The sequence below is a fragment of the Microbaculum marinisediminis genome (assembly GCF_025397915.1).
Lineage (GTDB): Bacteria > Pseudomonadota > Alphaproteobacteria > Rhizobiales > Tepidamorphaceae > Microbaculum > Microbaculum marinisediminis.
In genome coordinates, this window is record NZ_JALIDZ010000003.1 from 72,501 (window position 1) to 531,573 (window position 459,073).

General features: G+C 65.7%; 414 protein-coding genes, 3 tRNA genes, 2 rRNA genes, 1 other RNA gene, 3 pseudogenes and 2 riboswitches (2 of these 425 only partly in view). Of the genes and pseudogenes, 249 read left to right on the plus strand and 174 right to left on the minus strand.

Annotation, left to right across the window (positions count from 1 at the left end):
* From MUB46_RS06480 to purU, 3 genes are all read left to right on the plus strand, one after another.
* Nucleotides 1-2,713, plus strand: a 23S ribosomal RNA gene (locus tag MUB46_RS06480); it begins 39 nt to the left of the window's first position.
* Between the two features lie 113 nt (nt 2,714-2,826).
* Nucleotides 2,827-2,941: ribosomal RNA gene (gene rrf, locus MUB46_RS06485) — 5S ribosomal RNA — on the plus strand.
* A 403-nt stretch (nt 2,942-3,344) separates the two neighbouring features.
* Nucleotides 3,345-4,199: a formyltetrahydrofolate deformylase gene (purU, locus tag MUB46_RS06490; protein WP_261615072.1), complete on the plus strand. Its 855-nt coding sequence runs from the start codon at nt 3,345-3,347 to the stop codon at nt 4,197-4,199.
* Nucleotides 4,200-4,521: 322 nt separating this feature from the next.
* Here purU and MUB46_RS06495 read toward each other — a convergent pair whose 3' ends face one another.
* Nucleotides 4,522-4,917 (minus strand): VOC family protein, encoded by a 396-nt coding sequence (locus MUB46_RS06495; protein ID WP_261615073.1) that lies wholly within the window; start codon nt 4,915-4,917, stop codon nt 4,522-4,524.
* A 511-nt stretch (nt 4,918-5,428) separates the two neighbouring features.
* Between MUB46_RS06495 and MUB46_RS06500 the strand changes: the two genes are divergently transcribed.
* From MUB46_RS06500 to MUB46_RS06515, 4 genes are all read left to right on the plus strand, one after another.
* Nucleotides 5,429-6,799, plus strand: a complete 1,371-nt coding sequence (locus MUB46_RS06500) for an acetyl-CoA carboxylase biotin carboxylase subunit (RefSeq protein WP_261615074.1) — start codon at nt 5,429-5,431, stop codon at nt 6,797-6,799.
* Between the two features lie 105 nt (nt 6,800-6,904).
* Nucleotides 6,905-7,483 (plus strand): acetyl-CoA carboxylase biotin carboxyl carrier protein, encoded by a 579-nt coding sequence (locus MUB46_RS06505; protein ID WP_261615075.1) that lies wholly within the window; start codon nt 6,905-6,907, stop codon nt 7,481-7,483.
* Nucleotides 7,484-7,503: 20 nt separating this feature from the next.
* A complete protein-coding gene (locus MUB46_RS06510; RefSeq protein WP_261615076.1) occupies nt 7,504-9,000 on the plus strand; it encodes a hypothetical protein in 1,497 nt (498 codons plus the stop codon).
* A 35-nt stretch (nt 9,001-9,035) separates the two neighbouring features.
* The gene (locus MUB46_RS06515) at nt 9,036-9,920 is read left to right on the plus strand and encodes an amidohydrolase family protein (protein ID WP_261615077.1); all 885 of its coding nucleotides are present in this window, start codon (nt 9,036-9,038) and stop codon (nt 9,918-9,920) included.
* Nucleotides 9,921-9,946: 26 nt separating this feature from the next.
* On the opposite strand, the gene MUB46_RS06520 is transcribed toward MUB46_RS06515, so the two are convergent.
* Nucleotides 9,947-10,678: a GntR family transcriptional regulator gene (locus MUB46_RS06520; protein WP_261615078.1), complete on the minus strand. Its 732-nt coding sequence runs from the start codon at nt 10,676-10,678 to the stop codon at nt 9,947-9,949.
* A 344-nt stretch (nt 10,679-11,022) separates the two neighbouring features.
* Here MUB46_RS06520 and MUB46_RS06525 point away from each other — a divergent pair, with 344 nt between their 5' ends.
* Entirely contained in the window at nt 11,023-12,366 is a 1,344-nt protein-coding gene (locus tag MUB46_RS06525) for an MmgE/PrpD family protein (protein ID WP_261615079.1), read from the plus strand.
* On the opposite strand, the gene MUB46_RS06530 is transcribed toward MUB46_RS06525, so the two are convergent.
* The gene (locus MUB46_RS06530) at nt 12,363-13,280 is read right to left on the minus strand and encodes a LysR substrate-binding domain-containing protein (RefSeq protein WP_261615080.1); all 918 of its coding nucleotides are present in this window, start codon (nt 13,278-13,280) and stop codon (nt 12,363-12,365) included. The genes MUB46_RS06525 and MUB46_RS06530 overlap by 4 nt on opposite strands.
* Before the next feature lie 269 nt (nt 13,281-13,549).
* Between MUB46_RS06530 and MUB46_RS06535 the strand changes: the two genes are divergently transcribed.
* The 8 genes from MUB46_RS06535 to MUB46_RS06570 all read left to right on the plus strand — a co-directional run bounded on the left by MUB46_RS06535 (nt 13,550) and on the right by MUB46_RS06570 (nt 23,189).
* Nucleotides 13,550-15,079, plus strand: coding sequence for an acyl-CoA carboxylase subunit beta (locus tag MUB46_RS06535; RefSeq protein WP_261615081.1), 1,530 nt, complete (start codon nt 13,550-13,552; stop codon nt 15,077-15,079).
* A gap of 37 nt (nt 15,080-15,116) precedes the next feature.
* Entirely contained in the window at nt 15,117-15,338 is a 222-nt protein-coding gene (locus MUB46_RS06540; protein WP_261615082.1) for a biotin/lipoyl-binding carrier protein, read from the plus strand.
* An 11-nt stretch (nt 15,339-15,349) separates the two neighbouring features.
* Nucleotides 15,350-17,608: an acetate--CoA ligase family protein gene (locus tag MUB46_RS06545; protein WP_261615083.1), complete on the plus strand. Its 2,259-nt coding sequence runs from the start codon at nt 15,350-15,352 to the stop codon at nt 17,606-17,608.
* Nucleotides 17,605-18,663: an SDR family oxidoreductase gene (locus MUB46_RS06550; RefSeq protein ID WP_261615084.1), complete on the plus strand. Its 1,059-nt coding sequence runs from the start codon at nt 17,605-17,607 to the stop codon at nt 18,661-18,663. Before MUB46_RS06545 ends, MUB46_RS06550 begins: the two co-directional genes overlap by 4 nt.
* A 105-nt stretch (nt 18,664-18,768) precedes the next feature.
* A complete protein-coding gene (locus tag MUB46_RS06555; protein WP_261615085.1) occupies nt 18,769-20,046 on the plus strand; it encodes a TRAP transporter substrate-binding protein in 1,278 nt (425 codons plus the stop codon).
* Nucleotides 20,047-20,147: 101 nt separating this feature from the next.
* Nucleotides 20,148-20,675 carry a TRAP transporter small permease gene (locus MUB46_RS06560; RefSeq protein ID WP_261615086.1) on the plus strand — a complete coding sequence of 176 codons (528 nt, stop codon included), beginning with the start codon at nt 20,148-20,150 and terminating at the stop codon, nt 20,673-20,675.
* A gap of 2 nt (nt 20,676-20,677) precedes the next feature.
* The gene (locus MUB46_RS06565; protein ID WP_261615087.1) at nt 20,678-21,961 is read left to right on the plus strand and encodes a TRAP transporter large permease; all 1,284 of its coding nucleotides are present in this window, start codon (nt 20,678-20,680) and stop codon (nt 21,959-21,961) included.
* A 469-nt stretch (nt 21,962-22,430) separates the two neighbouring features.
* Complete coding sequence (locus MUB46_RS06570; RefSeq protein WP_261615088.1) at nt 22,431-23,189, plus strand: sulfite exporter TauE/SafE family protein; 759 nt, start codon at nt 22,431-22,433, stop codon at nt 23,187-23,189.
* A 27-nt stretch (nt 23,190-23,216) separates the two neighbouring features.
* On the opposite strand, the gene MUB46_RS06575 is transcribed toward MUB46_RS06570, so the two are convergent.
* From MUB46_RS06575 to MUB46_RS06585, 3 genes are read right to left on the minus strand one after another with little or no spacing between them, the layout of a single operon-like run.
* Nucleotides 23,217-24,302 (minus strand): response regulator, encoded by a 1,086-nt coding sequence (locus tag MUB46_RS06575; protein ID WP_261615089.1) that lies wholly within the window; start codon nt 24,300-24,302, stop codon nt 23,217-23,219.
* 2 nt (nt 24,303-24,304) lie between these two features.
* Nucleotides 24,305-26,104 (minus strand): sensor histidine kinase, encoded by a 1,800-nt coding sequence (locus MUB46_RS06580; protein WP_261615090.1) that lies wholly within the window; start codon nt 26,102-26,104, stop codon nt 24,305-24,307.
* The gene (locus tag MUB46_RS06585) at nt 26,104-26,607 is read right to left on the minus strand and encodes a putative pterin-binding protein (protein WP_261615091.1); all 504 of its coding nucleotides are present in this window, start codon (nt 26,605-26,607) and stop codon (nt 26,104-26,106) included. The genes MUB46_RS06580 and MUB46_RS06585 overlap by 1 nt, the downstream gene beginning before the upstream one ends.
* Before the next feature lie 179 nt (nt 26,608-26,786).
* Between MUB46_RS06585 and MUB46_RS06590 the strand changes: the two genes are divergently transcribed.
* Nucleotides 26,787-27,749, plus strand: a complete 963-nt coding sequence (locus MUB46_RS06590) for a hypothetical protein (RefSeq protein WP_261615092.1) — start codon at nt 26,787-26,789, stop codon at nt 27,747-27,749.
* Between the two features lie 59 nt (nt 27,750-27,808).
* On the opposite strand, the gene MUB46_RS06595 is transcribed toward MUB46_RS06590, so the two are convergent.
* From MUB46_RS06595 to MUB46_RS06625, 7 genes are all read right to left on the minus strand, one after another.
* The gene (locus tag MUB46_RS06595) at nt 27,809-28,312 is read right to left on the minus strand and encodes a hypothetical protein (protein ID WP_261615093.1); all 504 of its coding nucleotides are present in this window, start codon (nt 28,310-28,312) and stop codon (nt 27,809-27,811) included.
* 38 nt (nt 28,313-28,350) lie between these two features.
* Nucleotides 28,351-28,737: a hypothetical protein gene (locus tag MUB46_RS06600; protein ID WP_261615094.1), complete on the minus strand. Its 387-nt coding sequence runs from the start codon at nt 28,735-28,737 to the stop codon at nt 28,351-28,353.
* A gap of 95 nt (nt 28,738-28,832) precedes the next feature.
* Nucleotides 28,833-29,450 (minus strand): hypothetical protein, encoded by a 618-nt coding sequence (locus tag MUB46_RS06605; RefSeq protein WP_261615095.1) that lies wholly within the window; start codon nt 29,448-29,450, stop codon nt 28,833-28,835.
* Complete coding sequence (locus MUB46_RS06610; protein ID WP_261615096.1) at nt 29,450-29,953, minus strand: hypothetical protein; 504 nt, start codon at nt 29,951-29,953, stop codon at nt 29,450-29,452. Before MUB46_RS06610 ends, MUB46_RS06605 begins: the two co-directional genes overlap by 1 nt.
* A 154-nt stretch (nt 29,954-30,107) precedes the next feature.
* Nucleotides 30,108-30,545: a DUF1284 domain-containing protein gene (locus MUB46_RS06615; RefSeq protein ID WP_261615097.1), complete on the minus strand. Its 438-nt coding sequence runs from the start codon at nt 30,543-30,545 to the stop codon at nt 30,108-30,110.
* A complete protein-coding gene (locus MUB46_RS06620; protein ID WP_261615098.1) occupies nt 30,542-31,132 on the minus strand; it encodes a biotin transporter BioY in 591 nt (196 codons plus the stop codon). Before MUB46_RS06620 ends, MUB46_RS06615 begins: the two co-directional genes overlap by 4 nt.
* Nucleotides 31,133-31,319: 187 nt before the next feature.
* On the minus strand, nt 31,320-31,970 hold the full coding sequence (locus MUB46_RS06625) for a GntR family transcriptional regulator (RefSeq protein WP_261615534.1): 651 nt from the start codon (nt 31,968-31,970) through the stop codon (nt 31,320-31,322).
* A gap of 358 nt (nt 31,971-32,328) precedes the next feature.
* Between MUB46_RS06625 and MUB46_RS06630 the strand changes: the two genes are divergently transcribed.
* The 7 genes from MUB46_RS06630 to MUB46_RS06660 all read left to right on the plus strand — a co-directional run bounded on the left by MUB46_RS06630 (nt 32,329) and on the right by MUB46_RS06660 (nt 40,334).
* Nucleotides 32,329-34,113, plus strand: coding sequence for a PHA/PHB synthase family protein (locus MUB46_RS06630; RefSeq protein WP_261615099.1), 1,785 nt, complete (start codon nt 32,329-32,331; stop codon nt 34,111-34,113).
* Nucleotides 34,114-34,470: 357 nt separating this feature from the next.
* Entirely contained in the window at nt 34,471-34,680 is a 210-nt protein-coding gene (locus MUB46_RS06635; protein ID WP_261615100.1) for a YHS domain-containing protein, read from the plus strand.
* Nucleotides 34,667-37,228 carry a heavy metal translocating P-type ATPase gene (locus MUB46_RS06640; RefSeq protein ID WP_261615101.1) on the plus strand — a complete coding sequence of 854 codons (2,562 nt, stop codon included), beginning with the start codon at nt 34,667-34,669 and terminating at the stop codon, nt 37,226-37,228. The genes MUB46_RS06635 and MUB46_RS06640 overlap by 14 nt, the downstream gene beginning before the upstream one ends.
* Entirely contained in the window at nt 37,225-37,602 is a 378-nt protein-coding gene (locus tag MUB46_RS06645; RefSeq protein WP_261615102.1) for a cupredoxin domain-containing protein, read from the plus strand. Before MUB46_RS06640 ends, MUB46_RS06645 begins: the two co-directional genes overlap by 4 nt.
* A gap of 266 nt (nt 37,603-37,868) precedes the next feature.
* Entirely contained in the window at nt 37,869-38,930 is a 1,062-nt protein-coding gene (locus MUB46_RS06650; RefSeq protein WP_261615103.1) for a YncE family protein, read from the plus strand.
* 101 nt (nt 38,931-39,031) lie between these two features.
* A complete protein-coding gene (gene petA, locus MUB46_RS06655; RefSeq protein ID WP_261615104.1) occupies nt 39,032-39,589 on the plus strand; it encodes a ubiquinol-cytochrome c reductase iron-sulfur subunit in 558 nt (185 codons plus the stop codon).
* A gap of 52 nt (nt 39,590-39,641) precedes the next feature.
* Complete coding sequence (locus MUB46_RS06660; RefSeq protein WP_261615105.1) at nt 39,642-40,334, plus strand: CBS domain-containing protein; 693 nt, start codon at nt 39,642-39,644, stop codon at nt 40,332-40,334.
* Nucleotides 40,335-40,380: 46 nt separating this feature from the next.
* Here the strand turns inward: MUB46_RS06660 and MUB46_RS06665 are convergent, their stop codons facing one another.
* Both MUB46_RS06665 and MUB46_RS06670 read right to left on the minus strand, forming a co-directional pair.
* On the minus strand, nt 40,381-41,004 hold the full coding sequence (locus tag MUB46_RS06665) for a hypothetical protein (RefSeq protein WP_425256231.1): 624 nt from the start codon (nt 41,002-41,004) through the stop codon (nt 40,381-40,383).
* Between the two features lie 390 nt (nt 41,005-41,394).
* On the minus strand, nt 41,395-42,168 hold the full coding sequence (locus tag MUB46_RS06670) for a Crp/Fnr family transcriptional regulator (RefSeq protein ID WP_261615107.1): 774 nt from the start codon (nt 42,166-42,168) through the stop codon (nt 41,395-41,397).
* A gap of 450 nt (nt 42,169-42,618) precedes the next feature.
* On the opposite strand from MUB46_RS06670, the gene MUB46_RS06675 reads away from it, so the two are divergent.
* The 7 genes from MUB46_RS06675 to MUB46_RS06705 all read left to right on the plus strand — a co-directional run bounded on the left by MUB46_RS06675 (nt 42,619) and on the right by MUB46_RS06705 (nt 53,560).
* Nucleotides 42,619-42,951 carry a NifB/NifX family molybdenum-iron cluster-binding protein gene (locus MUB46_RS06675; RefSeq protein WP_261615108.1) on the plus strand — a complete coding sequence of 111 codons (333 nt, stop codon included), beginning with the start codon at nt 42,619-42,621 and terminating at the stop codon, nt 42,949-42,951.
* Nucleotides 42,952-43,142: 191 nt separating this feature from the next.
* Nucleotides 43,143-44,699 (plus strand): alpha,alpha-trehalose-phosphate synthase (UDP-forming), encoded by a 1,557-nt coding sequence (locus MUB46_RS06680; RefSeq protein ID WP_261615109.1) that lies wholly within the window; start codon nt 43,143-43,145, stop codon nt 44,697-44,699.
* Between the two features lie 252 nt (nt 44,700-44,951).
* Entirely contained in the window at nt 44,952-47,357 is a 2,406-nt protein-coding gene (gene ppsA / locus MUB46_RS06685) for a phosphoenolpyruvate synthase (protein ID WP_261615110.1), read from the plus strand.
* A gap of 16 nt (nt 47,358-47,373) precedes the next feature.
* Nucleotides 47,374-49,065: a trehalose-phosphatase gene (otsB, locus tag MUB46_RS06690; protein ID WP_261615111.1), complete on the plus strand. Its 1,692-nt coding sequence runs from the start codon at nt 47,374-47,376 to the stop codon at nt 49,063-49,065.
* Nucleotides 49,055-51,517: a glycoside hydrolase family 65 protein gene (locus MUB46_RS06695; RefSeq protein ID WP_261615112.1), complete on the plus strand. Its 2,463-nt coding sequence runs from the start codon at nt 49,055-49,057 to the stop codon at nt 51,515-51,517. Before otsB ends, MUB46_RS06695 begins: the two co-directional genes overlap by 11 nt.
* A 74-nt stretch (nt 51,518-51,591) precedes the next feature.
* Complete coding sequence (locus tag MUB46_RS06700; RefSeq protein ID WP_261615113.1) at nt 51,592-52,554, plus strand: 1-phosphofructokinase family hexose kinase; 963 nt, start codon at nt 51,592-51,594, stop codon at nt 52,552-52,554.
* An 85-nt stretch (nt 52,555-52,639) separates the two neighbouring features.
* Nucleotides 52,640-53,560, plus strand: a complete 921-nt coding sequence (locus tag MUB46_RS06705; RefSeq protein WP_261615114.1) for a DMT family transporter — start codon at nt 52,640-52,642, stop codon at nt 53,558-53,560.
* Between the two features lie 203 nt (nt 53,561-53,763).
* Here MUB46_RS06705 and MUB46_RS06710 read toward each other — a convergent pair whose 3' ends face one another.
* Nucleotides 53,764-54,570 carry a glutathione S-transferase family protein gene (locus MUB46_RS06710; protein ID WP_261615115.1) on the minus strand — a complete coding sequence of 269 codons (807 nt, stop codon included), beginning with the start codon at nt 54,568-54,570 and terminating at the stop codon, nt 53,764-53,766.
* Between the two features lie 347 nt (nt 54,571-54,917).
* Between MUB46_RS06710 and MUB46_RS06715 the strand changes: the two genes are divergently transcribed.
* The gene (locus MUB46_RS06715) at nt 54,918-56,306 is read left to right on the plus strand and encodes a glutamine synthetase family protein (protein ID WP_261615116.1); all 1,389 of its coding nucleotides are present in this window, start codon (nt 54,918-54,920) and stop codon (nt 56,304-56,306) included.
* 74 nt (nt 56,307-56,380) lie between these two features.
* Here MUB46_RS06715 and MUB46_RS06720 read toward each other — a convergent pair whose 3' ends face one another.
* Nucleotides 56,381-57,217 (minus strand): isocitrate lyase/PEP mutase family protein, encoded by an 837-nt coding sequence (locus MUB46_RS06720; protein ID WP_261615117.1) that lies wholly within the window; start codon nt 57,215-57,217, stop codon nt 56,381-56,383.
* A 448-nt stretch (nt 57,218-57,665) separates the two neighbouring features.
* On the opposite strand from MUB46_RS06720, the gene MUB46_RS06725 reads away from it, so the two are divergent.
* The 12 genes from MUB46_RS06725 to MUB46_RS06780 all read left to right on the plus strand — a co-directional run bounded on the left by MUB46_RS06725 (nt 57,666) and on the right by MUB46_RS06780 (nt 72,488).
* Entirely contained in the window at nt 57,666-59,027 is a 1,362-nt protein-coding gene (locus MUB46_RS06725; RefSeq protein WP_261615118.1) for a malonyl-CoA decarboxylase, read from the plus strand.
* A 157-nt stretch (nt 59,028-59,184) separates the two neighbouring features.
* On the plus strand, nt 59,185-60,093 hold the full coding sequence (locus tag MUB46_RS06730) for a fatty acid desaturase (protein WP_261615119.1): 909 nt from the start codon (nt 59,185-59,187) through the stop codon (nt 60,091-60,093).
* A gap of 236 nt (nt 60,094-60,329) precedes the next feature.
* Nucleotides 60,330-61,448, plus strand: a complete 1,119-nt coding sequence (locus MUB46_RS06735; RefSeq protein ID WP_261615120.1) for an efflux RND transporter periplasmic adaptor subunit — start codon at nt 60,330-60,332, stop codon at nt 61,446-61,448.
* A gap of 18 nt (nt 61,449-61,466) precedes the next feature.
* Entirely contained in the window at nt 61,467-64,577 is a 3,111-nt protein-coding gene (locus tag MUB46_RS06740; RefSeq protein ID WP_261615121.1) for an efflux RND transporter permease subunit, read from the plus strand.
* Between the two features lie 380 nt (nt 64,578-64,957).
* Nucleotides 64,958-66,196, plus strand: a complete 1,239-nt coding sequence (gene urtA, locus MUB46_RS06745) for an urea ABC transporter substrate-binding protein (protein ID WP_261615535.1) — start codon at nt 64,958-64,960, stop codon at nt 66,194-66,196.
* A gap of 123 nt (nt 66,197-66,319) precedes the next feature.
* Nucleotides 66,320-67,939, plus strand: coding sequence for an urea ABC transporter permease subunit UrtB (gene urtB, locus MUB46_RS06750; RefSeq protein ID WP_261615122.1), 1,620 nt, complete (start codon nt 66,320-66,322; stop codon nt 67,937-67,939).
* Nucleotides 67,936-69,117, plus strand: coding sequence for an urea ABC transporter permease subunit UrtC (urtC, locus tag MUB46_RS06755; RefSeq protein ID WP_261615123.1), 1,182 nt, complete (start codon nt 67,936-67,938; stop codon nt 69,115-69,117). Before urtB ends, urtC begins: the two co-directional genes overlap by 4 nt.
* A gap of 9 nt (nt 69,118-69,126) precedes the next feature.
* On the plus strand, nt 69,127-69,879 hold the full coding sequence (gene urtD, locus MUB46_RS06760) for an urea ABC transporter ATP-binding protein UrtD (RefSeq protein ID WP_261615124.1): 753 nt from the start codon (nt 69,127-69,129) through the stop codon (nt 69,877-69,879).
* 4 nt (nt 69,880-69,883) lie between these two features.
* Entirely contained in the window at nt 69,884-70,582 is a 699-nt protein-coding gene (gene urtE, locus MUB46_RS06765) for an urea ABC transporter ATP-binding subunit UrtE (protein WP_261615125.1), read from the plus strand.
* Between the two features lie 61 nt (nt 70,583-70,643).
* A complete protein-coding gene (locus MUB46_RS06770; protein ID WP_261615126.1) occupies nt 70,644-71,414 on the plus strand; it encodes an urease accessory protein UreD in 771 nt (256 codons plus the stop codon).
* 19 nt (nt 71,415-71,433) lie between these two features.
* Entirely contained in the window at nt 71,434-72,057 is a 624-nt protein-coding gene (locus MUB46_RS06775) for an urease subunit beta (protein ID WP_261615127.1), read from the plus strand.
* 26 nt (nt 72,058-72,083) lie between these two features.
* Nucleotides 72,084-72,488: a lysozyme inhibitor LprI family protein gene (locus MUB46_RS06780; protein ID WP_261615128.1), complete on the plus strand. Its 405-nt coding sequence runs from the start codon at nt 72,084-72,086 to the stop codon at nt 72,486-72,488.
* 86 nt (nt 72,489-72,574) lie between these two features.
* On the opposite strand, the gene MUB46_RS06785 is transcribed toward MUB46_RS06780, so the two are convergent.
* Nucleotides 72,575-73,429: a cytochrome c family protein gene (locus tag MUB46_RS06785; protein ID WP_261615129.1), complete on the minus strand. Its 855-nt coding sequence runs from the start codon at nt 73,427-73,429 to the stop codon at nt 72,575-72,577.
* Between the two features lie 220 nt (nt 73,430-73,649).
* On the opposite strand from MUB46_RS06785, the gene ureC reads away from it, so the two are divergent.
* The 10 genes from ureC to MUB46_RS06835 all read left to right on the plus strand — a co-directional run bounded on the left by ureC (nt 73,650) and on the right by MUB46_RS06835 (nt 83,711).
* A complete protein-coding gene (gene ureC, locus MUB46_RS06790; protein WP_261615130.1) occupies nt 73,650-75,356 on the plus strand; it encodes an urease subunit alpha in 1,707 nt (568 codons plus the stop codon).
* An 8-nt stretch (nt 75,357-75,364) separates the two neighbouring features.
* Nucleotides 75,365-75,859: an urease accessory protein UreE gene (ureE, locus tag MUB46_RS06795; protein WP_261615131.1), complete on the plus strand. Its 495-nt coding sequence runs from the start codon at nt 75,365-75,367 to the stop codon at nt 75,857-75,859.
* Nucleotides 75,837-76,538, plus strand: coding sequence for an urease accessory protein UreF (locus MUB46_RS06800; RefSeq protein WP_261615536.1), 702 nt, complete (start codon nt 75,837-75,839; stop codon nt 76,536-76,538). The genes ureE and MUB46_RS06800 overlap by 23 nt, the downstream gene beginning before the upstream one ends.
* On the plus strand, nt 76,535-77,197 hold the full coding sequence (ureG, locus tag MUB46_RS06805) for an urease accessory protein UreG (protein WP_261615132.1): 663 nt from the start codon (nt 76,535-76,537) through the stop codon (nt 77,195-77,197). Before MUB46_RS06800 ends, ureG begins: the two co-directional genes overlap by 4 nt.
* Before the next feature lie 24 nt (nt 77,198-77,221).
* On the plus strand, nt 77,222-77,800 hold the full coding sequence (locus MUB46_RS06810; RefSeq protein ID WP_261615133.1) for a HupE/UreJ family protein: 579 nt from the start codon (nt 77,222-77,224) through the stop codon (nt 77,798-77,800).
* 93 nt (nt 77,801-77,893) lie between these two features.
* Nucleotides 77,894-80,602, plus strand: coding sequence for an HAD-IC family P-type ATPase (locus MUB46_RS06815; protein ID WP_261615134.1), 2,709 nt, complete (start codon nt 77,894-77,896; stop codon nt 80,600-80,602).
* Between the two features lie 49 nt (nt 80,603-80,651).
* Complete coding sequence (locus MUB46_RS06820) at nt 80,652-81,017, plus strand: winged helix-turn-helix domain-containing protein (RefSeq protein WP_261615135.1); 366 nt, start codon at nt 80,652-80,654, stop codon at nt 81,015-81,017.
* 67 nt (nt 81,018-81,084) lie between these two features.
* Nucleotides 81,085-81,900, plus strand: a complete 816-nt coding sequence (modA, locus tag MUB46_RS06825; protein ID WP_261615136.1) for a molybdate ABC transporter substrate-binding protein — start codon at nt 81,085-81,087, stop codon at nt 81,898-81,900.
* Between the two features lie 18 nt (nt 81,901-81,918).
* A complete protein-coding gene (modB, locus tag MUB46_RS06830; protein ID WP_261615137.1) occupies nt 81,919-82,587 on the plus strand; it encodes a molybdate ABC transporter permease subunit in 669 nt (222 codons plus the stop codon).
* Nucleotides 82,587-83,711: an ABC transporter ATP-binding protein gene (locus MUB46_RS06835; protein ID WP_261615138.1), complete on the plus strand. Its 1,125-nt coding sequence runs from the start codon at nt 82,587-82,589 to the stop codon at nt 83,709-83,711. Before modB ends, MUB46_RS06835 begins: the two co-directional genes overlap by 1 nt.
* On the opposite strand, the gene MUB46_RS06840 is transcribed toward MUB46_RS06835, so the two are convergent.
* The 9 genes from MUB46_RS06840 to MUB46_RS06880 all read right to left on the minus strand — a co-directional run bounded on the left by MUB46_RS06840 (nt 83,708) and on the right by MUB46_RS06880 (nt 92,366).
* Nucleotides 83,708-84,886, minus strand: a complete 1,179-nt coding sequence (locus tag MUB46_RS06840; RefSeq protein ID WP_261615139.1) for a pyridoxal phosphate-dependent aminotransferase — start codon at nt 84,884-84,886, stop codon at nt 83,708-83,710. The genes MUB46_RS06835 and MUB46_RS06840 overlap by 4 nt on opposite strands.
* A gap of 86 nt (nt 84,887-84,972) precedes the next feature.
* A complete protein-coding gene (locus MUB46_RS06845) occupies nt 84,973-85,461 on the minus strand; it encodes a MarR family winged helix-turn-helix transcriptional regulator (RefSeq protein ID WP_261615140.1) in 489 nt (162 codons plus the stop codon).
* Nucleotides 85,462-85,532: 71 nt separating this feature from the next.
* Complete coding sequence (locus tag MUB46_RS06850; RefSeq protein WP_261615141.1) at nt 85,533-86,135, minus strand: NAD(P)H-dependent oxidoreductase; 603 nt, start codon at nt 86,133-86,135, stop codon at nt 85,533-85,535.
* Entirely contained in the window at nt 86,135-86,713 is a 579-nt protein-coding gene (locus MUB46_RS06855) for an NAD(P)H-dependent oxidoreductase (protein ID WP_261615142.1), read from the minus strand. The genes MUB46_RS06850 and MUB46_RS06855 overlap by 1 nt, the downstream gene beginning before the upstream one ends.
* A gap of 21 nt (nt 86,714-86,734) precedes the next feature.
* Complete coding sequence (locus MUB46_RS06860; protein WP_261615143.1) at nt 86,735-88,135, minus strand: FAD-binding oxidoreductase; 1,401 nt, start codon at nt 88,133-88,135, stop codon at nt 86,735-86,737.
* Between the two features lie 30 nt (nt 88,136-88,165).
* Nucleotides 88,166-89,491 (minus strand): cytosine deaminase, encoded by a 1,326-nt coding sequence (locus MUB46_RS06865; RefSeq protein ID WP_261615144.1) that lies wholly within the window; start codon nt 89,489-89,491, stop codon nt 88,166-88,168.
* Between the two features lie 4 nt (nt 89,492-89,495).
* Nucleotides 89,496-90,359 carry an ABC transporter permease gene (locus MUB46_RS06870; protein WP_261615145.1) on the minus strand — a complete coding sequence of 288 codons (864 nt, stop codon included), beginning with the start codon at nt 90,357-90,359 and terminating at the stop codon, nt 89,496-89,498.
* Nucleotides 90,360-90,383: 24 nt separating this feature from the next.
* Nucleotides 90,384-91,229 carry an ABC transporter ATP-binding protein gene (locus MUB46_RS06875; protein WP_425256221.1) on the minus strand — a complete coding sequence of 282 codons (846 nt, stop codon included), beginning with the start codon at nt 91,227-91,229 and terminating at the stop codon, nt 90,384-90,386.
* 123 nt (nt 91,230-91,352) lie between these two features.
* The gene (locus tag MUB46_RS06880) at nt 91,353-92,366 is read right to left on the minus strand and encodes an ABC transporter substrate-binding protein (protein WP_261615146.1); all 1,014 of its coding nucleotides are present in this window, start codon (nt 92,364-92,366) and stop codon (nt 91,353-91,355) included.
* A 318-nt stretch (nt 92,367-92,684) separates the two neighbouring features.
* On the opposite strand from MUB46_RS06880, the gene MUB46_RS06885 reads away from it, so the two are divergent.
* The gene (locus MUB46_RS06885) at nt 92,685-93,479 is read left to right on the plus strand and encodes a phosphodiesterase (protein ID WP_261615147.1); all 795 of its coding nucleotides are present in this window, start codon (nt 92,685-92,687) and stop codon (nt 93,477-93,479) included.
* A 38-nt stretch (nt 93,480-93,517) separates the two neighbouring features.
* Here the strand turns inward: MUB46_RS06885 and MUB46_RS06890 are convergent, their stop codons facing one another.
* Nucleotides 93,518-94,318: a creatininase family protein gene (locus MUB46_RS06890; RefSeq protein ID WP_261615148.1), complete on the minus strand. Its 801-nt coding sequence runs from the start codon at nt 94,316-94,318 to the stop codon at nt 93,518-93,520.
* Nucleotides 94,319-94,359: 41 nt separating this feature from the next.
* Here MUB46_RS06890 and MUB46_RS06895 point away from each other — a divergent pair, with 41 nt between their 5' ends.
* The 6 genes from MUB46_RS06895 to MUB46_RS06920 all read left to right on the plus strand — a co-directional run bounded on the left by MUB46_RS06895 (nt 94,360) and on the right by MUB46_RS06920 (nt 101,284).
* Nucleotides 94,360-94,749, plus strand: a complete 390-nt coding sequence (locus MUB46_RS06895; RefSeq protein WP_261615149.1) for a RidA family protein — start codon at nt 94,360-94,362, stop codon at nt 94,747-94,749.
* 2 nt (nt 94,750-94,751) lie between these two features.
* The gene (locus MUB46_RS06900; RefSeq protein WP_261615150.1) at nt 94,752-96,134 is read left to right on the plus strand and encodes an 8-oxoguanine deaminase; all 1,383 of its coding nucleotides are present in this window, start codon (nt 94,752-94,754) and stop codon (nt 96,132-96,134) included.
* 1 nt (nt 96,135) lies between these two features.
* Complete coding sequence (locus MUB46_RS06905) at nt 96,136-96,948, plus strand: creatininase family protein (RefSeq protein WP_261615151.1); 813 nt, start codon at nt 96,136-96,138, stop codon at nt 96,946-96,948.
* A 181-nt stretch (nt 96,949-97,129) separates the two neighbouring features.
* The gene (locus tag MUB46_RS06910; protein ID WP_261615152.1) at nt 97,130-98,089 is read left to right on the plus strand and encodes a TAXI family TRAP transporter solute-binding subunit; all 960 of its coding nucleotides are present in this window, start codon (nt 97,130-97,132) and stop codon (nt 98,087-98,089) included.
* A gap of 127 nt (nt 98,090-98,216) precedes the next feature.
* Nucleotides 98,217-100,835, plus strand: coding sequence for a TRAP transporter permease (locus MUB46_RS06915; protein ID WP_261615153.1), 2,619 nt, complete (start codon nt 98,217-98,219; stop codon nt 100,833-100,835).
* A 20-nt stretch (nt 100,836-100,855) separates the two neighbouring features.
* The gene (locus MUB46_RS06920) at nt 100,856-101,284 is read left to right on the plus strand and encodes a universal stress protein (protein WP_261615154.1); all 429 of its coding nucleotides are present in this window, start codon (nt 100,856-100,858) and stop codon (nt 101,282-101,284) included.
* 12 nt (nt 101,285-101,296) lie between these two features.
* On the opposite strand, the gene MUB46_RS06925 is transcribed toward MUB46_RS06920, so the two are convergent.
* The 5 genes from MUB46_RS06925 to MUB46_RS06945 all read right to left on the minus strand — a co-directional run bounded on the left by MUB46_RS06925 (nt 101,297) and on the right by MUB46_RS06945 (nt 107,129).
* Entirely contained in the window at nt 101,297-102,064 is a 768-nt protein-coding gene (locus tag MUB46_RS06925; protein WP_261615155.1) for an RES family NAD+ phosphorylase, read from the minus strand.
* On the minus strand, nt 102,024-102,407 hold the full coding sequence (locus MUB46_RS06930; protein ID WP_261615156.1) for an MbcA/ParS/Xre antitoxin family protein: 384 nt from the start codon (nt 102,405-102,407) through the stop codon (nt 102,024-102,026). Before MUB46_RS06930 ends, MUB46_RS06925 begins: the two co-directional genes overlap by 41 nt.
* 94 nt (nt 102,408-102,501) lie before the next feature.
* Nucleotides 102,502-104,883: a DUF3772 domain-containing protein gene (locus MUB46_RS06935; RefSeq protein WP_261615157.1), complete on the minus strand. Its 2,382-nt coding sequence runs from the start codon at nt 104,881-104,883 to the stop codon at nt 102,502-102,504.
* A gap of 142 nt (nt 104,884-105,025) precedes the next feature.
* A complete protein-coding gene (locus tag MUB46_RS06940) occupies nt 105,026-106,501 on the minus strand; it encodes a RimK family protein (protein WP_261615158.1) in 1,476 nt (491 codons plus the stop codon).
* Between the two features lie 166 nt (nt 106,502-106,667).
* On the minus strand, nt 106,668-107,129 hold the full coding sequence (locus MUB46_RS06945) for a GNAT family N-acetyltransferase (protein WP_261615159.1): 462 nt from the start codon (nt 107,127-107,129) through the stop codon (nt 106,668-106,670).
* 223 nt (nt 107,130-107,352) lie between these two features.
* Between MUB46_RS06945 and MUB46_RS06950 the strand changes: the two genes are divergently transcribed.
* The 8 genes and pseudogenes from MUB46_RS06950 to MUB46_RS06980 all read left to right on the plus strand — a co-directional run bounded on the left by MUB46_RS06950 (nt 107,353) and on the right by MUB46_RS06980 (nt 115,439).
* Nucleotides 107,353-108,945 (plus strand): ABC transporter substrate-binding protein, encoded by a 1,593-nt coding sequence (locus tag MUB46_RS06950; protein WP_261615160.1) that lies wholly within the window; start codon nt 107,353-107,355, stop codon nt 108,943-108,945.
* Between the two features lie 90 nt (nt 108,946-109,035).
* Nucleotides 109,036-110,016, plus strand: a complete 981-nt coding sequence (locus MUB46_RS06955; protein WP_261615161.1) for an ABC transporter permease — start codon at nt 109,036-109,038, stop codon at nt 110,014-110,016.
* A gap of 3 nt (nt 110,017-110,019) precedes the next feature.
* Nucleotides 110,020-110,976, plus strand: coding sequence for an ABC transporter permease (locus tag MUB46_RS06960; RefSeq protein ID WP_261615162.1), 957 nt, complete (start codon nt 110,020-110,022; stop codon nt 110,974-110,976).
* Nucleotides 110,977-110,986: 10 nt separating this feature from the next.
* Nucleotides 110,987-111,964, plus strand: coding sequence for an ABC transporter ATP-binding protein (locus MUB46_RS06965; RefSeq protein WP_261615163.1), 978 nt, complete (start codon nt 110,987-110,989; stop codon nt 111,962-111,964).
* A 137-nt stretch (nt 111,965-112,101) separates the two neighbouring features.
* Nucleotides 112,102-112,476, plus strand: a pseudogene (locus MUB46_RS24315) (ATP-binding cassette domain-containing protein); the annotation flags it as partial.
* A gap of 192 nt (nt 112,477-112,668) precedes the next feature.
* On the plus strand, nt 112,669-112,989 hold the full coding sequence (locus MUB46_RS24320) for an oligopeptide/dipeptide ABC transporter ATP-binding protein (RefSeq protein ID WP_425256232.1): 321 nt from the start codon (nt 112,669-112,671) through the stop codon (nt 112,987-112,989).
* A 5-nt stretch (nt 112,990-112,994) separates the two neighbouring features.
* On the plus strand, nt 112,995-114,167 hold the full coding sequence (locus MUB46_RS06975) for a M20 aminoacylase family protein (protein WP_261615538.1): 1,173 nt from the start codon (nt 112,995-112,997) through the stop codon (nt 114,165-114,167).
* Between the two features lie 93 nt (nt 114,168-114,260).
* The gene (locus MUB46_RS06980; protein WP_261615165.1) at nt 114,261-115,439 is read left to right on the plus strand and encodes a M20 aminoacylase family protein; all 1,179 of its coding nucleotides are present in this window, start codon (nt 114,261-114,263) and stop codon (nt 115,437-115,439) included.
* A 329-nt stretch (nt 115,440-115,768) separates the two neighbouring features.
* On the opposite strand, the gene MUB46_RS06985 is transcribed toward MUB46_RS06980, so the two are convergent.
* Nucleotides 115,769-116,044, minus strand: a complete 276-nt coding sequence (locus MUB46_RS06985; RefSeq protein ID WP_261615166.1) for a metal-sensitive transcriptional regulator — start codon at nt 116,042-116,044, stop codon at nt 115,769-115,771.
* Nucleotides 116,045-116,136: 92 nt separating this feature from the next.
* Between MUB46_RS06985 and MUB46_RS06990 the strand changes: the two genes are divergently transcribed.
* Nucleotides 116,137-118,620 carry a heavy metal translocating P-type ATPase gene (locus tag MUB46_RS06990; RefSeq protein WP_261615167.1) on the plus strand — a complete coding sequence of 828 codons (2,484 nt, stop codon included), beginning with the start codon at nt 116,137-116,139 and terminating at the stop codon, nt 118,618-118,620.
* A 105-nt stretch (nt 118,621-118,725) separates the two neighbouring features.
* Here MUB46_RS06990 and MUB46_RS06995 read toward each other — a convergent pair whose 3' ends face one another.
* A complete protein-coding gene (locus MUB46_RS06995) occupies nt 118,726-119,436 on the minus strand; it encodes a gamma-glutamylcyclotransferase (RefSeq protein WP_261615168.1) in 711 nt (236 codons plus the stop codon).
* A 154-nt stretch (nt 119,437-119,590) separates the two neighbouring features.
* Between MUB46_RS06995 and MUB46_RS07000 the strand changes: the two genes are divergently transcribed.
* Together MUB46_RS07000 and MUB46_RS07005 are read left to right on the plus strand one after the other, a co-directional pair.
* A complete protein-coding gene (locus MUB46_RS07000) occupies nt 119,591-121,156 on the plus strand; it encodes an OpgD/OpgG family glucan biosynthesis protein (protein ID WP_261615169.1) in 1,566 nt (521 codons plus the stop codon).
* A gap of 99 nt (nt 121,157-121,255) precedes the next feature.
* Entirely contained in the window at nt 121,256-122,458 is a 1,203-nt protein-coding gene (locus tag MUB46_RS07005; RefSeq protein ID WP_261615170.1) for an amidase, read from the plus strand.
* On the opposite strand, the gene ggt is transcribed toward MUB46_RS07005, so the two are convergent.
* A complete protein-coding gene (ggt, locus tag MUB46_RS07010; protein WP_261615171.1) occupies nt 122,455-124,212 on the minus strand; it encodes a gamma-glutamyltransferase in 1,758 nt (585 codons plus the stop codon). The genes MUB46_RS07005 and ggt overlap by 4 nt on opposite strands.
* Before the next feature lie 96 nt (nt 124,213-124,308).
* Here ggt and MUB46_RS07015 point away from each other — a divergent pair, with 96 nt between their 5' ends.
* Both MUB46_RS07015 and MUB46_RS07020 read left to right on the plus strand, forming a co-directional pair.
* Nucleotides 124,309-125,667 carry an aspartate aminotransferase family protein gene (locus tag MUB46_RS07015; RefSeq protein WP_261615172.1) on the plus strand — a complete coding sequence of 453 codons (1,359 nt, stop codon included), beginning with the start codon at nt 124,309-124,311 and terminating at the stop codon, nt 125,665-125,667.
* Nucleotides 125,664-126,491 (plus strand): beta-keto acid cleavage family enzyme, encoded by an 828-nt coding sequence (locus MUB46_RS07020; protein ID WP_261615173.1) that lies wholly within the window; start codon nt 125,664-125,666, stop codon nt 126,489-126,491. Before MUB46_RS07015 ends, MUB46_RS07020 begins: the two co-directional genes overlap by 4 nt.
* 4 nt (nt 126,492-126,495) lie before the next feature.
* On the opposite strand, the gene MUB46_RS07025 is transcribed toward MUB46_RS07020, so the two are convergent.
* Nucleotides 126,496-127,563, minus strand: coding sequence for a Glu/Leu/Phe/Val dehydrogenase dimerization domain-containing protein (locus MUB46_RS07025; RefSeq protein ID WP_261615174.1), 1,068 nt, complete (start codon nt 127,561-127,563; stop codon nt 126,496-126,498).
* Nucleotides 127,564-127,846: 283 nt separating this feature from the next.
* On the opposite strand from MUB46_RS07025, the gene MUB46_RS07030 reads away from it, so the two are divergent.
* From MUB46_RS07030 to MUB46_RS07040, 3 genes are all read left to right on the plus strand, one after another.
* Complete coding sequence (locus MUB46_RS07030; RefSeq protein ID WP_261615175.1) at nt 127,847-128,374, plus strand: L,D-transpeptidase; 528 nt, start codon at nt 127,847-127,849, stop codon at nt 128,372-128,374.
* Between the two features lie 116 nt (nt 128,375-128,490).
* Nucleotides 128,491-129,174: a DUF1007 family protein gene (locus tag MUB46_RS07035; RefSeq protein WP_261615176.1), complete on the plus strand. Its 684-nt coding sequence runs from the start codon at nt 128,491-128,493 to the stop codon at nt 129,172-129,174.
* A complete protein-coding gene (locus MUB46_RS07040; RefSeq protein ID WP_261615177.1) occupies nt 129,171-130,184 on the plus strand; it encodes a nickel/cobalt transporter in 1,014 nt (337 codons plus the stop codon). The genes MUB46_RS07035 and MUB46_RS07040 overlap by 4 nt, the downstream gene beginning before the upstream one ends.
* Nucleotides 130,185-130,191: 7 nt before the next feature.
* On the opposite strand, the gene MUB46_RS07045 is transcribed toward MUB46_RS07040, so the two are convergent.
* The 3 genes from MUB46_RS07045 to nthA are packed head-to-tail and all read right to left on the minus strand — an operon-like array spanning nt 130,192 to nt 131,874.
* Nucleotides 130,192-130,587, minus strand: a complete 396-nt coding sequence (locus MUB46_RS07045; protein WP_261615178.1) for a nitrile hydratase accessory protein — start codon at nt 130,585-130,587, stop codon at nt 130,192-130,194.
* On the minus strand, nt 130,574-131,233 hold the full coding sequence (gene nthB, locus MUB46_RS07050; protein WP_261615179.1) for a nitrile hydratase subunit beta: 660 nt from the start codon (nt 131,231-131,233) through the stop codon (nt 130,574-130,576). Before nthB ends, MUB46_RS07045 begins: the two co-directional genes overlap by 14 nt.
* Complete coding sequence (nthA, locus tag MUB46_RS07055) at nt 131,230-131,874, minus strand: nitrile hydratase subunit alpha (RefSeq protein ID WP_261615180.1); 645 nt, start codon at nt 131,872-131,874, stop codon at nt 131,230-131,232. The genes nthB and nthA overlap by 4 nt, the downstream gene beginning before the upstream one ends.
* A gap of 91 nt (nt 131,875-131,965) precedes the next feature.
* Here nthA and MUB46_RS07060 point away from each other — a divergent pair, with 91 nt between their 5' ends.
* Nucleotides 131,966-132,640: a haloacid dehalogenase type II gene (locus MUB46_RS07060; protein WP_261615181.1), complete on the plus strand. Its 675-nt coding sequence runs from the start codon at nt 131,966-131,968 to the stop codon at nt 132,638-132,640.
* A gap of 53 nt (nt 132,641-132,693) precedes the next feature.
* Here the strand turns inward: MUB46_RS07060 and MUB46_RS07065 are convergent, their stop codons facing one another.
* Nucleotides 132,694-133,494, minus strand: coding sequence for a gamma-glutamyl-gamma-aminobutyrate hydrolase family protein (locus MUB46_RS07065; RefSeq protein ID WP_261615182.1), 801 nt, complete (start codon nt 133,492-133,494; stop codon nt 132,694-132,696).
* A 271-nt stretch (nt 133,495-133,765) separates the two neighbouring features.
* On the opposite strand from MUB46_RS07065, the gene MUB46_RS07070 reads away from it, so the two are divergent.
* From MUB46_RS07070 to MUB46_RS07110, 9 genes are all read left to right on the plus strand, one after another.
* A complete protein-coding gene (locus MUB46_RS07070) occupies nt 133,766-134,863 on the plus strand; it encodes a TRAP transporter substrate-binding protein (RefSeq protein WP_261615183.1) in 1,098 nt (365 codons plus the stop codon).
* Between the two features lie 69 nt (nt 134,864-134,932).
* Nucleotides 134,933-135,463: a TRAP transporter small permease subunit gene (locus MUB46_RS07075; protein WP_261615184.1), complete on the plus strand. Its 531-nt coding sequence runs from the start codon at nt 134,933-134,935 to the stop codon at nt 135,461-135,463.
* Nucleotides 135,464-135,468: 5 nt separating this feature from the next.
* On the plus strand, nt 135,469-137,055 hold the full coding sequence (locus tag MUB46_RS07080; RefSeq protein WP_261615185.1) for a TRAP transporter large permease: 1,587 nt from the start codon (nt 135,469-135,471) through the stop codon (nt 137,053-137,055).
* A complete protein-coding gene (locus MUB46_RS07085; RefSeq protein ID WP_261615186.1) occupies nt 137,055-137,831 on the plus strand; it encodes an SDR family NAD(P)-dependent oxidoreductase in 777 nt (258 codons plus the stop codon). Before MUB46_RS07080 ends, MUB46_RS07085 begins: the two co-directional genes overlap by 1 nt.
* Before the next feature lie 64 nt (nt 137,832-137,895).
* Nucleotides 137,896-139,104, plus strand: a complete 1,209-nt coding sequence (locus MUB46_RS07090) for an acyl-CoA dehydrogenase family protein (RefSeq protein WP_261615187.1) — start codon at nt 137,896-137,898, stop codon at nt 139,102-139,104.
* Nucleotides 139,105-139,174: 70 nt separating this feature from the next.
* Nucleotides 139,175-140,215, plus strand: coding sequence for an agmatine deiminase family protein (locus MUB46_RS07095; RefSeq protein ID WP_261615188.1), 1,041 nt, complete (start codon nt 139,175-139,177; stop codon nt 140,213-140,215).
* Between the two features lie 13 nt (nt 140,216-140,228).
* On the plus strand, nt 140,229-141,404 hold the full coding sequence (locus MUB46_RS07100; protein WP_261615189.1) for a YbfB/YjiJ family MFS transporter: 1,176 nt from the start codon (nt 140,229-140,231) through the stop codon (nt 141,402-141,404).
* A gap of 58 nt (nt 141,405-141,462) precedes the next feature.
* The gene (gene aguB / locus MUB46_RS07105) at nt 141,463-142,335 is read left to right on the plus strand and encodes an N-carbamoylputrescine amidase (protein ID WP_261615190.1); all 873 of its coding nucleotides are present in this window, start codon (nt 141,463-141,465) and stop codon (nt 142,333-142,335) included.
* 160 nt (nt 142,336-142,495) lie between these two features.
* Complete coding sequence (locus MUB46_RS07110) at nt 142,496-145,972, plus strand: indolepyruvate ferredoxin oxidoreductase family protein (RefSeq protein ID WP_261615191.1); 3,477 nt, start codon at nt 142,496-142,498, stop codon at nt 145,970-145,972.
* Between the two features lie 6 nt (nt 145,973-145,978).
* Here the strand turns inward: MUB46_RS07110 and MUB46_RS07115 are convergent, their stop codons facing one another.
* Nucleotides 145,979-146,683 (minus strand): SDR family oxidoreductase, encoded by a 705-nt coding sequence (locus MUB46_RS07115; RefSeq protein ID WP_261615192.1) that lies wholly within the window; start codon nt 146,681-146,683, stop codon nt 145,979-145,981.
* A gap of 146 nt (nt 146,684-146,829) precedes the next feature.
* Between MUB46_RS07115 and MUB46_RS07120 the strand changes: the two genes are divergently transcribed.
* The 8 genes from MUB46_RS07120 to MUB46_RS07155 all read left to right on the plus strand — a co-directional run bounded on the left by MUB46_RS07120 (nt 146,830) and on the right by MUB46_RS07155 (nt 156,394).
* Entirely contained in the window at nt 146,830-147,504 is a 675-nt protein-coding gene (locus MUB46_RS07120; protein WP_261615193.1) for a Crp/Fnr family transcriptional regulator, read from the plus strand.
* Between the two features lie 339 nt (nt 147,505-147,843).
* A complete protein-coding gene (locus MUB46_RS07125; protein ID WP_261615194.1) occupies nt 147,844-149,823 on the plus strand; it encodes an AMP-binding protein in 1,980 nt (659 codons plus the stop codon).
* On the plus strand, nt 149,820-150,617 hold the full coding sequence (locus MUB46_RS07130; RefSeq protein WP_261615195.1) for an ABC transporter ATP-binding protein: 798 nt from the start codon (nt 149,820-149,822) through the stop codon (nt 150,615-150,617). Before MUB46_RS07125 ends, MUB46_RS07130 begins: the two co-directional genes overlap by 4 nt.
* A 12-nt stretch (nt 150,618-150,629) precedes the next feature.
* Nucleotides 150,630-151,586 carry a branched-chain amino acid ABC transporter permease gene (locus tag MUB46_RS07135; RefSeq protein WP_261615196.1) on the plus strand — a complete coding sequence of 319 codons (957 nt, stop codon included), beginning with the start codon at nt 150,630-150,632 and terminating at the stop codon, nt 151,584-151,586.
* A 15-nt stretch (nt 151,587-151,601) separates the two neighbouring features.
* Nucleotides 151,602-152,681 carry a branched-chain amino acid ABC transporter permease gene (locus tag MUB46_RS07140; RefSeq protein WP_261615197.1) on the plus strand — a complete coding sequence of 360 codons (1,080 nt, stop codon included), beginning with the start codon at nt 151,602-151,604 and terminating at the stop codon, nt 152,679-152,681.
* A 139-nt stretch (nt 152,682-152,820) separates the two neighbouring features.
* The gene (locus tag MUB46_RS07145; protein ID WP_261615198.1) at nt 152,821-154,140 is read left to right on the plus strand and encodes an ABC transporter substrate-binding protein; all 1,320 of its coding nucleotides are present in this window, start codon (nt 152,821-152,823) and stop codon (nt 154,138-154,140) included.
* Nucleotides 154,141-154,238: 98 nt separating this feature from the next.
* Entirely contained in the window at nt 154,239-155,093 is an 855-nt protein-coding gene (locus MUB46_RS07150) for an ABC transporter ATP-binding protein (protein WP_261615199.1), read from the plus strand.
* A gap of 80 nt (nt 155,094-155,173) precedes the next feature.
* A complete protein-coding gene (locus MUB46_RS07155) occupies nt 155,174-156,394 on the plus strand; it encodes a phenylacetate--CoA ligase family protein (protein ID WP_261615200.1) in 1,221 nt (406 codons plus the stop codon).
* A gap of 66 nt (nt 156,395-156,460) precedes the next feature.
* Here MUB46_RS07155 and MUB46_RS07160 read toward each other — a convergent pair whose 3' ends face one another.
* Complete coding sequence (locus MUB46_RS07160) at nt 156,461-157,978, minus strand: bifunctional metallophosphatase/5'-nucleotidase (protein WP_261615201.1); 1,518 nt, start codon at nt 157,976-157,978, stop codon at nt 156,461-156,463.
* A gap of 455 nt (nt 157,979-158,433) precedes the next feature.
* On the opposite strand from MUB46_RS07160, the gene MUB46_RS07165 reads away from it, so the two are divergent.
* From MUB46_RS07165 to MUB46_RS07190, 6 genes are all read left to right on the plus strand, one after another.
* Nucleotides 158,434-159,819 (plus strand): PQQ-dependent sugar dehydrogenase, encoded by a 1,386-nt coding sequence (locus MUB46_RS07165; protein WP_261615202.1) that lies wholly within the window; start codon nt 158,434-158,436, stop codon nt 159,817-159,819.
* A gap of 96 nt (nt 159,820-159,915) precedes the next feature.
* Entirely contained in the window at nt 159,916-160,437 is a 522-nt protein-coding gene (locus MUB46_RS07170) for a c-type cytochrome (RefSeq protein ID WP_261615203.1), read from the plus strand.
* Nucleotides 160,438-160,559: 122 nt separating this feature from the next.
* Nucleotides 160,560-161,618, plus strand: a complete 1,059-nt coding sequence (gene hemH / locus MUB46_RS07175; protein ID WP_261615204.1) for a ferrochelatase — start codon at nt 160,560-160,562, stop codon at nt 161,616-161,618.
* A 77-nt stretch (nt 161,619-161,695) separates the two neighbouring features.
* On the plus strand, nt 161,696-162,541 hold the full coding sequence (locus tag MUB46_RS07180; RefSeq protein ID WP_261615205.1) for a polyphosphate kinase 2 family protein: 846 nt from the start codon (nt 161,696-161,698) through the stop codon (nt 162,539-162,541).
* A 99-nt stretch (nt 162,542-162,640) separates the two neighbouring features.
* Nucleotides 162,641-163,726: an SPFH domain-containing protein gene (locus tag MUB46_RS07185; RefSeq protein ID WP_261615206.1), complete on the plus strand. Its 1,086-nt coding sequence runs from the start codon at nt 162,641-162,643 to the stop codon at nt 163,724-163,726.
* Nucleotides 163,727-163,739: 13 nt separating this feature from the next.
* Complete coding sequence (locus MUB46_RS07190) at nt 163,740-164,192, plus strand: NfeD family protein (RefSeq protein WP_425256222.1); 453 nt, start codon at nt 163,740-163,742, stop codon at nt 164,190-164,192.
* A 42-nt stretch (nt 164,193-164,234) separates the two neighbouring features.
* Here the strand turns inward: MUB46_RS07190 and MUB46_RS07195 are convergent, their stop codons facing one another.
* The 3 genes from MUB46_RS07195 to MUB46_RS07205 form a co-directional block, all read right to left on the minus strand.
* Nucleotides 164,235-165,089 (minus strand): OmpA/MotB family protein, encoded by an 855-nt coding sequence (locus MUB46_RS07195; protein ID WP_261615207.1) that lies wholly within the window; start codon nt 165,087-165,089, stop codon nt 164,235-164,237.
* Between the two features lie 9 nt (nt 165,090-165,098).
* Entirely contained in the window at nt 165,099-165,872 is a 774-nt protein-coding gene (locus MUB46_RS07200; RefSeq protein ID WP_261615208.1) for a motility protein A, read from the minus strand.
* A gap of 125 nt (nt 165,873-165,997) precedes the next feature.
* Nucleotides 165,998-167,005, minus strand: a complete 1,008-nt coding sequence (locus MUB46_RS07205; protein WP_261615209.1) for a KpsF/GutQ family sugar-phosphate isomerase — start codon at nt 167,003-167,005, stop codon at nt 165,998-166,000.
* 194 nt (nt 167,006-167,199) lie between these two features.
* On the opposite strand from MUB46_RS07205, the gene MUB46_RS07210 reads away from it, so the two are divergent.
* A complete protein-coding gene (locus MUB46_RS07210; RefSeq protein ID WP_261615210.1) occupies nt 167,200-168,585 on the plus strand; it encodes an outer membrane beta-barrel protein in 1,386 nt (461 codons plus the stop codon).
* A gap of 9 nt (nt 168,586-168,594) precedes the next feature.
* Here the strand turns inward: MUB46_RS07210 and galU are convergent, their stop codons facing one another.
* Nucleotides 168,595-169,467: a UTP--glucose-1-phosphate uridylyltransferase GalU gene (gene galU / locus MUB46_RS07215; RefSeq protein ID WP_261615211.1), complete on the minus strand. Its 873-nt coding sequence runs from the start codon at nt 169,465-169,467 to the stop codon at nt 168,595-168,597.
* Between the two features lie 114 nt (nt 169,468-169,581).
* On the opposite strand from galU, the gene galE reads away from it, so the two are divergent.
* Together galE and MUB46_RS07225 are read left to right on the plus strand one after the other, a co-directional pair.
* Nucleotides 169,582-170,574 (plus strand): UDP-glucose 4-epimerase GalE, encoded by a 993-nt coding sequence (gene galE / locus MUB46_RS07220; protein ID WP_261615212.1) that lies wholly within the window; start codon nt 169,582-169,584, stop codon nt 170,572-170,574.
* Between the two features lie 109 nt (nt 170,575-170,683).
* A complete protein-coding gene (locus MUB46_RS07225; RefSeq protein ID WP_261615213.1) occupies nt 170,684-171,958 on the plus strand; it encodes an SGNH/GDSL hydrolase family protein in 1,275 nt (424 codons plus the stop codon).
* A gap of 100 nt (nt 171,959-172,058) precedes the next feature.
* Here the strand turns inward: MUB46_RS07225 and MUB46_RS07230 are convergent, their stop codons facing one another.
* Both MUB46_RS07230 and gltB read right to left on the minus strand, forming a co-directional pair.
* Nucleotides 172,059-173,477 (minus strand): glutamate synthase subunit beta, encoded by a 1,419-nt coding sequence (locus MUB46_RS07230; RefSeq protein WP_261615214.1) that lies wholly within the window; start codon nt 173,475-173,477, stop codon nt 172,059-172,061.
* A gap of 4 nt (nt 173,478-173,481) precedes the next feature.
* On the minus strand, nt 173,482-178,173 hold the full coding sequence (gene gltB, locus MUB46_RS07235) for a glutamate synthase large subunit (RefSeq protein ID WP_261615215.1): 4,692 nt from the start codon (nt 178,171-178,173) through the stop codon (nt 173,482-173,484).
* A 565-nt stretch (nt 178,174-178,738) separates the two neighbouring features.
* Between gltB and MUB46_RS07240 the strand changes: the two genes are divergently transcribed.
* The 6 genes from MUB46_RS07240 (at nt 178,739) to MUB46_RS07265 (ending at nt 182,925) form a co-directional block, all read left to right on the plus strand.
* Nucleotides 178,739-179,026 carry a BufA1 family periplasmic bufferin-type metallophore gene (locus MUB46_RS07240; protein ID WP_261615216.1) on the plus strand — a complete coding sequence of 96 codons (288 nt, stop codon included), beginning with the start codon at nt 178,739-178,741 and terminating at the stop codon, nt 179,024-179,026.
* A gap of 112 nt (nt 179,027-179,138) precedes the next feature.
* Complete coding sequence (locus MUB46_RS07245) at nt 179,139-179,429, plus strand: BufA1 family periplasmic bufferin-type metallophore (RefSeq protein ID WP_261615217.1); 291 nt, start codon at nt 179,139-179,141, stop codon at nt 179,427-179,429.
* A 55-nt stretch (nt 179,430-179,484) separates the two neighbouring features.
* Complete coding sequence (gene bufB / locus MUB46_RS07250) at nt 179,485-180,384, plus strand: MNIO family bufferin maturase (RefSeq protein ID WP_261615218.1); 900 nt, start codon at nt 179,485-179,487, stop codon at nt 180,382-180,384.
* Complete coding sequence (locus MUB46_RS07255; protein ID WP_261615219.1) at nt 180,368-181,180, plus strand: HvfC/BufC N-terminal domain-containing protein; 813 nt, start codon at nt 180,368-180,370, stop codon at nt 181,178-181,180. Before bufB ends, MUB46_RS07255 begins: the two co-directional genes overlap by 17 nt.
* 63 nt (nt 181,181-181,243) lie before the next feature.
* Nucleotides 181,244-181,771, plus strand: coding sequence for a DoxX family protein (locus tag MUB46_RS07260; protein WP_261615220.1), 528 nt, complete (start codon nt 181,244-181,246; stop codon nt 181,769-181,771).
* Between the two features lie 95 nt (nt 181,772-181,866).
* On the plus strand, nt 181,867-182,925 hold the full coding sequence (locus tag MUB46_RS07265) for a threonine aldolase family protein (protein ID WP_261615221.1): 1,059 nt from the start codon (nt 181,867-181,869) through the stop codon (nt 182,923-182,925).
* Nucleotides 182,926-182,982: 57 nt separating this feature from the next.
* On the opposite strand, the gene MUB46_RS07270 is transcribed toward MUB46_RS07265, so the two are convergent.
* Nucleotides 182,983-183,450 carry an Hsp20 family protein gene (locus MUB46_RS07270; protein WP_261615222.1) on the minus strand — a complete coding sequence of 156 codons (468 nt, stop codon included), beginning with the start codon at nt 183,448-183,450 and terminating at the stop codon, nt 182,983-182,985.
* Between the two features lie 477 nt (nt 183,451-183,927).
* Here MUB46_RS07270 and MUB46_RS07275 point away from each other — a divergent pair, with 477 nt between their 5' ends.
* On the plus strand, nt 183,928-184,881 hold the full coding sequence (locus tag MUB46_RS07275) for an alpha/beta fold hydrolase (RefSeq protein ID WP_261615223.1): 954 nt from the start codon (nt 183,928-183,930) through the stop codon (nt 184,879-184,881).
* Here MUB46_RS07275 and hisN read toward each other — a convergent pair.
* Nucleotides 184,878-185,681 (minus strand): histidinol-phosphatase, encoded by an 804-nt coding sequence (hisN, locus tag MUB46_RS07280; RefSeq protein ID WP_261615224.1) that lies wholly within the window; start codon nt 185,679-185,681, stop codon nt 184,878-184,880. The genes MUB46_RS07275 and hisN overlap by 4 nt on opposite strands.
* A 118-nt stretch (nt 185,682-185,799) precedes the next feature.
* Here hisN and MUB46_RS07285 point away from each other — a divergent pair, with 118 nt between their 5' ends.
* Nucleotides 185,800-187,080: an MFS transporter gene (locus tag MUB46_RS07285; protein ID WP_261615225.1), complete on the plus strand. Its 1,281-nt coding sequence runs from the start codon at nt 185,800-185,802 to the stop codon at nt 187,078-187,080.
* Between the two features lie 249 nt (nt 187,081-187,329).
* Here MUB46_RS07285 and MUB46_RS07290 read toward each other — a convergent pair whose 3' ends face one another.
* A complete protein-coding gene (locus MUB46_RS07290) occupies nt 187,330-188,223 on the minus strand; it encodes an N-formylglutamate amidohydrolase (protein ID WP_261615226.1) in 894 nt (297 codons plus the stop codon).
* A 180-nt stretch (nt 188,224-188,403) separates the two neighbouring features.
* On the opposite strand from MUB46_RS07290, the gene cpdR reads away from it, so the two are divergent.
* Entirely contained in the window at nt 188,404-188,763 is a 360-nt protein-coding gene (gene cpdR / locus MUB46_RS07295) for a cell cycle two-component system response regulator CpdR (protein ID WP_261615227.1), read from the plus strand.
* A gap of 52 nt (nt 188,764-188,815) precedes the next feature.
* Here the strand turns inward: cpdR and MUB46_RS07300 are convergent, their stop codons facing one another.
* Genes MUB46_RS07300 through MUB46_RS07330 form a run of 7 tightly spaced genes read right to left on the minus strand, consistent with a single transcriptional unit; the run spans nt 188,816 to nt 194,925 of the window.
* Entirely contained in the window at nt 188,816-189,757 is a 942-nt protein-coding gene (locus tag MUB46_RS07300; RefSeq protein ID WP_261615228.1) for a lipid A biosynthesis lauroyl acyltransferase, read from the minus strand.
* 6 nt (nt 189,758-189,763) lie between these two features.
* Entirely contained in the window at nt 189,764-190,786 is a 1,023-nt protein-coding gene (locus MUB46_RS07305; protein WP_261615229.1) for a zinc-binding dehydrogenase, read from the minus strand.
* Between the two features lie 34 nt (nt 190,787-190,820).
* Nucleotides 190,821-191,597: an SDR family oxidoreductase gene (locus MUB46_RS07310; protein ID WP_261615230.1), complete on the minus strand. Its 777-nt coding sequence runs from the start codon at nt 191,595-191,597 to the stop codon at nt 190,821-190,823.
* Entirely contained in the window at nt 191,597-192,886 is a 1,290-nt protein-coding gene (locus tag MUB46_RS07315; RefSeq protein ID WP_261615231.1) for a beta-ketoacyl-ACP synthase, read from the minus strand. The genes MUB46_RS07310 and MUB46_RS07315 overlap by 1 nt, the downstream gene beginning before the upstream one ends.
* A gap of 51 nt (nt 192,887-192,937) precedes the next feature.
* Nucleotides 192,938-194,158, minus strand: a complete 1,221-nt coding sequence (locus tag MUB46_RS07320; protein WP_261615232.1) for a beta-ketoacyl-ACP synthase — start codon at nt 194,156-194,158, stop codon at nt 192,938-192,940.
* The gene (locus MUB46_RS07325) at nt 194,155-194,622 is read right to left on the minus strand and encodes a 3-hydroxyacyl-ACP dehydratase FabZ family protein (protein WP_261615233.1); all 468 of its coding nucleotides are present in this window, start codon (nt 194,620-194,622) and stop codon (nt 194,155-194,157) included. The genes MUB46_RS07320 and MUB46_RS07325 overlap by 4 nt, the downstream gene beginning before the upstream one ends.
* A 21-nt stretch (nt 194,623-194,643) precedes the next feature.
* A complete protein-coding gene (locus MUB46_RS07330; protein WP_261615234.1) occupies nt 194,644-194,925 on the minus strand; it encodes an acyl carrier protein in 282 nt (93 codons plus the stop codon).
* A 216-nt stretch (nt 194,926-195,141) separates the two neighbouring features.
* Here MUB46_RS07330 and MUB46_RS07335 point away from each other — a divergent pair.
* Nucleotides 195,142-195,216: transfer RNA gene (locus tag MUB46_RS07335), tRNA-Val, on the plus strand.
* 6 nt (nt 195,217-195,222) lie between these two features.
* Here MUB46_RS07335 and MUB46_RS07340 read toward each other — a convergent pair.
* A complete protein-coding gene (locus MUB46_RS07340; RefSeq protein WP_261615235.1) occupies nt 195,223-195,456 on the minus strand; it encodes a hypothetical protein in 234 nt (77 codons plus the stop codon).
* Nucleotides 195,457-195,710: 254 nt separating this feature from the next.
* Entirely contained in the window at nt 195,711-197,072 is a 1,362-nt protein-coding gene (gene nhaA, locus MUB46_RS07345; RefSeq protein WP_261615236.1) for a Na+/H+ antiporter NhaA, read from the minus strand.
* 1,113 nt (nt 197,073-198,185) lie between these two features.
* Here nhaA and MUB46_RS07350 point away from each other — a divergent pair.
* The 3 genes from MUB46_RS07350 (at nt 198,186) to MUB46_RS07360 (ending at nt 201,334) form a co-directional block, all read left to right on the plus strand.
* On the plus strand, nt 198,186-200,210 hold the full coding sequence (locus tag MUB46_RS07350; protein ID WP_261615237.1) for a HAMP domain-containing methyl-accepting chemotaxis protein: 2,025 nt from the start codon (nt 198,186-198,188) through the stop codon (nt 200,208-200,210).
* A gap of 307 nt (nt 200,211-200,517) precedes the next feature.
* Nucleotides 200,518-200,643, plus strand: a complete 126-nt coding sequence (gene ykgO / locus MUB46_RS07355) for a type B 50S ribosomal protein L36 (RefSeq protein WP_261615540.1) — start codon at nt 200,518-200,520, stop codon at nt 200,641-200,643.
* Nucleotides 200,644-200,716: 73 nt separating this feature from the next.
* Nucleotides 200,717-201,334 carry a tetratricopeptide repeat protein gene (locus MUB46_RS07360; RefSeq protein ID WP_261615238.1) on the plus strand — a complete coding sequence of 206 codons (618 nt, stop codon included), beginning with the start codon at nt 200,717-200,719 and terminating at the stop codon, nt 201,332-201,334.
* 67 nt (nt 201,335-201,401) lie between these two features.
* Here the strand turns inward: MUB46_RS07360 and pyk are convergent, their stop codons facing one another.
* From pyk to MUB46_RS07380, 4 genes are all read right to left on the minus strand, one after another.
* Entirely contained in the window at nt 201,402-202,838 is a 1,437-nt protein-coding gene (gene pyk, locus MUB46_RS07365; protein ID WP_261615239.1) for a pyruvate kinase, read from the minus strand.
* 169 nt (nt 202,839-203,007) lie between these two features.
* Nucleotides 203,008-203,412 (minus strand): DUF1036 domain-containing protein, encoded by a 405-nt coding sequence (locus MUB46_RS07370; protein WP_261615240.1) that lies wholly within the window; start codon nt 203,410-203,412, stop codon nt 203,008-203,010.
* A gap of 118 nt (nt 203,413-203,530) precedes the next feature.
* Entirely contained in the window at nt 203,531-204,826 is a 1,296-nt protein-coding gene (locus MUB46_RS07375) for a glycerate kinase type-2 family protein (RefSeq protein ID WP_261615241.1), read from the minus strand.
* 8 nt (nt 204,827-204,834) lie between these two features.
* Nucleotides 204,835-205,752 (minus strand): DMT family transporter, encoded by a 918-nt coding sequence (locus tag MUB46_RS07380; RefSeq protein ID WP_261615242.1) that lies wholly within the window; start codon nt 205,750-205,752, stop codon nt 204,835-204,837.
* Between the two features lie 136 nt (nt 205,753-205,888).
* Here MUB46_RS07380 and MUB46_RS07385 point away from each other — a divergent pair, with 136 nt between their 5' ends.
* From MUB46_RS07385 to MUB46_RS07395, 3 genes are read left to right on the plus strand one after another with little or no spacing between them, the layout of a single operon-like run.
* On the plus strand, nt 205,889-206,728 hold the full coding sequence (locus MUB46_RS07385) for an N-formylglutamate amidohydrolase (protein WP_261615243.1): 840 nt from the start codon (nt 205,889-205,891) through the stop codon (nt 206,726-206,728).
* A gap of 34 nt (nt 206,729-206,762) precedes the next feature.
* Nucleotides 206,763-207,080: a DUF1244 domain-containing protein gene (locus tag MUB46_RS07390; RefSeq protein ID WP_261615244.1), complete on the plus strand. Its 318-nt coding sequence runs from the start codon at nt 206,763-206,765 to the stop codon at nt 207,078-207,080.
* Nucleotides 207,081-207,109: 29 nt separating this feature from the next.
* A complete protein-coding gene (locus MUB46_RS07395) occupies nt 207,110-207,364 on the plus strand; it encodes a DUF2312 domain-containing protein (protein WP_261615245.1) in 255 nt (84 codons plus the stop codon).
* A 72-nt stretch (nt 207,365-207,436) separates the two neighbouring features.
* Here the strand turns inward: MUB46_RS07395 and mepK are convergent, their stop codons facing one another.
* The 3 genes from mepK to MUB46_RS07410 all read right to left on the minus strand — a co-directional run bounded on the left by mepK (nt 207,437) and on the right by MUB46_RS07410 (nt 212,706).
* Nucleotides 207,437-209,113 carry a peptidoglycan L,D-endopeptidase MepK gene (gene mepK, locus MUB46_RS07400; RefSeq protein WP_261615246.1) on the minus strand — a complete coding sequence of 559 codons (1,677 nt, stop codon included), beginning with the start codon at nt 209,111-209,113 and terminating at the stop codon, nt 207,437-207,439.
* 241 nt (nt 209,114-209,354) lie between these two features.
* Nucleotides 209,355-211,130: a L,D-transpeptidase family protein gene (locus MUB46_RS07405; protein ID WP_261615247.1), complete on the minus strand. Its 1,776-nt coding sequence runs from the start codon at nt 211,128-211,130 to the stop codon at nt 209,355-209,357.
* Between the two features lie 67 nt (nt 211,131-211,197).
* A complete protein-coding gene (locus MUB46_RS07410; protein ID WP_261615248.1) occupies nt 211,198-212,706 on the minus strand; it encodes a sigma-54-dependent transcriptional regulator in 1,509 nt (502 codons plus the stop codon).
* A 261-nt stretch (nt 212,707-212,967) separates the two neighbouring features.
* Between MUB46_RS07410 and MUB46_RS07415 the strand changes: the two genes are divergently transcribed.
* The 7 genes from MUB46_RS07415 (at nt 212,968) to MUB46_RS07445 (ending at nt 219,252) form a co-directional block, all read left to right on the plus strand.
* Nucleotides 212,968-214,800 (plus strand): M3 family oligoendopeptidase, encoded by a 1,833-nt coding sequence (locus MUB46_RS07415; RefSeq protein WP_261615249.1) that lies wholly within the window; start codon nt 212,968-212,970, stop codon nt 214,798-214,800.
* 4 nt (nt 214,801-214,804) lie between these two features.
* Nucleotides 214,805-214,981: a hypothetical protein gene (locus tag MUB46_RS07420; protein WP_261615250.1), complete on the plus strand. Its 177-nt coding sequence runs from the start codon at nt 214,805-214,807 to the stop codon at nt 214,979-214,981.
* Between the two features lie 16 nt (nt 214,982-214,997).
* Nucleotides 214,998-215,939, plus strand: a complete 942-nt coding sequence (locus MUB46_RS07425) for a heme-dependent oxidative N-demethylase family protein (RefSeq protein WP_261615251.1) — start codon at nt 214,998-215,000, stop codon at nt 215,937-215,939.
* 33 nt (nt 215,940-215,972) lie between these two features.
* The gene (locus MUB46_RS07430) at nt 215,973-217,349 is read left to right on the plus strand and encodes an ABC1 kinase family protein (RefSeq protein WP_261615252.1); all 1,377 of its coding nucleotides are present in this window, start codon (nt 215,973-215,975) and stop codon (nt 217,347-217,349) included.
* A gap of 163 nt (nt 217,350-217,512) precedes the next feature.
* Nucleotides 217,513-217,947 (plus strand): curlin, encoded by a 435-nt coding sequence (locus MUB46_RS07435; RefSeq protein WP_261615253.1) that lies wholly within the window; start codon nt 217,513-217,515, stop codon nt 217,945-217,947.
* A gap of 152 nt (nt 217,948-218,099) precedes the next feature.
* Nucleotides 218,100-218,501, plus strand: coding sequence for a curli-like amyloid fiber formation chaperone CsgH (gene csgH, locus MUB46_RS07440; protein ID WP_261615254.1), 402 nt, complete (start codon nt 218,100-218,102; stop codon nt 218,499-218,501).
* Between the two features lie 334 nt (nt 218,502-218,835).
* Nucleotides 218,836-219,252: a curlin gene (locus tag MUB46_RS07445; RefSeq protein WP_261615255.1), complete on the plus strand. Its 417-nt coding sequence runs from the start codon at nt 218,836-218,838 to the stop codon at nt 219,250-219,252.
* Between the two features lie 1,113 nt (nt 219,253-220,365).
* On the opposite strand, the gene MUB46_RS07450 is transcribed toward MUB46_RS07445, so the two are convergent.
* Nucleotides 220,366-220,866, minus strand: a complete 501-nt coding sequence (locus MUB46_RS07450) for a DUF488 domain-containing protein (protein WP_261615256.1) — start codon at nt 220,864-220,866, stop codon at nt 220,366-220,368.
* 380 nt (nt 220,867-221,246) lie between these two features.
* Between MUB46_RS07450 and MUB46_RS07455 the strand changes: the two genes are divergently transcribed.
* The 5 genes from MUB46_RS07455 to MUB46_RS07475 all read left to right on the plus strand — a co-directional run bounded on the left by MUB46_RS07455 (nt 221,247) and on the right by MUB46_RS07475 (nt 225,635).
* A complete protein-coding gene (locus MUB46_RS07455; protein WP_261615257.1) occupies nt 221,247-221,516 on the plus strand; it encodes an aa3-type cytochrome c oxidase subunit IV in 270 nt (89 codons plus the stop codon).
* A gap of 117 nt (nt 221,517-221,633) precedes the next feature.
* Nucleotides 221,634-222,773, plus strand: coding sequence for a Re/Si-specific NAD(P)(+) transhydrogenase subunit alpha (locus MUB46_RS07460; protein WP_261615258.1), 1,140 nt, complete (start codon nt 221,634-221,636; stop codon nt 222,771-222,773).
* A 3-nt stretch (nt 222,774-222,776) separates the two neighbouring features.
* Nucleotides 222,777-223,241 (plus strand): NAD(P) transhydrogenase subunit alpha part 2, encoded by a 465-nt coding sequence (locus tag MUB46_RS07465; RefSeq protein WP_261615259.1) that lies wholly within the window; start codon nt 222,777-222,779, stop codon nt 223,239-223,241.
* A 10-nt stretch (nt 223,242-223,251) separates the two neighbouring features.
* Entirely contained in the window at nt 223,252-224,646 is a 1,395-nt protein-coding gene (locus MUB46_RS07470) for an NAD(P)(+) transhydrogenase (Re/Si-specific) subunit beta (protein WP_261615260.1), read from the plus strand.
* Nucleotides 224,647-225,335: 689 nt separating this feature from the next.
* Entirely contained in the window at nt 225,336-225,635 is a 300-nt protein-coding gene (locus MUB46_RS07475; RefSeq protein WP_261615261.1) for a hypothetical protein, read from the plus strand.
* Nucleotides 225,636-226,279: 644 nt separating this feature from the next.
* Here the strand turns inward: MUB46_RS07475 and MUB46_RS07480 are convergent.
* Nucleotides 226,280-226,900 (minus strand): hypothetical protein, encoded by a 621-nt coding sequence (locus MUB46_RS07480; protein WP_261615262.1) that lies wholly within the window; start codon nt 226,898-226,900, stop codon nt 226,280-226,282.
* 219 nt (nt 226,901-227,119) lie between these two features.
* On the opposite strand from MUB46_RS07480, the gene MUB46_RS07485 reads away from it, so the two are divergent.
* Entirely contained in the window at nt 227,120-227,665 is a 546-nt protein-coding gene (locus tag MUB46_RS07485) for a hypothetical protein (RefSeq protein ID WP_261615263.1), read from the plus strand.
* A 67-nt stretch (nt 227,666-227,732) separates the two neighbouring features.
* On the opposite strand, the gene MUB46_RS07490 is transcribed toward MUB46_RS07485, so the two are convergent.
* The 3 genes from MUB46_RS07490 to MUB46_RS07500 all read right to left on the minus strand — a co-directional run bounded on the left by MUB46_RS07490 (nt 227,733) and on the right by MUB46_RS07500 (nt 231,195).
* Entirely contained in the window at nt 227,733-228,773 is a 1,041-nt protein-coding gene (locus tag MUB46_RS07490; protein WP_261615264.1) for an AraC family transcriptional regulator, read from the minus strand.
* A 289-nt stretch (nt 228,774-229,062) separates the two neighbouring features.
* Nucleotides 229,063-229,650 (minus strand): nuclear transport factor 2 family protein, encoded by a 588-nt coding sequence (locus tag MUB46_RS07495; RefSeq protein WP_261615265.1) that lies wholly within the window; start codon nt 229,648-229,650, stop codon nt 229,063-229,065.
* Nucleotides 229,651-229,737: 87 nt separating this feature from the next.
* The gene (locus MUB46_RS07500) at nt 229,738-231,195 is read right to left on the minus strand and encodes a DUF1254 domain-containing protein (RefSeq protein ID WP_261615266.1); all 1,458 of its coding nucleotides are present in this window, start codon (nt 231,193-231,195) and stop codon (nt 229,738-229,740) included.
* 444 nt (nt 231,196-231,639) lie between these two features.
* Here MUB46_RS07500 and MUB46_RS07505 point away from each other — a divergent pair, with 444 nt between their 5' ends.
* The 4 genes from MUB46_RS07505 (at nt 231,640) to MUB46_RS07520 (ending at nt 235,962) form a co-directional block, all read left to right on the plus strand.
* Nucleotides 231,640-231,834, plus strand: coding sequence for a hypothetical protein (locus MUB46_RS07505; RefSeq protein WP_261615267.1), 195 nt, complete (start codon nt 231,640-231,642; stop codon nt 231,832-231,834).
* Nucleotides 231,835-232,158: 324 nt separating this feature from the next.
* The gene (locus MUB46_RS07510; protein WP_261615268.1) at nt 232,159-233,427 is read left to right on the plus strand and encodes a beta-1,3-glucanase family protein; all 1,269 of its coding nucleotides are present in this window, start codon (nt 232,159-232,161) and stop codon (nt 233,425-233,427) included.
* 224 nt (nt 233,428-233,651) lie between these two features.
* Nucleotides 233,652-234,953 carry a beta-1,3-glucanase family protein gene (locus MUB46_RS07515; RefSeq protein ID WP_261615269.1) on the plus strand — a complete coding sequence of 434 codons (1,302 nt, stop codon included), beginning with the start codon at nt 233,652-233,654 and terminating at the stop codon, nt 234,951-234,953.
* Between the two features lie 85 nt (nt 234,954-235,038).
* Nucleotides 235,039-235,962: a hypothetical protein gene (locus MUB46_RS07520; RefSeq protein ID WP_261615270.1), complete on the plus strand. Its 924-nt coding sequence runs from the start codon at nt 235,039-235,041 to the stop codon at nt 235,960-235,962.
* A gap of 57 nt (nt 235,963-236,019) precedes the next feature.
* Here MUB46_RS07520 and MUB46_RS07525 read toward each other — a convergent pair whose 3' ends face one another.
* From MUB46_RS07525 to purE, 4 genes are all read right to left on the minus strand, one after another.
* The gene (locus tag MUB46_RS07525) at nt 236,020-236,892 is read right to left on the minus strand and encodes a tetratricopeptide repeat protein (RefSeq protein ID WP_261615271.1); all 873 of its coding nucleotides are present in this window, start codon (nt 236,890-236,892) and stop codon (nt 236,020-236,022) included.
* 129 nt (nt 236,893-237,021) lie between these two features.
* On the minus strand, nt 237,022-237,246 hold the full coding sequence (gene rpsU / locus MUB46_RS07530; RefSeq protein WP_261615272.1) for a 30S ribosomal protein S21: 225 nt from the start codon (nt 237,244-237,246) through the stop codon (nt 237,022-237,024).
* A 159-nt stretch (nt 237,247-237,405) separates the two neighbouring features.
* Nucleotides 237,406-238,515 (minus strand): 5-(carboxyamino)imidazole ribonucleotide synthase, encoded by a 1,110-nt coding sequence (locus MUB46_RS07535; protein WP_261615273.1) that lies wholly within the window; start codon nt 238,513-238,515, stop codon nt 237,406-237,408.
* Nucleotides 238,512-239,036, minus strand: coding sequence for a 5-(carboxyamino)imidazole ribonucleotide mutase (gene purE / locus MUB46_RS07540; RefSeq protein WP_261615274.1), 525 nt, complete (start codon nt 239,034-239,036; stop codon nt 238,512-238,514). The genes MUB46_RS07535 and purE overlap by 4 nt, the downstream gene beginning before the upstream one ends.
* Before the next feature lie 245 nt (nt 239,037-239,281).
* Here purE and MUB46_RS07545 point away from each other — a divergent pair, with 245 nt between their 5' ends.
* Nucleotides 239,282-239,980: a GGDEF domain-containing protein gene (locus MUB46_RS07545; RefSeq protein WP_261615275.1), complete on the plus strand. Its 699-nt coding sequence runs from the start codon at nt 239,282-239,284 to the stop codon at nt 239,978-239,980.
* 74 nt (nt 239,981-240,054) lie between these two features.
* Here the strand turns inward: MUB46_RS07545 and MUB46_RS07550 are convergent, their stop codons facing one another.
* On the minus strand, nt 240,055-240,261 hold the full coding sequence (locus MUB46_RS07550) for a YdcH family protein (RefSeq protein ID WP_261615276.1): 207 nt from the start codon (nt 240,259-240,261) through the stop codon (nt 240,055-240,057).
* Nucleotides 240,262-240,470: 209 nt separating this feature from the next.
* Here MUB46_RS07550 and MUB46_RS07555 point away from each other — a divergent pair, with 209 nt between their 5' ends.
* On the plus strand, nt 240,471-240,653 hold the full coding sequence (locus MUB46_RS07555; RefSeq protein WP_261615277.1) for a YdcH family protein: 183 nt from the start codon (nt 240,471-240,473) through the stop codon (nt 240,651-240,653).
* Nucleotides 240,654-241,020: 367 nt separating this feature from the next.
* A complete protein-coding gene (locus tag MUB46_RS07560; protein ID WP_261615541.1) occupies nt 241,021-241,638 on the plus strand; it encodes a MarC family protein in 618 nt (205 codons plus the stop codon).
* Nucleotides 241,639-241,663: 25 nt separating this feature from the next.
* Here MUB46_RS07560 and MUB46_RS07565 read toward each other — a convergent pair whose 3' ends face one another.
* Nucleotides 241,664-242,422 carry an SDR family NAD(P)-dependent oxidoreductase gene (locus tag MUB46_RS07565; protein WP_261615278.1) on the minus strand — a complete coding sequence of 253 codons (759 nt, stop codon included), beginning with the start codon at nt 242,420-242,422 and terminating at the stop codon, nt 241,664-241,666.
* Nucleotides 242,423-242,529: 107 nt separating this feature from the next.
* On the opposite strand from MUB46_RS07565, the gene MUB46_RS07570 reads away from it, so the two are divergent.
* A complete protein-coding gene (locus tag MUB46_RS07570) occupies nt 242,530-243,369 on the plus strand; it encodes an AbiJ-NTD4 domain-containing protein (RefSeq protein ID WP_261615279.1) in 840 nt (279 codons plus the stop codon).
* An 18-nt stretch (nt 243,370-243,387) separates the two neighbouring features.
* On the opposite strand, the gene MUB46_RS07575 is transcribed toward MUB46_RS07570, so the two are convergent.
* Nucleotides 243,388-245,013: an acyl-CoA synthetase gene (locus MUB46_RS07575; RefSeq protein ID WP_261615280.1), complete on the minus strand. Its 1,626-nt coding sequence runs from the start codon at nt 245,011-245,013 to the stop codon at nt 243,388-243,390.
* Nucleotides 245,014-245,117: 104 nt separating this feature from the next.
* Nucleotides 245,118-245,882 carry a sulfite exporter TauE/SafE family protein gene (locus tag MUB46_RS07580; protein WP_261615281.1) on the minus strand — a complete coding sequence of 255 codons (765 nt, stop codon included), beginning with the start codon at nt 245,880-245,882 and terminating at the stop codon, nt 245,118-245,120.
* A 161-nt stretch (nt 245,883-246,043) separates the two neighbouring features.
* On the opposite strand from MUB46_RS07580, the gene MUB46_RS07585 reads away from it, so the two are divergent.
* The gene (locus MUB46_RS07585) at nt 246,044-247,957 is read left to right on the plus strand and encodes a propionyl-CoA synthetase (RefSeq protein WP_261615282.1); all 1,914 of its coding nucleotides are present in this window, start codon (nt 246,044-246,046) and stop codon (nt 247,955-247,957) included.
* Nucleotides 247,958-248,058: 101 nt separating this feature from the next.
* Here MUB46_RS07585 and MUB46_RS07590 read toward each other — a convergent pair whose 3' ends face one another.
* Nucleotides 248,059-248,757: a DUF1013 domain-containing protein gene (locus tag MUB46_RS07590; protein ID WP_261615283.1), complete on the minus strand. Its 699-nt coding sequence runs from the start codon at nt 248,755-248,757 to the stop codon at nt 248,059-248,061.
* Nucleotides 248,758-249,008: 251 nt separating this feature from the next.
* Nucleotides 249,009-250,022 (minus strand): NAD(P)H-quinone oxidoreductase, encoded by a 1,014-nt coding sequence (locus MUB46_RS07595; protein ID WP_261615284.1) that lies wholly within the window; start codon nt 250,020-250,022, stop codon nt 249,009-249,011.
* A gap of 112 nt (nt 250,023-250,134) precedes the next feature.
* Here MUB46_RS07595 and MUB46_RS07600 point away from each other — a divergent pair, with 112 nt between their 5' ends.
* Complete coding sequence (locus MUB46_RS07600; RefSeq protein ID WP_261615285.1) at nt 250,135-250,326, plus strand: DUF1192 domain-containing protein; 192 nt, start codon at nt 250,135-250,137, stop codon at nt 250,324-250,326.
* 342 nt (nt 250,327-250,668) lie between these two features.
* Nucleotides 250,669-251,217 carry a protease adaptor protein RcdA gene (gene rcdA / locus MUB46_RS07605; RefSeq protein ID WP_261615286.1) on the plus strand — a complete coding sequence of 183 codons (549 nt, stop codon included), beginning with the start codon at nt 250,669-250,671 and terminating at the stop codon, nt 251,215-251,217.
* 71 nt (nt 251,218-251,288) lie between these two features.
* Here the strand turns inward: rcdA and rpmE are convergent, their stop codons facing one another.
* On the minus strand, nt 251,289-251,507 hold the full coding sequence (rpmE, locus tag MUB46_RS07610) for a 50S ribosomal protein L31 (RefSeq protein ID WP_261615542.1): 219 nt from the start codon (nt 251,505-251,507) through the stop codon (nt 251,289-251,291).
* A gap of 284 nt (nt 251,508-251,791) precedes the next feature.
* Here rpmE and MUB46_RS07615 point away from each other — a divergent pair, with 284 nt between their 5' ends.
* Complete coding sequence (locus MUB46_RS07615) at nt 251,792-253,663, plus strand: ABC transporter transmembrane domain-containing protein (protein WP_261615287.1); 1,872 nt, start codon at nt 251,792-251,794, stop codon at nt 253,661-253,663.
* On the opposite strand, the gene MUB46_RS07620 is transcribed toward MUB46_RS07615, so the two are convergent.
* The 10 genes from MUB46_RS07620 to tkt form a co-directional block, all read right to left on the minus strand.
* The gene (locus tag MUB46_RS07620) at nt 253,650-254,678 is read right to left on the minus strand and encodes a peptidoglycan -binding protein (RefSeq protein WP_261615288.1); all 1,029 of its coding nucleotides are present in this window, start codon (nt 254,676-254,678) and stop codon (nt 253,650-253,652) included. The genes MUB46_RS07615 and MUB46_RS07620 overlap by 14 nt on opposite strands.
* An 11-nt stretch (nt 254,679-254,689) precedes the next feature.
* Nucleotides 254,690-255,727 carry a flagellar motor protein MotA gene (locus MUB46_RS07625; RefSeq protein ID WP_261615289.1) on the minus strand — a complete coding sequence of 346 codons (1,038 nt, stop codon included), beginning with the start codon at nt 255,725-255,727 and terminating at the stop codon, nt 254,690-254,692.
* 128 nt (nt 255,728-255,855) lie between these two features.
* On the minus strand, nt 255,856-256,644 hold the full coding sequence (locus tag MUB46_RS07630; RefSeq protein ID WP_261615290.1) for an inositol monophosphatase family protein: 789 nt from the start codon (nt 256,642-256,644) through the stop codon (nt 255,856-255,858).
* 7 nt (nt 256,645-256,651) lie between these two features.
* A complete protein-coding gene (efp, locus tag MUB46_RS07635; RefSeq protein WP_261615291.1) occupies nt 256,652-257,215 on the minus strand; it encodes an elongation factor P in 564 nt (187 codons plus the stop codon).
* Between the two features lie 146 nt (nt 257,216-257,361).
* Nucleotides 257,362-258,303 carry an SEL1-like repeat protein gene (locus MUB46_RS07640; protein ID WP_261615292.1) on the minus strand — a complete coding sequence of 314 codons (942 nt, stop codon included), beginning with the start codon at nt 258,301-258,303 and terminating at the stop codon, nt 257,362-257,364.
* Nucleotides 258,300-258,935: a thiamine phosphate synthase gene (locus MUB46_RS07645; RefSeq protein ID WP_261615293.1), complete on the minus strand. Its 636-nt coding sequence runs from the start codon at nt 258,933-258,935 to the stop codon at nt 258,300-258,302. Before MUB46_RS07645 ends, MUB46_RS07640 begins: the two co-directional genes overlap by 4 nt.
* A 186-nt stretch (nt 258,936-259,121) precedes the next feature.
* Nucleotides 259,122-260,153 (minus strand): class I fructose-bisphosphate aldolase, encoded by a 1,032-nt coding sequence (locus tag MUB46_RS07650; protein ID WP_261615294.1) that lies wholly within the window; start codon nt 260,151-260,153, stop codon nt 259,122-259,124.
* A gap of 28 nt (nt 260,154-260,181) precedes the next feature.
* Nucleotides 260,182-261,378 carry a phosphoglycerate kinase gene (locus MUB46_RS07655; protein ID WP_261615295.1) on the minus strand — a complete coding sequence of 399 codons (1,197 nt, stop codon included), beginning with the start codon at nt 261,376-261,378 and terminating at the stop codon, nt 260,182-260,184.
* A gap of 13 nt (nt 261,379-261,391) precedes the next feature.
* Complete coding sequence (gene gap / locus MUB46_RS07660) at nt 261,392-262,402, minus strand: type I glyceraldehyde-3-phosphate dehydrogenase (RefSeq protein ID WP_261615296.1); 1,011 nt, start codon at nt 262,400-262,402, stop codon at nt 261,392-261,394.
* 44 nt (nt 262,403-262,446) lie between these two features.
* Nucleotides 262,447-264,465, minus strand: a complete 2,019-nt coding sequence (gene tkt, locus MUB46_RS07665) for a transketolase (protein ID WP_261615297.1) — start codon at nt 264,463-264,465, stop codon at nt 262,447-262,449.
* A gap of 399 nt (nt 264,466-264,864) precedes the next feature.
* Between tkt and MUB46_RS07670 the strand changes: the two genes are divergently transcribed.
* From MUB46_RS07670 to MUB46_RS07695, 6 genes are all read left to right on the plus strand, one after another.
* Nucleotides 264,865-265,152 (plus strand): DUF4164 domain-containing protein, encoded by a 288-nt coding sequence (locus MUB46_RS07670; protein WP_261615298.1) that lies wholly within the window; start codon nt 264,865-264,867, stop codon nt 265,150-265,152.
* A gap of 58 nt (nt 265,153-265,210) precedes the next feature.
* The gene (locus MUB46_RS07675) at nt 265,211-265,591 is read left to right on the plus strand and encodes a cell division protein ZapA (protein WP_261615299.1); all 381 of its coding nucleotides are present in this window, start codon (nt 265,211-265,213) and stop codon (nt 265,589-265,591) included.
* 77 nt (nt 265,592-265,668) lie between these two features.
* Nucleotides 265,669-265,828, plus strand: a non-coding RNA gene (gene ssrS, locus MUB46_RS07680) — 6S RNA.
* Between the two features lie 41 nt (nt 265,829-265,869).
* Nucleotides 265,870-266,478 carry a 5-formyltetrahydrofolate cyclo-ligase gene (locus MUB46_RS07685; RefSeq protein WP_261615300.1) on the plus strand — a complete coding sequence of 203 codons (609 nt, stop codon included), beginning with the start codon at nt 265,870-265,872 and terminating at the stop codon, nt 266,476-266,478.
* Nucleotides 266,456-267,271, plus strand: a complete 816-nt coding sequence (locus MUB46_RS07690; RefSeq protein WP_261615301.1) for a TIGR00282 family metallophosphoesterase — start codon at nt 266,456-266,458, stop codon at nt 267,269-267,271. Before MUB46_RS07685 ends, MUB46_RS07690 begins: the two co-directional genes overlap by 23 nt.
* A gap of 160 nt (nt 267,272-267,431) precedes the next feature.
* Nucleotides 267,432-268,181 carry a YebC/PmpR family DNA-binding transcriptional regulator gene (locus MUB46_RS07695; protein ID WP_261615302.1) on the plus strand — a complete coding sequence of 250 codons (750 nt, stop codon included), beginning with the start codon at nt 267,432-267,434 and terminating at the stop codon, nt 268,179-268,181.
* Between the two features lie 88 nt (nt 268,182-268,269).
* On the opposite strand, the gene MUB46_RS07700 is transcribed toward MUB46_RS07695, so the two are convergent.
* A complete protein-coding gene (locus MUB46_RS07700; protein WP_261615303.1) occupies nt 268,270-269,013 on the minus strand; it encodes a sulfite exporter TauE/SafE family protein in 744 nt (247 codons plus the stop codon).
* A gap of 201 nt (nt 269,014-269,214) precedes the next feature.
* On the opposite strand from MUB46_RS07700, the gene ruvC reads away from it, so the two are divergent.
* The 12 genes from ruvC (at nt 269,215) to ftsH (ending at nt 280,891) form a co-directional block, all read left to right on the plus strand.
* Entirely contained in the window at nt 269,215-269,721 is a 507-nt protein-coding gene (ruvC, locus tag MUB46_RS07705; protein ID WP_261615304.1) for a crossover junction endodeoxyribonuclease RuvC, read from the plus strand.
* A 95-nt stretch (nt 269,722-269,816) separates the two neighbouring features.
* Nucleotides 269,817-270,431 carry a Holliday junction branch migration protein RuvA gene (gene ruvA / locus MUB46_RS07710; RefSeq protein ID WP_261615305.1) on the plus strand — a complete coding sequence of 205 codons (615 nt, stop codon included), beginning with the start codon at nt 269,817-269,819 and terminating at the stop codon, nt 270,429-270,431.
* The gene (gene ruvB, locus MUB46_RS07715) at nt 270,428-271,471 is read left to right on the plus strand and encodes a Holliday junction branch migration DNA helicase RuvB (RefSeq protein ID WP_261615306.1); all 1,044 of its coding nucleotides are present in this window, start codon (nt 270,428-270,430) and stop codon (nt 271,469-271,471) included. Before ruvA ends, ruvB begins: the two co-directional genes overlap by 4 nt.
* Nucleotides 271,464-271,934 carry a tol-pal system-associated acyl-CoA thioesterase gene (gene ybgC, locus MUB46_RS07720; protein ID WP_261615307.1) on the plus strand — a complete coding sequence of 157 codons (471 nt, stop codon included), beginning with the start codon at nt 271,464-271,466 and terminating at the stop codon, nt 271,932-271,934. The genes ruvB and ybgC overlap by 8 nt, the downstream gene beginning before the upstream one ends.
* A gap of 284 nt (nt 271,935-272,218) precedes the next feature.
* Nucleotides 272,219-272,917, plus strand: coding sequence for a protein TolQ (gene tolQ / locus MUB46_RS07725; RefSeq protein ID WP_261615308.1), 699 nt, complete (start codon nt 272,219-272,221; stop codon nt 272,915-272,917).
* Nucleotides 272,918-272,921: 4 nt separating this feature from the next.
* The gene (gene tolR / locus MUB46_RS07730; protein WP_261615309.1) at nt 272,922-273,368 is read left to right on the plus strand and encodes a protein TolR; all 447 of its coding nucleotides are present in this window, start codon (nt 272,922-272,924) and stop codon (nt 273,366-273,368) included.
* 9 nt (nt 273,369-273,377) lie between these two features.
* Nucleotides 273,378-274,304 (plus strand): cell envelope integrity TolA family protein, encoded by a 927-nt coding sequence (locus MUB46_RS07735; RefSeq protein WP_261615310.1) that lies wholly within the window; start codon nt 273,378-273,380, stop codon nt 274,302-274,304.
* Between the two features lie 61 nt (nt 274,305-274,365).
* A complete protein-coding gene (gene tolB, locus MUB46_RS07740; RefSeq protein WP_261615311.1) occupies nt 274,366-275,679 on the plus strand; it encodes a Tol-Pal system beta propeller repeat protein TolB in 1,314 nt (437 codons plus the stop codon).
* Nucleotides 275,680-275,823: 144 nt separating this feature from the next.
* Nucleotides 275,824-276,312 (plus strand): peptidoglycan-associated lipoprotein Pal, encoded by a 489-nt coding sequence (gene pal, locus MUB46_RS07745; RefSeq protein WP_261615312.1) that lies wholly within the window; start codon nt 275,824-275,826, stop codon nt 276,310-276,312.
* Between the two features lie 158 nt (nt 276,313-276,470).
* On the plus strand, nt 276,471-277,424 hold the full coding sequence (gene ybgF, locus MUB46_RS07750) for a tol-pal system protein YbgF (RefSeq protein WP_261615313.1): 954 nt from the start codon (nt 276,471-276,473) through the stop codon (nt 277,422-277,424).
* On the plus strand, nt 277,414-278,778 hold the full coding sequence (gene tilS / locus MUB46_RS07755) for a tRNA lysidine(34) synthetase TilS (protein WP_261615314.1): 1,365 nt from the start codon (nt 277,414-277,416) through the stop codon (nt 278,776-278,778). The genes ybgF and tilS overlap by 11 nt, the downstream gene beginning before the upstream one ends.
* 181 nt (nt 278,779-278,959) lie before the next feature.
* On the plus strand, nt 278,960-280,891 hold the full coding sequence (gene ftsH / locus MUB46_RS07760; RefSeq protein ID WP_261615315.1) for an ATP-dependent zinc metalloprotease FtsH: 1,932 nt from the start codon (nt 278,960-278,962) through the stop codon (nt 280,889-280,891).
* A gap of 12 nt (nt 280,892-280,903) precedes the next feature.
* On the opposite strand, the gene MUB46_RS07765 is transcribed toward ftsH, so the two are convergent.
* A complete protein-coding gene (locus MUB46_RS07765) occupies nt 280,904-282,370 on the minus strand; it encodes an amidase (RefSeq protein WP_261615316.1) in 1,467 nt (488 codons plus the stop codon).
* 259 nt (nt 282,371-282,629) lie between these two features.
* Here MUB46_RS07765 and glmM point away from each other — a divergent pair, with 259 nt between their 5' ends.
* On the plus strand, nt 282,630-283,973 hold the full coding sequence (gene glmM, locus MUB46_RS07770; protein WP_261615317.1) for a phosphoglucosamine mutase: 1,344 nt from the start codon (nt 282,630-282,632) through the stop codon (nt 283,971-283,973).
* Nucleotides 283,974-283,977: 4 nt separating this feature from the next.
* On the opposite strand, the gene MUB46_RS07775 is transcribed toward glmM, so the two are convergent.
* Nucleotides 283,978-285,147, minus strand: coding sequence for an aminotransferase class V-fold PLP-dependent enzyme (locus MUB46_RS07775; protein WP_261615318.1), 1,170 nt, complete (start codon nt 285,145-285,147; stop codon nt 283,978-283,980).
* A 229-nt stretch (nt 285,148-285,376) separates the two neighbouring features.
* Between MUB46_RS07775 and MUB46_RS07780 the strand changes: the two genes are divergently transcribed.
* The 4 genes from MUB46_RS07780 to serA all read left to right on the plus strand — a co-directional run bounded on the left by MUB46_RS07780 (nt 285,377) and on the right by serA (nt 290,343).
* Entirely contained in the window at nt 285,377-286,147 is a 771-nt protein-coding gene (locus tag MUB46_RS07780; protein WP_261615319.1) for an outer membrane protein, read from the plus strand.
* 313 nt (nt 286,148-286,460) lie between these two features.
* Nucleotides 286,461-287,219 (plus strand): outer membrane protein, encoded by a 759-nt coding sequence (locus tag MUB46_RS07785; protein WP_261615320.1) that lies wholly within the window; start codon nt 286,461-286,463, stop codon nt 287,217-287,219.
* 232 nt (nt 287,220-287,451) lie between these two features.
* Nucleotides 287,452-288,627 carry a phosphoserine transaminase gene (locus MUB46_RS07790; protein WP_261615321.1) on the plus strand — a complete coding sequence of 392 codons (1,176 nt, stop codon included), beginning with the start codon at nt 287,452-287,454 and terminating at the stop codon, nt 288,625-288,627.
* A 129-nt stretch (nt 288,628-288,756) separates the two neighbouring features.
* Nucleotides 288,757-290,343, plus strand: coding sequence for a phosphoglycerate dehydrogenase (gene serA, locus MUB46_RS07795; protein ID WP_261615322.1), 1,587 nt, complete (start codon nt 288,757-288,759; stop codon nt 290,341-290,343).
* Nucleotides 290,344-290,485: 142 nt separating this feature from the next.
* Here serA and MUB46_RS07800 read toward each other — a convergent pair whose 3' ends face one another.
* The 8 genes from MUB46_RS07800 to MUB46_RS07835 form a co-directional block, all read right to left on the minus strand.
* Nucleotides 290,486-291,097: an SCO family protein gene (locus tag MUB46_RS07800; RefSeq protein ID WP_261615323.1), complete on the minus strand. Its 612-nt coding sequence runs from the start codon at nt 291,095-291,097 to the stop codon at nt 290,486-290,488.
* A 38-nt stretch (nt 291,098-291,135) separates the two neighbouring features.
* Nucleotides 291,136-291,606, minus strand: a complete 471-nt coding sequence (locus MUB46_RS07805) for a copper chaperone PCu(A)C (protein WP_261615324.1) — start codon at nt 291,604-291,606, stop codon at nt 291,136-291,138.
* Between the two features lie 85 nt (nt 291,607-291,691).
* Nucleotides 291,692-292,096: a hypothetical protein gene (locus MUB46_RS07810; RefSeq protein ID WP_261615325.1), complete on the minus strand. Its 405-nt coding sequence runs from the start codon at nt 292,094-292,096 to the stop codon at nt 291,692-291,694.
* Between the two features lie 77 nt (nt 292,097-292,173).
* Nucleotides 292,174-292,806, minus strand: a complete 633-nt coding sequence (locus tag MUB46_RS07815) for a glutathione S-transferase family protein (protein ID WP_261615326.1) — start codon at nt 292,804-292,806, stop codon at nt 292,174-292,176.
* Between the two features lie 240 nt (nt 292,807-293,046).
* On the minus strand, nt 293,047-293,985 hold the full coding sequence (locus tag MUB46_RS07820) for an ABC transporter substrate-binding protein (protein WP_261615327.1): 939 nt from the start codon (nt 293,983-293,985) through the stop codon (nt 293,047-293,049).
* Between the two features lie 25 nt (nt 293,986-294,010).
* Complete coding sequence (locus tag MUB46_RS07825; protein WP_261615328.1) at nt 294,011-294,760, minus strand: ABC transporter permease; 750 nt, start codon at nt 294,758-294,760, stop codon at nt 294,011-294,013.
* Between the two features lie 104 nt (nt 294,761-294,864).
* A riboswitch (TPP riboswitch) is annotated at nt 294,865-294,988 on the minus strand.
* 74 nt (nt 294,989-295,062) lie between these two features.
* On the minus strand, nt 295,063-296,607 hold the full coding sequence (locus MUB46_RS07830; RefSeq protein WP_261615329.1) for a hypothetical protein: 1,545 nt from the start codon (nt 296,605-296,607) through the stop codon (nt 295,063-295,065).
* 34 nt (nt 296,608-296,641) lie between these two features.
* A complete protein-coding gene (locus MUB46_RS07835; protein ID WP_261615330.1) occupies nt 296,642-297,934 on the minus strand; it encodes an adenylosuccinate synthase in 1,293 nt (430 codons plus the stop codon).
* Between the two features lie 154 nt (nt 297,935-298,088).
* On the opposite strand from MUB46_RS07835, the gene MUB46_RS07840 reads away from it, so the two are divergent.
* The 4 genes from MUB46_RS07840 (at nt 298,089) to MUB46_RS07855 (ending at nt 302,597) form a co-directional block, all read left to right on the plus strand.
* On the plus strand, nt 298,089-299,021 hold the full coding sequence (locus MUB46_RS07840; RefSeq protein WP_261615331.1) for a DMT family transporter: 933 nt from the start codon (nt 298,089-298,091) through the stop codon (nt 299,019-299,021).
* Between the two features lie 390 nt (nt 299,022-299,411).
* Nucleotides 299,412-300,545 (plus strand): type III PLP-dependent enzyme, encoded by a 1,134-nt coding sequence (locus tag MUB46_RS07845; protein WP_261615332.1) that lies wholly within the window; start codon nt 299,412-299,414, stop codon nt 300,543-300,545.
* Between the two features lie 10 nt (nt 300,546-300,555).
* A complete protein-coding gene (locus MUB46_RS07850) occupies nt 300,556-301,113 on the plus strand; it encodes a GNAT family N-acetyltransferase (RefSeq protein ID WP_261615333.1) in 558 nt (185 codons plus the stop codon).
* 53 nt (nt 301,114-301,166) lie between these two features.
* Entirely contained in the window at nt 301,167-302,597 is a 1,431-nt protein-coding gene (locus MUB46_RS07855) for a homospermidine synthase (RefSeq protein ID WP_261615334.1), read from the plus strand.
* Nucleotides 302,598-302,621: 24 nt separating this feature from the next.
* Here the strand turns inward: MUB46_RS07855 and MUB46_RS07860 are convergent, their stop codons facing one another.
* The gene (locus MUB46_RS07860; RefSeq protein WP_261615335.1) at nt 302,622-303,191 is read right to left on the minus strand and encodes a peroxiredoxin-like family protein; all 570 of its coding nucleotides are present in this window, start codon (nt 303,189-303,191) and stop codon (nt 302,622-302,624) included.
* Between the two features lie 132 nt (nt 303,192-303,323).
* On the opposite strand from MUB46_RS07860, the gene MUB46_RS07865 reads away from it, so the two are divergent.
* Complete coding sequence (locus MUB46_RS07865; RefSeq protein WP_261615336.1) at nt 303,324-304,082, plus strand: sulfotransferase-like domain-containing protein; 759 nt, start codon at nt 303,324-303,326, stop codon at nt 304,080-304,082.
* Between the two features lie 19 nt (nt 304,083-304,101).
* Here the strand turns inward: MUB46_RS07865 and fliJ are convergent, their stop codons facing one another.
* Complete coding sequence (fliJ, locus tag MUB46_RS07870; protein WP_261615337.1) at nt 304,102-304,515, minus strand: flagellar export protein FliJ; 414 nt, start codon at nt 304,513-304,515, stop codon at nt 304,102-304,104.
* On the minus strand, nt 304,502-305,863 hold the full coding sequence (gene fliI / locus MUB46_RS07875) for a flagellar protein export ATPase FliI (RefSeq protein ID WP_261615338.1): 1,362 nt from the start codon (nt 305,861-305,863) through the stop codon (nt 304,502-304,504). Before fliI ends, fliJ begins: the two co-directional genes overlap by 14 nt.
* A gap of 385 nt (nt 305,864-306,248) precedes the next feature.
* Between fliI and ctrA the strand changes: the two genes are divergently transcribed.
* Both ctrA and MUB46_RS07885 read left to right on the plus strand, forming a co-directional pair.
* A complete protein-coding gene (ctrA, locus tag MUB46_RS07880) occupies nt 306,249-306,947 on the plus strand; it encodes a response regulator transcription factor CtrA (protein ID WP_261615339.1) in 699 nt (232 codons plus the stop codon).
* A 133-nt stretch (nt 306,948-307,080) separates the two neighbouring features.
* On the plus strand, nt 307,081-308,232 hold the full coding sequence (locus MUB46_RS07885) for a serine hydrolase domain-containing protein (RefSeq protein ID WP_261615340.1): 1,152 nt from the start codon (nt 307,081-307,083) through the stop codon (nt 308,230-308,232).
* Between the two features lie 69 nt (nt 308,233-308,301).
* Here the strand turns inward: MUB46_RS07885 and MUB46_RS07890 are convergent, their stop codons facing one another.
* From MUB46_RS07890 to MUB46_RS07915, 6 genes are all read right to left on the minus strand, one after another.
* On the minus strand, nt 308,302-309,165 hold the full coding sequence (locus MUB46_RS07890; RefSeq protein WP_261615341.1) for a CheR family methyltransferase: 864 nt from the start codon (nt 309,163-309,165) through the stop codon (nt 308,302-308,304).
* Nucleotides 309,162-310,259, minus strand: coding sequence for a protein-glutamate methylesterase/protein-glutamine glutaminase (locus MUB46_RS07895; RefSeq protein WP_261615342.1), 1,098 nt, complete (start codon nt 310,257-310,259; stop codon nt 309,162-309,164). Before MUB46_RS07895 ends, MUB46_RS07890 begins: the two co-directional genes overlap by 4 nt.
* Nucleotides 310,260-310,383: 124 nt before the next feature.
* Complete coding sequence (locus tag MUB46_RS07900) at nt 310,384-310,749, minus strand: response regulator (protein ID WP_261615343.1); 366 nt, start codon at nt 310,747-310,749, stop codon at nt 310,384-310,386.
* 67 nt (nt 310,750-310,816) lie between these two features.
* Nucleotides 310,817-311,296 (minus strand): chemotaxis protein CheW, encoded by a 480-nt coding sequence (locus tag MUB46_RS07905; protein WP_261615344.1) that lies wholly within the window; start codon nt 311,294-311,296, stop codon nt 310,817-310,819.
* The gene (locus tag MUB46_RS07910) at nt 311,293-314,178 is read right to left on the minus strand and encodes a hybrid sensor histidine kinase/response regulator (protein WP_261615345.1); all 2,886 of its coding nucleotides are present in this window, start codon (nt 314,176-314,178) and stop codon (nt 311,293-311,295) included. Before MUB46_RS07910 ends, MUB46_RS07905 begins: the two co-directional genes overlap by 4 nt.
* A gap of 166 nt (nt 314,179-314,344) precedes the next feature.
* Entirely contained in the window at nt 314,345-315,019 is a 675-nt protein-coding gene (locus MUB46_RS07915; protein WP_261615346.1) for a histidine phosphotransferase family protein, read from the minus strand.
* Between the two features lie 219 nt (nt 315,020-315,238).
* Here MUB46_RS07915 and cysQ point away from each other — a divergent pair, with 219 nt between their 5' ends.
* A complete protein-coding gene (gene cysQ, locus MUB46_RS07920) occupies nt 315,239-316,066 on the plus strand; it encodes a 3'(2'),5'-bisphosphate nucleotidase CysQ (RefSeq protein ID WP_425256223.1) in 828 nt (275 codons plus the stop codon).
* A 12-nt stretch (nt 316,067-316,078) separates the two neighbouring features.
* On the opposite strand, the gene MUB46_RS07925 is transcribed toward cysQ, so the two are convergent.
* A complete protein-coding gene (locus MUB46_RS07925; RefSeq protein WP_261615347.1) occupies nt 316,079-316,546 on the minus strand; it encodes a YHS domain-containing (seleno)protein in 468 nt (155 codons plus the stop codon).
* Nucleotides 316,547-316,736: 190 nt separating this feature from the next.
* Here MUB46_RS07925 and MUB46_RS07930 point away from each other — a divergent pair, with 190 nt between their 5' ends.
* A complete protein-coding gene (locus MUB46_RS07930) occupies nt 316,737-317,318 on the plus strand; it encodes a DUF1134 domain-containing protein (RefSeq protein WP_261615348.1) in 582 nt (193 codons plus the stop codon).
* A 116-nt stretch (nt 317,319-317,434) separates the two neighbouring features.
* Entirely contained in the window at nt 317,435-318,625 is a 1,191-nt protein-coding gene (locus MUB46_RS07935) for a coiled-coil domain-containing protein (protein ID WP_261615349.1), read from the plus strand.
* Here MUB46_RS07935 and MUB46_RS07940 read toward each other — a convergent pair.
* The 4 genes from MUB46_RS07940 to MUB46_RS07955 form a co-directional block, all read right to left on the minus strand.
* The gene (locus MUB46_RS07940; protein WP_261615350.1) at nt 318,594-320,915 is read right to left on the minus strand and encodes a putative bifunctional diguanylate cyclase/phosphodiesterase; all 2,322 of its coding nucleotides are present in this window, start codon (nt 320,913-320,915) and stop codon (nt 318,594-318,596) included. The two genes, MUB46_RS07935 and MUB46_RS07940, sit on opposite strands and share 32 nt — an antisense overlap.
* A gap of 143 nt (nt 320,916-321,058) precedes the next feature.
* Complete coding sequence (locus tag MUB46_RS07945; protein ID WP_261615351.1) at nt 321,059-321,757, minus strand: 2OG-Fe(II) oxygenase; 699 nt, start codon at nt 321,755-321,757, stop codon at nt 321,059-321,061.
* 100 nt (nt 321,758-321,857) lie between these two features.
* Nucleotides 321,858-321,933: transfer RNA gene (locus MUB46_RS07950), tRNA-Glu, on the minus strand.
* 89 nt (nt 321,934-322,022) lie between these two features.
* Nucleotides 322,023-322,409, minus strand: coding sequence for a hypothetical protein (locus tag MUB46_RS07955; protein ID WP_261615352.1), 387 nt, complete (start codon nt 322,407-322,409; stop codon nt 322,023-322,025).
* On the opposite strand from MUB46_RS07955, the gene MUB46_RS07960 reads away from it, so the two are divergent.
* Nucleotides 322,408-323,418 carry an RluA family pseudouridine synthase gene (locus MUB46_RS07960; RefSeq protein WP_261615353.1) on the plus strand — a complete coding sequence of 337 codons (1,011 nt, stop codon included), beginning with the start codon at nt 322,408-322,410 and terminating at the stop codon, nt 323,416-323,418. The two genes, MUB46_RS07955 and MUB46_RS07960, sit on opposite strands and share 2 nt — an antisense overlap.
* Before the next feature lie 123 nt (nt 323,419-323,541).
* Nucleotides 323,542-324,435 carry an RNA polymerase sigma factor RpoH gene (gene rpoH / locus MUB46_RS07965; protein WP_261615354.1) on the plus strand — a complete coding sequence of 298 codons (894 nt, stop codon included), beginning with the start codon at nt 323,542-323,544 and terminating at the stop codon, nt 324,433-324,435.
* A gap of 55 nt (nt 324,436-324,490) precedes the next feature.
* Here the strand turns inward: rpoH and mprF are convergent, their stop codons facing one another.
* From mprF to MUB46_RS07980, 3 genes are read right to left on the minus strand one after another with little or no spacing between them, the layout of a single operon-like run.
* Nucleotides 324,491-327,088: a bifunctional lysylphosphatidylglycerol flippase/synthetase MprF gene (gene mprF / locus MUB46_RS07970; RefSeq protein ID WP_261615355.1), complete on the minus strand. Its 2,598-nt coding sequence runs from the start codon at nt 327,086-327,088 to the stop codon at nt 324,491-324,493.
* Between the two features lie 6 nt (nt 327,089-327,094).
* On the minus strand, nt 327,095-327,388 hold the full coding sequence (locus tag MUB46_RS07975; RefSeq protein ID WP_261615356.1) for a GNAT family N-acetyltransferase: 294 nt from the start codon (nt 327,386-327,388) through the stop codon (nt 327,095-327,097).
* Between the two features lie 11 nt (nt 327,389-327,399).
* Entirely contained in the window at nt 327,400-328,326 is a 927-nt protein-coding gene (locus tag MUB46_RS07980) for an aminotransferase class IV (RefSeq protein ID WP_261615357.1), read from the minus strand.
* Between the two features lie 263 nt (nt 328,327-328,589).
* On the opposite strand from MUB46_RS07980, the gene MUB46_RS07985 reads away from it, so the two are divergent.
* Complete coding sequence (locus tag MUB46_RS07985; protein ID WP_261615358.1) at nt 328,590-329,888, plus strand: aspartate aminotransferase family protein; 1,299 nt, start codon at nt 328,590-328,592, stop codon at nt 329,886-329,888.
* On the opposite strand, the gene MUB46_RS07990 is transcribed toward MUB46_RS07985, so the two are convergent.
* A complete protein-coding gene (locus tag MUB46_RS07990; protein WP_261615359.1) occupies nt 329,885-330,496 on the minus strand; it encodes a GNAT family N-acetyltransferase in 612 nt (203 codons plus the stop codon). The genes MUB46_RS07985 and MUB46_RS07990 overlap by 4 nt on opposite strands.
* 119 nt (nt 330,497-330,615) lie before the next feature.
* Between MUB46_RS07990 and MUB46_RS07995 the strand changes: the two genes are divergently transcribed.
* Nucleotides 330,616-332,487, plus strand: a complete 1,872-nt coding sequence (locus MUB46_RS07995) for an adenylate/guanylate cyclase domain-containing protein (RefSeq protein ID WP_261615360.1) — start codon at nt 330,616-330,618, stop codon at nt 332,485-332,487.
* Between the two features lie 10 nt (nt 332,488-332,497).
* Here MUB46_RS07995 and MUB46_RS08000 read toward each other — a convergent pair whose 3' ends face one another.
* The 10 genes from MUB46_RS08000 to MUB46_RS08045 all read right to left on the minus strand — a co-directional run bounded on the left by MUB46_RS08000 (nt 332,498) and on the right by MUB46_RS08045 (nt 343,770).
* Nucleotides 332,498-333,310 (minus strand): MipA/OmpV family protein, encoded by an 813-nt coding sequence (locus MUB46_RS08000; protein WP_261615361.1) that lies wholly within the window; start codon nt 333,308-333,310, stop codon nt 332,498-332,500.
* A gap of 125 nt (nt 333,311-333,435) precedes the next feature.
* Nucleotides 333,436-335,562, minus strand: a complete 2,127-nt coding sequence (gene flhA / locus MUB46_RS08005) for a flagellar biosynthesis protein FlhA (protein WP_261615362.1) — start codon at nt 335,560-335,562, stop codon at nt 333,436-333,438.
* Nucleotides 335,563-335,591: 29 nt separating this feature from the next.
* Nucleotides 335,592-336,968 (minus strand): sigma-54-dependent transcriptional regulator FlbD, encoded by a 1,377-nt coding sequence (gene flbD / locus MUB46_RS08010; RefSeq protein ID WP_261615363.1) that lies wholly within the window; start codon nt 336,966-336,968, stop codon nt 335,592-335,594.
* A 40-nt stretch (nt 336,969-337,008) separates the two neighbouring features.
* Nucleotides 337,009-337,356: a flagellar motor switch protein FliN gene (gene fliN / locus MUB46_RS08015; protein WP_261615364.1), complete on the minus strand. Its 348-nt coding sequence runs from the start codon at nt 337,354-337,356 to the stop codon at nt 337,009-337,011.
* Nucleotides 337,349-338,062 carry a FliH/SctL family protein gene (locus tag MUB46_RS08020; protein ID WP_261615365.1) on the minus strand — a complete coding sequence of 238 codons (714 nt, stop codon included), beginning with the start codon at nt 338,060-338,062 and terminating at the stop codon, nt 337,349-337,351. The genes fliN and MUB46_RS08020 overlap by 8 nt, the downstream gene beginning before the upstream one ends.
* A gap of 22 nt (nt 338,063-338,084) precedes the next feature.
* A complete protein-coding gene (fliG, locus tag MUB46_RS08025; protein WP_425256224.1) occupies nt 338,085-339,131 on the minus strand; it encodes a flagellar motor switch protein FliG in 1,047 nt (348 codons plus the stop codon).
* Entirely contained in the window at nt 339,128-340,777 is a 1,650-nt protein-coding gene (gene fliF, locus MUB46_RS08030; RefSeq protein WP_261615366.1) for a flagellar basal-body MS-ring/collar protein FliF, read from the minus strand. The genes fliG and fliF overlap by 4 nt, the downstream gene beginning before the upstream one ends.
* Nucleotides 340,778-341,099: 322 nt before the next feature.
* A complete protein-coding gene (gene sciP / locus MUB46_RS08035) occupies nt 341,100-341,375 on the minus strand; it encodes a CtrA inhibitor SciP (RefSeq protein ID WP_261615367.1) in 276 nt (91 codons plus the stop codon).
* 151 nt (nt 341,376-341,526) lie between these two features.
* Nucleotides 341,527-342,183 carry a flagellar hook assembly protein FlgD gene (locus tag MUB46_RS08040; RefSeq protein ID WP_261615368.1) on the minus strand — a complete coding sequence of 219 codons (657 nt, stop codon included), beginning with the start codon at nt 342,181-342,183 and terminating at the stop codon, nt 341,527-341,529.
* A 9-nt stretch (nt 342,184-342,192) separates the two neighbouring features.
* On the minus strand, nt 342,193-343,770 hold the full coding sequence (locus MUB46_RS08045; protein ID WP_261615369.1) for a flagellar hook-length control protein FliK: 1,578 nt from the start codon (nt 343,768-343,770) through the stop codon (nt 342,193-342,195).
* A 273-nt stretch (nt 343,771-344,043) separates the two neighbouring features.
* On the opposite strand from MUB46_RS08045, the gene mnmA reads away from it, so the two are divergent.
* From mnmA to MUB46_RS08065, 4 genes are all read left to right on the plus strand, one after another.
* Nucleotides 344,044-345,237: a tRNA 2-thiouridine(34) synthase MnmA gene (gene mnmA / locus MUB46_RS08050; protein WP_261615370.1), complete on the plus strand. Its 1,194-nt coding sequence runs from the start codon at nt 344,044-344,046 to the stop codon at nt 345,235-345,237.
* A gap of 33 nt (nt 345,238-345,270) precedes the next feature.
* Nucleotides 345,271-345,969 (plus strand): class I SAM-dependent methyltransferase, encoded by a 699-nt coding sequence (locus MUB46_RS08055; protein ID WP_261615371.1) that lies wholly within the window; start codon nt 345,271-345,273, stop codon nt 345,967-345,969.
* Nucleotides 345,970-346,072: 103 nt separating this feature from the next.
* Nucleotides 346,073-346,149: transfer RNA gene (locus tag MUB46_RS08060), tRNA-Met, on the plus strand.
* 276 nt (nt 346,150-346,425) lie between these two features.
* A complete protein-coding gene (locus tag MUB46_RS08065; protein ID WP_261615372.1) occupies nt 346,426-346,980 on the plus strand; it encodes an integrase core domain-containing protein in 555 nt (184 codons plus the stop codon).
* 62 nt (nt 346,981-347,042) lie between these two features.
* On the opposite strand, the pseudogene MUB46_RS08070 reads toward MUB46_RS08065, so the two are convergent.
* The 5 genes and pseudogenes from MUB46_RS08070 to MUB46_RS08090 all read right to left on the minus strand — a co-directional run.
* Nucleotides 347,043-347,288 (minus strand): annotated as a pseudogene (locus tag MUB46_RS08070) (MobA/MobL family protein); the annotation flags it as partial.
* Between the two features lie 158 nt (nt 347,289-347,446).
* Nucleotides 347,447-348,418: an alpha/beta hydrolase gene (locus MUB46_RS08075; RefSeq protein ID WP_261615373.1), complete on the minus strand. Its 972-nt coding sequence runs from the start codon at nt 348,416-348,418 to the stop codon at nt 347,447-347,449.
* A gap of 3 nt (nt 348,419-348,421) precedes the next feature.
* Nucleotides 348,422-349,786 (minus strand): acyl-CoA dehydrogenase family protein, encoded by a 1,365-nt coding sequence (locus MUB46_RS08080; RefSeq protein ID WP_261615374.1) that lies wholly within the window; start codon nt 349,784-349,786, stop codon nt 348,422-348,424.
* 276 nt (nt 349,787-350,062) lie between these two features.
* A complete protein-coding gene (locus tag MUB46_RS08085; RefSeq protein WP_261615375.1) occupies nt 350,063-351,469 on the minus strand; it encodes a tetratricopeptide repeat protein in 1,407 nt (468 codons plus the stop codon).
* 16 nt (nt 351,470-351,485) lie between these two features.
* The gene (locus MUB46_RS08090; protein ID WP_261615376.1) at nt 351,486-352,706 is read right to left on the minus strand and encodes an acyl-CoA dehydrogenase; all 1,221 of its coding nucleotides are present in this window, start codon (nt 352,704-352,706) and stop codon (nt 351,486-351,488) included.
* Between the two features lie 154 nt (nt 352,707-352,860).
* On the opposite strand from MUB46_RS08090, the gene gcvA reads away from it, so the two are divergent.
* A complete protein-coding gene (gcvA, locus tag MUB46_RS08095; protein WP_261615377.1) occupies nt 352,861-353,799 on the plus strand; it encodes a transcriptional regulator GcvA in 939 nt (312 codons plus the stop codon).
* 295 nt (nt 353,800-354,094) lie between these two features.
* On the opposite strand, the gene MUB46_RS08100 is transcribed toward gcvA, so the two are convergent.
* The 4 genes from MUB46_RS08100 to MUB46_RS08115 form a co-directional block, all read right to left on the minus strand.
* Nucleotides 354,095-355,375 carry a TRAP transporter large permease gene (locus MUB46_RS08100; protein WP_261615378.1) on the minus strand — a complete coding sequence of 427 codons (1,281 nt, stop codon included), beginning with the start codon at nt 355,373-355,375 and terminating at the stop codon, nt 354,095-354,097.
* Nucleotides 355,376-355,379: 4 nt separating this feature from the next.
* Nucleotides 355,380-355,940 carry a TRAP transporter small permease gene (locus MUB46_RS08105; protein WP_261615379.1) on the minus strand — a complete coding sequence of 187 codons (561 nt, stop codon included), beginning with the start codon at nt 355,938-355,940 and terminating at the stop codon, nt 355,380-355,382.
* A gap of 83 nt (nt 355,941-356,023) precedes the next feature.
* Nucleotides 356,024-356,974 carry a TRAP transporter substrate-binding protein gene (locus tag MUB46_RS08110; RefSeq protein WP_261615380.1) on the minus strand — a complete coding sequence of 317 codons (951 nt, stop codon included), beginning with the start codon at nt 356,972-356,974 and terminating at the stop codon, nt 356,024-356,026.
* 87 nt (nt 356,975-357,061) lie between these two features.
* Entirely contained in the window at nt 357,062-357,799 is a 738-nt protein-coding gene (locus MUB46_RS08115) for a GntR family transcriptional regulator (protein ID WP_261615381.1), read from the minus strand.
* A 250-nt stretch (nt 357,800-358,049) separates the two neighbouring features.
* Here MUB46_RS08115 and MUB46_RS08120 point away from each other — a divergent pair, with 250 nt between their 5' ends.
* Genes MUB46_RS08120 through MUB46_RS08140 form a run of 5 tightly spaced genes read left to right on the plus strand, consistent with a single transcriptional unit; the run spans nt 358,050 to nt 363,621 of the window.
* A complete protein-coding gene (locus MUB46_RS08120; protein WP_261615382.1) occupies nt 358,050-359,186 on the plus strand; it encodes a mandelate racemase/muconate lactonizing enzyme family protein in 1,137 nt (378 codons plus the stop codon).
* Nucleotides 359,177-360,067, plus strand: a complete 891-nt coding sequence (locus tag MUB46_RS08125) for an NAD(P)-dependent oxidoreductase (protein WP_261615383.1) — start codon at nt 359,177-359,179, stop codon at nt 360,065-360,067. Before MUB46_RS08120 ends, MUB46_RS08125 begins: the two co-directional genes overlap by 10 nt.
* Nucleotides 360,068-360,069: 2 nt before the next feature.
* Complete coding sequence (locus tag MUB46_RS08130; RefSeq protein ID WP_261615384.1) at nt 360,070-361,056, plus strand: 2-hydroxyacid dehydrogenase; 987 nt, start codon at nt 360,070-360,072, stop codon at nt 361,054-361,056.
* Between the two features lie 24 nt (nt 361,057-361,080).
* Entirely contained in the window at nt 361,081-362,526 is a 1,446-nt protein-coding gene (locus tag MUB46_RS08135; RefSeq protein WP_261615385.1) for an NAD-dependent succinate-semialdehyde dehydrogenase, read from the plus strand.
* Between the two features lie 27 nt (nt 362,527-362,553).
* Nucleotides 362,554-363,621, plus strand: coding sequence for a tartrate dehydrogenase (locus tag MUB46_RS08140; RefSeq protein WP_261615386.1), 1,068 nt, complete (start codon nt 362,554-362,556; stop codon nt 363,619-363,621).
* Nucleotides 363,622-364,045: 424 nt separating this feature from the next.
* On the opposite strand, the gene MUB46_RS08145 is transcribed toward MUB46_RS08140, so the two are convergent.
* Together MUB46_RS08145 and MUB46_RS08150 are read right to left on the minus strand one after the other, a co-directional pair.
* Nucleotides 364,046-364,471 carry a YqaA family protein gene (locus MUB46_RS08145; protein WP_425256233.1) on the minus strand — a complete coding sequence of 142 codons (426 nt, stop codon included), beginning with the start codon at nt 364,469-364,471 and terminating at the stop codon, nt 364,046-364,048.
* 271 nt (nt 364,472-364,742) lie between these two features.
* The gene (locus tag MUB46_RS08150; protein WP_261615388.1) at nt 364,743-365,831 is read right to left on the minus strand and encodes a linear amide C-N hydrolase; all 1,089 of its coding nucleotides are present in this window, start codon (nt 365,829-365,831) and stop codon (nt 364,743-364,745) included.
* A gap of 333 nt (nt 365,832-366,164) precedes the next feature.
* On the opposite strand from MUB46_RS08150, the gene MUB46_RS08155 reads away from it, so the two are divergent.
* Nucleotides 366,165-367,382, plus strand: a complete 1,218-nt coding sequence (locus tag MUB46_RS08155; protein WP_261615389.1) for an amidase family protein — start codon at nt 366,165-366,167, stop codon at nt 367,380-367,382.
* 199 nt (nt 367,383-367,581) lie between these two features.
* On the opposite strand, the gene MUB46_RS08160 is transcribed toward MUB46_RS08155, so the two are convergent.
* Together MUB46_RS08160 and MUB46_RS08165 are read right to left on the minus strand one after the other, a co-directional pair.
* Complete coding sequence (locus MUB46_RS08160) at nt 367,582-368,280, minus strand: DUF899 domain-containing protein (RefSeq protein WP_261615390.1); 699 nt, start codon at nt 368,278-368,280, stop codon at nt 367,582-367,584.
* Between the two features lie 4 nt (nt 368,281-368,284).
* The gene (locus MUB46_RS08165) at nt 368,285-368,572 is read right to left on the minus strand and encodes a hypothetical protein (RefSeq protein ID WP_261615391.1); all 288 of its coding nucleotides are present in this window, start codon (nt 368,570-368,572) and stop codon (nt 368,285-368,287) included.
* A gap of 93 nt (nt 368,573-368,665) precedes the next feature.
* Between MUB46_RS08165 and MUB46_RS08170 the strand changes: the two genes are divergently transcribed.
* The 20 genes and pseudogenes from MUB46_RS08170 to MUB46_RS08270 all read left to right on the plus strand — a co-directional run bounded on the left by MUB46_RS08170 (nt 368,666) and on the right by MUB46_RS08270 (nt 390,135).
* On the plus strand, nt 368,666-369,886 hold the full coding sequence (locus MUB46_RS08170; RefSeq protein WP_261615392.1) for an HTH domain-containing protein: 1,221 nt from the start codon (nt 368,666-368,668) through the stop codon (nt 369,884-369,886).
* Nucleotides 369,887-369,895: 9 nt separating this feature from the next.
* Complete coding sequence (locus MUB46_RS08175) at nt 369,896-370,546, plus strand: NHL repeat-containing protein (protein WP_261615393.1); 651 nt, start codon at nt 369,896-369,898, stop codon at nt 370,544-370,546.
* A 446-nt stretch (nt 370,547-370,992) separates the two neighbouring features.
* Complete coding sequence (locus tag MUB46_RS08180) at nt 370,993-372,012, plus strand: LacI family DNA-binding transcriptional regulator (protein ID WP_261615394.1); 1,020 nt, start codon at nt 370,993-370,995, stop codon at nt 372,010-372,012.
* A gap of 441 nt (nt 372,013-372,453) precedes the next feature.
* Nucleotides 372,454-374,196: an acetolactate synthase catalytic subunit gene (locus tag MUB46_RS08185; protein WP_261615395.1), complete on the plus strand. Its 1,743-nt coding sequence runs from the start codon at nt 372,454-372,456 to the stop codon at nt 374,194-374,196.
* A gap of 20 nt (nt 374,197-374,216) precedes the next feature.
* Nucleotides 374,217-375,218 carry a dihydroxyacetone kinase subunit DhaK gene (locus MUB46_RS08190; RefSeq protein ID WP_261615396.1) on the plus strand — a complete coding sequence of 334 codons (1,002 nt, stop codon included), beginning with the start codon at nt 374,217-374,219 and terminating at the stop codon, nt 375,216-375,218.
* Between the two features lie 2 nt (nt 375,219-375,220).
* Nucleotides 375,221-375,826, plus strand: coding sequence for a dihydroxyacetone kinase subunit L (locus MUB46_RS08195; RefSeq protein ID WP_261615545.1), 606 nt, complete (start codon nt 375,221-375,223; stop codon nt 375,824-375,826).
* Entirely contained in the window at nt 375,816-376,859 is a 1,044-nt protein-coding gene (locus MUB46_RS08200) for a hypothetical protein (RefSeq protein WP_261615397.1), read from the plus strand. Before MUB46_RS08195 ends, MUB46_RS08200 begins: the two co-directional genes overlap by 11 nt.
* A 193-nt stretch (nt 376,860-377,052) precedes the next feature.
* Entirely contained in the window at nt 377,053-378,072 is a 1,020-nt protein-coding gene (locus MUB46_RS08205) for a TRAP transporter substrate-binding protein (protein ID WP_261615398.1), read from the plus strand.
* Between the two features lie 110 nt (nt 378,073-378,182).
* Entirely contained in the window at nt 378,183-378,671 is a 489-nt protein-coding gene (locus MUB46_RS08210; RefSeq protein WP_261615399.1) for a TRAP transporter small permease, read from the plus strand.
* The gene (locus tag MUB46_RS08215) at nt 378,668-379,978 is read left to right on the plus strand and encodes a TRAP transporter large permease (protein ID WP_261615400.1); all 1,311 of its coding nucleotides are present in this window, start codon (nt 378,668-378,670) and stop codon (nt 379,976-379,978) included. Before MUB46_RS08210 ends, MUB46_RS08215 begins: the two co-directional genes overlap by 4 nt.
* 52 nt (nt 379,979-380,030) lie before the next feature.
* On the plus strand, nt 380,031-381,218 hold the full coding sequence (locus MUB46_RS08220; protein WP_261615401.1) for a CaiB/BaiF CoA transferase family protein: 1,188 nt from the start codon (nt 380,031-380,033) through the stop codon (nt 381,216-381,218).
* 223 nt (nt 381,219-381,441) lie between these two features.
* Nucleotides 381,442-381,705: pseudogene (locus MUB46_RS08225) on the plus strand (oxidoreductase C-terminal domain-containing protein); the annotation flags it as partial.
* 198 nt (nt 381,706-381,903) lie between these two features.
* A complete protein-coding gene (locus MUB46_RS24265) occupies nt 381,904-383,457 on the plus strand; it encodes an AraC-like ligand-binding domain-containing protein (RefSeq protein ID WP_315902720.1) in 1,554 nt (517 codons plus the stop codon).
* Between the two features lie 355 nt (nt 383,458-383,812).
* A complete protein-coding gene (locus tag MUB46_RS08240; protein ID WP_261615402.1) occupies nt 383,813-384,985 on the plus strand; it encodes an ABC transporter substrate-binding protein in 1,173 nt (390 codons plus the stop codon).
* Between the two features lie 38 nt (nt 384,986-385,023).
* Nucleotides 385,024-385,941, plus strand: a complete 918-nt coding sequence (locus MUB46_RS08245; protein WP_261615403.1) for a branched-chain amino acid ABC transporter permease — start codon at nt 385,024-385,026, stop codon at nt 385,939-385,941.
* On the plus strand, nt 385,938-386,933 hold the full coding sequence (locus tag MUB46_RS08250) for a branched-chain amino acid ABC transporter permease (RefSeq protein WP_261615404.1): 996 nt from the start codon (nt 385,938-385,940) through the stop codon (nt 386,931-386,933). The genes MUB46_RS08245 and MUB46_RS08250 overlap by 4 nt, the downstream gene beginning before the upstream one ends.
* Complete coding sequence (locus MUB46_RS08255) at nt 386,930-387,697, plus strand: ABC transporter ATP-binding protein (protein WP_261615405.1); 768 nt, start codon at nt 386,930-386,932, stop codon at nt 387,695-387,697. The genes MUB46_RS08250 and MUB46_RS08255 overlap by 4 nt, the downstream gene beginning before the upstream one ends.
* On the plus strand, nt 387,691-388,386 hold the full coding sequence (locus MUB46_RS08260; protein ID WP_261615406.1) for an ABC transporter ATP-binding protein: 696 nt from the start codon (nt 387,691-387,693) through the stop codon (nt 388,384-388,386). Before MUB46_RS08255 ends, MUB46_RS08260 begins: the two co-directional genes overlap by 7 nt.
* A 49-nt stretch (nt 388,387-388,435) precedes the next feature.
* Nucleotides 388,436-388,897, plus strand: a complete 462-nt coding sequence (locus MUB46_RS08265; RefSeq protein WP_261615407.1) for a cupin domain-containing protein — start codon at nt 388,436-388,438, stop codon at nt 388,895-388,897.
* A 2-nt stretch (nt 388,898-388,899) separates the two neighbouring features.
* Nucleotides 388,900-390,135 carry a flavin-dependent oxidoreductase gene (locus tag MUB46_RS08270; protein ID WP_261615408.1) on the plus strand — a complete coding sequence of 412 codons (1,236 nt, stop codon included), beginning with the start codon at nt 388,900-388,902 and terminating at the stop codon, nt 390,133-390,135.
* Nucleotides 390,136-390,472: 337 nt separating this feature from the next.
* Here MUB46_RS08270 and MUB46_RS08275 read toward each other — a convergent pair whose 3' ends face one another.
* Complete coding sequence (locus MUB46_RS08275; protein WP_261615409.1) at nt 390,473-391,123, minus strand: carboxymuconolactone decarboxylase family protein; 651 nt, start codon at nt 391,121-391,123, stop codon at nt 390,473-390,475.
* A gap of 591 nt (nt 391,124-391,714) precedes the next feature.
* On the opposite strand from MUB46_RS08275, the gene MUB46_RS08280 reads away from it, so the two are divergent.
* From MUB46_RS08280 to MUB46_RS08355, 16 genes are all read left to right on the plus strand, one after another.
* Nucleotides 391,715-392,941 (plus strand): acyl-CoA dehydrogenase family protein, encoded by a 1,227-nt coding sequence (locus MUB46_RS08280; protein WP_261615410.1) that lies wholly within the window; start codon nt 391,715-391,717, stop codon nt 392,939-392,941.
* Between the two features lie 45 nt (nt 392,942-392,986).
* On the plus strand, nt 392,987-393,502 hold the full coding sequence (locus MUB46_RS08285) for a flavin reductase (RefSeq protein WP_261615411.1): 516 nt from the start codon (nt 392,987-392,989) through the stop codon (nt 393,500-393,502).
* Between the two features lie 27 nt (nt 393,503-393,529).
* On the plus strand, nt 393,530-394,594 hold the full coding sequence (locus MUB46_RS08290) for a quinone oxidoreductase family protein (protein WP_261615412.1): 1,065 nt from the start codon (nt 393,530-393,532) through the stop codon (nt 394,592-394,594).
* 111 nt (nt 394,595-394,705) lie between these two features.
* Nucleotides 394,706-395,755 carry a TRAP transporter substrate-binding protein DctP gene (dctP, locus tag MUB46_RS08295; protein WP_261615413.1) on the plus strand — a complete coding sequence of 350 codons (1,050 nt, stop codon included), beginning with the start codon at nt 394,706-394,708 and terminating at the stop codon, nt 395,753-395,755.
* Nucleotides 395,756-396,570: 815 nt separating this feature from the next.
* A complete protein-coding gene (locus MUB46_RS08300) occupies nt 396,571-397,401 on the plus strand; it encodes a Crp/Fnr family transcriptional regulator (RefSeq protein ID WP_261615414.1) in 831 nt (276 codons plus the stop codon).
* A gap of 217 nt (nt 397,402-397,618) precedes the next feature.
* Nucleotides 397,619-397,960 (plus strand): YHS domain-containing protein, encoded by a 342-nt coding sequence (locus MUB46_RS08305; RefSeq protein WP_261615415.1) that lies wholly within the window; start codon nt 397,619-397,621, stop codon nt 397,958-397,960.
* Nucleotides 397,953-398,273 (plus strand): DUF5676 family membrane protein, encoded by a 321-nt coding sequence (locus tag MUB46_RS08310; protein ID WP_261615416.1) that lies wholly within the window; start codon nt 397,953-397,955, stop codon nt 398,271-398,273. Before MUB46_RS08305 ends, MUB46_RS08310 begins: the two co-directional genes overlap by 8 nt.
* 290 nt (nt 398,274-398,563) lie before the next feature.
* On the plus strand, nt 398,564-399,172 hold the full coding sequence (locus tag MUB46_RS08315) for a Spy/CpxP family protein refolding chaperone (RefSeq protein WP_261615417.1): 609 nt from the start codon (nt 398,564-398,566) through the stop codon (nt 399,170-399,172).
* A gap of 133 nt (nt 399,173-399,305) precedes the next feature.
* Complete coding sequence (locus tag MUB46_RS08320) at nt 399,306-400,616, plus strand: APC family permease (RefSeq protein WP_261615418.1); 1,311 nt, start codon at nt 399,306-399,308, stop codon at nt 400,614-400,616.
* Nucleotides 400,617-401,516: 900 nt separating this feature from the next.
* On the plus strand, nt 401,517-402,185 hold the full coding sequence (locus MUB46_RS08325) for a hypothetical protein (protein WP_261615419.1): 669 nt from the start codon (nt 401,517-401,519) through the stop codon (nt 402,183-402,185).
* 1 nt (nt 402,186) lies between these two features.
* Complete coding sequence (locus MUB46_RS08330; protein WP_261615420.1) at nt 402,187-402,546, plus strand: SHOCT domain-containing protein; 360 nt, start codon at nt 402,187-402,189, stop codon at nt 402,544-402,546.
* A gap of 52 nt (nt 402,547-402,598) precedes the next feature.
* A complete protein-coding gene (locus tag MUB46_RS08335) occupies nt 402,599-403,243 on the plus strand; it encodes a hypothetical protein (protein WP_261615421.1) in 645 nt (214 codons plus the stop codon).
* 66 nt (nt 403,244-403,309) lie between these two features.
* The gene (locus MUB46_RS08340) at nt 403,310-403,873 is read left to right on the plus strand and encodes a L,D-transpeptidase (RefSeq protein WP_425256225.1); all 564 of its coding nucleotides are present in this window, start codon (nt 403,310-403,312) and stop codon (nt 403,871-403,873) included.
* A gap of 140 nt (nt 403,874-404,013) precedes the next feature.
* Nucleotides 404,014-404,478 carry a DUF411 domain-containing protein gene (locus MUB46_RS08345; RefSeq protein ID WP_261615422.1) on the plus strand — a complete coding sequence of 155 codons (465 nt, stop codon included), beginning with the start codon at nt 404,014-404,016 and terminating at the stop codon, nt 404,476-404,478.
* Nucleotides 404,478-405,161: a L,D-transpeptidase gene (locus tag MUB46_RS08350; protein ID WP_261615423.1), complete on the plus strand. Its 684-nt coding sequence runs from the start codon at nt 404,478-404,480 to the stop codon at nt 405,159-405,161. Before MUB46_RS08345 ends, MUB46_RS08350 begins: the two co-directional genes overlap by 1 nt.
* A complete protein-coding gene (locus MUB46_RS08355; protein ID WP_261615424.1) occupies nt 405,161-405,634 on the plus strand; it encodes a c-type cytochrome in 474 nt (157 codons plus the stop codon). Before MUB46_RS08350 ends, MUB46_RS08355 begins: the two co-directional genes overlap by 1 nt.
* Before the next feature lie 30 nt (nt 405,635-405,664).
* On the opposite strand, the gene MUB46_RS08360 is transcribed toward MUB46_RS08355, so the two are convergent.
* Nucleotides 405,665-406,117, minus strand: a complete 453-nt coding sequence (locus MUB46_RS08360) for a MerR family transcriptional regulator (RefSeq protein ID WP_261615425.1) — start codon at nt 406,115-406,117, stop codon at nt 405,665-405,667.
* A gap of 108 nt (nt 406,118-406,225) precedes the next feature.
* On the minus strand, nt 406,226-406,963 hold the full coding sequence (locus tag MUB46_RS08365) for a tetratricopeptide repeat protein (protein WP_261615426.1): 738 nt from the start codon (nt 406,961-406,963) through the stop codon (nt 406,226-406,228).
* A 308-nt stretch (nt 406,964-407,271) separates the two neighbouring features.
* Between MUB46_RS08365 and MUB46_RS08370 the strand changes: the two genes are divergently transcribed.
* Entirely contained in the window at nt 407,272-409,644 is a 2,373-nt protein-coding gene (locus tag MUB46_RS08370; protein ID WP_261615427.1) for a heavy metal translocating P-type ATPase, read from the plus strand.
* 56 nt (nt 409,645-409,700) lie between these two features.
* Here MUB46_RS08370 and MUB46_RS08375 read toward each other — a convergent pair whose 3' ends face one another.
* The 8 genes from MUB46_RS08375 to MUB46_RS08410 form a co-directional block, all read right to left on the minus strand.
* On the minus strand, nt 409,701-410,222 hold the full coding sequence (locus tag MUB46_RS08375) for a DUF411 domain-containing protein (RefSeq protein ID WP_261615428.1): 522 nt from the start codon (nt 410,220-410,222) through the stop codon (nt 409,701-409,703).
* A 140-nt stretch (nt 410,223-410,362) separates the two neighbouring features.
* Nucleotides 410,363-411,658, minus strand: a complete 1,296-nt coding sequence (locus MUB46_RS08380; protein ID WP_261615429.1) for a hydroxyacid-oxoacid transhydrogenase — start codon at nt 411,656-411,658, stop codon at nt 410,363-410,365.
* A 208-nt stretch (nt 411,659-411,866) separates the two neighbouring features.
* Nucleotides 411,867-413,084, minus strand: coding sequence for an ABC transporter substrate-binding protein (locus MUB46_RS08385; RefSeq protein ID WP_261615430.1), 1,218 nt, complete (start codon nt 413,082-413,084; stop codon nt 411,867-411,869).
* 27 nt (nt 413,085-413,111) lie between these two features.
* A complete protein-coding gene (locus MUB46_RS08390; protein WP_261615431.1) occupies nt 413,112-414,146 on the minus strand; it encodes a branched-chain amino acid ABC transporter permease in 1,035 nt (344 codons plus the stop codon).
* Nucleotides 414,146-415,024 (minus strand): branched-chain amino acid ABC transporter permease, encoded by an 879-nt coding sequence (locus tag MUB46_RS08395; protein ID WP_261615432.1) that lies wholly within the window; start codon nt 415,022-415,024, stop codon nt 414,146-414,148. Before MUB46_RS08395 ends, MUB46_RS08390 begins: the two co-directional genes overlap by 1 nt.
* A gap of 12 nt (nt 415,025-415,036) precedes the next feature.
* Nucleotides 415,037-415,753 (minus strand): ABC transporter ATP-binding protein, encoded by a 717-nt coding sequence (locus MUB46_RS08400; protein WP_261615433.1) that lies wholly within the window; start codon nt 415,751-415,753, stop codon nt 415,037-415,039.
* Nucleotides 415,750-416,502 carry an ABC transporter ATP-binding protein gene (locus MUB46_RS08405; RefSeq protein WP_261615548.1) on the minus strand — a complete coding sequence of 251 codons (753 nt, stop codon included), beginning with the start codon at nt 416,500-416,502 and terminating at the stop codon, nt 415,750-415,752. The genes MUB46_RS08400 and MUB46_RS08405 overlap by 4 nt, the downstream gene beginning before the upstream one ends.
* Nucleotides 416,503-416,524: 22 nt before the next feature.
* A complete protein-coding gene (locus tag MUB46_RS08410) occupies nt 416,525-417,457 on the minus strand; it encodes an IclR family transcriptional regulator (RefSeq protein ID WP_261615434.1) in 933 nt (310 codons plus the stop codon).
* A gap of 245 nt (nt 417,458-417,702) precedes the next feature.
* Between MUB46_RS08410 and MUB46_RS08415 the strand changes: the two genes are divergently transcribed.
* The 6 genes from MUB46_RS08415 to MUB46_RS08440 all read left to right on the plus strand — a co-directional run bounded on the left by MUB46_RS08415 (nt 417,703) and on the right by MUB46_RS08440 (nt 425,992).
* Nucleotides 417,703-419,820, plus strand: coding sequence for a 3-hydroxyacyl-CoA dehydrogenase NAD-binding domain-containing protein (locus MUB46_RS08415; RefSeq protein WP_261615435.1), 2,118 nt, complete (start codon nt 417,703-417,705; stop codon nt 419,818-419,820).
* A complete protein-coding gene (pimA, locus tag MUB46_RS08420; protein ID WP_261615436.1) occupies nt 419,817-421,496 on the plus strand; it encodes a dicarboxylate--CoA ligase PimA in 1,680 nt (559 codons plus the stop codon). The genes MUB46_RS08415 and pimA overlap by 4 nt, the downstream gene beginning before the upstream one ends.
* A 23-nt stretch (nt 421,497-421,519) precedes the next feature.
* Nucleotides 421,520-422,707, plus strand: a complete 1,188-nt coding sequence (locus MUB46_RS08425) for an acetyl-CoA C-acyltransferase (protein ID WP_261615437.1) — start codon at nt 421,520-421,522, stop codon at nt 422,705-422,707.
* 8 nt (nt 422,708-422,715) lie between these two features.
* The gene (gene pimC / locus MUB46_RS08430; protein ID WP_261615438.1) at nt 422,716-423,921 is read left to right on the plus strand and encodes a pimeloyl-CoA dehydrogenase large subunit; all 1,206 of its coding nucleotides are present in this window, start codon (nt 422,716-422,718) and stop codon (nt 423,919-423,921) included.
* 137 nt (nt 423,922-424,058) lie between these two features.
* Entirely contained in the window at nt 424,059-425,207 is a 1,149-nt protein-coding gene (locus MUB46_RS08435; RefSeq protein WP_261615439.1) for an acyl-CoA dehydrogenase family protein, read from the plus strand.
* A gap of 20 nt (nt 425,208-425,227) precedes the next feature.
* The gene (locus MUB46_RS08440; protein ID WP_261615440.1) at nt 425,228-425,992 is read left to right on the plus strand and encodes an SDR family NAD(P)-dependent oxidoreductase; all 765 of its coding nucleotides are present in this window, start codon (nt 425,228-425,230) and stop codon (nt 425,990-425,992) included.
* A gap of 4 nt (nt 425,993-425,996) precedes the next feature.
* Here MUB46_RS08440 and MUB46_RS08445 read toward each other — a convergent pair whose 3' ends face one another.
* Nucleotides 425,997-426,980 carry a helix-turn-helix domain-containing protein gene (locus MUB46_RS08445; protein WP_261615441.1) on the minus strand — a complete coding sequence of 328 codons (984 nt, stop codon included), beginning with the start codon at nt 426,978-426,980 and terminating at the stop codon, nt 425,997-425,999.
* A gap of 205 nt (nt 426,981-427,185) precedes the next feature.
* Here MUB46_RS08445 and MUB46_RS08450 point away from each other — a divergent pair, with 205 nt between their 5' ends.
* From MUB46_RS08450 to MUB46_RS08460, 3 genes are all read left to right on the plus strand, one after another.
* Entirely contained in the window at nt 427,186-429,087 is a 1,902-nt protein-coding gene (locus tag MUB46_RS08450; protein ID WP_261615442.1) for an alkyl/aryl-sulfatase, read from the plus strand.
* A 304-nt stretch (nt 429,088-429,391) separates the two neighbouring features.
* Nucleotides 429,392-430,711: a nicotinate phosphoribosyltransferase gene (locus MUB46_RS08455; protein WP_261615443.1), complete on the plus strand. Its 1,320-nt coding sequence runs from the start codon at nt 429,392-429,394 to the stop codon at nt 430,709-430,711.
* A 112-nt stretch (nt 430,712-430,823) separates the two neighbouring features.
* Complete coding sequence (locus MUB46_RS08460) at nt 430,824-431,612, plus strand: class II glutamine amidotransferase (protein WP_261615444.1); 789 nt, start codon at nt 430,824-430,826, stop codon at nt 431,610-431,612.
* A 73-nt stretch (nt 431,613-431,685) separates the two neighbouring features.
* On the opposite strand, the gene MUB46_RS08465 is transcribed toward MUB46_RS08460, so the two are convergent.
* Complete coding sequence (locus MUB46_RS08465; RefSeq protein ID WP_261615445.1) at nt 431,686-432,885, minus strand: lytic murein transglycosylase; 1,200 nt, start codon at nt 432,883-432,885, stop codon at nt 431,686-431,688.
* A gap of 532 nt (nt 432,886-433,417) precedes the next feature.
* Between MUB46_RS08465 and MUB46_RS08470 the strand changes: the two genes are divergently transcribed.
* The 5 genes from MUB46_RS08470 to MUB46_RS08490 all read left to right on the plus strand — a co-directional run bounded on the left by MUB46_RS08470 (nt 433,418) and on the right by MUB46_RS08490 (nt 438,833).
* Nucleotides 433,418-434,386 carry a trypsin-like serine peptidase gene (locus MUB46_RS08470; RefSeq protein WP_261615446.1) on the plus strand — a complete coding sequence of 323 codons (969 nt, stop codon included), beginning with the start codon at nt 433,418-433,420 and terminating at the stop codon, nt 434,384-434,386.
* Between the two features lie 161 nt (nt 434,387-434,547).
* On the plus strand, nt 434,548-434,886 hold the full coding sequence (locus MUB46_RS08475; protein ID WP_261615447.1) for a carboxypeptidase-like regulatory domain-containing protein: 339 nt from the start codon (nt 434,548-434,550) through the stop codon (nt 434,884-434,886).
* A gap of 170 nt (nt 434,887-435,056) precedes the next feature.
* Nucleotides 435,057-436,106, plus strand: a complete 1,050-nt coding sequence (locus MUB46_RS08480) for an ABC transporter substrate-binding protein (protein WP_261615448.1) — start codon at nt 435,057-435,059, stop codon at nt 436,104-436,106.
* 55 nt (nt 436,107-436,161) lie between these two features.
* The gene (locus MUB46_RS08485; RefSeq protein ID WP_425256226.1) at nt 436,162-437,160 is read left to right on the plus strand and encodes an ABC transporter ATP-binding protein; all 999 of its coding nucleotides are present in this window, start codon (nt 436,162-436,164) and stop codon (nt 437,158-437,160) included.
* Nucleotides 437,157-438,833: an ABC transporter permease subunit gene (locus MUB46_RS08490; protein ID WP_261615450.1), complete on the plus strand. Its 1,677-nt coding sequence runs from the start codon at nt 437,157-437,159 to the stop codon at nt 438,831-438,833. Before MUB46_RS08485 ends, MUB46_RS08490 begins: the two co-directional genes overlap by 4 nt.
* Nucleotides 438,834-438,856: 23 nt before the next feature.
* On the opposite strand, the gene cobS is transcribed toward MUB46_RS08490, so the two are convergent.
* From cobS to cobA, 4 genes are read right to left on the minus strand one after another with little or no spacing between them, the layout of a single operon-like run.
* The gene (gene cobS, locus MUB46_RS08495) at nt 438,857-439,612 is read right to left on the minus strand and encodes an adenosylcobinamide-GDP ribazoletransferase (protein WP_261615451.1); all 756 of its coding nucleotides are present in this window, start codon (nt 439,610-439,612) and stop codon (nt 438,857-438,859) included.
* 4 nt (nt 439,613-439,616) lie between these two features.
* The gene (gene cobT, locus MUB46_RS08500; protein ID WP_261615452.1) at nt 439,617-440,633 is read right to left on the minus strand and encodes a nicotinate-nucleotide--dimethylbenzimidazole phosphoribosyltransferase; all 1,017 of its coding nucleotides are present in this window, start codon (nt 440,631-440,633) and stop codon (nt 439,617-439,619) included.
* A complete protein-coding gene (locus MUB46_RS08505) occupies nt 440,630-441,946 on the minus strand; it encodes a cobyrinic acid a,c-diamide synthase CobB (RefSeq protein ID WP_261615453.1) in 1,317 nt (438 codons plus the stop codon). The genes cobT and MUB46_RS08505 overlap by 4 nt, the downstream gene beginning before the upstream one ends.
* Nucleotides 441,943-442,755 carry a uroporphyrinogen-III C-methyltransferase gene (gene cobA, locus MUB46_RS08510; protein ID WP_261615454.1) on the minus strand — a complete coding sequence of 271 codons (813 nt, stop codon included), beginning with the start codon at nt 442,753-442,755 and terminating at the stop codon, nt 441,943-441,945. The genes MUB46_RS08505 and cobA overlap by 4 nt, the downstream gene beginning before the upstream one ends.
* A gap of 62 nt (nt 442,756-442,817) precedes the next feature.
* On the opposite strand from cobA, the gene MUB46_RS08515 reads away from it, so the two are divergent.
* A complete protein-coding gene (locus tag MUB46_RS08515) occupies nt 442,818-443,951 on the plus strand; it encodes a cobalt-precorrin-5B (C(1))-methyltransferase (RefSeq protein ID WP_261615455.1) in 1,134 nt (377 codons plus the stop codon).
* Here MUB46_RS08515 and cobM read toward each other — a convergent pair.
* Genes cobM through cbiE form a run of 3 tightly spaced genes read right to left on the minus strand, consistent with a single transcriptional unit; the run spans nt 443,918 to nt 446,324 of the window.
* Nucleotides 443,918-444,682: a precorrin-4 C(11)-methyltransferase gene (gene cobM, locus MUB46_RS08520; protein ID WP_261615456.1), complete on the minus strand. Its 765-nt coding sequence runs from the start codon at nt 444,680-444,682 to the stop codon at nt 443,918-443,920. The genes MUB46_RS08515 and cobM overlap by 34 nt on opposite strands.
* Entirely contained in the window at nt 444,679-445,062 is a 384-nt protein-coding gene (locus MUB46_RS08525; RefSeq protein WP_261615457.1) for a cobalamin biosynthesis protein, read from the minus strand. The genes cobM and MUB46_RS08525 overlap by 4 nt, the downstream gene beginning before the upstream one ends.
* Complete coding sequence (cbiE, locus tag MUB46_RS08530) at nt 445,059-446,324, minus strand: precorrin-6y C5,15-methyltransferase (decarboxylating) subunit CbiE (RefSeq protein WP_261615458.1); 1,266 nt, start codon at nt 446,322-446,324, stop codon at nt 445,059-445,061. The genes MUB46_RS08525 and cbiE overlap by 4 nt, the downstream gene beginning before the upstream one ends.
* A gap of 20 nt (nt 446,325-446,344) precedes the next feature.
* Here cbiE and MUB46_RS08535 point away from each other — a divergent pair, with 20 nt between their 5' ends.
* Nucleotides 446,345-447,118, plus strand: a complete 774-nt coding sequence (locus tag MUB46_RS08535) for a cobalt-precorrin-6A reductase (protein ID WP_261615459.1) — start codon at nt 446,345-446,347, stop codon at nt 447,116-447,118.
* Here the strand turns inward: MUB46_RS08535 and cobJ are convergent.
* The 7 genes from cobJ to MUB46_RS08570 are packed head-to-tail and all read right to left on the minus strand — an operon-like array spanning nt 447,082 to nt 455,432.
* Nucleotides 447,082-447,846: a precorrin-3B C(17)-methyltransferase gene (cobJ, locus tag MUB46_RS08540; RefSeq protein WP_261615460.1), complete on the minus strand. Its 765-nt coding sequence runs from the start codon at nt 447,844-447,846 to the stop codon at nt 447,082-447,084. The two genes, MUB46_RS08535 and cobJ, sit on opposite strands and share 37 nt — an antisense overlap.
* Nucleotides 447,843-448,586 (minus strand): precorrin-2 C(20)-methyltransferase, encoded by a 744-nt coding sequence (locus tag MUB46_RS08545; protein ID WP_261615461.1) that lies wholly within the window; start codon nt 448,584-448,586, stop codon nt 447,843-447,845. The genes cobJ and MUB46_RS08545 overlap by 4 nt, the downstream gene beginning before the upstream one ends.
* Nucleotides 448,583-449,230: a precorrin-8X methylmutase gene (locus tag MUB46_RS08550; protein WP_261615462.1), complete on the minus strand. Its 648-nt coding sequence runs from the start codon at nt 449,228-449,230 to the stop codon at nt 448,583-448,585. Before MUB46_RS08550 ends, MUB46_RS08545 begins: the two co-directional genes overlap by 4 nt.
* Nucleotides 449,227-450,306, minus strand: a complete 1,080-nt coding sequence (locus MUB46_RS08555; protein ID WP_261615463.1) for a hypothetical protein — start codon at nt 450,304-450,306, stop codon at nt 449,227-449,229. The genes MUB46_RS08550 and MUB46_RS08555 overlap by 4 nt, the downstream gene beginning before the upstream one ends.
* 44 nt (nt 450,307-450,350) lie before the next feature.
* Nucleotides 450,351-453,974 carry a cobaltochelatase subunit CobN gene (cobN, locus tag MUB46_RS08560; protein WP_261615464.1) on the minus strand — a complete coding sequence of 1,208 codons (3,624 nt, stop codon included), beginning with the start codon at nt 453,972-453,974 and terminating at the stop codon, nt 450,351-450,353.
* A gap of 1 nt (nt 453,975) precedes the next feature.
* Complete coding sequence (gene cobW, locus MUB46_RS08565; RefSeq protein ID WP_261615465.1) at nt 453,976-455,028, minus strand: cobalamin biosynthesis protein CobW; 1,053 nt, start codon at nt 455,026-455,028, stop codon at nt 453,976-453,978.
* On the minus strand, nt 455,025-455,432 hold the full coding sequence (locus MUB46_RS08570) for a DUF1636 family protein (RefSeq protein WP_261615466.1): 408 nt from the start codon (nt 455,430-455,432) through the stop codon (nt 455,025-455,027). Before MUB46_RS08570 ends, cobW begins: the two co-directional genes overlap by 4 nt.
* A 139-nt stretch (nt 455,433-455,571) precedes the next feature.
* Nucleotides 455,572-455,790, minus strand: a riboswitch (cobalamin riboswitch).
* A 49-nt stretch (nt 455,791-455,839) separates the two neighbouring features.
* Between MUB46_RS08570 and cobU the strand changes: the two genes are divergently transcribed.
* The 3 genes from cobU to MUB46_RS08585 all read left to right on the plus strand — a co-directional run bounded on the left by cobU (nt 455,840) and on the right by MUB46_RS08585 (nt 458,602).
* A complete protein-coding gene (cobU, locus tag MUB46_RS08575) occupies nt 455,840-456,367 on the plus strand; it encodes a bifunctional adenosylcobinamide kinase/adenosylcobinamide-phosphate guanylyltransferase (protein ID WP_261615549.1) in 528 nt (175 codons plus the stop codon).
* Complete coding sequence (cobO, locus tag MUB46_RS08580) at nt 456,364-456,981, plus strand: cob(I)yrinic acid a,c-diamide adenosyltransferase (protein WP_261615467.1); 618 nt, start codon at nt 456,364-456,366, stop codon at nt 456,979-456,981. The genes cobU and cobO overlap by 4 nt, the downstream gene beginning before the upstream one ends.
* 163 nt (nt 456,982-457,144) lie before the next feature.
* A complete protein-coding gene (locus tag MUB46_RS08585) occupies nt 457,145-458,602 on the plus strand; it encodes a cobyric acid synthase (RefSeq protein ID WP_261615468.1) in 1,458 nt (485 codons plus the stop codon).
* Here MUB46_RS08585 and cbiB read toward each other — a convergent pair.
* A protein-coding gene (gene cbiB, locus MUB46_RS08590; protein WP_261615550.1) for an adenosylcobinamide-phosphate synthase CbiB crosses the window boundary here: on the minus strand, nt 458,586-459,073 show its 3' end. 496 nt of this gene lie beyond the right edge of the window; the window shows 488 of its 984 coding nt (coding positions 497-984); its start codon lies off the right edge, out of view — the gene reads right to left on this strand; its stop codon occupies nt 458,586-458,588. The genes MUB46_RS08585 and cbiB overlap by 17 nt on opposite strands.

The following is a 459,073-nucleotide window of genomic DNA, read 5'->3' on the forward strand; positions in this document are numbered from 1 at the left end:
ACAAGAGGCGATGAAGGACGTGGTACGCTGCGATAAGCTGTGGTGAGGTGCGAACAACCTTTGACCCGCAGATTTCCGAATGGGGAAACCCAGCCCTTCGGGGTTACCGTGCACTGAATACATAGGTGTACGGGGCGAACCCGGGGAACTGAAACATCTCAGTACCCGGAGGAAAGGACATCAACAGAGACTCCGCTAGTAGTGGCGAGCGAACGCGGACCAGGCCAGTGGCAAACGCGAGACAACCAGAACCTGTCAGGAAAGCAGGGCCATAGAGGGTGATAGCCCCGTATGGGTAATGCGAGCGTTTGTCCTCGAGTAGGGCGGGACACGTGAAATCCTGTCTGAACATGGGGGGACCACCCTCCAAGCCTAAGTACTCCTTGTCGACCGATAGCGAACAAGTACCGTGAGGGAAAGGTGAAAAGCACCCCGACGAGGGGAGTGAAAGAGACCCTGAAACCGGATGCCTACAAACAGTCGGAGCCCAAGGTTCGTCCTGGGTGACGGCGTACCTTTTGTATAATGGGTCAGCGACTTAGTCTGACGAGCAAGCTTAAGCCGATAGGCGTAGGCGCAGCGAAAGCGAGTCTTAATAGGGCGACGAGTTCGTCGGACTAGACCCGAAACCGAGTGATCTAGCCATGGCCAGGTTGAAGGCAAGGTAACACTTGCTGGAGGACCGAACCCACGAATGTTGAAAAATTCGGGGATGAGCTGTGGCTAGGGGTGAAAGGCCAATCAAACTCGGAAATAGCTGGTTCTCCGCGAAAGCTATTTAGGTAGCGCCTCGCGTGAATACTCCCGGGGGTAGAGCACTGGATGGGCTAGGGGTCCCCACAGGATTACCAAACCTAACCAAACTCCGAATACCGGGAAGTACTGCGCGGGAGACACACTACGGGTGCTAAGGTCCGTAGTGGAAAGGGAAACAGCCCTGACCGCCAGCTAAGGTCCCCAAGTCGTGGCTAAGTGGGAAAGGATGTGAGAATCCCAAAACAACCAGGATGTTGGCTTAGAAGCAGCCATCATTTAAAGAAAGCGTAACAGCTCACTGGTCTAAATAAGGGTTCTTGCGCCGAAGATGTAACGGGGCTTAAGCCACGCACCGAAGCTGCGGGTGTGCACTCTGTGCACGCGGTAGCGGAGCGTTCCGTATGCCTGCGAAGGGAGATCCGTGAGGGCTCCTGGAGGTATCGGAAGTGCGAATGCTGACATGAGTAACGACAAGGAGTGTGAGAGACACTCCCGCCGAAAGTCCAAGGGTTCCTGCGCAACGTTAATCGGCGCAGGGTTAGCCGGCCCCTAAGGCGAGGGCGAAAGCCGTAGTCGATGGGAACCAGGTCAATATTCCTGGGCCAGTGGATGGTGACGAATTCTGGAAGTTGTCGGGGATTACTGGATTTCTCCCGGCAGCCAAGGAGTTCCAGGAAATAGCCTCCACATTAGACCGTACCCTAAACCGACACAGGTGGACTGGTAGAGAATACCAAGGCGCTTGAGAGAATGATGCTGAAGGAACTCGGCAAATTACCTGCGTAACTTCGGGATAAGCAGGCCTCGGCCTCGGGCAACCGGGATCGAGGGGCACAGACCAGGGGGTGGCGACTGTTTACTAAAAACATAGGGCTCTGCGAAGCCGCAAGGCGAAGTATAGGGTCTGACGCCTGCCCGGTGCCGGAAGGTTAAGGAGAGGGGTGCAAGCTCTGAACCGAAGCCCCGGTAAACGGCGGCCGTAACTATAACGGTCCTAAGGTAGCGAAATTCCTTGTCGGGTAAGTTCCGACCTGCACGAATGGCGTAACGACTTCCCCACTGTCTCCAGCATCAACTCAGTGAAATTGAATTCCCCGTGAAGATGCGGGGTTCCTGCGGTCAGACGGAAAGACCCTATGAACCTTTACTACAACTTTGCGCTGGCACTTGTGCCGATATGTGTAGGATAGGTGGAAGACTTTGAAGCCGCGGCGCCAGCTGTGGTGGAGTCACCCTTGAAATACCACCCTTATTGACATGATTGTCTAACCGCGGCCCGTTATCCGGGTCCGAGACAGCGCATGGTGGGTAGTTTGACTGGGGCGGTCGCCTCCCAAAGTGTAACGGAGGCGCGCGAAGGTGGGCTCAGGTTGGTCGGAAATCAACCGGTGAGTGCAATGGCATAAGCCTGCCTGACTGCGAGACTGACAAGTCGAGCAGAGTCGAAAGACGGCCATAGTGATCCGGTGGTCCCTCGTGGACGGGCCATCGCTCAACGGATAAAAGGTACTCTAGGGATAACAGGCTGATGATGCCCAAGAGTCCATATCGACGGCATCGTTTGGCACCTCGATGTCGGCTCATCACATCCTGGGGCTGGAGCAGGTCCCAAGGGTTCGGCTGTTCGCCGATTAAAGTGGTACGTGAGCTGGGTTTAGAACGTCGTGAGACAGTTCGGTCCCTATCTGCCGTGGGTGTAGGAGAATTGAGAGGATCTGCCCCTAGTACGAGAGGACCGGGGTGGACGTACCTCTGGTGGACCTGTTGTCGCGCCAGCGGCATAGCAGGGTAGCTATGTACGGACGGGATAACCGCTGAAGGCATCTAAGCGGGAAACCCACCTCAAAACGAGTTCTCCCTTGAGAGCCGTGGAAGACCACCACGTTGATAGGCTGGGTGTGGAAGCGCGGTGACGCGTGAAGCTTACCAGTACTAATAGCTCGATCGGCTTGATTGCTCTCATTAATCAATATCCATCCGGACCGTTTTGTCCGGAACTGGTCCTCGACGAAGGACCCAAGTCGCTTCTTGAAGATCTCCTCGTTTCACGGAAATCCTGTCCTTGGCCGGCTTGGTGGCCATTGCGGAGTGACCAAACCCGATCCCATCCCGAACTCGGCCGTTAAGCGCTCCCGCGCCGATGATACTGTCCCCTGAGGGACGGGAAAGTAGGTCGCTGCCAGGCCTGCCAATGACAGGACATGTCTAACAACAATAAAACCCACCTTTCAAAGCCCGCCTCTGGCGGGCTTTTTTATTGTCTGGATCTCCCTGAACAAGATGCGGCGAGCCACGCGCTTGCGGGGGCGATAGTCGCAGTGCAGAGCGACCTACGTCGGCCTTCGACACCGTCGTTACGGCTGGCGACCGTCGGGCAAATCCGGGTCGTTCTGTTCTAGGCTCGGAACCGATTTCGCTGTCGGATGTGTGCGCCGAACGAATGGCACGTAGCTCGGATCGGCTAGGTGGTCACGGACGACTTTTTCTCGCGATCGGTATCACCAGTGCTATACAGCGTCCGAGTGGTCTCGGACCGGACCTCATCAGTGTAATTCCCGAAATCTCCAGCCTCCTTCGAGCGAGTTGCAATGCCCCAGCTTCACGTTCTCAATCTGACCTGTGAGGACCGTCCCGGCATCGTCGCGGCCGTGACGACGGAACTCGCGGCGCTTGGCGCCAACATTACCGAGAGCAGCCAGTTCTGGGACCGCGCCAGCAATCGGTTCTTCATGCGCCTGGCGGTAGAAGGCGATGACGGGTTGACCATCGCCCATATCGAGCATGCGCTTAAACCGTCGATCGAGCGTTTCGGCCTGCGCACCGGCGTCATCGACGCGCATCGCCGGCCGAAGGTTGTCATCATGGTGTCGAAGTTCGACCACGCGATGCTTCATCTGCTCTACCAGATCAAGGTCGGCTGGCTGAATGCCGAGGTGGTCGCGATCGTGTCCAACCATGAGGAAAGCCGCATCACCGCCGAGCGCGAAGACATCGCCTATCATTGCTGGCCGGTGCGCAAGGACAACAAGGCGGAGCAGGAGCAGAAACTGCTCGACCTCGTGCGCGAAACCGGCGCCGATCTGGTGATCCTGGCCCGCTACATGCAAGTGTTGTCCGACGATCTGTCCAACCGGCTCTTCGGCAAGGTGATCAACATCCACCATTCTTTCCTGCCCTCCTTCAAGGGAGCCAGGCCCTATCACCAGGCGTTCGAACGTGGGGTGAAGCTGATCGGCGCGACCGCCCACTATGTAACGCCGGACCTCGACGAAGGACCGATCATCGAGCAGGAAACCGAGAGGGTAACGCATGCCATGAGCGCGGAGGATTTCGTGGCGACCGGCCGCGATATCGAAAGCCGCGTCCTGGCGCGAGCCGTCAAGTTGCATCTGGAGCGCCGGATCATGCTCAATGGAAACAAGACGATCGTATTCTCAAGTTGACCCGGATGCGGCAATGACAGCCACGACCTGCCGCGTGTATCACAAGCGGAATCCTCCAGTGGGGCGATCCCTCGCATCAATGGGGCACTCGGGACTGATCGTTCTGGCCGACAAGGCAGGAGTCCATCGCGATCGCCTCTAAGGGCAACGTTATCGCCGGCATCAATGACCTCGCTATGCCCTTGGGTTCAGGACGAGCGCATGGGACGCGATACCGATTTCCGCCTTGGGTTTCCGGCGACGTTGTACTGGTTGAGATGGCCGACGGAAGTCATATCCTCCGTCGGGCGGCACTCGCACAGAATCTCCTCAATTAAGTCACTCACCTGCCGCCGGTAGGTTGGGCGATTTGGATCAGGTTGCCGCAGGTGTCGTCAAAGACCGCGGTGGTCACCGGGCCCATGTCAACGGGCGGCTGCGTGAACGTCACCCCGAGTCCCCGCAACCGATCATGCTCTCCGTGGATGTCCGTGACCTCAAAGGAGGTAATCGGAATCCCGTCCTCCATCAGCGCTGCCTTGTATCGCTTCGCGGCCGGATGGGCATCCGGCTCGAGCACCAGCTCGACGCCGTTTGGATCGTCGCGTGGGACGACGGTAAGCCAGCGATAGTCGCCCATGGGAATGTCGGTGTTGGGTATAAACCCGAGAATTTCGGTATAGAACTGAAGTGCTTTTGCCTGGTCATCGACCAGTACGCTCGTCAGCACGATCTTCATAGTTTCCTCCGTTCCCATCGAGCTGGCCTCGACGTCGCCGCGAAGCCAATGCTGCCTAACCTTGTGAGACCTCCGTTCATCCAGGTCGTCAGCGAGACATAAAGCGCGATGAGGGGGTGTCCACCCGCCAATACTAATTCACTGCCCAGCCGCCGGTGGATTGCGTTGGAAAAAGCCTTGGGCTGTGGATTGAATTCCAGTCGGTCCTGATGAGCGACTTGCCGTCGGACCTGGTTCACTCAGAGCCTAGACAGCACAAATCTGTATCCGACCGGACGGCGAAACCTGCGTTCGCTTTGGCGACGATGGCCGCGAACTGCCCGGCCGATCGCCAGCCGATTTGCATAACGTCGGAACGGTCCGTCCCTAAACCGGCCTCCCATCAACCGATGTGGCTCGCCGCTTGCGTCGTCTTCGCAAGAAAGATATATATGAATTAGATGTATTTGATTGATGGTTGTCATAGCGCCGGCCATGGCGAGTGACAGTCGAGAGAAAATGTGGGGGCGCAATGCCAATTCGCCGTGTTCTCGTTGCCAACCGGGGAGAAATCGCTCTTCGGGTCATCCGTGCGTGTCGTGATCTGGGAATCGAAGCCGTTCAGGCGCACTCCAGCGCGGACGCCGACACGCTTCCCGTGCGCTTGGCCGATGCGTCGGTCGAGATTGGCGGTCCGCAGGCAGCGGAAAGCTACCTTCGGGGCGAAGCAATAATCGAGGCCGCGAAACGGATGGGGGCCGACGCCATCCATCCGGGTTATGGGTTTCTGTCAGAGAACGCCGCGTTCTCCGACGCCTGTGCCGCGGCCGGTCTCAAGTTCATCGGACCCACGGGTGCGGTGATCGACATGATGGGCGACAAGGCGGCCGCTCGCAGCCTGGCGCGGAAGGCGGGTGTTCCCGTTACCCCGGGTTCCCGCGAACCGGTGCCGAACTATGAAACGGCGCGCGAAGTGGCGCGGGAGGTCGGCTACCCGTTGCTCATCAAGGCATCCGCGGGTGGCGGTGGTCGCGGCATGCGGGTCGTCGAGACCGAAGACAAGCTGCGTGAAACCCTGGAAAGTGCTGCCCGCGAAGCGGAAGTCGCCTTTGGCGATGGCGGCGTCTACATCGAGAAGTACCTGTCGGACGTACGCCATGTCGAAGTGCAGGTGTTCGGCGACGGCAAGAAAACGCTGCATTTTGGCGAGCGAGACTGCAGTGTTCAGCGCCGCCACCAGAAGCTTGTCGAGGAAAGCCCGTCGCCGGCATTGACGCAGAAATTGCGTGAGGAGATGGCGGCTGCTGCCTGTGCACTCGGCGATCAGGTCGGCTATGAAGGCGCCGGCACTGTCGAGTTCATCGTGGATGCGGCGACGCAGTGTTTCTACTTTATTGAGATGAATACCCGGATCCAGGTGGAGCATCCTGTGACCGAGGAGGTCACGGGGCACGATCTGGTCAAGTGGCAGATCCAGCACGCAGGCGGTGAAGCCGTGGATCTGCATCAGGCGGATATCGGTATCGACGGTCACGCGATCGAGTGCCGGATCAATGCAGAAGATCCGGATCGGGGCTTTCTTCCCAAGCCGGGGACGATAGAGACCTTCATCCTGCCGACCGGACCGGGCATTCGGATCGATACGCACGTGTTCCCCGGCTACAAGCTGCCGCCCTACTACGACTCGCTGCTCGCCAAGGTGATCGCGCGGGGGCGCAACCGGGACGAGGCGCTTGCGAGGATGCGCCGGGCGCTGGGTGAAATGAAGGTCGAGGGCGTGCCCACCACAATCGGCTTCCATCAGAAGCTTCTGAACGATCCCGCGTTCCTGGAGGGAAGGGTTCATACCCGTTACCTGCGCGAACAGATGTACGCGGGCCACCCGATGCAGCAGATGCTCTAGCCAATCCGTACCAACGGATCGCTATTGAAAACCCCTTACTTCGATATATCATATATATGATATGGCTATCTTCCGCTTCGCTTCGGCTAGAGCCGCGGCTCGACCATGAAGTACGGGGCGTTTGAAAACACCGGGCCCCTGAAGCCCTCAAAGATGAAAGGTGTGTCGATGACTGGGCAGGCGGATCTCACACATCAGGACGTGATGCGGATTCTTCAGATCGTCGACGAGACCGATGCCGCCGAGGTGTTGGTCGAATTCGGCGGCATGAAACTACATGTGCAGAAGGGCGCTGGTGCGCAGGGCGCTTCGCTTGATCCCGGGGGCAGCACACAGCCTGTCGTCCCGGCTCATCCGCCAGCCCCCGCGGTCGAAACCGGCTCGGAGCCGATCCCGACACTTACGGACACCGGATCACAGCAACCGGCCGCGTTGCCGGAGGGCGCCGTCGTCATTCGCTCGCCGATGCTCGGGCGTTTCTTCCGCGCGCCGTCGCCGACCGAACCACCGTTCGTCGAGGTGGGCAGCCGGATCACGGCCGACCAGACGGTCGGCCTGATCGAGGTCATGAAGCTCTTCAACAACGTGAAGGCCGGGGTTGGCGGCACCGTCGTCGAGATCCGGACGGCCAACGAAGAGATGGTCGAAGAAGACCAGATTCTCTTTGTCGTCCAGCCCGATTGACCCCGCAAGAGGCGAGCGCCATGACCGAAGCAGAAAAGGTTCGCGCCAAACGTGGCCGATCAGGTGCGATCGGGATCATCGACACCACGTTTCGCGACGCGCAGCAGTGCCTGTGGACCACCCGGATGACGGCAGGAATGATGCTGCCGATCGCCGAACGCATGGACCGCGCCGGATTCGAGATGATCGACTTCATGGCGCCGGTGCAGTTCGACGTCTGCGTGCGCTATCTCAAGGAAAATCCCTGGGAGAAGGCGCGCCTGCTCAAGGCGAGACTTCCGAACACGCCCCTGCGCTCCTACTGCCGAAGCAAGAGCCTGATCGGATTCAGCCTCGCGCCGGACGACATGGTCGAGATGTGGATGGAGCGTCTCGCCGCAAACGGCTTCTCGGTCGTCGGCACGCTCGACGCGCTTTTCGACGTCGACAACATGGCCGTCAGCATTCGGCATGGAAAGAAGCTGGGCCTGTATACGGTCGGCGCGCTGGTTTTCAGTGAAAGCCCGGTGCACACCGACGCGGTGTATGCCAACACGGCCAAGGCGCTGATCGAGAAGACCGACGTCGACGCGATCATGATCAAGGATTCCGGCGCGTTGCTAACGCCGGACCGCATCCGGACGCTCGTGCCGGCACTGAAGGCGGTAATGGGCGGCCGGCCGCTTGAACTGCATAGTCACTGCAACACGGGTCTCGCACCGCTCGTCTACCTGGAGGCAGCGAAGCTCGGCGTCGATCAGCTGCATACGTCGATCGCGCCGCTGGCGAGCGGGCCGGCACAACCGTCCGTCCAGAACACATTGGGCAATCTTTCGACGGCCGGGTTCGGCACCACGGTCGACAGGGAGCTGATTGACGAGATCAGCGACTATCTGACCGATCTGGCCGCGCAGGAGGGATTTCCGCATGGCGCGCCGATGGAGTACGACCTCTATCACTACCAGCACCAAATGCCGGGCGGGATGCTCAACAACTGGCGATTCCAGTTGCGCGAGCAGGGCTTGGAGGATCGCTTCGACGAGATCCTGGATGAGATCATAAAGATCCGGGCCGAACTCGGCTGGCCGATCATGGTGACGCCGTTCTCGCAGATCATCGCCGTGCAGGCGATGCTGAACGTCGTCGGAGGAGAGCGGTACCGGAACGTCCCCGACGAGATCAAGCGCTACGCGCTCGGCCACTTCGGCAAGCTGCTGTCGCCGGTCGATCCGGACATTCTCGACCGCATCGCGGAGAACGGATCGCCCGCGATTCCGCTGGAGCCAAAGCAGCTGGAACCGGGTCGCCCCGCACTCGAGAAGGCCTATCCGAACCTCGACGATGACGCGCGGATGCTGCGCTACATGTTCGCCGGCAGCGAGGTGGACGCCATGGAAGAGGCGGGGCCGATCCGAACCACGGCCACCCTCGGCAGTCCCGTCGAAGCGTTGCTGCGCGGCCTGCAGGCGCGCAGCGCCGTTACCCGCTTCGACGTCGAATATAAAAACACGCGCGTCGCCATGAGCCGCACGGCCTAGCCGTTCGCATGAGAAGGTAGGGGAGGACCCAGGAAATGACCTACATGATGCCGCCGATCGTCGACATGCGCCTGCGGCCGCCAATTCCGGCCTGGACCCGTGGCAGCGTGTTCCGCACCGCGATGCACTACCCCCGCAAGATGATCAGCTTCAAGGGGGCGAGGTCCGCCTGGCTGGAGGATCTCGATATCCTGTTCGAGGAAATGGATTCCTCAAGCATCCGCTATGGTGTGCTGATCGGGCGCGCGTCGTCCGGCGCGGGCAACCTTGGCGGTGTCGAGAACCGGGAGATCGTCGAAGCGGTCAATACATATCCGGATCGTTTCCTTGGTTTCCTCGGGGTCGATCTGGACGACATCGACGGGGGGCTCGCGGAGATCCGCGAATTTGCCTCGGAAGCCAACATCAAGGGCGTTTCAATCGAACCCGGATCCGCACGTGAGCCGCGCTGGTCCGACGATCCGAGCCTGGATCCGGTCTATCAGGCCGCGCTGGAGCACGATCTGCCGGTATCGATCTCGCTGTCCGGTCTGCTCTCGGTGCTGGGCGGGCACGACATCACCTGGTCCAGCCCCGTGTCGATACAGCGGGTTGCGCAGAAATATCCAGATCTGAAGATTATCGTCTCTCACGCCGCCTGGCCCTATGCCGCCGAGATGGTGGTGGTCGCCATGGCCTGTCCGAATATCTACGTCTCGCCGGACCTGTATGCGGCGACCAAGGACATGATCTGCGCAGACACGTATGTGAAGGGCGCCAACATGTTCTTGGAGAACCAGACGCTGTTCGGCTCCGCCTATCCGGTCAAGGATATCCAGGAGGCCGTCCGGGACTTCCTCGACATGGGATGGCGGCAGGACATCATTCCGAAGATCCTGTATGGCAACGCGGCGAAGTTGCTGAAGCTCGATCTGGGCTAGGAACGCGGCCCTGGCGGCGGGGGCCGTCAGGGCAATTCCGACTTCAGCAGGTTGCGATACTCGTAGGTCTCGGTGTTCAGAAGCGTCCGGCGCCATTCGACCGGGCGTTCATCGAAGGTCACGGCGACACGGATGATCTCGAGCAGGGGCGTCCCGAGTGCAATGTTGAGACGCTTGGCTGTCTTCGCATCTGCCGATACGGCCCGGAGCCGGTCGAGTGTTCGGATCACGTTGATGCCAAACCGGCTCTGATACAGGTCATAGATGGTGGCGTTACGCGATACGAACTCGGCCTCGGTCAGACCGGGGAACATCGCCTCGGAGATGCGGATTTCGTCGAGGACCGCCGGCTCGCCCGCCATCAGCATCACGTTGAACACCCGATAGATCGTGTCGTCCGGCCGGATGGACAGGTCAGCGGCGGTTTCTGAATCGGCCGTCCCCGTTTGAAAGCTAAGCGTCTGGACTATGGGAATCTCGCGATGCCCGTCGCGGCGCACGATGTGGAAGAAGAAGTTGAGCATTCGCTCGGGGCTGTAGGGGATGAGGTAGGTGCCGCGGCCCTGTTGTCGGACTAGAACGTGTTCCGCGACCAGCTCGTCTATCGCCCGCCGAACGGTCCCGATGCTGGTGCCGAACATCTCGCAGAGCTGTTTCTCGGTCGGGATGGCGTCGCCCGCCTGAATCTCCCCGCTGCTCAGAATTCGCGTGATCGCCAGTTTCACCTCCTTGTAGAGCGGCTGGCCGGCGTCGCCCATAAGGGCAATACCGTTTCTCCGGCTCTGACGGGCAGGCGCGGTCTTCGTCGTGCGCTGCTCGGATCTGGTGGAGGCGGAACGCTTCGGCATGTTCGATTTCTCTACTGTTCAGGACAAGGAAACGAGGCTCCGCGAGCGGACCGGCTCAGACAAGCAGCAATCGTAGGGCGAACAGCCGATTCTTCCGATCAATACCGAAGTCTAGTTAATGTCCTTCTCGGGTGCCAGTTATCCGGGGCTTTCCAGGCCGCTCCCCGCGCGCATCGACAGGACGCTTGGGGTTTGACCGGTACGATATGATATGTATCATACATATGTATTTTACCGCATGCAACGAGGGCCGCATGAACATCACCCGAGAGATTGCCGCGCGCGTCGCGACCACGCGATTCGAAGACTTCAGCGACCATGACGTCGCCTATTCGAAGACGCTTGCGATGAGCGCGCTCGGGGCGATGGTCGCGGGGCCGCACTGCGCCGGAAGCGATATCGTTACGCGATACGTGAATCGCGCGGGGGGCGCTGCGGAGGCGTCGGTGCTTGGCGCGTCGATGATGGCTCCAGTGGAGATGGCGGCGCTCGCCAACGGCACCTATGCCCATGCGACCGAATACGAGGACGACAGCTTTCCGGAGGCCGTCTCCAGCTATACGCTGTTCCCGGCCATCCTTGCCCTCGGCGAGAAGCTTGGTTCCGACGGAAAGGATGTCATCACAGCCTTCATCCTCTCGTATGAGGCGCAGGCGCGGATCGGTTTGGCATGCCGCGAGGCGCGGCGCCTCGGCTATATGGTGCTCAGTCTTGCCGGTTCCATCGGCTGTGCACTGGGCGCGGCGCGGCTGATGCATCTGGACACCGAGAAAACGGCCAACGCGATTGCCATTGCCGCGTCCCAAGCGAGCGGTCTCGGCTACCAGACCGGCACCATGTCGCATATCGCCGAGATGGGCTTCGCGGCCCGCAACGGCCTGACCGCCGCCTTGCTGGCGAGCGACGGCTTCACCGGGCAGAAGGACATTCTCGAGGCGCCGCGCGGGCTTTTCAACATCATAACCGCGGGCAAGGTAGAGAACCCGGAGGCCATTCTCGCGGACTGGGGCAAGCCGTTCCGGATCAACGAGATCGGGATCAAGTCCTATCCCTGCTGCTACCATCTTCAGCGGATGATCGAGACCACGCTGGCGATCCGCGAGGAGGGGGTTTCGGTGGAGGACATCGACAACATCACAGTCGAGGTCAACGCGTTCTTTCCGACCGTCGTTCAGCACGAGGAGCCGAATGACGAGATCCAAGCCCAGTTCAGTCTGCCTCACGCGATGGCGATCGCCATGCTCGAGCCGCGGGTTCTGCCGGCCGGATTCTCGAAGGCCAAGATCAACGACCCGGCCTTTGCGGCCTTCCGCAAGAAGGTCACGACGGTCGTTCGCGAAGACTGGGGCTGGACGCCGACAGGATGGACCCCGAACATCACCTACAATCTGACCGACGGGCGCACCATCACACGCCGGCCCGAGACGGCGAAGGGACAGCCGCCGGCGTTGCTTGGATTTGACGAATGCGTGCCAAAGTACCGCGGTTGCGTCGAAGGGATTGTCGCCGAGGCCGATATCGCGCGGTCGATCGAGATCATGGCGGAGCTGGAGACCTGCGAGGACGTCGGCGACCTGATGAGGGCAGTTGCAACCTAGAAGTTGCGATAGCTTTCCTCGAATCCCTTCGCACGCTTGCGGACGATTTCGATCAGGGCCTCGACGGCATTCGATTGCGGCCGCTGTACCGGCAGGAGTATGCCGAACTGGAGTTTGATCGCGGGTCGAAACGGTTTCACGAGTATGCCTTTGTCGGCGAAACCGCTGGCCGTGAAGATATCGACCACCGATACCCCGAGTCCGGCTGCTGCCATTTCGCAGATCGCGGCAGCGGACTGGGTCTCGATCATCAGGCGCCGCTGCACGCCGAGCTTGTCGAACACGCGGTCGACCCGGCTGCGCAGGATCGTGTCGGGGATTATCGAGATGAACGGTTCGTCGGCCAGGTCGCGGGCATGGATCACGTCGGCGCCGCTCATTGGATGGCCCGGCGGCAGGACGCACGCACAGTTGAGGCTCGCCAGCGGCATGATGTTCGCATCCAGATAGTCGACTGGAAGCGTGGCCAGGCCAATATCGAACTGCTGCCCGTCCAGCCATTCGCGAAGCTCGCGTTTTACGATCGTTTTCACGGAGCTTCGGATCTGCGGCATTTCGCGGTGAAATTCGTAGAGAGCCTCGGGCACGAGACGCTGCATCATCGGCATGGTGGCGATTATCCGGACCAGGCCGCTGTCTATCAGCGCGATGTTCTGCATGAGATTGCTGAGATGTGTAAGGCCGGGATAGACCCGTTCGATCTCACGAAGTAGCGCCTCGGCCTCCGGGGTCGGGTGCAGCCGTCCGCCGCTGCGGATGAAGAGTTGGTATTCGACCTGGCCTTCGAAATTTTTTAGCAGGCGGCTGACCGCTGGCTGAGAGACATTGAGGATAGCGGCGGCCTGGCTGGTCGACCCTGAGATCATTACCCATCGAAATGCGTCGATCTGCTTCAGGTTCAGCGCGCCGGACATAATAACCTCCCGAAACCAACTACCGCACCGCTAGTCAGAGAACCGGGGGCATGCCGTATCCCGCTTCGGTCGGACGGCGCGTATGTCCGCCGGAAGCGGAGCGCGCAGCGGTGAACTGCTTCATCCCAGTCCTATAACATAACTGCATAGGTAAATGAGCTAATAATATTGGAATTTATAGATCCGCTTCGCAAAAATGAGCACGTTCCGGCTTCAGCCCGGGCCGGCCGTGGCGCCGGGACGCAAAGACTCTTTTCGGGAGAAAATTAGTGAAATTCAGGGACCTGCTCGACGATTTCGGACAGCGCAGAGAGGCCGCACTTGCCATGGGTGGCGAGGAAAAGTTGGCCAAGCGTCGGTCACAGGGTGTCCTGAATGCGCGCGAGCGTCTCGACACGCTTCTCGATCCGGACAGCTTCTGCGAGTCCGGCCTGTTCGCTCGCGGTATCCGGCCGGAAGTGCGCCACAAGACCCCGGCGGATGGCAAGATCGCGGGCTATGGCCGAATCGACGGGCGCGAGGTCGCCGTCGTATCCAACGATTTCACCGTGGTCGGTGCCTCGAGCAGTTCGATCAACGGCAAGAAGATCCGGCACATGCGCGAAGTCGCGAGCGAGCGCGGAATGCCGCTGATCTTTCTCGGGGAATCGGCCGGTGCCAGGATGCCCGACCGGATGGGCGCGCCCGGTCGCGCGATGCTTGGCCAGGACGCCGCGGAGTACCTTCGCGACCGCAGGACGCCGTGGGTGTCGGCGCTGCTGGGCGATTGCTACGGGTCGTCCACCTGGTATGCGTGCATGTCTGACTTCGTGGTCATGCGCAAAGGCGCGACCATGGCCGTGGCGAGCAGCCTCGTCACGTCTGTAGCGATTAACCAGCCGGTCGACGCCGAGGATCTCGGCGGGTGGCGCCTTCATACGGCGGAGACCGGGCTCGTCGACATGGCTGTCGATACCGATGAGGAGGCTCTCGCGGCCGTTCGCACCTTCCTCAGCTATCTTCCCCGGCACAACGGCGAAGCGCCGCCGCGTGCCGAGCCCGTGGCCCCGCCCGCCGACGCGGCTGAGCGCATCCTCGAGGTCCTGCCCGAGGTCCGCAACGCGGTCTATGACGTGCGCGATATCGTGCGCTGTGTGGTCGACGAGGGCAGCCTGTTCGAACTCAAGGCGCGTTTCGGCAAGTCGGTTGTCACCGGACTTGCCCGAATCGACGGTCGATCGGTCGGCATTCTGGCCAACAACCCCAAGTTCAAGGGCGGGGCGATCGACGTGGACGCCATGCGCAAGGCGGTCAATCTGCTCGTGCTTTGCGACTCGTACAACCTTCCTGTCGTTTTCATGGTGGACCAGCCGGGGTTCCTGATCGGTATCGATGGCGAGCGGCGCTGGGCGCCGGGCCGGATCATGAACTGGATGAACGCCATCAGCCTGGTAACGACTCCGAAGCTCTCGGTGATCATGCGCAAGAGCTACGGGCAGGCCTATCTGAACATGGGTGGCGGGCGGAACTCCGACGAGGTGCTGTGCTGGCCGACGGCCGACCTGGGGTTCGTCGATCCGGTGCTCGGCGTGCACATGCTTCACAAGCTGAAGCGAGAGGATGATCCGGAGCGCTTCGACAAATTGGTCGAGGAGCTGAAGCGGGACTCCGCGGCCTATGCGCTCGCGGAGCTTTACGAGACCCAGATGCTCATCGATCCGCGTGAGACCAGACAGGCGCTAGAGCGGTTGCTTGAGGTCCACGCGAACAAAGGCGGCGTAGGCGAGCACAAGCTGGCTACCTGGCCAACGAGCTATTGATTCCGGCGGCAACAAGACAGAACAAGGATACTCACGCATGGCCGACATCGAAGTGAAGAGCGACATCGCCGGAGCCGTCTGGAAGCTCCTCGTTCAGCCCGGTACCGAGGTTGAGGAGGACGACACGGTCGTGATCCTCGAGTCGATGAAGATGGAGATTCCGATCTCGGCTCCCGAGAGCGGTACCGTGAAGAGTGTGGCGATAGCGGAAGGTGACGCGGTCGTCGAAGGTCAGCTGGTCCTGGTCCTCACGGTCTGATGACGCGACACATGACGGCCGAACCGAACTATCGCGTGTTGGACGCCGAACCCGGCGTGGCAGACGATGGCCCCGTCGCGCGGGCGCGGCAAATCCTCGCGTCGGCGCGCGGGCAAGGGCAAGGCGCGCTCGACGAGAGCACCGGCAAGTCGCTGCTCGAGGCCTTCGGCATCGACGTGCCCGCCTCCGCGGTGGCGGCGACGCCAGAGGAGGCGCGCGATCGCGCGGCCCGGCTTACACCGCCGTTCGTCGTCAAGGTGCTGTCGACGCAGCCGTTGCACAAGAGTGATCTCGGGGGTGTTCGGCTGAACTTGGATGGGCCCGAGGCGGTCCACGATGCGGCCACCGGAATTGCCGATAGCTGGCTGTCCGATGCACCTCCGATCGAAGGCTTCCTAGTCGAGGAAATGGCGCCAGCAGGCCAGGAAGTGGTGATCGGTGGCTTCCTGGATCCTCAGTTCGGGCCGATGGTCATGGTCGGTCTGGGCGGCGTTTTTGTCGAGGTCTTTGCCGACGTCACATTCCGCGTCTGCCCGATTACGCAGGGTGACGCGGCCGCCATGCTGGGCGAACTCAAGGCGCAGCCGCTGTTGAACGGCGCGCGCGGCCGTCGTCCCGTCGACATGTCGGCGCTGATCGATGCGCTGTTGGCGATCGGCGGAAAGGGCGGCCTTCTCATGGAACTGGGCGAAGAGCTCGCCGAGCTCGACATCAATCCGCTGATCGTCGGGCCCGAGCGGGCTGTCGCTGTCGATGCGCGATTTGTCCTGACGGGTGAGTGCGTCGCCGGCGGTCTTGAGAGTCCCCCTTTACCCGACAGCTTTGCCCCCCTTTTCGCGCCGAAGACGATCGCCGTCGCCGGGGTATCCGGTTCGGGGCAGGGGCCGGGCAACCGGTTCATCCGGAACCTGCGATCGCTGGACTTCGAGGGTGACATCTATCCGATCCACCCGAGTGCGACCGAGCTTGAAGGCTTGCCCGTCTACCGCAGTCTCGCGGAGACGCCGAAGCCGATCGACTACGCCTACATCGCGGTGCCGAAGGCCGGGGTCGCGGATATGCTCCGAACGGCGGACGGTCGAGTCTGCTTCGCCCAGATCATGACGAGCGGTTTCGGCGAAAGTGGTGCGCGGGGCGTAAGTCAGGACGATCTTCTGGCGGCGGCGCGAGCGGGCGGCGTGCGCATCCTCGGTCCCAACTCGCTCGGCACCTACTCGCCGCGCGGACGAATGACGTTTACCGAGACACAACGGGCGCACGCCCAGGCTGGCCGTGTCGGTGTCATCTCGCAGAGCGGTGGCATCGGGGTCGACTTCGTACGGACGGGGCAGGCGCGCGGCCTGCGCTATTCGGCGGTCGTCACGATCGGCAACAGCGCTGACCTGGGCCCGAACGACCTGCTGGAACACTTCCTTGCCGACCCGGATACCGCCGTCATCGGAATGTACCTGGAGGATATCGGCGACGGGCGGCGGTTCGTCAGCCTTCTGCGGGCGGCGCGCGGGCGCAAGCCGGTCGTCTTGCTAAAGGGGGGGCGCAGTGCGCAGGGCCAGAAGGCGGTGATGTCGCATACCGGTGCTCTGGCAGGCGACATGCGTGTCTGGCTCGCCGTGGCGGCGCAAACGGGCTGCATCCTGGTGGAAACCATCGAGGAGCTTCTCGACGTCCTTTTGATGTTCCAGTCGATCACGCCGTCCGACACGCGGGTCAGCCGCCGGCTGGCGCTCTTCGGCAACGGTGGCGGCGCAAGCGTGGTGGCCACGGATTGTCTGGTTGGGCACGGCTTCGACCTGGCGGAGCCGTCAGAGCAGACCCGGGCGCGACTCGATGCCTTGGAGCTTCCTGATGGGGCCAGTGCCGGAAACCCCATCGACTTTCCGGCGAACGCCTTCAACCGCAGCAACGGCAGGGTCGCGGAAGGCGTCTTGCAGGCGCTGAGCGGGGATGTGGCAACCGATGTCATTCTGCTGCACCTCAACATGCCGGTGCTGATGAGCTATCGCGAAAGCCAGATCGTGCCCAACATCGTCGACGCTGCGATCGCGCAACGCGCCGCGACCGAAGGGGATGCGCCGCACCTCGTGATGGTTTTTCGTTCCGACGGCAGCGAGGAGGTTGATACATTGCGGCGCGAGCAGCGCCAGCGCGCGGTTGCTGCAGGGATCCCCGTGTTCGAGAGCTTCGCCATGGCCGCGACCGCGCTGGCGGCCTTGGCCCGGTTCGAGGCGTTCCAGGCGCAACGTCGCGCCGACCGGAGTTTGCCGTCATGACGGCGTCACCGAATACCGCTCTCGTCGTCGGCGCCGGCGGGGTCGTCGGCGGGGCGGCGCTCGAGCATTTTGCCTCGCAGGTTGGATGGCGGATGATCGCCGCGTCGCGCCACCCGCCGGAAGAGCGTAGTGGGCTTCGGAGTGTCGCGGTCGATTTGCTGGATCCGGAGAGCTGTCGCGGCGCGCTTGCGGCCTGCCGCGATGTTACGCACGTGTTCTATGCCGCCTATGCGAAAGCGCCGGATCCGGTAAAGGAGACGGCGACCAATCTCCGCATGCTCGTGAACCTGACGGATATGCTTGAGGCCGCGGCGCCCGGCCTCAAGCATATCCACCTGGTGCACGGCCAGAAATGGTATGGCAATCATCTCGGCCCGTATCGCACACCGGCGCGGGAGAACGATCCGCGCCATATGCCGCCAAACTTCTACTATGATCAGCAGGATTTCATCGAGAACCGCCAGCACGGCAAGGACTGGACCTGGTCTACCGTGCGGGTGCAGGCCCCGCTCGGCTTCTCGCTGAACAGTCCCATGAACCAGGTGCTGATTGTCGGCGTGTACGGCTCGATTTGTCGGGCCCTGGGAATTCCGTTGCATTTTCCCGGGTCGCAAGGCTGCTTCGACGCGCTCTACCAGGTGACGGACCCGGGCCTCCTCGGGCGTGCGATGCACTGGATAGCGACGCAGCCGCAGTGCGCAAACCAGGCTTTCAACGTAACCAACGGCGACCAGTTTCGTTGGCGGAACCTCTGGCCGCGGCTGGCGGCGTTCTTTGGTACGCCGATGGGCGAGGTCCGAACGCGGTCACTGGTGGACATGATGGCCGACAAGGGGCCGGTCTGGGATCGCATCGTTGCCGAGCATGGTCTGCGGAAGCACGGGATGGACGCTCTCGCGAACTGGGCCTGGGGCGATTTTATCTTCGGGAGTGCGTATGACAATCTCTCTTCGACTGTAAAAATAAGGAATACAGGATTTAACGACTGCGTGGACAGCGAAGAATTCTACGTATCGGCCCTGGAGTCCATGCGGTCTACGCTGGTTATTCCTTAGGATGGAGGTTTTTTGGCGATCCGTGGCGCCTGAATGCTTTCTTTATTCTTGTGGGATGCGCGCCTTTGCGCGCGCCTTGGTTGAGTCCGGTGGGATGGTTCTGCCGTGCTCGAAGCAATGCCGGATGCGCAAGGATCTGGCGAACGGGAGGAAACAATGACTGATCTGTTCAAGGGTGTGTCCCGTCGTGACGTGATGGGAATCGCCGGCCGCTTTGGGTTGACGTCGACGATGTTGGCCGCGGCCGGTATGACCGGCGCCATGACCGCACCGCAACTCGCTTCCGCTGCCGAGGATACCGAGAAGAAGCGTACCCAGTCGGAACCGAAGTACCAGTTGCGTTACGGTGGTGCCGGCTACAATGCCCAGCGGTTGAAGTACGTGCATGTCGGCTGTCTGGAGTTCATCCAGGATCTGGAGGAGCGCACCAACGGTGCGGTTCGCGTCGAGTTCATTGGCGAAAACCAGATCTGTAACGAGCTCGACTGTGTGAAGAAGACGCAGCAGGGAATCGTCGATATCTTCACGTCCTCGACCCAGAACGCGGCTGGCGCGGCGCCGTACTACAACGCGCTGGATTTTGCCTACATGTTCCCGAGCCGGGCGTCGTTCTATCACTTCCTCTACCATCCGAAGAGCGAGGCACTGCTTCGCGAACCGTTGCGCCGCATGCACCGGGTGCAGTTCCTGTTCACGATGTACGAAGCGCGGGGCCTGATGATGGGCCTCAAGTACAAGGACCGGCCTACCATCTCGACGCTGGAAGAGTTGCAGGGCGGCAAGAATCGCGTAACCGGTTCGCAGCCGGGCAGGATCGCGATGGACCTGATGGGTCTGAACCCCGTCCCGGTCGCGTGGGAAGAAACGCTCGACGGCCTGAAGCAGGGACTCATCGATGGTGCAGAGACTTGGATGTCGGCGGTCGCCGCCTTCAACATGACCCCAGTGGTCTCGCAGGCCGTCGATCTGCGGTTCTTCTGTGGTGCCGAGCATGCCGCCATGAACCTCGACGTTTTCGAGAAGCTGGAGCCGGAGTACCAGGACGCGATCATGGAGTCCGCGTACCTCACCCAGGCCCGCATTCAGGGAACGCACGAGGCGGCGCTGGTGAACCTGATCGGCGCCACCAACCCGCCGATCCCGGGCACGGTGTTCGACGAATATGGTGTGCGCGTTGCCACTCTGCCCGATCAGGAGATCGAGAAGGCCGAGAAGATGTGCGCGCCCGAATACGTCCCGGGCCCATGGGAGCAGTGGCGCGAGCGGATCAACGGCTGGGCCAATGGCCAGGACGTCTACAAGGAAATCCACGCGATCGCGCGGGAGATCCCGAAGGACACGCTGGTGCAGGACGTCTCGCCGCGGCGCTGGTGGAACGCCTGATAGTCGCGACGGGCGGCGCGGTCTCCAGGTCGCGCCGCCAACCGCCCTGGACGCGCGTCTGAAACCCGTCCGACGAGGCGCATAGCAATGGGAGGCCGAGCTTGAAGAAAATCATACATTGGCTCGACAGCAACATCGAACCGATCCTCATGAATATCGCCTACGTGGTGATGGCCGTGCTGGTTTTCGAACAGGTCGTGCTGAGGTTCGTATTCAAGACGCAGATCGCCTGGAGTTCCGCTGTCGCGATCTACATGTTCATCGCGGTGACGTGGCTGGGGGCAGCCTATAATGTGCGTCAGCGCTCGCACCTGAACTTCGGCGAGGTCCGCTCGGTCCTCCCCTACGGCGCCCAGTTCGTCTGCCTGATCCTCGACGCGGTGCTCTGGGTCTCTCTGGCAGGGGTGGTGATCTACTACGCCGTCGACCAGATCGAACTGCTGCAGATGAACTTCGCGTTCGTGCCGGGTACGAGCGACCTCATGCAGTGGTGGTTCTACCTGATCATGCCGTTTGGCTGGGGCCTGATCGTGCTTCGCGCGCTGCAAAACCTCTGGCAGGACATCGGTCATTACCGACGGCGCGAGCCCTTCTTGCTCGGCTCGCCTTCGATGGTGGAAAAGGGATAGTCATGGAAGGCGAACTCATTGCCCTCATCTCGGTTTCGGCGATTGTCCTGTTCGTCATCGGCGTCCCGATCTTTCTGATCATCGCCCACTGGGTCCTCTGGACCAGTGTGGTGACCGATTTCACACTCGCCAATCTCAGCCTCACCCTTTTCGAGGGGATCAACTTCTTCGGGCTGCTGGCCCTGCCGCTGTTCATCCTGACAGGCGACATCATCAATGCGGCCGGGATCGCCAAGCGGCTGACCGACTTTGCCTATGCCATGCTCGGCTGGGTGCGCGGCGGCCTCGGCCTCGCGGCACTGGCTGCGTGCGGCATGTTCGCGGCGATCTCCGGCTCGAATGCCGCGACGACGGCCACGATCGGCTCGATCATGTACAAGGACCTGAAAGAGGGCCAGTACGACAGTCGCTTCTCGGCGGCGACGCTTGCCTCGGGCGGTGTCGTCGGGATCATCATCCCGCCGTCGATCATCTTTGTGATCTACGGGTTCCTCCTGAACCTGCCGATCGGCGACCTGTTCATGGCGGGCCTGTTGCCCGGTGCGCTGATGATCGTCGGCATGCAGGCCGTTTGCCTTGTGATGTCGTGGAAGTTCGGCTGGGGCAAGGTCATCCCGTTTCAGATCGGCAATTGCGTGCGTACCGGTTTCCGCAGCTACCTGGGGTTCGCCGCCATCGCAATCGTCCTGCTCGGTATCTACGGGGGTATCTTCTCACCTACGGAAGCCGCGGCGATGACGGCGGTGTTCGGGCTGGTTGCGGGCATAGCGGTCACGCGCGAGATCAAGCTGCGCGACGTCCCGAAGATCCTGCTGCATTCCGGGCAGATCGCCGGGCTGCTCGTCCCGCTGGTCGCTGTGTCGATCGTGATGCAGCAGATCCTTTCGATCATCGGGGCCCCGGCGTTCGTAGCCGGGATGTTCGACGGCGTCGGTGGATACTACGCGACACTGTTTATCTGCATGGCAATGATCATCGTCGCTGGCTGCTTCCTGGAGAGCGTGCCGGTTGTGATCATTCTGGCGCCGATTCTTGCGCCGATCGCCTACGGGATCGGCGTCGATCCGGTTCACTTCGCGATCGTGTTCGTAGTCGGCACTGCCATCGGCTTCATTACCCCGCCGTTCGGCCTCAACCTGTTCGTGGCGAGCAGCACGACCGGACTTCCTTTCCTGAGGATCGTGCCATTCGTGGTGCCGTACTTCATCATTCTCATGCTCGCCTGGTTTGCCATCGTCGGTTTTCCCGCGCTTTCGACCTACCTGCCGTCGATCAGCGGGATGTAACGCTGCCAACCGTTCTCGCTTCCCCGCCCGACCTTTTCCGGGCGGGGAAAAACGGGGCGGCCAAACGGGAGGGGTATCATCACCTATCCGGACCTATGATCGGCGTTTCCGGGCGAATCGTGCGTCGACCACACCTTCCCTCATTTTGCGGTCGGGGCCGGAGGGGCGTGGTGTATGAGCCGCTCGGACAGCGTCCTCTCCAATCGACTGCACCGGCAACCCTGTCTCTCTCGCCAACAGCGGCGCGGAATTCTGGATGGCTGGACGAGCCGTCGTAGGCATCGCCGGCTGACACGAGTGTCGAACAGGTCGTTCGTGGATATGCCTGCGCACTCCAACCGGGCCTGGCAATACGACCAGTCGGGCCCGCACGGCGAAATCTGCCCGGTCGCATGGTCGGGCTCCCGGAACTCCGCGTAGACCCCGTCTCGCGCTGGTACCTCACTGCTCTTTTGGGGGAGACAATCAAGTGCTGCCATTCTGGGATCAGGTGCTGTTCCTCGGTATCGTGGCACTGGGCTGCTATACGCAGGCGATCACTGGTTTCGCCCTCGGGCTTATCGTGGTGGCGTTCGCGACCCTGTTCGGCATCATGTCGATCGAACAGGCCTCAATCGTCGTGACGATCATTACGCTGTCGAATGCGAGCGTTGCTTTGGGTCGAAGCGGTTGCCAGGTGCAGTGGAGCCGAGCGGTTCCCGTGATTTTGGCGGCGGCACCTGCGACTTATTTCGGGCTGGTCCTGCTGAGTCTGTTGGGGACCGAGAGCATGGGTCTGCTGCGGTTGCTGCTCGGCGTGACCATCGTTGGGAGCAGCCTGCTGCTGGTTTTCAATCCGCGACCCATGACGCGAGAATCGAGCCGGACGTCGTTCGGACTCCTCGGCGCCGTCGCTGGGGTGCTGGGAGGACTGTTCGCGGCGTCCGGTCCACCCTTGATCTTCCACTTCTACCGGCAGCCGCTCAAGCTCTCGATGATCCGGGACTCGCTGCTCCTGGTGTTCCTGGTGCTCGCGACGGAACGGATCGGCTTTCTGGTGTTACGCGGCGAGATGCCGTTCGACGCCATCGTCCAAGCGGTCGTGGCGCTCCCGGTGACGGTTGCGTTCACGCTCCTCGGCGCGAAACTGTCGCCACCTCTTGGTGAAACGGCGATGCGGCGCGCGGCGTTCATCCTACTGCTGTTCGCGGGGTTGGGCGTGATGGCCCCTGTTCTGCTGAGTAGTTGAGGCCTGAGCGGTACTTTGGTTGCAGGTCTATTCGATGGCCCCGGCGGCGGGGCTGACCAGCAAGAGGGCGACCAGATCGGCCTGGCGGCTGGTGCCGGTCTTCTGGAACAGATTGCGCAAATGAAAGGCCACGGTCGTTGGAGCGATTCCCAGGTCGGCGGCGATGTCCGCCGGCCTCGAGCCGCCAGCCAATGCGGCCGCGATTTTCGCCTCGGTCGGGGTGAGGGCGAAGAGCGCGCACAACGTGCTCCGAGACAAGGACGGGCGTTGTTCGGGGTCTGAGAGAAACAGAACCGCTGCGGTTTCCCGGGACGTAGCGCCGGCAGGGTCCGACAGGGCGGAGGCCAGTACCATCAGATCGCGCTGGCCGGAGTGGCGGGGCACGGAGAGGCTGGCCAGATCCTCGACGTCATTCGGTGCGGGCGTGCATTTCTCGCGAACCAGATTGTTGAGGGCCGTATTGGTTGGCGCGTGGTCAGTCCAGATCCTGGCGTCGATATTGAGCCCGTCCTCGCGCGCAGCCATGTCGTGCGCGGCGCGGTTGGCGAAGAGCACGCGGCACTGACTGTCGACAAGCGCGATCCCGAGGGCCAGGCGGTCGAGCACCTGCCGTATCCCGGCGGTTGGCGCATCGGCTCCCGTCGAGGCCAGATGCGGAACCGATGCGCGGAGGGCTTCGAGGACCGCGTCGTTTCGCGCGCGGATCCGATTCACCTGCCGCAGCCGGGCTTCGATCGTGGCCAGCATCAAGTCGTAGTCGATGGGCTTGACCAGATAGTCATCTGCCCCGGCTCGCTTGCCCTGAACGATTTCGCGCGGGCTTGCGAGTGCGGTGAGGAACAGGAAGGGCGTTTCCGCGAGGTCGGGGTGACGTCCGCGCAGCGTCTCGAGCACCCCATAACCATCGAGGCCGGGCAAGCCAATGTCGCACAGGACGAGATCGGGATGCGTCGTTTCCAGGCTGGACAGGGCTTGCTCGCCGCTTTCCGCCGTGATCACCGTATAGCCCGCGTCGGTGAGTTCCTCTGCTAGATCGGAAAGCAGCTCGGCCTCGTCCTCGATGCACAGGATGACGGCCCGGCTTCCGGCGGGCCGGGAGGTGGTTGTGTCCATTTCTATCCTTCGGGGCGATCTGGAACCTTGGCGCTCGCAGTGGCGCCCAAGAGGGGGAGGACAAGGGCAAAGACGGTCCCGTCGCGTCCGGAGTCCACAAGCTCGACGTCTCCCCCCTGCATGCGTGCCAGCGCGCGCGCCATGTAGAGCCCGACGCCGATACCGACCTTGCCCGCGGAATTCCGACCCCGAAAATAGCGTTCGAAGAGTTTGTCCCTGTCGGCGTCGGGGATCGGGTCGCCTTCGCTGTGTACTAGGCAGTGGACATGGGTCGGGCTCGCCTCGATATCAACGCGCACTGGTGCTTGCGGCGGTGAATACTTGACGGCGTTGGAGACGAGATTGGCCAGCGCGTGCTCCGCATGGGCCGGATCGCACATCACCGACAAGGCGGTATCGGTCGCCGGCTTGAAGACAATTTCCCGGTCCGATGTTTCCTCCCGCTGACGTGCGCAGACCGCCGCAACGAGGGCATTGATCTCGCAAGGTCCGCTGGACAGCTCGATCTGCCCCGCGTCGAGCCGGGCAGCATCAAGCGTGCTTTCGACCAGGCGGGTCAATCGTTCGATGGCACCCCGCGCAGTGTGTGCCCGCGCGACCATCTCATCTGCCGTCACATGCTCGTTGCGGCGGATCAGGCGTTGAAGGGTGGAATCGACGATCGCCAGCGGTGTGCGAAACTGGTGGGAAACCATAGTCGCGAAATTGCTATAGAGCTCGGCCGCAGCGCGTTCGCGTTCGAGCGCGGCAATCAACTCGCGGGTTCTGGCGGCGACCAGCTCCTCGAGGTGGTCGCGGTGGCGGGCCAGCTCTCTCTGCGCCGCGTGGCGCTCGGTAACATCGCCGATAAACGCGATGGCCCCGATGATCCCCTCGTCATCCTTGAGCGGAAAACAACGCATATCGACATACCGCGCGTCCGGCGTGTCCGGCTGGAAGAGGGCTTTGTCCGACATGGACGAGGATGTCCCGTTCAAGGCTTCGCGGAAGCGACGGGCGACGCCGTCAACCGCGAAGAAGCCGGAAATATCTCCCAGCGTCTTGCCTACCGCGCGCTCCGCCGACCAGCCGATAAGCCGTTGCATGGCGTCGTTCCACAGGGTGCAGCGCAGGTTTCTATCGAAGGCGAGAATGCCTTCACCGCTGGAAGCGACAAGCAGGCTGGAGAAATCCCGCTCCCTGTAGAGAAGCTCGGTGCGGCGGCGGGACACGACGAGGCTGTGGATCAGGAAGGCGGAAAGGATCCCGCCGGCAATGGCGATGCCGACGAGCCAGACGATTATCTGCCAGATCTCATCGCGGTACTGATCGAGCTGTCCGCCCAGTTCGTTCCATTCCGCCACCATTGCCGCATTGGCGGCGCGCCCCAGCCAAACCGCGATCGACTCGGCCGTATCGCGGGCATGTGGGAAATCCGCGGCGGCCGCGGTCGATACGAGCGGCTCTATCGCGCGGGCGGCCTGGATCGTTTGTTCGAGTTCCGCCTCATAACCAAGCGCGATCATCCGGCGCCGTTGCGGCCCCTCGTCGATCAGGCCGAGGCGGCTCAACAGGATGGCGTAGCGAAGCGTCAAGTCGTCCTGGCTGCCCGTCCCCAGTTCCGAGCGGGCCAGCGCCTGGGCGAACCGAAGGCTGGCGGATTCCGCGCGGGAGAGGACCCAGATCATGTTTGTGCTCGCATCGAGGCGCATCTTGCGCTCGGTCTGCGCCAATCCGATCAGGGAATAGACGAGAAGGGTCGCGAGAATGGCGATGACGCCGAGCGGCAGGAAGAAGCCGAGGACGGGGCGCGCGCCCCGCATCACCTGATCTCCAGCCGGTATAGTTGCCAGACCCAGCGATAGTCGTAGCGGATATCCTGCAACTCGCGGTGATCATCACGCGGATAGACGATCCAGAGCGGCCCCTTGTCGTTCACGTGAAGCGCGTCGCCGTCCATCTCGAAGGCGACAATCACATCGAAGCGGGTGAAATCGTCCGCCGGAATATCGATGACATAGTCGTTGAGGGCGATTGCGGTGACGGTTTCACCGTCCGCTTCCACCAATGCGAGCAGATCCCGCATCAGGAAGCCGTCGAACCGGCGCACGCCGTCGGTGACGGTGGTCGAGGTTTCCAGTTCACGCTGCGGCAGGGTCTTGAGCATGTCCATGTCGAACCGCGCTCCGCCCTCGGTATTGGTTCGACCGATATTGCCGTGCACCTCCAGCACCACCGGGCCGGTCGGAGCGGCAAGGCCGTTCGCCCCTGCCTGAGCCGCTTGGGTGAACACGGTCATTCCGATCAATATGATTGCGAACTTCACTGACTGCGTTCCTCCCTGCTCCTCTCGTATTCGGACGAGACCGTCGAACCCACCTTCCTGCATAGCCCGAAACCGTCATCGCGTCCCCTTCGAACGGAGGGGGCGCCGCAGTCGACGCGCGCCTACCGTCGGCCGGACAGGAATTCGATTCGGCTATTCACCTACACGGTCAGAAACATATGTGGGATTTCAGTATCGGCCAGGCGATCGGCCTGATGGTTCGCACCATGCCGTTCATCGTGTTGCGCGCGGCCATCTATTTCGGGGCGGCACTGGCTTACGTCCTCGTCACCGGGGCAGGGGCCGGTATCGGTTATGGGGTCGGTGCCTTCGGCGAGCCCGACTTTCAGGCACAGACGACATTCTGGGGCGCCATCGGTGGCTTCGGCGTCGTTGGCGCGATCATGTACTGGGCGCGCGAATACATTCTGTATCTCGCCAAGGCCGGACATATCGCCGTTCTGGTCGAACTCGTATCAGGCCGGGAGCTGCCGGCGGGCCGGTCGCAGGTCACCTACGCCACCGCGGTCGTCAAGGAACGTTTCGCGCAGGCAAGCCTGCTGTTCGCCGTCGACCAGATCGTCAAGGGCGTCATCCGCGCGATCACCGGGCTGGTCCGCGGGATTCTGTCGTTCATTCCCGTCCAGGGGGTCAAGCAGTTGGTGGGGATCATCGAGGCCTTTCTGCGTGTGGCCGTCGGTTTCGTCGACGAGGTGATCCTTGCCCACATGATCCGATCCGGGCAGACGAACCCCTGGGAAGCGGCCCGTGAGGGGCTGGTTCTTTACGGGCAGAACTACAAGGTGATGCTCAAAAATGCCGCATGGCTCACGCTTTTCGTCTACGGCCTGAGTGCGCTCGTCTTCGTGCTCATGCTGGCCCCCGCCGCGGGCGTCGTCTATCTGATGCCCGGCAACTGGTCGGCGGGCGGCTTCGTTTTCGCCCTGATATTCGCCTGGAGCGTGAAGGCCGCGATTTTCGAACCGTTTGCGATCGCGTGCCTCATGCAGGTCTATTTCCGCACGACCGAGGGACAGACCCCGGATCCCGAGTGGGATGCGCGGCTCGAACAGATGTCGAAGAAATTCCGCCAGCTCAAGGAGAAGGCCCTGGGCTATTCGCCGATCCCCGTGAAGGCCTGAGGGCGGAAACCGGACCGCTCCCTGAGGCCTGGAGGTTCGTCAGGGCGCGGCCGCCAGTCTCAATCCATCTCCAGCCTGGCGTCGAAATCCAGGGTAACGGAGAGACTGTCGCTCAGCGCCGAAGCGGGGGCGGCTCGATCGCCTTGCGGCTGGAAGAGCAGTTCGCCGGAGACCGTGCCACGGATCGCAAGCAGATCACCGCGTACCTCGCTGCGGGCTATGCGCAACGTCAGGTCTTCCTGGTCGGCCTCCCAGTAGCCGTTCACATGAGGCTTGGGATCGGTGCCGACGCCGGCGATGGATAGCTCGATATTGAACGGGTTCGTGAACGTGCCTTCGAAGCCGAGGGAGAGGCGTCCAAAGCCGTCGTCCGGGTCGATGTGGCGGGTGTAGATCGACACGCCCCCCCTTTCGGCATCGCCGTAAGCATCTGACTGAGCACGCCAGATCTCCACCGTGACCGGTCTGTCGCCGATCGTGCCCGTGATCCGGCCGCCGGGCTCGTCGGCCATGGCCGGCGCAGCGGCCAGGCTGATTACGAAAGCCATGGCTATCTGTTTCATTGATGTGCTCCTCGCGTGTTTCGGCGCAGCGGTTCGCTCTACCTTTGGCCGGCTCCGAGCGTGGTTTCGTTCTGGGGCGAGCGGGCTTCGCACACCTCGTGCCTGTCAAACCAATGCGAACCGGCGACCAGCAATGCGCCGGAGACGTGGTGTTTCAGCAGGAAGCGGTCTCGCCACGTTTCGCCTTCTCCTGAGCAGTCCGCCCAGTAGAGAGCCGCGCCCTCCATGCCCTCGACCGGCTCGGGCGCGCCGAGACGGCAGGTGGTTTCGTAGAAGAGCAGTTCGTTGCCGCGTACGGCGATGCGCTGATCGCTGACCGGGACGGCGCAATTGAAGGCGTCATAAACCCCGTCCCTGATCTGCGCGGCGGCTTGAGACAGGCCAAGCGCAAGCAGGGCCATCGTGGTGACTGATGTTCGAAACATTTGTCGTTCCTCCCGTGCGAGTCGGCGTGCCGCGCGGAAAATGGCCGGAACGATGCCGGCGACACGCGACGTCCGCATGGACTGGGACATTGGGCTCATTGGGAGACCGCCCGCATCCAGATCGTGCGGCTTGCGGTGATGGTCACGCCGTTGCCTGTACCGGTGATTTCCATCACGCCAAAAATGGTGGACGGATCGGCAACCATCATCCGGTAGGTCATGTCCATGCGGATGCCATCCAGGGCGTATGACGTCCTGCCGACGAGCCGCGGCAGGTCCATCTGATCGCAGTCGACGACCAGCGCCACATCGTCAGGCGTCAGCACGGGCACGGGCTCGTAGGGGGCGGAGGTGTCGAGGCTCCACGGCCCTTCGTCCGACAGCCGCAGGACCATTGGCTCGTGCATGTCGGGGTGGGTCAGCGCGAGCTGGTCGTCGAATTCGGCAATCGACAGGACGTCACTGTCGTCGTCGGAGGGAAATCCCTGGACAATGGGACCCAGCCGGAAAAAGCCTGCCTGATGTTCGATCTGCCAGGGGCCGACGAGATCCTGCCGGATCGATGCCCATTCGCGTGCGCCCGCCTTGCCGCACAGCGGCGAGGGGTCGGCATGCAGCGGCGACGGGGCAAAGGCCGTGATGGCCAGAGCGAGCCCGGCAAACAGGACGCCGCTGTAGCGGGGCAGGGCAGGCAGACTGGCCACGTGCCTCATTACTCTACGACGAGCCGGGTGGCGAAGCGGCCGGAAATCTCCCTGCAGTCCGCCGTGTCGGCGTCCCCGAAGCCTTTTGCCCGGCACAGTCGCGCTGCGAAACTGCCTTCTGCCTGGCCGGACTCGTCGCCGACCTCCAGTGCGTCGAACGTCACCTGCGGATCGCTGCCAGCCCCTTCGGAGGTCCAGCGGTTGCCCATGAAGCCTTCCCCCTTGGGAAACAGGACGACGGTCACTTCTTGAGGGCGGGAATCCGGCGATAGAGACCCCGCGAAGATCGCCTCGATCACCAACTGGCCCTGACCGCCGCCATGAATCTCGAGGGAGGTCACGGGCCCGATCTTGTGGGCCTTGGCCATGGCATCGTCGCCGTCGGACCCCAGGATCTCCCACTGCTGCGCTTCGTCGCCGACCGTCGCCGTGATCGTTCCGATCGTTTCCATTGCGGCGGCGAACTGGACGGACGAAACCAGCAGGACGCCGGCGAGGATGCGCTTCTTCATAAGGCGGTGTTCCCGTGCGGATGCTTCGATCGGCTCGGGAATCTAGTGTGATCCCGCAATCAGTGCCCCGTTCGAACGGAGGGGATCGCGTCTGTGGGGTCAGTCGTGTGCGTCTGCCGGGGCACGCCCTGTCGCTACGGCAGGCAGTCCGTGCCTATCCTTGGCGTGGCCGTACGGCCAAGACCGCGTCGGCATAGCCGTCTTCCGCAATGGACGTGCAGAGGTCGGCCCATTCGCAGTCGCGACACGCGGATCGGATCTGGCCAGCCGCAAAGGCTGAGCGGAGCAGTCGAAGGCGTGTGTCATCCAGCACCAGCCGGTCTCCGGATGCGATCGGCTTGCCCAACAGTTTGCCGACGTCGGTCGCGGCAGCCCGATCCCGATCGGTCACGCTGCAACGGTGGCAATGTGGCTCGGGATCGGCGAGAAGCGGGGCGCAGACGTCGTCCGACCCCGCGACGATTTCGACCTCTTCCCCTGCGGAGAGGCGCCCCGCGATCACGGTCAGGTTCGCCGTGAAAGCGGGGCTGTAGCCCTTTCCTGCGTATGTCAGGACGCAGAGGAGGTGGTGCGGACGCAGCCGCAGCGTCATTCGGCGGCGCGCTTCGGCCCGCGTGTCATGGCCTTCAGGGTCGCCGCCCCGAGCGCGGACTTGAGGATCGCGCCGAACACGAAGGGCACGACCCCGGCCATGACCGCCGGCTCGACACCGATAAGGACCGCCAGCCAAGCCGCGCCGAGAACCAGGCAGATCGCGTTGCTGATCAGCATCCCGACAAAGGCCAGGCCGACGCGGTGCCCGTTCCAGCCCTGTTCGGCCAGCCAGCCCATGGCCATGCCCGCGATCGGGAAGGCGAAGAGATAGCCGCCGGTTGGGCCGACGAAGTGATGCGCGCCGGCCGCGCCACCGGCCAGCACCGGCATGCCGAGTGCGCCTTCAACCAGCCAAGCCGTGATGGTGAGCCCGCCGAGACGCCAGCCATAGAGCGCTCCCACCAGTGCGACGGCAAAGGTCTGCATCGTCATGGGAACGGGGAACATCGGCACTTCGATATAGGAAGAGAGCGCGAGGAAAAGGCTGCCGAAGATCACCGCTCCGATCTTCCAGGCCAGTGGACGGTGCTGCAGATCGAGAGGGCTGAAGGTCGGCTTGAGGCTTGCTGTGGCTGAAGCGTTCACACGTGGGTCCTTTCAGGATTATAGATAATCTTGCAGTTCTATCGCTAAAGAAGGTCATAGAACGATTCGTATTGCAAGGGTGATGCGCGCATAGGGGGGCTCCCGCTGATGCAGGCCCGCAATTTTGAAGGGAAAACGGGCGTGCCCAGATGGCAAGCCGTGCTGTGTCGCCCGGGCGGGAAAGCTCTTACGAACGGCTGCCGAGAGCGCTCGGCCGCTTCGGCATTTTCCCGATCCATTGCACGTGTCGTGCAAGCAAAGCCGTAGCTGCCTCGATGTCGCCCGCGCGCAGCGCGGCCAGGATGGCGCGGTGATCGCGATCCGTCGGCGTTTCCCATTCCGCCCGCCAACCGGAGAACAGGAAGCGGGCGCTGGCAGTGTGCAGGTCGTCGATGGTTCTGAGCAGCCGCGGCATGCCGCAGGGGGTGATGATCAGCCTATGGAACTTGCGGTTGGCCTCTTCCCAGGCCTGGACATCGCCCGCGTGGTCTCCGGCGCGCGTAGCTTCCTCGGCTTCGTCGAGAATGGCCTTGGTCAGATGCGGCGCGGCATTGCGAAGGGCCAGAACCTCGAGGGCGGCTCGCATCTCGGCGACCTCACGCACCTCCTCGAGGCTGAAGCCGGCCACCCGAACGCCCCGGTGTGGTGCGCTTTCGACCAGCCCCTGCGCTTCGAGGCGGCGGAACGCCTCGCGGACCGGCACATGGCTGGCGCCGAACTCCTCGGCAATGTGATCCTGCCGCAGTGGCGCACCGGCTTCGATCTGTCCGGAGATGATGCGATTGGCGAGTTCGCGGCTGATGCGTGCGGCAAGAGGCTCTGATTTGGCATTCGACATGGGATTATAGATAATCCGAATGCAGCCCGGCGTCGAGCGTGCTTGCGGTTGCGCCGCCGCATTGGCCATATGTCGCGCCGCTTCTCGCTCTATCCCGACTTCACGGCGCGCGGGACCCTGAGCCTTTCGCGAGCGCATACGGCCTTCGACATGACCGACCTTGCGCGCGTCGTCGAACAACCGGCTTCCCCGACGCAGCATTGGGAACGACGAAATCGTGCTTGTCCGGGGGGCTCACATACCGGGGGCGCGTCCCGAGGTCTTAAACCTGTATCAAAGAGGGGCGTCACCAGTGGAGCGATGCTGTCGCTCGCGGTTTTCAGCCGTGGAGCGGAGAATGATTGTTGGAAGATCGTCCATGGTCGGCGAACCCTTCGCGGAAGCAGGCGGGCATGCCGAATCCTCCCCTCAAGCTCTGCGCCCGTTCTCGTTCGACCGGCCGCTGCACGCCGCCACGGCCCGGCTGACCGCGGGTATCTCGCCGGCCGCCTTGATGCTGGCCCATGTCGACTGGGCCCAGCATCTCCTCCGGTCTCCGGACAAGCAGGCCGAGCTTCTCGGAAAGGCTGTCCGCAAGTGGATCCGGTACGCCGACTACAGCCTGCGCGCCTGCGGCGATCCGGACTGTCCTGCGTGCATCGACCCGCTGCCGCAGGACAAGCGCTTCTCTGGAGAGCCGTGGCAGAACCAGCCCTTCGCGGCCATGTACCAGGGGTTCCTCTTGATGCAGCAGTGGTGGCACAATGCCACGACCGGCGTCGAAGGTGTCTCGAAGCACCATGAGGACGTCATCTCATTCGTGACGCGTCAGCTTCTCGACGTCGTCTCGCCGTCGAACTTCCCGCTCACCAACCCCGACGTGCTCGAGGCGACCCGCAGGCAAGGCGGGATGAATTTCATCCAGGGCGCAGCCAATTTCTACGAGGACTGGCGCCGGCTTGTGACCGGCACGCCGCCGGTCGGGGCGGACGCCTTCCAGGTCGGTCGCGACGTCGCCACCAGCCCCGGAAAAGTGGTTTTCCGCAACCGGCTGATCGAATTGATCCAGTACGCCCCGGCGACCGACTCGGTTTACGCCGAGCCGGTGTTGATCGTCCCAGCCTGGATCATGAAGTACTACATTCTCGACCTCTCTCCCGAGAACTCGCTGGTCGGATACCTGGTCGGGAAGGGGCACACCGTCTTCGTCATTTCCTGGAAGAACCCGACGAGCGAGGATCGCGACCTGGGTCTCGAAGACTATCGCCGGCTCGGTGTCATGGCGGCCCTCGACGCGGTATCGGCCATCGTTCCGAAACGGCCGGTCCATGCCGTCGGCTACTGCCTGGGTGGTACGCTGCTGGCGATCGCCGCCGCCGCGATGGCGCGTGACGGCGACGAGCGCCTCGGCAGCCTGACCATGCTCGCGGCCCAGACCGATTTCACCGAGGCGGGCGAGTTGATGCTGTTTATCGACGAGGCTCAGGTGAGCTTCCTCGAAGACATGATGGCGGAGCAGGGATATCTCGACACGCGGCAGATGTCGGGCGCCTTCCAGCTGCTGCGCTCGAACGACCTCATCTGGTCAGCGATGGTGCGGACCTACCTGTTGGGCGCGCGTCGGCCGATGATCGACCTCATGGCGTGGAACGCCGACTCCACGCGTATGCCGTATCGCATGCACTCGGAGTATCTCCGACATCTCTTCCTCGACAATGACCTGGCCGGAAACCGCTACACGGCGGAGGGGCGCCCCATCTCGCTACGCGACATTCGGGTCCCGGTCTTCGCCGTCAGCACCACCACCGACCATGTCGCGCCCTGGCGCTCGGTCTACAAGATCCAGATGCTGACCAACGCCGACGTGACCTTCGTTCTGTCGAATGGCGGCCACAACGCCGGAATCGTCAGTCCTCCGGGCCACCCCTACCGCCACCACCAGATCGCAACGCACAAGGAAGACGAGAACTACGTCGATCCGGATGCCTGGCAGGCGTCCGCCGTGCGCCACGACGGATCTTGGTGGCCATGCTGGCAGGACTGGCTGGTCAGGCACTCCTCGGATCGGGTGCCGCCTCCGGCCACGGGCTGCGCCGGTAAGGGGGCCGGTAAGGGCTATGTGGCGCTGGAAGACGCGCCGGGAAGCTACGTGCTGGAACCATAATGCGGACATGAGCACTCGCCTGGGGGCCGCCGGCGATCGGCAGGAGGGAGCTGAACCGGTGACCGTCGCCGGCGCGGGACCGGCCGGCGCGAGACCGAACGCTAGGCGCTGGCGCTGAACACGGCGCGGGCCGGCCCGCGGGCGATGCCTCACTCCGCGACTCTTTAATGTCCGTCAAACACAAGTCGACTCTGACGTGTGTAACCTGCCGGACGAAATACCGTTCCGGATCGAACCGGAGCGCGGGGAACACGGGATGTGCCGTCGCACGAAGCCTGGGCCCTAAACGGGCCTCGCAGACGTTGCGTGAATGGGTCGGTCTGCACGGAGACATCCGAAGGCAAGGACGCGCAAGCAATGACCGTTACCGATCCCGTCTGCGGCGCGCAGGTCGATATCGACGACGTCGTAGCACAAGCAGACCATGATGGCTGGGCCTATTTCTTCTGCTCCACCCGCTGCCACCAACGCTTCCGTGAAAGTCCCGAGACGTATGCTGAACCATGGGGCGAGTTCCCTTTCTCGCCTTTTGCAAAGACCAGCGGGAGAGATCATGAAAAAGGTTGAGCGGACGATCAGCGAGGAGACGACCGCCGCGCCCCGTGCGAATGCACAGCCCATCCCGGCCGGACGGCAGCATATCGACCTGACAGTCGGCGGGATGACCTGTGCGCACTGCGCCTCGGCAGTGGAGACGGCACTCGCGGATATCGACGGCGTTGTCTCAGCCCGCGTCAATCTCGCCAACAAGCTGGCGTCGATCGATTACGACCCCGAACGGACGACGGCGCTGGATATGGTGAAAACCATTCGGGCCGCGGGCTATTCAGGCGGCGCCGCCACGGTCCGGCTGCCGATCGAGAACATGCACTGCGCGTCGTGCGTCACGCGAATCGAGCTTGCCCTGAACATGACGCCGGGCGTGATCTCGGCGCGCGCCAATCTCGGGCCGAATGCCGTTGACGTCGAGTACGACCCCGGCTCGGTCGACTTCGAGGGCATCCGGCGCGCCATCGTGTCCGCCGGTCACAAGGTGGCGAAGCCAGAAGCAGCTGCGGTCAAGGCGGCGGTCGAAGAGGGGGATGACGCGGAACAGGTTGCGCGGGAGGCCGAGTATCGCACACTGATGCGCAAGTTCTGGGTCGCCGCCGCGATCTCGATCCCTGTGATGGCTCTAAGCTATCCCGACCTGATTCCGGGGTTGCGCGATTGGATGCCGATGGGTAGCGACACGCGGCGCGTCGTCTGGGCATTGCTCGGCGTCCTGTCGCTGCCCGTCCTTTTGTGGGCCGGGTCGCAATTCTTCGTCGGCATGTGGGATGCCCTGAAGCACCGTTCGGCCAACATGCACACGTTGATCGCGATCGGCATCACCGCCGCCTTTCTTTACTCGGTGACCGCCGTCGCCTTTCCGGGGATCTTTCCCGACCTGGCCCTTGCCGAAGTCTTCTGGGACGTCACGGACGTCGTCGTCGCGCTCGTCGTGCTCGGCCTCGCGCTGGAGATCAAGGCGAAGGGCCGTACCTCCGAGGCGATCAAGAAGCTGATCGGCCTGCAGGCCAAGACCGCGCGCGTCGTTCGCGACGGCGAGGAGGTCGACCTGCCGGTCGAGGAGGTCGTGGCCGGGGACATCGTCGTCGTTCGCCCCGGCGACAAGATTCCGGTCGACGGCGCGGTTATTGAAGGATCGAGCGCCGTCGACGAGTCGATGATCACCGGTGAGTCGATCCCTGTCGAAAAGCGGGTCGGCGACGAGGTGATCGGAGCGACGCTCAACAAGACGGGCAGTTTCAAGTTCAAGGCGACCAAGGTCGGCAAGGACACGGCTCTTGCCAGCATCATCCGCATGGTGAAGGACGCTCAGGGCTCCAAGGCGCCGATCCAGCGGGTGGTCGATCTCGTGTCCGGCTATTTCGTGCCGACCGTCATGATCCTCGCGGTCCTCGCCTTCGTTGCCTGGTATCTGGTCGGCCCAGAACCCCGCTTCGTCTACGCGACGATCGTGCTGGTGACCACCCTGATCATCGCATGTCCCTGTGCACTCGGCCTCGCCACGCCGACCTCTCTGACCGTCGGCATCGGCAAGGGGGCGGAGAACGGCATACTGATCCGCTCGGGCGATGCCTTGCAGACCTCTCAGAAGCTCGACGCGATCATCCTCGACAAGACCGGAACGATCACGCGCGGCGAGCCGGCGCTGACCGACGTCATCGCCGCGCAGGGGCAAGAGGAGGGGGACGTACTTCGGCTGGCGGCCTCGCTCGAGCGGGGCTCCGAGCACCCGCTGGGCGAGGCCATCGTTAAGGGCGCGGATGAGCGCGGCCTCCCGCTCGCCGATACGGAGACTTTCGCGGCGGTCCCCGGGCACGGCGTGACCGGCCGGGTCGACGGGCGCGATGTGCTTCTCGGCAACGCGAAGCTGATGGGCGACCGCGGCATTGCGATCGAAACGCTCGCGACGGACTGGGAGCAGCTGGCCACGGAAGGCAAGACGCCGATGTATGTGGCGGTCGATGGCAAGGCGGCCGGGCTCATCGCGGTCGCCGATACCGTCAAGCCGGACTCGAAGGACGCGATCGAAACGCTGAAACGTCTTGGAATCGAGGTGGTGATGCTGACCGGCGACAACGCGCGCACCGCCGCCGCAATCGCCCGCGAGGTCGGCATCGACCGGGTCCTCGCCGAGGTGCTGCCCGACGACAAGGCGCACGAGGTGCAGAAGCTGCAACTCGAAGGCAAGACGGTAGGCATGGTCGGCGATGGCATCAACGACGCCCCGGCGCTGGCGCAGGCCGATGTCGGCTTCGCCATCGGCACCGGCACAGACGTCGCCATCGAGGCCAGCGACGTGACGTTGATCAAGGGCAGCCTTACGGGCGTGGTCACCGCTATCGAAATCAGCCGCGCGACCATGCGCAACGTTCGGCAGAACCTCATCGGTGCGTTTGGTTACAACACACTCGGGATCCCCGTCGCCATGGGCGTTCTTTATCCCTTCCTCGGGATCCTGCTGTCACCGCTGATCGCGGCCGCCGCCATGGCGTTCAGTTCGGTCACCGTGGTGACGAACGCCAACCGTCTCCGCTTCTTCCAGCCAAGGAGGCCCGCGTCATGACGCCGGACCGTTGGATCGTGCTTCTGGCCGGGATCCTGCTCATTGGCTTCATCGTCTGGTTCTTCTGGCTGAAGCGGGCAAAGGGCATTCGCGCGGCCGAGACCAGCGGCGGCTACCAGGAGGCGATGATCCTTGTGAAGGGTGGCTACACGCCCGACACCATCATCGTCAGCCGCGGCAGGCCGGTGCGCCTCAACTTTCGTCGCGAGGAGACGGCGTCCTGCTCCGACAAGGTCGTCTTTGAGCAATTCGGCAAGAGCGCCGAGCTACCCACAGGCGAGCTCGTCGCTGTCGAGCTCATGCCGAAGGAGGTCGGCGAGTTCGCCTTCGCCTGTCCCATGGGCATGTTCCACGGTCGGCTGATCGTCGAGTAAGCCGTGTTCCGTTGAGGGCGGCGCGGAGCCGGGTATTTGCCGTCGGCAAGGTCGGGTGCGGCCGGGTCCAAATCCGCGTTGTGATCGGATAGGCGCGATGGGCGAACATGACCATTCAAAGGACCATTCGCACCCGCCGGCGGCCGCCAGCCGATCTTTAATCTCTCTTTAGGACGTCCGGGCGGACGGCTGCTCAAATCGCGCCTCGTGATGGCACGTGTTTGAACGTGCGCAGCCCGGCTTCGCCACGCTGACAGGAGGACTCCATGAAACGCTGCATCAGGATACTGACCGGAGTAACGGCCTTGTCGGTCGCTTCCCTCGGCGTGGCACAGGCCGCGACCGTCTACATACCCGAGGGCAGTGCCGGTCAAGCGATCGTCGTCGACGCCGGGACGGACACCGTCGTCGGCCGCATCGGAGGGCTCCCCGATGTGCACGGCCTGGGCGCCGCCGTGAGCGGGCGCTACCTGGTCGCCGGCAGCTACGCCGAGACGTCATCCGACCAGATGCCCGCCGTCGACCGTCCGGCCGGTATGCCCGAAGACGAGCATGCGGCTCACCACGACGCCAAGGCGCGAAAAGGCGCTTCTTCCGGCAACGCGGTGAGTATCCTCACGATCATCGATGCCGATGACGGCAAGCCCGTCCGGCGTCTCGAAGTTCCGGGCGCCGTCCATCATGTCGCCGTCTCGCCGGACGGCCGCTATGCCGTCGCGACCCATCCCAACGCCGACGGTATCAGCGTCGTCGATCTGTCCGGCCTGACCGTTCGGACGCTCCTTCGAACCGGAGCGATGCCGAACTACGCGGAGTTTAGTGCCGACGGCAGCCGGGTCTACGTCAGCAACGCCGGCGATGGCACTGTCAGCGAGATCGACGTCGACCGGTGGGTCGTCCGACGCGACCTGCCGGCTGGAGAAACCCCCGAGCATATCGTCCTGGCGCCGGACGGGCGTACCTTGTACGTCGCCAATGCCGAGGCCGGGGCCGTCTCCGCTCTCGCCATCGAGCAAGGTGGCGTCGACCGGACCTTCGCCGTGGGCGGAGAACTTCATGGTCTCGATATCTCCGACGATGGCGACACGCTGTACGTCAGCGGCATTGGCGAAGACAAGGTCGTGGCGATTGACCTGCCGTCCGGCAGCATGCGCACGGCTTCGTTGGGACCCGGCCCCTACCATCTCGCCGTCATCCGCGGCACCGGCAAGCTCTACGTCTCCAGCCGCGAAGAGCCCGAGGTCTGGGTTGTCGACGAAGCGACCCTGACGCCACGCGGCACCATCCCGGTCAAGGGGGAAGCGCACCAGATGGTGGTCCTTCCATGACGGCGTATCCAACCGTGCCATATCGAAGGCCCTGAGGAGCGCACGCAGGGGGAGGCCGGCCCGGGGGATGGCGCACGACGCCTATTAGGAGGAGTGACGACATGAGCACCGGTGCGGAGGCTGCCGCCGAGCGCCCGGGTTCGGGGCCCCGGCGGCGCGATTTCCTCTATATCGCCACCGGCTCGGTGGCGGCCGTCGGGACGGCATTGGCCCTGTGGCCATTCATCGACACCATGAATCCGTCAGCGGATGTGACCGCGCTGTCGGTCGTCGAGGTCGATCTCGCCTCGATAGACGTCGGCCAACGCGTTTCGGTGATGTGGCAGAGCCGTCCCGTCTTTATCGTGCGCCGCGGCCCCGAACAGATCGCCATGGCGCGGGCCGACGACGACAATCCGCGTCTGATCGATCCGGCTGCCGATGCCGAGCGGATTGCGCGGCCCGAATGGCTGATCGTCGTCGGCGTGTGCACCCATCTCGGGTGCATACCCCTGGGCCAGCGCGCCGGGGATCCGCGCGGCACCTATGGCGGCTGGTTCTGCCCCTGCCATGGATCTCTGTACGATATCTCCGGCCGGGTCAGGCGCGGGCCGGCCCCGCGCAATCTCGATGTTCCTCCATATATCTTCCTTGACGACACCACCGTGCGTATCGGCTAGGCGTGGTCGTGGTAGGCTCCGGCATAGCAGAACGGAAAAGGGGAGACGTGAGATGAATGCTGGAGACATCATGACCCTCGGCGCCGCGACCGTTCGCGTCGATGCCTCCGTATCGGATGCGGCGAGACTGATGCTTCAGTTTCGCATCAGCGGCCTGCCGGTGGTGGATGCGGCGGGCACTATCGTCGGCATGATCACGGAGGGCGATCTGTTGAGCCGCGAGGAACTCGGCACCGCGACCCATAGACGACGGTGGCTCGATATCCTCGTCGGTCCGGAGACGTTGGCCGAGGACTATGTGCGATCCCGCGGCCGCAGGGTCGAGGAGGTGATGACGCGTCCGGCGGTGACCATCACGGAGCGTACGCCGGTCACCGAGATCGTCGACCTCATGGAGGACAAGGGGATCAAGCGGTTGCCGGTCGTGCGTGACGGGAAGGTTGTCGGCATCGTGAGCCGAGCCAACCTGCTGCGCCGCCTCATCCGCCGCGCCGAAGAAAGACCGACGGCGAGCGTGGACGACGCGGATATCCGCAAGCACATCATGGATGAGCTCGGCCGTCAGGATTGGCGACCGAGCGCCACGGTCGACGTCGTCGTGCAAAATGGGATCGTCGAACTGCGCGGAACGGTCACCGAAGAACCCGTTAAAGAGGCCGTTCGCGTGGTCGCCGAGAATGCTCCGGGCGTCACTCGGGTCATCGACAGGCTGGAGGTCGCGCCCGCGTTGCCCGGTTGGATCTGAGCATGTCGGTCGCCGCTTCGCGGCCGGCTTGCAGCCATGCTTACGGTCACGCGCAGCCTTCGCCCACCCGCCTGCGCGGCAAGCCGAATTGCCGGCGGATCTCGGACAGTCCCGCCGCCGTCAGCGTTTGCGGCCGGGACGTACCCTCACCGATCAGCGCATCACGGTCGAGCCGCAGTTCGGCACTCGGCACGTGCCAATCGATGCAGTCGATGAACTCGGTCGGGACGAGAGCCTCGGTGCGCTGCCGCGTTGGAGCGATCTGAACCACGACCAGCACGACCGACCAGTCCGTACAGTCGATCACAAGGTCGCTGATCGTCCCGCCTGGTTTCCGCCCACAGCGCACCGGCATTCCCGTCATCTTCGTGACCCGCTGCAGCGACATATCGGGATCCGGTTCGTCACGCCGCCAATAGGGATTCCAATGCAGCCGCGAATGCAGCCTTGCCTCCACGGTGCGCGTTGGTTCGCGCAGAAGCCCCACCGTTGCCGCGTCGCAGATTTCCTCCGGCGATAGCGCGACTGGCAGTTGGCGTGCGTCGATGAGCGGCAGTGCGGCCGCACTCATGGGCAAGGCGACTTCCTTATGTGAAGGAGAGCGGTCGACCACCAGGTATCGGACGTCTCGGCAATGCGGCTCGATCAACAGATCGACAAGACGGCCGATCTCCCGGTCGCCGGATACAACCTCGAGGCCGAGGAGATGTCGCACCCGAACGAGCATATCTATCTCGGCTCGTAGCTTGCGAAACGAACGGTCGCATGACCGGGCTGGTCATCGCCCCTTGCCCGACGGACGGGACTGCGACCAGCCGGACCGGCGGTCCAATGCCTGAACATGGCTCTCTCGCGCTCACTGGTGGCGCAATCGCCCCTATGTGACGAACCGCTGCACCGATTGCCCCGGCGGTTTCCGGGCTCATCTGAGCGGACCAGTTTCCCGGCAACCGTCGTCCGGAACCTTAATCAAGATCAAAGAATCCGTGAGGTCGAAGCGATCCGTCGTGCGCCGCGTGTGTTTTCCGTGCGATCGGGTGCTCGATGCGCCGCATACGCTTCAATCCGGCTGTCGGTGACGGATCCACGCTCGCACCATTTGCGGCTCGATATTCGCAATGTCGGCGAGCCGATCGGGATCGCGGATCCTCAGTCGTCGATAGCGAAACTCCACGATTTTCTCGCGTCGAAAATCTTGCAGGACGCGGTTGACGTGGACGCCCGTCAGGCCGGTCGCGTCGCCGATATGCTCCTGGGTCAGGGGCAAATGCATCTCTTCGATCAGATGACCTGGCCATTGCGCGTGGGAGCGGACGAACAGCTCGAGCAGCAGATGGGCTACCCGTTCGTGCGCCGAGCGCCGCCCGATGCTGGTAAGATGGTCGTAGGAGAGGAGCCGGTCGCGAGACGCCAGCCCCGCGAGCAAAAGACCTATTTGCGGATGGTTTCGCGAGAGTGGTTCCAAGGCCTTTTGCGGGAGAATGGAGACCGTGACGTCGGTCAGTGCCTCAACGCCGTAGGTGGCGTGACCGCCACCGAGCAGGTCCAGACCGAGGAGTGCTCCCGGCAGCGCGAACTGCAAAATCTGCCGCTGTCCGTCCTGCAACAGGCTGTAGAGAAAGGCCCATCCGGCGACGAGTGCGTAGATTACGTCACACCGCTCACCGAGCCGCACGATGTCCTGGCCGGCGCGGACCTCCTTGTCTCCCGTCTTGTAATTGGCGATGGCACCCAAGACCTCGAAGCTGCTTGCGTCGTCAAGGCCGCCGCTCGCCAACTGACTGGCGCCGTGATGGAGCACTTTCTTTTTCGATCCGTAGCCGGATCTTGCCATCTGCCCGCGTTCCCCTTTCAAGAGTTTCCGGACATCGCCGATGCGAAGACCCGAACGCGCGCCCTGCAGGGACAGGGGACGATCCGTCGCGGAGCCTCGGTTCTAACGCGTTTCCCCTCATCAGAAGGCCGGGGGCAGGTTTGATTACACCGGGGTGGCTCTTCGAGTTGTGCCCGTCGGCCCCACGCTTGCAGGCCTTCGGTATCGATTGCCGCCTCTTCCACGAGCCGGTCGGGGTCGAGAATGGTGAGGCGCCGGTACCTGAACGTGAGGATACCGCCTTTCCCAAGGGCATGCAGCATCCTGTTGATACGGTGGCGCGGCCACCGCGACCAATGGCGGAGCCGGACGAGAAGGAATGTTTGATCGAGTTTAAGGTCCGGGCGTCGGCATCGGCCCTAACGTGCATGCTCTGACAGCCTGGAATCAGCAAGCGATGGCTCTCAGCAAATGCCCGTATCCAACGTGCCATTACGTATCGCGGTGACCGTCATGGACTTCGGTCCGGGCCCGACGCCATGTCCATTTTTCGGCAAGTGCGATGGCATCGTCGTGATGGATAGCGCCACCGGCGCGCGCGAGTTCCACGACAACCCGGCACGCACGTCCAGGTGCCTGTGCGGCGTTATTCTAGGGAGTGGCGCCGACGGCCTGGTCTGCGGCTTCATCGCCGAGCCCGAAATCCTCAGATTGCGGGCCGCCGGGGTCGATATACGGCTGGGCTGTGGCAGGTACTCCGTCGAGCAGCTGGCAGCCTGTTTCTGCGATCTGCCTGAGGCTTAGCGCTTCAAAGGGCTGCCGCAATCCGCCGATGGCCTTCTCCGCCACGCACGTCTCGCGCCGACCTTTAATCGAGATCAAAGAATCGACCCGGGAGGCCGCCGCACAGTGGTTCCGATAATTGGGGCTGGGCTCTTTTCTCGAGTCATCGGATCGACACACCGACGACGAAAATCTTGAAGGGAGGTGTCGCGGTGAACCGCACTGTCATCGTCTCCAACCGCCTTCCCCCGCTGGACAGGGACGAGGCTTCGGCCGGTGGTCTTGCGGTGGGCATCAGCGCGGCCTTGGCGGAGTCGGGCGGGACGTGGCTTGGATGGGATGGGCAGATAGACTGCGAGCCCGATCACGGTTCCCGTATCCAGCAGATCACGCCATACACGATCATTGCGCTTGCGCTGTCCGCAGACGAGCATGCCGGATATTACATCGGCTTTGCCAACCGGGCACTCTGGCCTGTCCTCCATGGCCGTGCCGATCTCGTCCGCTTCGATCCAGCCGATTTCGCCCTCTATCGTGCCGTCAACGCCCGCTTTGCGAAGCAGCTTGCCGCCGCCGCGCACGATGCGGACGCTGTCTGGGTCCACGACTACCACTTCCTCTGCATGGGAGAGGCGTTGCGTCGTCTCGGTATTCGGCTGCCCATCGGCTTTTTTCTTCATGTTCCCTTCCCCCCGGCCGATACGCTGGCGGCGCTGCCGTGCCATCGGAACCTCATCGGGGCACTCTCGGCCTTCGATCTCGTCGGGTTTCAGAGTGAAAACGACCTGCGGAATTTCTGCGACTACGCCACTCGATATCTCGGTGCGGCCGTGTCCGAGGACGGAACCGTCGCCGTAGGAGGCCGGCAATTCAGCGTTGGCGTGTTCCCGATCGGGATCGATACGCGCGGATTTTCGGCGCTGGCCGAGTCGAAGGAGGCGGGGGTGCTTCGTGAGCGGCTCCGCGGCTGTTTCGAGGGTCAGCTCGGCGTGATCGGTGTCGACCGTCTTGATTACACGAAGGGGCTCGAACGCCGCTTCCGGGCTTTTGAACGTCTGCTGGAGACGTCGCCGGCGCACTTCCGGCAAGCGTTTCTGCTCCAGATTGCTGCACCCTCGCGGATGGCGATACCCGAATACGCAGCGCTGAGAGATCGGCTCGAGGCTCTTTCAGGCCGGATCAACGCGCGTCATGCCAGGATCGATTGGACGCCGGTGCGCTACATCAACCGAACGTTCAGCCAGACCCGTCTGGCCGCTCTTTATCGACTTAGCCGTGTCGGCCTGGTCACGCCGCTGCGCGACGGAATGAACCTGGTCGCAAAGGAATTCGTCGCGGCCCAGAGTGCAAATGATCCCGGGGTCCTTGTGCTGTCGCGCTATGCCGGCGCGGCCGAACGTCTGAGCGGCGCTCTGCTGGTCAACCCTTACGATATCGATGGCATGGCCGCGGCGATGCGGCGAGCGTTGGTCATGTGCCTCGAGGAACGCCGCGAGCGCTACCGCGAGATGATTTCCGAACTCAGGGATCACGATGTGCATGGGTGGCGGGAGGACTATCTGCGCGCACTGGTCGCGGCCCACCGCCGCAGCCTCGCGGGCGGTCGCCAAAGCGCCGCGCCGATGAGCCCGCGCGGACAGTCGGTCCAGCAGGACGGTGGAGTGGGGCGAGCGGGCCACGGTGGCCATCGTGAGGCGGATGTCGTCCTCGCACGGCCAAGCCATGGCCGGCGATCCGATCACGACGCGGCTTGCCGGCGCGTTCACTGATGCGGGCGCTGCCGTTGGACGCGATTTGTCCGAGGCAGAAATAGCGGAAACGGCTCGCGCCATACCGCGCGGTGGTACGCCGCGCTTAATCGAGATCAAAGAAATGACCCGACGCGACGATAGTCTGCGCACGACGATCTCAACCAAGCGAAAGCAGTGGCGGCCCTATGCCGCGATCTAGCACGCTTCGGAACCCGGGTGGCGGCGCGCAGTGATCGCTTCTGCCGCGCCGGGCTTTGCGGGGAGTATTCCATGGCCGTCGATATCCAACAGGTCATCCGGCTCGACCAGCTCGGGCGCGATGATGTGGCGCGTGTCGGCGGCAAGAATGCGTCTCTCGGCGAGATGGTCCGAAACCTTGCGTCCCGAGGCGTCGCCGTGCCGCCCGGCTTCGCGACCACCGCCGATGCCTATTGGCGGTTCGTCGAAGCCAATGGGCTCAAGGAGGTGATCGACGGCGCGCTGACAGATCTCCACGCCGGCAAGGCCACCCTTCACGAGACCGGGCACGCCATTCGGCGTGCCTTCGTGCGTGGCGAATGGCCCCAGGAAACCGATGCGGCAATCCGGGCTGCCTATCGCGACCTGTCGAAACGATCTGGCACAGGCGATACCGACGTGGCCGTTCGCTCCAGCGCAACTGCCGAGGATCTGCCGGACGCGAGCTTTGCCGGCCAGCAGGAAACCTTTCTCAACATCAGCGGCGAGGCGGCGCTGCTCGACGCCTGTCGGCGCTGCTACGCGTCGCTCTTCACCGATCGCGCCATCAGCTATCGCGACGCGAAGGGGTTCGAACACCTCAAGGTCGCGCTCTCGGTCGGCGTGCAGAAGATGGTGCGCTCGGACCTGGCCGGGGCCGGCGTCATGTTCTCGATCGATACGGAAACCGGCTTCGACAAGGCCGTCGTCATCAATGCCAGCTGGGGGCTCGGCGAAAACGTCGTGCAGGGCGCGGTCGATCCTGACGAGTACCAGGTGTTCAAGCCGTTCCTGGACGATCTGACGGTTGCGCCGATCATCGAGAAGACCCTCGGCCAGAAGGGGCTGAAGATGATTTATGCCGCCGGTGGCGAACGTCCCGTGCGCAACGTGCCCACGTCGAAAGCGGATCAGGTGTCCTTCGTGCTCGACGATCAGGAGATCCTCCAGCTCGCCCGATGGGCATGCACCATCGAAGCGCACTACGGCACACCGATGGATATGGAATGGGCGAAGGACGGCAAAACGGGCGAACTCTACATCGTCCAGGCGCGGCCGGAGACCGTCCAGTCGCGTAAGGACGCCAGCGGCCTCAAGTCGTACCGCATCACGAGCAAGGGAAGACACCTTGTCACCGGCCTCAGTATCGGCGAGGCGATCGTGACGGGGACGGTGTGTCTCATCCGCAGCGCCCGCGAGATTGACCAGTTCGAGGACGGTGCCGTCCTCGTGACCGCGACGACCGATCCCGACTGGGTGCCGATCATGAAGCGGGCAGCGGCCATCATCACCGACCACGGGGGGCGAACCTCGCACGCGGCCATCGTCAGCCGCGAGCTTGGCCTTCCGGCGGTCGTCGGGACCGGCAACGGGACCGAGGTGCTGCACGACGACCAGGACGTGACCGTGTCCTGCGCCGAGGGCGACGAGGGCTTTGTCTACGAGGGGATCGGCCAGTTCGAGGTCACGGATCTATCGCTCGACGACATCCCGCAGACCCGCACGGCAGTCATGCTGAACCTGGCCAACCCGGCCGCGGCCTTCCGCTGGTGGCGGCTCCCGGCCGACGGCGTCGGCCTCGCCCGGATGGAGTTCGTGGTCAACAACCACATCAAGGTCCACCCCATGGCTCTCGTCCACTTCGACGCCCTGGAGGACGAGAAGGCAAAACAGCGGATCGCCGAACTGACGCGCGGCTATATCGACAAGACCGAGTACTTCGTAGACCGGCTGGCCCGGGGGCTCGCCCGCATGGCGGCCGCGCACCACCCAAACCCGGTGATCGTGCGCATGAGCGACTTCAAGACCAACGAGTACGCCAACCTCGTCGGCGGCGCCCAGTTCGAGCCCGATGAGGAGAACCCGATGCTCGGCCTGCGTGGCGCCTCGCGCTACTACTCGCCGCGCTACCGGGACGGCTTCGCCCTCGAGTGCCGCGCCCTCCGTCGTATCCGGACGGAGATGGGGTTCCGAAACGTGGTGGTGATGATCCCCTTCTGCCGCTCGATCGGCGAAGCCGATCGCGTGCTCGAGGCAATGGCGGAGAACGGATTGCGGCGTGGCGAAGAGGGGCTCGCCGTCTATGTCATGTGCGAAATCCCGTCGAATGTGGTTCTTGCCCGGCAATTCGCGGAGCGGTTCGACGGCTTCTCCATCGGCTCGAACGATCTGACCCAACTCACGCTCGGAGTCGATCGCGATTCCGACGAACTCGCCGGGCTATTCGATGAGCAGGACGAGGCGGTCAAATGGATGATTCGTACGGTCATCGAGGCCGCCAGACACTCCGGTGCCAAAATCGGTCTGTGCGGCCAGGCGCCCAGCGACCACCCCGAATTCGCCGAGTTTCTTGTCCACTGTGGGATCGACTCGATGTCGGTCAGTCCCGATAGCTTTGTCGCCGTCAAACGGCACGTCGCGGCGGCCGAAGCGGCGCAGCGGCGCGCCGAGACGGGGTGAGGCGGGAGGTTCCGTCGTGGCGCAATCGCCCCCGCGATCAACGAACTTCGCAACGAATGCCGGTGCGCCTGCGGTGCCGGGCGGCATGCAGGGCGCACCGGCCGTGGCGGGCCCTGATCGTTGCGACGCGTGCGACGTGGGGCTGCGTGTCGCGGATTTCGATGCGGCCATCTTCGACCTCGACGGCGTCGTCACCCGCACGGCGCGCGTTCACGCCGCAAGCTGGAAGCGGCTCTTCGACCAGTATCTTCAGGAACGGTCCCAGAGAACCGGTGAGCCTTTCCGACCGTTCGACATCGAAAATGACTACGGACGCTACGTCGACGGCAAGCCGCGCTATGACGGCGTCGCGAGTTTCCTGCAGTCCCGCGGCATAACGCTTCCGCAAGGCGATCCGTCCGATACGCCGGACAGCGAGACCGTCTGCGGGCTCGGCAACCGGAAGAACCGATATTTCCGGGAGAGCCTGCGGCGGGAGGGCGTGGAGGTGTTCGAGAGCACAGTCGCGCTCATTCGTCGCCTGCGCGGCCGGCATCTCGGGATGGCGCTGGTGTCGTCGAGCCGCAATGCCCACGCGGTGCTGGCGGCGGCCCACGTTGCCGCGTTGTTCGACGTTGTGATCGACGGAAACGACATCGCCCGTCTCGGCCTTGACGGCAAGCCGGCCCCCGATCTCTTCCTCGAGGCGGCCGAACGTCTCGGGGCCGATCCGCGCCGGTCCATCGTCCTCGAGGACGCGATCAGCGGCGTTCGCGCGGGCCGAGCCGGCGGCTTCGGTCTTGTAGTCGGTATCGATCGCCGCAATCAGGCGGACGAACTCAAACGCAACGGCGCGGATGTCGTCGTGCAGGATGTGGCCGAGCTCCACATACGGATGCGGCCGGAAACCGCTGGTCGGGCGTTGCATGCCGTGCCGCGGGCGCTCAACCACTACGCGGAGATCGAAAGCGCGCTCGATGGAAGACGGGCGGCGGTCTTCCTCGACTATGACGGAACGCTGACCCCGATCGTCGAGCGGCCCGACCTGGCCGTTCTTTCGGAGGAGATGCGAGCGACCGTCAGGACCCTGGCCGGTCTGTGCACCGTGGCGATCGTCAGTGGGCGCGATCGCGCCGACGTGCAGCGCCTGGTCGGGCTCGACGGCCTCATCTACGCCGGCAGCCACGGCTTCGATATCGCCGGGCCTGAGGGGGTGTGCTTTCAGCACGAGGTGGGAGCCAGCTTCGCTGCCGCCGTCAATGAGGCGGCACAGCGTCTTCGGCAGATGCTCGCGCCTGTCGAGGGGGTGGTCGTCGAGCCCAAGCGTTTCGCGGTCGCGGTGCATTACCGCCAGGTGGCAGCGGATCGGGTGCCGGCGGTCGAGGACGCGGTGGATGCCGTCCTCGCCGAGGTGCCGCAACTGCGCAAGACGTTCGGCAAGAAGGTCTTCGAGCTCCGGCCGCGCCTCGACTGGGACAAGGGCAGGGCAGTCCTGTGGCTGCTCCAGGCCCTGGGGCTCGACGGGGCGGCGGTACTCCCCTTCTATCTTGGCGACGATACGACCGACGAGGACGTCTTCGCGGCGCTGGAAGGCAGGGGCATCGGAATCCTGGTGGGATGCCCGGCGCGGGAGACGGCCGCGCGCTATGTCCTCGACAGGCCCGCCGATGTCCGCAATTTTCTGGCCCGCCTCGCCGCGACGCTGAAGGGCCGCCGCCATGGCCGATGACGGCTGGAAGCTGATCTACGACGGTTTCGTGCCCGCCGAGGAGCGCTTGCGCGAGGCGCTCTGCACGCTCGGCAACGGCTACTTCGCGACGCGCGGCGCCGCGGAAGAAGCCGATGCCGACGATATCCATTATCCGGGCACCTATCTTGCCGGCGGCTACAACAGGCTCACGACAGACATCGCGGGCCGGACGGTTGAGAACGAAGACCTGGTCAACCTCCCCAACTGGCTGCCGCTTCGCTTCCGGCCCGATGGTGGTGAGTGGCTCGACCTGTGCCACGTCGAGGTGCTCGAGTACCGTCAGGCGCTCGATCTCGAGACCGGTCTCCTTGAACGCCATATGCGTGTACGCGACCCCGAAGGCCGGGAGACCTCGGTCGCGACCCGCCGGATCGTGCACATGGGGCAGGCCCACATTGCTGCCCTTGAGATGCAACTGCGGCCGGAAAACTGGTCCGGTCGCATGGAGGTGCGCTCAGCGCTCGATGGTCGGGTGGTGAACGGGGGCGTTGAACGCTACCGAGCACTCAGCAACAAGCATCTCGCGCCGCTCGAAGCCTCGTCTGTCGGCGAAGACGGCGTCCTGCTCCTGACCGAGACGACCCAGTCGCATATCCGCATCGCCCAAGCGGCCACGACCCGTCTCTTCCGCAATGGCGAGCCGGTCGACGTCGAACGGCATGGCATCCATGAAAACGACTACGTGGGGCAGGATCTCTGGTTTGCCGTTGCCGAGCGGCAGGCGGTCACGATCGAAAAGGTCGTGGCCTTATTCACATCCCGGGATCGCGCGATCTCCGAGCCGCGCGATGCAGCGCTGCAGGCCGTTGCCGCCGCCGAGCGCTTCCCCGCGCTCGTCGCTTCGCACGCGTTGGTGTGGCGTACGCTCTGGGACCGTTGTGACATCGCGCTGGTAGGGAATGACCGCACGCAGATTGACCTCAGGCTGCACACCTTCCATCTGCTCCAGACCGTTTCGCCCAACACGGCGGAGCTCGATGCCGGCGTACCCGCGCGCGGTCTGCACGGAGAAGCCTACCGCGGCCATATCTTCTGGGACGAACTCTTCATCCTACCGTTCCTGAACTTCCATCTGCCGGAGGTGACCCGTTCGCTGCTGCTCTACCGGTACCGCCGTCTGCCGGCGGCACGCCGGCTTGCGCGCGAGGCCGGCCATCGCGGTGCCATGTACCCCTGGCAAAGCGGCTCGAGTGGACGTGAGGAGAGCCAGGTGCTGCACCTCAACCCGCGTTCGGGCCGATGGACCCATGACAACAGCCGGCTGCAACGGCACGTCGGCGCCGCCATCGCTTACAATGTCTGGCGCTACTGGCAGACGACGGGTGACCGCGAATTTCTGGCGTACTATGGCGCCGAGATGCTCATTGAGATCGCTCGCTTCTGGGCAAGTGTTGCGACCTTCAATGAGATGCTCGGCCGTTACGAGATCCGCGGTGTCATGGGCCCCGACGAGTTCCATGACCGCTATCCCTGGCACGAGGCGCCCGGCCTCGACAACAACGCCTATACCAACCTGATGGCCACCTGGGTCCTGCGCCGCGCCATCGAGGTCCTCGACCACATCGGCACTGAGCGGCGAGACGAACTCGAACGTCTGATCGGCGTCGACGCGGACGAGGTTGCGGACTGGGATCGCATCAGCCGCAAGATGCGGGTCGTCTTCCTAGAGGATGGGGTAATTGCGCAGTTCGAAGGCTACGACCGTCTGGAGGAGTTCGACTGGGAGGCCTACCGACAAAAATACGACGACATACAGCGGCTCGACCGAATTCTCGAAGCCGAAGGCGACACCGTCAACCGGTACAAGGTTTCGAAGCAGGCCGATGTGCTGATGCTCTTCTACCTGTTCTCTGCGGATGAGCTCCGCGACCTGTTCGCCTTGCTCGGCTACCGGCTCGAGCCTGAGGCAATCCCGAGGAACATCGACTACTACGTCCGGCGCACCTCGAACGGCTCGACGCTGAGCCGCGTCGTCCACTCGTGGGTTCTGGCGCGCAGCGACCGGGCGCGATCCTGGGCGATCCTCGACGAGGCGCTTGAAAGCGATGTCGCGGACATCCAGGGCGGCACGACCGCGGAGGGCGTCCATCTCGGCGCGATGGCCGGTACGGTCGACCTCGTACAGCGTGGCCAGATCGCGCTTGAATTCCGCGAGGACGCGCTTTGCATCAGTCCTTGCCTGCCGGCGGATTTGCAGGGTCTGAGCCTGAAGCTCATCTACCGTGGCTACTGGCTCTACCTCCGCATCGGTTGCGACGATCTCACGGTTTCCGCGCCTCACGGCTGGGCGGGACCGGACCGGATCGGCGTACGCAATCATTTTCACGATTTCGGGGCCGGCGATGTCCTCAGGTTCCGCTGCCAGACAATCGACGGTGGCGTTCGGCCACATCCGGGCCGTGTCGAGAGAACGCGGGAGCGCGTTGAATAGAGATCGCGCGCCGAACGTCACCGTGCCCGCAGAGGCGCGTTCTTGCGAAGCGCCGAACCGCTGGAGCGGCCTCCATGACAGCCATTCTGACCGTTACCATGAACCCCTCGATCGACGTGTCTGCCTCGACCGAAAAGGTGGTCCCTGTTCGCAAGCTGAGATGCACGAACGTTCGGCACGATCCGGGCGGCGGTGGCGTCAATGTCGCCCGCATGATCAAGCGTCTCGGCGGTGACTGCCGTGCGCTGTATCCGGCCGGCGGGGCGGCGGGGCATCGGCTTCGTCACCTGCTGGACGAGGAAGGCATCTTGAGCATTCCGATCCAGGCCGCAGCCGAGACGCGCGAGAGCTTTACCGTCGTCGATCAGGCCAACCGCGACCAGTACCGATTTTTGCTTCCGGGGGCGCCGCTCAGTGAGGCGGAGTGGCAGGCGTGTCTCGACCGCGTCGCGGCGCTTGTCGAACCGCCGCGCTATATCGTCGCCAGCGGAAGCCTGCCGCCGGGGGTGCCCGACGATTTTTTCGCGCGCCTCGCGCGGGTCGCGGCCTTGATCGACGCCCGCATCATGCTCGACACGTCCGGACCGGCCCTTGCCGCTGCCCTTGAGGCGGGAGTCCACCTCGTCAAGCCAAACCTGCGCGAATTCAGAGACCTCACGGGACTGCCGCTCGACCGGGAAGGGGACTGGGAACGCGCCGCCGAGGCGCTCGTGCATGCCGGCAAGGCCGATATCGTCGCGCTCACGCTTGGCGATCAGGGCGCGTTGCTGGTGAGCCGCGATGTCCATCTTCGTACACGGGCGATCCCCGTCGAGGTCGTGAGCGCCGTCGGCGCCGGAGACAGCTTTCTCGCGGGTCTCGTATGGCGCCTTTCCGTCGGCGATGGCCTGGCGGACGCCTTTCGCTACGCCGTTGCAACCGGGACGGCGGCGCTGCTGACGCCCGGAACGGAACTCGCCCGCAAACGCGACACCGACCGTCTCTACCGACAGCTGATGCCGCACCGCACGCCAGACCGGAATCGGAAACGGATATGAACGTCCGATCTGGACCGGACCGCGAAGGACACGCTGCCTTTCCCTGGCGAGGCTCTTTTCGACACGCCGCCGCGAGGTTTGACGGGTGAGCGCCGGCACAGTGCTCCGCCTCGTCGCCGTGATGGTCCTGTGGGCGAGTTGCTTCCCGCTTATCACGATAGGCCTGGATCTGGCGCCGCATCTCGCGTTCGCGGCCATGCGCGCGGCCCTTGCGGGTGCGTGTCTTCTCTTGCTGGGGGTCGCCTTGCACCGTCCCGTTCCGCGCGGCGTGTCATCCTGGGGGCTCATCGCCGTGGTGGCGGCGGGTGCGACGAGCCTGGGATTTTTCGGCATGTTCCATGCCGCCGAGTTCATCGCGCCGGGCCTGGCGACCGTGATAGCCAATGCACAGCCGCTGCTCGCGGCGGTCCTGGCCCATGCCGTGTTGGGCGAGCGGTTGAAGATTCTAGGGATGACCGGCCTCGCACTCGGATTCGCCGGTATCGTCGCGATCGCGTGGCCCGGTCTCACCGCCGATTACGGTACCGGCTACGGTCTCGGCATCGGCTATGTCGCACTCGCGGCGGCCGGAGTCGCCATAGGAAACCTCGCCATCAAGCAGCTCACCGGGAAAGCGGACGCGATCATGGCGATGGGCTTCCAGATGCTTATCGGCGCGGTGCCCCTCGCGCTCCTGTCCGTCTCGACGGAAGACATCTCGTCGCTGGCCTGGTCGGCCGAGTTCGTCCTCGTCCTCCTTGTCCTGTCCGTGTTCGGCACCTCTCTTGCCTTGTGGCTCTGGTTTTCGGTGCTGCGGGAGGTGGACCTGAGCCGAGCGAATGCCTTCACGTTTCTGGTGCCGATTCTCGGGCTCGCGATCGGCGCCACCGTGTTCACGGAACGGCTTGCCTCGGCGCAGGCCGTCGGCGTCGTCCTCGTGCTTGCCGGGATCGTTCTGGTGCAGCGCGGCGCCCCCGCGTCGGGCGCGGTGTCTGTTACGAACGGCGTTGGCCGCAGGAGCCCGTAGAGGGGGGGCGCGCCGCGGACGGCCAACTCTTCGTGATCCGGCGGGATACCCAGCGCCACGGCTCGACGCGGGCCTTCAGCGCAGTGGTGTCTCCGATCCGCAGCCGGAGCGTTCGCCGTCAGTGTCGCGGCGAGCAGTCCGCATCATTCACGTCAGACGGGCGCTTCGTTGCGCATCGGAATTCAGTTCGCCGCACCAGTTTCTTACACCACCAGACCCAGCTCGGTGTCGGTCGCGCTAACGCCGTACTTGTCGCGCGGCGGCATCGGTCGCGTCGCCCAGTGCGGTTCGAAGGCGAAGCTGGAAAACCGGCGCCCGGGAAGCAGGGCACCGTTCCCCGCGCCCTTGGCGTAGTCGTAGTAGAGCTTGACGATCTCGTCGTGCGTCACCTGCCGCGCGGCCGGATGGCTCATGCAGGCGTCGCGCCATCTGCGGACGCGCGCATAGTCCGCCGTGTCCGGCAGGGCGAAGTCCTCGTAATAGTCGAGGAACCAGAACCGCATGAACATCGGCGTGAAGACGGTTTCGGCGAGCCCGAATTCTTCGAACAGGAACGTCCCCTGCGGGCTGTGGTGGGCGAGGAAATCGTCGAGCTTGCGGTATTGCGCCAGCATAGCCTGCCGGAAGGCGTCCCTCTGGTCGCGGTCCTGGTTCAACACATAGCGGTAGCCGGTCGTCGTGAAGTCGCCTTCGAAGGCGATCAGCATGTTCTCGACGGCATGGCGATACGGATCGGCCTGCCGGATCATGGGTTCGGGGAAGCGATCCTCGAGATAGCGCAGGATGACAAGGCTCTCCTTGACGATGCGGCCGTCTTCTGTCTCCAGGGCCGGCAAAGCGGTGGTATTGCGGAGCTTTTGCTGCAGCCAGTCGGGGCGGGGCACGGTGATGTCGACCTTGTGGAAGGTCACGGCGTCCTTCAGGCCCTTCAGGTCCAGCAGGATCTCGAGCCGCTGGCTGAAAGGGCAGACGGGGATATGGTAGACGATCATCCGGGCGTCGCTCGTCATCGGTCTTCTTCCTCAATCACACAGGGCGAGACGGTCTATCGTGACCGTACCTCCATCCCGACGGGCTTTCGGTTTTTTCGCTTGCCTGACAGCCAGCGAAGCCATGATACACACGTGCATTCGACGACTGTGGGGACACCTTTCCGGTCTTCGAACGCGGGGAGGCGTCCCGGATCGGTCCGAGACCCCCGCCGTATAGGTAACGCGTCCGTTCGAGACAACCATGGCCGACCTGATCGCTCGCTTCTTCATTCCGACGCTGATTGCGCCGGCGACGAATTCGGCGCGGATAGACTATGCCGTCGCCGCCTTTGACGCGGCGCTTTGCGAATTTCCCGGGTGACACAATGACAATCGAAAGTCCTTCCGGCTCCACGCCGGCCGAAGCGGACGCCTTTCTTGCGGCGTATCCGGAGATCGAGGCTATCGATATCGTGCTGCACGATTCGAACGGCATCGGCCGGGGCAAGATCATTCGGCGTCATGAGCTCGCCGGCCTTTTCGGCCATGGCCGGCACGTGCCGATCTCCATCCTCGGCCTCGATATCTGCGGAGAGGACGTGCACGAGACCGGGCTGATCTGGGATCAGGGCGACGGCGACCTGCGCGCCTGGCCGGTCCCGGGAACGCTGAAACCCCTGCATAACACGATGCCTGCGCGGGGCGAGGTCTTCGTATCGCTCTACGAACTCGACGGGCGGCCAATGAGCTCGGACCCGCGCCATGCGCTGCAGCGGCAGGTGGATGCGCTCGCCGCGGAGGGGCTGCATGCCGCCGGCGCCTTCGAGCTCGAGTTCTTCCTGCTGTCCAACGAACGCGGGCCGGACGGCAAGGTGCGGCCCGCTGCCGACGTGCTCGACGGGCGTGAGAGCCACAGGACGGAGGTCTATTCCGTGGATCACCTGCACGGAATGCTGCCGTTGTTCTCGGACGTCTATGCGAGCGCCGAAATGGCCGGCATTCAGGCCGAGACGCTGATCTCCGAATTCGCGCCCGGCCAGTACGAGCTGACGCTGCACTACCGAACCGATGTCATGCAGGCGGCTGACGACCTGATGCGCATCAAGCGCATCGTGCGGGCCCAGGCGCGGGCGCATGGCGTCACGGCCTGCTTCATGGCCAAGCCGGTGGAGCAGTATGCGGGCTCGGGCATGCATTTCCACGTCAGCCTGATGGACGACAACGGCGGCAACGTCTTCGTCGAGGAGACCGAAGGGGAGTGGACCCCGACGATCCTGCATGCGCTTGGGGGCTTGAGGGAGACGATGGCCGAGTCGATGCTCGTCTTCGCGCCGCACGCCAATTCCTGGCGCCGCTTTTCGTCGCAGAGCTATGCGCCGGTGTCGCCGTCATGGGGCTTCAACAACCGCTCTGTCGCACTGCGCATTCCCGCCGGCGACCGGATGGCACGCAGGATCGAGCATCGGCCGTCGGGCGTGGATGCCAATCCCTATCTCGTCGCCACCACGGTGCTCGCGGGCATCCGCCACGGGCTCACGAACCGCATCGACCCCGGCCCGGCGCGAGAGGGCAACGCCTACAAGGACGGCGACAGCCTGGCGATCGCGCGCGACTGGGGCGAGGCGATCCGCGCGGCACAGGGCTCGGCCTTCCTCAAGGACGCGCTCGGCGAGGACATGCATCGCACCTTCACGGCCGTGAAGGCGGCCGAATACGCTCGCGTCGCCCGCACCATTTCCGACGTGGACTATGACCTCTACCTGCACACGGTGTGAGTTCGCCTCGAAGATCGCCCCGCGCGAAGGACGTCGGCCAACGCGATCTTGATCTCGTAGGGGCAGCCGACGGCTCACATCAGCTTGCCCGCGTTTATGGCCGCGAGAACGGGGTTCCAGCCAGGGGCCGCGGTAACCTCGTCGAAGGTTCCGGTCTCCGCAATCTGCTTGCCGGCCCTATAGGCCGCGCCGAGCGCGACGCGGGCAAGCGAGCCACCTAGGCTGATGCGTTTGACGCCGGCCTCGCCGAGTGACGCGACGGTCTCGCCCGGGACGCCCAGACCGCCCAGATGATTGACTGGCGCCTTCACCGAGGCACAGACGCGGCTGATCTCGTCCAGGCTCTTCAGGAACGGGGCATAGACGACCGGCGCGCCCACCGCTTCATAGGCCTGCAGCCGGCGGATCGCCTCGTCGAGATCGTACAGGCCCTTGATAAGCCCGTCGGCGCGGGCCGTCACCATGAAGGGGAACGGCAGCGACCTGGCCGCCTTGACCGCCGCTTCGATGCGGGCGACGGCGACGTCGAACGGGTAGAAACCCGGCTCGCCGGGGTGGGTGTCCTCGATGGTGCAGCCGACAAGACCCGCGGCCGCGGTTTTGGTGATCGTTTCTGCCAGACCATCGGGATCGTCGGAGTAGCCGTTCTCCAGGTCGGCCGAAACGGGCAAGCCGGTCGCCTCACCGATTGTGCGTGCATGGGCGAGCGCCTGATCTAGGCCGAAATCCCCTTCGCCGTCGCGAAAGTTGTGCGTGTAGGCAAAGCCGGACGAGGTCGTGGCCAGCGCCTTGTATCCAAGCCCCGCAAAGAGTTGCGCCGATCCGATGTCCCAGACGTTCGGCAGGACAAACGGCCCGGTATCGTGGTGAAGGTCTTGGAACTTCTCTCCCTTCTGGGCTTGCGTCAGCATCCAGCGCTCTCTTGTTCGTTTCTGTCGGCAACCGTACCGTTTTCGAACCATACATAGAATTCAATGCGGTCCGGGCGACATCGTCGATTATCCGGGAGACACGGGCGGACATCTCCACGCTGGCGTGGAGATGCGGCCTGGTTTGCGCGCCTCCCGACGGAAGCGGAGCCGTACTGGTGCGCGAGCCGGGCTGACACCACCGATATCGCGGCGTCACGGAACCCTGGGAGACTTGCCGCATTTCGATTCCATTCGGCGTTAGCGGCAAGGTAACGGGGCTATGGGAACCTTGAACGAAGTCCGGCGTCGGCCGGCAGCAAGGAAAATGAGCGGACCGGCTCGCGTCGCGCTGATCTCGGCGATATACGAGATGTCGCCGGAGGCGCGGGGGCGCCTATATGACTTTGGCGACAGGGTTGCCGGTTCGGCCGTTCGGGGAAAGGCTGCGATGACCTCGTATTTCTTCAACGATCTGTTGTCGACGATTGTCGACCGGGGACGCGCCATCGTCGAGCGTGGCCGGGAAAAACGGCCGTCCGGGCGGAGCGTCGCCGGGCTAGCCGAGGATCTCCTGTCGGGCCGCGGCGAGGCGACGGGCGTTGCGATGGCGCGCGACCTGCTCGACACCTATGCGAGCCTGGATTCGGCGGGGCGTACCGGCTTCTTCCGGGCGCTCGCCACCGAATTCGGCGCCGATACCGAGACGGTGCAGGAGGCAGCGCGGGCCTATATCGAGGATCCGAGCGAGGCCAACGCGATGCGGCTTCATGGCGCCTCAGAACCGCGCCGGCAGGAGCTGATCCGCCGTATCAACCGGGCCCCCGGCGGCACGGCGGCGCTGGTCGCCATGCGAGAGGACCTGCTCCAGCGCCTGCGCGACCATCCTGATTTCAAGCCGGTCGACGACGATTTCGCCCATCTCCTCGGGTCCTGGTTCAACCGCGGTTTCCTGGTGCTGCGCCGCATCGACTGGTCGATGCCGGCGGCGATTCTGGAGAAGATCATCCGCTACGAGGCGGTGCACGAGATCAACGGCTGGGACGACCTGCGCCGGCGCATCGATCCGCCGGATCGGCGGCTCTACGCTTTCTTTCATCCCGCGCTCATCGACGAGCCGCTGATCTTCGTCGAAGTCGCGCTGACGACGGAGATTCCCGATGCGATCGGTCCGATCCTCGCCGAGGACCGGCAGCCGATCGATCCGGCACAGGCGACGACGGCGGTGTTCTATTCGATCTCGAACTGCCAGACGGGCCTGCGCGGTGTTTCCTTCGGCAATTTCCTGATCAAGCAGGTCGTCGACGAGTTGGCGCGCGCGTTCCCGTCGCTGAAAAGCTTCGTGACGCTGTCACCGGCGCCGACCTTCCGCCGGTGGGTCGAGGCGCAACGTACTTCGGAGAACAACGGTACGTTGCTTCCCGGCGACGAAGCGAAGTTGGCGCTGACCGACACGCCCGGCTGGAACGGCGATGCCGCGATCGTCGACGAGGTGCGCCCGGTGCTCACGCGGCTGGCCGCGCAGTATTACCTGCAGGCCAAGACCGACCGCGGCACGCCGCCCGACCCGGTGGCGCGCTTCCATCTCGGCAACGGCGCCCGGCTCGAGCAGATCGATTTTCTGGGTGATGCGTCGCCCAAGGGACTGTCGGAGTCCTACGGGCTGATGGTTAACTATCTCTACGATCCCAAGTCGATCGAACGTCAGCACGAGGTCTATGCCAACAAGGGCGAGGTCGCTGCGAGTGCGGCCGTGAAGAAGCTTCTGCGCGGTGCGCCGGAGCCACGCGCGTTGGCATTGGCTGCGGGCTAGGCGCGCGTCGGGTTTCCCCGGACGATGCGCCGCTGACCTGCCGCAACGCGTCTTGGGACCGCTGCCCCTCCTGCAGCCGCCTGTCGGTGTTTCGTTGCCGGGGCGGAATAGCGGCGCTAGATTCCAGCTTTGGGCACATCAAGCTGGGAGGTTTCAGATGGGTGGGCCGGTCGTTCTTGACCCCGGCGACAAATGCTTTCTGAAGGCGCATTCGGCGCGGTCCGATTCGAAGGGGCTCCTGCGCCTTGGAGGGCATGTGGGGCTGATCGCGCTTTCCTCGCTACTGATCTACGCGACGTCTGGTGGCTGGCTAATGGTGCCGGCCATGTTTCTTCAGGGCGTTTTCCTGGTCTTCCTGTTCTGCGCCGTGCACGAGACGATGCACCGCACCGCTTTTGCGTCGCTTTGGCTGAACGCTGCCGTCTGCCATGTTGCCGGCTTCGTCACCATGGTGCCGCCGGCCTGGTTTCGTGCCTTTCATCTCGCCCATCACCGACACACGCAGATCCCCGGTGAGGATCCGGAACTCGACCACAAGCGCGTCGACACATGGCCGCTCTACCTGTGGCATGTCAGCGGGCTCAAGGTCTGGGCCGGTGCCATCGCGGGCCTCGTTACACACGCACGCGGGGTTGTCCCTGAACATTACGTGTCCGAAGGACTGAAACCGCGCGTCGTTGCCGAGGCGCGTTGGTTCCTTCTTCTCTATTGCGCGCTGGCTGTCGGATCGGTGGCGTTCGGAACCGACGTGTTGCTCTGGTACTGGATCGTGCCGATGCTGCTCGGTCAGCCCGCGCTGCGGCTCTACCTCCTGGCCGAACACGGGCTCTGCGCCTTTATCGGCGATCCATTCGTCAACACCCGCACGACGCTGACGACGCGATTTGTCCGGTTCGTCGCCTGGAACATGCCCTATCACACGGAGCACCATGCGTTCATGGGCATTCCGTTCCATGCGCTGCCGGAGGTTCATTCGCGCTTCAAGGACAGGTTGGAGAACGTCTCGGAGGGCTATGCGGCCTTCAACGCGCGTTATATTCGCGAAGCGATTGCCTCTGACGGATAGTCGGTGGTCGCGTTGAACGATCTGGGTGCTATGCGAAAAACGCAGGACTCATCGCTCCACGCCTGGGATTCTGCGGCAACCAACCTCTGACCGTAGGCCCGCTCATCACGCTTCCGTGACATTACGCCGCCGCGGGGGACTGGCAGCTTTTGCTGCTGTGCAATAAATAAGCGCCTCGGATTTTGTGTCACGCGGCCGCGAAAGGCCGCGTGCGTTTTTGTGGACCGGAGTGGCGCATGCGGTGGAAACGGATGGCGGTGATGCTGGTAGGGGCCGGCGTCGTTTTCGGCGGCGTCTATGGCTTCATCCAGTTCAAGAACATGAAGATCGCCGAGTTCTTCGCCAACATGCCGAAGCCGGTGGTCACCGTCACGGTCGCAGACGCGGAGGCGGAGACGTGGAGCACGACGGTGCCGGCGGTCGGCACCTTGCGGGCGTTCAACGGCGTCGACGTCACGGCCGCGGTTCCCGGCCAGATTCAGAAGATCCTCTTTAAATCCGGGCAGGAGGCGAAAGCCGGCCAGACCCTGGTCGTCCTCGATTCCGACATCCTGCAGGCCAACCGAGACGCGGCGGAGGCCGACGCGCAGCTGACGGAGGCGAACTACAAGCGTGTCAGCTCGCTGAAGGAGGGCGCCGTCGTCTCGCAGGCGCGGATCGACGAGAACCTGTTCGCCATGCAGGCGGCGAAGGCGCGGGTCGCCGCGCTCGACGCGGAAATCTCCAAGAAGACGATCACGGCGCCGTTCGACGGAAAGCTCGGTATCCGCCGGGTCGACGTCGGCGAGTACATCCAGCCGGGCACGGCGATCGTCAATCTCCAGGACCTGACCAATCTGCGAGTGGAATTCTCGGTCGGCCAACGCGACGTCCGCGAGGTCGTCCCCGGTCGCACGATACAGGTCTTCGCCGATGTCGTTCCCGGCAAGACATTCACCGGCGAGATCACGTCGCTCGAACCGAAGGTCGATCCCGCGACGGGCGTCGTCCGGGTGGAAGGCAGCCTTCCCAATCTCGACGGAATCCTGCGTCCCGGTATGTTCGTAAGCGTCCAGGTAGACCTCGCCGACGAGCGCGAAGTGGTGGTGATCCCGGAGTCGGCGGTGAGCTACAATCTCTACGGCGACTTCGCCTACGTCGTCGAGCCGAAGGCCGAAGGTGCGGACCATCCGACCGTCAAGCGCGTCATTGTCGAGGCTGGAGACCGGCGCGACGGCATGGTCGTCATCGAGACGGGCGTCGAGGCCGGCGAGACGGTGGTGACGTCGGGCCAGCTCAAGCTTTCCCCAGGCATGCAGATCGACGCGGCGTCCGAACCGCTGACGCGGCCGGACGTGACGCAACAGCCCTACTAGCGGGGACGGAGACAGACGGTGTTCGATATCTTCATCCGCCGACCGGTCCTCGCCGTCGTCGTCAGCCTGCTGATCTTCGTGGTCGGCCTGCAATCCGTGTTCAGTCTCCAGGTGCGTCAGTACCCGGAGATGCAGAACACGGTCATCACCATCACTACCACCTATCCCGGCGCGGACGCGAACCTCATGCAGGGCTTCGTGACGCAGCCGATCGAGAAGGCGGTGGCAACGGCGGACGGCATCGACTACCTGACCTCGAGGAGCGCGCAGAGCGTCAGCGTGATCCAGGTCTACGTGCGCCTGAACTACGACGCCAACGCGGCGATGACCGACGTGACGGCGAAGGTCAACCAGGTGCGTGCGCAGCTGCCCTCCGACATCAACGATCCGGTCTTGGTGAAGGCGACCGGCAGCACGTTCGCGTCGATGTATATCGCCTTTACCTCGCCAATCCTGAACGAGGAGCAGATCACCGAATATCTGAGCCGCGTGGTGCAGCCCGAGCTGTCGGTCATCCCGGGCGTCGCCTCGCCGGAGATCCTCGGCGACCGCACCTTCGCGATGCGGGTGTGGCTCGATCCGGTGAAACTCGCCCAGTTCAACCTGTCGGCCGCCGAGGTGCTGGCCGCCCTGCAGGCCAACAACTATTCGTCGGCCGCCGGCGCCACCAAGGGCTACTACGACATCGTCACCAACCGGGCTGAGACGGACGCGACCACCGTCGAGGATTTCCGGGCGCTGGTGGTGCGCAACAACGGTACGGATATCGTCCGGCTCGGAGACGTGGCGACGATCGGCCTCGGGTCGCAAAGCGCCGACTCGGCGGTGATCGTCGGTGGCAAGTCGGCCGTGTTCCTTGGCATTCAGGTCGCCTCGGACGCCAACGAGATCACCGTTATCGATGCCGTCCGCAAGGAACTGCCTCGAATCCAGAACGAACTCCCGGAAGGGCTCGATCTCGAGATCGCCTACGACGCCACCGAGTTCATTCAGGAATCCATCTTCGAGGTGGTAAAGACGGTCGCGGAGGCGGCGCTGATCGTCATCGTGGTCATTTTCCTGTTCCTCGGATCCTTCCGTGCCACCGTCATACCGATGGTGACCATCCCGCTGTCGCTGATCGGTGTCATGACGGCGCTCTACGCGCTTGGTTTCTCCATCAATCTGATGTCGCTGCTTGCGATGGTGCTCGCGATCGGCCTCGTCGTGGACGACGCCATCGTGGTTCTGGAGAATATCCACCGCCATATCGAGGAAGGACTCACGCCGTTCCAGGCGGCGATTAAGGGAACGCGCGAAATCGCCAACCCGGTCATCTCGATGACCATAACGCTGGCGGCCGTGTACGCGCCGATCGCGCTGACCGGCGGATTGACGGGCACGCTGTTCCGAGAGTTCGCGTTGACGCTCGCCGGCGCCGTGGTGGTGTCGGGCATCGTCGCGCTCACGCTGTCGCCGATGATGTGCTCGAAGGTCCTGACGCACAGTGCCCAAGGCGGCTTCGCGGCGAAGATCGACAAGGTGTTCGGCCGCCTGCAGCGCGGCTACGGACGGGCGCTCGGGGCCTCCCTGCGGGACCGGCCGACGACGATCGTGTTCGCGCTCATCGTGTTCGGTATGATCGGCGTTCTGTTTCCGTCGATCCAGCAGGAACTCGCGCCGGACGAGGACCAGGGCGCGCTGTTCACGCTCTACAACGGACCGAGCTACGCCAACATCGACTTCATGAACCTGTTCTCCGATGACGTTGCGGAGGCCTTTACCGACCTCCCGGAAACGGAGCTGGCCTTCAATATCGTCGGTTTCGACGGCAGCACCGCCAGTTCGGCGATCGGGATCGGTACCTTCGTGCCGTGGAGCGAGCGCGAGCGCACCGCCCAGCAGATGCAGCCGGTGATCCAGGAGAACCTGAACAAGATTCCCGGCATCAAGGCCTCGGTCTTCTCGCCGCCGCCGTTGCCGACCTCCGGGGCGGGCTTCCCGGTCTCCTTCGTCGTCCAGACGACGGCGGACTACGAGCAGCTTCTCCAGGTGACGGATCGCATCGTCGAGGCCGCCCGCGAGAGCGGCATGTTCCTGTTCCTGGATACGGACCTGAAGTTCGATACGCCGCAGACGATCATCAAGATCGACCGCGACAAGGCCGGCGCGATCGGCGTCAGCATGCGCGACATCGGCGCGACGCTGGCGATGATGACCGGTGGCAACTACGTCAACCTCATCAATCTCGGTGGCCGCTCCTACCAGGTGATACCGCAGGTTCCGCGTGCGGACCGGCTCATCCCCGAGCAGCTCGGCGGGTATTACGTGAAGACCGCGAGCGGCGACATGGTTCCGCTGTCGAGCCTCGTCGAGATCGATCAGGAAGTCGCGCCGATCAGCCTCAACCGGTTCAACCAGCTCAACGCCGCGACGATCAACGCGGTTCCGATGATCGGCCTGACGCCGGGCGTCGCGCTTGAATTTCTCCAGCAGGAGGCGGCCCGCTCGCTGCCGGACGGCTTCTCCGTCGACTATGCCGGCACCTCGCGCCAATACATCCAGGAAGGCAGCGCGCTCTATCTCGTGTTCGTCTTCGCGCTGGTCGTGATCTATCTGGTGCTCGCCGCCCAATACGAGAGCCTGCGCGATCCGCTGGTGATCCTGGTGTCGGTCCCGCTGTCGATCGTCGGCGCGCTGATACCGTTGGCGCTCGGCGTCGCCTCGTTGAACATCTACAGTCAGATCGGACTGGTGACGCTGATCGGCCTGATCACCAAGCACGGGATCCTGATCTGCGAGGTTGCGCGCGAGCAGCAGGAGCAGTTCGGCCAGTCGCGTGCGGAGGCGGTGCAGCATGCCGCCGAACTGCGGCTGCGCCCGATCCTGATGACGACCGCGGCGATGGTCGCCGGGCTGCTGCCGCTCCTGTTCGCCGCCGGTGCCGGTGCGGCGAGCCGCTTCTCGATCGCGGTGGTGATTGTCGCCGGGCTGCTGATTGGCACCCTGTTCACGCTGTTCGTGCTGCCGGTGATCTACACCTTCCTGGCGACGGACCGGGCCGGTACGCGCGAGCGACTGGCGGCGGAAGAGCAGGCGATCAGGGATATGGAGGCCGCTGAGGCCACGCCGGAGGGCGGCGCGTCCTGAACCGCCGCCGTTCCGTGCGCCCCCACGGTTTCCGCGATCGTTCCCCGGTGACCGGGAGGGCGCTTGCCGTGCGGTTTCCGCGTGTGGCTATTTTTTCGGCAGCCATCATTGTGCACACGAAATAATCGCGCGGCGCTCGGCGGCGCTGATTTCTTTTGCAGTGCCAAAAGCCGGATAATTTTTCTGGCTTCTCCGAAATCCTCGATTTTTCAATCTCTTATGAACCGCTCCGCGGTGCTGCATCGACTTGGCCCGGCTTTTGCGATGCAGCATCACGGTGGCCGACTGTTCGGCCGCCGCTCAGAGAGGGGAGTTGTCACATGTCGAGGATCTGGACAGGCGCGAGTGTGGTACTGGGGGCTGCGGCGGTCGCGCTATCGATGACGGGCGCACCGGCGCTTGCACAAGAGGACACCATCAAGGTCGGCATTCTGCATTCGCTGTCGGGGACGATGGCGATATCCGAGACGACCCTGAAGGATGCCATGCTGATGCTCGTGGAGGAGCAGAACAAGAAGGGCGGTCTTCTCGGCAAGAAGCTGGAAGCGGTCGTTGTCGACCCGGCTTCCGACTGGCCGTTGTTCGCCGAGAAGGCGCGCGAGCTGATAACCCAGGACAAGGTGGCGGCGGTGTTCGGCTGCTGGACGTCGGTCAGCCGCAAGTCGGTTCTGCCGGTGTTCGAGGAGCTGAACGGCATCCTGTTCTATCCGGTGCAGTACGAGGGCGAGGAATCCTCCAAGAACGTGTTCTACACGGGGGCTGCCCCGAACCAGCAGGCGATCCCCGCCGTCGACTATCTGATGGACGTCGAAGGCGTCGAGCGCTGGGTGCTGGCGGGCACCGACTACGTCTACCCGCGCACCACCAACAAGATCCTGGAGGCGTACCTGAAGTCAAAAGGCGTCGCCGCCGAGGACATCCTGATCAACTACACGCCGTTCGGTCACTCCGACTGGCAGTCGATCGTCTCCGAGATCAAGGCGTTCGGCTCGGCCGGCAAGAAGACGGCGGTGGTCTCCACCATAAACGGCGATGCCAACGTGCCGTTCTACAAGGAACTGGGCAACCAGGGCATCAAGGCCGAGGACATTCCGGTCGTGGCGTTCTCCGTTGGCGAGGAGGAGCTAGCCGGTCTCGATACCGCGCCGCTCGTCGGCCACCTTGCGGCCTGGAACTACTTCATGAGCGCCGACACGGCGGAGAACGAGGACTTCATCGCCGCCTGGCATGAGTTCATCAAGAACGCGGACCGCGTCACCAACGACCCGATGGAAGCCCACTACATCGGCTTCAACATGTGGGTTAAGGCGGTCGAGAAGGCCGGCACCACCGATCCGGATGCGGTGATCGATGCCATGATCGGCGTCGCCGTGCCGAACCTGACCGGCGGCTACTCGGCGATGATGCCGAACCACCACATCACCAAGCCCGTGCTGATCGGCGAGATCCAGGACGACGGCCAGTTCGAGACCGTCTGGGAAACCTCGGGCCTCGTGCCGGGCGATGCCTGGTCGGACTATCTCGAGGGCTCCAAGGACCTGATCTCCGATTGGCGCGCGCCGATGTCCTGCGGGAACTTCAACGTGGCATCCGGCAAGTGCGGCGGCCAGGGCTCCTGATCGCCTGAAGAGCTACCAGAGGGGACGTCGCCGGCCGGTCGCGGCCAACGCCAAATCCGGCCGGCGACGGCTTCTCCTGGCAATCGAGCCGGTCATCCAGAACCCAAGCATTCCGGACAACAAATGTCTGTCCTGCCTGTCCTCAGACGTCTTGCTGCCGTCCTTGCGCTTGTCCTGAGCGTTTTGGCTCTGCCAGCGGTCGCCCAGGACCTGCGTGGCCTCGTCGATGCGCTCGGAGTGGGCGGTTTCGACGAGACCGAGCGTGCGATCGCGGTGCTCGGCGCGACCGGCGATCCGGCGGTGGCGCCGGTGCTGGAGGCTCTCGGCGAGGGCGATCTCTACGTCCGAAAGTCCGACAAACGGGTTTTCGTCGCCGAACGCGCGGGCAGCGACTACACGCTGACCGATCCGTTGACCGGCGAGGATGCGGGTACGGCAGGCCGCTCGGCGGTGGACAAGATCCGCGTCAACAACAACCTGCGCCGCGTCATTCGCGGTTCGCTCGCCGGCCTGACGCTTCGCTCGCCCGATGCGGCGACACGGGCGTCCGCCGCCGAGACGCTGTTCAATTCACCCGACCCGGATATGGCGGCGGTGCTCGACGGCGCCATCGAGGCCGAGAGCGACGCCGCGGTCCGCGCCACGATGGAGCAGGCCCGCGCCGCGATCGTCCTGTCCTCGGACACCGACGATGCCGCGATGATCGCCGCCATCGATACCGTTGCCGCGCGCGGCGACCGTGACGCACTGAGCCTGCTCACGGCGGTCGCTGCCAACAGCGAGGGCGCCGTGAAGGCCGCGGCCGAACAGGCTGTCGGCGATGTCGACCAGATCCTGGCCCTGTGGGATGCGGTCCAGAACGTCTGGTACGGCCTCTCGCTCGGCTCCGTCTTGCTGCTTGCCGCGATCGGTCTTGCCATCACCTTCGGCGTGATGGGCGTCATCAACATGGCGCACGGCGAGATGGTGATGATCGGCGCCTACGTGACCTTCGTCGTCCAAGAGGTGATCCGCAATCATGCGCCGGGCCTGTTCGACGCCTCCGTCGTCATCGCCCTGCCGCTTGCCTTCCTGGTCGCCGGACTGATCGGGATCGCGATCGAGCGGGGCATCATCCGCTTCCTCTACGGGCGGCCGCTCGAAACGCTGCTTGCCACCTGGGGACTGTCGCTGATCCTGCAGCAGGCCGTGCGCACGATCTTCGGGCCGACCAACCGGCAGGTCGGCGCGCCGTCGTGGATGTCGGGCGCCTTCGATATCGGCGGACTGTCGATAACCTGGAACCGGCTTGTCATCGTGCTGTTCGCGCTCGCCGTCTTCGCGCTGCTGGTGATCGCGCTGAAACGCACATCTTTCGGGCTGAGGATGCGTGCGGTGACGCAGAATCGGCCGATGGCCGGCTCGATGGGCATCCGTACGCCCTGGGTCGACGCGTTCACCTTCGGACTGGGCTCGGGGATCGCCGGCATCGCCGGCGTGGCGCTCAGCCAGATCGACAATGTCAGCCCCAATCTCGGGCAGGGCTACATCATCGACTCGTTCATGGTCGTGGTGTTCGGCGGCGTCGGCAACCTGTGGGGCACGCTCGTCGGCGCGATGACGCTCGGCGTCGTCAACAAGTTCCTCGAGCCCTATGCCGGCGCGGTGCTGGGCAAGATCCTGGTGCTCGTCTTCATCATCCTGTTCATACAGAAGCGCCCGCGCGGCCTGTTCGCGCTGAAGGGCCGGGCGGTCGAAGCATGATCCTCAGGGGGTTCAACCGCTATTCGGCGACCTTCCTCGCGATCCTGCTGGCGCTCGCCGTACTGGTGCCGGCGCTGAACCTCGGCCTGCCGCCGTCGAGCCCCTTCCACGTGCCGACCTACGTGGTGACGCTGTTCGGCAAGTATCTGACCTTTGCGCTGCTGGCGCTGTCGGTCGATCTGATCTGGGGATTCGCCGGCATCCTGTCGCTCGGCCACGGCGCCTTCTTCGCGCTCGGCGGCTACGCGATGGGGATGTACCTGATGCGCCAGATCGGCAGCCGCGGCGTCTACGGCAATCCGGACCTGCCGGACTTCATGGTGTTCCTGAACTGGCAGGAGCTGCCCTGGTACTGGTACGGCTTCGACAGCTTCGTGTTCGCGATGGTGATGGTCGCGCTGGTGCCGGGCATACTCGCCTTCGTGTTCGGCTGGTTCGCCTTCCGCTCGCGCGTGACCGGCGTCTACCTGTCGATCATCACCCAGGCGATGACCTACGCTCTGCTGCTTGCCTTCTTCCGAAACGACATGGGGTTCGGCGGCAATAACGGCCTCACCGACTTCAAGGACATCCTCGGCTTCAACATACAGGCCGACGAGACCCGGGCGGCGCTGTTTGCGGCATCGGCGATCGCGCTCGCCATAGGCTTCGTGATTTGCCGTGCGGTCGTGTCCTCGAAATTCGGCAAGGTGTTGGTGGGCGTACGCGACGCGGAAAGCCGCACCCGGTTCCTTGGCTACCGGGTGGAACACTACAAGCTGTTCGTCTGGACCCTGTCGGCGGTACTCGCCGGCGTCGCAGGCGCGCTCTACGTGCCGCAGGTCGGCATCATCAACCCGAGCGAATTCGCCCCCGCGAACTCGATCGAGGTTGTCATCTGGGTCGCCGTCGGCGGGCGCGGCACGCTGGTGGGGCCGGTGATCGGCGCGGTGCTGGTCAACTACGCCAAGACCTACTTCACCGGCGCGCTGCCCGACCTCTGGTTGTTCGCGCTCGGCGGCCTGTTCGTCGCGGTGACGCTGTTCCTGCCCAGGGGCATCGTCGGAGCGGTTGTGCAGGCCATGACCTACCGGCGCGCTGCGGCGCCCTCAGCGGCGGATCTGCGCGAGGCTTCGGGGGATGCCGAAGCGGGCGTCGACACCAATACGCTCGCCGGCAAGCCGCAGGCGGCGGAATAGGAGCGCGGTATGACCCAGCCTACGACCTCTCCGCTTCTCTATCTCGATGGTGTCAGCGTGTCGTTCGACGGGTTCAGGGCGCTGAACGACCTGTCGCTCGTCATCGAGGCGGGCGAGATGCGGGCGATCATCGGCCCCAACGGTGCCGGCAAGACCACCATGATGGACGTCATCACCGGCAAGACGCGGCCGGACGAGGGCATCGTGCTGTTCCAGGGCGATACCGACCTGACGCATCTCGACGAGACCGATATCGCGGAGCTCGGCATCGGGCGGAAGTTCCAGCGCCCGACCGTGTTCGAGAGCCACACGGTTTGGGATAATCTGGAGCTTGCCCTGAAGGCGCCGCGCGGGCCGTTCGCGACGCTGGTCCACCGTACCGACGTCGAAGAGCGCGCGCGCATCGACGCGTTGCTGCAGACGATCCGCCTGACCGAGAAAAGCAGCGAGGTGGCCGCCAACCTGAGCCACGGTCAGAAGCAGTGGCTGGAGATCGGCATGTTGCTCGCTCAGGCGCCGAAACTGTTGCTTGTCGACGAGCCGGCGGCCGGCATGACCGACGCGGAGACCGAGCAGACGGCGATCCTCCTGAAGGAGATCGCCAAGACCAAGTCGGTCGTCGTCGTCGAGCACGACATGGCCTTCGTGCGCGACCTCGGCGTCAAGGTCACGGTGCTGCACGAGGGCTCGGTGCTGGCGGAGGGCTCGCTCGATCACGTGTCCGCCAATCCGCGCGTCGTCGAAGTATACCTGGGACGCTAGAGCGATGCTGAACGTCGAACATGTCGATCTGCACTATGGCGCCGCCCAGGCGCTGCGGGATGTCTCGCTGCCGGCCGAGCCGGGCCGGGTGACCTGCCTGCTCGGGCGTAACGGAGTCGGCAAGACGTCGCTGCTGAAGGCGATCGTCGGCCAGCATCCGGTCAGCGCCGGCGCGATCGTCTGGGAGGGCGGCGACGTGAAGGCCCTGCGCCCCTACGATCGCGCAAAGCGCGGGATCGCCTATGTGCCGCAGGGACGCGAGATCTTTCCGCTGCTCACCGTCCGGGAGAACCTGGAAACCGGCTTCGCCGCGCTTGGCCGGGGCGTGAAACGGGCCGTGCCCGACGAGGTGTTCGAGCTGTTTCCTGTGCTGAAGAGCATGCAGCGGCGGCGCGGCGGCGACCTGTCGGGCGGCCAGCAGCAGCAACTGGCGATCGCCCGGGCGCTGGTGACGCGGCCGAGACTGCTCGTGCTCGACGAACCGACCGAAGGCATCCAGCCTTCGATCATCAAGGACATCGGCCGGGCAATCGCTTATCTTCGCGACAAGGGCGACATGGCAATTCTGCTGGTCGAGCAGTATTTCGATTTTGCCCGCGACCTCGCCGATCGTTTCGCGGTCATGGACCGCGGGGAGATCGTTCTGGCCGGGACGCGGGAAGAGATGGTCGAAGACGATGTACGCCGCCGTCTCACCGTCTGAGAACGCCGCGCCCGTCGGAAGGGCGCTAGCGCCTGCCGGTCTGGAGCGCGCCGAGGGGGCCGTGCGCGTTCGTATCGCCAACGCCGCTGGGCGCAGCCGGCTCGACCGTTGCTATCAGAGCGGCTCGCTCAAGGTTCGGTTCCCCCGTCAATCCGATACCGAGGTTCCGGAGGCCGTCCTCCTCAACACGGCCGGTGGCATCACGGGCGGGGACCGCTTCCGCGCCGAGGCCGAGCTCGATGCGGGTGCCGCATTGACGCTGACCTCGCAGGCTGCCGAGAAAATCTACCGGTCGTCCGGTGGCGAGGGCCGTTTCGACGTCTCCCTGACGCTCGCTGCCGGTGCACGGCTTGCCTGGCTGCCGCACGAAACAATTCTGTTCGACGGCGGACGTTACGAACGTCGGCTCGACGTGATCATGGAGGACGATGCGGAAGCCGTATTGTGCGAAGCCGTCATCCTTGGCCGCGCCGCGCATGGCGAGAGCGTGCGCGACGGCCTGATTGCGGATCGCTGGCGTATTCGCCGCCGTGGCACGCTCGTCTATGCCGACAATACGACGATCCACGGGAACCGGGGAACCGACGGCAGGGCCACGCTCGGCGGAAAGCGGGCGTTCGCCTCCCTCCTGGTGCTGGCGACGAATGCCGAGGCGCGGGTCGCGCCGGCACGCGCGGCACTCGAGGATTGCCCGGCGACCGGCGGGGCGAGTGGCTGGGATGGCATGCTGGCCGTGCGACTGGTCGCCGACGATGGCATGGCCCTGCGGCAGTCCATCATCAAACTCTGCAACGCGACGGCCATCCGGCTGCCGCGCGCCTGGTCCATCTAGAAACCGAGGGAGGCGGGGCGTGAAACTGACGCCGAGAGAAAAAGACAAGCTCCTCGTCGCCATGGCGGCGATGGTCGCACGCAAACGGCTCGAGCGCGGAGTGAGGCTAAACTACCCCGAAACGATGGCCCTCATCTCCGACTTCATCGTCGAGGGCGCGCGCGACGGTCGCTCGGTCGCCGATCTCATGGAAGCCGGCGCGCACGTCGTCTCGGCTGAGCAGGTGATGCCCGGTGTCGCCGACATGATCGACGAGGTGCAGGTCGAGGCGACGTTTCCGGACGGTACCAAGCTCGTCACCGTGCATCAGCCGGTTCGTGGCGCGGCCGAGGTGGCGGTGGTGCCCGGCGTGCTGGAGCCGGCAGACGGGGACATCGCGCTCAATGCCGGCCGCGAGACCGTGACGCTGACGGTCGCCAATACCGGTGACCGTCCGGTACAGGTCGGCAGTCACTACCATTTCCACGAGGCCAACGAAGCGCTCGACTTCGACCGCGAAGCAGCACGCGGCTTCCGGCTGGATATTCCCGCCGGCACGGCGGTGCGCTTCGAACCCGGCCAGACCCGCGAGGTGACGCTCGTCCGGCTTTCCGGCGCGCGTATAGTCTACGGCTTCAACCAGAAAATCATGGGCGCGCTCTAGGCGCGCGACAAAGGGAGAAACATCGAATGAAACTGAGCCTCGCGACATTTCTTGTCATGCTGCCCCTCGCTGCCGTGGCCGAGGATGACAAGATCGATTGCACCGATCCGCAGGTACAGATCGAGCTCAACTACTGCGCCGAGCAATCCTTCCTCGCCGCCGACGCGGAGCTGAACGACATCTACAAGGCGGCCATGGCGGCGATGAAGGAGATCGACGGCTACCTGCCGGAGGATCAGCGCGGCGCGGCCGCCGCCCTGAAGACCGCGCAGCGCAATTGGATCCCCTACCGCGATGACGCCTGTCAGGCGGAAGGCTACCTGGTCAGCGGCGGTTCGATGCTGGGGCTCGTCATCAACGAATGTCTGGAACGTCTGACGCGCCAGCGCATCGGCGACCTGACCATTCTGGTCGAGGGCATGGGGAACTGAACGTGCCGGTCCCGCGTCCGTCCACTCTTGGCAAGTCCGTCCAGGCCCGGTTTCGCCAATCCGGGCCTGGCAGGTTGGAACCCGCACTATTGCGGATCGGGCTGGGCGGGAAGCGTGCGCAGGTAGGCGATGATCGCCTTGAGGTCGTCCGGCTTGGTGTTGGCGTAGTAGCCATAGCCCATCGGCGGCATCATCCGGGTGCCGTCGGGACGCGTGCCGGTGGTTATCATCGCGACGAGTTCCTCGTCACTGTAGCCGGCGATGCCGTCTTCATGCGGCGTCAGGTTGGAGCTGACCGAGACGCCCCAGGCGCCATGGAACGCGAAGCCGCCGGCGCCGAGACGATTGGCGAAGTCGGGTCCCTGCGGCCCTATCGGCGTGTGGCACTCCATGCAATGGGCGATGGGGCCGGCGAGATAGGCGCCGTACTCGGCGGTTGCGCCCGGTTCCGGGCTCGCGACTTCGCCGACCGGCGGGCCATAGCTCGGGGGCAGCGGAATTCGGTAGGTGGATTTCGGCACGGCGTTCTTCACCGGCGGCAGCGCGCGCAGATAGGCGACGATTGCCCCGGCATCCTCGTCGGAAATGCCACGATAGAGGCCGATCGGCATCGGCGGGCCGATGATGGTGCCATCCGGACGCTTACCCTCGCGGATCGCCGTGATGATCTGTTCGTCCGTCCAGGCGCCGATCCCGGTTTCTTCGTCGGGGGTCAGGTTGGATCCGTAGGCGGTGAAGGCTTCGTTGTCCTCGACGAGCCGGCCGGACAGCTCCTTGCCGGGAACGGGGGTGCCGTCGGGCTTGATCGGCGAATGGCAATTGGCGCAGGCGGCGGGGCCGTTCATCAGGTAGGTGCCCCGTTCGAGCGGCGTCTCCGCTTCGGTGGGACTAACGAACCAGGCGATGACGCCTGCCGAGATCAGAATCCGGATTGTTTTCAAGGTCTTTTCTCCAACGGTACGAGCGCCGTCCCCGACGCCGTCGCGTCGCGATGCCGATGCCAAGGCCGGCGGGCTGCCCGTTTAGGTCCGGATCGTTTCAGGACGATTTCAGGGGAAAGGGCCGTGCCTAATTTGCTGGGGCGCAAATCTCCGGGGCAAACATCTCCGGCACCAAACAATCGAAGGATTTGCGCCGCTCGGAACGCAGGAGTTCGGCGCAATGGCTAGGATGTCCCGCAAGGACTATGCCCACATGTTCGGCCCTACCGTCGGCGACAGGCTGCGGCTCGCCGACACGGATCTCTGGATCGAGGTCGAGACGGATTTCACGACCTACGGCGAGGAGGTGAAGTTCGGCGGCGGCAAGGTCATCCGCGACGGCATGGGTCAGAGCCAGGTGACGCGCGAGGACGGCGCGGTCGACACGGTGATCACCAATGCGCTGATCGTCGACCACTGGGGGATCGTCAAGGCCGATGTCGGGCTCAGGGGCGGTCGCATCGTCGGCATCGGCAAGGCCGGAAACCCCGACATCCAGCCGGGTGTCGACATCGTCGTGGGGCCGGGCACCGAGGCCATCGCGGGCGAGGGCAAGATCCTGACCGCTGGCGGGTTCGACGCGCATATCCATTTCATCTGCCCGCAGCAGGTCGACGAGGCGCTCTATTCGGGCGTCACCACCATGCTCGGCGGTGGAACCGGTCCGGCGCACGGGACGCTGGCGACGACCTGTACGCCGGGACCCTGGCACATCGGCCGGATGATCGAGGCCTGCGACGGACTGCCGATGAATATCGGCCTGTCCTGCAAGGGCAACGCGTCGCGGCCGCAGGCGCTCGTCGAGCAGATTCTCGGCGGCGCCTGTTCGCTGAAGCTGCACGAGGACTGGGGCACGACGCCCGCCGCGATTGACTGCTGCCTGTCGGTCGCCGACGACTACGACGTGCAGGTGATGATCCACACCGACACGCTGAACGAGTCGGGCTTCGTCGAGAACACGATCCGGGCCTTCAAGGACCGCACGATCCACGCCTTCCATACCGAGGGTGCGGGCGGCGGTCACGCGCCGGACATCATCAGGGTGTGCGGGCTTTCCAACGTCCTGCCGTCATCGACCAACCCGACACGGCCCTACACGCGGAACACGGTCGACGAGCATCTCGACATGCTGATGGTCTGCCATCATCTCGATCCGTCGATCCCCGAGGACGTGGCGTTTGCCGAGAGCCGCATCCGCAAGGAGACGATCGCGGCGGAGGATATCCTGCACGACATGGGCGCCTTCTCGATCATCGCCTCCGACAGCCAGGCGATGGGCCGGGTCGGCGAGGTGGTGATCCGCACCTGGCAGACGGCGCACAAGATGAAGGTGCAGCGCGGTCGCCTGGCCGAGGAAACCGGCGACAACGACAATGCCCGGGTCAGGCGCTATGTCGCCAAGTATACGATCAACCCGGCGATCGCGCACGGCATGTCGGCGCATATCGGCTCGGTGGAGGTCGGCAAGCGCGCCGATCTGGTGTTGTGGTCCCCGGCCTTCTTCGGCGTGAAGCCGGAGATGGTGTTGCTCGGCGGCTCGATCGTGGCGGCGCCCATGGGTGATCCGAACGCCTCGATCCCGACGCCCGAGCCGGTTCACTACCGCCCGATGTTCGCCGCCTGCGGCAAGTCGCTGACGACGAGCTCGGTGACCTTCGTGTCGCAGGCTGCCGTCGATGCGGGTCTGTCGAACAGGCTCGGCGTGGCGAAGACGCTGGTTCCCGTCGCCGGGACACGCGCCATTTCCAAGGCGAGCATGATCCACAACGCGGCGACGCCGCGCATCGACGTCAATCCGGAGACCTACGAGGTGCGGGCCGACGGCGAATTGCTGACCTGTCCGCCGGCGGAGGTGCTGCCGATGGCGCAGATGTATTTCCTGTTCTGAGGATGGTGATGCTGCGCGCCCTGAAAGTTCTTCCGAAAGGCGGCTACGCGGCGGCCGTCGATACGGTGACGCTCGATCACGACAGCCGCTTCCGCCGCCGTATCGCGCTGACCGGCGCCAAGGGGACGGGGTTCCTGCTCGACCTGCCCGAAGCGGTGGCGCTCAGGGACGGCGACGGGCTCGAACTGGAGGATGGCCGCGTCGTCATCGTCCGTGCGGCGGACGAAGACCTCATGGAGATCACCGCGACCGACGCCCACCACCTGATGCGACTCGCCTGGCATATCGGCAACCGGCATCTGCCCGCGGCGATCGAGGCCGACCGGATCCTGATCCGCCCCGATCACGTGATCGCCGAGATGATCGAAGGGCTCGGCGGCCGGGTGCACGCGGTTCGTGCGCCGTTCGATCCGGAAGGCGGCGCCTATGCGCACGGCGCGCACGATCATGAGCACGATCATGCGCACGCGCATCATTATCATGACGGTGACGGCGATGGTTGACCGGCAGGTCCTCGACCCCGCGGCTCTCTACCGGCTGATGGCCTGGCTCTCCCCGTCCTTTCCCGTGGGCGCCTTCTCGCACAGCCACGGCCTCGAATGGGCTGTCGAGACCGGCGATGTCGTCGACGCGGCAAGCCTTGAGGCCTGGGTCGGGCAGATCCTCCGCTTTGGCGCCGGCCGGCAGGATGCGATCCTGTTTGCCGCGACCTGGCGGGCGATGATCGCGGGCGACAGGCGGCGGCTGGACGAGATCGCCGAGCTCGCGGCGGCGTTGTCGCCATCGAAGGAGCGCGCCGTCGAGACCCTGTCTCAGGGAAAGGCGTTCGTGCTTGCCACCGAAGCGGCGTGGCCTGCGGCCGGCGCGCCGTCGCCGGATGGCGATCTCGCGTATCCGGTCGCGGTCGGTATCGCGGCCGGGCGGCACGGTATCCCGCTCGACGCCTCCCTCGTCGCCTATCTGCACGCCTTCGCGGCGAACATCGTCTCGGCGGGCGTCCGGCTGATACCGCTCGGCCAGACCGACGGGCAGAAGGTAACGGCCGCTCTCGAGCCCGTCGTCGCAGAGGTCGCGGCGGAGGCGGAGACGGCGACCCTCGAAGATCTCGGCGGCTGCGTTTTTTTCGCCGACATCGCGTCGATGCGACACGAAACCCAGTACACGAGGCTGTTCAGGACATGACGAACTCTCCCCACGGACCCTTGAGAGTAGGCATCGGCGGACCGGTCGGCTCGGGCAAGACGGCGCTGATGGAGGCGCTGTGCAAAGCGATGCGTGGCACCTACGACATCGCCGCGATCACCAACGACATCTACACCAAGGAAGACGCGCTGATCCTGACCCGTGCCGGCGCGTTGCCCGTCGAGCGCATCCTCGGGGTGGAGACGGGTGGTTGCCCGCATACGGCGATCCGCGAGGATGCCTCGATCAATCTCGCCGCTGTCGCCGAAATGCGTGGCCGGTTTCCCGATCTCGACCTCGTGCTGATCGAGTCGGGCGGCGACAATCTGGCGGCAACGTTCTCGCCCGAGCTGGCCGATATCACGATCTACGTGATCGATGTCGCCGCCGGCGAGAAGATCCCGCGAAAGGGCGGGCCCGGGATCACCCGATCCGATCTCCTGGTCATCAACAAGATCGACCTGGCGCCGCTGGTCGGGGCGTCGCTCGAGGTGATGGATTCGGACACGAAACGGATGCGCGGTGAACGGCCCTTTGTCTTCACGAACCTGAAAACCGGCGAGGGGCTTCCGACCATCATCGACTTCATCGAGGCAGCCGGCGGGTTGAAGCCGGCCGTCGGAGAGGACGAAACCACGGCTGTCGCCGCCTCGCGTTGAAAGGGGACACCAATGATCAGCAGGATGATGACTGGAAGACTCGCTTTCGTTCTGGCTTTGCTCGCCGCGACGCCGGCGCTCGCCCATGTCGGGGCCGGCGCGACGTCCGGGTTCGCGTTGGGCTTCGCCCATCCGCTACTCGGCCCCGACCACTTGCTCGCGATGGTCGGTGTCGGGCTCTGGGCCGGGCTCGTCGGTGGTTCGGCGCATTGGGTATGGCCGGCCGCATTTGTCGGCGTGATGATTGCCGGCGGGGTCATGGGCATGACCGATGTGCCGTTGTCGTTCGTCGAGCCGGCGATCCTCGCCTCGGTAATCGCGGTGGGCGCGGCGGTTGCGCTGGCCGCCCGGGCGCCGGTCTGGCTCGGGGCGCTGGTGGTCGGCGGTTTCGCGATGTTCCACGGCCATGCGCACGGCACGGAAATCCCCGAGACCGCGGCGGGCTTCGACTATCTGGCGGGATTCGCGCTGGCGACCGCAATCCTTCTTGGCGTCGGGGCCGCAATCACCATCGTACCTGCGCGCTTCCGTGTATCGTCAGTGCTCGTGCGCAGTCTCGGAGCGGGCGTTGCCTTCGCGGGAGCGGCACTCGCCGTCGGCTGACCCGACTGCCTTGAGATGCGCATCGGATAGCGTCATAGACGCTTGGGCGTGTCGATCTGACCGGGTAGCGATACGGGCAGGCAAGGCAAGGACGTGGCAACGGGCAACGGCAAATCGCGGACGGGCGATTTCATCGCCTGGCACGCGCTTTCGACGCGAGATGCGCTTGAGCGTCTGCAAACCGAGCATACCGGCCTCAGCGCGCGGGATGCGGCCGCGCGGCTGCGCCGTTTTGGTCCCAACCTGCTGCCGGAAGCGCCACGCCGTCCCGCCTGGCTGCGCTTTCTCGCCCATTTTCACAATGTCCTCGTCTATCTGCTGATCGCCGCGGCGGCGATCACGGTGTCGATCGGCCACTACGTCGATGCCGTGGTGATCGTCGCCGTGGTGGTGGTCAACGCGGTGATCGGCTTCGTTCAGGAGGGGCGCGCCGAGGCGGCCCTTGAGGCGATCCGCAAGATGCTGTCGCCGCAGGCCGCGGTGCTGCGCGACGGGCGGCGCCTGACGCTCGATGCGGCCGAACTGGTGCCCGGGGACGTCGTGCTGCTGGAACCGGGCGATCGCGTTCCCGCGGATCTTCGGCTGCTGCACGTGAAGGGCCTGGAGATCGACGAGGCGGTGCTGACCGGTGAATCGCTGCCCGTGGGAAAGCAGGTCGCGACGGTCGGGCACGATGCGGCGATCGGCGACCGGGCCGATCTTGCCTTCTTCGGCACGCTGGTGACCCGTGGTCACGCCTCGGGTGTCGTGGTGGAAACCGGACCGCTCACCGAAATCGGCCGGATCGGCACGCTGATCGAGGGCATTGGCACGGTGACGACGCCGCTGCTCAGGCGCGTCGCTCGATTCGGCCAGGGATTGGCGGCCGTCGTGCTTGTCGCGTCGGCGGCGGTGTTCGCCTGGGGCGTGCTCGTCGATCGGTTTCCGATGGGCGACATGTTCCTGGCCGCCGTTGGTCTCGCGGTTGCCGCCATCCCCGAAGAACTGCCCGCAATCCTGACGATCGCGCTCGCCTTCGGTGTCGAGCGGATGGCGCGGCGCCACGCGATCGTGCGGCGCTTGCCGGCCGTCGAGGCGCTCGGGTCTGTCACCGTGATCTGCTCCGACAAGACAGGGACGCTGACCCGCAACGACATGGTCGTCGAGGAAGTCGCGACGGACGATACGCTCTATCGGATCACCGGAACCGGCTACACGCCGGATGGCGGCGTCCTGGTCGAGAACGGGCCGGTCGATGGGGCGGCGGAACCCGCTCTCGTTGAGCTCGCGCGCGCCTCCGGCCTGTGCTCGGACGCCCGGTTGCGTCGCGATCATAACGGCGACTGGCACGTCGAGGGCGATCCGATGGAAGGCGCACTGCTCGCCTTTGCCGCGAAAGTGGGAATAGACCGCGACGAAGACAGCGCAGTCATGCCGCGGCTCGACACGATCCCGTTCGAATCCGAGTCCCAGCTGATGGCGACGCTGCACCGCGTCGACGATGGCGGCGTCATCTACGTGAAGGGGGCCCCGGAGCGCCTGCTCGCCCTTTGCGACCGGCAGCGCGACAGGGTTCGTGACGAGCGCATCGACCTGGCGATGTGGCATCGCCGACTGGAGGACATGACGGCCGCCGGGGAACGCGTGATAGCGGTTGCCTGCCGGGCTGTACCCGCGAGCCTGACGGACATGGAATTCGGCGACCTCGAGGAGGGGCTGACCATGCTCGGGCTGATCGGTCTTGCCGATCCGCCGCGGCCGGAAGCGATATCCGCGGTGGCCGACTGCCGCGCCGCCGGCATCCGCATCAAGATGATCACCGGCGACCATCCGGAGACCGCGCGGGCGATCGCGGGGCGGTTCGGCCTGTCGACGGACGAGGTGATGACCGGCCGCGATTTCGACCTTCTCGCACCGGGCGAACTCGCCCAGCGGGCAGCCGAGATCGACGTGTTCGCGCGTACCAGTCCCGAGCACAAGTTGCGTCTCGTAGAGGCGCTGCAGAACAAGGGCGAGATCGTCGCGATGACCGGCGACGGCGTCAACGACGCGCCGGCCCTGAAACGCGCCGACGTCGGCGTCGCGATGGGGATCAAGGGGTCGGAGGCGGCTAAGGAAGCCGCGCAGATCGTGCTCGCCGACGACAACTTCGCCTCGATCGCCAAGGCGGTGCAGCAGGGGCGTACCATCTACGAGAACATCCGCAAGTCGATCGCCTTCATGCTGCCGACCAACGGCGGCGAGGCGATGATCGTGATCGGTGCGATCCTCGTCGGGTTGCCGTTACCGATCACACCGATCCAGATCCTGTGGATCAACATGGTGACGACCGTCACCCTGGCGCTGGCGCTCGCCGTCGAGCCGGCCGAGGCCGATATCATGAAGCGTCCGCCGCGCCCGCCGGGGGAACCGATTATCGGCGCCTATCTGATCTGGCGCACGGCCTATGTCTCCGTGCTGATGACGGTCGCGGTCTTCGCGCTGTTTATTCACGTCGAGAGCGACAACGGGCTCGACCATGCCCGCAGTCTCGCGGTCAACGTGATCGTCGCCTTCGAGGCCGCCTATCTGTTCAACAGCCGGTTTGTCCGCCGGTCCGTCCTGTCGAGGCGCGGCCTGTTCGGCAGTGTGCCGGTACTTGTGGCCGTCGCCGCTGTCGTCGTTTTGCAGCTTGTGTTCACCTATGTGCCGCTGTTTCAGACGATGTTCGACACTAGATCCCTGAGCCTTTCCGACTGGGGGCTGGTCGTCGGCGCGGCCGGCGGGCTCTTTCTGATCGTCGAGACCGAGAAACTGCTCGCCCGCCGCGTCCTGTGGGCCTGACGCGGTTTGAGCGCTTGGCAAAGCGCACCGGCGGGCCGATGATCGCGGCATGAAAGCGGGAAACAAGAAAACCGGCGTTCGGCTGCGGGTGGTGCTCGTGCCCGGCGTCGCGCTAGGGCCCGGAAAGGCGGATCTGCTGGAGGCGATCGCCGAAACCGGCTCGATATCGGCGGCCGGGCGACGCATGACGATGAGCTACAAGCGGGCCTGGTCGCTGGTCAACGAAATGAACGGCTGGTTCGCCGGTCCTCTGGTGGAAACCGGCAAGGGCGGCGCCGGCGGCGGCGGGGCGCAGCTCACGGCGCTCGGCGAGCGGGTGCGCGAGGCCTATCGGCGGATGGAACAGGCCGCAAGCGCGGCCGTCGAGGCCGATATCGCCGCGCTGCGGGCAGAAATCAGCGATATGTCCAAATGAATATAACGCTTGGCAACTCCGCCCGATGGTCGATATATTTGATCAGACATATCGATGGGGGATGGCCATGAGTTGGACGACGTCATTGTTTCGGGGGGTATTGGGTGCTGCGGCCGGGGTACTGTCCGTCCTGACCGTCTTGTCCGGGTTGGTCGGCCAGGTCCAAGCGGACGACGCGCCGCCGATCGCGGTCGCCGCCAACCTGCAGGCAGCGATGGAGGAAATCGCAGACGCGTTCACGGCCGAGACGGGGCTCGAACCGCGGCTGACATTCGGCTCGTCCGGGAACTTCGCCGCGCAGATCCGCCAGGGGGCGCCGTTCGAACTGTTCTTTTCCGCTGACGAGCGCTACGTGCTCGACCTTGCCCGCGACGGCTTCACCCGCGACGAGGGGCTGCTCTACGGCAGCGGCCGAATCGTGCTCATCGTTCCGAAAGGCTCGCCGCTGAAGGCCGACGGGAGCCTGGACGATCTCAAGGCCGCGATCGCCGATGGACGGCTCACCCGCTTCGCGATCGCCAACCCGGAACATGCCCCTTACGGCCAGGCCGCGCAGCAAGCGCTGCAACATGCGGGGCTGTGGCAGCCGATCCAGCCGAAGCTGGTGCTCGGCGAGAACGTCAGCCAGACGGCCCTGTTCGCCACCTCGGGCAACGCCCAGGGCGGCATCGTCGCCTATTCGCTCGCCCTGTCGCCCAAGGTGATGCCGGTCGCCGATCACGCGCTGATCGCGGCGGACTGGCATGCGCCGCTGAACCAGCGAATGGCGCTTCTGAAAGATGCGGGACCGACCGCCGAGCGCTTCTATTCGTTTGTGCAGAGCCCGCCGGCCCGCGCGATATTCCGCAGGTACGGCTACGCCCTGCCCGGGGAACCGGACTGAGGAGGTCTCGAGGGGGAGATGGACTGGACCGCACTCTGGCTGTCGCTGCGCCTGGGCTTCTTCGCGGTCCTGGTCCTGTTGCCGATCGGCATCGTCGTCGGGCGGCTGCTGGCCTACCGGCAGTTTCGCGGCAAGGGCATCGTCGAGGCACTGGTGGCGTTGCCGCTGATCCTGCCGCCGACGGTGTTCGGGTATTACTTGCTGGTCGCCTTCGGCGCGGCGTCACCGGTTGGCCGGATCTGGGAAACGCTGTTCGGCGGTTCGCTGGTGTTCACCTTCGAGGGCCTGCTCGTCGCCTCGGTGATCGTCAACCTGCCGTTCGCGATCCAGCCGATGCAGCGGGCCTTCGAGGCGATCCCGCCGGAGGTGCGGGAGGCCGCAGCCTGTTCCGGCATGAGTCCGCTCAAGGCGCTCAGGCGCATCGAGATCCCGCTCGCCTGGCCGGGGATCGCCACGGCGATGGTTCTGAGTTTCGCCCACACGCTCGGCGAGTTCGGCGTGGTGCTGATGGTCGGCGGCGCGATACCCGGCGAGACCCGCACGATCGCCATCGCGATCTACGATCGGGTCCAGGCCTTCGACGGCGTCGCGGCGGCGCAGATGTCCGCCTTCCTGCTTGCCCTGTCGCTCGTGACCATCGCCTTGACCATCGCCTTGTCGCGGCGTGTCGGACGGCGCCTCGGCTGATGCCCGACCTCAAGGCGCATATCCGGCAGGCGAAGCCGATCCCGCTCGACGCGGACCTCTCGTGCGCGCCCGGCGAGGTTCTGGCGTTGGTCGGACCGTCGGGCAGCGGCAAGTCGACGATCCTGCGGGTTATCGCCGGGCTCTACCGACCCGACGAGGGCAGGGTCGGTGTCGGCGAGGAAACCTGGCTGGATACCGCGGCGGGAACGGCCTTGCCGGCCTATCGGCGCACCGTCGGCTTCGTGTTCCAGAGCTACGCGCTGTTCCCGCACATGACGGCGCAGGCCAATGTCGAGGCGGCGCTCGATCACGTCGGCACGGAAAGGCGTTCCGCACGGGCGCGCGAATTGCTGACGCTGGTTCATCTCGACGGCCTCGAGGGGCGGCGGCCGGCCGAACTCTCCGGCGGGCAGCAGCAGAGGGTCGCGGTGGCGCGGGCGCTGGCACGCGATCCGAAAGTGCTGCTGCTCGACGAGCCGTTCTCCGCCGTCGACCGGGCGACCCGCAAGAGGCTCTACCGCGAAATCGCCGAGCTGCGCCGCAGTCTCGACGTGCCCGTCATCCTGGTCACCCACGATCTCGACGAGGCGGTGATGCTGGCCGATCGGATTGCCGTCCTCCATCGCGGCCGCATCCTGCAGACGGGGACCCCGCAGGAGATCACGACACGGCCGGCGTCACCGGAAGTGGCGCGGCTCGTCGATCTGCGGAACGTGTTCGAGGCGACCATTCTGGAAGGCGGCGAGAGCGGCTGTGTGCTCGATTGGGCAGGTCACCGCCTGGAGATCCCGGCGCAACGGCGCTTCGCGGCCGGCGCCCGCGTCGCTTGGGTTATCCCAGATGGATTCGTGGTGCTGCACCGGCGTGACCGGCCTTCGCGCGGGGAGCGCGAAAACCCGGTGTCCGGCTTGGTCGATACTGTGCTGGCGATCGGGCAGACCGTGCACGTGACCATGCGGATCGACGGGCCGGAGGACCTGCCGCTGCACTTCTCGGTGCCCGCCCATGTCGCCCGCCGCAACAGCGTTGATGCGGGCACCGCCATCACGGTTTCGCTGCTGGCCGAGGGCATCCATCTGATGCCGCGCTCGGAGGATCCGTCCCCGGCGGGTGAAAGGCTCTAGGCCGCCTTGGCGGTCAGGAACTCGCCCATGCTGTTGATGGCGCGGCGGATGTTCTCTGTCGAGTTGGCGTAGGAGACGCGGATATAGCCCTCGCCATGGACGCCGAAATCCGGGCCGCCGATGGTGGCAACGCCGGCATCCTCGAGCAGGGCCGAGGCAAGCGGCTTGGCCTGCCAGCCCGTCTCCTTGATGTTCGGGAAGGCGTAGAAGGCGCCCTTCGGCGTGCGGCAGGAGATGCCCGGCAGCCCGTTCAGTCCCTCGACGACCACGGATCGGCGGCGGTCGAATTCGGCGACCATATCGGCGACCGCGTCCTGCGGGCCTTCGAGGGCGGCGAGGCCGGCGAACTGGGCCGCGGCGTTGACGCAGGAATAGGAGTTGACGGCGAGCTTGCGGGCATAGTCGTGCAGTTTTCTCGGCCACACCGAGTAGCCCATGCGCCATCCGGTCATGGCATAGGTCTTGGACCAGCCGTCGAGCAGGATCAGCCGGTCGCGAATGTCGGGATAGGCGAGCAGGGTGCGGTGCTCCAGCCCGTCATAGGTCATCTGACCGTAGATCTCGTCCGACATCACCGCGACGTCGGGATGGCGGGCAAGCCCCGCGACGAGCTTGTCGATCTCTTCCTTGGGCGTGACTCCACCGGTCGGATTGGCGGGGCTGTTGAGAATCAGGAGCCGAGTCCGGGGCGTGATCAGCGCCAGGGTCTCCTCGGCCGAAAAAGCGAAATCGTTCTCTTCGCGGATCGGCACCGGGACCGGCCGCGCTCCGGTGAACTCGATCATCGAGCGATAGATGGGGAAGCCAGGGTCGGGATAGAGGATCTCGGCGCCGGGCTCTCCGAACATCAGGATCGCCATGAACATGGTCACTTTTCCGCCCGGCACGATCAGCACCAGATCGGGGTCGACCTCGACGGACAGGCGTTTGTGGATGTCCGCGGCCACGGCCTCGCGTAGCGGCAGGATGCCGGTTGCCGGCGTGTAGCCGTGATGACCGTCGCGCAACGCCTTCACCGCGGCCTCGACGATATGGTCGGGCGTGCGGAAATCCGGCTGTCCGATACCTAGATTGATGATGTCGCGGCCGGCAGCGGCGAGCGTCGTCGCTCGCGCCAGCACGGCAAACGCGTTCTCTTCGCCTATACGGTCGAATGATGCGACGGTCTTGAGCACGGGGTCGGTCCTCCTCTAGCGCCGGGGCTAGCTAACGCCATCGATCAGCGCGTTGCAAACCCCGGCAGAGTAGAGAAACGCGTGCCTCAGGCAGCCGTCTCGTCGTAAACGTCCAGATCGGTGTCGACGTCCGCCTCCGCGGTGGCATCGCCGTCGAGCGAAGCCTCTACGGCCATCAGCAGCTTGATCAACTTGGCGCGATCCTTTTCGGGGACGTTGCGCATGGTCATCTGTTCGAGCCGCTTCCAGCGTTTCTTCAGCTCGATACCGCGCGAACGTCCTTCGTCGGTCAGGAATACACGCGCACTGCGTGCATCGGTCTCCGACGCGATGCGCCGCACCAGGCCCTGGGCGGCCATACGGGACACCATTTTCGTGACCGTGGGCGGTTTGACCCTGAGCTGGGCAGCGAGCTTCGTCATCGGCTGCCCGTCGTCTTCCAGGAGGACCTGAAGGACGTTTTCCTGCCCGGGGTGTATGCCAATTTCACCGAGCATCGTATGTGCCCGAGCCCGATGCAGTCGCGCCGCGCGGGTGAGACGCAGCCCGACCGAATCTTCGTACCATTTCTTCATTTCAAGGAAGTCCCCCAACTCCCGGAGTGGATGATTGCCGTAATGGCGGTGACTTTAGCAACCTACTTCCATTAGTTGAGTTTACAAGTCATAAGTCGGCATAACTGATATACGCGATTCAAATAGCGGGCGCGGCTGTCCGGCGTCGACGTGTCCATTTTATAGTGAGCCGCGTAACAGGTCTTGCATTTTGGATGGCAGAGCCACCGTATTCCACGCAAAATTGTTCTGCGGCCGGGCTCCCCCACGAATTTCGACATCCACCAGCTTGCACCGCAGGTTGTGAACACGGCGATTTTCCGGATGTTCGTCAGTTTCGGGCCCATCGGTGACGACTCGTCGGGCATCTCGAAGGTTGCGTGCGGCACGAACACCCGATCGCACCAGCCTTTCAGCATCGCCGGAAGGCCGAACCACCAGGTCGGATAGACAAAAACCAGTATTTCCGCCCATTTCAGCAGAGCGAGATGGTCTGCGACGGGGGCTTCGTTTTCGTGCGGCGTATGGTAGCCGCGCCGCTCGGCGGGGCTCATCACTGGATCGAAGCCGCTTTCGTAAAGGTCAATTAGCCGCACCTCGTGGCCCGATTCGCCAAGGGCGCCGAGAACCGTGTCGAGAACGGCCCGATTGAAGCTCTCCTCGCAGGGATGGCAGTAGACCACGAGGGCTCGCATCAGAAGCGTTCCATCAGGCGCACGACTGATTCGAGGTGCTTATCGAGCGTTGCCCGGTCATTGCGGTTCATGTCGTACAGCGCGCGATAGTCGACGCGGGCGCCGGGCGACGTCGCGCGCAGCAGGCGCTTGACGATCTTTCGCGGCGCGTCGCCGAGGACGAAGGCGCGCAGACGCGTTCCACCATAGGTAGTGATCGCGGTGATCCGCTTGAGGTGGGACAGGTTCGGCGAGACCTTGCCGTCTTCCAGGCGGAACGACACGCCGGGCAGAAAGACGCGGTCGAAATAGCCTTTCAGTATCGCGGGGAAGCCGTAGTTCCACACCGGGAATACCAGCACGAGCGCCTCGGCTGCCAACAGCCGGTCGACATGGGGAGCGACCGGATCGCGGTTCTGCGGCACGTCATGATAGCCGAGCCTCTCCTCGCGGCTCAGTCGCGGTTCGAAGTCCTCGGCATAAAGATCGCAGTCGTCCACCTCGTGGCCGCTGGCGCGCAGCGTGTCGACGACGCGAGCGTGCAAGGCGGCGCAGAAGCTCGTTTCGACGGGGTGGGCGTAGACGATCAGGACTCGCATGTGCGGTGCGCCGGACCGACCTCACTTCGCCTGTTCGAGACCGGGGAACAGATAGACCTTGTGGGCGGCGAAGTCGAAGTCGGGATCCTCGAAGGCGACCATCTTGCCAGGGTTGAGCAGGCCTTTCGGATCGGCCTCGCGCTTGAAGGCGAGCTGGACCTCGTCGGTCTGTTTCATGCCGCCTTCCTCCAGCGTGTAGCGATGCGCATTGAAGATCACGCAGCCCATATCCTCGTGGATGCGCATGATCTCCTCCAGCCGCTCTTCAGTGGTGAAGCGCACGATCGGCAGGCCGAAGCAGGTGACATTGCCGTCGAAGCGGACGAATTCCAGATGGGCCACGACCTCGTCGCCGAAGTGCGCGTGAACCTTTTCGACGAGCGCGAGCTGATCCGGGAAAGGATAGAGAACCTGAAGATACGTGATGCTGTCGTCGACCCTCAACCCGCGCAGCGTGGTGTGATTCCAGGCCAGCTCGTAGGCCGGCGGGAGCCGCTTCAGGTCATCGGCGGTATCCGAGCGGAACAGGATCTCGCCGGCGGTGCGCTCGGTATAGGCGATCAGCGACTCGACCGCGTGCGGCGCGACCATGACGAGGCAGACGCTCTTGCCCTCCGGAATGAACTTGCGATGGCGCAGGAAATAATCGTGCGGAATCGGCGCGGCTATCGGGGTGACGAGCTTGAGCAGGAGACCGTCGTGGGTGCCGAGCGTGTTGCCGTAGCGGGCCGCGTCCATGAAGTCGTCGAACCCGACGATGACGTCGACCCAGTCGTAGGCCGCGGTCAGCGGGATCTCGATCTCGGTGATGACGCCGTTGGTGCCATAGGCATGGCTGACCTTCTGCAGGTCCCAGCCGTCGAGCTCGAGCACGCGTGGGGTCTCTTCCATGGTGACGACGCGAAGGCGAAGGACATTGCCGAGATCGCGCAGGCCGCCCCAGCGGATCGAGCCGACGCCCCCCGAGCCGCCGCCGATGAAGCCGCCTATGGACGCGGTCTTGGCGGTGGAGGGATGCATGCGCATCTCCTGGCCGGAATCGGCGCGGGCGGCCTGGTCGAGATCGTGCAAGATGACGCCCGGCTCGCAGACGAGACGGCCGGGCTTGATGTCGATGATCCGGTTCATCTCGGCCATGTTGAGGATGATGCCACCCGACAGCGGCATCGCCTGGCCGTAGTTGCCGGTACCGCAACCGCGGACCGTCACGGGGACGTCCATCGCAAAACAGGTCCTGAGGACGTGGACGACCTCGGCCTCGCTCTTCGGGGTCACCACCAAATCTGCACTGACGGCGTCGAGCTGGCGCTTCAGGACCGGGCTGTACCAGAAGAAGTCGCGGCTCTTCTGCTTAACCAGCGCCGGATTGTCCTCGATCTTCAGGCCTTCAAGCGCCTTCTTCAGCGCGGCGAGGTCGGTCATCGTCTTCTCCGTCCGTCTTGTTTGGACCGCTCAATTCCCCGCGAACATGTCGTCCAGCTCGCGGTAGTCGGGCAGCGTCTTGTCGATGGGGCGGCCGTTGCGCAGGACGGTCCGGTCGCTCTGCGGGCGTGCCAGCAGCTCGGTCCAGCTCCGTGCCCGGAACAGGACGATGTCGGCGGGCGCTCCGGCGCGCAGGACGCCACGATCCGGACGGCCCAGGACGCGGCCCGGCGTCGCCCCCACTGTCGCAGGCCAATCGCCGAAAGGATGGTCGAACTGGCCGATGCGCACCGTCTCGCGGAACACCTCGAGCATGTCGAGATCGCCGTAGGCGTAGAACGGATCGCGGGTGTTGTCGCTGGCGACGGCCACCTCGACGCCGGCAGCGGCGAGTTCGTGGAGCATGGTGACGCCGCGCGACAGAGGGGTGCGGCCGGATTCGCGGTCCTGCAGGTACATGTTGCACATCGGCAGCGAGACGATCGCGATACCGGCCTCGGCGACCCGCTCGATGGTGCGCGCGGCCTCGTCGGCGGGCTGGCGGGTCAACGAGCAGCAATGGCCGCAGACGACCTTTCCCTCGAAGCGGGTGCGGAGGATGGCTTCGGCGACATGGGCGAGCGAGCGCTCGCCGGGGTCCTGGGATTCGTCGGTGTGGAAATCGAGGTCGAGGCCGTGTTTCTCGGCAACCGCGATTACGGCATCGAGCAGGCCGTCGAGGCCCGGATGCATGTAGGTGACGCAGCCCATGATACCGCCGTGCGCCTTCACCAGCGCGGCAATCTCTTCGAGAAAGGCGCGGTCTTCGGCCACCTCGATCGGCACCAGCGCCACGCCCTGCAGGTCGATGCGGCCGGACCAGCGATCACGCATCTCCGAGAACACCGGCCAGGAGATCTTGTGCTGCGGTGGCAGGGAATCGATGTGGGTGCGCAGCAGAACCGTGCCGTGTGCGTGGGCGCAGCGCAGCGAGAAGTCCATGCGGCGGGCGACATCACGTGCCGACCAGTTGGCCTCGCGGTCCGCCTGGACGGCGTCCAATGCACCGAAGAAGGTGCCGTCCGGATTGGGCCTGCGCGGCCAGATGTGGCCCTTGTCGATGTGGGTATGCATGTCGACGAAGCCGGGCCAGGCAAGGCCGTCGTCCAGGTCGAGCGCAGGCAGGCCCCCGGTCTCGACGGTGCCGGGCGTGCGGATCGCGGCGATGGTCGCGCCGTCGATCTCGATCTCGGCGCGGACCAGCCCGTCGCCGGCGTCGGTGAGGGGGGCATCCGTCTCGACCAGTGCGGCGGGAATGGTCGCGTTGGCGATCAGAAACCGCCCCGCGGGCGGCACGCGGGCAAAGCCTGTGGGCATCTCGCTAGTTCTCTCGTTTGACAGCGCTCTCGTGCCACTTGTGGAGAAGCAGGTGCGAGATCAGGCTGGTTGCGAAGAAGATCAGAACGCCCGTCACGGACAACAGGATCAGCGCGGCGAACAGGCGCGGGATGTTGAGGCGAAACTGCGATTCGAGCAGGCGGAAGGCCAGTCCCGAACTGGCGCCGGCGGAGCCGGCCGCGAACTCGGCGACGACGGCGGCGATCAGCGCCAGTCCGCCGCCAATCCGCAAGCCCGTGAGGAAGTAGGGCAGAGCGGCGGGCAGGCGCAGGAGGTAGAGGCTCTGCCAACGGCTGGCACCGTAGAGCTCGAACAGGTTCAGGAGGTTGTGGTCGACGCTCTTCAGCCCCTGCGCGGTGTTCGACAGGATCGGGAAGAAGGCGACGAGCCAGGCGCAGATCAGCAGCGCGGCCTGGGTGGTCGGCGTGTAGATCAGGATCAGCGGCGCGATCGCCACGATCGGGGTCACCTGCAGGATGACGGCATAGGGGTAGAGCGCGAGCTCAATCCATTTCGACTGGATCAGCAGGACGGCCAGCGCGACACCGCCGATAAGCGCCAGCGCCAGCGCGGTGAAGGTGATCTTCAGCGTGACCAGCAGCGCCGGCGCGAGAATGGGCCAGTCCTCGATCATCGCCTGTGCGACGCGGGCGGGGCTGGGCAGGATGTAGTGCGGCACGTTGAAGGCGGTCACGTACCAGGCCCACAAGAGCACCAGGCCGCCGAGCATCGCGACGGGCACGATGATGCGCAGGAGCCGCTCGCCGAGCCGGCTCGGTTCGGCGGACGTGGGGGCCTCCTCGTCAACGGCGGCTGGCGACTTGGATGTCGTATTCACGGTCGTCATGGTCTAGCCGTCATGTTCCGGGCGTCACGCCTCCGCCTTGCGTGCCATTGCGTCCTGGAGGGCAGTTGACACCTCGCGACAATGCTCGTTGTAGACCGTCGAGGTCCGGAAATCGTCCTCGCGCGGATAGGGCGCGTCGATCGCGATATCGGCCACGACCCGGCCGGGACGCGCGGCCATGACGACGATGCGGTTGGACAGGTAGACCGATTCGAACACCGAATGGGTGACGAAGATCACCGTCCAGCCGAAGCTTTCCCACAGGTGCAGCAGGTCGTTGTTGAGCTTGAACCGGGTGATCTCATCGAGCGCGGCGAACGGTTCGTCCATCAGCAGTAGTTTCGGCCGGGTGACGAGCGCGCGGGCAATCGACACGCGCATCTTCATGCCGCCCGACAGCTCGCGCGGATAGGCATCGGCAAAGTTTTCAAGCCCGACCATTTCCAGTGCGTTCATGACCTCGTCGCGTACGCGGGCCTTGGCCTGGCCCTTCAGCCGCAGCGGCAGCCAGACGTTATTGAAGACCGTGGCCCAGGGCATCAGCGTGGGCTCCTGGAAGACGAAGCCGATCTCGTGATCGATCTGGCCGGGCCGGTCCTGTGCGGTGCCCGGCCAGTCGATGGTGCCCGAAGTCGGCTCGCCCAGGCCGGCGATCAGCCGCAGAGCCGTCGACTTGCCGCAGCCGGAAGGACCGAGCAGGCTGATGAACTCGCCGGGATGAACGTCGAGCGACATGTCCTTGAGCGCAACGGTGCCGCTCGAGAACGTCTTGTTGATTGCGCGCAGCGAAACGATAGACCGGGTCGCGGCGGCGCCTGCCCCCGATGCCGGGGCGCGAACCGGAGCGGCCGTTTCTGTCTGGGTGGTCAAAGTCTGCCTCCGTTTTACGCCAGGAAGCCGGCGTGGGCGATCTTGGTCGCCACTAAGTACCGAAATCCGACGGCGGGTCCAGAGCCCCGCCATCGGCCACTACGCGCATGCGGCGGCATGGCGCTATTTCTTCAGATCCAGGCCGAGGCCCTTGCAGACATACTCGGTCGTGTAGGTCGTCGTGTAGTCGATGCCCGCCTTGACGACGCCGGCCCTGACCATCTTCTCGTAGAAGTCCTTCTGGCGCTCGTCCGTCATGCAGCCGATGCCCATGGTCAGGCTGTCGCCGGAGTCGGCGATGCCATACTCCTTCATCTTGGCGATGGAGAAGGCGATCTGCTCGTCGGTCATCTCCGGATTGTCCGTCTTGATGAGCGCGTTGGCAGCCGTGTTGTCGCCGTACAGATAGTTGTACCAGCCGATGATCGAGGCTTCGACGAAGCGCTTGGTGATGTCAGGGTTGGCTTCGACATAATCCTTCATGCCCTCGATCAGGTTCGAGTAGGTGTTGAAGCCGGAGTCGGCGAGCAGGAAGATCTTGGGTTCCCAGCCCGCTTCCTTCTCGATGGCGTAGGGCTCCGACGTTACATATCCCTGCTGGGCGGACTGCTTGTCGGCGATGAACGGCGCCGAATTGAAGGTGTAAGGCTTGTACTGGGCGTCGTTGAAGCCTTCGAAGTCGGACTTCATCCACAGGAAGTACGACGAGTAGCCGTCCTTCGACAGGTACAGCGTCGGCAGTTTGGCGAGGTCCTCGAATGCCTCCACGCCCGCATCCGGATGGGCGAGCAGAACCTGCGGTTCCTTCTGGAAGATCGCGGCGACCTCGATGAGAGGAATGCCCTGTTCGGCGGCGTCGAACGGCGAGAGCATGTTGCCCTGCATGTAGAAGTCGATCTTGCCGGCGATCAGCAGGGCCTGGTTGCCGGCCTGCGGGCCGCCTTGGCGGATGGTGACCTTCAGGCCGTACTCTTCGTACGTGCCGTCGGCGATCGCCTGGTAGAAGCCGCCGTGCTCGGCCTGGGCGAGCCAGTTCGTGCCGAACGTGATTTCATCCAGCGCCGCGGCCTGGCTGGAAAGTCCGATGGCGGCCAGAACGGCACCGATTGCCGGGATCGTGCGATTGAGCAAGGACATCCGGAAATACCTCCCTTATTGACGAACCGGGGGTCGGCGTCGACGCCCCGGAAACTCGGTCAGAAATGCAACGGATCGAATTGCGAACCGGGTCTTCGAAGCAAACCCCGTGCCCCCAGTTTCGCGGCTCGGCCCGCGCGCGAATCTAATAATTTCCCGTGATCCCGGGCCTCAAGAAACAGGCAACCAGGCGATGGCTGCTCACCCTATCATCACGGTCGGGGAGGGAACAGGCTCGACAAAGCCGTAAAATTGGTGTGTTGCGGCCAGTGGAGTATCGACGCCGTCGATCATGCCGCTAGCGCCTGGGAGTCAGCCGTGCTCATTGCCCAGATCTCCGATCTGCATTTCCGTGTCCGTGGCGTGCGGTTGTTCGGCGCCGTCGATACCTATGGTGCGACGCAACGGGCGATCGACCACCTCCTGGCGCTGACCCCGCGCCCCGACGCCGTGATCGTCACCGGCGATCTCGTCAACGACGGTGCCGACGAGGACTATGCGGCGCTGGCCGATCTCTTCCGGCGCCTGCCGATGCCGGTCTATCCGATCCCCGGCAATCACGACCGGCGCGAACTGGTCCGCAGGCATCTGTCCTATACCGGTGTGCTGCCATCCGTGGGACCGCTGCGCTACGCTGTCGAGGAGCATCCGGTCCGGCTCGTCGGGCTGGATACGCTGGTGGAAGGGGCGGACGCAGGACGCCTCGGCGGGGAGCAGCTCGACTGGCTCGACGGGACGCTTGCCGCGGCGCCCGGGACGCCGACCCTGCTGTTCCTGCACCATCCGCCGTTCGCGACCGGGATCGGCTTCATGGACGAGATCCTGCTGGAGGATTGGCGTGCGCTCGCCGCGGTCGTCGCGCGCCATCGCCAGATCGAGGCGGTCACCTGCGGGCATGTCCATCGGCCGGTGCAGACGCGGTTCGCGGGCACGATCGCGTCGATCGCACCGGGAACGGCGCATCAGGTGACGCTCGATTTCGGTCCGGATGCACCGGCGGCCTGGATTGCCGAGCCGCCTGCCTGCCTGCTGCATCTTTGGTGCCCGCAGGCAGGGCTCGTCAGCCATGTCAGTTATATCGGCAACTACGGGCCGGGCGTTCTGTTCGCTTGACATCCCCGGCGCTTGTGAAAACCCCGGGGCCTGTGATGTCACGGGCGCTTGCGGATGCGGGACAGGGGATAGGCGGAGATCTCCGCCAGCAATTTCGCATAGCCGGCGACGACGTGGTCGAAGATCGCCTTGCCGATGTCCGCCGTCGCCTTGCTGGCGTCACCGGCAACGCCGGCGGGGTGGATGTCCTGCGCCTGCCAGCCGATGCCGACGCCGCCGACATAGGTGAGTTTCTCGTAGTCGCCGGCGATTTCGGCCATGACGGGCCTGAAATCCTCGGCCTTGTCCATGCGGACCAGGTCGGGGGCGAGGTGCAGGATCAGCGATGTCTCGACCTGGCCGCCATGGATGCCGTGCCGTGCTTCCTCAGGCGAAACGAGGCCTTCGGGCGTTCCCATGTGCCACCAGCTCGACGAGACGCACAGCATCTCGTGGCGCACGCGCAGTTCGCGGGCGACGATCTCCATCACCTGCGGCTGACCGCCATGCGCGTTGATGAACAGCATCTTGCGCACGCCGGAGCGGGCGACGCTCTCGCCGATCTCGCGCCATACCGCGATCAGCGTTTCGGCCGGAAGGGTCAGCGTGCCGGGGAAATCGATGTGTTCGTTGGACTTGCCGACCGGCATCACCGGCAGGAGCAGGACCGGCAGATCGGGAGCCGCCGCCGCGACGGCGGCCTCGGCCACGGCGCCGGCGACGAGCGCGTCGGTGGCGACGGGAAGATGCGGGCCGTGCTGCTCGATGGCGCCGACCGGCAGCACCGCGACGGTCCGGTTGGGATCAAGCGATTCGAAATCAACGGTGGTGAGGTCTTGCCAGCGGCGCAGCGCGGTCATTAGCGTCTCCGGAATCGAAAACTCGTTCGGCGGGAGCAGTCATGGTAACGCATCACACGCCGGGGGGCATCCGTCCTCCCTTCGCCCGGTACAGCCATGGCGTCGAAATCGCGCCGGGCGCGCGGCTGATGCTGTGTTCCGGCCAGCTCGGCATCGCGGCCGATGACGCGATCCCCGACAGCGCCGCCGACCAGACCCGACTGTGCTTCGAGAACATCCGCGCGATCCTCGCCTCGGGAGGCATGACGCTGGCCGATATCGTGCGCATCAACGCCTTTGTGTCCGACCGGGCCTACCTGAAGGACTACATGGCTGCGCGCGACGCGTTCACCGCCGATCCGCCGCCGGCCTCGACGCTGATGGTGGTGTCGGGATTCGCGCGACCGGAGTTCAAGGTCGAAGTCGAGGTCATCGCGGCCAGGGTGGATTGACCATGCGCAGATGGATCAAGGATCCGCTCGCGATCCTCACCGGCGATACAGCGGGAGCCAATTCGGCGGGAGCCAATTCGGGGGGCGGGGCCGAACGCGGCATCGTCGTGGAGGGCGGACGCATCGTCGAGCTGGTCGGCAGGGGCCAGGAGCCCGCCGCGCCGGTCGACGCGGTCTTCGACGCGAGCCGCCATGTCGTGCTGCCGGGCCTCGTCAACACCCATCATCATTTCTTCCAGACGCTGACGCGGGCGCATCCCGACGCCATCAACAAGGAGCTGTTCCCCTGGCTGCAGGCGCTTTATCCGGTCTGGAGCCGGCTGACGCCCGAAGGCTTCCGGCTGGCGACGCGGCTGGCGCTGACTGAGCTGCTGATGTCGGGCTGCACGGCGGCCTCCGACCATCATTACCTGTTTCCCGACGGCCTCGAGAGCGCGATGGACATCCAGGTCGAGGAGGCGACCGCGCTGGGCATGCGGATGACGGTGACGCGCGGCTCGATGAACCTGTCGGCGAAGGACGGCGGCCTGCCGCCCGACAGCGTCGTCCAGGACGAGGACACGATCCTCTCAGATTGCGAGCGGGTGCTGTCGCGATACCACGACACCAGCGAAGGCGGACTGATCCGCGTGGCGCTCGCCCCGTGTGCGCCGTTCACCGTCACCAAGCGGCTGATGACGGACTCGGTCGGGCTCGCCGAGCGCTTCGACTGCCGGCTGCACACCCATCTCGGCGAGACCCACGACGAGGACGCCTACTGCCTCGCGCATTACGGTTGCCGTCCGGTCGAGTACCTGGAAGAGCTCGGCTGGATGAACGAGCGGGTGTGGCTCGCCCACGGCATCCATTTCAACGACGACGAAGTGGAGCGCCTCGGCAGTCACCGGGTCGGCGTCAGCCATTGCCCGACCTCCAACATGGTGCTCGCCTCCGGACAGTGTCGCACCAAGGAGCTTGAAGCCATGGGGGCCCCGGTCGGGCTCGGCGTGGACGGTTCCGCCTCCAACGACAGTTCCAATCTGATGGAAGGCGTGCGTCACGCGCTGATGATCAACCGGCTGACATACGGGTCTGGCGCGGTCACGCATTTCGACGCGTTGCGCTGGGCCACCGAGGGCTCGGCCCGGTGCCTGGGCCGCGACGATATCGGCGCCATCGCGGTCGGCAAGCAGGCGGACCTTGCGATGTACACGCTCGACGAGCTCCGCTTCTCCGGCGCCGGCGATCCGCTCGCTGCCCTCGTCCTGTGCGGAGCACACAAGGCCGACCGGGTGATGCTCGCCGGCGAATGGAAGGTCGAGGACGGCATGCCTGTCGGCATCGACGTGGAGCGTCTCAGGGTCGAGCACGGCACGGCGGCGAAGCGGTTTCTGGAGGCCTTGTGAGATGGCAGTGCCCGTGCCTTCGCTTCCTCCGAGCCGCTTCTGGCAGGACCTCACCACCGCCGACTTCGAGGCCGACACGTCTGGCTGGATCGCCGTGCTGCCGATCGCGGCGACAGAGCAGCATGGGCCGCATCTGCCGACCGGCGTCGACACGGTCATCGCCGACGGTCTGATCGGGCAAGCGGTCGAACGTATGTCTGCCGACCTGCCGGCGCTTGTCCTGCCGACGATTGCAGTCGGCAAGAGCGACGAGCATTTCGGTTTTCCCGGAACGCTGAACATCGACGGGCGACCCCTGCTCGACATGCTGGAGGCCCTCGGCGACTCGGTCGCCCGCGCGGGGCTGCGCAAACTGGTGATCATGAGTTCGCACGGCGGCAACAGCGAGGTGATGGGCCTTGCCGCCCGGGCGCTTCGCATTCGCCATCGCATGCTCGTTGTCGCAACGAGCTGGGCGCGAATGGGCTATCCCGCCGGTCTGTTCGATGAAGCCGAAATCGCCCACGGCATTCATGCCGGCGACATCGAGACTTCGCTGATGCTGCACCTGAAGCCGCAGGCTGTGCGCGCGGCCGAGTGCGACGATTTCGTGTCGGCGTCGGTTGCGATGGAAGACGAGTTCGACGTCCTGCGCGGCACCGGCCGTACGGCGTTCGCCTGGATGACGGCGGACCTCAGTTCGAGCGGAGCCTGCGGAAACGCGGCGGCGGCGTCCGCGGAGAAGGGCCGCCTGGCTGCCGATTTCGTCGTCGATCGCTTCCTCGCGCTCCTCGGCGACGTCGATCGCTTCAATCTTTCGCGACTCTGCGGGTGACGCATTCGTACGCTTGGATATTGCGCCGCACACAACGTGCCCCCTATCAGAGGGTTGTCTTAGCCAGCATTTGGCGATGACATAAGCACCAGGGGAGACGCGGTTTCGCGCGTTGTCCCAATAACCGACAAAGCCGGCGCAATGCCGGCGTCGAAACTAATCTGTGACGGAAGGAGATGTGATGAGATATCTGGCATTCGGCGCTTTTGCCGTGGCTTTGGCCGTCGGCGCGGGTGGCGCCTCGGCCCAGCAAAAGTTCGTCTCCATCGGCACCGGCGGAATCACCGGCGTCTACTATCCCACCGGCGGTGCGATCTGCCGGCTGGTGAACAAGGACCGCAAGGAGCACGGCATCCGCTGCTCGGCGGAATCGACCGGCGGCTCCGTCTACAACGTCAACACAATCCAGGGCGGCGAGCTCGAGTTCGGCGTCGCCCAGTCCGACGTTCAGTACAATGCCTATGAGGGCAAGGCGCAGTGGGACGGCAAGCCGTTCAAGGGCCTGCGCTCCGTGTTCTCGGTGCATCCCGAGCCCGCCACGCTCGTGGCCCGCGCCGACTCCGGCATCAAGAGTTACAAGGATCTCGCCGATAAGTCGGTGAATATCGGCAATCCGGGTTCGGGCCAGCGCGCCCTGTGGGATTCCCTGAACGAAGCCGGCGTCGTGGATACGGACGCGCTCAAGCTTGCCGCCGAGCTTAAGCCCGCGGAGACGGGGCAGGCGCTGTGCGACGGCAAGATCGATGCGTATTTCTACACGGTCGGCCATCCGTCGGCGCTGATCCAGGAGACGTTGTCGACCTGCGATGCCGTGATCGCCGACGTGGCCGGTCCCGAAATCGAGAGCTTCATCTCCGAGAAGCCCTACTATCGGTTGGCGACGATTGCCGCCGGCACCTATGCGGGCCAGGACAACGACGTGAACACCTTCGGCGTCGGCGCGACGTTCGTGACGTCCGAGGACGTTCCCGAGGACGTCGTCTACACCGTGGTGAAGGCCGTGTTCGACAATTTCGACGACTTCAAGGGTCTGCACCCCGCTTTCGCCAATCTGAAAGAGGAGGAGATGGTCAAGGACGGCTTGTCCGCGCCCCTGCATCCCGGTGCGGTGAAGTACTACAAGGAACGCGGCTGGATGTGAGTGTTCCGGAAGGGGCGGCCAGACGGCCGCCCCTTTTCGCTTCAATTCCGATTTTCAGGCGTAGCCGGATTTTTCGCCGGCGGAACGTCGCTGGGGGGCGACGGATTGTGAGAGATCCGAGGGCGGCATGGCGGAAGACATCCAAAAGCGCGAGATCGACGTCGACGAACTGGTAGCGCAGGTCGATACCGGCGCACGCAGCGTTTCCGGCGCCGTCGGTCGCTTCATCGCCGGGCTGGCGTTTGTCTGGTCGCTGTTTCAGCTCTACGTCGCCTCGAACGTTCCCTTCTGGATTACCGAGACGATCGGCGTCAACGTCGTCCTCAACAACTTCGAGGTGCGCGTCGTTCACCTCGCCTTCGCGCTGGCGCTGGCCGCGCTCGCCTATCCGCTGTTCAAGTCGAGCGGGCGCCACCACATTCCCTGGTACGACTGGCTGCTGGCGATCCTCGGCGTCTATGCCTGCCTCTACCTGATCGTTTTCGACGAGGCGATCTCCGCCCGCGCCGGACTGCCGACCACGGGTGACCTGGTTGCCGCGACGATCGGTATGGTGGTGCTGGCCATCGCGGTCTATCGCTCGCTCGGCCTGCCCCTGGTCATCGTCGCCGGCGTCTTCGTCTGTTACGTGTTCTTCGGCGACGCCAATTGGCTGCCGGAGGCGATTCAGTGGAAGGGCGCCTCCTACGGCAAGGCCATGTGGCACTACTGGATGCAGACCGAGGGCGTCTTCGGCGTCGCGCTCGGGGTGTCCGCCTCGATGATCTTCCTGTTCGTCCTGTTCGGCTCGCTCCTGGAGAAGGCCGGCGCGGGCAACTACTTCATCAAGCTCGCCTTCGCCATGCTCGGCCACCTGCGTGGCGGGCCGGCCAAGGCCGCCGTCGTTGCCTCGGCGCTGTCGGGCCTTTACTCGGGCTCGTCGATCGCGAACGTCGTCACCACCGGCACGTTCACCATCCCGCTGATGAAGCGGACCGGCTTCCCGCCGGAGAAGGCCGGTGCCGTCGAGGTCGCCTCTTCCACCAACGGGCAGCTGACGCCGCCGGTAATGGGCGCGGCCGCCTTCCTGATCGCCGAGTTCACGGGCATCGCCTATACCGACATCATCCGCCACGCCTTTCTGCCGGCGGTCGTCTCCTACATCGCGCTCGTCTACATCGTGCACCTCGAAGCGCTGAAGCTGGAGCTCAAGGGCCTAACCAAGCCGCCGGCGACGCAGACGCTGATGCGCCGGATGATTGGTGTGCTGACCGGCTTTATCGCGATGTGCGTGCTGGCCGCCGCCGTCTACTACGGCCTCGGCTGGATCAAGGTCGCCTTCCCGAACATGACCTTCTATACGGTCATTGTCCTGTTCCTGGTCGCCTATCTTCTGCTGCTCGGGCTTGCCGCGCGCCATCCGGACCTGGAGATGGACGATCCGAATGCGCCCCTGCGGGAACTGCCGCGTGCGGGCGAGGTGGCGGTGACCGGCCTGCACTTCATCCTGCCGATCGTGATCCTGATCTGGTGCATCCTGATCGAGCGGTTCTCGCCGTCCTTGTCGGCCTACTATGCGACGCTGTCGATGATAGTCATCGTCGTCACCCAGCACCCGATCAAGAGCTTGCTGCGCGGTGCCGGCGATATCGGCGGGGCGTTCAAGCAGGGCGTCGAGGATTTCGTCTCCGGCATGATCTCGGGGGCGCGCAACATGATCGCCATCGGCGTCGCGACCGGGGCGGCCGGCATCATCGTCGGCACGATCTCGCTGACCGGCGCGCATCAGGTCGTCGGCGAGTTCGTCGAGTTCCTGTCGGGCGGCAACCTGATGGCGATGCTGCTGCTCGTCGCGGTGATGAGCCTGATCCTCGGCATGGGCCTGCCGACGACGGCGAACTATATCGTCGTATCCTCGCTGATGGCGCCCGTGATCGTCTCGGTGGGCGCGGCGAGCGGACTGCTGGTGCCGCTGATCGCGGTTCACATGTTCGTCTTCTATTTCGGCATCCTCGCCGACGATACGCCGCCGGTGGGGCTCGCCGCCTTTGCCGCCGCGGCGATCTCCGGCGGCGATCCGATCAAGACCGGCTTCCAGGGCTTCGGCTACGACATCCGCACCGCGCTGCTACCGTTCCTGTTCATTTTCAACACCGAACTCCTGCTGATCGACGTGACGGTGTGGAAGGCGGTCTTTGTGTTCTGCATCGCCACGGTCGCCATGCTGCTGTTCGCGGCCGCCACCCAAGGCTACTTCCTGACGCGCAACCGCATTTGGGAAACCGTGGCACTGCTGCTGATCGCCTTCACGCTGTTCCGGCCAGGCTTCTGGCTGGATCTGATGGACCCGCCCTATGAGAACCGCCCGGGCGTCGAGGTGATCGAGATCGCCGGCACCCAGCCCGCCGGTGCCGAGCTGCGCATGACCGTTGCGGGGCCGGATTTCGACAATCCCGACCAGATCGACACGTTGACCATATCCGTCCCGCTCGGCGAGGCAGGCGACGGCGCGGCGCGGCTGGAACAGGCCGGGCTGCTGGTGATGATCGACGGCGATGAGGCGGTTCTGGAAGAGCCGTTTCCGGGTACGGCGTTCTTCGACACCTTCCAGGATTTCGACTTCTACGGCGACACCCTGGTGACGATCTCCAACGTGGAACTGCCGAAGGACCGCATCGCCAAGGAGCTGTTCTACCTGCCGGCGCTGGTTTTGCTCGTTATCGTGGTGCTGGTGCAGCGTCGGCGCCAGACGGTGCCCGCGTTCTGATCGAGAGGGAGGAGAAAGCGATGTTCAAGACGATCCTCGTTCCGATCGATCTGGCCGAGCCGGACAGCTCCGGCCGGGCGCTCAATGCGGCCATCCAGATGGCCAGGGACTATGACGCGACGATGCACGTGGTGACCGTCGTGCCGGACATGGGCATGTCCATCGTCGGCGGCTATTTTCCGGAGGGCTTCGAGCAGAAGGCGCTCGACGAGACCAAGGCGCGGCTGAAGGCGTACCTCGAGGATCTCGTGCCCGGCGACGTGATGGCGAAAGGCCATGTCATGCATGGCGGCATCTACGAGCAGATCCTGCAGATCGCGGATCAGCTCTCGGCGGACCTGATCGTCATGGCCTCGCATCGCCCGGCCATGCGGGACTATCTGCTCGGCCCCAACGCCGCGCGGGTGGTTCGCCATGCCAAGCAGTCGGTGCTGGTGGTGCGCGAGTAGCGCACCTGTCGCTCAGCGGTCCCAGTCGAGCGCCTCGATGCGCGGGTCGGCTGAAAAGGCATCGCGCGCATACTCGATCTTCTGCTGCAGCGAGGCCGAGACGGCCCATGCCCCCGCTGTGCCGAGATGGATCTTCCAGGTGATCTGATCGACTGGCGCGGCGACCGTGAACGCGGTGCAGGCGAGCAGCGCCAGATTGGCTCCGGAGCGGGGATCGCGGACCGATTCATAGCGGATCGCCTCGACGCCGGCGGCGCGCGCCCGGTCCGCGAGGTCCTGGCACGGGCCGTAGTCCGTCGGGTCGGTCCAGCGTGCCCGATGGGCAGCAAGCGGGCCGTCCATCAGGTCCAGCCCGGTCGCCGTCGCGAAATTCGCGGAGAAGGCGGTGAATTCGCCCGGAGTTTGGGGCCAGGGCGTATCCGGCGAATCGGCGAAGAACAGCAGGCGGTGGAAAATCGTCTCGGCAATCGCCGTCTCCTGCTGCTCGGCCGCATAGTAGACGCCTTCGGTCATGCCGGCGCGGCGGAAGCGCGATCCAACCGGATAGGGCGCGCCGTATCGGAAGGGGGAGGCCAGCAGATAGTGCAGGTGGCGGCAGGGCACCGGGATCGCCGGCTTGGTGTCCTCGATCAGGTTTTCGAGGAGTTCCTGTTCCTCAAGCGTGTCGACCAGCTTCATCGTCGAGACGTAGTGCTGCGCCTCGACCAGGCGCCAGCAGGCGCCGCCGAGCGGGCGTGTCTCAGATGACAGCGCGGCGGGCGTCGAGATAGGCGATGACATCGACGAGTCCGGCAATGGTCTGGACACGGGCGAGCGGTGTGCCGCCTAGCGGGACGTTGTCGTTCCTCACCCAGGCGCGCATGGTCTGCGTATCTCCGCCGACGATCGAATCGAGGGAGCGGAACAGTCGGACGAACAGAACCGCGAGTTCGAAGGACTTGTCTGAGGGGGACAGTGTGTAGGCGCCGTGACGCATGCGCGAGACGCTCGCCTCCGAAAGACCGAGGATCCGGGACAGAACCTTGTTGGACACATCCAGCAGGTCCGACGCCTTCAACACCGCCTTGGTGACGACGGCACCGGATTCGACCGGATGAGCCGCCGCGTGGCCGGACTGCAGCATCTCTTCATCGCCTTCTTTCTGTTGAAAGAAAAGAATAGGAAGTTTTCTACAGAAATTCAAGCGAAGCGAGATCCGGTCGGACCGGCAACCCGGTCTAGCGTGCACTGGCACGCGCGGCGACCTGCGATGCGATGGCCTCGGCGAGGGCATCGACATTGCGAACGGTGATGTCGCGCTGCGGGAACGGTATTTCGATGCCGGCCTGCCCGAGGTTCCTGTAGATCTCCAGCAGAAGGTCCGACTTGACGGTCACGACCGTGTTGACGTCGGCCAGGAAGCAGCGGAGTTCGAAGTCGATGGAGCTTTCCCCGAGCCCGACGAACAGAACAACCGGTTCGGGATGCGACATGATCTTGTCGTTGTCGCGCGCCGCTTGCAGCAGGATCTCCTGCGTCTTTTCAATGTCGGCGCCATAGGCGACCCCGACCGGCACAATCAGCCGGCCGGTCTTGGAACTCAGCGTCATGTTCGTGACGGTCCCGGTGATCAGCTCCGAATTGGGCACGATCACCTCGTGCCGGTCAAACGTCTCGATACGCGTCGACCGCACGGCGATCCGGCGCACGATACCGGAGTAACCGGATACCTCGATCCAGTCGCCCTCCTTCACGGGGCGCTCGATCAGCAGAATGATGCCCGAGACGAAATTCGAAACGATCGCCTGCAGACCGAAGCCGATGCCGACCGACAGCGCGCCGGCGACGATTGCCAGATTGGACAGGTCGATCCCGGCCACCGAGATCGCGACAAGGGCCGACAGGGTGACGCCGGTGTAGCCGAGGCCGGTCAGGACCGCCTTGCGCGCGCCGCGATCCATGCGCGTTTTCGGCAGTACGGACGTGTCGAGCACGCGCTGCAGCCATCGCGTGATCGACATGCCGACCAGGAAGACGGCGATGAGTATGAAGACGACCCCGATCGAAATCCGTGTGCCGCCGACCTCGACGCCCTGGACGGACAGGATCCAGATTTCCAGGAGGTCGGCGACGCGCGCCCCCCAGATAAGCGCGAAGATGGGGAGCGCGGCGGCGATGACGACGAAGGCGATTGCAATCGGGACGATCGAATAGATCGGTACGTCTTCGGGGCGCCGGCCCCGCAGGAGGCCGCGGGACAGGCCGGTCAGGAGAAGGTAGATCGCCAGGGCGAACCCGATAGCGCCGAGCGACAGGATTGTCGGAACCATCGCCTGCCGCGCGAACTTCACATATCCGAAGACGACGAAGACGGCTGCCGCCACCGCGGCAAGCTGCATCAGGCGGCCAAGCAGGAAAACGAAATCGACGCCGGGCGCGGTCTCCGCCGTGATCGGACCGTCTGGCGTGTCGGCCGGCGCCTGTCGGGCGGCGATCAGGGTGCGTGCCAGCCGCCAGACGCAGTAGCTCCCGGCGAAGACGACGATGGCGGACAGGATGGCATCGGACGCCGGCGCGAAGTCATAGTCGCGGTTGGCCGCTTCGACCAGGCTTTCGGCAACAAGTACCCCGCCAAGCGCAAGACACAGGTTTGCTGCACGGCGTGCCCGTTTGTCATCCATCGCGACGACGCGGTGCGCCGGGACGGTGGGCGAGAACACCAACTGTCCCAGCCAGTAGCCGACGACCAGAAACACCGGAAAACTGGCGATGACCGCGATGATCGAGCGCGCGGCGAACGGGCTGATGGCGAGGGCCTTGAAGGCGAAAAGGAAGGCGGCGCCGGCGATTGTCGGAAGGACCAGCCGGACCATCAGGGTGGCGAGCCAGAATAGGCGCTCCCTTGTCGGGCTGTCGGCCGCCAGCGCGCGGGCATCCAGCCGCTTCGTCACCCAGGGGTGGACGAGCAGAAGCACGACGAAGGCAATGACGATCAGGCCGATCGCGATCGGCAGGCCCCTGAGGAAGCGTGTCCGGTTCTCCGGTTTCTCCAGATCCGTGCCGATCTGCGTGGAAACGGCACCGACGTAGCCGAACAGTTCCCCGAGTGCTGTGGGCCAGTTGGTCGGGATGAGCGGCGAAGGGCTCCGCTCCATCAGATCGGTGGTGAAACGCGAGCGGATGATTCCGTCGATCTCGCTGACGAGAACATCGGCGCGGTTGTAGGCCTCCCGTGCCGCGAGGGTCGGCGCATTGGCGGTGGCAATGGCTTGGAGCAGCTCCGCGCGCCGCTCGGTCACCGCGGCCGGTTCTTCCGCGTTCTCGCCGGGTGGGTCGGGCAGCGCATCCAACTGCGCCTGGAGCATGCGGACCTCAAGGCTGTCGTCCTTGATAATCTCGAACGCTTCCTCGCGGTCGGCCACGGCTTCGGTCCGAAGCTCATCGAGCGTGGCTTTCGAGATGGTTTCGTCGCGCAGCGCCTGCTCGACGCGCGTCGCGGTCTCTTCCCAGGCCTCAACGCGTTTATTGAAGTCGTCCTGGGATTGGTCCTGCGCGATGGCGCCCGCCGCGAGCGCCAGGGAAACGATCAGCGCGACTGCAAGAGAGAGGCCTCGATACATATCGTTTCCGTCAGTATCCTGCTGCGCCGATGCACACGCGCTGATTGATATGAACAAGAAACTATACGGTACGACGTAATCGGTGTCGGCTAAATACCCGGTGTGAATCCCTTGGGTGCACGGCGCGGGAGGACAGCGTGGCCTACATCTCCAGGCGGTCGTAGAACCAGCGGGCGAGTTTCGACCAGACCTCGTCCTTGCCGGCGGCGTCCTCGCAGCCGTGGTCGACATTCGGATTGTCGTTGATCTCGATGACGAACACCCCGTCGGCGTTCTGCTTTATGTCGACGCCGTACAGGCCGTCGCCGATCAAACGGGCGGCGCGGACGCCGACATCGAGAACCTCCGACGGCACCTCGTCGAAACGGAACGTCCTGGCGGCGCCCTGGATCGCTGACCCGTCGGGCTTGTGCTTGACGATCTGCCAGTGGCTGCGCGCCATCAGGTAGTGGCAGGCGAACAACGGCTCGCCGCCGAGCACACCGATGCGCCAGTCGTAGTCGGTGCGCATGAACTTCTGGGCGATCAGCAGGTCGGTTTCCTTGAACAGTTCCTTGGCGAGATCGCGAAAGGCCTTGGGTGTCTCGACCTTGTGGACGCCTCGGCTGAATGAGCCGTCGGGGATCTTGACGACAAGGGGATACCCGAGCCGCTCCTCCGCCCCGGCGATTTCGTCCTTGTTGGCGACGACGACGGTCGGCGGCACCGGCACGTCGTTCGCCGTCAGAAGCTCCTTCAGATAGACCTTGTTGGTGCAGCGGATCATCGAGATCGGATCGTCGATGACCGGCATGCCCTCCTGCATCGCGCGCCGGGCGAACCGGTACGTGTGATTGTCGATCGAGGTCGTCTCGCGGATCCACAAGGCATCGTATTCGGCGAGCTGGTGGAACTGCTTCCTGGTGATCGGCTCGACGTCGATGTCGTGCTTCTCGGCGATCCTGGCGAAGTGCCGGATCGAGGCCGGGGACGAGGGTGCAAGGGCCTCGTCGGGATCGTACAGCACGGCGAGGCTGTATTTCAGGCTAGGACGCGCCTTCGGCGTGCGCCAGTCGCGCGTGGTGTGATGCTGCAGGGCATCGCGGAACGCGGCGGCCTGCGCCTCGGTCAGTTTGCTCAAGGGGCGCGGACGCATGCGCTTGATCGACAGCCATTGGCCGGGTGCGACCGTCACCTCGATGATCGGGCAGCGGAACCAGTCGAACAGGAGCCGGGCGAAGCGCTCGTAGCGGGCGTCTTCGATCCGGCCCATGCTGACGAGGAACTGGACTTCCTCATCAGGCGCGTGCTTGGCGGCGCGGGCGCAGCGGTTCAGCTCCTGCTCCAGCTCGGGAATGGCGTGGCCGTAGAGCTCGCGGCCGGCGAGATCGAGCATCGCCTCGACGGTCGGCATGACCCGGTGCCCCCGCGCCTCGGCGAGCAGCGAGCAGAAGTAGCCGCGGCTCTGGTAGGCATAGGAACGGGACAGGTTGACCACCTTCGGCCGGCCGGCGTCGAAAAGCTGCGGCCTGGCGAGGTAGTCGCGGGTTGTGATGACCTTGTGGGGCGTCTCGGCGTTCGGGAAATCCTTGAGGCTGTCGACGAGGATGACCCAACCGGAATAGAGCGGCTTTCTCATGCTCTAGGTGGTCGGCCCCTCCTTTCAGGGGCGTCGTTTGCGAGGCGCGTCGCACCGCGGACGCGTCCTGGCGAAGCGGCAACGCCGATCGCTGCCTATCCCTACGCCGTTTGTACGGCGGAACAAGAGGCTTTTAGCGGCGATTGCGATTTATTGATGGCGAGGCTCAGACCTCCCCGAATGACCGTTTCATGCGGATCGCCGCACAGCCGTCGGGATAGTAATCAGGCTTGTGCTCGAATTCCGTGTATCCGAGCCCCAGGTAGCGGCGGTGAAGCCTGGTGTTGTCGGCCCGCACCTCGGTGATGACGCCAAGTCCACGCTGGCGCGCCGCCGTTTCGATCGCCTCGAAAAGGCGTTTGCCGATCTCCCCGCCCTGGGCCTGCGACAGGACGGCCAGGGAGTAGAACCGCATGTAGCGCGAGCCCGCGCGGGCAAGGCCCAGCGCGTAGCCGACGACTTGGCCCCTGCGGGTGCAAACAATCAGGGCGGCGCGGGGATTGGAGATGTGCCAGCGAAACTGGCGGCGCGACATCGGCTCGTAGGCCGGTGGAACGAAGACAGCGTTCTCGATTTCGACGAGGGCATCGAGGTCGGCGGGGCCGGCCGTCCGCAAGCTGTCTGTCATTCTGCATGGCCCTCGGCAGGTGTGGCGGTCCGCCATCGGACCACTGCTGTTTCGTCATCGCGAAGCGGATGGTTTGGCAATCCTACCATTGCGGGCTGCCGAACAGTGTGATCAGATCCGGTATGGTTGAATAGAGACGAGGGTGACGCCGCCTCGAAGCGTATATAGACTAGTTTTAAATCCGCCGGGCGGCGGATCAAAAATAAACTTAGGGAGGTGACAGATGGCCTTTAGTAAAACGGCTGTCGCGGCGGGGTTTGCCGTCGCAATCGGTGTCGTGGGCTACGCCCAGGCCGAGACGTTCAAGTACGCATTCCAGGGGGAACTAAAGGGGCTCGATCCTTACAGCCTCAATGAAACATTCTCGCTCGGCACGCTCGGCAACGTCTACGAGGGCCTGACCCGCCGCGGTCCGGACCTCGAGATCCAGCCGGCGCTGGCCGAAAGCTGGGAGATCATCGAGCCGACCCGTTGGCGCTTCCATCTGCGCAAGGGTGTGAAGTTCCACAACGGCAACGATTTCACCGCCGACGACGTGGTGTTCTCGGCCGACCGCGTACGGTCTCAGGAATCCGACCTGAAGACTCGCATCGGCGCTGACGTGAAGGTCGAGAAGGTCGACGACCACACTGTCGACTTCGTGCTGGCGAGCCCCAATCCGATCCTGCACTACGAGTGGGATACGTGGGGCATCATGGACAAGGAGTGGTCGGAGGAAAACAACACCACGAAGGTGATGTCGGCGTCCGACGAAAGCCCGAGCTATGCCGGCCTGCATGCCAACGGAACCGGACCGTTCAAGATCACCGGCCACGAAACCGGCGTTAAGACGGTTTTCCAGGAAAACACGGACTGGTGGGACTACGGAAACAAGAAGTTCAACGTCGATACGGTCGAGTTGACGCCGATCAGCGAGGATGCGACCCGTGTCGCTGCGCTCCTGTCAGGCGAGCTCGACATGGTCTATCCGGTGCCGGTCCAGGACATCAAGCGCGTCGAGGGCAATGACGGCACGCGGGCGCTGACCGGGCCCGAACTCAGGACGATCTTCCTGGGCATGGACCAGATGCGCGACGAGCTTCTGTATTCGAATGTTAAGGGCAAGAATCCCTTCAAGGACCCGAAGGTCCGCCTGGCGTTCTTCAAGGCGATCGACATCGAGGCGATCAAGCAGAAGATCATGCGCGGTCTGTCGACCCCGTCTGCCTTGATGATCTCGCCGTTCCTGTTCGCCCTGTCGGATCAGTTCGAGCGCTATCCGTATGATCCGGAAGAGGCCAAGAAGCTCCTGGTCGAAGCCGGCTATCCGGATGGCTTCGAGGTCGGCATGGACTGCCCGAACGACCGCTACGTCAACGATGAGGCGATCTGCCAGGCCGTGGTCTCCATGCTCGCCAAGATCGGCGTGAAGGTCGACCTCAATGCCCAGCCGAAGGCGAAGTACTTCGCCAAGGTTCTGCAGTCGAACGGCTTCGACACGTCGTTCTATCTGCTCGGCTGGACGCCCGGCTCGTTCGACTCCTGGAACATCCTGAAAAACATCATCCATTGCCGGACGGAAGAGGGCAGCGAGGCGCCGTTCAACCTGGGCGGCTACTGCAATCCGAAGGTCGACGAGCTGACGGCGAAGATCCTGGTCGAGAACGACCCGGACAAGCGCAATCAGATGATCGCCGACGCGTTCAAGATGCATCTGGATGAGGCGGGTCACATTCCGCTGCACCAGCAGGGTCTGGCCTGGGGCGTCGCCGACAGTGTCGAGCTGGCCCAGCGCGCCGACAACACGCTGATGTTCTACTACGTCAACAAGAACTGACGTCGTAGTCCCGACCACAGGCGGGAGACCGTTGAAGGCGGCCTCCCGCCGGCGTTCCTTTGTGCACCCGACGCCTGGCGTTCCGACACGATGACCGCATTCATTATCCGCCGCCTCCTCCAGGCCATCCTGGTCATGCTGGTCGTGGCGCTGATCGCCTTCCTGATGTTCCGGTACGTGGGCGATCCGATCAATCAGATGGTCGGGATCGAGACGTCGCCGGCCGAGCGCGAGGCGCTGCGTGTGCGGCTCGGGCTGAGGGACCCGATCCTGGTGCAGTTCGCGCGGTTCATCTTGAACGCCGCTCAGTTCAATTTCGGCATCTCCTACCAGTTCAAGCAGCCGGTCTCGGAGATGATCCTGTCCCGGCTGCCGGCGACCCTGGAACTGTCGATCGTCTCGGCGCTTTTTGCCCTGCTCGTCGGCATCCCGATGGGCGTCTATACGGGCATCCGCCGCAATGCCTGGATGTCGAAGCTGTTCCTCACGGTCTCGCTGGTCGGCATCTCTCTGCCGCCGTTCCTGATCGGCATCCTGCTGATCTTCATCTTCGCGGTGAACCTGCAATGGCTGCCGAGCTTCGGGCGCGGCAGCGTGGTCGATCTCGGGTTCTGGTCGACGGGGCTCCTGACCGTCTCGGGGCTGAAGGCGCTGATCCTGCCGGCGATCACGCTTGGCCTGTTCCAGCTCACCCTGATCATGCGGCTGGTGCGGGCGGAGATGCTCGAGGTTCTGCGCACCGACTACATCAAATTCGCCCGCGCCCGGGGCCTCACCGAGCGGGCGGTGAATTTCGGCCACGCGCTGAAGAACACGCTGATCCCGGTGATCACCGTCACCGGCCTGCAGCTCGGATCGATCATCGCGTTTGCGATCATCACCGAGACCGTCTTCCAGTGGCCGGGCATGGGGCTTCTGTTCCTGCAATCCGTGCAGAACGTCGATATCCCGATCATGGCGGCCTATCTGATGCTGATCGCCTTCCTGTTCGTGGTCATCAACCTCATCGTCGATATCCTCTACACCGTGGTCGATCCGCGGGTGCGGCTCGACGGCGGCGCGGCGGTGTAAGCCATGACGGGCGGACCCGAGACCCAAGCCGAGTTCCTGTCGAAGCCGCACGGCTTCGCCACGCGCGTGCTCGACAGTGATATCTTCCATTCCTTCAAGCAGTCGAAGCTGACGATGCTCGCGGCCTTCGTCACATTCCTGTTCATCTTCGGCGCCGCCTTCGCGCCGTGGATCGCCCCGCATGACCCCTTCGACCTGGCCTCCATCGACCTGATGGATTCGCTGATGCCGCCGGCCTGGGAGGAGTACGGCGATCCGCGCTTCCTGCTCGGCACCGACGACCAGGGCCGCGATATCCTGTCGGGGATCCTCTACGGTGCGCGGGCGTCGCTCGCCGTCGGCTTCGCCAGTGTGCTGTTCGCCGCGACGCTCGGTATCGGGCTCGGGCTGGCCGCCGGCTACTTCGGCGGCACCTTCGGCACGATCGTCATGCGCATCGCCGATATTCAGCTCACCTTCCCGTCGATCCTGATCGCGCTGCTGATCGACGGCGTGGTGCACGGCCTGTTCAAGGACGTCAGCCGCGAGGACACCGCCTACGGCGTGCTGATCCTGTCGATCGGCCTGTCGTTCTGGGTGCAGTACGCGCGCACCGTGCGCGCCTCGACGCTGGTCGAGCGCAACAAGGAATATGTCCAGGCCGCGCGGCTGATCGGCATCCCGCCGTTCCTGATCATGCTACGCCACGTGCTGCCGAACGTCATGGGACCGGTACTGGTGATCGCGACGATCAACCTGGCGGTGGCCATCATCCTGGAGGCGACGCTGTCGTTCCTCGGCGTCGGCCTGCCGCCGACGCAGCCCTCGCTCGGCACGCTGATCGACATCGGCCAGGACTTCCTGTTCTCCGGAGAGTGGTGGATCACCATCTTTCCCGGTGCGGCGCTGGCGACCCTCGTGCTCGCGGTCAATCTGCTGGGCGACTGGCTGCGCGACGCGCTCAATCCGAAGCTGCGGTGAGGGAGGCGGCGTGACTCAACCCCTTCTTCAGGTCCGCGACCTCATCGTCGAGTTCCCGACGCGGCGCGGAACGCTGACGGCGGTGAACAAGGTGTCCTTCGACATCGCGCCGGGCGAGGTGCTCGGCGTCGTCGGCGAGTCCGGCGCCGGCAAGTCGCTGACAGGCACGGCCGTCATCAATCTGCTGGAACCGCCCGGCCGCATCGGCGGCGGCGAGGTGATCCTGCAGGGGCGGCGCATCGACAATCTGCCGCAGGAGGAGATGCGCAAGATCCGCGGCAAGCAGATCGGCATGGTCTTCCAGGACCCGCTGACCAGCCTCAATCCGCTCTATACGATCGGCGAGCAGCTCACCGAGACGATCCAGACCCACGTCAAGATGTCGGATGCGGACGCGCGCGCGCGGGCGATCGAGCTCCTGACCGAGGTCGGCATCCCGGCCCCCGGTTCGCGCATCGATGCCTATCCGCACCAGTTCTCCGGCGGCATGCGCCAGCGCGTCGTGATCGCCCTGGCCCTGGCGGTCAATCCCGTTCTGGTCATCGCCGACGAGCCGACGACGGCGCTCGACGTGTCGGTGCAGGCACAGATCATCCGGCTGTTGAAGAAGACCTGCGCCGAACACGGCGCGGCCGTCATGCTTATCACCCATGACATGGGCGTCATCGCCGAAACGGCCGATCGCGTGGCGGTCATGTATGCCGGGCGCATCGCCGAGATCGGCCCCGTACGCGAGGTGATCAAGACCCCGCGCCATCCCTATACCGTGGGCCTGATGGCTTCGATCCCCTCGCTCGCCCACGAGGCCGACAGGCTGCAGCAGATCGACGGCTCGATGCCCCGCCTGATGGCGATCCCGCGGGGCTGCGCATTCCATCCGCGCTGCCCGAAGGCATTCGATCGCTGCTACGAGGAGCGACCGGAACTGCTTGATACGGGCAAGACGCGGGCGGCCTGCTGGCTCTACGCGGAGGAGACCGTCACATGAGCGGAGCCCCGCTGGTCGAGGTCGAGGGGCTGACCCGCTTCTTCGACGTGTCGAAGCCGTTCCTCAACCGGGTCGTCGAGGGCGTGCCGCGCCAGTACCTGCGCGCCGTCCATGACGTCAGCTTCAAGATCAATGCCGGCGAGACCTTCGCGCTGGTCGGCGAGTCGGGGTGCGGCAAGTCGACGGTGGCGCGCATGGTCGCCGGCCTGATCGATCCATCCGCCGGCAGGATCGTCTTCGACGGCGTCGACCGTGCCGCGGTGCAGTCGACGGCCGAGGACCGGAAACTGCGGCGCCGGTTCCAGATGATCTTCCAGGATCCCTTCGCCAGCCTCAATCCGCGATGGCGGGTCGACAAGATCATCGCCGAGCCGATCCGCGCCTTCGGCCTTGCCGGCGACGTGCAGGAAATCGAGCATCAGGTCGGCGAACTGCTGAAGGTCGTGAAGCTCGATCCCGCCGATGGTGCCAAGTTTCCGCACGAGTTCTCCGGAGGGCAGCGCCAGCGCATCGCGATCGCGAGGGCGCTGTCGAACAAGCCCGAATTCATCATCTGCGACGAACCGACCTCGGCGCTCGACGTGTCGGTGCAGGCGCAGATCCTCAACCTGATGCGCGACCTGCAGGACGAGTTCGGGCTGACCTATCTGTTCATCAGCCACAACCTCGCCGTCGTCCGGCACATGGCGACCCGCATCGGCGTCATGTATCTCGGCAAGCTGGTCGAGGATGCGCCGTCTCGCGCGCTTTTCGACAATCCGCGCCACCCCTACACACGCATGCTTCTCGACGCGGTGCCCGACATCGACATGACGGGGCGGGCGCGCACGCCGGTGAAGGGCGAGGTGCCCAACCCGATCGATCCTCCGTCCGGCTGCACCTTCCATCCGCGCTGTCCCTACGCCTTCGATCGTTGTAAAGCGGAGGAGCCGCGGCTCCTGCCGGTCGGCGAGAACCATCTGGCCTCCTGCCATGCCGTGGAGGAGGGACGGCTGGAGCGCATGGAGGCGGAACGCGTAGAATGATGAATATGTCGATCGCCGGTCGCGTCGACCCCTATCTCGACGAGCTGGTGGCGATCCGCCACGACCTCCACGCGCATCCCGAAATCGCCTTCGAGGAAAACCGCACGGCGGCGCTGGTTGCCGATAAACTGAGAGAATACGGTGTCGACGAGGTGCATACCGGGATCGGGCGCACCGGCGTCGTCGGTGTCCTGCGCGGAAACGGCGGGTCAAATCGCGCGATCGGCCTCAGGGCCGACATGGACGCGCTGCCGATTACCGAGAAGACAGACGTTCCCTACCGCTCGACGGTCGAGGGCAAGATGCATGCCTGCGGCCACGACGGGCATACGACGATGCTGCTCGGGGCCGCGCGCTATCTCGCCGAACACCGTGACTTCGACGGAACCGTCCATCTGATCTTCCAGCCGGCCGAGGAACGCGGCGGCGGCGCGGACTTCATGATCCGCGACGGATTGTTCGAGCGGTTCAACTGCGAGTCCGTGTTCGGCATGCACAACATGCCCGGCCGTCTGTTCGGCTCGATCGCGATGTGCACGGGGCCGATCATGGCGGCGTCCGACATCATCCGCATCGTGGTGCGCGGCACGGGCGGACACGGCGCCTGGCCTCACCAGACGCGCGATCCGATCGTCGCCGGTGCCCATATGGTCACGGCGCTGCAGTCGATCACCAGCCGGCGCGTCGATCCGATCTACGCGGCGGTCGTCTCGATCACGACGTTCCGGGCGGGCACCGGGGGCAGCGTTGTACCCGAGGAGATCGAGCTCGGCGGCACCTGTCGCAGCTTTCTGCCCGAGGTGCGCGATCTGGTCGAAGCCGAAATGAAGCGGATCTGCACGGAGGTTGCGGCCGCGTTCGATGTCACGGCCGAGGTCGACTACGCCCGGGGCTATCCGACGACGGTGAACGCACCGGAGGAAACCGAGCTGGCGGCTGCCGCGGCGCGCCGTGTCGTCGGCGCGCAGGCGGTGGAGACCGATGTGACGCCGCTTATGGGCGCGGAGGATTTTGCCTTTATGCTGGGGGCCCGCCCCGGAACCTACATCTGGCTCGGGACGGGAGAGGATCGCCCCTGGCTCCATGCGCCGGACTTCGATTTCAACGACGCGGCGATCCCCGCGGGCATCGGCTATTGGGTTTCGCTCGTCGAAACCGTTTTGCCTAGGCCGGACTAGCCGCGATGCCGGCTTTGCGGCCAGGTCACGCTTGCCAATCGGCCGCAGGTAGGCACAACTAGAGGTAAGGCATCGAATTCAGGAGACCCTGGCATGAGTTATACCGACCGCGTGAAGCCCTACATGGATGAACTGGTGGCGATCCGCCGCGACATCCACGCCCATCCCGAACTTGGTTTTGAGGAGACCCGCACCTCCGATATTGTCGCGCGGAAGTTGAAGGAGTTCGGCGTCGACGAGGTTCATACGGGTATCGCCAGGACCGGCGTCGTCGGCGTGGTGCGCGGCAAGGGCGGCTCCAATCGCGCGATCGGTCTGAGGGCCGACATGGACGCCCTGCCGATCTTCGAGAAGACCGGTCTCGAGTACCATTCCCAGACCGACGGCAAGATGCACGCCTGCGGCCACGACGGGCACACCACGATGCTGCTCGGCGCGGCGCGCTATCTAGCCGACCACCGCAACTTCGACGGCACGGTCTACCTGATTTTCCAGCCGGCCGAGGAAGGCCGCGGCGGCGGCAAGGTGATGATCGAGGACGGTCTGTTCGACCGGTTCAACTGCGAGACCGTCTACGGCATGCACAACATGCCCGGCCTGCCGCTCGGCGCGATCTCCATGCGTCCGGGTCCGTGCATGGCGGCGGCCGACGAGTTCAGGATCCTGGTGAAGGGCAGGGGCGGCCACGGCGCCATGCCGAACGTCTCGCGCGACCCCGTCGTGATCGGCTCGCACATCGTCACGGCACTGCAGTCCATCGCCAGCCGCCGCGTCGATCCGATCAAGGAGGCCGTCGTCTCGGTGACCCAGTTCCACGCCGGCGACGCCTTCAACGTCATTCCCGAGGAAGCCGAGCTGAGCGGCACCTGCCGCACCTTCATGCCGGATGTGCGCGACCTGGTCGAGACCGAGCTCAAGCGCATCGCGACCAATGTGGCGCTCGCCTTCGATGCGACGGCGGAGGTGAAGTACATGCGCAACTATCCGCCGACCGTGAATACGTCCGACGAGACCGAGATCGCCGCGTTGGCCGCCCGCAAGGTCGCGAACGAGGTTTCGACCACCGGCGAGCCGAAGATGGGGGCGGAGGACTTCTCCTACATGCTCGAGGAACGGCCCGGCTGCTACATCTGGCTCGGCAACGGCATGCCCGGCGAGAAGGGCGGCGCCAACGTGCACACGCCGCAATACGACTTCAACGACGACGCCATTCCCTACGGCGTCGGCTACTGGGCCTCGCTGGTCGAGACGGTGCTGCCGAAGGCGGCGTAGGGTCCGATCGGCGTTCGCAGAAGAACGAAGCCCCCGCGAGAGCGGGGGCTTTTTTCGTCGCGTCCAAGGCCCCCGAGCGGCTTTCCGAGAAACGCCACTCCAGTCGCTTTGTCTCATTGCCGGTCATCGTCGGAACAAGTCCGGGCAAGACGGCCGAGATGGGGGCTTGCGCCAGGCTGCGTTCCGTTCATTCCCGCAAAAGCGGGAGTCGGGGCGCGATTGGCAAGGCCCCATCTGTCGGGGCTGCGATGTGGCGCAGCGCCGTACCGGCGCAGCAGACGGCCGCCGGTTCCCGCTTTTGCGGGAATGAGCGGGGTCGGGAGGTCGGCCTACCGCCCGCTGCGCTCCAGCACCTGCATCAGCTCGGAGATCTTCTGGCGCTGTTCTTCCTTGTCGCCGCTCAGGATGGCGTGCTCGACGCAATGGGCGACGTGGTCGCGCAGAACTTCTTCCTCGACGCGCTTGAGCGCGGCGCGGACGGCATCGATCTGGGTGACGATATCGATGCAATAGCGGTCCTCGGCGACCATGCGGGCAATGCCGCGCACCTGTCCCTCGATCCGGCCAAGCCGTTTGGCGACGGCGGTCTTTGCTTTCTCCTGCATGCTTGTCAGATACCCCATGGGGGTATATGTAGTCAAGCGAATGCGATACCCCCATCGGGTATCCGGGCCCATCGAGCAGAATCGAGAGTGTCATGTCCAGCGAGACCGCATCCTGTTGCAGCCATCATGAACCGGCCGCCAAAACCGGGGCGCCGGAGGGCAAGGCCGTCGATCCCGTCTGCGGCATGACCGTGACGATCGAGACCGCCAAGCACACCCACGAGCTGGACGGGACCACCTACTATTTCTGCAATCCGAAGTGCCGAGAGAAGTTCATCGCCGACCCGGACAAGTATCTGAAGGCGACGGACCCGGTGTGCGGGATGTCGGTCACCAAGGCGACGGCGCAGCACACGCACGAGCACGACGGCACGACCTACTATTTCTGCAATCCGAAGTGCCGCGAGAAATTCATCGCCGATCCGGACAAATACCTGGCTGACGTGCGCCCCGAGGAGCCGGTGATAGAGGGGGCGATCTACACCTGTCCGATGGATCCGGAGATCCAGCAGGTCGGCCCCGGCACCTGCCCGATCTGCGGCATGGCCCTCGAGCCGATGATGATCACCGCGGATTCCGGCCCCAATCCGGAACTGATCGATTTCACCCGGCGGTTCTGGATCGGCCTCGTCTTGACGGTGCCGGTGTTCTTTCTGGAGATGGGCGGGCACGTGCTCGGCCTGCATATCGTGTCGCCGGCGCTTTCCAACTGGATCCAGCTGGTGCTGGCCACGCCGGTGGTGCTGTGGTGCGGCTGGCCGTTCTTCGAGCGCGGCTGGAAGTCCATCGTCACCCGCAACCTCAACATGTTCACCCTGATCGCCATGGGTACCGGCGTCGCCTGGGTCTATTCGGTGGTGGCGACGGTGGCGCCCGGCCTGTTCCCGCCGACGTTCCGGGGCGCGGACGGATCGGTCGCGGTCTATTTCGAGGCGGCGGCGGTGATCACCGTGCTGGTGTTGCTCGGCCAGCTTCTGGAACTGCGGGCGCGCGAGCGCACCGGCGGGGCGATCAAGGCGCTGCTCGACCTCGCGCCGAAGACGGCGCGGCGCATCCGCGACGACGGCTCGGAAGAGGAGGTGTCGCTCGAGGAGATCGCCATCGGCGATCGGTTGCGCGTGCGGCCGGGCGAGAAGGTTCCGGTGGACGGCGAGGTCGTCGACGGGCGCTCGGCGCTGGACGAGTCCATGGTCACGGGTGAATCCATGCCGGTTTCCAAGGAGGTCGGCGACGCGGTGATCGGCGGCACGATGAACCAGTCCGGCGCCCTTGTGATGCGCGCCGACAGGGTCGGGGTCGACACCATGCTGTCGCGCATCGTGCAGATGGTCGCCGAAGCGCAGCGCAGCCGCGCGCCGATCCAGCGGCTCGCCGATCAGGTTTCGGGCTGGTTCGTGCCCGTCGTCGTCGCCGTCGCCGTCATCGCCTTCGCGGCGTGGTCGATCTACGGGCCGGAGCCGCAGTTCACCTTCGCGCTGGTCGCTGCCGTCAGCGTGCTGATCATCGCCTGCCCCTGCGCGCTGGGCCTCGCGACGCCGATGGCGATCATGGTCGGCGTCGGGCGCGGCGCCAGCGCCGGTGTGCTGATCAAGAACGCCGAGGCGCTGGAGCGCATGGAGAAGGTCGATACGCTGGTGGTCGACAAGACCGGCACGCTCACGGAGGGCAAGCCGGCGGTCACGGAGGTCGTGACCGACGGGATCGAGGAGGCGGAGCTGCTCAGGCTGGCGGCGAGCGTGGAGCGGTCGAGCGAGCATCCGCTGGCCGCGGCCATCGTCGCGGCGGCGGAAGCCAGAGGCATCGTGCTTGCCGACGCCGCGGATTTCGACGCGCCGACGGGCAAGGGGGCGCTCGGAACGGTCGACGGCCGCAAGGTGCTGCTCGGCACCGCCGGCTTCCTGAAGGAGCACGGCATCGACGTGGCGCCGCTCGCCGACAGGGCGGACGCCCTGCGCAAGGACGGCGCGACGGCCATCTTCGCCGGGATCGACGGCAAGGCGGCGGGAGTCGTCGCCATCGCCGACCCGGTCAAGGAGACGACGCCGGCGGCGATCAAGGCGCTGCACGGCGAAGGCATCCGCATCGTCATGCTGACCGGCGACAATCGCACGACCGCCGAGGCCGTCGCCCGCCGCCTCGGCATCGACGATGTCGAGGCCGAGGTGCTGCCGGATCAGAAGAGCGCGGTGGTGGAACGGTTCCGCAAGGAGGGCCGCGTGGTCGCGATGGCCGGCGACGGTGTCAACGACGCCCCGGCGCTCGCCGCCGCCGATATCGGCATCGCCATGGGATCGGGCACCGATGTCGCCATCGAGAGCGCCGGCGTGACGCTGCTGCGGGGCGATCTCAACGGCATCGTCAAGGCGCGCCGCCTGAGCCAGGCGACGATGCGCAATATCCGCCAGAACCTGTTCTTCGCCTTCATCTACAACTCGGCGGGCGTGCCGATCGCGGCCGGCATCCTCTACCCGTTCCTGGGGCTGCTGCTGTCGCCGATGATCGCGGCGGCGGCGATGTCGCTGTCGTCGGTCAGCGTCATCGGCAATTCGCTGCGCCTGCGGCGGGTGGAGTTGTAGCTGCTTCGCCTCTGCCGGATGCCCGGGCGCGACCCGGGCATCTCGCGGCGCGCGTCCGAGCGTTTTTAGTGAGGCCGGAGACGACGTGCGACCGTCGGCACAGGCTCACTCCGCCGGGGCGTCCAGTCCGTGATCCTCGGCGATGCGCCTGGCCACCAGCTGCTGCAGGTGCCAGAGGTGGCGGTCGTGGATGCCGAGTTCTTCCAGGTGCGCGACCGTGTTGTATAGGTATTCGGCGCAGGAGCCGATGTGGCCGCAGGCGCGCGCCAGCATGGTCACCGTCTCCTCGATCGGCAGGCGGCCGACATAGCCCGGACCCTCGCGGTTCATCACGAAGGCGAGCGCCGGCACCGGCCCCTTGTCGGTCTGCGCCGCCACCCAGCGGGCCAGATTGTTCGACGGGCGCATGCGCATTTCGCGCTCCAGCAGCTTGCGAAGCTGTTCCTCCATGGCGTCGTGGTCGAGGCGGAATATGACGCCCTTGCACTGGCCGCCCCGGTCGAGCGCCATCATCAGGCCGGGCTGTTCCGGTGTGGCGCGCCATTGGCGCATGTGGAGGCAGAACGAGCGGTGATAGCCGCGGATCGTCGCGATCCGCCGTTCCAGGTGCTCGACCTCCGGCTTCCAGATCAGCGAGCCCGAGGCGAACAGCCAGAACTCGTCGGTTTCCGGGCGCTGGGCCAGCAGGTCGTCGATGATCGCCTGGTATTCTTCGTCCGTCCGGTACGTATAGGCCGGATCGAGACCCTTGTACTCGATGTCCCGGTGCACGCGGGCGACATGATCGGGTGTCAGTGCCATCCGGCGGGGCGGCATCGAAAAACGTCCTCTCCTGCGACGAAAACCAAGTGGATCTGTCGGCGAACTGCGTTCACATCTGTTGAAGCGCCCCTTGAATTGCCACGGCTGCCATCAAAATTCCACCTTCCGGACCGATCAGCATGGCATTCAAAACGGATCGTGGACCGCCATGAGCAAACAATTTTCCCGTCGCGAGGTGCTGGCCGGCGGACTTGCGGCCGGCGCGCTGGCTTTCCTGCCGGGGCTCGCCGCAGCCGCAACGGACCCGCGCGCGCGCTTCGGATCGGCAAAGCCGTTTTCCTTCGACGCGTTGAAGGCACGGGCCGAGGCGCTTGCCGCCAAACCCTATGAGGGGCCCGAGATTCGGGCCGGTGACGTCCTCGAGACGGTCGATTTCGATGCGCACCAGCAGATCCGCTTCAGGGACGAGGCGACGATGTGGGGCGAGGCGGGCAACGAGCCGGGCGTCCGGTTCTTCCACCTCGGCCGCTATTTCAAAGCGCCGGTGAAGATCCATGCCGTCGAGAAGGGCGAGGCGCGCGAACTGCTCTATTCGCCCGACTATTTCGACATGCCGGCCGATCACGCGGCCCGCGACCTGCCCGAGGATATCGGCTTCGCCGGCTTCCGCGTCATGGCGCCCGGCGGCAAGACAGACTGGCTGGCGGTTCTCGGCGCCTCCTATTTCCGCACCTCCGGGCCGCTCGACCAGTACGGGCTGTCGGCGCGCGGCATCGCCATCGATACGGCGGCCTCGAAGCCGGAGGAGTTCCCCCGGTTCACCGAGTTCTGGCTGGAGCGCGACGGGGCCGGCGGGCTGATCGCCTATGCCCTGCTCGACGGGCCGAGCCTTTCCGGCGCCTACCGGATCGTCAGCAATGCGCCGAACACGGGCATCGTCCAGGATGTCGACTGCGCGCTGTTCACCCGCACGGCGATCGAGAAGCTCGGGGTGGCGCCGCTGACCAGCATGTTCTGGTATTCGGAAACCAATCGCGAGGACGCGAAGGACTGGCGGCCGGAAGTTCACGATTCCGACGGGCTCGCCATCTGGACCGGCTCCGGCGAGCGCATCTGGCGGCCGCTCGACAACCCGTCTCGCGTCGTCACCAACGCGTTCCTGGACACCAATCCCCGCGGTTTCGGCCTGATGCAGCGTGACCGCGACTTCGACAACTATCAGGACGACGGCGTTTTCTACGAGAAGCGCGCCAGCGTCTGGGTCGAGCCGATCGGTACGTGGGGCGAGGGCTCGGTACAACTCGTCGAGATCCCGACCGACGACGAGATCCACGACAATATCGTCGCCTTCTGGGTGCCGCGCGCGCCGGTCGAGGCCGGGCAGTCCTTCGATTTCGCCTACCGTCTGCACTGGGTCGCCGACCAGCCCTATCCCGCGCCGGTCGCCCGGATCGTGGCGACGCGGATCGGCATGGGCGGGATTCCCGGCCAGCCGCGTCCGCCCGGCGTGCGCAAGTTCGCCATCGACCTGGAAGGCCCGGCCTTCGAGGGCCTCGACCGGTCGAGCGGTGTCGAGGTCGTCATCGATGCGAGCCGCGGCAGTGTGAGCAACGAAGTCGCCTATCCGGTGGTGGGAACCGACCGTTGGCGGGTGCTCTTCGACCTGGAGGCGACCGGGCACGACCCCGTCAACCTACGCATGTTCGTGCGCCTGGATGACAAGGCGTTGAGCGAAACCTGGATCTACCAGTTCTTCCCGACGGCGCTGGCCTGACCGGTCCGTAGTCGCGGGCCGCATGACAGCCGCGATCCGCATGACAGGCGTGATCTCCGGCACTAAGGTCTCCCGGCCAAGACGCGAGGGAGGCCGCAGGTGCTCATTCAGGACGATCCGCTCGGCGCGTTCATGCGCTATCCCCCCGTTCCCGTAGCGCATGCGGAAGCCGGGCCGCTGTCCGGCCTGACAATGGGCGTCAAGGACCTGTTCGAGGTCGCCGGCTATCCGACGGGCTGCGGCAATCCGGCGAAGCTCGCCGGATCATCCATAGCGGCGAAGACTGCGCCGGTAGTGCAGGCGCTGCTCGATGCGGGGGCGGATTTCGTCGGCAAGACCATCACCGACGAACTCGCCTTCAGCCTGCAGGGGCAGAACGCGCATTACGGCACGCCGGTGAATTCGGCGGCGCCCGATCGCATTCCCGGCGGGTCTTCGTCCGGCTCGGCGTCGGCGACCGCGGGCGGCCTCGTCGATTTCGCGCTCGGCACCGATACGGGCGGCTCGGTGCGCGCGCCGGCCAGCTATTGCGGCCTGTTCGGCCTCAGGCCGACGCATGGGCGCATCGATATTTCCGGCTGCATGCCGCTTGCGCCGAGCTACGACACGGTCGGCTGGTTCGCCCGAGACGCGGGGACGTTTGCGCGCGTCGGCGACATTGTCCTTGGCGAGGACAGCGCGAAACTGCCCGATGGCTGGCCGGTTTTCCTGAGCGACGCGTTCGATCTGATGATCGACGAGGAGACCAGGGCGGCGTTTCTGCCCGTCCTGGCGAAGGCGGAAGCGGTTATCGGCGAGACCGAGCACGGCCGGGTTGCCCCCCGGCATATCGCCCCCCGGGGGCTTGCCGACTGGCTGCTGGTATTCCGCACGACGCAGGCCTCCGAGATCTGGGATACGCACGGGGCCTGGATCGAGAGCCACGATCCGCAGTTCGGGCCCGGCGTGCGCGACCGCTTCGACTGGGCGCGGCGGATCAATCGCGACGAGACCGCGAAAGCCCAGGCGTGGGCGCTGCGTGCGAAGCTACGCCAGCATGTGCGCGCCCTTGCGGCGGCACGGCTGCTGGTGCTTCCGACGGTTCCCGCGATAGCGCCACTGTGCGCGACGCCGGTCTCCGAACTTGAGATTTTCCGCGACCGGGCGCTGTCGATCCTGTGCATTGCCGGCATCGGCTGTTTGCCGCAGGTCAACATCCCGCTGGCGACGCATCACGGCGCGCCGCTTGGCCTGTCCATCATCGGCCCGGCCGGCAGCGATCGCGCGCTGGTGGGCCTGGCCGGCAAGATCGCGGCCGGCTAATCCCCCATCGCCGCGCCTTCGCGGCGGGGGTCGGAGGCGCCGGCGAGCTTGCCGCCGCCGACGGCGATGATGTTGAGGCCGCTGGTCATGTCGGCGGTCTTGGCCGGCCCGCCGAACGCTTCCATCGCCGCGACCCACCGGTCGGCGCCGGTGACGTCCTCGACCTCGAAGGGGCCGTTGCGGCTGGCGAAATTGAACAGCGCGGCGGCGGCCTGCGGGTCGTAGCCCCAGTCGACCATGGCGATGATCGCCTTGACCACGTAGCCGATGATGCGGCTGCCGCCGGGCGAACCGAGGATCATCGCAAGCTTGCCGTTCTCGTCGAACACCATGGTCGGCGCCATCGAGGAGCGCGGCCGCTTTCCGGCCTCGACGCGATTGGCGATCGGCCGGCCCTCCGCGTCGGCCGGGGCGAAGGAGAAGTCGGTCAGCTCGTTGTTGAGGAGAAAGCCGCGCACGAACAGCCGCGAGCCGAAGGCGGATTCGATCGAGGCGGTCATCGAGACGGCATTGCCGTCTGCATCGATGACGGAGACCTGCGTCGTGCCCGGCGCTTCCTTGGTGCCGTCCCTGCCGGGGGAGGGGGCGGCCGAGGCCGGCGGATTTCCGGGCTCGCGGACGCCGCCGGCCTTGGCCGGATCGATCAGGGCCGATCGCTCGGCGAGATAGTCCGGGTTCATCAGTCCGGCAGGCACGGTCACGAAGTCGGGATCGGCGACATAGCGATTGCGGTCCGCAAAGGCGAGGTTTCCGGCCTCGCCGATCAGGTGCAGGGCCTCCGGCGTCGGCGTCTTGCCTAGGTCGAAGCGCTCGAGCATCCGAAGCGTCATGGCAACGGCGAGGCCGCCGGACGACGGCGGGCCCATACCGCAGATCTTGTAGCCGCGATAGTCGCCGCAGACGGCCGGTCGCTCGATGGCGCGATAGTTGCCGATATCGTCCGTCGTCATGTCGCCGGGATTGCGCCAGGCGTTGGTGACGGCGCCGACGATGTCTTCGGCGATCTCTCCCGAATAGAAGGCCTCCGGGCCGCCATCGGCGATGCGCTGCAACGTGTCGGCATAGGCCTGGTTCTCGATCACCTGGCCGAGCAGGGGAGCGGCGCCGTCGGGATCGAGGAAATAGTCCTGCGCCTGCGGCGAGAAGGCGTCTTCCCCCATGCCCGCGACCAGCATGGCGAGGCGCGGGGAGACGCCGAAGCCGCCGTTCGCCAGGCCGATCGCGTCGTCGAACAGGCGTGCCCACGGCAGTTTGCCATGCTCGGCATGGACGTCGTGCAGCATCGCCACGAGCCCGGGCACGCCGACCGAAAGGCCGCCCGGCACCATCTGCGGCCACGGGTCGGGCTTGCCCTCGGCGTTCAGGAAGCGCTCCGGCGTGGCGGCGGCCGGCGCGGTCTCGCGCCCGTCCCAGCTTGTCAGCGCCCTGGCCTCTTCGTCCCAGTGCAGCAGGAAGGCGCCGCCGCCCAGGCCCGCCGATTGCGGCTCGACGAGACCGAGCACCATCATCGCCGCGATCGCCGCATCCGCCGCGCTGCCGCCGTTGCGCAAGGCGCGGAGCCCGGCGAGAGACGCCAGCGGGTGGGCCGCGACGACCATCTGCCGGTCCGCCTCGACGGGCGCCCGCGCCACGCCGACGCTTGCCGGCTCGGGCGCCGCCCGGCTGAGGGTATCGGCCGAGGCCGGCGTCCAGAACAGAGCGGTCGCCGTCGCGATCAGACCGATGGCGAGGGAGGGGCGAATGTATCGCAGCATAGAAGTGGCCCTTTACAGCAGCGCGATCCGGAATCCGCTGCTAGGCTAAGCGAGCGCACCGGTTTTGGCGAACGAAACGAAGAGGGAATTCTGGCGATGCCCGAGGGCACGACTTCTCACAGCCACGTCTTCCACCGCGATCTGAAGGCGACCTATCCCGTTGCCGTTACCGGCGAGGGCGGGTGGATCATCGATCGTGAAGGAAGACGCTATCTCGACGCGTCCGGCGGGGCGGCTGTTTCCTGCCTCGGCCATCTGCACCCGCGCGTGGTCAGGGCGATTCAGCAGCAGGCCGGCACGCTGGAATTCGCGCATACCGCGTTTTTTACCTCGGAGCCGGCGGAGGAACTGGCGGATTTCCTCGTCTCGCGGGCGCCGAAGGGCTTCGGCCGGGTCTATTTCGTCTCCGGCGGCTCGGAAGCCAACGAGATGGCGCTGAAGCTGGCCCGGCAGATCCATGTCGAACGCGGCGAGCCGAAACGGGCGCACAACATCGCCCGCGAACAGTCCTACCACGGCAACACCCTCGGCGTTCTGGCGCTGGGCGGGAATCCGGCGCGCAAGGAGCTCTACGCGCCGCTGCTCGGCCTGCCGGTCAGCCATATCGTTCCCTGCTACGCCTATCGCCACAGGCGAGAGGGAGAAAGCGACGAGGCCTACGGCCTGCGCGCCGCAAAAGCCCTGGAAGACGAGATCCTGAAGGTCGGGCCGGACACCGTCTCCGCCTTCTTCGCCGAGACCGTGGTCGGTGCGACGGCGGGCGCGGTTGCGCCGGCGCCGGGCTATTTCCGCGAGATCCGGCGTATCTGCGACACCTACGGAGTGCTCCTGGTGCTCGACGAGGTGATGAGTGGTATGGGGCGCACCGGTACGCTCTATGCCTGCGAGCAGGACGGCGTCGTGCCGGACATGATCACCACCGCCAAGGGACTCGGCGCCGGTCACCAGCCGATCGGCGCGACGCTGGTGCGCGAGGACCTGGCCCGGGTGATCGAAAGACATGACGGCGTGTTCCGGCACGGTCACACCTATATCGGCCATCCGATCGCCTGCGCCGCCGCGCTGGAAACGCAGAAGGTGATCGAGGACGAGGGGCTGCTGGAGCGCGTCAGAACGGCGGGCGAGATGTTCCAGGACATGCTCGTCGATCGCTTCGGCCAGCACGCCAATGTCGGCGACATCCGCGGACGTGGCTTCTTCCGCGCCGTCGAACTCGTCGCGGACCGGGAGAGCAAGGCGCCGTTCCCGCGCGCCAAGGGGCTGGCCGGCCGCATCAAGACGCACGCGATGGCGGGCGGGCTCGTCTGCTACCCGGGCAACGGCACCGCCGACGGCATCGACGGCGACCACGTATTGCTGGCGCCGCCGTTCATCATGTCGGACGACGAGTTGGCGATGGTGGTCGACCGGCTGGAGGCGGCGATCGCCGCATCGCTCGCCGAGGTTCGGGCGTGAGCGGGACCATCGTGATCGCCGCGCCGAACGGGGCGCGGCGCACCAGGGCGGATCATCCGAACCTGCCTATGACGCCGGCCGAGATCGCGGCCGAGGCCAAACGGTGCCTCGATGCCGGGGCGTCGGTCCTGCACCTGCATGTGCGCGACGCCGACGGAGCGCATTCGCTCGATGCCGGGCTCTACCGGGAGGCGACCGCGGCGGTGCGCGACGCGGTGGGCGACGCGCTGGTCATCCAGCCGACGACGGAGGCGGTCGGACGCTACTCGCCGGACGAACAGATGGCGACGATCCGCGCGCTCGAGCCGGAAGCGGTGTCGGTGGCGCTGCGCGAGATCCTGCCCGATGGCGCCGACGACGTGCCGGTTCGACGCTTCTTCGGATGGCTGGGGGAACGCCGGGTCTGGACGCAGATCATCCTGTATGATCCGGCCGATATCGAACGGTTCATCGCGCTCAGCAAAACCGGTCTGTTCGCCGTCCGGCGCCCGAGCCTCTTGCTGGTGCTGGGGCGCTATACCGCCGGCCAGCGCTCCGAGCCGTCCGATCTCGACCCGATGCTGCAAGCACTGGCGCCGATGCGCGAAGCCGTTTCGTGGTCGGTTTGCGCCTTCGGGCCGAACGAGAACGCCTGCATGCGTCACGCCCTTGGGGAGGGCGGGCATGTGCGCGTCGGCTTCGAGAACAACATGGTCCTGCCGACCGGCGAGACCGCCGGTTACACGGCCGATCTGGTCGGCCTCGCTGCCGATGCCGCGCGCGCGGCCGGGCGGTCGCCGCTCGCGGCGGCAGCCGTCAGGGCACTGGTCGGGAGCTGGCTCTAGACCCTCAGGCGCTGCGGTCGCGGCGGGCGGCGGCAATGCGCTCCTCGGCCATCCGGTCGGCGACGACCTCGGGTGGCAGGTCCTGCATTTTCGCGCGCGACAGGACAAGACCGAGCGTGTCGCCTATCCGGGCGATCCGCGACTTCATTTCGTCCGCCGTCATGCCGGGCCGCTCCGGGGCGATCGAGATGACGCCGCCGGCATTCACCAGATAATCCGGCGCGTAGAGGATGCCGCGCCGCATCAGCGACGCGCCGTCCTGCGGGGTGCGCAGCTGATTGTTCGCGGCGCCGCAGACGATCCCGGCCCGAACCTGCGGAACCGTCGTTTCGTTCAGGCCGCCGCCGAGGGCGCAAGGCGCGAAGACGTCGGCGGTGACGGCGTGTATCCGGTCGACCGGAACGGACGTCGCGCCGTTGCGGGCGACGACCTCGTCGACGCGGGCCTGATCGATATCGGCCACGATCAGCCGGGCGCCGTCGGCATGGGCGAGGGCGGCGACGCGGCCCCCGACATGGCCGAGGCCCTGGACGGCGACGGTCAGGCCGGCGAGGGACGCCCGTTCGAGGGCGAAGCCGACGGCGGTGCGCATGGCACAGAACACGCCCCAGGCGGTGAACGGCGAGGGATCGCCCAGGCCTGTGGCGCGGATGCCGCGCACATGCGGCGTGCGGCCGGCGACGATCTCCATGTCCGCGTCGGTGATGCCGACATCCTCCGCGGTGATGTAGCGGCCGCCGAGGCTATCGACATGGTCGCCGAAGGCCTCGAACAGCGCCCGCGACTTGTCGGTCTTGGGATCGGCGATGATCACGGCCTTGCCGCCGCCGAGGGGCAGGCCGGCCAATGCGTTCTTGTAGGTCATGCCGCGCGACAGGCGCAGAACGTCGTCGAGGGCGTCCATGTCGTTGGCATAGGGCCACATACGGCAGCCGCCCAGCGCCGGGCCGAGGGTGGTGTCGTGTATGGCGATGATGGAGCGCAGGCCCGATACCGGATCGACGCGAAAGTCGACCTGCTGATGTCCGTCGAAACTGGGATGGGCGGTGGCGTCTAATTCCTGGGTCGGCATATTGGATCCTCATATTGTCGCGCCGGTCGCCCCTGCCGGCGACTGTTCTGTCATTGGGAAAGATATGCCGATTAACAGGAATAATTATCTTTTTCGTGCGGTAGCGGTTCAGCTCGCGGGGATTGATTTCGCCAAAATTGCGTAGTCGGGAAAATTTTTGCTTCGCCGGATGTTGCAACTGCGCAATGCCGGCGACCGTGCCGTCCAGGCCGGTTGCCGAATTTTAACGCGGCGCGGTTTGAGTGCAGTCAGACAGGACGGCGATCGGGTCGGGGGGCTAGCAATGATCGGGACTACCGCACGGGCTTTCGCGAACGGACTCGCCGCACTGGCGATCGCGGTGATGGTCGGATGGGCGAGCGCGGCATCGGCGACGACGCGCGACATCGTCGAGATGGACGGCGACCACGGCTACGGCACGATCATCGTCAAGACCGCGGAAAGACGGCTCTACTACGCGCTCGGCAACGGCAAGGCGATCCGCTACGCGGTGGCCGTCGGCAGCCCCAGGAACCAGTGGTTCGGCACGACCTGGGTGAGCGAGAAGAAGGAAAATCCGAGCTGGACGCCGACGCCCAGCATGCGCAAGAAAAATCCGCGGCTGCCCTCTTCGATGGCGCCGGGCCCGAAGAACCCGCTCGGGGTGCGGGCCCTGTATCTCGGCTGGACCACCTATCGCATTCACGGGACCAACGCGCCGGGCTCCATCGGCCACGCGGTGTCGGACGGCTGCATCCGCATGCTGAACGAGGATGTGGTCGACCTGTTCGAGCGCGTGCATATCGGCGCCCCGGTCATCGTCGCGCGCTAGCCCACTCGCTTCTGCCCCCGCCCCCACCCTCGTTCCTGCCGCGTCCGGGCTAGGGGATTCCCGCGCCACGCTTCCGCCGCTATCGTGCTGTTGAAGCGGCGCCGGGAGTTCGGCTTATGTATCTCAAGTCTGTCAGGAAATCGGTGTTGGCGGGGGCGGCCGTCGCGGCCGGAACGATCGTGTCCGCTGGCGGAGCGGGCGCGCATCCGCACGTCTGGGTCGACAGCCGGTCCGACATCCTGTTCAACGCGGACGGTGCGATCAGCGGCATCCGCCATGCCTGGACCTTCGACGAGATGTTCTCGGCCTACGCCATCCAGGGGCTGGACGAGGACAATGACGGCAAGCTGACCCGCGAGGAACTGCAGCCGTTGGCCCAGGTCAACGTCGAGTCGTTGAACGAGTTCGACTATTTCACCTATCTCGGCGTCATCGGCGTCGACGAGGTCTATGGCGTCTTCCGCGATCCGGTCGACTATTGGCTCGACTATGACGGCACCAAACTGACGCTGCATTTCACCCTGCCGCTCACCGAGCCGTTCGATCCCAAGCAGGGCCTGACCGCTATCGAAGTCTACGACCCGACCTTCTTCGTCGACTTCCAGCTCGCGGAGACGGATACGGCGCTTCTGGTCGACGCGCCTTCGGGCTGTCGACTGGACATCGAGCGCGCGGAAGGCTTCGACACGGCGACGGCGAACCTCCTGTCGCAGTTTCCCGCCGATGTTCGCGAACTGCCGCCGGAGATCCTCGAGCTGACCGAGGGCAACGCCAACACGATCAAGGTCGTATGCGAATGATCGTGCGCGCGGACACGCGGTTCGTCGTCTTGCTCGCGGGGCTGGCCGTCGCCTGTCTCCTTGCCGATACGGCTGCGGCCAATCCGTTCGGCGTTGCCAGGCCCGACCCCTCCGTCGCAGTTCAGTCGGGGCCGCTCGCCGGCCTGTTCGGCTGGATCGCGGCGAAACAGTCCGAATTCTACAGGGCCCTTTCGGGTCTGGTTGCGGCCTTCCGCACAGATCCGGGGGCAGGCTGGGCGCTGGCGGGCCTGTCGTTCCTGTATGGCCTGTTCCATGCCGCCGGTCCTGGCCACGGCAAGGTGGTGATCACCTCCTATCTGGTGGCGACGGGGGAGACGATGCGGCGCGGCATCGTGCTGTCCTTCGCGGCCGCCTTCGTGCAGGCCCTGACGGCGATCGCGATGGTGACGGTGCTGACGGTGATCTTGCGCGCAACGAGCATCGCCATGACCCAGGCGACCGGTTTCGTCGAGATCGCGAGCTACGCCCTGATCGCGCTGATCGGCGCGCGGCTCGTCTATGGCAAGAGCCTCGCCCTGATCGCGAAAATGCCGGTCGGCTCCCCCCAGACCGTGGCAGCCGGCGCTCCCGGTCACGGCCATCATCACCATCACCATGGGCACGGGCCGGACTGCGGCTGCGGACATGACCATGCGCCCGATCCGGCGTCGCTGGGCGGGCCGTTCTCGCTGAAGCGCGCCTGGACGGCGGTTCTGGCCGTCGGCATCCGCCCCTGCACCGGCGCGCTCGTCGTGCTGGTCTTCGCCTTCTCCCAGGGCGTCTACGCGGTGGGCGTCGCCTCGACGCTGGCGATGGCGGTGGGGACCGGACTGGCCGTCGCCATCCTCGCCGCCCTGGCGGTTGGCGCGCGCGGCTTCGCCGCCAGGCTCGCCGATGACGGGGCCGGCTGGGCGGCCGTTGGTCTGCAGACCGTCGAGCTGCTGGCCGCACTTGCGGTTTGCGCCTTCGGGCTCTTGATGTTGGGCGGGGCGCTGCAGGCCGGCCTTTAGGCGGCCTTTAGCCGGCCTTTTCCGTGTTTTCGGCGCCGAGCTCGATCGGCTGGCCATGGGGTGTCGCCTTCGCGGCGCGGTCCCAGGCGCTCTCGCGGCCTGACCTTTCGGCTTCGGGAACGATCCCCTTGCGATCGAGCAGGCGTTCAAGCGCGCTCAGCCAGGCGGAATAGTAGGCATCGTCGCCGGTCGCGTGGGGACCGGCCCGCTTCAGTTCCGCGCCGAGGGTGTCGGCCCATTCGCTCCAGGTGAAATGGCCGCCGGCGTTCAGTTCGACGGTCATGGCGAAGGCCTGCGCGTGCCAGGGCTCGGCGAATACCGGACCATACCGGTCGCGCGGGATCGACGGCAGCGTCTCCAGAGCCGTTGCGATCTCGGGGCGCGGGGCCTCAGGCGGGCTCAAGATAGGGCTCCCAGAGATCGACCTGCACGGTATCGCGCGCCGAGGCTTCCTCGCCCCAGAGCTCGCGCGCGGTGAAGCGCACCGAGTAGAGCCAGTGGGCCCGTTCGCCGAGCCCGTGCGCGCTGGCATCGGGGAAGACGTGGCAGCCGTGCACGCGGGTGATCGTGCCGGCATGGCCGCGCACGTAGCGCACCAGCCGCGTATGCCCCTCGGGATGGAGGTTCCTGGCGCGCACCCTGTCGCCGGTCTTGAACCGTGCCGGCTCGTCCGCCGGCCGTTCGTAGGGCGTGCCGCTGGCGAGCACCCCGGCCACGTTCTCGGCCTTCAGAATGCGGTCGACGGACTTCGGGGGCTCGGCCGCACGACCCGTCTCGATTTCCTCGCCAGTCAGGAGACCGCGTTCGCTCATCAGTTTCTCGAGGCCGGCGAGCCAGATCTGATAGTAGCTGGACGATAGGTATTGCGCGGGGGGCAGGCTCTCGCGGGCGTGGCGCGACATGTCGATGTTCCAGCCCCCCGGCGCGGCCATGGCGAGCGTCAGCGCCAGCACCTGGCGTTCCCAGTCGGCGTGGAAAATCGGCTCGTTCGGTTCGGGGACGACGGGACCGAAATCCTGCATCCCGCCCATGTCGTGGACCCCGTTCATTCGCCCCCTCCCTCAGCGCACGCTTCCTCGGGTGACAGGGCGATCCCCGTTCCGATCATCGCGTTGCGGGTGACGAGCGCGGCCAGCGCCTCCTCGTCCAGGCCCTCGGTGTGGTCCGGCCGCATGGGGATCACCAGGTAACGGACCTCGGCCGTCGAATCCCACACCCGGATTTCGGTCTCCTCGGGCAGCTCCACCCCGAATTCGGAGAGAACGCCGCGCGGGTCGATCACGGCGCGCGACCGGTAGGGCGGCGATTTGTACCAGACGGGGGGAAGGCCCAGCACCGGCCACGGGTAGCAGGAGCACAGGGTGCAGACGACCATGTTGTGCACGTCGGGCGTGTTCTCGACGATCACGATGTGCTCGCCTTGCCGGCCGGTGAAATCGAGCTCGGCGATCGCCGCCGTTGCGTCTTCGCGCAGGCGTTCCAGGTACGCCGGGTCGCTCCAGGCCCTGGCGACGACGCGGGCGCCATTCCGCGGGCCCACCTTGTGCTCGTAGGTGTCGATCAGTTTGTCGAGCGCCGCCTGTTCGACATAGCCCTTCTCGACGAGGAGGGATTCCAGCGCGCGGACCCGCAACGCCGTCGGGGACAGCTCCGAACTGTCGTGGTCATGGTCGTGGTGGTCACCGGACATCGCTCGTGCCTCACAACAGCTTTACCATTGCGATCCTAGACAGGCTGGTCGCCGCAGGCCAGTGTCTGATTGCCAGCGGGAGGAGGGGTCCATGAAGCTCGATGGCATCCGCGCCTGCGTTTTCGATGCCTATGGAACGTTGTTCGACGTTCATGCGCCGGTCGCCAAGGTTGCCGCCGCGCTTGGCGATAAGGCCGACGCGGTATCCCGGATGTGGCGCGACAAGCAGTTGCAGTACACCTGGCTCAGAAGCCTGATGGGCGCGCACGCGGATTTCCTTGCCGTGACAGCCGATGCGCTCGACTACGCGCTTGCCGCGCACGGCGTCTCGAACGCCCCGCTGAGGGCGCGGCTGCTCGATCTCTACATGACGCTCGACGCCTATCCGGACGCGCGCCGCTGCCTGGAGACCCTGAAATCGAAGGGGCTGACCACCGCGATCCTGTCGAACGGCTCGCCCGCGATGCTCGATGCGGCGACGAAGTCGGCGGGGCTGGACGCGCAACTCGACCATGTTCTTTCTATCGAGCAGGTCGGCATCTACAAGCCCGACCCGCGCGTCTATCAGCTCGCGGTCGATGAACTGGGAATTCCCGCCGCCGACATGCTGTTCGTGTCGATGAACCCGTGGGATGCGAGCGGAGCCGCCAATTTCGGCTTCAAGGTCGCCCGTCTCAACCGGCTCGGTGTGCCGCCCGACAACCTGCCGGGCGACATTTCCGCCGAGGTCGCGACGCTGGACGCTATTCCGGATCTGGTATCCTGAGCCCGCGTGGCGGCAGCGCCGTTCCCGCCGATCGGCTGCAGGTGTTGCGCGGGTCACCCGGCCGCCGAGAGCAGCGTCGCCTTCTGCGACCGATAGCCGCGGAGGGCGTCGCCGAATGCCTCGAACAGCGTCCGTGACGCGGGATCGGACCCCGCCCAGTATTCGGGATGCCACTGGACGCCGAGCGCGAACGCCTTGGCGGTCTTGACCGAGACGGCCTCGATCGTGCCGTCCTGCGCCGTTGCCTCGATCTCGAGATCGTCGGCCAGCCGGTCGATCGCCTGGCGATGGAGGGAATTGACCTTGATCGGCTCGGTACCGAGGATCGACGCCAGTCGTCCGCCGGGACGGATATCGATCCTCTGTCGGATGGCGAACCGCTCGTCCTGGACCGTCGATTCCGGGGCACGATGATCCATGCGGTCCGGCTGCTCCTGGATCTCGGCGGCGATGGAGCCGCCGAGCGCGACGTTGAGTTCCTGAAATCCGCGGCAGATCGCGAACAGCGGCAGACCGCGCTCAAGCGTCGCGCGGATCAACGGCAGCGTCGTCGCGTCGCGCCCCTCGTCGAAGGGTTCGTGGGCCGGCGTCGGTGCTTCGCCGTAGTTGCCCGGGTGCACGTTGGAGCGGCTGCCGGTGAGCATCACGCCATCGACGAAATCGAGGATCCGCGAATAGTCGAATTCGCCGCCGAGCGCGGGAACGACCAGCGGCATCGCGCCGGCGACATGGGCAACCGCCTCCAGATACTGGGCAGCGGCCGCGTGCCAGCGGTATCCTTCGAAGGATTTCACGTCCGCGGGCACGGCGACGACCGGACGGCCAACCGACTGGCCCCTAACGCCAGCGTTCATGGGGAATTCCTTTCTTTGATTAGCCGGCAACATTCCGGCGTATTGGCGATGTTGCCGCAATACTTAGGTATTTCTCCCCGCGCGTGCGATCCGTTACACGGAGATTTGCCGCAACGGAAGTAGACTTGTGTTGCGCAACCGGCTGCGCTTTATATCGACGATCGCCGCGCCGCAACGGCCGGTCGGTGCCGCCGGGACCGAGACAACGACAATAGGTACGCCGGATCCGGATGGCAGTCACCAACACTCACGGAAAGTGGGAGGAAACCACATGGATCGTCGTTCGTTTCTGAAGAAGGCCGGCATCGGCAGCGCTGCCGCTGCCAGCGCGGCCGCCGCTTCGTTCCCGACGCCCGCCATCTCGCAGGGCACAATGGAACTGAAGATGGTGACCACCTGGCCGAAGAACTTCCCCGGCCTGGGCACCGGAGCCCAGCGCGCCGCCGACCGCATCACGGCGCTGACCGACGGTCGGATCACCGTCAAGGTGTTCGCCGCCGGCGAACTCGTGCCGCCGTTCGAGTCCTTCGATGCGGTCTCGCAGGGCACCGCGGACATGTATCACGCCGCCGATTACTACTGGCTCGGCAAGCATACGGCCTACGCCTTCTTCTGTGCCGTTCCGCTCGGCATGACGTACGCCGAACAGTCTGCGTGGATCGCCTATGGCGGCGGTCAGGAGCTCTGGGACGAGCTCGGCGCCGGCTTCAACATCAAGTCTCTTCTGTGCGGAAACACCGGCACCCAGATGGCCGGGTGGTTCAAGAACGAGGTGAAGAGCCTCGAGGACCTCAAGGGCCTGAAGTTCCGCATGCCCGGGCTCGGTGGCGAGCTGATGCGGCAGATCGGCGTCAACGTGATCAACCTCCCGGGCGGCGAGATCTTCCCGGCGCTGCAGTCCGGCGCCATCGACGGCGCGGACTGGGTGGGGCCGTGGAACGATCTGGCCTTCGGTTTCTACAAGGTCGCCAAGAACTACTACTATCCCAACATGTCGGAGGGCGGCGCAGCGATCGGCCTGGGGATCAACAAGGGCGTCTGGGACAAGTTGTCTCCGACCGACCAGGAGATCTTCAAGTCGGCGGCGGCGGCCGAGAACAGCCAGTTCTATGCCGACTTCAACGCCAACAACGCCAAGTCCCTGAACACGCTGATCAACGAGCACGGGGTCAAGGTCAGCCATTTCCCCGACGACATCATCGACGCGTTGGGCAAGGCGGCTCCCGATGTCCTGGCGTCCGCGGCGACGGACGATATCGGCAAGCGCATCCATGACGCGTATCTCAAGTCGCGCGACGACTATCGCGGCTGGAGCCAGGTCGCCGAACCGGCCTATGTCCGAGACCGGGCGCGCGTCCTGGGCTCGTAGAAACGCAACAACGGCACATCGAGGGAGGTGCGGCGTCCCCTGGGGCCGCACCTCCCGTCGTCGGGCACGATGCGCGAGATCGCAAATTTCGTAGACGGGTTGAACGAGCGGATCGGCCGCGCCGTGTCGTGGCTGGCGCTGGCGATCGTGCTCGTCCAGTTTCTGATCGTCGTCGGCCGGTACGTGTTCGGCGTCGGATCGATCTGGATGCAGGAGCTGGTCATCTACATGTTCGGCTTCACCTTCATGCTCGGCGCCGCCTATGCGCTCCGGCATGACGGGCACGTGCGCGTCGACATCTTCTACAGAGAGGCCGCACCGCGCACCAAGGCCCTGGTAAACCTGCTGGGGTCGGTCTTCTTCCTGCTGCCGATGTGCGTTCTGATCTTCTGGATTGCCTGGCCCTACGTGTTCCAGTCCTGGTCCATCTGGGAAGGCTCGACCGAAGCCAGCGGCATTCCCGCACGCTATCTGCAGAAGACCGCGATCCTTGTCTTCGCCGTCCTCATGGGCCTGCAGGGGCTCGCCATCATCATCCGATCCGTCCTCACGCTGCGGGGTGACGAAACGGAGACAAAAGCCCTGCGGTCGGCGGAGTGACGGCGATGGGCGGCCTCCAGCACTCCCTCGACATCGCGATGTTCGTCGTCGTTTGCGTCGTGTTGCTGGCCGGCTATCCGGTGGCGTTCACGCTCGCCGGCGTCGCGCTGGTCTTCGGCGTCATCGGCTACCTGGCCGGCGTCTTCGACCTGTCGTTCTTCCTCGCCTTCCCGCAACGCATCTTCGGCACGATGACCAACGAGGTGCTGGTCGCGGTGCCGCTGTTCGTGTTCATGGGCGTCATGCTCGAGCGCTCGCGCGTGGCCGAGGAGTTGCTCGAGACCATGGGCCGGCTCTTCGGCAAGATGCGCGGCGGCCTGGGCATTTCGGTGACGATCGTCGGCATGCTGCTCGCCGCCTCGACGGGCATCGTCGGCGCGACCGTCGTCACCATGGGGCTCCTGTCGCTTCCGACCATGCTGCGCTACGGCTATTCGCCGCGGCTGGCGACCGGCGCGATCGCCGCGTCCGGCACGCTCGGCCAGATCATTCCGCCCTCGATCGTGCTCGTCATCCTCGGCGACCAGCTGTCCAACGCCTACCAGAAGGCCCAGCTCGACATGGGCATCTTCTCGCCGGAGACGGTGTCGGTCGGTGACCTGTTCGCCGGGGCGCTGATCCCGGGGCTCGTCCTGGTCGGCATGTATCTGGTCTACCAGGTCTTCATGGCGATCGTTAAGCCGGAGACGTCTCCGCCCATGCCGGCGGCGGATACGGGCGACGTCGGCCTAGGCAAGGTTCTGCACGCGTTGCTGCCACCGATCCTGCTGATCGTCGCCGTGCTCGGCTCGATCCTGGCCGGTGTGGCCACGCCGACCGAGGCGGCCGCCGTCGGCGCCATCGGCGCGACCCTTCTGGCGGGGTACCGCCTGGACGAGACCCGGCCGTGGCCGGTCTATATCGCGGGCCTGTCGCTGATCGGCGTCCTGGTTCTGACCGGTTTCATGGACCTGCGCGTCGCGCGCACCGAGATTCCGACCGCCGACATGGCCGGGATCTGGGTCGCGGCCGCGTTCTGCATCGGGATCGCCTACGGGCTTCTGATATCGCTCTTGCGCGTGTACCGCGGCGCGGTTCTGGTGCCGGTGATGCAGACCACCACGCAGATCACCGCGATGGTGTTCGTGATCCTGATCGGCGCGGCGCTGTTCAGCCTCGTGTTCCGCGGCCTGGGCGGCGAAGAGATGGTGCACGCCGCGCTGCAGGGCATGCCCGGCGGTGCGCTCGGCGCGATGATCGCCGTCATGCTGCTGATGTTCTTCCTCGGCTTCTTCCTGGACTTCCTGGAGATCGTCTTCGTGGTCGTGCCGCTGGTCGCGCCGATCCTGCTGACGCTGGAGATGCCGGACGGCGGCACCATGAGTCCGGTCTGGCTCGGCATCATGATGGCGGTGAACCTGCAGACCTCGTTCCTGACGCCGCCCTTCGGCTTCGCGCTGTTCTATCTGCGCGGGGTGGCGCCGGCATCCGTCAAGACGATGGACATCTACCGGGGCATAATTCCCTTCGTCTTTATTCAGTTGATCGCACTTGTCGTGCTTTGGTACATGCCGGCACTGGCAACCTGGCTACCTGGCGTGGTGTACAACTGATGACGATTGCGAGTGTTGGTGAACTGTTCGACCTTTCGGGGCGGACCGCGCTTGTTACCGGCGCGTCGAGCGGTCTCGGCTGGCGGTTCGCGGAAGTCTTGGCCGCGAACGGGGCGAACGTGGGAATCGCGGCGCGTCGGACCGACAGGCTGGAGACGCTCAAGTCCGAAATCGAGGCCCGCGGCGGCCACGCGTTGCCGGTGCCGCTCGATGTCACCGACATCGATACCATCGCGCCCGCCTTCGATGCGGTGGAGAAGGCGTTCGGCCCGGTCGACATCCTCGTCAACAACGCCGGCGTGGCCGCCGAGGGGTTCATCGCCGACATGAACCCGGCGGATTGGCGCAAGGTGCTCGATACCAATCTCGACGGTGTCTTCCTCGTCGGCCAGGAGGCGGCACGGCGGATGACCGCGGTCGGCAAGGGCGGATCGATCGTCAACATCGCCTCCGCGATCGCCTTCAAGGTTTCGAAGACGCTCGGCGCCTACGCCGCCGCGAAGGCCGGCGTCGTGCAGCTCACCAAGGTGATGGCGCTCGAACTCGCAGATGCGAACATCCGCGTCAACGCGATCTGCCCTGGCTATATCGAGACCGAAATCAACAGCGACTACTTCGCGACCGAGGGCGGCAAGAAGATGATCCAGCGCTACGTGCCGATGAAGCGGCTCGGCGACATCAAGGAGCTCGACGGCACGCTGTTGCTGCTCGCCTCCGACGCGGGCTCGTTCATCACCGGCACGCCCATCCTCGTCGACGGCGGCATCGCGCTCTGACGACTTAGATCTTGCCCTTGGCGACCCGAGCGGCGATTGTCCCGTCGAAACGACGGGAGCGCCCATGGACTTCACACTTTCGCCTGAGATCGACGCCCTTCGCCTGAAGGTGCGTACGTTCGTCGCCGACGAGATCGAGCCCCTCGAAGCCGATCCGGCAAGCTACAACGAATTCGAGAACATCCGGATGGATCTGCGGGACCGGATGCGCGCCAAGGCGCGCGCCGCTGGCATCTACGCACCGCAGATGCCGACCGATCGCGGCGGCCTCGGCCTGCCGATGATCGGGCAGGCCGCCCTCTACGAAGAGGCCAACCGGTCGATCTTCGGGCCGTCGTGCATCAATTGCGCCGCGCCGGACGACGGCAACATGCGGTTGCTGTCGATGGTGGCGCGCGAGGACCAGAAGGACCGGTGGCTGCAGCCGATCATCGACGGTGCGGTCAATTCGTCCTTCGTGATGACCGAACCGCATCCGGGCGGGGGCTCGGATCCGGGCATGATGCTCACAAGCGCCGAGAAACAGGGCGACAAGTGGATCGTGCGCGGGCGCAAATGGTTCATCTCCGGCGCGGCGGTCGCCAAGCATTTCATTTTGGTCGCCCGCACCGATCCCAATCCGGAGGAGAAGCGCCGGCACCTGTCCGCGTTCCTGTTCCATCGCGACCAGCCGGGCTGGAAGATCGTCCGGCGCATCGACAACATGGGTCCGGACGAGCATGGCGGAGTGTGCGAGCTCGAGTTCGATGGGCTGGAGATCGCCGACGCGGACCGGCTGATGGAGGTCGGCGACGGGCTCAAGGCGACGCAGATCCGCCTCGGGCCGGCGCGTCTCACCCATTGCATGCGCTGGCTGGGGCTTGCCAAGCGCTGCATGGAGATCGCCGCGGAGTACACGTCGCGCCGCGAAGGCTTCGGCATCCGGCTCGCCGACCGGGAATCGGTTCAGCTCAAGATGGGCGAGCTTGCCCACGACATCCAGATCGGCCGGCTGCTGGTCATGCACGCGGCCTGGATGCTCGACCAGGGCGATTTCGCTCGCAAGGAAGTGTCGATGGCGAAGGTCCATGTCGCCGACACCCTGCAGAAGGCGGCGGACGTGGCGATCCAGCTGAACGGCGCGCGCGGCTACTCCAAGGACACGATCCTCGAGTGGATCTACCGCTATGCCCGGTGCGCCCGCATCGTCGACGGTGCCTCCGAGGTGCACAACATGGTGCTCGCCCGTTTCTACGCGAAGGAGGGGCAGGACTTCTGGCGCTGGGGGAGCTAGATTTCGGCGGACGGTCTCGCGTTCGCGGTTCCCGCTTGCGACGAGACGGGCCAGCACAGGACGGCGACACATGGCTTCGACACGCGGTTTCCACATGCCCGCCGAATGGTCGGCCCATCGCCGTACCTGGATGGCCTGGCCGGTGGCGGAGACCGTGCTCGAGGGAACCGGCGGCGCGGACGGCGCCTATCGGGCCTGGGCGGCGGTCGCCAATGCGATCGCCGGGTTCGAGCCTGTCGTCATGCTGGCGCCGCCGGGGGGCAAGGCGCAGGCGCGCGGCTATCTCGAGGCCGGCGTCGAGGTCGTCGAGCATGACATCGCCGAATCGTGGATGCGCGATTTCGGCCCCACCTTCGTACTCGGCCCGGAGGGCAGGCTCGGCGCGGTCGACTGGACCTTCAACGGCTGGGGCGGGCGCACCTTTCCGGACAACAAGGTCGATGCGCTGATCGCCCGTTTCGTCGCTGAGCGGGCGGGGGCCGAACGGTTCGCCTCCAGGCTCGTCAACGAGGGCGGCGCGATCCATGTGGACGGGGAGGGCACGGTGATGCTGACCGAATCCGTCCAGCTCAACGCCAACCGCAATCCGAACTGGACCAAGGCCGAGGTCGAGGCCGAGATCCACGCGTTGCTCGGCACCCGCACGGCGATCTGGCTGAAACAGGGGCTCGAGTCCGACTGCGACGACACCGGCACCGACGGACACGTCGACACGCTGGCCTGTTTCCTGAGGCCGGGCCTGGTGCTCGCCCACCGCCAGCCGGATCCGGCCCATCCCGACTACGATATCGCCCGCGAGAACATCGCCACCCTGAAAGCCGCTAGAGATGCCGCCGGACGCACGCTCGACGTCATCGAGATCGACGCGCCGGCGCAGCGGTTCAAGGCGAACGGCGAGCCGCTGTCCTGCACCTACGTGAATTTCTCGTTCGTCAACGGCGGCGTGGTGCTGTGCGGCTTCGACGATCCGAAGGATGAGGAGGTCGTCGACCTGTTCCGCCGCCTGTTCAACGACCGGCGGATCGTGCAGGTGCCGGCCACCCGCATCTTCGAGGGCGGCGGCGGCATCCACTGCATCACCCAGCAGGAACCGCTGGCGCGGGCCGGATGAGACGGAGCGCGGCATGAGCCAGGCGACGCGGCTCCTGCTTGCCGGCCTTCTGGCCATGGCACTGGTCATGGGCGTCGGGCGTTTCTACTACACGCCGATGCTGCCGTTGATGCAGCGCGACTACGGCTTCGACGCCGCCGTCGCCGGGTTCATCGCGTCGGCCAATTTCGCCGGATATCTGGCCGGCTCGATCGCGGCCTCGTTCATCCGGCCGGGGCCGGTGCGCCTGTGGATCTTCCGGATCAGCGTGGTGGCGAGTGTCCTGACGACGGCGGCGATGGGGCTGACCGACGACGTCGCTCTGTGGATGGCGCTGCGGTTCGTCTCCGGCGTCGCCAGCGCCCTGGCCATGATCGTGGCCGCGACGGTCGTCGCCGAGGCGCTGCACCTGGCGGGCGAACCGGGCAGGCTGGCCTGGGTGTTCTCGGGTGTCGGCGCCGGCATCGCGCTGTCCGGCGTGTTGGCGCAGGTCGCCGGCCACGCGCTGTCGTCGGGGCAGATGTGGTACCTCGCCGCCGGCCTGTGCGTGCTGATGGTTCCGTTCATCTTCGCCGAGATGCGCGATCGGCAGCTCGAGGCGCGGCCGCACAAGATCAGCGCACGGACCCGCCAGCCGCGGCCGTTGCCGTTCGCCGCGCTGCTCGTGAACTACACGTGCGAGGGGCTCGGCTACTCGGTCTTCGCAACCTTCATCGTGGCGATCGTCAAGGGCCGGCCCGGCATGGAGGCCTTCGCCGACTGGGTCTGGGTGATCGCCGGCATCGGTGGCGTGTTCAGCACGCTGCTGTGGGCGGCCGCCGCCGGCCGTATCGGCTACGCCAGCGCGCTGGTCGCGGCCTATGTGGTCCAGATCGTCTCCGTCGCGCTGCCGGCCCTGAGCGGCAACGGGTTCGTCGCGCTGGCCGCCGCCGCCATGTTCGGCGGCACGCTGATGGGGGTGACCATGCTGACGCTGGCCGTCGGCCGGCAGAGCGTCGACGGGCGCGGCATCGCGATCCTGACGGCGGGATTCGGGTTGGGGCAGATGGTCGGCCCGGCGGTCGCCGGGCATTTCGTGGCGGCCGGCGTCGGCTATTCCGAGACGCTGATCGGTTCGGCCGCTGTTCTCGTATTCGGGACGGTGGTGCTCGTCGTGGCCATGGCCCGGCGCGGGATAGGGGTTGCGCAGGAGACCGGCTCCGCGTCATGACACGGAACACAATCATGTTTGGCATGTTTGGGGAAGCGACCATGTTTGAGGAAGTGACATGAGGGAAGTCACCGTCGCCGCCACGCAGATGGCCTGCACCGACGTCGTCGACGAGAACGTCGCCCGCGCCGAGGCCTTGATCCGCGAGGCGGCCGGCAAGGGCGCGAACGTCGTCCTGATCCAGGAGCTGTTCGAGGGGCTCTATTTCTGCCAGGACGAACTGCCGGAGCATTTCGGCCGAGCCCATCCGCTCGACGGGCATCCGACGATCCGCCGGTTCCAGGCGCTCGCCGACGAGCTCGACGTGGTGTTGCCGGTCAGCTTCTTCGAAAAAGCCAACAAGGCGTTCTTCAATTCGCTCGCGATGGTGGATGCGGGCGGGGCCGTCCTCGGCCTCTATCGCAAGACCCACATCCCCCAGGGGTCGGGATACGAGGAAAAGTTCTATTTCAGTCCCGGCGACACCGGTTTTCGAGTCTGGGACACGAAATTCGGTCGTATCGGGTCCGGGATCTGCTGGGACCAGTGGTTTCCGGAATCCGCCCGTTCGATGGCGCTGTCGGGGGCGGAGATCCTGCTCTATCCAACGGCGATCGGTTCGGAGCTGATCGATCCGGAATGGGATTCCTGCGCGCACTGGCAGACAGTGATGTGCGGCCATGCCGGTGCAAACCTGATGCCGCTCGTCGCCTCGAACCGTATCGGTACGGAAGCGGGCAAGCGCGACACGTCGATAACCTTCTACGGCTCCTCGTTCATTGCCGACTGGATGGGTCAGAAGGTCGCCGAGGCCGACCGCTCGACCGAAACCGTGCTTACTGCGACCTTCGATCTCGACGCCATTGCCGCAAACAGGGCGGCGTGGGGGCTTTTCCGCGACCGGCGCCCGGAAATGTATGACACGCTGCTCACGCTCGACGGCGAGCTATGAGCCCGTCCTGCTTTCGACGCCTGCGGAGCACGTTGCCGCATGCTAGTCTGTGCATGGCCACCATGTCGGCGACCTCTTGTAAGGCAATAGTGCTGACCTATCATGGTGGGTATACATTATGGCCCGCCCCGGATCGGCGGAGCGGCAAGAGGAAACGCTGATGGCGCTCAAACCCGTCACGCTCGACGACAAGTACGATCTTTCCAAGGATCAGGTTTTCGTTTCCGGCACCCAGGCCGTACTCCGGCTCTGCCTGATGCAGAAGGAGCGCGACCGGCGAGACGGCTTCAACACCGCCGGCTACGTCACCGGATACCGCGGCTCGCCGCTCGGCGGTCTCGACCAGACGTTCGGCCGCGCCAAGACGCTGCTGCAGCAATCCGACGTGGTGTTCCAGCCGGGTCTGAACGAGGACCTGGCGGCCACCGCGCTGTGGGGCGCGCAGCAGGCCGAACTGCGCGGGCAGGGTGCGTTCGACGGGGTGTTCGGCATCTGGTACGGCAAGGGTCCCGGCGTCGACCGGACCGGTGACGTCTTCCGGCACGCCAATTTCGCCGGGTCCGCGCCGCGCGGCGGCGTTCTGGCGCTGATGGGCGACGACCATACCTGCGAATCCTCCACCACCGCGCACCAGTCCGAGTTCGCCTTCGTCGATGCGATGATCCCGATCCTGAGCCCGGCGGGCGTCCAGGAGATCCTCGACTACGGCGTGCACGGCTGGGCGCTGTCGCGCTATGCCGGCACCTGGTGCGGCATCAAGTGCGTCAAGGACACCATCGAGTCGACGGCGATCGTCGATGGCCGCGTCGACCGGGTCGAGATCAAGACGCCGACCGATTTCGAGATGCCGCCCGGCGGCCTCAATATCCGGATCGGCGATCATCCGATCACGCAGGAAGCCCGCCTGCACGATTTCAAGCGCTACGCGATCCTTGCCTATCTGCGGGCCAACAAGCTCGACAAGATCGTCATGCAGGGCGGCAAGACGCCGAAGATCGGCATCGCCACGGCGGGCAAGAGCTATCTCGACGTGCGTCAGGCGCTCGAGGACCTCGGCATCGACGAGGTGAAGGCGGCCAAACTCGGCATCCGGCTCTTCAAGGTGGCCTGCCCGTGGCCGTTGGAGCCGGAAGGCGTCAAGCGCTTCGCCGACGGGCTGGACCTGATCATCGTCGTCGAGGAAAAGCGCTCGCTGATCGAGACACAGCTGAAGGAGCAGCTCTATGGCACCGGCAAGGCGCCGGTGATCGTCGGCAAGCACAACGAGACCGGCGGCTGGCTGTTTCCGTCCAAGGGCGCGCTCGATCCCAACGATATCGCGATTGCCATCGGCGAGCGCGTTCTGTCGGTCCGCAAGGACAAGGACGTCGCCGCCAGGCTGGACGAGATCAGGGCCTTCCAGAAGGTTCTCGCCGACACCCAGGACGTGGCCAGCCGCACCCCGTATTTCTGCGCTGGCTGCCCGCACAACACCTCCACCGTGGTGCCGGAGGGCAGCCATGCCTATGCCGGCATCGGCTGCCACTTCATGGCCCAGTGGATGGACCGGCATACCGAGGGCTTCACCCAGATGGGCGGCGAGGGCGCCAACTGGATCGGCGAGGCGCCGTTCTCCAAGCGCGGGCATGTGTTCCAGAACCTCGGCGACGGCACCTACAACCATTCGGGCTATCTGGCGCTGCGCGCAGCCGCCGCGTCCGGCGTCAACGTCACCTACAAGATCCTGTTCAATGACGCGGTCGCGATGACCGGCGGGCAGCGCCACGAGGGCGGGCTGACGGTGCCGCAGATCGCCGCCCAGGTCACCGCCGAGGGGGCCAAGAAGGTCGTCATCGTCACCGACGAGCCGGACAAGTATCCTACCGGCACCGAGTTCCCGGCCGGCGTCACCATCCATCACCGTTCCGAACTCGACGCGGTGCAGAAGACGCTGCGCGAGATCCCGGGCCTGACCGTCCTGATCTATGACCAGACCTGCGCGGCGGAAAAGCGGCGCCGGCGCAAGCGCGGCCAGTTCCCCGACCCGCAGAAGCGGATCTTCATCAACGAACTCGTATGCGAAGGCTGCGGCGATTGCGGCGTCCAGTCGAACTGCGTCGCGATCCAGCCGGTGGAGACGGAGTTCGGCCGCAAGCGGCAGATCGACCAGTCGAGCTGCAACAAGGACTATTCCTGCATCAAGGGGTTCTGCCCGAGCTTCGTCACCGTCGAGGGCGGGCGGCTGAAGAAGGGCAAGCGCAACACGGTCGGCGAGACCGATTTCCCGGATTTCCCGACGCCCGACCTGCCGCAGATCGACGGGACCTACGACGTGGTGGTCACGGGCGTCGGGGGCACCGGCGTCGTCACCATCGGCGCACTGATCGGCATGGCCGCGCATCTGGAAGGCAAGGCCTGCGGCATCATCGACATGGCCGGGCTGGCGCAGAAGGGCGGTTCGGTGCTGACGCACCTGAAGATCGCCGAAGATCTCGACTCGATCTCCGCGATCCGGGTGTCGGCCGGCGCGGCCGAGCTGGTGCTCGGCTGCGACATCGTGGTCGCCGGCACCAAGAAGGTGCTTGCCTCGATGCGGCCGGGCCGCACGGAGGTGGTCATCAACACCCATGCCGCCTATCCCGGCGATCTAACGCACAATGCCAACTTCAGCCTGCCGATCGAGCGGCTGAAACGGGCGATCCGCGGACAGGCGGGGCAGGGGCACGTCCACACCGTTGATGCGACCGGGCTCGCGACCGCGCTTCTCGGCGACTCGATCCTCGGCAACATCTTCATGCTCGGCTATGCTTATCAGCTCGGGCGGCTGCCTCTGTCGGCGGAGGCGCTGGAAAAGGCGATCGCGCTGAACGGCGTGGCCGTCGCCGACAATGTCGCCGCGTTCCGTTGGGGCCGCTGGGCGGCGATAGACGCGGACGCGGTGGAAGCGCTGGCGGAGCCGGGCCGCGATGCCGATCCGCTGCACGACATCGCGACGAACCTCGACGAGATCATCGATCGCCGCGCCGCCTTCCTAACTGGCTACCAGAACGCCGCCTACGCCGAGCGCTATCGCGCGCGGGTCGAGCGCGTCCGTGCCGCCGAACAGGCGGTGAAGTCCGGCGAGACGGCGCTCACCGAGGCGGTGGCCCGCTATCTGTTCAAACTGATGGCCTACAAGGACGAGTACGAGGTCGCCCGGCTCTATACCGACGGCACCTTCGCCAAGGCGATCGCCGATACGTTCGAGGGCGACTACAAGCTGAAGTTCCATCTCGCCCCGCCGCTTCTCAACAAACCGGACCCGGCGACGGGACGGCCGGAGAAGAGCGTCTACGGCCCTTGGATGATGAAGGGCTTCAGGATGCTGGCCACGCTGAAGGGCCTGCGCGGCACGGCCTTCGACATCTTCGGCTATTCCCACGAGCGGCGCATGGAACGCCAGTTGATCGCCGACTACGAGGCGACGCTGGACGAGGTCGTCTCAAGGCTCGATGCCGCACGGCACACGACGGCGCTGGCGCTCGTTTCGGTGCCGGAGAAGATCCGCGGCTACGGGCCCGTCAAGGAGCGCAACCTGACGGCCGCCAGGGCCGAGTGGACCGCGCTGGCCGAGGCGTTTCGCTCCGGTGCCGCTGCGGCGCGTCAGGCGGCAGAGTGATCGGGCTCACACAGAGCGGGTGATGCCGCCGTCGATGCGGATGTTCTGGCCGGTGATGTAGCTTGACCGGTCGGAGGCGAGGAAGGCGATCAGGTTGGCGACCTCGTCGGCGTGGCCGTAGCGTCCCATCGGGATGCGCGCGCGCCGTTCCGCGGATTCGGGCAGGCTGTCGATGAAGCCGGGCAGCACGTTGTTCATGCGAATGTTCTCGGCCGCATGGGCATCGGCGAACAGCTTGGTGAAGGCGGCGAGGCCGGCACGGAAGACGCCCGACGTCGGGAACGTCGATTCCGGCTCGAAGGTCGCGTAGGTGGAGATGTTGACGAAGGCCCCGCCGCCCTGGCGCTGCATCACCGGCGTCGCGATCCGCGCGATGCGGACGACGTTCATCAGATAGAAGTCCATGCCGCGGTGCCAGTCCTCGTCCGATATGTCGAGAACGGCGCCCTTGGGCCCGTGTCCGGCGCTGGAGACGACCGCGTCGATGCGGTCCCACTTGGCGACCGTCTCGGAGACGAGCCGGCCCAGATCCTCGTTCGACTGATTGGAGCCCTGGACGCCGAAGCCGCCGAGCTCCTCGGCCAGCGCGACGCCCTTTCCGGAGGACGAGAGGATCGCGACGGAGAACCCGTCGCCGGCCAGCTTGCGCGCGGCCGCGGCGCCCATGCCGCTGCCCCCGCCGATGACAATCGCGACTTTCCGTTCGCTCATGGGCCGGTCCCCCCTGTTGGTTTGCCTTCGCAGTGGTTTTCTAGCATTCGCGGCAGCGATAAGACACCGCACCGCCGTGCGCTTGAGCAACGGTGCATGTGGGGCGATACTTCGGGCGAAACCCGCAAGGAGCCCGTGAGGATCTGGTGATCGCCCCGGAACATCTCAGCCGCATCGCCGTCTGGTCGAAGGAACTGACCGACGAGGAGGCGGATCGGGCCTGCCGGGGCATCACCGAGAGGACGCTCTCGACAGGCACCTATCTGTTCCATCGCGGCGACAGCTTCGACTCCTGGACGGGTGTCGTGTCGGGCATCGTCAAGATGAGCACGGTGACGAGTTCCGGAAAGGCGGTCAGCTATACCGGCATAACCAACGGCGGCTGGTTCGGCGAAGGCTCGATCATCAAGAACGAGCCGCGCCAGTACGATATCGTGGCGCTGCGCAACAGCCAGATCGCCTGCATGACCGGGTCCACGTTCCGGTGGCTTTTCGAGAACTCGACCGGCTTCAATCGTTTCCTCGTTACCCAGCTGAACGAGCGCCTGGGCCAGTTCATCGCCTTTCTCGGCCACGACAGGGCGTTCGAGGCGACGCCGCGCGTGGCGCGATGCATCGCCTGGCTGTGCAATCCGGTGCTGTCGCCGGGCATCGGCAAGCACCTGGAGATCAGCCAGGAGGAACTCGGGCTGCTGTCGGGCCTGTCCCGTCAGATGGCGAACCGCAGCCTGAAGGTGCTCGAGGAGGCGGGGCTCGTCCGGGTCGCGCACGACGGCGTCGAGATCCTGGACCTGGACGGTCTGAAGCATTTCGGAGAGTAGCCGGGGAGAAATTCCCGGTCATGGGCGAATGGCCCGAAACCGTGCAATTTTTCGGGGAAATTGGATGCCGGCTACAGAAATGGTGGGTGTTTGGGCCCGAAAAACTCCGCCGGCTATGTTCGCCAGCTATATTCTCCCACGCCTAATTGATGTTACCCCCATCTGTCTGTCAACTGTCCGATGGTATCATCCGGCAGGATGTGCACACTGCGGCCTCCGATCGGCGCATCCGGCTACGCATACATAAGACGCTGCGACGCTTGATTGTGGCTACCGGTCGGTTCTAACGTCAAAGCACAATAAGCGCCGAAAACGGCGCGCTTTCAGGTGGGGAAACCGATGACGCAAGCCGTGGCTTCCACGGGCGGCGAGGATACGTTTCCGAAGCTGCTCGTCCGCAATGCCCGAATCTGGGCCGATCGGCCGGCGATCCGGGAAAAAGACCTGGGCATCTGGCAGACCTGGACCTGGGCGGAGGTGCTCGACGAGGTGCGGGCCTTCGCCGTCGGGCTTTCCGAGCTCGGGCTCGAGCGCGGCGACAAGATCGCCATCATCGGCGCCAACAAGCCCCGTCTCTACTGGACAATGTGCGCCGCGCAGATGATCGGCGCGATCCCGGTGCCGGTCTATCAGGACGCGGTGGCCGCCGAGATGGTCTTTGTGCTGCAGCATGCCGAGGCGCGTTTCGCCGTGGTCCAGGACCAGGAGCAGGTCGACAAGCTGCTCTCGCTGTCCGACGACCTGAAGGGGCTCGAGCGCATCATCTACGACGAGAGCCGTGGCCTGAAGGACTACGATCACGACCGTCTGCACCCCTTCGGCGACGTCCAGGCGCTCGGCCGAAAGGCACTCGCCTCCAATTCCGACGCCGCCGCGGCGCTCGACGCCTCGATCGCGGCGGGCAAGGGCTCCGATATCGCGGTGATCCTGTATACGTCGGGCACCACCGGCCAGCCGAAGGGCGTCATGCTGTCCTTCGACAACACGGTAATCAGCGCCAGGCTCGCCTGCGAGTTCGACCATCTCACCGAGCAGGACGAGGTGCTCGCCTATCTGCCGATGGCCTGGGTCGGCGACCACATCTTCTCCTACGCCGAATCCTACTGGAGCGGCTTCTGCGTCGCCTGCCCGGAATCGGCGGAAACGATGCTGCAGGACCTGCGCGAGATCGGCCCGACCTATTTCTTCTCGCCGCCGCGCATCTTCGAGACCCTGCTGACCACCGTGATGATCCGGATGGAGGACGCCGGTCCGCTGAAGCGGAAGATGTTCCACTATTTCCTGGCGGTGGCGCGCCGGGCCGGCGAAAAAATCCTCAACGGCGAGCCGGTGCCGTTCTCCGACCGTGTGCTCTATGCGATCGGCAAGGTGCTGGTCTACGAGCCCCTGAAGAACGTGCTGGGCCTGTCCCGCATGCGCGTCGGCTATACCGCCGGCGAGGCGATCGGGCCAGAGATCTTCCGCTTCTACCGGTCGCTCGGCCTCAACCTGAAGCAGCTCTACGGCCAGACCGAAGCCACCGTCTTCGTGACGGTGCAGCCCGACGGCGAGATCCGCGCCGACACGGTCGGCAAGCCGGCTCCGGAGGTCGAGATCCGGATCGACGATTCCGGCGAGGTGCTCTACCGCTCGCCGGGCGTGTTCGTGGGCTACTACAAGAACGAGGACGCGACCAAGGCGACGAAGACCGCGGAAGGCTGGGTGCATACCGGCGACGCCGGCTTCTTCGACAGCGAGGGGCACCTGCGGATCATCGATCGCGCCAAGGACGTCGGCCACCTCAAGGACGGCACGCTGTTCGCGCCGAAATACCTGGAAAACAAGCTGAAGTTCTACCCGAACATCAAGGAGGCCGTGGCCTTCGGGCATGAACGCGACTTCGTGACCATGATGCTGAACATCGATCTCGTCGCGGTCGGCAACTGGGCGGAGCGCAACAACGTCTCCTATGCGAGTTACCAGGAGCTCGCCGGCCTGCCGCAGGTCTACGACATGCTGGAGGCGCATGTGGTCGAGGTGAACCGGGACCTGTCGAACGAGCCGCGGATGGCCGGTTCGCAGATCCACCGCTTCCTGATCCTGCACAAGGAGCTGGACGCCGACGACGGCGAGCTGACCCGCACCCAGAAGGTCCGGCGCGGCTATATCGCCGAGAAGTATGCGCCGCTGATCTCCGCGCTCTACGACGGCTCAACCGAACAGGACATCTCGACGGAAGTGACCTTCGAGGACGGCCGCAAGGGCGCGATCAAGGCGCGGGTCAAGATCCGCGATGTGCAGACCTTCGGCCTCGGGGCGCAGCAGGAGGCCGCCGAATGAGCGCGCTGGCAGCCGAGTCGACGATGGCCGAGACCCTTCTGGCGGTTGACGACATTTCGTTGTCGTTCGGCGGCGTGCGCGCCATCCGCAACGTGTCGTTCGATATCAAGCGGGGCGAGATCCGCGCGATCATCGGCCCCAACGGCGCCGGCAAGACGTCGATGCTCAACGTCATCAACGGCTTCTACCATCCGCAGGAAGGAACGATCTCCTTCCGCGGCGAGCAGCGCCGGCGCATGAAGCCCTACGAGGCGGCGAGCCAGGGCATCGCCCGAACGTTCCAGAACGTGGCGCTGTTCCGCGGCATGACGACGCTCGACAACATCATGGCCGGGCGGACCCTGAAGATGCATCGCGGCTTCTTCTGGCAGTGCCTGCACTGGGGACCGGCGCTGAAGGAAGAGGTCGAGAACCGGCACAAGGTCGAGGAGATCATCGACTTCCTCGAGATCCAGGCGATCCGCAAGACGCCGGTCGGGCGGTTGCCCTACGGCCTGCAGAAGCGCGTCGAGCTGGCCCGGGCGCTGGCCATGGAGCCGGATCTGCTGCTGCTCGACGAGCCGATGGCGGGCATGAACCTCGAGGAAAAGGAGGACATGAGCCGCTTCATCCTCGACGTGAACCAGCAGCTCGGCACGACGATCGCGCTGATCGAGCACGATATCGGCGTGGTCATGGACCTGTCCGACCGGGTGGTGGTGCTCGACCACGGCGAGAAGATCGCCGACGGCCTGCCCGCCGAGGTGCAGGCAAACCAGGACGTCATCGACGCCTATCTCGGCGTCTCGCACTAGGGGACGATGGCAATGGATATCCTCTACCAGGTCTTCATCGATCCCTTCGTGCAGATGGTCGAGCTGCCGGACTTCCTCCTGCAGGTTCTGTGGGAAGGCTTCGTCTCCGGCATCCTCTACGCACTGATCGCGCTCGGCTTCGTGCTGATCTTCAAGGCCTCCGGAGTCTTCAATTTCGCGCAGGGCATCATGGTGGTGTTCGCCGCCCTGTCGCTGGTCGGGCTCTATGCGCTTGGCCTGCCCGCCTACGTGGCGCTGATCGCGACCATCGCCATCATGGGCGTCCTTGCCTATGTGGTGGAGCGGACGATCTTCCATCACCTCGTCAACCAGCCGGACATCATCCTGCTGATGGCGACGATCGGCCTGACCTACTTCCTGATCGGCTTCGGCGAGTTCGTCTTCGGCGGCGATCCGAAGGTGATGATCACCGAGGAACTCGGCCTGCCGACGGGATCGACGGCCTTCGACGTGCTCGGCGGGCTGGTCATCCTCCAGCACATCGACATCGCGGCGGCCGTCATCGCCATCATCATGGTCCTCGCGCTCGCCGTCTTCTTCAACAAGACGCGGATCGGACGGGCGCTGCGGGCGGTGGCCGACGACCATCAGGCGGCGCTGTCGGTCGGCATCTCGCTCGATCAGATCTGGGTCATCGTCTGGTTCGCCGCCGGCATCGTGGCGCTGGCGACCGGAATCATGTGGGGGGCGCGATCGGACGTTTCCTTCGCGCTGGAAATCGTCGCCTTCAAGGCCCTTCCCGTGCTGATCCTCGGCGGCTTCACGTCGATCCCCGGCGCCATCGTCGGCGGGCTGATCATCGGCATCGGCGAAAAGATCGGGGAGATCTACTGGGGGCCGCTGGTCGGCGGCGGCATCGAGAGCTGGCTCGCCTACGTCATCGCGCTGATCTTCCTGCTGTTCAGGCCGCAGGGATTGTTCGGCGAGAAGATCATCGAGCGCGTGTGAGGGGCTGAAACGAACATGCTGTACCGCGAAGCCGGCCAGTTCAAGACGACCTACGAGGCGGACCAGGCGGTCTTCCCGATCCTGCAGGATCGGATCGGCGTCGTCGTCATCCTCGTCATCGCCCTGTTGATCCCGCTCATCGCCTCCGACTTCGTCCTGGCCTCGATCATGATCCCGTTCCTGATCTTCGCCATGGCGACCATCGGGCTCAACGTGCTGACCGGCTATGCCGGCCAGCTTTCGCTTGGCACCGGCGCGTTCATGGGGGTCGGCGCCTATGCCTGCTACAAGCTGACCACGTTCTTCCCGGACGTGAACATCATCATCCTGGTGGTTCTGTCGGGCATCTTCTCGGCGGGCATCGGCATCGTCTTCGGATTGCCGTCTCTGCGCATCAAGGGGCTTTATCTCGCCGTCACGACGCTCGCCGCCCAGTTCTTCCTGGAGTGGTGCTTCATCCGCATTCCGTGGCTCTACAACTACAACAACTCCGGCGCCATCGAGGTGCCCGAGCGCACGGGACTGGGCGGGTTCGTTCTCGCCGGTCCGGCCTCGCCTCCGGTCACCCGCTACTATGTCGTGCTCGGGATCGTGGTCGTCACCACGCTGATCATGAAGAACGTCATCCGCGGCCGGATCGGCCGGACCTGGATGATGATCCGCGACATGGATATCGCCGCCGAGCTGATGGGCGTACGGCCGCTCTTCACCAAGCTGTCGGCCTTCGCGGTGTCGTCCTACATCTGCGGCGTCGCCGGCGCGATGATGGTGTTCTTCTGGCTCGGCGCGGCGGAACCGTCGTCGTTCTCGATCACCCTGTCGTTCCAGATCCTGTTCATGGCGATCCTCGGCGGCCTGGGCAGTCTGATCGGCTGCTTCTTCGGCGCTGCCTTCATCTGGATCCTTCCCGTCGTGCTGCGCACGGGGCTGCCTGAGATCGGCATCGATATCGGTGCGGAAACCGTCGAGCATGTCAGCCGGATGATCGTGGGGGCGCTCATCATCTTCTTCCTGGTCGTCGAGCCGCATGGCCTCGCGCGGCTATGGCAGATCGGCAAGGAAAAGCTTCGGGTCTGGCCGTTCCCCTACGCGTGAGGGGCGCCGGACCATCGTGGGTCGTCCCTGAACGGGCGGCCTCAAATCGGTACCATCGGGCATCGGACCGCGCCTGGTGTTTCCGGAATTCAACGGTCCACAACGGCTGATACACAGCCGGCCAACTGGGAGGTACGCAATGATGTTTAGAAAATGCGCCCTCGGTGTCGCCGCGTTCGCCATGGCAGGCAGCCTTGCCGCCGAGGCGTTCGCGCAGGACACCGTGTTCATCCCGCTTCTGTCCTACCGGACGGGTCCCTTCGCCGGCTCCGGCATCCCGGTCGCCAACGGCATGTGGGACTACCTCACGATGCTCAACGAGCGTGACGGCGGCATCAACGGCGTCAAAATCGAGATCGAGGAATGCGAGACCGGCTACGACACACAGAAGGGCGTCGAGTGCTACGAGGGAACCAAGGGCAAGAACCCGCTCGTCTACAATCCGTATTCGACCGGCATCACCCTGCAGCTGATCCCCAAGGCCTCGGTCGACAAGATCCCGGTCCTGTCGATGGCCTATGGGCTTTCGGCGGCTGCCGAGGGCAACGTGTTCCCGTGGGTGTTCAACCCGCCGGCCACCTATTGGGACGGCGCGTCGGGCATCATCAAGCACATCGCCGACCAGGAAGGCGGCCTCGACAAGCTGAAGGGCAAGAAGATCGGCTATATCTTCCTCGACGCCGGTTATGGCCGCGAGCCGATCCCGCTGCTCGAGGACCTTGCCAAGCAATACGGGTTCGAGCTGCTGCAGTATCCGGTTCCCGGCAAGGAGATGCAGAACCAGTCCTCGCAGTGGCTGAACGTGCGCCGTGACCGGCCGGACTACATGGTCATGTGGGGCTGGGGCGCCATGAACCCGACCGCCGTCAAGGAAGCCGCGAAGATCCGCTATCCGATGGACAAGTTCATCGGCATCTGGTGGTCGGGCGGCGACGACGACGCGCGCGCCGGCGGCGCGGACGCCAAGGGCTACAAGACGATGAACTTCAACGGTGTCGGCGCCGACTATCCCGCGCTCCAGGACATCAAGAAGCACGTCCTCGATACCGGCAAGGGCCAGACGGATCCCGCCAAGGTCGGCGAGAACCTCTACAACCGCGGCGTCCTCAACTCGGTGCTGATGGCCGAAGCCATCCGTACGGCGCAGGAGATGACCGGCAAGAAGGTCATTGACGCGGCCGACATGCGGGCCGGACTCGAGAATCTCGAGATCACGGAGGAACGCTGGAAGGAGATAGGCCTGGAAGGCTTCGCGCCGGCCATCAAGATGAGCTGTTCGGATCACAGCGGCCACCACAACATGTACATCGCCCAGTGGGATGGCGAGAAGTGGACCCAGGCGACCGACTGGTTCGCGCCGATGACCGACGTCGTCCAGCCGCTGCTCGCGGCGGCCGCCAAGGAGTATGCCGAGAAGAACGCTCCGTGGCCGGAGCGGACGGAGGCCTGCGCACAGTAAGCGCATGACGACAAGCGGGGTCGCGGCGTCTGCCGCGGCCCCGCAATCAGGACATCCAGCACTTTGTTCTACGAGACGACCCGCGGGGAGAAATCGCGATGAATGCCGTGGCTGCGACCACCCATGTCGGTGATGCGGTTGCGCCCGATGTGGCGCCGGTCCTCTCCGTCAACAATATCGAGGTCATCTACGACCGCGTCATCCTGGTGCTGAAAGGCGTGTCGCTGACGGTGCCCGAGGGCGGCATCGTGGCGCTGCTGGGCGCCAACGGCGCCGGCAAGACGACGACTCTGAAGGCGATTTCCAACCTGCTCGGCGCCGAGCGCGGCGACGTCACCAAGGGCGCGATCATCTTCAAGGGAGAGCGGGTCGAGGCCCTGTCGCCGAACGAGCTGGTCCGGCGCGGCTGCATCCAGGTGATGGAGGGGCGGCATTGCTTCGGCCATCTGACCATCGAGGAGAACCTGCTCACCGGGGCGTACACGCGCCGCGACGGCGGCGGCGCCATCCGCCAGGACCTGGAGATGGTCTACAGCTACTTCCCGCGCCTGCGCGAGCGCCGCTCGAGCCTCGCCGGCTATACCTCGGGCGGCGAACAGCAGATGTGCGCGATCGGACGGGCGCTGATGTCGCGGCCGACGATGATCCTGCTCGACGAACCGTCGATGGGGCTCGCCCCCCAGCTCGTCGAGGAGATCTTCGAGATCGTCAAGCAGCTCAACGTCAACGAGGGCGTCAGCTTCCTGCTGGCCGAGCAGAACACCAACATGGCGCTGAAATACGCTAAGTATGGCTACATCCTGGAGAACGGCCGGGTGGTGCTCGACGGCGAGGCGTCGGCCCTGCGCGAGAACGAGGACGTCAAGGAATTCTACCTTGGCGTCGGCGGCGGCGAACGGCGCAGTTTCCGCGATGTCAAAAGCTATCGCCGGCGCAAGCGCTGGCTGTCGTGAACGCCCGATCGCCCGCCGCGGCGAACGGACAGGTCCCATGCCGCGGCGGCGCGGCGCATGCACAACGAGGTTGAAGCCCGATGGGGGAACATTTCGATTCGCTGGAAACCCGTGACCCGCAGGCGCGCGAGAGGGCGCTGTTCGACGCCTTGCCGGGGTTCATCGGCGAATGCATGCGGGCGGCGCCCGGCTGGGCCGATCTGCTGAAGGGCGTCGACGCCCGCGCGGTGACGGATCGCGAGAGCCTGGCCAGGCTGCCGGTGCTGCGCAAGTCCAGGCTTCTGGAACTGCAGCGCGAGCGCCCGCCGTTCGGCGGTCTGGTGACCAAGGCGCCGGGCGCCTTCGCGCGCCTGTTCATGTCGCCCGGTCCGATCTTCGAGCCGGAAGGGGCCGGCAAGGACTGGTGGCGCGCGGCGCGCGCCCTGTTCGCGGTCGGCCTGAGGCCCGGCGACGTCGTCCACAATTCCTTCGCCTACCACATGACGCCGGCCGGCCACATGTTCGAGTCCGGCGCCCGCGCGCTCGGCTGTGCGGTCATCCCGGCCGGCGTCGGCAACACCGAACTGCAGGTCGATGCGATCGCCCAGCTTCGGCCGAAGGGCTACGCCGGCACGCCGGACTTCCTGAAGGTCTTGCTCGACAAGGCCGACGAGCTCGGCAGGGACGTGTCCAGCCTGAAGATGGGACTCGTCTCCGGCGCCGCCCTGCCGCCGTCGCTGCGCGAGGAGCTGAGCGGGCGCGGCGTCGAGGTGCTGCAGGGCTATGGCACGGCCGACATCGGCATCATCGCCTACGAGAGCGCGGCGCGCGACGGCATGGTCATCACCGAGGAGATGATCGTCGAGATCGTCCGCCCCGGCACTGGCGAACCGGTCGCGGAGGGCGAGGTCGGCGAGATCGTCGTCACCAGCTTCAACGGGGACTATCCGCTGATCCGTTTCGGCACCGGCGACCTGTCGGCGGTCTTGCCCGGCATCTCGCCGTGCGGGCGCACCAACATGCGCATCAAGGGCTGGATGGGACGCGCCGACCAGCGCACCAAGGTCAAGGGCATGTTCGTCGACCCGGAGCAGATCGCCGAGATCGGGCGCCGCCATCCGGAAGCCGGCAGGCTGCGCCTCGTCGTCACCCGCGACGGCGAGCAGGACGCCATGACGCTGAAGGCGGAGGGCGGCGACCGGGACGGTCTGGCCGAAACCCTGCAGTCGGTGACCAAGATGAAGGGGGGCGTCGAGCTCGTGGAGCCGGGCAGCCTGCCCAACGATGGCAAGGTCATCGCGGACGAGCGCAGCTACACCTGATGGCCTACACCTGCCGGCCCCGCCGCGGCGCCGGTCCTTGCGGCCGGCCTTTCTGCGGCGCGAGCCTCACTGCAGCGAGACGCGTCCGTCCACGGCGGCGCCCTTCGTCCCCCTTATGCGCACATAGACCATGACGTCGCTGGCCATCAGGTTGCCGTGCAGCGCGCCGCGGATCACCTTGCCTTCCCCGAACACGGTATAGCCGTCGCCGCCGCGCAGCAGGAAGTCGTTGGTGGCGATCTTGTAGGTCTTCGCCGGGTCCAGGGGCGCGTTGCCGATCTCGACGCCGGTGACACGCTCGCCGACCGGCTTCGACAGATCCGCGGTGACGCGCATGCCGGAGACGTGGGCGAAGCGTCCGCTTACCTGGTCTATTGCCGAGTATCCGTTCTCGAGGGCTTCCTTGATCTGGGCGCCGGTCAGTTCGATGATCACGGTCTTGTTGCGGAAGGGCAGTTCGGTGAGGATGTCGCGGCGGGTCAGCTCCGCGCCGGTCTGATAGATCTTTTCCCCGCGTATGCCGCCACCGTTGGTGATCGCCGCGTCGGCGCGGGTCGCAGAGCGCATGGCGTCCGCGATCAGGTTGCCGATCGCTGATTCCTGGGTGCGCACGATGGCGCGGCGGCTGTCGAGGGCGACGTCGACCGTGCCCAGCCCGACGTCGAGTTCCTTCGAGAGTTCCGCCTCGTAGCCGCGGATCCGGGCGGCGACGTCGGGGTCCGGCGCGATCTGGGCGGTATCGACGACCCGAATGCCCGGTGTCCAGCGCACCAACCGCCGGCCATCCGACTCTTCGATGTCGATCGCAAGGTCGACCACGACGATGTACTCGGCTTGCGCCTTCGACTCCGCGAGCAGGGTGCGACCGTCGAAGAACACCGTGAGGTCGTGGTCGTCGCCGCTCAGGATGACATCGGCCGCGCGCGTGCCTATCAGGGCCTGGTCCTCAGGACGGTCGGCATGCGCCAGGGCGACGACGATGTCGGCGCCGGCCTCCCGTAGTCTGGCCGCCTGTACCTCAAGCGTCTCCGACATCTCGCTGAACGTCAGATTGCCGGGGTTCGACTTCACGTAGGCTTCGTCCGAGGTCAGCCCGACGAGGCCGACCTTCACGCCGTCGAATTCGAACATCCGCGTGTCTCTAACGCCGCGAACGCGCTTTCCGTCGGCCTCGCGCATGTTCGCCGCGAGAACGGGAAACGTCGCCTGCCCGACCAGCTCGCGGAACACGTCGGCGCCGAGATCGAATTCGTGATTGCCGGGGGTCATGGCGTCCGGGGCGATCGTGTTGAGGAGCTGGATGATGTGCGTGCCCTGATCGAAGCCCGACAGCAGCGACGGGAAGATCGCGTCGCCTGCATGCAGGACCAATGTGTTCCTGTTGGCGGCGCGTTCGCGGGCGACGAGCGTCGCAAGCCGTGCGAAGCCGCCACGCGGCTCTCCCACCTCGATCGAGTCGAGGTCGTTCACAAGAACGAAGGTGACGGCGACCGGTTCGGCGAGCGCGTCCGTCCGCGCCGCGGTCGATCCGAGGGCGAAAGCCAATGCCACCAGGACAAACCGCGAGAGCCATCGCTTCTGCATGGGGAGCCTTTTCCAGCCGGGTTACTTTAGGTCAGTCATTCTACACGAACTGTTGACCTGTACATGACGCCGCCGGCGCCGTTTTTTCCGCGGCCGCCGCCCGCTGTTCAATCGTGCTCGGGGGGTGGCGTTGTGTTGTTTGTCGCCCTCTTCGGAGTCTTTCCGAAGTAGACGTCGGGTCGTTCAGGTGGCGGATGTTTGGTTGTCGATGTGGATGGTTGCTATCAAAAATATCAATAAACACCTGGTCTGTAATAAATAAGCGAATTCTATTCGAGCTGACTCGATTTCATGTTTTACTGATTGCTGGCGGCACGGCTGCGGCCGTATCTGTGCGGATCGGTTCGCTGCGGATCGGTTTGCAGCGGTCGTGGTCCCGGCGCCGTCTAGAAAAAATATCAGCAGGGAGGATCGAGATGTTACGAACTATCACTGTTGGCGTAGCGGCCGTTACGATGGCTCTCGTTTCCGCGGGAGCGGTCTCGGCGGCCGAGGTGCCGCAGACCGCGGATCAGGTGGCCAAGCCGGGAGGCAGCCTACCGGGGAATCCCGAGGTCGTCCTGGTGAAGGTGGCCGAAGGCTTTTCCGATCCGACGAATGTCGCGAATGCCGGCGACGGCTCCGGACGGCTGTTCGTCGTGGAGCGTGTCGGGCGCATCAAGATCGTCAATCCCGATGGCAGCGTGCAGGAGGACCCGTTCCTGGACCTGACCAACATCAACCCGCTCGGCAACGACGTGCAGACCGGTTTCGTCGAGCAGGGGCTGTATTCCGTCGCGTTCGATCCGAACTTCAAGGACAACGGCTATTTCTACGTCCACTACGCGTCGCTGCCCTTCAACGGCGACGGCGTGATCGTCCGTTTCCAGGTCGATCCGGATAGCCCCGACGCCATGACGCCCGAGCGGACCAACGAGACCGCGAAGGTGATCATGCGGATAGAGCAGCCCTGGTACAACCACAACGGCGGCCAGATCGAGTTCGGCCCGGACGGCTACCTCTATATCGGCTCCGGCGACGGCGGCTGGGAAGGCGATCCGTACGAGGCGGGGCAGGACCTTTCGACGCCGCTGGGCAAGATCCTGCGCATCGACGTGCATCCCGACGATGACAGTCGCCCCTATGCGATCCCGAAGGACAATCCGTTTGCCGAGGCCGCCAAGGAGCAGCTGATGTCGCTGTTCGGGATCACGGAGGAACAGTTCTCGAAGATCAAGACGCGCGCGATTCCCGAGACCTGGGCCTACGGGGTGCGCAATCCCTACGAGTTCTCCTTCGATCCGAAGACCGGTGACCTGTTCATCGCAGACGTGGGGCAGAACCACTGGGAGGAGATCATCTACCAGCCGGGATCCAGCAAGGGCGGCGAGAATTACGGTTGGCCGCGCATGGAAGGCATCTACTGCCATCCGATGACCGGCAATCCGGAAGGCGAGGATTGCGCTGTGGTCGGCGAGCTTCCCGCCGCGGTCTACCCGCACCAGACGCCTTATCCCGGCGCGGACGAGCTCAGCGACGGGTACGGCTGTTCGGCGCAGGGCCTTGGCGTCGTGAACTACGGCGGTATGGACGGGGTCTACATGGTCGGCGACTGGTGCACGGGCAGGCTCTGGGGCCTCGGTTGGGACGGCTCGAAGTGGCAGTTCCACGAATTCGCCCAGACCGACCTGCAGTTCACGGCCGGTGGTTACGGCGAGGACGGGACGGTTTATGCCGTCAGCGCCAACAACTTCTATCTTGCCGATCAGGGTCCGGAGGCCAACCCGCCCGGCGCCCTGTGGCGCGTGACGCCGGCAGGCGACGTGCCGGCCGACGCGGAAGTGGCGCGCACGGCGAAATAGGCGAAGGCCAATCCAGGAAAATTGGTGCGCCGGGGCGGAACCCGCTCCGGCGCCCGTCATTGTCTTTGTATGCGCAAACGTGGAGACCCATCGATCATGGCAAGAGGTATCGATCGCGTTGCTGTCGCCGTCATCATCCTGATCGCGACCGGCATAGCGAGTGTGTCCGGCAGCCGGCTGGCGGGGGCCAGCGAAACGGAGTTGCCCGCCGGTGTCGAGAAAGACGCCGACGGCGACATCGTTTTCCGTCATGTCCTCGATGATGAGCCGATCGAATTCGAATACCGAACCGACCAGACGATCACGCCCGCCGTCGATGCCTTCCACAAGACGGCCGTCAATGCCTATGACGGCGACGCGGACAAGATCGCTGAGGGCAAGAAGCTGTGGGGCAAGCTCTGCGTGGCCTGCCACCTCAAGGACGGCACCGGCCGGATCGGCCCGAACCTGATCGACGACGAATGGCAACACCCCCGCGTGGCCAGCGATGTCGGCCGCTTCGAGATCATCTATGCCGGTGGCGCCGGCGCCATGCAGGCCTTCGGCCGGCGCATCGACCAGGACGATATCCTCAAGGTCATGGCGTATCTGAAGGAATTGCGGGGCGAGACGAACTGACCCGGCCCGGCATGCTTGCTTCGGCGATCCGATAGGGCCAAAACGGCGTATAGGCAGGATCACCCGCGGTCCCGCCAATGCCCGGTTCGTCAACCGGCCGGACCGTCAACCGGAAAGAATTCATGCCCGACAGTGCTTCCCGCCGTGCCTTCGCCGGTACGCCCGCCAATCTGCCGACCGATCATCCGCCCGTCGCGTTCGGCAAGGTTGGCGTGCTCCTCGTCAATCTCGGCACGCCGGACGCCACCGACTATTGGTCGATGCGGCGTTATCTGAAGGAATTCCTGTCCGACCGCCGGGTGATCGAGACGTCGCGGCTGGTCTGGTGGCCGGTGCTCAACCTGATCGTCCTGACCAAGCGGCCGAAATCGAGCGGCGAGGCCTACGATCTGATCTGGGACCGCGACCGCAACGAGTCGCCGTTGCGGACGATCACGCGCAGCCAGGCCGAGAAGCTCGGCGAGGCCTTCGGCGAGGGCCGGGTCGTCGTCGACTGGGCGATGCGCTACGGCAATCCGTCAATCGCCTCGCGCCTGGAGCATCTGCAGAAGGCCGGCTGCGAGCGCATCCTGGTCTTCCCGCTCTATCCCCAATACGCCGCCGCGACGACGGCGACCGTCAACGACAAGGCCTTCGAGGCGCTGATGAAGATGCGCTGGCAGCCGGCCGTGCGCACGGTGCCGGCCTATCACGACGACCCGGTCTATATCGACGCGCTGGCGACGTCGATGCGGCAGCATCTGGCCGCGCTGCCCTTCGAGCCGGAGGTCGTCATCGCCTCGTTCCACGGGTTGCCGAAGGAGTATTTCGACAAGGGCGATCCGTATCACTGCCACTGCCAGAAGACGACGCGGCTTCTGCGCGAGGCCCTTGGCTGGGACGAGAAGAAGCTGGTGCTCACCTTCCAGTCGCGTTTCGGCAAGGCGGAGTGGCTGCAGCCATACACCGACAAGACCGTGGAACGCATGGCGCGGGAGGGCGTCAAGCGGCTCGCGATCGTCACGCCCGGCTTCGTCGCCGATTGCGTCGAGACGCTCGAGGAGATCGCCGAGCAGAACAAGGAGTTCTTCCTCGAGCATGGCGGCGAGGACTTCGCCGCGATCCCCTGTCTCAACGACACAGCCGACGGGATGCGGGTGATCGAGACCGTGGTGTCCCGGGAGCTCGCCGGCTGGATCTGAGTGGACGCCACTCGCCAACGGTCGTCGCGCCGGGCTAGACTTTCCCGGACCTATCGCGAGCCGGGGGAAGACAGGCCATGGCGAAGGGAAAGACCGGACGGCGCAGGCCGCGCGGCGGCCATCTGGCATCGCTCGACATGGATGCCTCGATCAAGCGCGCCGACTATGAGGTTCGGCTGAAAAAGCTGCAGACCAGGCTGCAACGCATCCAGCAGGCCTATCTCTACACCGGAGACGCGGCGGCGATCGTCTTCGAGGGCTGGGACGCGGCGGGCAAGGGCGGCACGATCCGGCGCATGTCGGCGGTGCTCGATCCGCGCGGCTTCAAGGTCTGGCCGATCGCGGCGCCGCGCCGCTATCACCTGGAACGGCACTATCTGACGCGGTTCTGGGAACGATTGCCGCCGAACGGCGCCATTTCGGTCTTCGACCGCTCCTGGTACGGGCGCGTGCTCGTCGAGCGGGTCGAGGCGCTGACGCCGGAAGCGCGGTGGCGGCGCGCCTACGAGGAAATCAATGAATTCGAGCGGATTCTGACCGCGGACGGCACGCGCATCGTCAAGATCTTCCTGCATGTCACGCCGGATGTGCAGCTTCGGCGCTTCGAGGAGCGGTTGCGCGACCCGATGAAGCGCTGGAAGCTGTCCTACGAGGATTTTCGCAATCGCCGGCACTGGGGCGAGATGGAAGCCGCCATCGAGGAGATGGTCGACAGGACGTCGACCAAGCACGCGCCGTGGCACCTCATTCCGGCGAACGACAAGAAATACGCGCGGGTCACGGCCCTCAGGCTCATCGCCGACCGGCTGGCGAAGGGCGTGGATCTCGCGCCGCCGCCCCTCGATGTCCGGGTGGAGACCGCCGCGGGCGAGATCTTCGAGGCCTCCGACCTGATCGCGAGCACCGCCGGCCGGACCAGCTAGCCGCGGATCGGGACCGTCCGGCGGCTGTTTCTTGGTTCTTGTTCCCGTGTGCGGCCCGTAGGAAAATGTCCGCCGGGCAACGATTCGAGGAAGGGCGCCATGGCATTCGGGCTGGACATCGTTGTTGTCGTCTTCGTGGTGCTGCTGATCCTGCTGGTCATCTCCGGCGTCAAGCAGGTGCCGCAAGGCTACGACTATACGGTCGAGCGCTTCGGCCGCTACTCGAAGACCCTGCAGCCGGGCCTCGGCTTCATCGTGCCGCTGATCGACCGGGTCGGCCGCAAGATGAACATGATGGAGCAGTTCATCGACGTTCCCAGCCAGGAGGTGATCACCCGCGACAACGCGACGGTGACCGTCGATGGCGTCGCCTTCTTCCAGGTGCTGGACGCGCCGCGGGCGAGCTATGAGGTTTCCGACCTCGACAACGCGATCCTCAACATCACCATGACGAATGTGCGCACCGTCATGGGGTCGATGGACCTCGACGAACTGCTGTCGCAGCGCGACGAGATCAATACCCGGCTGCTCAAGGTGGTCGACGCGGCGACCGAGCCGTGGGGCGTCAAGATCACGCGCATCGAGATCAAGGACATCAATCCGCCGCGCGACCTGGTCGACTCGATGGCCCGCCAGATGAAGGCGGAGCGCGACAAGCGCGCCGCTATCCTCGAGGCCGAAGGCGAGCGGCAGTCGGAGATCCTGCAGGCCGAAGGCCAGAAGCAGGCGCTGGTGCTTGCCGCGGAAGGCCGGCGCGAGGCCGCTTTCCGCGACGCCGAAGCCCGCGAACGGCTTGCCGAAGCCGAGGCCAAGGCGACGACGGTGGTCTCGGAAGCCGTGCGCACGGGCAGCATCCAGGCGATCAACTACTTCGTCGCCGACAAGTATGTGGGCGCCCTGAAGGAGCTCGCGGCGGCGCCGAACCAGAAGGTGATGATCCTGCCCGTCGAGGCCGCGTCGCTGCTCGGCGCGCTGGGTGGCATCGGCGAGATCGCCGGCGAGGCGTTCGGCAGGGGCGGTCCCGGTGGTGGCGGTCCCGGCGGCGGTGCTGGCAGGGATGGCGGTGGCGGCCAGACCCCGGATCGGGGCTCGCCGAACCGGGGGTCGGCACGATCGGCCGGGTCCGCTGCCGGTTCGTCCGCTTCGGTGCCGGAGGCGCCCGGCGGCCCCTGGGGCTCCAACTGACAGGGGCGGCATCGTGATCGAGCTCATCGCGTCCCTGGGCTACTGGAACTGGTGGATCCTCGGCATCGTGCTGCTGTGCGTCGAGCTGGTCGCGCCGGGAACCTTCATGCTGTGGTTCGGGGCGGCGGCGCTCGTCGTCGGTCTCCTGTCGCTGCTGATCGACTGGTCGTGGCAGGCGCAGTTCGTCACGTTCGGTGTCCTTTCGATCGCCAGTGTCGGGCTGTCGCGGTTCTTTCTGCGGCGCAAACCCTCCGAGGGCGAGGCGCCCTTCCTGAACAGGCGCGCGGAGGCGATCGTCGGGCGCGGATTCGTCCTGACCGAGCCGATCGTCAACGGCCGGGGGCGCCTGTCGATCGACGATACGGTGTGGCGCATCGAGGGGCCGGACCTGCCCACGGGCACGCCGGTCACCGTGTCCGCCGCGCGCGGCTCGCGGCTCGTGGTCCGGCAATCGGACGCGCCTTAGCGGTCGTTGGATGTCAGCCGGTCGGGGATCAGGGCCCGGGGATCAGGGCCTGTGATCGGCCGGCAGCGGCGGTTCCTCGGCGCGTAGCAGGATGCTGATCCGCCGATTGGCGGCGAGGAAGGCGTCTTCCGGGAACAACGGATCGGTCTCGGCCTTGCCGATGACGCCGTCGAAGCGGCCGTTGGGCACGCCGTACTCGGCGAGGATCGACCGCACCGAGTTAGCGCGCTGAACCGACAGGTCCCAGTTCGTACGGCCGGGCTGTTCCTCGCTCCTGTCCGCGCTGGTGTGTCCGGTCACCTCGACCTGGTTGGGCAGCTCGCGCAGGACGTTGGCGATCTTGGTCAGGATCAGCCGGGTGCGCTCGTAGGGGTAGGGCTGGCCCGGCGGGAACATCGAGCGGCCTTCCTGGTCGACGAGCTGGATGTTCAGCCCCTCGGGCGTTTCCTCGACGAGGATCTGGTCGGAAATCTCCATGATCTCCGGCATTTCCTGCCAGGCCTGGCGCAGGGAGGCGGCGGCGGTGGCGAACTGGCGCGGCCGCTCGATATCGGTCTTGTCGATATCGTGGGTATTGGCTTCCGGCCCTTGCTTGCGGCGCAGGTCGTGGCGCTGCTCGGCAAACTCGGAATCGGGTTCCTGCGGTACCGAGGTGATGGTCTTGACGAATTCGCGGACCGGAACGCCCTCGACCTCGATCATGCCTTCCTTGCGGCTTTCCTTGCGAACGCCGAAGGCCTCGCGCATGGAGCCGGCCACGACCTGGAGCTTCTTTTCGTCCTGGATCGAGAACGAGATGATCAGCACGAAGAAGCAGGCAAGCAGGGCCATCAGGTCACCGAAGGTGACCATCCATTCGGGAACGCCGGTTCCGGAGGCTTTCTTCTGGCGCGCCATGGCTCGGCGTCAGGCCGGTACCGGCTCGGCCATCTCGCCGCGGTGCTTCTCTGGCAGATAGGCGATCAGCATTTCGCGGATGAGGGCCGGGCTCTTGGAGTCGCGGATCTGCATGATGCCGTCGAGGACGAGGGTCTGATTGACTTCCTCGACCTTGGATTTCAGTGCGAGCTTGTCGGCGATCGGCAGCGCGATCAGGTTGGCGATGAGGGCGCCGTAGAGGGTGGTCAGGAGGGCGATGGCCATGGCCGGACCGATCGTTGCGGGATCGTCCATGTTGGCCAGCATCTGCACCAGGCCGACGAGGGTGCCGATCATGCCGAAGGCCGGCGCGGAGTCGCCGATGGCCTTGAAGACGCGCTGGCCGTCCTCGAGCCGCTCGAGATTGAGGTCGCGCTCCCGTTCCAGGGATTCGCGAATGAACACGGGATCGTAGCCGTCGGCGATGTACTGCATGCCCTTGGCGAGAAACTCGTCGTCGACCTCGACGTTCTCCAGGCCCAGCGGCCCCTGCTTGCGGACGACCTCCGCGAGCTTGGCGATTTCGTCGATGAGCTGCCGCGGCTCGATCTTGCGGTGGGTGAAGGCCACGCGACCGCCGAGAGCCAGGGCGGAAAGGACGCCGGTAATGGGGAAGCGGATGATGGTCGCCGCCATGGCCCCGCCCAGGACGATCAGCATCGAGGGCAGGTCGGTGAACAGGGTCACGTCGCCGCCGACGAAAATCGCCGCCCCTACGACGCCCGTGCCGAACAAAATGCCAAGAATTGTGGCGATATCCATCGGACTTCCCGCAGACAAACAAATGTCCCGACCCTTCTGGCCGGGACAGCACTGCGGACATCCTATGGGCGCTTCCTAAGCAAACGCTAAACGCGTGCGGGAATTTCCCCGACGCGGGGCAGGGGTCAGGCGACGCCGGCGCGCAAAAGATCGTGAACGTGGACGACGCCGACGGGACGGCCGTTCTCCACCACGAAAAGCGCGGTGAAGGGGCGGTCGCCGAGGTTCATGACGGCGAGCGCCTCGGAGGCGAGCGTGTCCGGGGTTACCGTCTTGGGGCTCGGCGTCATGATCTCGCGCGCCGTCCGCTTCAACAGGTCCGCGCTCATGTGGCGGCGCAGGTCGCCGTCGGTGATGATCCCGACCAGCCGGTCGTCCTCGACGATGCCGAGGCACCCGAGGCTCTTTTCGGTCATGACCACGATGGCCTCGGCCATCGGCGTGTCCAGGGTGGCCAGAGGCAGCCGGTCCTGCGGATGCATCAGATCGCTGACGAAGCTGAGCTGGGCACCGAGCTGGCCTCCGGGATGCAGGACCTTGAAGTCGCGGGCCGTGAACCCCTTGCTCTCGAGCAGGGCGATGGCGAGCGCGTCGCCGAGCGCGAGCTGCATGACCGTCGAGGTCGTCGGCGCGAGGCCGTGCGGACAGGCTTCCGGCGATTTCGGCAGGGCGAGAACGATGTCCGCGGCGGTGGCCAGGGACGAGTCCGGATTCGAGGTGATCGCGATCATCGGCACCTGGAACCGGGTCGTGTGCTCGACGACGGAGCGCAGCTCGGCCGTCTCGCCCGACCAGGACAGGGCGATGACCACGTCGTCCGTTGTGATCATGCCCAGATCGCCGTGGCTTGCCTCGCTCGGATGAACGAAGAATGCCGGCGTACCGGTGGAGGCGAGGGTGGCGGCGAACTTCTGGCCGACATGACCGCTCTTGCCCATGCCCGAGACGATGACGCGTCCGCGCGCGGCGCGCACCTGGCGGGCTGCCGCGGCAAAGGCCTGGCCAAGCCCGTTCGACAGTGTCTCGCGCAGCGCCGTGAGACCGGCGGATTCGAGGTCGAGCGTGCGTAGCGCCGAATCGATCAGCGTGGTGTCGGACACCGGCCCGCTCCCCACGGATTTCAATGCAACCATGACAATCGGATTTCCTAGACAGCCCGGACGATGCCAAGCCTAACCATCTATCAGATAGCACATTTCGGGTCGGGACCGCACCCGTCGAGACGCGGCATTTAAGCGCCCGTTAACCATACCTCCTCTAGGGTTAACGGGTGTCGACGGCCCCGGCTGCCGCGCCCTCCCGAACCGACAGCACGGGTACGCGGTCCGTGACGATATCGCCCTCTATCACTGGACTGGCGACGTGGTGTCTCACCGCGGCGGTTTCCCTATGGGCGATCTCGGCTTCCGCGCAATCCTCGGGTGATACCGGGTCGTTCGCGACCCTGCGCGGATCGACGGATCCCGGCTCGCAGACCGACGACGAGGCCGCTTTCGAAGCCGCAACCCAGATTGCCGGCGACGAACTCGGCCAGGTGCCCGACGCCGCGCCAGTCGACGAGGCGGAAGCGGATCCGTATGCGCCGCTCGGCCTGCGCATCGGGGCGTTCCGGATCTTTCCCGCGATCGAGGCGTTCCTGGGCCATGCCAGCAACGTGTTCTCGAGCGCGACCGACCCGCAATCGGGCGGCTATTACCGCGTCGCGCCGGAGCTGGAAGTAACGTCCGATTGGGTGCGCCATGAGTTGCGCGGATTCGTGGCGGTCGATCACGAATCCTTCTTCGACTATTCCGGTGAGACGACCACGGCGATCGACGCCGAACTCGAAGGCCGACTCGACATCAGCGCGCGCGATGTCGCCGGATTGCGCCTCGCCTATGCGGTCGTTCCGGAAAGCCGCGGCGATCCGAACGTGCCGCAATCCGTCATCGAACCGCCGGACTCCGAAGAGGCGGTCGCGGAGGGCACCTACGCGCACCGGTTCGGCCGGCTCGAGGTGTCGCTGCGCGGCGCCTACGAGAAGTTCACCTACGACAGCGCCGTTTTGACCGACGGCACGATCGTCGACAATTCCGACCGCGACTACACGGAAGTGAACGGTGCGGTCCGGGCGAGCGTCGATATCGACGAGGGATCGCGCGCCGTCTTCTTCGAGACCGGCGCCAACAAGCGCAAATACCGGCGCAGCATCGACGACGACGGCGTGCGGCGCGGCTCCAGCGGATACGATTTCCTGGTCGGCGTGTCGTTCGATCGTGGCGATCCGCTGTCGGGGGAGATCGCGGTGGGGTATCAGCGGCAAAAGCCGGTCGATCCCTCCCTGAAGGAAATCGACAGCATCGCCTTCCGCGGGTCGCTGGTCTGGCAGCCGACGCAACTGACGACCGTCACCTTCGACGGGTCGATCGAGCCGACCGAAACGACGCTCGACCCGACCGCGTCGGGGGCGCTGGTCTATGCCGCCGACATCGGCATCGAGCACGCCTTGCGCCACAACCTGATCGCCTCGGCGAACTTCGCCTACGCGCTATCGGACTATATCGGCTCGGGCCGCGAGGAGACCGACTACGTGGTCAGCGCTGGGCTCGAATACCTGGTCAGCCGCTGGCTGTCGTTCCAGCTCGACGCGTCGTACCAGGCCTACGAAACCAACCTTCCCGGCCAGAACTACGACGATACCCGCGTCGAGCTGGGCATGCGGCTGCAGCGCTGACCGGGCCCGTCAGTCGAGCAGGTCCGCGATCACCTGCCGGAATTCCGGTTCGATGTCCGGGCGTTCCAGGGCAAAGGCGATATTGGCGGCGAGGAAGCCGACCTTCGAGCCGCAGTCGAAGGTGCGGCCTTCGAACTTGAAGCCGTGGAAGGGCCTCGTCTCCATCAGTTTGATCATCGCATCGGTGATCTGGATCTCGCCGCCGGCGCCCTTTTCCGGATTGTCGAGGATATCGAAGATGCCGGGTTCGAGGATGTAGCGGCCGGTGATGATCAGGTTCGAGGGGGCTTCGGCCGGCGCGGGCTTCTCGACCATGCCGGTGATCCCGAAGGCGCGGCCCTTCTCCTCCCCGACCCCGACGACGCCGTAATCGGACACCTTGGCCGGGTCGATTTCCTCGACCGCGACCAGGTTGCCGCCGCCCAGATCGTCCCACGCGTCGACCATCTGCTTGAGGCAGCCGGGTTTCGACTGAACCAGCACGTCGGGGAGGAGCAGGGCGAAGGGCTCGTCGCCGATCAGGTCGCGCGCGCACCACACCGCGTGACCCAGGCCCAGCGGGGCCTGCTGGCGGGTGAAGCTGGTGGATCCGGGCCCGGGCAGGGCCTGCTCCAGCTCGCGCAGCTGGCGGCACTTGCCGCGCGATTCCAGCGTCATCTCCAGTTCGATCTGCTTGTCGAAATGGTCCTCGATCACGCCCTTGTTGCGGCCGGTGACGAAGACGAAGTGCTCTATGCCGGCTTCGCGCGCCTCGTCGACCACATGCTGGATCAGCGGCCGGTCGACCACGGTCAGCATTTCCTTGGGCATCGCTTTGGTGGCGGGCAGGAACCGTGTGCCGAGACCAGCCACGGGAAAGACGGCCTTGCGGATCTTGGGCATTGTTCTCGTCGTCTCGCTTGGTTAGGAGGTGGCGCTAGTTACCAGACTTAAAGCCCCGTCGGCTAGGGTCCTCGGCCTGGGTCGTTCCGCAATCGTTTCAAGAGGTAAAGGACCATGACGGTACTCGTGACGGGTGGCGCCGGCTATATCGGCAGCCACATGGTTCTGGCTCTTGTCGATCGCGGCGAGGACGTCGTCGTTCTCGACGACCTGTCGACGGGGTTCGACTGGGCGGTTCGGCCGCCCGCGGAACTTGTGGTTGCAGATGTGGGCGATATCGAGACGGTCGGCGGCCTGATCGAAAGCCGGGGCATCGACGCCATCATCCATTTCGCCGGCTCGATCGTGGTGCCGGACTCGGTTGCCGACCCGCTTGGCTACTACCTTAACAACACGGTGAAATCGCGCGCGCTGATCGAGGCGGCGGTGAAGGGCGGCGTGAAGCGGTTCATCTTCTCCTCGACCGCGGCCGTCTACGGCATGCCGCAGGTCAATCCGGTCGGCGAGGACGCGGCGCTGGATCCGATCTCGCCCTATGGCAGCTCAAAGCTGATGACCGAGGCCATGTTGCGCGACACGGCGTTCGCCCTTGATTTCAACTATGTGGCGCTGCGCTACTTCAATGTCGCCGGTGCCGATCCGAAGGGGCGCAGCGGCCAGTCGACGCCGCGCGCGACCCATCTGATCAAGGTCGCCTGCGAGGCGGCGCTGGGCAAGCGGCCGCGGCTGGAGGTCTACGGCACCGACTACGACACGCCCGACGGCACCTGCATCCGCGACTACATCCATGTTAGCGACCTGGCGCGGGCGCATGTGCTGGCGCTCGACCATCTGCGCGCGAAGGACGAGAATCTGGTGATGAATTGCGGTTATGGCCGCGGTTTCTCGGTTCTCGAGGTCATCGACGCGGTGAAACGGGCGTCCAACGTCGATTTCGAGGTGCGGACCACCGACCGGCGGCCGGGCGATCCGGCCGCGCTCGTCGCAGCCGCGGGACGGATCCGGGACGCGCTCGGCTGGGCGCCGGAGCGCGACGACCTCGACCTGATCGTCACCGACGCGCTCAACTGGGAGCGGCATCTGATGACGAGGGCGAAAGGCGCCTGACGGCGTCGCCGGCTGGGCCTAAGCGCGGATCGGCGCTATAGTCGGCGCAGGTGGGCGGGGGCCGGCCGCCGGTAACGATCGCGAGATCCGCACACGGTGGCCGACGGAAATGGCGAAGGTATTGGCAATGTTGCGCTCGGTCCCTCGGCTGATCCTTGTGCTGGCACTGGTGATGGCCACCGTCAGTCTCGCCGTGCCGGTGACGGCATACGCGCAGGGCTCGACCGTCGCCCAGCAGCGCAAGGACCCGATCTCGTCGTTCTTCAACTCCCTGTTTGGCGGCCTGACCCGGCGATCGCAGCCGGCGCGCCAGATCCGCACGCCGCAGAAGAACGTGGGGAGCAGCCGTTCGGGCGCCGTCGTGCGCAAGCGCGAGCCTGCGGTCGTCGCCGTCGAGAAGGCCGAAGACGCCAAGCGGGTCGTCGTGTTCGGCGACTTCTTCGCCGACGGCCTGGAAGCCGGTCTCAAGGAAGCGTTCCTGGAATCGTCCTCCGTCATCGTCGACGGGCAGAACGAAGCCAGTTCCGGTCTGGTGCGCGACGATCATTTCAACTGGCCGGCCTTCCTCTCCGGCTGGCTCGCCGATCCGGAGAAGACGACCGATCTCGCCGTGATCATGATCGGCGCCAACGACCGGCAGAACCTGTCCGACGAGAGCGGCGAGCACCAGGCGCGCAGCGAGCGCTGGCGCGAGCTCTACGCCGAGCGCATCGACGCCATCATCGAGCTCTTCGACGACAGGGGCGTGCCGCTCTACTGGGTGTCGCTGCCGCCGGTCGCGTCGGGACGACTGAACCAGGACTACGCCTATTTCAACGAACTCTACCGCGAGCGCGCCTATCGGCACGGCATCCAGTTCGTCGACATCTGGAACAGCTTCGTCGACGAGGCCGGGAACTACACGGCGACCGGGCCGGACATCAACGGCGAGCGCCGCCAGCTGCGGGCCGAGGACGGGCTGCATTTCACCTCCGCCGGCAACCGCAAGCTGGCCCATTTCGTCGCCCGCGAGATCCGTCGCGACTTCGGACGCGAGGGCGGGCTGTTCCTGGCGCTGCCGCAGGGCGCGACCGGGCCGCAGCCGTTCATGCCGAGCGACGAGCAGCTGCGCACCGGCGTCGGCGAGGTGGTGGCGCTGACCGGCGCGCAGGGCGGCCTGGGCACGACCCTTGCCGGGGGGCCGGACCCGACGCCAGAGGCGCCGCGTGATTCCGCCTATCGCCAGATCCTTCTGGAAGGGGAACTGCCGGAGACGTCGCCGGGGCGCAGCGATGATTTCAGCTGGCCGCGCAAGAGCGTGCCGCTGCCGACGGCGGTCATACCCCAGTCGAGCGATCCGCTGGTGGAAGCCGTGCCGGGCGAGGAAACCGTCGACGGAAGCTGAGTCCGGCCTGCCGTTATCAGTTCCGGGCCAGCCGTCAGGTCCGGGCAGTTCCTGGCCGTCAGTGCCGGAGCGTCAGTTCCGGGGCGTCAATTCCGGAGCGTCAGCGCGGCAGAACCGTCTCGCCCATCAGCGCCAGGTCGACCGCGCGGGCGCACTGCCGGCCTTCGCGGATCGCCCAGACCACCAGCGACTGGCCACGACGCATGTCGCCGCAGGAGAACACCCGTTCGTTCGAGGTCCGGTAGTCGCGCGTATCGGCGAGGACGTTGCCGCGCGGATCGAGGTCCAGGCCGAGCTGTTCGATCACGCCTTCCTGGACGGGGCCCAGGAAGCCCATTGCCAGCAGCACGAGATCGGCTCTCAGCTCGAACTCGCTGCCGGCGACCGGCTGCATCTTGTCGTCGACGCGTACGCATTCGAGATGGGTGACGTGCCCGTTCTTGCCGATGAGCTTGCGGGTGAGGACGGAGAAGTCGCGCTCGGCGCCTTCTTCCTGGCTCGACGAGGTGCGCAGCTTCAGGGGCCAGTCCGGCCAGGTCAGCGCCTTGTTTTCCTTCACCGGCGGCTGCGGCAGGATCTCGAGCTGGGTCACAGAAAGCGCGCCCTGGCGGATCGAGGTGCCGATACAGTCCGAGCCGGTGTCGCCGCCGCCGATGACGATGACGTGCTTGCCGCCGGCGAGGATCGGCGTGACGTTGCCGACCGGCTCGTCGCTGACGCGGCGGTTCTGCTGCGGCAGGAAATCCATGGCGAAGTGGATGCCGTTGAGATCGCGGCCGGTCACCGGCAGGTCGCGCGGCTTTTCCGAGCCGCCCGACAGCACGATCATGTCGTGGCGCTCGAGCATCTCCTCGGCGGTGACGTCGACGCCGACATGGACGTTGCAGTCGAACACCACGCCTTCGGCCTCCATCTGCGCGACACGGCGGGCGACGTTGCTCTTCTCAAGCTTGAAGTCGGGAATGCCGTATCGCAGCAGCCCGCCGGGAAAGGCGTTCTTCTCGTAGACGTGCACGGTGTGGCCGGCGCGGGCAAGCTGCTGGGCGCAGGCAAGCCCCGCCGGACCCGAACCGACGATGCCGACGGAGTGGCCGGTCTTGCGCTTGGGTGGTTCCGGCCGGATCCAGCCGTTCGCCCAGCCGCGGTCGACGATGGCGCACTCGATCGTCTTGATGGTGACGGGGACGTCCTGGATGTTCAGCGTGCAGGACGCCTCGCACGGGGCCGGGCAGACGCGGCCGGTGAACTCCGGGAAATTGTTGGTGGACTGCAGGTTCTGCAGCGCCGACTGCCACTTGTCGTTATAGACGAGGTCGTTGAAGTCCGGGATCTGGTTGTTCACCGGACAGCCGTTGTGACAATAGGGGATGCCGCAGTCCATGCAGCGGGCCGCCTGGTCGCGGGTCGCCTCTTCCGACAGCGGAATGACGAATTCGCGGTAGTGGCGCACGCGGTCGGAGGCCGGTGCATAGCGCCGGTCGCGGCGGTCGATCTCGAGAAATCCGGTTACCTTGCCCACGTGACTACTCCCCGGCACGCGCCATGACCGGCGCTTCTTCCTGTTGCTTGGCCAGTTCCGCCAGCGCGCGGCGGTACTCCACCGGCATCACCTTCCGGAATTTCGGAAGGTAGCTCGCCCAGTTCTCCAGGATCTCGGCGGCGCGCGTCGACCCGGTGAAACGGGCATGATTGGCGATTAGCTTGTGCAGCCGCTCGGCATCGTGGCGGCTCATGTCCGCCATGACGTCGATCAGGCCCTTGTGTTCGATGTCGCCGCCGTGATGGTGCAGCTTCTCGAGTAGGTCGTCCTCCTCGGCCACCGGCTCGAGTTCCACCATCGACAGGTTGCAGCGCGACGCGAACGACCCGTCCTCGTCGAGGACATAGGCGATGCCGCCCGACATGCCGGCCGCGAAGTTGCGGCCGGACTGTCCGAGCACGACGACCACGCCGCCGGTCATGTATTCGCAGCAGTGATCGCCGGCACCCTCGACGACGGCGAGCGCGCCGGAATTGCGCACCGCGAACCGCTCGCCGGCGACGCCGCGGAAGTAGCATTCGCCCTCGACGGCGCCGTAGAGCACCGTGTTGCCGACGATGATCGAGTCCTCGGGAACCGCCGGGCATTTCTCGTCCGGGCGAACCACGATGCGGCCGCCCGACAGGCCCTTGCCGACATAGTCGTTGGCGTTGCCGATCAGTTCCATCGAAACGCCATGGGCGAGGAAGGCGCCGAAGCTCTGGCCGCCCGTCCCGCGCAGGGTCACGGCGATCGTGTCCTCGGGCAGGCCGGTATGGCCATAGCGCTTCGCCACCTCGCCAGACAGCATGGCTCCGGCGGTGCGGTCTGTGTTGCCGATCGTCTCCTCGATGCGAACCGGCTTGCGCTCCTGGAGCGCGGGCATCGCCTTCTCGATCAGGTGGCGATCGAGGATCTCGTGGATCGGATGGTCCTGCGTCTCGCTGTGATGGATGGCGACGCCGCCGGGCGCCTCCGGCTTGTAGAACAAGCGGGAGAAGTCGAGGCCTTGCGCCTTCCAGTGCGAGATGGCCTCGCTCCTGTCGAGCATCTGCATCTGGCCGACCATCTCGTCGAAGGTGCGGTAGCCCAGCTCGGCCATCATCTCGCGCACTTCCTCGGCGACGAAGAAGAGGTAGTTGATGACGTGCTCCGGCGTGCCGGTGAAGCGCTTGCGCAGCACCGGGTCCTGGGTAGCGACGCCGACCGGGCAGGTGTTGAGATGGCACTTGCGCATCATGATGCAGCCGGCCGCGATCAACGGCGCGGTGGCAAGGCCGATCTCGTCGGCACCGAGCAGCGCGCCGATGACCACATCGCGACCGGTGCGGATGCCGCCGTCGACCTGCACCGCGATACGGCCGCGCAGGCGGTTCTCGACGAGCGTCTGGTGCGTTTCGGCGAGTCCGATCTCCCACGGGCTGCCGGCGTGCTTGATCGAAGTCAGCGGCGAGGCACCGGTGCCGCCCTCGTAGCCGGAAATCGTGACATGGTCGGCGCGCGCCTTGGCGACGCCGGCGGCGACCGTACCGACGCCGACCTCGGAGACCAGCTTGACCGAGATATCGGCGGCCGGGTTTGCGTTCTTGAGGTCGAAGATAAGCTGCGCCAGGTCCTCGATCGAATAGATGTCGTGGTGCGGCGGCGGCGAGATCAGACCGACGCCCGGCGTCGAGTGGCGCACCTTGGCGATGACCGCATCGACCTTGTGGCCGGGCAGTTGGCCGCCTTCGCCGGGCTTGGCGCCCTGCGCCATCTTGATCTGGATCATGTCGGCGTTGACGAGATATTCCGTCGTCACGCCGAAGCGGCCGGACGCGACCTGCTTGATCGCCGAGCGCATCGAATCTCCGTTTGGCAACGGCCTGAAGCGATCGGGTTCCTCGCCGCCTTCGCCGGTGTTCGACTTGCCGCCGACCCGGTTCATGGCGATCGCCAGCGTCGTGTGCGCCTCGCGGCTGATCGAGCCATAGGACATGGCTCCGGTGGAGAAGCGCTTCACGATCTCCGCTGCCGGCTCGACGTCATCGAGCGCCACCGGCGCGCGGCCGTCTTCCTCCGCCGTCCTGATGCGGAACAGCGAGCGGATGGTGAGGTACTTGTCCTCGGTCTCGTTCACCAGGCGCGCGTATTCGCGATACTTGTCGCGGGCATTGCCGCGGACGGCATGCTGGAGGGCGGCCACCGTGTCGGGCTGCCAGACATGGGCTTCGCCACGGAGGCGGAAGGCGTAGTCGCCGCCGACTTCCAGGGCGTTTTCCAGGACCGGCGAGTCCCCGAAGGCTGCACGGTGCCGGCGCACGGTCTCCTCGGCGACCTCGGCGATGCCGACGCCTTCGATGGTGGTGGCGGTGCCGGTGAAGAAGCGGTCGACAAAGGCCTGCGACAGACCGACGGCATCGAAGATCTGGGCGCCGCAATAGGACTGGTAGGTCGAGATCCCCATCTTGGCGATGACCTTGAGGATGCCCTTGTTGATCGACTTGATATAGCGGTGGACGACTTCGTGCTCGTCGACCTCCTCGGGGAAGTCGGCCTTCATCTCGGCGAGCGTGTCGAAGGCGAGATACGGGTTGATCGCCTCGGCGCCGTAGCCGGCCAGCACGCAGAAATGATGCACCTCGCGGGCTTCGCCGGTCTCCACCACCAGGCCGACGGAGGTGCGCAGCCCCTTGCGGATGAGGTGATTGTGCACGGCGGCGGTCGCCAGCAGCGCCGGGATCGGAATCCGGTCGGGGGCGACCAGCCGGTCGGACAGCACGATGATGTTGTAGCCGCCGTGGACGGCGCTTTCGGCGCGCTCGCACAGCCTATCGATCGCCATCTGCACGCCATCGACGCCACGTTCGGCGTTGAAGGTTATGTCGAGCGTCTGCGTCTGGAACTGGTTGTCGGCGATATCGCCGATCATCCGGATCTTCTCCAGATCGTCATTGGTCAGGATCGGCTGGCGCACCTCGAGCCGCTTCAGGTTCGAGACGCCTTCGAGGTCGAACAGGTTTGGCCGCGGCCCGATGAAGGAGACCAGGCTCATCACCAGCTCCTCGCGGATCGAGTCGATCGGCGGGTTGGTGACCTGGGCGAAGTTCTGCTTGAAGTAGTTGTAGAGCAGCTTGGGCTGCTCCGACAGCGCCGCGATCGGCGTGTCGTTGCCCATGGAGCCGACGGCTTCCTGGCCGGTCGTCGCCATCGGCGCCATCAGGATCTTGAGATCCTCCTGGGTGTAGCCGAAGGCCTGCTGGCGATCGAGCAGGCTTACATTGGTACGCGGCGAGGCGCCACGGACCGGCGGCAGGTCCTCGAGCACGATCTGGGTGCGGGCCAGCCACTCGCGGTAGGGATGGGCTCGGGCGAGACCGGCCTTGATCTCCTCGTCGTCGATGATCCGGCCTTCCTCGAGGTCGATCAGCAGCATCTTGCCGGGCTGCAGCCGCCACTTGCGGACGATCTTCTCCTCGGGGACGTCGAGGACGCCCATCTCTGAGGCCATGATCACGCGGTCGTCGTCGGTGACGAACCAGCGCGCCGGCCGCAGGCCGTTGCGGTCCAGGGTCGCGCCGATCTGGCGCCCGTCGGTGAAGGCGACGGCCGCCGGGCCGTCCCACGGCTCCATCAGGGCGGCGTGATACTCGTAGAAGGCGCGCCGGTCCTCGTCCATGAGGGGATTTCCGGCCCAGGCCTCCGGGATCATGGTCATGACCGCGTGCGAGAGGTCGTAGCCGCCCTCGGTCAGGAACTCGAGCGCGTTGTCGAAGCAGGCGGTGTCGGACTGGCCTTCGTAGGAGATCGGCCAGATCTTCGAGATGTCGTCGCCGAACCGCGGCGAGGCCACGGATGCCTGACGGGCGGCCATCCAGTTGACGTTGCCGCGCAGCGTGTTGATCTCGCCGTTATGGGCCACCATCCGGTAGGGATGGGCCAGCGGCCAGCTCGGCAGGGTGTTGGTGGAGAAGCGCTGATGGACGAGGGCCAGCGCGGAGGTGAAGCGCGGGTCCTTCAGGTCCTTGTAGTAGGCGCCGAGCTGGTAGGCCAGGAACATGCCCTTGTAGACCAGCGTGCGCGAGGACAGCGACACCGGGTAATAGTCGAGCGTCTCCGGCATGTCCGGCTCGAGGCGGCGGTTGGAGACGATCTTGCGGATCAGGTAGAGCTTCCGCTCGAAGGTGTCCTCGTCCGCGACGTCGGCTCCGCGGCCGATGAAGATCTGCACGTGCTGCGGCTCGGTGGCGATCACCGTTTCGGAGAGGCAGGAATTGTCGGTTGGCACCTCGCGCCAGCCCAGCAGGGTCTGGCCGTTCTCCGCGATCACCGTTTCCCACAGCGCGCGCATGGCCTGCTGGCCCTCGGCGTCGCGCGGCATGAACAGGTGGCCGACGCCGTAGAAGCCGACGGGAGGCAACTCGAAGCCGACCTTCGCGCACTCCTCGCGCAGGAAAGCGTCGGGTATCTGCACCAGCATGCCGGCGCCGTCGCCCATCAGCGGATCGGCGCCGACAGCGCCGCGATGGGTCAGGTTGACGAGGATTTCCAGGCCCTGCTCGACGATGTCGTGACTGGCCACGCCCTTCATCTGGGCGACGAAGCCGACGCCGCAGGCGTCGCGCTCGTGCGCCGGATCGAACAGGCCCCTGGCTGCCGGGCGTCCGGTTGTCCGCAGCACCGACGCTTGCTTCCGAACTGTCGTTTCAGCACCCATTCTCTTCGCTCCCTAGCCTGTCCGGGCCGCCGTCCAGCGGCGCGTCGTCCCTCGGTCCGCCCGGTTTGTCGCCCGGTGGTCCGTCGGATCGGTTCAAGTTTTGCCGTTGGTCCGCACCCGAAGTCCGGGGCAGCCGTTCGGCCGGCGCCCTGCGCACTGATGCGCCGCTCGCCGGTTCCGACCCGCTTTCCGACCCGCTCTGTCGCGAAGCGCCGCTGTCCGTGATCGGCGGTGATCCGCGAATTGGGTCAGTAAGACTGTCCTATCAGTCGCGGCAAAATGCCAGATTTACTACGCCTCTGCAAGGCCGTTTGCGCACGATTGTTGCGTAGGATAGCGGCAATGCGACAGATCCGGAAATGCCGCGCGGATCCGGGCGATCGGACCGGCAACACGAAAACTCGCGCGCGGTCGCGAAACCGTAACGCCAAGTTGACTTTCGCTTGAAGGATTCGCTGGCGCAATGTTGCTTTGCCGGCGGATCATTTGGCCCCCGGCGCCGCAGCGGCTCAGAGTGTCGACGCGGCAAACCTATTTCTAGGGCGAACCTCAAGGGAGAGAGAGCATGAGCACCACGAAGACGCTGACGGCGATGGCCGTTGCCGGCGCGGTGGCGACCGCGTTGACGATGACCGCGGCTCCGAAGCAGGCCGGCGCGCAGGATATGGAGAAATGCTACGGCGTCGCCTTGAAAGGGCAGAACGACTGCAAGGCCGGCGCGCACGACTGCAAGGGCATGTCGACGGTCGACTATGACGGGCAGTCCTTCAAACTGGTCGCCACGGGCAGCTGCACCGCGATGCAGACGCCTGAAGGGCCCGGGTCGCTTGAGCCGATCGAGCGTCCATCCTGATTGTTGTCGAAGAGATGCGGGATGCTGGGGGGAATCGCCGGCGTCCCGTATCCTGTTCAATGCCGGGCGCCCACAGCGTCCCAACTCCGTCGCCATTTCCAAGGAGCGCTACATGAAAACTTCCAGGACCGCAGCCGCCGCGATCGCCAGCGCGCTCGTCGCGGCTGTTTCGTCAGTGCCGTTTCCCGCTCAGGCGCAGGAAATGGAGAAATGCTACGGTATTTCGCTGAAGGGCCAGAACGACTGCGCCGCGGGGCCGGGCACGACGTGCGCGGGAACCTCGTCGGTCGACTACCAGGGCAATGCCTGGAAACTGGTGCCCAAGGGCAGTTGCACCGCCATGGCGCTGCCTGGCGATCGTTACGGCAGCCTGGAGCCGCTCGATCGCGATCTGCCGAGCTGACCGCTTCCCGGAAACAACTGCGCCACGACATCAAGCGCGCGACGGAGGCCGACACATGTCCGTAACCGTACAGCCCGCGGCAGCCAGCGACGACTGCGCCATCCCGGCACGCGCCGGAGTGGGCCTAAAGGCCCGGCACTACCGGACGATCCTCGAGTCCGAGCCCGATATTGGCTGGTTCGAGGTCCACCCGGAAAACTACATGGGGGCTGGCGGGCCGCCGCACCGCTACCTGTCCGAGATCCGCGAGCGCTACCCGCTGTCGCTGCACGGCGTCGGCCTGTCGATCGGCGGCGACCGGCCGCTCGACGAAGACCATCTCGCGCGCCTGAAAGCCCTGGTCGAGCGATACCGGCCGGGCCTGTTTTCCGAACACCTGGCCTGGTCGACCCATGACGAGGGCTATCTGAACGACCTGCTGCCGCTGCCCTATACGCGCGAGACGCTGGCGCGGGTGGCCGAGCATGTCGACCGGGTCCAGGAGGTGGTCGGGCGGCGGATGCTGTTCGAGAATCCCTCGACCTATGTCCGCTTCGCCGAAACCGAGATGAGCGAGGTCGAGTTCATCGCCGCGCTCGTCGAGCGCACCGGCTGTGGCCTGCTGCTCGACGTCAACAATGTCTACGTGCAGGCGACCAATCACGGGTTCGATCCGTGCGCCTATATCGACGCGTTCCCGATCGAGCATGTGGGCGAGATCCATCTCGCCGGCTTCGCCCGGGAGACGGACGATCTCGGCGAGCCGCTCCTGATCGATGCGCACGACCGCGAGGTCGACCGGATCGTCTGGGACCTCTACGCCCGGGCGATGCGCCGTTGCGGCCCGGTGCCGACGCTCATCGAATGGGACGCCAACGTTCCCGAATGGCCGGTTCTGCATGCCGAGGCCATGCGCGCCGAAGCGGTGATGCGCGAGGCTGTCCGGTCGGAGAACGCCTATGCCCTCGCTGGCTGAGGTCCAGGCGCGTTTCGTTTCAGCCCTCCGCGACCGCGGCCTGCCGCCGCCGGCCGATATCGCGGGCCGCGCCGACGAGACGCCGGAGCGGCGCTTCGGCGTCTACCGCAACAACGTCCATGTCAGCCTGGTCGAGGCGCTGATGGGCACCTATCCCGTGGTTCTGCGGCTCGTTGGCGAGGATTTCTTCCGTGGCATGGCACGGGTCTATGTCGGCACTGCGCTGCCGCGCACGCCCGTGCTGATCCACTACGGCGATGATCTTGCCGACTTCATCGAAAGCTTCGAGCCCGCCCGCGACCTTGCCTATCTGGCCGATGTCGCCCGGCTCGAATGGGCCTGGAACCTGGCCTATCACGCGGCCGATGCGACGCCGGTCGACGCACAGGCGCTCGGCGCCGTCCCGCCGGACCGTATGACCGACCTCGTCTTCGACCTGCAACCTTCATTGCGGATCGTCTCTTCGCGCTGGCCGATCCTGGCGATCTGGGACACCAACACCAATGACGCGGACGTGCGCCCGATCGATCTGTCGGCGGGGGGAGGCGATGTCCTCGTCATCCGGCCAGCCTACGAGGTGGAGCTGAGAACGCTGCCGCGCGGCGGTGCGGTCTTCATCGAGGCGCTGCGTGAGGGCGCGCGTCTCGGCGGAGCCTACGAACAGGCGATCGCGGCGAGTTCCGACTTCGACCTTGCCGCTAACCTGCAGGGGTTGATCGGCTCCGGAGCGATCGTTGGGTTTCGGCTCGACGACCCGCGCGGTGCGGGTAGCGGCGGTGCGGGCTCCGGGGGCTGAATCATGACCGGGGTGAACGCGGGTGCGCGGCCAACGCGCCGGAGCGGGCTGGTATTTGCGACATTGGCTTTCGATCATTGGCTGAAAGGTCCGGCGATGCGCTGGGCGGTGATGCCGGTTCAGTTGGGCCTGCGCGCCTGGGTCTTCTTCATGCTGCCGTTCGTCAATTCGGGCCTGACCAAGTGGGAGACCTTTCCGTTCCTGAAGCCCGAGGCGTGGGCGTGGAACGGCTGGCCGAGCCTGAGCGGGGGAGCGACGTACCAATTCTCCAATTCCTGCAGTTTCTGCTTCAACATCCGCATCTGGGGGAGCGAGCAGAGCCCGCTGGTGCAGTGGGTCTTCCCGTTCCCGGAAACGATGGCGGCGCTCGCCGGTGTCGGCGAAATCGTGCTGCCGGTCCTGATCCTGATCGGTCTGCTGACGCGGCTTTCCGCGCTGGGGCTGCTCACCATGACCATTGTGATCCAGCTCGTCCTTCCGACCGGATGGCCGGTTCATGCCACGTGGGCCGCGCTCCTTCTGGGTATCGTCGCACTCGGACCGGGGCTTTTCTCCTTCGATGCCCTGTTCGGGCGGTTCGCGCGGCGTTGAACGGACCTTCAAGGATTTCGCCCGACTTCGGGGATTTCGCCATCTCGCGCTGATCGCTAAGGTCCCTGCGGCACTTCTCGAGCACGGGCGCGATCATGCAGTTTGCAAGCGACAATACCGCCGGCATTTCCGAACGGATCCTCAAGGCGATTGCCGAGGCGAGCAACGGGTTTGCCGGCTCCTACGGCGGTGACGAACGGACACGGGCGCTGGAAGCGCGCATGGCGGATCTGTTCGAGCGGGATGTCACGATCTTCCCGGTCGTGACCGGCACCGCCGCGAACGCCCTGTCGATGGCGGCGATCGCTCCGCCCTGGACCGGTATCCTGTGCAGCCATGACGCGCATGTGATGACGGACGAATGCGGCGCCGCGGAAATGTTCACCGGCGGCGCCAAGCTGTTCGGCATCGACGGCCGCCACGCCAAATTCGATGCGGACGAACTGGCGCGCCGATTGGAAGCGTGGCCGGGCGGGGTGCCCCATCACGTTCAGCCCGCGGCTGTCTCGATCAGCCAGGTGAGCGAATTCGGCGCGGTGTGGAGTGTCGGGGAAGTCGGGGCGATCGGCGAGGTCGCCAAACGGAACGGCTTGAAGCTGCACATGGACGGCGCCCGGTTCGCCAATGCCGTGGCTGCGCTCGGCTGCGCGCCTGCCGACATCACCTGGCGGGCAGGCGTCGATATCCTGTCGTTCGGGGCCACCAAGAACGGGGCTCTCGCGGCCGAGGCGATCGTGGTCTTCGACCCCGATCTCGCCGCGTCGCTGGCCTATCGGCGCATGAAGGCCGGCCAGCTCCTGTCGAAGGGCCGGTTCCTGGCGGCGCAATTCCTCGCCTATCTCGAGGACGGTCACTGGCTGGAGCTTGCCGGTCACGCCAACGCCAAGGCGAGCGACCTCGGGGCGGCGATCGAGGCTGCGCCCAATTGCCGGCTCGCCGTGCCGGTCCAGGCCAACGAGGTGTTCGCCTTCATCGCCCCGTCCGTCGACAGGGCGCTGACGGAGGCCGGCGCCGCCTATCACGACTGGCCGGCCGGCATTCCGGACCCGGAGGATCCCCCGGTCGATGGGGAGAAGCTGGTGCGCTTCGTCTGCTCCTTCCAGACCACCGGCCAGGAGGTCGGCCGTTTCGCCCAGGTGATCGGGACGGCATAAAAAACGCCCCGGCCATGCCGGGGCGTTTCGTGTTGGTCCTCGATATCGAACCGACGATCAGGCGGCCTTCTGGTCGATGACCTTGGCCTCGTCCGTGTTCGTGGTGATCTCGATGGTGCGCGGCTTCAGGGCCTCGGGAATCTCGCGTACGAGATCGACGTGCAGAAGCCCGTTCTCCAGCGCGGCGCCGCGCACGATGACGTGGTCGGCAAGCTGGAAGCGACGGTCGAAACTGCGCTCGGCGATGCCGCGATAGAGCACGTCACCGCGCTCCTCACCTTCCTTGGCGGCTTTTTCGCCGTGGATCGACAGGGTGTTTTCCTTGACCTCGATGGTCAGGTCGCTCTCGCCGAAGCCGGCTATCGCCATGGTGATGCGGTAGGCGTTCTCGCCGGTGCGCTCGATATTGTAGGGCGGGTAGCCGCCGGTCCCATTCTCGACATTGGCCATCTGGTCCATCATCGAAAACAGCCGATCGAAGCCGACGGTAGAGCGGTACAGGGGGGAAAGATCGAAGTGACGCATTGCATATCCTCCTATTGAAGCGACATGTGCACTGCCCGCCGCCAGGGGCCGGGCATTCGGTGCGCGCACCCGCTGGAGCGGCATGCGCCCCAAAGATTTGGGGGCGCGAATTTCCGATTTCAAGACATTCCGAAGCGCGGTTTTTCGCGGCGGTTTCCACCTGAACAGGAGATGAACGGCGCGGTCCGCGTTCGTTCAGGTTGGTTGCGGCAGGATGCATCCGTTCGCTGGACGTCAGCCCAGGCGAATCTGGACCCGGACGGTATCCCTCCCGCCGTCCACCCGCGCTGCCGGATGCCATCGCAGCCCCCGGGGTATCCGGTAAAAGGGCCGGCGATCCTTCCAAGGGATCGCCGGCCTATGCGTTCCCAGCCTGTGGCCCGTCACTTTCGCAACGGACTATCGGGCGTGCATCGGGCACTGCTATAAGAATCCCCGTCGCCCCTTCGTTTCCGGTCCGCATCTCGATTCCCGCCGATGGATCTCGTCGATATCCCAGAAAACCCGGTGCCCAGCGGCGTCGTCACGGGCATGATCCAGGCCAGCGACGGCGTATGGCTGCGCTTCGCGCGCTGGCGGCCGACGGCGCGCAAGTCCCTCGGCACGGTCTGCGTGTTTCCGGGGCGCGCGGAGTTCATCGAGAAATATTTCGAAGTCGTCGGCGAACTGCGCCGGCGCGGCTTCACCGTCGCGATGCTCGATTGGCGCGGCCAGGGAGGCTCCGAGCGCCCCCTGCGCAATAGGCGCAAGGGCCACGTCGACACGTTCGAGCAGTACGACCGGGATCTTTCCGCGTTCATGCGGGCCGTGGTTCTACCCGACTGTCCGCCGCCTTTTTTCGCGATCGCCCATTCGATGGGGGGGAACATCCTCCTTCGCAATGCGCTGCGCGCGCCGGCCTGGTTCGAACGACAGGTTCTCAGCGCGCCGATGCTGACACTCGCGCGCGAGCAGGTGCGGAGACCCTACGTGTTCGGCGTGGCCGAGGTGTTCTGCCTGATGGGGTTCGGCGATGCTTTCGTGCCCGGCGGCGGCGCCACCCACGCCGGCACCATGCCGTTTGCCGGGAATGCGCTGACATCGGATCCGGTCCGCTTCCGTCGCTCTAACCGCATCATCGAGGTGGAACCGGCGCTGGGGCTCGGTTCGCCGACGATTTCCTGGTTCCGGGCGGCCGGGGACGCGATGGCCGAAGTCATGGACCCGGACTTCCCGCCGCGTCTGCATGTGCCGACGCTGATGGTGGCGGCCGGCGACGACAGGATCGTATCGAGCCGGGCGATCGAGACGATGGCGTTCCGCATGAAGACAGGCTCGCAGGTCGTCATTCCAGCCGCGCGCCACGAGATCCTCATGGAGCGCGACTATATCCGCGAACAGTTCTGGGCCGCCTTCGATGCGTTCGTGCCCGGGTCGCCGGTTTTCGCCTAGGCGTTCAGGGCTTCGAGCGCGGCGGCATGGACCCGCGGATCGCCGGCGGCGACCACGGTTCCGCCGTAGTGGGCATCGTCGCCGGACCAACTGGTGAAGACGCCGCCGGCCGCCTCGATTACCGGGATCAGACCGACGACGTCGTAGGCCTGCAGGCCGGATTCGATGACGAGATCGATCTGGCCGGCCGCCAGCAGGCAATAGGCATAACCGTCGGCGCCGTAGCGGGCGAGCCGAACCTGGCGTTCGACCGTCTCGTACCGTGCCCGTTCGCCCGGACCGCTGATCGCGGCCGGCGCCGTGGTCATCATCGTTGCCTCGGCGAGGCTGGCGCAGGCGCGGGTGCGGATCTGCCGGGGCGCGCCGTCGCGGCACCGCGTGAAGGCCGAACCTTCCCCGCCCCAGAACCGATCGCCGACATAGGGCTGGTCGACCAGCCCGTAGAGCGGCACGCCATTGCGCCTCAGCCCGATGATGGTTGTCCACAGCGGGACGCCGGAGACGAAGGAGCGGGTGCCGTCGATGGGGTCGATGACCCATTCGTAGACGCTGGCGCCGGGCACGATGCCGAATTCCTCACCATGCAGGCCATGGTCCGGGTAGGTCTCGAAGATCAATTCCCGGATCGCCTGTTCGGCGGCACGGTCGGCGACGGTCACCGGGTCGAATGCCTCCGCCGACCCGTCGTCGCCGCCGATCTTGTTCTCCACGGCGAGCGCTGAACGGAAATGCGGCAGCGTGGCCGCTGCGGCCGCATCGGCGAGTCGATGAGCGAAGGTTTCGAATTCGTCGCGGGTCATATGCACAAATCGGGGTTGTGGCGGTGTTGCCGAAGGCTATAGGACGGCTCCGACGCGCCCGCAACGACAGGTTAGCTCCAAGCTGCCGAAACAAGAACGGGTCGCCGGGAGAACGCCGATGTCAGACGATAGCCGGGCAGGGGCCGCCCCGCCGCCGGCCGCTACCATTTTCGCGCTCATTTCAGTCCTGTGCGCGATCTACGTGGTCAGCCAGTTCCTGCGCAACTCCGTCGGGGTGATCGCGCCAAACCTGAGTGACGAGCTCGGTCTCGCGCCGCAGGAGATCGGTGTCCTGTCGAGCACCTTTTTTCTTGCCTTCGCCGCCGCGCAGATACCCCTCGGCGTGGCCATCGACCGCTACGGACCGAAACTGTGCATGCTGGCGTCCGTGGGCATCGCCGTCGTCGGCTGTCTGATCTTCGCCTGGTCGGACAGCCTTTTCGGTCTGACGGTGGCCCGCGCGCTGATGGGACTCGGCTGTTCGAGCTTCTTCATGGGGCCGCTCACGATCTATACGCGCTGGTTCCATTCCAGGCAGTTCTCGACGCTGACGGGAGTCCAGCTCGGCGTCGGCACGATCGGCACCCTGTTCGCGACGGCGCCGCTTGCCTGGTCGACGGGGCTATACGGGTGGCGGGCGACCTTCGTTTTCGTCGCGGTCGGCGCGGCCGTCGTCGGCCTGCTCGTCGCCATGATCGCGCGCGATGCGCCTCCGGGCAGCCGGCCGGAGGCGCATCGACCGGCGAGCCTCAAGGAGAGTTTTGCGGGTCTGGGCGAGGTGATCCGTGTGCCCGGGTTCTGGCCGCTGTTTGCCATTCATTTCGTGGGATATGCCGCCTTCGTGACCGTGCTTGGCCTATGGGGCGGGCCTTTCGTCACCGATGTGCTCGGCTACGATCTAAATGAGCGCGGCAACATCCTGCTAGTCATGGCGGCTGCCCAGATCGTCGGGCTGTTCGCCTGGGGGCCGACCGATCGGCTGTACGGCTATCGCAGACTGCCGGTGTCGATAGGCGCCCTGTCGACCGCGGCCATGCTTCTTGTTCTCTGCGTTTTCGGAGACCGGGGCGGAGTGACGATCTATGCGATCTTCATCGTTCTCGGTTTCGTTGCCGGGTTTGTGCCGGTGCAGACCGGCCATGGCCGGGCGCTGTTCGACAAGCGTCTCGTCGGCCGCGGAATCACCTTCCTGAATCTGGCAACGATCGGGGGCGTTTTCGTCCTGCAGGCCATTACCGGCGTCATCATCGGCGCCTTTCCGCCGGTCGAGCTGGCCACTGGTGAAATCGGACGGCCGTTCGCCGCATACCAGGCCGCGTTCGCGTTCCTGGCGCTGTGCGTTGTCGTTGCCTGGGTGTACTACAGGACGGCGCCGGACCCGAAAGTCGATACGGACTGAGGGCGCGGGCGCCCAAAATAGCGGCCTCCCGCTTACGTCAGCGTAAGGTGCAACAACTGCCCGGCCGCATGGCAGCTATGCTCTAACGCACGCGTAAATCATTGACTTTTGTGCGTCGCACACGCATCTTTGTGCAGTGCGGTATCGCCCTGCCGTTTCGCGATACCGTAGCCCTCCTTGGGCGTTTCCTCCCTAGACTTGGGCCGTCCTGTTGGGCGGCCCATTTTTTTTCGGCTCTTGTCTAAGTCGTTATTCGGCCGCCGCCCGGCCGGGCCGTAGCGCTTCGACCGAAACGCTCATCAGCCGTCGGCAGAGATGAGTGATATCGGCCACCAGCCAGGCGAAACCGCCGGCGCGGACATAGCGTATCTCGTCCATGTACAGCGAACGATTGATCTCGATCTGAAGGGCGTGCTGGCCTTCGCCGGGGCTGCCGTAGGTTTCGGTGATGAAGCCGCCTGCATAGGGCTTGTTGCGCGCCACCGTATAGCCGAGGCGCTGCAGGGTTTCCTGGGCGACGTCGGTCAGGATCGAGGTGCAGCTGGTGCCGTAGCGGTCGCCGAGCACGAAATCGGGCCGGCGGCGGTTCTCCCGCGTGATTCGGGAGGACGGCATCGAATGGCAATCGATGACGACGGCGGTGCCGAACCGGTTCAGCGCCTGGTCTACCAGCGACCGCAGATCGCGGTGATAGGGCTTGTAGAAGCGTTCGATCCGGTCGAGCCCCTCGGCGACGCTGATCGGCGTGGAATAGATCTCCGCGCCGTCCGCGACGATCCGGGCAATCGTTCCCAGGCCGCCGGCGACCCGCATGGACCGGGTATTGGCGAAGCTGGGCAGGCGGCCGTCGAACATCGTCGGGTCGAGCTCGTAGGCCTCGCGATTGACGTCGACGAAAGCGCGCGGAAACCGCGCATGCATGAGCGGCGCGCCGAAATCGACGACGCCGGAAAACAGCTCTTCGACGAAGGTGTCCTCGGAGCGCCGTAGCGTCATGGTGTCGAGTTTCGACGCCTTCAGGAACCTGCGTGGATAATGCCTGCCGCTGTGAGGCGAATTAAACACGAACGGCGATCCGGTCCCGCCATTGGGGACGAGGATGTCGTGGGCGGGTTCAAGCTCGGGTTCGGTCAGGATTGCCATTGCACCTTCGGGACAGAATGCTTACCGATGACTTTGCCAAGAACGGCGCCGGCTGTCCATTCTCGCCGCTGATCGGCGGGGCTGGAAAAGCCCGGAATTCGTGAAATCTTTACTCGACTCGGGTTGATTGCCCGACCAGCGAAACGACCACGATCCAATGCGGCGGGGGAGCCGCCATTCATGCCGAAGATCCTACTGGCCGAAGACGACAACGACATGCGGAAGTTCCTCGTTCGGGCGCTCGAAAACGCCGGATACGAGGTTACGTCCTACGATAACGGCCTCAGCGCCTACAATCGGCTTTGCGAAGAGCCGTTCACGCTGCTGCTCACCGATATCGTCATGCCCGAGATGGACGGCATCGAACTGGCGCGCCGCGCGACCGAGCTCGATCCCGATATCAAGGTGATGTTCATCACCGGCTTCGCCGCAGTGGCGCTCAATCCGGATTCGGACGCGCCGAAGAATGCCAAGGTCCTGTCCAAGCCGTTCCATCTGCGCGATCTGGTGACGCAGGTCGAGCGCATGCTGGCCGCCTGAGGGCGGGCTCAAGACAACCCGCCGGCCTTTTCCCCTGCCGATTTGGCAGGGCTCACATGCGCCAGCGGTTGTGCAGCCACAGCCATTGGCCGGGGTGTTCGCGGACCCAGCCTTCGACGACGGCATTGACCACACGCATCGCGCCTTCGGGGTCGATCAGGCCTTCCGCGTCGCGCGGCAGATCGATCGGTGGCGTCAGGTCCAGACGGAAGCGGTTGCCGGGCAGGCGCACGACCCGGACGCCGTGAACCGGGCAGTCGAACTGCCGTGCGAGACGGCCAAGGGTTGGATTGGTCGAGGCCGGACGGCCGAAGAAGTCGATCTTGTAACCCCGGGTCAGCCGTTGATCGACGAGGATGCCGAGATGGCCGCCCTTCTCGAGCACGGAGGCCATCGCGAAGGCGACCGCCTGGCCCGAGCCGGCGGCAAGCAGCTCGCCCATGGTGCCGCGGCGAATCTTCAACAGGCGCTTGGCGATATAAGCGTTGTTGGGCGTGCGGAACACTGCGGTGACGGGCAGGTCGTGGCGCGCGGCGCATACGGCCGGCAGCTCCCAGTTGGCCAGGTGCGCTGTGAAAATGATCGCCGGCTTTCCGTCGCCACGCAGATCCTCGAAGTACTGGAGACCGGTCGCCTCGACGCGGCCGTCGCCGGGATTCGAATCGGTCCAGTCCCAGATCCGGTCCAGATGCGGATACTCGGCGGCGGTGCGGCCGAGATTGTCCCAGACCTCGCGCAGGATCGCTTTCAGTTCCGCTTCGCCCTTATCGGGAAAAGCATGCCGCAGATTGTCCATGCCGAGCTTGTTGACCGGCAGCAGGGGCCCGAACGTCCGGGCGACCCAGCCGCCGATATTGCTTGCCCGGTCGACATCGAGCGCACGCACAAGCCGGAATATCGCCACCGCGATCGTCGCCACGAGCCAGTCGATCGCGGGGCGTACCGCCCGACCGATCCGTCTCCACAGGATGTACAGGCGTACGCGAAGCGGCATCGGTCTTCAGATCAGCGTGACGATCTTGCCGAACACCTTGCGGCTTTCCAGCCGATCGAGTCCGACCTCGAAATCGGCGATATCGATCTTGGTGTCGATGACCGGCTGGATGCCGTCGGCCATCTTGGCGAGGCTTTCGGCGATGTTGCGCATGGTGCAGCCGAAGCTGCCGAATATCTTGAGCTGCTGCTGGAAGAGCTGCATCAGGTTGATCTGCGTGGTGACGCCGGAGGTCGAGCCGCAGGTGACCAAACGACCACCGCGTTTCAGCGACAGCATGCTGCCGGCCCACGTGTCCGGGCCGACATGCTCGAACACGACCTCCACGCCCTTCTTGCCGGTGATCTTGCGCACCATGTGCTCGAACCGGTCGGTTCGGTAGTTGATGACGTGATCGGCGCCCAGCGCCTTCGCCTTCTTCGCCTTCTCGTCGTCGCCGACGGTGGTGATGACGGTGGCCCCGATGGCCTTGGCCATGCGGATCGCGGCTGTGCCGATACCGCTGCCGCCGGCATGGACCAGCACCGTCTCGTCGCTCTCGAGCTTGGCGTTGTCGAACAGCATGTGCTGGACGGTACCGAAGGTGATCGGCGCGCAGGCCGCGTCGATCCACGAGACGCCATCGGGCACCGGCACGGTAAGCCGGGCCTGCGTGTTCATGAGCTCTCGGGCGAAGCCGTCGACATGGAAGCCCAGGACGCCGGCGACGTTCTCGCAGAGATTGTCGCGACCTTCCCGGCAGGGCCGGCAGGTGCCGCAGGTCATGGCGCCGTAGAGCGCGACCTTGTCGCCCACCTTGCGGTCGCTGACATCGGGGCCGACCGCGACGATCTCGCCGGCGGCTTCGGCGCCGACGACCAGCGGCAGCTTGCGCTTGGCGAAGGCCATGCCGCGCCAACCCCAGACGTCGATGTGATTGAGCGCCATCGCGCGCACGCGCACCTGAACCTCGCCGGCGCCGGGCGGCGGCGGATCGGGCTGCTCGATCAACTGCAAATTCCGATCGGAGACGAGCGTTAGGGCGCGCATCGCACTGTCTTTCGTTTTTTCTTAGGCTGACGGATCAGCGGTGAACCGGTATTGCCGCGGTCAATCCGCCGTCGACCGGCAATACCGCGCCGGTTATATAACCCGCCCCCGGCGACATGAGAAAGTCCACCAGATTGGCGATTTCCTCGGGCGCGGCGAAGCGGCCGGCGGGAATCTGGCTTTCCATGTGCTGATGATAGTCGGCATAGGGGGCCAGCATGTCGGTGTCGATGAAGCCCGGCGCGACGAAATTCACCGTCACTCCGCGCCGTGCCGTTTCCAGCGCCAGCGTCCGCACATATCCGAGCAGGGCGGCTTTCGACGCGCCGTAAGCGGAGTTGCCGATGGTGCCGCGCAACGCGATGACAGAGCCGATCACGACAATGCGGCCGCTACGTGCCCGCGTCATCCGTCTCACGAGGCCGGCGGCGAGCCGGGTCATCGACCAGAAATTGACCTGCATCGCGGCCTCGGCGCGATCCTGGTCCATGACCGCCGCAAGGCTGTCGTAGGTCAGACCGGCATTGTGAACGAGGCCGTAGAAGGTCTCGTCCTCGATCAGCGATACGAATTCATCGATCGAGCCGCGATCCGACAGGTCCACCGAATGGGCCTCGAACGCGCCGTTCGGATACGCCGTCCGCAACTCCTCGAGCGTCGTCTCCGCTTTGTCGGGCGAGGCGTTGTAGGTGAACGTGACATCATGGCCGGAGGCCGCCATCGCATGGACGATGGCCCGGCCGAGACCGCGCGCTCCGCCGGTCACCAGCACGCGTCGCGCTGGCGTCTTGCCGTCGGCGGCAGCGGCCATCAGGCAGGCTCCGCGGCCAGGACCAGGGAGACGTTCTGTCCACCAAAGCCGAAGGAATTCGACAGGACGCGGCGCACCTCCGCGTCGCGGGCGGTGTTGGGCACCACGTCGAGCGGGATCGCGGGATCGGGAACGTCGTAATTGATCGTCGGCGGGAGGCGGCCCTCCGCGATCGTCATCAGCGAGAATACGGCCTCGACAGCGCCGGCGGCCGTCAGGGTGTGGCCTATCATCGACTTGTTGGAGCTGATCGGAACGGCCTGAGCATGGTCACCGAACACGGTCTGGACGCCAAGGCATTCCATCTTGTCGTTTTCCGGCGTCCCGGTGCCGTGGGCGTTGATGTAGTCGACGTCCTCAGGCGTCACGCCCGCATCGTCGAGGGCGGCCTGGATGCAGTCGATGATGGCGTGCCCGTCCGGATTGGACCGGGTGCGGTGGAACGAATCGGCCTGCTCGCCGGCGCCTTCGAGGACACCGAGGATGCGGGCGCCGCGCGCTCTGGCATGTTCCAGGCTTTCCAGCACCAGGGCGGCTGCGCCTTCGGCCATGACGAAGCCGTCGCGATTCTTGGCAAACGGCTTGGCGGCGCCTTCCGGCGGGTCGTTCTGGGTCGACAGAGCCGACAGAAGCGAGAAGCGGATCAGCGCTTCGGCGTGGATCGAGCCGTCGGTGCCGACCGACAGGGCCGCGTCGGCCTCGCCGCGGCGAATCGCTTCGATGCCGAGCTGGATCGCCGTCGCGCCGGACGCGCAGGCGGTCGACAGCGAGATCGGCGAGCCCTTGGTGCCGTAGCGATCGGCAAGCGTCTCGGCGACGCTGCCGAACAGGAAGCGGCGATGCAGGTCCGGCCGGCCCTGGCGCGCGGCGGCAAGCAGGGTGCCGTAGTCGACCGGCCCGTCCGGGTTCATCGAACGCGCCAGTTCCTCGCGCTGCGGCCATTCCATTTCGACCGGCGGTACGGCGATGAACAACGGACCGGGAAAATCGCCGCGCGCGCCGACATCGGACTGCTCGATCGCCTCGGCGACCGCCATGTTGGCAAGCGTCTCTGACAGGCCGGGCGCGCAGAAGAACGGTTCCACGTCGACGAACTCGACGGTCCCGCCGATCGTGGTGCGCAGGCTATCGGTGGGAAAGCGGGTGATGGTATGGATGCCGGAGGTGCCGGACGTCAGCGCCTTCCAATTGTCCTCGCGGCCGCGCCCCAGAGACGTGACGATGCCCATCCCAGTCACGACGACGACCGGGCGCCCCTTGCTGTCATGGGTGCCGTTGGTAGCAGACATGTCCATGGACTCCTGTTGCTGCGGCAAATCGCGCAGCCGGTTCAGCCTTGTTCAGCGGCCGACGGGGCTCACCAATGCCATGCCTTCGCCGCGCCAGTGGCCCCACATATTCACGAGCACCTGATCGATCGGTGCGTCCGTCCCGGTTTCGAGGCCCGTAGCATCGAGCGGCGGATAGGGCCGGCCATCCGAGGCCGCCTGTGCGGCGAGTGCTACGAGCGCGGGAAACTGCGCTTCCAGTCCATGGCCGATCAGCGATCCGACCGCTCTTGCAGTCCCGTCGATATCGCCGGCGAGAAGACCCGTCAAGAAGTCCCGTTCTTCCGCGGAAATCGCCTGGGCACCTGTCGCGCCGCTGTAGATCGCGGTGCGGCCGGAGATCAGCGGCTTTATGGCGTCGAACTGCCGCCTTGCCGACGCCGTCGCCTGGCCCGGTTCGCGATTGCACCGGTCGGAGAGGACGGCATCGAGCCTGGCGATCGGATCTGCCCCGCGGGAGGCGGCGTGCTCCGGCGATTCGAGCACGAGAAACGCGCCCATCGAGCCGGTTATCATGCCGCCGTTCCCCTGGACCCTCTCCCAGATCGGCTGCCAGTCCTCGCGCGACAGGAAATTGCCGAGTTCGAACAGAAGCAGCATGTCGAGCCGCGCGGCATTGTAGGAGCCGCCGACCAGGCAGATGTCGCTCTGACCGGAGGCCACGCGGGCATGGGCGGTGCGAACCGCGTCGACGCCGGCGGCCTCTTCGCCCATGAAGGTGCGCGAGGAGCCGGTCACCTTGTGGACGATCGAGATGTTGCCGGCCAGAAGGTTGGGAAGCTGCGCGAGGAACAGCGTCGGGCGCAGGTCGTTGGACAGGCGCTCGTTGAGCAGGCTGCCGGGATCGTTCGACTTCAGCAGGTCGGTCAGGATCGCGCTGTCGACATCGGTGTCGCGTTCGCCGCCGCCCGCCGAGACAATCATGTCGGTGCGCGCGAGAATCTCGGTCTCGGTCTTAATGCCCGCATCGTCGAGCGCCAGGCCGGCCGCGTAGGTCCCGATACGCTGCCAGGGCTCCATCTGGCGCTGATCGCCGCGCTTGGGGATCTGCTTGTCGAAATCGACGTCGACCAGCGGATGGATGGGGTAGGGCGCGTAGGTCTCGCGATCGACGACCGGTTTCCGGCCGCCCTGCGCATTCAGCGCGTCACGGTGCTGATCCAGCCCCTCGCCGAGCGAGGAGACCAGGCCAACCCCGGTGATGAGAACGTCGCGTCGCGCTTCGGTGTTCATGCGATGAGCTCTTGCGGATAGCCGAGCCGGATGGCGTTGCCGGTCATGAGCGTGCGGAAATCAGGCGTCGGGAACGGCATGACGCGGAAGGTGAGCCGCGCGTCGCAGATCGGCTTGCCGTCGCGCTTGATCTTCGCCTTCGTCATGGCATAGCCCGAGCCGTCATGCTCGAGGACGGCTTCCAGATCGAGCACGTCTCCGGGCGTCACGAACGTGCGGAACTTCGCTTCGCGAACGCCGGCCAGGAACGGCATGCTGTTAAAGCCGTTGACGGACAGAACCAGATAGCCCGACGTCTGCGCCATCGATTCGATGAGCAGAACACCTGGCATCAGCGGATGGCCGGGGAAGTGCCCCTCGAAGATCGTGTTCTCCTCGGGGACCGTCGCACGGGCGCGGATCATCCCCGCGTCCTTGCCGACCTCGACAATCTCGTCGATGAGCTGGAAGTACTCGATACGCATCGTCGGGCCAGCAGGGCGGGTTCAGGCGGTCTTCGCGGCGATCAGTTCGTCAATCCGCTCGCACAGGTTCTTCAGGACGAAATACTGCTCGGCGGATGCCTTGCCCTCATTCACTTCCTGGGTCCACTGCTCGAACGGCATCTTGATTCCGAACGCCTTATCGATGGCGAACGCTATGTCGAGGAAGTCCAGGCTGTCGATGCCCAGGTCGTCGATGACATGGCTGTCCGGCTTGATGTCGTCGCGCGGAATGTCGCACGTTTCCGAAATGATGTCGGCGACCGTATCGAAGGTGGACGACATTAGGCATATCTCCAGAGTAGTGGCGGCGGTCCCGCCGAATGTGACTGGCGGCATCGTCCGTGGCTGTGGGGCGGGCCGATGGCACCGAATGGCCCGCCCGATCTAAACGAGGCGCGCGCCAAGTGCAACGGTATCGCGACACGTGCTTGCACGCGCCGCCCGCTCCGGCTATATGCCAGAACCAGACGCCGCCGACCAGTGGCCGGTTGGCGTCATGGGCGCGTAGCTCAGCGGGAGAGCACTACGTTGACATCGTAGGGGTCGCTGGTTCAATCCCAGCCGCGCCCACCATCTATCCTACGGAAATATAATCATAAATCCGACTGTCGTGTTTCCGCCGGCTTTGCCGGCCTGGCGGAAAAGCGACTGTTTTCGTGCCGCGACGACCTCGATCAAAAAGTCGTTTGCCGCCGATTCTGCTTCGCTCAGAAAGTCCGAATCGAACCGTCCGAAGCGGTCATTGGTCGATTCGCGGCGATGGCCCGGCCACATTTCCCGCTGCTCTTTATGCACGCCGCGCCAACTTCGCACGTCTGGTGCAGATCCCCGGCGGGCTAGAGGGGGCCTTCATCCTTCCGGTCAACGACGCGCCGGAGGTGGACCGGATCTTCGAGGGCATCGCGCTCGATGAGGTGGTCGCGGCCTATCAGATCTCCGGGTGCACGGTCGTGGGCGCGGGCCCGCCGCAGCGGGGGCATTTGAGGGCGGTTGCATCGCCGATTCGAGCCGACCTTCGGCCCCTGGCCCGTCTTCGAGGACGGCGGCGCGCTCAGCCGGAGGGGAAATCATGCTGCCGGTCTGCGCCATGTCAGCCATGTCAGCATCGAAAGGCCCAGGACGGCGGACATCACCGACCCGGTGAAAATCCCGATCTTCCCAGCATCAATCAGTGCGGGGGAGTAGGCCAGTTCCGCGACGAACAGCGACATGGTGAAGCCGATCCCGGTCAAAAGAGCCCCGGCCGCCATGTAGCGCCAACTCAAGCCTCGCGACTTGATTGCGAGACAGGCATGCGCGGCCAACCAGCTAAAGGACATGACGCCGATTGGCTTGCCGAGAACCAGGCCGATGACGATCGCGACCGAAACCGGCTGCCCAATGTCGTCGACGGAGATCGGGACGCCCGCATTGGCCAGCGCGAAGATCGGCATGATCACAAATCCCACCCAGGGATGAAGCATCATCACCAGGCGCTCCACCGGCGACAGCGACTCGGCGACGGCCACGCCGGCTTTTCGCAAGTCGCGACGGTCGGCGGTATCTCCGCTCCAATGATCGCCGATCGGGTAGGACAGCACGCGTTCGAGTATGCCCCGCAACCGCGCATCGCTCACCCAGGCGCGTGTTGGCGTCATCAGGCCCAGAACGACGCCGGCGACCGTCGGGTGGATTCCCGAGGAATCGACGCACAGCCAGATGGCGCCTCCGAAAAGGAAGTAGACGGGTATGCACCTGATCCCGATGCGAGCCGATACAGCAACGACCGCGAGCCCCGCGATCGCGAAGCCGAGCCCTGCCCAATTCAGGGACGTACCGTAGCCCAGCGCGACGACCAGGATCGCCCCGACATCATCGAAGATTGCCAGCGACAGCAAGTACAGTCTCAGACCGGGCGGGATGCGCCAGCTGAAGAGTGCAAGACAGCCGATGACGAAGGCAGTGTCGGTCGCCATCACGGTTCCCCACCCATGCGCTCCGGGCTTGCCTGACATGAATGCGAGATAGAGAAGTGCGGGAACCAGCATGCCGCCGACGGCGCCGGCCAACGGCAATGCCGCGAAACGGGGATGCCGCAGCTCGCCGAGGACCAGCTCTCGTTTGAGCTCCAGGGCAACGACGAAGAAGAAGAACGTCATCAACCCGTCATTGATCCAGTGCTGTAGTGATCGACCGAACTCCCACGGGCCGAAATGGAGGCCTATCGGCGTCTCCCAGAATGCGAGGAAGGGGCCCGACAACGGCGAGTTGGCCAGGGTCATTGCGGTGATTGCCGCAAGGAGCAGGAGGAGGCCGATCGCCGCTTCGACCTTCAGGAATCGCGCAATGGGCGTGGTGAATCGGTTGGCCAGCTCATACGGAAGATCCGGAGTGTCCACCGTGGTCTTGCCGGTGCGCTTCCAAGTTTTGCTGTTCGCGAGTTCGGGCATCACGACATGTCCCATCGCCTGCAATTTCGCTGCCCGATGGAGTTCTTGAACGAAGTTACCCTCTATCGGGCCCTTGTTCAGTCGTGTGCGCCGTTCGTGTGATCGTGCAGAAAGCGGGCGATCCGCCCGGCCGTTCATTCACATAATCTGCGCCGACCTCACTCGACGCCCATTTGCTTTTGTTTCGCGACACACTGATCTGTATGTCCCTTATTCAATAAGTATTGCTGCGCGAAGACATTGCAATGATCCGACGCCCTCAGTTGCGCAGGGCATCCGATCGCATGTGCGGCTTGGGCCCGGGCACCGTGCGGCGTCGGCTTTCTCATTCTCATTCGTTGTCGTCGAGCGTTTTCGCGACCATGGCGAGCAGATGCCCCATCATAGGGGGCCCTTTTGACTGCCTTCGTGACGCGTCGGGCGATCGTGGAGGGCAGGTCATGGTGTTCCCGCCCCGGCGGGCCGACCGCGAACCCGGCGAAGACAGGCCCGCTTGCCCCAAGTCGCCGGGTACGGATCCGAATCGGCCCTGATCATCAACATGGTTCCGATTCGCGACCCGGCGTAAGTCGCGGGCACCGCGGCTCGAGTCTTGATTTGCCGACCCGCGTGGTCGTTCCGGCCTGCTCCATGTAATCGAATCGTTCAGCGGGCAGCCATTTCCACGCGATATTGGTTCGGCATGGAAAAGGCTCACTCGGCTTTTTTATGCGAATAGCGCGTCGCGTTCGAATTGCTCGCCAGTCATGCCGAATTTTCAGTGTTTATTGGCGGTCGCGATCTCGGTGAAATTTCCGGGCAAGTTAAATTTATAGTCGCTATAATTATCCAGTATTTTTTCTGAGGTGCGTATTTTCAGAATCTACTTTCTTCTGTGGGAATGGTTTTTTTTGTAACAGCCTCTAAAATAGAACAAATATATAGATATATTATATTTTTGACGGGTAGATTTTTCTTATTTCGTAATTTTGTCTTTGTAATACATATATAAATCTTAAATTGCGCCGATTTAGAATTGGTTAATACGTAAGTATTTTAAGATATCAAGCAAATACCGACATTCCCTTACGGCACTAAATTCTAACTTACCTTACGGCAACAAAGAGATCTGGCATGTCACTCATCAAACGGTTCACCGATCTGCGGATCGGCGTTCGCCTCATATCGGGATTTTCCGTCATCCTGCTGTTGCTCGTCGCAGTGGCGGGCGTAGCTACAGTTGGCCTTTCCGGTGCGACATCGAATTTCGCGGAGTACCGATTGTCGGCACGCCAGACAGTAGCCGCACAGGCGATCAGCGCCGATCTCTATGCAATGCGCCTGGCGCTGAAGGATTTCCTCATCCAGGGGTCCGACGAAGCCCAGGAGAGAGTGCTGAACAGCGCGGACTTCGCCCTGAAAGAAATCGAGCAGGCGAAGGCGCTGTTTTCCGAGGGAACCGATCAGCATACCCGCATCGACACCGTCGCCGACAGGATTGCCGAGTACAGGGCCGGTTTCGTCACGATCACGGAAATGCGCGCCAAGCGTAACGCCTATGTCGATCAGATGAACGAGCAGGGTCCGAAGATGGAACAGGACCTTTCCGACATCATGCGAAGCGCCAATCGGGACGGCGACGCATCGGCCGCCTACGCCGCAGGCGAGGCTATGCACAAGCTTCTGCTCGCCCGGCTCTATGCCATGAAGTTCCTGATGGACAACTCGCAGGACTCCGTCGACCGCTTCCGGGAGGAACTCGCCGGTTTCCGCGAGGGCACCAACCGGATACTGGTGGAGTTGCAGAACCCTGAGCGCCGCAGGCTTGCCACCGACATCAAGAAGTCCGGTGAATTGTATGCCGAGGAGTTCGAGGGCGTTCAGGAGCTCATCTTCCAGCGCAACGCCATCGTCGCCAACAAGCTCGATGCGCTCGGTCCGCAGATGCGCGATGTGCTGAAGCAGGTGACCGACACGAATCGCGCCATGCAGGACGAACTGGGGCCGCGCGCCGAGGCTGAGATCAACGGCACAATGATGACGGCGATCATCATATCCGCTGTCGCTATCGCCTTCGGCATCCTGGTCGCGCTGTTCCTGGCCCGTTCGATCACCCGTCCGATCACCAACATGACCGAGGCCATGGGTCGTCTCGCCGACGGCGACAAGGAACTCGAGATTCCCGCCCAGGACCGCAAGGACGAGGTCGGCGAAATGGCTGCCGCGGTTCAGGTGTTCAAGGAGAACATGATCAAGGCCGACAAGCTTACCGCCGAACAGGAGGAGATGAAGAAGCGCGCCGAGATCGAGAAGCGCGAGACGATGAACAAGATGGCCGACGAGTTCGAATCCTCGGTCAAGGGCATCGTCAACACGGTCTCTTCGGCCGCCACCGAGCTTCAGTCCTCCGCCGAGGCCCTGTCGGGCACCGCGGAAGAGACCAACCGGCAGTCGACGGCTGTGGCCGCCGCGTCGGAGCAGGCCTCGACCAACGTCCAGACCGTGTCGTCGGCGGCGGAAGAGCTCTCGGCGTCGGTCTCCGAGATCGGGCGCCAGGTGTCGCAGGCCAGCGAGATCGCGGGCAAGGCGGTCGACGATGCGCAGCGCACCAACGCGACGATCGAAAACCTGTCGTCGGCCGCGCAGAAGATCGGTCAGGTGGTCGAGCTGATCAGCGACATCGCCGAGCAGACCAACCTGCTGGCTCTCAACGCCACGATCGAGGCCGCCCGCGCCGGTGAAGCCGGCAAGGGTTTCGCGGTCGTCGCCCAGGAGGTGAAGTCGCTGGCCGGCCAGACGGCCAAGGCGACCGAGGAAATCGGCCAGCAGATCACCGCCGTCCAGTCGCAGGTCGAGGACTCGGTCGGCGCGATCCGCGCGATCAGCGGCACCATCGAGCAGATCAGCTCGATCTCGACGGCAATCGCCTCTGCCGTCGAGGAGCAGGCCGCGGCGACCCAGGAGATCGCTCGCAACGTCCAGCAGGCGGCCGCCGGCACCCGGGATGTCTCCACCAACATCACCGGTGTCACCCAGGCCGCCGGCGAGACCGGTCAGTCGGCGGAGCAGGTGCTGACGGCGGCGAGCGAGCTCAGCCAGCAGTCCGAATTGTTGCGCCAGCAGGTCGATACGTTCATCGGCACGGTGCGCGCCGCCTGATCAGCGGCCGGACGGTTTCGGCCGTCCTTGATACGACACAAGACGGCGGCGGCCCTTCCGGGCCGCCGCCGTATTTTTTTGCCGATGGCCGTCCTTGAGGCTGCATGCATGGAGCCGGTGGCGCAACACTCCGGTGGTCAAACGCCATTCCATGTCGCAAAATTTGCCGCCTGCGTTGACAGAAACAGGGGGCATGGCTATTTTCCGGCCTGAATTTCAGGGTCGGCCGCGCGCCGACCTTTTTCTGTCGAAAACATCAGGAAAGCACGGCGCCGGCAATGGGTGCCGTCGACGGCGATCAAGAGCCATGAAAATCAGAAACTCGATCAAATCACTGGTCAAGCGCCACCGCGACAACCGTGTTGTCCGCCGCAAGGGCCGGATTTACGTCATCAACAAGACGAATCGGCGCTTCAAGGCCCGTCAGGGCTAAGGCCCGGGCGACCGGCGGGGATCTGCCCGCCAGGCGTTGACCGGACACATGTGATGCCCCATCTTTTCAGGTCATGGACCAGATCCGTGGCCTGATTTTAGTCGTCTTCTTCACCGTGTTCCTCGCCGCGGCACCGTTTGGTGCGTCCGCCGAGGATTCGAGCGGTCCGGGGACCACTCCCGAAAAGAGCGACAAATCCGCCGAGACAGCCGAACCGTCGGTCGAGGATCTGCTCGACAGGCTGTCGCAATCGGCGAGCGAGGACGAAGCAAAAGCGCTTGAGCGCAAGATCGTCGCCGCCTGGAACGCTTCGGGCAGCGACACGGTCGATCTTCTCGTCCAGCGCGCCGGCGCGGCGATCGAGGACAAGGATCTCGGTATCGCGCTGCAGTATCTCGACCTCGTCACCCAGATGCTGCCCGACTATGCCGAAGGCTGGAACATGCGGGCGACGGTCTATTACCTGCTCGACGAGTACGAGCTTTCACTGGCGGATATCCAGCGCACACTCGCGCTGCAGCCCCGGCATTTCGGCGCATTGACCGGGCTCGGCCTGATTTTCCGCGAGCTCGACGAGCCGGAAAAGGCGCTGGAGGCGTATCGCCAGGTGCTGGCGGTGCACCCTTATTTCGGCAAGGCCCGTCAATCGGTCGAGAAGCTCGAGACCGAAGTCGAGGGACGCGATATCTGACCCGAACAGGGGCATCTGACGCGAACCGGGGCGCCCGTCTTCGGTCCGGGAAGCGGATCAGCGGAGATCAGCCCTCACCGAGCTTGTCGGACCCGACGAAGGCAATCCGCAGCATGTTGGTCGCGCCGGGCGTCCCGAAGGGCACGCCGGCGGTGACGATGATGCGCTGGCCGGGGCGGGCGAAGCCTTCCTGATAGGCGATGCGGCAGGCGCGATCGACCATGTCGGTCTCGTCGCGGGCGTCCTCCGTCTCGACGCAGTGCACGCCCCAGACCAGCGCCAGACGGCGCGCGGTGGCCATGTTGGGACTCAAGGCGATGATCGGCCGGTCGGGCCGTTCGCGGGCCGCACGCAGGCCGGTCGCGCCGGAGGAGGTGTAGCAGACGATCGCCGGCAACTTCAGCGTCTCGGCGACGGTGCGGGCGGCGGCGGAGATCGCGTCCGGGCCAGTCGGCTCGGGATCGGTGCGCTGGGCGTGGATGACGTTGGCGAAGACCGGATCGGTTTCGACCTTCTCGGCGATGCGGTTCATGGTGGCGACCGCCTCGATCGGGTATTCGCCGACCGCTGATTCCGCCGACAGCATGATGGCGTCGGCGCCCTCGAAGACCGCCGTCGCCACGTCCGACACCTCGGCACGCGTGGGAACCGGCGCGGAGATCATCGATTCGAGCATCTGGGTCGCGATCACGACGGGCCGTCCGGCATGACGGCAGGCCCGGGTGATGCGTTTCTGCGCGCCGGGCACAGCCTCCAGCGGCATCTCGACGCCGAGATCGCCGCGCGCCACCATCAAGCCGTCCGCCATCTCGATGATCTCGTCGAGCCGCTCGACCGCGGAGGGCTTCTCGATCTTCGCCATGACGTAGGCGCGGCCGCGGGTCATCTTGCGCGCCTCGGCAAGATCGTCGGGGCGCTGCACGAAGGACAGCGCGATCCAGTCGACGCCGAGATTGACCGCGGCATCCAGATCGGCACGGTCCTTGTCGGTCATGGCGCCGAACGGCAGCAGCGTATCGGGCAGGCTGATGCCTTTGCGGTCCGAGAGCTTGCCGCCGATCTCGACAGTGCATTCGAGGCGCTTCGCCGAGGCGTGCTCGATGCGCAGCCGGATGCGGCCGTCATCGAGAAGAATGCGGTGTCCGGCCTCCGCCGCCTTGAACACGGGCGGGTGCGGCAGATGGACACGGGAAACGTCGCCCGGCTTGCTGGATGCGTCGAGGACGAAGGTCGCGCCTTCTTCGAGGTCGACTTTCCCGTCGGCAAATTCGCCGACCCTGAGCTTCGGGCCCTGCAGGTCGACGAGGATGCCGATCGGGCGGGCGAACCGCTCCTCCACCGCGCGAATGCGGCCGTGCAGGGTCCGCAGCAGGTCGTGCGGGGTGTGGCTCATGTTGATGCGGAAGACGTCCGCGCCGGCCTCGAACAGTTCGGCGATCCGGGCTTCCTCAGACGTGCCCGGGCCGAGTGTCGCCAGTATCTTTATGGAACGTCGCCGTCGCATGGCGATGGAGCCCCCTGTTTCGTCCGACGCCGGGTATTTTCGCGGTCGCTGGCCCCGATAACCCGGCACTGCTTCTTTTGTATGACGAATCGGGGCGGAAAGTCAGGGGGCGCGCGCATCTGCGCGGCGAAAAGGCTGTCGGCCGGCGTGTCGTGGCGGCCGAGACGGGTCAGTCTCGGCCGCCGGTGCCTTCGCCGCCGAGGGACGGATCCTGGAGCTGGACCGTCCAGGTGGTCTGCTCCTGGGTATCGATTTCGAAGAAACCGGTGCGCTGGTAGCCGCGATCCTCGCACCCGTTGATGCCGCGGATCGTGAACATCTGATCCTGCGTGCACATAAAGGCTTCGCCGGCCCATTCGCCGCCGTGATCGTAGTCGATCGCGTAGACGTAATAGTAGCGCGACGCCAGTTCGCCGCGCAGCACGGTTTCGCAGCTGTTCGGGCCGACATTCCACCAGCCCTCCGTCGCCCAGCCCTTGTCGTCCTTGTAGCCGACGGCGATGCCGACGCGGCCAGGCGTGGTGTTGCAGATGCGGAAATCGGCGGCCGCGTCGCGCACGGAAGCGGCAAGCATCAGCCCACCGAGCGCGGCGGCAAGCAGAAAGGTGGATCTGGATGGATGCCGTGGCAATGAAAGTGCTGGTCTCATGGCGCCTTTGTCGGCAAGCGCTTCGCTTGCGCCGAAAGTGGTGTCAGTCGGCGTCCGTGTCAACGATTACAGCCCGGAAATCGTTGACGTTTGTGAACGTCGGGCCGGGAATCAACAGATCATCGAGACGCTCGAAGAAGCCGGTCGAATCGTTGTCTTCCAGAAATGCGTCAGCGTCGAGGCCGAGTTGGGAGGCGCGAGCGAGCGTATCCGGGGTGACGATGGCGCCGGCGGGATCGTCGGATTTGCCGCCGCCGCCGTCGGTTCCGTCGGTGTCGCCGGCAAGTCCCGAGATACCGGGGCGACCGTGCAGGGCGATCGCCAGCGCCAGCGCGAACTCCTGATTCGGCCCGCCGCGGCCACGGCCGCGCAGCGTTACCGTCGCCTCGCCACCCGACAGGATCGCGACCTTGCGGCCCTCATCGGCGCGTTTGCGGGCGCGTTCAGCGTGATCTCCGGCAAGATCGCGCGCATCGTCTTCCAGGTCGCTGCCGAGGACTTCCGTTTCGAAGCCGAGTTCGAGGGCTTTGCGTTCGGCGGCCGCGAGTGCCATCGCGGGCGTCGCGACGAGCCGGTAGGCTGCGTTCGCCAGGCGGGAATCGCCAGCTTTCGGCGTTTCGTTGGCGGGATCGGCGAGGGCCGCCGTGATCTCCGGGGCGGGCGTGATCGCGTATTTGTCGAGAACGGCGCGGGCGTCGGCGAGGCTGGTGGGGTCGGCGACCGTCGGACCCGAGGCGATTGCAGCCGGATCGTCGCCGGCAACATCGGAAATCGCCAGCGTCAGCAGCCGGGCCGGATAGGCGGCGGCCGCGAGCCGACCGCCCTTGATGCGCGACAAGTGGCGGCGGACCGTGTTGATCTCGCCGATGCGGGCGCCGGAGGCGAGCAGGGCGCGGGTCAGTGCCTGCTTGGCCTCGAGCGTCACGCCGTCCGCCGGTGCGATCCACAGGGCCGAACCGCCGCCCGACAGAAGCACCAGCACCAGGTCGTCGGGGCCGGCGGACGCGGCGCGTTCCAGCGTTTGCCCGGTCGCCGCGATACCGGCCTCGTCCGGCACAGGATGGGAGGCCTCGACCATGCGGATCCGCCGGGTCGGCCGTCCATAGCCGTAGCGGGCGATGGCGAGCCCCGTCAGACGGTCCGCTGGCAGGGACAGGGTGTCGAGGTAATGGCGCTCGGCGGCGACCGCCATGCTGCCGGCGGCCTTGCCGGCGGCGAGCACGATGATCCGGCCGGCCGGAGGCTCCGGCAGATGCGGTGGCAGGCAGCCGTCGGGATGCGCCGCGGCGACGGCCGCATCGAACAGGGTGCGGAGGGTATCGCGGTGGTCTTTGCTCATCGGGGTGGTCAACCGGTCTGTCTGCGGCGGCGTGGGCGGGCGATCCAGACGCCCAGAAGGATCGCGGCGGCGCCCAGAAGCTGCATGCCGGTCATGTCCTCGCCGAGGATCATCCAGCCGAATACGGCGGCGGCCACGCCCTCCAGGAAGATCACCAGCGAGGAGAAGCCGGCCGGCAGATATCCGAGGGCGAGCGCCAGAAGCCCCTGGCCACCGGCATGGCTGATCAGCGCCAGGGCGATCAGCATCATCAGCCCCTTGGACGTGGCCGGAAACAGGGTCGGCTCAAGGATCAGCGCGATCGCCAGCAGCACCGCGGCGGTCACCAGCGACGACATGAAGATGAGGCGCCCGGCCGGATGGTGCTTGCGGGCCGGACGGATCGCCAGGATGTAGGAGCCGAAGAAGCACGCGGTGATCAGGCCGAAGCTGTCGCCGAGCAGGTTGGACGGGGCGAAGCTGTAGCTCGATCCGAGCAGCAGCGCCGCACCGGCAAGGCCGGCGCCGAGCCCGACGACGATCTTCGGTCCGATCGCCTCGCGCAGGACGAACCAGGACAGGCTGACGACGAACACCGGCGCCAGAGCCGCCAGGAAGGTGGCGTTGGCGACGGTCGTGTTCATGATCGCGAGGTGCCAGAAGAACAGGTCGCCGGCGAACAGGAGACCGGCCACCAGGACATACCGGTCGAAACGGGGCGTGGTGGAGCCGGGGCCGCGGCGCGCCTCGTATGCCATCCAGGCGTAGAGTGCGGGCAGTGCCAGGGCGACGCGCCAGAAGGCGCTGGCGAACGGGCCGACCTCGGCGAGGCGGACGAAGATCGGCGAGGCGCCCATCGCCACGGCGCCGAGCGCCAGGGCGCCGAATGCGAACGCCGCCGTGCGTGCTTCTGACGCACCGATTTCGGTCTCGAGGACGCGCGTCATCGCTCTCCGTCCGGCCTCGGGTTGTGTATCCGCGCCGCGGGCACGTTGCCGCCGGCTTCGGGATCGCCTAAGAGTTCGCCATTCCTAGGGCAGCATCGCCCGCCCGTCACGCAGAATCGCCCGATCGAACCGTTCCATGACGCGCGTAGCCGAGTATCCGACCTCCGACGCACCCGCGCGGGACGCTGCCGATCCATTCGTGGCGAGCGAAACGATTCCCGGCGCGGCCGAAACCGGCTGGCTGATCCTGTGCGATCACGCTTCGAACCGACTGCCGGCCGAATATGGCGACCTCGGCCTGCCGCCGGAGGAATTCGAGCGGCACATCGCCTACGATATCGGCGCGGAGGCCGTGTCCCGGCTCCTGGCAAGGGAGCTCGGTGCGCCGGCGGTGCTGTCGCGGTTCTCGCGTCTGCTGATCGATCCCAATCGCGGCGCGGACGACCCGACACTGTTGATGCGGTTGTCGGATGGCGCGGTGGTGCCCGGCAACGCGCGGGCCGACGCCGCGGAGAAGGCGAAGCGGGTCGCCGCCTACTACGAGCCCTATCATCGCGCGATCGAGACGGCGATCGAGGCGGCGATCTCGGCCGGACATCCGCCGGCGATCGTGTCGATCCACAGCTTTACGCCGCTCTGGCGGGGCACCCGCCGGCCGTGGGAAATCGGCATCCTGTGGGACAAGGACCCGCGGCTCGCGGTGCCGATGATCGAGGCCTTCGCCGCCGATCCGCTGCTCACCGTCGGCGACAACGAGCCCTATTCGGGCCGCCTCAGGGGCGACACCATGTACCGGCACGGCACCCGGCGCGGCCTTGCGCACGCGCTCGTGGAGTTGCGCCAGGACCTGATCGCCGAGGCGCCGGGACAGGCGGAATGGGCGGGCCGGCTCGTCGACGTGCTGCGGGCCCTTGCCGGAGGCGAGGGGCTGAACGAGATTCGCCATTACGGGTCCGGCGCGCCGGGCGAGACGTGACGGTACCGGACGGACCGGAAAAGCGAGGCTTGCTATGACCGAACTCGATCAAGAGACGCGCACCGAACTGGAAGCGGCGGCCTTCCGCCGGCTGGTGCAGCACCTGCGCGACCGCACCGACGTGCAGAACATCGACCTGATGAATCTTGCCGGATTTTGCCGCAATTGCCTGTCGAACTGGTATCGCGAGGCGGCAGAGGAACGTGGCCTGTCGGTCGACAAGGAGGACAGCCGCCTCGTCGTCTACGGCATGCCCTACGACGAGTGGAAATCGAAGTATCAGACCGAGGCGACGTCAGAGCAGAAGGCCGCGTTCGCGGTCTCGCACGCGGCGACGCACAAGGATCATTGAGGCCACCTGGTCCAGAAACGGAGGACATCATGAACGATACCGGCGGCATCGCCACCACCCAGTTGCATTCCATCGTTCAGCGTATCGAACGGCTGGAAGAAGAAAAGAAGGCGCTCGCCGACGATATCCGCGATGTCTACGCCGAGGCGAAAGCGAACGGCTTCGACGTCAAGGCGCTTAGGACGATCGTCAAGCTGCGGAAGCAGGATACGGCCGAGCGTCAGGAGCACGAGGCGATCCTGGCTACCTATATGGTGGCGCTCGGAATGGTCACGGACGAGTAAGGCGGAAGGGGCCTTCGGGCCCCCTTCGATGTCTCGGCGTAAGGTCTCGGCAGAAGGTCTTGGCGCAGGGGCTCAGCGCAGAGTGGCGGCGCGCTCTGCCCGGCGATCGGATACGCTGCCGGTCGTCATGGTGTCGGCAAGGCTCGCGAACTCATAGGTTCGCGTCGCCACCGGCGCCACCGCCGGACCGGTGAACCGGCGCATCGGATAGATGAGCTGCGGGCCGGCGGCGAACCGGTTGACCACGACGGGCCCGGATACCGCCGTCAAGGCGCCCAGATCGGTCTGATCGGGATGGCGCAGCACCACGAACCTCTCACCCCGCAGCGAATTGTCGCCACCCAGATAGGGCAGCAGCGCCTGGGGGCGGTAGTCGATGGCTACGAGCACCGGACGGTCGCGTACGGGAATCTCCGAGCCGGTGAACGTGGCCGCGAAGGGCGGCATCTCGGCGATCGGCCCGGTCGACGCGAGCGCGGTCGCCGTCGTCGGCTCTCTCTCCGGTGCAAGCGGAGCGGGCGTCGCCGCCCCGTCGCCGCCCCGGGCGATCAGCATGCCGATGGCGTCGGTTCCGGCCATCAACGGCCGTGCACGAGGCATCTGCGCGGCAATCGCCTGCGGCGAGACGCTGGCCGTCACCAGCGGCGTCTCGGTTGCCGCACTTTCGGAAGCCGGTTCAGCCATGGCCACCAGCACCGGTTTCGGTGTCGGGATGGGCGCGTCGGGCAAGGCCGCGACGGCGGGCACGTCGGCAAGCGGCTTCGTACGCGGCATCGGCGCATCGGCGAGGGAGGCCACCACGGTCGGGACCTGCGGCGCCGGCGCGGGAGTCGCCGGAGTCGGGGCGACCTCGGCGGCCGGCGTCGGCGCGGCCTTCGCCGGCGCGTTCGAAGCGCCTTCCTCGTCGCCGTCCTCGCCGGATTCAAACAGCGCGGCGATCAGGCTGCGGCCGCCGCTGGTGCTGCCGCCGGTGCTTCTGGCCACGGCGGCCGGGGTGATCGCCACCGATGGATCGAGGCGGGGATAGTTGGCGACGGCGACCTGCCGGCTTCCCGATGAACTCGAAGAGGCAGAGGCGGTGCGCGAGCGCGCGCCACTTTGCACCGAAGCGACGGCCTGGTTGTAGCCGGGCATCGGCTTGCCGTCGGAGGGGATGTGAAGGGTCTTGCCGTCCGGGAACAGCTTTGCGAGCTGCTGCCGCGTCATCCGCGGCCAGTGGCGAACGCTACCGGTGTCCATGTGAACGAAGGGCGAGCCGGAGGTCGGGTAGTAGCCGACGCCGCCGCCCTGGAATTTCAGCGCGGTTTCGCGCAGCTTCTGCAGCGGTACGCCCGGCAGGTAGAAGTCCAGCGCCTTGCCGACCATGTGCTGGCTGGTCTTGGCGACGCCGCGCGAACGGGAACGCAGCATGGCATTGGTGACCGGCGAACGATAGCCGGATAGAACGTAGACCGGCGCCTGTGAGCCGACGGCGTTGCGCACCTCCCAGACGAGGTCCAGCAGGGCCGGATCCATGGTGGTGGATTCGTTGCGTCGCCAGTCGCGCAGGATGTAGTTGATCTTCTTCAGGCCCTCGGAGTCGTATCGTCCGTTGCGCTTGAAGGTGATGGTGACGGTCTCGCCGGTGTGGAGCTGCTTGAACGACAGCGTCCGGGTTTCCGAACGCGCCTCGGCTGTCAGGCCGTCGATGGCGACGAAAGCCAGTCCGTAAAGCGCAAACGCGCAGACAGCGCGTGCAACGCTGCGCACTCGTTCCGCCCCCGATTTACGCGTTCCCACCAAAAGAATTCCGTTCGAAGGTCCCGTCTAAGGCTCAGTCTAAACCCCCCGGCGACCGGCCGGAGGAATTCTTCGGCTTAAAAGGTTAATCCCTGATTAGGATATAACCTGATCTCAAATCATGGCGCATTTTGGCCCGCCGCGGAGTGTGGAGATCGAAAGCCGACTTTTCAACAGCCCGGGCGATTTGGTCGCACCTGTCTACCGGTCCTCAGCTGCCCAGGTTCATCGCCGCCTTCATGCGCGCGTCGTAGTCGTAGATGTCCGCGCGCTTCTGCGTTTCGCCGGCGTCGTCGACCCAAACCGTGAAATAGGTGAGGTGCACCGGGACGTGGCGCTTCATGGGCAGCGAACCGTTCTCGCCGCCCCCGATCAGGTGTTTGATGCGCTGGCCGTTGAGTTGTTCCTCGCGCGACAGCAGCGCGTCGGCGAACTCGACCGGCTTGTCGACGCGGACGCAGCCGTGGCTGAAGGCGCGCGCCGACCGTGAAAACAGATTCCGCGTCGGCGTGTCGTGCAGGTAGACGTCGTGCTTATTGGGGAACATGAACTTCACCCGGCCCAGCGCGTTGGCGTTGCCGGGCGGCTGGCGGAACCGGAACGGCATGTTTTCCGGGTTCCACAGGCCCCAGTCCACCGATCGCGGATCGATCACCATGTCGCGGCCGCCACCGGTGTAGATCACCTCCAGGCCACGGCGCGCGAAGAAGTCCGGGTCGCGGCGGATTTCCGGCATCATCTCCTTGGTGGCGATGGAGCGCGGTACGTTCCAGTAGGGATTGACGTCCACGTACTCGATCTCGTCGGAGAAGACCGGCGTTTGGTTTTCCGACGTGCCGACGATGACGCGGGTTCCGAATTCCACCGTTCCGTCGGTGATGACCCGGAGCCTGTATTCGGGAATGTTCACCCAGACGTGGTGTGTCCCCATCTCGCGCGGGACCCAGCGCCAACGCTCCATGTTGACGAGCACGTCGGCGACCGTGATGTCGCTGCCGCCGTTGAGCGCGGCGCGCGTCTGCGGGCCGATCACCCCGTCGACATCGAGGCTGGCGTTCTCCTGGAAGGCCTTCACGGCCTCTACCGTCGCATCGTCGTAGTCCCGTTCGCCCTCGCCCGTGACCGCAGGCAGGCCGAGGCGGGCGCGAAGCACCGGCACACGCTCATCGGACATGCCGGGTTTCAGCGATTTGCCGTCCGGGATCTCCGGCGGTGTCTCTTCCGTCGTCCGCGTGCGCAGGTCCGCGAGCAGTTGCTTCAACGCGGCGAAGGCCGGGTGCTGAGGATTGAAGCTCTCCAGATAGGCGACCTTGTCGTCGGCCTTGCCGAGTCCCTCGATAACCGCCTTGCGCTCCGGACGCACTGGAGCGGCGGTCATGAACTTGCCCAGCGTGGCCGGATCGAAGATGCCACCCTGCGCGTCGGCGGCGAATTGCATTGCCGCGACCGTCAGGACCAGCTCGGCGTTGGCGAGCGTCGCCGGATCGGCGGTGCCGGAAAGGCCGACATCGAGATCGGGCAGGACGTAGCGGATCGGATCCAGGCCGTAGGCATCCGCGTTCTCGAGACGACGGATGACCGCGCGGGCGGCGCCGTCGAACTTGCCGTCCTTGATCCAGAGCGGGGCGAATTGGCGCTCGGCGTAGAAGCCGACCAGCGCCGTGTGATCGGCCTTGCCGAACGCGTCGGTGTCCTTGAGTGCGGTCTCGAGCGCCGGCGGCAGCGGATCCGGGGCGGGCGGAGTGGCGTCCGCGACCGTCGGTTTCGTTTCGGTGGGGGCGGCGTCGGGCGCTTCCGTCGCGGCGGTCGCAGCCGGCTTATCGGACAATCCCGGGGATGCTCCCGGCGACGGGCTCTCCGTCTCTGCCGGCTTGGCGATCTCCGGCGTTTGCGGCTCGGGTACTGCGTCCTGGGCCCGGATGGGGAGCGTCCAGGCGACGGAGACGAGAAGGCTTGCGGCCAGCGAGCGAAGGATGGGGGTGCGCATGTGGAAACGTGTCCGATTCATCAGGCAAACCTAGCGGTATTTGCCGGAAATCACCACCTGTTCCCGATCACTCCGCTGCGTCGAGTTCCAGTTCCTTCAGGCGCCGATACAACGTCGACCGCCCGATGCCGAGCCGGCGCGCGACTTCGCTCATGCGGCCGCGATAGTGCTCGACGGCAAATCGGATCAGGTCGGCCTCGATTTCATCGAGAGGCCTGACGTCGCCGTCTTCCGACAGGATGGGCACCACACCGCGCGCGGGGTCCGGAAGGCCCGTCGCGGCCGCGGGCAGGGTGGCGGGCCGCGGCACCTGCATCTGGGGGACGGCGTAGGATTCCCTTTGGGCGCTGAACTCGATCGTGGGGCGGGTCAGCTCGACGTCCTGGAAATCGTCGATCTGGGCGGCGATCTGCGGGAAACTGTCGACGTCGAGTTCGTTGCTGTCGGCCAGCACCACCGCCCGGAACACCGTGTTCTCGAGCTGCCGGACATTGCCCGGCCAGCGGTGGCGCATCAAGAGCGTCAGCGCCTCCGGCGTGATCGAGTCGACGCGCTTGCCTTCCTCGGCACCAAAGCGCGTGAGGAAGTGCTTGACCAGGAGCGGAATGTCCTCGGTCCGCTCCCTGAGCGGGGGAACCAGGATCGGAAACACGTTGAGGCGGTAATAGAGGTCTTCGCGGAAACGCTTCTGACAAACCAGGTCGATCATCGAGCGGTTGGTGGCCGAGATCAGACGGAAATCGCTCTTCAGCGGCCTGCGGGCGCCGACGGGTTCCACCTCACCTTCCTGGAGGGCGCGCAGGAGCTTGACCTGCGCGTCGGGCGGCAGCTCGCCGACCTCGTCGAGAAACAGCGTACCGCCGTCGGCTTCAAGGAACTTGCCAACGCGCTTTTCGGTTGCGCCGGTAAACGCCCCCTTTTCGTGGCCGAACAGGGTCGATTCGACGAGATTCTCCGGTATCGCGCCGCAGTTGACGGCGACGAAGGATTTGCCGGCGCGCGTGCTGGAGCCCTGGATCGCCCGTGCGATCAGCTCCTTGCCGACGCCGGATTCGCCTTCGATGATGATCGGAATGTTCGAACCGGCGGCGCGCTCGCCGAGTTCGATGACGCGCTGCATCGCCGGCGAACGGGTCACGATGTCGTCGAAGGTCAGGGTACCGTCGACGCGGCGCTTGATCCGGGCGATCTCGCCTTCCAGCGCGTTGACCTTGAGGGCGTTGCGGATCGAGATCTCGAGCCGCTCGGGGCTTACCGGCTTCACGAAGAAATCGATGGCACCGGCCCTGACCGCGCTGACCACTGTGTCGATGCCGCCGTGGGCCGTCTGGACGATGACGGGGCGGTAGAGGCCCTCCTTGCGCATGCGTTCCAGTGTGCCCATGCCGTCGAGATCGGGCATGACGAGATCGAGCACGATCAGGACGATTTCGCCCGCGTTCGGCGCGGTGAGGGCGGCTATCGCTTCATCGCCCGTCTCCGCGGTTGCGGTCTCGAAGCCGAACCGCTGAACGGCGGTTTCCAGAATGCGACGCTGTACGGGATCGTCGTCGACGATCAGGATGCGCTCGGCCATACGTCCTCCAAGTCGAACGCGCCTGGTGGCGGTCCGGGGGGCTGTCCCATTTTGGGCATTGTGACCACCTCCGGTAAAAGGGGCCTTAAACTAATTGGATAGCGATCCGGTGGGCGTTTTCGTCGAATTGCGGCCCGAAAGGTGCCGTTGTCCTTGATGCGTTGCGTTGCGAGGCTAATATCGCAGCTGTTTCGGCCGAAGGCGGACGGATGTTCGAAATCCTCGCCAGGCTAATTCCTGAAGCGAACGGAGAAATCGAGCATGAAGGTCCGAAATGCGGCCACGGGAGCGCAGGCGTCCACGAAAATCGATCTCGGGCCGCTGCCGGCGTGGAACCTCGACGATCTGTATCCCGGCATGGAGTCGCCGGAGGTGCGTGCGGATCTCGACCGGTCCCTGAAGGACTCGGAAGCGTTCGAGGCCAAGTGGAAAAGCACATTGGCCGATCTCCTCGAAAGGCCGGACGGGGCAAAAAGCCTTGCCGATGCGATCGCTGAATTCGAGGTCCTGCAGGACGTTCTCGGCCGCCTCGTTTCGTACGCGGGGCTTCAGCATGCCCTCGACGTCTCCGATCCGAAGCGCTCGAAGTTCTTCGGGGACGTGCGCGAGAAGGTGACCAACGCCGGTATCCATCTCCTGTTTTTCCCGCTGGAGCTCAATCGGCTGGATGACGCGAAGATCGAGGCGGCGATGCAGTCCGAGCCGGCGCTCGACCACTATCGGCCGTGGATCGAGGACGAGCGCAAGGAGCGGCCCTATCAGCTCGACGACCAGCTGGAACGGCTGTTCCACGAGAAATCGATCACCGGGCGCGGTGCCTGGAACCGGCTGTTCGACGAGACAATGGCGGCGCTGCGCTTCGACGTCGACGGCGAGGAGCTGACCCTCGAGCCGACGCTCAATCTGCTGCAGGACAGCGACGGGGAGAAGCGCCGCACGGCGGCGCAGGCGCTGATCGCGACGTTCGGCGACCATCTGCCGACTTTCTCGCTGGTCACAAACACGCTCGCCAAGGATAAGGAGATCTCCGACCGCTGGCGTGGGTTCGAGGACGTGGCCGATGCGCGGCATCTGGCCAACCGGGTCGAGCGCGAGGTGGTCGACGCGCTGGTCGAAAGCGTGCGCGGCGCCTACCCCGAGCTGTCGCACCGCTACTACAAGCTCAAGGCGGGCTGGTTCGGCAAGGACGTGCTGGACTTCTGGGACCGTAACGCGCCGCTGCCCAGGATCGAGCAGAAGACGTACGTTTGGTCGGAAGCTCGGGAGACGGTGCTGTCGGCCTATTCGGCCTTCTCGCCGGACATGGCGAAGCTCGCCGAACCCTTCTTCGACAAGGGCTGGATCGATGCGGCGGTGAAGCCGGGCAAGGCACCGGGCGCCTTCGCGCACCCGACGGTGCCGAGCGCGCATCCTTACGTGCTGCTGAACTATCTCGGCCGGCCGCGCGACGTGATGACGCTCGCCCATGAACTCGGCCATGGCGTGCATCAGGTGCTTGCCGCGCCGCAGGGGCCGCTGATGGCGCCGACACCGCTGACTTTGGCGGAGACGGCCAGCGTGTTCGGCGAGATGCTGACCTTCAAGGCGCTGCTGGCCAAGACCACCGACGCGACGGCGCGCAAGGGCCTGCTCGCGTCCAAGGTCGAGGACATGATCAACACGGTCGTGCGCCAGATCGCCTTCTATGTGTTCGAGCGGCGCATCCATACCGCCCGGCGCGAGGGCGAACTGACGGTCGACGACATCAACGCGATCTGGAAGGAAGTGCAGGCCGAGAGCCTGGGACCGGCGATCCGGCTCGGCGAGGGCTACGAGACGTTCTGGTGCTACGTGCCCCACTTCATCCATTCGCCATTCTACGTCTATGCCTATGCGTTCGGCGACTGCCTGGTGAACTCGCTTTACGCCATCTACGAGAACGCATCCGACGGATTTGTCGCTAAGTATTTCGACATGCTGCGGGCCGGTGGCACCAAGCATCATTCCGAGCTGCTCGCCCCGTTCGGCCTCGACGCGCGCGACCCGGAATTCTGGCGCATAGGGCTCAAGGTGATCTCGGGTCTGATCGACGAACTCGAGGCGATGGAGGACTGAAGCCATGCCGATCCTGCTGATCCTGCTTCTGGCGCTGATCATCGCGCAGGTCGGCTTCTGGAAGACGCTTGGCTCGATCCTCGGCGCGATCGCGATGATCGGGCTGCTGGTCGTGCTGGTCGTGCTGGCGCTGGCGGTGCTCGGCCTGATCATCGCCCGGCGGGCGCGGCCGCGGACCTAATGATGCCGGCGAGCCGATGAACGAACTGATCCACACCCCCTATGTCGGCGGGCGATCGCCGTTCTCGATCGGCCTGCAGTCGCTCGACCTTGCCGATTGGATCGAGCCGGACGCGCATCTTCGCGCCCATCTGGAGGAAAAGGAGCGCCTGTTTGCGGCGAGTCGGGACGTAGTGTTCGGCGAAGAGCCGGATACGCGGACGGCGCAGGCCGAGGTGCTGGCGCTGCTGGCCGATCATCTGCCGGCCCGGTTTCCCGAGATCTATACGCGGGACGGCGACCGCATCGCCATGGCCGGGCGGACCGTCGATCTGGCCACCGACGCGCCGCCGCTCCTGACCGCCTCGCGGCTAATCCAGGAGGATCTCGTCCTGATGCGCCAGGGGCCGGAGGGATACCGGCTGGTGGCGGCGAGCCTGTGTTTTCCCTCATCCTGGTCGCTTGCGGAGAAGTTCGGCAGGCCGATGTCGCAGATCCACGCGCCGGTCCCGCACTGGGAGGGAAAGATGGGGCAGCGCGTCGACCGCATCTTCCAGACGCTCAAGGTCGACCGGCCGGTATGGCGGCTCAACTGGTCGCTGTATCCGGATGCCGAGCTGCACCATCCCGAATCCCGCGAGCGGCCCCGGGACTGGTTTTCCGGCGGCAGTTCTTTGGGCGGTGATTCTTCCGATGCGATCGTGCCGAGCGCCTTCATCCGGGTCGAGCGGCAGACGCTGCGCCGTCTCCCGAACTCCGGCGATATCCTTTTCACCATAAGGATTTACGTCGATCCGCTGGCGGCGCTGGCGCGGCATCCCGAGGGCCGCTCGCTGGCCCGCAGCCTGCGCGACCAACTCGTGGCGCTGGACGAGCCGCAGGCCGCCTACAAGGCGCTGCTCGCGCATCGCGGCCGTATCGTCGCCGCGCTCGACGCCTTCGTGTCCGCGCCCGAGACTGCGGCAATCGGTGCGGGATGACGTGGCCGGGCTTCATACCTACATGAAACGCCGATGAGCGAGAACGACAGCGAACGCAACCGGTTTTCCAAGCGCGCCCGGCGCTATGCGCGGGTCGGCTCGCACGTCGGTTCGGTCGCCGTGAAGTCGGCGGGACGTCGGCTGCTGGGCCGCGAGTCGGCGCGCGAGCAGAACGCGCTCGAACTGGCGGCCGCGCTCGGCGGCCTGAAGGGCCCGATCATGAAGGTGGCGCAGCTGCTGGCCACCATCCCGGACGCGCTGCCGGCCGAATACGCGATCGAGCTCGCCAAGCTGCAGAGCCAGGCCCCGCCGATGGGCTGGGCCTTCGTCAAGCGGCGGATGGCAGCCGAGCTCGGCGCCGACTGGCAGACCCGGTTCCGGGAGTTCGGACACCAGGCGGCGGCCTCGGCCTCGCTGGGGCAGGTGCACAGGGCGGTCTCGCTGGAGGGCGAGGAGCTTGCCTGCAAGCTGCAGTATCCGGACATGCAGTCGGCGGTGGAGGCGGACCTCTCCCAGCTCGACGTGCTGTTCGCGATCCACCGGCGCATGGACCCGGCGATCGACACCAGCCAGATGGGCGAGGAGATCGCCGCGCGCATCCGCGAGGAGCTGGACTATACCCGCGAGGCCGCGCACATGCGGCTCTATCGCGCGATCCTCAAGGACGAGACGGCGATCCGCGTGCCCGCCGTGTTCGAGGACCTGTCGACCCGGCGGCTGCTCACCATGGGCTGGCTCGAGGGCACGCCGCTGCTCGCCCACAAGCAGGCCGACCTCGACACCCGCAACCGGCTCGCCACCGCGATGTTCCGCGCCTGGTGGTTCCCGTTCTCGCGCTTCGGGGTCATCCACGGCGATCCGCACCTGGGCAACTACACCGTCTACGAGGACGCGCTGGACTCGGGCGAGATCGCGCCGGCCGGCATCAACCTGCTCGACTACGGCTGCATCCGCATCTTCCCGGCCAAGTTCGTCGGCGGCGTGATCGACCTCTACAACGGGCTGCGCACCGGCGACGACGACCTCGTCGTCCACGCCTACGAGACCTGGGGCTTCACCGGGCTCACCCGCGAGCTGATCGACATCCTCAACATCTGGGCGCGGTTCATCTACGGCCCGCTGCTGGAGGACCGGGTGCGCGCCATCGCCGACGGGGTGAGCGCGGCCGAATACGGCCGCAAGCAGGCCTTCACCGTGCACAAGGCGCTGAAGGAGAAGGGGCCGGTGCGGGTGCCGCGCGAGTTCGTGTTCATGGACCGCGCCGCGATCGGGCTGGGCGCGGTGTTCCTGCACCTGCGCGCCGAGCTCAACTTCTATCGCCTGTTCAACGACGCCATCGAGTCCTTCGATCTCGACCGCCTGGCCCGGCGCCAGGCCAAGGCCCTGAAGGCCGCCGGCGTGCCGGCGTAGGCCGGCCAAGGCTGGCCAGGGCGCGCCTTTCGCCCCTCGTTCCTCGCCTGAACGCAATCTGAACGGCCGGTTCAGCCCCGGTTCCGGCGCGGCTGCGTAAAACCCGTCTCGTCCTCGAACGCGGACCCGCCCCGGGCATCCGCACGAACCAGGAGACGGAACAATGACCCGCACGATCGCCTTCGCCACCGCCATCGCCGCCGTCATCGGCTTCACCGCGCTGCCGGCGTCCGCCAACGACGTCTTCATCAACCAGACCGGCTGGGGCAACGCCGCCGGCGGCGCCCAGGGCGGCTTCGGCAACACCATCGGCGTGTTCCAGAACGGGGTCTGGAACGGCGCGGCCAGCCACCAGTTCGGCAACCACAACACCGCGGCCATCGGCCAGGACGGCGTCAACAACGCCGCGCAGACCTGGCAGCAGGGCAACCACAACCAGGCCGGCGTCGGCCAGTTCGGCGCCAACCACACCGCCATCCTGAGCCAGGACGGCAACGGCAACATCGCCGCCGGCGTGCAGGTCGGCAACAACTGCGCCGCCGATGTCAGCCAGGCCGGCGGCGGCAACGTGGCGGCCTTCGTCCAGGCCTGCCCGTAAAGCTCAGAGACGGGCTGACGAACGGGCACATCGGGAGGGGCTCCGGCGCCTCCCGGCCCTGCGAACCGAGCCGCGCATTCCCCGATCACCGCCTGACAGGTCCAATCCCTGACGGGTCCATTCCCTGACAGGTTCATTCAAGGAGATTTCCGATGACCACGCCCCACACGCGCATCGCTACCCGGCTGCTGCCGCTGCTGCTCGGCCTCGGCGCGACGGCCATCGTCGCCGGCGCCGTCCAGGCCGTGTCCGCGTCCACCGATCCCGCGCTCACCTGCGAGATCCGCGAGACCGCCATGGGCGCGATGGTCGCGCTCGAGCCGGTGGTCCGGTCCGACGGCGCGGTCAGCGGCCAGTACACGTTCAAGGTCACCAGCGCCGGTGGCGCGGGCAATTCGAACATCCGCCAGGGCGGCGGCTTCTCCGCCGACGGCGAGACCACGCTCGGCCGCGTCATGCTCGGCAATACCGGCCAGGCCTACGAGGCGCGGCTCGCGCTCACCGCCGGCGGCCGGACCGTCGAATGCGCCGAGCGCATCGGCGGCGCCATCTAGATGGCGATCCAATAGATGGCCATCTAATTCGCTTTCATCCTCCCCAAGCCTCCACCTTGGGCCCCGGTTCTCCGGGGCCCTTTTTTCTGTCCCCGCCAAAGGGGAGGCAGGCGCGGTGGCAACCGCCCCTGGACCCCCGCCTGCGCGGGGGTGATTGGAAACGGGCGGAGACAGAGAGGACCGGTGGGAGGGGCTTCGGGGCCGCGCCAGATCTCCGATCCGGCACCATGAACACCGTCTGAACGGCGGGTTCCGACGCGGTTCAGTCGCCGCCCGCCATTCTCCTTCCATCGGCTGATCGACCAGCCAAACAGACACCCAGAGGAGACACGTCATGACCCGCACGACCCGCAGCCTGACAATCGCGACCTTTCTCGCCGCCGCCCTCGGCGCGGCCGCGCTGGCGACGCCGGCGGCCGCCGGCGGCCAGGTGGCGCTCACCTTCAACGCGCAGACGCCTCAGCAGGCGCAGGCGATGAAGATGGGCCTCGGCCTCTACGCCTTCGCCAACGGGCTGAAGAGCGGGGGCACCATCATCCAGAACGGCTTTGGCAACATGGCCGGTCTCGCCCAGACCGGCGCGGGCAATTTCGGCCTGGTCCACCAGGAGGGCAACGGCCACACCGGCACGCTGACGCAGACCGGCAACGGCAACGCCCACGGCCTGTTCCAGTTCGGCGAAAACAGCGACGGCCACGTCACCCAGACCGGCAACGGCCAGGCCGGCGCAACGGTCGTGCTGGGGTGGTGAGGTGGGCCGCGGTCCGCGTGAGCGGACGAAACGCATCGCGTTTCGAGCGGTGAACGCGCGCGGCCCGAAGCCGAGCGCCGTGGCGTCTCGGTCCGTGACCAGGGTCCCGGGCGTTCGCGCGTCGAATTGGGGTGCATGTCGTCAGGCTGCGCCCGACCCGCTCTCACCGTCACCCCTGGGCTTGACCCGGGGGTCTCGTGCCATCTCCCCGAGATGCCCGGGTCAAGCCCGGGCATGACGTAGAAACGGATAGGGCGGCGTGGGGGGAGAATCGGCTCATGCCGTTCTGTTTTCAGTAGAAGTGCTGTGTTGGGGATAGTTGGTATTTTCCAAATCTATGGTCAAAATTTCCAGTTTCTACGCTCCACAATTTCGGTCTTGATTTATTGTAGAAAAATATCTCCCTGCGGATCGGCGTCTAGGCGAATTAGTCCAACAAGAAGCCATTGGTTATTTGTGCTTCGCGTCACGTTACGGCGGCTGTGTGTGCTAAAGGCAAGTACGAGCCCAGCTTCAAAATATTCTATTTCATATTTTTTCTTAATGAATTTAATTGCATTCTCTCTCCCGTAATTTCTTTCAAATCGATTGAAGGCAGTTGACGTCTCCCAATCGTCGCACTCATGGTTTCTAACTGTGCCTTCATTGTCGCGCCAGCGTGCAAAGAATTGGACAGGGCACGGCTCAAGTGGCCGCGCGGTACGATCAAAAAAAGACATTTGATTCGCGAGGTTCGCGTGTTTCTTTCTCTCCGAAGAAATATCGTCTTCGGATTTTTCCAGCCATTTTATCGATATTTGAGATGGCCTTAGTATAGTTAAAGATTCGCTTCGCGATTCTGCGTCTTCGAAGCTTTTTCGAATAAGTGGATTTAGGAACCGAGCCCGCTCAGAAGGCTTCAATTTTGATCCGGTAGTGAGGGATTCTGGGATTACCTTTTGACTTTCCAGTCGGATATCTTTTGGAGAGGTTGTGTATTCATATCTTATCCACTGCCATCTTCCAAATTTCTGTTCATCCGCTAGTATCCGAAATGGTACGGGGTACTGTCTGCGCCATTTTCCATCTCGGCCGACGCCGGCGCAGCAAACGGTTTCATAGTACTTGCTCGACCTATGTGGCTGCGCTTTGACTAGAATGAAACACTCGTCTTTGTTCACGCCCTTTTGGATCATGCGGTCTGACCTCAAGATGCTCGGTCTTAAGCCCTTGCAATACTTCTAGATGATCAGACACTATTTTTCTATGGCATTGGCGATGATCGCGCTCATAGCACATTAGACATACATTTTTTGAGCTGGCTAAACTCTTGATCATGGTGAGTGCGTCTTGCGCTGGCTGGCTTTCTAGCACTTGAGAAAAGATTTTTTGGAATTTGCTATACATTCCCGCACGGGCGGCATCTCTTCCCTCCTTCGGATCTCCAAGTGCCCTGATATGGATGTACTCAATTCCCGCGTTCTCCACAGCAAGTGAGAGTGCTGTTTTAGAGAATCCGCGCCGACGGGACTGGGCTCTTTCGCGAATATCAATCAGCACATCTATATCCCGCTCTACAAGCGTCGCTACGAAGTCTTCTTGCGTCGATTTTTCGTAGCCGATTGTCGTGATCATAGTGGGCCTCATCGGTACTCGATGTGCAAAAGATGGATCGTCCGAATGCGTAACGCGATTTGCCCGTTGAGGGAAATCCGGTCAATCGTTGAAAGGAATTCAAGCTTCCCCAGGAATGCACAGATGCTGGTCTTCATCCCCGCGTTATCGGTGGCAACGTTCGTCTATCTAGAACGTCGATTTCTTATAACCACTTGGCGAGCAGGCATAAGCAGTACGATTTCCTGCCTTCGAGCGTTCGCCTCTCGATACGTGCTGAGGTTCGGCGCAACTGGCGGACCGCCAGCCTCACCCCGTCTCCCACAACACCGCATTGCCCCCGCGCGCGGCTCTGGTATACAGGGCGCACGTTGCAGTCATCAGAAATCCGGGGGAGCCCCATGGCGGAAAAAACCGAAGCCAGCGTCGACATGAAGTCGCATGACGAAACCTACAAGGGTTTCATCCATCTCACGACGCTGACCGTCGCCTTCTGCATCTCCGTCATGATCATGCTTGCGGTCGGCAATGCAGGCGCCTGGGGCCTGGCCGGGTTCGGCGTGTTCCTCGCCATCGTCGGGGCGATCGTCGGCTTCATCATGAACGGCTCGCCGATCCCCATCGCCGTGTTCACGCTCGGCGTGCTCGTCCTCAAGCTGCTGATCGGGTAACGGCTTACCCGCACCAGTCACCGGACGGCGACAGCGTCGCCGTCCATCAGGTTTGCTTGACCGGCCGTCCGGAGTGGGGCGGCCGCGTGTCCCCGAGAGGGTGAGGAGACGGGCATTATGAAGATCGCTGTTCCAGCGGAAACCGAGAAGACCGAGCCGCGCGTCGCCGCGACGCCCGAGACGGTGAAGAAATTCATCGGGCTGGGCGCCGAGGTGATCGTGCAGGCGGGCGCGGGCGCGGCATCGCGCTATCCCGACGCCGACTACAAGGAGGCGGGCGCGACGATCGCCAAGACCGCCGACGCCACGGTGAAGGACGCCGACGTGGTGCTGGCCGTGCGCCGGCCCGCCGCCGCCGGGCTGAAGAAGATGAAGGCCGGCGCGGCCGTCGTCGCCATCATGGACCCCTACGGCAACGAGGCGGCGCTCCAGGAGATGGCCGAGGCCAAGGTCCTGGGCTTCGCCATGGAGCTGATGCCGCGGATCACCCGCGCGCAGGTGATGGACGTGCTGTCGTCGCAGGCCAACCTCGCCGGCTATCGCGCCGTGATCGACGCGGCGGCGGAATATGACCGCGCCTTCCCGATGATGATGACGGCGGCCGGCACCGTGCCCGCCGCGCGCGTCTTCATCATGGGCGCGGGCGTGGCCGGCCTGCAGGCGATCGCGACCGCCCGGCGCCTCGGCGCGGTGGTCACCGCCACCGACGTGCGGCCCGCCGCCAAGGAACAGGTGGAATCGCTCGGGGCGAAGTTCGTCGCCGTCGAGGACGAGGAGTTCAAGCAGGCGGAGACCGCCGGCGGCTATGCCAAGGAGATGTCGAAGGAGTATCAGGCCAAGCAGGCCGAGCTCGTCGCCTCCCACATCGCCAAGCAGGACATCGTCGTCACCACGGCGCTGATCCCCGGCCGCCCGGCGCCGAAGCTGGTGTCGAAGAAGATGGTGGAGAGCATGAAGCCCGGCTCGATCCTGGTCGACCTGGCGGTGGAGCGCGGCGGCAACGTCGAGGGCGCCGAGCCCGGCAAGGTGGCCGAGGTCGGGGCCGTCAAGATCATCGGCCATACCAACGTGCCGGGCCGGCTGGCCGCCAGCGCCTCGGCGCTCTACGCGCGCAACCTGTTCGCCTTCGTCGAGACCATGGTCGACAAGGAGAAGAAGGAACTCGCCATCAACTGGGACGACGAGCTCGTCACCGCGACGCTGCTGACCCGCGACGGCGCGGTCGTGCATCCGTCCTTTTCCGGAAAAGGAGACTGAGCGATGGCCGGTCTGACACCCGAGGAAGCCATACAGAAGGCCGAGCGGCTCGCCGCCAAGGCCCAGAAGGCGGCCGACGCCGCCGCCGCCCACGCGCAAACCGTGGCCGATTCGCTGAGCGAGGCGGTCGGCGCGGCCGCGCACGCGGCCACCGGCGGGGCGATCGATCCCTTCGTCTTCCGCCTGTCGATCTTCGTCATGGCCGTGTTCGTCGGCTACTACGTGGTCTGGTCGGTGACGCCGGCCCTGCACACGCCGCTGATGTCGGTGACCAACGCCATCTCCTCGGTGATCGTGGTCGGCGCGCTGCTCGCCGTCGGCGTCGACGCCTCGGGGATCATGGAAGCCGGCACCGGCTGGGCGCGCGGCTTCGGCTTCGCCGCCCTGGTGCTCGCCTCGGTGAACATCTTCGGCGGGTTCCTCGTCACCCAGCGCATGCTGGCCATGTACAAGAAAAAAGCGAAGTGAGGCCGGCGAAATGAGCGCAGACATCACCGCACTCCTGTATCTCGTATCCGCCGTCCTGTTCATCCTGGCGCTGCGCGGGCTGTCCAGCCCCGAGACCTCGCGCCAGGGCAACATGTACGGCATCGCCGGCATGACGCTGGCCGTGCTGACGACGCTGGCGCTGGCCGCCCCCTCGGGGATCATGGCCTGGGGCCTGATCGTGCTCGGCATCGCCATCGGCGGCACCATCGGCGCGCTGATCGCCCGGCGCATTCCCATGACCGCGATGCCGCAGCTCGTCGCCGCCTTCCATTCGCTCGTCGGCATGGCGGCGGTGCTGGTGGCGGCCGCAGCGCTCTACGCGCCGCAGGCCTTCGGCATCGGCACGCCCGGCGACATCCACGGGGCCAGCCTCGTCGAGATGTCGATCGGCGTGGTCATCGGCGCCATCACCTTCACCGGCTCGGTCATCGCCTTCCTCAAGCTCGACGGGCGGATGAGCGGCGCGCCGATCATGCTGCCGGCCCGCCACCTCATCAACATCGCCGTCGCCGCGGCGATCGTGATCCTGGTCATCGCCTTCGTGATGAACGAGAGCCACACCCTGTTCTGGACGATCACGGTGCTGTCGCTGCTGATCGGCATCCTGATCATCATCCCGATCGGCGGCGCCGACATGCCGGTGGTGATCTCGATGCTCAACTCCTATTCGGGGTGGGCGGCGGCCGGCATCGGCTTCACGCTCGGCAACACCGCGCTGATCATCACCGGCGCGCTGGTCGGCTCGTCGGGCGCGATCCTGTCCTACATCATGTGCAAGGGCATGAACCGCTCGTTCATCTCCGTCATCCTCGGCGGCTTCGGCGGCGAGACGGCGGCGGCGGCCGGCGGCGGCGAGCAGAAGCCGGTCAAGCTCGGCTCGGCCGAGGATGCCGCCTTCCTGATGAAGAACTCGAGCAAGGTGATCATCGTGCCGGGCTACGGCATGGCGGTCGCCCAGGCGCAGCACGCCCTCAGGGAGATGGCCGACACGCTCAAGGAGCACGGCGTCGAGGTGAAATACGCCATTCACCCGGTGGCCGGCCGCATGCCCGGCCACATGAACGTGCTGCTCGCCGAGGCCAACGTGCCCTACGACGAGGTGTTCGAGCTCGAGGACATCAACTCGGAGTTCGCGCAGACCGACGTGGCCTTCGTCATCGGCGCCAACGACGTCACCAACCCGGCCGCGGAAGAGGATCCGTCCTCCCCGATCTACGGCATGCCCGTGCTGCAGGTGTGGAAGGCGGGCACGGTGATGTTCGTCAAGCGCTCGCTGGCGTCCGGCTACGCCGGCATCGACAACCCGCTGTTCTACCGCGACAACACGATGATGCTGCTCGGCGACGCGAAGAAGATGTCCGAGGAGATCGTCAAGTCGATGTAGAGGGGGATGTTCCTAAATCCGGCTAAGTTTTTTGTGGCGAGTTCAGGGACGTGGCATATCCCTGAATTCGTACTCGTCGTCGACGACAAGTAAGCGCCAGCAATGTCCAGCATATTCAAGCTCACTGTTAATCCATTCTAGAGGCACAATCTCTCTATCCCACCACGCGTCTTTGGTCGGTAGTCCTCTCTCTACAAAATATTGAATTTTCAAATGTTCCACGATTATACGTCGGGCTTTGTATTGCGGTGTATCGGCTGAGTCTCCACCTCGGCCTATTTCTGTAACTGGCTCGTAATACGGCCAACGAATATGACGCCTTTTCTTTGCGGCACCGTCGTCGCCGAAGTCGAACACAACGTGCGATCTGCCGCCCCGTCCGCCGCGTCCGTCCGGCTGCCGAGCTTCGCCTCCTTGGCCCCCCGCCAGAAAGACATCATCGCAAGTGACGTGAGCGTTGCCTCCAGGTCCGCCAAGGCCTATCCCGCCCCGTCCACCTGGTCCGCCTAGGCCTCTGCTGTTATTTCCCTGAACTGTCGCGTTTCCACCGGGTCCTCCATCTCCTAACACGGCATCTCCGCCGCGGCCGCCCTCGGCGGTGCTATTTTCTCCATCGACAAATGCATTGCCGCCGTGGCCACCAGATCCTGGGTTAGAATTCATTGTGCGACTCACTCTCTGGAGGAAGCATGATGAATGAAGAGACTATTGTTCACGGACTTACGCTAAAGCAATGGAAAGCCGCATTCAGATCGGAAATATGCGAATTTGCCGCATCAACTTTCGTGTTTACGTTTGAGGGAACGGGTCTTATCCGAATCGCTTTTGGTAACGCTGGTCCTCATTTGAGTGAAACTGGCGGGAGAGAGCCCGTTTTTACCCATTCAGTCACGATTCCAGCCGACGTTGCTGTTGATCTGGCCGGCTTGCTTCTAAAAAAGGTTGCTGAACCAGAGTTGAAAAAAAGCCCGGAAAATACCTCGCGTTAGCCGTGTCCGCCGTCGCCACCTTTCGCGCGCGAATGTTTGCCGAGCGCGGTCGCGGATCCGCCGTCGCCGCCAGCGTTACGTCTGGCGTTGCCGCCACGTCCCCCAGCAGCGTGGCTTTGTTCCCCCAGCGCGATAGCACGTCCGCCGGATCCACCTTTGCGGCGTTCCTCATACCGAGATTGGACGGCGACTGCGACCGCAACAATCCAGAGTATCAAAGCTATCGCTACGCCTACAGGAAGGATCCAATTTGGAAGGGTTTCTGTTAGTCTTGGGAGAGACAGGCTTAATATCAAAAATACAAATCCAAGCATAGTTGGGATGACAATGGAGAATTTTTGTCTCATATCTAAATCAGGGCTCTCTTTTTGAAAGCTAAAAATTCTAATAAAATATAATTATAGGCTGCGCAATCCAAATCGAATTGGTGTTCCATCTTTTATATTTAGTTTGGCCAGCAACTTAAGCTGGGGTTCGAAAAGGGGCCCGCGATTGGATAAACGAATGTAATCCGCAAACCGCCTTACGCTACCGCGACAACACGATGATGCTGCTCGGCGACGCCAAGAAGATGGCCGAGGAGATCGTCAAGGCGATGTGAGGGTAGCCATCGTCTCGGTCGAAGTTTGCCGCAAAATCGATATTCAGGTGTCTGGCTCCGCGGACGCAAGATCGCTTAGCCAGCCGTCTGTCCCATCGAAGAAGTGGGCGACTCCTTCCATTACCTCACGGATGTCAGCGAGATCGATTGGATAGTCCGGTAGTTTAATTTCCTTGCCTTCGAGGCTCCAACCGTACCGAAAGGCGATGCCCCCTTCGTCAAGATCGTGGAAATCTTTGACGATCTGCTCCACTGCCTGAATACTTTCTTTGTCTGCCGATCCGGCCTTCTCCAAAATTTTTCGATACGTTTTCCAAAGCTTCCATAAGTTGTGTTTGTCATCGATACCATTTAGCCCCTGCCCACTGTACATGACGATGGTCCATTTCATCGCGAGTTCTAGGCCATGGCGGTAGTTGAACAAGATAGGGTAGATGACTGAATGCCGTTCGTGCTCGCATCCGGGCCGAGTGCAAAGTTCAATCAAGCCATCTGCTGCACTTAAGAATCCATCCCAAAGATGAACATGCCTCGTGAGCGGTTGTTTGGAAAACGTGATGCTTCCGGTCCAATCGTCTGAGCCGCGTAGGAGCCGATCACCTTTCTTGGGGCGCCGGTATTCCTGCTTGAGAATGTCTTCGAATTTTTCCGGGATATTCTTCATATTTTGTCCTTCCTCAAGACATGAGATTCCTTTCAGTCTGTTGCCTATTCATTCGTTCGCGGAAAGAGATTTGTTAGCGTTTGTTTTCCGGCTTTGGGCGTAGCTGTTTTTATGTATCTATTAAAGGAGAGATGACGTTTCTGTCTTTCGTAAGGCGCAAAAAATAGATCTCGAAAGTCGAGATTATAAACTGAATGCAAAATAGAATGGGGGGCGACGATGATCGATTTCACCGTAATAGGTCCGTTCAAGCTACCTTTAAAAAGGGGGCAGCGAAGGCTCGTGGACGAACTCCGGGCTCCGAAAAAGCGCTACGAGACATCTTTTTGGCGCGAAGCCGAAGCCGCGGCGCATCGTGCGCACGTAGAATATTTGGCTGTAGCGAAGGGCCTTTATGTGTTTGGACTCAGAAAGGGCCGAGGAACGCTGCCTTATTATGTGGGTAAAGCTGCGAAGACAAAGCTATCCACGGAGGCTTTCAGCCCGCGAAATATGGACATGTATAACGGTTGCCTTGCTGACCATAATGGTACTCCTGTCATGTATTTTATCGTTCTTCCAAGGCGAAAAGGGCCAGATAACCATAAGGTTGTCGCTCAAGCAGAAAAATTCCTTATAGAAAAGGCATTCTCTCGTAATCCAGATGGATTGCGGAATTTGCAGCATGCCAAAGAGCAACGCTGGAGTATTCCGGGAGTTTTGCGTTCTAAAGGTAAAGGTAGGATCTCCGACGCGGCGAGATCTTTGGGTGAAATGATCGGTTAGTATATTATTTTGCTCGGTGACGCCAAGAAGATGGCCGAGGAGATCGTCAAGGCGATGTGAGGGGGCCTTACGCCAGCGCGGTTCGATGTCCGCGGCGTCTGAATTCCGAGGGAGAACACTGCATCCAGCGATGGAACGCCCTGGTGAAGCTGGCGTGATCCTCGTAGCCGAGCAGCATCGCGATCTCGACAATCGGGCGGTCGGTTTCCCGTAACAGGCCGACCGCCCGTGCCCCGCGCGCGACGGTCACAATCTCCCGATAGGAATGTCCGTTTTCCAGGAGCTGCCGTTGCAGGCTCCGGACGCTCAGCCCGGCCATACGCGCCGTGCCTTCGATGTCGGTGTGCCCATCCAGCAGACGAAGGGCGACGATGGCCGACAGCGAGCGGGCCGGCTCGGGCGCCTGTGACAGAACGGCTTCGGCAACGACTTCCCGCAATGTGATGACCTTGGAGCCGTCTGCCGGCTTCCGGATCTTCCGTGCCGACAGGTCTTCGGACCTGAAAACGATCCCCGTGCCCCGACAGCCGAAGAACACGGGAATCTGCAGACGGTCTTCCATCACATGCGCTTCGGGATCCCGCGGGTACGACACCTCGGCCCACTCCGGTGACCAGGTCTGGCCGAGGAACTCCCGTGCAAGGGCGACCATCGGTCCGATCCGATGGTCAACATGCTGTATGGTGGGAATGTCGAGATCCTGTCTCACATGGCGCCACAGCCAATGGCAGCCGCGTCGGATCAGCTCCAGTTTGCCGCCGGACGCGTGGGCCCGGAACGTCCGATTGTATCGCGCGATCGCCGATCCGAGGGTTGGGGCAAGCGCACCATACCGGCCCCACAAACCGAATCCCCAGGACCTCTGCATCTCGAATCCGACGTCGAGCCCGAATGCCCGGTCATCCAATTCGCGTGCGCATCGCTCGAAGAGGCCGATCATCGCGCGGAGTGGAACGGCCGTCTGCGGCGCGCCGATCAGCTCCACGGGAAGCCCCTCCTGCTCGAAGGCCCCCCACAATGCTCTTTCACCGGCGCGCCGCTTGAAGACGGCAGGGAGAGGGCCAAAGCCGCCGGCTCTGACTATGAAAATTGGCCCTCGGTCTGTCACCTACTTCCCCGAAACAACGCAAACCGCGAAGAATGCGATGCGGACCATGGCGACTGTCGCCGTGGTGCGCAAGCCGGGAAGTCATCGAAAGTCGCGCCGTCGCCGCCGCGACCACAATGCCGGCAACGGGACCAGGTTTCAGGGAAAAGAGACCGTCGTCCTCCGGTTTGCGAAGCTCAGGGGAATTCCGTCCTCAACTCCGGGACACGCAACCTTGCCTTTCACGGCTACAGCGCTCCGACCGCGGCCGTGAAAGGAGGGGCTGTAGGCCCCGGCGACGTTGTCGATCTCACTGTTGAGGCACGACGGAATCCGGAAAGTCATGCCAGCGCTGGATCTTCCACCCGTCCGGTCCTTTCACCAGCCAGCCTTCGTAGTTGAGGCTCGTCACGTCGCTGAAGGTCTTGCCGTCCTTCGCATTGGTCAGCAATCCAACGACACTGACATGCGCCGTGTCGGCGGTCTGTTCGAGAAACAGGATGTTCGACATCAAATGCCGGCGCAAATTCCCGGACGCGCGGAACGTGTTCAGCCGCGCGGTCCAGAACGATCTGAAACCCTCGCCCGAGAATGCGACCGGCGTCTCGCCGGGGACACCGGCAACAAACACGGCGTCGGGCGTGAACAGATTGAACCACGCGTCCGCATCCGCGTTGTCGTAGGCGAAGGAATACGCGTAGATCTGATTGGCGATTGCGGCACGATCGGTCGCACTGAAGTCCGTCCGACCGGGATTGGTTTTCGGTGCGTAGGAGCGAAGCGCTTTGACGTTCTCCGCGAGACTTCCACCTTCCGGAGCCGTCGTCTCAGCGAAAACGGGCGCGGCGGGGGAGGCGGCGAGTTGGGCAATCAAGGCCCAGAATGCGATGCGTTTCATGTGTCTTTCGTCGTGTGTTTCTTGGGTGTGTTTCTTGAACTGTCGAGGCCGGGTGTCGCCGGCGTGGTCATGTCTCGGCCCGGACGGCTACTGCGCCGTGTGCGGTGAGAGCGTCTGGATCCTGCCGATGGCCGGAGGCGCCCATTTTCCGAGGAGCGCCTCGGGCCGGGGAGCATAGAGCCGCATCGTCACGTTGAACTCGCCGGCGGGCGCCGGCAGCCAGTTGGCTTCCTTGTCCGCGCCGGGACTTTCCCTCTGGAAATAGAGGTCGAGAGACCCGTCGGGATTGTGCTGAAGGGGCATCCAGCTCGACAGGGCAAACCGGTTCTCCCTGTTGGCGATCTGGTAGCCGTCATTGTCATAGATAGTCACCGACCAGAAGGCGTTCACCGGCGGGATCTCGGACGCCTCGAAATGCAGCACGTAGTCGTTCGCACCGTCGAGCGGCCGTCCTTTGCCGTCAGTGAGCGTGATCGGATAGACCGCGTCCTGCGGTACGTTGGCGCCGAGACCGATCTGCGCCATGATCGCGCGCTTCAAGTAGTAGTTGCCGTACACGCCTACCGTGTCGACGTCCATCGACCATCCGTTGACGGATCGTGCGATCGTGGGCGTCTTCCAGGCCATGAGATGCTGAGCGGTCTTCGGCGCGGCCTCGATGGCCGCCTTTACCACCGGATCGGCATTGTCGAAATCGAAACTCTCGCCTTGCTCGATACCGAGACGTTTCAGCCGCGCGATAATGGGCTGATCGGTGGTGTGCGGAGGATTGATCTTGAGCAGCTCGGCGGCGTAGGCGAAGTAGTCCTTGCCAGCCATGGTATCGACCTGGATCTTCGGCGGCGTTTTCGTATCGACGGTGGGGTCGGGCGAGAACTTCGGTTCCGTGACCTCCTGTCCCCACTGGGACAGAGGCGTGATCTTGTACCCGTCCTGGATCGCGTGGACGGCCGCATAATCGGACGGTCCATCGGTCTTGGTGCGCCCGATGATCCAGGCATACGGCGTCGGCGCGTCGATCCGGTGCGTGCCTTCCGGCAGGCCCAGCTCCTTGGCAAAATCCCGGCCCAGACCGGGCTTCCAGCCGGGCGGGGTAACCAGGAAATTGCCCGCCTGGGTGCCGGTAGTCCGCCAACCGGGAGAGGCGAAGACATCCGTCCACATGTCGAGCATAGGCAGCAGATAGTAGCGCCCGCCCGTATCGGGAACCGAAATGATCATCGGCTCCCCGGTCAGATCGAGAAAGGTGGACGAATAGAGCGTGTCGAAGTTCGGCCGGACCACCGCCTTCTGGTCGGCGGTCGGATATGCACGGACATTGGTGAACCAGTTCTGCACGCCACCGAAGGCATCGGTGGACGGATCCAGACTGGTCACTTGCCGGCGTGTCAGATCCATGGTGACGAGTGGATAGAGGTAGAGATAAGCCTCCACCGCGATCGTGTCGGCTTCTTTTTGCGGGATATCCTGCGCGTACGCCGCGCCGTTGCACAACAGGACAGACGTCGCGAGGACGACCCCTTCAATCGTGGCTCTCAGCCTCATCTCATGCCTCCGGTTTCAATGGTGCGCGCAATCACGTCTGCAGCCCATGGCAGCACATGCGCGATCCGCGAGCCCGCACGGGCCGATAGTCGATCGCCCATAAGTCGGAAATAAAATCCTTGCCCGAAGAAGCGGTTCCAGCAGGCGAGTACGGCAATCAGGACGGGGATAATGGGACGAGGTTGAGTTGATCGCTTTGCATTTCCCGCCAGAACGCGCGAAGTCGTGGATGCCGTATCCGAGGACGCGCAGGCCCGGCTCGACGCCGGTCCCGCGATCGATGCCTTGTCTCTCAAATAAGATGGAAGCCGCGCGGGTACCCCGCGCGGCTTTTTCTGTGCGGTATTGGGGACGGGCCTCCCGCGCGGCTTTTTCTATGCGGTTGGGAGGCGAAACTGGTCCATCGGGCGCGACGTGGCGTAGGTGTCTGCATAGGAGGCCCCGATGACACCGATGACACAACGGGCACGCGCCGTTCTTCTCACCGCCGTCGGCTTTTTTGCCACCATCGCCGCCGTCGCGACGCCGGCCATGGCCTGCCCCGAGGGCGAGACCCGCTTCCGCAACGGGGTGCAGTACACCTGCACCTGCTACACCGGCGGCAACGGCAAGAAGACCTGCCTGTGGCAGGCCGATTGAGTGGCAGGCTGATTGAGTGACGGGCGGCTTGGCTGGTCGGGAGGGCTGATCGGTCGGGCGGACCGACACCTGGGGTCGGTCCGTCACCGGCGCCGCACAGTCTTTCGCCGATGCCTTTTCTTTCAAATAAATTCGCGAAGTCGGCAAAGTCGTTAACACATTACGTATACGGAATCTCCGGGCCATGAGGTCTGGGGCAACATCGAGGCCGGGACCGAGCCGGCGTCGTCTCTTCCGTCATGCCGTTCCTCCGCGCGAGGCCGGCGCGGCGACCGTCTCGTTCCAGGGCCCGGCAAGACCCGAAGAGCGAGGTACACCAGAACCATGAAAAGCTTCATAGCCACATCCCGGGGGGCGATCGCCAGGACCGTGTCCGGTGGCGCCGTTGCGGGGGCGATCGTCCTCGGCGCGCTCGCGCTGACGGGGACGGCTCCCCTCACGCCGGCCGCCGCCGCGCCGGCTGCCGCCGCGGCGGAAGTGCTGCCGACCATTCCGTTCAAGCTGATCAACAAGTCCGGATCGAAGAAGAGCCTGTACGTCTATGTCGTCGGCATGAGCGGTCCGAACTGGTACTACCTGACCGACAAGAACGGCAACATCGCCCCCTTCAGCGAGCAGACGACGCCGGTCCCGTTCGGCTTCAGCGTCGGCAAGGCGCGCAGGACCACCATCACCCTGCCGCAGCTTCAGGCCATGCGGATCTACTTCTCGTTCGGCAAGCCGCTGAAGCTGACCGTTTCGTCCGCCAACATACCGGGTGTGCCGGCCGGCTGGTCCGATGGCGATCCCAACTACAAGACGCTGTTCGACTGGACCGAGTTCACCTGGGTGCAGGACGGCCCGCACTCGACGCTGGGCGGCAACGCCACCCAGGTCGACATGTTCGGCTTCGCCACGCGCATCAAGCTCTCCGGCAAGGAGGGCGACTACACCACGTCCGTCATCAAGCGGAGCGGGTTCCGTGCCAAGGACTCGCGCAAGCAGATCTTCGCCGATCTGAGGCAGGCGAAGCGGCCCTGGAAGAAACTGCTGGTCGGCAGGAAGCGGAATCCGCTGCGCGCCATGGCGCCCTATCACGGAATGACCGCCGGCGTGTTCCCGAAGGGGCAGCTCAACACCTACATCAACGACGTCTGGAAGACGTACGAGACCGGCAAGATGACCGCCAAGCCGCAGAACGTGGCCTATACCGGCCAGGTCAAGAACGGCAATCTGGTGTTCACGAAGGATGGCGATCCCGGCACGACCTTCTCGTTCCCAAAGCCGACGACGCGCGCGGTCTACGAGGGCGCGATCCTGCCCGATCCGATCCCGGGCGATGTGCTTGTCGAACAGCAGGCGCGCGCGATCGGCGCGTTGCTCCAGGGCGCGTTCCTGCGCTCCACGCTGAAAAAGCAGGGCAACCTGGAGGCGTGCAAGCGGCGGAGCTTCTACAGGAACGCTCCGGTGAACGCGTATGCCAAGGCGATCCACAAGCCGTCGATCCAGCGCAAGGCCTATGCCTTCGGCTACGACGACACGTGCAGCCAGTCGAGCTATATCGGCGTGCATGATCCCGACTGGATGAGGATCGACATCCTGCCACTAAAGTAACGGTAGCAGACGAGATCGAGAGGGGCGTCCTGGCGGCGCCCCTTTTTTTATCCGCGGTCGAATGGGAGCGAGTATTGCGGTCGCATAAGCCCCGGTTTGTTTGTCCTGCCCGTTCTCTGCTTTCACGAAATCTTATGTCGTTGCAGGCAAGGTCGCCGTCCGCACGGTGACAGAGCGTGACAATCGCGTCGTTCGCTCACCGGCAAAACGGGGGGCTGGAAGACATGATCGCATTCAAGACACTGGCACGGGCATTCGCCGTCGCGGCAGTTGCCTGTGCCACGACGGTAACGATGGCCGTCGTGCCGGCCGGCGCAGCGGCCGCGACGCCGAATGCCGGAGCGACCGTGCACCTGCGCACGGTGCCGCTGACGATCGTCAACAAGTCGGGACGCGGCAAGATGTTCGTGTTCGTCTACGGCACGTACAACGGCACGAGCTACTACGTCACCCATCCCGCCGGCACGGTCAGCACCTTTCCGGACAGCACCAGCTACCAGGCCTACGGGCTGGGCTTCGGGAACAAGAAGACGGTGACCATCCGCGTGCCGGAGATGATGAACACGCGGGTCTACGTGTCCTATGGCCGGAAGATGAAATTCACCAGCGCGGGCGGTGTGCCGAGCACGCCCTCCGGCTGGTCGCGGTCGGATCCGACCGGCGCCAAGAACCCGAACTTTCGAACCCTGTTCGACTGGTTCGAGTACAGCTGGGGCCCGCAGCCGGCGCCGGTTCCGCCGCAGCTTCCCGCCAACGCGACCTACCTGAACGGCAACCAGACGCAGGTCGACATGTTCGGCCTGCCGATGCTGTTCACCTTCGTGGGCGTCGACGCCAACAACAATCCGGTGACGCTGCGCGGCGGGTTCAAGTCGGCCAAGGCGCGACAGCGCATCTTCGCCGCGATGAAGAAGGCCGGCGCGCCGTGGAAGCGGCTCGTCATCGGCGGCGGGAACAAGACCCCGCTGCGTGTGATCTCGCCTTACAACGGCATCAGCATGGGCGTGTTCCCGTCGGACCAGTTCGACGGCTACATCAATTCGGTGTGGGCCAAGTACACCGGGGCCGGCGCGGCGAAGACCATCGTCGCCAAGACGACGGGACCGAGCCAGAGCTTCACCGGCGCGGTCAGCGGCACCGACCTGGTGTTCACGCGCCAGGGCGCGGGCGGCACCGTCACCTTCGCCAAGCCGACCACCATGCAGGCCTATCAGGCCTGGGCGCCGACCCTGTCTCCGTCGGGCGACGCGGACCTGCAGACCGGCGCCGGCGAGCTGATGACCATGGTGCAGGCGACGCTGATGCGCACCACCATGCTCGCCAGAAACACGATCAGCGCCTGCCCGGCGACGACCGCGTACTACACGAACGCGCCGGTCAACATGTACGCGAAGACCATCCATCGCTACGCCTACCAGCGGCTGGCCTACGGCTTCGGCTTCGATGACGTGTGCAACCAGGGCAGCGACCAGCAGGTGTTCCAGCCGAGCCGCGTCATCCTGACGATCCAGCCGCTCAACAAGTAGCCGGACATCGCGGACGCCGCCGGGAAGCGTCGCGCTTTCCGGCGGCGTCTGGACAAGCCGGGCACGCCCGCTATCTGTTGGCGCCATGTCCGAGGACCCGACCAGCAAGGCGACCGGTAAACCGACGGGGGAACTGCCCGGAGATCCGGGCGAAGACCCGATCGCCCGGGCGCTCGGTTATCCCTATCCGCGCCATCCCGGCCCGGTGCTGTTCGATCCCGGCTCCGGCGCGCATGCGGCGCATGTGGTCGATATCGGCCCGGAGCGCGGGCATGTCGTCGCCGGGCTGCGGGTACCGGTGCCCTCGCGCGCGGTCGCGATCACCACCGAGCACCAGACGATCGAGATCGAGGACGCGGTGGTGCTGATCGCGGCGGGGTCGAACGGCTCGACGGTGCAGCTCGCCCGCAAGTATCGCGGCCGGCGGTCGGCCCGGCCGATCCTGATCGCGCCGGCCACGGTCTCGGGCGCGGTCAGCGTCTATTCCGCCCATATCGCGTCCTACGGCTCGGTTCCGGCGACTATGTATCCCGCGGGGCATCCCACGGGTCACCCTGTGGGGCACCGCGCGGGGGATCGCACTGGCGACGCGCGCGCGGCGCTGCACGTCCTGATGATGCCGGCGGAGGAACTCGCCCACATCAACGCCACCGAATCACTCGGCGTGAACTACGTGCTGGCGGCCCCGCACGGCGTCTCCGCGATCGTGGAGGGCGTCACGATCGCCCGGCCGCTGGCCTACGTGTCGAAGCGCGGGGCGGCGGCGCCGGACGCAAGCCCCGTGCTGCTGGCGCAGACGGGCGGCGCGGCGACGGGCTATCCGGCGCTGTCCCAGCCGGAGATGCTGGAGCGGGTCAGGGCGTATGTCGGGCATGCGGCCGCGCTGAGGGATTTCGTCGCCCGCCTGAGCGGCGACCGGGCCGCCCGCATGGCGGTCACCGAGCGGCTTGCCGCGACGGCGCTGCGATGGGACCTCGCGGACGACGAGATCGTCGCGGACGGGCTTTGACGGGAAGGGCGACGACGGGACCGGTGTTCCCCGGTCGGGGAGCGACCTGGAGCGCGGTCAGCGGACGCCGAGAATGCCGCCGCCGGGAACCTTGCTGCGCAGGCGCTGCAGGCCTTCCTTGGCGGGCGCGTAGTTGCCGTTGATCGACAGGGCGCGGTTGTAGGCGGCGACGGCCTGGACGAAGTCCTCCTGCGCCTCCAGCGCCATGCCGCGGCTGGTCCAGGCCTCGTAGTAGCGCACGTTGATCTCGAGGGCGCGGTTGAAGTCCTCGAGGGCGGCGTCGACGTTGCCGATCTGGAAGTTGGAGATGCCGCGGCCGTGATAGGGCTCCGGCGCGGCCGGATCGAGGCCGATCGCGGTGGTGAAGTCCTCGATCGCGAAATTGTGCAGGCCGCGGCTCTGATAGATCAGCGCCCGATTGTGGAAGCCCTGCGGATCGTCCGACTGCAGGCGGATGGCGCGGTCGAAATCGGCGAGCGCCAGCGAGATCTGGCCGGACTGGCGATAGACGTTGCCGCGGCCGATATAGGCCGGCGCGTAGCGCGGCTCGGTGCGGATCGCCTGGTCGTAGTCCTTCAGCGCCATGTCCATCTTGCCGAGCTGGCGGTAGACCAGCGCCCGGTTGGCGTAGGCCTGATGGAACTGCGGGTCGAGCTGGATGGCCTTGTCGAAATCGGCGAGCGCATCGTCGTAGCGCCCCGAGGCGCCGTAGGCGGTGCCGCGCACGTTGTAGGCGCTCGGATTGTTGGGCTCGCGCTTGATGACCTCGCTGAGCGAGGCGATGTTCACCGAGGCGCCGGCGAAGGTGCCCGTGTCGGCGGAGGCGAAGGTCTCGCTCGGCAGCGACTGGCAGGAGGCGGCCAGGAGGCCGATGCCCAGCACCGCGCCAGCCGTCGCAACAGCGCGTCTTGCCGAGAGGAAATAGGTCATGGATCGCGGAGCCGGCATGGATTCGGGGCGGAACCTGTTCCGCCTAGATGCCATTTGCGGCAGTTTTGGGATCGCTTGAGCGGGGTGGACGGGCACCCCGCGCGGTCTGGCGTCGCTCTGACGGCCGGCCTAGCGCTTGCGGCCGCCGGCGACCAGGCCTTCGCGCTGGGCGCGCTTGCGGGCGAGCTTGCGGGCCCGGCGGATCGCCTCGGCCTTCTCGCGCGCCTTCTTCACGGACGGCTTCTCGTAGAAATTCCGAAGCTTCATCTCGCGGAAAATACCCTCGCGCTGCATCTTCTTCTTGAGCGCCCTGAGAGCCTGATCCACGTTATTCTCGCGAACGATAACCTGCACGCGCGCACCCTTCCTGTGATCCGAAACAGCTCGAATTGTCCGATTTCACTTTCGTCGGTCCACTCCGGACCGGCAGAAGCTCCCGCGACCATTCCGGTCGAGAGTGAAAATCGGGCGGTCGATTAGCAGAAATCGACGTCCAAGTCTACTTCGAGAATATTAATCCGCGGGCATTTCGCCAAGAGGAAATAGCCGGGTGACGTGTCCCATCTTGCGGCCCGGCCGGCTCTCGGCCTTGCCGTAGAGATGCAGGGCGGTGCCCGGCTGGGCGGCGAGCGCCTGCCAGGCATCGGCGTCGGTGCCGATGAGATTGGTCATCTCGGCGTCGGCGAAACGGGCCGTCGAGGGCACCGGCCAGCCGGCGACGGCGCGCATATGCGCCTCGAACTGGGACAGCGGGCAGGCCTCGATCGTCCAGTGGCCGGTGTTGTGCACGCGCGGCGCGATCTCGTTGACGAGCAGCGAGTCGCCCTGGGCCTGGCGCACCACGAACATCTCGACGGCGAGGACGCCGACATGGCCGAGCGCTCTGGCGATGCTCCGGGCGACATCGACCGCCTCGTCGGCGATCTCGGGCGATATGCGGGCGGGAACGCGGCTCACCCGCAGGATGCCGCCGTCATGGCGGTTCTCGGCGACGTCATAGGCGGCGAACGTGCCGTCCTCGCCGCGCGCGGCGACGACGGAGACCTCGCAGACGAACGGCACCCGCGCCTCGAGCACGGCCGGGGCTTCGCCGATCGCGGCCCAGGCGGCGTCGGCGTCCTGCGGGCCCATGACGTTGGCCTGGCCCTTGCCATCGTAGCCGAGCCGGCGCGTCTTCAGGATCGCGGGGGCGCCGAACTGCTCCACCGCGTCGCGGATGTCGTCGGGGCCGTCGATCCGGGCCCAGGCGGCGGTGGCGATGCCGAGGTCCTCGCACAGCCGCTTCTCCTCGAGCCGGTCCTGGCAGACGGCGAGCGAGCGGCCGGAGGGGCGGGCGGGCACCAGGCCCGACAGGATCTCGACCGTTTCGGCGGGAACGTTCTCGAACTCGTAGGTGACGACGGCGCAGGCCGAGGCGAACGCCTCCAGCGCGGCCCGGTCGTCATAGGCGGCGACGGTGCGGGCGGCGGCGACGGCGAAGGCCGGGCTGTCGGGATCGGGGCAGTAGACGTGGCAGGACATGCCGATGCGGGCGGCCGCCATCGCCAGCATGCGGCCGAGCTGGCCGCCGCCGAGGATGCCGATGGTTGATCCGGGCGGCAGAAGAGCGGGGTGGGCGCTCACGCGTCGTCCCTCGGCCGGTCCGCGACCGACCCGGTCTGCGCGGCACGCCAGGCGTCGAGCCGCTCGGCCAGCGCGGGGTCGGCGAGCGCCAGCACGGCGGCAGCGAGCAGGGCGGCATTGGTGGCGCCGGCCTTGCCGATGGCCAGCGTGCCGACGGGGACGCCGGCCGGCATCTGCACGATCGACAAGAGGCTGTCCTGGCCGCTCAGCGCCTTCGATTCGACCGGTACGCCGAACACGGGAAGCGGCGTCATCGCGGCGGCCATGCCGGGCAGGTGGGCGGCGCCGCCGGCGCCGGCGATGATCACCTTGAAGCCGGCCTCGCGCGCGCCGGAGGCGAAGTCGTAGAGCCGCTTCGGCGTGCGGTGGGCCGAAACGATGCGCGCGTCGTAGGCGACGCCCAGCGCATCCAGCGTCTCGGCGGCGGCGCGCATGGTCGCCCAGTCGGACTGGCTTCCCATGATTATGGCCACGGGTGGTGTTTCGGCGGGTGGCATTTCGGCGGGTGGCGTTTCGGCCATCGCGGGTCTCCCGGAAAAACGGCGGATTATAGGGACGGCGCAGCCCGGTTCAAGCGTGGGAATCGAATCAGTCGAACGGGTGTCGGTGCCGGTCGCGCGGTCCGGTGCCGCGGCCGTCCGAATGCCGATCGGCAGCGGTTTTTCGGGACGCGATTCCCGGAAAACTGTATGGATCGGGGCCGGCGAAGGACCATGGTTAATTCGCCACCGATTCGGTTATATTGGCGCGATAGCGGGGATTCGGAATGGAAACGAAACGCAGCCGTCGCGCAATGGCCGCCATGGACACCGTCGGGTGGACCGAATCGCCGCGCCGTCAGGCACGGCGATCCCCGGACGGCACCCTCAAGGACTTCGCGCCGACCGATCTGAGCGAGGACATGCGCTCGATGGTGTCGCAGCTGGCGGCCCGTGTCGACGAGTTGACCGGCGCGCTCGACCTGGCGCGCCGCCGCGTCGCCGAGCTCGAGACGATGACCGACGAGGACGTGCAACTGCCCGTCCTGAACCGCGGCGGCTTCATGCGCGAACTGAAACGGGCGATTTCCGTCGTCGACCGCTACGCGATGCCCGCGGCGCTGATCTGCCTCGATGTCGACGGCCTCAAGGCGATCAACGACGCCTACGGCCACGCCGCCGGCGACGCGGTGCTGCGCGAGGTCGTTGCACGCGTGCGATTGCGGCTTAGGGCGTCCGATATCGTCGGCCGGCTCGGGGGGCGCGAATTCGGCGCGATCCTGTGGTCGGCCTCGGCTGGGGATGTCGCGCAGAAGGCGGAAACGCTGGCCGCGGCGATTGCCGGGGCCCCGATTTCGGTCGCCGGCCACCAGATGCGCGTGGCGGTATCGGCGGGCGCGACCGCGCTCGCAGCGGCGGATTCCGCCGAGACCGCGCTGGCCCGCGCCGATGCGGCCATGGACCGGGCCACGCGCGGCGGGGCCTGAGCCGTCCTCCTGAGCCTACCGGAGACCGGAGGGGCGGGAGGCGGTAGCGGGAGACGGCTTTTTTCGGGCGACAATCAGGCGATGATGTCGGGGGTCAGGCGGTCCTCGATATGGGACATCCGGTCCTTGAGGAACAGCTTGCGTTTCTTCAGCCGCTTGATCTGCAGATTGTCGGCGGACGCGGACGCCTCGAGCGCCGCGATGGCGCTGTCGAGATCGCGGTGCTCCTGCTGCAGGGCAACCAGCTGGTCGCGCAAGGCTTCTTCGTCCTCGTCACTCATGAAATGCAGGCCTCCGGGAACAGTCCGTTCCAGACAATACCATACCAGATGCCTCCGGCCGGTCGCGCGCCGTCAAGGGAGAAATCGAGTTATCCACGCCGTTCCGCGCAAAGTGCCGAACCGGACGGTATCCGGTGCCAATTTGTCGACAAGAAACGGTGCTTATGTCACACTCTTGATACCCTTCATAGCGGCATAAGGAGGTGCATATGACGGTCGCATCGCATTTGGCCGAACTCGTCGAAAAACACCGGGCGCTGGAGCGCTCAATCGAGGAGGAGATGTCCCGGCCACATGCCGACGATATCCGCGTAGCGGACATGAAGAAGAAGAAACTCAGACTCAAGGAACAAATCGAGCAACTGCGTACCAAAGAGGTTTCCGTACACTGACCTCCCGCCGCCGACCGGCATGATGACGACCGGTCGGGGAGCTCGAATCCGAGAGGATACGACGAGGCGCTCGCCGTAAGGCGGGCGCTTTTGCGTTTTCGGAGATCTGCCCAAGGGGAAGGCGGCGCCGGCGGCCATCTGGATATCGCCCCGTGGGTATCGCCCCGTTTGTATCGATCCCCGGATATCGACCTTATCGGGCCGTTGCGGGCCAGTCCTTCTCTTGCGTCGGCTCACCCGGTTCAAATGCCGGCGTTTCTCAGGCAAGCTGTGTAAAAGTGATTCACCGTCAGGTGGGTCCGTCCGCGGCGCCTTCAGGCGCCAAGGCGCATGGGGGGCGAACCTGATCCAGCTGCACTGGCACGAACTGGTCACGAATTTCGTGACGCTCTGGGTGATGCTCGATCCGATCAGCACGGTCGGCTTCTTTCTGGCGCTGACGCCGGGGATGGTTGCGGCGGAGCGGCGGGTGCTGGCCACGAAGGCGGTGCTGATCGCGGCCGCCGTGCTGCTGTTCTTCATCCTGGCCGGCCAGTTCCTGCTCAGCGCGCTGAACATCCCGCTCTATTCGTTCCAGATCGCGGGCGGCATCGTACTGTTCCTGTTCGCGCTCAACATGATCTTCGGCCACACCAAGCCGCAAGTGGCGGAGTCTTCCCCGGGGGCCGAGCCGGACGAGTCGATCGCGGTGTTTCCCCTGGCGATCCCGGGGATCGCCGGGCCCGGCGCGATGCTCGTCGTCGTGCTGCTGACCGACAAGGAGCGCTACTCGTTCGGCCAGCAGGTCGATACCGTCGTCCTGCTCCTGGTCGTCCTGTTCCTGCTCTGGCTGGCGCTGATGCTCGCCAACCCGATCAGCAGGATCATCGGTGCGTCCGGCGCCAACGTGATCGCCCGGGTCATGGGCCTGCTGCTTGCCGCCGTCGCCGCCAACAACGTGCTTCAGGCGGCGCGGGTCTATATCGCGACGGCGGCGGGCGTATAGGCGCCTTCGGGCCTGCCAGAACGGATCACCATTGCCCGGCCGTCGCGCCGCCTTCCATCGGCAGGGCCACGCCGTTGATGAAGCCGGCCTCGTGCGAGGCGAGGAACAGGACGGCGGCGGCGGTCTCCGCGACGGTGCCGATGCGTTTCAGCGGATAGGCGTCGGCCTGCTCGCGCATGCCGGCGTCCTCGTCGCCGTCGATGGCGAAGCCGGCGCGCGCCATGTCGGTCTCGACCACGCCGGGGCACAGCGCGTTGACCCGGACGTCGGGGGCAAGCTCCATCGCCATGGACCGCGTCAGGTTCACGACCGCGCCCTTGGAGGCGCAATAGGCGGTGGTTCCGGGATAGCCGTTGAGGCCGGATTCCGAGGCGATGTTGACGATGGTGCCGCGGGCGACGCGCAGCGCGGGCAGGGCCGCGCGGGTGCAGAACTGGACGCTTTTCACGTTGGCGTTCATCACCGCGTCCCAGGCCTTCTCGTCGGTGTCTTCTATCGTGCCGCGAAAGAACACGCCGGCATTGTTGACGAGAATGTCGAGCCCGCCGAACGCGGCGAGCGCGGCGGCGACGGCGGCGTCGCAGCCGGCGACCGTGGCGACGTCGCCGGGGGCGGGGATCGCATTGGCGTTGCCCTCGTAGCGGGCCATCGCCACGGCGACCGAGGTGTCGGTGCGCCCGTTGATCGCCACGCGCGCGCCCTCGGCCAGAAACGCCCGGGCACAGGCCGCCCCGATCCCGCGCGTCGCGCCGGTGACCAGGACGGACTTGCCCGTAAAGCGCATGGTGTAGTCTCTCCGCTCGTTTCGTTGGTCGAGAGAGTAATAGTCTTAATGCAACTTGGCCAATCTTCTCATTCCTATACGGCAACTTGCGATATAAATGCCGTATGATGAGCGATTCCAAGCCATACGTTCCGTTCTCACAGCGATCGGGCCTTGAGGCAATTCCGCAGCAACTAAGGTTAGGCGAGGTGTCCGACGAGTTGCGCCGGTTGCTTTTCTACTATGTTAGCCTCGAAATCGATCGCGGACGGCGGCACGGCACTACCCGTTTCACTGAGATTTGGAAGCGGGTCGCGATGGACCTGCACATTCTCTTCTTTAAGAAATCGATCGAAACATTCGACCAAAAAGTGTCCGCGACCGAGCAGAGATTAAGCGTCTTTATAAAGCGCGCATACATTGGCCCGCTATTCAATCTGATCGAATTCTTCGTCCGGCATCCCGGATGTAGCGATGAGCTGAAGAGCGAGTTAGCGGGTGCGTTTGTCGCAGCACGCGCCGCGTATCGCATAATTGACAACCAATACATCGCCGCCATTGGCACAGAGGAGCAGGCGGCCGCGTTCGGGCGGGCCATCGCAGATGCGGAGACCAAGAACGCTACAGCTGCGCGTAAACAGCTAATCGCAGCAGGCGTCGCGCTTCGCAATTCAGATTGGGCGGGTAGCGTACGGGAGAGCATTCACGCCGTAGAAGCGATAGCCGTACGCCTCGCCCCCGGCACCAAGACCCTGGGCAAGGCGCTTGAGGTTCTGGAACGGCGCGATCACCTGCATGGCAGCCTTAGGAGAGCGTTTGACACTCTCTACGGCTACTCTAGTAACGAAGAAGGTGTCCGCCACGCGCTCGTCTTCAGCGATGAAGCACAAGTAGACGAAGCGGACGCACTGTTCATGCTCGGCGCGTGTGCATCTTTCGTTTCGTATCTGCTTGCGCGCGGCGCTTAACGCACGGCGGCTTCGGCCTCACGCTTCCTTGGCCATCTCGCGCAGCACGAATTTCTGGACCTTGCCGGTGGAGGTCTTTGGCAGGTCGGCGAAGATCACCGTGCGCGGGCACTTGAAGTGGGCCATGTGCTCGCGGCACCAGGCGATGATGTCGTCGGCGGTGACGTCGCTGCCCGGCTTCGCCTCGACGAAGGCGCAGGGGGTCTCGCCCCACTTGTCGTCGGGCTTGGCGACGACGGCGACGGCCTGGACCTCCGCGTGCTTGTAGATGACGTCCTCGACCTCGATCGAGGAGATGTTCTCGCCGCCGGAAATGATGATGTCCTTGGAGCGGTCCTTGAGCTGGATGTAGCCGTCGGGATGCATGACGCCGAGATCGCCGGAATGGAACCAGCCGCCGGCGAAGGCCTCCCGGGAGGCGTCCGGGTTCTTGAGATAGCCCTTCATGACGACGTTGCCCCGGAACATGACCTCGCCGATGGTCTCGCCGTCGGCGGGCACGGGCTCCATGGTCTCGGGATCGCGCACCGACAGCGCCTCGAGCGCGGCGTAGCGCACGCCCTGGCGCGCCTTGCGTGCGGCGCGGGCGGGGCCTTCGAGCGCGTCCCAGTCGGCCTTCCAGTCGTTGACGACGGCGGGGCCGTAGGTCTCGGTCAGGCCGTAGAGATGGGTGACGTTGAAGCCGTTGTCGGCCATCGCCGCGAGCACGGCCTCGGGCGGCGGGGCGGCGGCGGTGAAGAACTCGACGGTGTGGTCGAGCGCGCGCTTGTCCTCCGGCGCCGCGTTCAGGATCGTGGCCATGACGATCGGCGCGCCGCACAGATGCGTCACGTGGTGGTCGGCGATGGCGTCCCAGATCGGCTTCTGGCGCACCTGGCGCAGGCACACATGGGTGCCGGCGATGACCGACAGGGTCCAGGGAAAGCACCAGCCGTTGCAGTGGAACATCGGCAGCGTCCACAGGTAGACCGCGTGCTTCTTCATCGAGCCGGTGAGCACGTTGCCCTGGGCCAGCAGGTAGGCGCCGCGATGGTGGTAGACGACGCCCTTCGGGTTGCCGGTGGTGCCGGAGGTGTAGTTGAGCGAGATCGCGTCCCACTCGTCGTCGGGCATCGACCAGGCGTAGTCCGGATCGCCCTCGGCCAGAAGCTCCTCGTATTCCAGTTCGCCCAGCCGCTCGCCGTCCTGCGGGTATTCGGGATCGTCGTAGTCGATGACGAGCGGTTTCACCTTGGCCAGTGCCAGCGCCTCCTTGACCGTCGGGGCGAACTCGCGGTCGGTGATCAGCACCTTGGTCTCGGCGTGGTCGAGGGTGAAGGCGACGATGGCCGCGTCGAGGCGCGTGTTCATCGTGTTGAGCACGGCCTTGGTCATCGGCACGCCGTAGTGGGCCTCCAGCATCGGCGGGGTGTTGGCGAGCATCACCGACACCGTGTCGCCCTTGCCGATGCCGCGCTTGGCCAGCGCCGAGGCGAGCCGGCGGGCGCGGGCATAGAAGTCGGCGTAGGTCGTCCGCGCGTTGCCGTGGATGATTGCCGTGTGATCGGGAAACACGCTGCCCGCGCGCTCCAGGAAGGCGAGCGGGGTCAGCTGCTGGTAGTTGGCCGGATTCTTGTCGAGATCCCTGTCGTAGGCTGTTGCCACGCTATTTCTCCAAACGCGGTTGTGTCGTCCCACCGGTTTTACGCCGATTTCGCACAGACGCTAGCGCGGTCGCCGGGGGGAGGCAATTCGTCGGGGCGGACCGATCACGCCGGCCAGAGGATCCCCACGGCGCCGTCCCAGGTCAGTTTCAGCCCGATCAGGAACAGGGCGGCATAGATGACGCGGTAGAACGCGTCGGTGCGGAAGCGCCTGACCAGGAAGACGCCGAGAAGCGTCGCCAGCGGGGCCAGCGGCAGGAGGACGGCGGAGGTCGCCAGGTTGGCGGTCGAGAACTGGCCGAGCAGGAAATAGGGCACGACCTTCGCCGCGTTGATGACGGAGAAACAGATGATGGCGGTGCCGGCGAAGACCTTCGGGTCTAGCCGCAGCGGCAGCATGTACATCTGGTAGGGCGGGCCGCCGGCGTGGCTGACGAAGGAGGTGAAGCCCGCCACAGCGCCCCAGACGCTGCCCTTCAGCCGGTTGTGCGGCTTGGGGCTCAGGCGTTTCGCACCGCCGAGCGCGTAGTCGACCGTGAAGACGATGGCGACGACGCCGACGATGAGGCGCACATGCGCTTCCGTGACCCAGGCCGCCGTCGCCCAGCCGACGGCGATGCCGACCATCGCGGCTGGCAGGATGATTCGGATCGCGCGCCCGTCGAAGATGCCGCGCCAGGCGATCAGCCCGACGACGTCCATCGCGATCAGGATCGGCAGCATGATGGCGGCGGCCTGCACCGGCGGGATGACGAGCGCCATCAGCGGCACCGCCAGCATGCCGAGCGCGCCGCCGAAGCCGCCCTTGGACATGCCGGTGAGCAGGACACCGGGCACCGCGACGAGATAGAAGAGAGGATCGGTTATCATCGAGATTGCCGGTTCCGCCGCGTGAAGGCCCCGGCGCTTTTAGACCTTGGTCGCCCGAGACGAAAGTCGCACGATGGCCGGGGCTTGCATTGCGCTGGCACAAGGACACAATCGCGCGACGGTCTGTAAAAACACTTGAGATAAAGGAATTGGAGCGCCCGATGTCGAGCCGATATCACGAGGTCTACGAGAGCTGGCAGAAGGATCCCGAAGGATTCTGGGCGGGGGCCGCCCGCGATCTGGTCTGGTCGAAGCCGTGGGACAAGGTGTTCGACGGCGCGCAGGGGGTTTACGGACGCTGGTTCGTCGGGGCGGAATGCAACACCGCCTACAACTGCCTCGACAGGCACGTCTTCGCCGGCCGCGCCAGCCAGCCGGCGATGATCTACGACAGCCCGGTCACCGACACGAAAGAGACCTTCACCTATGCCGAGCTGACCGACGCGGTGGCGACTCTCGCCGCGGTGCTCGTCAAGCACGGCGTCAAGAAGGGCGACCGCGTGATCCTCTACATGCCGATGATCCCGGAAGCGGTGATCGGCATGCTGGCCTGCGCGCGCATCGGCGCGGTGCACTCGGTGGTGTTCGGCGGCTTCGCGGCACGGGAGCTTGCCACCCGCATCGACGACTGCCAGCCGACGATGATCCTGTCGGCGTCCTGCGGCATCGAGCCGGGGCGGGTGGTGAAGTACAAGCCGCTGCTCGACGAGGCGATCGCGCTGTCGCGCCACAAGCCGTCGACCTGCCTGATCCACCAGCGGCCGATGGAGACGGCCACGCTCGTGGAGGGGCGCGACTTCGACTGGGCCGAGGCCGTCGCGGCGGCCGCGGCAGCGGGCGAGAAGGCCGATTGCGTGCCGGTCGCCGCCACCGATCCGCTGTACATCCTCTACACGTCGGGAACCACCGGACAGCCCAAGGGCGTGGTGCGCGACAACGGTGGCCACATGGTGGCGCTGCACTGGTCCATGGACGGGGTCTACGGGATCGAGCCGGGCGAGGTCTACTGGGCGGCGTCCGACGTCGGCTGGGTGGTCGGCCACTCCTATATCGTCTACGCGCCGCTGCTGCGCGGCTGCACGACCATCCTGTTCGAGGGCAAGCCGGTGGGCACGCCCGACGCCGGCACGTTCTGGCGGGTGATCGCCGAGCACAAGGTCTCCGCCCTGTTCACCGCGCCCACCGCCTTCCGCGCCATCAAGAAGGAGGATCCGGAGGGCAGCTTCATCGGCAAGTACGACCTCAGCCATTTCCGCACCCTGTTCCTGGCCGGCGAGCGCGCCGATCCGGACACCATCCAGTGGGCGGAGAAGATGCTGAAGGTGCCGGTCCTCGACCACTGGTGGCAGACGGAAACCGGCTGGGCGATCGCCGCCGACCCGGTCGGCCTCGGCATGCTGCCGGTCAAGTACGGCTCGCCGACGGTGCCGATGCCCGGCTACGACGTGCGGGTGCTCGACGAGTCGCACCAGCCGGTGGAGGCGGGGAAGATGGGGGCGATCTGCGTGAAGCTGCCGCTGCCGCCCGGCTGCCTGCCGACGCTATGGAACAACGACCAGCGCTTCCGGGACAGCTATCTCAGCGAGCACCCCGGCCACTACGCCACGGCGGATGCCGGCTACAAGGACGAGGACGGCTACGTCTACATCATGGCGCGCACGGACGACATCATCAACGTCGCCGGGCACAGGCTGTCGACCGGCGGCATGGAGGAGGTGCTGGCGAGCCATCCCGACGTCGCCGAATGCGCTGTCATCGGCATCGCCGATTCCATGAAGGGACAGGTGCCGGCCGGCTTCATCGTCCTGAAGTCGGGCGTGACCAAGGACCTGGCCGAGATCGAACGGGAGGTGATCCAGCTCGTGCGCGAGAAGATCGGCCCGGTCGCCGCCTTCAAGCTGGCCATCACGGTTGGGCGTCTGCCGAAGACGCGCTCGGGCAAGATCCTGCGCGGCACCATGCGGGCGATCGCCGACGGCGAGACCTACAAGACGCCGGCGACCATCGACGATCCCGCGATCCTCGACGAAATCACCGTGGCGCTGAAGGAGCGCGGCATCGCCACGGCGGACTGAGGCCCGACTAGCCTACGGCCCGGGCTGATCCAAGGCTCGGGCTGGCCCAGGGCTGGACCCAACCGGGGGCAAAGCGGATCGGGGTCGCCGATCCGCGCCGTTCAGTCCTCGGACGGCGTTTCCTCGCCCTTCATCGCACGCAGCTTGGCGAACACCGCATCGGCGTCGAGCTCGTCGCTCTCCTCGGCTTCCGCGGTGCCTTCGGCGTCCTCGCCGAAGCCCACGCTCTCCTCCGGGCTGAGCAGGCGCAGACCCTCGGCCTCCTCCGGCGGACGGTACTTGGCCGCGGACTGGACCTCCATGTCGAGGTCGATCTGGGAGCACAGGCCGAGCGTCACCGGGTCCATCGGCTGCAGGTTCGCCGCGTTCCAGTGGGTGCGTTCGCGGATCGAGTTGATCGTCGCCTTGGTGGTGCCGACGAGGCGCATGATCGCCGCGTCCTTGAGCTCGGGGTGGTTGCGCACCAGCCACAGGATCGCGTTCGGACGGTCCTGGCGCCGCGACACCGGGGTGTAGCGCGGGCCCTTGCGCTTCTTGGTGACCGGGATCCGCACCTTGGGCTCGGCGAGCCTGAGCTTGGCCGAGGTATCCTTCTGGCAGCGATCGATCTCCTCGCGGGTCAGCTGACCGGTCAGGACCGGGTCGACGCCCTTAATCCCTTGCGCGGCCTCGCCGTCGGCGATGGCGTTCACCTCAAGCTCGTGCAGACCGCAGAATTCGGCGATCTGACGGAAAGAGAGCGAGGTGTTGTCGACCAGCCAGATGGCGGTCGCCTTGGGCATCAAAAGTGTATTTGACATAAGCTTCTCCCTTGCGCGCCACCGCCTCCGGCGGGGCGCCCCGGTCGAATTCGAAGTGTCACGGGGATGACGTTATATAGGCGCGTTCGCGTTTCGACGCAAACGGTGAAAGCAGGGGCAGGCGGTGAAAGCAGGGGTGGGGTGCCGGACTCTCGTGGCCGGGATCTCTTGGCCGGCATCGCCGACCGCCTCTCCCCGGCGGGGAGAGGCGAATTGATACGGATCGGCCGCCTTTCGGCGATCCGTAAGTCCTAAAGCCCGGTTTCCAGCACGATCTTGCCGGTATGGTCGGCGTCGATGCGGGCGTGGGCTTCGCCGGCCTGGGTCAGCGGGAAGCGGGAATCCATCACTGGTTTCACCTTGCCGGCGGCGATCAGCGGCCAGACCTTCTCTTCGAGCGCGCGGGCGATCTGCGCCTTGAAGGCGACCGGGCGCGGGCGCAGGGTCGAGCCGGTATGGGTCAGCCGCTTGCGCATCAGCGGGTTGAGGTCGATCTCGGCCTTGTAGCCGTGCAGGAAAGCGATCTGGACGATGCGGCCTTCCTCGGCGGCGGCGCGGTAGTTGCGCGGCACGTAGTCGCCGCCGACCATGTCGAGGATCACGTCGACGCCGCGCTTGTCGGTGGCATCCTTCACCACCTCGACGAAATCGGCGGTCTTGTAGTCGATGGCGAGATCGGCGCCGAGTTCCTCGCAGGCCCGGCATTTCTCCGGCGTGCCCGCCGTCACGAACACGGTCGCGCCGAAGGCCTTGGCGAGCTGGATCGCGGTCGTGCCGATGCCGCTGGCGCCGCCGTGGATGAGCAGCGTCTCGCCGGGCTGCAGGGCGCCGCGATCGAAGACGTTTGACCACACGGTGAAGAAGGTCTCGGGAACCGCGGCCGCCTCGCTGACCGGCAGGCCGGCGGGCAGGGGCAGGGCGTTGGTCTCGTGCACCGTGCAGTACTCGGCGTAGCCGCCACCGGGGACGAGGGCGCAGACGGTATCGCCGGGCTGGAAGCGGCTGGTGCTGGTGCCGGCCGCGACGACGGTGCCGGCGATCTCCAGGCCGGGAATGTCGGAGGCGCCCGCCGGCGGCGCATAGCCGCCGAGCCGCTGCAATACGTCGGGCCGGTTCACGCCGGCCGCCGAAACCCGAATCAGGACCTCGCCTTCCCCGGGGACCGGCACCGGCCTTTCGGCGGGGACCAGCACCTCCGGTCCGCCCGGCTGGGTGATCTCGATGGCCGTCATCGTGGTGGGCAAAGTTGTGGGTAACTCGGTCATCTGCGGGGCCTTTCGTTAACGTCGTTTCTCGAATACCGGGGCGGGCCTTCCGTGACAATGGCGGGCTCCGTAGAGTTAAAGGCCGGATAGCGATTGCAAGGAAGGGCGCACCATGTTCGCGGACGATGACCGGCCGAAAAAGATCGCGGCGCACGAGATCGGCATGGACCTTTCGGCGCTTTCCGTCGCGGAGCTCGAGGAGAGGATCGCCTTGCTGAAGCAGGAGATCACGCGGCTGGAAGCCGATATCAAGAAAAAGGGGTCGACGCGCGATGCGGCCGAGAGCTTTTTCTCTAAATCTTGAAGAAAAATATACCGGTTAACCATTCGTTAGGCCTTACGGGTTAACTATGAGGCATCCAGTCTTCTGGATCTCGAGTGGCTCCTGTCCACTCTGTTTGACGCCTCCCTGTTAACCAACTGAGCCGCTTTCCCAGCGGCTCTTTTCTTTTGTCCGTTGCACCGCCGCCCGGCAATCGCGATGATCGCGGTGACTCGGGGACACAGTGCGACGCCGTCTCACATCGGCCAACTGGCATTGAAGATGCAATTTTGACCGTATGGGCGGCCGGATCGTGTCGTTTCGACACAAATTTGTGTCGAATTGCGCGCGTGACCGGTCAAAACGAGACGACAGGGACAGGTTATGAGAAACGACAAGACAGACGTGCGCGAAGCGTCGAACCCTAGGCTCGATCCGGTCAATTTCGCCGAGCGGATGGCGGGCTCCGGCAATTTCATGACGCTGTTCCGCGAGGGCATGGCGCTGCTCGAGGAAACCGCCGACTATCTCGACGGTCCCGGCCGCACGGAATCGCGCACGCTGAGCCGCCTGGGCGGGCTCGCCTACGCCACGGAAAGCATGAAGCTGACCACCCGGCTGATGCAGATGGCCTCGTGGCTGCTTCTCCAGCGCGCCGTCAACGAGGGCGAGATGTCGGACAAGCAGGCGTCGGAGGAGAAGAGCAAGGTTCGCCTCGAGCACCCGGAAGACCGCGAGCGCTCGGCCGGATTCGACGAGTTGCCGGACGGCCTGCAGGATCTGATCGCGCGAAGCCTGCGGTTGCAGGCGCGCGTGCGTCATCTCGACCGGCAGCTCCGCGGCCAGTTGCGCGCCGACGATGCGCGCGCGGCAAACCCGGTGTTTTCGCAGCTCGATCGCGTCCGCTCGGCGTTCGGCGGGAGCGAGGGCTGAGACAGACGTCTGCCGAAACAAAAAGCCCCCGGCCAAGGCCGGGGGCTTTTTTTATTCGGAACCGAAGCGCCTCAGATGAAGCCTTCGAACTTCTTCTTGAAGCGGGAGACGCGGCCGCCGCGGTCGAGCAGATGCTGGCTGCCGCCGGTCCAGGCCGGGTGCGTGTTGACGTCGATGTCGAGATTGATGACCGCGCCTTCCTCGCCATAGGTCGAGCGGGTCTCGTACTCGGTGCCGTCGGTCATCACCACCTTGACGGTGTGATAATCGGGATGGATGTCTTTCTTCATGGCTTTCAAACCTTCTTGCCGGCGCCGATCAAAACGCCGCATCGCATGCGCGGATGTAAAGAGAATTCGGCGCTGGCTATAGCGCGGATGGGCCTGCGAGGCAAGCGGGCGGGGCGGGATGTCCCGGCGGGCCGTGTGTCGTCGTCGCGGTTCGGCCCCACCGTCGGGCGAGACGGGCGTGGAATCCGGCGGGCCGAGCGTCCGCGACATCAGAGCGGGTTGCCCGGGGAGGCCCGTCTGGGGCATTTTCCGCTCTCGATGTGATCTAAGCAGGACAGGACGACATGGCCCGCAGGAAGGCGCCGAACGAGGCCGGGGCGGAAACCGCGCAGCCGGTGGATGGATCGGCGAACGGCCGGCGCCCGCGACAGAAGCTCGGCCCGCTCAGGATGCTGGCGCCCTATGTGGCGCGCTACCGGGTCCATGTCGTGCTGGCGCTGATCGCGCTGGTCACCGCCGCCGGCGCCACACTGGCCGTACCGCAGGCGGTGCGGCGGATGATCGATTTCGGGTTCGATTCCGAGAACACGGCGCTGGTGAACCAGTATTTCGGCATGCTGATCATCGTGGTGCTGGTGCTCGCCGCCGCCAGCGCCTCGCGCTACTACCTGGTCACCTGGCTGGGCGAAAGGATCGTCGCCGATGTGCGCGCCGACGTGTTCCGGCGGGTGATCGGGCTGTCGGCCGATTTCTTCGACACCGCCCAGTCGGGCGAGGTCGTCTCGCGGCTGACCGCCGATACCACCCAGATCAAGGCCGCCGTGGGGGCGAGCGCCTCGATCGCGCTCAGAAACCTCGTCCTCGGCATCGGCGCGGCGACGCTGATGGTCGTCACCAGCCCGCGCCTGTCGATGATGGTGCTGATCGTGATCCCGGTGATCGTGCTGCCGCTCGTCGGCTTCGGCCGCGCGGTGCGCAAGCGCCAGCGCGACGCGCAGGACACGCTGGCCGACGCGACCGCCTTCGCCTCGGAGAATATCGGCGCGGTGCGTACCCTGCAGGCCTTCACCAACGAGGAGCTGGCCGACGCCCGCTTCCGCGCCGCCGTCGAGGAATCCTTCGACGCCGCCCGCGGCACCACCAAGATGCGGGCGACGCTGACCTTCGTCGCACTCTTCCTGGTCTTCGCCAGCGTCGTCGCCGTGCTCTGGTACGGCGCGCACGACGTGCTGGCGGGGCGCATGACGCCGGGCACGCTCGGTCAGTTCGTGCTCTACGCGGTGTTCGCCGCCGGCGCGCTCGGCGAGCTCAGCCAGGTGTGGGGCGAGGTGCAGGCGGCCGCCGGCGCGGCCGAGCGGCTCGCCGACCTGAGGGACCGGGAGCCGTCCGTGCGCGCGCCGGAGGCCCCGGAAGCCCTGCCCGAGCCGCCGCGCGGCGAGGTCGCCTTCGCGCACGTCTCCTTCGCCTACCCGACCCGTGGCGACGATCGGGCGCTGCACGACGTCAGCTTCTCCGTGGCGCCGGGCGAGACGGTGGCCATCGTCGGTCCGTCGGGCGCGGGCAAGAGCACCCTGTTCCACCTGCTGCTGCGCCACTACGACCCGACGGACGGCACCATCCGCGTCGACGGCGTGGCGATCGACCGGGCCGATCCGCGCGCGGTGCGCCGGCGCATCGCCGTTGTGCCGCAGGACACGGTGATCTTCGCCGGCACCGTCGCCGACAACATCGCCTACGGCCGGCCCGGCGCCAGCGACGACGAGATCCGCGCCGCCGCCGTCGCCGCCCATGTGGAGGAATTCGTCACCGCCATGCCGGAGGGCTACCGCACCATGGTCGGCGAGCGCGGCGTGACCCTGTCGGGCGGGCAGCGCCAGCGCATCGCGATCGCCCGGGCGATCCTGCGCGACGCGCCGATCCTGCTGCTCGACGAGGCGACCTCGGCGCTCGACGCGGAGAGCGAGACGGTGGTGCAGATGGCGCTGGACGACCTGATGCAGGAGCGCACGACGCTGGTCATCGCACACCGGCTGGCGACCGTGCTCAATGCCGATCGCATCCTCGTCATGGAGGAGGGGCGGATCGTCGAGGAGGGCACGCATCACAGCCTGATCGAGACCGGCGGCCTCTACGCCCGGCTCGCCCGGCTGCAGTTCGATACCGACGAGGGGACGCTCGCCGAACGGCGCGCGGCGCGCGAGGTCAGCGCTCGGTGAGCTTGAGTTCGATGCGGCGGTTGGCGGCGTAGGCGTCCTCGGTATTACCCTCGACGAGCGGATAGTTGTCGGCGAAGCCGGCGGCGACGAGGTGCTGGGGATCGACGCCCTTGTCGATCAGGTAGCGCACCACCGCGATGGCGCGGGCCGAGGCGAGCTCCCAGTTGGACTGGAAGCGCGGCGAGTTGATCGGCCGCGCGTCGGTGTGGCCGTCGACGCGCAGCACCCAGGCGATCTCGGCGGGAATCTCCCCCTCGAGCTCGAGGATCGCGGCGGCGAGCTTGTCGAGCTCCTGCTGGCCGGCGGCGTTGATCTGGTCGGAGCCGGTCGGGAACAGGACCTCCGACTGGAAGACGAAGCGGTCGCCGACGACGCGGATGTCGGAGCGCTGTGACAGGATCTCGCGCAGACGGCCGAAGAAGTCGGAGCGGTAGCGCGACAGCTCCTGCACCTTCTGGGCCAGCGCCACGTTCAGGCGGCGGCCGAGATCGGCGATCTTGGTCTGGCTCTCCCGGTCACGGTTCTCGGAGGCTTCCAGCGCATCCTCGAGCGCGGCGATCTGGCGGCGCAGGGCGGAGATCTGCTGGTTCAGCAGCTCGACCTGGGCCAGGGCACGCTGGCTGAGCCGCTTTTCCTCGTCGAGCTCGATGGTCAGCTCCGAAACGCGCCCGCCCGCGGCCTCGGCATCGCCGGCGCGGGCATCGAGGATGCCCTGGAGCCGGGCCTGTTCCGCCTCGGCGCTCGTCAGCGAGGACTGCAGCAGGGAGAGCTGGTCCTCCAGCGAGCGCTTGCCGGCCCGCTCCAGCGCCAGGAGCTCGGTCAGCTCGGCGATCTGCGAGTTCAGCCGGTTGAGCACGGTGTCGCGGCCGGAAATCTCCTGGCTCAGGAAGAACTGGGTCAGGGCGAAGACCGACAGCAGGAAGATGAAGACGAGCAGGACGTTGGTGAGAACGTCGACGAAACTCGGCCAGTAGTCGATCTGGCTGCGCCGGCGCCGGCCGTGGACCAGGGCCATGGCTTGGACTCCTACACTCTCTCGCGGTCGGCGAGGCGGGCGAGAAGGTCGCGGATCTCGCTCTGGCGGTCGGCCTGCGCCTCGACCCACTCGCGGATCATCTTCTGCTCGGAGCGCATGTGCTGCACGAGCCCCTGGATGCCTTCGGCGAGATCGGCCATGGCGGCGGTCGCCGCGCGGTTCGGGCCGCCCTCGCTCATCACCTGGGTGAGCCTGTCGATGGACTTCTGGATGTCATCGGTCTTCAACGCCGGCGCGGGGGCCGGGGCCGGTGCGGGAGCGACGACCGCCGGTGCGACCGGGGCCGCCTCGGCCGGCCGCTCCTCGGTCGCAGCGATCTCGGTGACCGAGGACAGCCAGTCCTCCAGGTCGTTGTAGAAGCGGTTCTGGGCCTGGCCCGCCTGCAGGTCGAGAAAGCCGAGGATCAGCGAGCCGGCGAGGCCGAACAGCGAGGACGAAAAGGCCGTACCCATGCCGGACAGGGGCGCCTGCAGGCCGGATTTCAGATCCTCGAAGATGACGCCGGTATCGCCGGAGCCGATGTTCAGCGACTGGATGGTGCCGGCGACCGAGCTGACCGTCTGCAGCAGGCCCCAGAAGGTGCCGAGCAGGCCGAGAAAGACCAGCAGGCCGGTCATGTAGCGGGCCATCTCGCGGGATTCGTCGAGACGCATGGCGATCGAATCGAGGATCGAGCGCATGGTCGGCGCCGAAATCGCCATGCGGCCGACCCGGTCGCGCAGCAGGGCGGCCATCGGCGCCAGCAGCACCGGCGGCTTGGAAACCTCAAGGCCCGGATCGGCGAGACGGAAGTCGTTGACCCAGGTGACTTCCCGGAAAAGCCGGAAGACCTGGCGGATCGCCATCAAGATGCCGATGGCCAGAACGCCGAGGATCAGGCCGTTCAGGCCCGGATTCGACATGAAGGCGGTGTAGACCTGCGGAAACAGGATCGCGCCGATGAAACCGGCGATGATCAGAAACACCAGCATCCGCAAAAGGTAGACCTGCGGACTTGCCAATTTCTGCGGATCTGTGCTGCGGGCCATCGGCTCCCGGATCTCTGATGCGCGCAGGCGAATCAATCACGCGCGAATCTTCCTGCTCCCCCGAGGCAAAGTTACCGCCGAGTTCGCGACATGTCCAAGGCGGAAGCGCACTTTCGGCGGCGAAGATGTCAGGACTTGGACAGGGAATCGACCAGAGCGCGATGAATATCGACGTTGCCGGCGACCAGGCTGTTGGAGTCGAGCGGCGATTTGCGGCCGGTATAGTCGGTCGCGAAGCCTCCGGCTTCGCTGACGAGCAGTACGCCGGCGGCGATGTCCCAGCGGCTCAGGCCGCGCTCGAAAAAGCCGTCGAAGCGGCCGGCGGCGAGCCAGGCCAGATCGAGGGCCGCCGAGCCGGTGCGGCGGATGCCGGCGGACTTCGCCATGATCGGGGCGAGTTCGCGCAGATAGGTGGGGTGATTGCCGCGGCCCTGGTGGGGGATGCCGGTGGTGATCACCGACTGCGACAGGTCGCGGCGCTGGGCGACGCGGATGCGCCGGTCGTTCAGGAACGCGCCGGCGCCCTTCTCGGCGACGAACAGCTCGTTCATGATCGGGTTGAAGACGACGCCGGCGACGATATCGCCATCGCGCTCAAGCGCGATCGAGACGGCGAACAGCGGCAGCGCGTGTAGGAAGTTGGTGGTGCCGTCGAGCGGGTCGACGATCCAGCGATGCGCCTTGTCGGTTCCCTCGGTCTCGCCGGATTCCTCCATCAGGAACCCGTATCCCGGCCGCACCCGCGACAGTTCCTCGCGCAGGATCTTTTCGGCGCGAAGGTCGGCGGAGGAGACGAAGTCGCCCGGTCCCTTCATCGAGACCTGCAGGTTCTCCACCTCGCCGAAGTCGCGCGAGAGCGCGCGGGCGGCCTTGGTGGCCGCCTGCACCATCACGTTGAGAAGGGCTGATCTGGCCATGGTCCGGTCAGTCCGCGCGGCGGACGTAGGTGATCTCGTTGGTGTCGACGACGATCTTCTCGCCGGTGGTGACGAACGGCGGCACCATGACGCGCATGCCGTTCTCGAGTATCGCCGGCTTGTACGAGGAGGCGGCGGTCTGCCCCTTGACGACCGGGTCGGCCTCGGTGACCTCCAGCGTCACGTGCTGGGGCAGGGTGATGCCGATCGGCTTGCCGTCGTACAGCTCGACGGTCACGGTCATGCCGTCCTGAAGGAAGGCGGCGCGCTCGCCGACGAAATCCTCGGCCAGCTCGAGCTGCTCATAGGATTCGGTATCCATGAACACAAGCTGCTCGCCCTGGGCGTAGAGGAACTGGAAGTCCTTCTGGTCGAGGCGGACGCGCTCGACGGTCTCGTCGGCGCGGAAGCGCTCGTTGAGCTTGGTGCCGTCGATCAGGTTCTTGAGCTCGACCTGGTTGAAGGCACCGCCCTTGCCCGGCTTCACGGCCTGGGTCTTCACGGCGACCCAGAGGCCGCCCTTGTGTTCCAGGACGTTGCCCGGCGTGATCTGGTTTCCGTTGATCTTCATGTCGAACCGCTCGCGAAATGTCTCCGGTCGGGCACCGATCGGAGGAGGGGCGCCGATGCGCCGTGTTCCAAGGATTTGGGACCGGAAGGAATGGATGGCGCGGTTTCTAACAAACCTTGACGCCGGATGCATCAGCAAAAGATGGCTCAGTAAACGATGCCGCTGGTGCCGTAACTGAAGCCCTGCGCCCATTTGCGCACGCGCTTGTCGGCCTCCTCGAGCTGCTCGTCGTCCAGCGAGCCCAGGAAGCCGTCGAGCCAGACGTCGCTGGCGCCGGCCGACCGGGCGAGAATGTGCCATTTCGCCGCTTCGACCGCGTCGGCCTCGACGCCCTGACCGTTGGCGTAGATGCGGGCCAGCCGGTTCTGGGCGACCGGGTTGCCCTTCTCCGCGGCCCGGCTGAACCACTTGACCGCCTCGCCCTCGTTCGTCGCCGTGCCTTCGCCCTTGAACAGCATGACGGCGAGCTCGACCTCGGCCAGCGGCATGCCGGATTCCGCCGCCTTCTGCATCCAGCGCAGCGCCTCGGCGGGATCCTGATGGACGCCGGCGCCTTCCATGTAGAGCAGGGCGAGATTGTACTGCGAGGGGGTATGGCCGTTCTCGGCGGCGAAGCGCAGGAGCTCGGCCGCCCGCTTCAGGTTGCGCGGCCGCACCTTGCCGTCGACCAGGATCAGCGCGAGGTTGTAGTGGGCCTCGACGTGGCCCTTCTTGGCAGCCGCATCGAACCAGCCGGCGGCCTTCTCCTCGTCCTTGGTCGTGCCCTCGCCGCGGGCCAGCGCCAGGGCGAGCGCGAACTGGGCCTCGCGGTTTCCGGCAACGGCGGCCTGGCTGTACCACCACACCGCCTGCTGCATGTTCTTGGGGATGCCGAGGCCCTTGGCGTAGAGCTCGCCGAGCAGGGTCTGCGCGGCGGCGTCGCCGTTCTGGCCGCGCTCGAGCGCGGTGCGGAAGGCGGTCAGGTAGTAGCCGCGCTGATAGGCGCCATAGGCGATATCGGTGCCGGCCTCGCGCGCGGACCCGGGCGAGGCTGCGCCCGACCAGGCAAGCAAGGCGGCTCCGATCGCGGCAACCGCAATCGGCCTCATGCCGCTTCCTCGCGGACCCGTTCGGCGATCGCGGCGGCCCGGGCGACGGCGTCGGTGACGCCCGCGGGCTCGTTCCAGACGAGATCGCGCAACGCGACGAAGTCGGCGCCCGCGGAGACGGCGTCCTCGACCGACGTCCAGTCATCGGCGCACAGGGCGACGCAGGGGATCTGGAACAGCTCGCTCCACCATTCCACCAGATTGAAGGTCGCCGGGATGTCGCCTTCGTGGTCGAGGCGGCCGAGAAGGACGTAGTCGGGCTGGCCCTCGCCGAGCAGCATGGCGGCGTGCCGGGTGGTGCAGTCGCCGGCGCCGACGATCAGGTCGGGCTTGAGCGCGCCCATCGCCGACTCGACGGCGGCGGCGCCCTGCGTGACGTGCACGCCGTCGGCGCCGACCTCGCGGACGAGACCGGGATGGTCGTGCAACAGGAACGCGGCGCCGTGCTCCTGGGCGATCGGGCAGAGCATCTCGGCGGACCGGCGCCACAGGGCCGGATCATCCGAGGACAGATCGAGGATGACGGCGGCGGTCTCCGCGGTCTGCAGCGCATCGGAGAGCTGCCGTGCGAAGTCGGCCGGATCGAAGTCCGGCGGCGTGACGAGGACGAGGCGGGCGGGGGCAGGTGCCATGGGCGTTCAATTCGTTCGACGGTCGATAATAGCCAAAACAACGCGCATACGCCGGGAATACGGCGAAAACGCGGAGCCGGTACGCCGACAATCCTGCCGCGGGTCTGCTAAGGAGTGGTTAACAAGCCGTAAATCCGGGACCGGATCGACGTCCGGTCCCGGCGAAGCGGGGTAAGCCGCCTGTCGTCAGGCGGCCTGCTTTTCCTGGTCCGCGCTCCACTTGCCGGCGGCGGCAAGGCCGTTCATGCGGGCGCGATGCGAGAAAGCGCTCTGGGCGGCGGCGACGTTCTCGGTCTTGCCGCCCCAGGCCTTCAGCGCGGCGGCCTGCAGCGCGCGGCCGTAGGAGAAGGTCAGCTTCCACGGCAGCGGGCCCATCGCGTTCATCAGCGAGAGGTGCCGGGTCGCTTCCTCGTCGGACTGGCCGCCGGACAGGAAGGCGATGCCCGGCACGGCGGCCGGGACGGTCGACTTCAGGCAGCGCACGGTCTTCTCGGCGACCTCTTCGGCGCTCGCCTGCCGGGAGGCGTTCTTGCCGGAAATCACCATGTTGGGCTTCAGCACCATGCCTTCCAGCAGGACGCGCTGCTCGAACAGCTCGTCGAAGACCGTGTTGAGCGCCCACTCGGTGACCTGATAGCAGCGGTCGGCGTCATGGGCGGCGACGGGGCCGTCCATCAGCACCTCGGGCTCGACGATCGGGACGATGCCGGCTTCCTGGCACAGCGCCGCGTAGCGGGCGAGCGCGTGGGCGTTGGCCTTGACGCAGCCCCAGCTCGGGATGCCGTCGGCGATGTCGATCACCGCGCGCCACTTGGCGAAGCGGGCGCCGAGGCCGTGGTATTCCTTGAGCCGGTCGCGCAGGCCGTCGAGGCCTTCGGTGATCTTCTCTCCGGGGAAGCCGGGCATGTCCTTGGCGCCGGCGTCGACCTTGATGCCGGGAACCGCGCCGGCGGCCTTGATCAGGTCGACCAGCGGCGTGCCGTCGGCGGCCTTCTGGCGCAGCGTCTCGTCGAACAGGATGACGCCGGAAATGCAGTTTTTCATCGCGTCGTCGGCGCGGAACAGCATCTCGCGATAGTCGCGGCGGTTCTCCTCGGTCGACTCCACGCCGATCGAATCGAAGCGCTTCTTGATCGTCCCGGTGCTCTCGTCGGCGGCGAGAATGCCCTTCCCGTCCGCCACCATGGCCTGGGCGATGTCCTCAAGCCGTTCACTCATCGTCTGATCCTCACGTTCTCTATCGTTCTCAGGGTCTCAAAGCCTCGACGCCGGGCAGCGCCTTGCCCTCGAGCCACTCGAGGAAGGCGCCTCCGGCCGTCGACACGAAGGAAAAGTCCTGCGTCACGCCGGCCTTGTTCAGGGCGGCCACGGTGTCGCCGCCACCGGCGACCGACAGCATGTGCCCGGCCTTGGTGTCGCGGGCCACGGTCCGCGCGACCGCATTGGTGCCGGCGTCGAACGGCTCCAGCTCGAAGGCGCCGAAGGGGCCGTTCCAGACCACCGTCTTCACCTCGTTGAGCCTGCCCTCCAGCGCCGTTTCGGTGTTCGGGCCGATGTCCAGGATCATCTCGTCGTCCTCGACGTCGTCGAGACCGCAGATACGGTGCGGGGCTTTCGCCTCGAACGCCTTGGCGACGATCACGTCGACCGGCAGGACGATCTCGCATCCGGCCTTCTGCGCGGCCGCCTCGATCTCGCGGGCGGTGTCCAGCTTGTCGTACTCGCACAGCGACTTGCCGATCCCGTGGCCATTGGCGGCCAGGAAGGTGTTGGCCATGCCGCCGCCGATGACCAGCATGTCGACCTTCGCCACCAGATTGGAGAGCAGGTCGATCTTGGTGGAGACCTTGGCGCCGCCGACGATCGCCATCACCGGACGTTCCGGCTTCGACAGGGCCTTCTCCAGCGCCTCGATCTCGGCGGCCATGGTCAGGCCGGCGGCCGCGGGCAGATGGTCGGCGATGCCGGTGGTGGAGGCGTGGGCGCGATGGGCGGCGGAAAAGGCGTCGTTGACGAAGACGTCGCCCAGGCTGGCGAGCTGCCTGGCGAATTCCGGGTCGTTGCCTTCGTCGCCGGCGTGGAAGCGGGTGTTCTCGAACAGCAGCACGCTGCCGGCAGCCGCCTGTTTGGCGGCGTCGAGAGCCTTGCCGTCGGTCCAGTCGGTGGCGACGAACGTGACCGGCCGGCCGACCGCCTTTTCAAGCGCGGGCAGGACCGGTTTCAGCGACATCTCCGGGACGACCTTGCCCTTCGGGCGGCCGAAATGGGAGAGCACCATCACGGCGGCGCCCTTGGCGAGCAGGGCCTTGATGGTGTCGGCGGCGCGCGCGACGCGGGTCGCGTCGGTCACCACGCCATCCTTGGTGGGAACGTTGAGATCGGCGCGCAGGACAGCGCGCCGACCCTTCAGATCGAGATCGTCGATCGTGCGGAACGAGGCCATTCCGGTCTCCCGTTCAAATAAGCTTGCCCATCGCCACCGCGGTGTCGGCCATGCGGTTGGAGAAGCCCCACTCGTTATCGTACCACGAAAGCACGCGGATGAAGTTGCCCTCCATGACCTTGGTCTGGTCGAGCGCGAAGGTCGACGAGGCCGGGTCGTGGTTGAGGTCCATGGAGACCAGCGGCTCGGCGGTGACCGCGAGGATGCCCTTCATGGCGTTGGAATTCGCCGCCGCCTTCATCGCCTCGTTGATCTCCTCGACCGTGGTGTCGCGCTTGGCGACGACCTTCAGGTCGATCATCGAGACGTTCGGGGTCGGCACGCGCACCGAGACGCCGTCGAGCTTGCCGTTCAGCTCCGGCAGCACCAGGCCGACGGCGCGGGCGGCGCCGGTCGTGGTCGGGATCATCGACATCGCCGCGGCGCGGGCCCTGTAGAGGTCCTTGTGCAGGGTGTCGAGGACCGGCTGGTCGCCCGTGTAGGCGTGCACGGTGGTCATGAAGCCCTTTTCGATGCCGACGGCATCGTTGATCACCTTGGCGACCGGGGCGAGGCAGTTCGTCGTGCACGAGGCGTTGGAGACGACCGTGTGATCGGCGGTCAGCTTGTCGTTGTTGACGCCGTAGACGACGGTGATGTCGGCGTTGGTGGCCGGGGCGGAGACGAGAACGCGCTTGGCGCCGGCTTCCAGATGCATCGCCGCCTTGTCACGATCGGCGAAGATGCCGGTGCACTCGAGCGCGATGTCGACGCCGAGCTCCTTCCACGGCAGCTCCTTGGGATCGCGGATGGCCGTCACCCTGATGGGGCCGCGGCCGGCATCCATGGTCTCGCCCGACACCGTGACCTCGGAGGGAAACCGGCCGTGCACGCTGTCGTACCGCAGCAGGTGCGCGTTGGTCTCGATCGGGCCGAGATCGTTGATGCCGACGACTTCGATGTCGGTGCGGCCGGATTCGATGATCCCGCGCAGCACCAGCCGGCCGATACGGCCAAATCCGTTGATCGCTACCCTGACAGCCATTCCAGTAGTCTCCTTAGCTAGTTCGTTGCGCGCCGAAGGATCGGTCAAGCCTCGTCGGTCGGCGCCAGACTATCCAATATACGCCGGGCTTCCGCCACGACCGCCCCGGCGGTTATGCCGAAATGCTCGTACAGGCTCTTGTACGGGGCACTGGCGCCGAAGCCGTTCATGCCGACGAAGCCGCCGTCACGCCCGACGAAGCGCTCCCATCCCTGCCGGATCGCCGCCTCGACGGCGACGCGCACCGGCGCATCGTCGAGGATCGTGCGGCGGTACTCGGCCGACTGTTCCTCGAACAACTCGAAACTGGGAACCGATACCACCCGGGTCGGGATGCCGTCGCGTTCCAGGATGACGCGGGCCTCCATCGCCAGCGACACCTCCGAACCGGACGCGAACAGGGTGACCTTGGCCTGTCCCGTGGCGGCCGCCAGTTCGTAGGCGCCGCGGGCGCAGCGGTTCTCGTCGGCCACCGAGGTGCGCAGGGCCGGCACGTTCTGGCGGGTCAGCGCGAGAACGCTCGGCCGGTTGCGGGCTTCGAGCGAAAGCTGCCAGCATTCGGCGGTCTCGGTGGCGTCGGCGGGCCGGAACACGTTGAGGTTCGGGATCGCACGCAGGCTCGCCAGATGCTCGACCGGCTGATGGGTGGGGCCGTCCTCGCCCAGGCCAATGGAATCGTGCGTGAACACGTGGACGACGCGGATGCCCATCAGCGCCGCGAGGCGGATCGACGGGCGGCAATAGTCGGAGAAGACGAGGAACGTGCCGGAATAGGGGATGACGCCGCCATGCAGCGCCATGCCGTTCATGGCCGCGGCCATGCCGTGCTCGCGCACGCCGTAGTGAACGTAACGGCCGGCGTAGTCCTCCGCCGAGAAGTCCTTGAGGTCCGGACTGCGGGTGTTGTTCGAGCCCGTCAGGTCGGCGGAGCCGCCAATCGTCTCCGGCACCGCCGGATTGACGGCGCCCAGCACCAGTTCGGACGCCTTGCGGGTCGCGATCTCCGGCTTGTCGGCGGCGAAGGTCTCCTTGAGCGAACGGATCGCCGTGGCGAGATCGACCGGCAGTTCGCCGCGCATCCGCCGCTCGAATTCGTTGCGGACGTCGTGGTCCAGCGCCGCGAGCCGTTTCTCCCAGGCACTGCGGGCCTTGCCCGAACGCAGGCCGGCGATACGCCAGGCGTCGCGGATGGGGGAGGGAATCTCGAAGGGAGGCGCCTCCCAGCCGAGCCCGAGCCGGGCGGCCTGCACCTCGTCGGCGCCGAGCGGCGCGCCGTGGGTGGCGGACGTGCCCTGCTTGTTCGGCGCGCCGTAGCCGATGATGGTGCGGCAGGCGATGATCGAGGGCCGGTCGGACGCACGGGCCGCCTCGATCGCGGCGGCGATCGCGTCGGGATCGTGGCCGTCGACGCGCTGGGTCTGCCAGCCGGCGGCGTCGAAGCGTTCGACGGTATCGGTCGAATCCGACAGCGAGGTGGGGCCGTCGATGGAAATGTGGTTGTCGTCGTAGAGGACGATCAGCCGGTCGAGCTTGAGGTGGCCGGCGAGCGAGACCGCCTCGTGGCTGACGCCCTCCATCAGGTCGCCGTCGCTGGCCAGCACGTAGGTGAAATGGTCGACCATGTCGTCGCCGAAGGTGGCGTTGAGATGGCGCTCCGCCATCGCCATGCCGACGGCGGTGGCGATGCCCTGGCCGAGCGGACCGGTGGTGGTCTCGATGCCGGCCTTCAGGTCGAATTCGGGGTGGCCCGCCGTATGCGAGCCGAGCTGGCGGAAATTCTTGATCTCCTCGATGGTCATCGCTTCGTAGCCGAGCAGATACAGCGATGAATAGAGGAGCATGGAGGCGTGGCCGGCCGACAGCACGAAGCGGTCGCGGTCGGGCCAGTCCGGCGCCTTCGGATCGAATTTCAGGAACCGCGTGAACAGCACCGTGGCTATGTCGGCGGCGCCCATCGGCATGCCGGGATGTCCGGACTTGGCTGCCTCTACGGCATCCATGGCGAGTGCGCGGATGGCGTTGGCCATTGCGCGGTGATCGACCTGTGCGGCGTTCTCTGTCATGTAATTCCGATGGTCACCGTGGAGGCGGGGGACGTTGACGGGGGAAAACCGGCCGGCCCGTGTCGAGACGGCACCACCCATATTCCCCGACCTTCAGCGCCGGTCCCCGCAAAGCGGGCCGATCAATATCACCTCGCCGGGGCGAGTCAATTGAGGGGCCCAATCGGCGGGGTTGCGACGTATACACAGGTGCGCGGCCGGCACGGGCGCGCGCCGGCCGACCGGCGGTCCGGTATGCGCCGATGGGCGGTTGACCGCAGCTTGCAGCGATGCCTAATCTCTCACTGCTAATCCGTTGGCCTTTATATTTTCCTTTCGTCTGACGCGACGGCGATGGCGGCCATTTTCGTGTCGGGTTTGCGATGGGCGGCAGCGGCCGGCGGTCGGAGAGGCGAGTTTATGAATGTCGATTCGAGTCCTGTAGAGCGCGCGCAACGGCGGTTTGTCGGCGCACTCGACGCTTTGGAAGCGGCCGTTCGCCGCCGCCAGGCGACGGATCGCAGCGTTGGCGCCCTGGAGTCCGAGATCCGGACGCTGAGCGACGACCGGTCGCGGCTGGCCCAGGAGCTCGACTCGGCGCAGGCGCGGTCGGCCGAGCTCGAATCCCTGTCGAAGAGCGTTTCGCAAAGACTGGATTCGGCTATCAGCTCCATCCGTGGCCTGCTCGACAGCGAGCAGGGCGGCTGAGCGTGGATTTGCTGGATTTTGAAACGCCGGGCTGGGGAAGAACGGCGGAGCGGATACCATGCCCCAGGTAACGGTCTCGATAAACGGCCGTGTCTACAGGATGGGATGCGACGAGGGTCAGGAACACATCCTGACCGCACTCGCGCAGGACATCGATCGTCGCATCGAGGCCTACAAGGCCAGTTTCGGCGAAGTGGGCGACATGCGGCTGATGCTGATGGCGGCGATGGAGCTCGGCGACGAGCTCGCCGATTCGCGCCGCCGGCTGAAAGCGATGGAATCGGAGGTCGAGAGCCTCAAGGAATCCCGCAGCGCGGTGCTCGACAAGGTGTCCTCGGCGCAGGAGTCGATCGCGGAAACGCTCGACCAGGCCGCCGCCCGGATCGAAGGTCTCGCCGCCGCGCTGAACGGGGCGGGGGCGGAACAGCCGGGCGAATGAGAGGCATGCGTGGAAAGACGCGAAATCCGCATCCTTTCCACTGGCGAGCGCCCGCCGCGATAGCTACATTCCAGACGGCGAGGCTGCCCGGTGCGACAGGAGACTCAATTCCCCGGGGCCTTATCGATCTCCTTGGGAGCTGTCCCTGGTTGAGCCCGTGGGCTCTTTCATACGGCGCCCACCTACGTATGTAGGTTCCCGGGATCGCTGCTCTCCACCGGCCGCGGCGGCTTCGCCATCCCACCGTTTTCCGTCCCGTGTCGTCCCCGGATCCCCGCATGACCGACCGAACCGCCCAAAAGGCCCGCATGCGGACGCTGGCGCGCGCCGCGCGCCGGCGCGTGCCGGGCGCGGAGCGGCGGGCGGCGGCCGGGGTCATCGCCACCTGGGCGGCGGATATCGCCGCGCTGGCCGGGCGCGGCACCGTCTCGTGCTTTTCCACCTTCGGCGACGAACTCGACACCCAGCCGCTGATCATGGCGCTTGCGCGCCGGGGCTGCCGGCTGGCGCTGCCCGTCGTCGTCGGCCGGGCGCGGCCGCTGGTGTTCCGCCGCTGGCAGCCCGGCGACAGGATGGGCACGGGCCATTTCGGCATCCGCGAGCCGCTGCCGTCGGCGCACGAGGCGCAGCCGCGGGTGTTCCTGGTGCCGCTGCTCGCCTTCGACCGGTTCGGCTACCGGGTCGGCTATGGCGGCGGGTTCTACGACCGCTCGCTGGCGATGGCGCGGGCGGAACGCAGGATCGCGGCGATCGGGCTTGCCTTCGCCATCCAGCAGGTGGGCCTGGTGCCGCGCGACCGCTACGATCAACCCGTGGACTTCGTTCTGACCGAGCGGGGCCTGACGACATGTATTGGAGGTGCCCGTGCGGCTGCTCTTTCTTGGTGACGTGGTCGGCCGGTCCGGCCGCGAGATCGTCGTGGACCGGCTGCCCGAGCTGAGGAGCCGGCTAGACGCCGACTTCGTGGTCGTCAACGGCGAGAACTCGGCAGGGGGCTTCGGCATCACCGAGGCGATCCACGGCGAGCTGATCGACGCCGGCGCGGACGTCGTCACCACCGGCAACCACGTCTGGGACCAGCGCGAGGCGCTCGTCTTCATCGAGCGCACGCCAAGCCTGCTGCGGCCGATCAACTTCCCGGCCGGAACGCCCGGGCGCGGCGCCGGGCTGTACGAGGCGCGCAACGGAGCCCGGGTGCTGGTGATCAACGCCATGGGCCTCGTCTTCATGAACATGCTCGAGGATCCCTTCGCGGCGCTGTCGCGGGAGCTGGAGGCCTGCCCGCTCGGCGGCGGGGCGGACGCGATCGTCGTCGACTTCCATGCCGAGGCGACGAGCGAGAAGCAGGCGATGGGGCATTTCCTCGACGGGCGGGCGAGCCTCGTCGTGGGCACCCACACGCATGTGCCGACCGCCGACCACATGGTGCTGGCGGAGGGCACCGGCTACATGACCGACGTCGGCATGTGCGGCGACTACGATTCGGTGATCGGCATGGACAAGGAGGAACCGCTCAGGCGCTTCCTGACCAAGATTCCGTCCGGGCGCTTCGAGCCGGCGCTGGGGGATGCCTCCCTGTCGGGCGTGCTTGTGGAGACCGACGATTCGAGCGGCCTGGCCAAGCGGATCGCCCCGGTGCGGCTCGGCGGCCATCTGTCGGAGACGCTGCCGGACTGGTAAGGGGCATCTCGCCGGCCAGTGGATTTTCGGCCGGACCCGCCCTATAAGCGGGCGAACTGCGCGGCCGCCGGCTTGGTCGGGCGTGGTGAATCGGGCGTGGCGAAAACGGCGTTTCCCCCCGACTGTTGCGGCCGCGGTTGAAACGCAATCGAGGCATGCCATGGCAGGACACTCCCAATTTAAGAACATCATGCATCGCAAGGGTCGCCAGGACGCGGCCCGGTCGAAGCTCTTCTCCAAGCTCGCCAAGGAAATCACGGTCGCGGCCAAGATGGGCCTGCCCGACCCGACTATGAATCCGCGCCTGCGGCTGGCCGTGCAGAACGCCAAGTCGCAGTCGATGCCGAAGGACAATATCGAGCGCGCCATCAAGAAGGCGGCCGGCGGCGATGCGGATAACTACGAGGAGATCCGCTACGAGGGCTACGGGCCGGGCGGCGTCGCGGTCATCGTCGAGGCGCTGACCGACAACCGCAACCGCACCGCCGGCGCCGTGCGCTCGATCTTCACCAAGGCCGGCGGCGCGCTGGGCGAAACCGGCTCGGTGTCGTTCATGTTCGATCGGGTCGGCGAGATCGTCTACAAGCCCGAGGCCGGCGACGCGGACACCGTCCTGGAGGCGGCGATCGAATCCGGCGCGCAGGACGTGCAGAGCGACGCCAACGGCCACATCATCCTCTGCGCCTTCGAGGACCTCGGCGAGGTCTCCTCGGCGCTGGAAGCCAGCCTCGGCGAGGCGGACTCGGTGAACCCGGTGTGGAAGCCGCAGACCGGCACGCAGGTCGACGAGGGCAAGGCCGAATCGCTGATGAAACTGATCGCCGCGCTCGAGGACGACGACGACGTGCAGAACGTCTACTCGAACTTCGAGGTCTCCGACGAGGTGCTGGAACGCCTGACGGCGGCCTGAGCTGGCCTTTTTTGCCGGGACGATCGGATCGTCCTGGCCCGGACGCCCGGAACCGTCCTGATATCGACGGCGAACCCGGGCGGGCGGCCTAGCGCAGCAACTCGTCCAGGGCCGGGATGCTGGTGATCGCGGCCAGCGCGATCACCGCGTAGGCGATGCGGCGGTAGTAGCGCTCCGGCGCCCTGCCGAACAGGCGGGCGCCGAGAAACAGCGCCAGCGCGTAGACCGGCGCGAAGACCGCGATCACCGTCAGCGTCTCCATCGTGAAGAAGCCGTTCCAGGCGTAGGCCACGAAGCTCGACATGCTGGCGATGGAGAAGAACGCTATCAGGTTGGCGCGGATGATCGGCGGCGGAAAGGGCCCCGCGATCCAGAAGGCGATGACCGGCGGGCCGGAGACCTGGCCGATGCCGTTGAGCACTCCCGCGACCCCGCCGACGCCGACGGAGGCGAGCCGGCTCGGCGCGCCGGAATAGCGCAGTCCCGAGGCGAGCAACGCCAGCAGCAGCAGCACCAGTATCGACAGCCCCCAGCGCAGGGTGACCGGATCGGCATTGGCGAGGATCGCCGCGCCGAAGGGGACCGTCGCCATGGCGCTGACGCCGACGGGCAGCACCGTGTTCCACTGGCAGGTACGGACCGCGCCCCATAGCAGCGGCAGGGTCAGAACCGCGTCGAAGATCAGGAAGCTGGCGGCGGCGAGCCTCGGATCGATCGCGGCGGAGGCGACCGGCATGAAGATCAGCGCGGCGCCGAAGCCGGAAAAGCCGCGCACGAGCCCGGCGACAAGCGCCGCGACGAGCACGGCGATAAGCGATTGATCGAAGGTCATGAGCGTTGCTGAAGAGGATCCCCGCGAAAACGTTACCAGATTCGGGAGGCTTCCGGTCATGGCCGGCGTCATCCGTACCGGCAATGACGCGCCTGTCGGGTGATGCGAGGCCGAAGGTCCGGCCCTGTTTCCAGGAACGGTTTCCAGGGGGGCTGGACAGGGATTCTAGGCAGGGCGGTGGCTTCCGGGTACACCAGTCCCATGAGACGGCAGGCGATTCGGATACTGGGCATCGACCCGGGCCTCAGGCGCACCGGCTGGGGCGTGATCGAGATGTCCGGCACGTCGCTGTCGTTCGTCGGCGCCGGCACCGTCACCTCCACCGACAAGCTGAGCCTTGCCGAGCGGCTCGTGGAGCTGCACGCCGGGCTTTGCGGCGTGCTCGACGCCCAGGCGCCGCACGAGGCCGCCGTCGAGCACACCTTCGTCAATCAGAATCCGACCTCCACCCTGAAGCTCGGTCAGGCGCGCGGGATCGCGCTTCTGGTGCCGGCGTCCCGGGGGCTGACGGTCGCCGAATACGCGCCGAATCTCGTCAAGAAGACGGTGGTCGGCGCCGGCCATGGCGACAAGAAGCAGATCCGCATGATGGTCTCGGTGCTGCTGCCGAAGGCGAAGGTCGATTCGGACGACGCCGCCGACGCACTGGCCATCGCCATCACCCACGCCCACCACCGTGCTTCGCGCGTGCTGGCCGCGGCTGAGTGAGATGTTCTTGACTTGTTCACGTTTTGCTGGGTAGGCAATACGCGGAACGGGCGGACTCGAGGGGGCCTTGAGTCCGGCAGCAGAGGCGGGCGGCAATGATCGGCAAGCTCAAAGGCATCGTCGATTCCTACGGCGACGACTGGGTGATCGTCGATGTCGGCGGGGTCGGCTACCACGTGACCTGTTCGGCGCGCACGCTGTCCGCGCTCGGCCGGCCGGGCGAACCGGCGGTCGTTTTCATCGAGACGGTGGTGCGCGAGGACGCGATCCGGCTCTACGGATTTTCCGGCGAGGCCGAGAAGGAGTGGTTCCGGCTGCTGCAGAGCGTGCAGGGCGTCGGATCGCGGGTGGCGCTGGCGATCCTCGGCACGCTATCGACCGCGGATCTCGGCAACGCGATCGCCATGCAGGACAAGGCGATGGTCGCCCGCGCGCCGGGCGTCGGGCCGAAGGTCGCCGGCCGCATCGTCTCGGAGCTGCGCGACAAGACGCCGCTGGTCGGCGGCGACATGGAACTCGCCAGGGTATCCGGCGAACTCGCGGAAGGGCGGGCGGCGTCGCCGACGCGCGACGCGGTGTCGGCGCTCGTCAATCTCGGCTACGCTCAGGCCCAGGCCGGCGCGGCCGTCGCCGCCGCGCTCAAGGAAGCCGGCGAGGACGCCACGGCCGAAAAGCTGATCCGGATGGGCCTTAAGGAGCTTGCACGTTGACCGACCGCCTTGTCGCCGCCGAGGAAACGCCGGAGGACGAGGACGCCAACGCGTCGCTCAGGCCGTTGCGGCTGGAGGAGTTCGTCGGCCAGCAGCAGGCGCGGCAGAACCTGCGCGTCTTCATCGAGGCGGCGCGCGCGCGCGGCGAGGCGCTCGACCACGTGCTGTTCGCCGGCCCGCCGGGCCTGGGCAAGACGACGCTGGCCCAGATCGTTTCCCGCGAGCTCGGCGTGAATTTCCGTGCCACCTCCGGTCCGGTGATCGCCAAGGCCGGAGACCTGGCCGCGCTGCTGACCAATCTGGAGGAGCGCGACGTCCTGTTCATCGACGAGATCCACCGCCTCAACCCGGCGGTGGAGGAGGTGCTCTATCCGGCGATGGAGGATTTCCAGCTCGACCTGATCATCGGGGAGGGGCCGGCGGCACGCTCGGTGCGCATCGATCTGGCCAAGTTCACGCTGGTCGGGGCGACGACGCGGACCGGGCTCCTGACGACGCCCCTGCGCGACCGCTTCGGCATTCCGGTGCGGCTCAACTTCTACACCGACGAGGAGCTGGAGCAGATCGTGCGGCGCGGGGCGCGGGTGATGGGTGTCGCGATCTCGGACGACGGCGCCAGCGAAATCGCCCGCCGCGCGCGCGGCACACCCCGTGTCGCGGGCCGGCTGCTGCGGCGGGTGCGCGACTTCGCGCTGGTGGAGGGCGGCGGCCGGATCGACCGGGCGATCGCCGACAAGGCGCTCGCGGAGCTGGAGGTCGACGCGCGCGGCCTCGACGCGATGGACCGGCGCTATCTCTCCACCATCGCGCTCAAATTCGGCGGCGGGCCGGTCGGAATCGAGACCATCGCCGCGGCGCTGTCGGAGCCGCGCGACGCCATCGAGGAAATCATCGAGCCGTTCCTGATCCAGCAGGGTTTCATCCAGCGCACCCCGCGCGGGCGCATCCTGACGCCGCACGCCTTCAAGCACCTGGGCCTTGCCGCGCCCAGCGAGTTCGCGCCGCAGATGGGCCTGTTCACGGGCGACGACAATGACTGAGACCGCGCTGCCGATCGCCTGGCCCGATCTCGCCGGCCGTATCGTCGACGGTCGGCACGTCCTGCCGATCCGCGTCTATTTCGAGGACACCGACTTTTCCGGCGTCGTCTATCACGCCAGCTACCTGCGGTTCATGGAGCGCGGCCGCTCGGACTACATGCGGCTTTCCGGCGCCGATCACGCCGATTTGTTCGAGGGCGACGATCCGGTCGCCTTCGCGGTGCGCCGCATGACGATTTCCTACGAACGGCCAGCCGGGATCGACGATATCCTGACGGTCGAGACCCGGACCAAGGAGATGCGCGGCGCCTCGATGGTGCTGGCCCAGCGGGTCCTGCGCGGCGAGGAAGTGCTGGTCACGGCTGACGTTCAGGTCGCGCTGGTGGCGCGTTCCGGGCGGGCGCGGCGCATCCCGACCGCGTTGCGCCGCATCCTCGGCGAGGCCGTCGAGGACGAGGTTTGAGGGCATCGCGGGCGCGCCGTTAACGCCCGCCGCGCCGGCGAGTAACCAAGCGTTAACCAAAGGGAAGCTTTTCTTGGCGCAGGTGTCGGGTCGGTCCGACGCCCTCGATTTGACATAATCGGCCGCGACCAGATGCTGCATTGCACCATGCGCCGATCGTCGGCGGAGCGCCGCCAGATCCTCGTGGGAGGATCAATCGGGGCGCGGGCAAGATTCCATACCGCTTCGGATGTCCGCACTGGAGGGCACGGGGCGGGCGCGCGTTCTCCAGCGAGGTTGTTCTGATGCTCGATGTCACGACGCTGTCGTCGCCCGGCGAGGTGTCGCTCTTCTCCCTGTTCCTGCAGGCGCACATCGTCGTGAAGCTGGTCGTACTCGGCCTGATCGCCGCGTCGATCTGGACCTGGGCGATCATCTTCGAGAAGACGGTGGCCTACCGGCGCACGCGCAGCCAGATGGACCGGTTCGAGAAGGTGTTCTGGTCCGGCCATTCGCTGGAGGAACTGCACCGCAGCCTGGCTGCGCGCTCCAACGCGACGATGGAGGCCCTGTTCGTCGCCGCGATGCGCGAATGGAAACGCAGCCACGAGACCGGCGCCATGTCGATGATGGGCTTGCAGTCGCGGGTGGAGAAGGTGATGGACGTGACCATCGCCCGCGAGAGCGCGCGGCTGGAGAGCCGGCTCCTGTTCCTGGCGACCGTCGGTTCGGCGGCGCCCTTCATCGGCCTGTTCGGCACGGTGTGGGGCATCATGACGAGCTTCCAGGCGATCGCGGCATCGGAATCGACCAATCTCGCCGTCGTCGCGCCGGGCATCGCCGAGGCGCTGTTCGCCACCGCCCTGGGCCTGCTGGCGGCGATTCCGGCGGTCATCGCCTACAACAAGCTGTCGAGCGACGTCTCCAAGATCATCATGCGGCTGGAGGGCTTCGCCGACGAGTTCAGCGCCATACTTTCGCGGCAATTGGAAGAGAGAAGCTAGAGCGATGGGCGCCAGTTTTGCGGGAAACAACGGCGGGCGTCGTCGGCGGGGCCAACGCTACCGCCCGATGAGCGAGATCAACGTCACGCCGTTCGTCGACGTCATGCTCGTGCTGCTCATCGTGTTCATGGTGGCCGCGCCGCTTCTGACCGTCGGGGTGCCGATCGATCTTCCCGAATCCCAAGCCACGCCGCTGGAAGGGCAGGAGGAACCGCTGACCATCAGCGTCGACAATGAGGGTCGCGTGTTTCTGCAGGACACCGAAATCACCATCGATGAACTCGTTCCCAAGCTCACCGCCGTCGCTGAGCAGGGCGTCGAGGAACGTGTCTTCGTGCGTGGCGACCGCACCGTCGACTACGGCACCGTGATGCAGGTGATGGGCCGGCTCAACGCCGCCGGCTTCCGCCGCATCGCGCTCGTCACCGAGATGGAACAGAGCGAGCGCTGAGGATTGGCCATGCGCGTCGCCCTCTCAGTCTCGACCGTTGGACATGCCGCGATCCTCGCCTGGGGCATGATCGCGCTGCCGAACGCCGACCCCTACGAGTCGACGCCGCAGCCGCCACTTCCGGTGGACATCATCTCCATCACCGAGTTCACGCAGATCACCGCCGGTACGCGCGACGGCGACAAGGAGCTGGAGCCGACGCCGCCGAAGCCGGTGGAGAAGGCCGAGCCGGTCGAGCAGCCGAAGGCCAAGCCCGAGCCGAAACCGGAACCCTCGAAGGCGCCCGCCTCGAAGCCGGAGCCCGAGCCGGCGCCGCTGCGGACGGCCGCGCTGACGCCGGACGATCCCGCGCCCGCGCCGCTGCCGACGCCGGAGCCGCCCAAGGAAGCCGCGCCCGAACCCGAGCCTGCGCCCGAGCCCATGGCCAACGCGCCGGTGCCGCGCACGAAGCCGAAGGTGGCCGCCAAGCCGAAGCCGGCCGCGCCGGCGAAGCCGAAGACGCCCGAAGCCAAGTTCGACGCCGACAAGATCGCCGCGCTCCTCAACAAGGTGCCGGACTCCGGGGGAGGAACGATGAGCGACACCGGGTCGATCAATCCATCCCTCGGCACGGCAACGGGCACGGCCTCGACGTTGACGGTCAGCGAGATCGATGCGTTGCGCGCCCAGATCGCACGCTGCTGGAATCCGCCGGTCGGCGTCCTCGACGCCGGTCAGATGGTCGTGCGGATCGGCATGGATCTCAATCCGGACGGATCCCTGAAGGGGCCGCCGACCTTGCTCAACGCGTCGTCCGATCCGGTCTTCACCGTGGCCGCGGAAGCGGCCATCCGCGCCGTCAATCGTTGCCAGCCGTATTTCCTGCCGCCGGAGAAATACAGCTCCTGGCAGCAGATCCACATGTCCTTCGACCCACGCGAGCTGCTCGGCGGCTAGGCCTTAGGCCCATGCCCCGACCAGCCCGGAGTTTCAGTCCACAGACCTGCCGAGTGAAACGATGAGAGCATTCCTCACCGCTGCCGTCAGCCTCGTCGCCGCGCTTCTCGCGACCGCGCCGGCGCGGGCCTTGATCGAAATCGACATCACCCAGGCGAACATCCAGCCGATGCCGATCGCCATCACCGATTTCGGCGCCGGCGGCGATCCGCAGCTCGGCCAGCAGATCTCCCAGGTGATCGCCGCCGATCTGCAGCGCTCCGGCCTGTTCAAGCCGGTCGATCCGGCCGCCTTCATCGAGACGGCCGGCGGTTTCGACGCCGTGCCGAATTTCGGCAGCTGGCGCGTGATCAACGTGCAGGCGCTGGTGACGGGGCGGGTGACGAAGCAGCCCGACGGGCGGCTCAAGGCGGAGTTCCGGCTTTGGGACGTATTCGCGGGCCAGCAGATTACCGGCCAGCAGTATTTCGCGAACCCCGACAACTGGCGGCGGATCGCCCATATCATCGCCGATGCGATCTATGAGCGGCTGACCGGCGAGAAGGGCTATTTCGACACCCGCATCGTCTTCGTCGACGAGACCGGGCCGAAGGACGCGCGCGTGCGGCGGCTGGCACTGATGGACCAGGACGGCGCCAACGTGCGCTACCTGACCAACGATCCGCAGGAAATTATCCGCAACCCGCGCTTCAGCCCGTCGCGCCAGGAGATCACCTACGTGTCGCAGCCCATCGGCCAGACGCCGCGGGTCTATCTGCTCAATATCGAGACGGGCCAGCGCGAGGTCGTCGGCGACTTCCCGGCGATGACGTTCGCGCCGCGGTTCTCGCCGGACGGCCAGCGGGTGGTGCTCAGCCTGGAGCAGGGCGGCAACGCCAACATCTACGTCATGGACCTGGGCAGCCGCCGCACCACGAGGCTCACCAATACGCCGTCGATCGACACCAGCCCGTCATTCGCGCCGGATGGCCGCCAGATCGTGTTCGAGTCCGATCGCGGCGGCTCGCAGCAGCTCTACGTGATGAATGCCGACGGCACCAATCAGCAGCGCATCAGCTTCGGCAACGGCTCCTACGCGACGCCGGTATGGTCGCCGCGCGGCGACCTGATCGCCTTCACCAAGCGCTCGGGCGGCCGTTTTTCGATCGGCGTCATGCGTCCGGACGGGTCCGGCGAGCGCGTTCTCACCGAGGGCTACCACAACGAGGGGCCGACCTGGGCCCCGAACGGGCGGGTGCTGATGTTCTTCCGCGACGTGCGGGGAACCGGCGGCGGGCCGCAGCTCTGGACGGTCGATCTCACCGGCTACAACGAGCAGCGCGTCCCCACGCCGGCCTTCGGGTCGGACCCGGCCTGGTCGCCGCTGCTGAATTAACTTTGTCGAACTGGTTCGCGCGCCGGGTTAACGACGGCGCGCGTGGGAACGCGGGGGCGTTAACCACGTTTCGGAACGAGCGGTTAAGGAAAACCGTTTAGGTAAACCGTACGTGTATCCGGTCCACCGAAGGAGTTTACCGGAATGTCGAGTTTTGTGAATTTTGGCCGCGGGGCGCGCCTGGCGGTCGTTCTGGTCGCCGCGCTGACGCTTGCCGCCTGCGCCCAGAACAAGGGGCAGCAGCTTTCCGGCAACGTGACGCCGGGCAGTGCCCAGGACTTCGTGGTCAATGTCGGTGACCGGGTGTTCTTCCCCGTCGACCAGACCACGCTGACGCCGCAGGCGCGCGATACGCTGAACAAGCAGGTCCAGTGGCTGCGCCTCTATCCGAAATACACCGTGACCATCGAAGGCCATGCCGACGAGCGCGGCACTCGCGAGTACAACCTGGCGCTCAGCGCCCGGCGCGCGCAGAACACGCGCGACTACGTGGTCTCGCAGGGCATCGATCCCTCGCGCGTGCGCACGGTTTCCTACGGCAAGGAACGTCCGGTCGCGGTCTGCGACAACGAATCCTGCTGGTCGCAGAACCGGCGCGCCGTGACGGTGGTCAACAACGCGCCCGGCAGCTGACGGCCGGTCGACACAGGTCCGGATTCGGGGTTCGCGGTCCGTCGCCGGAAGGCGGCGGACCGTATTCCGTCGGCCGCGCCTAACTTTGGTCCCAGTCCGACCTATGTTATGAGCGCGTCCCTCGTGGCTTGGACATGACCCCGGATCGGCCCGCAATCATGACGTCTGTTTCCATTTTCCGCCTCTCGCGGCTCGCGCTCGTCGCCGCCAGTCTCGCCCTGTTGCCCGGCGTTGCCTCGGCGCAACTCTTCGGCAAACGCGACGGCGGCCAGGATTCCGAGATAGCGCTGCGCCTGAGCACGCTCGAGGATCAGGTCCGCCAGCTCAACGGGCTGGTCGAGCAGCAGAGCTTCCAGATCCGCCAGTTGCAGGATCAGCTGCGGCGGATGTCCGAGGATTACGAGTACCGGTTCCAAGAGCTCGGCCAGGGCGGCACCGCGAACCGGCCCGCCACGACCCTGCAGCAGCCACCCCCGATGCAGCAGCCGACGCAGCCGCTCGGCCAGGCCCCGGGACAGCCGCACATGCAGCAGGGCGGGACCACGCCCGGCACCGGGGCCCCGACGCAGACGCTCGGCCAGATTCCCGGTCGGCCGCTCGACCTGTCGTCCGCGCTCGGCGGCACGCAGGGCGGCATGGGGTCGGGCGGCACCCAGCCCGGTTTCGGCCAGCAGCCGATTCCCGGATCGTCGATGGACGCCAATCCGCAGCTCGCCGCCGCCCCCTCGGGCGATCCCAAGGACGTGTACGACCTCTCGTACGGCTACATCCTGCGTGGGGAATTCGATACCGCCGAGGCGAGCTTCCGGCAGTTTCTGCAGCAGTTTCCTAACGACCCGCTGGCCGGCAACGCGCAGTACTGGCTTGGCGAGTCGCTGTTTGCGCGCGCCATGTACCGCGATGCCGCCGACGCCTTCCTGAAGGGCTATTCCGACTATCCCGACGGGGCGAAGGCGCCGGAGAGCCTGTACAAGCTCGGCATGTCGCTGAAGGAGCTCGGCCAGGCCGACGCGGCCTGCGCGACGTTCGCCGAAATCCCGCGCCGCTATCCAAAGGCGCCGCAGGCCGTGCAGGAGCGCGCCCGCAGCGAAGCCCAGAAAAGTGGCTGCTGACCGCGATACGATTGCACTGACCGCGGCCGATGCCGATCGGCTGCTGGCGCCCTTCGCGGCCGTCGCGGGGCTCGGCCTCGCGGTCTCCGGCGGCGCCGACTCCGTCGCGCTGATGCGACTCGTGGCCGGTTGGCGGGCGCGGACCCGTCCCGATCTTCCGGTGGTCGCCTTCACCGTCGATCACGGCCTGCGGCCGGAGGCGGCCGAGGAGGCCCGGCAGGTCGCCCTGTGGGCACGAGACACCGGCCTGGAACACCGCACGCTGGTCTGGGAAGGACGCAAACCGTCCGCCGGCATCCCGGCGGCGGCGCGCGAGGCGCGCTACCGGCTGTTGGTGGAAGCCTGTGCCGAACATGGCGTGACGCACCTTCTGACCGCCCATCACCTCGATGATCAGGCCGAGACGCTGTTGCTGCGGCTTGCGCGAGGGTCGGGCGTCGACGGGCTTTCGGCGATGCCGGAGACGGCCGAGTGGCCCGGATTGACGATGCCCGGACTCATCATCGGCCGGCCGCTCCTGGACGTGCCGAAGGCGCGGCTGGTGGCGACGCTGCGGACGCTCGGCCAGGACTGGATCGAGGACCCGTCCAACGCCGATGCGCGCTTTGCCCGGGCGCGGCTGCGCGATCTCATACCTGCGCTGGCGCGGGAAGGCATGACCGCGCGGCGGCTCGCCGAGACGGCCAAACGGATGCGCCGCGCCCGCGCGGCCCTGGAGCAGACGGCGGCCGATCTGCATCGCTCGGCGGTGACCGCGGACCCGGCCGGGTTCTGCCGGCTCGACCGGAAAACGCTGCTGGCCGCGCCCGAGGAAATCGGCCTGCGCGTGCTCGCGCGGCTGCTGATGGGGGTCGGCGGCGGCGACTATGCGCCCCGGCTCGACCGGCTCGAGCGCCTCTACGCGCGGCTTGGAGCGGAGAGCGCGGGCGGCGCGGTGACGCTTTCCGGCTGCCGTATCGTGATCCGTGGCGAGGCGGCGATCGTATTTCGCGAGACGGGACGTGACGGCCTGCCGGTCGAGCGCCTCGATGGACCTGGAACGGTGGTCTGGGACCGGCGCTTCCGTCTCGATATCGGGACCGGTGCGGAGCGGCGCGCGCTGACGGTTCGCGCGCTCGGCAGCGCCGGACTCGCGCGGATCCGCGAAGGCTCCCGGCTCAGGGACATTCCCCCGGCGGCGGCCCGCGTCGCGCCGGGGGTGTTCGCCGGCGACCGGCTGGTGGCCGCTCCGCTGGTGGAAGCGGAGCCCGGGCTCTATTCGCCGGACGGGATTTCCTTCGCCTTCCTCGGCGCCGGACGCTTCGCCGCGCCGTCGGGTGACGGGATCGGGGCGAGCGGGGGCGGGACGAATTGACGCGGGTACGCGGAGCGGCGGACCCTGCGGGTCGTTTACGCCAAAACGCGATTGGATGACGCAGATCATTGGCATCTTGCGGCAAGGTGCCTAAATTAACGATTGAGAACGCTTCAAGCCGCAATATGTCTGCCGAAACATCGGCTGCGACGCCGGGGCTCACGGGTCAGTCAGGACACAGATGAACGCCAATTTTCGTAATTTCGCTCTGTGGGTGATAATCGGACTTCTCCTTATCGCCCTCTTCAACCTGTTCCAGAACCCGGCGCAGCGCGGGACCACGAACGAGATGAGCTATTCGCAGCTTCTCTCGGAGGTGTCCGAAGGCCGCGTGCGCGCGGTGACGATCTCGGGCCAGCAGGTGACCGGCACGCTGAACGACGGCCGCACCTTCCAGACCTACCTGCCGGACGATCCCAACTTCGTCACCAAGCTTGAGGACAAGGGCGTCTCGATCAGCGCCAAGCCGCAGTCCGAGGACGTGCCCTCGCTGCTCGGCGTGCTGGTGTCCTGGTTCCCGATGCTGCTGCTGATCGCCGTGTGGATCTTCTTCATGCGCCAGATGCAGGGCGCGGGCGGCAAGGCGATGGGCTTCGGCAAGTCCAAGGCCAAGCTCCTGACCGAGGCCCATGGCCGCGTCACCTTCGAGGACGTCGCCGGCGTCGACGAGGCCAAGGAAGACCTCGAGGAGATCGTCGAGTTCCTGCGCGATCCGCAGAAGTTCCAGCGCCTGGGCGGCCGCATTCCGCGCGGCGTGCTGCTGGTCGGCCCTCCCGGCACCGGCAAGACGCTGCTGGCCCGGTCGGTCGCCGGCGAGGCTAACGTGCCGTTCTTCACGATTTCCGGTTCGGACTTCGTCGAGATGTTCGTGGGTGTCGGCGCGTCGCGTGTGCGCGACATGTTCGAACAAGCGAAGAAGAACGCGCCGTGCATCATCTTCATCGACGAAATCGACGCCGTCGGCCGCCATCGCGGCGCCGGCCTGGGCGGCGGCAACGACGAGCGCGAGCAGACGCTGAACCAGCTGCTGGTCGAGATGGACGGCTTCGAGGCCAACGAGGGCATCATCCTGATCGCCGCGACCAACCGTCCCGACGTGCTCGATCCCGCGCTGCTGCGTCCCGGCCGTTTCGACCGCCAGGTCGTCGTGCCGAACCCGGACGTCACCGGCCGCGAGAAGATCCTCAAGGTCCATGTCCGCAAGGTGCCGACCGCGCCGGACGTCGATCTCAAGGTCGTCGCGCGTGGTACGCCGGGCTTCTCCGGCGCCGACCTCGCCAACCTCGTCAACGAGGCGGCCCTGCTGGCTGCCCGCCGCTCCAAGCGGCTGGTGACGGCGGCCGAGTTCGAGGACGCGAAGGACAAGGTCATGATGGGCGCCGAGCGCCGCACCCTCGTGATGAGCGACGAGGAAAAGCGCCTGACCGCCTACCACGAGGCCGGCCACGCCCTGGTGGCGCTGCACATGCCGGCGTCCGATCCGATCCACAAGGCGACGATCATCCCGCGCGGCCGGGCACTCGGCATGGTCATGCGCCTGCCCGAGCGCGACCAGATCTCGCTGACGCGGGCGAAGTGCTACGCCGACCTTGCCGTGGCGATGGGCGGACGCGTCGCCGAGGAGCTGATCTTCGGGCACGAGAAGGTGACGTCGGGCGCCTCCGCCGACATCCGCATGGCGACCAAGCTGTCGCGGGCGATGGCGACCCAGTTCGGCATGTCCGACAAGCTGGGCCCGCTGATGTACGGCGAGAACGAGGAAGAGGTGTTCCTCGGCCATTCGGTCGCGCGGCAGCAGCACGTCTCCGACGAGACCCAGAAGCTGGTCGACGAGGAGATCAAGAACTTCGTCAACACCGGCTACGAGACCGCCAAGACGGTGCTCACCGAGAACCTCGACGATCTGCACGCGATCGCCAACGGTCTGCTCGAGTACGAGACGCTGTCGGGTGACGAGATCCGCAACCTGCTCGACGGCAAGCCGCCGATCCGCGACGTCGATGTCGATACGACGTCCAAGCCGAAGTCGTCGGCGGTGCCGAAGGCGGGCAAGTCACAGCGCGGCGGCGAGGAGCCGGGCGCGGGCGGCATGGAGCCGCAGCCGCAGGCCTGAGGTCCGCATAGGCTACCGAAACGCATCGAAATCAGGCGGCGGCCTCTCCGGAGGCCGCCGTTTTCGTTTCTGGCCGCGCGGCGCGGCGAGCGTCGCAAAGGGCGCGAGGCTCTCGTAGGCACGGGCGGCCCGCAGGACGAGATCGTCGCGGCGCGGCGGTCCCACGATCTGCAGCGCGACGGGCAGGCCGCTTTGCGAAAAGCCGCACGGCACCGAGGCGGCCGGCTGCTGCGTCAGGTTGAACGGATAGGTATAGGGCGACCACGCCAGCCATTCCTCGCCGAAGCGTCCGTCCGGCGGCGTCACGACGCCGGCCTCGATTGCTGGCACCGGTATCTGCGGCGTGAGCAGCAGGTCGTAGCGGTCGTGGAAGTCGATCATCGTCTGTGCCAGTTCAACCCGGCGGCCTTGCGCGGCGAGGTAGTCCGCGAGCGAATAGCGTCGTCCGGCCTCGGCGATCCGCAGGAAGCCGGGGTCCATCTCGGCGCGTTCGGCCGCAGGCACCCCGTCGACGATCGTCGCGGAGACCGCGTACCAGATCGTGCGCAGCAGGTCGGTCGGGTCGGCGAAACCGGGGTCGACTTCCTCGACGATGGCGCCGAGTTCGGTGAATCGCGCCGCGGCCTTCGCGGCCGCCGCTTCGACATCGGCATCGAGGTCCCGGACATAGCCGAGCCGCGGGCTCCAGGCGATGCGCAGGTTCGCGACGCCGTCACAAAGGCCGATGCGGTAGTCGGGGGGCGGCGTGTTCCATGCGGTGGTGTCGCGCGCGTCGGGCGCGCCGATCACGCTCAGCATCAGGGCGGCATCGGTGACGGTGCGTGTCATCGGTCCCAGGTGGGCCAGGACGTTGAAGGCCGAGGCGGGATAGGCCGGCACCCGGCCGTAGCTCGGCTTGAGACCGAAGACGCCGGTGAAGGCGGCGGGAATCCGGACCGAACCGGCCCCGTCGGTGCCCAGATGCAGGACGCCGAGATTGAGCAGCGCCGCCGCGGCGGCCCCGCCCGAAGACCCGCCGGGGGTGCGCGACAGGTCCCAGGGATTGCGGGTGACGCCGGTCAGCGGTGAATGACACGCGCCGATCCAGCCGAATTCCGGCATCGTCGTCTTGCCGACGAACACCGCGCCCTGCTCGCGCATCCGCGCAACCGCCGGCGCGTCGCGGGACGCGGGCGTGCGCGGGGTTGTCAGCGAGCCCTTGCGCGTCGGCAGGCCCTCGACGTCGATCAGATCCTTGATCGTGACCGGAACCCCGTCGAGCAGTCCTTTCGGTGCGCCTTTCGCCCAGCGCGCCTCGGACGCGCGCGCATCCGCCATGGCGCGGTCGGCGTCGACGCGCACGAAGGCGTTGATGTCCGGCTCGAACCGGGCGATCCGGTCGAGAATGTCGGCGACGACGGCGACAGGGGACAGCGCCTTGCGGCGATAGAGGGCCAGGAGCGCCTCGGCGTCGAGTTCGGCGATTTCGGTGCTGTCCATCGGGCGAAGTCCCTCCGTTTGGCGCGTTATCGAGGGTTCCCGGACGGGTGCGGGGGCTGTCGGGTTCCCCGTTTCCCCCGGATTTCCGGCGTGACGCGTTTACCAAGCATCGACAAAACGACCGTTCGTCCTTATGGGCTCTGCAACACTCGCTTATGATTTTTGAACGCTTACGGGCTAGCTTGACGGCATACTATGGCTCGACAAGAGGCCCTCTGTCTCGGCGGACAGCAACGGCTAACAAACGGGGATGCGACCGATGTCGCGTAAATATTTCGGAACCGACGGCATTCGCGGGCTGGCCAACAGCTTTCCGATCACGCCCGAAATCGCGCTGAAGGTGGGGATGGCCGCCGGCATCGCGTTCCGGCGCGGCACGCACCGCCATCGCGTTGTGATCGGCAAGGATACGCGCCTGTCGGGTTACATGATCGAGTCGGCGATGGTCGCCGGGTTCACGTCCGTGGGCATGGACGTGTTCCTGCTTGGACCGATGCCGACGCCGGCGGTCGCGATGCTGACGCGGTCGCTGCGCTGCGATCTCGGCGTGATGATCTCCGCGTCCCACAACGCCTTCCAGGACAATGGCATCAAGCTGTTCGATCCGGAAGGTTACAAGCTGACCAACAGCGCGGAAGAGCAGATCGAAACGCTGATCGAGTCCGATCTCACCGAATATCTCGCCGACTCCTCGGCGCTCGGGCGGGCGAAGCGGATCGAGGGCGTGCATGCGCGCTACATCGAATTTGCCAAGCGTACGCTGCCGCGGGAGCTCCGGCTCGACGGGCTTCGCGTCGCGCTCGACTGCGCCAACGGCGCCGCCTACCGGGTCGCCCCCGACGCGCTCTGGGAGCTCGGTGCCGAAGTGGTCTCCATCGGTGACGAGCCGAACGGCTTCAACATCAACAAGGAGTGCGGCTCCACGGCGCCCGACGCGCTGTGCCGCAAGGTGCACGAGGTTCGGGCCGACATCGGGATCGCTCTCGACGGCGACGCCGACCGCGTGATCATCGCCGACGAACAGGGCCGTATCGTCGACGGCGACCAGCTGATGGCCGTCGTCGCCCAGTCGTGGCACGAGGACGGCCGGCTTTCGCGGCCGGGTATCGTCGCCACCGTCATGTCGAACTACGGGCTGGAACGGTATCTGTCGAATGTCGGCCTCGAGGTCGTGCGCACGCCCGTCGGCGACCGGCACGTGATCGAGGCGATGCGCGACGGCGGCTACAATGTCGGCGGCGAGCAGTCCGGCCACATCATCCTGTCCGACTACGCCACCACCGGCGACGGTCTCGTCTCGGCGCTTCAGCTCCTGGCCGTGGTGGCCCGGTCCGACAAGCCGGTCAGCGAGGTCTGCCACCGCTTCGAGCCGCTGCCGCAGCTGTTGCGCAACGTGCGCTACAAGAACGGCAAGCCGCTGGAGCGCAAGGAGGTGAAGCAGGCGATCGAGGAGGGCGAGAGCCGTCTCGCCGGCGCCGGCCGCCTGGTGATCCGTCCTTCGGGCACCGAGCCGGTGATCCGCGTGATGGCGGAAGGGGAGGATTCCCGGCTGGTGGAGTCCGTCGTCGCCGATATCGTCTCCGTCCTGGAAGGGACGGCGTAGCGCCTCAGACGAGCGCGGCCTCCAGCGCGGCGAAGAACCGCTCGACATCCTCGTCGTCGTTGTAGAGATGCGGCGTGACGCGGATCGAATCGCCGCGCACGCTCACATAGACGTTCCTGTCCTTCAGCGTGTCCAGCAGCGTCGCCGGAATTCCGCCGACGTGGCGCAGCCCGAGGAAATGCGGGGCGCGAAACTCCTCCGGCGGCGCGGAGAACCCGAGCCCGGCGGCGCGCTCGACGATATCGCGGTTGCGATGCCCGAGGGTGCGGGCGATGCGGTCCACGCCCCAGTCCAGTATCTGAGAGAGCGCGGCGGTCGCCATCGGCATCAGATGGAAATTGGAGCGCTCGCCCATGTCGTAGCGCCGGGCGCCGGGTTCGTAGTCGTCCTGATAGTCGACGAGGCGGGCGAAATCCCGCGAACCGGCGCGGGTGATCCAGCCTTCCTCCAGCGGCCGTCCGGACTGACGGTGCGGAGCGGCGTAGAGAAAGCCGAGCGAATAGGGGCCGAGCAGCCATTTGTAGGTGGCGGCGACGGCGAAATCCGGCTGCACGGCGGAGACATCGAACGGCATCACGCCGGCCGACTGTGTGAGATCGAGCACCAGGGCCGCGCCGTGGCGCCGGGCCGCTTCGCCGACCGCCTCGAGGTCGATCAACGACCCGTCGGTCCACAGGCAGTTGGGCGCGGCGACGACCGCGGTGTCGTCGTCGATCGCCGAGACGAGTGCGGACGTCCAGTCTGTCGCGCCATTGGCGCCGCTCGCCTCGGACCGGGTGACGGTGCGCACCCGGCCGCCGCTCTCCGCCGCCTTGCGCCGCCAGGCGTAGACGTTGGAGGGGAACTGGTCCTCGAGCAGGACGATGCTCTGGCCCGCCGACACGGGCGTGTTGGCGGCGGCGACCGAGATCCCGTAGGAGGCGGACGGCACGATCGCGACGGCCTCGGCGGGCGCGTTGACGAGGCGACCGAACAGGGCGCGGGTGGCCTCGGGCTCGGAAAAGAAATCCGGCGGCGACAGCGACCAGGGATGCGCCTTGCGGCGAATGCCTTCCTCTCCGGCGGCAACGGCCGGGGTCATCAGCGGCGACATGTAGGCGCAGTTCATCCACACGATCTCGCGCGGGATGTCGAACAGGTGGCGCTGGCTGCCGAGGTGATCCGTCTTGGTCATCGTCAGGCTCCGAGGTCCGTGCCCCGCTCTAGCGCGATTGCGAAACGAGGTGAAGCTGAAATCCGGGACACGAAATAAAACCGCCGTTCGCGAGCGCCATTGGTTAATCAACGTAGTTAAAAAGCTTGGTTAAACCGCTCTTAACCAATGTTCCCCATAGTCACCATGGAGTCGATTCACTGGCGCGGCGCATTTGGCTGCCGGTCGCAGCGATGGGGAAGTAAAGGTTATGAACGGAAGTCTGAGAACCATTCTCGCGGCCTCGATCGCCGCCATGGCGATGACGGGGGTCGCGCGTGCCGCCGACGTGCCGATCGTGCCCTATGTCGAACCGGTGCCGGTCGGCGGATGGTATCTGCGCGGCTATATCGGCATGAGCAACCAGCAGCTCGGCAAGCTCGACAACGTGCTGTTCACGCCAGGCACGGTCGAATTCCTCGATTCGGGCGGATTCGATGCCGCGCCGATCTACGGCATCGGCGTCGGCTATGAGTTCAACGAATGGTTCCGCGCCGACCTCACGGGTGAATATCGCGGCAAGGCCAGCTTCACGGCGCTCGACCGGTATGACTTCAACGGCGACAATATCTGGGACGGCAGCAACGACTACAGCGCCAACAAATACGAATGGCTGCTGATGGCGAACGCCTATGTCGATCTCGGCACCTGGTGGGGCATCACGCCCTATGTCGGCGGCGGTATCGGCGCATCGCGCAACACCATCAGCAACTTCCAGGACATCAACACGCCCAACGGCGGCGTCGCCTATGCGCCGTCGGCGTCCAAGTGGAACTTCGCCTGGGCGCTTCATGCCGGCGCGGGCTGGGAAGTGACGCAGAACGTCACCGTGGATCTCGGCTATCGCTACGTCGATCTCGGGGACGGCGAGACCGGCGACATCGTCGGCTACAACGGCCTCAACACCGTCAACAATCCGATGATCTTCGACAGCCTGACGTCGCATGACGTCCATCTGGGCGTGCGCTACGCCTTCCAGTAGGGCGCCCCGCAAGGGCGGACTACCGTCAGGCTGATCTCAAGCAGTCATCAAGGGCGGCGAACCGGTGGTTCGCCGTCCTTTCTCGTTCTGCCGGGATGGTCGCCTGGCGCGGCGCGGTCGCGACGGGAGCGAAGTCGTCGCGGCGCCGGTGCGTGTAAAATTAAGAGTTCGGTAAGAATTCAGCGTCCTAACAAACGTAGTTAAGGAACGTGGTTAAGCCCGTCTTAACGATTTTGCCGGCATAGTACATCTCGAACGTAACCGCGCGGTCACCGGCGTCTTCGGTTCGCGCAACGATTTACGGAGTCAGGCCATGGGCAGCCTCAAGAAATTCATCGCGGCAGCAGGGGTCACGGTGGCCCTGAGCGCGGGCGGCGCGCACGCCGCGGACTATTCGGACGCCTTCCTGGAGCCGATCCTGCCGGTCGAGATCGGCTCGACGTGGTATCTGCGCGGCGACATCGGCTACAAGGTCTACAGCTCGCCGGACGCCACCTACACCCTGATTCCCGGCAACTTCGTCTTTCAGGCTGTCGACGAATCGATCGACAACGCCTTCCTGATCGGCGGCGGTGTCGGCTACCAATTCAATCCGTGGTTCCGCTCAGACATCACGGTCGATTACGAGGCTCCGGCGGACTTCACCGGCCGCGTCCCGTGTCCGTTCGTTACGTGCGGATCGGCCTTTTCGAACGCCACCGGTCGTATCTCGGCGTGGACCATTCTGGCGAACGCCTATATCGACCTCGGCACCTGGGGCGGCCTGACGCCCTATGTCGGCGGCGGCATCGGTACTGCGAACGTTCGCCTCAAGGACTACCGTCACACCAATCCGCCGCTCAACCCGGCGGGCCTCCAGTCGATCGGTTCGAACGCCAGCACCTGGAACTTCGCCTGGTCGCTCACGGCCGGCGCCAGCTACGCGGTGACCGAGAACTGGCTGGTCGACATGAACTATCGCTACGTGTCGCTGGGCGACGTGGATACCAATGACCAGTGGGGCGACCACATCGAGGTCACGGACATCGCCGCTCACGAATTCCGCATCGGCGCGCGGTTCCTGATCGACTGACCGACGACACGCCGGGATAGCCCAAGGGCGATCCCGCAAAGATCTCCAATACTGCGGCGGGCCGAGTCCCGCCGCTTTCCGTTGCGCCTCTCAGTACCTCCGCGCTTTGTGTCGCAGGCCGACAACCGGCTGTCGCATTCATTTCATTTGACAGCCGGCGCGATCGGGACTACCCCCATCCGTGGGACACCCCTCCCCAACGAGGGGCACCTATCTGGAAGGGTAGAGGCACATGACCACGACCACGAAACCGGCCACGCGGCCGGAGAATCCCAATTTTTCCTCTGGACCTTGCGCCAAGCGGCCGAACTGGTCGCCGGAAGCGCTTTCCGACGCGCTCGTCGGCCGTTCGCACCGGTCCAAACCGGGCAAGGAGCGGCTCGCCCGCGCCATCGACCTGACCCGCGAAATCCTCGGCATTCCCGCCGACCACCGCATCGGCATCGTGCCGGCGTCGGATACCGGCGCCGTCGAGATGGCGCTGTGGTCGATGCTCGGCGCCCGCGGCGTCGAGATGCTCGCCTGGGAAAGCTTCGGCGAGGGCTGGGTGACCGATGTCGTCAAGCAGCTCAAGCTCAACGACGCAAAGATCACCAAGGCGGGCTACGGCGAGCTGCCGGATCTGTCGGCCGTCGATTTCTCCCGCGACGTGGTGTTCACCTGGAACGGCACGACCTCCGGCGTGCGCGTGCCGGGCGCCGACTGGATTCCCGCCGACCGCGAGGGCCTGACCATCTGCGACGCGACGTCGGCGGTGTTCGCCCAGCGTCTTGACTGGGACAAGCTCGACGTCGTCACCTACTCCTGGCAGAAGGTGCTCGGCGGCGAGGCGGCGCACGGCATGCTGATCCTCAGCCCGCGCGCGGTCGAGCGCCTGGAGACGTACACCCCGACCTGGCCGCTGCCGAAGATCTTCCGGATGACCAAGTCCGGCAAGCTCAACGAGGGCATCTTCAAGGGCGAGACCATCAACACGCCGTCGATGCTCTGCGTCGAGGATTATATCGACGCGCTCGAGTGGGCGCGCTCCGTCGGCGGTCTCGACGGCCTGGTCGCGCGCGCCGATGCGAATACGGCGGCGATCGCGGACTGGGTCGAGACGACCCCGTGGATCGACTTCCTGGCAGCGGCGCCGGAGCTCCGGTCGAACACCTCGGTATGCCTGTCGTTCACCGATCCCGACATCGCCGCCAGGCCGGTCGAGGATCAGGCCGCCTTCGCCAAGTCGGTGGCCGCGATGCTCGACAAGGAAGGCGTCGCCTACGACATCGCCTACTACCGCGATGCGCCTCCTGGTCTGCGGATCTGGTGCGGTGCGACGATCGAGGCCTCCGACGTCCAGGCGCTGACGCCCTGGCTCGAGTGGGCCTACGCGAGCGCCAAGGCCGAGCTCGCCCGCGCGGCCTGATTGCCGCGCGCGACGGACGACATCATTGCCGGGCCCGGCCTGGCAATCTCCTCCCGAATTCCCCTCCGCGCGATGCCCGGCCGGGCCCGGCATGACGTGGAGCTGGCTCAGAGACAAGGACCAGACACCATGGCACCTCGCGTACTCATTTCCGACAAGCTGTCGACCGCGGCGGTTCAGATCTTCAAGGACCGCGGCATCGAGGTCGACTACGAGCCCGATCTCGGCGCCGACAAGGAAGCCTTCGCCGCGCGGATCGGCGACTATGACGGGCTGGCCGTGCGCTCGGCGTCGAAGGTGACCGAAAAGGTCATCGCCGGCGCGGACAAGCTGAAGGTGATCGGGCGCGCCGGCATCGGCGTCGACAACATCGACGTGCCCGCCGCCACCAAGCGCGGCGTCATCGTCATGAACACGCCATTCGGCAACTCGATCACCACGGCCGAGCACGCGATCGCGCTGATGCTGTCGCTGGCCCGCCAGATCCCGGCGGCCGACGTCTCGACGCAGGCCGGCAAGTGGGAGAAGAACCGCTTCATGGGTGTCGAAGTGACGGCCAAGGTGCTCGGCGTCATCGGTTGCGGCAATATCGGTTCGATCGCCGCGGACCGGGCGCAGGGCCTGCGGATGAAGGTCATCGCCTACGATCCGTTCCTGTCGGAAGAGCGGGCGACGGATCTCGGCGTCGAGAAGGTCGATCTCGACGAGCTCCTGCGCCGGGCCGACTTCATCACGCTGCACGTGCCGCTGACCGACAAGACCCGCAACATCCTGTCGCGCGAGGCGCTGGCCAAGACCAAGAAGGGCGTGCGCATCGTCAACTGCGCGCGCGGCGGGCTTGTCGACGAGGAGGCGCTGCGCGAGGCGCTCGACTCCGGCCACGTCGCCGGTGCGGCCTTCGACGTGTTCGCGGTGGAGCCGGCCAAGGAGAACGTCCTGTTCGGCGCGCCGAACGTCATCTGCACGCCGCATCTGGGCGCCGCCACGACCGAGGCGCAGGAGAACGTCGCCTTGCAGGTGGCCGAGCAGATGTCCGACTACCTGCTCACCGGCGCCGTCACCAACGCGCTCAACATGCCCTCGATCAGCGCCGAGGAAGCGCCGCGGCTGAAGCCGTTCGTGTCGCTTGCCGAGCAGCTCGGTTCGTTTGCCGGCCAGCTCACCGAGACGGGCATCAAGGGCCTGCGCCTGGAATATGCCGGCGATGTCGCCGAGATGAACACGAAGGCGCTGAGCTCGGCGGCGATCGCCGGCGTGCTGCGGCCGCTGCTGGAGGACGTCAACATGGTGTCGGCGCCGGCGGTTGCGCGTGAGCGCGGCATCCAGATCGAGGAGGTGCGCCGGGAGCAGCAGGGCGCCTATGAGAACTACGTGCGCCTCACCGTGCAGACCGAGCGGCAGGAACGGTCGGTCGCCGGCACGGTATTTTCCGACGGACGGCCGCGCCTGATCCAGATCAAGGGCATCAACATGGAGGCGGAGCTCGCCCCGCATATGCTCTACATCACCAACGAGGACACGCCGGGCTTCATCGGTGCGCTCGGTATGGTGCTGGGCAATTCCGGCGTCAACATCGCCACCTTCAACCTCGGACGCCAGACCCGCGGCGGCGATGCAATCGCTCTTGTCGAGATCGACGAGCCGCTGGCATCGGACGTCCTGGAAGCCGTCGAAAAGCTGCCTCACGTCAAGCAGGCGAAGGCTCTGGCCTTCTAGCGGGTGGCACTACGGGCGCTGCCGGAAACGGCAGTCGCCCCATCGTCTCGTCCGGCGGCCGTGCGCCGCCGGATGTCTGTTGCACGCCGCGCCGCGACAAGCCGCTCGCCGGCGTGGATGGTCGCCTATCGAGAGCGGCGGCTTAGCCGCCCGCAACCAGCCGCTTCAGCTTGCCCAGCGCGATATCGTCGGCCTCGCCATAGGCGATGGTGCCGGCGAATTTGCCGCCCGCATCCATCAGGTAGACGTTCGCGGTGTGGTCCATCACGTACTCGCCGTCTTCCTGCTCGACCTTGCGTCGATAGACCTTGAACTCCTTGACGATCTGGGAGACCTGCTCGGGCGTGCCGCTCAGGCCGGTGATGCGATCGCCGAAGGCCGACAGGTAGTTGTTCATCAGCTCCGGCGTGTCGCGCTCCGGATCGACGGTGACGAAGGCGACGTTGAGCTTGTCGGCGTCGGGGCCGAGTTCGTCCAGCCAGGTCGACATCTCGTAGAGCGTCGTCGGGCACACGTCCGGGCAATGGGTGAACCCGAAGAAGAAGGCGGACGGCTTGCCCAGGAAGTCCTTCTCGGTCACCGGCTTGCCGGTATGGTCGACGAGCTGGAACGGGCCGCCGATGTCGGCGATGCCCGTTCCCTGGCCCGGTTTGCCGAGCACGGCGTCGCGAATATCGTCGCTGACCAGCACCGCCATGGTGGTGCCGGCGACGAGTACGACCAGGATCCAGGCGATCCAGCGAATTGCGCGCATCGGCTTTTCCGTCCTTTATTGCAGTTGGTTGGTGTGGGTCAGTCGTGCTTCATCGGGGCCATCTTGCCCCCGACCGGCCCGACCGTGAATGCGATCGGCACCTCGCCGGCGTTCTGGAAGACGAGCGTGCCTTCGATCGTCTCGCCTTCCTTGAAGCCGTCGGTGACGCCCATGAACATGACGTGATAGCTGCCGGGCTTCAACTCGACCGAGCCGCCCGCAGGGACCTCGAGGCCGGCTTCCAGCTCGCGCATCTTCATGACGCCTTCGGCCATGGTCATCTCGTGGATCTCGCCGCGATCGGCGCGCGGCGTCTTCAGGGCGACCAGCGTGTCGGCGGCGTCTCCGGAATTGGTGATGACCATGAAGCCGCCGCCGACCTTGGCGCCGGGGGGCATGGCACGGGTCCACGGGTTCTCGATGGTGAGCGAGCCTGAGGTGTAGTCGCCCGCGACAGCGGGAGCGGCAAACAGGGAAAGAGCAAGGCAGGTTGCTGCGATGATACGCATGGTGGTCTCCTGACACGGTGCGGCGGAACACGTTCCACCACGGATTTCAACTTGATCAATCCGGGCGCGGGGCCCGGCATTCCGGTCAAGCGGGGCGTGCAGGAGGGGCGCGGATGCTCGGTGTGGCGTCGGCTGTCGACGCATCGGCGCCGGCGCCGAGAGGCGGCCAGGCGACGGTATGGATCGCGATGAACCGGGCCGGTTGGGATACCGTGGCCGGGCCGATGGCGGTCTTCGAGACCGCGTGAATGCAGCCGGACTTGCAGCAGTCGTTGACGTCGTGACGTGCGCGGCCCTCATCACCGCCGACACGGACGAACCCGTCGGCGGTGCAGATGACGAGGGTGCCGTCGGTCAGTCGCAGGCCGGCCGGGGCGCCGTGAAGTCCGGTACCGGAGAGGACATAGGGCAGCAATGCAGCCAGGATCGCCAGCACCGCGAAGGGCCGGCGTTCCAGAATCAGGCTGCGGATGACGCCTTGGAACCTCATGACGGTGGCACTCTAGCGCGGTTCTCCGCGAAGTCCTTGCGACACAGGCGCGCGGATGGCGCGATGGTTAAGGGCGCTCACGGCATAGGGATCGGCTGGCCGCGGGCAGGCGTATCGTAGCCCTTCTGCACGGCGGGCCGTTCGGCGATGCGCAGGTACCAGTCCCTGACGTTCGGAAACGCGTTGATGTCGATGCCCTGCCACGCGAACCGCGAGGCCCAGGGCCAGGTGGCGATATCGGCTATGGAGTATTCGCCGACGATGAAGTCCTTGCCCTGAAGCTGCTTGTCGAGCACGCCATAAAGCCGGGACGCCTCCTTGGCGTAGCGTTCCTCGGCATACTCGGCCTTGCCCGGGTTGAAGTGCAGAAAGTGGTGGGCCTGGCCGAGCATCGGCCCGAACCCGCCCATCTGCCACATCAGCCACTCGACCGTGCGCCAGTAGCCGACCTCGCCGGAGGGAACGAGCTTGCCGGTCTTCCCGGCGAGATAGAGCAGGATCGCGCCGGATTCCATCAGCGACAGGCCGTCGTTGTCGTTGTCGACGATCGCCGGGATCTTGTTGTTGGGGCTGATCTTCAGGAACGCGGGAGCGAACTGCTGGTCCTTGGTGATGTCGATCTCGTGGACCCTGTAGGGCAGGCCGAGCTCTTCCAGAGCGATCGAAACCTTGCGGCCGTTCGGCGTGGACCAGGTGTAGAGGTCGATCACGGCGTTCTCCTTGAGGTGGGACGATCAGGGAAACGCTACTCTACATGGGGGGCCGCGGATTTGAAGGCTGTCTCGGGACAAGCTGATGTGTCGGCTCGGCCGGGAGCGGCGGGCGCGCCGTGCCACACGCCCGAGATGTCCGGGTCAGGCCCGACAACGACGTCGAGGGGAAGACAGTTTGTGCGCGTCATGCCCGGGCCAGGCCCGGGCATGACGGTCGACGGGGCCTCGGCCCGTATCTCAGTTCAGCTCCACCGCGTAGGTCTCGACCGGGACGATCTCCTCGATCAGGCCGCGGTCCTTCATGAACGCGGCGAAGCGCGCGTAACGGCCGGTATCGAGCGCGGCAGGGCGCTTGGCGAACCGGGGCAGGGTGTCGAACCAGGCGCGCTCGTTGAGCTCGTCCTCCAGTTCGGGGTGCTTCGCCACGAATAGGTCCCAGCCTTCCTCGGGGTGGTTGGTCAGCCAGATCGTCGCCAGCTCGACCGCCGTGACGAAACGCGAGAGCCGGTCATCGTCCAGCGCGTCGTTGCGGGCGATGAAGACCAGCTCGTCGTAGACCGGGACGCCGTTCTCCTCCGGATAGAAGGCGCGCCCGGGACGCTCCTCGATCTCCATTTGGTTCAGCTCGAAATTGCGGAAGGCGCCGATCACGGCGTCGACCTGACCGGCGAACAGCGAGGGCGACAGCGAGAAGTTGACGTTGACGAGCTTGACGTCGTCGAGCGTCAGTCCCGCCGTCTCCAGCATCGCGCCGAGCAGGGCGTCCTCGAAGCCGCCGACCGAGAAGCCGACGGTCTTGTCCTTGAGGTCGGCGATGCCGGCGATCGGTCCGTCTTCCAGCACGACCAGCGAATTGAGCGGCGTCTCGACCAGCGTGCCGATTCGGCTGAGCGGCAGGCCCTCCTTCACCTGCATGTGCAGGTTGGGCTGATAGGACACGGCGATGTCGGCCTGGCCGCTGGCGACGAGGCGCGGCGGTGCGCTGGGGTCGGCCGGCGGCACCAGCTCGACGTCGAGGCCCTGGTCGGCGAAGTAGCCCTTCTCCGCGGCGACGATCAGCGGGGCGTGGTCGGGATTGACGAACCAGTCGAGCAGCACGGTGAGCTTGTCGGCGGCGGAGGCGCCAAGCGGGGCGAGGCCGGCGAGCAGGGTGAGGGCAAAAAGCAGGGAACGCATAGTGTTGTTGGCTCCGTTGGTGTGATCAGGTTTCGCTTTCCGCGATCCACGGCACCATGCGCCTGGCGAGCGCATCGACGAGGGCGCGTATGAGGAGCGCCATCAGGCCGAGGAGGAAGAGAGCGGCGAACAGCATGTCGGTCTGCATGCGGGCATTGGCCTGCAGCATGACGAATCCAAGGCCGGCGGAGGCGCCGACCCACTCGCCGACCACCGCGCCGATCGGGGCGACGGCGGCGGCGACGCGCAGGCCGGAGGCAAGGCCGGGCAGGGCGGAGGGCAGGCGGATCAGCCGCAGCGTGTCGAAACGGCTGGCGCCGCTGATTGCGGCGAGATCGAGCAGGCCCGGATCGGTGCGCCGCAAGCCGTCGAGGAAGGCCGAGGCGACTGGGAAGAATATGATCAGCGTCGCCATGACGATCTTCGAGGCGAGGCCGAAGCCGAGCCAGATGACGAGCAGCGGCGCGATGGCGAAGACCGGCAGGGCCTGGCTCGCCACCATCACCGGCAGCAGCACCCGTCCGGCGGCCGGGAACAGGCTGGCGGCGAGCGCGGTGGCAACGCCCAGCCCGGCGCCGACGATGAGGCCGATCACGATTTCGATCGCCGTCACCGCCGCGTTGCGGGCAAGAAATTCGGGCTGGGCCATCAGCTGTGCCGCGATCCGGGTCGGCGGCGGCAGGATGTAGCCGGGTACGGCGAATGCCGTCACCAAGGCCTGCCAGACCCCCAGGATCAGCGCGGCAATGACGACCGCCCGCAGGAGGCGCGTCATCGGATCAGCCCGGCAGGGGTGGGGCCGGCGGCGGGTGGTGAAAGGTCTTACGCATCATGGATCTCCTCTCGCGTGACACAGGGAGATCCGGGGAATTCGGGCTCAGGGGAAGCAGGTTCCAGTCCCTTCGCCGGTATGACCCGGATCAGGTTCGAAGGGTTCGGTCGGACCACCCTTGCGGGCGGAGGGACCATCTCAGCTCCTTTCGGAGCACCCCTCGGAACAGCACGGAACATGGCGCAGAGTCGCGGCCAAGGCAAGCCGCCGCCGCGAAAATGCGTTTTCCGCAGTGACCGTCCGGTCTACTGCGCGCCCCACGTCGAGAAGGCTTCCTGGAATATCGCCTTGCCGGACTCGCCCTTGGCCAGCGACAGTACCGCGCGGCCGCCATCCTTGTAGCTGACCGGGATGTCGATGAAGTCGCGCGCGGTGATTTCCTGGACGTTTCGTTCCTGGTCGATCTCCGTCTGCGACAGGCCGATGAGGAAGTAGTTGTCCATCACCGGCACCACGGCACCGACGAGCGGCTGGCCGGTGGAGCGCGGCGTCGCCTTCATGATCAGTCCCGGGATCGAGGCGATGCCGTCATGCGTGAAGCCGGGGCCGGTCTGGAAGACGAGCTCGATGAGATGGCTTGCCGGCAGCGCCTGGTCCTTGTTGCGCCGGACGGTGACGGTGACCTTGAGGTCCCGCTCCGGGACGCTGACATCGCCGCGGATGACCTTTTCGGCGCCGCCGACCGCCTCCGTGTCGTCGACGAGCTTCCAGTCCACCGAGCCGCCGAGCGTGCTTGCCGGTGACACGCCGCCGGCGCTTTCCTCGATCAGCAGGGCCTGGGCGACGCGCTCTCCTTCGGCATCGGCCGACGGTGGTTGCTGAACGGGCGCCTGCGGCGCCGCGGTCGGCTGACCAGCGCCGGGTTCGGTTGCCGGCTCCCCGGGGCCGGGCACCCGGTCGGCGATCTTGCCGTTGCCCGCGGTGTCGGTCGTCTCCTGCGAACCGCTCAGCGAGGTGATCATGGTCGTCAGCGCCTCGCGCTGCCAGAAGCCGACACCGACGATGCCGACGATGACCAGCAGCAGGATGCCCCAGGCGACAAAGCGTCCGGAGCCGCCGCGCTCGATGTCATCGTCCTCGTCGTAGAGGTCGGCGGCGGGCGGCGCCTGCCGTCCCGAAGTTGGCGGCGGCGGTGCTTGATGGCCCGCGGCCGGCTGGCGCGCGGGGCCTCCGGCCTGGGCCGGTGCGGGGGCCTGAGCCGGCGCTGCGGCTGGAGCAGGAGCTGGTGTGGGAGCCGGAGCCGGAGCTGGGGCCCGGGCCGGTGCCTGGGCGGCTGCCGGGGATGAGGCCGGCGGCGTTGCAGGTTTCTGCGCTGCAGGTTTCGGGGCCTCCGGCTGCCCGGCGGGGCGGCGCGGGGCAGAAGGCGGGGGCGGGGCGCCCAGAGACGGTTCACGCCTCTCGGGCGGCGCCATGCCGGACGGGCCGGCACCACGACGGGTGTCTTCGTCCTGGCCGTCCCCGTCGATGCGGTCGAGGGTCTCGCGTGCCTCGCGGGCCGCCGTTGACGCGGCGCCGCCTAGGGTGCCGGATTCGGACACGGCGGACTGGAACGCCTCGTGGGCTTCCAGCGGCTTCGGCTGGGGCGCGAACTCGGTCTCCAGCTCTCCGACCGCCGTGTCAAGGCTATCGATCTGGCGGGCGATGTCGTCCGGCCCGAGCGGCGGGTCGATCGCCTCGAGCTGCGCACGCAGAGCCGCGCGTGCCTTGTCGTATATCGCGTGCCGCGCGGCTTCGGTGTTGTTCTCGAGGTTAGCGACGGCGCGCCTGAGTACGGAAACGAAATCTGCCATGATCTGAGCTGTGTTACTCTAGTGGTATCTACGCTTAATCCTGAAACGGATCGTGGACAAGAATAGTGTCTTCGCGGCGCGGGCTCGTCGACAGTAGGGCGACGGGCGCTCCGATCAGTTCCTCGATGCGCCGCACGTACTTGACCGCCTGAGCGGGCAGATCGGCCCAGGACCGCGCGCCTTCGGTGCTTTCGGCCCATCCTTCGAACGTTTCGTAGACCGGCTCGACCGAGGCCTGGGCGTCGCGGGAGGCGGGAAGATGGTCCGTCCGTGCCCCGTCGAGGCGGTACTCGGTGCAGATCTTGAGTTCGTCGAAACCGTCGAGAACGTCGAGCTTGGTCAAGGCGATGCCGTCGATGCCGCCGGTGCGAATCGCCTGGCGCACCAACACCGCGTCGAACCAGCCGCAGCGGCGCTTGCGCCCCGTCACGGTGCCGAATTCGCGGCCGCGCTCGCCCAGCCGGTTGCCGTCGTCGCCCAGATCCTCGGTCGGGAACGGCCCGCCGCCGACGCGCGTCGTGTAGGCCTTGGTGATGCCGAGCACGTATCCGAGCCCGCCAGGTCCCGTGCCGGAGCCGGTCGCCGCCTGCGCGGCGACGGTGTTGGAGGAGGTCACATAGGGATAGGTGCCGTGATCGATGTCGAGAAGCGTACCCTGAGCGCCCTCGTAGAGGATGCGCCGGCCGCGGCGGCGTTCGCCGTCGAGCAGGGACCATACCGAGCAGGCGTAGGGCTGGATCTTCGGCGCAACCGCGCGCAGCTCCGCCTCGAGCGCGGCCGCGTCGACTTCCGGGTGGCCGAGGCCGCGGCGCAAGGCGTTGTGATGGACCAGGAGCCGCTCGATCTTGTCGGCGAGGCTGTCCGATTCGGCGAGATCGCAGACGCGGATCGCGCGGCGCCCCACCTTGTCCTCGTAGGCCGGGCCGATGCCGCGCTTGGTGGTGCCGATCTGGGCGGTGCCGGCGGCCTCCTCGCGAAACGCGTCGAGTTCGCGGTGCAGCGGCAGGATCAGCGTGGCGTTGTCGGCGATCCGCAGGTTGTCCGCGGTTATCGAGACGCCCTGCTCGTTCAGCCGGCCGATCTCTTCGGCGAGCGCCCACGGGTCGATCACGACGCCGTTGCCGATCACCGACAGCTTGCCCGGCCGGACGATGCCGGACGGCAGCAGGCTCAGCTTGTAGGTCTGGTTGTCGACCACCAGGGTGTGACCGGCGTTATGCCCGCCCTGGAAGCGCACGACGACGTCGGCGCGCTCGGACAACCAGTCGACAACCTTGCCTTTTCCCTCGTCGCCCCACTGCGAGCCGACGACCACAACATTCGCCATAGCGTTCCGATTTCCCTTCCGATCGCCCTGCCGGCTCGGCCGAGGGCGCGAGACTATACCGGCAACCGCGTGCCGACGCGACCGTTGCCGAAACCTTTACAGACAAGCCTATAGCCGGTAGCGAAGTTGGTTTCCAACCGTCCCTAGCGTAAATATGCCGTCCTATATCGCCCGAATTGGCCAGTGGCTTTACGGCCAGGCCTATCTGCTTCTGACGCTGACCACCCTTTTCTGGGCGGGAAACGTGATCCTCGGGCGTTATGTGGCCGGGCATGTGCCCCCCGTCGCCCTGGCGTCGGTGCGATGGGGCGGCGGTTTCCTGATCCTGCTGCCGTTCGCCTGGCCACACCTGAAACGCGACTGGCCGGTGATCCGCCGCCACATGCCGATGATTCTGCTCCTCTCCTTCGCCGGCATCACGTCCTACAACACCATGGTTTATTTCGGGCTGCAGTACACCGGCGCACTGACGGGCGTGCTGTTGCAGTCCTCGCAGCCGCTGATCATCGCACTGGCCAGCTTCGTTCTGTTCTCCGAGCGTCTGACGATCCGGCAGGCCATCGGCATCTTCGTCTCGCTGTGCGGCGTCGTCGTCATCATCAGCCAGGGCGATATTTCCCGGCTTCTCTCGATCCAATTCAATTTCGGCGATATCCTGATCCTGGCCGCCGTCGTGCTCTACGGCCTTTATTCGGCCCTCCTGCGCAAGCGTCCGCCGATTCACTGGATCAGCTTCCTGGCGGTGACGTTCCTGTTCGGCGACATCCTGCTCAGCCCGATGCTCATCTGGGAGATCTCCACCGGCTACGTGCTGAAGTTCGACGCGCTGACGGTGGCGGCCTGCCTCTATGTCGTGATCTTCCCCTCGATCATCGCCTACGCCTTCTTCAACCGCGGGGTGGAACTGATCGGCGCCAACCGCGCCGGACCGTTCTTTCATCTGATGCCGCTTTTCGGCGCGCTGATGGCGGTGGCGTTCCTCGGCGAGCAGTTCAGGCTTTTCCATGCGGTCGGCATGGCGACGATTCTGGTCGGCGTCGCGCTCGCGACGGCCCCGCCCCGGGACAGAAAAAGCCAAACGTCATAGAAATTTTATTTGCGCAGTAGAGGCGAAGCACATACATACGCGCTCGCCCAATATTCGCACGTGCCTGTGGTCGCCGGGCTACCCCCCGGAAACTTCCTGCGGGTGGCGACTTAAAGCAACGACGGTGCGGGCTTTTTTGGTCTCTGCCGGCTCCTCCAAAAGCCGGGGTTACTGAAGAGGCACACCATCCTTGCCCGACGTGCGGTTCGGCACTCCCGATCCAATCAAAGGCAACCAGGTTCCGGACGTGGAATCGGTTTGACGATCGCGTTCGCGCATCCGGAGCACAGTAGTCGGCGTTCACGCTGACGGCTTCCGCGTCTCCAAAGCGCGGGTGCCGAAGGCGTGGGCACCGGTGGTTTGAACCTTTGAGATTGGGAGCCAAACCCGATGACCACCGACCGTATTCGCTCATTCCTCGCCGAGCGACGCCCCGAAGGCCCCTGCCTCGTCGTCGACCTCGATGTCGTGCGCGAGAACTACAACGCCTTCACCCGGGCGCTGCCGGACAGCCGCATCTTCTACGCGGTCAAGGCCAATCCGGCTCCGGAGATCCTGAGCTTGCTCGCCGAGCTCGGCTCGTCGTTCGACACCGCCTCGCTCACCGAGATCGAGCTGGCGCTAGCCGCCGGCGCGGCGGCCGACCGAATCTCCTACGGCAACACGATCAAGAAGGAGCGCGACATCGCGCGCGCCTACGAGCTCGGCGTGCGCCTGTTCGCCGTCGACAGCTTCGAGGAGGTCGACAAGATCGCCCGCGCCGCGCCCGGTTCGCGAGTGTTCTGCCGTGTTCTGACCGACGGCGAGGGCGCCGAATGGCCGCTCAGCCGCAAGTTCGGCTGCGCGCCGGAGATGGCGATCGAGGTGCTCGAGCACGCTCACCGCTCGGGCGTGGTCGCCGCCGGCGTCTCGTTCCATGTCGGCTCGCAGCAGCGCGACACCGGAGCCTGGGAACGGGCTCTCGCCACCGCGGCGACTGTGTTCCGGACGCTTGCCGAACGCGGCATCACGCTGACGCTGGTCAATCTCGGCGGTGGCTTCCCGACCCGCTATCTCAGGGACGTGCCGACGGTCGCCAGCTATGGCGAGTCGATCTTCGACGCGCTCAGCCGCCATTTCGGCAACCGCCTGCCCGAGACGATCATCGAGCCGGGCCGCGGCATGGTCGGCGGCGCCGGCGTCATCAAGACCGAGGTCGTGTTGATCGCGCGCAAGAGCGCCGAGGATCCGGTGCGCTGGGTGTATCTCGACATCGGCAAGTTCGGCGGTCTCGCCGAGACGATGGACGAGGCGATCCGCTATCCGATCCGCACGCAGCGCGACGGCGGCGAGGTCGCTCCCTGCATCCTTGCCGGCCCGACCTGCGACTCCGCCGACGTGCTCTACGAGCGCGAGCCCTATCCGCTGCCGACGGGGCTGGAGATCGGCGACGAGATCCTCATCGAGGCCACCGGCGCCTATACGACGACCTATGCGTCCGTCGCCTTCAACGGCTTCGCGCCGCTGCAAGCCTACGTGATCTGAGGAGGGAACGATGATCACGGTCGTTTCCGAAAGGCCGGAGGACGCGCCGGCCATCGAGACCCTGCTGGACGACGCCTTCGGCGCCCGGCGGCACACGAAGACGGCTGAGCGCTTGCGGGAAGGCAAGGGGCCGGCCGAGGGGCTGTCGCTCGTCGCGATGGAGCGTCGGCGGCTCGTCGGCACGATCCGGCTGTGGCACGTGGAGGCGGGCAATGTTCCCGCGCTCCTGCTCGGGCCGGTGGCGGTGCATCCGGACTGGCGCAACCGGGGCATCGGCGCCGCGCTGGTGGAAACCAGCCTGAAGCGCGCCCATGCCGACGGCCACGGTGCCGTCATCCTTGTAGGCGATGCTCCCTACTACGGCCGCTTCGACTTCCGTCGCGACCTGACGCTCGATCTGTCGCTGCCGGGCCCGGTCGATCCCGACCGCTTCCTCGGCCTCGAGTTGATGCCGGGCGCGCTCGCCGGGGCGAGGGGGCTCGTGCGCGGCACGGGCACACCCGTGGCGGCGACGCGGGCGACGCCGCTCGCCGACATGGACCGGGCGATCGCCGCCTATTCGTACTGACATCCGGGGACGAAAGCCCGGACCGCCCAAGAGACGGAAGGATTCGACAGAGAATGGCAGACTGGAAGACCCACGCGACATTCGATGGGCCGATCGTGATGATCGGCTTCGGCTCGATTGGCACCGGCACCTTGCCGCTGATCCTGAGGCACATCGCGTTCGACAGGGCGGACATGGTGATCGTCGATCCGAGCGACGCGCACCGGCACATCGCCGAGGAGAACGGCGTGCGCTTCCTGCAGGAGGCGATCACGCGGGAGAATTACCGCGAGGTGCTGGCACCGCTGCTGACCGCCGGCGGCCGCAAGGGCTTCTGCGTCAACCTGTCCGTCGATGTTTCGAGCGTGGCGATCATGGAGCTCTGCATGGAGCTCGACTGCCTCTATGTCGATACGGTCGCCGAGCCGTGGCTCGGCTACTACACGGATTCGAGCCTCAGCGTTTCGCAGCGCTCGAACTACGCCCTGCGCGAATCCGTCCTCGAGCTGAAGCGGCGCAAGCCGACCGGCTCCACGGCGATCTCCTGCTCGGGTGCCAATCCGGGCATGGTGTCGTGGCTGGTCAAGCAGGCGATGATCAACCTCGCCGACGATCTCGGTGTCGCCTATGAGCATCCGGAGAGCCGGGAGGAGTGGGGCAAGCTCGCTCGCCGCCTCGGCGTCAAGGGCATCCACATCGCCGAGCGCGACACCCAGCGCGCCCGCGATCCGCGGCCGTTCGAGGTGTTCGTGAACACCTGGTCGGTCGAGGGCTTCATCGCCGAGGGCGTGCAGCCGGCCGAGCTCGGCTGGGGCACGCACGAAAAGGCGCTGCCGCCGGACGGGCGCACGCATGACTACGGCTCCGGCGCGGCGATCTACCTGATGCGGCCCGGCGCGGGCACCAAGGTGCGCAGCTGGACGCCGACGGCGAAGGCCCAGCATGGATTCCTGATCACCCACAACGAGTCGATCACGATCGCCGATTACTTCACGGTCCGCGAGGACGGCGAGGCGGTCTACCGGCCGACCTGCCATTACGCCTACCATCCCTGCAACGACGCGGTGCTGTCGCTGAACGAGATGGCCGGCCGCCAGTGGCAGCCCCAGACGGACTGGGTGATCCTCGACGAAAAGGACATCGTCGACGGCATCGACGAACTCGGCGTGCTTCTCTACGGCCACTCCAAAAATGCCTACTGGTACGGCTCGCAGCTCTCCATCGAGGAGGCGCGCAGGCTCGCGCCCTACCAGAACGCGACCGGCCTGCAGGTGACGTCGGCGGTGCTCGCCGGCATGATCTGGGCGCTGGAGAACCCGCGCGAGGCGGTGGTCGAGGCCGACGAGATGGATTACCGGCGCTGCCTCGAGATCCAGCGTCCCTATCTCGGCCCGGTCAAGGGCTACTACACGGACTGGAACCCGTTGGTCGACCGCGGCGCACTGTTCCCCGAGGACATCGACGCGGAGGATCCCTGGCAGTTCAGGAACGTGATCGTCCGGTAGCGACCATATGGCCGGCGGCGGGGCCTATTCCGCCGCCTGCGCCTTTTCCCAACTCACTACCTCGCCGCGGGCGGGGTAGTCCTTGGCCAGCACGAAATCGATGCCGGCCAGCACCGCCTGCATCGAAGGCCGGGCGAAGGGCATGGTCTGCACGGACGCGAAGTAGAGGGTGCCGTCGGGGCGCACCAGGAACAGCCCGGGCTCGGTGAACAGCGCCGGTTCCGGCAGGCTCGGCGGCGGCTTGGGAATGCCTTCGGAAATATAGAGGCCCCATTTGCGGGCGGTGGCGAAATCCAGCCCGTAGCCGACCGTCAGGTCGTCGAGCATCCAGTCGTCCTTGGTCTTCTCGGCGGCCTCGCGCGTGTCCGAGGAAATGGCGATCGGTTCGACGCCGCGCTCCTGGAAGTCCTCCAGCAGATCCTCGATCTCGCGCAGCTGGCGGCTGCAGATCGGGCAATGCAGGCCGCGGTAGAACACGATCATCGTGAAGGTCTTCGGCGTCTGGTCGGCGAGACGCCATGTGCCGCCCTCGGCGAGATCCACCGTAAGCTCGGGGACCGGCTGGCGCGGCATCAGGGACTTGATTTCGGACATCGGCACCTGACCTTTTCCGCCGCCATGGGACGGCATCGCGTGACGGCATAGCGCGTCGATATAGTTGCAGGCGATGGCGCGGGAAGCCAATGTGACATCAATTCGCTGCGAAAATTTTCCGGAGGAGGGGGCATGACGAACGCGCAGCCGGTCAGAATCGCCATGTGGTCGGGGCCGCGGAACATCTCGACGGCGATGATGCGCTCCTTCGAGAACAGGCCGGATACCGTCGTCGTCGACGAACCGTTCTACGCCGCCTATCTCGCGCTCACCGGCATCGACCATCCGATGCGCGACGCGGTGATCGCCGCCGGCGAAACGGACTGGCGCAAGGTGGTCGACGGCCTGCTCGGCCCGGTGCCGGACAGTGTTTCGGTCTTGTACCAGAAGCACATGACCCATCACATGATCCCGGAGATCGGCCGCGACTGGATGGATCGGGTGACGAACGCCTTCCTGATCCGCCGACCGGAAAACGTCCTTGGATCCTACGTGCGCAAGCGCGAGGCGGTGACGCTCGAAGACATCGGCTTCATGCAGCAGGGCGACCTGTTCGACCGCGTGGCGGATGCGCTGGGCGCGGCGCCGCCGGTCATCGAGGCGCGCGATGTGCTGGACAACCCGGCGGGGACGCTGGCGGCGTTGTGCGCGGCGATCGGCATTCCGTTCAGCCAGGCGATGCTTGGCTGGCCTGTGGGGCCGCGCGACAGCGACGGCGTGTGGGGCGCCCACTGGTACGAGGCCGTCAATGCCTCCACCGGCTTCGGGCCGCCGGGCAGGGACGTCATCGACCTGCCCGATCCTCTGAGAAGGATCGCCGACGCCGCGCGTCCGATCTACGAGCGGCTGTCGGCGTTCAAGGTCGGCCCGGTCGTCTCCGACGGGCGGTAATCGCCGGTCCGGGCTTACGTCAGCCGGCGCGCAGGTGCATGGCCAGGCCGATGGAATCCATCTCGGCCTGCGAGCGCTGGTTCTCGCTCTGGCGTTCCCGCTCCACGTTGCGCTCTTCGAGCATCTCCACCTTCTTCAGCTCCTCGAACGCCTCGGCGAGTTGGCTCTGGGCGCTGGCGAGCTGCTCCTTCAGGCCGTCGACGGACCCCTTGAGGTTGTCACGGCGCTGCATGGCGGCCTTGGCGAAGGTCGGATAGGCGAAATGCGCAATATCGGTAACGCCGACCCGCTGTTCCTCTTCCACGATCTGGCGGTCGAGTTCGTCCGCCATCCGTTCGAAATCGGCAATCATTGTTTCAATCTGGGTCACCTGGCGACGCTTGTCGTCAACCTGGAACCGCTTTAGGCGGATAAGGCTATCACGAGACTTCATCGGTCAGTGCTCCACGTTCCTGAGGGGCTTCCTCGCCGCTACCAATCACGATCCGTGCCAGTTGCGCATAACCGTCCTGGATCGAACTCGTTTCGTCCTTCTCCTGGGCGAGAAAGGCTTCCAAGTCCGCGTGTCGGTCGATCGCCTCGTCGACGTCCCTGCTGGAGCCGCGTCGATAGGCGCCGAGCCGGATCAACTCTTCCATATCCGAGTAGGTCGCCATCAATTCCCGGGCCTTTCGGATAACCGGCCGATACTCGGGATCGGCCGACCCGGGCATTGTCCGGGAAACGGATTTCAAAATGCTTATCGCCGGAAAACGGCCGCGTTCGGCGATGGAACGCTCCATGACGACGTGACCGTCGACGATGGCGCGCACGGCGTCCGAAACCGGCTCGTTGTGGTCGTCGCCCTCGACGAGAACGGTGAACAGGCCGGTGATGGAACCCTTGCCGACGCCCGGTCCGGCGCGCTCCAGCAGGCGGGGCAGCTCGGAGAACACCGTCGGCGTGTATCCCTTCGCCGTCGGCGGCTCGCCGCCGGCCAGGCCGACCTCGCGTTGTGCCATTGCGAAACGGGTGAGTGAATCTATGAGACACAGGGCGTCGGCGCCCCGGTCGCGGAAGTACTCGGCGAGCGTCATGGTCAGCCATGCCGCCTGACGCCGCATCAGGGCGGTCTCGTCGGACGTGGCGACGACGACGATGGCGTTCTTCAGGCCCTCGGGACCGAGGTCGTCCTCGATGAATTCCTGCACCTCGCGGCCGCGTTCGCCGATCAGGCCGATGATGGTGACGTCGGCACTGGTATTGCGCGCGAGCATCGAGAACAGCACCGACTTGCCGACGCCGGAGCCGGCGAAAATGCCCATGCGCTGGCCGCGGCAGCAGGTCAGGAAGGTGTTCAGGGCGCGAACGCCCAGATCGATCGGCTCGCCGACACGCGATCGCATTTGCGCGGGAGGCGGCGAGGCGCGCAGCGGCAAGGCATCGGCGCCCTGGGGCAGGGGACCCTTGCCGTCGATCGGCTCGCCCAAGGCATTCAGCACCCTGCCGAGCCAGGCCTGCGTCGGGCGCACGCTCTGGTCCTGGCTGGCGACGACGGCCTTGCAGCCCATGCGCACACCGTCGATGTGCCGAAATGGCATACAGATCGCGCGGTCGTTCTTGAAGCCGACGACCTCGCAGCCGATGTCGCCTGCCGCAGCGTCAGCGATATCGACGCGCGCGCCGATCCGCATGGCCTGTACCGGCCCGGCAACCTCAAGCAGCAGGCCCTGCACCGCCGACACGCGCCCGAAGGTTTCCGCGGTCTGCAGGGAGGCGATCTCCTCGATCAGCGCCTTCAATTCAGTTTCCCCAGCTTCGTTTTCCACCGGCGCGGCGTAACGATTCGTTTACGCCTCTCGTCAATAATTTCCGACAACCTCTTAAGGGCTCGTAAACCAACAAGGCGGACCCCGCAGAAGGCTTGGCGGGTGAGTCGTAAGAATCGGTTAGTGAGTTCTCTTAATCTAAAATGTTAAGAGTGGGTGCGGCGATTTTCATCGGATTTTCAATGCACTGGATCAAATCAGGACCCCGAATCGTTAAAAGTTCGGTTGACGGAAAAGACGTTTTGTTAACCATTGGGGCCTAACGTAGCGATTCGTGGGATCCAGAATGGCTCCCCAACTAACGGCCGCGCATTGCGAGCGGGCACCAGCCTAGAAAGGCATGCGGAAAGGAATTGGCATGCGAGTTCTGCTGATCGAGGACGATAGCGCGACGGCGCAAAGCATCGAGCTGATGCTGAAGTCGGAGAGCTTCAACGTCTACACGACCGATCTCGGCGAGGAAGGGATCGATCTCGGCAAGCTTTACGACTACGACATTATTCTGCTTGACCTGAACCTGCCCGACATGAGCGGTTACGAGGTGCTCAAGACGCTTCGGCTGTCGAAGGTCAAGACCCCGATCCTGATCCTGTCGGGCCTCGCCGGCATCGAGGACAAGGTACGCGGTCTCGGCTTCGGCGCGGACGACTATCTCACCAAACCGTTCCACAAGGACGAGCTGGTGGCGCGCATTCATGCGATCGTCCGCCGCTCCAAGGGCCATGCGGAATCGGTCATCGAGACCGGCGACCTGAAGGTCAACCTCGACACCAAGACGGTGGAGGTCAACGGCCAGCGGGTGCACCTGACCGGCAAGGAATACCAGATGCTCGAGCTGCTCTCGCTGCGCAAGGGCACGACGCTGACCAAGGAGATGTTCCTCAATCATCTCTACGGCGGCATGGACGAGCCGGAACTGAAGATCATCGACGTGTTCATCTGCAAGCTTCGCAAGAAGCTGTCGGCGGCCACGGGCGGCAAGAACTACATCGAAACCGTGTGGGGCCGCGGTTACGTTCTTCGCGATCCGGATACGGACGCCGCCATTTCCGCCTGATCGGATTTCTCTAGGCAACAGAAAAGAGCCTCGTCGGTCCGACGGGGCTTTTTTTTGACCGCGCGCCGCCCACTTTCGGGATCCGTGCCCGTGTGTCAGGCTGTCCCCGAAAAACCAACAGGGGGGACCCGCGATGACCGATCTCGATGCATTGCTGGAAAAGGCGGTGGCCGACCGCGAAGCGCCGTTCCTGGTCGCGATGACCGGGAATTCGGACGGGATGACCTGGTCCGGCGCGGCGGGGCAGCGTTCGCCGGGCGCCGACGCGACGACCGATACGGTCTTCCGCATCTTCTCGATGACCAAGGCGATCGGCTCGACGGCGGCGATGATCCTGATCGATCGCGGCAAGCTGAGCATGGATACCGAGGTCGAGGCGGTTCTGCCGGACTTCTCGAGAATCCAGGTGCTCGAGGGCATCGAGGGCGGCAAGCCGATCCTGCGCGCACCCAGGACGAAAGCCACGGTCCGGCACCTGGCCACCCACACATCCGGCTTCGTCTACGAGTTCTGGAACTCGATGATCCCCTCCTACATGGAGATCGCCGGGCACCCGACAATCATCTCGGGGCTCAATGCCTCGCTCCACTATCCGCTGGCGTTCGATCCGGGAGAGCGCTGGGACTACGGCATCGGCATCGACTGGCTCGGCAAGGTCGTCGAAGCGGTCGACGGGCGGTCTATCGACCGGTTCTGCCACGACGAGATATTCGGGCCGCTGTCGATGCCCGACACCGGCTTCGAGGTCTCGGCAGCGATGAAGGATCGACTGGCGAGCGTGCGCGCACGCGGCGAGGACGGCAGCTTCGTCGACTTCGAGCTGTCGCCGCCGGCCAACCCCGAGTTCTACGGCATGGGGCATGCGCTCTATTCGACGGCGCCGGACTACCTGCGCTTCCTGCGCATGTTCCTGAACCGGGGCGAACTCGACGGCCAGCGGATCCTCAGCGAGGGCGCGCTCGACCACATGCTCGCCAACCAGATCGGGGATCTGCGGGTCGGGCTGATGAAGACGGTCGCCCCGCCCGTCACCGCCGATACCGAGTTCTTCCCCGGGCGCGAGAAGACCCATTCCTTCGGCTTCATGCGGATGGAGGAGGACGTGCCCGGCATGCGCAGGGCGGGTTCCCAGTCCTGGGCGGGGGTGCTCAACAGCCACTTCTGGTTCGATCCGAAGACGGATGTGGCCGGGCTCATCATGACGCAGATGCTGCCCTTCGCCGACCCGGCGTTCATACGTCTCTACGAGCGGTTCGAAGCGGGCGTCTACGACAACGCGGCTTAAGAGCTGAGCCCGCCGTGCAGCCGTAGGCGGGGCCGCCGGGGGAGGCGGCCCTCTGAGAGGCCCGGGTGTTCAGGCGACCTGGCCGACGGCGCGCAGCCCGGGCATCGCGGGCACCACAGCGGATTTCGGCAGCGGGCGATACAGGCCGCGACAGTTCGGCTGTGCTTCGAAGCGGTCGCTGAGCCCGACGACCGTCTCGGCGGCGCCAAGGATCAGGTAGCCGTCGGGTTCGAGGGCGTCGGCGATGCGCGACAGCACTTCGGTCTTCGTCGGCCGGTCGAAATAGATCAGGACGTTGCGGCAGAAGACGACGTCGAAACGCCCCAGCGCCGTGAAGTTCGCGAGCAAGTTCTGCTTCTGCCAGCGGACCATGCGGCGGATCGACGGATCCAGTTCCCACATGTCGCCCTGCTGGGTGAAATACTTCACCAGGAGCTGGATCGGCAGGCCGCGCTGCACCTCGAACTGGCTGTAGATGCCGGCCTTACCGCGATCCATCACCGTCTCGGCGATGTCGGTTGCCAGGATGTCGAGATGCCAAGCGTTGAGCCGGGAGTCCTCGCGACTGGAGATCGCCAGCGAATAGGGCTCCTGGCCTGTCGAGGCGGCCGCGCACCACACCTTTATCCCGCGCTTCGTCGCCCGCTTCTGGAGCATGTGCGGGACGATGACGTCCTTGAAGTGATCGAAGGGCGTCCGATCGCGGAAGAAGGACGACTCGTTGGTCGTCATCGCCTCCACGACGCTCGTGCGGAGCTTCATATCGCCGCCGAGCTTGAGGGCCCCGATCAGTGCCGAAAGATCGGCGATCCCGGCCCGCCGGGCAACCGGGCCGAGGCGCGCCTCGACGAGGTAGCGCTTGTCGTCGGAGAGATCGAGGCCGGACTGACCGCGAAGGAAATCGCGAAGATAATCATATTCTTGGGGCGTCATGCCTTGATCCCCTTCAGGTACCTGGAAAGTTGGCCGGGAATGCGGTCGAGCGGGAGGATCGCGGAACAGACGCCGGCACGGGCCGTTGCCCCGGGCATCCCCCAGACCACGCTGGACGCTTCGTCCTGCGCGATCACGGTTCCGCCGGCCTGCGCGACAGCGCGGGCGCCTTCGGCACCGTCATGTCCCATTCCGGTCAGAACGACGGCGAGTGTCGCCGCGCCGTACACCTTTACCGCCGACTCGAAGAGAGGATCGACGGCCGGCCTGCAATAGTTGACCGGGGGATCGTCGGTGAGACGGATCGTCGGTATGGCTCCCGGCTCGACAACCATGTGACGGCCGCCGGGCGCCACATAGATGCGGCCGGCGGCAATCGGTTCGCCGTCCTGGCCCTCGGCGGCGGGTCGTCCGCTCGCGCGGGCAAGATGCTCGGCGAGGATCCCCGTGAATGTCGGCGGCATGTGCTGGGTGATCAGGATCGGCACATCGGCGCCATCGCCGCCGAGCGTCTGCAGGACGGCGGTCAGCGCCGGCGGTCCGCCCGTCGAACTGCCGATGACGATGACGCGCGGGCGCACCGCCGACGGGCGCCGCAGGATGATCGGGGCGGGCTCCGGTGTCGCCAGGGTTCTCGGCCGGGGCGTCGTCGCGGCGGGTGCGGACTCCCGGCTCGCGGGCGGAACCGTCCTGCGCTCTCTCGGCCTGCGGGGGGCGAGAGCCCGTATCTTCTCGAGGAGATCGCGCCGAAAATCGTCGGCGGTCACCATGCCGTGCTGCGCCTCGGGCTTGGGGATGTAGTCCCGGGCTCCGAGCGACAGCGCCTTGAGGCTGATCTCGGCGTTCCGGCGCGTCAGCGTCGAGGCCATGATGACGGCCGTGTCGGGCTTCCTCGACAGGATTTGCGGAAGGGCGGTCAGGCCGTCCATCTCCGGCATCTCGATGTCGAGGACGATGATGTCCGGATAGGTCGCGTCGAGCGCGTCGAGCGCCGTCCGGCCGTTCCGTTGAGTGGACACGACTTCGATATCCGGCACTTCGCCGAGCCACCGCGCCACGAGGCCGCGCACGACGGCCGAATCGTCGACGACCATGACGCGGATCGGTGCGTTTGCGGAAGGCGGCGGTGCGGACCCTATGCGGGCGGAACTCTGTATGGACACGTTCGTACTCGGATACGCAAACCTGGAATGAGCCGCTTCCGCAGGCGGAGGGTCTTCAGAGGATTCCGGCTTCGGCGAACTTCGCCTCGACGATATCCCGGTCGAACGGCTTCATGATGTACTCGTTGGCGCCGGCCTTCAGCGCGCGGGCGATCTGCGCGATGTCGTTCTCGGTGGTGCAAAACACGACCTTCGGCTCACCGCCATCCTCCATCTGCCGCAACTGCTTGAGGAACTCGAAGCCGTCCATGACGGGCATGTTCCAGTCGAGCAGGATGGCGTAGGGCATCGCGTACCGACAGGCTTGCAGCGCCTGCGCACCGTCCTCCGCTTCCGTGACCGAGAAACCGAGTTCCTCCAGGATCCGGCGAGCGACCTTTCGGATGACGCTGGAGTCATCCACGACGAGACAGTTCTTCATCTCCAAATGCTCCGGATTTGGATAACCTGGTTCAGCTTATCCGTGCATCCCTACAAATTGGTTACGCTCAGGCAGCGATCGCTTCGTGATCCATGTCGAGGATCCGAGCGACGTCGAGGATCACGAGAAGGGTGTTCTCGAGCCGCTGGACGCCGGACGACACCCGTGCCCAACGCGGATCAAGGTTCACCGGGTTCGGCTCGATATTGGCGATCGGCAGCCTGAGGACATCGCCGACCTCGTCGATCACCAGGCCGTAGGATTCACCGCCATGCTCGATCCCGACAGCCATGGGCGCCTCGTTCACCTCGCGCTCCTCCAGGTCGAGGCGGCGGCGCATGTCGATGGCGGTGACGATGCGGCCGCGCATGTTCAGGACGCCGGCAATCTCCTTGCGCGACATCGGCACCGGCGTCATGCCGGTGAGGCGAAACACGTCGTGGACGCCCTCGATCGGCAGTCCGAACAACTGCGATCCGATCGTAACGGTGATGTAGTCGCAGGACGCACCCTGGTCGTGGTTCTCTTCGCGAACCGTCTCGCTCATGCTGCCTCTCCCATCGGACGTGCCATTTCCTTCAGGCTTTCCAGAAGGCCGGTCCGGTCAAACTTCGCCACATAGTCATGGAAACCGGCCTTGCGGCCGCGCTCGATTGCTTCGGGGCTGGCGAGCGACGACAGCGCCACGATCGGCAAGTCCTTGAACTTGCCGGTGGCGGAAAGCCGCTCGGCCAGCTCGTAGCCGCTCATCTCCGGCATCTCGATGTCGCTGACCACGACGTCGACAGGCTCGCCGGCTTCGAGGCGCTGCAACGCCTCCATCGCGCTCTCGCAGACGATGGTCCGGTAGCCGGCCGACTTCAGGACCGGGGCGATCATGTTGCGGAAGAACGGACTGTCGTCGATGAGCATGATCCGGGTGTCTTCGGGAACCGCTCCGGTCTCCTTGCGATGGAACCAGTCCTCGAACGCCATAGGCAGGTAGTGGGCGACGTCGATGACCTCGGTGGCGGATCCGCGGATCACGGCGGAGCCGAGAATTCCCGGGGTCTCCGAGGGAATCTGGATATCGAGGCGGTCGTCGACGATATCGACGACTTCGTCGATCACCAGGCCCATGGAGCGGCCGTTGTCGGTGAAGACGATCATCGGCTGCGAGCCTTCGGTGCGGCGCTCGACGGTGTCATTGACGTGGACGAGCGGCATCAGGCGGCCGCGATACTGAACGAGGCTGCGGCCGTTGGCGTGCTCCATGCGGTCGACCTCGATCTCCTCGAGGCGGGTGATAAGCGACAGCGGCACCGCCTTCGGCGCGGCCGAGCCGGCCCGGAACAGGAGCATCGAGACGGTCTCGTCGCGCAAGGCCGCCGTGTCTTCAAGACTATCGCGCTCCAGTTCGGCGGCGACGTCGGTGCGAACCTCCTTGGCGATGCCGTTGGGGTCGATGATCATGATCACCGAGCCGTCGCCCAGGATGGTGTTGCCGGAGAAGGCCGCGATGCTGCGCAGCATGCTCGACATCGGCTTGACGACGATTTCCTCGGTATGGAAGACCGCGTCGACGACGATGCCGAACCGATGCGAGCCGACCTGCAGCACAACGATGAAGCCGTCGGTATCGTTGACTTTCGTATCGGCGACTTTCGTATCGGCGCGTCCGTCGGTCGCCGTGCCGGCGGCCGTCTGGCCGGTGGCGTCCCTGGCCTCGTTGTCGGCCCTGACGTCATTGTCGGCCCCGGCTTCATTATTGGCGACGAGGCGCATCTTCGGCGGCAGGCCGAGCACGCTCGACAGGCCGACGAGCGGCAGCAATTCGTCGCGCAGCCGCAGGACGGGCGTGTCCTTGATGCGCTCGATCCGCGTGGCCGAGCCCGAGCCGGTGTGCACCAGCTCGACGACGGCGAGCTGCGGAATGGCGAAGCGCTGACCGGACGACTCGACGATGAGCGCCGACACGATCGCGAGCGTCAGCGGGATCTTGATCGTGAAGACGGAGCCCTCGCCCTGCACCGACTTGACGTCGACGGTGCCGCCGATCAGCTCGATATTGGTCTTCACCACGTCCATGCCGACGCCGCGGCCGGAAACGCTGGTGACCTTCTCGGCGGTGGAGAAGCCCGGATTGAAGATGAAGCGATGGATCTGCGCCTCGCTCATCTTCTCCAGCTCGGCCTCGGTCACGAGGCCCTTCTCGAGCAGCTTCTTGCTGATTTTCGTGGAATCGAGGCCGCGACCGTCGTCGGCGATCTCGATGATGATATGGCCGCCTTCGTGATACGCGGCCAGGCGCACCTTGCCGACCTTGGGCTTGCCCGCGGTCTTGCGCTGTTCCGGCAATTCGAGGCCGTGATCAGCCGAATTGCGAACCATATGCGTCAGCGGATCCTTGATCAGCTCGAGCACCTGGCGGTCGAGTTCGGTCTCCGCGCCGACCATTTCCAGCTCGATCTGCTTGTCCAGCTCGAGCGCAAGGTCACGGACGATGCGCGGCAGTTTCTGCCAGGCATTTCCGATCGGCTGCATGCGCGTCTTCATGACGCCTTCCTGCAGCTCGGCGGTGACGTTCGAGAGCCGCTGCAGTGGAACCTTGAATTCCGAATCCTCGTGGCGACGGACGATCTCGAGGAGCTGGTTGCGGGTCAGAACCAGCTCGCTGACGGTCGTGATGAGATGCTCCAGCGTGTCGACGGCGACGCGAATGGTCTGCGATTTCACCGGAGTGTCGCCACGGGCGGACTCGTTCCCCTCCCGGTTTGCAGGGGCTTTTCCGCGATCGGAGTCGTTCTGGGCGACCGGCGCTACGTCTTCCGGTTCTTCTTCGATGGTTGGGGGCGCTTCGGCTTCCGCCGTCTCGGTCTCCGGACCAGGCGTTTCGCGGAAGGCGCGTTCGAGCTCGTCGAGCGAGACCTCGCCGGGACGCAACTCGCGCTCCAGGGTCTGCACCACCAGGGCGGGCTCGGCCGTCTCGATTAAAACCGGTTCGGGTTCGCAGGCTTCGGCGGCAGCCTCGGCGAGGGCGTCGCCGGGGACGGCGGTGGCGGCGGCCGGCGCGGGCGCCTCGAGCGCCATTTCCTCCAGCCTGGCGATCATGTCGGTATCGGAACCCTCCGGCTCCTGACCCGTCTCCCCCAGAACAGTGATGATGTCCTTGATCCGGTCGATCGAGGCCAGGATCAGGGTCACGGCCCCCGGCGTTACGGGAACGCCGTCGCGGAACCGGCCCATGACCGTTTCCGCAGCGTGTGCCAGCGCCTCCAGCCGCGGCAGCCCCAGGAAGCCGCAGGTGCCTTTGATCGTGTGAACGAGCCGGAAAATGTTGTCGAGGATACGAGCGTTGTTTGGTTCCTGTTCGAACTTGACGAGCTCGACGTCGATAATCTCGAGACTCTCGTTCGTCTCGGTCAGGAACTCACTGACGAGATCGTCCATTTCGCGCCCTTTCTGGGTCTGCACCGAAGATGCCGGCCATACAGCCGTGAGACCACTCTGAAGGAGCGACAGTTAACATTGCTTGAAATGCGGCATTGGCCGCAGGTTGAACGCAGTATCGGCCGCACCGGGCGCGATGGTCGCGCCCGGCCGTCACGCGGCGGCGTCAGCTCTTGTCGGCTGCGATACGGATCGTATCCGCGTCGACCTCGAACGATACCGGCATGTCGAGGGAACTGGCCAAGCGGTAGGCGTAATAGGCCTGGACGGATCGGGCATCGAGCCCCTCTTCGGGCACGACACCCTCGAAGATCCCGCGGGTCGTATCCGAAAGCACGGCGTGGCTGCCGGTCGCAGATATCCGGAACGACACCTCTTCGCTGTCACTGATGATGGCGCCGCCGGCGCCTTCCCGGATGACGTCCACCGTCACCGTGCCGCCGCGCGGAATCATCGAGACGGCGAGGACCACGAGATTGACCAGTAGTTTGACCTGATCCTTCGGCAGGCTGTCGGGCGGCGCCTTCCAGTCGATGGTGGCCTTCTCGCCGGCATAGAGGTTCTCGGTGAGCTTTCGCGCCTCCTCGACCGGGAAGCGGTCGCCGGCCCCGCCCATGGCGCCGAAAGCAAGACGCAGGAACTGCAACCTTGCCGACGCCTTGGCCGCGTTGTTGCGGATGATGTCGAGCGCCATCTCGCGCATCGACTCGTCTTTTTCGTCCTCGAGTACTTCGAAGCCGTTGGTGACCGCTCCGACGGGGCTGATCACGTCGTGGCAAAGCTTGCTGCACATCAGCGCGGCAAGGTCGAGGTCGCTCATGGCTACCGGGTCTGTCGTCATACGGGGTCCGCCTCCCGTTTGCCGGCCGCCGGAATCACCGGGCCGGTATCCTGAAAGGCCGCGAGTGTTACATCGCCGAGTCGACTCCGACAAGAAGCGGCGGCGCGCGGGGTGGGCTGACCGGCCGCGATCTGCTATCAGCCGCGCCAATCGACCAACGCGACAACCGCCGACACGGCGAACCGTCGGGACGGCGAACCGTAACGAGCGAGCAAGACTATGCGTCAGGACACGAATACCGGATTGCCGACACTCGGCGACAGGGCACTGGGAGACATGCTCGCGACGATCGCGCTGGAGGCGGGGAGCGAAATCCTCGACGTCTACGGTACCGAATTCGCGGTCGAGCAGAAGGACAACGATTCGCCCGTCACCGAAGCCGACCGGCGCGCCGAAGCGGTGATCCTGAAGCGCCTCGCCGAGATCGCCCCGGACGTCCCGGTCATCGCCGAGGAGGCGGCATCGGAGGGCGACATTCCCGAAATCGGCGCGCGTTTCTTCCTCGTCGATCCGCTCGACGGTACCAGGGAATTCGTCAACCGGCGCGACGAGTTCACGGTCAACATCGCGCTGGTCGAGAACGGCGAGCCGGTGGCCGGGGTGGTCTACGCGCCGGCGCTCGGCATGATGGCGGTTGCCGACGGGCCGGCTTCAGGGCGCACGGCGATGCTCGCGAAGGACGCACCGATCGCGGCGGCGGACTGGCAGCCGATCCATACGCGGGAGGTTCCCGCGGCCGGACTCGTCGCGGTCGCCAGCCGGTCGCACCGGGACGCGGAGACGGATGCCTTTCTCGAAAGCCACGGCGTCACGGAAACGCGGAGCGCCGGATCGTCGCTGAAGTTCTGTCTGATCGCGCGTGGCGAGGCCGACGTCTACCCGCGCTTCGGCCGGACGATGGAATGGGATACGGCGGCGGGCCATGCGGTTCTGAGAGCCGCCGGCGGCTGCGTGCTGACGACTGACGGACTTGCGCTGCGATATGCCAAGCGCGAGCGCGGCTACGACAATCCGGCCTTCATCGCCTGGGGACGGAAGCCGGTCTAGCCGTTTTCCTGTTCAATAGGGAAACTGCTTGTTCCAGCTCTGCCGGGCCTCGGCGAGGATCTGATCGGGATCGTCGGCGAACGCCTGCATGTGTTCCTGGGAATAGAAGAAATAGAGGCGTTCCTCGTAGACAGACCAAAGGCGCGGGTTGCCTTCGGCGGGATAGCCGCGGGCGAGCGCCACAGGGCAGCGACCGCCGAAGCCGGGCGCATAGACCAGCGGATCCCTGACGAAGGCGTCACGGTTGCCTTCGTTGACGAAGCGCCAGGCGACCTTGCCCCACCGCGCTTCGTAGTCGGGATCTCCCTCGCGAATCGCGCCGTCGACGAAATAGGCCACTGGATCGTTGCCGTTGGCGGCGAAGCCGGTCGCCGGATCGAAGACGAAATGTCCGTTCTCGAGCGCGCGCGCCGGTCCGGATATCGCCAGAACGGGGGCGATCAGGACGAGCAGTGCAACGAAACGGCCGATTGAAGACATATTGTTAACCATCTCTTTGCAGAACATAGGCGGTGGCGTGAGTCGGTTGTCGCGATCCTGCCACCGTGTCGGTTAACGGCCCGGTTAACGCGGTCATGCCGGCATGAAGACGGTGGTCGGCATGAAAATGGCGGCCGGTTGAAGACTGGGGGCCGACGGCGTGGGGCGATTGAATGCGGAGGGTATCGACATGACCGAAACGCGGCGTTCAGTCCTCCTGGGGCTCGCGGCGCTGGCCGGCGGGACGGCACTGCCGACCCGTTTGCTGGCGCAGTCCGGAACGGAGCCGGGCACCTACAGCATGGACGAAATCGTCGACGCCGGGCATTCCTTCTTCGGACAGCTCAGCGAGGGCCTGGCGCAATCGATCGAGTACCTGTTCTCCAACCAGGGGCGGCCCAACGGCTACATTCTCGGCGAGGAGGGGAGCGGTGCTTTCGTCGCCGGTCTGCGCTACGGCGAGGGCGTCCTGAACACGAAGAACGCAGGCCAGCACAAGGTTTTCTGGCAAGGGCCGACGATCGGCTGGGATTTCGGCGGCGACGGCGCGCGCACGATGATGCTCGTCTACAATCTGCCGGACACGGAGTCGATCTACCGGTACTTCGCCGGTGTGAACGGCTCGGCCTATCTGGTCGCCGGTTTCGGAGTTTCCGTCTACAGCAACCACGATATCGTCATCGCGCCGATACGGGCGGGGCTGGGGGCGCGGCTCGGCGTCAATGTCGGCTATCTGAAGATGACCCGTCAGGCGACCTGGAATCCGTTCTAGCCGAAAATTCGGCGCTGGAGTGTAGCGTCCCGACCGGTTACTTTACTGGCTACCGTCATTGCGCGAGCACTGGCAGCAAGTGTTTCGTATGCGTCCCGTCGGGCGCTGGTCGACATATGATCGAAAACATCGTCGTCTTCGCACTCGGCGCGCTTGTCGCCACCTTGCTAGCGCTATTGGTGATCCCGGTCATCTGGAGGCGCGCGGCGCGTCTTATCGAGGAGCGCATTCGCGCGACGACTCCGCTGTCCATGGCCGAGATCCAGTCCGAGAAGGATCTCATTCGCGCCGACTACGCCGTTCAGTTGCGCAAGGTCGAGGTCCGCTACGAGGAAGAAAAGGGCCTTGCCGCCGAACGCGAGATTGAGCTGGGCCGCCGGCAGGGTCGCGTCAACGAACTGGAAGCGGAGCTCGACGCGCGCGAGCTGGCCATCGCCGAGCAGGACGAGCGAATCGAGGAATTGCAGGGAACGGTGCTCGGGCTCGAGCGGCAGATATCGTCCCAGACAGCGTCATTGAAGGAAAAGCAGCACCTCATCTCGGAAGGGAATGACACGTTGCGCGAGGTTCGCGCGCAGCTCACCGAGGCGGCCGGGCTGGCCGACAGCCGCAAGGTCGAGATCGCCGCCCTGAAGACGCAACTCGAAAACCACAAGAGCCGGATCGAAGAGATGCGCGCCGAGCTTGCGACGCGCGCGATCGAAGCGGAAGAACGCGGATCGGCGGTCGACGAGCTGTCCGGCGCGCTCAAGGGACGGGAAGCCCGCATCGCGCTTCTGAATTCGCGTGTCGCCCGCCGGCGCGACGTTTCGCTCGAACGGCGCAAGCGCGCCAAGGAACTGCAGGCGCTTCTGGAGGCCCAGCGCGAACGCGTGGCCGAGAAGACCGCCGCCCTGTCGGCGGCGGCGCTGAAACAGCTGAAGCAGGACGAAGACATCAAGATACTCGAGGAAGAGCGGGCCGCGCTCAAGAAGGTGATCGCTGATTTCGAGGCCAAGCTCGAGATCAAGGACCGGGAAATCGCGCGGCTGGGTCAGCGTGGCGGCACGAGCGGCGCCGCGTCATCGGCCGCCGCCATGGGAGACGGGGATGCCGCGCAGTTGCGCGAGAGCATCGCCGATCTGGCGGCCCGCATTACACGGCAGGCGGCGGAACAGGGCGACGACGAGGTGCGCGCCCTGATCGACGCGGTTTCGCCCGACGGCCAAAGGGTCCCTTCGCGCAAGACTGGCGCGGGTCGGTCCGGCGGCGCGCGGACACCGCTTGCCGAGCGTATCAAGGAAGCCGATCTGACACCGGGTGAGTAGCCGTCGGCGGGTCCGTCGCGTCCGCCCTCTCGAGCAGGGCTTCGACTTCGGCGGCAGCGATCGGCCGGCTCCACAGGTACCCCTGGATGAGATCGCATCCCGCGGTCTCCAGCGCCGACAGCTGCTCCTGCGTCTCCACCCCTTCGCCGATGACCCGTATGCCCAAGTCGCGGCTGAGCCGGACGATGGTCGCGACGATCGCCATCGCCTGGGGATCGGTCTCGAGGCCTGCGACATAGCTGCGGTCGATCTTGATGAAGCCGACCGGGATGTCGCGCAGCAATGCAACCGAGGTCTGGCCGGTACCGAAATCGTCGATGGCCGTCCGGATCCCGCGGTCGCCGAGTTTCCGGAAGGTCTCGCGGAGCCTGACGCGATCATCGACCATGACGCCTTCGGTGATCTCGATGCACAGATGCCCGCCGATATCGGGGAATTTTCGCAGGATCTGGTCGATACCGGCGATGAAACCGGCCTCCTCAAGCGTCAGCGGCGACATGTTGATCATCGTGAGCGGCGGCGCGATCCCCCGTGTCACAAGACCCGAAACATAGGCCGCGACCCGGGCGAACACCCAGTGGTCGATGCGGCTGATGATGCCCGAGCGCTCCGCCGCCGCGATGAAGCGGGCGGGCGGAACCATCTCGCCGGTGCGCCGATTGGTCCAGCGCAACAACGCCTCGATGGCGACGACGGCGCGATCGGCGCGCCGGAAGATCGGCTGGAACGCGAACTCGAAATCGTTGCCCGCCAGCGCCCGTGACAGGTCGAGCGTCATGATGCGTTCCTGCAGGTCGCGTTCGGCGAGTTCCTTCGTGAAGAACGCATAGCCGCCGCCTCCGCCGGGCCGCTTCTTGACGGAATAGAGGGCGAGGTCGGCGTAGCGCTGCGCGGAGTCGGCGTCGGTGGCGTCGAGCGGTATCGCGGCGATGCCGATGCTCGCGGCAACGCAGATCCGGTTGTGGCCGAGCTGAAAGGGATGGTCGATCGCTTGGAGGATGGCTATCGCGACGTCCTCGACCTGCGGCCGGGACAGGCCCATCAGCATGATGCAGAACTCGTCGCCGCCGAGGCGGTAGAGAAAGGAATCCGGGCTGCCGATCGTCTCGATGCGGTTCACGACCTCCTTGAGCAGCGTGTCGCCGACGGCATGGCCGAACTGATCGTTGATCGGCTTGAAGTCGTCGAGATCCATGGACAGTATCCAGCAGGGATCGTCATCGGTGCTGATGTCGGCGGCGGTCTCGATCGCCTGGGCGAAGGCGGCACGATTGCGGGCGCCGGTCAACATGTCGCGATGGGCGAGATAGTCGATGCGGCGTTCGGCTTCCTTCAGCGGCGTCACGTCGATGAACGACATGATCGTCTCGCCGAGCCCGGGGGCCTCGGCGGGCAGGGCGGACGTGCGGATGATAACGTGGCGGGTGCGGCCGTCGCGCGTGCGAATGGCCAGATTGCCCAGCTTGTTGTTGTCGTCGTTGAGCTGGGCCGGGTCGAAACCCTCGACATGCGCGGCAATGAAATACGGGGCGGCGACGTTGGCGATGTCGGTCTGGCCCGAGAGGTCGAACAGGTCGAGCAGGTCGCGATTGACGAAGATGGTGCGGCCTTCGGAATCGAAATGCCAGATGCCGATCGGAAGGGTTTCCGCCAGTCCGCGAAAGCGGGAGTGCTCGCGGTCTGCGGCGGCCTTGGCCTCGTAGAGTTCCGTGACGTCGATGCCGACGCCCACATTGGCGCCGCTTGCCGTGCGCGCCTTGATAACCCGTAGCCATCGTCCGTCGGAGTAGAGCCGGTCGAAGGGCTTCCCGGTCGCGTGACGATGGTGGTAGAGGCTGAGGTCCTTTTCCCGCCGCTGTACGGCTGGCGGCAATGTCGGAGGGCAGGCGGCCTCGACCACGTCCTTGTAGTGGATCGGTTCGCGCAGGTGGTCGAACGCCGATCCGTGAGCCAGTTCGTAGGCGCGGTTTCGCGCAACCAGCCTGTCACGTTCATCGTAGATGGCAAAAGCCGTGGGGGTCTTCTCGATCGCTTCGCTGAAATAGCTGAGAAGCTGGCGGCGACGCACCCCGATCAGCACGTACCAGACGGTGAACGCCAGGAAGGTGCCGCGAAGTGCGAGGACGAGGACCGGATTGTAAGGCGTTCCGTCAATGGTCCGCCAGGTGAACAGGGCGACGCCAACCACCGTTACGATCAGAAATATGGCGTCGCTGGGACCCATCCGGCGGATGATCCCGTAGCCGCGGCCTGCGATGCCGCGAATGAACTCTGTTTTTTTCGCAGGCATAGCATTCCCGTCGCCAGCTTGAAGCGTTCCGAACCGAGACGTCTCGGGTCGGGTCGCCAGGGCGAAATACTATGCTGCGCGGCCTTAGATTGGATTAATCGAGCTGGTTAACGAATGCCCGAAGCAAACTCTAAAAGTCGGCTTTATACCGGGTCGTTCGGGAAGGCGAGTTCCTGGCGATTGCGCCATTCCGGGCCGACATAGTTGATGATGATCGACTTGCGGATTCCGGGGATCGTGCGCTTCTCGAAGCCGTGCCAGGTGTTCTTGGCGGGCACGAAGACGAACCCCTGATTGAAGGCGGCCGGCGACGTACCGGCATGGGCATGGGCCTCGTCGTCCTCGTAGATGTCGGTGCCCAGCGTCTCGGCGCCGGGAAGATCGATCAGGTAGTGCAGGAAGGTGATGCGCTTCGGGCCGATGTCGGTATGCGGCTCGAGCCAGAAGCCGTCGCGGTCCTGCGCATATTCGATTCTCAGCGAGGACCCGTCCAGATCCGCACCGGTCACGTCCTTGATGGCGGCGACCGTCTCGGGATGCTGCAAGGCCTCGGCGATCGCCTTGCAGACGGGATACTTCGCCTGGTTCTCCTCCGAAAAGAAGACCCGCGTCGAATTGTGGGTGTCGCGCTTGCCCTCGGTGTCGTCGATCACCGGCGCCGGAAACGGCAGCTCGGGGATCATGCGGGCGGATGCCAGCGGTATGACCTCGTCGAGGATCCAGTGCGAATAGGGCCGGTCATGGTGCGCCGAGCCGCGGAAGGAGCGGATGATCGTCTCGCGGATCTCGTCGGCCGAATTCGGCGCGACCGCATGGTTTGCGAGAGGGCTCTGGTCGTTCATGCGATTGCCGGTCCGTCCAAGTGATTGTCGGCCAGGGTGAAAGCCAGCGCGTCGCAGCGGCTAGCCCGAGCGATCGACTCCCGGCTGGGCAAGCGGATCGTGGCGCCCCCTAGGGGACTCGAACCCCTGTTTCCGCCGTGAGAGGGCGGCGTCCTAGACCGCTAGACGAAGGGGGCGGCGGTCACGATCCACGCGATCGGTGGGATATAGACCGGAACCCGCGGCCCTGCAAGGGCCGTCGCGTCCGGTGGAAAAGGTTTGGATGCTAGCGCCCGGCGTTGCGGCCGATGACGTTCAGCACCTTGCCCGTACGCAGGTCCACGACGATGACGGTATGTCCCTCGGGCCGCTTGACGACGATCGCCATGCGGCTGCCGTCGATCGCGGTGGAAACGATCTCGGCGTCGGCATCGAGGAGTTGACTCACGTCGTCGGGCACGGGAACGGAGATCGTCGGCGTGGTGTCTTCCGGCTTGCCGCTGATCACGCGGTTGACGATCGTGGCGAAGAGGACCATCAATCCGAGCACGATCAGCACGGACATGACGATCACCGTGAGCTTCAGGATGCGCACGTTGCGCTCGGACCAGAAGGTCTCCGGGGTGACTTCGTCCGCGCGGTCGGTGGCGTTTGAATCTTCAGGAAGGGTCATGAACGGGAACGGTGACGTGATCTCGGTGACGGTTCCGGCCGAGGCGGACGAAGACCGGCTCGATCGCATGCTCGCCGGCCTCGTTCCCCAATTCAGCCGGTCACGGCTTCAGACTTTGATTCGCGAGGGCCGGGTCACGATCGGCGGGCGGACGATAGTCGAGCCGAAATACCGGGTCAACGTGACGTCCGGGGCAGACACGGAGATCACGATTTCCGTGCCGCCGCCGAAACCGGCGACACCCGAGCCGCAGGACATTCCGCTGGATGTCGTCTACGAGGACGACGCCCTGATCGTCATCGAGAAGCCGGCCGGCCTGGTGGTGCATCCGGGCGCGGGAACCCCGAATGGCACGCTGGTCAATGCGCTGCTCCATCACTGCGCCGACAGCCTGTCGGGGATCGGCGGGGTGGAGCGGCCGGGAATCGTGCACCGGCTCGACAAGGATACGTCCGGCCTGATGGTCGTCGCCAAGACGGACACGGCGCATCGGTCGCTCGCCGAGCAATTCGCCGACCACGGCCGCACCGGGGTCCTGGAACGCGGCTACCGGGCGCTGGTCTGGGGTGTTCCGCCGCGAAAATACGACACGATCGATGCGGCGATCGCGCGATCGCCGCAGAATCCGGAGAGAATGGCGGTTCGCGCCAACGGGCGCAACGCGATAACCCACTATGAGGTGGTGCAGACGTTTTCGGGCGCCGATGGCAGTCCCGTCGCCGGCCTCGTCGAATGTCGGTTGGAGACGGGGCGGACGCATCAGATCCGCGTTCATCTGGCTCATATCGGTCATCCGATTCTCGGTGATCCGGTTTATGGGGCCGGTTTTCGTTCGAAATCGCGTCTTCTGACGGACCTTCAACGAAAATCGCTGGAAACCCTTGGAAGACAGGCCTTGCATGCCTATCTCTTGGTGTTCGCTCACCCGGTGAGCGGAGAGACGGTGCGGTTCGAAAGCGACTTTCCGGCCGATATCCAGGCTCTTCTCGAGACACTCACCGGAACGTGAACAAGAGGGGAACATCTTTCTGACATAATAGTCCTCTCTATTTCTGTCTTGGCTTGTTCCAGGACCTGTGACCCGGGTCGCCCAGAACGGGGGCCGTTCACAGGGGCCGCAAGAGGAGGAAAAATGGCCAATATCGCACTTCCCGCCGTCACGGCGGAAGGCGGACTCTCGCGTTATCTCTCGGAGATCCGCCGCTTCCCGATGCTGGAGCCGAACGAGGAGTTCATGCTCGCCAAGAACTGGCGCGAGCAGGGCGATCGCGAGGCCGCGCACAAGCTCGTCACCAGCCATCTGCGCCTCGTGGCCAAGATCGCCATGGGCTATCGCGGCTATGGGCTGCCGATCGGCGAGATCATCTCGGAGGGCAATGTCGGCCTGATGCAGGCCGTCAAGCGGTTCGAGCCCGATAAGGGATTCCGGCTCGCCACCTATGCCATGTGGTGGATCCGCGCCTCCATCCAGGAATACATCCTGCGTTCGTGGAGCCTGGTGAAGATGGGCACCACGGCGAACCAGAAGAAGCTGTTCTTCAACCTGCGCAAGGTGAAGGGGCAGATTGCCGCGCTCGAGGACGGCGATCTCAATCCTGAGCAGGTCAGCGAGATCGCGACGCGCCTCGGCGTGCCCGAGGACGACGTCGTCTCGATGAACCGGCGCCTGTCGGGCGATGCCTCGCTGAACTCACCGTTGCGCGCCGACGGGGACACGGGCTCGGAATGGCAGGACTGGCTGGTCGACGACCAGGAAAGCCAGGAGACCCTGCTTGCCGAGAACGAGGAACTCGACAACCGCAAGAAGATGCTCGTCAATGCGCTCGAGGTTCTCAACGACCGCGAGAAGCGCATCTTCACCGCGCGGCGTCTCGATGAGGACCCGCTGACGCTGGAGGCTTTGTCGGAGGAATTCGGCGTCTCCCGCGAACGCGTCCGCCAGATCGAGGTGCGCGCCTTCGAGAAGGTGCAGAAGGCCGTCACCGAGGCGGCCAGGAAGCTGGAGGCGGGCGAGGCGGCCGCGTAAGCCGCGCGTTCGTCGTCCCGAACCGGACATAAGCCCCCGCTTCGCCGGGGGCTTTTTATTTGCGGATCGCCTTCTTGACGAAATCGCCGGGCCCGCCGGAGATCAGCGTGGCGCAGTCCATGAGGACGCGGGGCAGGGCAAAGCCGCCGGGAAGGGCGATGTAGCGCGGTGTCCAGACCGGGTGGAACTTGTCCTTGTAGGCGCGCAGGCCGGTGAAATTGTAGAGCGCCGAGCCGTGGGCGAAGAGGAAATTGCCGACCTTGTGCCAGGTCGGCGCCAGCCGGTGGTGCTCGAAACCCGACAGCGGCGCCATGCCCAGGTCGAACCAGGTGTAGCCCTCGGCCTTGGCCGCGAGCATCAGTTCGGCGAACAGATAATCCATTGTGCCGTAAGGCGAAACGGTGCGGTGGCGCATCAGGTCGACGGAGAACTCGGCCTTGCCGGTGCCGGACCGCAGGATGTTGGCGAAGGCGACGATGCGCTCGTCGACGCGCACCACGGCGATATCGAAATTCCGCAGGTAGTCCTCGGAAAAATAGCCGAGCGAGAAGCCCTTTTCGCCACCCGCCTTGTCGGCGAGCCATTCGTCGGAAACGTCCTTCAGTTCCGGTAGAATCGCTTCGATACTTGCCTTTGGCACGATCTCGAAGCGGGCGCCGTCGCGTTCGGCGCGGCGGATGGCGTAGCGGAAATCCTTGTATTTCGGGCCGTCCAGCGAGAATTCGGCAAGCGGCACCCTGGCCTCCTCGCCGAATTTGGTGACGGTGAGGCCGAGATCGAGCATGAGCGGCAGGGCGTCTGCGCGGAGCGCGTAGAACACCGGGGTGCCGCCGTAACTGTCGACGAGTTCGCGGAAGGCCCATGCGGCTTCCTGCCTGCCTTCGGGCGTGCCGACCGGCTCGCCCAGCGCGATCCAGCTCGATCCCTGGATCTGGTACATGAGAAAGGCCGTCTCGTCCGGCGTGACCAGAAGGCGCTTGTCGCCGAGCAAGACGACGGTCGACTCCGGATCGGTGGAATGGTCGAGTAAACGTCGCACCGAGTCGGGTACGGGCTGGCGCGCGGGGCCGGGCGGCCGGGACGGCGCCTGGATGCGCCAGATCAGGAACAGGAGCCCGGCGGCGCCGACGACGACCATCGCGCGCAGGAAGCGCGGCGCGTCACCGTCCCAGGCGAACTGCCACCACAGCTCGTCGCGATATTCGACGTGGCGATAGGCGAAGAAGCCGAACCAGGCGGCGATCACCAGGATCGCGCCGATCGCGGACAGCCAGGCGAGCGAGAAGGTGCCCGGGGCGAAGCCGGACCGGCGATGGAAGCTGTCGCGGGCGGTGACGACGAGGATCAGCACCATGGCGAGCAGGATCGCCTCGACATAGTCGAGCCCCTTCAGCAGCGACACCGCGATGGCCAGCACCAGCATGGCGACGGTCATGCGCCAGGCGACCCGCAGCCGCCGCATCAGGCCGCGCGAGAGGATGAGCAGGCCCAGGCCGGCGACCGAGGAGATCAGGTGCGATGCCTCGAGAACCGGCAGCGGCAGCACGGTGCGCAGGATGTCGAGGTGCGCGACCCGCGCCGGAGTGACGGCGGAGAACAGCAACAGCGCGCCGGCGACGAAGACGCCGGCCCCGATCAGCTGCGGCGCCAGCGTTCTGAGCATGGCGCCGGCGCGGCCGCCGAAGAGGGTGATGTGGGCGAAGCCGCTGAAGGCGGCCTCGGCGGTGACGAGCGCCCCGGCGATCGCTAGCGGCAGCACGAAGTAGAAGACGCGGAACAGCAGCATGGCGGCGAACAGGCCGGCCTTGGCCTCGTCCGGCACGGACAGGATCAGCACCGCCTCGATGACGCCGAGGCCGCCGGGCACGTGGCTGGCGATGCCGATGGCGAAGGCGGCGACGGTGATGCCGGCGAAGGCGAGGAAATCGTAGGGCAGGGGAACCGGGACGAGCAGGTAGAGCGCCGCCGACACCGCCAGCACGTCGACGGTCGCCACCGCCCATTGCGTGAGCGCGACCGGCATGGTGGGGATGGGAACGGAGAACCGCCTGAATTCGAACGTGCCGCCGCCACGCAGGGCGCAGAGGACGAAATAGCCGATGATCGCCAGGGCGCCGACGAGCGCCAGAGCCCACGGAACCGTCGGCGGCACCGAAACGGCATAGGCGATCTGGTCGTATTCCAGCACCCCGGCGAGCACGAGGATGGTGGCGGCGCCGAACGCGAAGGCGAGGTGCGAATAGACCGTGACCAGCGCGATCTCGGACAGCGACACGCCGAGCGTCGAATAGGCGCGGTAGCGGATCGAGCCGCCGGTCAGAAGCGCGAAACCGAGCGTGTTGGAGAAGGCGTAGGAGGTGAAGCCGGTCAGGAACGCCTGGCGCGCCGGCACCGCACGGTCGACGACCCGGAAGGCGAGCCAGTCATAGGAGGCCAGGCACAGGTAGCCGATGGCGATGAGCAGCACCGCCAGGACGATGTTGCCCGTCGGCACGGTATCGATCGCGCCGCGCACCTCGTGCAGGTTCACGTTGGCGAGCTGTTGGCGCAGCACGAAGACGGCGATCACCGCGATCACCACTGTGACCGCGGCGTTGGCGATCTGTCGCCCGCCTATCGCCCGCAGCCGGGCCTGCCAGTCGGAGCCGCTCATCTGCGGTCAGTTGAGCACGTCGTGCCATTCCGGCGTGCGTTCGATCGTCGCCTTGGCGAAGGGGCACAGCGGAATGATCTTGAATTGCCGTTCCCGCGCGTCCTCCACGATCCGCGCCACCAGCGCCTTGCCGACGCCCATGCCGCGCATCTCGTCGGGCACGCCGGTATGGTCGACGATGACGAGGCGCGGACTGGCCCGCGAAAACGTCATCTCGGCGTCCGGCAGGCCCTCGATGCGCGCCACGTAGCGGCCCTTGGACGGTCCGTCCTCCAGCGTGATCGTCGGTGTCTGTGCCATCGTCTTCTCCTTCAGGCGGGCCGAACGGATTCGCGGCGCGCCAGCGCCTTGTACAGCTCGTCGAGCCTGCGGGTGACGGGGCCGGCCCGGTTCCCATCAGACGGTGGCGTTGCGATCATGCGTCCGTCGACCTCGCGCACCGGCGTCAGGCCGGCGAAGGTGCCGGTGACGAAGACCTCGTCGGCGGAATAGACGTCGACCAGCGAGAAGCGCTTCTCGCGGGCGGGAATGGCGTTGTCGCGGCACAGCCGCAGGACGTTGGCCCGCGTGATCCCGCCGAGGCAGTAAAGCCCGTCCGAGGTCCACACCTCGCCGTCGCGGACGATGAAGAAATGGGTCGAGTTGCAGGTGGCGACCGCCCCGTCCGGATCGAGCATCAGGGCTTCGTCGGCGCCGGCCTTGGCGGCCTGGATGCAGGCGAGAATGCAATTGAGCTTGGAATGGCTGTTGAGCTTCTGGTCCTGCATGTCGGGCGCGGTGCGGCGGATATGGACGGTGAACAGGCTCAGGCCCTGCTTCTTCACCGCCTCGGCCGCCGTCTTGTATTCCGGGATGATGACGATTGTCGCCGGGCCGATCGTCACGCGCGGGTCCTGATAGGGCGTCTTCTTCACGCCCCTGGTCACCATCAGCCGGACGTGGACGCCGTCGACCATGCCGTTGGCGTCGAGGCAGTCGAACACGCGGGCGGCCAGCGCCTCGCGCGACAGCCCGATATCCATGTCGATCGCCTTGGCGCCCTCGTACAGCCGGTCGAGATGGGCATCGAGAAAGGCGATGCCGCCGTCCAGCACCCGCAGCCCCTCCCAGACGCCGTCGCCGAGGACGAAGCCCGAATCGAACACCGACACCACCGCCTTCTCGCGGGGAACGAGCGCGCCGTTGACGGAAATCAGAATGTCCGCATTGCGCGGATCGTCCGCGTATTCGTGGGTCATGCGAATCCTCGAGCGTTGTCGGGGCGGAGCGTACGTCGCCGGGTGGCCGATTGACAATCTCGCCGGCGCCGTGGCCGCGCGGTCGGGCGCGTCATCCCCGGAGCAGTGGGATGTGTCCGATCGCGCTTCGGACAGCGTCCGGAGGCGGGTATCGAGGGAGGCTTCCTTCCCGTACGGTTTCGGCCCGGGACGGGCACGCGGCCAATTCACCGATCCGCGACGATACACTAGAGTGCCTTCGATCGCCGCATCGGGAGGAACCCATGAGCACGCCGCGCAACGACGACCATCTGATCCACTACGGCTTCGAGTTCAGCCCGGCGCTGATCGAGAAGGCGCGCGGCGCCTACGTCTATGACGGCGAGGGGCGGGAGATCCTCGATTTCACCTCCGGTCAGATGTGCTCGACGCTCGGCCACAACCATCCGAAGATCGTCGAGGCGGTGAAGAAGGCCTGCGACGGGGTTCTGCACCTGTATTCCGGCATGCTGAGCCCGGCGGTGGTGTCGCTGGCGGCGCGGCTCGCCGCCAAGCTGCCCGGCAAGCTATCCCGGTCGATCTTCCTGTCGACCGGCGGCGAGGCCAACGAGGCGGCGCTCAGGATGGCCAAGCTCCATACCGGCAACTGGGAAGTGGTCGGCATGACCGGCTCCTGGCACGGCATGACCGCCGGGGCGGCGTCCTCGACCTATGTGGCCGGGCGCAAGGGCTACGGGCCGGCGGCGCCGGGCACCATGGCGATCCCCGCGCCCAACGCCTTCCGCTGCCCGGTGCGGCACTGCAAGGGCACGTGCGACAAGACCTGTCTGGAGGTCGGGTTCGACATGATCGACGCCCAGTCCAACGGCGCGCCGGCGGCGCTGCTGGCCGAGCCGGTGCAGTCGTCTGGCGGCGTCATCGTGCCGCCGGAGGGCTACCTGCCGGCGCTCAAGCAGAAGTGCGAGGACCGCGGCATGATGCTCATCCTCGACGAGGCGCAGACGGCGTTCGGGCGGCTGGGCGCCGATTTCGCGGCCGATATCTTCGGCGTCGAGCCGGATTTCCTGACCCTGTCGAAGACGCTCGGCGGCGGGCTGCCGCTGGCGGCGGCCTGCACGACCGACGAGATCGAGGCCGACTGCCACGAGAAGCGCTTCCTGCACGTGACCTCGCACGTGTCCGATCCGCTGCCCGCCGAAGTGGGGCTCGCGGTGCTCGACGTTCTCGAGGAGGAGAACCTCAACGAGACGGCGGTCGAGACGGGCGCCTATCTGAAGGCCGGCCTCGACAGCCTAATGCAGAAGCACGAGGTGATCGGCGACGTGCGGGGCATGGGGATGCTGTACGGCGTGGAGCTGGTGAAGGACCGGCACAGCCGCGAGCCCGACCCGGAGACGGGGCAGGCGATCACCCGGCGCTGCATGGAGCTCGGGCTGTCGATGAACATCGTCTCGGTGCCGGGCAGCACGATGTCGGCGGTCTGGCGCATCGCTCCGCCGCTGACCGCGACGCGGGAGGACATCGACAAGGGCATCGACAGGCTGGACACCGCGATCACCGAGGTGGTGGCGGGGCGGGCCTAGATCGGCGTCCGTCCGATCAGCGGGACGTGCGGGGCGGCGTCCATCGGCAGGACGCCGTCGAGCCGCGGGTCGGGGAACATCTCCAGCTTGCGCGCGTAAGGCACGAACCCGGCGCGGCGGTAGAAGGCCATGGCGCCGGGATGGTCGAACGTACAGGTGTGCAGCCAGACCCGTTCCACTCCCTCACGCCAGGACAGTTCCAGCGCGCGGTCCATCAGCCAGCGCCCGGCGCCCGATCCGATCGCCTCCGGCACGAGGCCGAAGAAGGCGACCTCGACGGACGGCATCTCGCGGAAGTCGAGCTCCAGGATGCCGATCGGCGCTCCCTCCCGCTCCGGGAAGTACAGCGCGACCTGCGGATCGCCGAGGATCGCGGAGAGCGCCTTGTCGTCCAGCCGCAGCCGCGAGTTCCACAGCCAGTCGGCGCCGACGCGCCGGAACATCGCCCGGTAGTCGTCCGGGCCGACCGTCCGCATGGGGGCGAGACGCAGATCGGGGCGCGTGGACGGCGGGACAGGGCGCGGCGTCGTCATCTCGAGGAAGGTGGCGACCGCCGCGGCATGGCCGTCGGGGAGATCGGTGTATCCGTCGTGTACGATGCGTGTCATGGCCCTGCCGATAGCCCGTAGAGCGCCCCGAAGGCAATGCCGCCGCGCATCGGCGCGCGCGTTGCGGTATGGTCGGCACCGCAAAATCTTGATTCTCGTCTTTCGGGGGAACTGACGCCTTGCCGGGCCGTTGGCTGCGAAACCGCCGGATATCCATCCGTAGCCTGCTGGCGCTGACCTCCGGCGGCCTGGTTCTGGTTGCCACCGTAACCGTGCTCTGGATCTCCTTGCAGGCAAGTTCCACGAACACGATCGAGCTTCTCAGCGACCGCATGGTGTTGATCCTCGACGGGATCGAGAACGAGGTGCGCGACAAGCTCGATTCCGCCGGCAGCCTTGTCGACGGGATATCGCGGGAGATCCAGACGCCGTATTTCCGCGCCGCGACGCCGGACGAGATCCTCGACGCCCTGACGGTCGTGCTGGCGACGACGCCGGATGTGAGCGTGCTGCTCTACTGGGACCGCAACCTGGTTCGGCGCGGCATTAGGCGGGGCAAGGACGGGACGCTGAAGCGGCTTACGCAAGGCGCCGAGGCCGATCCCAGGACGCGCAGCCAGCTGTCGTCGGTCCAACCGGGGGCGGCCCACATATGGGGGGAACCGGCGGTCGAGAACGGCACCACCTATCTCAACGTGGTCACGCGCATCGCATCGACCGACGCCGACGTCGCGTTCGTCGGCGCGGCGGTGTCCCTGGACCAGTTTTCCCGTTTCGTCGCCGCGGTGGGCAAGCTCTACGACGCAACGGCCTTCATCCTCTACGGCGAAGGCCGGCTGATGGCGCATCCGCAGTTCGTCGGGAATATCGCCGCCGGGAGCAGCTACGGCGTCATCCCGACCTCCGAAGCAAACGACCCGGTCATCGTCAATCTCGACAAGGGTGTCCCCGTCGCCTTCATGCAGTCGGCGCGCGCCCGTGGCGTGGAGGTCGAACGGGTCGACATCGACGACACGCGCTATATCGTCCTGTCGCGCTGGGTCCGGGGCTACGGCAACGAGCCGCTGGCGATCGGCGCCTACTACCGCCAGGCGCAGCTCAGCGATTCCATGCAGCGGCTGATGACGTCGGCCATCGCCGGCTTCGTCGTCGTCGTGCTCGCGGTCCTCGCGGCGCTGATACTCGGCGGGTTCGTATCGCGGCCGATCCGCCGGCTGGCCGAATCCGCCTCCGAGGTCGCCCGGCTCGACATCGATACGGCGACGCGGCCGCGCGGCAGCGCCATCGCGGAGCTGGATCAGCAGGCGCGCGCCTTCAACCTGATGCTCGACGGCCTGAAGGTGTTCGAGACCTACGTCCCGCGCCAGCTCGTGCAGCGGCTGATCGCGCTCGGCGGCGAGGCCAGCGTCGCCTCGGAAACCCGCGAGATCACGGTGATGTTCACCGACATCGCCAGCTTCACGATGATCTCGGACCGGATGGGCGCGGAAGAAACGGCGGCGTTCCTGAACCGGCATTTCGGCATGCTCGCCGACTGCATCCGCGGCGAGAACGGCAGCATCGACAAGTATATCGGCGATGCGGTGATGGCGTTCTGGGGCGCACCGGACCGCCAGGACGACCACGCGGCCCGCGCCGTCAAGGCGGCGCGCTGCATCGCCGAGGTGATCACGGCCGACAACCGCCGCCGCGCCGGCAAGGGCCTGAAGCCCGTGCGGATGCGGATCGGCCTGCACAGCGGCCCGGCGGTGGTCGGCAATATCGGCGCGCCCGGGCGCGTCAACTACACGATCGTCGGCGACACGGTGAATGTCGCCCAGCGCATCGAGGCGCTGGGACACAAGCTCGACGCCGGCGCCGACGTGACGGTGCTGATGAGTGCCCGCACGGCCCAGGAGGCCGGGATCGGCGCCGATGGCGAGGCGGTCGGCGAACACGCGCTCGCCGGCGTTGCGCACCCGGTGCCGGTGGTGCGGCTGCGCACGCACGAGACGCCGACGACGCCTCAGGTGCCGGCGGCGCCGACGGCAGCGCCGTTGTCGGAACCGTAGGCCGGAGCGGCTAGTCGTACAGGTCGAGGTCGATCCGGTAGCTCAGGCCGAGGCCGGCGCTGAACTGGTCGCGGCTGCCGGCGGTGGTCACGATCGGCGAGTCCGCGGCGCCGCTGACGAGACGGTCGTAGCCGGCGCGAAAATGCAGATCGACCTTCTCGGTCAGGGAGTAGGTCGCCAGCGCCTGGATGCCGGCGCTCTTGAAGCCCGAGCCGGCGCTGTAGACCGGCAGCCCGGACCGGAACGACTGGACCGGCGTCACCGAGAAGTAGGTGTCGAAATAGTCGGCGCTGGCGTAGGTCACGTTCGGGCCCGCGCGTACGACGAAGACGTCGGTCGGCCGCCACACCGCGTAGAGCGCGGCTTCGCCGACGAGGCCGTCGTGGCCGCCGAATCCCTGTCGCAGCGCCGCGTAGGCGCCCCAGTTGTTGACCTCGTAGATGGCACGAAGGCCGAACTCGAAGGCGGAGTCGACCGTGCCGAGACCGGTAAGGGCGGGGTCGGAGGATGGGTCGCGCTCGCCGACGAAGTTGAAGGACGGGCCGATCGAGAAGCCGACTGTGCGTCCGCCGACCGTGCCGATGCCCGGCAGGCGCAGATATTCCAGCGACACGATCGGCCAGGGCACGATCTCGTAGTCGTTGGAGCCCTCCCAGTCAGGCTGGACCACGCCGCCGATGCCGATCCGGATGGACAGGTCGGTGGTGGTGCTCTCCGCCGCGGGCGCGGCGTCGTAGCCGCCGTCCCAGTCTTCGTCTGCGGCCAGCGCCGGCGCGGCGAGGCCGCAGATCGCGGCGGCGATACAAACCAGTCGCAAGGTCAACGCCGAAGCCCTCCGTACCCTTGATGTCCGTCCTGCGGCGTGCGCGCAGCTTTGCCGATCATACGATCACAATCCGTAAATGGATCGGGGGCCATCGCCGGTTTCCGGCCGGTGTGTCCTTTTTGTCAGATCGACCCGATCGTCTTCAGCCTGGCGCGCGGGTGGATCTCGTTCTGCGACATGACCGCGGTCTGGGCGCGGAACCGCTCGATGATCGAGCGCACGTAGTAGCGCGAGCCGGGGCTCGTCAGCAGGACCGGGATCTCTCCCTGCTGGGCCGCCTCCTCGAAGCGCTCGCGCACGGAGTTGATGAACTGCTGCAGCTTCGAGGGCGCCATGGCGAGCTGCTTCTCCTCGCCGTCGCCGTGCAGCGCCTCGAGGAAGGCGCGCTCCCAGTCGGGCGACAGGGCGACGATCGGCACGTAGCCGTTCGGCGACTGGTGCTGGGCGCACAACTGCCGGGACAGGCGGGCGCGCACGTGCTCGACGATGATCCTGGTGCCGTGCCCGCGGCCGGCGATCTCGGCGATGCCCTCGAGGATCGTCGGCAGGTCGCGGATCGACACGCGTTCGTCGAGCAGGGCCTGCAGCGCGCGCTGGATGCCGGAGATGGTGATCTGGCCGGGCACGATGTCGTCGACCAGCTTCTGCTGCTCCTTGGGCAGCTCGCCGAGCAGCTTGGAGACTTCGGCGTAGGACAGGAGCTCCGCCATGTTGGCGCGGATCAGCTCGGTCAGGTGCGTGGAGACGACGGTCGCCGGGTCGACGACGGTCAGGCCCTTCATCTGGGCCTCGTCGCGCAGCGCGGTGTCGATCCATGTGGCCGGCAGGCCGAAGGTCGGCTCGGTGGTGTGGATGCCGGGCATGTTGATCTGCTTGCCTTCGGGGTCCATCACCATGTCCTGGCCGGGATAGACGGTGCCGCGGCCGGCCTCCACCTCCTTGATCTTGACGATGTAGGTGTTGGGCTCGAGCTGCATGTTGTCGAGCAGGCGCACCGGCGGCATGACGAAGCCCATGTCGGCGGCCAGCTGCCGGCGCAGCGCCTTGATCTGACCGGTCAGCTTGTCCTCGCCGCCGGCGGCGTTGATCAGCGGCAGCAGCGCATAGCCGATCTCGATCTTGACCTCGTCGATCGCCAGCGCCGATGTGATGGGCTCGTCGGCCGGCGAGGCCTCGCCGGCTTGCGTCGTGAGCGCCTCCTGCGCCACCGCGTCCTTCTCGTCCCTCTGCTTGCGCGTCGCCGACCAGGCGAGCGCGCCGGCGCCGCCGGCCAGCGCCAGGAACGGGATCATCGGAATGCCCGGCAGCAGGGACATCACGACCATCACGAAGGAAGACATGCCGAGCGCCTTGGGATAGCCCGACAACTGGCTGATCAGCGCCTGGTCGGCGGAGCCGGTGACGCCGGCCTTGGAGACCAGCAGGCCGGCGGCCGTCGACACCACGAGGGCGGGGATCTGCGAGACCAGGCCGTCGCCGACGGTCAGCAGCGTATAGGTGGTGCTCGCCTCGCCCATGGACAGGCCGTTCTGGGCGACGCCGACGATCATGCCGCCGATGACGTTGATGAAGGTGATCAGCAGGCCGGCGATGGCATCGCCGCGAACGAACTTGGACGCGCCGTCCATGGCGCCGAAGAAGGAGGATTCGTCCTCCAGCGCCTTGCGCCGCCGGCGCGCCTCGTCCTCGTCGATGAGGCCCGACGACAGGTCGGCGTCGATGGCCATCTGCTTGCCGGGCATGGCATCGAGGGTGAAGCGGGCGGCGACCTCGGCGATACGGCCCGAGCCCTTGGTGATGACGACGAAGTTCACGATCACCAGGATGGCGAAGACGATGATGCCGATGACGAAGTTGCCGCGCATGACGAAGTTGCCGAACGCCTCGATGACGTGGCCGGCGGCGTCGGTGCCCTCGTGGCCGTGCGCCAGGATCAGGCGCGTGGAGGCCAGGTTGAGCGCCAGCCGCAGCATGGTGGCGATCAGCAGCACGGTCGGGAAGGCGGAGAACTCGAGCGGCGTGTGAATGAACAGCGCCGTCATCAGGACCAGGACCGAAAAGACGATCGACAGCGCCAGCAGCATGTCGAGCATGATCGGCGGCATCGGCAGGATGAGAACGACGAGGATCGTTATCACCGCCGTGGCCAGGGCGATGTCGCCACGCTTCAGCAGGGCGGCGATGTCGCCGAGGGAAGGAAGGCCCGCGCCTGCGCGCGCGTTGGTTTCGGCGGCCGTCGTGTCGGACATCGTGAGGCTTTCGGTCCCGGGTCAGCAGGTCAACGCATGGCGACCCGCGTCTCCCCGGGGGCGGGGATGGCGAAGCCGTCGTCGGAGTACAGGTGCAGCTTGTTGCGCAGCGTGCGGATCGAGATGCCGAGGATGTTGGCGGCGTGCGTGCGGTTGCCGAGGCAATGATCGAGGGTGTCGAGGATGAGGTCGCGCTCGACCTCGGCGACGGTGCGGCCGACCAGGGTTCGGGTGACGGCCTCGGCCGCCTGCGCGGCCTGGCTGACGACGCGGCTCTCGTGACCGCCGATCATGGCGTCGAGCCGCGAGCCGTCGGGCATGCGCAGCGCCTCGGTATCGATCGCTTCGCCGGTCGACAGCAGCACGGCGCGGTGAATGGTGTTCTCCAGCTCGCGCACGTTGCCGGGCCAGCGGCTCAGCGTCAGCTGCTTGCGCGCGTCCTGCGACAGCGCGCGCGGCGGCAGGCCGTTGGCCTCGGCGTAGCGGGCGGCGAAATGCTCCGCCAGCGCGAGGATGTCGCCGGGACGCTCGCGCAGCGCCGGGAGCTGCAGGTTGACTACGTTGAGCCGGTAGTAGAGGTCCTCGCGGAAACCGCCGTCGCGCACCGCGTCGGCGAGATTGCGGTTCGACGTGGCAATGATGCGGATGTTGACGGGGACGGGCCGGTTGCCGCCGACGCGGTCGATCATGCGTTCCTGGATGGCGCGCAGGAGCTTGGCCTGCAGGCGCACGTCCATCTCGCTGATCTCGTCGAGCAGCAGCGTGCCGCCGTCGGCTTCCTCGAACTTGCCGACGCGGCGGGCGACGGCGCCGGTGAACGCACCCTTCTCGTGGCCGAACAGCTCGGATTCGAGCAGGGCCTCGGGAATGGCGGCGCAGTTGATCGAGATGAACGGACGGTCGGCGCGGTTCGAGCGCTGGTGCACGTAGCGCGCCAGCACCTCCTTGCCGGTGCCGGACTCGCCGGTGATCAGGACGCTGGCCTCGGACGGGGCGATCTGCTCGGCGAGCCGGACGACGGAGGCCATCGAGTCGTCGCGATAGACGAGGGCGTGGCCGTCCTGGGCGACGGCGGCGAGGACCGCGGCGATCAGCTCGGGATCGGGCGGAAGGGGAATGTATTCCTTCGCACCGGCCCGGATCGCGGCGACGGCGGCGCGGGCATCGTTCTGAATGCCGCAGGCGACGATCGGCACGCAGATGCGTTCGTGTTCGAGCCTGCCGACCAGATCGGTGATGTCGACGCTGACCTCCACCATCAGAAGATCGGCGCCCTTGCCGGTGCGAAGCGCCTTCATCGCTTCGTCGATGGTCTCCGAGTGGAGGACCTTCGCTCCCCGGTCCATGGCGATGCGGGTCGCCGTCGACAGCTGCCCCCGCAACGATCCGATGATCATCAGCCTCATGGTTCCGTTCCTCTTATACGCGACAGGGTCGCGACCGCGATCAGCCGCGATCCTTGATGATTTCGGTCATGGTCACGCCGAGGCGGTCCTCGACGAGAACCACCTCGCCGCGCGCGACCAGCCGGTCGTTCACGTAGATATCGATTGCTTCGCCGACCTTGCGGTCGAGCTCGACGACGGCGCCGGTCGAGAGCTTCAGGAGCTCGGAGACCTCCATGCGCGAGCGCCCCAGCACGGCCGAAACCTTTACCGGGACGTCGAAAACCGCCTCGAGATCGGCGGCGGAGTGGGCCGCGGACTCCTCGTCGTCGCCGGCCTGTGGCGCGGCCGCCGGGGCCGGCGCGTCCTTCTTGATCTCGTCGAAGGGGCTGTCGGTCTGGTCACTCATCCGTTTCGTCCTTCGCTGTTCCGGCGCCGGGGGCGTCGATTGGGCCGCCGACAGGGCCGCCCGCAGGGCCGGAGCGGGCGGCGATGAAGCGTTCCACCGCCGCTTCGATGCTGCGCCGCGTCTCGTCCATGTCGCGGACGATCCCGCCGTCCGCCCAATCGATGCGGCCGTCGCCGGGCGCGATGTCGGGGTCGCCGAGGACGACGATGCGCCCCGCGAAGCCGGTTTCCGCGGCCACCGTGTCGAATTCCGCGCGCATCGGTTCGACAAGGTCTTCCGATACGCGAATGGCGATGTGCGGCACATCGCGCAGGCCGTTCAGGCAGCCGCGCAGCAGGTCGGCGAGCTCGGCGGAGGGTTGGCGGGCGACGAGGGCGGGCGCGAGCCGGCCGACGGCCGCCATCGCCAGTTCCACCGCCATGGTCTCGATCTCGGCGCGGTCGGCCTCGGCGCGCTGCGCGATCGCCGCCGTTTCCGCGACCAGCGCCGCGATGCTGTCGGCGAGGCGGCCGGCAACCGCCTGCTCGCCGGCACGGCGGCCCTCGGCCACGCCCGCGGCATGGCCTTCCTTGCGCGCGGCGGCAACCGCCTTGTCGAGCGCGGCGGTGGTGACGGCCGGCGGGGCGGGCTGGGTGCCGGCGGGTTCGATGGCGAACACCTCGTCGAACATGTACAGCGCCGGTTTCGCCGCGGTCTGTGTGGTCATGCCGTCGTTCATTGCCATCGCCTCAGTAGATCAGCTCGTCGTCGCCGCGGTTCTTCGAAATCATGATCTCGCCCTTGGCGGCCAGGTCCTTGGCGAGATTGACCATCTGCGACTGCGCCTCGTCGACGTCGCGCAACCGGACGGGGCCCATCACGTCCATGTCGTCCTTCAGCATCCCGGCGGCGCGCGAGGACATGTTCGACAGGAAGAAGTCGCGCAGCGTCTCGTTGGCGCCCTTCATGGCGACCGTCAGCTTGTCCTTGTCGACGTGGCGCAGCAGGGTCTGGGCCGAAGCGTTGTCGAGGTTGGCGAGATCCTCGAACGTGAACATCAGCGTCTTGATGCGCTCGGCGGCGTCGCGGTTGTGCTCCTCCAGCGAGGTCATGAAGCGCGACTCGGTCTGGCGGTCGAAATTGTTGAAGATCTCGGCCATCTGCTCGTGGGCGTCGCGACGCTGCGTCTTGGCCAGGTTCGACATGAACTCCATGCGCAGGGTCTGCTCGAGCCGCTCGAGGATCTCCTTCTGGACCGACTCCATGCGCAGCATCCGGCTGATCACCTCCAGCGCCAGCTCCTCGGGCAGGATGGCGAGGACGCGGGCGGCGTGCTCCGACTTGATCTTGGACATCACCACCGCGATGGTCTGCGGGTATTCGTTCTTCAGGTAGTTGGCGAGGACCTGCTCCTGGACGTTGGACAGCTTCTCCCACATGTTGCGGCCGGCGGGACCGCGGATCTCCTCCATGATCACGTTGACGCGATCATTGGGCAGGAACTGCTGCAACAGGCGCTCGGTGGAGTCGTAGTTGCCGACCAGCGCGCCGGCGTGGCCCATGTCGAGGACGAACTCGACCATGAGCTTCTCGATGATGTCGCTGTTGATCTTGCCGAGCTTCGACATGGCGATGGAGATCAGCCGGACCTCCTCGTCGTCGAGCTGCTGCCAGACCGTGTCGCCGTGCTCCTGGCCAAGCGCCAGTAGCAGGACGGCGGCGCGCTCGGGGCCGTTCAGGTCGGCGACCGTTTCCGGGATGCGCGCCTCGACGGGCGCCGGAGGCTTCATGATCATGCCGCGGCCTCGTGGATCCAGCTACGGATGATCGACAGCGCCTCGGTCGGGTTCTGCTCGATGATCTCGCCGACGCGGCGCAGCGAGGCGGCCTGAACCTCGCCGACCTGCTCGGCGAAATTGATCGCCTCGAAGGTCTGCGGCACCGGCATCGAGGCCCCCGGCTTGGCGTCTTCCGGCGCTGCGAGCTGCCGCGGTTCGCCCTCGCCGGGCTCTGCGCCGGACGGCGCCGGCACCATCGCGGTGCCGGTGGCCCTTTCGGGGGCGAGGATGCGACCGACCAGCGGCCGGGCCACGAACAGCAGCACCAGCATGCCGAGCAGGAACAGGACGGCGAGCTCGGCGAACCGCATGATGTCGGCCTTGGTGAAGGTCGGCAGGAAGGAATCGGCGGAGTCGAGCGGCATGCCCTGCGGCGCGGCGGCGAAGCGCAGGTTGGCGACTTCCACCGTGTCGCCGCGGTCGGCGTCGAAGCCGACGGCGGAGCGGACGAGGGCGGCAATGCGGTCGAGCTGATCCTGCGTGCGCGGCTCGTAGACGATTTCGCCGTTGGCGTTCTGCGAGTAGATCCCGTCGACGACGACGGCCACGGACAGCCGCTTGACGCGGCCGGGCTCGATCACCTCGGTCTTGGTGGTGCGGGAAATCTCGTAGTTGGTGACTTCCTCGGTCGTCGTCGCGGTCTCGCTGGTGCCGGTCAGGTTGGCGGCGGCATCGGCGCCGGGAAGCTCATTGCCGAGGGTCGTCGCGCCGTCGGGGTTGGCCTCGTTGGCGGTCGAGCTTTCCTCGCGCAGCTGCGAGGAGCGCACCACGCGGCCGTCCGGGTCGTACTGGTCGGTGGTCTGGGTGACGCGGTTGAACTCGAGCTCGGCGGCGACCTGGACGCGGACCCGCTCGGCGCCGACGACGCTGGAGACGATGTTCTCGATCTGCAGGCGCAGCTGCTGCTCGATGCCGCGGCGGCGCTCGTCGAGCACGGTGGCGGAGCCGGGATCCTCGGCGCCGGAGCCGTCGGCGAGAAGACGGCCGCTGTCGTCGACGATGGCGACGCGGGCGGGGATTAGGCCCTCCACCGCCGAGGCGGCGAGATGGCGGATGGCGCGGATCTGGGCGGGATCGAGCGCGCCGCGGGTCTTGACCACGATCGAGGCGGACGGACTGCTCGCGTCCTGGGAGAACAGGCGTCGCTCCGGAATCACCAGGTGCACCCGCGCCGCGGCAACGCGGTCCAGCTCCCTGATCGTGCGGGCGAGTTCGCCCTCCAGCGCGCGGAGATGGTTAATGTTCTGGACGAAACTGGTGGCGCCGAGCGTGTCGCCGCGGTCGAAGATCTCGTAGCCGACGCCGCCGCCCGTCGGCAGGCCGTCGGAGGCCAGATCCATGCGCAGCCGCAGCATCTGGCTCTCTGGCACGAGGATGGTGGAGCCGTCCCGGCGCATCTCGTAGGGAACGCCGCGCGCCTCGAGCTCGCGCACCACCGCGCCGGAATCGTCGTAGTCGAGATCCGTGTAGATCGGGACCATCGTCTCCGACGACAGATAGAGAATCAGGAAGGCGAAGAAGCCGATCAGGCCGACGCCGACGGCACCCATGGCCGCCAGGCGCGCCGCGCCCATCGTCTTCAGAAAGTCGAGACCTCCCTGCACCTTGCCCCTCTGATGCCCCGTTCGCGCCCAGTCGCCGGCCGTCGCATGAGAATCATGGACCGGTCTGTGCCGGTCGCGACCCGGCAAGAATTTCCCACCTGAATGCTAAACAAGTCCTTAACGCGGCCGTTAACATGCCGCAGGCGTGGCCCGGAACGGGACAGGTTCGCGGGAAATCAGGCGCCAATCGTTAGCGTCCGGCTAACGCCTGACGCTAGGGCAGGGCACACGGATGCCGTAGCGGCACGCGCGTTTGCAAAATGCGAAACGCCGGCACTGGGGCCGGCGCTTGGCACATATTTGTCGATGGAATCGGGCGGCGCTATTGCCGATACTGTTGGACGCGCGTCGCTCGCAGGCCGGGCAATCCGTGCCTGTCGATCGAATGCTGCCAGCTGAGGAACTCCTCGACCGTAAGGGTATAGCGGTCGCAGGCTTCTTCGAGACTCAACAGTCCGCCACGCACGGCAGCCACCACCTCGGCCTTACGCCGGATCACCCACCGTTTGGTATTCTTCGGCGGCAGATCGGCAATGGTGAGAGGGCTGCCGTCTGGCCCAATCACGTACTTCGCCCGCGGGCGGTACTGATCGGTCATGGATACACTCACATACTCTACTGACCAAACACGACCAGAAGACTATGCGGGGCGACTTAAAAATTGGCTAAAGCAAAGGTGGGTAATTTCTTAACAGTTTCCGCGCTTTAGCTTCAATTTGAAACAGGTGGGCCGCTGGCGGGCCAATAAGTCAGGTGCCCAGCACGGCGCGGACCTGACTCAGCGGGACCCCCTCGTCGCCGACGAGCAGGACCGGTTCCGGGCCGCTGAAGTCGATCCCGTCGATGGTCACGGCGACCTCGACATGCACCTCGACCGGGTTGCCGTCGGTGTCGGTGCCCTCGACGGCCAGCGTGTACTTGCCGTCCGGGACGACGTTGCCGCTGTCGTCGCGACCGTTCCAGACGAAGCTGTTGCGCCCGGCCGCGATGTCCTTCGTTTCCGTCCAGACGATGTTCCCGGCCTCGTCGCGGACGGTGAAGCTGGCGCCGTCCGCGGCGCCGCCGGCGTAGTAGCTCCATTCGGCGCGGCCGTCTGCCAGCGTCTGGGTGACGGACTGGATCATAACCTTCTTGCCGATGAAGCTGGTGGCCGCGGTGGCGGTGCTCGCCGCCGACATCTGGATAAGGGCTTCCAGGTTCTTGTTCGACTTGATCGACTGCTCGACGTCGGCGAACTGAACGAGCTGCTGGGTGAACTGATTGGTGTCCAGCGGATCCAGCGGGTTCTGGTTCTGCAGCTGGGTCGTCAGGATCTGCAGAAACGCATCGAAGTTATCGGCAATGCCGCCGCTGTCGTAGGCGGCCTGACCGACCGCCTGCTGGCCCGAAATCGTGTCGATAGCCATATCCGTCCCCTATATCGTCACATCGAGGCCGCCGAGCACGAGGCGGCGGCGGGCGCCGGGTTCCTCGGGTTCGGCAATCGATGTCGGATCTGAACCGTCGTTGCCCGCGCCGTCGCGCCGGTCATGGGCATCGTGGTGGTTGTGCTGCTGGGCGAAGGCGGACTGATCGCGCAGCTGATACTGCACGCCGCCGTCGTCCAGTTTCAGCCCCTGCGCCTGCAGGGCCCTTTCAAGGCCCCGGGCATCGCGCGCGAGGGCGTCGAGCGTATCGCTGCGGTCGACCAAGAGGTGCGTGGTCATGCGGCCGTCGCGCGAAAACTCCAGGCGAACCTCGACCCGGCCGAGCTCGGGCGGGTCGAGGGCGATCTCGAAATGCTGCTTGCCGTCGCGCGCCTCATGGGCGATGCGCAAGGCCATGGCGCCGAAATCCGGGCGGGCGGCATGGCCGGCCTGCGCCGCAGCGGTCGTGGCCAGGGCCTGCGTCGCCGTTCCGGTTTGCAGCGGCGTGCCCGAGGCGACCTCGTTGATGGTCAGCAGCACGGGCGCCGTGGCGGCCGGCTTGCCCGGCTGGGCGTCCGCACCGGTCGCGCCATCGGCCAACGCGCCCGATGCGGTCGCCAGCGGCGCCTTCGTCGCGGCCTGACCGGAGGCGAGCAGGCGGGTGAGGGCATCGGAGTCGGTCCTGCCGGAGCCGGCGGCGCCGTTCTGCTTCTCGGCTGTCGCGTCGGCGCGGGCTAACTCGGAATCGCGCCGGCGCGTCTGGCCGTCGGCGTTCTGCGCGGTCTGGCGGGCGAGCCCGGAGGCTTCGGCCCCAATTCCGTTAATTATGGACTGCTGGCCGCTGCCCGGGCCCGTCTGCGCCGACCGGCGGGCGAAAGCGGCGAGAACGCCGTCGACGTCTGGATCGGCTGTCAGATCCGCAGCCAGGTCAGGGGAGGACTGCGCAACGGAAGTGGCCGGCAGACTGGAACGCTCAGCAGGAGCGGGGCGGTCTTCGGCGCCGCGCCCTGGGGCGTTACCGGCGGCGTGATCGGTAGCGACGCGACTGACCACTTCGCCGGTCGCGCCCTTGTTCGCGGCCTCGCAGCTTTCGGCGAGCTGTGCCTTCGCATCCGCGATCGCCGCGGCGACGGCCTGGCCGCGATTGGTGGGCGCCTGTGCTTCCTCGACCGGAGCGTTGTTTGCCGACTGCGGCTGTTCGCTCTCGGTGGTGGCGGCAAGCGTCGGGTCGACGACGCCGGCGAGGAGGGCGTTGGCGTCCTCCGCCGTGCCTTCGGCAGCCGTGCCCTCGGTCTCGCCCTGCTGCGGATTCGCCGGCATCGGCGCTTCGGCATCGGTGAGCGCTTCGGTGAATGCCTGCAGCCACGGCGGCAGGGTCTCCGATGCGGCACCACGGAGCGGGTCGGCCTTGCCGGCCGCCATGCCCGGCAGTCCCTTGCCGGTGGTGGCGAGGCCGAGCATCTGGTCTAGGACGGCCAGGAAGGCGGCGCCATTGGCACCGCCGCCGGCACGACCGGCGTCGGCTTTCCCGCCCGCAAGGGGCGCGGTGTGTAAGGCTGTCGCGATGTTGGCGGGCGCTGCCGTCATATTCGTCTTCATTCCGTCCGGGCGCACCTCGCGCCTTCGCCACTTCGGGAGCAAGAAGCGGGCCAGATAAATCGTTTTGATTTCTCAATAGGTTGCTCTAAGTTCCGGGCGCGCCGACCTGGGCGATCCGGCAGATTCTGCCGCGCGCCCAGCAGGAGTTGCCCCGCGTTGCGCGTGCGGGCGACCTTGAATGCGGTGCGGTTGCGCTTATCATCTAGGGACGTCGCGGGCGGCCGGAGTCGCGCGCGCAGTTTGCCAAACCACCTGGACAAAATGCCCGAGCAGCGGCTCAACAGTCTCGACCTGCCCAAGGACCCGGCGGACACGCGCGTCGTTGTCGCGATGTCGGGCGGCGTCGATTCGTCCGTCGTGGCGGGCCTGCTCAAGCAGCAGGGCTACGACGTGGTCGGTGTCACCCTGCAGCTCTACGACCACGGCGAGGCGATCCACCGCGCCGGGGCGTGCTGCGCGGGACAGGACATCTACGACGCGCGCCGCGTGGCCGAGGACCTCGGCATTCCACACTACGTGCTCGACTACGAACGGCGGTTCAAGGAAACGGTCATCGACGCCTTCGCCGACAGCTACCTGTCCGGCGAGACGCCGATTCCATGCGTTGCGTGCAACCAGGACATCAAGTTCCACGATCTCCTGCAGACCGCGCGCGATCTCGGCGCCGATGCGCTGGCGACCGGACATTATATCGCCAGCCGGCGGCGTCCGGACGGACACCGCGCGCTCTTCAGGGCCAAAGACCCCGAACGCGACCAGAGCTATTTCCTGTTCGCCACGACACAGGAACAGATCGATTTCCTGCGCTTTCCCCTCGGCGACATGACCAAGCCGGAGACGCGCGAACTCGCCCGTGCGTTCGGGCTGGCCATCGCCGAGAAGAGCGACAGCCAGGACATCTGCTTCGTGCCGACCGGCCGCTACAGCCAGATCATCGAGCGGCTGCGTCCGGACGCCGTGGAGCCGGGCGACATCGTTCATGTCGACGGACGGGTGCTCGGCCGCCATGAGGGGATCATCCACTACACGATCGGCCAGCGGCGCGGCATCGGCGTTGCCGTGGGCGAGCCGCTCTACGTGGTCGACCTCGATGCGCCGGGGCGCCGGGTGATCGTCGGCCCGCGCGAGGCGCTGGAAACGCGGCGGATGACGCTGCGCGACGTCAACTGGCTGGGCGACCGGCCCCTTGCCGCCGGCGCCCACGAGATCTGCGCGAAGGTGCGCTCGACCCGCCCGCCGCAGCCGGCCCGGCTGCTGGTCGGCGAGGAAACGATCGAGGTCGAGCTGCTGTCCGGCGAGTACGGCGTCTCGCCCGGCCAGGCCTGTGTATTCTACGAATCCGAGGCGGAGCAGAGCCGTGTGCTCGGCGGCGGCTGGATCGCCGCCGCGCGGCCGCAGCCCGGGACGATGGACGACAGCCGGAAGAGCGCGGCCGCGGCGATGGCCGCCCGCTAGAGTCCGGCAAATGGGACTGGGGAACCGAACGACTTGAATCAGACACCACCGATCCGCCGGCGCGACGGAACGCTGGACAGCACTGCCGTCCGCAAGGCCTACAAGCGCTGGGCGCCCGTTTATGACGAGCTGTTCGGCTCGGTCACCCGCGCGGCGCGACGGGCGGCGATCCGCGATATCAACACGTCGCAGGGGCGGGTGCTGGAGGTCGGCGTCGGCACCGGCATCGCCCTGCCGCTCTACTCCGGGCACCTCGAGGTGGTCGGCATCGATCTGTCGCTTGAAATGCTCGAGCAGGCGCGCCGGCGTGTGGCCAAACAGGACCTGGCCAACGTGACCGCCCTCCTGGAGATGGATGCCTCGCAGCTCGGTTTCGCCGACGCCAGCTTCGATACCGTGGTGGCGATGCACGTGGTGACGGTGGCGCCGGAGCCGAAGCGGGTGATGGCGGAACTGGAGCGGGTCTGCCGCCCCGGTGGCGAGGTGATCCTGGTCAACCATTTCAGCGCCCAGACCGGCCCGCGCGCGGCGATCGAGCAGGCGCTGGCGCCGTTTGCCGACCGACTCGGCTGGCGGCCGGAATTCCCGGTCGAGACGGTGCTCGACCGTCCGGGCCTGGAGCCGATCGAACGCCGCGGGCTGCCGCCGGCCGGCCTGTTCACGATGCTCAGGTTTCGCCGGATCGGCGGGGAAAACGCCGAAACCCCGCAGGCGATGGCGGTGGAAGCCTGACACTTGGCCCGACAGCCTGCTTGACACCCCTCGGGGCGGCTCCTTATATCGCCCCACGCAAGCCGGGGCGCGGGACCAGTCACGCGCCCGCCGGGCAGCCGGCGGCGGAGTAGCTCAGTTGGTTAGAGCAGCGGAATCATAATCCGCGTGTCGGGGGTTCAAGTCCCTCCTCCGCTACCACCCGTACCCCCACTGTTCGGGGAAGGCTTCGCTGCCCGTCAGGGGCGCTAGGCGACCCTTTACATCGATCTCGAACTTGCCGCACCTTCGACCGGGTAAACCGTGACGGAGTGCACGAGTTCGCGGAAATCCGCCATCAGCGTGCCGCGATCATCGTCGGCGCCGGCGTGGTCCGCGATTACGGCGGCGATGCGCTCGACTGGTGTCAAGTGAAGTGGTCGGAGGAAATCGGACAGCGAGTAAAGGTGTATCCCGAACCTTCTGGAGGGATACGAGATGGCGAAACGCCGGGAGTTCGCGGACCAGTTCAAAGCACAGGTCGCGCTTGAGGCTCTGCGGGGCGACCTCACGGACCAGGAGATCGCCACGGAGCACCAGATGCATCCGAACCAGGCGAGCACGTGGGAGCGTCAGGCGGTCGAGGGCATTGCAGACGTGTTTGCTCGGGGCGGCATGGCGGAAGGCCCGAGCGAGGCGGACGTAAAGGATCTGCACGCGAAGGTCGGGAGGCTGGCGGTCGAGACCGATTTTTGTCCGCCGGACTCAAGCGATGAGCTCCGCCGAGAGGAACGCGATGATCCGCCGGAGCGCGTGCGGAACTCGATGGGCAGCCGCGGCCGATGCATGGACCACATCTTCATCGAACGGCTTTGGCGATCCCTGAAGCAAGAAGTGATCTATCTCGAAGAGCTGACCGGCGGCTTCAAGGCATATCGGATCATCCGCGAATGGATGGCCTTCTACAACACCGAGCGGCCACATTCGGCCCTTGAGCGACAAACGCCGAGGGAAGCAGACTGGGCCGGTCGAGATCAGAAACTGGCGGCATGAAACCGAACCCGGATACACCTTTGATCTGCCGCTTAGCTGTCCGGAAAACCGGGACCACTTCACCGGGTATCATCGCCGACCTCGAAGGTGTCGACTGTGGTCCACAACCGTTCGCGGCCGCTCCTTGCCGCAGGCGCGTTCTCCGGCAGGAACACCTCAGAATGGACGATGCCGCGCTTGCCGGAAAGGGGCGGCACGTGATCCGGCGGATCGTCGCGCAGCCGCGCGGTCGAGCGGTAGGCGGCAGAGGCCTACGCGCTCGACCCGGCCTTGCGGCCAACACGGGGAGCCGCCTCCATCCGACGCATAAGCCGGTCGGCGTCACTGCGCGTCTTGTGGAGGCGCCACCCAATCGCTGAAGACGACCCGTGATCAGCGGGCAGTTGCTCCCTTCACTCGGACAGGTCCGGAGCTCGGGGGGCGGGAAGCGCTCGCCGCTGGCTGGGCGGGCGCCCCGAAGAGGGCGTCAGAGGCCGAGCTTGGGTTTTATCCAAGCCGCCTGATCGGCGATCGCCTTGTCCGCCTCGGGCGCGGTCCCGGCGAGGAAGTGGAAGACGTGCTGCATCTCGGGGAAGATGTCGAGCTTGGCCTCGCCCCCCGCTGCTTCGACTTTCGCGACAAACCTGCGCGCGTCGTCGAGCAGTGTTTCGTCCCCGCCAACTTGCACGAAGAATGGCGGCAGGCCGGCAAGATCGGCATAAAGCGGGGTGGCCAGCGGATCCTTGCGGTCGCCATTCTCACCCAGGAATGTCGCTGACATGTGCTCAATCACCGCGCGTTTGACGAAATGGTCCTTCGCCTCGTTCGTCGTAACCGTCTCGCCGGTAATCTCCATGTCCGTCCAGGGCGAGATCGGCATCGAGGCGGCCGGCAGCGGCAGCCCCTTGTCGCGGGCGGCCAGAACGGTGGTAATCGCGAGCGCACCGCCCGCGCTGTCGCCGGTGAAGGCGATATGCTTGGCCTCAAGCCCCTGGTCCAACATCCATTCATACGCGCGGACGCAATCGTTCACCGGCGTCGGATGCGGATGCTCGGGCGATCGCCTGTAATCGACGATCAGCGCCGGGCAGCCTACCGTCTTGGCGATGTGGCCGAACATCTTGCGGTGCGAATACATCGACCCCACCATATAGCCGCCGCCATGGGTGCACAGCAGCGCGCGCGTCTCGTTGCCGCCTTTCGGCTTGGCCCACATGCAGCGCACGCCGTTTGCGTCGACCTCGATGTAGTCGACGCCTTCAGGCTCCCCGGTCACGTCGCCCCAATGCTCGAACATGCGCCGCGTTTCCTCCACGGTCATGTCCGGGTTCTCAGCCATGGTCGATACCCATGACTTGTACATCTCGCCGAGAACGGCGCTCTCCTTGCTTGCCATGATCGTTTTCCTCCAATGTCTGGCTAAGCGGGCCGAAATTCGGGCCGGCCCGATCCCGGTCACCAGTTAAGCGTCGCCGGCCCAGTTGAACGGGCCGAACAGGCCTTGCGCCATGTCCATCCGGTCGCGCTCGGCGCCACCGAGCCACATCTGCACGATCTTGTAGTCGCGCATGTATTTCTCGATGTGGCTTTCGTAGGCATAGCCGGCCGAGCCCATGAGCTGCATGGCGCGGTTGGTCACCATCATCGCGGTGTCCCCGGCGAAGGAGCGTGCGGCGGAGAACTTCGCCTTCATCTGGGCTTCCCACGGCATGCCGTAGATTTCGGGTTGGGTGACCTGGGCGGTGACGGAGAGATAGTATTGGCGGCTCATCTCGATCGACCGCCACATCTCGGCCAGCGTTGCGGCGAAAAGCGAACGCTCTCGCATTGGCTTGCCGGCGATGATGCGGTTCTGGGTCCAGTCCATGCAGGTCTCCAACACCGCCTCTGACAGGCCGGTGAGCCGAGCCGCGCCGGCAAGTCGGCCAAGCCCGATGACATAGCCCTTGATCAGCTTCGAACCCTGACCGGTTTCGGTGTCGATCCGGTAGCGCTTGGGGATGCGAACGTCCTTGAACCAGATATCGGTATTGGCTTCGGAATAGCAGAACCCCATCTTCTCGTAAGGCTGCGAGAATTCGAGGCCCTCGGCATCTGATGGCACGTAAAAGATGCCGACATTATCCTCGCCGCCGCCGGCCCGGGTTATGGCGCAGACCCAATAGCCGAGATGGCCCTTGAGGTGCTCGGACTGGAAGTTTTCGGCCGGGCCGGCCGGGCCGGGCCAGAGCTTGTGGCCATTCAGCACGTAATCGTCGCCGTCCTCGCGGGCGATGGTGTTCATCGTCTTATAGGCCAGCGCCGGGTCCTCGACATTGGCGCCGCCGGCGGGTTCGGTGATGGCGAAACAAGCAGTCCAGGCATCGGGTCCGGTGATCCGGGGGGCGAATTCCTCAAGCAGGTCGTCCCGCCCAGCCGCAACCATGACCGAGATGGCCCAATGGAGCTTGCCTACCTTGGTGGCGAGGCCGATATCGGCGCGCGACAGCTCTTCGTTGATCATCTGGCGCACCACCGGCGAGAGGCCGGGGCCCCCATGCTTGGCCGGCAGGATTGCCTTGGTCACGCCGAAGTCGTGCAGCTTGGCGTATAGCCGGTGAATGGTCGCCTTGGCGAGTTTCGGATCGCGATGCCAGCCGCCTTCAATGTCGTGACGATGGGGCATCAACTCGGAATCGACGAATTCACGGAAGTGTTCGGCAATGGCGATCTCTTCCTCGGTACAGAAGGCGAGGTTGTACTTCTGGCGCGGGTCCAGCAGCCGGTATCCGCCGCGGCCGTTGAGCCCCGGATTGTGCATTCTTTCGAGCATTGCGATCTTGTTCATGATCTTCTCCGTTCGCATCCCACAGGACGAGGCGGACAGCCCCGTCGAGGGGCCGCGGCGCTAGGCGTTCCGGCCGGCCTTGCGTAGGCGTTTTCCATTTCCTGATTGCAATTATTGAGTGTTAGACACTGGCTCTCAAACGATTTTCATTCGTCTAGAGTGAGTATTTCTCATTCATGCCCAGATCTGCGAGCGGTCCGAGCGGAAGCGTGAAGAGACCCGCGCTGCCCCGTCTTGGGGCAGCGCGGGTGCAAGGCTCAGAGGCGTTGGTGTAGCCTATCCGGCAGGGACGGCGGCGGCCTGATAGCGGATGCGCGCGGCGCGCAGGGCGTCGTCCCGATCGCTGTTTTCCAGAGCGGCGAGATAGCGCTGCCAGTTCCAACCGTCGCGCTGGCGGCTGTGCGACCGGGCCCCGTAAAATGCGACCGCATCGGCACCGTAAGGTTCGGATTGCTCCAACGCATCGGCGGCGATCTCCCAAAAGAGGTCGCGTTGGGCATGGCTACCGCCGATCGCCTGCACCCGGTCCAGGAGCGCCGCGAGCGTGCCCCAGCTTTGCTCGGCGCGGCCTTCGCGATAGTTCAGGACGGCCTGCGCCAGCTCGGCACCGACGTCGCGGTAGCAGACCGCATTGCCTTCGTCGCTGTCGGCGCCGTAGCGATGCATCGCCTCAGTCAGCGCCCGGGCGCGGGCGCGGTGACCCGGATCGGGGCTGCTTGCGAGCGCCAGCACGACATGGGTGTCGACAAAGGGCATCATCAGGTCGTCGCCACGGCTCTCGACCTTGGTCGCGACCGCGGCCCAGCGGTCACCGACATCCACGCCGCCGAGTTCGATCCGGAGCAGAAGGGAGGCGTCGTTGCATAGGTCGAGATCCTCGGCCGCCTCCGGGTCGAACACGTCCGCGTCGAAAGCCTCCAGAGCCGCCTCGGGGTCGCCCGCCTCGTAGTGAAACAGCGCCCGATGCCAGGCTACGTGGTAGCGGAAATTATTTGCCGGTTTCCAATTTCGCTCCATCTCCGTCAGGCAGCGCACGCCGGTGTCGAAGCGTTCGGTTGCCTCGTAGACATGGGCGAGAGCGTGAATGCCCCAGGGGTCGTCGGGATTGCGATCGAGAGCATCTCGCACCACCCGTTCCGCCCGCACATAGTCGCCGCTTTCCTCGAGCCCGAAAGCATACATGCTGCGCAGGAAGGAATACTCGGCATCCTTCGGTGTCCAAAAGTCCAGGGCGCGGGCTACTCCGTCGCGGATGTTGCGCGAATGGCCGGTGTAGAAATGGCCGAAATGGGCCATCTTCAGCGCCAGTACGTCGCGCGGATGGTTGCGCGCAATGTCGTCCCAGAGCCGTGTGGCCGCGGGCAGGGATCCGCCGGCCCATGCGCGCAGCGCGGCCAGGTGCATCCGCTCGCGCGGCTCCAGCCCTTCCGGGTCCTCTAGCCCTGTCGCCGCCTCGTCGAGCGCTCGCGTCGCCAGAGCGCGGGTGCCCATGAACATTAGGAAATAGCCGCGCAGGCAATGTGCCATCGCCATGCCCGGGCAGGACCGCATCAGCGTCTTCAGATGCGCACCCGTCTCGCATCCGAACGCCAGATAACTGCGCACGACCCGATCGAACAACTCGGGCGCTTCGGGAGAAGGGCAGGTGAACGTCAGGCCGTGGCCGTTCTTTGCCTTGATCATCGCTTCCTTTTCCTGCCTATCCGGCGAAGGCCGAAGTCCCTGTCATGGCGCGGCCGAGAATCAGCGCATGCATGTCGTGGGTGCCCTCGTAGGTATTGACAGATTCTAGGTTCATCATGTGTCGGATCACATGGTACTCGTCCGAAATCCCGTTCGCACCAAGCATGTCCCGGGCGGTGCGCGCAATGTCCAGCGCCTTGCCGCAGTTGTTGCGCTTGACGATCGAGATCGCCTCGGGTGCTGCCTCTCCCGCATCCATCATCTGTCCGACGCGCAGCGAAGCCTGAAGGCCGAGCGAGATTTCCGTCTGCATGTCGGCCAGTTTCTTTTGAATCAACTGGTTCGCCGCCAGAGGACGGCCGAACTGGCTGCGGCCGACAACGTAGTCGCGCGCCTGGTGCCAGCAGGCCTCGGCTGCGCCCATCGCCCCCCAGGAGATGCCGTAACGCGCCTTGTTGAGGCAGCCGAAGGGGCCGCCCAGCCCGTTTGTGCCGGGGAGGACGCGGTCGGCAGGCACCCGCACCGCGTCTAGCGCGATCGTTCCGGTAAGCGAGGCGCGGAGCGAAAACTTGCCTTCGATGCGTGTCGTCTCGATCCCCGGCATGGCACGGTCGAGGAGAAAGCCGCGGATCACCCCGGTCTCGTCCTTCGCCCAGATCACGAAGAGATCGGCGATGGGGGCATTGGTGATCCAGGTCTTGGCGCCGCTCAACAGGTAGTCGGATCCGTCGCGCACTGCGCGGGTACGCATCGAGCCCGGATCCGAGCCGTGATCAGGCTCTGTCAGGCCGAAGCATCCGACCCATTCGCCCGAGGCGAGGCGAGGCAGGAATTCCGTGCGCTGCGCTTCCGTTCCATAGGTATGGATCGGATATATTACCAGCGACGACTGAACCGAAACGGCCGAACGAAAGGCACTGTCGACATATTCGGTTTCCCGCCCGATCAGACCGTAGCAGACATGATTGACCCCGGCACATCCGTAGCCTTCTATCGTCGGCCCGAGGAAACCAAACGTGCCGAGTTCGCGAAACAATTCGCGGTCGAATGTTTCATGGCGGTTTGCCTCGACGATCATCGGCAGCAGCCGTTCGCGGGCGAAGCGTCGCGCGGCTTCCTGTACTGCGCGCTCGTCCTCGGTCAGTTGGTGCGACAGCAGGAACGGGTCATCCCACTGGAAGGGGGCGTAGCCGCTGATATGCGCCGCCGCCTCCAGCTTGCCGACAGTCTGCTTCATCGGGCGTTTCCTCACTCTGGACGTTCTTATAAAGTGATTTTTCCTCGCGAGAGCGATTGACGTCAAACCACATAAAGTCAATGTTCAGTTGAGTTTTCCTCCCCCAATCCCCGGCCGGTACATGCGTGCGCCGGGTTCGTCCTGGAGGGTTCGGATGGGTCGGGCACGCCACCTGCCGCCGCTGAATGCTGTGCGCACCTTCGAGGCGGCGGCGCGCAATGGCAGCTTCCTCAAAGCCGCAGAAGAGCTGAACGTAACACCCGGCGCCGTCAGCCGGCTGGTGAAGACGCTCGAGAACCACCTCGACGTTCCGCTGTTTCTGCGGTCGCATCGTGCCGTCGCGCTGAGCGAAGACGGGCAACGCTATGCCGAAAGCATCACCCAGGCGCTCGACATCATTGACCGGGCGACCGACGAGTTGCGGATGGGCAGCAACGCCAATGTGCTGAGCCTGCGCTGTCATCCTACCTTTGCCGTGCACTGGCTGCTGCCGCGCTGGGCGCGGTTCCATGCCGGGCATCCTGGGATCCAGATCGACCTGAAGACGACGCTGGTGCCCGAGTCACTGAACATGGATGCCGTCGATTTCGTCATCCGCATCGACCGCAATTCCGCACCCGAAGAGCGGCACGGGTTCGTCAGCGAGCGCTTGGTCGATGTCGAATCCCTCCCGGTCTGCGCGCCCCAGCTGCTGCGCCGTGTGCCGCTCAACCGGCCCGAGGATTTGAGGAACCACGTGCTGTTGCATGGCGCGCTGCGCCCGCACGACTGGCCACGCTGGCTCGAGGCGGCAGGGATATCGGGCGTCCCCTCGGCTCAGGGGCCGACTTTCGAAAGCTTGACACTGGCTTACAACGCCGCCCTTGCCGGCGCTGGCGTGGCGATCGGGATCCGTGCTTTCGTCGCAGACGATCTGTCCGCTGGTCGGCTGATCAAGCCGTTCGACTTCGTGCGCCTATCCAAAAGCGGCTTCAACATGGTCTACAGTGCCGAGCGGTTTCAGAGGTTTCGCAAGGTCCGGGCGTTTCGCGATTGGTTGTTGCAGGAGCGTGTGCGGGAGAAGGAGGGCGGGGCGGGGGAAGCCGCGGACTGATACGCAGCTTCAGTCCTGGCGACGTTCCGTTGCGCCCGGAGCTGGGGGCGAAGCCGCGCGGGATGCGCGAGCGCATTGGCCAGTTCGGCTCTGTCGATGTCAGAGCTACACATGTGGTGCCACCCATTTCGTCTATCGCCGATTGACGAAATGGGTGGGTGCAAGGGCGCTCCGTGTCCTCGGGACAGCGTGGCACAGTTTACGGAGGCGCGTCGGGTGGAGAACTTCCAATCCCGGCAGCTTGGCCTTTCACGCGGGCGTCGATGTCCGGAGGGCATTCCGCATGGCGTTGTCCTCAGCGCGATGACAGGACATTTAGGAAGAACAGCGAGACCTCCGGCACGAACGTTACCACCGCGAGGCAGGCGATGATCACGATAACGAACGGGATGAGATACCCGATGATCTTATCGATGGAGATGCCCGCCACCTGGCAGGCGGCGAATAGGTTCACGCCAAATGGAGGCGTGATCATGCCCATCGCCAGGTTCACAATCATGATGAGCCCGAACTGAACTGGATTGACGCCGAACTGCGCTGCGACCGGGGCAAGGATCGGAGCAAGCACGATGATCGCCGCCGACGTCTCGATGAACATGCCCACCAGGAATAGGACGGCATTGACTGCGAGCAGAAAGCCGACCGGCCCGCTGAACATCTCGACCAGCCAGGCGCCGATCGTCGCCGGCACACCCGCGCGCGTGATAAGGAAGCTGAAGACTCCGGCCGCGGCGATGATGAACATGATCACCGAGGAGGAGATAACGGATCTGCGCAGCACGCCGATCAGTGCGCTCAGGGTAATCGTGCGGTAAATGACGACGCCGACGAAAAGCGCGTAGATCACTGCGACGACGGATGCCTCCGTCGGCGTGAAGATGCCGCGATAGATGCCGCCGAGAACGATCACCGGCATCGCCAGTCCCCAAGAGGCCTGAAGCAGGGACGGCCACAAGGGCATGCGTCCTTCGCCGTCGGCTTTGCCCCATCCGTTCCACAAGCAGGTGGCGAAGACGAATATGATGAGCGCGCCGCCGATCAACAGGCCTGGCCCGATTCCTGCGACGAAGAGGTCGCCGATCGACACTTCCGCGCTGACACCGTAGAGGATCATCGGAATCGACGGTGGGATGATGACCCCGAGTTCCGCCGATGTCGTCTGTAGCGCGGCCGCGAATGGCACTGGATACCCGTGCCTGATCATCGCCGGAATGATGATGGCGCCAATCGCGAATGTGGTGGCGATAGAGGATCCGGAAACCGAGGCGAAGATCATGCAAGTCAGCACGCACGAGCAGGCAAGGCCGCCTTGAACCCCGCCCACCACCGACTTGGCGAACTCCACGAGGCGCCGGGAGATGCCGCCGGCCTCCATGAGATTGCCGGCCAGGATGAAAAAGGGGATTGCGAGCAGCGGGAAACTGTCGAGCGTGGCGACGAGGCGCTGGGCCACGACTAGCGGATTGAGCGAGGTGAACAGTATGGCCCCGCCGATGGAGGCACCGAGAATGGCGATCGCGATCGGAACGCTGAGCGCGAACAGAAGCACCATGGTGGTGAGCATAAAGGCGGTCATGGCGTCAGACCTCCTGGATCGGACGCGAGAGCGCGGAAGCCTCTCCCGCCGGGTCCGCACTGCCTGTGGTGAGGGCGTGTATCTCCTCTATGGTGCGAGCGAGGACGGCGATCGCCGCGATTAGTGATCCGATCGGCAGCGCCGCATACATCCAAGAGATCGAGACCGTGCCGCCGTCGAATGGGTTCTGAATGCCCGCGAGCGACTGGAATCGGACGCGGCCCGCCATGTCCCAGCCGTACCAGGTCATCGTGAGCAGGATGCCGATGGTGATGGAGGAGACCATCACCAGGAGGATGGTCCTTAGCCGGCCCGTGAGACGGATCATCAGGGTGTCGACCGCCATCAGCGCGCCTGTGCGGCACGCGGCAGCAAGGCCCAGATAAATCATCCAGATATTGATCGCCCGCGCGGTCACTTCCGACCACGTGGATGGTTGTTCGAAGACGAACCGCGTGATCACCTGGTAGAACGAGATCAAAGTCATGCTGACCATCATGGCGATCGCGGCGGCGAGGGCCGTTCTAACAATGACTTTGTCGGCTATCTTCAGCGCGGCGAACATCGTTGCGGTTCCTCCCTGTCCGCGTTGGATGGGGTGACCCGCCTGGGGTCACCCCATCGGCTTTGCGATTTGGTTGGGGCCGCTTACGGTTTGTAGTTCCTGATCGCATCGATGCTTTCTTGTCCGAACTTCTCGGCAAACACGTCGAATGCTGGCTGCAGCGCCTGCTGGAAGGCGGCGGTATTGACATTTTCGGTGACCTGCATGCCCTCTTTCTTCAGGGTCGCAATGCCGTTCTCGGCATCCGAACGCACCTTGTCGCGCATGGCCTTCACGCCAACCTTGGCCGATTCCTCGAACCAGCCCTTCTCCTCGTCGGATAGACCGTCCCAGACCGACGGCGAGATCAGGATGAGCGCCGGCGAATAGACGTGCCGTGTCAGCGACAGATACTTTTGCACGTCGGCGAAATTGGCGGAGAGGATTACCCCGATCGGATTTTCCTCACCGTCGACCGTACCCTGCTCCAGAGCGGTAAACAGCTCGGTGAAGGCCATCGGCGTCGGCAGCATGCCGAGCGTCCTGAACGCCTCCATATGGACCGGGTTCTCCATTGTGCGGATCTTGAGTCCTTCCGCGTCGGTCGGCTCGGCCACGGGACGCACGTTGTTGGTGAGATTGCGGAACCCATTCTCTGCCCATGCCAGCGCGTGCAAGCCGTGCTCGGGGAATTTGTCGAGCAACTTCTGTCCGATCGGGCCGTCCAGCACCGCGTGGGCGTGCTCGTAGCCGCTGAACAGGAAGGGGATGTCCAGGATCAGTACATCTGGCACAAAGTTACCGATCGGACCGGTCGACACGATCGCAAGGTCGATAGTGCCGATCTGGGTACCCTCAACGAGTTCGCGCTCTCCGCCCAGGCTGCTGCCATAAGATTCGTTCAGCTTGAACTTGCCGCCAGACCGTTCGGCAAGGTCCACCGCCATCGCCTCGGCTCCCACCGAGTAGTGCGAGGCCGAGGAGAGGGCGTGAGCGATCGTAAGATCGCTCTGCGCCGATGCGGCGCTGGCGCCGCCCAGCGTCAGTGCCGTCAAGACAGCGAAAGTTAGGCAAGCGTCTCGTCTATTCATTAGTTTCCTCCGTTTGATGATTTATTGGGGAGTCGCCCGCGCGGCGAAGACCTATTCGTCAGAGTCGTAGATCGCCTCCAGACGATCGCGGGAGCGCGTAAGATGCCGGCGCATCGCCTCAGCCGCTCTGTCTCGAGAACGGCTGCGGATGGCTTCCACCAACACGGCATGTTCGTCCACCGCTTCGGTGATGACGCGGCCGTGCAGCATCAGGCGGAACAGGTGAAGGTGAATATGCTGGCGCGCTAGGATGCCCTCGATCAGCCTGTTGCCAGCACCCTTAGCGATCGTGGCGTGGAAGGCCTCGTCGTAGCGGGCAAAGCGGCTCATCGCTATGCGCGGCGTGCCGGTCGCCGTCACCTCCATAGACAGCGAAAGGCTTTCGAGCTTTTCGATTTCGTCCTCCTCCATTAGCGCGGCGGCCTCTGCGGCCACGAACGGCTCCAAGAGCAGGCGCAGATCGTAGAGCTCCTTAAATTGCTGGCGGTTGAGAAGCGGGCTCGCGCGGTATCCGACATAGGGTGTCTTCTCCACCAGCGCTTCGGCCTCGAGCCGCCGCAGGGCCTCTCGGATCGGGGTTTGCGACACGCCGAAGTCGCGGGCGACGTCGTCGATATTGATGCGCCCGGCGGGTTCGATGCGTAGCGACATGATTTCGCCAAGCAGGGTTTCATACACGGATTCCACGAGCCCATGGCTGCGGCCCTCAGCATCCAAGCCGGTCGGCGCGCTGCCGGGTTGCCCCCGTCGCCGGCCTGTCGATTTGGATCGTGCGACCTTGCTGGCCATCGTCCTCACCACGCTCCGCCTGCCCCCTCGCTGCTCGCGTCGAATGTTCTTAGAGGGGATTCATATCGTATCTTTTCTGCGTAGTGAATAGGAAAAATCCATGAAATTTAAGGAGTTGACGTAGATAAAAAATCCTATAGGAATTTTAAGGTCGAGAGTTGCGGAGTGCGCCGCCACACTCGTCTGGCGAGCATTCCGGGCGGGCGGCAGCCCAGTCGCTGCAGGCAAAGGGAAATACAAGAGGATGGACATGACTACAGAGAGCAACGCGCTCGCACGGGACGCGCGCATCACTCGCGTCGAGGTGCTGCTCGTCGACTTGCCGGCCAAGTTCCCGCGCAAGGACGCAATCCAGCCGTTCGAGAAACAGGAAACGCCGATCGTCCGTATCACCACAGAAGCCGGTGCGGTCGGTACAGGCTACACTTACACCCTTGGCACCGGCGGATCGGCGATTATGCGCCTCCTCGTCGACTATCTGGCGCCGCAGTTGCTCGGGCAGGACGCGCGCAAGGTGGAGGCTCTGTGGTGGCGTCTCAATCGCTCCATAAACTCGGTGTCACCGGGTATCTTCACGAGCCTTGCGCTTGCGGCGATCGACATCGCGCTGTGGGATATTCGGGGGCAACTCGCGGGCCTGCCGCTCTCCGTTATGGTCGGCGGCGCACACGATCGACTGCCGATCTACGATACCGAGGGCGGCTGGCTGAACATCGATGACGATGAGCTCGTCGCCAACGCTCGCTCGGTGGCCGAGCGTGGCTTCCACGGCTTCAAGGTCAAGGTCGGACGGTCGTTGAAGGACGATATCCGGCGCCTCGCCAAGGTGCGCGAGGCGTTGCCGGATCACGTGGACATGATGACGGACGCCAACCAGATCTTCAACGTGGACGAGGCCATTCGCCGTGCCCGCGCCTACGCGGATATCGGGGTGGCCTGGTTCGAGGAGCCGCTGCCGGCCGACGATCTTCACGGCCACAAGCTGCTGCGCCAATCCACGGCGATGCCGATAGCGATCGGCGAGACGCTTCACAGCATCCATACCTTCCGCGAGTATCTCCAGCAGGACGCCTGCTCGATCGTTCAGGTGGACGCTGCGCGCGTCGGCGGAATTACGCCATGGCTGAAAGTCGTGCACATGGCCGAGGCCTTCAATATGGCGGTCGCGCCGCACTACCTCATGGAGCTGCATGTTTCGCTTGCCTGCGCCGTTCCCAACGCCCGGCTGGTCGAGCACATCCCGCAGCTCGACGATGTGCTTTCGGCGCCGATGGTTATCGACAAGGACGGCTATGTCACGCCTCCGTCGGTGCCGGGTAACGGCATCGACTGGGACTGGTCGGAAGTCGCCAAGCGTCAGATTGCCCAGGAGGTCGTATGTCCCTGAGCATAACGGCCCGTGTGGGCCTCGTCGGCGTTGGCCTGATGGGGCACGGCATTGCCACTAATGTGTTGAAAGCCGGTTATCCCCTGGTGTTCCTCGACCATCCCGGCAACCGTCCGGTGGACGATCTGCGTGCCGGAGGCGCCGAGCCCCGTGTGACCGGGGCGGCGGTCGCGCAAGCCAGCGACGTCATCATCCTGTGCGTGACCGGCACGCCGCAGGTGGAAGATGTGCTCTTCCGCGAGGACGGCATTCTCGCCGGCATGAAGCCGGGGGGCATCATCGTCGACTGCTCAACGGCGATCGCATCCTCAACCCGCGAGATTGCCGGCCGTGTCGCCGCAGCCGGCGGACGCTTCATGGACGCCGCCATGACGCGCACGCCGAAGGAGGCCGAAGAAGGCCGGCTCAACCTTATTGTCGGTGCACCGGAAGATCTGTTCGCCGAGGTGCTGCCGTTGCTGCAATCCTACGCCGAGAACATCGTGCATGCCGGCCCGGTTGGGGCCGGACACGAGCTGAAGCTCCTGCACAATTTCGTCTCCCTCGGCTTCTCGGCCGTCTTCGCGGAGGCGGCTGCCGCCGCCCGCAAAGCCGGTGTGGCCGATGGTCCGTTCCTTGAGGTGCTCGGCAAAGGGGGCGCGGCCGGTGTCGTGTTCGATCGGCTGAGACCGTTCATGGAGACTGGCGACATCGAGGGATTCCGCTTCTCTCTGTCGAACGGTCTCAAGGACCTGAGTTACTACAACACGATGGTCGAGGAGCTCGGTGCGCAGCATGCGATGGCGACAGCGGCCCGGGCGATGTACGCTCAGGTCGTCGAAGGCGGTCACGGCAACGATCCGGTGCCGGAACTGATCAGCATCCTCGCTGCCGATTTGTGATCATGCAGGCGTGTCTTTCGCACGACGACCGGCGCGCGCGGGCCTTTCTCGCGCGTCGCTTCCCCGAGGCGATCGAAGCGACGATGCGCGATCGCTTCGATCTCATCGTCAACGAGCATGATGCTATTCTGTCGGCCGCGGAACTTGCCGCTGCTGCCAAGGGTTGCCGGTATCTGTTCGTCTCGGCGACCGAGTCGCTGCCTTCCTCGCTTTTCGACGCCCTTGCGCCCGAGCTTGAGGTGGTCGGTACCCTGTCGGTCGGCTACGACCATATTGCGGTCGACAGCGCCAAGGCGCACGGTGTCTCAGTGCTGCACACGCCCGATGTCCTCAGCGAAGCGTGCGCCGAGATCGCGATGATGCTGCTACTCAACGCCGCGCGGCGCGGCTATGAGAGCGACGCTCTGGTCCGCTCCGGCGCCTGGCGGGGCTGGGGGCCAACCCAGCTCTTGGGGCTTGAGCTGACTGGAAGGCGGCTTGCGATCCTCGGCATGGGCCGCATCGGCCGCGAGGTCGCGCAGCGGGCGAGGGGGTTCGGCCTTCAAATTCACTACCACAACCGCACTCGTCTGCCGTCCGAGCTTGAGGCCGGCGCCAACTATCATGGCGACCGGGAGAGCTTTCTCGCCCACGCCGATATTCTTCTCATCGCCGCGCCCGGAACGCCGGCGCTGCGCGGCTTCCTTGACCGCGATGCGATCGCCGGACTGCCGGCCGATCCCATCGTGGTCAATATCTCGCGTGGCGACATCGTTGACGACGACGCTCTCATCGCCGCGCTTCAGGACGGACGGGTGTTCGCCGCCGGGCTCGATGTGTTCCGAGACGAGCCGAACATCGATCCGCGCTACCGTCGTCTGTCCAACGTGTTCCTGTCGGCGCACATCGGCAGCGCCACCACCAGGACGCGCACCGCTATGGGCCAACTCCTGCTCGATGGCGTCGCAGCGCTTCAAGCCGGCCGGCGGCCGGCCAACGAACTGACCTGATGAAAAGTTCCCCGAGGATACTTCATGAACCGCACCGAGAGCCTCCTGCGCCAAAACTGCTATGTCGACGGATGCTGGATCGATTCCTCCGATGGCAAGACCATCGCCGTCACCAATCCGTCCACCGGCGAGACGATCGGCACCGTGCCGGCGCTCACGCGCGAGGATGTGAGCGCGACGATAGCTGCGGCCGAAAAAGCTGGTCGGGCCTGGGCTGCGCGCTCGGCCAAGGAGCGCGGCCTCGTTCTTCGTCGCTGGTTCGACCTCTGCATGCAGAACCAGGAGGAACTGGCACGAATCCTGACCGCCGAGCAGGGCAAGCCGCTTGCGGAGGCGCGTGCTGAGATTGCCTACGGCTCGGCCTTCATCGAGTGGTTTTCGGAGGAGGCAAAGCGCATTGATGGAGACGTCATCCCGGCCGCGACCTCCGACCGGCGCATTCTCGTTCTGAAGCAGCCGGTGGGTGTCGTGGCCGCGATCACGCCATGGAACTTCCCGAACGCGATGATCACACGGAAGGCGGCTGCCGCACTCGCGGCGGGCTGCACAATCGTCGTCAAGCCGGCGAGCGCCACGCCTTTCTCCGCGCTTGCGCTGGCCGAGCTCGGCGCGCGGGCTGGTCTGCCGAAAGGTGCCCTCAACGTTGTCACGGGCGCGGCTTCCGTCGTCGGCAACGAGCTCACGGACAATCCGACGGTGCGCAAACTCTCCTTCACTGGCTCCACAGAGGTCGGTAAGCTCCTTCTGGAGCGGTGCGCAAAGACCGTGAAGAAGGTGTCGATGGAGCTCGGAGGCAACGCGCCCTTTATCGTCTTCGACGACGCCGATCTCGACAAGGCGGTCGCCGGCGTACTGGCATCCAAGTTTCGCAACACCGGTCAAACCTGCGTGTGCGCCAACCGCGTCTTCGTACAGGACGGCGTCTACGACGATTTCGCTCAGCGCTTGAAGCGTGAGGTCGAAGCGATGCGCGTGGGAGACGGTTTCGAGGAAGGCGTCACCCTCGGTCCGCTCATCGACGACCAGGCGGTCGCGAAGGTCAACGAGCACATCGAGAATGCCGTGAACGGCGGCGCGAAGGTACTTGCCGGCGGAAAGCTGCATGAGCGTGGTGGCAACTTCGTCGAGCCGACCATCCTGACGGAGGTTGCAACCGACGCGCTTCTGATGCGCGAGGAGACGTTCGGGCCGGTGGCCCCCCTGATCCGCTTCAACACCGAGGAGGAGGTGGTGGCGCACGCCAACGACACGCCCTTCGGCCTTGCAAGTTACATCTACACCCGCGACCTGAGCCGTTCCTGGCGGGTATCGGAGGCGCTGGAATTCGGAATCGTCGGTCTCAATGAGGGGATCATTTCCTCGGAGGTGGCGCCTTTCGGCGGCGTCAAGGAGTCCGGCATGGGGCGGGAAGGCTCCAAATACGGCATCGAGGAGTATGTGGAGTTCAAATATGTCTGCGTTGGTCTGTGAACTGCGGCGCCAAGGGTCCAGGTTGTGATGAGCTACAGAATCGCTGTCATCCCCGGCGACGGGATCGGAAACGAGGTGATGCCAGAGGGCCTGCGGGTACTCGAGGCCGTCGGCGCCGCCCATGGCCTGAGCTTCACCCCGTGCCACTATGATTGGAGCTGCGAGACCTTTAAGGCCACCGGTCGGATGATGCCGCAGGACGGTCTCGAGCGGTTGCGCGACCATGATGCCATTTTCCTTGGCGCCGTGGGCTTTCCGGGTGTGCCCGACCACATCTCCCTGTGGAATCTGCTGATCCCGATCCGTCGGACGTTCGACCAGTACGCCAATGTCCGGCCGGTACGGCTGCTCGCAGGCGTGCCGTGCCCGCTTGCCGGAAAGGCGCCTGGGGATATTGATTTTTGGATCATCCGAGAGAATAGCGAAGGCGAGTACTCCCAGATGGGCGGCCGCTTCGCTGAAGGTACTGAGCGTGAGTTCGTCCTGCAGGAGGCGGTGTTCACCCGCACCGGCATCGATCGCATCCTGCGCTACGCCTTCGAGTTCGGCAAGCAGCTAGGACGGTTGCATGTGACGTCCGCAACAAAGTCAAATGGCATCTACCACTCCATGCCCTATTGGGACGAGCGGTTCGCGGCGATGGCTGCCGAGTATCCGGACTTTCGGACGGACGAGTACCACATCGACATCCTGAGCGCCCGGTTCGTGATGTCACCGGAGCGCTTCGACGTGGTCGTCGGCAGTAATCTGTTCGGGGACATCCTGTCCGACCTCGGACCGGGCGTCACCGGGACGATTGCGGTGGCCCCCTCGGCGAACATCAACCCGGAGCGAATCTATCCGTCGATGTTTGAACCCGTGCACGGCTCCGCGCCCGACATCGCCGGGCAGAACATCGCCAATCCGGTCGGCCAGATTTGGTCGGCGGCGATGATGCTCGATCATCTCGGGCATCCGGAGGCGGGCCAAGCCGTGCTCCACGCGATCGAGAAGGTTCTGTCCCGAACGGACGGGCCGAAGACGCCCGATCTTGGTGGACGCGCCAGCACCGCGGAACTGGGCGAGGCGATCGCTGCGGAGGTTTCCGCCCAATAGGGACCGGCTTCGGTCTTCAACGGAATTGAAGGATTGGAGAGAAGCCCGTGCCGACTACACGGGTTCTTTCGCCGGTCGGGGCTGTCGGCGGGACTTGCGGCAGCTTTCCGATCGCGGTCGGCTTCGGCATCGGGCGATGCAGATCCTCGTCATCTCGAGGGATACATCCAGCCCTGCAAATTAATCCATAGTCTCTCTCCATTCCGGTTGGTAACGGGCAGGCACAAGCTGGTGAGTTAACGGATCATGGTTTGGTCGAGAGCAAGTCCCTCCTCCGCTACCACTCTTTTCCATAATCTTTTGAAATGTATCGGGAACTCTCAGGTCGGATTTTCCGCCTGAGAATTTCCGGCGGCGGACGGCCCTTGGATCGGTGCCGACGACCCGACACATCCCGTTGCGCGTTCGCGATGGCGCTGTGCCTTCAGAGCAGCCCCAGCGTTATCGCCGCCAGGGCGCAATAGCGTCCGGCCTTGGCGATCGTCACCAGCAGCAGGAAGCTCCATAACGGCTCGCGCAACACGCCCGCGGCCACGGTGAGGGCATCGCCGCCGACGGGCGCCCAGCTCAGAAGCAGGCTCCAGCGGCCCCATCTGCTGTACCAGCCGGAGGCCCGGTCCAGCGCCGCGGCGGAGACGGGAAACCAGCGGCGGTCCCTGAACCGCTCCACCCCGCGTCCGAGCGCCCAGTTCACCACCGCTCCGAGGGTGTTGCCGAGGGTGGCCACGACGATCAGGAGGACGACGGGATATCCGGCAAGCTGAAGCCCTACCAGCGCGGCCTCCGACTGCGCCGGCAGGATCGTGGCGGCGACGAAGGCCACGGCGAACAGCCCGGCCAGGGGGATCATATCCTCCATGCTTCCACTCAGCGCCTGCGAGGCCAAACAAGGGGCATGTCGCCGATCGGGGTGAGCTGCTCGCGCTGGACAGTCTCGACGGTGGCCAGACGCAAGGCGTCAGCGTCCTTAGGCTTCGAGCGCGCGTCCGTCAAACGGCGGCTGCCGCCGAACGTTTCGGGTCAGTGGATGGCGTCGGACCGAGACTGTCCGGTGAACGCCGGGAGCGTACCGCCCCGGACTGCGTGAGCATCCCGGGGTGGCCAGACTTGGGGCTGCCGTCCTACTTGAACTCGGACGAAATGTCCTCGAACGACTGCGACCACTTCTTCGAGTCGATATGAACAACCTTGCCGTCCGCGGCCGCTAGCGCCGCCTTGACATCCACCACGCGAAGGTTCTGGGCGTCGTAGGTCTTGACGGTCCAGGTTCCGTTGGTCAGGTCGGCGACGGCCGTCCATTGCGTGTAGTCGGGAGCAACCTTGCCGCTTTCCTCACCGCGTACCGCACCGTAAGGAATGTCGAAGTTGTTGAGGATGTGAAAGGCCTGCTCCAGTACCTCGGCGCCCGTCTCGACCGGGATGGCCGACTGGGAAAACACCGCGGCGCGCACAAATCGCGAGGGTGGCGTGAAGTCACCCGGCAGTCCGTGCATGCCGGCGCCCTGGCCGGCCGCCTGCAGTTCGACGCCATCCAGCTTGACCGGCGGAACGTTGACGGTCGACAGGTTGACGAAGTTGGAGAGGTTCGTCATGTGCCAGTCGTAGGTGGGCGAGTTGGTGATGACGCCGAGCGGCGCGTCGAAAATCTTGAGGGTCTTGTCGGTCGGCTCGATGACGATGGCATTGCCGGTCTTGTCGACAACGCGGACGTGCATCGGGATGACCTCTCCCATCTGCTCGAACTCGGCGGCCACCAGCACGATGTCGTCAAAGTGTGCCTTCACCTCGTCGATCGTGGCGAAGTTGGCGAGCAACCATGTGGCGTACTGCTGTGGCGCGAGCGCCTTGGCGCGGTTGTCATCGCCCAGGTCAGGGTAGCTTGCATATCCGGGGAAGTAGAACAGCCCGACATAAAGGCCTTCCTCGTTGATCGCGTCAACGAAGTTGGTCGTGTCGTAGGCGGTCATGCCGGTGATGCCGTACTTCGTCTCATAGGTCAGGCCGCCAGAGTCCGCCGGCAGCTCGGGCTTGATCTGTGTCCCGCTCGGAACGGCGGTGACGTACCAGTCGACCAGCGTACCGAACTCCAAAGTCCGTCCGGCAACTTCCGTACCATCCTTCGCGGTCAACTTGATCCCGGTGCAGGCGTTGGCAACGGGGGCAAGAGCAAGCGAACCTGCGAGAACTAAGGCTGTAAGGGATCGAAACATGAAGGCTCCTGTCTTGTGTCCAGTCCGCTCCGGCGAAGCGATTGGGACGCGGCTTCTCGGGCCTGCGTTCCGCCGCAGGGATCGTTCGCCCCATGCCGGCGGCGCAAAAAAGCGATTACACACAGGACGTTAATGAAATGTGCGGCGGGTTGTGCGGCGCTTGCTTTACCCTTAAGCACGACCGGCTCGTTGCGGAGCAGGGGATAGCCCTCGACGTGAAGGACGTCGGTGTTCTTCATTGGCGAATGGCCCCTTACGCATTCCGTCTGATCGTTCCTGGTGATAGTCGCATCAGGCGTATCGGCATCGAATTTCACACGCCCCGGAGACATCATGCCCCAGTCATCCCCCGTCGATCCGTCCGGCTCGCTCGTCGCGCGGCTGGACCTCCCGCCGCTGGGAACCGGGCCGCTTGACGGCACAACGTTCACCGTCAAGGACAACATCGACATCGCGGGGCACAGAACCTCCTATGGCAGCCCGGCCTGGCGCGACGCGCATCCGGCCCCGACGCACAATGCGCTGTGCGTCGACCAGATGCTCGCCGCGGGCGCGCGCTGCGTGGGCAAGGTCGTGGCGGACGAGTTCACCTACAGCCTCGACGGCGAGAGCCCGTTCTTCGGAACGCCGCGCAATGCAAAGGCCGCGGACCGAATTCCCGGCGGATCGTCGAGCGGGTCGGCGGCCTCCGTCGCCAACGGCCTCGCGGATTTTTCGATCGGGACGGATTCGGGCGGATCCGTCCGCGTGCCCGCGAGCCTCTGCGGGCTCTGGGGCATGCGGCCCTCGCTGCATCGCATCTCCGAGGCCGGGGTGCTGCCCTTCATGCCGAGCGTGAGCACCGTAGGCGTTCTGGCCGACGGCTTCGCGCATCTCGAAGCAGCGATCCGGGTCGCCCTGCGCAGCGGGCCGACGCCGCAGGCTCCCCTGCAGCGGATTCTGGTGCTGAGCGATGCGCTCGAGATCGCCGATCAATCGGTGCGGAGCCAGACAGAGGCGGCACTGGAGGACATTGCGCGCCGAACGGGCCTCCCGCTGGAGCCGATCCGTTTCTCGCAGATTGTCGGAGAAGACGTCCCGCTCAGCGATTGCAACACACAGGCGCTGCGCATCATGCAGACGGCCGAGTTCCAGAGCACGGTGAGCAACTGGATCGAAGCCTGCACGCCGGAACTCGGCTTCCCCTTCTCCATGGCCTACGGCAATGTCCTGGCGTTCGACCGGATCGCCGCGCTGGACGGGTTGGCGCGCTGCGAGCGGCTCTTCGAGAGCATCAACGCCTGCCTTTCGCCCGGGACCGTGATCTGCTTTCCGACAACGCCGGTCATCGCGCCGCTGAAAGGCTCGCTCAACACGATGGACGCGGTGGTGGACTACTATGATCGCACGATGACGATTACCGCGTTTTCCGGCGTGGGCCGCCTGCCGGAAGTCTCCGTGCCGTTGCTGACGGTCGACGGGTGCCCCGTCGGCCTGTCCTTTGCGGCGGCGCACTATCAGGACGAGTTCCTGCTGCGCACCGTCAGCGAAATGACAGGGCAGCGTTCCTGAGCGTCCACCAAAGCGGGATCAAAGGCTTCTCGCATAGGAGGCGGCGCTGAAACTCAGGGGCAATGCGGGGCGTCGTATCGCGTCCTGCCGAGAGCGTGTCGATATCCTCGCAGCAATCGACGCCGATCGGTGCTGATGCAGTTGGCCGTTTCCCGCACAAGGCCCCGCCCGACCGTGTCGAGCGGGGCCGGCACGGACGTCAGCTTGCATATTCGTCGTGGAGCCTGACCCAGCTCATGGTGCCGGTCTCGTTGCGGCCCTTGGGCGCGAGGTCGAGCCAGTTGAAGGCACCTATGAGCAGCTCGGCGCCGCGGTGGTAGGTCGAATAGGTGTGGAAGATGTCGCCGGTCTCGCCCGTCGCGAAGACGCTGACCCCGAACATGTCCGGCGAATTCGCGATGGTCGTCCTGCCGAAGTTGTAGAGCGCGCGGCCGGCGGCGCGGTCTTCCGGTGTGAACGACACGCTGAAATCGTAGTTGAAGTCGCAGTGTTGCGAGGACACCCAGGTGGCGGCCCAGCCCATCCGGCGTTTCACCTCTGCGATGTGACCGATCGGTGCGCGGGCGACCGCGGCGAAGGCGAGGTCCGCGTGCTCGAAGTGCTGCCGCGCCGTATCGACATGGTCCATGATAAAGGCGCAGCCCGAGCAGACGTGGGGCGAGCCTGGCGTCAGCATGAAATGGTAGATGGCGAGCTGGCTGCGGCCGTCGAACAGGTCTGCCAACGGAACCGGGCCTTCGAGGCCCTCGAAGACATACTCTTTCTCGATCTTGACCCAGGGCAGCTGCCTGCGCTCGGCGCGCAGCGCGTCGAGCGCGTGGGTCATGTCGAGCTCCTTCTCCAGGAGCGACTTGCGGGCCGCGAGCCATTCCTCGCGCGAAACAACCGAATGTTTCATGGGATCAGTCTCCTCTAATGTGGTCTTGGGGGCGTTGGCGCGAATGGCCTGAAGCAAGCCTCAGCCAGGGCGCCAGGTGAAAAAGGCTCATTAGCAGGTACATGACGACCATGCCGCCGATCGGCAGCCGGGTTGGCGCGGAAAAACAGATCGACGCCTGGGACGCTGTGCTTGCTGAAACCCAGGCCATCAACGCGAAGGTCGGGGAGGCGGCAAGGCCGAGCAGGCCGGCGGCATCGCCAGCGTGCCGGACGCCGGCAACGCGTGTTTTCGCAATCGACCATGCGGTCATTTCCGTTCCTCCGATCCTCTAGCCGGTGCCGTATAGTCAGGGTGTAGGGCAGGCGGGGAACCGTGCGGGAGTTACAAGTGTGACGGGAATTGAATGGACTCCCTGATCGTGGCTGCGGCGCGCGCGCTTTCGCTGGGCGATCCGCTGGCCGCGCTGAAGCGGGTCGGCCTGCGTGAGGATGCCCCGTCGCTTGCCCTGCGCGGCATCGCGATGGCACAGCTCGGAGATGTCGCGCGCGCCAGGGCGCTGTTGCGGAGCGCCGCGCGTGCTTTCGGATCGAGGGAGCCCGTGGCCCGCGCGCGCTGCGTCGTCGCGGAGGCCGAGATCGCGCTGGTCTCGCGCGACCTCGGATGGGCCATGGACGCTCTCGACGGGGCGAGGGCGGTGCTGGAGGCATCGGGCGATCGCGTGAACGCCGCGCATGCCCGTTATCTCGGCGCGCGGCGGCTCTTGCTGATCGGCCAGCTCGACGAAGCCGAGCGACGGCTCGATGGTCTCGACGCCGGCGCGCTGCGGCCATCGTCCAGGGCCGGCTGCTGGCTCGTTGCCGCCGGCATCGCGATGCGCCGCGTGCGGACGAAACCGGCGCGGGCCGCGCTGGACCGGGCCGCGCGGGCCGCGCGCGAAGCGGGGATCCCCGCGCTGATCGCCGAGGTGGAGCGGACCGTACGCGCCTTCGAGGCGCCTGCCGCCCGCCTCGTCTCGCGGGACAGAGAACGCCTGCTCGGGCTGGGCGCGGTCGAGGCTCTGCTGGCGTCGGACGCGCTCATCGTCGATGCGTGCCGCAACGTGGCCCGGCGGGGTTCGGACCGCGTATCGCTCGCCAGCCGCCCCGTCCTGTTCGCGCTTCTTCGCGCCCTGGCTGAGGCCTGGCCCGGCGATGCTCCGCGCGAAACGCTGCTGCGGCGTGCCTTCGGCGCCCGGCACGCCGACGACTCCCATCGCGCGCGGCTCCGCGTCGAAATCGCCCGGCTCCGCGAGGAGATCGGACCGCTGGCCGGTTTGACCGCGACGAAGCGGGGCTTCGCGCTGCAACCGGTCGCGACGGAAACCGTCGCCGTGCTGGCGCCGCCCGTCGAGAGCGACCATGCGCAGGTGCTGGCCTTGCTGGCAGACGGGGAGGCGTGGTCGAGTTCCGCGCTGGCCCTGGCGCTCGGGGTGAGCCCGCGCACCGTGCAGCGTGCGCTCGACGCGTTGGCGGGTGCCGGCAAGGTGGAGTCGTTCGGCCGCGGGCGGGCGCGTCGCTGGACGGCACCGCAGATCCCCGGTTTCCCGACAAGTTTGTTGCTCCCGGCATCGACCTTCAACCGCTAGACTGGCGACATGAAAAAGATCGCGGCAGAAATTCTTCGTGAATACGGCCCCTTCCCCGGCGTCGACGGGGTGAACGGGGTCAGTTTCGATGGACGACGGGTCTGGTTCGCCAGCGGAGACACGCTGAGCGCCTTCGATCCGGACAGTGGAGAAACGCTGAGGACGCTCGACGTCGCCTCAGATGCCGGGACGGCATTCGATGGCACGTACCTGTACCAGATCGCGGACGCCGTCATCCGGAAGATCGACCCGGAGACGGGCGACATCCTCCATACGATCCCGGCCCCCGGAAACGGCGGAGATTCCGGGCTTGCCTGGGCGGAGGGGACGCTTTGGGTCGGCGAACACCGCAGCTGCCGGATCCATCAGGTCGATCCGGACACGGGAGAGATCCTGCGCTCCATCGAATCCGACCGGTTTGTCACCGGCGTCACCTGGGTGGACGGCGAGCTTTGGCACGGCACCTGGCAGGACAACGAGAGCGATATCCGCCGTATCGACCCGCGGACGGGCGAGGTGCTCCTGAGCGTCGAGATGCCTTCCGGAGACGGCGTCTCCGGCCTCGAATCCGATGGCGGCGACCGCTTTTTCTGCGGTGGCGGCGACCGCGCAATAGTGAGAGCGGTCAGCAGGCCGCGAACGGCCGACGCGGAACGCTGACCGCGAGGCCGATCCCTCCCGTCGCGGGTTCTGGGATGAGGGGGGCGGTGACGGCGACCGGCGCCGGGAAAGGAGTGCCTCACACGAGCGGGGCTCAGTTCGCCGGACACACTGTCGCGACCGCGTGCACCGCCGCGAGGAGGAACAGCGGCAGGAGGAGGGTGATCCCCGCACGGCGATCACCGCAGGGAAATCGCAGTGCCGAAAGGGCCCGCATATTGGGCATGCCAAGTTGCTTCAGTCCGTCCGTAGAGGCGACGCGATTGAGAGAATTTGACGAACACGCCTGGGATCCCGGTGTTCAATATCCGCTTGCCACCCTCCTATGTGCCGCTGAGGTATCGACAGGGGCGCCGCAAGAGCCTAGTCCTGGATAACGAGTGGTGTATCCTATAGAAACGATTTCATAGATCGCCCTCCGTCTCGAGGCTTTCAACGAGGTTGGCGTGCAGGATCAGAAACGGGTCACCCTCAAGGATGTTGCCCGGGAGACCGGGCTGGCACTTTCCACGGTCTCCAACGCCTTGGCGGGAAAGTCGCTCGTAAAGCCTGAAACGCGCGCCTTCGTTCTGGCGACGGCGGAGCGTCTGGGCTATCGCGCCTCCATCGTGGCCCGTTCGTTGCGTGCGCAGCGAAGTTTCGCGTTCGGCGTCCTGATCGAAGACGTTGCCAACCCGTCCGCGGCCGCTTTTGTTCGCGGGGTCGAAGACGTGGCGATCGGGGCCGGCTATACGATCCTGCTCGGTAACACCGACGGGGACCTGGAGCGCCAGGTCAATGCGATGCGAACGCTGATCGACCGCCAGGTCGACGGGCTTGTCCTGATTTCGCAGCACCTGGACGACGAAAGGGTCCGCAGCCTCTTATCGAAGGTTCCCGCCGTTCTGGTCCAGAGACGCGATGCGCGGGTCGCGCTGGACTATGTCGGCTCGGATAATGCCAGCGGCTTGAACGAGGCGCTGCGTTACGTCTGGCGGATAGGGCACCGGCGCGTGGGTTTCGTGACCGGCCCTCTCAAGTCGAGTTCTGCGCAGGAGCGCCTGGCCGCATTTCGCGCCACGGCCGCCGAGCTCGGCTTCACGGACCCCGAATCGCTGATCTTCGAGGGTCGCTACAGCTTCGAGACGGGACTGGCGGCTGCCGGATTCTTCTCGAGTCTTCCCGATATGCCCAGTTGCATATTCGGTAGCAACGATCTGAATGCTCTCGGCCTTATTCAGGGGCTTTCGGAGCGTGGAATCCGGGTGCCGCGCGATGTCTCCGTGGTGGGGCTCGACGATATCGAACTGGCGGCTATCAAGGCGATTGATCTCACCACGATCCGCCTTGAGAAACGGGCGATCGGCGCGGCGGCGGCCGGGCTTCTCCTGAAGCGCATAGACGACCCGGATCAGCCGATGCAGACGCTTATCCTGCCCACGCGGCTGGTCGTCCGCGGTACGACCGCACCGGTCGATCCCTCCTGATACGCCGTATTGACTTCCCCGCTCGTCTCCATATAACTCGAAATCGAAACGTTTTTATTTGGCCATCGAATGGCTGTGTCGGCGGCCGTCGCCGTGCCTGAGAATGCCGTCGGAGAGCGGCTGGCGCCGGGAGGAAATCATGAAGACGACATTTGCATCCGCACGGTTGCCGTCTCGCATGCGCGTCGCCCGCAGGCGCGTTGACGGGTGCCCTTTGTGGGTGGTCGAGCGCATGCCGGTCCCAATCACAGCACGCTGCGTTGCCTCGGTACTGCGCGATCAGGTGGTCTCCCGCCGCGACCGCCTCGCTGCGGACGCTGTGTCCGCTATCCCAAACCCGACCCACTGAAGCGTCATGGCTGATCCGCGAAAACGTCGATCCGTGACGCAATTTGTCTCTCAGGCCATGAACGTCGACGGCCCAAAAATCGGAGTGATGAAATGAATGCCCCGACCTTTGACACTACTGCTCCGGGTGTCAATTCAACTGGTGCTCACGTCTTCGCCGCGGCGCTGAGACGTCACGGCGTCGAGGTCATTTTCGGCCAGTCGATCCCGTCGGCCTTGTTTCTCGCGGCGCCGGAATTCGGAATCCGCCAGATCGGTTATCGCACCGAGAACGCCGGAGCCGCGATGGCCGACGCCTATGCCCGCGTCAGCCACAAGGTGCCGGTGGTGACCGCCCAGAACGGTCCCGCGGCCACGCTGCTCGTGCCCGGCCTGGCCGAGGCGCTGAAAGCCTCCATCCCGATCGTTGCCATCGTTCAGGACGTTCATCGGAAGATGACCGACCGCAATGCGTTTCAGGAGCTTGATCATCTCGAGCTCTTCAAGGGCGTGGCGAAGTGGACCAAGCGCGTCAGCGAGGCCGACCGTATAGACGACTATGTCGACATGGCCTTCGTCGCGGCGGTCTCGGGCCGCCCCGGCCCGGCGGTGCTTATCGCGCCGATCGATCTGTTCGACGAGGCTGTCGGTACGAGCAAGCACGCCCGTCAGGCAAACCTGGGGCACTTTCCGCTCGATCGGCCGGCTGCCGATCCCGCTGCGATCTCCGAGGCGGCCGATCTCCTTGCCGCGGCGAAGGCGCCGCTGATCATCGCCGGCGGCGGGGTCCATGTTTCCGGCGCCGCGGAGGAGCTGGCGGCGCTGCAGGAAGCAGCCTCTCTCCCGGTCGCGACCACATCGATGGGCAAGGGCGCCGTCAGCGAGGCGCATCCTTTGAGCGTGGGGCCCGTGGGCTATTTCATGGGCACGCGCGGCCGCACCAAGTTCCTCCGCCCCATGGTGGAGGACGCGGATGTCGTGCTCCTCGTCGGCAACCGCACGAACCAGAACGGCACCGACAGCTGGGATCTCTATCCCAGGCGCGCGCGCTATATCCAGATCGATATCGACCCGCAGGAAATCGGCCGCAACTACGAGGCCGAGGTGCGGATCGTCGCGGACGCCAAGCTTGCCCTCAAGGCGCTCGCCGACGCCCTGAGCGCTCGCGATCTGTCGCGCAGGCACGGCGCACGGGCCGATATCGAGGCCCGTATTGCCGCCGGCCGGCGGGCGCATGCCGACGAGGTGGCCCGCGTAGTCGACATGGACATGACGCCGGTCCGCCCCGAGCGGCTGATGCGCGATCTGAATGCCGTACTGCGTGCGGATGACATTGTCGTCGCCGATGCCAGCTATTCCTCGGTCTGGGTCGCCAATTTCCTGGACGCGCAGGTGGCCGGACAGCGTTTCGTGACGCCGCGCGGCCTTGCCGGACTGGGCTGGGGCCTGCCTTTCGCGCTCGGGTCCAAGGTGGCGCAGCCTGGCGCGCGCGTGATCGGCGTCGTCGGCGACGGCGGCTTCGCGCATGTCTGGTCCGAGTTGGAGACCGCGCGGCGCATGGGGCTTGCCGTCACGCTGATCGTTCTCAACAACCAGATCCTTGGCTACCAGAAGCACGCGGAGAAGGTGATCTGGGGCGATCACAGCGATGTCTGTGATTTCACCGCGGTCGATCACGCCGCCATTGCGCGCGCCTGCGGGGCGGAGGGCATCCGGATCGAGGATCCCCACGCCTTCCTGCCCGCGCTGAAATCCGCCCTGTCCTCTGAGAAGACCACCGTGATCGATGTCGTCACGGATGAACGGGCCTTTCCGCCCGTCACTCTCTTCGAAGGCAACAAGCGGCTGGACTACTGAGAGGCGAGGGGACAGGCCACATGAAGAAACTGATCAACGCGCCATCCGACTATGTGGACGAGATGCTGGCCGGTCTTGTCGCCGCCCATCCGGAGCTGACGCTCGGCGGCGAAAGCGGACGCTGCGTTTCGCGCACGCGACCTGCGGGCGATGGCACTGTGGGTATCGCGACCGGTGGCGGCTCCGGCCATTTGCCGCTCTTCACCGGATATGTGGGGGCGGGGCTCGTAGATGCGTGCGCGGTCGGCAACGTGTTCGAAGGCCCCAACGTCCAGAGCTGCATCGACGCCATTCAGACAGCGCACCGCGGCGCGGGCGTCCTGTGCCTCTACGGCAACTACGGCGGCGACCGGATGAACTTCGACATGGCGGTCGAGATGACCGGCCTCGAAGGTATCACGTGCGAGACCGTTCTGGGGAATGACGACGTGGCCAGCGCCGCGCCGGAGGAAGCGGAGAAACGGCGCGGCGTGGCCGGCATCGTGTTGCTCTACAAGGCGGCGGGCGCAGCGGCGGCCGAGGGGCGCAATCTGTCCGAAGTCGCGGCGGTCGCGCGGAAGGCGAGCGCAGCCACGCGGTCGGTCGGCGTGGCGCTTTCGCCCTGCCGCGTGCCCACCGCCACGGCCCCGAACTTCGAGATCCCCGACGACCAGATGGAGATGGGGATGGGTATCCACGGGGAGCCCGGCATCTGGCGTGCGCCGGTTGCCAAGGCGGATGTGGTTGCCGACGAGCTCTTCGACCGGGTCGTGGCTGAACTGGCGCCCGGCCGCGGAGACCGGGTCGTGCCGATGATCAACGGGCTGGGGGCGACACCGCTCGAGGAGCTCTACATCCTGTGGCGCCGTGTCTCGATGCGGCTCGACGATGCCGGAATCGCGGCGGTCCAACCGATGGTCGGCAATTTCGTCACGTCGATGGAGATGGCGGGCGCCTCTCTTTCGATGATGGTGCTCGACAGCGAACTCGAGGCGCTGATCCGTGCCCCGGCCGATTGCCCGTTCTGGAGGGTGCTCCCGTGAGCATGACGCCGGCCGACATCGCCGACTTCATCAGCGACCTGGATGCGGCCATCGGCCGGGAGGAGCAAAGGCTCAATGCGGCCGACGCGATGCTGGGCGACGGCGATACGGGCTCTATGTTGAATCGCCTGATCAAGGCGATGACGGCGGCCAGGGTCGAGACGGCACGTGGCCTCTCGGACGCTGTGTTGCAGCTCGCCCAGGCTTCCATGAAGGAGACGGGGTCGAGTCTCGGCACGCTTGTGGCGACCGCGGCGATGACGTTCGCGAAAGAGGCCAAGGCGGCTGGAGACAAGCTCGGCGCGGAAGATATGGGCCGCGTCGTCGCCGCCATGCGGGATGCGGTGTCCGCCCGCGGCAAGGCGGCTCCGGGGGACAAGACCGTCGTCGACAGCCTCACGGCCATCGCCCGGGCACTTGACGAAGGCCCTCCCACACGCGCGACGGCGGCCGCCGCTGCCTGGTCTGCACTCGACGACATCCGCGACAGGCCCTGTCGGATCGGCCGGGCCAGGATGTTCGCCGAACGCAGCAAGGGCGGTGACGATCCCGGAATGCTCGCAGTGGCTGTGCTGCTGGACAACAAGGAGACGGTACATGACGACTAGGGACGTGACGCTTCCCGGCAAGACAGATGGCAGCGTTGCAGAGCCGCTTCCCTGGCGCGATCTCACCGATCCGCGCCGCGCGGTCGATACGGACGACCTCGAAGCCGGGCTCAAGGAGCCCATCTTCGAGAACCTCGAGATCCCGGAAAAACTGGGTCCGGTGACGATTGTCGTCGATGACCACAAGATCAAGCGTTTCGCTTTCACGCAGGACGACTTCAATCCCTGGACCCTCGATTCGAGTCCGTTCGACGGTCGCCGCATCGGCCATGCATGCATTCTGGGCAACGACCTGTTGCAGCTCTTCACGCTGAATTATGCCGGCTCCAAGACCGTCGGATTTCACACCGAAGAACAAATGTGGTTCGACAGCCCGGTCTATCTGGGCGAGCGCGTGACGTTGTCCGGTACCTATGTGGAAGCCTACGAACGTCGCGGGCAAGGCTATGTCGTGATGGAGGCGAATGCCGTCGGCGAAGACGGGCGTTCGATCATCAGGCACCGCGGTGTCGAAATCCTGCGCACCGTTCCGGGCGCGCTGGCAGGGCGCGGCAGCGGCACACCGGACCGCAAGGTGAGCGGGGAATTGCCGCCCGATGCCCGGACCGTCGAAAGCCTCGGCCGCGACAGCCGGCCGGGCGATGTCCTGGCCCCACTCGACAAGACGATCACGATGGAGCAGGCGGCCGTCTTCTCCCGTCTCGGCGAGTACGTCCGCAACGTCCACAACGATCTGGCGATTGCCCGTCACGGCAAACTTCGGATTCCGATCGTGCAGGGGCAGCAGCAGGTTGGCGTGCTGGGCGAGTACCTCACCCGTGGGTTCGGCAGCCACTGGTTCACCGGGGGCTGGATGCGGGTCAAGTTCCTGAACACCCTCGAAGTGTTCGAGCCGTTCCGCCTTACGGCCCTCGTGACCGGTGTCGAAACCGGTGCGGAGGGGACCAAGATCGAACTCGAGGTTTGGATCCGGCGCCTGTGCGACGGAAAGCTGACCGCCGTCGGCTGGGCAAGCTGCACGGTTGCGAACTGATGGCGCAGCGTCGCTCCCATCGGCAGGCCAACGCGCGCCTTCCCGTTCAGTCCATCAGTGGAGATTCGAAGACGGACTAGGCATCTAACTGGCTCTCGGACCACTGACCGCGAGCCTCCACGGCACCACCGCGTAGTTCCGGTGGGCATTTGCCGGGCAGACCGCCCGGGGCCAACCAGAAGAGGAAGAGGAAATGAACGTTAGAACCTGCAAGGGTGTGAGGGCAGTGCTCGCTGCTGGACTCGTCGCGGTCGCCGCCGGAGTCATGGCAGATTCCGCGGACGCCCAGACCTACAAGTTCCGGCTCTCGAATCTCTATCCAGAAAACCATCCGATGTGCGTGCAGACGCAGAACTTCGCCAAGTTCGTCGCGGAAGACACCAATGGCGATGTCAGCATCGAAGTCTTTTGCAACAATCAGCTGGGCAACGAACGCGAGGCATCCGAAGGGGTGCGCCGCGGTTCGATCGAAATGGTCATGAGCGGTGGCGGCGGTCTCGGTCGCTTCGTCCCGGAGTTCTACACGCTCGAGCTGCCGTTCCTGTATCCGGAAACCCGCGACATCAACGTGGTGACCTGGGCGCTCATCGACGACATCAACGTCCTTGCCAACAAGCGGGGCTACGAGATCCTCGGATTCGGATACGAAGGTCCGCGCAGCATCAATTCCGTCGAATCCTTCAATACGCTGGCGGAAATGAAGGGCTACAAGCTGCGGATTCCCGAGGCGCCGCTTTATGTCGGCATGGCAAAGGCGCTGGGGGCAGTTCCGACGCCGACCGCCTTCACCGAGGCCTACACGTCACTCCAGACCGGCGTCGCCGATGGGATGGAATCGGGTCCGAGCACGACCTACAACAACAAGTTCTTCGAGGTGGCGCCCTACTACGTGCAGACCCAGCACATCGTCAATCCGTGCTACCTCGCCATCAATCGCGACCTCTTCGAATCGCTGCCGGCCGAGTACCAGCAGGCGCTGCGTGACGCCGGGCGACGGTCGACCGACATCATGCTGGAGGATGTCCTCAAGGCCAATGACGCGGAGTTGGCGAAGATGCAGGCTGAAGGCTTGACGGTCGTCGAACTGGCGCCGGGCGAGGCCGAGAAGTTCCGTGAGGTTCTCAAGCCGTTCGCCCAGGAATACGCGGAGAGCATCAGCCCTGAAGCGGTGGATCTGCTGACCAAGGTCAACAAAGTTCTGTCCGAAAAATAGTCACCGCACCGGTCGGCGGGGCGCGACGGCGTCTCGCCGACTCTCAATTTCCCCAACGGCGTCCGCGGCCTCCGGCGCGGCACGAACCGAGGCACGAGGAAGGGGACCCAATGTCGTATGTCGTCAAGATCCTGAAACCTGTGATCGTGTTCCTCTTCCTCACCATGACGCTCATCACCTTCGCGGCGACCCTGGCGAGATTGTTTCCGTCGCTGCCCAGCTTCTATTGGGCGGGCGAGGCCACGCGGTACCTGAATTTCTGGATCACCTGCCTGGGCATCGGCGTCGCGTTGCACATGGGGACCCATTTCAGTCTGACCATCGTCGTGGACATGCTCCCGGCTCCGCTGCGGCGCGCCGCCGCGATCATCTCCCATGTCGGGGTTCTCGTCCTGGCAGCGGTCCTCATCCAGTTCGGGATTCAGATGATGACCTGGAACTTTGACCAGCTCTCTGCCGCGATGGAGATCCCGATGTCCTACGTCTATGCCGGCATTCCCGTTTGCGGCGCGCTTGTCTTCGCGCAGACCGCGGTTTCTCTGGTCCGGATTGTTCTCGGCAAGGATGAGGGCCCGGCTGCGGAGGGCATGGCGCCATGACGATCGCGCTGCTCTTCATCTGCTTCTTTGCCCTCCTGGCAGTTGGAATGCCGATCGCCTTTGCTGTCGGGGTGGCATCGCTGATCATCATCGCGTTCGATCCGACAATGATCGCCTACGTGGTTACATCCAAGTTCTTCTCGGGCATCGATTCCTTCACGCTGCTCGCCATCCCGTTCTTCATCTTTGCTGGCGAACTGTGCACCGAGAGCGGCCTGACGGCACGCATCGTGCGATTTGCCAACGTCCTCGTCGGCCGCTTCTTCCGGGTCGGGCTGGCCTATGTGAACATCATCTCCAGCATGATCTTCGCTGGCGTGTCGGGCTCCATCACCGCCGACAGCGCCGCCATGGGGTCGCTGCTCATCCCTTCAATGAAAAAGGAGGGATATGATTCCGACTATGCCGTCGCCGTAACCGCGACCTCCGGGACGATCGGCGCGCTCATTCCGCCCAGTATCCTGATGGTGCTCTACGGCTCGCTGACGAGCCTGTCTGTCGGCCAGCTGTTCCTCGGAGGGATCATTCCGGGGTTTCTGTTCGGCATCGTCCTCATATTGGTGGCCTACGTTCTGGGGCGGGTCCGGGGCTACGATTTCCGCCTGTCCCACGTAGTGGAGGATTCCGGGGAGCCCTATTGGAAGGAACTCCTCGTTGCCTTCCGCGATTCCTCGATCGCCCTCATCATTCCGCTGATCATTGTGGGCGGCATTGTCGGCGGCTTCGCGACGCCCACCGAGGCAGGCGTCCTCGCCGTCGCGTGCGCGATGATCGCCGGCGTATTCTTCTATCGTACCCTCGATTGGTCGAAGATCTACGAGGCCTCGTTCCGCACCGCCATACTGACCGCCGTCGTCATGGCGATCATCGCGTTCTCGACGCTGTTCTCCGACATTCTCACGCGGAACGATTTCCAGAACTGGCTTCTCGGCGCGATCGGAATGGTCAGCGAGAACCGCTACGTTCACCTGTCGCTGATCCTCATCATGATGTTCGTTCTGGGCTTTGTGCTCGACGTGACCGCGATGCTCATCATGTTCGCGGCCCCGCTTGCCATCATCGGCGCAACGCTCGGTTTCGATCCGATCCACTTCGGCGTGATCATCGTGATGGTCTCGCTCCTGGGGGCGTGCACGCCGCCGGTGGGAACGCTGCTGCTGATCGGCTGCTCCATCGCCGGTATTCCGCTGACGCGAGTCGTCAAGACCGTCGGATGGTTCGTGGGCGCGCAGTTGCTGGTCTGCATATTCCTCATGTTCGTCCCCGAGGCGGTCACCTGGATACCAAGCCTGATCTTCAACCGCTGACCTCCCCATCCCGGCAGCCCTCGGTTCCCGAGGCCCTTGTAAGAGACAAGAAATGCAAGCACTGAATAAGCTCAAAGTCCTTGACCTCTCGCGCTACATCGCCGGACCGAACTGCGGCATGATCCTTGGCGATCAGGGGGCTGACGTGATCAAGGTGGAAAGCGTGGGGCGCGGCGAGGAAACGCGGCTCCTGCCACCGAAGATCGGTGACCACGCGATCTATCCGCTTGTGTTCAACCGGAACAAACGAGCGATGACGCTCAATTTCCGCAGCCCCGAGGGACAGACGCTGCTGCGCGAGCTCATCGCCGAGGCCGACGTGGTGATCGAGAACTTCCGGCCCGGCACGCTCGAGAAGATGGGCTGCGACTGGGACACGCTGAAAGCGCTCAACGAACGGCTGATCCTCGTCAGGATTTCCGGCTACGGGCAAACCGGCCCATGGGGCCGGAAGCCCTGTTTCGACGCGATCGCCCAGGCGGCGGGCGGACTGATGGAGCTCACCGGTGAAGCCGGTGGGCAGCCGATGCCGGCAGGCACGTTCATCATCGACTACGTCACCTCGCTCTATGCCTGCATCGGCATCCTCTCGGCGGTCGAGGCTCGCCATACGACCGGAGTGGGACAGCTCGTCGATCTCGCCATGCTCGACTGCTCCCTCTCGCTTCTGATGACGGCGATCCCCGAATTCATGCTCACCGGCCGCGAACTGACGCGCGGCGGGAGCCGGGACCGGTATTCCACGCCGGCGTCCAACTTCGAATGCAAGGACGGCCGGTGGGTGCATATCAACGCGGGCAGCGACAGCCTGTTTCCGCGGCTCGCCGCCGCGACGGGGAACGAACACCTGCTTCAGGACGAGAGATTCGCGACGAACAGCGCGCGCATGCAGCGCATCGAGGACGTCGAGGCCATCGTCTCCGAGTGGGCGATGGCGCGTACGTCGGACGAGGTGCTCGCCGCCATGGACGAGGCGGGGATACCGTGTGCCCGGGTCGCCACGATCGGGGAGATCTGCAACAACGAACAACTGCACGCGCGGGGGCAGTTCATGGATGTCGAGAATCCGGCCTATGGCAAGATCACCATGGCCGGCATTCCGATTCAGCTGAGCGACACGCCGGGTCAGCTTCGGCACGCCCCCCCTGTCGTGGGCCAGCACACGGCCGAGGTCCTGAAAGACTGGCTGGGCTATGACGAGGATCAGGTTGCCCGTCTGCGCGAGCAAAAAATAGTCTAGTGCTGTGTGGGTGGTGCAGTCGTAGGCGCCGGAGAAGTCATTCATCCATCGTGCCGGCCTGCAGGCGTTCGTTGTAAGAAGACACGATGCAGGTTGCCGGGATGAGCAACGCGCGAATTCTGCCACAAGGTCGCGTGTCTATGGTGCGGCGGATCGTCGAGAAGTCGGGTGAGCTTAAGGAATAGCGAGTGGCCGGCCCGCTCGCTATTCGGAGGTGCCCTGATTCTGGTCGGACCTGGGCGATACCAAGCTGCAGATAGCTGGTCTGTCCATCGGAGCGGATCGATGGGTGCTATCCGGCGGGCCGGAGACCGGTGAGCTTTCTGTCTGGCACTTCACAGGGCCGCGTGTTGTGGCGGTCGATTCACTCAATCGTGCGGCGGATCACATGATCGCCAGACGCCTGCTTGCGGCCCGTGTCAGTCCGGCGGAAGAGGACATTCATGCCGGAAAGGATCGCCTGAAGGAACTGGCGGCCGGACATTAGCGTCGACGCCGGGGCGCCAAGACCAAGCGCTTCCGGCTCTTGTTTGCACCACTTGTATCTTCGGGGCATTTTTGCGCACCATCTCGGCTCGAGACCGGAACCGCGCGCCTATCGGGCAAGATCTTTGTCCGGCAGCTTGTGCGCTGCGTCTTCTCCGCTTGTTTTGGCCGTGACTAGTATCGGAGCGTGGTCGGGGGCATGACGAACTTGGGCGAGCCTGACGGGCGTGGGGAACCGCTACGCGCCCACCGGCTGTTTAGAACGCGCGATCTTGATGAGGCGCGGGCCAATGTCTCCCGCAGTTTCTGCCCGCACAGGCTGGAAGGTATCGGAGCGATGCGGAGCTTCGATACCGTGCACAACAAGGCCAGTGGCCGGGCCCTGTCATTGAACTATCTGCGCTATGGCGCGGAGGTGCGGATCGATCCGGGTGATCTCGATGATTTCTATCTGATCCAGTTCCCATTGCGTGGCAAGGCGCTGGTGGTCAATGGCGGGCACGAGGTGCTTTCCCATGAGAGCCAGGCTGTCATCCTGAATCCCTCGCTGCGCAGTCGGCTCGAATGGCAGGCTGGGTGCGAAAAACTGATCGTTCAGGTCGGCCGTAAGGCGTTGCAAATGGTTGCCGAGGATCTGATCGGTCACCGCCTCGAACGACCCATCGTCTTTTCTCCCGCCATCGACGGAACTCGGCCGGAGGTCGCGGGTTGGGCGCGCGCGCTTCGCTCCTGCATGATGGCGGCGGAGCGCGGCGCTGACCGTTGGGGCGAGGGGAACCGCAATCAGGCGGTTCTCGAAGAACAACTGATCGCCCGGTTCCTGATATGCCAGCCCAGCGTCATCCAGCATTTCTTCGAGGAGGGCGCGGTGCAGGAGGCAACCTCCCGGCATGTTCGTCGGGCGCGGGCCTTCATACACGCGAACCTCGTGGAGCCTCTCACGCTGTCGCGGATCAGCAAGGCGGCAGGATGCAGCATTCGCGCGCTACAGCTCGCTTTTCGCAACCATCTTGGCTGCACTCCCACCCAGTATATGCGCGACGAGCGTTTGCGGGTCGCTCATTATCATTTGCTGACGGCGCCAGAAGGAACGCTCGTAGGCGACATCGCCTATGACGTGGGCTTTTCGCATCTCGGGCGTTTTTCCATTGATTACCGCCGGGCCTTCGGTCAGGCCCCAAGCGCCACGTTGCGCCGTTCTCGACCGGTCGCACTGAATTTTGCGCATTCTGGACAGTCGTCCGCGAAGCGCGACGTTACCCTAGGGCAAAGAAAACAAAGCTCAGAATACCAGAAGCCCAATGGGAGCAAGAGGATGTCGGAAACGGTCGGAATCACGCGCGCTGACGAGGGTATCAACGGGGTCTCTTGGACGGTCGTAGGGCAGACCTACACTCCAAAGCTGCACACCGAGAATGCCATGATCTGGCACGCGCATATTCCCAGCGGTACCTTCGTGCCGCCGCATATTCACCCCACCCAGGATGAGTGGATCTGCGTCATGGACGGCCAGCTCGAGGTCGAGTGTGGGGATGACGTCCACAAGGCCGGACCGGGCGACACTGTCCGCATGCCGATGGGGATCGTTCATGCCATCTACAACCGGTCCGGCGCGGTCGCGAACGTCGTGTTCGGTGTCGCACCGTCGCGAAAGCTCTATGCCCTGTTCGGCGAATTGGACGGTCTGACCGATCCAGAGGAGCTTGCGCGCATCTCAGCGTTGCATGAGGTCGACTTCCTGCCGCCGGCGTAATGCGCGCAGCGCGCCCGAAGACTTTCCCCTTTCGCCACTGACGCCAGGCCCGGCGCGATCGGGCACGTTCTTGGCCGCGGAAGGTGAGAGGGACGAAATCTCGCGACAGGACCGGGAGCCCCCGGCGAGCGGGGGCGTAAGAGAAGAGACGCCAGTTCCGTTTCCGTCGATACGAACGGCCCGGCAATTGCGGGGCGTGCCCGATGGCATTCGCCGACAAGACGCAGGACCACGCCTGAACGGGGTTTTCGGGCTCCGGATGGGCCGCCGCATGCCCACCATCAGCGCTGAGTCCGGAGGGCCGGCTGAGCGCTGCTAAGGGGCGGAGACAAAACGATATCAAGAGGAGGAAGACATGACATTTGCACACCGTATCGCATCGGCATTGCTTGTGGCCGGGACCGCATTTTCGGTGCCGGCATCGGCCGCTGCCGAAGAGGTGAAAGTCGGCCTGATATTTACCCTCTCGGGGCCTGCCGCGGCGCTCGGGGAGCAGGGGCGCAACGGGTTTCAACTCGCCGTCGACGAATTGGGAGGGCTTGGCGGCCTTGATGTCGCGCTCACCGTGGTCGATGACGAACAGAAGCCCGATATCGCGGCCGGCCGGGCGCGCGAGCTGGTGGAGCGCGAGGGCGTGGACTTCGTCGTCGGCCCCATCTTTTCCAACATTCTTCAGGCGATCTTTCGCCCGGTGACGGAGGGCGGAGCGTTTCTGGTCAGTCCGAACGCAGGGACCTCCAACTATGCCGGCAGCGAATGCCATCCCGACTTCTTCGTAACCTCCTACCAGAACGATCAGGTGCATGAGGTCATGGGCGCCTATGCCGAGCGAGAGGGTTACAAGTCCGTCATTCTGATGGCGCCAAATTACCAGGCTGGTCGTGATGCGCTGGCGGGCTTCAAGAACAGCTACCGCGGAACGGTGATGAACGAGCTGTTCACGCCGATGGGGCATTTCGACTTCTCGGCCGAATTGGCCCAGGTCGCGGCTTTGCGACCGGAGGCGGTCTTCGCCTTCATGCCGGGCGGTATGGGAGTCAATCTCGTTCGCCAGTACGAGCAGGCCGGCCTCAAGGAAATTCCGTTCCTTTCGGCCTTCACCGTGGATGAAAGCACGCTGGACGCGCAGAAGAGTTCGGCGAAGGGCATGCTGGCCGGGGCGAATTGGGCCCCGGATATGGACAATGACGCGTCTCGGCAATTCGTGCGGGCCTATGAGGAGCGTTTCGGCGCGATCCCCGGAACCTACGCGATGCAGGCCTACGATGCGGCGTTGCTGATCGATTCCGCGATCCGCTCTGTCGGGGGCGACTTGTCCGATCGGGACGGCTTGCGTGAGGCTTTGCGCAAGGCGGACTTCGAGAGCCTGCGCGGGAGTTTCAGCTTCGGCGAGAACCATTATCCGATTCAGGATTTCTACCTGACCGGCGTGGTTCAGCGCGAGGACGGACGCTTCCACACATCCATCGTGGAGCGGATCTTCGACGACTATCAAGATCGCTACGTGGGCGAGTGCTCCATGCAGTAACGCGGGCTTGGACCTCGTCCGCGGAGCAAGGCGATCTCATGACCAGCCTGTTTTTCCTGCAGTTGCTGAATGGCATCCAATTGGGCGTGCTCCTCTTCCTGGTGGCGGCCGGCCTGACGCTGATCTTCGGCATCATGGATTTCATCAATATCGCCCATGGAGCCCTCTACATGGTCGGCGCTTATTTGGCGGCGACCCTGGTAGCTGTCACCGGAAATTTCTGGATTGGCCTGATGCTGGCGATGCCGGCGGCACTGCTGTTCGGTCTCGTCCTGGAGGTGACGCTCTTCAGCCGCCTTTATCATCGCTCGCACCTTGACCAGGTGCTTGCAACCTTCGGGCTGGTCATGATCGTCAATGAAAGCGTGCGACTGATTTGGGGCGCTTCGCCACTATCGGTGCCGATGCCGGACGCCTTGTCCGGCTCGGTTCCGCTCTTCGGAATGATCCAGTATCCGGTCTATCGCATCGCGATCATCCTTGTCGGTTTCGCCATCGCGATCGGACTTGCCACCCTTATCAATCGGACGCGAGCCGGGATGTTGCTGCGTGCTGGCGCTTCCAACAGCGCGATGGTGTCGGCGCTCGGATTCAACATCAAGCGGCTTTTCACGGTGGTCTTTGCGCTGGGCGCGATGCTTGCGGGCTTCGCCGGGGCAATCGTGGCGCCGGTCCTGTCGGTTCACCCGGGTATGGGCGAAAGCATGCTCATCTTGGCCTTCGTGGTCATCGTGATCGGAGGGATCGGCTCGATTCGCGGGGCGTTTCTCGCCGCGTTGCTGGTTGGCGTCGTCGATACGCTCGGCCGGTCTTTCGGTCCGGTTCTCCTGCAATGGGTGCTGACCCCGTCGGCGGCCTCGACGACCGGTCGGATGCTGGCTCCCATGCTCGTCTATCTTCTGATGGCGCTTGTGCTCACCGTGCGCCCGACCGGTCTTTTCGGGAGGAAGGCATGAGCGTCGCCGCTACCTTGTCGATGTCGAGGGGACGTCTCGCATCGCGCACGGGCGCTGCATGGATGATCTTCGCGCTGCTGGCGGTCACGCCTGCTGTCGTAACGCTGGCCGGCGACCCGTACCTCACCCTGACCTTCTCGCGTATTCTTATTTTCGCCATTGCCGCGATCTCGCTCGATCTTGTCATGGGGTACGGGGGGCTCGTCACCCTTGGACATGCCGCGAATATCGGGTTCGGTGCCTACGCGGTCGCGGTCCTGTCGCGCCACGGCATCACCGATCTCGGCCTGCAGATGCTGGGCGCCATCGTTCTTGCAGGGGGCTTCGCTGCCGTTACCGGCGCCATCGCCCTGCGCACGCGGGCGGTCTACTTCATCATGATAACGCTGGCCTTTGGCCAGATGGCCTATTTCTTCTTCGTGTCCTTGTCGGCCTATGGCGGCGACGACGGCGTGGCATTGTCCGGACGTTCGACGATCTTCGGCAGCGCACTGCTGGAAAGCGACGTTGTCTTCTACTACGTCGCGTTGGCGTTGCTCGGGCTCGTCTATCTGTTCAGTTTGCGCCTTGTCTCCTCGCGTTTCGGTCGTGTGCTGACCGGTACGCGAGAAGACAGGCTGCGGATGCAAGCCATCGGCTTTCGGCCGTTCGGCTATCAGCTTCTCGGTTTCGCGATCGCAAGCTGCATTGCGGCGATCGCGGGCGTTCTGCTGGCCAACCAGACGGAATTCGTGTCACCGGCCTATATGTCCTGGCATCGCTCCGGCGAATTGCTCGTGATGGTGGTTCTCGGCGGCATGGGGACCTTGCTCGGCGGTGTCGCCGGCGCGATCGTCGTGCTGCTTCTGGAAGAGGGGCTGTCGACGTTCTCCAGCCATTGGCTGCTCGGCCTCGGCGTCGTGCTGCTTGCCGTCGTGCTGTTCTCGCCTTCCGGTCTTGCCGGGCTCGCCCAACGTCTTGTGGGGCGCGGCGAGAGGGAGGGGCGGCCATGAGCGCGCTTCTTTCCATCCACGGGCTGCGCAAATCCTTCGGTGCCCTGCAAGTCACCGATGGGATCGACCTCGATATCGAAATGGGCGAGGTCCACGCCATCATCGGACCGAACGGGGCCGGAAAGACGACCTTCGTATCCCAACTTTCCGGCCAGCTGATGCCCGATGCCGGCAAGGTGATATTCGACGGGCGCGATATCACCCGACTCGACATGGCGGGACGCGCACGGCTCGGCATTTCCCGCTCCTTCCAGATTACGCGGGTGCTCGAGGGCTTTTCGGTGCTGGAGAATGTGGCGCTTGCCGTACAAGCGCGTTCCGGGTCGAGTCTGCGTTTCTTCGCCGATGCGGCCTGCGAGAGGGAACTGAACGCCGTTGCGTTGGAATGTCTGGTCCGGGTCGGGCTCGATCACCGCGCGCAGGAGCGGGCCAGCCACCTTTCGCATGGCGAGCATCGCCAGCTTGAATTCGCCATTGCCTTGGCGTCGCAGCCTCGCCTGCTCTTGCTCGACGAGCCGTTTGCCGGGTCAGGGCGCGAGGAGGCGGATATCCTGCTGAGCTTGATGCGCAGGCTCAAGGGGCAGCAAACGATCCTTTTGATCGAGCATGACATGCAGGCCGTGTTCTCGCTGGCCGACCGTGTTTCGGTCCTCGTTTACGGCGCATTGATTGCGACCGGCAGGCCGGATGAGATCCGGGCCGATCCCCAGGTCCGCTCCGCTTATCTCGGCGCGGAGGAAACGGGAGGGGCCGTCGGGTGCTGATCGTCGAGAAGCTACAAAACGCGTACGGAACCAGTCGGGTGCTCTTCGACATCTCCTTCGAAGTGCAGACCGGAGAGGTGGTTACGCTTCTCGGCCGTAACGGCATGGGCAAGACAACGACCGTCAAGTCGATCTTCGGCCTTCTGCCGCCGCGCGGCGGACGCGTCATTGTTGCGGGGCGCGATATGACGGGCGCCGCTCCGCATCATATCGCCGCGGCCGGGCTCGGGCTGGTGCCCGAAGGGCGCCAGATATTTCCCAATCTTACGGTCGAGGAAAACCTCGTAGCGACCTCGCGCGGGGTGCGTACAGGGCGGTGGTCGCTCGATCGGGTCTATGGGCTGTTCCCGCGTCTGCAAGAACGGCGCAACAACATGGGCAACCAGTTGTCGGGCGGAGAGCAGCAGATGCTCGCGATCGGCCGGGCGCTGATGACCAATCCGCGTCTTGTTGTGCTCGACGAAGCAACCGAGGGGCTCGCGCCCCTGATCCGCGAGGAGATCTGGGCTTGTCTTGCCAGGCTCGAAGCCGAGGGCGAGGCGATCCTGGTGATCGACAAGAATGTCGACGCGCTCGCCCGGCTCGCCGATCGCCATGTGGTGATCGAGAAGGGGGAGGTGAAATGGACCGGTCGAACGGTCGAGCTCCTGGCAAAGCCTGAAATTCGAGAGCGGTATCTGCAGGTTTGAAGGCGCGGTGCAAGCGCTGTGTATCTGCGGCAGTGGTGAGGAGACAGAGATGATGACAATGGCAGCGGGTATTACGTCCTCGGGGACGGGGATCGACGATGTGATTTGGAGCGTGCTTGGGCAGACCTACGTGCCGAAACATCGCTCCGGCACGTCGTTTTCGTGGCACGCGACCTTGCCGCCGGGCACCTTCGTGCCGCCGCATATCCATCCGACGCAGGACGAATTCCTCTATATCCTGGAAGGGCGTTTCGATCTCTGGCTCGATGGCGAGAACGTGGCTGCCTTGCCGGGCGATGTCGTACGGCTGCCGATGGGACAGGCGCACGGGATCTACAACAAAAGCGAAACCGTCACCAACAAGTGCCTGTTCTGGGTGTCGCCCGAACGGCGTCTCTACGATCTGTTTTGGGCGTTGCACAATCTTGGCCCGAACGCCAATCCGGCGGATGTGGTGGCTGTGTCGGCCGAACACGAGGTCGATTTCCTGCCGCCGTCCGAGGAGGCGTGAGCATGACAGTTCTCATCGCGGGCGCTGGCATCGGTGGTCTCACCTCCGCCTTGATGCTGCATCAGCGCGGCATCAAAGCATGCCTTTACGAAGCTGCGGAAACCGTGCGCGAGATCGGCGTCGGCATCAATATACTGCCGCACGCGATCCGTGAATTGGACGGCTTGGGGCTTCTCGCGGCGCTCGACGAAGTCGGCGTGCGAACCCGTGAATTGCGCTATCTGACGCGCGCGGGGCAGGAGGTCTGGCGGGAGGTTCGCGGAACCGATGCCGGCCACGACGTCCCACAATTTTCGATCCATCGTGGCCGCTTGCAGGCGTTGCTCTACAAGGCTGTTCTGGAGCGACTTGGACCGGATTGCGTTCACACAGGCCGGCGGCTCAGCGGTTTTATCCAGGACGAGGCTGGTGTCACCGCGCATTTCACGGACAGCGCGGGCGGTGGCGAGGGAGAGACTGCGCGTGCGAGCGTTCTCATCTGCGCCGACGGGATTCACTCGGTCGGGCGGCGAAGCTTCTATCCCAGCGAAGGGCTTCCGTCCTGGAATGGCGTGGTGATGTGGCGCGGCGCGACGGAATGGCCCGTTTGGCAGGATGGCCGCACCATGGCCATTGCCGGGGGCTTTAGCGGCAAGTTCGTGCTCTATCCGATTGCACCGTCGCAGGATGGCCGTCAGTTGATGAACTGGGTGGTGAACATTCGACTGAAGGACCCGGAAACCTCACCGCCCCCGCCCGATAGTTGGTCGCGTCCGGCAGCGCATGCCCGGGTGTTGCCTTACGCGCGGCGTTTCACCGTTCCCGACTTCGATATCGAGAGCCTGGTCCGAGCCACGCCCCAGATCTTCGAGTATCCGATGGCCGACCGCGACCCGTTGCCTCGCTGGAGTTTCGGATACGTCACGCTGCTGGGGGATGCGGCTCATCCGATGTACCCGGTCGGCTCGAACGGAGCCAGCCAGGCCATTCTCGACGCGCGGTGTCTCGCCGATTGTCTCAAGTCCGCGGAACATCCCCGTGCCGCACTCTGGCAGTACGAGCAGCAGCGCCTGCCGGCCACGGCCGAAGTCGTGGCGCTGAACCGGGGTGGTGGGCCGGAGCGCGTCATCGATGAGGTCGAGAAACGCGCACCTGCAGGCTTCGAGAATATCGATGACGTTTTGTCGGAGGCCGATCGGCAGGCACTGGTGCGCGGCTATGCGCAGACCGCGGGCTTCCACGCGGTTCGTCGGGTGTGAGCCTGGAACTGTTTTGCCCGGCGATTTGATGGAGCATCCCTGTCTCCGAGATAAAAAGATACGGCACGTGTCAGTCCGGCGGACGGGGACATTCCGGCCGGAAGTGAACTCTTGAAGGAACTGGCGGCTGGACATTAGCGTCGACACCGGGGCGCCAAGACCAAGCGCTTCCGGCTGCGTTGCTCCATCTTCGGTCCCTGTTCGCGGAACGGGCTTAGGCCGCGTGCCATGATACAACGGCGTCATGCCGACGCGGTTGTACCCGACGCAGATGATCGACGCGGCCTCGGTCTGGCGCGCCCAGGGCTTCGCGGTGGTCAGGCGGCGGACCTTCCCGTCACGGGATTCCGGGATGGGGGAGGGGGGCGGCGGCGATGTCCAGAACCTGCAGCAGCTGACGGCGACCGGCGCCCAGGCCCACCGCGGCGTCCAGATGCAGGCGTAGGCCAGGGCCGTATCGCTGCGCCTGCATCGCGTCGAGCGCGATGCAGATCATCTCGATCTGCACCGGAGTGAGCGCCTCTTCCTGCCATGCCACGGCCATGGACGGGAAGAAGCTCTCGAAGGCGCGCGGCGACTGCCGGAGCAGGGACTTCAGAAACCCGGGAACCTGCGCGTCCAGCTGTTTCCAGATGCGGCGATCGCCGACGTGCCTGTCCCAGATCTCCTGTTGGTCCCGGGACAGGGGCGCGTCGGCCTCCGGGCCGTGGCAGAGCGCGTCGACAAGGCGCGAGCCCTCCATCAGGGCGTGGACGCCGACGCCGGAGACGAGCACGACGACAGTGTGCAGTTGCGCCGGTGTCGCGCCGGCCCGCAGGGCATCTTGCGCGGTGCTGCGCGAAAGCTGCGGGTGCAAGGCAAACGGCGAACAGGCCAGCGCGAACCTGACCAGGGCCGCATCCAGATCCGACAGGGGCTGTCCGTCGGAAACCGAGGCTAGGCGGTCCTGCACCATCTTCCTCAGCGCATCGAGGCTCAGTCCGTCCATTGCAGCGGCCACTCCGTTTCCTCGGCCCTATATCCGCTCCGCATCAGCCGAGCCGCCATCTCTTACCCAGATAAGGATGATATATTTTAGGTCTAAATCAGATTGCTTTAGTGCTAAACCATATTGGCGAGCTGGCGTCAAATGGTGGCCAGCCGAGTGAGCGGTCGGCCGGCGGGTGGCGGGGATTTCGGCGATCGAACCTATGTTGCCCCGTCGGGCATGTCGGGACCCATGTTCGTGGTCACTCCCAGGGCTCAGCTTGAGCGGATAGTGGCGTCGCAGCAGAAATGGTTTGATAAAACAGCGTGTTATTGCTTTGGTCGCCGGTCGTTTCACCGCGACGGCGGCTACCGCGGAACCGTCGCCGCGCTTGACGAGGGGGCGGCGGGCACCTGTCGCCCCGTATCGGGTTTCGCTTCCATCGTCGTTGTCGGGACGCCGCTGCGGGCGCCGGTCCGGCGCGCGGGGTGGCGGCAATGTGGATTGTGCGGTGCGGCCTCGGATCAAATATTATATCTCTAAAATAATTCTTGACCGGCGATCCGCCGGTTTCTAGCGTAGCCGTCGCGTCGAGATCGCAGGAGGTTGTCAATGACGATGCATGCTGCCGCTCCGAAACCGGGGTCAGAGGCGGAAATCTGGACCGAAGACCGCCTGCGGATCCTGAACTCGGCGCGAGAACTCGGCGACGCCATCCGGGCGGCGGCAGACGACATCGACGCCAGTCGCGGCGTCCCCGCGCATATCGTCGAGGCGCTTTCGCAGGCCGGCGTGTTCCGGATGTCATTTCCCCGTAGCTGGGGAGGGCCGGAGATGACGCCGGCCCATCAGTTCGAGGTGATCGAGGCGATCGCGCAAGCCGACGGATCCACCGGCTGGTGCGCCTATATCGGCGCCAACGGGGGATATTTCACCGCCTATCTGGATCAGGACGAGGCGCGGTCGATGTTCCCCACGCCGGAGAGCATGGATGCTGCGACCGGCGGCGTGCCGACGCCGATCGGGACGGCAGAGGTCGCCGACGGCGGCTACGTCATCTCGGGGCGTTGGTCGTTCGGCAGCGGTATCCGGCACTCGAAGTGGCTCGTGGTCGGCGCGCTCGTGCGACAGGACGGGAAGGTCGTCCTGGACGAGGCCGGCCAGCCGCGCGCGATCGCCGCGTTCCTGCCGACCTCGGACATCGAGATCCACGACACCTGGAACGCGACGGGGCTGCGCGGCACCGGCAGCCACGATTTCGAGGTCCACGCGAAGTACGTTGCCGCCGAGCGGACGTTCAATTTCTACTCGTCGCCGCCCCGCCGCCCGAGCGCGCTCTATGCCTTCCCGAACATCTTCTTCTTCAATCACTCGGCGGTGGTGCTGGGCATCGCCCGGTCCGCGATCGACACGTTCAAGGAACTGTGCCGGACCAAGAAGACGCCGTGGGGGCAACTGGAACGCCAGCCGTTCGCCGTTGACGCGCTGGCACGGGCAGAGGCCGCCGTCGGCGCGGCCCGGAGCTACGCCCTCGAGACGTTGCGCGACCTCTACGCGGCCCTGGAGACACAGAAGTCCCTGTCGCTCGAGGATGCGGCGCGCTTCCGCCTGACGATCACGCATTGCCACCGGGCCGCTGTGGAGGCCGTCGATCTCGTCTTCAATGCGGCGGGCACCACGGCGGTCAAGGTGCCCGGCATCCTCGACCGGTGCTTCCGCGATGTGCACACGGCCAACCAGCATCTGGTCGCCTCGCCGATGAGCTATTCGATCATCGGCGCGATGATGCTGGGGACCGTGCCCGCCGATCCGCTCTACTTCCCGCCCCGCAAGGGCTGACGCCATCCATCCCGTCATCTGGCCGCACGTGAGGAGGCGAACAGCATGAGCATCGATCGAACCGCTTTCCGCGCGGCGATGTCGCGCCTCGGCGCCTCGGTGAACCTGATCACCACCGACGGGCCGGCCGGGCGCTACGGCATGATCGCGTCCGCCGTCTGCAGCGTGACCGACGATCCGCCCACGGTACTCGTCTGCATCAATCGAAGCTCGAGCAGCTACCGCACGATCCGGGCGAACCGGGTTCTCTGCGTCAACGTCCTGGCGGCAGACCACGAGCCGCTGTCGCGGCGGTTCTCCGATCCGAACCTGTCGGTGGAAGACCGGTTCGCGGCGATGGGGCAGTGGACCAGCCTGGTGACGGGGTCGCCTGCTCTCCACGGAGCGTCCGTGGCGCTGGACTGCAAGGTGACGGCTGCGCGCAATGTGGGAACGCATTGCGTGTTCTTCTGCGAGGTCGCGGATGCGCACCTGGCCGGAACCGCGCAGGCCCTGATCTACTTCGACAGGACGTACCATCCGCTGACCGCCTGGCAGGCACCGGCTGCCGACGCCTACTGAAACGCGCCGGCCCGGGGAGTTTCGATCATGAAAGCTCTGATCTTCGATGCGATCGGCTCCGAGGCCGACAAGTTCGACGTGGTTGCATTGCGCGATATTCCCGCCGTCGCGCCCGGCCGCCACGAGGTGGTCGTCAAGATGCTCCTGGCGCCGGTGAACTGGTCCGATTTCCTGTTCATCGGAGGGCGATATCCGGAACCGCGCGTGCCGCGCCTGCCGGGGCAGATAGCCGGGATCACCGGCGTCGGCGTGGTGGTCGAAGGTGGCGCGGCCACGCGGATCGCGCCGGGAACGGTCGTGTCGTTCAGCCATCCGGGCAGTTGGGCGGACTTCACGTCCGTACCCGAAGCGGCCCTGATCCCCGTTCCAACGGGGCTGCCGCTGCACATAGCGGCGCAGATCGGCAATCCGCTGACGGCATGGGACCTCCTGCGCATGGCCAATCTCGGTCCCGGCGGGACCATCGTGCTCACGGCTGCCTACGCGAACGTGGCGCGCTGCGTCGCGCAACTCGCCGCCCGGTCCGGACTTCATGTCATCGGTACGGCGCGAAGGCTGTCACCGGAGGGCAGGCCGGCGGGGTATGACGCGGTTCTCGAGCTGTCGGATGAGGGCCTTGAAGCGCCAGGCCAGGCCGACGCAGTCCTGGATCGGGTGATGACCGCGACGGGCGGTCGGGCGCCGGACGTCATCGTCGATTGCGTGGGAGGGCCGGCGCTCGGGATGCTCGCGCGCGCGCTGGCCCCGTATGGAAAGATCATCACCTACGGGACGCTGACCGGCCGCGATCTCGGCCTCAACAATCCCTTGATCATGTCCAAGTTCCTGAGCCTTCAAGCTTATGGCTACCGGTACTTCTCGACCATGCCGGCGGCGGACGCCCATCATCACCGGCAGGCACTCGCGGCGCTCACGGAACAGCCGTTCTCGCTTCCGCCCCCCGCCGACCTGCACGGGCTCGACGACTTCAGGTTGGCCATCGACCGGCATTTCGATGGCGCCCGTCACGGCAAACAGGTTTTCCGGATCGCGGACCACGCCGAGATCGAAGAGGCAGCGGCGAAACTGGGCCTCGCATCGGCCTTCGGCTAGGGCAGTGTTCCGTTCGGTCGGGCATCCTCCAGATGGGATCTATCCAGCGCATCGCGTTGACGGTTTTGGCTGAACCGGCGGCACGGGCCGTCGTCTAAAGGGAGAGAAAGCATGTCATTACTGGGCTCCAGCACGTTCACCTGGCGCGCGTTGCGTCGCACATCGGCCGGGGCTCTCGCTCTGGCCGCGGCGACGCTCGGCCTGGCCTCGGCAGCGCCGGCGGAGACGGTCATCAAATTCGCCACGACGATGCCCAATGGCAGCGTGATGATGAAAGCGGTCTACCAGCCGTGGATCGACGCGCTGAACGAGGCCGGCAAGGGCGAGTTCGTGGTGGTGCCGCAGGAGCCGCCCTTCGCGGTCACGACGAATGTCTGGGACCGCGTCGTCAGCGGGGTGGCGGACATGGGGTTCGCCATCCTGCCCAATACCGGCGTGCCGTTTCCGCGCAGCACCGTATCGATGCTGCCGGGACTGGTGGACAACGACACCGAAGCGGGATCGATCGCGTTCTGGCGGTTGTACGAGCGGGGCCTGCTGGCGGACGAATTCGACAGCGTCAAGATCATGAACATCGTCGCGCTGCCGCCCGCGGTGCTGGTATCGAAGGAGCCGATCACCTCGCTCGACCAGCTTGCCGGCAAGAAGGTGCGCGTGCTCGACAAGATCAGTGCGGATGCCGTGGAGGCGCTGGGCGGGTCGTCCATCGCGATCCCGTTTTCCGACACCTACCAGGCGCTGAGCTCCGGCGTCGTCGATGCCATTTTGGCCAATGGCACGACGCTGCTGTACTACAAGTTCGGCGAGCTGATGACGAAGCAGGTGAACAACGTCTACTTCGGCATGCTGCCCTCGGTGATCTTCATGAACAAGGAATTCTATGAAGGCCTTTCGCCCAAGGCGAAGGAGATCGTGGACAGGTTTGTCGGCGAGGAGTCGTCGCGTCAGATCGGTGCCGCATATACCAAGTTCGAGAGCGAGAACTATGCAACGCTCGGCTCGCAGAACAGCGCGTACACGTTCATCGAGCTTCCGCGGGACGAGCGGGATCGCTGGCACGAAGCGATCGAGCCGATCGTGTCCGACTGGGTGAACGCCACGCCGGACGGCCAGGCGCTGGTGGACGCCTTCAAGGAAGAGTACGCCAAAGCCAAGCAATAGGGGGCAGCCCCGTTTCCTGATCGGCTCCAGGGTGTTCCCCTCGCTCGCGCGACCCCGTGGCAGGCGAACACGTCGGGGGCCGATCAATTGGTCCATGGTTTGACGGTCCAGATCTGGAATCCGGTCGAAAACTTTTCGGCCGAACGCGGATCAACGGGGGCAGCCGCCGCCATGAGCCGTTTGGCGCCGCCGCACCTGCTTCGTGCGTGACATGACCCGTTGAACAGCCTCGATTGACTTTGCCTCGATTGCTCCTAATTTTCGCGGTACCCCATATGGGATAAGTTGTTCGATCCAAGGCGAACGTTCCTATGCTGCGGTTGCTTGTCGGACTGTTGGTTGCCGCCGTCGTGGCGTACGGGGCCTCGGCTCCCGAAGCGCCGCATGAGCGGGCGGAATCGGCTGTCGTATCGATAAGCATGGCCGCGACGAGCATGGCTCCGGCGGCCGGTGGACCATGGCAGCCGGATCGTGCCGCACCGTCGAAGCATTGTCCGCAATTGACATGCTCCCAAACGTTCGCGACGCCCTCCGCCCAATCCAAATTCCTACTCGACGTGTCGTTGGCGATTGCGCCGCGAGCCAAGGAGCGCGACCCGCGTTCCATAGTGCTGGATCAGGACCCTCCGGTGCCACGCCCGTTGGCCTGAAGTGCTGATCGACCGCAGGTCTTTCTAGTCGGAAGACGTCATGGCGTCGTCGCGCGAGCGGCCATCGCCGAGCGACCTTTCCTCGCGCTCCGCCACGGACGCGGTCTCGTCAGCAGCACGTACAAACTGGTCCCATGCACAACCTCGAATTCGGGGAACACGTCAATGACGAGCTCCATCAAGAGATCGATGTCCAGTCCCGTCGACTGCGACGCCTGTGCGGCGCGCGTCGATGGGCTGTGCGCACTGTATAGCGCAAACATATTGCCCCTGCCGGCCCGCTTCAGGGCGGCAGACAAGCACCTGGCTGCCGGTGAAGACGTCCTCGGCGTCGGCGAAACCTTCGACGGAATATACAATCTGGTCGAAGGCTGGGTGGCCCTCTACACCCTGCTTGACGACGGACGGCGGCAGGTCCTGCATTTCGGGCTCCCCGGTGCCGTCATCGGCTTCCAGCCCGACAGCAGTGCGATAACCACCTATGGCGTCCAGGCCCTGACGGACGCGGCCTTCTGCTTCATTCCGCGGAAAAACCTCGCCCCGCTCGTTCAGGAATGTCCCGAAATCGCGATGCGCCTCGCGTGGCTGATGTCACGTGACCGGAGCCTGTCGTTCGGCCACCTGACGAGCATCGGGCGGCATTCGGCGCGCGAACGCGTGTCGCAGCTCCTCCTCGAACTCTTCACCCGATACCGGTCGCAATGGCCAGGGCATCGCATCGAGGAACTGCGTCTGCCGCTCACGCAGGAGCTGATCGGCGACGCGACCGGCCTGACCGGCGTGCATGTCAATCGGGTCCTGCGGGAGCTGAAGCGGGATGGCATCGTCGAGTTCCAATACCGCAAGCTGCGGATCCTCGATCCCGACAAGCTGGTGCAGGTGGCCCGGATAGACCCGCATCTGCTGGCGCCGTGGATCAGGCGCCACGGGGAGGGCGAGGGTATGCGCGCCGGGCCGCACACACTGCCTGCCAGAGCGACCCGGGTCGCGGCATGACAGCGCGAGCCGATCGGCCGTTGGCCGGAGCCGCGCGGCATGTCGCCGGCGGGGAAGGCGGACCGGCGCCGCTTCCCGCGGACTCTTTAACATCCGTCATATCCGCGAGGTCGCCGCCTGTGCCTTTGTAGGCCATCGCATCGAAACGCTTGGCATTGCGGCCTGGTCGCGGTGTCCCGCGGGTTCGCTGCCACGCACCGAAACGGGAGGCGCCGAAATGGATGCGCTGGTCTATTTCCTGTTCTGGGCCGCGCTGATATTCGTGATGATGCGGCTCGGCTGCGGTGCCCATGTCATGGGGCACGGTGGCCGCGGCGCGCGCGCCGGACGGTCTCAGGACGCCAGCGACGCGCTGCGCTGGATACCGCCGGAGACGGAGGTCGATCCCGTCTGCGGCCGGGAGATCCGTACCGCCGCGGCGAAGTCGGCGGTCCATGACGGCACGGTCTACTATTTCTGCTCGCGCGAATGCCGCGAGCGCTTCGAGGCCACGCCCGACAGCTATCTGACTGCCGAGGCCGCGAACGAGCCGAAACTCGTGGAGCAGTCCGATGGGTGACACGTCGCAATCACCCGTTCGTCGCGATTCGGGAACGCCGCTGCGTATCGCATCGGCGCCGCGCATTCCGGTCATGGCGCTCGGCATGAGCCTCGGACTGTTCCTGGCGATCACCTACGTCCTGTGCGTCGGTTTCGACCTGCTTTTCCCCGGCATGGCTATGTATCAGACGTGGCTCAGGCTCCTGCCGGGATTTACCTGGCTCACATGGCCGAGCTTCTTCCTCGGCCTTTTCGAGGCGTTCGCGTATGGCTGGTTCGTCGCGTTCGTCTTCGCGCCGCTGTTCAACGTCTTCGCCAAACGGTGGGGCTGATGACCAAGGGCGTTGCATCGGTCGTTGGAGCCGGCCTCGCCCCGCTGTGTTTCGCGGTGAAACCGTGAAGCAGTCCGAACGGGCGAGCACGCTGGTGGCCAGCGTGTCGGCGAAGGCCGATTGAAGGGACGGTGCGGTGTCCGAAAATGGCGCCTCCGGTTCGCACTTCTAACCTGAATCAAGGATTTCCGGGTCTGCCGGTCCTAACTCTTGCGACGCCTCCGATACTGGGGGGCAACTCGCGGTCATTCCCGTTATTCGGTACCGCTGACAAGAAAAGGAAATCCACTATGACCAAAGTCTTCGCGACCGCCGCGCTCGCTCTCGCGCTGAACGTGACCGCGTTCGCGCCGTCCTTCGCCCAGATGCCCGGCCAGGGCGGACCGATGATGGGCATGATGGGCGGCGGGTGCATGATGGGGCAGAACATGATGGGCTCGGGAATGATGGGCCAGGGCATGATGCGCCAGGGTCAGATGGGCCAGGGACAGATGGGGCAGGGACAGATGGGGCAGGGACAGATGGGTGCGGGGGGCGGCATGGGCGGTCCCGGCATGATGCGGGGCCAGCCCCGGATGGCGGCCATGGTCGACGGTCGCCTCGCCTACCTCAAGACCGAACTCGGCATCACCGAGGCGCAGGCCGACGCCTGGAACGGTTATGCCGAAGCCATAAAGGGGCGCGTCGAAACGATGCGTGACATGCGCGAAAGCATGATGGAGGCGATGCAGAAAGGGACCGCACCCGAACGCATGGCGGCCCGCATCGGCGGCATGGAGGCCATGCTCGAGTCGATGAAGGCCGTCCAGCCGGCGACCGAGCAGCTCTATTCGGCCCTGACAGACGATCAAAAAGGGATTGCGGACCAACTTATCGGAATGGATTGCGGAGCCATGTGACCGCACCGGTGTTTCCACTTGAGAGGCCGATCGATCCGGACGGTCGCTCGTATCGGCAGGTGGCGGCTCCACCGAAGGACAAGTCCGAGACGAGGATCGATTCCGATGGTTCGAGAGTTCACCACCTAGACCCATGACTTCGACGACACACGATCGCAGATCTCCGCGCTACGAAACCGGCAGCCTGACCCTGACCGGCGCCGTGGCGATGGGCACCGGCGTCATGATCGGCGCCGGGATCTTCGCGCTGACCGGGCAGATCGCCGAGCTGGCGGGCGAATTGTTTCCGCTCGCGTTCGTCGCCGCGGCGATCGTCACCGGGTTCAGCGCCTATTCCTACGTCAAGCTGGCGAATGCGTACCCCTCCGCCGGGGGGATCGCGATGTTCCTGGAAAAGGCCTACGGCAAGTCGATGATGACCGGCGCCTGCGCGCTGCTCATGTATTTCTCCATGGTCATCAACGAGAGCCTGGTGGCCCGCACCTTCGGCACGTACACGCTGCAGCTGTTCGATGCGGGTGGCATGGACTGGCTGGTGCCCGCGCTCGGCGTCGGCCTGCTGGCCTTCGCCTTCGCGGTGAACATAGCCAGCAACCGGGTTATCCAGACGCTTTCGTTCTTCATGGCCTTCCTGAAGATCGGCGGCGTGGCGGCGTTCGCGGTGGCGGGGCTCTGGGTGTCCGGGCTCTCCTTCAAGAGCGTGGGGCTTACGCCGGCGGAGTCCGGGGCCGGCGGCTTTCTCGGCGCGGTGGCGCTCGGCATCCTCGCCTACAAGGGGTTCACGACGATCACCAACAGCGGCGGCGAGATCGTGGAGCCGCACCGGAACGTCGGCCGCGCCATCGTGATCGCCATCGGCATCTGCGTGGTGATCTACGTCCTCGTCGCGCTGGCCGTCGGCGCAAACCTGACCATCGGCGAGATCGTCGCATCACGAGACTATGCGCTGGCGCAGGCCGCGCGCCCCGCCTTCGGCGATTACGGTCTCTGGTTCACCGTGCTGTTCGCGATCGTCGCGACGGTCTCGGGCGTTATCGCCAGCGTCTTCGCGGTCTCGCGCATGCTGGCGATGCTCACCGAGATGAAACTCGTGCCGCACAGCCATTTCGGCATGCCGGGCAGCATCCAGAAGCATACGCTGGTCTATACGATCGTCGCGGCGATGATGCTGACGGTCTTCTTCGATCTGGGACGGATCGCTGCGCTCGGCGCGATCTTCTACATCGTCATGGACATCGCCATCCACTGGGGCGTCTTTCGTCATCTTCGCAAAGAAATCGGCGCCAACGGTTTCATTCTGGTCGCGGCCATGGCCCTGGATGTGGTGGTCCTGATGGCGCTTCTCGTCGTCAAGGCGACGACGGACGTGCTCGTGATCTATGCGGCCATCGCCGGGATGGCACTGATCTTCGCCGGTGAGAGAGTGTTTCTTCGTGCGCGTTGATTGCAGCGCTTCAACGAAGAAACGTCGGTCCTGGAAAGATGTGTGCGACATATTTGCAATTGACTTGCCGGCGTTGCCGATTGGTGCAAAGGTTTCGATATGTCACGGTTTTTGGCATATGTTCTGATCTTGGCGCTTTCGATTGCGTCGGGCGTCATCGCCAACTCGGCGATGGCGGGGGGACGACTATTCGTCTCGCCGTTGGCCAGTCCTTGTGAACGCGTCGCGGCAGCCGATATCCATGCCGCTCCCGTGACATCGGACGCGAACGGCATCGCGGCTGCTCGGAACAACATCGGCTGTGATCGCTTGCGCCCCGAAGACCGTGCAGGCGATGCCCCAAACTGTTGTTCGTCCATGTGTCAGACCGGTGCGATGATCGCGCCGGATGCTCCTGTCATGGGGGCCCAGTCCCGCCACAGGCAGGAAGTCCTGGCGGATAGGAACTGGATGTCGGTTCCGGTTGCGGCGTCGGAGCGCCCACCCGGGGTTTCCTGACCGATCGCCTGCGCGACGGCGTCCGTCTCGTTCGGCTTGCAGCCGACAGAACACCTGCAATGCGCCGTCCAGTTCCGCCTTCTGACAGTGGTCCAGCGCGTCTGCCCGACGGGTTGGGAGTGGAAAGATGAAAAGCTCATACACAGGTGCCGCCAGCCCGCTCCCGATCAGCGGTTCAATGGCTCGGTCGCGTGCGTGTTCGCCAACGCACGATACGGGCAATCCACTCAGGAAGGCTGTCCCCGATGCCGACCGGTCTGTCGCGATGCCGCCAACGGCGGATTGGCGACGGGGCGGCATCTTCGACGCGGACAACGACCATGCGTCGAGAGGCCCCCACCGGGCTGCGTCGGGAAAAGAATGCGGCGGCATCGTCAATACGCAGCAACAAGGAGTTCAGCCATGAAACGACTGATGACCGCGATAGCCGCGCTCGCGTTAGCGACGGGCGTGAGCGGAGCTATGCTGTTCGCCCCGACCCCCGGCCTCGCCCATGGTCCGCAGCAGGGATCGTCCTGGGGAGGGCACGGAATGGGCCCCGGCATGATGGGGGGCGGTTACGGAGGCCAGCAACGCTGGCATGACCGTGGCGATTGCCCCTACCGCGACCAGTCGCGGCGCGGCTCGAACCGCAACATGATGGGCGGGGGCGGCCATGGTCCCGGAATGATGGGGGGCGGAATGATGGGCCCCGGCATGATGGGTGGCGGCATGATGGGCGGGGGCGGCTATGGCCCCGGCATGCGCGGCCAAGGCATGATGGGCCAAGGCATGATGGGGGGCGGAATGATGGGCCCTGGCATGATGGATGGCGGCATGATGGGTGGCGGCATGATGGGGTGGGGCCCCGGCGTGTTGCGGCCGCTGCCCGAGGCGCTGTCGGCGGACGACGTCCGTCAGATGATGGAACGCCGGCTTGCCTGGTCGCGCAATCCGAACCTCAAGGTCGGCGCCGTCGAGGCGAAGGACGACGATACGATCGAAGCCACGGTCGTCACCCAGGACGGTTCGCTGGTGCAGACCTTCAAGGTCGACCGTAGCACTGGCTGGATGCAGCCTGCGGAGCAGTGACATGAGCCGCAGTACCATTCTTGCCGCATGCCTGATGGGCGTGTTTTCGGCGGTTTTCGGTGTCACGGGACCAGCCTGGGCGCAGGGTGGCATGGGCTATTACGGCCACTCCGGATCGCACATGGGATTCGGCGGCGGCTTCGGCTGGATCTTCGGGCCGCTGTTCATGCTTGCGCTCATCGCGGCAATCGTCGCCGTCATCGTCTTGATGGTGCGCTGGATCGGGGGCGGTTCCGGTCAAATCCCGCCGCAGGCTCAGCCATCGGGCAAGACCCCGCTCGATATCCTCCAGCAGCGTTTCGCCCGCGGCGAGATCGACAAGGCGGAGTACGAGGAGCGCCGGCGCGTGCTCGAGGATTGATCGCGTTCGTTGGGTGGCGAAACCGCCTGGCGTTCCGAAAGGACCTGTCCGATTGGAACGTCAGGCGGCCGTCGCCGGCGGTGAACGCGCTCGGGGAGTCACCACCGACGGGGTGCCGGGGTCGGCGCGCCTGACATGCGTGTCGCCGCAACCGGCCTACACGAATGTACGGAATGCTGATCTTCTCACCGGATTCGAACCGGCAACACGTGACGCCACGACCAAGCACAGGCGATATGGCATCGCCCAAAGTGCGGCACGATTCGCCACAAGTATTGCAAAACGGGTTCCAAAGCAGTACCGGAGTTCCATGCGCCGTTTCCTGATAGCACTGATAGCTGGAGCGCTGGTGTTCGGCTCGGTTCTCAACGGGGCCGCAATGCAGTCGTTTGTCGCATCAGACCATCAGACGCAGACCTTGGCCGCGCTAGCGGAGATGCAGGATGCGGGCGGCGTGCCGATGGCTCTTCCCGACCACGACGGCGCTTCCTTTTTTGCTCTGCTGGCGAGCGCCTGTTGCGACCGGGACGGCGACACTATCAGCCATGGCCTCTCGCATTGCCATGCGGACTGTGCCGGTCCCTTGCCCAGGTTCGGCGTCGTCCTCTCGCGTTCGGAAACCGGCGCGATGCGCGCCGACGCCGAAAAGGCCACACCCTCTTTGACCGACAGCTTTTTCCGCCCCCCGATCGGTTGATTGACACATGAGCGACGCCGTTTGCGAACGGCGTTCCTGTCAGTCCAATCCGTATCGGAGGACGTTGTGCTCTCGCGTCGTTGCTTCGTTGCCGGCGGCATCTGTACCGGCATTCTCGCCGGTCCGTTTGCCGCCAACGCTCACATCGCCGGGGCGTCTCAACTCGACCCTCGGTTCGCGCCGCAGACGGTTCGGTACCCGGGCTATGGTCCGGGAACGATCGTGGTCGATACCGGCAACCGGTTCCTCTACCTGTCGCTGGAGAATGACAACGCGCGGCGCTACGGCGTCGGCGTCGGTCGGGCCGGGCTGTCCCTGAAAGGGGCCGCAATTGTCGGCAGAAAGGCCGAATGGCCGAGCTGGCGCCCGACCAGAAACATGATCCGGCGCAATCCGACGAAATACGCGCGCTACGCCAACGGCGTGCCCGGCGGACGGAACAATCCGCTCGGCGCACGCGCCCTGTACCTCTATCGGAATGGACGCGACACGCTCTATCGCATCCACGGCACGAACGAGCCCTCGTCGATCGGCCGATCTGTATCGAACGGCTGCATTCGCATGCTCAACGATCACGTGATCGACCTCTACGAGCGCGTGCCTGTGGGAACGCAGGTGGTCGTGCTGTGACGGCGACGCACCACCGCGCGCGCGACCGCAGGGTCGGCGCCCCGCAAGGATTTCCCCGGCCCGCGTCGGTCGGGTTCCCCATTCCGTTTCGCCGCCCCCGTCACCCGGGCGCGGCATCCCCCATCGAAAGGAAAACCGAAATGAGCAAGTTCATCGTTTCCACCGTGACCGCCTTCTTGATCGCCGCCACTGCGACCGTCCAGGCAGAGGCGCGTGCCGCCGAGGGGCAGAAGGTCATCGTCTTCAAGACACCCTGGTGTAGCTGCTGCGAAGTCTGGACGGAGGCGCTCGAGGCGGAAGGCTACAGCGTCGACGCGCGCGATCTGGAGGATCTGGATCCGATCAAGAGCCAGGCGCGTGTTCCCGAAGCGATGGAGGCCTGCCACACAGCCCTGCTCGACGGATACGTGCTGGAGGGCCATGTGCCCCTGGCGGCCATCGACAAGCTGCTGAGCGAACGGCCCAAGGTGGTCGGAATCGCGGTTCCCGGCATGCCGATGGGGTCGCTGGGAATGGGCGACGACAAGGACGCCGACTACACGGTCTACGCCTATACCAGCGACGCCGAGGTCGCGCCCGCGGTGTTCTACGAGGTGGGCCGGTGATGCAGCAGAACAGCTCGAAGCGGGGCCTGTCCCGACGCGCATTCGTTGTCGGCACGGCAGGCCTCGCGGGGGCGGCGCTGGCCGGGTGCACCAATACGGCGGAGCAAGCCGACCTCGCCGCGCCCGCCACGATCAGCCCGTACGCGCGCATGTACGGGCCGGCCCCGGACGAACAGTTCCCTCTGCCCGCCGTAAACCTGAACGAGGTCCCGGAGAAGTATCTGCGGCGGCAGGTCGACTACGAAACGACGGAAACGGTTGGCACCGTCATCGTCGATACGAAGAACTTCTATCTCTACCTGGTCCAGGAGAACGGCAAGGCCATGCGATACGGTGTCGGCATCGGTCGCGAGGGCTTCGAATGGTCCGGCCGTGCCCGTATCGCGTGGAAACGGGCATGGCCCAAATGGACGCCGCCGAACGACATGATCGCGCGGCAGCCGGAGCTCGAGCCCTACAGTGCCGCCAACGGCGGCATGGAGCCGGGCCTCGAGAACCCGCTTGGCGCCCGGGCCCTCTACATCTTCCAGGGAACCCGAGACACCCTCTACCGTCTGCACGGCACGAGCGAGGTGTGGAGTATCGGCAAGGCTGTTTCCAGCGGCTGCGTGCGGTTGCTCAACCAGGACATCATCGACCTCTATGACCGCGTTCCGATCGGATCGCGGATCCTGGTGACGTGATGATCGGGAAACTGGCGGCGATAACCGTCGCGGCGGCGGTCGCGGCGGGAGCGGTGTTTCTGGGCTGGCAGGAGAGCGACAAGCCGGGGGCTCTGTTCCGGCCGGACGACGCACAGGTCGTTGCAAGCGGGGAGGCGATCTATGGCACGTATTGCGCGTCGTGCCATGGCGCCGACCTGAAGGGAGAGGCGGACTGGCGCAGCCGCGACGCGGACGGCTTCCTGCCCGCCCCACCCCACGACGAGACCGGTCATACCTGGCACCATCCCGACGAATTGCTGTTCGCCATCACGAAGTTCGGCGTGGCGAAAGCGTCGGGTTTGGACAACTACCAAACGAAAATGCCGGTCTACGATGGTACCCTGAGCGATGAGGAGATCGTCGCGGTGCTGTCCTATCTCAAGGCGCAATGGCCGGATGCGGTCCGGAAGCGGCACGACGACCTGAACGCGAATTACGCCAGGCAGAAATAGCGCCCATTCCGGGCGGGAACGGGAGCGCGGTCACGGCTGGAGAGCGACCGGATCGGCGTGGTCCTCGTCCAGGCACTTGTTGTGGTCGGCGAGGACCTCGATCACGCGGCAGTGCGCGATGTTGCCGCCCTCGCATTGCTCGATCATGCGGCGAAGTTCGCGTTTCAGGGAATCGAGGCGGGCGATGCGCGCTTCAACCTGCTCGAGCTGCGCCCGCGCGATCGCATCCGCGCCCTCGCATGGCTGCGCGGGATGATCCGCCAGGGCGAGCAGCTCCCGGATCGCATCGAGGGAAAAGCCCAGTTCCCGGGCGTGCCGGACAAAGGCAAGCCGGTCGCGGTCGGCCGGATCGTAAAGCCTGTGGTTGCCGGCCGACCGGTCCGCTTCCGGGATCAATCCGATCTGTTCGTAGTAACGGATCGTCTGGACTTTGCAGCCGGTCTCGCGTGCCAAGTCACCGATCGTCAGTTTATCCTGGCGCATCGAATTCACAGAACGTTCTCAAGCGGTCCGATCGTGCAGCCGACCTGCATGTACTCGGCGGCGGCTGCAGGCTTCCCCGATCAAGATAGGGCGCAGGCCCGCCGATCGCTAGTCGACCGTATGCACAGGCGGGTGGGTGTGATCCGCTCCGATCACGTAGCCCCGGTCGGAATGATTGTCCAGAATCGCCTGAATCGCGTCGCGTTGCTGCCTCGTCAGCGTCGGCAGCAGCGTTCGCCATTCGTCTCCCGCCTCGCGATCGCCGCCGCTCTGCGCGAGTTTCAGCCAGGCCCCGCCGGTGACGACGTCTTGCTCGACATGTCTTCCGGCAACAAGCGTCGAGCCGACGATATGTTCGGCTTCCAGGACGCCGCCTTCCGCCGCCTTGCTGTAGAGATCGAACGCCTTGACGTCGTCCTTCGCGACGCCCTTGCCTTTCGCGTGGAGCATCGCCAGTTCGTACGCGGCCCGCGCGTGTTTCAGCCGCGCCGCCTGTTCGAACGCCTTCGCGGCGGCGGCGGCGCTGGTCTCGTCGTCGGATTCCCAAAGCAGCATCTCGCCCAATTGATACTGCGCGTTGGCATGGCCGCTCCGCGCGGCCTGCTCGAGCCAGGTCCGGGCACCTTCCGGATCGCGGCTTCCGCCCTGTCCCCTCATGAGCAAAAGGGCGAGCTGGTACTGCGCTTCCGCATGTCCGGCCTTCGCCGCTTTCTCCAGATACCCGCGCGCCGCGCTCAAATCGGCCCGGTCCATCGCGGCGAGCCCGTCTTCGAAAGGCCCGGCCTCAACGCTCACGGCGCTCAAGGCCAGTACCGCGACCGCCAAAGACAACTTCAGAACCGTCATGCAATCCCCATCGACGAAAAACTGCGCCTTCTCCAAGGACGCCGGGCGGCCATGCCCGCCGGTCAAGAAGACCGTGCTGCGCGACTGACCGCTGTTGTCAGATGTGGGGCATCGGCGCTTGTGCGCAAGACGACCGATCGTCGCTGAACCGGTCGGCGGTTCTTCGTCGGGCGGGACGATCGGAAAAACGTCCGCACCCCCTTGAACCTCCAATGGCTAGAGGTCCTATCTTGGGTCGAAACCTTTGAGGAGCAACCGTGGTACGGACCGTGCCACCGGGCCATCCGTATTCGACCAGGACAGCCGCAATGGAAGCGACGACCGATCACAGTGACAAGGCTAAGGCGCAGGGCGACAAGGCTAAAGCGCAGGGCGGCTGCTGCGGCGGGTGCGGGACGCCGTCTCCGGCGATTGTGTCCGAGGGCGATATCCGGCCAAGCCCGGGCCGATTGGCGTTCAAGGTGTCCGGGCTCGACTGCGCCGAGGAGGTGGCCATCCTCAAGCGGGAAATCGGTCCGCTCGTCGGCGGCGGCGACAAGCTCGCATTCGACGTGCTCAACGGGCGCATGACCGTGCTGGACGATGCGACAGCGGCGGATGCCGATGCGATACGCCGCGCCGTAGCGCGCACGGGAATGACCGCGGAGGAATGGCGGCCGGGTCGGCAGGCGTCTTCCACCGACGAGCGGCATCGTCGCCAGCAGATGGTGTTTACGGGCCTGAGCGGCCTGGGCGTGTTTGCGGGTCTGGCAATTCACCTGTGGCATGCCGGCGGTTTCGCCCAGGCGCTTAGTCTGTTCGGCGGGCACGGCGGGCAGGGAATGCCGCTTGCCGAGGTCCTGGCCTTTGCCTTTGCCATCGGCTTCGGCGCGCGCTTCGTCGTGCCCAAGGCCTGGTTCGCGGCCAAGAGCCTCCGTCCCGACATCAACCTGCTGATGGTGATCGCGGTCGCCGGTGCCATCGCGCTCGACGACTGGTTCGAGGCGGCGACGGTGGCCTTCCTGTTCGCCCTGTCGCTCGCCCTGGAAAGCTGGAGCGTGGGGCGCGCGCGCCGCGCGATCTCGGCGCTGCTCGACCTCGCGCCGCCGACGGCACGCATCCGTAAGGACGATGGCACCGAGACGGACGTCCCGGCCGGCGACGTGGCCGTCGGCTCGGTCTTCATCGTGAGGCCGGGCGAGCGCCTTCCGCTCGACGGCCGAATCCTGGCGGGATCGAGCAGCGTCAACCAGGCGCCGATCACGGGTGAGAGCGTCCCCGTCGAGAAGGACGTGGACGCCGACGTGTTCGCCGGCACGATCAATGGCGACGGCGTGCTCGAGGTCGTGAGCACCAAAGCGGCCGGGGACACGACGCTGGCGCGCATCATCCGGATGGTCGAGGATGCCCACAGCAAGCGCTCGCGGGCCGAGCAGTGGGTGGAGCGGTTCGCCCGCGTCTACACCCCGGCGGTCATCGTTCTTGCGATCCTGGTCGCCGTGGTGCCGCCACTCGCCTTCGGGGCCGCCTGGCCGGACTGGTTCTATCGCGCGCTGGTTCTCCTCGTCATCGCCTGTCCGTGCGCGCTCGTCATCTCCACGCCCGTCAGCATCGTTGCCGCACTGGCGGCGTCGGCCCGCAACGGCGTGCTGGTGAAGGGTGGGGTGTTCATCGAGCTGCCGGCGCGTCTGAAGGCGCTCGCCTTCGACAAGACGGGCACCATTACACAGGGCGATCCGGTCGTCGTCGCCGTGCTGCCGCTGAACGATCACACGGAAGATGAGCTGCTCGAACGGGCCGCCGCACTGGAGGCGCACAGCGGGCATCCGCTGGCGCGCGCGATCATGCGCCGGGCTGCGGAAAGGGGCATCGAGCCGGCACCCGCGACGCAGGTGCAGGTCGAAAAAGGCAAGGGGCTGACCGGCGTTTTCAACGGCGAGCCCTACTGGCTCGGCTCGTTTCGCTATCTCGCCGAACGCGGCCACGAGAGCGCGGACGTCCGGCGCGAAATCGAGGCGCTGGAGCGCGACGGCAAGACCGTGGTGGCGATCGGCAACGCCCGTCATGTCTGTGGGCTGGTGGCGATTGCCGATACCGTGCGGCCGGACGCGGCGGCCGCGCTGGACGCCCTGCGGGCGGGTGGGGTTGCGCATCTGGTGATGCTGACCGGCGACAACCGCATCACGGCGGAAGCCATCGCCCGCGAGGTCGGTATCGGCGAGGTGCGCGCCGAGCTGCTGCCCGAGGACAAGGTCGCCGCCGTCGAGGCGCTGGTCGAGCGGCATGGCGTCGTCGCGATGGTCGGTGACGGCGTCAACGACGCGCCGGCCATGGCGCGGGCGAGCTTCGGGGTCGCGATGGGGGCGGCGGGGTCGGACGCGGCGATCGAGACCGCCGACATCGCGCTCATGACGGATGATCTGAGCAAGCTGCCGTGGCTCGTTCGCCACTCGAAGCACACGCTTGCGGTGATCCGTCAGAACATCGGCTTCTCCCTCGCCATCAAGGTGGTCTTTGTCGTGCTTACCTTCAGCGGCTTCGCCACGCTGTGGGGCGCGATCGCCGCCGATGTCGGGGCCTCGCTGCTGGTCGTCGCGAACGCGCTTCGGCTGCTGCGCCCGAGCGCCAGCCCCGTGCCGTCCTCGAGCGCGATCACGGGGACCGCCGCGCCAAAGGTCGATGGACTTGGCCTGGAACACTGAGGCTGGCGGATGCGCGCGGAAGCGGCCCGCCCGGATACCTCACGCGCCCGGATACCTCACGCTGCCGGGTAGGAGCTAAACGCTTCGGTCGTCCCGTCCTTGCGGATCAGAAAGACGATATAGGCTTCGCGCTCCGTTTCCGGTCCCATCCCCGGCGAGCCATAGGGCATGCCCGGCACCGCCAGCCCGACCGCGTCCGGCCGTTCCCTGAGCAATCGTTCGATGTCGGCGGCGGGCACATGGCCCTCGATGGCGTAGCCGTCCGCCTCAGCCGTATGGCAGGACGCCATGTCGCTCGAGATGCCCAGGTCCATCTTGCGCTTCACGAGCGCCCCGTTGGGCATGTCCTCGGACGTGACCTCGAACCCGTTCTCGCGCAGATAATCGATCCAGGCGACGCAGCAGCCGCAGCCGCTCGTCTTGACGACATGGATGGTCGGGGCCGCCGAGGCGGGCCAGGAGGACAGGCTCGTGACGGCGAGCGCGCCGAATGCCGACAGCATTGTCCTGCGGTTGATGTGATGTCCCATGTACTCCGTCCTCGCGGCTTTCCAGCGCGGCCCTGCGAATTGATCCATCGGTTTTCCCGTACACTAGTGACGTTGGGGGCGGTCCGATACCGCCGCAAGCCGTCGTCGCGGTGGCGATGGTTCAAATCATCGTGTGCGCGCGCTATCGCGGTCCAGGGCGAGGCGGATAGCGATGCCGCGACTGCGCCTCACCAGTTTCTGAGAGACTGGCGCAGGATCGTCTCCAGATCGCTGCGATCCGGCGCCTTCGGCGCGAGCACCAGCAGGCGCTGCTGCTTCAGGGCGCCGTCGATGATGTCGGGAATGTCGTCCTCGCCATAGCCGAGTTCGGCGATGCCGCTTGGCGCGCCGACCTGCCGCATCAGCGCGATCAGGGCATCCGGCAGGCTTTCGGGCCCCGGCTCGGCGACGGGCGCGCCGGTCAGGAGCTCGGCCGCCCTGATGTGCTTCTCGGGAGCGGAGTCATAAGTGAAGCGGAACGCGGCCGGCGCGGTGACGATCACCGAGAAGCCGTGCGGCACGAACGCGTGGTTGGTGCGGTATCCGGGCGGCGTGTACTGATGCTTGAGGCCGGCGATCGGGTAGGCGCAGGAGTGCGGGATGTGGACGCCGGCGGTGCCGAAGCCGATGCCGGCCATGGTCGCGCCCAGCATCATCGTGCCGCGCGCTTCCAGATCGTCGCCGTCATTGACGGCGCGGGCCAGGAACCGGCCCCCGAACTCCAGCGCCTTCATCGACCAGATATCGGCGATCGGGTTCGAGCCCTGATAGGGCGGCCGTTCGCCGGGATTGGCCGGCTTGTCGCGGCTGTCGAACGGCTTCGAGATATAGCTTTCCGCGGCGTGGCAGACGACATCGAGGCCGGCGGACGCGGTCACCGCGCCGGGCGTCGTGCGGGCGAGCACGGGATCGACGACGGCGAGAGTGGGGCGCATGAAGCGGTGCGAGATGCCGGTCTTCACCTTGAGATCCGGGATATCGAGGATGGCGACCGTCGTCGCCTCGGAGCCCGATCCGGACGTGGTGGGAATCGCGATCAGCGGCAGCAGCGGCGACGCCGGCTTGCGCCCGGCCCCGATCGGCGGGTTGACGTAGTCCATGATCTCGCCGCCATGGACCTTGATCAGATTGGCGACCTTGGCGGTATCGATGGTCGAGCCGCCGCCGAGACCGATGAAGCCATCGACATCCGCGCCCTTCGCGAACGCGGCGGCACGCCCGAAGCTGTCGATGGTCGGCTCCACGGCGATGTCCTCGTAGAGGACCGCGGCGGCGCCGGCGGCTTCGATCTGCCCGATCACGCGTCCGGTGACGCCGAATTCGCGCAGCACCGGATCGGCGACCAGCATGATGCGCTTCAGGCCAAGGCGGCCGATTTCCCAGCCGAGCTCGTCGACGGCGCCTTCGCCGAACTTGAGCTGGGTCGCTTCCAGCGTGAAGACGCTTTCGTGAGGATGTCCGGCGTGCGGATGTCCGGCCGTCATGGTGTTCCTTTCGCGTCCGCTGTTCTTGAGGGCAGCATCATAGCCGGCGGCGGAGAATTGGCGATGTCCGCGTCGGGGTGCCCGAGGAAGCGCGGGACATCCTTCCCGCTGTTCGTTACCGCGGCGTGGTGCCGGTGCGGTCCTTTCGGAAGAAATGCGCCGGACCGTGCGGCCCGGCGCCGAAAACGCGTGCGTCGTTCTGCCCGGATTAACTCCGAACCTCGCCGGAGATCACGGGACCGAACATCTCCCAGCGCTCGCCGTTGAACTTCATCATCTGCATCTGCTCGATCGGGAAGAAGTCCGTCTCGGAGGTGTTGACGATGATGCCGGGCAGGGCCATCGGCGGCTCCAGCCCACGCAGGCTGGCCGCCTGCTTCATGACGTTGGCGCGGGTCAGGTCGCCGCCGGCTTGTTCCAGCACCTGCTTGAGCGTCTGTCCGACGGTGTAGCCGTAGACGGTGAAGCTCGAGGTCTTGTCGCCGTCGGGGTAGTACTCGTCCATGAACGCCACCCAGTCGGCATAGGCCGGATCGTCCTTCCATTGCGGATCGGTCGGGTCCTTCAGGTAGCCCGTCGACAGGACCCCGGTGGCGTTGTCCAGGCCGGCCGGTTTCAGCACGCCGCCGACCGACTGCGAGACATTGTTGACGATGTGGACCGGATGCCAATCGAGTTCGGCGACCTTGCGGATCGACTGCGCGGCGAATTTCGGCGTGGCGATGGTCACCAGAACGTCGGCGCCGGAGTCCTTCAGCTTGATCATCTGCGAGTCGATGGTCGGGTCGGATGTCTCGTAGGGCACTTCGGCGACGATCATCGACGCCTTGTCGCCGAGCCCGTCCGTCAGCCCCTTCAAGAGATCCTTGCCATAGTCGTCGTTCTGGAACAGCACGGCGATCTTGGCGTCGGGATGATTGTCCTTGATGTAGGTCGCGTAGATGCGGCCTTCGCTCTGGTAGTTGGGCTGCCAGCCCATGGTCCAGGGGAAGTTCTCCGGATCGCCCCACTTGGTGGCGCCGGTGGCGACGAAGAGCTGGGGCACCTTCTTGACGTTCATGTATTTGTGGATCGCCGAGTTCGACGGCGTGCCGAGGCTCTGGAAGATGAGCAGCACCTCGTCGCTCTCCACCAGCTTTCTGGCCTGCTCCACTGCCTTGGGCGGGCTGTAGCCGTCGTCATAGGAGATGAACTCGATCTGGCGGCCGTTGATGCCGCCTTCCTTGTTCACCTTGTCGAAATAGGCGGCGAGGGTCTTGCCGATCGTACCGTAGGCGGACGCCGGGCCGCTGTAGGGATTGATGTTGCCGATCTTGATGGTCGTGTCGGTCGCGCCGGGATCGTATTGCTGCGCGCCGGCAGGACCGGCGGCGAGCGCGAGGGCGACCGCGAGGCCCGTCCAGGTGACGTAGCTGCGAATTCTCATGGCTTTCCTCCCAGGTTGCCGGCGCCTTCAACGGCGCCGTGTTGCGAGTTTCAGAACGGCGGTACGAATGAGGCCGACCGCACCGGTCGGCATCAGGTAGATCACCAGGAGCAGGATCACGCCGTAGACCGCGCCGGCGAGGCCCTTGGAGACCTCCTCTGCGATATTCGGCACGAAAACCAGGAACAGACCGCCGAACAGCGCGCCGGTGATGGTTCCCACGCCGCCGATAACTAGACCGACGAACAGGCCGATGGCCAGCGTGAAGGTGAAGCTGTCGGGGGCGACGAACTGCACCACCACCGCCGACAACGATCCGGCGATGCCGGCATAGGCCGCGCTGACGCCGAAGGTCGTTGTCTTGTAGAGGGCGATGTTGATGCCCATGGCGCGGGCCGCGATCGGGTTGTCGCGGATAGCCTTCATGCCCCGGCCGGACCGGCTGTTGACCAGGTTGACGGCGCAGGCCGCCAGCCCGAGGCCGACCGCCAGCGTGACGAAGTACATCCACTGGTCCGAATTGAGCGGCAGGCCGAAGGGCGCCTCCGGCTTGAAGACGAGCAGGCCCTGGACGCCGCCGGTCCACGGTTCGAGCGGCGTGAGCTTGAGCAGCTGCGGCGTGGCGACGGCAAGCGCGAAGGTGGCGAGTGCGAGGTATATGCTCTCCAGCCGCAATGCCGGCAGTCCGAACAGGAAGCCGAACACGAAACAGACGATCGCGGCGATCGGCAGCGTCCAGTAGAAGCCCATGCCGGCGAATTCCATCAGGATCGCCGTCGTATAGGCGCCGATCGCCACGAAGGTGGAATGGCCGAGCGAGAACTGGCCGTTGAAGCCGGTCAGGAGACTGAGGCCCAGGATGGCGATCGCGTAGATCATCACCGTGGTGAACTGGAAGATCGTGAAGTTCTTCACGACGAAGGGCAGGACCACGGCGACGATCAGGCCGACGGCGAGGGCGGCGCGCTGCCACGCCAGGGGGATGCCGTTGCGGGCCACGGGCGCGGCGGCGCCCTGCGCCTTCGCCCGACCGTCGGACGCCATGGTGCGTTCCATCGCCATCATACCCTCGTCACGACACGGGCGCCGAACAGCCCTGTCGGCTTGAACATCAGTACGGTGACGATCAGCGCCAGCGCGATCGTCAGTTTCAGTTCCGGCCCGACGACGGGAATGAAGGTGCCGGCCAGGTTCTCGATGATGCCGACGGCGAAGCCGCCGATCACCGCCCCGCCGGGGCTCGTCAGGCCGCCGACGACGGCGCCGGCGAAGCCGTAGATCAGGATCGACAGCATCATGTTGGGCTCGAGGAAGACGACGGGCGCGATCATCATGCCGGCCACCGCGCCGATCGCCGCCGCCATGCCCCAGCCGAGCGCGATCATCCAGCCGACGCGGACACCGACAAGGCGGGCGGACTCGGGGTTGGTGGCGGCTGCCCGCATGGCAAGTCCGACGCGGGTGTTGCGGAAGAACAGGAACAGGAGCACCAGCAGCACCAGCGTGACGGCGATCATGCCGGCGTCGTGCGCACCGATCAGCCCGCCGCCGAACAGCGACTGCTGGCCGAACGGTGTGGGGAAGGACTTGATGGTGAAGTCCCAGATGAAACCGGCCAGCGAATTGAAGATCGCGAACAGTGCGATGAAGGCGACGATGTGGGCGAGTACCGGCGCGCGCTGCAAAGGCTTGAACACTGTGCGCTCGATGACGACGCCGGCGACGAAAGACAGGCCGATCGTCAAGAAGAAGGCACCCCAGTAGGGCACGCCCCATTCGATGAGCTGCCAGGCGACGAAGGTCGAGAACATCGCCATCTCGCCCTGGGCGAAGTTGAGATGGTGGATCGCCTGGTAGATCATGACGATGGCCAGGGCCATGCAGGCGTAGATGCCCCCCGTGGCGAGACCGGCCAGAACCTGATGCAGGAACAGCTCCATACTCGTTTCCCGTCAGTAGCCGAGATAGGCGCGGCGAACGTTCTCGTCGCTGCCGATCTGTTGGGCAGGGCCGGACATGATCATGCGGCCGGTTTCGATCAGATAGGCTTCGTCGGCAATCTCCAGGGCCATGGCGGCGTTCTGCTCGACCAGCAGCATCGACAACCCTTCCTTCTCCTTCAGGTCCGCGAGGATCCCGAAGAGCTCCTCGACGATCAGCGGCGCGAGCCCGAAGGAGGGTTCATCGAGCAGCATCAGGCGCGGACGCAGCATCAGCGCACGGCTAATCGCCAGCATCTGCTGCTCGCCGCCCGACAGTGTGCCCGCCTGCTGTCGCCGGCGCTCGGCAAGGCGCGGGAAATAGGCGTAGGTCCGTTCGATGTCCTGGGCGATGGCGCCGGGGTCGCGGCGGGTCATGGCGCCGAGCTGGAGGTTCTCCTCCACCGTCATGGCGGTGAAGGTGCCGCGCCCCTCGGGCACGTGGGCGATGCCGAGTCGGACGATATCTTCCGTCACGGTGCCGCCGATCTGATTGCCGGCGAAGACAATATCGCCGGCGGTCTGGATCATCCCGGATAGCGCCCTGAGCGTCGTGGTCTTGCCAGCCCCGTTGGCGCCGAGCAGCGTTACGACACCGTTTTCCGGCACGTCGAAATCGAGGCCGAACAGCGCCTGGAGGCGTCCGTACCAGGCCTCCAGGCCGCGGACCTTGAGCAGCGGTTCGCTCATCGGTGGCTGCTCCCCAGGTAGGCGCGGATCACTTCCGGATCGTTCTGGACCTCGGCCGGCGAGCCCTCCGCGATCTTGCGGCCGAAGTCGAGGGCGACGACGGTATCGGAAATCGCCATGACGAGGCCCATGTGATGCTCGACCAGCAGCACGGTGACACCGCGCTGGTCGCGGATGCGGCGGATCAGTTCACCCAGCTCGTCGACTTCGCTGTGCGTCAGGCCGCCGGCGGGCTCGTCCAGCAGCAGGAGTCTCGGGCGGCCGGCCAGCGCGCGGGCGAGCTCGACGCGCTTCTGGGTGCCGGTCGGCAGGTCCGAGACCACGCGATCGGCGACGTCCGTCAGACCCATGTCGTGCAGCAGGTCGTCGATTTCGGCGTCGCCGTGCGCGGGTGTACGGTTCAGTCCGATCGCATCGCTCAGGAAGTTGCCGCCGGTGCGCGGATGCGTGCCGACCAACACGTTGTCGCGAACCGACATGGTTCGAAACAGCGCGAGGTTCTGGAAGGTGCGGGTGATGCCGAGCCGGGCGATCCGATGGGCCGAGAGCGCCAACAGACTTTCGCCCTGGAAACGGATGTCGCCTTCGTCGGGGGTGTACAGGCGGCTGACGCAGTTGAACAACGTCGTCTTGCCGGCCCCGTTGGGACCGATCAGGCCGAGGATCTCGCCCGGCGCTATATCGAAGGAAATCCCGTCGAGCGCGACGATGCCGCCGAAGCGGATCGCGACGGAGTCGAAGGTCAACAAATGCTGCCGTGAGGCGACGTAGTCAGCTGCGCCGACGGCGCGCGCTACGGCCTCCGGTGCTGGATTGGGCACGCGTTCCTCCCTGGAAGACGGGTGTTCGATAGTTTTCTTCATCGTCGAAGCCGTCTGCGCGGCCGCTCAAGATCGATTCCACCGTCCGCACCATCTCCAGAAGGCGCGGTCCGATGTCGTTCACCAGCCTGTCGCGCGACAGGCTATAGGAAGGCGCTCCGCAATTGAACGCATAAACACCCGAGCCGTCCGGCATGACGATCGGTGCGGCGACGCCGTTGACGTCCTCGATCCATTCGCCCACCGACCAGGTAAAACCATGCTTGCGGATATCCGCCATGGCCCGGTCGAGACCGTCGCGCATTCCCGGCCACTCGTCACCGGCCCGCTCGGCGAGCCGTTCGAACAATGCCTCGCGTTCCTCGTCCGACATCACGGAAATCAGTGCGCGGCCTATGGCGGTTGTGGCGATCGGAATGCGCGAGCCGACGTCGAGGCGGGCCTGCTGGATCGAGCTCGACAGGCAGTGCTGGACGTAAATGACGGCAAGCCGGTCACGCGCGCCGAGCGCGACCGAGGCCGCGGCGTAGTCGGCCAGGCCCTGCATGTAAGGGCGGGCGATGTGGCGGATGCCGATGTGCGCAAGCGCGGTGTAGCCGAGCGCCATCGCGGCGGGCGCGAGCTGGTACTTGTTGAAGCGGGGAACGTGGACGAGGTAGCCGAGCCTGGTCAGCGTATAGGTCAGCCGGGAGACGGTCGGCTTGGGCAAACCCGTACGCTCGGCGATCTCGGCATTGCCGAGCAGGCCGTCACGCGCACGGAAAACCCGCATCACTTCCAGGCCGCGCGCCAGCGCGACGACAAACTTGCGGTCGTGTTCCGGCGCGACGGGTCCGGGCTCGTCGATCGGTCCCGCATTCCTGGTGCTGCCCGGCCCTGTCACGTTGTCCTGTCCCCTGCGTTGACAAGCAGTGCAACAGTTTCTAGCGTTCAGGTCAATTTGTAAAATCTAATTTCGCAGAGCGAAACAAATATCCGGAAGGACATGACCTTGGCGCGTTCTATTGTCCCGTTTGCGGGGCGGACGGGGAGGGGTGCTTGCGAGGGGAACGGCGTTCGCTTAGTTGGGACGGCTGAAGCCGGCCGGTGCCGGCGCATCTGCCCAACCGAGATTCAGTGGAGACTTTGATGAGCGACGTCGTAAGCGTAACCAGGGACGGCGACGTCGCCGTCGTGACCATCGACAATCCCCCGGTCAACGCCTTGAGCCACGCAGTGCGCAAGGGCGTTTTCGACGCGATGGCCGCGTTGCGCGAAGATTCCGAAGTCAAGGCGATCGTGCTGGCATGTGCGGGCCGGACTTTCTCCGCCGGCGCCGACATCACCGAATTCGGCAAGCCGCCGCAGCCGCCGGCCCTCATCGAGATGATCAATGCCATCGAGGCGATGCCGAAGCCGGTCGTCGCCGCGCTGCACGGCACGGTGCTCGGCGGCGGCTTCGAGGTCGCGCTCGGCTGTCATCATCGCATTGCGGCGCCCGGCACGCGGGTCGGTCTTCCCGAGGTGAAGCTGGGCATCCTTCCCGGTGCCGGCGGCACGCAGCGCCTGCCGCGCCTCATCGGCGCGATCGAGGCCCTGAAGATCATCGTCAGTGGCGATCCGGTTCCCGCCGAAGAAGCCCTGAAGTTCGGCGCGATCGACGAGATCGCCACCGGAGACCTGACGCAGGCGGCTGTCGCGCTGGCGAAGAAAGTTGGTGCCGAGGGCAAGGAACCGGCGCGTGTCAGTGACCGCGACGACAAGCTGGCCGACGTCAAGGCCGATCCGACGGCGTTCAACGAGGCCGCCGGCAAGTTGACCGCACGGGCGCGCGGGCTCGAGGCGCCGCATGCCTGCGTCGAGGCGGTCAAGTGGTCGTTCGAGCTGCCGATAGAGGAAGGTCTGAAGCGCGAGCGCGAGGCGTTCATGAAGCTCGTCGCCGGCGATCAGTCGAAGGCGCAGCGCCACCTGTTCTTCGCCGAGCGCCAGGCCGCCAAGGTGCTCGACATGCCGAAGGGCACGAAACCGCGCGCGGTCGACAAGGTCGCCGTCATCGGTGCCGGAACCATGGGCGGCGGCATTTCGATGAACTTCGCCAATGCGGGCATCCCGGTGACCATCGTCGAGACCTCCCAGGAAGCGCTGGATCGCGGCTTCGGCACGATCGAGAAGAACTACAACATCTCGGTGTCGCGCGGACGGATGACCGAGGCCGACGTCAGGCAGCGCATGAGCCTGCTGACCGGCAGCACCGATATGAACGACGTCGCGGACGCCGACCTCATCATCGAGGCGGTGTTCGAGGAGATGGATATCAAGAAGCAGATCTTCTCGAAGCTCGACGAGATCGCGAAGCCGACGGCGGTTCTGGCCACCAATACGTCCTATCTCGACGTCAACGCGATCGCCAACATGACGAAGCGCCCGAGCTCCGTGCTCGGCACGCATTTCTTCAGCCCGGCGAACGTGATGAAGCTGCTGGAGATCGTGCGCGGCGCGGAGACGGCGCCGGACGTACTGGCGACGGTGATCGATGTCGGTCGCAAGATCAAGAAGGTGCCGGTCGTCGTCGGCGTCTGCTTCGGCTTCGTCGGCAACCGCATGCTGCGCGCCCGCTCGCTCGAAACCGAGCGCCTGCTGCTCGAGGGCGCGACGCCGCAACAGGTCGACAAGGCGATCACCGGCTTCGGCTTTCCGATGGGGCCGTTCGCCATGGGCGACCTCGCCGGCCTCGATATCGGCTGGCGCATCCGCAAGCAGATGGGCGCGACGGCCGATGGCGGTCGGGCGGACATCGCCGATGCCCTGTGCGAGATGGGCCGCTTCGGCCAGAAGACCGGCCGCGGCTTCTATATCTACGAGAAGGGCGCCCGCGCCGGCATTCCCGACCCTGAAGTCGAGGCGCTGATCGTGGAGACTGCGGCCAAGCAGGGGATCGAACGTCGCGAGATTGGCGACGAGGAAATCGTCGAGCGGCTGATCTACCCGATGATCAGCGAGGGGGCGAAGATCCTCGAGGAGGGCGTCGCCCAGCGGCCGGGCGATATAGACGTCGTCTGGGTCAACGGATACGGTTTCCCGGTCTGGCGCGGCGGGCCGATGTTCTACGCCGATCAGGTCGGGCTGAAGCATGTCCGCAACCGGCTCGCCCATTACGCCGAAGTTTCCGGCAACGCGGCCCTGAAGCCGGCGCCGTTGCTCGACCGGCTTGCCGATGAAGGATCGACCTTCGCAGCCTACGGCAGGGAGAAAGAACGGACGGCATGACGAAGCGTCCCTTCGCCTGGGAGAGATCCTACCCGCCAGGCGTTTCCTGGGACGCTCCGATTCATACCTCCACCATCCCCGATCTGTTCGACACGGCCGCCGCGGATTTCGGTCCGCGGCGGGCGATCGAGTACCGCGGCGTCGACGTCACCTATGACGCGCTGTCCAAGTGGGTCGACAACGCCGCCGCCGGTTTCCTGCGCGCCGGGGTCGGTCGCGATACCACGATCGCGATCTATCTTCCCAACTCGCCGTTCCATCCGGTCGCGTTCTTCGGCGGCCTCAAGGCGGGGGCGCGGCTGGTCATGCTGAGCCCGCTCGATGCCGAGCGGGAGCTTGCCCACAAACTTCAGGACAGTGGCGCCCGCATCCTCGTGACGACCGATATCGGGACCATGCTCCCGATGGCGATCAAGCTGCTCGAGGCCGACCATCTGGACCGGATCGTCGTTGGCGAGGATGCTGCGTGGGGCGCGCCGCCGATACCCGTCTACCCGATTCCATCAGACCCGAGGATCGCCCGGTGGTCGGATTATGTGGGCGGAGCGCAACCGCCGGAGGCCTGGCCGAAAATCGCGCCTTCCGATATCGCGGTCCTGCAATATACCGGCGGCACGACGGGCCTGCCCAAGGGCGCCATTCTCTCGCACGCGAACCTGACTGCCGCGACGTCGATCTACGAGACGTGGTTCAACGGTCAGAACCTGTCGGTCCCGGGCGGGGACCGTGTGATCTGCGTCCTGCCGCTGTTTCATATCTATGCGCTGACCACGATACTCCTGCGCCAGATCAAGGCCGGGAACGAAATCCTGCTGCGGCTGAGGTTCGACGTCGATACGACGCTGCGCGACATGGAAGAGTTGCATGCCACGGTGTTTCTCGGCGTGCCGACCATGTGGATTGCGCTGGTCAACTCGCCGGGTATCGAAGATCGCGATCTGTCGTCCCTGCGCTATTGCGGTTCCGGCGGGGCCCCGCTTCCGGTGGACGTCGCACGGCGCTTCGCCAATCTGACCGGCCACAAGCTGCTCGGCGGCTGGGGCATGACGGAAACCTCGCCCGCCGGTACGAACCTGCCGGCGACTGGACCCGCCAAGCCGGGGTCCATCGGGTTGCCGATGCCGGGTATCGAATTGAACATCGTTGCCCTGGACGATCCCGCGCACATACTCGAGCCGGGCGATGTCGGCGAGATCCGGATCAAGGGGCCGAACGTCACGCGGGGCTACTGGAACCGGCCCGAGGAGACGGAAGCCGCCTTCGTCGACGGCTATTTCCTGACGGGCGACATCGGCTCGATGGACGAGGACGGGTATTTTTACATCGTCGACCGCAAGAAGGACATGATCCTCTCGGGCGGGTTCAACGTCTATCCTCAGATGGTCGAGCAGGCGATCTACGAGCATCCTTCGGTCGCCGAAGTGATGGTCATCGGTGTGCCCGACGACTACCGCGGCGAGGCGGCGAAGGCGTTCGTGGCACTGCGCGAAGGCGCCGAAGACCTGGATCTCGATGCGCTGCGGCAGTTCCTCGCCGACAAGGTCGGCAAGCACGAGATGCCGCAATATCTGGAGATCCGCGAAGCCCTGCCGCGCAGCCCCGTCGGCAAGCTGTTGAAGACGGCGTTGCGCGACGAAGAGCGGCGCAAGGTCGCCTCCGGACCGAATAGCAACTGAAACGCCAATCGAGGACCATGCCCATGCGCGAAGCCGTCATCGTCTCCACAGCCCGCACACCGATCGGCAAGGCCTATCGCGGCGGGCTCAACAACACCGACGGGCCGACGCTTGCCGGCCATGCGATCGCGTCGGCCGTCGAGCGGGCCGGTATCGATCCCGCCGACGTGGAGGACGTGGTTATGGGCTGCGCCATGCAGGAAGGCACCACGGGTGGCAACGTCGCCCGCCGGGCCCTGCTGCGCGCCGGCCTGCCGGTGACGGTGGCAGGGTCGACGATCGACCGGCAATGCTCGTCGGGCCTCAACGCGATCGCGACGATCGCCCGCTCGATCATCCATGACGGCATGGCGGTCGGTGTCGGTGGCGGCGTGGAATCGATCAGCCTCGTGCAGAACGAGCATCGCAACACCTTCCACGAGTTCGACCAGGCGCTGATCGACATGAAGCCGGAGGTCTACCTGCCGATGATCGACACGGCGGAGGTGGTGGCCGAGCGCTATGGCATCGCCCGCGAGGCGCAGGACGCCTATGGGCTCGAAAGCCAGAAACGGACGGCCGCTGCGATGCAGGGTGGCCGCTTCACGGACGAGATCGCACCGATAACCACGACCATGGTGGTTGTCGACAAGGCGACGGGGGAAACCTCCGAGCGCGACGTCACGGTCGACCGCGACGAGGGGCCGCGGCCGGAATCGACTGCCGAAGGCCTGGCGGGCCTCAAGGCCGTGCGCGGCGAGGGCAAGACGATCACCGCGGGCAATGCCAGCCAGCTTTCCGACGGCGCGTCGGCCTCGGTGCTGATGGATTCGAAACTCGCCGAACAGCGCGGGCTCGAGCCGCTCGGCACCTTCCGCGGTTTCGTCGCCGCCGGCTGCGAGCCCGACGAGATGGGCATCGGGCCCGTCTTCGCGGTGCCGCGCCTTCTGAAGCGTCACGGTCTGACCGTCGACGACATCGACCTGTGGGAACTGAACGAGGCCTTCGCCGTGCAGGTGCTGTACTGCCGCGACAAGCTCGGCATCGATCCCGACAAGCTCAACGTCAACGGCGGCGCCATCGCGCTTGGCCATCCCTATGGCATGTCGGGCGCGCGGCTCGCCGGCCATGCCCTGATCGAGGGCAAGCGGCGCGGCGCCAAGCGCGTCGTCGTCACCATGTGCGTCGGCGGCGGCATGGGCGCTGCCGGCCTGTTCGAAATCAACAGCTGAGTGCCGATATGGATCTTGCATTCACGCCCGAGGAAATCGCGTTCCGAGACGAGGTGCGCACCTTCTTCCGCGAAGCGCTGCCGGCCGACATCCACAGGAAGATGACCGAGGGGCGGTCCGTCGAGAAGGACGACATCGTCACCTGGCAACGCATCCTCAACGCGAAGGGCTGGGCCGTGCCGCACTGGCCGGTCGAGTATGGCGGCACCGGTTGGGGGCCGATGAAACAGTACATCTTCGTCGAGGAACTGCAGCGCACGCCCGCGCCGTCGCCGCTGCAGTTCGGCGTCTATATGGTCGGTCCGGTCATCTACACCTTCGGCAACGAGCGACAGAAGGCGCATTTCCTGCCGCGCATCGCCAATATCGACGACTGGTGGTGTCAGGGCTTCTCCGAGCCGGGTGCGGGGTCGGATCTTGCCTCGCTGCGCACGTCGTCGAAACGCGACGGCGATCACTACGTGGTCAACGGCCAGAAGACCTGGACGACGCTGGCCCAGTACGCCGACTGGATCTTCTGTCTGGTGCGCACCGATCCCGACGCGCCGAAGCGGCAACAGGGCATCTCGTTCCTGCTGATCGACATGAAGACGCCGGGCATCACGGTGCGCCCGATCCAGACGATCGACGGCGGCGTCGAGGTCAACGAGGTGTTCTTCGACGACGTGCGGGTGCCTGTCGAGAACCTGGTCGGCGAGGAGAACCGGGGCTGGGACTACGCCAAGTTCCTGCTCGGCAACGAACGCACCAACATTGCCCGCGTCGGCGTCTCGAAACAGAGGCTCGAACGCATCCGTCAACTTGCAGCCCAGGTCAGCGACGGCGACCGTCCGTTGATCGAGGCACCGTGGTTCCGTGAGAAGCTGGCGGCCGCCGAGATCGAGCTGAAGGCGCTGGAGATGACGCAACTGCGCGTCGTCGCCGCCGACGCCAAGCGCGGCAACACCGGCAAACCGGATCCGGCGTCCTCGATCCTCAAGATCAAGGGGTCGCAGATTCAGCAGGCGACGACGGAACTGATGATGGATGTGGTCGGGCCGTTCGCGCTGCCTTTCGGCGACGGGCTTGAGGCGGGGTCGAACGAGATGCAGGTCGGGCCGGACTGGGCCGATACGGCGGCGCCGACCTATTTCAACTGGCGCAAGGTCTCGATCTACGGCGGATCGAACGAGATCCAGAAGAACATCATCGTCAAGGCGATCCTCGGGCTCTAGCGCCGACGGCGGAACAGCGCGTTCATCGACCGTAGTCGGGACGCGCTGAACACCACGAGGATCACCGAGAGTACGGCCCATCCCGAGGCGCGGCCGCGTCCCGGGGGGCAGGAATGGCCAGGGAGCGAGCAGGCTAGATGGATTTCGATCTGAACGACGAGCAGCGGCTTTTGAAGGAAAGCGTGGAGCGCCTGCTGGCCGACCGCTACGACTTCGAGACGCGCAACACGTGGCTTGGCGGCGAGCCGGGCTGGAGCGCCGACATGTGGGGCCAGTATGCCGACCTCGGCCTGCTGGCGCTGCCGTTCTCGTCCGACCATGGCGGCATGGACGGCGGTCCGGTCGAGACGATGATCGTCATGGAGGCGTTCGGCAAGGGGCTCGTCGTCGAGCCGTACTTCTCGACCGTTATCCTGTCGGGCGGCGTCCTGCGCCACGGCGCCAGCGAGGGCCAGAAGGCCCACCTCGTTCCGCAGATCGCGGAAGGCGGGCTCAAGCTCGCTCTGGCGCAGACCGAACGTCAGTCGCGCTACGACCTGTTCGATGTCGCGACCTCGGCGCGCGCCGATGGCGAGGGCTGGGTGATCGACGGGGCCAAGGGCGTCGTTCTGCATGGCGACAGCGCGGACAGGCTGATCGTCACGGCGCGGACTGCCGGCGACCGGCGCGACACGGACGGGATCGGTGTATTCCTGGTCGACGCCTCGGCGCCGGGCGTATCGCGGCGGGGCTATAGGACCCAGGACGGGCACCGGGCCGCGGACGTCATGTTCGAAAACGTGCGGGTCGGGCCGGAGGCCGTGATCGGTGATCCCGAAGGCGGGCTGCCGCTGGTGGCGCGCGCCGTCGACGAGGCGATCGCGGCGTTGTGCGCCGAGGCCGTCGGCGGGCTCGACGAGATGTACCAGCTCACGGTCGAGTACCTGAAGATGCGCAAGCAGTTCGGTGTGCCGATCGGCGATTTCCAGGTTCTGCAGCATGCCGCGGCCGACATGTTCATCGATCTCGAGCAGGCGCGGTCGATGACGATGTTCGCGACGGTGATGGCCCACAGCGACGATGCGCAGGCGCGCCGCCGCGCGGTATCGGCCGCCAAGGTGCAAATCGGCCGCTCGGCCATGTCCGTCGGCCAGAACGCGATCCAGCTGCACGGTGGCGTCGGCATGACGATGGAATTCAAGGTCGGCCACTACTTCAAGCGGGCGACCATGATCGACGCGACCTTCGGCAACGCGGCGTATCACCTGGCCAGGGTCGCCGACGCCGGTAGCCTGATCGCGGCATAGGTCTACAAGGAGAGGCAGCCATGACCGATCCGTTCCGCCTCGACGGCCAGGTCGCAATCGTCACCGGCTCCAGCAAGGGCATCGGCAAGTCGATCGCCGAAACGATGGCCGCGCTCGGCGCCCGGGTGGTGATCTCGAGCCGAAAGCAGGACGCCTGCGAGGCGGTCGCGGCCGAGATCCGCGCGGCTGGCGGGGAGGCCTTTGTCGTACCCTGCAACGTGTCGCGCCGCGAGGATGTCGACGCGCTCGTCGCCAGGACGCGGGCGCACTGGGGCAAGATCGACATCATGGTGTCGAACGCCGCAGTTAATCCGCACTACGGTCCGCTTTCGGCGTTGAGCGACGAAGCCTTCGACAAGATCATGGACTCCAACGTCAAGGCCAACATCTGGTTCGCCAATCATGTGCTGCCCGAGATGGCGGAGCGCGGCGGCGGTGCGATGATCATCGTCTCCTCGATCGCCGGTATGCGCGGCACGCCGGTGATCGGCGCCTACGGTATTTCGAAGGCCGCAGACTTCGCGCTGGCGCGCAATCTCGCCGTCGAGTGGGGGCCGAAGAACGTGCGCGTGAACTGTATCGCGCCTGGCCTCATCAAGACCGATTTCGCCCGCGCCTTGTGGGAGGACGAGGAAGACCTCAAGCCGCGCACCGCCACGACCCCGTTGCGGCGCATCGGGCGGCCAGACGAAATCGGTCCCGTCGCCGCGTTCCTGGCATCCGGGGCGGCGAGCTTCATCACCGGACAGGTGATCGTCGCGGACGGCGGCGCAACGATCGCCTGAGCGTTTAGACGCGGGCGATCATTCGTCTGTAGGTTCGCGGCGCCATGTCGGTGGCCCGCCGGAAGGCGCGCGTGAAGTGGGCCGGCTCCTCGTATCCCAGGCACAGGGCGATCTCGGTCACGGACTGTCCGGTTTCCGTCAGCAGATGACGGGCCCGGTCGAGGCGCGTTTGCGCGAGGATGTCCCGGTAGGTGAAACCCTGTTCGTGGAGCCGCCGCTGCAGGGTTCTGACCGCAAGGCCCATGCGGCTGGCCGCACCTTCCATATCGGTGCGGCCCTCCAGCAGGCGCGTGCAGGCGATATCCGCGACGATGCCCGCGATATCGCTCGGAGGCCGCTGGCGGACCATGGCTTTCAGATCATGCAGTGTGGGCGGAGACTCGCGGGCCGGATTATCGAGCAGCGCGCGCGCAAGGTCGGCGGCGGGAAAGACGATGGAGAGCGCGCTGCGATTGGCCAGGATGGGAACGCCGAGGGCGTCCTCCACCGCCGACAGCCGGTTGTCGCCGCCGTAGCCGACTTCGATACGAAGCGGCTGCCAGCTTTCGCCGCAGTAGTGCCGGAAACACGAGAGCAACGCCGGAATCGTGTGTTCGAGGTGCTGGCGTGCGCCGTGCGCCGGCCGGACCGGGATATGATAGGTGTATTTCGCGACATCGCCGCGGACAGAGAGGGTCAGGCGCGTGCCGGACTGGTGGTAGCGCAACGTTCGCGAGGCCCGTTCGAGGTGTCCTCCGAGCGTCGGCGCCGATAGCGCATAGTCGACCCATTTTCCGAATTTTCCCCCCATCGTCGTCCCGACCGTGAGCCCGAACAAGGGATCGCCGGTCCGCCTGGCGGCGTATTCGAACAGGTCGATCAGATCGGCGAGCGGCATCCTGTGGTTGGGTTCGGGGATGATGGAGAGCGGAAGGTCGATTTCGTCGAAGAGACGCTGCAGCGTCCTAGTCCCTTCGCGTTCCTCGACAAGAGCGGGCAGGGGGCCCATCCCCCTAACCGATGTCATCGCTGTCATCGATCTACCCATGTCGGCTAACTAATTGACGTGGCGTAAAATGGCAAGTTGTCGCGGGCCGCAGGCAGTAGGGTCGCGCAGCTAAGCCGCTTTTCGCTTTTCGGGACAGGAATACGAAATGGCGCTCGGGTCCGGCCGGAGCGCCCATGCCGGCACGAGCCGATTGGAGATTAATCAGATGACTAGACAGGATATCAGCATGCAGCGTTCGCTGTCCCAGGTACTAATGCGTTCGGTGGCCGGTCTGGCTCTGGCCTGCGCGGCCGTGCTGGCGTCGCCGGTTTTGGCAGACGAGGCGGAGGTCGCCAAGTTCGAGGCGAAATACGACGGATACAAGACGAATCTGGCTCCGCTGGTGCTCGATCGCGGCGACAATCTTGCTTATACGCAGGCGGGCCCCACAATCCATCCCGAACAGACCGCCTTTGCCCGTCAGATGGGCCGGGGCATCTACATGCCCGTGAAGGACAAGGTGTACGTCGCGGTCGGCTACGGCATCACCAGCACGACCATGGTGGTCGGCGACGACGGCGTGATCATCATCGATTCCGGTGAGAACGATACCTTCGCCAAGGAGGTGATGGCCGACTTCCGCACGATCACCGACAAGCCGATCAAGGCGGTGATCTATACGCACCGTCACCCCGACCACCCCTTCGGCACCAAGGGGCTTGGCGTGACGGAAGAGGACGTCGAGTCCGGAAAGGTGCGGATCTTCGCGCACGACACGTTCGAGGAGTTCCTGATCAACGACGCCAGCGTGGTCGGCCCGATCCTGTCGATCCGGACCGCGCTCGCGTCGACCTTGCTGCCGATCGGTCCCGAAGGCCGGGTGCACCAGGCGCTGGGCCCGACCTTCGATGTCGGCCCGGTTTCGCTCCTGCAGCCGACCGACACCTTTTCGGACGAACTGGAAACCGAGGTCGCTGGCGTCAAGATGGTGCTGTTCCACGCGTATGGTGATGCCGAAGACGAGATCGGCATCTACTTCCCGGACCTGAAGCACCTGCACGGCTCGGAGACGATCCAGGGCGAGTCCTTTCCAAACATGTACACGCTGCGCGGCACAAAGTTCCGTGACCCGGTGGAGTGGTACAAGGGGGTCGACAACCTTCTGAAGTATGCCGACCTGTCGGACAGCTACTCCGGCTCGCACATGCGTCCGTGGGTCGGCAACGACTTCGTCGTGGAACGGATCACCAACTACCGCGACGCGATCCAGTATGTGCACGATCAGTCGGTGCGCCTGATGAACAAGGGCTATACCCGCGAGGAACTGGCCGACGCGATCGAACTGCCGTCGCACCTGAAGGATGATCCCTGGCTCGGCGAGTACTACGGGACGGTGGCCCACTCGGTTCGCAACGTCTATGGCGGCTATCTCGGCTGGTACCAGGCCGATCCGACCGAGCTTGCCACCCCCGGCTTCGTGGAGAAGGCGAAGCTCTACGTGGATTCGATGGGCGGCCGGGATGCCATCCTGGAGCGGGCGCGCACCGCAATCGACAACGGCGAGTTCGGCTGGGCGATGGAAATCCTCACCCATCCGATCCGGATCGACCACGACGACATGGAGGCGCGGGCGCTGAAGGCCGAGGCGATGCGCAAGTGGGCCTATCAGCAGCCCAACATCTACTGGCGCGGCCTGGCCCTGGGCGGCGCCCTGGAACTCGAAGACAAGCTCGACTACACGCAGGTCTGGAACTTCGCTGCGCCGGATATCATCAAGGCGCTCCCGGCAAGCGCGGTGATCGAGTCCATGCGCGTCAATCTCGATCCGAAGAAGGCCGCCGATGCGGATCTGACGGTGGGATTCAAGTTCACCGATGTCGGCGAGGAAGACGCGCTGCATATCCGTCGCGGCGTCGCGATCTACTCCGACACGATCCCGGCGGAAACCGATGCGACCTTCGTTTCCACGAAGGCGGTGCTCGACAAGATCCTGCTCGGGGAGACGACGTTGCCGCAGGCGCTTGACGATGGCGAGGTGACGGTCGAGGGAGACCCGGCGGCGGTCGAGGCGTTCTTCGGCTATTTCGATCCGCCGAGCGAGGACCCGATCAAACTCGTGGTCCGCTAGTCGCGTAACCATTTGCGCGGGCGCCTCCCGGGCGCCTGCGCACCCCCTCTCGGTCAGGGGCCAAGAAGCCGCGGCCGGCAAGGCGCGGCTTTTCGGCATTGTGCCACCGGAGACCGACCGCCGGCCGGTATGGCGGTTCGTTCCGGCCGAAATCCGCGCCTTCCACATACCCTCCATGAATCCACCGACTTGCACGAAAGGGGGGCGTTAGTGTCCTATGGCGTCCGATCGGCCGCGGGGGATAGCTGTGCGGCCAGATGGCCGCGGGGCGACCGACGGTCGAACAGCGTTCGGGGACAACACCATGGTCGTGCGGGTCGATATAGCCAAACGGGTGCATGATCACACCTGGAAGCTCGATCCGATCGTGCGGACGCTTCTCGACACCGACTTCTACAAGCTGCTGATGGGCTCGATGATCCATCGGCTCCATCCGGACGTGAACGTCACCTTCTCGCTGGTCAACCGGACCAAGACGGTTCGGCTTGCCGACGACGTCGACGAGGCCGAACTCCGTGCGCAGCTGGACCATGTCCGGACGCTGCGGTTCGGAAAGAACGAGCTGATATGGCTCGCCGGCAATACCTTCTACGGTCGCAAGCAGATATTCGATCCGGACTATCTGTCCTGGCTCGCCGACTTCCAGCTGCCCGAATACGAGCTGATCAAGCGCGACGGGCAGTACGAGCTGCGCTTCGAGGGGCCGTGGCGGGAAGTCACCATGTGGGAGGTGCCGGCGCTCGCCATCATCACCGAGCTGCGTTCGCGCGCGGCGGTGCGCGGCATGAGCCGGTTCGAGCTCGACGTGCTCTATGCCCGGGCGAAGGCCAAGCTGTGGGACAAGATCGAGCGGCTCCGCGCGCTGGCTGCCGAAGGGCCCCTCAAGGTCGGTGATTTCGGCACGCGGCGGCGCCATTCCTATCTGTGGCAGCTATGGTGCGTCGAGGCGCTGAAGGAGGGGGTCAACGACAACCTGACCGGCACCTCCAACGTCAAGATGGCGATGGAGCTCGGCCTGGAGGCGATCGGCACCAACGCGCACGAATTGCCGATGGTCTACGCCGCGCTGGCCAACAGCGACGAGGCGCTGCGCGCCGCGCCCTACCAGGTGCTGCGCGACTGGGCGAGCATGTATGACGGCAATCTCAAGGTCGTCCTGCCCGACTGTTTCGGCTCGACCAACTTCCTGCGCAACGCGCCCGACTGGGTCGCCCGCTGGAAAGGCGCACGGCCCGATTCCAAGCCGCCGCTGGAAGCCGCCGACGAGTTGATCGCCTACTGGAAGTCGCGCGGCCAGGATCCGATGGAAAAGTCCGTCATCCTGTCCGACGGAATGGACATCGATTCCATCGAGGAGTCGGTTCGCTATCTGCGCGGCAAGGTCAACGTGCTGATCGGCTGGGGCACCAATCTGACCAACGATTTCCGCGGCTGCGCGCCGAGCGGCGTCGACGGGCGGCTGAAGGCGATCTCGCTCGTCTGCAAGGTGACCGAAGCCGGCGGCCGGCCGGCCGTGAAACTGTCCGACAACGTTACCAAGGCGACCGGACCGATCGACGAAATCGAGCGCTATCGCCGCGTCTTCGGCGAGGAAGGCATCGTCGACCTGCCCGTGGCGGTGTGATCGGCCGCGCGTCATACGGGACAGCCGTCGGATAGTCGTACCGCTCGCGCGATTTCTTTTCGGCACCGACCGGGCGATACTTCATCCCGGTCCGTTTGGGAGCTTTCCCGCCATGTGCCGTCTCGTTGCCTATTCGGGCGAGCCGATCTTCCTGGAAACGCTGCTATCCGATCCCCCGCGCTCGCTGGTCAACCAGTCGCGCGAAGCTCGGGAGTCGCTGTCGACCGTCAATGCCGACGGCTGCGGCATCGGCTGGTATGCCGAGCGCGAGGTCCCGGGGCGCTATCGTTCGCTTCGGCCGGCCTGGGGCGATGCCAATCTCCTGTCGATCAGCGAACAGGTTCGTTCGCCTTTGTTCGTCGGGCATATCCGGTCGGCGACGTCGGGCGAGGTTGCGACGGCGAACTGCCATCCCTTCGCCGTCGGCAGGCACTTGTTTCTGCACAACGGCGAGATCGGCGGTTTTCGCAAGCTGCGCCGGGCCATCGAGGCGCTGATCCCCGATGAGCTCTATCCGGAGCGGAAGGGGCAAAGTGACAGCGAAGCCATCTTCCTCATCGCGCTCGGGCACGGTCTCGATACCGACCCGGGCAAGGCGCTTGCGTCCGCGCTCACCGATATCGTTGCGGTGATGGAGGAAAACGGTGTCGACGAGCCGGTCTATTTCGCGGCCGTCCACACGGACGGAAGAACGCTGCAGGCGTTCCGGTGGGCCCGCTACCACATCGGACCGACGCTCTATCACCGCGAGATTCCGACGGGCGTCGTCATCGCGTCGGAGCCCTATGACGACGAGCACGAGGCCTGGCATGCGGTTCCCGAGGACAGCATGGTTTCGATCGGCGCCGGCCACGCTGCACGTCTCGAACCATTCCTCGGCCGGAAGAACCCGTCCGCCTAGTGAGGCTCGCTGGGCTTCGAGCGATCGGGACGCTGCCCCACTTTTCGACCTTCCCGGCCGAGGCGGGCTGGCCCTATCGCATCTTCTGCAACAGCTCCGCCGTCGGATAGGAATCGGCGGGCAGGCCGAGACGGATCTGCTCGGCCTTGACGGCGGCACGGGTGTTGGCGCCGAGGATGCCGTCGATCTTGCCGACGTGGTAGCCGCGCGCGCTGAGCGCCTTCTGCAACGCGATGGTCTCGTTGCGGCCAAAGGGTTTCGCGCTGCCCCGGCTGACCTTCGGTGCGCCGGCCATACGGGTGGCCAGGTAGGCCGCTGTGGTTGCGTAGACCAGCGACCGGTTCCACTGCAGATAGACCTGAAAATTGGGGTAGGCGAGGAAAGCCGGTCCGTCCTTGCCCATCGGGAGCAACAGAGAGGCCGACAGTCCGTCGGCGGGCAACGCAGAGCCGTTGACGCGGGTGACGCCGAAGCGGGCCCATTCCGAGCGCGGGTACTGCAGGGCGATGTCGGCCTCCTGCCAAGGCAGGTTGGCCGGCACCTTCACCTCTTCGAGCCACGGTTCCCCCGGACGCCAGCCATGCTTGCGCAGAAGGGCGGCGGAGGAGGCAAGCGCGTCGGCGGAACTCTTGATCAGGTTGCGCTTGCCGTCGCCGTCGAAATCGACGGCCGTTTCCATATAGTCCTTCGGCAGGAACTGGGTCTGGCCGAGCTCGCCGGCCCAGGCGCCGCGCATCTCGGAGGCCGTGAGGTCGCCGTGGTCGATGATCTGGAGCGCGGCCAGGAGATGCTCTCGAAACAGGTCCGGGCGGCGGCAATCATAGGCGAGGGAGGCGAGGGCGTTCAGTGTTCTGAAGTCGCCGTTATTGGCGCCGAAATCGGTTTCCAGCGACCAGAAGGCGACGATGACGGGGCCCGGCACGCCGTATTGCTGCTCGATGCGATTGAACATCTGTTTCTTGGACGACAGGTGCTTGGCGCCATTCTGCAGCCGGTAGGAGTTCACCATCCGGTCGGAGAACTCCAGGAAGCTTTGCGAGAAGACGCCCTGTCCGCGGTCGCGGTTGACGACCGACTGGTCGTACTGAACCCCCGAGAGGGCGGACTTGATCGTGGCTTGCGAAATGCCCCGCTGCGCCGCTTCCGCCCGGAAGGCATCCAGCCATTGGGCAAAGCTCGCACCGCCGTGGCAGCTGGCCGCCGAAGCCGGCCCGCCGATGACCATGGCGAGCAGGCCAACCAAGACCGCTGCCGCCGCACTTCCGCGTCGCATGATTTCCACTCCGGACCCCTCGTTTCGAATCACCCCGCACTGTGCGAATAGCCGGTGTCCGTTTCAAGGCTTTGCGACATGCGAGAGCGGCAGCGCGGCATCTGTGGTTGCTGATGGGATCGCGAAACCGATACTGCGCGGGACCGATATCTGACCGTTCGGGGGATCGTGTGCGATGCCGTCTTGATTGGATATTCATGTAATATTTATGTATAAATAATTTCTACTATAGAAATACTTTCTTTTTCTTTTGTAAAATCAGTCTTAATTTTTGATTCACGTAATCGAGGTTTGATTCCGATTTGTATATACAGAGCGAAGTTTCATAATTTTAATTTCGAATAGGCCATTTGAGGGCCTGGTGAAAATTGCACTATGGCGGGATAGTTCGAATTTATTATTTCCATATCCTTGACGGAAAGATGTGATTATTGGAGCGTGATGGCCGCGCCTGCAAGCAGGCAGGGGAACGGCGATCGGCAGCGAACCCGTTCGGTCGGACCGTTCGATCCAATCGAAACAAGGACGACCAATGGCTTTCAGCAAATTCGCACTCACTCTCGCGGTTGCGTTCGCGATCCATCCATTGGCCGCGGAGGCCGCGTCGCTGCACGAGTCCGTTTCAAGCAGCGGGGATCGCTCGATACCGGGCGAACTCGATTTCGCCATGCCCTCGGAACGGACGATGACTCGCGCTTTTCGAGGCGATAGCCGAAGCCTGTCCTACAGGGTGATCGAGGATGCGCTCGCGACCCGGAAGGGCGGACAGATGACTTTTGAGGAATTCGAGGCCTTGAATGCGCTCGAGGCGATGGGGGCGCCGGTCGGAATCGAGTCGATCATCGGCAAGGATCGGCGCAGGCGTGTTCGCCGGACGAAGCGGTGGCCGTACCGGGCGGTGACGCTCGTGACGTTCAACGCCGGACGGTGCACCGGCTGGCTGATGAGCCGGGACACCGTGGCGACTGCCGGCCATTGCGTTCACGAGGGCAACGGCGGCGACTTCTATCCGGTGGAGAGCTACAAGATCTATCCGGGGGCGAACGGAACCAGGACTCCGTACGGCTCCTGCAATGCCACCAAGCTCTATACCGTCAGGGGCTGGGCGAAGCGCGGGCGGGACGATTTCGACTACGGTGCGATCAAGCTCGACTGCAATATCGGCAAAAGGGTGGGGCACCTCGGCTTCTTCTGGAAGCGTGGCTCCCTTAACGGTATGCGGACCATCATCACCGGTTTCCCGGGCGATAAAGAGCTGACCATGTGGCGCAGCAAGGGGCGCGTGAAGGTGACCCAGCGGCGGCGTGTGTTCTACAAGAACGACACGACCGGCGGCATGAGCGGATCGCCCGTCTATCGCTGGAGGAAAGGCTGCGATGGCTTTTGCGCCATGGCGATCCACGCCTACGGCACCTACAATGGCCCTCCCTACAGCACCAACAATCACGGCACGCGCATCACCAGGGCCGTGTACCGGAACCTTCGGAAATGGAGACGGTGAGGGGATCGAGCGACAGCCGGGACCGGACGCGTCCGTCGCGTCCGGTCCATGAAATCGCTTCCGTGGCCCGTTTCCGCGGCGCGAGACAATCTCGCGTCCTTCCGGCGGTCGTGCTTGCGCTGGTATTCGTTCCCGCGATCTTGACGGGAGGCGTGTCGGCCATGGCGAACAAGAACAAGCCCGTCTCCGCCAGCGAGGCCGGGGCCGGAGAGACTGGGAAGGAGGAGCCGGGATTGCGGACGGGCGTCGTCGGAACGGTCCGTTCGCCGGATGGCGAGCCGGTTTCCGGCGCCGTCATCGTCGCGCGATCGCTCGATACACCGACGAAAGCGATCCCCGAGATCGCCATCGTGACCAATGAGCACGGTTCCTTCGCCTGGCCGTTGCGGCCGGGCCGTTATGAGCTGGCGCCGATGCTCGACGGCCGGCGCGGCGACTTTCTCCCGGTTACCGTGGCACCAAAATCCGTCACCCGGCTCGATCTGGTCTTTGCGCGATAGGACCGATCTTCGGCGTCATCTGGCTGTCGTCTTTTCGCAAGGGCGAAATTGCACATCCAAACATGTGGAAGCCCGTCGCTCCTGTTTGTCACGTTACGGTTTTGTGACACTATGGCGACAGGAAGCCGCGTGCGGAATGGCGCGCGTGCCGACAGAGGGAGAACAAGCAGATGAACGGGACTATCGCACATCGCGGCACCTTCAAGCGGGCCGCAAGGACGGCGGCGGGCCTCGTGCTCGGTGCCATGCTGTTCGCGGGCACCGGCGGCAGCGCGGACGCGGGCAAGATCACCGTCTACACCTCATACGAAGAAGACGAACTCGCCGCGTTCCTCGAGGCGATGCAGGCGGACCTGCCCGATGTCGAGGTCGACGTCCTGCGTCTCTCGACCGGGGACCTGCGGGCGCGGATGCTGGCGGAAGCCGACAATCCGAAGCACGACGTGATCTGGGGCTGGGCGGCGACCGCGATGGTCGATCCGCGCATCATGGCGATGCTGGAGCCGTATTCGCCGGCGGACATCGACAAGGTGCCGGCGCGCTTCCGCGACAAGGACGGCAACTGGTTCGCCACCACCGGCTACATGGGCGCCTTCTGCGTCAACAACGAGGAGATGGCGAAGGACAACCTGCCGATGCCGTCGTCCTGGCAGGACCTGATCAAGCCTGAATACGAGGGCAAGCTCGTCATGCCGAACCCGGCGAGCTCCGGCACCGGCTACCTGCACGTCGCCTCGATCCTGCAGATGATGGGCGAGGAGAAGGGCTGGGAGTATCTCGACGCGCTCGACAAGAACATGGACCAGTACATCAAGTCCGGTTCGAAGCCGTGCAACGCGGCGAGCGCCGGCGAATTCGCCATCGGCATCTCGTTCGCGCTGCGCGCCATCAAGAATATCGACGAGGGCTATCCGATCACCATGGTGATCCCGAGCGAGGGCGCGGGCCACGAGCTCGAGGCCAATGCGCTGATGAAGACCTCGCAGAACAAGGACGACGCCAAGAAGTTCCTCGACTGGACCGTCTCCAAGAACGCCGAGGCCGAATACAACAAGTGGAAGTCGATCGTGACCATGCAGGGCCGCGACATGCCGGAGAAGTTCAAGAACGCCGGCCTGCCGGACGATATCTCCACGGTACTGTTCGAGGTCGACTACGCGTGGGCCGCCGAGAACCACGATCGCATCATCGCCGAATGGCAGAAGCGCTACGAGCAGTGATCTGCCCCCGGGGGACGGCGAAACCGTCCCCCGATTTTCTTCTGGGCCGGGGGGTATGATGTTTCTCAGTTTGCGTGGCGTCACCAAGCGCTTTGGCGCCGTGGTGGCGGTCGATCATGTCGATCTCGATCTCGCGGAGGGCGAGTTCGTCTGTTTTCTCGGTCCGTCCGGATGCGGAAAGACGACCCTGCTACGGCTCGTCGCGGGGCTGGAAGTGCTCGACGAGGGCGAGATCCTTCTAGAGGGCGACGATCTTGCCGGGCTGCCGGCCCGGAAGCGCAATTTCGGGGTCGTCTTCCAGTCCTATTCGCTGTTTCCCAACATGACGGTGGCGCGCAACATCGCCTACGGCCTCGAATGCCGGAAATGGGAGCGGGCCCGCATCGAAGCGCGGGTCGCGGAGATGCTCGACGTCGTCCATCTCGGCCAACATGCCGACAAGCTTCCCCACGAACTGTCCGGCGGCATGCAGCAGCGCGTCGCGCTGGCCAGGGCGCTGGCGCCGGAGCCGGCGGTGCTGCTCCTCGACGAGCCGCTGTCGGCCCTCGACGCCAAGGTGCGCGAGTCCCTGCGCGGCGAGATCCGCGAGCTGCAGCAGCGGCTCGGCATCACCACGATCATGGTCACGCACGACCAGGACGAGGCGATGGAAATGGCCGACCGCATCGTGGTCATGAACCGCGGTCGCATCGAGCAGATCGGGACCGCAGAGGATCTCTACTGGAGCCCGGAGACGCGGTTCGTCGGCGAGTTCATCGGCCGGTTGAACATCCTGGACGATCCGGACCTGCGCGCCGGTCTCGATGCGGGCGGAAACGACGCGGTCCTGGCCATCCGGCCGGAGCATGTGGCGATCGCCGATAGCGGGTCGCTCGAAGGTACGGTCCATCGGGTCGCGTTTCTCGGCAACACCATGCGGCTCGGCGTCGAAACCAAGGGGCAGAACCTCGAGATCGAGGTGCATGGGCGGCGCAGGCGGCTGGCGGTCGGCGACCGGGTCCGTTTCGACCTGCCTCCCGACCGCATCTGCCGGCTCGCGGCCGCGCCGGCATGAGCGTGTCTTCCGCGCCGAACGCGCCTGCGCGCTCCATGGACGCCGACCGCGTGTTCGGCACGTTCATGGTCGCGGCGACCGGGCTGCTGCTCGTCGTCTTCGTGCTGGTGCCGCTCTGGGCGATCCTGAAGAATTCCTTCGTTACGCCCGACGGGATCGGTCTTGCGAATTTCGTTCGTTATTTTACGGACGCCCGCTTCATCGGCATCGTCGGCAATACGTTCGAGGTCGGCCTGAGCGTCACCGCGACGACCCTCGTCCTTGCCTACGGTTTCGCCTACGCGATGCAGCGAAGTTGCATGCCGTTTAAGCCCGTGCTGCGGATCATCGCACTGCTGCCGGTGTTCTCTCCCTCGCTGGTGCAGGCGCTCGGCCTGCAGTTCCTGCTCGGGCGCAACGGTTTCATCAACCGGACTTTCGGAACCGAGATCGACATATACGGTTTCTGGGGCATCTATATCGCCGATGTCGTCTACGCGTTTCCGCACGCCTTCCTGATCCTGAGCACCGCGCTCGCGGTCGCCGACGCGCGTATGTACGAGTCCGCGGAAAGTCTCGGGGCGAGTCCGTGGCGCATCTTCAGGACCGTGACGTTGCCCGGCACCCGTTACGGCCTCGCCTCCGCCGCCTTCGTGGTCTTCACGATCGTCATCACCGATTTCGGCAATCCGGTCGTCATCGGCGGCAACTACTCGGTCCTCGCCGTCGAGATCTACAACCAGGTCTCCGGTCAGGCCAATTTCGCGATGGGCGCGGTGATAGGCGTAATCCTGCTGCTGCCGGCCGCGCTGGCCGTCATGGGCGAGAAGTGGATCGCGCGGCGGCAGTTCGCGTCGCTGACTTCGCAATCGGTGCCGCTCGTGCCCAAACCGCAGCGCGGCCGCGATCTCGCCTGGTTCGTCTATTCGCTCGTCGTCGCCGCCGGAATCCTGTCGCTGGTCGCGATCGTCATCTACGCGAGTTTCGTCAGGCTGTGGCCCTACAACCTGACGCTGACCCTGCGCCATTACGCGTTCGATGTGCAGAACGGCATCGAACCGCTGTGGACGAGCATCTACGTGGCGATCGTCACGGCGCTTCTGTCGGTCGTCTTCGTCACCGGGGCGGCCTATGCGAACCACGCGTTCCCGAACCGGGCCTCGCGGTTCGTCTACTTCCTCGCGATCCTGCCGGCGGCGGTGCCGGGCATGGTGCTCGGCCTCGGCTACGTGCTCGCGTTCAACACGCCGGGCCAGCCGGTCTACCTGATCTACGACACGATCCTGATCATCGCCGTCTGCAATCTCTATCACTACCACGCGCAGGGCTTCCTGCTCGCGACGACCAACATCAAGCAGATCTCCTCGACCTTCGACGAGGCCTCCTCGACGCTCGGCGCGACCAAGGCGACGACGGTAAGGCGGATCATTCTGCCGATGATCTGGCCGACGGTGCTCGGCGTCGGCGTGTTCTTCTTCATGCGCGCGATGGTGACCCTGTCGGCGGTGATCTTCCTGATCACGCCGTCGACGCAGCTTGCCGCCGTCTCGGTGCTTTATCTCGATGATCGCGGCGCGCTGAACCAGGCCGCCGCCTTCGCAGTGTGCATCATGGCCACGGTCGTGGCGTTCCTGCTCGTGGCGCAGCTCATCCTGAGGCTGGCCGGCGTGCGCGGCGTCAGCCTGGTTCGCTGACTGGGGGCAGGCCGCGAACCGGGTCAGGCCGCGATCGCGACGATGGCCGTCAGCGCGGCGCATTCGGCGGCGATGCCCGCCGCACCGACGACGTCGCCGGTCTGGCCGCCGATCTGCCGGATCGCCAGCACACCGACTGTGATCGCCGCGAGGCCGGCGAAGATTATCGCCAGGATCGCCGCGCCGGGCGCCAGGACCAGGAATGCGATCAGGATCGCGATTGCCGCGGCTTCCGCCGCTGCCGATCCGTCCGGGCTGCCGACGCCGGCCGACAGGCCGTCGGTCCGGGCCGGATCGATGAGGCGCATGAACAGGCCCATGCCGCCACGCGACAGGGCCGCCGAGGCGACCAGCGCGCCGAGCACGGCGCCGGTCCCGGCGAGCGCGGAGATCGCGCCGAGGCGCAGCGCGAAGACAAGAACGAGCGCGATCACGCCGTAGCTGCCGATACGGCTGTCGCGCATGATCTCGAGCTTGGCCTCCCGCGTTGCGCCGCCGCCGAACCCGTCCGCGGTATCGGCCAGGCCGTCCTCGTGCAGACCGCCGGTCGCGAGCACCATGGCGCCGAGTGCGACGGCCCCGGCGACCAGCGGCGTCACCCCGATGGAGGCAAGCAGCCAGTAAGCGAACCCGCCGATCAGGCCGACGACGACGCCGACCAGGGGATAGGCCCAGACCGAACTGCCTGCGTCGGCATGGTCCGTGCCCGGCACGATACGCGCGACGGGCAATCGGGTGAGCAGTCCGAAGGCCGAGACGAGTTCGGAGAGACGCGACATCGGGTCATCCCTTCCCGTCGACGCCGGCCTCGGCGAAGGTCGCCATGCCGGCATGGCAGGTGACCGCGGCACGCAGGATCGGGATCGCGACCGCCGCGCCCGACGCCTCGCCGAGCCGCATGCCGAGATCGATCAGCGGCGCCTTGCCCAGGGCTTCGGCGAGGCGGCGATGCCCGGGCTCGGCCGAAGCGTGGGCGACCAGCGCGTGGTCGAGGCCCCCTTCGGCGACCTTTGCCAGCGGAGCGGCCGCGGCGGTCGAGACGAAGCCGTCGAGAAGCACCGGAATACCGTGCCTGCGGGCGGCGAGGACGGCGCCCAGCATTCCGGCGAGCTCGTAACCGCCGAGACACATCGCGGCCAGCAGGGGATCTGCGAGCGCGTCGGCATGGCGCGAAAGGCCGGCATCGATCGTGTCGCACTTGCGACGGAGCCCCTCGTCGTCCACACCGGTGCCGCGTCCCGCCCAGTGACGCCCGTCGCCGCCGAACAGCGCGGCCGAGAGGGCGGCGGCGACCGTGGTGTTGCCGATACCCATTTCGCCGACGCACAGCAGGTCGATGTCCGGTGGAACAGCGTCGTAGCCCGCCGCGACGGCGGCGAGGAAACCGGCCTCGTCCATCGCCGGCCCGATGGTGAAGTCGGCTGTCGGCACGTCGAGATCGAAGGGAATTACAGTGAGGTCGGCACCGGCGGCCCGGCAAAGCTGGTTGATCGCCGCCCCGCCGGCATCGAAGTTCGCGACCATCTGGGCGGTGACGCTCGCCGGGAAGGCGGAGACGCCGCGCGCGGAGACGCCGTGATTGCCGGCGAAGACCAGCACCAGCACACGGTCGAGGAGGGGCATCGCCCGGCCCTGCCAGCGGGCCAGCCAGGCGGGAATATCCTCTAGACGGCCGAGACTTCCCGGCGGCTTGGTCAACTGGGTCTGCCGATCGATAACGACGGCTGCCGCCGCGTCGTCCGCTTCCGGCAGCTCGCGGCAGGCGGCGCGCAATTCGGCGAGCGAGGAAAACCGGCTCATTTCAACTCCGCTATGGCATGGAAGAAGGTGCCGCTGACGCGACCGCGCCGCCCACCGGACGCTCCGAGATCGCGTCCCTGGCCGTCGATCAGGTCGGCAAGCGGTTCGTCGGATCCCGCCTCGATGACGGTGGCGTAGTGGAATTCGTGCCCGCGCAAGACGGCGCCGGCCGGGCCCGCCGGGCAATCGGCCATGAGTGTCGCCTGCCGGTATCCGAGGTTCATCTTGCGCTTCGCGAAGCTGGTCGCGTGGCTGAGCAGCCCGGTCATCGTGTGGCGCGTGCCCTCGGCGTCCTCCAGGCCCTCGCCGAGCACCATGTAGCCGCCGCACTCGCCGTGAACGGGCTGGGCCTCGGCGAAGGCCTCCAGCCCGGAGCGGAACGCCGTGGCGGCGGCAAGCGCCCCGGCGTGCAGCTCGGGATATCCCCCCGGCAGCCAGCAGACATCGCAATCTGCCGGCGGCGCTTCGTCGGCCAGCGGCGAGAACGGGATGATCTCCGATCCGGCCCGGCGCCAGCCATCGGTGAGGTGCGGGTAGATGAAGGTGAAGGCGGCGTCGGAGGCCAGCGCGATGCGCTGTCCCGGTGGGCGGAGCGCGGGCGCCGCGTCGGCGGTGGTCGCGGTGATCGGACGGGCCGTATCGAGGATCAGGTCGAGATCGAGCCGTTCCTCGGCAAGGTCGGCGAGGCGATCGAGCAGTTTGTCGAGGTCGCCGTGCTCGCGCGCCTGTACCAGCCCGAGGTGGCGTTCGGGCAGGGTGATCGTCTGGTCGCGCATCATCGCGCCGGCGAGTGGCATGGCGATCTGCCGCATCGAGTCGGCAACCTGGGCGAGGTGGCGCTCGCTGGCGACCCGGTTGGCGATGACCGCGCCGATACGGACGTTTTCGTCCAGCGTCGCGAAGCCGTGCGCGATCGCCGCCGCCGACTGCGACTGGCCGGAAACGTCCATGACGAGCAGTACCGGCAGGTTCAGCCGTGCCGCGAGATCGGCGCCGGCGCCGCGCCGGCCGGGCGCGCCGGAAAGTCCGTCGAAGAGGCCCATCGACGCTTCGACGATCAGCAGATCGGCGTCGGCTGCCACGTCGGCTACCAGAGCGTCGATCAAATCGGGCGGCATCGCCCAAGTGTCGAGGTTGAAGCCCGTCGTCCCGCTGGCGGCGGCGTGGAAGGCCGGATCGATGTAGTCGGGGCCGGACTTGGCGGTGCGCACCCGGACGCCGCGCCGCCTGAGCGCGCCGATCAGGCCGAGCGTCACGGTCGTCTTGCCGGAGCCGGACCGCGGCGCGGCGACGATCAGTCCTTTCGCGGTCATGGCAGGGTCTCCAGGATACGGGGCGCCAGCGCCAGCAACTGCTCGCGCACCGTGACGATACCGCCGATCGCGACGATGGCGGGCGGATCCAACGCGGCGTCCTCGGCGTCGGCGGCGATGCGCGACAGGGTGGAGACCAGAACACGTTCTTCCGGCAGCGTCGCCGAAACGATGACGGCAGCCGGCGTGTCGGGGCGCAGACCGCCCTCGATCAGCGCGGCCGCGATCCGGTCCAGGGTCCTCATCGCCATGTAGAGGATGATCGGCTGTCCGGTCGCCGCCAGGGCCTTCCAGTCCAGTCCGTCCTCGGTATCGGCGCCGTGCCCGGTCGCCAGGATAACCGCCTGGTTGACGCCCCGGATCGTCGCCGGGATCGATGCGAGCGCGAGGCCCGCGAGCCCGGACGTGATGCCCGGGATGACGCGGAACGGGATCCGCTCGGCGGTCAGCGTCAGTGCCTCCTCGCCGCCGCGGCCGAAGACGAAGGGATCGCCGCCCTTGAGCCTGAGAACCCGCAGGTCCTGGCGCGCCAGCTCGACGAGGCGGCGGGTGATGTCGACCTGGGTGGCCGAGGGCTTGCCGCCGCGCTTGCCCGCGAACTCCAGCCGCGCGCCGTCGCGGCAGAGATCGAGCACGCGGGCGTCGACCAGCGCGTCATGGACGACGACGTCGGCCTGGGCGAGGCCGGCGAGCGCACCGAGCGTCAAGTGGGAGGGATCGCCGGGGCCGGCGCCGGCAAGCCAGACATGGCCGGGCTCGAATACGGGCGCGCGTCCCATCAGGCGGTTGAGAAGATCGAGCGATGTCATATCGCTATTCCATTGCAAACGGGCCCGTGACAGGCCGGTGGCGAGGCGCTATCTGGCAGTTCATGGACGAAGACCGCCCGCTCCGCCGGGGTTGGACCACCGGAACCTGCGCCACCGCCGCCGCGAAGGCGGCCTATACCGCATTGGTCACCGGCGACTTTCCCGATCCGGTTACGGTGACGCTGCCCGGCGGGCAGACGCCGGCCTTCGCGCTGGCCCGGCACAGCCTCGATGACGGCGCGGCGCGTGCCGGCGTTGTCAAGGATGCCGGCGACGATCCCGATGTCACCCATGGGGCGCTGATCGTCGCGACGGTCAGGGCGGGGCCGGACGGCAGCGGCGTGTGCTTCAAGGCGGGCGAGGGCGTCGGCACGGTGACCAAGCCGGGCCTGCCGATCCCGCCCGGCGAGCCGGCAATCAACCCGGTGCCGCGCCGGATGATCGCCCAGGCGATCGCCGAGGTCTGTGCCGAGACGGGCGCGAGCGGTGACGTCGAGGTCGAGATCGCCATCCCCGGCGGCGCGAAGCTCGCCGAAAGAACGATGAACGGACGGCTCGGCATCGTCGGCGGACTGTCGGTGCTCGGCACCACCGGGATCGTCGTGCCCTATTCGTGCGCGGCGTGGATCGCCTCGATCCACCGCGGGATCGACGTCGCCCGCGCCACGGGGCTCGACCACGTCGCCGGTGCCACCGGCGACACTTCCGAAAAGGCCGTCCAGCGACTGCATGGCCTGTCGGAGGCGGCCCTGCTCGACATGGGCGATTTCGTCGGCGGGACGCTCAAGTACCTGCGCGCGCATCCGGTGCCGAAGGTCACCATCGCCGGCGGCATCGCCAAGATGACCAAGCTCGCGCAAGGGTTTCTCGACCTTCATTCGAAGCGCGGATCGGTCGACCTCGAGGCGCTCGCCGACATGGCGACCGGCCTGGCCACCGACGGGGGCGGATCGGCGGCGCTGCGGGCCAAAATCGTCGGCGCCAACACCACGCCCGCGGCCTTTGCCGAGGCCGAGGCGGAAGGCATCCGGCTTGGCGACACGGTCGCGGCGGCGGCCTGGGACACGGCGGCGCAGGTCATCGGCGGGACCGACATGGTGCTGGAAATCGTCGTGTTCGACCGCAACGGCGATCTGGTCGGTCGTGCGCCGTTTGCTCCGGTTCATGACGTGCCTCGCGAGCGGAAGCGGCGCTGATAGTCGGGATCGTAGAGGGCGCTCTCGCGAAAATCCTCGGATGCCAGAACCGGTCCGACCAGGATCAGCGCGGTGCGTTCGATCGGTTGGGCGGCGACCGCGTCTGCGATGGTCGAGAGCCTGCCGCGGATGATGCGCTCCTCCGGCCAGCTCGCCCGATAGACGATGGCGACCGGGCAGTCCGGCCCGTAATGAGGCGTCAGGTCCCTGACGACCCGGTCGAGTGCGTGGATCGACAGGTGGATCGCGAGCGTCGCGCCGGACGCCGCGAAGGTCTCCAGCGTCTCGCCTTCCGGCATCGCCGACGCGCGGCCGGAGGTGCGGGTGAGGACGACAGACTGGGCGACCTCGGGAAGGGTGAGTTCCCGCCTCAGGGCGGCGGAGGCGGCGGCGAAGGCAGGCACCCCGGGCGTCACCGTATAGGGTATCCCCAGCGCTTCGAGCCGGCGGATCTGTTCGCCGAGCGCGCTCCATACCGACAGGTCGCCGGAATGCAGGCGCGCGACGTCCAGGCCGGCGGCCTGCGCTTTCTCGAATTCGGCGGCGATCTCGTCGAGGCTCATCGGCGCGGTGTCGACAATGCGCGCGCCGGGCGGGCAATGCTTCAGGATTTCGGCATTGACCAGCGAGCCGGCATAGAGACAGATGGAGCAGCTTGCCACGAGGTCGCGGCCGCGTACGGTGATGAGGTCGGGCGCGCCGGGGCCGGCGCCGATGAAATGCACCGTCATCGTGGACCTCGCTCGGCAAGCGCGCAGGTGGCCATGGCGCTTGATATGCGCGGCAGAACGAGCCGCCCGTCGGTGCCGGCGGCGGCGAGTGCGGCGGCTTCGGCAACGGAGGCAAAGCCCGTCGCCTTCAAGGCGGTTTCCGACCGGGTCGGGCAGCGCGGCTCGACCGCCTTCATCGCCTTTTCGTCGATCAGAAGCAGTGGCAGGTTCATCCGTTCCGCCGCCTCGCGCGGGCCGGGCTCGTCGTCCTTGAAGCGCGGCGCCGCAAGCGCGGTGAACTTGCAATTGGCGATGCCGGCTTGTTTCACCGCATCCTCGATCAACGCGACGATCTCGTCGGCGCCGCAGCCTTTCCGGCAGCCTATCCCCGCGACGATCATGGCGTCCCCTCGGGCATTTCCTCGGGCTTGAATGCCGTCCACTGGGTAACCGTCATCGCCGGACGGAACCCGTTGCGCGTGCCGATCCGCTCCAGCCGCTCGACGGACAGCCGCGTCAGCGTGCCGCCATATTTGCCGTGCGCCTCGATCAGTTTCGCCTCTGTCTCGAGCGTCACAGAATTCACCACCATCCGCCCGCCGGGGCGCAACGCCTCCCAGGCCCCCTCGACGACACCGTCGCCTTGGCCACCGCCTCCGACGAAGATCGCGTCCGGGGCCGGCAGGCCAGCGAAGGCATCCGGCGCCGATCCTTGCGTGACCTCGAGGCGCGGTACCCCGAGGCTGGTGGCGTTGCGCGCGGCGCGCGCGGCGCGTTCGGGGTCGCGCTCGATCGCCGTCGCCATGTTGGCGGGGTGGCACAGCAGCCATTCGATGGAGATCGAGCCCGAGCCGCAGCCGATATCCCACAGCCGTTCGCCGGCGCGCGGCGCCAGTGCGGAGAGGGTGACGGCGCGGATCTCGCGCTTGGTCAGTTGCCCGTCATTCTCGAAGACGTCGTCGGGCAATCCGTTCGCCAGAGGGATGACGCGCGCGTCCGGGGCCGCCACGACTTCGATGGCGACGAGGTTCAGCCGGTCGACATCGTCGAAGCCGAAATCCTGTGCCGTTGTCATGCGCACCCGGTCGCGGTCGCCGCCCAGGGCTTCCAGCACGTGCAGCGTCGATCCGCCGAAACCGCGCCCCGCGAGGTATGCGGAGATACTGGCGGGCGTGGTCTCGTCGGCGGACAGGACGAGCAGCCTGCGCCCGGGCTGGAGGTGCGGCGCCAGCGTTTCGATCGGCCGGCCGCAGCAGGTGATCGTCGCCGTATCCGCCTGCGACCAGCCGAGCCGCGAACAGGCGAGCGAATACGCCGATGGCGCCGGTATCGCGATGGTCTCTTCGGCCGCGACATGCGGGGAGAGCCGGCTGCCGATGCCGTAGAGATAGGGATCGCCGGAGGCGAGGACCGCGATCGTCGTGCCGCGGTGTCCGAGGATATCCGGTATCGCGCCCTTCAGCGGACGCGGCCAGGGCTTCGTCTCGCCCTTGATCAGCCTCGCGGCAAGCGCCAGATGCCGCTCCCCGCCATAGACGATGGCGGCGCTCTCGATCAGGGTGCGCGCGGTGGGTGTCAGGCCCTCGATGCCGTCTTCGCCGATGCCGATGATCGCAAGCCAGCGACGGGCGGGGGCAGAACGGGCTTGCGTGGCGGCCGTCATCGGGTCATCTCCTGTGCCCCATGACACTGAAGCTCCTGATCCTGGGCGGAACGACGGAAGCGAGCGCCCTTGCGCGCGCAATCAAGGACGACGCGCGTGTTTCCGCCGTCCTGTCGCTTGCCGGCACGACGAAAGCGCCGGCGAGGCCACCGATCCCCTTCCGTATCGGCGGTTTCGGCGGCGCCCAGGGGCTTGCCGACTATCTCATCGCCGAGCGGACGGATTTGCTGATCGACGCGACGCATCCTTTCGCCGCCGTGATGAAGGGCAACGCCGCCGAAGCGGCGCGCCGGGCCGGCGTGCCGCTCCTGGCCATCCGCAGGCCGGAATGGCGCGCCGAGCCGGGGGATGACTGGACGGTCGTTGCGGATATGAAATCCGCTGCCGCAGCGCTTGGGCCCGCGCGCAAACGCGTGCTGCTCACCATCGGCCAGAAGGAGCTCGCGCCGTTCAAGGCCGCGCCGCAGCACGCTTATGTCGTCCGCTCCGTCGACGCGCCGGCTGCCGACAGCCTGCCGCCGGACGCCCAGGTGATCACCGCGCGCGGACCGTTCGCCGAAGCCGACGAGCGCCGGCTGCTGGCGGAGCATGGAATCGAGGCGCTCGTCACCAAGAACTCGGGCGGAACGGCGACCCGAGCCAAGCTCGTCGCGGCGCGGTCGCTGGGCGTGCCGGTTATCATGGTGGCGCGTCCGCCGGCGCCCGACGTCGAGGCGGTCGAGACGGTCGAGGCGGCGCTTGCGTGGCTGGCACGTTTTCACGAGACCAACTCCTCCACGCGGCGGGGCGTGTAGACCCAGGGCTCGCCATTTGGGCGGGGGACGAGGCGGGTGGCGCTCGAGCCGATCATCACGAGCGTGCGCATGTCGGCGCGGCTCGGATCGGCGGTCGCCAGATCGGCGATCTCGATCCGCTCGTCCGTCCGGCTGACGGCGGTCGCGAAGATCACCGGCGTGCTCGGCGCGCGGTGGGCGCGGAGCAGATCGAGCGCGGCGCCGAGCTGCCACGGCCGCGCCTTGGAGATCGGATTGTAGAGGGCGATGACGAAATCGGCGGCGGCCGCGGCTTCGATCCGGCGGGTGACGGTTTCCCAGGGTTTCAGGTTGTCCGACAGCGAAATCGCGCAGAAATCGTGGCCGAGCGGCGCGCCGAGGCGGGCGGCGGCGGCGAACATCGCGGAAATGCCGGGCACGACCGTCACCTCGATCTCCCGCCATTCCGGCTCGCCGTTCTCGATCGCCTCGAACACGGCCGCCGCCATGGCGAAAACGCCCGGATCGCCTGAGGAAACGACGGCGACGTCCTTGCCGGCGCTGGCCAGTTCGAGCGCGGCGCGGGCGCGGGCGATCTCCTCGCGGTTATCCGACCCGTGTCGGCTCTGGCCGATTTTCGTCGGCACGCGGTCGAGATAGGTCGTGTAGCCGAACAGGTCGGTCGCGGCGTCGAGAACAGCACGCGCCTGCGGCGTCTGCAGGTCCTCGGCGCCCGGCCCGAGACCGACGATGGTGAGGCGGCCGGTCATACCGTCCTCCGTTCGGTCGGAACCAGGACGAGCGAGAAATAGGGGCCGTCGTCGTCCGGCTTGTCGGCGAGGCGGACGACCGTTTCCTCCGGCATGGTGCCGCGCTCGACATAGACGGCGCGGTCGAGCTTGCCGGCCCTGGCGAGGGCGGAGCGGACCTTGGCGAGGTTGCGGCCGGCCTTCATGACGACGGCGGCATCGGCGCCGGCAAGCCGTTCGGCGAGACCGTCCTCGTCCATGGTGCCGGAGACGACGCAGAGCATGTCGTCGCCGCGGGTCATGGGAGCGCCGGCGCGGGCCCAGCAGCCGCTCATCGCGGTGATGCCGGGCACGACCTCTGCCGCGTAACGGCCGGCGAGGCGGTCGTGCAGATACATGTAGGAGCCGTAGAACAGCGGATCGCCCTCGCAGAGGACGGCGACGTCGCGGCCCTGGTCGAGCCGCGCGGCGACCTGCCGTGCCGCATCATCGTAAAAGGCGGCCATTTCGGTGCGATAACGCGGATCGCCGACGGGCACCTCGACCGTGAACGGGTATTCGAGGCGCAGTTCCTCCGCCGCCGGGTTGAACCGGCCCTCGACGATACGGCGCGCGTTGCCGCTCCGGCCGCGCTTTGAGAAGAAGGCGACGACCGGCGCTTCGCCGAGAATCCGCGCGGCCTTCAGCGTCATCAGCTCGGGATCGCCCGGGCCGACGCCGACGCCGTACAGTGTGCCGCTTTCGCCCGCCACGTCGCTCATTCGGCCTCGCTCGCCAGCGCATTGACGGCGGCGACCGCCATGGCGCTGCCGCCCTTGCGGCCGCGCACGGTCATGAACGGCACGCGGCCGTCCGTCTCCAGCGCCTGTTTCGATTCGACCGCGCCGACGAAGCCCACCGGCATGCCGATGATCGCCGCGGGCTTCGGTGCGCCGGCGTCGAGCATCTCGAACAGGTGGAACAGCGCGGTCGGGGCGTTGCCGATGGCGACCACCGCGCCGTCCATGCGGTCCCCCCACATCTCCATGGCGGCGGCGGTGCGGGTGTTGGCGATCATCTCGGCGAGGCCGGCGACCTCCGGTTCCGACAGGGTGCAGACCACGCCGTTGCCGTTGGGCAGGCGGGGGCGGGTGATGCCGTTCGCCACCATCTGCGAATCGCAGAGGATCGGCTTGCCGGCCAGCAGGGCGTCGCGGGCGGCCCCGGTGAAATCGGGCGAAAACACCAGGTCGGCGGCCACATCGACCATGCCGCAGGCATGGATGACGCGCACCGCGACGCGCGCCTCGTCCGGCGTGAAGCGGGCGAGATCGGCCTCGGCGCGGATCGTCGCGAAGGAGCGGCGATAGATTTCGGCGCCGTCGCGGATGTAGTCGTATTGCTTCGGGTCCTGGGGGGCATTCATCGGGAAAGCGTCTCCGCTGTTGTCGCCGCTCCGCCGGCCGGCGCGACATCGGGTCCGCGCAAGTGCCGGCGTGGGTCGGACGGGTCGGTGATGAGGTCGAGATCGGCCAGGGCCGAGAGAATTGCGGCGGTGTTGTCGTCGTTTACGGGCACGAAGGCAAGCGCGCGCCACGGCGTCATGCGGACGGTCGCGTCGGCGAAGCGTTCGGACAGATCGGCGAGCGCGGCGAGCCTGTCCGCGTCGATGCGCCCGCGCGGCACGCCCGCGACGATCGCGCCTTCGCGATGGCCCGCGAACGGGATCCGGCCGATCGGGCTGTCGGCCGGGGGCGGCGCGTACATGAGCTTCAGATGCGCGGCGCGGGTAGGTTGCACCCGGCCGGGGGCCACGTTGCCGGGGGGCACGCTGACAGCGTCCATGCGGCCAGAAACAAGAGGCCGGCCGGTCAGCTCGGCCATGGCAAGGATCGCGGTTTCACCGACCTTCTCCACCAACTCGCGCATCCTGTACGGCGGCGCGTCGGCGGGGCCGGCGAGTTCGAGGAACACCAGCGCCAGTCGCCGCGCCAGGGCAGGCGCTTCCTCCCGCCTACAGACGGCGAGCATGGCGCCGCCGCCGGGACCGATCGCCAGTTGGCCGTCCAGATCGCGCACAACGATATCGGCGTGCGCCTGCGGGACCGGCATCGTCCGGCCGCAATCGACAAGGAAGCCGAATTTCGGCGGCAGGGCGCGCAACGCCTGGGCTTCGTCCAGTTTCGCCTCGATGGCACGCGCGATCGCATGGGAATCGAATGTGGTTTCCGGATCGTCGGGACCCAGGGGGTCGGCCGCGACGTTGCGCACCTCCTCGAGGGCGGCGTCGGCGCTGGCCAGGCCGTGCTCCAAAACGGTCGCGGCGAAGGTCCCGGCGGTATCGTGCCGCAGTCCGCGCACCTGCAGGTTCGCGCGATTGGTGAGGTCGATCAGGCCGTTGCCGCAGTCCCGCGCGGCGCGTGCGACCGCGCGCAGGCCCGGCGCCGGCAGGGTCGCCGCCGTCGGCTTGACCCGCACCAGCAATCCGTCGTCCGCCTCCATCGGCGTTACCACGCTCGGGCACCAGCCGACGCGTCCTTCCCGGCTCATGGCTCGCCTCCCGCCAGAATGGCGGCCACTGCGTTGCGGCGCGGGCGCCAGAGGCCGCGGCGGATCGCTTCGTCGAAGCGCGCGACCATCGCGGCGCGGGCGGCCGGGTTTTCCGCACGCAGGAAGCGGTCGACGGTCTCGTCGCCGAGGGTTGCGTCGAAGACGAGATCGAACTGGCGGTCGAGCCGGTCGGGCAGGGTGGCGGCGAAGCCGTAGAGACCCTCGAGCGATCGGGCGATTTCCGATCCGCCGCGATAGCCGTGGCGCATCATGCCGGCGAGCCACTCGGGATTGGCCGCGCGGCCGCGCACCACGCGCGTGACCTCCTCGGCGACCGTGCGGGTCTTCGGCTTCTCTGGGTTCGACGTATCGGCGTGATAGAGCGCCGGACTCGCCCCCAGCGCTTCGGCCGCGGCGGCGAAACCGCCTTCGTGGGCGGCGAAATCGAGGGTGTCGAGCAGGTCGATCTCGGCATGGTCCTGCTGATGGACGAAGGCCTCCGTGGCGCGCACCCGCTCGGCGAAGCCGTCGGCGTCGCGGGCGCCGTCGAGGCCCTGGCCGTAGGCATGGGCGGAGGCCGACAGATAGGCGTTGCCGAGATCGGCGCGCTCGTCCCAGGCGCCGGCCTCGACGAGATGGGTGACGCCGGCGCCGTAGCTGCCGGGCGCGGCGCCGTAGATGCGGGCCGTCGCCTTGCGCAGGGCCACCCCGGTCAGGCCGCGGGCCTTCGCCGCGACCGGGTTCCACTGGTCGTCCTCGTCGCGTTCGGCGACCGCGCGGACGACGGCGTCGAACAGGGCGATCTGCGCCTCGAAGGCGTCGCGGAACATGCCGGAGACGCGCAGGGTGACGTCGATCCTGGGACGGTCGAGCATCGCCAGCGGCAGGATCTCGAAGCCGTTGACGCGGTTCGAGCCGGTATCCCAGGTCGGCCGCGCGCCGATCAGTACCAGCGCGAGCGCCAGATCCTCGCCGCCGGTGCGCATGGTCGCCGAGCCCCAAAGGTCGATCACCACCGATCGCGGCCAGTCGCCGTGATCCTGCAGGTGGCGGCGGACGAGATCGTCGGCGGCCTTTTCGGCGAGCACCAGGGCGGAGCGGGTCGGCACGGCGCGCGGATCGACGGCGAACAGGTTGCGGCCGGTCGGTAGCACGTCGGCGCGGCCGCGCGTCGGCGCGCCGGAGGGGCCGGGGAGCACGAAGTGCCCGTCCAGGGCGGCCAGCAGCGCCTGCCGTTCGGCCTCAGGCGAGGCGTCCAGGCGCGCGTCGAGCGGTTCCGGGGGAAGATCGGGACAGGCGGCCCTCAAGGCCTCGGACAGCGCCGCGCGCTGCTCGGGTCCGGGCACGGCGCCGAACACGTGCAGGCCGTCGCGGATCTGCAGGTCCTTCACGTCGCAGAGATAGGCGTCGAGGCAGGCGAGGCGGTCGTCCTCGCTCATGTCCGCCGTCGCGCCGCTTTCGGCGAGCAGCCCGACCTCGTCGGCGCGCTCGAGGATCTCGGACTTCAGGATCGCGGTGCGGCGCCTGTCGAGGCCGTCGGCGGCGGCGAACTCGTCGATCAGGCGTTCGAGCTCGGTCGCGGCGCCGTGGCTGCCGGCGAGCTTCAGGGGCGGGGTCAGATGGCCGATCGTCACCGCGCCGAGCCGGCGCTTGGCGGCGGCGGCCTCGCCGGGATTGTTGACGATAAAGGGATAGATCAGGGGCAGGCCGCGGATCAGGGCCGTCGGCACGCAGGCGCCGGACAGGGCGACGGCCTTGCCGGGCAGCCATTCCAGCGTGCCGTGGGTGCCGAGATGGACGATGGCGTGGATCGCCTCGATCTCGCGCAGCCACAGATAGAAGGCGACATAGGCATGGCGCGGCGGCAGATCGGGGTCGTGATAGGTGTCCTTGCGCTGAAGCGCGCTGCCCCGGTCCGGCTGGATCGCCGCGATGACGTTGCCATAGCGGCCGAAGGGCAGGGCAAACGAGCCGCCCGCGACGGCCGGGTCGTCTTCTGGGGCGCCCCAGGCCTCGACGATCCGCGTGCGTGTGTCTTCTGGAAGGGTGGCGAACAGGCGCCGGTAGTCGGCGAGCGACAGAAACTGTGTCGGCTCGGCATCGCACAGGGCCGCGACGACCGCCTTGCCGTCGGGCATCGCCGCCCCGGTGGCATAGCCCTCGCGGTCCAGCAGGCCGAGGATCTGTGCCGTGCTCTCGATGGCGTCGAGGCCGACGGCGTGCGCCGCCTGGCCGGCGGCGCCGGGATAATCGGAGAGGATCAACGCGATGCTGCGGTTCCCGCGCCCGGTGGCGGCGAGCCGGGCCCAGCCGGCGGCGCGGTCGGCGGCGAGCGTGATGCCGTCCGGGTCCGGGGTGTGAACGGTGCGGGCGAATTCGAGGCCGTCGATTTCCGCCTCGTCCGCCTTGAACGAGATGGCGGTCGCGAGCAGGCGTCCGTCGAGCTCGGGCAGCACCACCTGCATGGCGAGGTCGGCCTGGGAGAGGCCGCGCGCCGACTCCGCCCAGGCCTCGCGCGCGGAGCCGGAGAGCACGAGCTGGAGTACGGGAACGCCGGCGGCATCGAGCGGAGAGGCGCCGTCGTTTCCCGCTTCGGGGTCCAGCCGGGCGGAGAAGCCGGTGGCGTTGAGGATCACGGCGGGCCGCCAGTCGCGCAGGGTCCGGGCGACGAAGGCCGTGGTATCGGGCGCCTTGAGGCTTGCGACGTACAGGGCGCGGACGTCGAGGCCCCGTTTGTCGAGGTCGCGGGCGAGCGCGTCGACGGGGGCGAGGTCGGCGGCGAGCAGGTAGGCCCGGTAGAAGACGATGACGGCGAGGGGGCGGGGTTGTCCGGCTTCTCCGTCGGGCGCACGGGTGCCTGTCCTGGGCGCGGAACGCCCGTCTTCGGGCCGCGCCCCCTCCCCAACCCTCCCCCACGAGGGGGGAGGGGGTTCAGCGGAACCCGGCGTAGCCCCCGTTGTATTTCCACCGGCCGCAGGAGAGGGCGTCGATCCGCCTGTGGAGACGATGCCACTGTCGCTCCCTCCCCCCTCGTGGGGGAGGGGCGGGGTGGGGGCGGCCGGCGACCGCCGGCCGGGAAGCCGGTATTCCCCGTGCATCGGCAGCGGCTCGGCCCGCTCGCCATCGTCGGGGCCGAGGCCGGCGAGATGGGCGGCCAGGCGCAGCGCGGGGCCGGTGTTCTCCGGTCCGCCATGGGCGAAGCAGGCGTCGAGCCGGGCGCGGATGCCGGGATCGACGGTCGACAGTTCGATCAGCCGATCGTCCTCGCGGCCGTCGCCGGGCAGGATCGCCAGCGGTATCGCGCGATCGCGGCAGACGCGGGCGACCTCTTCGGCGCCGTAGCGCCAGTAGTCGAGGCCGCCGAGCAGGCGGATGACCACGCAGCGCGCGGTCTCGATCACCTGCTCGACATAGAGGTCGACCGACAGCGGGTGCTTGAGCCGGGCGAGATTGGCGAGCCTCAGGCCCGGCAATGTCGCGTCCGCTTGCCAGGCGGCGGACGCGGCGCCGAGGTCGGAATCCGAGAACGACAGGAAGACCAGGTCGGCAGGCGTCTGGCCGAGATCGACCGCCTGCTCGATCTCGTCGAGCGCGCGTGTCTCCCGGACCAGAACGTGCATGTCAGCCTCGTATCGCCGCGTCGATCGCGGCCTGGTCGAGGCCGGTCTCGCCGATGACGACGAGGCGGCCGACGCGCTGTTCGGTCGGCGTCCACGGGCGGTCGTAGGCGTGGCGGAACCGGCCGCCGACGCCCTGCACGGCGAGCCGCATCGGCTTGGCGCTGACCGGCACGAAGCCCTTGATGCGCAGGATGTCGTGCGCCTCGGCGACCGCGCGGAGGCGGGCGACCAGGGTGTCGGGATCCGCGATCTCGCCGATCTCGACGACGAAGGACTCGAAATCGTCGTGCTCGTGGTCGTCGGCGCCGTCATGGTGCGAGGGGCGGGCGTCGAGATCGTCCTCGGCGGCGGCGCCGATGCCGAGCAGGACGGCGGGATCGATGCGGCCCTCGTAGGCCGAGACGACCTTCACCGCGCGCGGCACCGCGCCGGCGATCCCCTGCTTCAGGGCGTCGATGTCGGCCCCGTCGAGCAGGTCGGCCTTGTTGACGACGATCAGGTCGGCGGCGTTGAGCTGGTCCTCGTAGACCTCGGCGAGCGGGTTGTCGTGATCGACGGAGGGATCCTCCGCGCGCTGCCGGGCGATGGCGTCGGGATCGTCGGCGAACCGGCCGGTGGCGACGGCCGGGCCGTCGACCACGGCGATGACGCCGTCGACCGTCATGCGCGAGCGGATGGTCGGCCAGTCGAAGGCCTTGATCAGCGGCTTCGGCAGGGCCAGGCCCGAGGTCTCGATCAGCACGTGCTCGGGCGGATCGTCGCGGTCGAGCAGAGCCTGCATGGTCGGCAGGAAGTCGTCGGCCACCGTGCAGCAGATGCAGCCGTTGGCGAGCTCGACGATATCGTCGTCGGTGCAGCCGGCGATGCCGCAGCTCTTCAGGAGGTCGCCGTCGATGCCGAGCGAGCCGAATTCGTTGACGATGATGGCGATGCGGCGGCCGTTGGCGTTCTCCAGGACGTGGCGCACCAGCGTCGTCTTGCCGGCGCCGAGGAAGCCGGTGATCACGGTCGCGGGGATCTTCTCTCCGCTGAGCTTGGGGGCAGGCGCACTCATTCGGCGGCGTCCTTTATCGGGGATTGCGGGAAGGCGAGATGGGTCGGGAAGCGGCCGACGATGGCGTGGCGCAGCGACTCCGGCCGGCCGGAGCGCAGCACGGCGCCGCGGTCCGATTTCGCGTAGGCCGCGGCGTAGGCGATCAGGTCGTCGGCGTGGTCCGGGCCGATATGGCCGACCATGTAGGCCCATTTGCCCGGCTGGGAGACGCCGGCGGAGCAGCCCTGCTCGCAATTGGCGAAGCAGACGACCGGTTCGACTTCGACGGGCGCGGCGTCGCCCATCGCGGCGAGCTTTTCGGCGACGGCCTCGTAGAGCAGCTTGCCGGGCGGCGTCTCGCCCTCGGCCAGGGGCGCGCCGTCCTGCTTGCAGGTGGTGCAGACGTAAAGGAAGGGTCGGGCCACCGCTTCAATTCCCTCGTTCTTGGCGCGATCATCGCGCTGTCCAGGGTGCGTGGTCCGTTCCGCAGGCGACGCCTTGTGGGAACTACGCCGACATCTCGGGTCGGTCGTCCGCGAATTGCCGGCGCACCCCGCCCGACGTCGCGGTCAGTTCTGGACGGCAGGTCTCCTGGCTTGCGGATCGTCTCGCTTACCCGTCGCCTTCCCGGGCGCCACGACGTGGCACGTCGCCCAGTGGACATCAGACGGGCGGCTCTCCGCCTACAGTTGCGGGGGCAGCCGCGGCATTCGAAGCTTCCTTCGGCACCGCGTTCCCTTTTCACCTTCCTCAACAGGAAGGACCGTCACCGGATTGACTATTGCCTTGCCGGGGGCGAGTCAATCGGGCTGGCAACGACGCAGCGAGGCGCATTTTGGACAGCCATACCCAACTCAGCCTGGTGCTCGGCGGTTCGCGGTCCGGCAAGAGCCGGTACGCGGAAGAGCTGGTGCGGGCGCAGCCGGCGCCGTGGGTCTATCTGGCGACGGCGCAGGCCTTCGACGCGGAGATGGCGGCGCGAATCGCCGAGCACCGCGCGCGCCGGGACGAGGGCTGGCGGACCGTCGAGGCCCCGCTCGCGCTGCCCGAGGCGATCCGGGACGCCCCCGCCGCCGCGCCGGTCCTGGCCGACTGCCTGACGCTGTGGCTGTCCAACCTCATGCTCGGCGGGCACGACGTCGCCGCCGCCGTCGACGATCTCGAAACCGCGCTGGCCGCCCGAGATGCGACAACGGTGCTCGTTTCCAACGAGGTCGGCCTGAGTATCGTGCCCGACAATCCGCTCGGCCGCGCCTTCAGCGACGCGCAGGGGCGGCTCAACCAGCGTATTGCGCGGCAGGCCGCGCGCGTGGTCTTCATGGTGGCGGGACTGCCGATGGTGATGAAGGACGAGACATGACAGACGAGAAGCCCGACGAGACCGCCCGCCACCGTGCGAAGATGGAGAAGCGCAAGGCGGTGCAGGACGCCGAGGTCGCCTCCAAGACCATCGAGAAGAAGGGCTTGCTGATCGTCAACACCGGCCCGGGCAAGGGCAAGTCGACGGCGGCCTTCGGGCTGGCCCTGAGGATGGTCGGTTATGGCCGCAAGGTCGGCGTCGTGCAGTTCATCAAGGGCGCCTGGTCGACTGGCGAGCGGGTGGTACTGGAAAAGTTCGGCGATCTCGTCGAGTGGCACACGATGGGCGAGGGCTTCACCTGGGAGACCCAGGACAAGGCGCGCGACATCGCGGCCGCCGGGAAGGCCTGGGAAAAGGCCAAGGCGCTGATGGCCGATCCCGAGATGGCGCTGGTCGTGCTCGACGAGCTCAACATCGCGCTGCGATACGATTACCTGCCGCTCGACGAGGTGGTGGAGACGCTGAAGGCCCGCCGGCCGGACCTGCATGTCGTCGTCACCGGCCGCAACGCCAAGCCGGAACTGATCGAGGCCGCCGACCTCGTCACCGAGATGACCCTGGTCAAGCATCACTTCGCCGCCGGCGTGAAGGCGCAGGAGGGCATCGAGTTTTGATGGCGCGTCGTGCCGGGCGCCGGCGATTTGCCCCGTCGGTCCCGCGTTGCCGGCAGGATCGGAGCCGGCGGCCTTCAGGCTCGGCCTTAAAAGGCCGGGGGGGAGGGGAAGGGCCGCTCGCTAGCGTTCTTGTTCGGTCGGTTTGTTTGGGAGCCCCCATGCGATGACCGCCCGGGCCATCATGTTCCAGGGAACCGGCTCGAATGTCGGCAAGTCGCTGATCGTGGCTGGGCTCTGCCGGGCGCTGACGCGGCGCGGGATAGCGGTGGCGCCCTTCAAGCCGCAGAACATGTCGAACAACGCCGCGGTAACGGCGGAGGGCGGCGAGATCGGCCGGGCGCAGGCGCTTCAGGCGCGCGCGGCGGGGCTGGCGCCCCATGTCGACATGAACCCGGTGCTGTTGAAGCCGCAAAGCGAGACCGGGGCGCAGATCGTGCTGTGCGGCAAGGTGTTCGGCGCCGCGAAGGCGCGCGAGTTCCAGGCGGTCAAGCAGCAGTTGCTGCCGCATGTGATCGAGAGCTTCGACCGGTTGAAGCGGACCGCCGAGATCGTGCTGGTGGAGGGGGCCGGCAGCGCCTCGGAGATCAACCTGCGCGCCGCCGACATCGCCAATATGGGCTTCGCCCGCGCCGCCGACGTACCCGTCGTGCTGATCGGCGATATCGATCGCGGCGGTGTCATCGCGAGCCTCGTCGGCACGAAGACCGTGATCGATCCCGCCGACGCGGCGATGATCGTCGGCTTCATCGTCAACCGCATGCGCGGCGATCCGACCTTGTTCGATGCCGGCATGGCGGCCATCGCCGAGGCGACCGGATGGGCGAATCTCGGGCTCGTGCCGCACTTTGCCGGTGCCGGCCGGCTTCCGGCGGAGGACGCCTATTCGCTGAGCGAGCAGGAGGCGGGACATGCCGGCGGGAAAATCCGCATATCCGTGCCGGTATTGCCGCGGATCGCCAATTTCGACGATCTCGATCCGCTCGCGGCCGAACCCGATGTCGCGCTGACCATGGTCGAGGCCGGCCAGGCCATCCCCGCGTGCGACCTCGTCATCCTGCCGGGCTCGAAGGCGACGATCGCCGATCTGAAGGCGCTGAAGCGCGAGGGGTGGGACGTCGATATTCTCGCCCATGTGCGCCGCGGCGGGCGGGTCCTGGGCCTCTGCGGCGGCTATCAGATGCTGGGCAGGACCATTGCCGATCCCGAAGGCATCGAGGGCTATCCGGAACTGGCGGAGGGGCTCGGCCTGCTCGATGTCGAGACGGTGCTGTGCAGCGACAAGAGCCTTGTCGAGGTGAGCGGCGAGACGGTCGCCGACGGGCTCTCCTTCCGTGGCTACGAAATGCACATGGGGCGCACGACGGGCCCGGCGACGGAGCGGCCGCTGGTTCGGCTGGCCGACTGTCGGGTCGATGGCGCGGTCTCGCCGGACGGCCGTGTCGCCGCCACCTACGTACATGGCTTCTTCGCCGACGATCGCCAGCGGGCGGCCTGGCTCGAACGGCTCGGCGGCGCCTCGGATCTGGCGTACGAGCGTGGCGTCGACGATGCGCTGGACCGGCTCGCCGAACACCTGGAGGCGCACGTCGATATCGACCGGATCGTCACGTCAGCCAGATGAGGGCAGAAAGCAGTCCGGTGGCGGCGATCTGGAGTCCACAGGCGACGCGGTAGAGATCGAGCGCGCGGCGGATATCGGCCGCCGTCGCCTCGGCGCGGCCGTAGCCCATCCAGTGATCGTCGACGCGGATGTCGCCGTAGATGCGCGGACCGGCCAGCTTCAGCCCCAGGGCGCCGGCCATTGCCGCTTCCGGCCAGCCGGCGTTCGGCGACTTGTGATGGCGGGCGTCACGAAGGGCGGTGCTGACGGCCGCCTTGCCGTCGAGGCTCAGAATCGTGGCGGCAAGGGCGATCCACACCGCCGACAGGCGCGAGGCGGGCAGGTTGACGAGATCGTCGAAGCGCGCCGACGCCCAGCCGAAGGCGCGGTGGCGTTCGCTCTTGTGGCCGATCATCGAGTCCGCCGTGTTGGCCGCCTTGTAAGCGGCGATGCCGGGCAGGCCGAACAGCGCGCACCAGACGGCGGGGGCGA

Coding starts and splice junctions, on each gene's coding strand:
- purU (WP_261615072.1), top strand. CDS start 3,345: ATGCCCCAGCTTCACGTTCTCAATCTGACCTGTGAGGACCGTCCCGGC.
- MUB46_RS06495 (WP_261615073.1), bottom strand. CDS start 4,917: ATGAAGATCGTGCTGACGAGCGTACTGGTCGATGACCAGGCAAAAGCA.
- MUB46_RS06500 (WP_261615074.1), top strand. CDS start 5,429: ATGCCAATTCGCCGTGTTCTCGTTGCCAACCGGGGAGAAATCGCTCTT.
- MUB46_RS06505 (WP_261615075.1), top strand. CDS start 6,905: ATGAAGTACGGGGCGTTTGAAAACACCGGGCCCCTGAAGCCCTCAAAG.
- MUB46_RS06510 (WP_261615076.1), top strand. CDS start 7,504: ATGACCGAAGCAGAAAAGGTTCGCGCCAAACGTGGCCGATCAGGTGCG.
- MUB46_RS06515 (WP_261615077.1), top strand. CDS start 9,036: ATGACCTACATGATGCCGCCGATCGTCGACATGCGCCTGCGGCCGCCA.
- MUB46_RS06520 (WP_261615078.1), bottom strand. CDS start 10,678: ATGGGCGACGCCGGCCAGCCGCTCTACAAGGAGGTGAAACTGGCGATC.
- MUB46_RS06525 (WP_261615079.1), top strand. CDS start 11,023: ATGAACATCACCCGAGAGATTGCCGCGCGCGTCGCGACCACGCGATTC.
- MUB46_RS06530 (WP_261615080.1), bottom strand. CDS start 13,280: ATGTCCGGCGCGCTGAACCTGAAGCAGATCGACGCATTTCGATGGGTA.
- MUB46_RS06540 (WP_261615082.1), top strand. CDS start 15,117: ATGGCCGACATCGAAGTGAAGAGCGACATCGCCGGAGCCGTCTGGAAG.
- MUB46_RS06545 (WP_261615083.1), top strand. CDS start 15,350: ATGACGGCCGAACCGAACTATCGCGTGTTGGACGCCGAACCCGGCGTG.
- MUB46_RS06550 (WP_261615084.1), top strand. CDS start 17,605: ATGACGGCGTCACCGAATACCGCTCTCGTCGTCGGCGCCGGCGGGGTC.
- MUB46_RS06565 (WP_261615087.1), top strand. CDS start 20,678: ATGGAAGGCGAACTCATTGCCCTCATCTCGGTTTCGGCGATTGTCCTG.
- MUB46_RS06575 (WP_261615089.1), bottom strand. CDS start 24,302: ATGGACACAACCACCTCCCGGCCCGCCGGAAGCCGGGCCGTCATCCTG.
- MUB46_RS06580 (WP_261615090.1), bottom strand. CDS start 26,104: ATGCGGGGCGCGCGCCCCGTCCTCGGCTTCTTCCTGCCGCTCGGCGTC.
- MUB46_RS06590 (WP_261615092.1), top strand. CDS start 26,787: ATGTGGGATTTCAGTATCGGCCAGGCGATCGGCCTGATGGTTCGCACC.
- MUB46_RS06595 (WP_261615093.1), bottom strand. CDS start 28,312: ATGAAACAGATAGCCATGGCTTTCGTAATCAGCCTGGCCGCTGCGCCG.
- MUB46_RS06600 (WP_261615094.1), bottom strand. CDS start 28,737: ATGTTTCGAACATCAGTCACCACGATGGCCCTGCTTGCGCTTGGCCTG.
- MUB46_RS06605 (WP_261615095.1), bottom strand. CDS start 29,450: ATGAGGCACGTGGCCAGTCTGCCTGCCCTGCCCCGCTACAGCGGCGTC.
- MUB46_RS06610 (WP_261615096.1), bottom strand. CDS start 29,953: ATGAAGAAGCGCATCCTCGCCGGCGTCCTGCTGGTTTCGTCCGTCCAG.
- MUB46_RS06615 (WP_261615097.1), bottom strand. CDS start 30,545: ATGACGCTGCGGCTGCGTCCGCACCACCTCCTCTGCGTCCTGACATAC.
- MUB46_RS06625 (WP_261615534.1), bottom strand. CDS start 31,970: ATGTCGAATGCCAAATCAGAGCCTCTTGCCGCACGCATCAGCCGCGAA.
- MUB46_RS06630 (WP_261615099.1), top strand. CDS start 32,329: ATGGTCGGCGAACCCTTCGCGGAAGCAGGCGGGCATGCCGAATCCTCC.
- MUB46_RS06635 (WP_261615100.1), top strand. CDS start 34,471: ATGACCGTTACCGATCCCGTCTGCGGCGCGCAGGTCGATATCGACGAC.
- MUB46_RS06640 (WP_261615101.1), top strand. CDS start 34,667: ATGAAAAAGGTTGAGCGGACGATCAGCGAGGAGACGACCGCCGCGCCC.
- MUB46_RS06645 (WP_261615102.1), top strand. CDS start 37,225: ATGACGCCGGACCGTTGGATCGTGCTTCTGGCCGGGATCCTGCTCATT.
- MUB46_RS06650 (WP_261615103.1), top strand. CDS start 37,869: ATGAAACGCTGCATCAGGATACTGACCGGAGTAACGGCCTTGTCGGTC.
- petA (WP_261615104.1), top strand. CDS start 39,032: ATGAGCACCGGTGCGGAGGCTGCCGCCGAGCGCCCGGGTTCGGGGCCC.
- MUB46_RS06660 (WP_261615105.1), top strand. CDS start 39,642: ATGAATGCTGGAGACATCATGACCCTCGGCGCCGCGACCGTTCGCGTC.
- MUB46_RS06670 (WP_261615107.1), bottom strand. CDS start 42,168: ATGGCAAGATCCGGCTACGGATCGAAAAAGAAAGTGCTCCATCACGGC.
- MUB46_RS06675 (WP_261615108.1), top strand. CDS start 42,619: ATGCCCGTATCCAACGTGCCATTACGTATCGCGGTGACCGTCATGGAC.
- ppsA (WP_261615110.1), top strand. CDS start 44,952: ATGGCCGTCGATATCCAACAGGTCATCCGGCTCGACCAGCTCGGGCGC.
- MUB46_RS06695 (WP_261615112.1), top strand. CDS start 49,055: ATGGCCGATGACGGCTGGAAGCTGATCTACGACGGTTTCGTGCCCGCC.
- MUB46_RS06700 (WP_261615113.1), top strand. CDS start 51,592: ATGACAGCCATTCTGACCGTTACCATGAACCCCTCGATCGACGTGTCT.
- MUB46_RS06710 (WP_261615115.1), bottom strand. CDS start 54,570: ATGACGAGCGACGCCCGGATGATCGTCTACCATATCCCCGTCTGCCCT.
- MUB46_RS06715 (WP_261615116.1), top strand. CDS start 54,918: ATGACAATCGAAAGTCCTTCCGGCTCCACGCCGGCCGAAGCGGACGCC.
- MUB46_RS06720 (WP_261615117.1), bottom strand. CDS start 57,217: ATGCTGACGCAAGCCCAGAAGGGAGAGAAGTTCCAAGACCTTCACCAC.
- MUB46_RS06725 (WP_261615118.1), top strand. CDS start 57,666: ATGACCTCGTATTTCTTCAACGATCTGTTGTCGACGATTGTCGACCGG.
- MUB46_RS06730 (WP_261615119.1), top strand. CDS start 59,185: ATGGGTGGGCCGGTCGTTCTTGACCCCGGCGACAAATGCTTTCTGAAG.
- MUB46_RS06735 (WP_261615120.1), top strand. CDS start 60,330: ATGCGGTGGAAACGGATGGCGGTGATGCTGGTAGGGGCCGGCGTCGTT.
- urtA (WP_261615535.1), top strand. CDS start 64,958: ATGACGGGCGCACCGGCGCTTGCACAAGAGGACACCATCAAGGTCGGC.
- urtB (WP_261615122.1), top strand. CDS start 66,320: ATGTCTGTCCTGCCTGTCCTCAGACGTCTTGCTGCCGTCCTTGCGCTT.
- urtC (WP_261615123.1), top strand. CDS start 67,936: ATGATCCTCAGGGGGTTCAACCGCTATTCGGCGACCTTCCTCGCGATC.
- urtD (WP_261615124.1), top strand. CDS start 69,127: ATGACCCAGCCTACGACCTCTCCGCTTCTCTATCTCGATGGTGTCAGC.
- urtE (WP_261615125.1), top strand. CDS start 69,884: ATGCTGAACGTCGAACATGTCGATCTGCACTATGGCGCCGCCCAGGCG.
- MUB46_RS06780 (WP_261615128.1), top strand. CDS start 72,084: ATGAAACTGAGCCTCGCGACATTTCTTGTCATGCTGCCCCTCGCTGCC.
- ureC (WP_261615130.1), top strand. CDS start 73,650: ATGGCTAGGATGTCCCGCAAGGACTATGCCCACATGTTCGGCCCTACC.
- ureE (WP_261615131.1), top strand. CDS start 75,365: ATGCTGCGCGCCCTGAAAGTTCTTCCGAAAGGCGGCTACGCGGCGGCC.
- MUB46_RS06800 (WP_261615536.1), top strand. CDS start 75,837: ATGACGGTGACGGCGATGGTTGACCGGCAGGTCCTCGACCCCGCGGCT.
- ureG (WP_261615132.1), top strand. CDS start 76,535: ATGACGAACTCTCCCCACGGACCCTTGAGAGTAGGCATCGGCGGACCG.
- MUB46_RS06810 (WP_261615133.1), top strand. CDS start 77,222: ATGATGACTGGAAGACTCGCTTTCGTTCTGGCTTTGCTCGCCGCGACG.
- MUB46_RS06820 (WP_261615135.1), top strand. CDS start 80,652: ATGAAAGCGGGAAACAAGAAAACCGGCGTTCGGCTGCGGGTGGTGCTC.
- modA (WP_261615136.1), top strand. CDS start 81,085: ATGAGTTGGACGACGTCATTGTTTCGGGGGGTATTGGGTGCTGCGGCC.
- modB (WP_261615137.1), top strand. CDS start 81,919: ATGGACTGGACCGCACTCTGGCTGTCGCTGCGCCTGGGCTTCTTCGCG.
- MUB46_RS06835 (WP_261615138.1), top strand. CDS start 82,587: ATGCCCGACCTCAAGGCGCATATCCGGCAGGCGAAGCCGATCCCGCTC.
- MUB46_RS06845 (WP_261615140.1), bottom strand. CDS start 85,461: ATGAAGAAATGGTACGAAGATTCGGTCGGGCTGCGTCTCACCCGCGCG.
- MUB46_RS06850 (WP_261615141.1), bottom strand. CDS start 86,135: ATGCGAGCCCTCGTGGTCTACTGCCATCCCTGCGAGGAGAGCTTCAAT.
- MUB46_RS06855 (WP_261615142.1), bottom strand. CDS start 86,713: ATGCGAGTCCTGATCGTCTACGCCCACCCCGTCGAAACGAGCTTCTGC.
- MUB46_RS06860 (WP_261615143.1), bottom strand. CDS start 88,135: ATGACCGACCTCGCCGCGCTGAAGAAGGCGCTTGAAGGCCTGAAGATC.
- MUB46_RS06865 (WP_261615144.1), bottom strand. CDS start 89,491: ATGCCCACAGGCTTTGCCCGCGTGCCGCCCGCGGGGCGGTTTCTGATC.
- MUB46_RS06870 (WP_261615145.1), bottom strand. CDS start 90,359: ATGACGACCGTGAATACGACATCCAAGTCGCCAGCCGCCGTTGACGAG.
- MUB46_RS06880 (WP_261615146.1), bottom strand. CDS start 92,366: ATGTCCTTGCTCAATCGCACGATCCCGGCAATCGGTGCCGTTCTGGCC.
- MUB46_RS06890 (WP_261615148.1), bottom strand. CDS start 94,318: ATGACCGCGCTGCGCCGCTGGCAAGACCTCACCACCGTTGATTTCGAA.
- MUB46_RS06895 (WP_261615149.1), top strand. CDS start 94,360: ATGGTAACGCATCACACGCCGGGGGGCATCCGTCCTCCCTTCGCCCGG.
- MUB46_RS06900 (WP_261615150.1), top strand. CDS start 94,752: ATGCGCAGATGGATCAAGGATCCGCTCGCGATCCTCACCGGCGATACA.
- MUB46_RS06905 (WP_261615151.1), top strand. CDS start 96,136: ATGGCAGTGCCCGTGCCTTCGCTTCCTCCGAGCCGCTTCTGGCAGGAC.
- MUB46_RS06910 (WP_261615152.1), top strand. CDS start 97,130: ATGAGATATCTGGCATTCGGCGCTTTTGCCGTGGCTTTGGCCGTCGGC.
- MUB46_RS06915 (WP_261615153.1), top strand. CDS start 98,217: ATGGCGGAAGACATCCAAAAGCGCGAGATCGACGTCGACGAACTGGTA.
- MUB46_RS06920 (WP_261615154.1), top strand. CDS start 100,856: ATGTTCAAGACGATCCTCGTTCCGATCGATCTGGCCGAGCCGGACAGC.
- MUB46_RS06925 (WP_261615155.1), bottom strand. CDS start 102,064: ATGTCATCGCCTATCTCGACGCCCGCCGCGCTGTCATCTGAGACACGC.
- MUB46_RS06930 (WP_261615156.1), bottom strand. CDS start 102,407: ATGCTGCAGTCCGGCCACGCGGCGGCTCATCCGGTCGAATCCGGTGCC.
- MUB46_RS06935 (WP_261615157.1), bottom strand. CDS start 104,883: ATGTATCGAGGCCTCTCTCTTGCAGTCGCGCTGATCGTTTCCCTGGCG.
- MUB46_RS06940 (WP_261615158.1), bottom strand. CDS start 106,501: ATGAGAAAGCCGCTCTATTCCGGTTGGGTCATCCTCGTCGACAGCCTC.
- MUB46_RS06945 (WP_261615159.1), bottom strand. CDS start 107,129: ATGACAGACAGCTTGCGGACGGCCGGCCCCGCCGACCTCGATGCCCTC.
- MUB46_RS06950 (WP_261615160.1), top strand. CDS start 107,353: ATGGCCTTTAGTAAAACGGCTGTCGCGGCGGGGTTTGCCGTCGCAATC.
- MUB46_RS06955 (WP_261615161.1), top strand. CDS start 109,036: ATGACCGCATTCATTATCCGCCGCCTCCTCCAGGCCATCCTGGTCATG.
- MUB46_RS06960 (WP_261615162.1), top strand. CDS start 110,020: ATGACGGGCGGACCCGAGACCCAAGCCGAGTTCCTGTCGAAGCCGCAC.
- MUB46_RS24320 (WP_425256232.1), top strand. CDS start 112,669: ATGTATCTCGGCAAGCTGGTCGAGGATGCGCCGTCTCGCGCGCTTTTC.
- MUB46_RS06975 (WP_261615538.1), top strand. CDS start 112,995: ATGTCGATCGCCGGTCGCGTCGACCCCTATCTCGACGAGCTGGTGGCG.
- MUB46_RS06980 (WP_261615165.1), top strand. CDS start 114,261: ATGAGTTATACCGACCGCGTGAAGCCCTACATGGATGAACTGGTGGCG.
- MUB46_RS06985 (WP_261615166.1), bottom strand. CDS start 116,044: ATGCAGGAGAAAGCAAAGACCGCCGTCGCCAAACGGCTTGGCCGGATC.
- MUB46_RS06990 (WP_261615167.1), top strand. CDS start 116,137: ATGTCCAGCGAGACCGCATCCTGTTGCAGCCATCATGAACCGGCCGCC.
- MUB46_RS06995 (WP_261615168.1), bottom strand. CDS start 119,436: ATGCCGCCCCGCCGGATGGCACTGACACCCGATCATGTCGCCCGCGTG.
- MUB46_RS07000 (WP_261615169.1), top strand. CDS start 119,591: ATGAGCAAACAATTTTCCCGTCGCGAGGTGCTGGCCGGCGGACTTGCG.
- ggt (WP_261615171.1), bottom strand. CDS start 124,212: ATGCTGCGATACATTCGCCCCTCCCTCGCCATCGGTCTGATCGCGACG.
- MUB46_RS07015 (WP_261615172.1), top strand. CDS start 124,309: ATGCCCGAGGGCACGACTTCTCACAGCCACGTCTTCCACCGCGATCTG.
- MUB46_RS07025 (WP_261615174.1), bottom strand. CDS start 127,563: ATGCCGACCCAGGAATTAGACGCCACCGCCCATCCCAGTTTCGACGGA.
- MUB46_RS07030 (WP_261615175.1), top strand. CDS start 127,847: ATGATCGGGACTACCGCACGGGCTTTCGCGAACGGACTCGCCGCACTG.
- MUB46_RS07035 (WP_261615176.1), top strand. CDS start 128,491: ATGTATCTCAAGTCTGTCAGGAAATCGGTGTTGGCGGGGGCGGCCGTC.
- MUB46_RS07040 (WP_261615177.1), top strand. CDS start 129,171: ATGATCGTGCGCGCGGACACGCGGTTCGTCGTCTTGCTCGCGGGGCTG.
- nthB (WP_261615179.1), bottom strand. CDS start 131,233: ATGAACGGGGTCCACGACATGGGCGGGATGCAGGATTTCGGTCCCGTC.
- nthA (WP_261615180.1), bottom strand. CDS start 131,874: ATGTCCGGTGACCACCACGACCATGACCACGACAGTTCGGAGCTGTCC.
- MUB46_RS07060 (WP_261615181.1), top strand. CDS start 131,966: ATGAAGCTCGATGGCATCCGCGCCTGCGTTTTCGATGCCTATGGAACG.
- MUB46_RS07065 (WP_261615182.1), bottom strand. CDS start 133,494: ATGAACGCTGGCGTTAGGGGCCAGTCGGTTGGCCGTCCGGTCGTCGCC.
- MUB46_RS07070 (WP_261615183.1), top strand. CDS start 133,766: ATGGATCGTCGTTCGTTTCTGAAGAAGGCCGGCATCGGCAGCGCTGCC.
- MUB46_RS07075 (WP_261615184.1), top strand. CDS start 134,933: ATGCGCGAGATCGCAAATTTCGTAGACGGGTTGAACGAGCGGATCGGC.
- MUB46_RS07080 (WP_261615185.1), top strand. CDS start 135,469: ATGGGCGGCCTCCAGCACTCCCTCGACATCGCGATGTTCGTCGTCGTT.
- MUB46_RS07085 (WP_261615186.1), top strand. CDS start 137,055: ATGACGATTGCGAGTGTTGGTGAACTGTTCGACCTTTCGGGGCGGACC.
- MUB46_RS07090 (WP_261615187.1), top strand. CDS start 137,896: ATGGACTTCACACTTTCGCCTGAGATCGACGCCCTTCGCCTGAAGGTG.
- MUB46_RS07095 (WP_261615188.1), top strand. CDS start 139,175: ATGGCTTCGACACGCGGTTTCCACATGCCCGCCGAATGGTCGGCCCAT.
- MUB46_RS07100 (WP_261615189.1), top strand. CDS start 140,229: ATGAGCCAGGCGACGCGGCTCCTGCTTGCCGGCCTTCTGGCCATGGCA.
- aguB (WP_261615190.1), top strand. CDS start 141,463: ATGAGGGAAGTCACCGTCGCCGCCACGCAGATGGCCTGCACCGACGTC.
- MUB46_RS07110 (WP_261615191.1), top strand. CDS start 142,496: ATGGCGCTCAAACCCGTCACGCTCGACGACAAGTACGATCTTTCCAAG.
- MUB46_RS07115 (WP_261615192.1), bottom strand. CDS start 146,683: ATGAGCGAACGGAAAGTCGCGATTGTCATCGGCGGGGGCAGCGGCATG.
- MUB46_RS07125 (WP_261615194.1), top strand. CDS start 147,844: ATGACGCAAGCCGTGGCTTCCACGGGCGGCGAGGATACGTTTCCGAAG.
- MUB46_RS07130 (WP_261615195.1), top strand. CDS start 149,820: ATGAGCGCGCTGGCAGCCGAGTCGACGATGGCCGAGACCCTTCTGGCG.
- MUB46_RS07135 (WP_261615196.1), top strand. CDS start 150,630: ATGGATATCCTCTACCAGGTCTTCATCGATCCCTTCGTGCAGATGGTC.
- MUB46_RS07140 (WP_261615197.1), top strand. CDS start 151,602: ATGCTGTACCGCGAAGCCGGCCAGTTCAAGACGACCTACGAGGCGGAC.
- MUB46_RS07145 (WP_261615198.1), top strand. CDS start 152,821: ATGATGTTTAGAAAATGCGCCCTCGGTGTCGCCGCGTTCGCCATGGCA.
- MUB46_RS07150 (WP_261615199.1), top strand. CDS start 154,239: ATGAATGCCGTGGCTGCGACCACCCATGTCGGTGATGCGGTTGCGCCC.
- MUB46_RS07155 (WP_261615200.1), top strand. CDS start 155,174: ATGGGGGAACATTTCGATTCGCTGGAAACCCGTGACCCGCAGGCGCGC.
- MUB46_RS07160 (WP_261615201.1), bottom strand. CDS start 157,978: ATGCAGAAGCGATGGCTCTCGCGGTTTGTCCTGGTGGCATTGGCTTTC.
- MUB46_RS07165 (WP_261615202.1), top strand. CDS start 158,434: ATGGCTCTCGTTTCCGCGGGAGCGGTCTCGGCGGCCGAGGTGCCGCAG.
- MUB46_RS07170 (WP_261615203.1), top strand. CDS start 159,916: ATGGCAAGAGGTATCGATCGCGTTGCTGTCGCCGTCATCATCCTGATC.
- hemH (WP_261615204.1), top strand. CDS start 160,560: ATGCCCGACAGTGCTTCCCGCCGTGCCTTCGCCGGTACGCCCGCCAAT.
- MUB46_RS07180 (WP_261615205.1), top strand. CDS start 161,696: ATGGCGAAGGGAAAGACCGGACGGCGCAGGCCGCGCGGCGGCCATCTG.
- MUB46_RS07185 (WP_261615206.1), top strand. CDS start 162,641: ATGGCATTCGGGCTGGACATCGTTGTTGTCGTCTTCGTGGTGCTGCTG.
- MUB46_RS07195 (WP_261615207.1), bottom strand. CDS start 165,089: ATGGCGCGCCAGAAGAAAGCCTCCGGAACCGGCGTTCCCGAATGGATG.
- MUB46_RS07200 (WP_261615208.1), bottom strand. CDS start 165,872: ATGGATATCGCCACAATTCTTGGCATTTTGTTCGGCACGGGCGTCGTA.
- MUB46_RS07205 (WP_261615209.1), bottom strand. CDS start 167,005: ATGGTTGCATTGAAATCCGTGGGGAGCGGGCCGGTGTCCGACACCACG.
- galU (WP_261615211.1), bottom strand. CDS start 169,467: ATGCCCAAGATCCGCAAGGCCGTCTTTCCCGTGGCTGGTCTCGGCACA.
- galE (WP_261615212.1), top strand. CDS start 169,582: ATGACGGTACTCGTGACGGGTGGCGCCGGCTATATCGGCAGCCACATG.
- MUB46_RS07225 (WP_261615213.1), top strand. CDS start 170,684: ATGGCGAAGGTATTGGCAATGTTGCGCTCGGTCCCTCGGCTGATCCTT.
- gltB (WP_261615215.1), bottom strand. CDS start 178,173: ATGGGTGCTGAAACGACAGTTCGGAAGCAAGCGTCGGTGCTGCGGACA.
- MUB46_RS07240 (WP_261615216.1), top strand. CDS start 178,739: ATGAGCACCACGAAGACGCTGACGGCGATGGCCGTTGCCGGCGCGGTG.
- MUB46_RS07245 (WP_261615217.1), top strand. CDS start 179,139: ATGAAAACTTCCAGGACCGCAGCCGCCGCGATCGCCAGCGCGCTCGTC.
- bufB (WP_261615218.1), top strand. CDS start 179,485: ATGTCCGTAACCGTACAGCCCGCGGCAGCCAGCGACGACTGCGCCATC.
- MUB46_RS07255 (WP_261615219.1), top strand. CDS start 180,368: ATGCCCTCGCTGGCTGAGGTCCAGGCGCGTTTCGTTTCAGCCCTCCGC.
- MUB46_RS07265 (WP_261615221.1), top strand. CDS start 181,867: ATGCAGTTTGCAAGCGACAATACCGCCGGCATTTCCGAACGGATCCTC.
- MUB46_RS07270 (WP_261615222.1), bottom strand. CDS start 183,450: ATGCGTCACTTCGATCTTTCCCCCCTGTACCGCTCTACCGTCGGCTTC.
- MUB46_RS07275 (WP_261615223.1), top strand. CDS start 183,928: ATGGATCTCGTCGATATCCCAGAAAACCCGGTGCCCAGCGGCGTCGTC.
- hisN (WP_261615224.1), bottom strand. CDS start 185,681: ATGACCCGCGACGAATTCGAAACCTTCGCTCATCGACTCGCCGATGCG.
- MUB46_RS07285 (WP_261615225.1), top strand. CDS start 185,800: ATGTCAGACGATAGCCGGGCAGGGGCCGCCCCGCCGCCGGCCGCTACC.
- MUB46_RS07290 (WP_261615226.1), bottom strand. CDS start 188,223: ATGGCAATCCTGACCGAACCCGAGCTTGAACCCGCCCACGACATCCTC.
- cpdR (WP_261615227.1), top strand. CDS start 188,404: ATGCCGAAGATCCTACTGGCCGAAGACGACAACGACATGCGGAAGTTC.
- MUB46_RS07300 (WP_261615228.1), bottom strand. CDS start 189,757: ATGCCGCTTCGCGTACGCCTGTACATCCTGTGGAGACGGATCGGTCGG.
- MUB46_RS07305 (WP_261615229.1), bottom strand. CDS start 190,786: ATGCGCGCCCTAACGCTCGTCTCCGATCGGAATTTGCAGTTGATCGAG.
- MUB46_RS07310 (WP_261615230.1), bottom strand. CDS start 191,597: ATGGCCGCTGCCGCCGACGGCAAGACGCCAGCGCGACGCGTGCTGGTG.
- MUB46_RS07315 (WP_261615231.1), bottom strand. CDS start 192,886: ATGTCTGCTACCAACGGCACCCATGACAGCAAGGGGCGCCCGGTCGTC.
- MUB46_RS07320 (WP_261615232.1), bottom strand. CDS start 194,158: ATGAACACCGAAGCGCGACGCGACGTTCTCATCACCGGGGTTGGCCTG.
- MUB46_RS07325 (WP_261615233.1), bottom strand. CDS start 194,622: ATGCGTATCGAGTACTTCCAGCTCATCGACGAGATTGTCGAGGTCGGC.
- MUB46_RS07330 (WP_261615234.1), bottom strand. CDS start 194,925: ATGTCGTCCACCTTCGATACGGTCGCCGACATCATTTCGGAAACGTGC.
- nhaA (WP_261615236.1), bottom strand. CDS start 197,072: ATGCCCGAACTCGCGAACAGCAAAACTTGGAAGCGCACCGGCAAGACC.
- MUB46_RS07350 (WP_261615237.1), top strand. CDS start 198,186: ATGTCACTCATCAAACGGTTCACCGATCTGCGGATCGGCGTTCGCCTC.
- ykgO (WP_261615540.1), top strand. CDS start 200,518: ATGAAAATCAGAAACTCGATCAAATCACTGGTCAAGCGCCACCGCGAC.
- MUB46_RS07360 (WP_261615238.1), top strand. CDS start 200,717: ATGGACCAGATCCGTGGCCTGATTTTAGTCGTCTTCTTCACCGTGTTC.
- pyk (WP_261615239.1), bottom strand. CDS start 202,838: ATGCGACGGCGACGTTCCATAAAGATACTGGCGACACTCGGCCCGGGC.
- MUB46_RS07370 (WP_261615240.1), bottom strand. CDS start 203,412: ATGCTTGCCGCTTCCGTGCGCGACGCGGCCGCCGATTTCCGCATCTGC.
- MUB46_RS07375 (WP_261615241.1), bottom strand. CDS start 204,826: ATGAGCAAAGACCACCGCGATACCCTCCGCACCCTGTTCGATGCGGCC.
- MUB46_RS07380 (WP_261615242.1), bottom strand. CDS start 205,752: ATGACGCGCGTCCTCGAGACCGAAATCGGTGCGTCAGAAGCACGCACG.
- MUB46_RS07385 (WP_261615243.1), top strand. CDS start 205,889: ATGACGCGCGTAGCCGAGTATCCGACCTCCGACGCACCCGCGCGGGAC.
- MUB46_RS07390 (WP_261615244.1), top strand. CDS start 206,763: ATGACCGAACTCGATCAAGAGACGCGCACCGAACTGGAAGCGGCGGCC.
- MUB46_RS07395 (WP_261615245.1), top strand. CDS start 207,110: ATGAACGATACCGGCGGCATCGCCACCACCCAGTTGCATTCCATCGTT.
- MUB46_RS07405 (WP_261615247.1), bottom strand. CDS start 211,130: ATGCGCACCCCCATCCTTCGCTCGCTGGCCGCAAGCCTTCTCGTCTCC.
- MUB46_RS07410 (WP_261615248.1), bottom strand. CDS start 212,706: ATGGCCGAGCGCATCCTGATCGTCGACGACGATCCCGTACAGCGTCGC.
- MUB46_RS07415 (WP_261615249.1), top strand. CDS start 212,968: ATGAAGGTCCGAAATGCGGCCACGGGAGCGCAGGCGTCCACGAAAATC.
- MUB46_RS07420 (WP_261615250.1), top strand. CDS start 214,805: ATGCCGATCCTGCTGATCCTGCTTCTGGCGCTGATCATCGCGCAGGTC.
- MUB46_RS07425 (WP_261615251.1), top strand. CDS start 214,998: ATGAACGAACTGATCCACACCCCCTATGTCGGCGGGCGATCGCCGTTC.
- MUB46_RS07430 (WP_261615252.1), top strand. CDS start 215,973: ATGAGCGAGAACGACAGCGAACGCAACCGGTTTTCCAAGCGCGCCCGG.
- MUB46_RS07435 (WP_261615253.1), top strand. CDS start 217,513: ATGACCCGCACGATCGCCTTCGCCACCGCCATCGCCGCCGTCATCGGC.
- csgH (WP_261615254.1), top strand. CDS start 218,100: ATGACCACGCCCCACACGCGCATCGCTACCCGGCTGCTGCCGCTGCTG.
- MUB46_RS07445 (WP_261615255.1), top strand. CDS start 218,836: ATGACCCGCACGACCCGCAGCCTGACAATCGCGACCTTTCTCGCCGCC.
- MUB46_RS07450 (WP_261615256.1), bottom strand. CDS start 220,866: ATGATCACGACAATCGGCTACGAAAAATCGACGCAAGAAGACTTCGTA.
- MUB46_RS07455 (WP_261615257.1), top strand. CDS start 221,247: ATGGCGGAAAAAACCGAAGCCAGCGTCGACATGAAGTCGCATGACGAA.
- MUB46_RS07460 (WP_261615258.1), top strand. CDS start 221,634: ATGAAGATCGCTGTTCCAGCGGAAACCGAGAAGACCGAGCCGCGCGTC.
- MUB46_RS07465 (WP_261615259.1), top strand. CDS start 222,777: ATGGCCGGTCTGACACCCGAGGAAGCCATACAGAAGGCCGAGCGGCTC.
- MUB46_RS07470 (WP_261615260.1), top strand. CDS start 223,252: ATGAGCGCAGACATCACCGCACTCCTGTATCTCGTATCCGCCGTCCTG.
- MUB46_RS07475 (WP_261615261.1), top strand. CDS start 225,336: ATGATGAATGAAGAGACTATTGTTCACGGACTTACGCTAAAGCAATGG.
- MUB46_RS07480 (WP_261615262.1), bottom strand. CDS start 226,900: ATGAAGAATATCCCGGAAAAATTCGAAGACATTCTCAAGCAGGAATAC.
- MUB46_RS07485 (WP_261615263.1), top strand. CDS start 227,120: ATGATCGATTTCACCGTAATAGGTCCGTTCAAGCTACCTTTAAAAAGG.
- MUB46_RS07495 (WP_261615265.1), bottom strand. CDS start 229,650: ATGAAACGCATCGCATTCTGGGCCTTGATTGCCCAACTCGCCGCCTCC.
- MUB46_RS07500 (WP_261615266.1), bottom strand. CDS start 231,195: ATGAGGCTGAGAGCCACGATTGAAGGGGTCGTCCTCGCGACGTCTGTC.
- MUB46_RS07505 (WP_261615267.1), top strand. CDS start 231,640: ATGACACCGATGACACAACGGGCACGCGCCGTTCTTCTCACCGCCGTC.
- MUB46_RS07510 (WP_261615268.1), top strand. CDS start 232,159: ATGAAAAGCTTCATAGCCACATCCCGGGGGGCGATCGCCAGGACCGTG.
- MUB46_RS07515 (WP_261615269.1), top strand. CDS start 233,652: ATGATCGCATTCAAGACACTGGCACGGGCATTCGCCGTCGCGGCAGTT.
- MUB46_RS07520 (WP_261615270.1), top strand. CDS start 235,039: ATGTCCGAGGACCCGACCAGCAAGGCGACCGGTAAACCGACGGGGGAA.
- MUB46_RS07525 (WP_261615271.1), bottom strand. CDS start 236,892: ATGACCTATTTCCTCTCGGCAAGACGCGCTGTTGCGACGGCTGGCGCG.
- purE (WP_261615274.1), bottom strand. CDS start 239,036: ATGGCCGAAACGCCACCCGCCGAAATGCCACCCGCCGAAACACCACCC.
- MUB46_RS07545 (WP_261615275.1), top strand. CDS start 239,282: ATGGAAACGAAACGCAGCCGTCGCGCAATGGCCGCCATGGACACCGTC.
- MUB46_RS07550 (WP_261615276.1), bottom strand. CDS start 240,261: ATGAGTGACGAGGACGAAGAAGCCTTGCGCGACCAGCTGGTTGCCCTG.
- MUB46_RS07555 (WP_261615277.1), top strand. CDS start 240,471: ATGACGGTCGCATCGCATTTGGCCGAACTCGTCGAAAAACACCGGGCG.
- MUB46_RS07565 (WP_261615278.1), bottom strand. CDS start 242,422: ATGCGCTTTACGGGCAAGTCCGTCCTGGTCACCGGCGCGACGCGCGGG.
- MUB46_RS07570 (WP_261615279.1), top strand. CDS start 242,530: ATGAGCGATTCCAAGCCATACGTTCCGTTCTCACAGCGATCGGGCCTT.
- MUB46_RS07580 (WP_261615281.1), bottom strand. CDS start 245,882: ATGATAACCGATCCTCTCTTCTATCTCGTCGCGGTGCCCGGTGTCCTG.
- MUB46_RS07585 (WP_261615282.1), top strand. CDS start 246,044: ATGTCGAGCCGATATCACGAGGTCTACGAGAGCTGGCAGAAGGATCCC.
- MUB46_RS07590 (WP_261615283.1), bottom strand. CDS start 248,757: ATGTCAAATACACTTTTGATGCCCAAGGCGACCGCCATCTGGCTGGTC.
- MUB46_RS07595 (WP_261615284.1), bottom strand. CDS start 250,022: ATGACCGAGTTACCCACAACTTTGCCCACCACGATGACGGCCATCGAG.
- MUB46_RS07600 (WP_261615285.1), top strand. CDS start 250,135: ATGTTCGCGGACGATGACCGGCCGAAAAAGATCGCGGCGCACGAGATC.
- rcdA (WP_261615286.1), top strand. CDS start 250,669: ATGAGAAACGACAAGACAGACGTGCGCGAAGCGTCGAACCCTAGGCTC.
- rpmE (WP_261615542.1), bottom strand. CDS start 251,507: ATGAAGAAAGACATCCATCCCGATTATCACACCGTCAAGGTGGTGATG.
- MUB46_RS07615 (WP_261615287.1), top strand. CDS start 251,792: ATGGCCCGCAGGAAGGCGCCGAACGAGGCCGGGGCGGAAACCGCGCAG.
- MUB46_RS07620 (WP_261615288.1), bottom strand. CDS start 254,678: ATGGCCCTGGTCCACGGCCGGCGCCGGCGCAGCCAGATCGACTACTGG.
- MUB46_RS07625 (WP_261615289.1), bottom strand. CDS start 255,727: ATGGCCCGCAGCACAGATCCGCAGAAATTGGCAAGTCCGCAGGTCTAC.
- MUB46_RS07630 (WP_261615290.1), bottom strand. CDS start 256,644: ATGGCCAGATCAGCCCTTCTCAACGTGATGGTGCAGGCGGCCACCAAG.
- efp (WP_261615291.1), bottom strand. CDS start 257,215: ATGAAGATCAACGGAAACCAGATCACGCCGGGCAACGTCCTGGAACAC.
- MUB46_RS07640 (WP_261615292.1), bottom strand. CDS start 258,303: ATGAGGCCGATTGCGGTTGCCGCGATCGGAGCCGCCTTGCTTGCCTGG.
- MUB46_RS07645 (WP_261615293.1), bottom strand. CDS start 258,935: ATGGCACCTGCCCCCGCCCGCCTCGTCCTCGTCACGCCGCCGGACTTC.
- MUB46_RS07650 (WP_261615294.1), bottom strand. CDS start 260,153: ATGAGTGAACGGCTTGAGGACATCGCCCAGGCCATGGTGGCGGACGGG.
- MUB46_RS07655 (WP_261615295.1), bottom strand. CDS start 261,378: ATGGCCTCGTTCCGCACGATCGACGATCTCGATCTGAAGGGTCGGCGC.
- gap (WP_261615296.1), bottom strand. CDS start 262,402: ATGGCTGTCAGGGTAGCGATCAACGGATTTGGCCGTATCGGCCGGCTG.
- tkt (WP_261615297.1), bottom strand. CDS start 264,465: ATGACAGAGAACGCCGCACAGGTCGATCACCGCGCAATGGCCAACGCC.
- MUB46_RS07670 (WP_261615298.1), top strand. CDS start 264,865: ATGAATGTCGATTCGAGTCCTGTAGAGCGCGCGCAACGGCGGTTTGTC.
- MUB46_RS07675 (WP_261615299.1), top strand. CDS start 265,211: ATGCCCCAGGTAACGGTCTCGATAAACGGCCGTGTCTACAGGATGGGA.
- MUB46_RS07685 (WP_261615300.1), top strand. CDS start 265,870: ATGACCGACCGAACCGCCCAAAAGGCCCGCATGCGGACGCTGGCGCGC.
- MUB46_RS07695 (WP_261615302.1), top strand. CDS start 267,432: ATGGCAGGACACTCCCAATTTAAGAACATCATGCATCGCAAGGGTCGC.
- MUB46_RS07700 (WP_261615303.1), bottom strand. CDS start 269,013: ATGACCTTCGATCAATCGCTTATCGCCGTGCTCGTCGCGGCGCTTGTC.
- ruvC (WP_261615304.1), top strand. CDS start 269,215: ATGAGACGGCAGGCGATTCGGATACTGGGCATCGACCCGGGCCTCAGG.
- ruvA (WP_261615305.1), top strand. CDS start 269,817: ATGATCGGCAAGCTCAAAGGCATCGTCGATTCCTACGGCGACGACTGG.
- ybgC (WP_261615307.1), top strand. CDS start 271,464: ATGACTGAGACCGCGCTGCCGATCGCCTGGCCCGATCTCGCCGGCCGT.
- tolQ (WP_261615308.1), top strand. CDS start 272,219: ATGCTCGATGTCACGACGCTGTCGTCGCCCGGCGAGGTGTCGCTCTTC.
- tolR (WP_261615309.1), top strand. CDS start 272,922: ATGGGCGCCAGTTTTGCGGGAAACAACGGCGGGCGTCGTCGGCGGGGC.
- MUB46_RS07735 (WP_261615310.1), top strand. CDS start 273,378: ATGCGCGTCGCCCTCTCAGTCTCGACCGTTGGACATGCCGCGATCCTC.
- tolB (WP_261615311.1), top strand. CDS start 274,366: ATGAGAGCATTCCTCACCGCTGCCGTCAGCCTCGTCGCCGCGCTTCTC.
- pal (WP_261615312.1), top strand. CDS start 275,824: ATGTCGAGTTTTGTGAATTTTGGCCGCGGGGCGCGCCTGGCGGTCGTT.
- ybgF (WP_261615313.1), top strand. CDS start 276,471: ATGACGTCTGTTTCCATTTTCCGCCTCTCGCGGCTCGCGCTCGTCGCC.
- ftsH (WP_261615315.1), top strand. CDS start 278,960: ATGAACGCCAATTTTCGTAATTTCGCTCTGTGGGTGATAATCGGACTT.
- MUB46_RS07765 (WP_261615316.1), bottom strand. CDS start 282,370: ATGGACAGCACCGAAATCGCCGAACTCGACGCCGAGGCGCTCCTGGCC.
- glmM (WP_261615317.1), top strand. CDS start 282,630: ATGTCGCGTAAATATTTCGGAACCGACGGCATTCGCGGGCTGGCCAAC.
- MUB46_RS07775 (WP_261615318.1), bottom strand. CDS start 285,147: ATGACCAAGACGGATCACCTCGGCAGCCAGCGCCACCTGTTCGACATC.
- MUB46_RS07780 (WP_261615319.1), top strand. CDS start 285,377: ATGAACGGAAGTCTGAGAACCATTCTCGCGGCCTCGATCGCCGCCATG.
- MUB46_RS07785 (WP_261615320.1), top strand. CDS start 286,461: ATGGGCAGCCTCAAGAAATTCATCGCGGCAGCAGGGGTCACGGTGGCC.
- MUB46_RS07790 (WP_261615321.1), top strand. CDS start 287,452: ATGACCACGACCACGAAACCGGCCACGCGGCCGGAGAATCCCAATTTT.
- serA (WP_261615322.1), top strand. CDS start 288,757: ATGGCACCTCGCGTACTCATTTCCGACAAGCTGTCGACCGCGGCGGTT.
- MUB46_RS07800 (WP_261615323.1), bottom strand. CDS start 291,097: ATGCGCGCAATTCGCTGGATCGCCTGGATCCTGGTCGTACTCGTCGCC.
- MUB46_RS07805 (WP_261615324.1), bottom strand. CDS start 291,606: ATGCGTATCATCGCAGCAACCTGCCTTGCTCTTTCCCTGTTTGCCGCT.
- MUB46_RS07810 (WP_261615325.1), bottom strand. CDS start 292,096: ATGAGGTTCCAAGGCGTCATCCGCAGCCTGATTCTGGAACGCCGGCCC.
- MUB46_RS07820 (WP_261615327.1), bottom strand. CDS start 293,985: ATGCGTTCCCTGCTTTTTGCCCTCACCCTGCTCGCCGGCCTCGCCCCG.
- MUB46_RS07825 (WP_261615328.1), bottom strand. CDS start 294,760: ATGACGCGCCTCCTGCGGGCGGTCGTCATTGCCGCGCTGATCCTGGGG.
- MUB46_RS07830 (WP_261615329.1), bottom strand. CDS start 296,607: ATGGCAGATTTCGTTTCCGTACTCAGGCGCGCCGTCGCTAACCTCGAG.
- MUB46_RS07835 (WP_261615330.1), bottom strand. CDS start 297,934: ATGGCGAATGTTGTGGTCGTCGGCTCGCAGTGGGGCGACGAGGGAAAA.
- MUB46_RS07840 (WP_261615331.1), top strand. CDS start 298,089: ATGCCGTCCTATATCGCCCGAATTGGCCAGTGGCTTTACGGCCAGGCC.
- MUB46_RS07845 (WP_261615332.1), top strand. CDS start 299,412: ATGACCACCGACCGTATTCGCTCATTCCTCGCCGAGCGACGCCCCGAA.
- MUB46_RS07850 (WP_261615333.1), top strand. CDS start 300,556: ATGATCACGGTCGTTTCCGAAAGGCCGGAGGACGCGCCGGCCATCGAG.
- MUB46_RS07855 (WP_261615334.1), top strand. CDS start 301,167: ATGGCAGACTGGAAGACCCACGCGACATTCGATGGGCCGATCGTGATG.
- MUB46_RS07860 (WP_261615335.1), bottom strand. CDS start 303,191: ATGTCCGAAATCAAGTCCCTGATGCCGCGCCAGCCGGTCCCCGAGCTT.
- MUB46_RS07865 (WP_261615336.1), top strand. CDS start 303,324: ATGACGAACGCGCAGCCGGTCAGAATCGCCATGTGGTCGGGGCCGCGG.
- fliJ (WP_261615337.1), bottom strand. CDS start 304,515: ATGAAGTCTCGTGATAGCCTTATCCGCCTAAAGCGGTTCCAGGTTGAC.
- ctrA (WP_261615339.1), top strand. CDS start 306,249: ATGCGAGTTCTGCTGATCGAGGACGATAGCGCGACGGCGCAAAGCATC.
- MUB46_RS07885 (WP_261615340.1), top strand. CDS start 307,081: ATGACCGATCTCGATGCATTGCTGGAAAAGGCGGTGGCCGACCGCGAA.
- MUB46_RS07890 (WP_261615341.1), bottom strand. CDS start 309,165: ATGACGCCCCAAGAATATGATTATCTTCGCGATTTCCTTCGCGGTCAG.
- MUB46_RS07895 (WP_261615342.1), bottom strand. CDS start 310,259: ATGGTCGTCGACGATTCGGCCGTCGTGCGCGGCCTCGTGGCGCGGTGG.
- MUB46_RS07900 (WP_261615343.1), bottom strand. CDS start 310,749: ATGAAGAACTGTCTCGTCGTGGATGACTCCAGCGTCATCCGAAAGGTC.
- MUB46_RS07905 (WP_261615344.1), bottom strand. CDS start 311,296: ATGAGCGAGACGGTTCGCGAAGAGAACCACGACCAGGGTGCGTCCTGC.
- MUB46_RS07910 (WP_261615345.1), bottom strand. CDS start 314,178: ATGGACGATCTCGTCAGTGAGTTCCTGACCGAGACGAACGAGAGTCTC.
- MUB46_RS07915 (WP_261615346.1), bottom strand. CDS start 315,019: ATGACGACAGACCCGGTAGCCATGAGCGACCTCGACCTTGCCGCGCTG.
- cysQ (WP_425256223.1), top strand. CDS start 315,239: ATGCGTCAGGACACGAATACCGGATTGCCGACACTCGGCGACAGGGCA.
- MUB46_RS07925 (WP_261615347.1), bottom strand. CDS start 316,546: ATGTCTTCAATCGGCCGTTTCGTTGCACTGCTCGTCCTGATCGCCCCC.
- MUB46_RS07930 (WP_261615348.1), top strand. CDS start 316,737: ATGACCGAAACGCGGCGTTCAGTCCTCCTGGGGCTCGCGGCGCTGGCC.
- MUB46_RS07935 (WP_261615349.1), top strand. CDS start 317,435: ATGATCGAAAACATCGTCGTCTTCGCACTCGGCGCGCTTGTCGCCACC.
- MUB46_RS07940 (WP_261615350.1), bottom strand. CDS start 320,915: ATGCCTGCGAAAAAAACAGAGTTCATTCGCGGCATCGCAGGCCGCGGC.
- MUB46_RS07945 (WP_261615351.1), bottom strand. CDS start 321,757: ATGAACGACCAGAGCCCTCTCGCAAACCATGCGGTCGCGCCGAATTCG.
- MUB46_RS07960 (WP_261615353.1), top strand. CDS start 322,408: ATGAACGGGAACGGTGACGTGATCTCGGTGACGGTTCCGGCCGAGGCG.
- MUB46_RS07955 (WP_261615352.1), bottom strand. CDS start 322,409: ATGACCCTTCCTGAAGATTCAAACGCCACCGACCGCGCGGACGAAGTC.
- rpoH (WP_261615354.1), top strand. CDS start 323,542: ATGGCCAATATCGCACTTCCCGCCGTCACGGCGGAAGGCGGACTCTCG.
- mprF (WP_261615355.1), bottom strand. CDS start 327,088: ATGAGCGGCTCCGACTGGCAGGCCCGGCTGCGGGCGATAGGCGGGCGA.
- MUB46_RS07975 (WP_261615356.1), bottom strand. CDS start 327,388: ATGGCACAGACACCGACGATCACGCTGGAGGACGGACCGTCCAAGGGC.
- MUB46_RS07980 (WP_261615357.1), bottom strand. CDS start 328,326: ATGACCCACGAATACGCGGACGATCCGCGCAATGCGGACATTCTGATT.
- MUB46_RS07985 (WP_261615358.1), top strand. CDS start 328,590: ATGAGCACGCCGCGCAACGACGACCATCTGATCCACTACGGCTTCGAG.
- MUB46_RS07990 (WP_261615359.1), bottom strand. CDS start 330,496: ATGACACGCATCGTACACGACGGATACACCGATCTCCCCGACGGCCAT.
- flhA (WP_261615362.1), bottom strand. CDS start 335,562: ATGTCCGACACGACGGCCGCCGAAACCAACGCGCGCGCAGGCGCGGGC.
- flbD (WP_261615363.1), bottom strand. CDS start 336,968: ATGAGGCTGATGATCATCGGATCGTTGCGGGGGCAGCTGTCGACGGCG.
- fliN (WP_261615364.1), bottom strand. CDS start 337,356: ATGAGTGACCAGACCGACAGCCCCTTCGACGAGATCAAGAAGGACGCG.
- MUB46_RS08020 (WP_261615365.1), bottom strand. CDS start 338,062: ATGACCACACAGACCGCGGCGAAACCGGCGCTGTACATGTTCGACGAG.
- fliG (WP_425256224.1), bottom strand. CDS start 339,131: ATGATCATGAAGCCTCCGGCGCCCGTCGAGGCGCGCATCCCGGAAACG.
- sciP (WP_261615367.1), bottom strand. CDS start 341,375: ATGACCGATCAGTACCGCCCGCGGGCGAAGTACGTGATTGGGCCAGAC.
- MUB46_RS08040 (WP_261615368.1), bottom strand. CDS start 342,183: ATGGCTATCGACACGATTTCGGGCCAGCAGGCGGTCGGTCAGGCCGCC.
- MUB46_RS08045 (WP_261615369.1), bottom strand. CDS start 343,770: ATGACGGCAGCGCCCGCCAACATCGCGACAGCCTTACACACCGCGCCC.
- mnmA (WP_261615370.1), top strand. CDS start 344,044: ATGCCCGAGCAGCGGCTCAACAGTCTCGACCTGCCCAAGGACCCGGCG.
- MUB46_RS08065 (WP_261615372.1), top strand. CDS start 346,426: ATGGCGAAACGCCGGGAGTTCGCGGACCAGTTCAAAGCACAGGTCGCG.
- MUB46_RS08080 (WP_261615374.1), bottom strand. CDS start 349,786: ATGAACAAGATCGCAATGCTCGAAAGAATGCACAATCCGGGGCTCAAC.
- MUB46_RS08085 (WP_261615375.1), bottom strand. CDS start 351,469: ATGATCAAGGCAAAGAACGGCCACGGCCTGACGTTCACCTGCCCTTCT.
- MUB46_RS08090 (WP_261615376.1), bottom strand. CDS start 352,706: ATGAAGCAGACTGTCGGCAAGCTGGAGGCGGCGGCGCATATCAGCGGC.
- gcvA (WP_261615377.1), top strand. CDS start 352,861: ATGGGTCGGGCACGCCACCTGCCGCCGCTGAATGCTGTGCGCACCTTC.
- MUB46_RS08100 (WP_261615378.1), bottom strand. CDS start 355,375: ATGACCGCCTTTATGCTCACCACCATGGTGCTTCTGTTCGCGCTCAGC.
- MUB46_RS08105 (WP_261615379.1), bottom strand. CDS start 355,940: ATGTTCGCCGCGCTGAAGATAGCCGACAAAGTCATTGTTAGAACGGCC.
- MUB46_RS08115 (WP_261615381.1), bottom strand. CDS start 357,799: ATGGCCAGCAAGGTCGCACGATCCAAATCGACAGGCCGGCGACGGGGG.
- MUB46_RS08120 (WP_261615382.1), top strand. CDS start 358,050: ATGACTACAGAGAGCAACGCGCTCGCACGGGACGCGCGCATCACTCGC.
- MUB46_RS08125 (WP_261615383.1), top strand. CDS start 359,177: ATGTCCCTGAGCATAACGGCCCGTGTGGGCCTCGTCGGCGTTGGCCTG.
- MUB46_RS08130 (WP_261615384.1), top strand. CDS start 360,070: ATGCAGGCGTGTCTTTCGCACGACGACCGGCGCGCGCGGGCCTTTCTC.
- MUB46_RS08135 (WP_261615385.1), top strand. CDS start 361,081: ATGAACCGCACCGAGAGCCTCCTGCGCCAAAACTGCTATGTCGACGGA.
- MUB46_RS08140 (WP_261615386.1), top strand. CDS start 362,554: ATGAGCTACAGAATCGCTGTCATCCCCGGCGACGGGATCGGAAACGAG.
- MUB46_RS08145 (WP_425256233.1), bottom strand. CDS start 364,471: ATGATCCCCCTGGCCGGGCTGTTCGCCGTGGCCTTCGTCGCCGCCACG.
- MUB46_RS08150 (WP_261615388.1), bottom strand. CDS start 365,831: ATGTTTCGATCCCTTACAGCCTTAGTTCTCGCAGGTTCGCTTGCTCTT.
- MUB46_RS08155 (WP_261615389.1), top strand. CDS start 366,165: ATGCCCCAGTCATCCCCCGTCGATCCGTCCGGCTCGCTCGTCGCGCGG.
- MUB46_RS08160 (WP_261615390.1), bottom strand. CDS start 368,280: ATGAAACATTCGGTTGTTTCGCGCGAGGAATGGCTCGCGGCCCGCAAG.
- MUB46_RS08165 (WP_261615391.1), bottom strand. CDS start 368,572: ATGACCGCATGGTCGATTGCGAAAACACGCGTTGCCGGCGTCCGGCAC.
- MUB46_RS08170 (WP_261615392.1), top strand. CDS start 368,666: ATGGACTCCCTGATCGTGGCTGCGGCGCGCGCGCTTTCGCTGGGCGAT.
- MUB46_RS08175 (WP_261615393.1), top strand. CDS start 369,896: ATGAAAAAGATCGCGGCAGAAATTCTTCGTGAATACGGCCCCTTCCCC.
- MUB46_RS08185 (WP_261615395.1), top strand. CDS start 372,454: ATGAATGCCCCGACCTTTGACACTACTGCTCCGGGTGTCAATTCAACT.
- MUB46_RS08190 (WP_261615396.1), top strand. CDS start 374,217: ATGAAGAAACTGATCAACGCGCCATCCGACTATGTGGACGAGATGCTG.
- MUB46_RS08195 (WP_261615545.1), top strand. CDS start 375,221: ATGACGCCGGCCGACATCGCCGACTTCATCAGCGACCTGGATGCGGCC.
- MUB46_RS08200 (WP_261615397.1), top strand. CDS start 375,816: ATGACGACTAGGGACGTGACGCTTCCCGGCAAGACAGATGGCAGCGTT.
- MUB46_RS08205 (WP_261615398.1), top strand. CDS start 377,053: ATGAACGTTAGAACCTGCAAGGGTGTGAGGGCAGTGCTCGCTGCTGGA.
- MUB46_RS08210 (WP_261615399.1), top strand. CDS start 378,183: ATGTCGTATGTCGTCAAGATCCTGAAACCTGTGATCGTGTTCCTCTTC.
- MUB46_RS08215 (WP_261615400.1), top strand. CDS start 378,668: ATGACGATCGCGCTGCTCTTCATCTGCTTCTTTGCCCTCCTGGCAGTT.
- MUB46_RS08220 (WP_261615401.1), top strand. CDS start 380,031: ATGCAAGCACTGAATAAGCTCAAAGTCCTTGACCTCTCGCGCTACATC.
- MUB46_RS24265 (WP_315902720.1), top strand. CDS start 381,904: ATGACGAACTTGGGCGAGCCTGACGGGCGTGGGGAACCGCTACGCGCC.
- MUB46_RS08240 (WP_261615402.1), top strand. CDS start 383,813: ATGACATTTGCACACCGTATCGCATCGGCATTGCTTGTGGCCGGGACC.
- MUB46_RS08245 (WP_261615403.1), top strand. CDS start 385,024: ATGACCAGCCTGTTTTTCCTGCAGTTGCTGAATGGCATCCAATTGGGC.
- MUB46_RS08250 (WP_261615404.1), top strand. CDS start 385,938: ATGAGCGTCGCCGCTACCTTGTCGATGTCGAGGGGACGTCTCGCATCG.
- MUB46_RS08255 (WP_261615405.1), top strand. CDS start 386,930: ATGAGCGCGCTTCTTTCCATCCACGGGCTGCGCAAATCCTTCGGTGCC.
- MUB46_RS08265 (WP_261615407.1), top strand. CDS start 388,436: ATGATGACAATGGCAGCGGGTATTACGTCCTCGGGGACGGGGATCGAC.
- MUB46_RS08270 (WP_261615408.1), top strand. CDS start 388,900: ATGACAGTTCTCATCGCGGGCGCTGGCATCGGTGGTCTCACCTCCGCC.
- MUB46_RS08275 (WP_261615409.1), bottom strand. CDS start 391,123: ATGGACGGACTGAGCCTCGATGCGCTGAGGAAGATGGTGCAGGACCGC.
- MUB46_RS08280 (WP_261615410.1), top strand. CDS start 391,715: ATGACGATGCATGCTGCCGCTCCGAAACCGGGGTCAGAGGCGGAAATC.
- MUB46_RS08285 (WP_261615411.1), top strand. CDS start 392,987: ATGAGCATCGATCGAACCGCTTTCCGCGCGGCGATGTCGCGCCTCGGC.
- MUB46_RS08290 (WP_261615412.1), top strand. CDS start 393,530: ATGAAAGCTCTGATCTTCGATGCGATCGGCTCCGAGGCCGACAAGTTC.
- dctP (WP_261615413.1), top strand. CDS start 394,706: ATGTCATTACTGGGCTCCAGCACGTTCACCTGGCGCGCGTTGCGTCGC.
- MUB46_RS08300 (WP_261615414.1), top strand. CDS start 396,571: ATGACGAGCTCCATCAAGAGATCGATGTCCAGTCCCGTCGACTGCGAC.
- MUB46_RS08305 (WP_261615415.1), top strand. CDS start 397,619: ATGGATGCGCTGGTCTATTTCCTGTTCTGGGCCGCGCTGATATTCGTG.
- MUB46_RS08310 (WP_261615416.1), top strand. CDS start 397,953: ATGGGTGACACGTCGCAATCACCCGTTCGTCGCGATTCGGGAACGCCG.
- MUB46_RS08315 (WP_261615417.1), top strand. CDS start 398,564: ATGACCAAAGTCTTCGCGACCGCCGCGCTCGCTCTCGCGCTGAACGTG.
- MUB46_RS08320 (WP_261615418.1), top strand. CDS start 399,306: ATGACTTCGACGACACACGATCGCAGATCTCCGCGCTACGAAACCGGC.
- MUB46_RS08325 (WP_261615419.1), top strand. CDS start 401,517: ATGAAACGACTGATGACCGCGATAGCCGCGCTCGCGTTAGCGACGGGC.
- MUB46_RS08330 (WP_261615420.1), top strand. CDS start 402,187: ATGAGCCGCAGTACCATTCTTGCCGCATGCCTGATGGGCGTGTTTTCG.
- MUB46_RS08345 (WP_261615422.1), top strand. CDS start 404,014: ATGAGCAAGTTCATCGTTTCCACCGTGACCGCCTTCTTGATCGCCGCC.
- MUB46_RS08350 (WP_261615423.1), top strand. CDS start 404,478: ATGCAGCAGAACAGCTCGAAGCGGGGCCTGTCCCGACGCGCATTCGTT.
- MUB46_RS08355 (WP_261615424.1), top strand. CDS start 405,161: ATGATCGGGAAACTGGCGGCGATAACCGTCGCGGCGGCGGTCGCGGCG.
- MUB46_RS08360 (WP_261615425.1), bottom strand. CDS start 406,117: ATGCGCCAGGATAAACTGACGATCGGTGACTTGGCACGCGAGACCGGC.
- MUB46_RS08365 (WP_261615426.1), bottom strand. CDS start 406,963: ATGACGGTTCTGAAGTTGTCTTTGGCGGTCGCGGTACTGGCCTTGAGC.
- MUB46_RS08370 (WP_261615427.1), top strand. CDS start 407,272: ATGGAAGCGACGACCGATCACAGTGACAAGGCTAAGGCGCAGGGCGAC.
- MUB46_RS08375 (WP_261615428.1), bottom strand. CDS start 410,222: ATGGATCAATTCGCAGGGCCGCGCTGGAAAGCCGCGAGGACGGAGTAC.
- MUB46_RS08380 (WP_261615429.1), bottom strand. CDS start 411,658: ATGACGGCCGGACATCCGCACGCCGGACATCCTCACGAAAGCGTCTTC.
- MUB46_RS08385 (WP_261615430.1), bottom strand. CDS start 413,084: ATGAGAATTCGCAGCTACGTCACCTGGACGGGCCTCGCGGTCGCCCTC.
- MUB46_RS08390 (WP_261615431.1), bottom strand. CDS start 414,146: ATGGCGATGGAACGCACCATGGCGTCCGACGGTCGGGCGAAGGCGCAG.
- MUB46_RS08395 (WP_261615432.1), bottom strand. CDS start 415,024: ATGGAGCTGTTCCTGCATCAGGTTCTGGCCGGTCTCGCCACGGGGGGC.
- MUB46_RS08400 (WP_261615433.1), bottom strand. CDS start 415,753: ATGAGCGAACCGCTGCTCAAGGTCCGCGGCCTGGAGGCCTGGTACGGA.
- MUB46_RS08415 (WP_261615435.1), top strand. CDS start 417,703: ATGAGCGACGTCGTAAGCGTAACCAGGGACGGCGACGTCGCCGTCGTG.
- pimA (WP_261615436.1), top strand. CDS start 419,817: ATGACGAAGCGTCCCTTCGCCTGGGAGAGATCCTACCCGCCAGGCGTT.
- MUB46_RS08425 (WP_261615437.1), top strand. CDS start 421,520: ATGCGCGAAGCCGTCATCGTCTCCACAGCCCGCACACCGATCGGCAAG.
- pimC (WP_261615438.1), top strand. CDS start 422,716: ATGGATCTTGCATTCACGCCCGAGGAAATCGCGTTCCGAGACGAGGTG.
- MUB46_RS08435 (WP_261615439.1), top strand. CDS start 424,059: ATGGATTTCGATCTGAACGACGAGCAGCGGCTTTTGAAGGAAAGCGTG.
- MUB46_RS08440 (WP_261615440.1), top strand. CDS start 425,228: ATGACCGATCCGTTCCGCCTCGACGGCCAGGTCGCAATCGTCACCGGC.
- MUB46_RS08445 (WP_261615441.1), bottom strand. CDS start 426,980: ATGGGCCCCCTGCCCGCTCTTGTCGAGGAACGCGAAGGGACTAGGACG.
- MUB46_RS08450 (WP_261615442.1), top strand. CDS start 427,186: ATGACTAGACAGGATATCAGCATGCAGCGTTCGCTGTCCCAGGTACTA.
- MUB46_RS08455 (WP_261615443.1), top strand. CDS start 429,392: ATGGTCGTGCGGGTCGATATAGCCAAACGGGTGCATGATCACACCTGG.
- MUB46_RS08460 (WP_261615444.1), top strand. CDS start 430,824: ATGTGCCGTCTCGTTGCCTATTCGGGCGAGCCGATCTTCCTGGAAACG.
- MUB46_RS08465 (WP_261615445.1), bottom strand. CDS start 432,885: ATGCGACGCGGAAGTGCGGCGGCAGCGGTCTTGGTTGGCCTGCTCGCC.
- MUB46_RS08470 (WP_261615446.1), top strand. CDS start 433,418: ATGGCTTTCAGCAAATTCGCACTCACTCTCGCGGTTGCGTTCGCGATC.
- MUB46_RS08475 (WP_261615447.1), top strand. CDS start 434,548: ATGGCGAACAAGAACAAGCCCGTCTCCGCCAGCGAGGCCGGGGCCGGA.
- MUB46_RS08480 (WP_261615448.1), top strand. CDS start 435,057: ATGAACGGGACTATCGCACATCGCGGCACCTTCAAGCGGGCCGCAAGG.
- MUB46_RS08485 (WP_425256226.1), top strand. CDS start 436,162: ATGATGTTTCTCAGTTTGCGTGGCGTCACCAAGCGCTTTGGCGCCGTG.
- MUB46_RS08490 (WP_261615450.1), top strand. CDS start 437,157: ATGAGCGTGTCTTCCGCGCCGAACGCGCCTGCGCGCTCCATGGACGCC.
- cobS (WP_261615451.1), bottom strand. CDS start 439,612: ATGTCGCGTCTCTCCGAACTCGTCTCGGCCTTCGGACTGCTCACCCGA.
- cobT (WP_261615452.1), bottom strand. CDS start 440,633: ATGAGCCGGTTTTCCTCGCTCGCCGAATTGCGCGCCGCCTGCCGCGAG.
- MUB46_RS08505 (WP_261615453.1), bottom strand. CDS start 441,946: ATGACCGCGAAAGGACTGATCGTCGCCGCGCCGCGGTCCGGCTCCGGC.
- cobA (WP_261615454.1), bottom strand. CDS start 442,755: ATGACATCGCTCGATCTTCTCAACCGCCTGATGGGACGCGCGCCCGTA.
- MUB46_RS08515 (WP_261615455.1), top strand. CDS start 442,818: ATGGACGAAGACCGCCCGCTCCGCCGGGGTTGGACCACCGGAACCTGC.
- cobM (WP_261615456.1), bottom strand. CDS start 444,682: ATGACGGTGCATTTCATCGGCGCCGGCCCCGGCGCGCCCGACCTCATC.
- MUB46_RS08525 (WP_261615457.1), bottom strand. CDS start 445,062: ATGATCGTCGCGGGGATAGGCTGCCGGAAAGGCTGCGGCGCCGACGAG.
- cbiE (WP_261615458.1), bottom strand. CDS start 446,324: ATGACGGCCGCCACGCAAGCCCGTTCTGCCCCCGCCCGTCGCTGGCTT.
- MUB46_RS08535 (WP_261615459.1), top strand. CDS start 446,345: ATGACACTGAAGCTCCTGATCCTGGGCGGAACGACGGAAGCGAGCGCC.
- cobJ (WP_261615460.1), bottom strand. CDS start 447,846: ATGACCGGCCGCCTCACCATCGTCGGTCTCGGGCCGGGCGCCGAGGAC.
- MUB46_RS08545 (WP_261615461.1), bottom strand. CDS start 448,586: ATGAGCGACGTGGCGGGCGAAAGCGGCACACTGTACGGCGTCGGCGTC.
- MUB46_RS08550 (WP_261615462.1), bottom strand. CDS start 449,230: ATGAATGCCCCCCAGGACCCGAAGCAATACGACTACATCCGCGACGGC.
- MUB46_RS08555 (WP_261615463.1), bottom strand. CDS start 450,306: ATGGAGGCGGACGACGGATTGCTGGTGCGGGTCAAGCCGACGGCGGCG.
- cobN (WP_261615464.1), bottom strand. CDS start 453,974: ATGCACGTTCTGGTCCGGGAGACACGCGCGCTCGACGAGATCGAGCAG.
- cobW (WP_261615465.1), bottom strand. CDS start 455,028: ATGAGTGCGCCTGCCCCCAAGCTCAGCGGAGAGAAGATCCCCGCGACC.
- cobO (WP_261615467.1), top strand. CDS start 456,364: ATGACAGACGAGAAGCCCGACGAGACCGCCCGCCACCGTGCGAAGATG.
- MUB46_RS08585 (WP_261615468.1), top strand. CDS start 457,145: ATGACCGCCCGGGCCATCATGTTCCAGGGAACCGGCTCGAATGTCGGC.